Source organism: Bradyrhizobium sp. ISRA442 (assembly GCF_038085055.1).
GTDB lineage: Bacteria > Pseudomonadota > Alphaproteobacteria > Rhizobiales > Xanthobacteraceae > Bradyrhizobium.
Genome location: NZ_JALGCN010000002.1, coordinates 286,429 through 673,391, shown reverse-complemented (window position 1 = coordinate 673,391; position 386,963 = coordinate 286,429). Strand labels below are relative to the sequence as shown.

The following is a 386,963-nucleotide window of genomic DNA, read 5'->3' as shown; positions in this document are numbered from 1 at the left end:
ACAGGAAATGCATTCTCGTGCCTCCCTGGTCGCCGCCGCCGATGGCAATCGGCTGCGAGATGCGGTTAGATGACCGCAACAGGCCGCTTGTGGGAGAAGGTGGCGCGAAGCGCCGGATGAGGGGTCTCTCTCAGCACCGAAAGCGTGGAGAGAAACCCCTCACCCACGTGAGCACGCGTCTGCCAGCGGAGCTGCCCTCTCCCACAAGGGGCGAGGGCACATCAACGTGCACCGCGCTGGTTGATCCAATTGCTAGCTCTTCCGCGTCAGCGAGCACCACATCATGCGCCAGAGATCTCGGCACGCATTGCGCCGCAGCCGGTGGGCGCGGCGCTTGTAGAGGTCGACCAATTCGGCGGCGACGCGGTGCGTGGCGTCGTCCCACTGATGCATCAGAGATCCCGCTCCCAGGTCTCTCCGGTCAGGTTCTGCCCAAAGCTGCGATGCGGCTCGGTGGCGACCAGCTTGAAGCCGGCGTCCTGGTAGATTTTCCGCGCGGCGACCAGAATGCTCTGCGTCCACAGCGTCATGCGGCGATAGCCGCAGGCGCGCGCGAACGAGACGCATTCGGCGACAAGGCGCTGGCCGAGGCCCTGTCCGCGCGCTGCCGGATCGAGCAGCAGGAGACGCAGCTTGGCGACGTCGTCGCTCGCCTTCACCAGAAACACCGAACCGACCGGACGGCCCTCGATGTCGGCGATCCAGCAGCGCTCGCGCGAGGCGTCGTAGGAGGTCATGTATTTTGCGACGATCTCGGCCACCAGCGCCTCGAAACCGGAATCGAAGCCGTATTCGCCGGCATAGAGCGCGCCGTGGCTCTGCACCACCCAGCCCATGTCGCCGGGCCGCGGCTCGCGCAGGGTCGCGGGCGGCGTCGGCGTGCGCGGCATCGCGAGCAGCCGCTCGATCGTCTCCATCGAAGCGGTCAGCCGTCGGCGGTCCTCGCCCGAGAGGGGCCGCAACATCGCGGCGACATCCTCCTGCGTCACCCGCTCGAGCTTGGCGAAGGCCTGACGGCCCTTCGCCGTCAGGCTCAACTGGTATTGCCGGCGGTCGGATGCGAGCGGCTTGCGCGCGATCAGGCCGCTCTCGTCAAAGCTCTGTACGATGCGGCTGAGATAGCCCGGATCGAGCCCGAGCGCGCCGCCGATCTCCTTGGCCGATTGCTCGCCGCCATGGGCGAGCTCATAGAGGACGCGCGCTTCGCTCAGCGAGAACGGACTCTTCAGGAGCTGCTGGTCGAGCACGCCGAGCTTGTGGGTGTAGAAGCGGTTGAATGCGCGAACCGCCTGGACCTGGTCGTTGGAAACCTCTGCGGTCGAATGCGTCAGGCTTGTTGTCATGGGGCACCTCGATACTTGCCATTGTCAATTAATTATTTGACTTTGGCAAGCATCATGCAGGCTCAGCCCACCATGACGATCCGGCTGCGCAGCAGCGTCCGGGAGGAGCGGCCGAGCCGCCGCAACAGGCGGGCCTCGGAACGGCGCGCCTGGGGAGGGTAGCCGCCGATCCGGTCGTAGTGATCGCGCGCGATCAAAAGCCCCTGGTCGCCGAACGGGCCGACGAGCATTCGCGCCACCGCGCGAAACAAGTCGCGCGGTGTGGTATCCGAGTATGGCGAGCGGGAATAGCGGAACACGGCGGCCCGGTCGCGGCCGCTGGCCGCGACGGTCTGGATGAACTGGGTGGTTTCCTCGATCCAGCCGGTTTCGAGCACGGCGCCGGCGTGCAGGAACATCAGCCAGGGCGAACGGGCCTGCAGCGCGCCGGCGGCGAGCGCTGCACCTTGCGAGGATCCCTCGAAACCGATGAAACGACAGCCGGCAACGTCTGCCACGCGCTCGATGACGCCATTGCGGGTGCCGTCGACCAGGAGAACTTCGCGGATGACGCCGGCGGCGGCACCCGGTACCAGCGCGGCCAGCGTAGCGACCGCCGTCTGTTCGACCCCTTTGGTCGGAATGATGACGCTCAGCATGATTGAGGCTTCAGTGGCTCAAATTTCGGAGAAGCGTACCTTGTTATGACGGTGTCATAAACATGCGGCGAGGCCGGGCGCAACGTCTCGGCCGGGCGTCGGCGTTGGATGGTAAACCCGAACGACCCGTCGCATCCGATGTTTGGCCCTTGGCAGACAACTATGCCGAATGTTTCGGCAAATGCCCGCGATGACAGAAACCCGGTATCGCCGCAGCGATTGTCGAGCGTGGGCCGATCATGCTCCCGCAGCGCGGGTCGCGGATCGGCCGCTCAGACAGGAAAGCGCGCAATCATGGAAAAAAGCGACATCATCTGTCCGAAATGTGGAGCCGGGTTCCGTCGGATTACGCTATCATCATTGACCGGCGAGCCCGGTGAATTCCGCTGCACCGTCTGCGATCACGTGCTCGACGTCTTCGATGGATCCCGGGCCGTCATCTACCGCCTCACCGTGGCCCCGAGCAGGATAGTTGCGTGAAGGCCGATCAGCTCACCATTGGCACGACGACATCGCCGAAGCAGGACGCCGCGCCGACCCTGCGGATCCGCGCCGTGATGCTCGGCGACCGCATCAATGCCTCGGGGCTCGAGATCGGCCCGCTGGTCTCATCGATGCCCGCCGCGTTCCGCGTCCATGCCGGACTTGCCGTGATCTTCCGCTACGGTGTCGTGGTCCTGATCGGGCTGCTCCCGTCGGAGGAGAAGGTCTTTATCGACAATCTGAAGCCGCGTGTGATCGGCGAGCTCAGCCCCTATGAGGAGGAGACCGCGCAGGCTCAGCTCTGCAGCGACGAAAGCGCCGAGGCGATTCAGCCGGGCGGCCCGATCTGCCTCGCCAAGTTCTCCGACGACCGGTTGCTCCTGATTGCGGACGCGCTCGCCAAAAGCACGTCGCTGGCGCGCGACGAGCGGCGCGTCGCTGCAGTGTTCGACGTCATCGAGCCCTTCGCGCGCAAGCTCGCCGAGCAGGGCCGCACGCCGCCCCGGCGCAAGGGCATTCTGCAGTTAATCGGCAACGCGCTCCTGGTCCAGCAGCGCGTGGCCGGCCGCGTCGCGATTGCCGAGAAGCCCGACGTGCTCTGGGAGAAGCCGGAGCTCGACCGGCTCTATGCCCGTCTCGAAGACGAGTACGAGCTGACGGAGCGCCTCGAGACGCTCGAGCGCAAGCTCACGGCCATTTCAGAGACGGCCAACGCGCTGACGGACATCATCGACACGCAGCGCTCGCTGCGCCTCGAGGTGGCGGTGGTGGTGCTGATCGTGATCGAGGTCGTGATCGGCGTTTTCCAGATCCTGTCCGGGACTCACTGACGTCTTTGTTGCTCGTCCTCATGGTTCGCCCGGCGATGCAAAGCATCGTCCGGAGACGCGCCGCAGGGCGGCGCTCCTCACCATGAGGGTCTAGAATTTCGCCACGAAATAAGACCTCATCCTGAGGAGCCTGCCAGCAGCGGGCGTCTCGAAGGATGGCCACAAAGAGACTGAGCCACTCTCTCAAGGGCGCTCGCTCTGCCGCAGCACCGCCGCGCAGTGCCACGCCATGGCCAGTTCCTCGTTGGTCGGTATGACGAAGACGTCGACGGCGCTATCGTGGCGGTGGATGGCCTCGCGCGCCTCGCCATTGGCAGTTGCATCGATCCGCACGCCGAGCCAGGCGAGCCGCGCACAGATCTCGCTGCGGATCTCGCGGCTGTGCTCGCCGATGCCGCCGGTGAAGACCAGGCAGTCCAGCCCCTGCAGCGTGCTCGCCATCATCGCCACCTGCTGCGCCACACGGAAGGTGAAGAGATCGATCGCCTCTTTCGCCGCGGCGTCGCCGCTTGCGAGCAGCGTGCGCATGTCTGCCGAGATTGCGGAGACGCCGAGCAGGCCCGACTCGTGATAGAGTAGGTGCTGCACGGCAGCGCGCGACATCTTCTCGTGATCGAGCAAATAGAGCAGGACGCCGGGATCGATGGTGCCGCAACGCGTGCCCATCACCAGCCCGTCGAGCGGCGTCAGTCCCATCGTGGTGTCGACGCTGCGGCCGGCACGGAGCGCGCAAAGGCTCGCGCCATTGCCGAGATGCGCGATGACGGTGCGGCCCGCGACACGCGGCGGTGCGATCTCGGCAAGGCGGCCTGCAACATATTCGAACGAGAGGCCGTGGAAGCCGTAGCGCCGGAGGCCGCGCTCTTCATAGCGCCTCGGAATGGCGAACCGGCTCGCCGGCGGTGCGAGGCCGTCGTGAAAGGCAGTGTCGAAACAGGCGATCTGCGTCAGTCCGGGCCGGATCGCGCTGATGGCGCGGACCGGCGCCAGGCAGCGCGGCTGATGCAGCGGCGCAAGCGGCGTCAGCGCGTCGAGCCTCGCGACGACATGCTCCGTCAACTCGACCGGACCGGAATACTCAGGGCCGCCATGCACGATGCGGTGGCCGACGCAGCGCAGGCGGCAATCGCCGAAGGATTTTTCGACGAAGCCGAGGACATCGGCGAACAGAGCATCGCCGCCCGCCTCCGACGCTGTCCGTTGCGTTTCGTACAGATCTTCACCTGCGGGGCTTCTCACAACGAGCTGCGGCTTGGTCTCGTGCTCGTCGAGCAGACCGTTGCAGAGCAGGACGGGTGCGGCCGCCGAGATATCGAACAGGCCAAACTTGATGCTGGACGAGCCGGTGTTGAGGACGAGAGCTGCGTCTGACATGGCCCACCGTCAGTCGCCGGCTTCCGCCGGAGTCTTGCCGCCCGCGCTGCCCGGCCAGACCCAGTCGCGGATCTCCGGCATGTCCTCGCCATGCTCGCGCACATAACGCGAATGCCTGATCAGCGCGTCGCGGAATTGCTGTTTCACTTGTGCAGCTTTGGTCGCGAGATCAGGCACGCGCTCGATCGCCTCGATCGCGAGGTGATAGCGGTCGAGCTGGTTGAGCACGACCATGTCGAACGGCGTCGTCGTGGTGCCTTCCTCGGCGAAGCCGCGCACATGCATGCCGCCGTGATTGGTGCGGTTATAAGTCAGGCGATGGATCAAATAGGGATAGCCGTGATAGGCGAAGATCACCGGCTTGTCGCGCGTGAACAGGCTGTCGAAGTCGCGATCGGACAGGCCATGCGGATGCTGCTCCTTCGGTTGCAGCGTCATCAGGTCGACCACGTTGACGACGCGGATCTTCAGATCCGGCAGCGCCTTGCGCAGGAGGTCCACGGCGGCGAGCGTCTCCAGCGTCGGCACGTCGCCGGCGCAGGCCATCACCACGTCGGGCTCGCTGCTCGCATCTTCTGTCCCCGCCCACGTCCAGATGCCGATGCCGGCATCGCAATGGGTGATGGCCTCTTGCATCGAGAGCCATTGCGGCGCCGGCTGCTTACCCGCGACGATCACGTTGACGCGGTCGTAGGTGCGCAGGCAGTGATCTGCGATCCACAAGAGCGTGTTGGCGTCCGGCGGGAAATAGACGCGGACGATGTCGGCTTTCTTGTTGGTGACAAGATCGACGAAGCCGGGGTCCTGGTGGCTGAAACCGTTGTGGTCCTGACGCCAGACATGCGAGGTCAGGAGATAATTGAGTGAGGCGATCGGGCGCCGCCACGGCAGATCGCGCGAGACCTTCAGCCATTTGGCATGCTGATTGAACATGGAATCCACGATGTGGATGAAGGCTTCATAGCAGGAGAAGAAGCCGTGGCGTCCGGTGAGCAGATAGCCTTCGAGCCAGCCCTGGCAGAGATGCTCGCTCAAGACCTCCATCACGCGGCCGTCCTGCGCGAGATGCACGTCGTAGGGCTCGGTTTTCTCCATCCACGCCCGCTCGGTGGCCTCGAACACCGCATCGAGCCGGTTTGACGCGGTCTCGTCCGGTCCCATGATGCGGAAGTTGCGCGCATCCGCATTGAGGCGGACGACCTCGCGCAGGAACTTGCCGAGCTCGCGCGTGGCTTCCGCCGCTACGCCGCGGGGCCGCTGTAGCTCGACCGCGAAGCCGCGATAGTCCGGCAGCTTCAGCTCCTTCTTCAACAGCCCGCCATTGGCATGCGGATTGGCGCCCATGCGGCGGTCGCCTTCAGGCGCCAGCGCCTGGAGCTCGGGAATCAGCCTGCCGTCGGCGTCGAAGAGTTTTTCCGGCTCGTAGCTGCGCATCCAGTGCTCGAGCAGCTTCAGATGCGCGGGATTTTCCCGGCAATTGGCAACCGGCACCTGATGCGCACGCCAGAATCCTTCGACCTTGAGGCCGTCGACCTCTTTCGGGCCGGTCCAGCCCTTCGGGCTGCGCAGCACGATCATCGGCCAGCGCGGCCGCTCGACCGCCGTGCGCCCGTCGCGGGCGTGCTGCTGGATCGAGCGGATGCTGGTGAGCGCGACGTCGAGCGCATCCGCCATGGTTCGATGCATGAGTTTCGGATCGTCGCCCTCGACGAATAGCGGCTCGTGGCCATAGCCCCGGAACAGCTCGCGGATCTCCTCGTCGCGCATCCGCCCGAGCACGGTCGGGTTGGCGATCTTGTAGCCGTTGAGATGGAGGATCGGCAGCACAGCGCCATCATGGGCCGGGTTCAGGAACTTGTTCGAGTGCCAGGACGCGGCGAGCGGGCCGGTCTCGGCTTCGCCGTCGCCGACGACGCAGGCGACGATCAGGCCTGGATTGTCGAACGCTGCGCCATAGGCGTGCACCAGCGCGTAGCCGAGCTCGCCGCCTTCATGGATCGAGCCCGGTGTTTCCGGTGCCGCGTGACTCGGAATGCCGCCGGGGAAGGAGAACTGCCTGAAAAGCTTCCGCAATCCGTCCGCGTCGCGCCCGATATCGGGATAGATCTCGCTGTAAGTGCCTTCGAGATAGGTGTTGGCGACCATGCCCGGGCCGCCATGGCCGGGACCGCAGACGTAGAGGACGTTGAGGTCGAGCGCGCGGATGACGCGGTTGAGATGGGCATAGATGAAGTTCAGTCCCGGCGTGGTGCCCCAATGGCCGAGCAGGCGCGGCTTGATGTGCTCGGGCCGCAAGGGTTCGCGCAACAGCGGATTGTCCATGAGGTAGATCTGGCCGACCGAGAGATAATTGGCGGCGCGCCAATATTGATCGAGGAGGTCGAGGTCGCCGGTCGCGGCGCCTGCTTGTTGTCTGTCTGTCATGTTTCTGCCGACCCTTCACGCAACGACCGTCACCAACCTTGTTGGCGCAAGATCGATCCCTGGCGGGCATCGAACGGGATCGCGACGGCGACCCCTTGCGCGATGTCAAAATCCTCCGCCCAAACTTTGGGCGGCTTGTTTTGCGGATTTTTGCTCTCGTTCTTGATTTGTTCCTGTCAGATGCTATCTTGGCTGCATGAGTCGAGCATCCTCTCATGCCCTCAGGCACCCGCCGGTCACGGCGCCCTCCGAGCCGGCGGGTGCGCCTTCCGATTTCCCCGAGCTTTCGGTCGCCATCGACCGCGAGCGCAGGCGAGGGCGGGGCGCGCAATCCAACGCCAGCGGCCGCTATGAGGCCGAGGCGCGCGTCGCCTTCGACGATGGCTGGCAGAGCCTGGACGAGCTGCCGGCGTTCAAGACCACGGTTGCTGTCGACACCTCGCGCAAGGTGATCACCCGCAACGATTCCCCCGATATCGGCTTCGACCGCTCGATCAATCCGTATCGCGGCTGTGAGCACGGCTGCGTCTATTGCTTCGCGCGGCCGACCCACGCCTATCTCGGCCTCTCCCCCGGGCTCGATTTCGAGTCAAAACTGTTCGCCAAGCCCGAAGCGGCGGCGCTGCTGGAGAAAGAGCTCGCCGCACCCGGTTACGAGCCGCGGATGATCGCGATCGGGACCAACACCGATCCGTACCAGCCGATTGAGCGCGAGCGCAAAATCATGCGCGGCATTCTGGAGGTGCTTGAGCGCGCCGGCCATCCGGTCGGCATCGTCACCAAATCGGCGCTGGTGGTGCGCGACATCGACGTTCTCGCGCGGATGGCGAAGCGGAACCTTGCGAAGGTCGCGCTCTCGGTCACGACGCTCGATCCCAAACTCGCGCGCACCATGGAGCCGCGGGCGTCCACGCCGCCGAAGCGGCTGGAGGCGCTGAAGAAGCTCTCGGATGCCGGCATCCCGACCACCGTCATGGTCGCGCCCGTGATCCCCGCGCTGAACGATTCCGAGATCGAGCGCATTCTGGATGCCGCCGCGCATGCCGGTGTCAAGGAAGCATCCTATGTCCTGTTGCGGCTGCCGCTCGAGGTGCGCGATCTCTTCCGCGAATGGCTGCTGGCGAACTATCCGGACCGTTATCGCCACGTCTTCACCCTGATCCGCGACATGCGCGGCGGTCGCGACTACGATTCGAAATGGGGCGAGCGGATGAAGGGCACCGGCCCGATGGCCTGGACCATCGGCCGTCGCTTCGAGATCGCCTGTGACAGGCTCGGGCTCAACAAGCGGCGCTCGAAACTGACGACGGATCATTTTGCGAAGCCCAAACGGAACGGCGATCAGCTCAGCCTGTTCTGAGAAACAAAAACTGACGAGGCGTGTATGAGCGAGGAATTCACCGTCCCGGTGCCGCGGCTCACCGTCATCACGCTCGGCGTGAGCGACATCCGTGCCAGCATCGCCTTCTATGAAGCGCTCGGCTTTGCCCGCAGGCTGAAGGTGACCGGCGAGGCGGTCGCCTTCTTCGACACCGGCGGTCCGGTGCTTGCCCTGTTTCACTGGGACAAGCTCGCTGCGGATGCCACCCTGCCGGATAGGCCAAGGCCACCTGCCTTTCGCGGCATGACGCTCGCCTGGAACTGCCGGACGCGCGAGGAGGTCGACGCGGTGCTGGCGTTTGCCGTCGGCAAGGGAGCCGCTTTGCTAAAGGCCGCGCACGAGACCGACTATGGCGGCTATTCCGGCTATTTTACCGATCCCGATGGCCATCCCTGGGAGGTGGTAGTCGCGCCGGGCATTGAGGTCGGCGACGATCGGCGCGTGCATCTCGCAGAGTGAGGCGGCTCCATCTGAATAACGGGAATTATCCCGGGTTCCCGGTTGCGCAACCGGGACCGCTTGCGCACTGTCCCGACCATGATTCGAGACAAATCCGCCAGCAAGCCAGCCAAGGACGCGCCAAAGAAGGACGCGGCCAAGAAGGCTGTGCCAAAGGCGGCCAAAGCGTCAGTTGGCAAGACTTCAGTAGACAAGACTTCAGGAGACAAGGTTGCGGCGGGCAGCGCCGAGGCCGCCAAGAGCGCAGCCAAGAAAGAGATCATCGTCGTCGCGCCGCCGAGCTTTCGCCGCGAGCGGGCGCTGATCAAGCGTGGCGTCTGGCCGGTGGCGGGCTGCGACGAGGCCGGCCGCGGGCCGCTCGCCGGCCCCGTGGTGGCGGCTGCCGTGATCCTCGATCCCAACCGCATTCCGCGCGGCATCGACGATTCCAAGCGGCTGACCGCGGAGGAGCGCGAGAAGTTGTTCGACAAGATCTGCGCGACCGCACAGGTCTCGGTCGCCGTCGCCTCGCCGGGGCGGATCGATCGCGACAATATTTTGCGCGCTTCGCTGTGGGCGCTGAAGCGTGCGGTGCTGGCGCTGCCCGAGGCGCCCCGCCATGTCTTTGTCGACGGTCGCGACCGGCTCGACACGGCTTGCGACTGCGAGGCCGTGATCGGCGGCGATGGACTCGTCGTGTCGATCGCCGCGGCCTCGATCGTCGCCAAGGTGACGCGGGATCGTCTAATGTGCGCGCTGGCGCAGGACTGCCCGGGCTACGGCTTCGAGCAGCACAAGGGCTATGCCGTTCCGGAGCACCTCGAGGCGCTCGACCGCCTCGGCCCCTCCGTCCACCACCGCAGCTTCTTCGCCCCCGTCGCCGCCGCCCGCGCCAAGCACATGCCCTGGACCGTAGAGCCGGTGGTGGATCTGTTCTCTGTGACGGAGGTGGAGGTCGACGCGGAGGTGGAAGCCGACGCTTCCGCGAATCTCTAGAACGCCCGCAGTGCACCTTCTTCGCCTCTCCCCGTAAGAACGGGGAGAGGGAGTAGACGGTCGTTGCCACGACGCGCAGCGCGCTTTATCAAATCAGGGCAAAGCGAATAGGGCCGGCTTGGACGGGTTGGCTGCATCTTTCGGACGTTGCATGCGGTTTACCTCCCTCGTCATCGAGCTCATTCGCGCCCGGCCGCGGCTGGTCGTGTGGATCGTGGTGTTGTTGCAGGCCGCGATGTGGCTGTTCGTGGCGCTCGTGTTCTACCGCAGCCCGCCCGGCAACCTCGCAACCCTTCTGGCCTTCGGCCGCGAATACCAGGTCGGCACCGATCTCGGCCCGCCCTTGCCGATCTGGCTTGCCGACATCGCTTACCGTACCGCGGGCGGCCATATGTTCGGCGTCTACGTCCTGGCCGAGCTCTGCGAGATCGCGACCTTCGTCGCGCTTTATCATCTCGCGCGCGCCGTGGTCGGCAGCCAGCAGGCGGTGCTCGCGGTGCTGCTAACCATGACGGTGCTGGCCTTCTCTTCGCCCGCGCTCGACTTCGGCCCCTTGGTGCTGGCGCGGCCGCTCTGGACGCTGCTCCTGCTGCATTCCTGGCAAATCATCGGCCAGCGCCGCGGCAATGCCTGGTTCGCCTGGTCGATCGAGGCGGGGCTGTTGCTGCTGACGACGCCGGCGGCGATCTTTCTCCTCTCGCTGCTCGCCATCTTCGCGGTTGCGACCGCCGGCGGCCGCCGGACACTGCGCGCGCTCGACCCGCTGTTTGCGATCGTGGTCGTCGCCGTGCTGGCACTGCCCTATGCGGTCTGGCTGATGCGCGCCGAGACGCTCGTCCTGCCGCCCCTGCCGCAAGTCTCCGAGCTGAACGCCCGCGCACTCAACGCGGCCTGGCTGCTCGGCGGTCTCGTGCTCGGCGCAGCGGCGGTTCCCGCGCTGGCCTTCCTCAACACCGGTTGGTTCGCCGGCAAGACCGAGGAGCCGCCGATCATCTATCGGCCGTCGGTCGCGCCGCTGGCGCAAAGCTTCGTCTACTTCTTCGCGCTCGCGCCGGCCCTCGGTGCGGTCCTGATCGCTGGCCTGTTCGGTCTCGACGGTGTCGTCGGCGGCGCCGGCGTCGTGCTGGTGATGGCGGGGCTTGCCGTGGTCGTGGCGGCCGGCGATCTGATCGCGATGCGGCGCGCGCGGATGCTGCGCACGGTGTGGGCCGCGGCGGTCGTGGCGCCGGCGGCGGGCGTTGTGCTGGCCGTCCTGGCGATGCCCTGGACCGGCACCGGCGAGATCGCGACCTCGATGCCGGCGCGCGCGATCTCCGACTTCTTCGACGAGAGCTTTGCACGACGTACCAATCATCGCCTGCGCGCCGTCGCCGGCGAGACCCAGCTTGCAAGCCTGATTGCGCTGCATTCCGGTCGGCCGCATCTCTTCATCGATGCCGATCCTGCACGCACGCCCTGGATGACATCGGCGAAATTCAGCGAGACCGGCGGCGTCGTGGTCTGGCGCGCCTCCGACACGGCCGGCACGCCGCCGCCGGACATCCTCAAACGCTTCCCCGGCATCGTGCCCGAAGTGCCGCGCGCCTTCGAATGGCTGGTGACCGGACGCCAGCAACTCCTGCGCGTCGGCTGGGCCATCGTGCGGCCGAAGGGGACGTGACGCATTCTCGCGTTTTGTCCGTCGTCATTGCGAGCGCAGCGAAGCAATCCAGAATCTTTCCGCTGTGACGGTCTGGATTGTTTCGCTGCGCTCGCAATGACGGGGAGGGGCCGTTCCGCCCCTCACGATGTTGCCAGCACCTTCGCGATCGCGCGCAGATCCTGCCAGGCCAGCCGCTTGTAGGCCGGCGAGCGGAGCAGATAGGCCGGGTGGAAGGTCGGCAGCGCGCGGATCGTGCGTTGGCCTGTGTCGTAGTCGAACCAGCGGCCGCGGGTGCGCATGATGCCTTCACGCGTCGACAGCAGCGTCTGCGTCGAGGGATTGCCGAGCGTCACCAGCACGTCGGGATTCACCAGTTCGATCTGGCGCTGGATGAAGGGCAGGCAGATCTGTGTCTCCTGCGGCGTCGGCGTTCGGTTGCCGGGCGGCCGCCACGGGATCACGTTGGCGATATAGGCGTTGCTGCGGTCGAGCCCGATCGCGCCGATCATGCGGTCGAGCAGTTTTCCGCTTCGGCCGACGAAGGGCAGGCCCTCGATGTCCTCGTCGCGCCCCGGCGCCTCGCCGACGAACATGATGCGCGCCTGCGGATTGCCGTCGGCGAACACCAGCCGCGTCGCGGTGTGTTTCAGCGCGCAGCCCTCGAAGCTTTGCATCAGCTCGCGCAGCGCCTCGAGCGTCGGCGCGGTGCGCGCGGCCTCGCGCGCCGAGGCGATTGCAATGTCGGGAGCGGGCGCCGCCTCGCCGCGCATCACGGCGGGCGCGGCCACTGGCGGCGGCGCCTCCGCCGGCTGTGCCACGCGCGCGGGCGGCGGCGGGGCGTCGACCTCGGCCAGCCGGTCGATCGGTTCTTCCGCCAGCGCGCAATCGACACCGGCCTCCAGATAGAAGGCTAGAAGCTCGCGGACGGTGGGGGTAGGTTCGGGGATCATCTGGAAGGTCTGACTTTTATATCAGTTTGGGCCGCCTTGCATCCCAGCGGAACGCATTTCCGAGGTTGTCCTACCCGGAAAAATCGGAAACAAGGGGGCGCAAATGACAAGGAACCGTCTCAAGGGCTGAGATCAGATGAGCACCGAAGAACTCCCCCCGCGCGAATCCATGGAATTCGACGTCGTCATTGTCGGCGCCGGCCCTTCGGGCCTGGCGGCCGCGATCCGGCTGAAGCAGCTCAATGCCGATCTCAACGTCGTCGTAGTTGAAAAAGGCTCCGAGGTCGGCGCACACATTCTCTCGGGCGCGGTGATCGATCCTGCGGGCCTCGACAAGCTGATTCCCGACTGGCGGAATGATCCCGACTGCTCGTTGAAAACGCAAGTCAAGGACGACCGCTTCTACTGGATGACGGGTGGCGGCGCGATCAAGCTGCCGAACTTCATCATGCCGCCGCTGATGGACAACCATCACTGCTACATCGGCTCGCTCGGCAATGTCTGCCGCTGGCTGGCGCGCAAGGCCGAAGCGCTCGGCGTCGAGATCTATCCGGGCTTTGCGGCCGCCGAAGTGCTCTACGACGATGAGGGCAAGGTGCGCGGCATCGCCACCGGCGACATGGGCATCGGCAGGGACGGCAAGCCGAAGGACTCCTTTACCCGTGGCATGGAATTGCTCGGCAAGTACACGCTGTTCGCCGAGGGCGCCCGCGGCAGCCTCACCAAGCAGCTCATCAACAAGTTCGCGCTCGATGCGAAGTGCGAGCCGCCGAAATTCGGCATCGGCCTCAAGGAGGTCTGGCAGATCGACCCCGCCAAGCATCAGAAGGGCATGATCCAGCATTCGTTCGGCTGGCCGCTCGACATGAAGACCGGCGGCGGCTCGTTCCTCTATCACTACGACGACAACCTCGTCGCCGTCGGCTTCGTCGTGCATCTGAACTACGACGACCCGTACCTGTCGCCGTTCGACGAGTTCCAGCGCTTCAAGACTCATCCGTCGATCCGCGGCACCTTCGAGGGCGCCAAGCGGCTCGCCTACGGCGCGCGCGCCATCACCGAAGGCGGCTACCAGTCGGTGCCGAAGCTCAGCTTCCCCGGCGGCGCGCTGATCGGCTGCGCGGCCGGCTTCGTCAACGTGCCGCGCATCAAGGGCGTGCACAATGCGATGGGCAGCGGCATGCTCGCCGCCGAGCACGTCGCGGCCGCCATCGCCGCCGATCGCGCCAATGATGAGCTCGTCGAGTACGAGAACGCCTGGCGTTCCTCGTCGGTCGGCAAGGATCTGTTCCTGGTCCGCAACGTCAAGCCGCTGTGGTCGAAGTTCGGCACGGTGCTCGGAGTCGCGCTCGGCGGCTTCGACATGTGGTGCAACACGCTGTTCGGCGCGTCGCTGTTCGGCACCCAGTCGCATGCCAAGCCCGACCGCGCCACGCTCGATCCGGCCAAGCAGCATACGCCGAAGGTCTACCCGAAGCCGGATGGCAAGATTTCGTTCGACAAGCTGTCCTCGGTGTTCCTGTCCAACACCAACCATGAGGAGGACCAGCCGGTTCACCTCAAGGTCACGGACATGAATCTGCAGAAGACGTCCGAACACGATGTCTTCGCAGGACCCTCGAACCGCTATTGCCCGGCCGGCGTTTATGAGTGGGTCGACGAAGACACAAGCCCGCGCTTCGTCATCAATGCCCAGAACTGCGTCCACTGCAAAACCTGCGACGTGAAGGACCCCAACGGCAACATTACCTGGGTTCCCCCGGAGGGCGGCGGCGGTCCGAACTACGAGGCGATGTAGGGGAAGGCCGAAAAGTTAATCCGACGCACGTTCGCGTGAGGAACGGGCCGCGGCAGGTCGCTCGCGGCCACGATAAGGCCATAGTGGGAGCGTCTTGGGGCGCACTTGGCTGATTTGGGGCGCGCGGAGGGGATCGCCGGTCCGAATCCTTGCGGTGAGGCGCCAAAAGCGGCATTGTCGGCCTGACGGTTCCGGGTCCAGATGCCGCCGGCCGCGTTCGTATGCGAGACGGCCTTCTGCTGCAAACCCAGGCACTACCAACTCAAGGCGAGCCCTGATGTTTTCAAATCGTTTCAACCGCTGGACTGTTGCCGCCATCGCCCTTGCGGGCTCCGCGCTCGTCGCGGCCCCCGGTGCGGTCCTGGCGCAGACGCCGGATCATCCGGAGAACACGGCGGCGCAGTTTCCGACCCGAAACGATCTGAAGTCGCTGACCACCTCCGGCAGCTATCTCGCCGCCCGCCACGCCAGCGTCGAACGCGATGCCGCCTCCGCAGCCGCCTTCTACCGCTCGGCGCTGCGCACCGATCCCAAGAACAACGAGCTGCTCGACCGCGCCTTCATCTCGTCGGTCGCCGACGGCGACATCGATGAAGCGGTCAAGCTCGCCGAGCGCATCCTCACCATCGACAAGACCAACCGCGTCGCGCGTCTCGTGGTCGGCGTGCATGATCTCAAGCTGAAGAAATATTCGGCCGCGCAGAGCAACATCAACCAGTCGATCCGCGGTCCGATCACCGATCTCGTCGCTACGCTGCTGTCGGGCTGGGCCGCTTACGGCGCCGGCGATTCCAAGGGCGCTGTCGCTGGCATCGACAAGCTGGCCGGCCCCGAATGGTATCCGCTGTTCAAGGACCTCCATACCGGCATGATCCTCGAGCTCGCCGGCAAGGAGAAGGATGCCGGTACCCGCTTCGAGCGCGCCTACAAGCTCGACGATTCCATGCTGCGCGTGGCCGAGGCCTATGCGCGCTGGCTGTCGCGCAACAAGGACGCGGCCGCCGCAACCGCCATCTACGCGGCCTTCGACAAGAAGCTTGCCCGTCATCCGCTGATCCAGGAAGGCCTGCGCGAGACCCGCGCCGGCAAGAAGATGCCGCCGCTGGTCGATTCCGCGCAGGCCGGTGCGGCCGAGGCGCTCTACGGCATCGGCGCCACGCTGACCCGCCGCGGTGGCGAGGATCTGGCGCTGGTCTATCTCCAGCTCTCGCTCTATCTCCAGCCCAGCCATCCGCTGGCGCTGCTCTCGCTCGCCGATCTCTACGAATCGGTGAAGCGGCCGCAGATGGCGATCAAGGTCTACGAGCGCGTGCCGGCGTCCTCGCCCCTGAAGCGCAACGCGCAGATCCAACTCGCGGTCGACCTCGACTCCGCCGATCGTACCGACGAGTCGATCAAGATTCTCAAGGGCGTGGTGAGCGAGGATCCCAAGGATCTTGAAGCCATCATGGCGCTCGGCAACATCGAGCGCGGCCGCAAGAAGTTCGGCGACTGCGGTGCGACCTATTCGCAAGGCGTCGACGTGCTGCCGCCCGGCAACGACAAGGCCAACAGCGTCTGGTATTACTATCGCGGCATTTGCGAGGAGCGCTCCAAGCAGTGGAGCAAGGCCGAGGCCGACATGAAGAAGGCGCTCGAGCTGCAGCCCGACCAGCCGCACGTGCTCAATTATCTCGGCTATTCCTGGATCGACCAGGGCATCAACCTCGACGAAGGCATGAAGATGATCAAGCGTGCCGTCGAGCAGCGCCCCGATGACGGCTACATCGTCGATTCTCTCGGCTGGGCCTATTACCGCATCGGCAATTACGAAGAAGCGGTGAAGAACCTCGAGCGCGCGATCGACCTGAAGCCCGAGGATCCCACCATCAACGATCACCTCGGCGATGCCTATTGGCGCGTCGGCCGCACGCTGGAAGCGAAATTCCAGTGGGCGCATGCCCGCGATCTCAAGCCCGAGCCGGAGGAGCTGCCGAAGATCGAGGCCAAGATCGCAGGCGGTCTCACCGACGACAATTCGAACTCCTCGGCTGCCCAAGCCGAGAAGAAGAAGGACGACGGCAAGGGCGGCTGAGCTGCGCGCATGATCCGGAAAAGTGTGCAGCGGTTTTCCGATAAGATCATGCGCAAAACAAAGAGACTCCTGGGGGCGTGTCGCCGATGCCGGCGTTGATCGAAGAGGGGCGTGCGAAGGTCAACTTAAGCCTTCGCGTGGTCGGCCGTCGCGCCGACGGCTATCATGATCTCGAAAGCGTGGTCGCCTTCGCCGACTGCGCTGACCGGCTCACGCTGGAGCCGGGCGGCGAGCTTCGGCTTACCACCACGGGGCCGCTCGCCGCGGCCTGCGGCGACACGTCCGACAATCTTGTTTTCAAGGCGGCCAAGCTTTTGGCCGACGCTGTGCCGAACCTGAAGTTAGGCGCCTTCGCGCTCGACAAGGTTCTGCCGGTCGCAGCGGGCATCGGCGGCGGCTCGGCCGATGCGGCGGCAGCGCTGCGGCTGCTCGCCCGTCTTAACGATCTCGCACTCGATGATCCCCGCTTGCAGCGGGTCGCGCTGGCGACCGGTGCCGACGTGCCAGTGTGTCTGCTCTCGCGCGCCTGCGACATGACCGGCGTCGGCGAACAGCTCTTGCCCTTGATGCTCCCGAGCATGCCTTGCGTCATGGTCAATCCGCGCGTGCCGGTTGCGACCAAGGATGTGTTCCAGGCGCTTGGCCTGCTCAACGGTGAGCTCCTGGTCGGCGCCACCGACGTCATCGAGGCTCCGGCCTGGCCGGAGGAGGGGGCGTCCATCGCCGACTGGGTCGAGGTTCTCGAAACCGTGGCCAACGACCTCGAAGCGCCCGCGATGCGCATCGAGCCCGTGATCGGCGACGTGCTGGAAGCCTTGCGCGCGTCTGCCGGCGTCAAGCTCGCCCGCATGTCGGGCTCCGGCGCCACCTGCTTTGCGATCTTCGGCGCGCCCGCCGAGGCGCACGCTGCAGCCGAGCAAATCCGCAGGGATCATCCCGGCTGGTGGGTGCATGCGGGGACGTTGAGCTAAGCCTCCCGCGTCATTGCGAGCGAAGCGAAGCAACCCAGCATCCGCCCGCGGCGACTTGTAGGCGATCATCTGCGCCGCCGCGTCTTCGATCGTGCGATAGCGACGCGGTGTGCGGTCGTGCAGCTTGTCGAGCTGGCCGATCCATTTGGTGATGCGCTCGTGTGCCGGCGGCTTCTCCGCATCCGGCAGGACGGTCACACCGTCGAGGACCACCAGCGCAGAGACCTGCTCGGGACATGATCCCGAATAGATCAGGCTCACCATCCCGCCCATCGAGTGGCCGATCAGGATCACCTGGGGCGCCGCGACGGCGCGGACGAGCTGCGCGAGATCGTACACATATTCGGTCAGGGCGTAGCTGCCGCCCCTGGTCCAATCGGAATCGCCGTGCCCGCGGAGGTCGGGCGCGAGCACGTGAAAGTGCGGCTGCAACGATCGGGCGATGCTGTCCCAGCTCCGGCAATGATCGCGGCCGCCGTGAACCAGGATGACGGTTGGCGCCCCCTCGTTGCCCCAGTCGGCATAATGCAGCCGCAGGCTGTGGGACTCGTAGTAGCGACTTTGCGGAACGAGCATCGTGCTGCGATCCTCTCTGACCGGTTGCGCTAGCTATGCACCGGCCGCCGCGCCAGCGCGAGCGAAAGGCCGAGGCCCGCGATGAAGACGCCGGAGCCTTGCGTGAGGCGCCGCATCAGATGCGGCCGGCCGATCAGGTGCCTGCGTGTTGCGGATGCCATCAGCACGACGACGACATCGGCTAGCGTGTTCAGCGCCACCGAGATCGCGCCGAGCATGATGAATTGCAGCGTGAGGCTCGATCCCAAGGGATTGAGGAACTGCGGAACGAAGGCGAGGAAGAACGCTGCGGTCTTCGGGTTCAGCGCCTCGACCAGCATGCCGTCGCGAAAGGCGCGCCTCTCGCCGACGGCCTCGCTCTCCAGCGAAAGTGCGCGGCCGGCGCCGCGAAATGTGCGGATGCCGAGCCACACCAGATATAACGCGCCGACGAATTTCACCACGGCAAACAGCTCGGCGCTCGCAAGGATGATCGCGGAGATGCCGAGGCTGCCCGCCACCACGTGAACCATCCCGCCCAGCGCGGTGCCCGCCGTCGATGCGAAGCCGCTCGCACGCCCTTCCGACAAGGTTCGTGCCGCGACGTAGAAGATGCCGGGGCCGGGCACGGCGGCAATGACGATAGCGGCCGCCAGAAACAGCCAGAAACTCGTTTCACTCATTGCGCGCGGATCCATGCTTCGAGAGTAGGCTCGCCGCTCACCTGCTTGCCAACAAGTTCGACCGCACGCAAGCGGAGGATCGTCGTGATCTTGCGGTCCTGACGAGATCGTCTAGCCCATCTGCCGGAAGATCACGCTGGCATTGACACCGCCGAAGCCGAACCCGTTGGAGATGGCGTACGCCATCGGCATCGATCGTGCCGCCCCCGCCACGATGTCGATGCCCTCGGCCCCTGGATCGGGGCTTTCGAGATTGAGTGTCGGCGGAGCGGTCTGGTCGCGCAAGGCGAGGATGGTGAAGATCGCCTCCAGCCCTCCGGCGGCGCCGAGCAGATGACCGGTGGCCGATTTCGTCGCGCTCACCGCAATGCTGCGGTCGCGGCCGAACAGTGCGCCGATGGCGGCAAGCTCGCTCTCGTCGCCGGCCGGCGTCGACGTTGCATGCGCATTCAGGTGCTGCAGATCGGCCGGCTCCAGCCGCGCCTGACGCAGCGCGATCTCCATGGCGCGGCGGGCGCCGTCGCCATCGGGCGGACCCGACGTCATGTGATAGGCGTCCGCCGTCGTGCCATATCCGACGATCTCGGCGATCGGTGCAGCGCCGCGGGCGAGGGCATGATCCAGCTCCTCGATCACCAGGATGCCGGCGCCTTCGCCCATGACAAAGCCGTCGCGGTCGCGATCGAACGGGCGGGAGGCCCGCGCGGGCTCATCGTTGAAGCGGCTCGACAGGGCGCGGGCGGCCGCGAAGCCGCCGAGACTGACGAGATCGATGCAGGCCTCAGTGCCGCCGCAGATCGCGACGTCGGCCTCGCCCGCGCGGATCATGCGCGCGGCATCACCGATCGCCTGCACACCGGCGGCGCAGGCCGTGACCGGCGTCCCCAGCGGTCCCCTGTAGCCGTGTTTGATCGAGACGTGACCGGCGGCGAGATTGGCCAGAAACGAGGGGATGGTGAACGGCGACAGCCGGCGCACGCCGCGCTGGTCGGTAGTGCGCGCCGCTTCCACCATCGCCGGAAATCCGCCGACACCGGAGGCGATGATCGTCGCGGTCCGCTCCAGCGCCGCCGCGTCCTGCGGCGTCCATCTGGCCTGCGCGACTGCCTCTGCGGCGGCGAGCAGTGCGAACAGGATGAAGCGGTCCATCTTGCGCTGATCCTTCTGCGCTGCCGCCTGTGCGGGGTCGAAGCCGCCTTCGATGTCGTCGGTCTTGTCGGGCACCAGTCCGGCGATGCGCGCCGGCAGCGGCTGCGACCACTCGGGCAGAACACGCAGCCCGCTGCGTCCGGCGAGCAGCCGGCGCCAGGACAGTTCGACACCGCAGCCGAGCGGCGACACCGCTCCCATTCCCGTCACGACGATACGACGCATGTCAGTCTCCAGCCGGCGCGACGGCCGGGTTCATGGCCCTGAGTGAGGCGAGCCGCTGCCGCATCCCGCGGCTCGCGCGCGGGCCGGGAATGACGACCGCATTGGCCAGCGTGATCGGATGCATGTTGGCGGCGTCGACGACGACCGGATCGAGCGGGCGAATGTCGTCCCTGCTCGCCAGCACGATCGCCTCGCCCTTCGGCGCGAGATGCTTATTGCCCCAGGCGAGCAGCGCCACGATCACCGGGAAGAAATCCCGCGCCTTCGGTGTCAGGACATATTCGTAGCGCGGCGGACGCTCGCTGTAGCGGCGGCGGATGAACATGCCGGTCTCGGTGAGATGGGCGAGGCGCCGCGACAGGATGTTCGGCGCGATCCCGAGACTTTGCGAAAACTCGTCGAAGCGCGTCGCGCCCTGAAACGCATCCCGCAGGATCAGGATGCTCCACCATTCGCCGACCGTTTCCACGGCGCGACCCACCGGGCATTCGAGGATGGAGGGGGATTTGGGCTGCATCGGAGCATGCTAGAGGGGTAACTTTCAAAATGCAAGTAACTTAACCGATAGCATCAGATCGCGGGTGGAGCGAATAGAGATGTGCGGCAGGCGTTTGCCGCTCTCGTGCCTCGGACGCAGCGCAGCGCTTCTTTGGCGATGCGCTGCAGAGCCGGGGCCCATGTTGCCGATTGTCGCGCGTGTTGCGTGAGTCCCGGCTCTGCGCTGCAACGCTAAAGGGGCATTGCAGCGCGTCCAGGACACGAGACTGAATGGTGATCCTCCGTCATTGCGAGCGCAGCGAAGCAATCCAGAGTCTTACCGCGCGGACAGACTGGATTGCTTCGCTGCGCTCGCAATGACGATGTTGATGCAGAAGCGGTGCTATCTCAGCGGCGTCGTCCCGGCCTAGTGCGCAACTGCGCACTCGGCCGGGACGACACCGAGTATGAAGCGGGCTGTGTGCCGAAACGTGAGCTAGTGCGATCGCGCCAGGCAGAACGCGACGACCTGCTCCAGCGCACTCTTCATCGGCGAGGACGGGAACAGAGCGAGCGCGTCCACCGCCATGGCGCCGTAGTGCTGGGCGCGGCTCAGCGTATCCTCGAGCGCGCGGTGCTTGTTCATCAGGCCGATGGCGTGGTCGAGGTCGGCGTCGCCGATCTCGCCGCGCTCGAGCGCGCGTACCCAGAACGCGCGCTCACTATCATTGCCGCGGCGGAAGGCGAGCACCACCGGCAGCGTGATCTTGCCTTCGCGGAAATCGTCGCCGATGTTCTTGCCGAGCTTGGCGCTTTTGCCGCCATAGTCGAGCACGTCATCGACGAGCTGGAAGGCGATGCCGAGATTCATGCCGACCGAGCGGCAGGCTGTCTGCTCCGCCTTCGGGCGGTTGGCGATCACCGGCCCGACCTCGCAGGCGGCCGCGAACAGCTCGGCCGTCTTGCCGCGGATCACGGCAAGATATTCGTCCTCGGTGGTTGCGGTATTCTTGGCGGCGGCAAGCTGCATCACCTCGCCCTCGGCGATGGTCGCGGCGGCCGCGGAGAGGATGTCGAGCGCCCGGAGCGAGCCGACCTCCACCATCATGCGAAAGGCCTGGCCCAGCAGGAAGTCGCCGACCAGGACGCTTGCCTCGTTGCCCCAGAGCATGCGCGCCGACAGCTTGCCGCGCCGCATCTCGCTCTCGTCGACGACGTCGTCGTGGAGCAGGGTCGCGGTGTGCATGAACTCGACGGAGGCGGCTAGCTTGATGTGGCCATCGCCGGTGTAGCCGGCGAGGTTGGCCATGGCGAGCGTCAGCATCGGCCGCAGGCGTTTTCCTCCGGAGGAGATCAGGTGGTTGGCTACCTCCGGGATCATGGTCACCTCGGAGCCGGTTCGCGACAGTATCGTCGCGTTGACGCGCTCCATGTCGGGGGCGACAAGGGCAACCAGCTCTTCGATCGACGCGCCGGGGGTTTCGAAAGGTACGATGACGGCCACGCCGGTCTCCAATATTTGCCCCGGAGGGGCTATTCTGATGGAAAGACAATAGAAACTGCCGGCGGATGCGGCAAGTGCCGCGGAACCATTGACATTGGCCGCTTACCCCCTTTCAGGCAGGAGGCTCGTTTTGCGCGAACTGGTTCGGACCAACGATTTGGTGCTGGTGTCGGCGATCGGCGCGCTGCTCGACGGCGCGAACATCCATCATCTGGTGCTGGACCAGAACATGAGCATCATCGAGGGCTCGCTCGGCATCCTGCCGCGCCGGATCCTGGTCCACGAGGAGGATGCCCGGGAGGCGCGGCAGCTCCTGACCGAAGCCGGGCTCCGTCACGAATTGCGCGGCGATGACTGAGGCCATTGCAGATATCACCGAGGACGCCTTTCTCGGCGGGCAGTTGCGGCTGAGGCAGAAACGGTCCGGCCACCGCGCCGGGCATGACGCCATTCTGCTTGCGGCTGCGACGCGAGCCGAGGCCGGCGAGCGGGTGGTCGATCTCGGCGCCGGCGTTGGCGCGGCCGGGCTTGCGCTCGCCCGGCGCGTCCCCGGAATTAGGCTCAGTCTGGTCGAGATCGATCCGGAGCAGGCGGAACTCGCGCGCGCCAATGCAGCGACGAACGCGATTTCCGCCGATGCGATCGTGCTCGACGTCACGGCGGATGCGTCAGCCTTCGCTGCGAACGGGCTTTCGCCCGACAGCACCGACGTGGTGCTGATGAACCCGCCCTTCAACGATCCGGCGCGGCATCGCGGCTCGCCGGATCAGGCGCGCCACACCGCGCATGTGGCCACTGACGAAACGCTGCATGCGTGGGTGCATGCGGCGCGACGCATCCTCAAGTCGGGTGGCGCGCTTACCTTGATCTGGCGTGCGGATGGGATTGCGGAGGTGCTGGCAGCGCTGTCACGCGGCTTCGGCAGCTTGTCCGTCCTGCCCGTTCATGGCGAGGCAGGACGGCCTGCGATCCGTGTGCTGGTGCGTGCAGTCAAAGGGGGCAAGGCGCCGACCCAACTGCTGCCCGGCCTCATGCTTAACGAAGCGTCAGCCGTGCCCAAAAATGAGGTGAAGGAGATTCTCGAAGGCAGGGCGGTCCTGCCGCTGGCAGCGTCCTGAAAGCTTACTGCGGAAGCGATTCCGACTGCTGTTCCTGCGGGGACGTGAAGCGAATCGCCGTGAAAAGTGCACCGATCAGCATCAACAGCAGATAGATTTTCATGGTGTTTGTCTCCGCTGTTTCATTCCAGCCTCCCAACGGCTGCTTTGCAAAACACGTTCCAGGCACCTCCAATGACAGTCGCGTGATAAGGAAGGGTTAATGTGAGGTAACGCGCGGGGCGAAAGATGAAGCAATGTCGTTTCGGTTCAGGACGATTTGCTCCGCCGTTCGAGCCGCATCAGAACATGGTGAAGTCCGCTGTAAGCCGGTCAGCGCGTAAGGGCGTGAACTCCGGCAGCGGCGGGTTGCACCAATGTTGATCGATCACGCAGCTTGTGAGGAGATCGAGTCATGCCGCCTCCGAAACGCTGTTCTCGGAAGACGAGGCGTTTTCACAATAGCGGCTGATACCTCACGCTCCGCAAATTATGCGCGCGTCACCTTCGGTGATGGGCGGACGGGTCCTCTGCTGCTGCCCGATCCTGGTCCGGACGCGGCATTCCCTGTCCTTGCTGGGACCTGCTTCTCTTTCCGGCTTCGAAACCATCTGCTATCAGCCCCTGCAGCCTGCCGATTGCGGGGCTGAGGACGCCGAGGATGCCGACATCGACATGCCAACGGAACCCCACCGTCGACCGGATGTCCGGCAGGACAAGCCGATCACTATTGTTCGGTACAGAGGACTGTGAGGTAACGGCATGGCCGAGCAATTGAATGATCGCGGGGGCTCGGGCCTTGCCGACAAACTGATGCAATATCTGCCGGCGCGCTTTCGCCCCGGTGCGGCGGTCGTACCGGTGGTGCGGCTGTCGGGCGTTATCGGCGCGGTGACGCCGCTGCGTCCGGGCATGACGCTCGCCGGCGTTGCCCGGGTGCTGGAGCGCGCCTTCGCGTATCGCAATGCCAAGGCGGTGGCGCTGGTGATCAATTCGCCCGGCGGCTCGCCGGTGCAGTCGCGCCAGATATTCTTGCGCATCAAGCAGCTCGCGGCGGAGAAGAAGCTGCCGGTGCTGGTGTTCGTCGAGGACGTCGCGGCCTCCGGCGGCTACATGATCGCCTGCGCGGGCGACGAGATCTTCTGCGATCCCTCCTCGATCCTCGGCTCGATCGGCGTGGTCGGCGGCAGCTTCGGCTTCCAGGAGGCGATCAAGCGGCTCGGCATCGAGCGGCGCCTCTACACCGCCGGCGCGCACAAGGCGATGCTCGATCCGTTCCTCCCGGAAAACCCCGATGACGTGGCGCGGCTCAAATCGATTCAGCGCGAGATCCACGACATCTTCATCGCGCTGGTGAAGGGAAGCCGCGGCGCGCGGCTGAAGGGTGCGGACGATACCCTGTTCACCGGCGAATACTGGGCCGGCGAAAGCGCGATCGCGCTGGGACTGGCCGACGGCATCGGCGATCTCCGCTCAACTCTTCGTGCCCGTTACGGCGAGAAGGTTCTCACCCCCGTGATCGCGCAGCCGACCGGGCTGCTCTCCGGCCTTCTGGGGCGGAAATCGCCGGGCGCAGGCCAGCTTTCGGCCATGGAATCGGTGGCGGGGCTGCCGGACGAACTGATTTCGGCGCTGGAAACCAGGGCGATTTGGGCGAAATTCGGGTTCTAGAGGTTTCGTCGGCCCGCGCCATTTGGTCCGCAGCGAACCAATTGCGGTGCCGGCCCGTCTGCGCAAGAATGTGCATGGGGGCTGAGCATTGAACAAGGATCGACCGATGCCGCCGTTCGTCGCTTTCGCGGGCGTCTTGGGCGGGCTTGCCGTGGTCCGCTGGGCCTACAAGACCGCCATCCGGATCAACGAGGAGCTGGAGGAGATGCGCCTGTCGCGCGTCGCCGAAGCCGCTCGCATGGGGGAAATACAGACGCTGAAGCGTGACCCCGTGACCGGAGCGTATCGCCCGGGTTAGCTGCGCTTTTTCACACGACATCATTCTGGGGCGCCCGAAGGGCGCCCCCAGAATCCCCAGATTCCGGGTTCGATGCTCCAGGCCGCTTTCGCGGTCCCGTCGTATCGTCCCGGAATGACGGTGGCTTTGGCTGCTTTACAGGCCCTTTGCCTTGATTCCCATCCCTGCCGTCGATACGGTCCCGCGCGATTCAAAACCCCCGCGAGAGCCCGATCTGACGATGGACGCCTCATTGCCCGCCCATATGCGCCCGGAACGTTCGTTCCAGGGCTTCATCCTCGCGCTCCAGCGATTCTGGGCCGAGCAGGGCTGCGTGATCCTGCAGCCTTACGACATGGAGATGGGCGCGGGCACCTTCCATCCGGCGACCACGCTGCGGGCGCTGGGGCCAAAACCCTGGAACGCGGCCTATGTGCAGCCCTCGCGCCGGCCCAAGGATGGCCGCTACGGCGAGAATCCGAACCGGATGCAGCACTACTACCAGTTCCAGGTGATCATGAAGCCGTCGCCGCCGAATCTTCAGGAGCTGTACCTGAAGTCGCTCGCCGCGATCGGCATCAATTCCGCCGTGCACGACATCCGCTTCGTCGAGGACGACTGGGAGAGCCCGACGCTGGGCGCCTGGGGCCTCGGCTGGGAGTGCTGGTGCGACGGGATGGAAGTGTCGCAGTTCACCTACTTCCAGCAGGTCGCGGGCTTCGAATGCGCGCCGGTGGCCGGCGAACTCACCTACGGGCTCGAGCGCCTCGCGATGTATGTGCAGGGGGTCGACCGCGTCTATGACCTCAACTTCAACGGCCGCGAGGGCGCCGACAAGGTCACCTACGGCGACGTCTTCCTCCAGGCCGAGCAGGAATATTCGCGGCATAACTTCGAATATGCCGACACGGCGATGCTGTTCGAACAGTTCAAGATGGCCGAGGAGGCCTGCAAGAAATATCTCGCCGCCGGCTGGCGCGAAGGCGGCAACAGCAAGCAGCACCTGATGGCGCTGCCCGCCTATGACCAGTGCATCAAGGCGAGCCATGTCTTCAACCTGCTCGATGCGCGCGGCGTGATCTCAGTGACGGAGCGGCAGAGCTACATCTTCCGGGTGCGCGAATTGGCAAAGGCCTGCGGCGAAGCCTGGATGCACACCGAAGCCGGTGGAGCGGCCTGATGCCCGATTTGTTGCTTGAACTGTTCTCCGAAGAAATTCCCGCGCGCATGCAGGCGAAGGCGGCCGACGATCTGCGCCGCATGGTCACCGATAGGCTCGTTGCCGAAGGCCTCGTCTATGAGGGCGCAAGGGCGTTCGCGACGCCGCGCCGCCTTGCGCTGACCGTGCACGGCGTTCCCGCGCGCCAGCCCGACCTCAAGGAAGAGCGCCGCGGTCCGCGCGTCGGCGGACCCGAGCCCGCGATCCAGGGATTCCTGAAAGCCACGGGCCTTGCTTCACTCAGCGAAGCAAAAATCCAGAGCGACAAAAAGGGCGACTTCTACATCGCGCTGATCGAGAAGCCCGGCCGCGCCGCGATCGACGTGCTCGCCGAGATCCTGCCGGTGATCATCCGCACCTTCCCCTGGCCGAAATCGATGCGCTGGGGCGCGCGTTCGGCCAAATCAGGCGCGCTCAACTGGGTGCGTCCGTTGCACGCGATCACCGCGACGTTCGGGCTCGAGACCGAAGAGCCTGATGTCGTAAACTTCTCAGTGAATGGCATCGAGGCCGGCAGCACCACCTACGGCCATCGCTTCCTAGCGCCCGCTGCGATTCCCGTGCGCCGCTTCGAGGACTACGAAGCCAAGCTCTTGAACGCCAAGGTCGTGCTCGACCCCGAGCGGCGCAAGGACGCGATCTTGACCGACGCCAAGCAGCTTGCCTTCGCGCAAGGGTTCGAACTGGTCGAGGACCAGAACCTGCTCGACGAGGTCGCGGGCCTCGTCGAGTGGCCGGTCGTGCTGATGGGCTCGTTCGATCAGGAATTTTTGGCGACGCCTGCGGAAGTGATCCGCGCCACCATCCGCAACAACCAAAAATGTTTCGTGGTCAGAGACCCGAAGACCGGAAAACTCGCCAACAAGTTCATCCTGGTCGCCAATATAGAGGCGACCGACGGCGGCAAGACCATCATCGCCGGCAACGAGCGCGTGATCCGCGCGCGCCTGTCGGACGCGAAGTTCTTCTACGAGACCGACCTGAAGACCAAGCTCGAGGACCGGCTGCCGAAGTTCGAGCAAATCGTGTTCCACGAGAAGCTCGGTACGCAGGCTGAGCGCATCAAGCGCATCGAGCGTTTGACAGCGGAGGTTGCGCCGCTGGTCGGCGCCGACGTCGCCAAGGCCAAGCGCGCCGCGCATCTCGCCAAGGCGGATCTGCTGACCGAAGTCGTCGGCGAATTCCCGGAAGTGCAGGGCCTGATGGGCAAGTACTACGCGCTGGCGCAAGGCGAGGACGCCTCCGTCGCCGCGGCCTGCGAAGAGCACTACAAGCCGCAAGGGCCCGCCGATCACGTGCCGACCGATCCGGTCAGCGTCGCTGTCGCGCTCGCCGACAAGCTCGATACGCTCGTCGGCTTCTGGGCGATCGACGAAAAGCCGACGGGAAGCAAGGACCCTTACGCGCTGCGCCGCGCTGCGCTGGGCGTGATCCGGTTGATCGCGGAGAATACGCTGCGCCTCTCGCTGTTGAACGTGGCGGCGTCCGCGCATGCCGGTTTGTCGGTCAAGTCGGCCGACGCGCAGAAGCTCCCGAGTGATCTGCTCGCCTTCTTCGCCGACCGCCTCAAGGTCCAGCTCCGCGAGCAGGGCGCGCGGCACGATCTAGTCGACGCCGTGTTTGCGCTTGGCGGCCAGGATGATCTCCTGATGATCATTCGCCGTGTCGACGCGCTCGGCAAGTTCCTCGATACCGACGACGGCAAGAACCTGCTCGCCGGCACCAAGCGTGCCAGCAACATCCTCGCGATCGAGGAGAAGAAGGACAAGCGCACGTTCGACGGCGCGCCCGATGCGGCGCTCTACAGCCTCGGCGAGGAGAAGGCGCTGGCCAAGGCGATCGACGAGGTGAAGACGGAAGCAAGCAGCGCCGTTGCGAAGGAAGACTTTGCCGCCGCGATGAGCGCGATGGCGAAGCTGCGTCCGCCGGTCGATGCCTTCTTCGACAAGGTCCGCGTCAACGACGACGATCCGAAAGTGCGCGAGAACCGTCTGAGGCTGCTCAACGAAATCCGCAGCGCCACGCGTGCGGTCGCGGACTTCTCGAAGATCCAGGATTGAGCTCTCGTTCCCCGGATGCTGCGCAGCGCGCCGCGCGCTTCGCGGCGTGATGCGCTGCTGATCCGGGCCCACGCACCGTGCGCTCGACTCCTGGGTCCCGGGTCTGCGCTTCGCTTGCCCGGGACACGAGAGCGCAAAAAAGCCCCGCCCGGCGGGGGGAGGACCGAGCAGGGCCTGATGTCCGCGTTAACACTGCTCGCGCCAATCTCGGTCGGCGCGCCGGACATCGAATCGAAGGTTGCTAGTCCAACACCTCGACGATGCGCCGCGAGCGTGGTTCGACCAGCACGGTCTCGCCGTTCACGACGGTGTAGCGGTAGGTCGTCGCGCCGAAACGTTGCGGGACGTCATAATAGGTCACACCGCTTTCAGGTAAGGTGGCACCGACCACGATGCGATCGGGCACGGTGAAGGTCGGCACGCGCTGCTCGGTGACATATGCGCGGAAGGCCGGCCGCTGCTCGACCGCAATGGTCGGGGCGCTATCGACCACGGCGGGAGCGCGTCCCACCGTTTGCGCCTGCGCCGCGACGGGCGAGCCGACCGCGGCCGCGAGCGCTGCAAGAGCAAGAATCCTGTTCCGCATGGACAACTCCTTCGACGTGATATTTTCGGAAGCGCAAGGAGCGCGACTGGTGGCCAATGCATGCGCCTTTGCAATGTTCCGACAAAAACACCGCCGCATTCGCGGCAATTTCGGGCGATTTTCGCGAAGGCGGGAACCTGCAGAGGTCTCAACGCGTCTCTACTCCCGGACTCGCGGAACCCGCCCGGCTATGATCCGCCCGCGATTCGCGTCACGTCCCACGCCACAGAAAGATCATTCATGCACATCACCGTCGCCCACATTTCGCCGATCCTGTCGTTGATTGCGGGCGTGCTCATCCTGATCATGCCGCGGCTTCTCAACCTGATCGTCGCGATCTTCCTTATCGTGAATGGCGCGATCGGACTCGGGCTCCTGAAGTGGCTCCACCTCTAGGCGTTCATTTTCCGGAACTGTTCGACTTGCGCGGGCCGGCCCAAAATGGTGTAAGGCCCGCGATTTCCCTTCCCTCTCGCAGGTTGTTTGCAAGCCATGGCCAAAGCCGCCTCGAAGCCTAAGAAAATGCCAGCGAAATCAAAGTCCTATGCCAAGGCGAAAGCCGCCCCGCCAGCCCGCAAAGCACTTCCGAAGAGCGCTACAAAGCGGGTCGTGAAGCCGGCTGCCAAGGTGGCCGCGAAGGCCGCGACCAAGCCGGCGGCCCCCAAGGTGGCTGCGAAGCCGGCGCCCAGCGCGGTCAAGGCCGGCAAGTGGGTCTTCACGTTCGGTGACGGCAAGGCTGAGGGCAAGGCCGAGATGCGCGACCTGCTCGGCGGCAAGGGCGCCAACCTCGCCGAAATGGCCAATCTCGGCCTGCCAGTGCCTCCCGGCTTCACCATCCCGACCTCGGTCTGCACCTACTTCTACGCACACGGCAAGACCTATCCGAAGGAATTGAAAGCGCAGGTTGAGAAGGCGCTCGACTATGTCGGCAAATTGACCGGCAAGATCTTCGGCGATGCCAAGAACCCGCTACTCGTCTCCGTGCGCTCCGGCGCGCGCGCCTCGATGCCGGGCATGATGGATACCGTGCTCAATCTCGGCCTCAACGACGAGACCGTGGAAGCGCTGGCCGAACTGTCGGGCGATCGCCGCTTCGCCTACGACAGCTATCGCCGCTTCATCACCATGTATTCCGACGTGGTGCTCGGCTTCGAACATCATCACTTCGAGGAGATCCTCGACACCTTCAAGGACAGCCAGGGCTACTCGCTCGATACTGACCTGTCCGCCGAGGACTGGGTCGATCTGGTCGGCAAATACAAGGACGCGGTCGCGCGCGAAATCGGCCGGGATTTCCCGCAGGATCCGCACGATCAGCTCTGGGGAGCCATCGGCGCGGTGTTTTCCTCCTGGATGAACGCGCGCGCGGTGACATACCGCAAGCTGCACGACATTCCGGAATCCTGGGGCACCGCTGTCAACGTGCAGGCCATGGTGTTCGGCAACATGGGCGAGACGTCGGCGACCGGCGTCGCGTTCACGCGCAACCCCTCGACCGGCGAGAGCAAGCTCTACGGCGAGTTCCTGATCAACGCGCAAGGCGAGGACGTGGTGGCGGGCATCCGCACGCCGCAGGACATCACCGAGCAGGCGCGCCAGGAATCCGGCTCCGACAAGCCTTCGATGGAGACGGCGATGCCGGAGGCCTTCAAGGAGCTGACGCGCTTCTATACGCTGCTCGAGAAGCACTACCGCGACATGCAGGACATGGAGTTCACGGTCGAGCAGGGCAAGCTCTGGATGCTCCAGACCCGCGGCGGCAAGCGCACCGCCAAGGCGGCGCTGCGCATTGCGGTCGAGCTCGCCAATGAAGGCCTGATCTCCAAGAAGGAAGCGGTGACCCGGATCGATCCGGCGTCGCTCGACCAGCTCCTGCATCCGACCATAGATCCCAACGCCAAGCGCGACGTGATCGCGACCGGCCTGCCGGCTTCGCCGGGTGCTGCCTCCGGCGAGATCGTGTTCTCCTCGGATGAAGCGGCCAAGCTCCAGGCCGACGGGCACAAGGTCATCCTGGTTCGCATCGAGACCAGCCCCGAAGACATCCACGGCATGCACGCCGCCGAAGGCATCTTGACCACGCGCGGCGGCATGACCTCGCATGCCGCGGTGGTCGCGCGCGGCATGGGCAAGCCCTGCGTCTCCGGCTGCGGCACCATCCGCGTCGATTACGGCCGCGGCACCATGAGTGTCGGTTCGCGCACCTTCAAGACCGGCGACGTCATCACCATCGACGGCTCGCTCGGCCAGGTGCTGGCCGGCCGCATGCCGATGATCGAGCCGGAGCTGTCCGGCGAGTTCGGCACGCTGATGACCTGGGCCGACCAGGTCCGCAAGATCGGCGTGCGCGTCAATGCCGATACGCCGGAGGACGCGCGTACTGCGCTCAAGTTCGGCGCGCAGGGCATCGGCCTGTGCCGCACCGAGCACATGTTCTTCGAGGAGACGCGCATCCGCACGGTGCGCGAGATGATCCTCTCCGAGGATGAGCAGTCGCGCCGCGCCGCGCTCGCCAAGCTCCTGCCGATGCAGCGCGCCGACTTCGTCGAGCTGTTCGAGATCATGAAGGGCCTGCCCGTCACGATTCGTCTGCTTGATCCGCCGCTGCACGAGTTCCTGCCGCACACCCACGCCGAGATCGAGGAAGTGGCGCGTGCCATGAACACCGATCCGCGGCGCCTGGCTGACCGCGCGCGCGAGCTGTCGGAGTTCAATCCGATGCTCGGCTTCCGTGGCTGCCGTATCGCGATCGCCTATCCGGAGATCGCCGAGATGCAGGCGCGCGCGATCTTCGAGGCGGCAGTCGAGGCGCAGAAGCGCACCGGCAAGGCCGTCGGTCTCGAGGTGATGGTGCCGCTGATCGCGACCAAGGCCGAGCTTGACCTCGTCAAGGCGCGGATCGATGCGACCGCACAGTCCGTGATGCGCGACGCCAACACCAAGCTCGCCTATCAGGTCGGCACCATGATCGAGCTGCCGCGCGCCTGCCTGATCGCCGGTGAGATCGCGGAGAGCGCCGAGTTCTTCTCCTTCGGCACCAACGATCTCACCCAGACCACCTACGGCATCAGCCGCGACGACGCCGCGAGCTTCCTCGGGCCTTACGTGACGAAGGGCATTCTGCAGATCGACCCCTTCATCTCGCTCGACCAGGAAGGCGTCGGCGAGCTCGTCAAGATCGGCGTCGCACGCGGCCGCAAGACGCGGGCCTCGCTCAAGATGGGCATCTGCGGCGAGCACGGCGGCGATCCCGCCTCCGTCGCGTTCTGCCACGCGGTCGGTCTCGACTACGTTTCCTGCTCGCCCTATCGCGTGCCGATCGCCCGCCTCGCTGGCGCGCAGGCCGCGCTCGGCAAGGAGATTGCGAGCCAGGCGTGAGCGAAGACTGAAACTTCAAATGCGACAGAGGCGGGGCCAGTCCCCGCCTCTTTCATTTCGAGTCCTGCTCGCCGCCACATCGCAATGACGAGATTAGGGAGGGTGCACGTCCCATACTCACTGTCATCGCCCGCGACGGCGGGCGATCCAGTATTCCAGAGACCGCTCAGGGATACGGGGAGGCGGCGGCGTACTGGATGCCCCGCCTTCGCGGGGCATGACACCGGTGATGCGGCGCGGTGCGCTCTGCAACAACGAAACCGCGCGTCCCGCAACGATACACGCCATCAACAGTTCCTTCACCATTCGCATTGACCGAATGTTTACCGCTTCACGACAGCGGACATTTACCAATTCGCGCGATCCGCCCGTGAGAACACCTGCGTTTGCTTGCGTGTGCCAGGTGCGCAACGCCGATTAACTCCCCGGCAACCTAAATTAGATACTGACGAAATGGATCGAATTGCACGGATGTACCGACTTCGATCAAACGAGCGTAAGCGTTGCGTGGGCGTATCGATGTTTATGTTGCGTAACCATCCGAAGGGCGCGCGGTTCGCGTCCTTCGGCATCGGTCTCTGCATCTTCGCATTGATGCCGAGAGAGACCGGCTATCAGGACATTGCCTCGTTGCTGGCGCGTCAGCCCGGCGTCGCCGAGCGCTGGCAGAAGCAGGTGTTTTCGGCGGCATCCTCGATCCAGCTCGCCACTTACAGCTTCGCACGTCCGATCGGAACATCTGTGCCGCAGAGCGCGATGTATCGCCTCGCAAGCCTCGATGGCCGAGCCATCACCGGCACGATCACTCGCAATCCGGCGCTGCAGACGCCGCCGCGCTACCAGGCCTCCGATTTTCCCAAGGTCGATCGCTCGCTGAAGGGTGATCGTCTCGCCACCGTTACGCCCACGCCAGCGCCCGAGACGGCGACGCCGCCGGTCGCACCCGCGCAGCAAGATCCCGCCACGTCAAACAGCTCGGTGTTCGGCGCCAAGACCGCAGCGCTGCCGCAACCGATGTCGCCTGAGTCCGCGGCCGCACTCGATCCCGAGCTCCAGGAAGCGATGCGCGCGCCGCCGCTGCCGCAATATTCAACCCCCCCGAAAGCTGGCGATGCCGCGCCGTCGCTGGCCGCTGAGCCGCTCGATGCGACGAAGCAGGCTGCGGCGGCCCGACCGTCGCGCGATCCCTTCAGCGTGAAGACGTCGAACCTCTTCTTCGGCAGTTCCTCGCTGGGCGGCAGCCTCGAGAGCATCGAGAGCTGGCAGCCCGGCGCCGAGCCGCTGATCGTGGTGCCCGATCCCGACATGAAGGTGATGACCGCGCTGCCGTCGCCGTCGGAGGACATCGCGAGGGCGACCGAGAGCGGCGAGAGCGTCGCGCCGAAGGGCGAGGTCAATGCCGACAACCAGCGCGCAAAATCCCCGGCCGAGCGGCTCGCGCTCGACGAGAAGTCGCGGGCGAAATCCGAGAAGTGCCTCGCGGAAGCCGTCTACTTCGAGTCCCGCGGCGAAGCCGTGCGCGGCCAGATCGCGGTGGCGCAAGTGGTGATGAACCGGGTGTTCTCCGGCAAATATCCGGACACCGTGTGTGGCGTGGTCTATCAGAACAAGTACCGCCACTTCGCCTGCCAGTTCACGTTCGCCTGCGACAACAATCCCGATGTGATCCGCGAGCCCGAGATGTGGGAGCGCGCCAGGAAGATCGCGAAAGCAGTGCTGGACGGTCAGGTCTGGCTGCCCGAGGTCGGCAAGTCCACGCACTACCACGCCTATTGGGTGCGCCCGTCCTGGGTCGCCGAGATGAAGAAGATGTACAAGTTCGGCGTGCACACTTTCTATCGGCCGCGCGCCTGGGGCGACGGCAGCGAGGAGCCGAGCTGGGGCACGCCGGCGCAGACCGCGGCGCTCTCCGCCGAGCTCGTCCAGGAGGCGAAGAGCTCAGCCGAGATGGGTGTGAGCGAGCGACGGTAGCTCGCTTACCTCTCCCCGCAGGCGGGGAGAGGGAGAAGACCACCTCACGCCTCGATATCCAGCGCGCAGTCGAAATTCGGTGCCGAATGCGTCAGTGCGCCGGACGAGGCGTAGTCGACGCCGGTCGCGGCGATCGCTGCGATCGACTCCAGCGTGACGCTGCCGGAGGCCTCCAGCGCGACGCGGCCGGCTGCAAGCTTGACCGCCTCGCGCAGCGTCGCGAGGTCCATGTTGTCGAGCAGCACGGCGTCGGCAAGCCCGCTGTCCAGCACCTCGCGGAGTTGCGCAAGCGTGTCGACCTCGATCTCGATCTTCACGAGATGACCGGCATGAGCGCGGGCGCGCTGCAGCACCGGGCGGATGCCGCCGGCGACCGCGATGTGATTGTCCTTGATTAGGATCGCATCGTCGAGGCCGAAGCGGTGGTTGAAGCCGCCGCCGCAGCGCACCGCGTATTTCTCCAGCGCCCGCAACCCCGGCGTGGTCTTGCGCGTGCAGCAAATCCGCATCTTGGTGCCTTCGGTCCGGCGGACGTACTCGGCCGTCAGCGTCGCGACGCCCGACAGGCGGCCGACGAAGTTCAGCGCGGTCCGTTCTGCCGTGAGTATGGCGCGCGCGGGCCCGGTGATCGTCAGCACGTGCTGCCCGCGGGCGACGCGCGCGGCGTCGCGGACATGTGCCCGCACGTCGATGCCGGGTGAGAGCTTTTGCAAGGTCGCGAGCGCCAGCGGCAGTCCGGCGATCACGCCGGACTGGCGCGCGACGAGGATCGCCTGCGCTGTCGTGGCCTCGGGAATGGTCGCAAGCGATGTGATGTCGCCGGCGCGGCCAAGGTCCTCGTCGAGCGCGCGCTGCACGGCGTCGTCGATTGCGAGCGGCGAGAGGAAGGCATCGGGATTGAGCAGCGAAGTCGGGGTGATCACGGAGGTCTCCATCAAGCGATCATGGGTTGGGCTGTTCGCGGCAGCGGATGTTCGGCGAGGCCCTCGGCCACCTCGCGCGCCGCTGCGAGCGTGGTCATGGTTCGATGGCCGCGTGAGGCAACATCCGCCGGATGATCGGAGCGGAAATGTGCGCCGCGGCTTTCGCGGCGGATCCAGGCTGCGGCCGCCACCAGCAGGGCTGTCGTCGCCATGTTGCGCAGCGCAACGCTCGTGGTCTCGCGTTCGAGCGCGCCAAAGTGGCGCACCGCCTCCGCAAGTCCGTCACTGTTGCGGATCACTCCGACCCGTGAGCTCATCATCGCGCGCAGCCGCTTCACGGCCGCAACATCCGCCGTGCCGCCGCGCGGCGTCACCAGCGCGTCCGGGAGGCGGGCAGGCGAGGGGATCGCACAGCCCGCAATGTCATCGGCAATGCGCGCGGCATAGACCACCGCTTCCAGCAGCGAATTGGAGGCGAGCCGGTTCGCGCCATGCGCCCCGGTCGACGATACTTCGCCGCCGGCCCAGAGCCCGTCGATCGAGCTGCGGCCGCGCGCGTCCACCGCGATGCCGCCCATGTGGTAGTGCGCGGCCGGTGCGATCGGGATTGCTTGCGTGGCGGGATCGATGCCGGCGGCGATGCAGCTCGCATGCACGGTTGGAAACTTTTCGGCGAAGCTCGCGCCGAGCGCCTCCCGTGCGTCGAGGAAAGCGCCGCGCCCGGCCACGATCTCGGCGAAGACGCCGCGGGCTACGATGTCGCGCGGCGCGAGCTCGGCGAGCGGATGGCGCGCGAGCATGAAGCGCTCGCCGCTGCCGTTGATCAGCGTCGCACCTTCGCCGCGCAGCGCTTCGGTCGCCAGTGGCGCCGGATCGCGACCGACCATGATCGCGGTCGGGTGGAACTGGACGAATTCGGGATCGGCGATCACGGCTCCGGCGCGCGCAGCGATCGCAAGGCCCGATCCGCCGGCCTCGACCGGGTTGGTAGTGACGCCATAGAGATGGCCGATGCCGCCGGTTGCGAGCACAACCGCGCGGGCGGCGAGGACCGTCGGCCGTGACGCCGCGTTCGCGGCGTCGCGCAACTGAAGACCGGTCACGGCACCGTCTTCGGTGAGGAGGGCTTCGGCAGCAAGACCCTCGATGACGCGAATCGATGGCGTGCGGCGCACGGCGTCGCTCAAGGCCGCGATGATTGCTGCGCCCGCCCTATCGCCGCGCACATGCACGATGCGCCGCGTCGAATGCGCGGCCTCGCGGCCGACCGCGAGCTTGCCTTCGAAATCGCGATCGAACGGCACGCCGTAAGCCAGCAGATCGTGGATGCGCGGAGTCGCTTCGCGCGCGATCCCAAGTGCGACCGCTTCATCGACGAGGCCGCCGCCGACCGCGACGGTATCGGCGGCATGCGCTTCGGCGCTGTCGCCCTCGGCCACCGCCGCGGCGATGCCGCCTTGCGCCCATGCGGACGACGCGCCCTGTCCGAGCGGCGCCGCCGAGATCAGCATCACCGGCCGCGGTGCCAGTTTCAGTGCGCAGAACAGTCCGGCAAGGCCGCCGCCGACGATGACGACGTCGTCGGTGGTGCGGGTGAGATCGTGGATGTTTGTCATGGCTCTCTCCAAGTTCTCTGCTGTCGTCCCGGCGAAGGCCGGGACCCATGACCCCGGGGAGTAGTTGTTGTGCGAAGCTGTTCGACGTCGTTCTTCGCAACGACATCCGCCTGTGGGTATGGGTCCCGGCCCCTCGCCGGGACGACAGCTTTGCTTGTTGCTGTTGCCTTCAATTCTTCAGATTGATCATCCGCTCGACCGACCGGCGTGCACGTGCGGCGAGGGCGGGATCGATCGTCACCTCCTCGCGAAGCGACAACAGGCTCTCCAAAATGTTGGCGAGGGTGATGCGCTTCATGTGCGGGCAGAGATTGCAGGGACGTAGCATCTCGACATCGGGAAGCTCGGCGCGCACATTGTCGGCCATCGAGCATTCGGTGATCATGACGAGACGCCGCGGCCGCTTCTCGCGCACCCAATTGATCATATGTGCGGTCGAGCCCGTGAAGTCGGCTTCCGCCAGCACGTCCGGCGGGCATTCCGGATGCGCGATGATCTGCACGGACGGATCGGCCTCGCGAAACCCGCGCAGCTCCGCGCCGGTGAAGCGCTCATGCACCTCGCAGGCGCCCTTCCACGCGATGATCTTCACGTCGGTTTTTGAGGCCACATAGGTCGCGAGATAGCGGTCGGGCAGGAAGATCACGCTTGGTGCGTTCAGGCTCTCCACCACCTGCACTGCGTTGGACGAGGTGCAGCAGATGTCGACCTCGGCCTTCACCTCCGCCGACGTGTTGACATAGGCGACCACCGGTACGCCGGGGAATTTTTCGCGAAGCAGGCGAACGTCCGCACCGGTGATGCTGGCGGCAAGCGAGCAGCCGGCGCGCGTGTCGGGGATCAGCACCGTCTTGTCCGGATTGAGCAGCTTCGAGGTCTCCGCCATGAAGTGCACGCCGCACTGGACGATGATGCCGGCCTTCACCTTGGTCGCTTCGACCGCGAGCTGGAGCGAGTCACCGCCGATGTCGGCGACGCAGTGGAAGATCTCGGGCGCCTGGTAGTTGTGCGCAAGGATCACTGCGTTGCGCGCTTGCTTCAGCTCGTTGATCGCCTTGATCGTCGGCGCCATCAGCGGCCACTCGATCGGCGGGATCACGTGCTTGACGCGATCGTAGAGATGCGCGGTGGCCGCTTCGACCTCGGCCGTCCATTCGAGCGACGGCATAGGCAGCGCGGCCTCGGTGCGCGCCGGCGCGGGGCGCGCGGGTATGGTGGGTTGGCCTTGAGGCCGGCTGGCAAAATCGTCAGGGCCGTAAATTCCAGTGATCGGCATCGAAGTCTCCCCGTGCGTTAATTATGCTCTAGATGAGTATATATGAGGCCTGAGAAATCCGGCCAAAAGGCCGGGCCGGACTTCGTCTGGGCTCAGATATGCTCAATCTGAGTAGATCAAAAATAGCACGTCGGGCTGACAGCCGCTAGGCCCCTCGGCACACATTCTCGTTAAATCGCGCCTCCCGCGTCAGGCGAGGTCTCGTTGAAATGCAATGCTCCCGCGACAGCCCCTCGTAGAACGCAATCATTTTGGTCTTGGGGTTTTCATGCATTTGCATTAAACGGGCTGACTCGCGGCTGCCTATTCCGGACCCGCGAACGACAGATGAGGAAGTGCATGTCGACACAAGTGGGCGAACTCGGTCCAGTTTCACGTTCCTCGACCTGGCGGACGCCGGCGGTCATCATCCTCTGCGGCTGCGCGATCGGCATGCTCGGCTTCGGTCCGCGCTCTGCGCTCGGCTTCTTCGTGCAGCCGATGAGCCATGAGTTCGCTTGGGGCCGCGATGTGTTCGGCTTCGCGATCGCCGTGCAGAATTTGTTGTGGGGATTGGGCCAGCCGTTTGCCGGCGCAATCGCCGACCGCTTCGGGCTGTTCCGGGTGATGTGCGTCGGCGCCGTGCTCTATGCCGGCGGCCTGTTGCTGATGCGCTATTCGTCGACGCCGCTGTCGCTGGACATCGGTGCGGGTGTCATGATCGGGTTTGGTCTGGCCGGCTGCTCGTTCAATCTGGTGCTGTCGGCGTTCACCAAGCTGCTGCCGGCCGAGAAGCGCGGCCTTGCGCTTGGCGCCGGCACCGCGGCGGGCTCGTTCGGCCAATTCCTGTTCGCGCCGGTCGGTGTCGCGCTGATCGACAATTTCGGCTGGCAGCAGGCGCTCACCGTGTTCGGCTTCCTGATGCTGCTGATCATCCCGCTGTCGCTGGCGCTCTCCACGCCGCCGGTCGAAGGCTCCGCCAGCGCAGCACCCGCGGACGAGCAGTCCTTCACCAAGGCGCTCGCCGAGGCCTTCGGTCATCGTTCCTATGTGCTGCTGGTGCTCGGCTTCTTCACCTGCGGCTTCCAGCTTGCGTTCATCACGGTGCATCTGCCGGCCTTCCTGGTCGACCGCGGCATCTCGACGCAAACGGGCGGCTGGGTGATCGCGGCGATCGGCTTGTTCAACATCATGGGCTCGCTGAGCGTCGGCTACCTTCAGAACTATTTGCCCAAGCGTTTCATTCTCTCCACGATCTACTTTGCCCGCGCGCTCGCGACGCTTGCCTTCATCTCATTCCCGATCACGCCGTTCTCCGCGATCGCGTTCGGCGCGGTTTCGGGCCTGACCTGGTTGTCGACGGTGCCGCCGACCTCGGCGCTGGTGGCGCTGATGTTCGGCACGCGCTGGCTTGCGACTCTCTATGGCTTCGCGTTCGTCAGCCATCAGGTCGGCGGCTTCCTCGGCGTCTGGCTCGGCGGCATCGTGTTCGAGCGGTTCGGTTCCTATACGCCGATCTGGTGGCTCTCGATCCTGTTCGGCGTGCTCTCGGCGCTGATCAATCTGCCGATCGTCGAGAAACCGGTCCAGCGGGCGGTTGCGCAGCCCGCCTGATCGGCTAAACATCCCTGAAACAAAGTCAGGGAGTTCAGTCGTGGCCACATTCAAGGCGATCCGGATCGACAAGGCGGACAAGGGCACCACCGCCGCGCTCACGCAGTTCGACGAAGCCGAGCTGATGGACGGCGACGTCACCGTGCGCGTGGAATGGTCGACGCTGAACTACAAGGACGGCCTCGCGCTCACCGGCAAGGCGCCGGTGGTGCGCCGCTTCCCGATGATCGCCGGCATCGACTTTGCCGGCACGGTCGAGCAATCCTCGCATCCGCAATGGAAGGCCGGCGACAAGGTGGTCTGCACCGGCTGGGGCATGGGCGAGACCCATCTCGGCGCTTATGCAGAGAAGACGCGGGTGAGGGGCGACTGGCTGGTCGCTCTGCCGCAAGGGCTATCGGCACGCGACGCCATGGCGATCGGTACCGCCGGCTTCACCGCGATGCTCTCGGTGCTGGCGCTGGAGAAGCACGGGCTGTCGCCGAAAAGCGGCCCCGTGGTGGTGACGGGCGCGGCCGGCGGCGTCGGTTCGGTCGCCACCGCCGTGCTATCGAAGCTCGGCTATCACGTCATCGCTTCGACCGGCCGCGCCTCCGAGGCTGACTACCTGAAGCACTTGGGGGCAGCCGAAGTCATCGACCGCAACGAATTGTCGGCACCAGCCAAGCCCCTCGCTAAGGAGCGCTGGGCGGGCGGGGTCGACAGCGTCGGCTCGACCACTCTCGCCAATCTCCTCTCGATGACCAAGTATGGCGGAGCGATCGCGGCGTGTGGCCTTGCCGCCGGTATGGATCTGCCGTCCTCGGTCGCGCCGTTCATTTTGCGCGGAGTGTGCCTTCTCGGCATCGATTCGGTGATGTGCCCGCTCGAGCCGCGGAAGGCCGCCTGGCAGCGCTTAGCCTCCGATTTGGACCGGACCAAACTATCTGAAATCACTCATGAAATTTCGCTCGGCGAAGCCATCGAATGGGGCCCGAAAATTCTCGCCGGCCAGGTCCGAGGCCGGATCGTGGTAAAAATTGTCTAACGACGTTCAGACTTTACCAACGAAGCTGCTCCAATGTTGCCACGGTTGGTATGGTAAGCAGCAGGTAAAGGTATCAGGCATCGCCCGCTGCGGGGGTTGTTCGGAGTTTGAGCATGCTTGCGCGTATTGTGTTGGGGGCCGTCACGGCGGCAGCGACGTTTGGGCCGGCCATTGCCGGGAGCATGAACGCGGATGAGGCGCGCCGTTTCGTAGCCGGCAAGGTCTTCGCCTTCACTTGCTTCGACGGCACCCGCGGCGCAGGCCGTATTCTCGACGATCTCGGCGCCGCCGGTGCGGTTCAGTTCTCCGGTGCAGGTCCGGTTCGCCACATCCGCCTGCCCGGCAATACGCTCCAGATCCGTGGCCAGAACGTCTGCGCCTCGATCAAGGGCATTCCGTTCGAACCTTGCTTCAATCTCGAAAAGACCGACGAGCGCAGCTTCCGCGGCTCGGTGTCGGGCATGGGCTTCGCCTATTGCGACTTCCACCACCAGGGCGGCAACCAGATGCTGATGGCGCGCGCCGTTGCGCGGCCGCGCTCGCTGCGCAGGTCCGAGCGTACCGGTTCGGTCGCCTCGCCGAGCACCGAAGTCGCCGCACGGGTCGAGACGCCGCGCGTCGAGAGCGGGCGGCTCGAGCCGGTCAAGTCGGAGCCCGCAAAGAACGAGGGGCCGCTCGAGCTGCGCCGCTCGACCGAGTGAGTTTTTGACCGCGCACGGCATGCCCGTGCGCACGCCTTGTTGACAATATCCGCCGGCCGTCAAGCCGCCGCGCCGTAGTCATACGGGCGGCTTCTTTCATGCCTTGGTAGCGACTCGCGCTCAGTTTGCGTCATGGCCGGGGCAACCCGATAAAAGGGTTCAACGATGTCGCTTTATTTCTTTCGCATCAGTACCGGCCGCTATTCCGGCGCCGCCGATCAGCCGTACGAGTTCGAGGACCGCGCAGCCGCCTGGACGGAGATGACCGAGGTCTGCGCCAACCTGCTTGGCGGCATCGCACGCAGCCTGAAGCCGAATGCCAAATGGAGCATGGAGCTGCTCGACGAGAACAAGCAGCCGGTTTTTCGCGTCAGCTTGGTCGGCGAGACGTACCCGCTTCCCAACAACACCGATTGAGCGCGCAGCGTCGTGCTGAGGCACTCGCAACGAATGACTGCGGGTGAGTTAAATGCCGACAATCTGGATATTGGTATTTCTACGGAGCTTCCCGTTAACGGCTGTTTGCGACTATGCGCGCAATCTTACCGGATAAGAACCAGCCAGCATTGTTGAACTGACCTCCGTCCTGTCGTCCGTCGTGACGATGGCGGCGCCGCGTTGCGAGCTATCATCACCGTCCGGGATTTTTGCCTGATGTCGAAATTGTCGATCGTTTTCAAGATTCTGACCGTGCTGTCAGTTCTCGTGCTCTCACTCGCCGGCGTCGGTGTGATGGCGATCGGGACCATGCAGAGCATCAATGCCCACACTGTCGAGATCGCGCAGAGCTGGCTGCCGAGCGTGCGCGCGCTCGGCTCTCTCCGCGCCGACATCAATGAGCTGCGCGTCGCGCTGCGTCTGCACCTGATGCAGGACACCATTGAGGGCAAGGATGCCGCCGAGAAGCGGCTGGCCTCGCTACGAGAGCGCATCGAAAAGACGCGCAAGGTCTACGAGCACCTGATCACGTCGGCCGAGGAGCGGGCCCTCTATGGGCAATGGACGCAGGCGTGGGCGGAATATCTGAACGGCGTGCAGGACGTAATGGCGCTGTCGCGCAAGAGCGTTGGCCGCTTCCCGACCGATGCCAGCGAGCTATTGCAGACCAAGGTCGCGAAGATGGCCCAGGCGGCCGATCCGCTGCTCCAGAAGGGCATCGAGCTCAACAACCAGGGCGCCGAGATGGAGACGAAGCAGGCGGCCGACAGCTACGCCACCATCTTCCGCGTGCTGGTCGGCGTCATCGTTGCCGCCGTCGCGATCGCGATCGGCGCCGCCTATTATCTCGTGCGCGACGTCTCGCGCGGCATCGCCTCGATCATCCGCCCGATGCAGGCGCTTGGTGAGGGCGACCTCTCGGCCGAAGTGCCGCATCGCGGCGAGAGGACCGAGATCGGCTCGATGGCGGACGCGCTCCAGATCTTCAAGGACGCGCTGATCGCAAAGAATGCCGCCGACGAGGCGGCAGCGCGCGATGCCGAGGCCAAGATCGAACGCGGTCGCCGTGTCGACGCCATCACCCGCAAATTCGAAGCCATGATCGGCGAGGTCGTCGAGACCGTGTCCTCGGCCTCGACCGAGCTCGAGGCATCCGCCACGACACTGAGTAGCACCGCGCAGCGCGGCCAGGAACTCGCAACCGTCGTTGCGGCCGCGTCCGAGGAGGCGTCCACCAACGTCCAGGCCGTCGCATCGGCCTCGGAAGAGCTATCGTCCTCCATCACCGAGATTAGCCGCCGGGTGCAGGATTCGGCGCGGATGGCCGCGGAGGCCGTCGAGCAGGCGACCCGCACCAACGAGCGCGTCAACGCGCTATCGCAAGCAGCCTCCCGCATCGGCGACGTCGTCGAGCTCATCAACACGATCGCAGGTCAGACCAACCTCTTGGCGCTGAATGCGACCATCGAGGCGGCGCGCGCGGGCGAGGCCGGCCGCGGCTTCGCCGTGGTCGCCTCCGAAGTCAAGGCGCTGGCTGAGCAGACCGCGAAGGCGACCGGCGAGATCGGCCAGCAGGTCGCGGGCATCCAGGCGGCGACGCACGAGTCCGTCAGCGCCATCCAGGAAATCGGCGGCACCATAGAACGGTTGTCCGAGGTGTCCTCCGCCATCGCCGCCGCCGTCGAGGAGCAGGGTGCGGCCACGCAGGAGATTTCGCGCAACGTGCAGCAGGCGTCGATCGGCACGCAGGAGGTCTCCTCGAACATCACCGACGTGCAGCGCGGCGCGATCGAGACCGGCTCGGCCTCGACGCAGGTGCTATCGGCTGCTAAGTCGCTCGCGAGCGACAGCACGCGCCTCAAGGTCGAGGTCGCGCAGTTCCTGGACTCGGTCCGCGCGGCCTGACGCCTACGCGCTTGTCTGCGGTGCCGGCGGCGGCGAAGCCTGCCGCCGGAACAGGATGCGCTGGTAGAGCCAACCGATCGCGACCAGCACGACGCCGAGGCACATGAACGACAGCGCGCGGTAGATGCCCGTCAGCGTCGACATGTCGATGACGAAGGCTTTGAGGATCGTGAGCGCGATCACGACGGCGGAGGCAAGCCGTGCGCGCTCCGAATTGACGAGGATGCCGACGCCGAGCAGCACCACGCCGAAGGTAAGCCAAGCGATCGAATAGGTGTATTGCTCGGCGCCCGTCATCGCGCCGTCGAGCAGGATCGGCCCGTGATAGAAACGGCGGATCTCCAGCGTCACGTAGGCGAGTGCGAACACCAGTGCGCCGCCGGCAATCGTGTTGGCGTAGGCGATGGGACGATGCCCCGCCACCGCATAGGAGAGCAGCAGCATCAGCACTGCCGGCAGCGCGTAGCCGAGCAGCAGCAGGTTGAACACGACGCCGCCGACATCGATGCGGCTCCACTGCCACGGGTTCTCCAGGATCAGTAGGCCGATCACGCTGACGAGCCCGGCGACCACCGTGAGGACGACGGCGCCGACATTGTGCACGATGCTGTGGCTCCTCAGCCGCAGCCGCTCCAGCCCGATCGCCATCGCGAGCGTCACGCAGACCTGGAGCGCGAATTCGAGCAGCGAGGGCGGCGAGGTCATGCGGCCGCCGGTTGCGAGGTGACGGATCTCCATGAAGGCGAGCAGCGCCGTGAACAGGATCGCGGCGGCCTCCACCATGCGCAGCGGCGCGTCGTCGCCGCGGCGGCGCAGGAAGTGGCTTGCCGCCCAGAACGACAGCGCGGGCAGGCCATAGCCCCACAGCAGCCAATTGAAGATCGGCGTGGTGCCGACGGCGTCGCCGACGATACGCGGATCATAGGCGATGCGCGCGGTGACGATCGCCGCGAAGATGGCGGCGAGCCAGCGCAGGAACGGGATCGACCGCTGCATCGAGATCCAGGCAGTGCCGAGCGACATCAGCGCCAGCGCGATCGTGAGCCAGCCCTTCTCCAGCGCGAAAGTCAGCGCCAGCGCCAGGGCGCCGAGCGTGCCGGTGGCGAACAGCGCGGTGGAGATCGCGACACCCGGCCGGGTCTCGCGGCGGGTGAGCGCTTCGGTGGCGGCGCCGAACGCTGCGGCAAGGAGCACTGCGAGAATCGCAAACGGAATCGAGCGGTCGAGATGGGCGATGCGTGCGTAGAGCGCGACGAGGAGCGCGATCGGTGTCGCGACCGCCGTCGCCGACCACACCACGGGGATGATCGCCGAGTTCGATCGTCCCTGCGCGAGGAAGCCGGCGATACCGAAGCCGCCTGTGAAGAGCGCCGCCGTCACGAGATGCAGTGTCACGGCACTGTCTATCGCGGTCGGCCCGATGCCGGGCAGGGGACCACCCGGCAGCACCAGCATATCCGGATTGGCGCGCACCGCCCATTCAGCGAACACGATGAAGACGGTCGCGCTGGCTGCGCTCAGCGCGCCGGTCGCGGCCGACGCGCGCCAAGCTACAAGCACCGTCGCTGCGACGAGCAGCGCGAAGGCGATCAGCGCGAGATCGGCATGTGCGCTCGACAGCACGATCAGCATGGCCCCGAACAGATAGGCGGCGAGCGCGCTCGAGGAGACCGGTTCGATCTGTCCGTCCCCGATCGTGGGGCCGAACATGAAGCTGCAAACAACGAGCAGCGCGGCGAGCACGAAGCCGGCCATCACATGAAAGGCGTGCGGCGCAACCTGCAGGTCGCCGGTATCGAGCCCCGGGAAGGTCCAGAGCACGGCGAACACGATGGTGGTCACCGCCAGCCAGCGCCACAGCCGGATGCGCGCGAGGCCGAAGCTCGCGGCGGTGACGATGGCGAGATAGACGTAGAGCGCCCAATAGTCCGCCCTGCCGCTGGAGACGAGGACCGGCGTGACGAAGGCGCCGACCACGCCGAGGCCCGCAAGCGCGGGCCCGTGCAGCAGCGCGGCGGCGAGCGTTGCGAGCGCGACGAGACCGAGCAGCACGAAGGCGGTGGCGGGAACGAGGAAGCCGTAGAGCGCGTAGGCGGCGTAGATGGTCGCAAACGCCACCGCCGTTCCGGCCGCGGTGAGGATCGCCGGGATGTTGGCGATCGGTAGCGCCTGGATGTTGGAGATGCTTTCCTTGCGCCGCGTCCATTCACCGGCGCCGAGCAGCGCCAGCGCGAACAGGCCACCGAGGAAGACGCGCACGCCGGGCCCGACGAGGCCGGCCTCGATCGAATAGCGCACCATGAAGAAGCCGCCGAGCGCGAGCGCAAGGCCGCCGATCCACACCACCCAGCGCGTGCCGAGGCGCTCTTCGAATCCGGGCGTAGCAGGAGCGGTCGGTAGCGGAGGCGGCGCATCAGCGCTCGGCTCGAGCGGCAGCGGTGCGGCGGCATCGGCGACGAGCGGCGGCGCCAGTTCGGCCCCGGGCGCGATGGGCGGCGGCTCTGGCGTGGCTTCCCCGGGCGCCGAGGCCTCTTCCTGGAAAGGCATCAGCGGCGGCGGCTGGACCGGCCGCTGGCCTTGCAGCGCGGCTTCCAGCCTGCTCAGCCGCCTGCGCAGCTCGGTCGCCTGATTGGAGGTCTTGATCGCGATCAGGAAGGCGGCGACCGCGAGCATCACCGCAAAGACGTCGAACGGGGCGTCGAACATAAGGCCTCCAGGCGAGCGGCGCGCAACCGGCCGATCACGCAAATCTTCTAGCGCCGGGAGCGCACGCGCAAGCCGGGCGCCGGCCGCTCCTGGAGCACTTCGCGCCGGAAGCGGTAGAGCGCCGCCGGCCGTCCGCCCGTCTGTGTCGACATCACCCCGGTCGGTTCGACCAGGGCTTCCGTTTCGACCAAGCGGCGGAAGTTCTGCTTGTGCAGGTGTCGGCCGGAGATCGCCTCCACCGTGTACTGCAATTCGGTAAGTGTGAACTCGGCAGGCAAAAGTTCAAAGACGACAGGACGATACTTCAGTTTTGCACGCAGCCGAGCAATGCCGGTGGCGAGAATCCGGCGGTGGTCGAAGCGCATTGAGGTGCCGAGCGCGGGAGGCGCCTCGCGCGCTAATGCCGCAGGGCGGCCGTCGCGCCGCGCCTCCTCGATCAGGCCGGCCTCATAGAGCAGCTCGTAGCGGTCGAGCACGCGCTCCTCGTCCCAGGCCGCGCCATCGAGGCCGAAATAGAGCCGCACGCGATCCTTGCGCGGCAGCGCGCGCGTCGTCTCCGGCGTCTCCTCCTCGGCCCATTTCGTCAGCGCCGGGATGATGTCGCGGGCGATGATCGCGGGCGGCTCCTCGCGCCAGTCTTCCCAGGGAAAGAACCGGTACCAGGGCTCGAAGCTCGCCGCCGTCGCCGCGACAGCACCGTCCACTGCACGCGTGAGCGCGAGATAGCCGATCGACACGATGTGCGCGCCGCTGTCGGCAACCTCCGCGCGGCCGCGATCGCCGAACGTGTAGAGCTGCTCGACATAGCCGAGCCTCAAGCCCGCCTGCTCCTCGACCCAGGCGCGCAAGCCGATTTCGAAGGTACGGTGCCTGAGCGCATCGAACGGACCGAACGGCAAGCCGATGAGCCCGTCATCGCCGCGCGCGGTGAGGATCAGCGGCTCGTGGTCCTCGATCGCGACGATCGCGGCGGTCAGGCCGATCTCGATCGGCGTCAGCAGCTTGTCGCTCATGCGGCAGCGATCGCGGGCGTTGCGGTCATTCGAGCTCGATCGCGAAGGGGCGGCCTTCGACCATCATCGAACCTGGCCCCATCTCGTCGAGTGCGCGCAGCATGCGGCCGTTGCGCCCCAACACGCGGTCGGCGAGGCTGACGATGCGCCGGTTCGGCGAGGCGATCGGAGAGGCCGCGCGGATCTTTCTGGCGATCTCGATCTCGTCGCGCTGCGGGTTGAGTGCGCAGACAGCGGCGAACGCGCTCGCGGTGGAGCGGCTGATGCCGGCGTAGCAATGCACGACCAGCGGCGCGATGCGGTCCCAGCCGCGCACGAAATTCAGCACTTGGTCGATATGCGCTTCCGACGGCGCAACGAAGCCATCCATCTCTTCGATGATGTCGTCCATCGACACCTTGAGATGATTGGCCGGCAGCACCGACACTGGCCGTGCCACCTGCTCGACATTTGCCATCACCGTCAGCACGTGGCTGGCTCCGGTCAGACGGACGGTTTCGGGAAGCGCGGCGAGGGAACAGACGTGGATCATGACGGACCTTTTTGCCGGCGATTATAGCGAGCACTTGTAGGGTGGGCAAAGCGACTTGTCCGCCGTAGCTCGAAGAGCGAAGGCGGAAGCGTGCCCACCATCACTCGAGCAGGAGGCAAGATGGTGGGCACGGCGCTTCGCGCCTTTGCCCACCCTACGAAAGGATAGGAGCGGCTCAGTTACGCAAACACCGCATTGAACCGTTCCAGGAACTGCTTCTCGGCCCGCGCCGCCGTCCAGGGCGTGAGGTAATCGCGCCGGACGCTGTCGGGCAGGCCGGGATCGCGGCCGAAAAGGCGTTTTGCCTCGGCCTCGCCAAAGCCGGCCAGCTCGGTCGCCTCCAGATAGGCGGCGCCGCGATCGGCCGTCTTGATCGCCTGCGTGATCTCCTCGGGCAGCACGGGCGGCAGGCCGAAGCGGATATGGATCGCGCCGAGCAGGCGCTTCTCGACCGCCTTGTAGTGGCCGTCGAGCACGGCCTTGAACGGCGAGATCATGTCGCCAATCACATATTCGGGGGCATCGTGCAGCAGCGCTGCGAGCCGCATGCGCTGATCGACGCGCGGCGCTTCGTGCCGCATCACGGTCTCTACCAGCAGCGTGTGTTGCGCGACCGAGAAGATGTGTGCGCCGGTGGTCTGCCCGTTCCAGCGCGCGACACGCGCCAAGCCATGCGCGATGTCGGTGATCTCGACATCGAGCGGCGAAGGATCGAGCAGGTCGAGCCGTCGACCCGACAGCATCCGCTGCCAGGCGCGGGACTGCGCATCGCGCGCCGTCTTCTTCGCCGTCATCTGGCCTTGAGGCGCGGCTTGCGCTGCGTCTTGCCGCAGGTCGCGTGACAGTGGCAATCGACGAGATGGTCGTTGACCATGCCGGTCGCCTGCATGAAGGCATAGACGATGGTCGGGCCAACGAACTTGAAGCCGCGCGAGGACAGCTCCTTGGAGATCTGCACCGACAGCGGCGTCGAGGCCGGAACGCTCGCGGTGGTCTTGAAATGGTTGACCTTGGGCCGGCCGTCGAGGAAGTCCCATAGCAGCTTCGAGAAGCCCGGGCCCTTCTCCATGATTTCCAGATAGGACTTTGCGCTCAGGATCGTGCCGTCGATCTTGGCGCGGTTGCGAACGATGCCGACATCGTTCATCAGCGCATGGACCTTCTTCGCGTTGTAGCGCGCGATCTTCTCCGGCTGGAAATCGTCGAATGCTTTGCGGAAATTGTCGCGCTTGCGCAGGATCGTGATCCAGGACAGGCCCGCCTGGAAACCGTCGAGGATCAGCTTCTCGTAGAGCGCGCGGTCGTCATATTCCGGCACGCCCCATTCGGTGTCGTGATAGGTGATGTAAAGCGGATCTTCGCCGGGCCAGGGACAGCGCGTCAGGCCGTCGGGATGCAAGCGAGGGGTGCGGCTCATGTGACAGGCTGCTTGGCTGGGATGCGAACGACCTCAGGCTCCGCGAGCTTCAACGCGAGCCCACCGGCGGTGAGCGTCTGGCCCGCATCGAGCGCGTCGGCGACACGATCGATGCGCACCAGCGCGATGCCCTTGCCATCGGCGCTCGAGCCGATCGTGCCGACCTGTTTGTCGCCGGCAAGGATGGCCGCGCCGGCCTCGGGCGAGGGGCCGTCGAGCAGCACCTTGACGCTGCGGGTGCGCGCGGTGCCGCGATGCTGCATTCGCGAGACGACCTCCTGGCCGACATAGCAGCCCTTGTCGAAATCGACGCCGGCGAGGCGATCCATGTTGGTCTCGTGCGGGAACGCATCGCTGTACATGAAGTCGAGCCCGCCGCGCGGCACGCCGAGCGCAATGCGGTGCGCGTCATATTCGGACGCATCGACCGGCTCGGCGCCGATGAGCTCGGCAAGCTTTTGCTTGAGCTGTTCCGGAATCAGGATGCGGTAGCCGAGTGCTTCGTCGCGCGGATCGGCGAAGCTGAGGTCCGGCTGGGCCGCAAGCGGGCCGTCCCAGGCCGTGAGCACGCCGAGATCGGCGGACAGATCTTCCACCGTCACCTTGGCGCGCAGCTTGTAGAACTTCAGCTTGGTGGCAAGGGTTTCGGCCAGCGCCTTCGGGCAGTCGATCAGGAACCCGCCGCCATGGCCGGACGGCACCTCCGTGATCAGGAAATCGACGATGATCTTGCCCTGCGGCGTGAGCAGCGCCCCGAATCGGCCGAGGCCGGGCTTGAGCCTGTCGATGTCGGTGGTGATGAGGCCGTTGAGGAAGTTGCGCGCATCCTCGCCCGCGACCTTGACCACGCCCCGGTCGGGAAGAAACGCTGCTTTCATGTGAAAATCTCTTGCGACATGTTGCTCCGGAACGTAAGCCCGCAACGCGTAAACGACAAGACCTCGAGCCCTGCGCTTGGGGATGAGAGAGGGCCTTCAGTCATGACCCAGCGCTTCGACGTGATCCTTAGGGGCGGCACCGTCGTCAACCAGGACGGCGAGGGACTGCGCGACATCGGCATCGCGGGTGGCCGCATTGCCGAGATCGGCGCGCTGCCGCAAGGCAGCGCCGCCGAGGTGATCGACTGCAAGGGCCTGCACATCCTTCCCGGCGTGATGGACACGCAGGTGCATTTCCGCGAGCCCGGGTTGACGCAGAAGGAAGACCTCGAGACCGGCTCGCGCAGCGCCGTGATGGGCGGCGTGACCGCCGTGTTCGAGATGCCGAACACCTCGCCGCTGACGGTGACGGAGGCCGATTTCACCGACAAGGTGAAGCGCGCCCATCACCGCATGCATTGCGATTTTGCCTTCTTCATCGGCGGCACCCGCGAGAACGTGCAGGACCTCCCGGTGCTCGAACGCGCACCGGGCTGCGCGGGCGTCAAGGTGTTCATCGGCTCCTCCACCGGCGCGCTGCTGGTGGAGGATGACGAAAGCCTGCGCCGTATCTTGCAGGTGATCCGCCGTCGCGCCGCCTTCCATGCCGAGGACGAATATCGCCTGAACGATCGCAAGTCGCTGCGCATCGAGGGCGATGCGCGCTCGCACCCGGTCTGGCGCGACGAGACCGCGGCACTGATGGCGACGCAGCGCTTGGTGAACCTCGCGCACGAGAGCGGCAAGCGCATCCACGTGCTGCACATCTCGACCAAGGAAGAGATCGAGTTTTTGCGCGATCACAAGGACGTCGCCTCCTGCGAGGCGACGCCGCATCATCTCACGCTGGCCGCGCCCGAATGCTACGAGCGGCTCGGCACGCTGGCGCAGATGAACCCGCCGGTGCGCTCGGCCGATCACCGCGCCGGCATCTGGCGCGGCATCGAGCAGGGCATCATCGACGTGCTCGGCTCCGATCACGCCCCGCATACGCTGGAGGAGAAGGCGAAGACTTATCCCGCCTCGCCCTCCGGCATGACCGGCGTGCAGACGCTCGTGCCGGTGATGCTCGATCACGTCAATGCGGGCCGGCTCTCGCTGGCGCGCTTCGTCGATCTCACCAGCGCCGGCCCGGCGCGTCTCTACAATATGGCGTGCAAGGGCCGGATCGCCGCAGGCTGTGATGCCGATTTCACCATCGTGGATCTCAAGCGCAGCGAGACCATCACCAACAAATGGGTCGCCTCGCGCGCCGGCTGGACTCCCTATGACGGCATGCGCGTTACGGGTTGGCCCGTCGGCACCTTCATCCGCGGCCGCCGCGTGATGTGGCAGGGCGAGCTCGTCACGCCGTCGCAAGGCGAGGCGGTGCGGTTTCTGGAGACGCTGAAGGCGTAGGGCTTCTTGCTCTGCTGTCATGCCCCGGCTTGACCGGGGCATCCAGTACTCCGCGGCGATAGTTGGTTGATACGGCTGCGGCCTCTGCAATACTGGATTGCTCGCCTTCGCGGGCAATGACAGAGCGCGTAGCCCGCATGAGCGTAGCGACATGCGGGATTTTGCTTTTGGCCGGTCCCGGGTTTCGCTACGCTCACCCGGGCTACGGCTCTGCAATGTGAGGCGAGAATGACCCAGCCGGCATCCCTCATCACCACCGAGCAGCTTGCCGCCATGCTCGGTGCGCCCGACTTGCGCATCTACGATTGCACGACTTATCTCGAGCCCGCACCAGAAGGTAGCAACGATCCCTATCTCGTCGTGCCCGGCGACAAGACCTTCGCGGCCGGCCACATTCCGGGCGCCGATTTCCTCGATCTGGAAGGCGAGTTCTCCGACCCGTCCACGCATCTGCGCTTCATGATGCCGGCGACCACGCGGCTCGAGGCCGCCTTCGGCCGGCACGGTCTCGACGCGTCCAAGACCATCGTGCTCTACAGTATCGGCACCATGATGTGGGCGACGCGGTTCTGGTGGATGTTGCGCTCGCTCGGGGTCGACGCGCGTGTGCTCGACGGCGGCTTCGACAAATGGAAGGCCGAGGGGCGGCCGGTCGAGACGGGCGCGCCCAGGGGATACCCAGCCTCGACCTTCAAGGCCGCGCCGCGTGCGGGCTTCTTCGTCGACAAATCTTCGGTGCTGGCACGAACGGGCGATCCCGCGACCGTCATCGTCAATGCGCTCGGCCCGCAATTTCATCGCGGACTGGAGCCGAGCCGCTATGGCCGGCCCGGTCGCATTCCCGGCAGCGTCAACGTCCCGGCGGCCACGCTGGTCAATCCTGCCGGCAAGACACTGACCACGCTGGCCGATGCTGAGGCGAAGTTTGCGGCGCAAGGCGTCACGCCCGACAAGACCGTGGTCTGCTATTGCGGCGGCGGCATCTCCGCCACCATCGGTCTCTTCCTGCTGACGCAGCTCGGCTACGACAAGCTCGCCCTCTACGACGGTTCAATGGGGGAATGGGCGCGGGATCCCGCGTTACCGATTGAAACGGATTGAAGGCGACGGCTGCGGCTGACCGCTCCGGACATTGCGGCCCTTTTCCCCACTCCTGTAAAATGGCCGGGAACCTTTTCGGCAGGCGCGCATCCAATGGCTGAATTGGAGACGAGTGCATGAAGCCCCAACCGACCGCCGGCCTCCCCACTGAGGCCAGGACATCGGAAACCGAGCTGATCGACCGTGCGCGGGCCCGTGACGAAGCGGCGCTGCGCGCGATCATGCAGGCCAACAACCGCAGGCTCTATCGCCTCGCGCGCGGCATCCTGCGCAGCGACAGCGAGGCCGAAGACGTGGTGCAGGAGACCTATGTCCGGGCCTTTACGCATCTCGACGGCTTTCGCGGCGAGTCCGGGCTATCCACCTGGCTGTCGCGCATTGCCATCAACGAGGCGCTTGGCCGGGCGAGAGGGCGGAAGCCGCAGGTGGAACTGGGCGCGCTCCCGGAGGCGACACTCAACGCCGAGATCATCCAGTTTCCTCTTTCCTCCGCTTCAGCCGATCCGGAAAAGTCCATGGCCCAACGTGAGATCCAGCGCGTCGTCGAGCACGCCGTCGATGAATTGCCGGACGTCTTCCGCATGGTCTTCATTGCCCGCGTGATGGAGGGGATGAATGTCGAGGAGACGGCCGAACTGCTCGGCATCAAGCCGGAGACGGTGAAGACGCGGTTGCATCGCGCCCGCACGATGCTGCGCGAGAACGTCGAGAAGAAGATCGGCCCGGTGGTGATGGACGCGTTTCCGTTCGCCGGTCATCGCTGCGAGCGCCTGACCCAGGCTGTGCTGAGACGGCTCGGCCTCGGTATTTAGGTCAGGCGTCGATTTTTCGGGAACCTCCGCCGCGCACGACCATCCAATCCCTGTGAAGAAACGAGCCGGGGAAAGCCGGCACCACAGGAGTGTTAGACATGTTCGTCCGATGGAGCCTGGCGATCGCAACGATCGCCCTTCTGTCCGGCCCTGCGCTCGCGCAAGGCGCAAAGCCGACCGATCCGCAGATCGCCCATATCGCCTACACCGCTGGCGTGATCGACATCAACGCCGCAAAGCAGGCGCTGAAGAAGGCCAAGAGCAAGGACGTGAAGGCGTTCGCGCAGGACATGGTGCGCGATCACGAGGCGGTCAACAAGCAGGCGCTCGCGCTGGTCAAGAAGCTGAACGTGAAGCCTGAAGAGAACGACACCAGTCGCACGCTATCGAAGCAGGCGAGCGACAAGCTCGCCGAGCTCGGCAAGCTGAAGGGCGCGGCTTTCGACAAGGCCTATGTCGAGAACGAGGTCGCCTACCACAAGGCGGTCAACAGCGCGTTGGAGACCCAGCTCATTCCCGCCGCCAGCAATGCGGAGCTCAAGGGCCTGTTGCAGACCGGCTTGAAGATCTTCCAGGGTCATGAGCAGCACGCCGAGCATGTCGCGGCGGAGCTGAAATAGGGGGCGTGCGATGAAGCCGGGGCGACTTCCCTCGATCGCGCTCGCGGTCGTCTTCCTGTCGATGGTCGTTCCGGCGCAGGCCGCGACCGTTCAGATCGTGATGGAGAATCTCGTGGTATCGCCGGCGGACGTGTCCGCGAAGGTCGGCGACACCATCGAGTGGGTCAACAAGGACGTCTTTGCCCACACCGCCACCGCGAAGAACGGCGACTTTGACGTGAACCTACCGCCGAAGAAGTCGGCGAAATTCGTTCTGAAGAAAGCAGGAAAGGTCGACTATTACTGCCGCTATCATCCGAACATGAAAGCGATCCTCAAGATCGAGCCGTGACGGACAGGGAATGCGCCCCGGCCGTATCGGGAAAACCTCCCGGCCGGGTCCAGGCTATTGCTTATCCGTGCAAGATCGTTTCCCTGTGAGCCGGCTTACTGCCGTGCGATGCCGACCGAGAATTCGCCGTTGCGGACGCGGCCGGGCAGGCCCTCGACGAACTTCGCCACTGCGTCCTCGCCATAGGTGCCGACGAGCTCGGCAAACGCCGCGAACAGGCTGGCCTGCGCCAGGCAGTCGCCGTCGACGCCGTCATGGCGCGCCTCGGCCCAGGCCTCGTTGAGATAGCTGAGCGCGGCCTGCTTCTGCTCGTGATCGGGCAGCGGCGCGCGGGCGGGGGCGTAGGAAATCGGCTGGCTCATGAAACTCGACAAGGCTGGAGGCGCGATCCACGGCGATGCGCTGCACGAGAGGTGTAGCACGCGTATTAACGCCGCCTAGGCCACATCTTTAGGAAAGGTTAACGGCGGTGGACAAAGATGATGTCGTTGTTCCCCGCTGCGCCTTCGAACGTTCGATCCTCATGGTGAGGAGACGCGTTCGCGCCGTCTCGAACCATGAAGGCCCGCTGCCGGCAGCCGGGCGTGCATCCTTCGAGACGCGCGTTCCGCGCTCCTCAGGATGAGGTGAGAGGGATCGGGATGCGGCCGCAGCAACTTCAATTCGCGTAACGCGCCGTGAGGTCGCGCGAGATCTTCGAGCCTTCCTCGATGTAGCGGCGGATCGCGACGGTGGCGGCCGGGGTGCAGCTCCGGTAAGTCTGCTGGAAGCCGTTATAGCCGCGGTTGAAGCCAGCAATCATGCGGGTGCGGCGCTCGCCGGAGGGGGTTTCGGCGTCGATCAGCGCCTGCATCTCGTTGCGCCATTTGTTGCCCTCATTGGCCCCGCAGATGGCGCGCAGGTAATGCAGCCCGCCGAGGATCTCGGCCAGCCGCTGCAAATCGGCGTCGAACGGTGCCGTCACGTCCTGGGCGCGGGCGGGCCCCGCGGCGCAGGCAAGAATCACGGCAAAAATGGCCAGAAATCGCGTGGACATCGGCCGGTGTATGCCCCCTCCGGACGGTGGACGCAAGGCACGGAACTACCGTTGAGGCCCGATCAGCCGCTGTGCTGCCTGGATGACCTCCTCCAGGCCCCCCGTCAGCTTGAGGTCGCAGAGGCTGGCGAGGGCATCGGGTGCGAGCCAGCGGTGATCGTCGAGTTCGTCATTCAAAGCCGGTTCCCTGGCGATCCAGCGCGCGGCAAAGGACATGATGAGGTAATGGCCGGCCCCGCCCGTGGACGGCAGCACCTCGCGCCAGCCAGCAAGGCCGATGATCTCGATCTTGAGCCCGGTCTCCTCGTCGACCTCGCGCGTCAGCGCCTGGTGCAGCGATTCGCCGAACTCGACCCGGCCGCCCGGCAGCGAATAAAAGCCCTTGGCGGGCGAGCGGGCGCGGCGGACCAGCAGCACCTTGCCGTCGCGGAAGATCGCGGCGCTGACCGCGAGCTGGGGATGGGTGGGCTGCACGGGGTCGGCCACGGCTCAGTTCGCCATGATGGTGTCGACGTCGGCCTCCGCGCCGCCATTGATGATGCCGCCGCAGGCGGCGATCAGCGGCTTGACCCAGAGGGTGGCCTGCTCGGCGAGGCGAACGCGCGTCGTGTCCTTCTCCACCTCACGCATCGCCGTACCGACCGCGGTCAGGATCGCGGTCATGGCGTCGGTAAGGTGGTCGAACTGGGCGCGCACGGACGGGTCGGCCTTCTCATAGGCCTCGATCGCGAGATCGCGTGCCTTGAAGTTCGAGGCGGTGAAATGCTCGGCATAGGACAGTGGCGTCCAGGTCAAAAAATCTTCCGCGCATTCCGGCATGTCCGGGACCATTTCGAGCAGCATCACGGCTTCATTGAAATGGTTCAGATAGTCTGTGGCAAGCCCGGTCCGCGGGTTGATGTTGGCCACGCGCAGGCGCTCGGCCCAGGCCGCAGCCTCGGGGCCCGTCTGTGCATGCGTCCGGGCGGGTTCTGAGACCGTTGAGCTCATCGGCCGCAGTGTTAACGTTCGGGGTTAAAAGGTACTGAACGGATCTTACATAGGCCTCCAAGGATGTGCGGACGTTTCGTCATAACTTCGGCCCCCGCGGCTTTGCGGCAACTCTTCGGCTATATCGAGCAGCCGAATTTCCCGCCCCGGTACAATGTCGCGCCGACACAACCGATCCCCGTGGTGCTGGTCGAGAACGGAGCGCGGCACTTCCGCCTGATGCGTTGGGGCCTGTTGCCAAGCTGGGTCAAGGAGCCCCGTGGATTTACGCTTCTGATCAACGCGCGCTCGGAGACGGTGCTGGAAAGGCCCGCCTTCAAGAACGCAATTCGCAGGCGGCGCGGCCTGATCCCGGCCGACGGCTATTACGAGTGGAAGGCAGTCGACGGCCGCAAGCAGCCCTTCTTCATCCACCGCGCCAATGGCGAGCCACTCGGCTTTGCCGCGGTGTTCGAGACCTGGGTCGGGCCTAATGGCGAGGAGCTCGACACAGTCGCTATCGTCACGTCGGCGGCGGGCGAAGATCTCGCCATGCTGCACGACCGCGTGCCCGTGACCATCGGCCCGCGTGACTTCGAGCGCTGGCTCGATTGTCGCGGCGACGAGGTCGACGCCGTGCTGCCGCTGATGGCCGCCCCGCGCATCGGCGAGTTCGCCTGGCACCCGGTCTCCAGCCGCGTCAACCGCGTCGCCAATGACGACGCGCAGCTCTTGCTGCCGATCAGCGCCGAGGAGATCGAAGCGGAGGCACCGAAGCCGAAGCGCGCGGCGCGGAAGGTGGCGGCCACTTCGGCCGATGACGGGCAGGGGTCGTTGTTTTAGGTAAGCTGTCGCCATTCACTCCACTGTCGTCCCGGCGAAGGCCGGGACCCATAACCACAGGGAGTAGTTGTGGCGCGAGATAGTGGCTACCAGTTTTCGCCAAACATGATCCTGGGGGTATGTGTCCCGGATCTGCGCTCGCTACGCTCGCTTGTCCGGGACGACAGTGGTTGTGTGGCGGCACTGTCAAACAATCTCTCGTGCCCGCAATTCCGCGATCGCTTCCGCATCGATCCCTAACTCACTGAGCACCGCATCGGTATCCGCTCCGAGCTCCGGCGCCATGCGGTCCAGCTTGCCGCCGCCATGCGCGAGCTTGAAGCCGCTGCCGGCGAAGCGCAGGCGGCCGTAGGGCGTGTCGAGCTCCTGGATCGCGCCGCGCGCCAAAATCTGCGGATGGTCGATGATCTCCTCGATCTTCCAGATGCTGGCGCAGGGCGCGCCGGCGTCTTCCAAAATCGTCTCCCATTCGCGCGCGGGCTTCGCCGCGAGCGCCTGCTCGATGATGGCGCGCAGCGCGCCCTCGTTTTCGTTGCGCGAGAACCAGTCGGCGAAGCGCGGATCGGAGAGCGTGTCCTCGCGGCCGAGCGCCCTCATCAGCGCGCGGTACTGCTTCTCGTTGTTGACGGCGAGCAGGATGTGGCCGTCGCCGCACTTGAACAGGTTTGCAGTGGTTCTGCGGCTGACCGCCTGGTTGCCCGAGAGCTGCTGGCGGTGGCCGGCGACCGACCAGTCCGCGATCTGGCCGGACAGAAAAGCCAGCGTCGCCTCCAGCATGGAGACGTCGACGAGCTGCCCCTTGCCGGTGTGGTCGCGCTGGTACAGCGCGCTCGACACCGCAAACGCGGCGGTCGCGCCCGAGAGCACGTCGCACACCGCAAAGCCGGCGCGCGTTGGGCCGGTCTCGGGATGCCCGGTGATCGCCATGATACCTGACAGTGCCTGCATCTTGCCGTCATAGCCGGGCCGCAAGCGGTCGGGGCCGGTCTGGCCGAAGCCGGACACCGCGCAATAGATCAGCTTCGGATTGATCGCGGAGAGCGCCTCATAGCCGATGCCGAGCTTGTCCATCACGCCCGGACGAAAATTCTCCATGACCACGTCGACCTGCGCGGCGAGCTTCTTCACGATGGCGATGGCCTCTCGCTTTTGCAGATCGAGCGTCAGGCTGCGCTTGTTGCCGTTGATGGCCTGGAACGCCGGCGCCAGCCCTCGTTCCGCCCATTCGCGGGAGAGCGGCGTGCGGCGCATGTCCTCGCCCTCGCGCCGCTCGACCTTGATGACGTCGGCGCCCAATAGCGCGAGCTGGTAGCTCGCATAGGGGCCGGCGAGCACTTGCGTGAAGTCCAGGATCTTCACGCCTTCGAACGGTCGCGTCACGTCTCTCTCCCGTCGATTATTGTTGTCGGGGGACGTCAGGCCGCCCGGTTGCCGCGCGCGATCTCCTTCTGCTTGTCGAATTCGGCGCGGCGTCGTGCGAGCTCTTCGGGGGAGAGCTGCGCGATGTTGTTGTAGTCGAGCTTCCAGGACGCGTCCTCGCTCCAGCGCAGCGGCGACTGCATCGTCGTCTGGGGCCCGCTCGCGGTCTCCAGCAGCCTGAGCGCCAGCTCCAGCGTCTGCGCCTGCGAGGTGACATCGTGCGGCTTGCCGGCGGAATTGCCGAGCGGGAAATCGGAAAACAGGAAGCGCGGCACGGCGGCATGCTCGATAATGTCCTTGGCGCAGCCCATGATCACGGTCGGAATGCCGTTTCTCTCCAGGTGCCGTGCCACTAGCGCCGTGGTCTGGTGGCAGACCGGGCAGTTCGGCACCAGCACCGCGACGTCAACCTTGTCGGCGAGGCAGCGTGCCAGGATTTCCGGCGCGTCGGTGTCGAGGGTGACACGATGGCTGCGATTGGTCGGTGCGCCGAAGAAGCGCGGGGCAACCTCGCCGATGCGCCCGGCGGCACTCGCCTTGAGGAGTTGCGGCAGCGGAAACCAGGTGCCGCTGTCGGTGGCCGACGTGTGCTTGCGGTCGTAGCCGATGTGCGAGATGCGCAAATCGTGCTGCTTGGACGTGTCGCCGTCATAGACCTGATAGAACTTGGCGCTGCCGTTATACGCCGCGCCTGGTCCCTGGTCGCCTTTGGTGGGATCGAAAGGTGCCGCCGTCGTGATGATCGTGACGCGCGATTGCGCCAGCGGCTTCTTCAGCGGCTGGAACGGTGCCTCGACATGATGCGCCCAGCGATACGGCGTAGTGTAGCCGATCGCCGCGTAATAGTCGCGCGTGCGCTGCATATAGGGGACAGGAGAGTCGTAGTCGGGCGCAAAGCCGAATTCGTCGTCGCGCGGCGCGGACATGGAGTGCGTCTCCTCTGGTTCTTGTTGAGGCCAGACTAGAGATAGTCGGCGATTTGCTCAACGGGGGAGCGGGATGGTGCAGGCCTGAATTGCAACTGGAGTGGAGCAGCAAATTGCGCTGCCTTCCCCTCTCCCCTTGTGGGAGAGGGTGCCTCGCGAAGCGAGGCGGGTCAGGGGTCTCCGTCCCGGGTGAACCTCTTCGAGTTCGATATTGCGGAGGCAGACCCCTCATCCGGCGCTTCGCGCCACCTTCTCCCACAAGGGGAGAAGGGAGAGCGGCGTGCCATAGGATCGATCTAGCTACCGAAACACATGCAGCGCTGCGTATTGCAATAGCATGATCGTCTTGGCATCGATGATGCGACCGTCGGCGATCATGGCGAGGGCCTCGTCGATCGAAAGCTCCAGCACCTCGATGTCCTCGCCTTCGTGAGGAAGGCCGCCGCCGTCGCTGACGCGCATCTCCGGCTCATACTCGGCGATGAAGAAATGCATCTTCTCCGTCACGGCGCCGGGGCTCATGAAAGCCTCGAATATCTTCTGCACGTGATGGAGGCGATAGCCGGTTTCCTCCTCGGTCTCGGCGCGGATGCGCTCTTCCGGAGAGGCATCGTCAAGCACGCCGGCGGCCGCTTCGATCAGCAGGTCGTCGTAGCCGCGGATATACGCCGGCAGACGGAACTGGCGCACCAGGATCACCGTGCGCTGTGCGCGATTGTAGGGCAGCACGGCTGCGGCGTTGTCGCGCTCATAGGTTTCCCGACGCTGCGTCTGCCATTCGCCATTGGCGCGCCGGAAGTCGAACGTCGTTTCTTTCAGGACGGTCCAATTGTCCGAGAGCACGCGGACGTCCTTGATGCGGACGCGGTCGGAAAGAGGCATCGTTGTCTTCCAGGTAAGCGCTAAGGCGTTGGCTCCCGGCCGTCGAGCCACTTTGCGAACATCACCGAGGTCGACTCGGCAAAGCCGAGCGACTGGTAGAATGCATTGGCCTGCGCGTTCTCGCGGCGGACGAGGAGCTGGAGCTTCAAGATCCCGGCCTGACGCAACCAGTCTTCCACCGCGGCCATGATCACGCGGCCATAGCCGCGCTTGCGGCAGTCGGGATCGACTGCGACGTAATAGACCCAGCCGCGATGGCCGTCATGGCCGACCATGGCGGTCGCGACGATCGCACTGCCGTCGCGCCCGATCAGCACCGTTGAGTTCTCGCGGCGCCGCGCCAGCGCGATGTCGGTATGCGGATCGTTCCAGGGCCGCGTCAGGCCGCAACGCTGCCACAGCGCAACGACGGTCTCGACGTCGGCATCGTTGATCGAAGCGATCGCGAGCGGAGCAGGGGAGAGAGGGGCGTTCACAGCACTTTACCGGGGTTCATGATTCCGAGGGGGTCGAGCATCGCCTTGATCGAGCGCATGAGCTCGATCGCGGTCTTGTCCTTCACGTCGGGCAGTTCATCTCGCTTGAGCACGCCGATGCCGTGCTCGGCCGAGATCGAGCCGCCCATGCGCAGCACGATCTCGAACACCACCGCGTTCATCTCGTGCCAGCGCGCAAGGAAGTCCGCGCTGTCGGCGCCGACCGGCTGGCTAACGTTATAGTGCAGGTTGCCGTCGCCGAGATGGCCGAACGGCACCGGCCGCGCGCCGGGGATCAGCTTCACCACCGCGGCATCGGCTTCCGCAATGAAGGCAGGCACGGCGGCGACCGGCACGGAGATGTCGTGCTTGATCGAGCCGCCTTCCGGCTTCTGCGCCGCCGACATCTCGTCACGCAGCTTCCAGAAGCCGGATCGCTGGGTGAGATTGGCCGCGATCACGGCGTCGTCGACGATCTCCTCCTCCATGGCGCGGCCGAGGATCGATTCCAGCGTCCCGCGCGCATCGTCGCGCGGCGAGGACAATTCCATCAGCACGTACCAGGGATGTTTCTGCTCGAGCGGATCGCGCACGTCGATGCCGTGGCGGATCGAGAAGTCGACCGCCATCTCCGACAGCAGCTCGAAGCTCGTCAGCGCGTTGGCGGCCTCGCCCTGCGCGATCGTGAGCAGTTTCAGCGCCGCATCCGGCGACTTCAGCCCGACGAAAGCGGTCTCGATCGCCCTCGGCTTCGGAAACAGTTTCAGCGTCGCCGCCGTGATGATGCCGAGCGTGCCTTCCGCGCCGATGAAGAGGTTGTGCAAATTGTAGCCGGTGTTGTCCTTCTTCAGCTTCGACAGCACGTTGAGCACGCGTCCGTCGGCCAGCACCACTTCGAGCCCCAGCGCCATCTCGCGTGCGACGCCAAAGGCGAGCGCGGCCGTGCCGCCGGCATTGGTCGAGAGATTGCCGCCGATCGTGCAGCTTCCCTCCGCGCCTAACGAGAGCGGAAACAGCCGGTCGACCTCGGCCGCCTTCTGCTGCGCGATTTGCAACACTACGCCGGACTCGCAGGTCATCGTGTTCGAGGCGGTATCGACCTCGCGGATCTTGTCCAGCCGGCGCAGCGACACCACGACCTCGCCATTGTGCGGGGTCTGCCCGCCGACGAGCCCGGTATTGCCGCCCTGCGGCACCAGCGCGATGCGGTGCTCGGAGGCGAGCTTGCAGATCGCGGAGACTTCGGCAGTCGAGCCCGGGCGCAGCACCAGCGGCGAGCGGCCGTGGAACAGGTTGCGCTCCTCGGTGACGTAGGCCTCGATGTCAGCCGCATCGGTGATTGCGTGCCGGTCGCCGACGATCTTGCGAAATTTCTCGATCAGCTCGGGCGCAAGCGGAGGGGTGGCCGATTTATTGATGTTCATGTCGTCTTCTTTCATTCCGCTTCTTTTCTGTTTGCACATGGTCTTCTCGGAAAACCGCTGCTGAACGCGGCCTCCGGGTTCGGATCATGCGCTAGCGCGCCACAGCCGCGCGGCGCAGCCGGTCGTTGATGGCTTCGCCCAAGCCTTCTTCGGGAATTGGCATCACCGCGATCGCTCGGGGGCTTTTGGCATCGAGGCTGCGAAGATAGCCGAACAAATTGACCGCGGCTTCATCGAGATCGGCCGCAGGCGACAGATTCATGACGGCGGCCGCGGCATCCGTTCCAGGCAGGCGCGCAGGGCCAAAGGCCAGCAGCGCTTCACCTCCAGCAACATCGCGCGCATTGAGCCGCACGGTCGCGCGCGGGGCGTAGTGCGAGGCCAGCATGCCCGGCGCCAGCGGCTGCGAATCGTCGCTCTCGACGTTTGCGGGCGGCCGCGACAGCGGCGCACCCAGCACGGCCTCGATCCGCTCGCGCGATAGCCCTCCGGGGCGCAACAGCATCGGCGCCTCGAAGCAGCCGAGAATCGTCGATTCGACGCCGACGTTGACCGGCCCGCCGTCGACGATCAGGTCGATGCGTCCCGAAAGGTCGCTTTCGACATGGGCAGCCAGCGTCGGCGAGACATGGCCGGAGATGTTTGCGGACGGCGCCACCACCACTCCGCCGAAGGCGCGCAGGATTTCCTGCGCGACCGGATGGGCGGGAATGCGGATCGCGACGGTGTCGAGGCCCGCGGTGGCAAGATCAGCCACCGGGCAGTTTTCCGCCTTCGGCAGCACGAGCGTCAGCGGTCCCGGCCAGAACGCCTCCGCAAGCTTCAGCGCGCGCGCATCGAACCGGCCGATCCGCCGCGCGGCGGCAAGATCGGCGACATGCGCGATCAGCGGATTAAAGGCCGGTCGTCCCTTGGCGGCGTAGAGATGGGCAATCGCGGTCGCGTTGGCGGCGTCAGCCCCGAGCCCGTAGACCGTCTCGGTCGGGAACGCGACCAGCCCGCCGGCAGCGAGCGTCCGGGCAGAGGCCTCCGAGGCGGCCGAGCCGGCCGGCAGAATCAGTGTTTCAAGACCCGTCTTCACTGGGACAAAATTCCTCAAACCCGCCGCTTGCGGTGCGCCAAAGCCGACGCTATAAGCCGCCTTCTTGTCGGAGTGTGGCTCAGCCCGGTAGAGCACTGCGTTCGGGACGCAGGGGTCGCAGGTTCGAATCCTGCCACTCCGACCAGAAATCATTAGGCTTTTTCTTCTGATTTCGATCCTCGGTCAAGTTGACCACCGTTTCGGCCACCGAAACGTACCGGCTCTTTTGGCCGATGGCCGCGGCCGCCCCCTGGAGGAAGTCCGGGTGGTGATGACCATAGGTGTCTTGCAGGACCTCGGGTGACATGCCCAGGAACCCTGCCGCCTCCCAGATTGGCACGCCCCGCTGCATGAGCCACGTCGCAGCTGTATGGCGCAGGGTGTGGGGTGTGACCCTCCCGGGCAGGCGGGCGAGCTTTACGGCGGTCTTGAAGCCCTTTTTCACCGAAGCTACCGGCTTGCCGTTGAACTCAACGAAGCACTCTGCGATCAGCTTACGGTTCCACCACCGCCGAAGGTGGGCGAGCAGCCGAGGCGGGATGGGTGCTGGCGTCTGTCGCTTCTTTGTGGCGCGCTTGCCAATGGCCTTACGATAAAAAATGCCACGCTCCAGATCCACGTACGAACGCCCAATTATCGCATATGGCGACGCCGATGCGATCGCGCCTGCCCTAGTGCCAGTGTACAGGCCGATTAGGATAAACCGCGCGATATGACGCAGAGGCCTTCGGTTCGTGGCGACCGGGCCGCCCTTCAACGTTCCCGAGTGGATCGTCTGCTTCTCGCGATACCTCCAACAATGCCAAAGCAACGCTGCGGCCTCCTTGCGAGTCAACCATCGGTCGCGGGCCTCACCTTTGGGAGGGAGCGACACCCGTACTACGCCGCGGTGAAAGCCTTCCTTGGCGTGGTGGTTGATTGCAGCCCGCAGTGTCTCAAGGTCGCGACGAGCGCCACCCGCATTGCCACGATGCTTGGTGTAGCCTGCACAAGTCTGGGCATTAACCTGTGCCAGCTTTTTGCCACCCCAATACTCGTTGAGCCGCTCAATTCGGGCCTCGATCTCGAACTGGTCGCCGGGCTCCCCAATGTCGGTCAGATAGATCGAGAGGACATCAGCACAATCGATGTCCTCAATGTCTTGGCGGCGCCGTTCGGGTTGATACTTACGAGCGATGTAGTCCGCTAGAGCTTGCTCTGCTTTTGCTGGCGGCTTTTTTTCAGACGTGCTCGCAACGCATCCCGTGGCGATATGGCGGTCTTGCGGACAAGATCTGGACAGCGAGCATCGTGCACGCCTTGGCAAGTCGCTGGGTGAGCTGCAGTCGGACGCTTTGCGGGTTACTGACAACAATGCCGAACTCCAGGCAGTTGCGGCGCAGCTAGGATCTCTCACCAAAATACGCGGCGTGAATGCGCGAGATCGGCTAAGGCAGATCGACAGAGATGTGCGGTCCGCTGAGGTAGATTTGCAGCGAGTCGAAAATGAAATCGAACGAATCAAAGATCAAATAGCAGGAGAGGACACCGCGGAGCTGGCGAAGAAGCGAGTCCATCATACGGAGGCGCTTAGAGAAGAAGGCCGACTTCAACAGTCGATCGCCGACGCGCGCAAGGACCTTGAGCGCGTGCGCGAGGATCTGGCCATTGCCCAACGGGCGATAAAAGGGCTCGCGCCGGCGCGGTCGCGGCGTAGCACCCTAAAAGTATCGATTACGACGGATCTTGAGAAGATTTTCGCCTCAAGCATCGATGAACTTAGGGACCGACTTAGAGGTCGAGTAGGCGAGTTTGCCAATACCGCTTTCAAAGCGATGACGACCCAAAAGGCTTACCGAGGTCTCGAAATTAGCGCGAACTATGGTCTGAGCATTATCGGCGGGGACGGCAGGAAAGTTCCCCTCAGGAGCGCAGGCGCCGAGCAGGTTGTTGCGTTATCGTTGATTGACGGGCTCAACCGAACTGGTCGTGCGGTTGGGCCGGTAATCATGGATACTCCGTTTGGTCGATTGGACCTTAGCCTCGCCTGCTTGGATGGCCGTCTAGCCGTTAGCAACGGTTATCTGTACGTGCGGGCTTGGGGCGGTCCACGACGCGAGAGCCTTACTGAGTCGCTTCGATCAGTTTTGCTTGCGAGTTCTTCTGCTCTATCGATTGACCAAATTGCAGGTCTGGTGGAGGCTCGGCTCCGCCGTCCCGTTCAGCGCAACTCGGTGTTCAGTTGCCTGCGAGCGATAGAGGCGTACCAAGATCCAGCCACGGGAAAGTGGTTAAGGCCAATGTCGGATGACGACCAAGGAGATGTTGCGTTGTCGGCCTAAGCCACGCCGGTCCGGCATGAGCCGCCCAACACAGGTCCCATATATTTGTACGCCACCCATCTTCTCAGGACTATCCACTCATAAGCATGAGCTGACAATTGGTGAAACATGGCCGTTCCTGATTTCCAAAGTCTACTACTACCAGTTCTAACCGTTGCCGGGGATGGTGCTCAGCACAATCTCGCTGAGACGCTTGATCGGCTTAAGTCTGATCGAGCATACGCCTGAGGCTGTAGCGTGCATCAGCCAGCTTCTTGCGCAAGAACTAGCGCAGCCTATTCCTGACAGAGCGCCGTCCGGAGCGGCAACCTACCGGGAGGATGAAGACGAGGATGACCAAGTCCCCGCCTCTCGCGAGCCGCGAGTGCGTGGTCGGACACCCATCTTTGAACCGGGCCAGCGATCAATTGCATCGCTGCTGAGCGATATAGAACAGGGGATAATCGCGCTTCCCGATCTCCAGCGGCAGTTCGTTTGGGAAGACACCGGGGCACGTCAGCTTCTGGATTCTCTTTTCCTCGGATTCCCCGTGGGAACGCTAGTGTTCTGGCACACTTCTAATGATCCAGATGCAAAGCTACTCGGCTCTGACAAGCCAGGGCTGCGTGCAAACGTGTTGATAATAGACGGGCAGCAACGCCTCACCTCACTTTACGCGGTAATTAAGGGTGTCGACGTTGTCGGAAAGGATGGAGTCCCGCGAAGGATGAGCATAGCGTTCCGCCCCAGAGATGGACGCTTTGAAGTGGCGGACGCCGCAATTAGGAACGATCCCGAATTCTTGCCTAACATTGCAGAGCTTTGGGATGGGCGCCGCACACCGACTCAAATTAGACGGGACATAGTGAAGCGTCTACAAGAACGAGGGCGCGCTATCGACGACCAGTACGAAGATGCGGTCGATCAGAATCTGAGCAGAGCGCATGCGATTATCAACTATCGTTTCCCTAAGGTTTCTAACAAAACGGAGTCAGTTCGCGAACTGATAAGGAAAACCGACAAAGCTTATCAGTCCACCAAGATCCTAGAAGGCGTGTCTGCTCTGCCCCGAATAGCAGATCGCGCCTGCGGACGTCGGACCGTTGCGTTCTATTCGATCACGTCGCCGGCTTCGGCGAGCAGCGTCAGTGGCACCGTCAGTCCGAGCGCAGGAATCGAATTGGGTCGGCTTCATGACCGGCAGGTCGGCGGGCTTTTCGCCGTTATCGGAAGTGACGATCTCCAGCCTGATCAAGGGGCAACCTTCAAACTGATAGCTTTCACAAATGGAGTGAGTTGGGCGACTGATAAGCTTTGGTCGCAAATGGAGCCAGTTGTAGAACTGATAAGAAAGACGTGAAACCTTATCAGTCGGACTGGCCGCCGCTGCCGTTGGCAGAGTTCCCTGACCGGATGGTGCCGATCCTGAAGCTCCGCCCAGGAGTTCCCTCTTCAATCTCTGACGAATTTCGCGACGTTGACATCTTCGCCTCGCGACCGTCGCAGGACTGCCATCGCGCTATCACGCGATTCGAACAGCGCCTTTCGCACGAAATCGATCGTGTGCTCGCGCGAGATCAATCCGGAAAGTCGCGCGCCTGAGCGATTCGGATCGGGCTTGATGCGCTGCACAATGGCGCTCACGCCGGCGGCCGCGTTGACTTCCTGCTTCTCTGGGATAAGTATAGACATATTGTCGTCAAGGGAGCCGCGCCATCATGCCGCCAATCTATATCTCCTATTTGAACCGCCTCGACATCGACGAACTCAAGATTGCCGACGAAGAGATCCTCGCGGCCATCGAAACGAGTCTTGCGGCGCAAGGAAGAGGTGACACGGTTATCGAGCCCCGCGTCCATCTCGAACCAGGCGCCGCCAATGGGCATTTCAACGTTTTGCGTGGGGCGATAAAGCCGCCGATCGATAGGGCCGGAGTCAAGATCGTCGGTGACTTCGTAGACAACTACAAGCTCGGTCTTCATTCGGAGCTTGGCATCTTGGCCCTGTTTGATCCTCGGACCGGCGCTCCAAGGGCAATCATGGATGCGAGCGGAATCACCGACATGCGAACCGGGGCGGTGACGGCGATCGGTGCCAAGTATTTGGCTCGCAAGAACTCAAGAATACTTGGTCACATCGGTGCGCGGGGGACGGCCTATTGGAACGTGCGGCTGCTTGATCATCTCTTCGACTTCGATGAGATCCGCGTCCATTCGCGCCGGGAGGAGAGCCGGAACAGTTTCGCAGATCGACTCAGTCAGGATCTCGGCAAGAAGGTCGTGGCGACCGCTGACTGGAAGTCATGTCTTGACGGGGCGGACATCGTGGTCGAGGCGTCCCGTCTCGACAAACCGACGCCGATGCTCAAGACCGAGTGGATCAAGAAGGGCGCTTTTGTCGTGCCCTACGGTACGATGAGTGCAATCGAACTCTCCCTGACCGATATCATGACAAAGCTGGTTGTCGATGATTGGGGGCAGTGCAAGGGCGGGAAGTTCGGTAGTCTTCGTGCTCACGTCGAAGCGGGCAAGCTGTCCGAAAAGACGCTCCATGCCGAACTGGGCCAGATTGTTGCTGGTCTCAAGCCAGGTCGCGAAAGCGATGCGGAAACCAATCTGCTTTGGCATCGCGGGCTCTCGCTGTCCGATATAGCGCTGGGCCATGCAATGCTGGAAAAGGCCGAGCGGATCGGGGTAGGCCAGCGCTTGCGCTTTGCGTGAACACCAGTCAGGCACATACCGACATGTGCTACGCCGCGAATGCGCGAATGTATTCGGTTAATTCCCAGGCAGCGATCGCATGGAAGGGGCTGTTCGGCTGGCTCGCTCGCGTTAGCGGGGTCAACCTCGATATTGTAGATCATGCCTTTCCGCTTCCCTTGGCGGACCTTTGGTCGCGGCGCGATCTGGGTTGCGCCTTTATGTGCGGATTTCCGTTCATGTTGGCGAAACATCGGCCCCAGCCGATCGTTGCGCCGATTCCCGCCAACGCTCCGGTTCCCGGACGCCCGGTCTATGCGACAAGGTTCCTGGTACGCTCGGACTCGGAATTTCAGACGATCGAGGACACTTTTGGCGGCCGGCTCGGTTACACCGTCGAGGACTCTCATTCCGGTTACAATGCGGTGCGCCATCACCTCCTGCCATATTACCGGCGGCGCGGTACCGAGCTCTATCGCGAAAGTATCGGTCCGCTGACGACCCCGCGCCAGGTTATGGACGCGATTGTTGCCGGCGATGTCGACGTCGGCCCGCTTGACAGTTACGCGTTGGATCTGATGATCCGTCACGAACCGCAGCTTGGCTCCCGGCTCAGGATCGTTGCAACGACCGAACCTGCGCCGATTCCGTTTCTAGTAGCCGCGCCTGGATGTCCGGACGATATTGTAGCCAAGCTGCAGGCAACTCTCACGACCTTTGCCAAGGCGTCCGAGTGCGCTTTCTTGCGGGACGCATTGTGTCTTAACGGTTTCGCTCCTGTCGAGATTGGGGACTACGAACTGATGTTGCGTTGGGACGCCGAGGCCCGCGCGGCAGGCTACGTCCGGCCGATTTGACCTCGGCATTGACGAAGCACCACCAGATAGCACGCAGCCGCAGCGGCCGGAGCTATTTGACATTTGAAGTCGGTTTCGCGCATCAAGATGGCCGCGTCACCGCATGCCAGTGTTGTCGCCTTGCTGTCGGCTGAATAAAGGCAGACGTCGTCAAATGGGGCAACGACGACGGCGACGTCATACCCGATGAAATCGCAATCTATCGGTTGGCGGACCTGCAGGAGCCGATGCTCGAATTGGTCTCGCAGCGTCATCACATTGAGATCCACGATTTCGCCGGCGAGTAATCGCGCCGAGGTCGGAGTATCGCCGGGAAAGCTCACAGGGGCGGTATTGCGATCCAGCACGACCGGCTGGGCACTCCCGATTGTGAGGGATAGTCCGTTCCCCCCGACGACGGCAAGGGTACGGGCGATGCCGGGAAATTCAGAGAACGGGCCGTCAGAAGCGACGTGGGCCATGCTGATGCGCCAGTCGAACGCATTGAGCGAGGCACCTGGCGGCGAGATAGCAATCTCGGTCGTCGAGCCGCCGCCGTTCTTCCAGGGCGTCGTTCGACATTCATTAGCGCGAACGATCTTCATGATGGTTGAGGAGTCATCCAGTTTGTTGGCCAGGACCCATCAAGCGCGACAGACACTTGGCGCTCTGATGTAAGTTGTATATACATATAGCAGGTCTCTAGACTGTTTCGCCGAAATGGACTGCATTTCATGGCGCCGGGTGCATTTTCGAACTGGCCCCTGCTTGTGGCAGGCGTAGTCAGGTGCGCGGGAATCGGATGTTGCGCGTCCAGCGCCGACTTGGGGGTCCATTCGCAGAATGAGCACGGTAGCAAAACGGGGAAGCGGGGCAGGGACGACCCTCCATCAACGCATCCGCAGCGACATTGAGGGCCGCATTCTTTCGGGCGAGTGGCCGCCTGGCTACCGGCTCCCGTTCGAGCACGAGATTATGCAGACATATTCATGCGCCCGCATGACGGCGAACAAGGTCCTTTCGGCGCTGGCTGCTTCCGGCCTGGTAGAGCGTCGCCGGCGAGCGGGCAGCTTCGTCGCACGTCCGAAGGTCCATTCCGCGGTGCTGCAGATTCCTGACCTCAAGGCTGAGGTCGAAAGTCGCGGCGAACGGTATGGCTACGAGTTGCTCGACCGACAGCAGCGAGGCGCGACGCGAGAAGACAGGGGGCGGCTGGAGGTTCACCTTCGCGAACCCATACTGGCGGTGCGCTGTCGTCACGACGCCGCGGAGCAGCCATTCGCGCTGGAAGATCGACTGCTCAACCTGAAGGCGGTGCCTGACGCTTCCCTGCAAGATTTCTCGATCGTACCGCCAAGCACCTGGTTGGTCGACCACGTGCCGTGGACCGAAGCCGAACACCGCATATCCGCATTCAACGCGGATGCCTCTGTTGCCACTGAACTTTCGATTGATGTCGGGACGGCATGTCTCGTCATCGAACGATGGACGTGGCGCAATGGTGAGCCGATCACGGCGGTCCGATTTACCCATCCCGCGCAGCTGTACGATCTGGTGGCCAGGTTCACCCCGTGCGGTTAGTCGTTCCATTGTCCGACAGCTCCTCGCTTCGAGGCCGTCGGCAGAGACGATCACTTGGCTTTAGCGGCGTCGACGAATTGGTTCGTCCACAGATCGTTCTCGGAAGACTTGGCGTCGAACTCCTTGCCAAAGTTGGTGCCAACCTCCTTGGCAAAAGTCAGCGCGTTCTGCATACTCTGGACGTCGATTTTCCCGCCATCGGCGACGCCGCTGCTCATCGTCTTGAGCGCGGCCGCAATTGCCTGCGGATCCGCTTTGGCAAAGAACTGCTTCTGGATCGCGCTCGCCGCCTCGTCCGGCTTATTGACCGCAGCTGCGCTGCCTTCTTGCAGGGCCTTTGCTGTCTTGGTGATCAGATCGGCCGTCGCCTGGCTAATGGGCTTCTTGGCGACGAGCACCAGATAGGGCTGGTTCGCAAGCAGGGGGAAGTCGTCGCCAAGCGACACAAGCACAACGCCAGTGCCGGCCTTTTCGGCGAGGTATCCCTCCGGTGGAGACAGCACGAAGGCGTCGATCCGCTTCGCTTCGAGCGCGGCTTGAACGGCGGTAGGGTTACCAACCTGAGCAACCCTTAGGTCGTTCTTTGGATCAAGGCCGCCTTTCGCGGCGAGCCAGCGCGCCGCGATCTCCTGCGCGCCTGCAAGCGCGGTAGCGCCGACGAGCGCGCCCTTCATGGCAGCGAGCTTCTTTGCCAAGGGATCGGTCGCCTTAACATCGGTACGTTCCAACAGTGCGGGCGAGACAACGAGCTGGAGCGTAACTTTCGACATTAATGAATAGACGATTTCGAAAGGCCGGCCTTTGGCTGCCGCGCGAAGCATCGCATCGGGCCCGACAGCCGCAAGTTCTATATCGCCGGCATCGAGTGCAGCGAGTGCAGAGGCGTCGCCCCCGGGCAATGCGACGACTGTGGCCGTCAATCCCTGCGATTTGAACGTGTCTAGCGCGCGAGCCGACCAGATCGGCAGAAAACTCAAAGTCGGAGCGCCCAGCCCGATCCGTACTGTCTGTTGGGCATTGGCCAAACTTGGCGACAGCGCCAACGCAGCTCCGATGACAGCAATTTTCGCTACCCTGAGGATCGTGCGCATGAAGCTCTCCGTTTCTAAATGTCGATTGGACCGGTTCCCGATAGGGAGCGCCAGCGCAACAGTCGGCGCTCAAGGCGACCAGCAAGGACGTTAGCAACAGTCACGAATGCAAGGAGGATCACGATCCCTGCGAATACGCCTGCCGGATCATACGTCGACGATGCCTCGTGGATGAAAAGGCCGAGTCCCTGGGCAGACGAGGTAAATTCGCCAACAATCACGCCGATAACGCTGTACGGAATTGCGAGCCGCATGCCCAGCATCACGAACGGCGCGGCAGCAGGCAGAAAGACGTGATAGGTGAGCTGTCGCTGGTTGGCTCCCATCACCAGGGTTAGATTGACGAGTTCGCGGTCAACGCTGCGCACGCCAGCGAATACGTTGTAAAAGACCAGAAAGAACACCATGATCGAGGCGAGGGCGACCTTCGAACCCATCCCGATGCCAAACCAAATGATGAAGAGCGGGGCGAGGGCGATCTTTGGCACCCCATAGAACGCCATTACGTAAGGTTCGAATATCCGCGCGAGTCTGGGCGATCGGCCAAGAGTGTAGCCGCCGATCACACCGCCTGCGACGCCGATAACGTAACCGAGCACAAGCTCCTGGCCGGTTGTCCAAAGATGCGGATAGATCTCACCCGAGGCAAACAGTTCGTACAGGCGTTGCGCGACTGCGGTAGGCTTGCTGACGTAGATCTCTTTGATCAATCGACCGGATGCGTATTGCCAGAACAGAAGCAGCGCGACGCCCGGTAGAAGTTTCAGCAGCCACTGAAACGATCGGGCGACAATTGCCGGAAGGGCTCGGTGCGGGGGCTTGGTATCCATGGAGGCGGAATACGCCATGTCGATCACCGGCTTGCCCTCGGTCAATGGACTTGTCCCGTATTGATCTGCGAACGGAACTCAGTCCAAACCGCGTCGTAGGCGGCCTCGAAACCTGGATTGCGGAATGGCTCGAACATGTTGCGTGGCCGTGGGAGATCGATCGGAATGTTCGCCAGTAAGCGGGATGGTCGCTGGCTCAGCACGACCACATAGTCGGCGAGAAGCACGGCTTCGGTGATATCGTGCGTTACAAACACGATAGTCGCACCAGCTTCCATAGACAGTTTCTGCAGATCGCTCTGCATCACCATGCGGGTCTGCGCATCTAGAGCTCCGAACGGTTCGTCCATGAGGATGATATCTGGACGGTAAACCAAGGTACGCGCGATCGAACCGCGCTTTTGCATGCCGCCAGAAAGTTGACTGGGATAATGATGTTCAAAGCCCTTGAGGCCGACGGAGCCGAGCGCGCTCGCGACCCGCTGACTGCGTTCCTCAGCCGCAACACCCCGCAACAAGAGGGGAAGCTCGACGTTCTCAAACAGGGTCTTCCAGGGAAATAATTGGGCTTGTTGGGGAACAAAGCCGACTTCGGTGTTGATCGAAGCCACTGCGCGGCCGCGGTGACGTACTGCACCACGGGTTGGAATCAGGAGCCCAGCCGCCATCTGCAGCAGCGTGCTCTTGCCGCATCCGCTCGGACCGATAACTGCAACAAATTTCCCGCGATCAACCTCGAAGCTGATCTCATCCAACACGCGAATGTTCGTCCGTTGTCCCGGAGACGGAAACTCCTGCCCGATCCCATCGAAGGCGAGTACGCGGTCGGTCATTCCGGTCACCCTTATTCTAACATGTATATACATAATCGAAGCCGGCCGGATGGGCAAGCTGGCATGGGTGATGAGATTTCGGGCTGCTGCGTGCGGGTGGTCAGGCAGAAAGGTTAGACCCCCCTAACCTCGTGCCTGCCTAGGACAGATCCCGTACTGCGTGCCCGTCGTTGAATGGCAAATTTACCCCTCGGCATTAGCCGGCTAGATAGTTGGCCCGGTCTCAACCTCTTCTCGCAAGGTCTCTTCGTGCGTGAGATGGCGGCTGGGAGATCGACAACCCGCGGAGGGGCGGCCCCATGTTGGAGTTTAGGGAGGCACAACCGCGCTACCCGACGCAAGCCCTCCAGCGACAGGGCGTCCGCCTCACTGTGGCCTCGTCGCCCGGCCGCCGATGAGTTGCGACGTGGAGCTCACGGAGGTTCGGTCGCAGATCAGCCGTGATTAGCGCTCCGCTACCGTTCACGACGTCGGGGCTGCGAGGACGAGTGCAATATTGCGTTTACACTCTCACCCCACTGGCAGGGTAAATTGAAGGGCTGTACCCGGGCCGGCCGAACGAGAGGTCCATATTCGTCCCCCATGAGCTTCGACGATCGATCGGCAGATCGATAGTCCCATGCCCATGCCACCGGGCTTGGTGGTGTAGAATGCGTCGAACAGGCGGTGAAAACCCTCCGGCTTCAGTCCCGGGCCCGAATCCCGCACGGCGACGAGCACCCCGCCCGATGCATCTTTTCCGGTGCTGATTAGCAACTCTCGCGCCCCTTCACTGACCGCGCTCATCGCTTCGACGGCGTTGATGATCAAGTTGAGGATCACTTGTTGCAGTTGGACTCGATCTCCTTGAATGAGCGGCAAGCCCTCCGCGAGTTGTGTCTGCACCGAGACGCCGTTCTTTAAAATTTCGCCGCGGGTCAGGGCAATGACCTCAAGGATTGCTCCGTTGATCTCCAAGATATCCTTCCGTGGGGGCGCCTTCTTGATTAGGGCACGGATCCGGCCTATGACGTCGGTGGCTCGGTTGCCTGCCTTGACGGTGTTGCCGAGCGCCTCCCGGGCCCGCTCCAGATTTGGCGGCTGCGCATTTAGCCAGCGCAAGGCAGCTCCGGCATTGGTAACTGTCGCCGCGATTGGCTGCATGACTTCATGGGCAATCGAGGCCGACAGCTCTCCCATCGTTGCGACGCGATTGACGTGCGCGAGCTGCGTCTGCGCTTCCCGCAACGCTTCCGACGCTAACATCAGCTGGTTGGTCCGTTCTACGACACGTTGTTCGAGTTCCTCATTGAGCCCCTTGATTTCGGCCTTGGCTCGCTTGAGCGCGGCGGTTTCGACAATGTCCCAATTCCCGTGTCGCCTTGCGAGGACAAACTGGTGTGTACGCACCACATCCAGGATTTCATGAGCTCCGCACGTCGCAAGCGGGTACGTGCACAGCAGGGCGAGGCTCTGATTGCCGATGACCTCGTTGAGACCATCTTCATAGTCGCAAAAGTGTCTCCAGAAGTCCTTCTTTGATAGCCAGGTGGTATCCGCGGTCGCTCTCATTCCGGCGTACCCTCTGGCCGATACGCGAGCGAACTTCTCATACAAAGCGTTTGTTACCCTCTTGCCATCAAACGTCCCGCCCTGGAGAAACCAATCGCTTGCCGACCCAATTTCCATCCTGGAGTCCGCCAGGTGTCGATCAAGGTCAGGCACCGCGGCTTTCAATGCAGCTGTGGCTTCTTCGATCGTAAAAGGCGCGGCAACAACCCACAGGCAATACTCCTCCCTCCCCAAACCCGACTTGAAGAATTCGATCAACGTGTCGAGGAGATCCTCTCTCGTCTCATAGAAGAGGCAAAAGTGGGCACCCCAGGCCACCATGTCGCCAACGACTTCGACTCCGGTCTTCCGCATCTCCGTTGTCATTGGGTCACCTCCAATTTCCAACGTTCCGGTCGCGCAAACAAAAGTTCTACTGCGGCCGCAGCAGTAGCGATTGGCGTTTTGATCATGATGGTGCTCTAGGTCAGTATCGAATTCCGACCCAACGGTCGGGAAGGTTAAGCCGACTTCTTATGCTCGGCCATGAATTTCCTTCCCGGGATCGAAAGCGCCATGAACTTTTTGTTGTTGAGGCATGTCAGTGATGCTTACAGTTGATCGAAGGTCTGACGCGCATCGGCTTTACCAAGGGGCGCATTCGTCGGCTAAAGTCGTGGGTTGCTCATCGCTGTATCCACCAATAATCGATTAGGCGACGACATTCGCGTGTGGGCCCTTCGCGACATATTGCGCTGCCGCACTTGACCGCTGTGGGGGCCACCTCGGCGCAGTCTTGAACGGCGAGGTGGCAAACCACGGCAATGGCAGACTGATAAGGTTTGGCTGCAAACCTTATCAGTCTCACGAAAAGCTTATCAGTCACAAAGTAGGCGCTAAGTTCCGTGAGCCTCAAGGTCTGCCCCTTGGTGTGAAGCAGACGAAGGGGAGGGAGTGCCGATGGTCGATTTCTGACCCTGGCTGTGTGGAAAGCCGCGAGTCGGCTACGATTCCTCCGTTTTAAGAGGCCAGCTTCCCGACTGAACTCCCTAGCGCCAAACGGATGGAATGGAAACGATAACGAGCCGTCATTTTTGCTGGTTTGCGTCCCGACGTAGCTTATCGCTGCGCTTTAACGGCGCGCATACAATCCGCCTTTTCTGACTCTGCTCTAGCTTGCGCGTGATCGATCAGCGCTTGGAACAGGCGGCATCCCAGCACAAAGTTTTCCCGCAAAACTGGCGAGACTCGAATAAGGCGCCGCCATCGCCTCATCTACCGTTCACGACGGCGTAGCCGAGGAATTATCGAACGTATTCCAGAAGGGAATTGGCAGTTTGCCGCGGCTCGTCACAGCATGGACGGGAGTTTCCGGAGTCAATGACCCGATTCGAGTCTGCGAAATACGATTGTCGCAGATTTCTATGATTGGGTCTTTGCAGAACAAAAAGGAGCACGGCGAATGCCGACCTACAGGAAAAACCCCGAAGCGGTCTCGAAGTTGACTCCCGAGCAGTACCGCGTCACGCAGACTGACGGGACCGAGCGTCCCTTCGCCAATGAATATTGGGACAACAAGGAGCCTGGTCTCTACGTCGACGTAGTTTCCGGCGAGCCGCTCTTTGCGTCCTTCGACAAGTTCGACAGCGGAACGGGATGGCCAAGTTTCACGCGGCCCCTAGAGGCCGCAAATGTCACCGAGAACGTTGACAGCTCGCACGGCATGACGCGGACCGAGGTTCGCTCCAAGCACGGCGACAGCCATCTTGGCCACATCTTCCCAGATGGGCCGCGCGACAAGGGCGGGTTGAGGTACTGTATAAATTCGGCCTCGTTGAGGTTTATCCACCGCGACCAACTAGAAAGAGAGGGATACGGCAAGTACTCAGCGCTGTTCTCAAAGCAGGAGGCCTGACGATGGCAGCGACTACAGAGCGAGCGGTCCTGGCAGGAGGTTGCTTCTGGGGAATGCAGCAGCTGCTCAGGCGCCTGCCCGGTGTCGTCTCGACGCGGGTCGGCTACTCGGGCGGCGACGTCAAGAACGCTACCTATCGCGACCACGGAACGCACGCCGAAGCGCTCGAGATCGTATTCGACCCGAGTCAGACGAGCTTCCGAGAGTTGCTCGAGTTCTTCTTCCAGATCCACGACCCGACGACGCTCAACCGGCAGGGAAACGACCGAGGCACAAGCTACAGGTCGGCGATTTTCTACACTACCGAGGAGCAGCGCCGCGTGGCCGAGGATACCATCGCCGACGTCGAGGCGTCAGGGCTGTGGCCGGGCAAGGTTGTGACCGAGATTTCATCCGCCGGCGATTTCTGGGAGGCCGAGCCCGAGCACCAGGATTGCCTGGAACGGCATCCGAACGGCTACACCTGCCATTTCGTCCGGCTCCAGTGGAAGTTGCCGGTCAGAACTCGGGCCTAAGGAGATTAGCTATATGACCCGTCCGCGATCGTCGAAGCTCTTCCTTATACCTCTCGTGCTGCCTCTGTCCGGGACTCTCGGAATAGAAGCACGCGCTTCTGAGCTTGTAGGTCATGTCTACGTGCAGACCAATGAAACCCAGAACTGAGCTGGCTCCGGTTGTCTTAACAGCAATTCCGCGTCATTTCTGCAGAGATTTCTGAGCCGCCTTCAGTCGCTGAATCAACAATGAATGCCATCGCGACTTGCAGGAGTGGAGTTACGAAACCCGCGCAATCAGCCCCGGGAATTGTGCGTACCTGGCGCACGAGAACGGCAAGAATCGCGCGGGGCACTGCGAGCATTCAGGCCCCGTGTGAATAACTCAAATTGGCGATGTAGGTTGCCTTGGTAGGGCCAAGCCGGCCCTTCTGAATGCTTGCGACTGTCAGAGGCGGCATACGGGGCGGTGTCATTTGCCACCCGCGATCTTTTCCAGCCGCGATTAAGCGGTCGCACCGGCCGATTCGGATATGTCTGGTAGAGGACGGCCCCAACGAGCGCCTGGGAAGGAGTATCCGTGGAGGGTAGCCGGAAGGGCCCTTGGCGGCGCGCACGATCCTGATGGCGCGTCTCTCTTTTTTTAGAGGTAACTTTCGATATTGATCTTGTTTGCACATGTGACCGTCCTCCACTTGCCCTCCGGATCGTCCGCGTTGATGCCATTCTACGTGCACGGAAATAGCATACGCACGGTCGTTCCCTTGTTTTCCGCGCTCTGGATATTAATCGTTCCATTGCAGCGTTCGACGAGGCGTTTGACTTGCGTGAGACCCAACCCTGTACCTGTGCCGATTTCCTTCGTCGTGAAGTAGGGCTCCAAGGCTCGTTCGAGCACGTCCGGGCTCATGCCGGTCCCATCGTCGGAAACCGATATCTCGACCCAGGGAGCGTCTATCTGCACGCAGACGTTCCGCGCGCTAATACTGATCGTCCCACCTTCGGGCATCGCGTCGCTTGCATTCTTGCAGAGATTGAGGAGTGCAAGATGGAGCTCCTCCGGATCAGCTTGGAACTGCTCGAGACCCGGGTCGATGTGCGTGTCGACAACAACGTCAGCGCGCAGCGTCTGGTCGACCAGATCACCGATGTCCACGATATGGTCATGGGAGACGGGCCGAGCTGTGCTGCAATACGGACGATCGCTGTCCAGCAGTTTGCGGCTGAGCGACGCGCCGCGCTGGATTGCGCGGCGGAGCCTTTCAACGATCGCAGCGCGATCTTGCGCGTCAGTCCTTACATCAAGCAGCCGCAGGCCTCCATCGATAACTGCCAAGAGATTTGCGATGTCATGGACGAAGATCTTCGTGGTGTCTCGATGGATGTCCGCGGGCCCGCAGACCGGAATATCGTTGGAAATGATTTTGCACAGGACGCCGGTGGTCTCTCCATCTGCTCCTTCCAAAGGGATCTCCGCCCGACCATTACGGACATTTGTAGATGTCGCCTCTGCCACGGCGGAGAGATCTATAGCGATCGCTCCGTCTCCAATAGGAACAGGGGCCGCATCTGGTAGCGAAAGAATAGCCCCCAATGCTGACTTCAACGTTTCTCGCAAGCTCACGACCGACATTCGCGCCTCCCTCAAGTTCTCGTCACAGCGCCGACATGCGACACCCGACGAGAACGACTTTGGACCGATTTGGAGACCTCGGTCGCCATAAGTTCTATATCCCTACGTTATCGCGGTCCCTCGCGAGGCGGGGATCCGACTTCGACACTAGAATGGATCCTTACAGTCACATCGACCTTAAAGGAACGGCCGCGCCCGATTAGACGCCGGACGAGCGCGGTATCCTCGAAACACAATAGCGATAGGTCAAGGCGCACGCGAGCGCGGCGACAATGGCGGTGAAGATGCTCGCCTCGGTGAAATCAGATGCGTATGAGGTAAGCCCGGTGATCTTCAACGTTGATCTCAGTTGCTTGTGATGGTCATCAACAGGCCAGCGAGCTCTTCGGAATGACTCTCTTGGGCATCCATGGCTGTCGGAGATGACCTAGGAACGCTATCCTCTAACCGGACGTCCTGTGGCGGCGCCCACCGGGATATTGAGATGCGGGGTGATGGAAAATTGCGTTCCGTCCGCGTTTCAGGCGCGGCACTACATCCATTCCCATTGGGAATTGACTCTATGCCTACCAATGTCTCCCAACAAAATGATAGAGGGGACGACCGCGTCGGATCGACCGGAAGCCGAAGCTTGGGGACCATGAGCGGTGAACGAGACCGAAGGGCAACCGCTTGCTCTGAAGACGAAATAGCTATGTTGGGCGACGCTATCGTCCATGTCGTCGACGACGACGAGCTCATGAGGCATTCGATCGACGATCTTCTGCGATCAGTCGGTTACACCGTGAAGCTCTACGGTCGTGCGGAGGATTTTCTTGCTGCCGATCTAGCTGATGTGCCTGGCTGCGTGATCATCGACGTCAGGATGCCGGGGCCCAGCGGGCTCGAACTGCAGGCGTCGCTCGCCCGGCGTAATAACCGTTTGCCAATTATCCTGATGAGCGGCTATGGCGATATCCGCATGTCAGTTCAGGCGATGAAGGCAGGCGCTGTTGACTTCATCGAAAAGCCTTTTCGGGACCAGGAGATGTTGGAGGCAGTTGCCAACGCGATCCGAACGTGGAAGCCGCCATCGCCGGCGCCGGACCGGCTGTCGGAATTGCGCAAACGATACGAAAGCCTGACCGCACGTGAACGCGAGGTCATGGCGCTAGTGTGTGCAGGCCAAATGAACAAGCAAATCGCGGGCGCATTAGAGATCCAGGAGACCACCGTGAAATTTCATCGGAGCGCGGTCATGACGAAGATGATGGCCAGCAGCCTCGCGGAATTGACCCGGATGGCGGCACTTCTGGAAGGCGATGAGTAGGTGCTCATCGAAGCCTGTCCAAAAGGACAGGTCTAGCCTCAGCCGTGGGAGAGTAGGCGAGCGCGTCGAATAGGCGCAGTTTCGCTTCATGAACAAGAAAGCTCTCATCTGCGTCGTCGATGACGATGCCCTCCTCCGGGAGTCGTTGAATTACCTGCTGCGTGCTGCTGGCCACGAAGTAGCCTGCTTCGGGAGCGCGGAGTCCTTCCTCGATTCCGAGGAGAGCGAGCGCTGTGACTGCGTGGTCGCGGACATCGATATGCCGGGGCTGTCCGGTATCGATCTCGTCGAGCGCGTCGTCGAGATGTCGAATCCACCTAAGGTCATTCTCATTACCGGGCGCCCTGAAGAGTCGTGGCGCGAACGCGCGATGTACTCCGGAGCGGTCGGGTTTTTCAGGAAGCCAATCGAGGCGCAATCGCTGCTCGACATCGTTCAACGGAGTGTTGCCGCATAACGGACGTCCAGCCGGATCTCGTTGGCGAACGAAGTCCCCTGACGAGAGCCCGCTTGACGGGCTAGCTGACGAAATAGGAAGGAGCCACCATGGAATTCCACCAAATTCGGTATTTCGTAGCCCTTGCCAAGTGCATGAATTTTACTCGGGCGGCCGAACAGTGCAACGTCTCCCAACCCGCGCTGACTAAGTCAATTCAGAAGCTGGAGTACGAACTTGGTGGCGCACTGGTTTTCCGTGAAAGGCACCTCAGCCAGTTAACAGACCTTGGAAAGCTAATGCTGCCCACACTGGAGCGGACGCTGCTCGCCGTCGAGGAGGCTCGCACCAATGCTAAGAAATTCAAGCGGAAGAACGTCGCCACACTCCGGGTGGCCCTGACACCGATGATCTCGGCGTCGATCCTGGCGAAACCGATCGCCGCGCTCACGACCCAGCTACCGGGCCTCCAAGTCGATCTGGTCGACGCTGAATCCTCTAACGTCTTCGAAGGCTTACTGAGCGGCGATGTCAGCGCCGCCCTGGGTAGCAGCTGCATTGGGCCAACGCCCGAACGCATCGAGCGTTTCAGCTTGTTCCGCGAAAGAGTCTTTGTCGCATGCGCCGAGGGGAGCCGGATGGCAGAGGAGTCCACCGTTAGCCTGAAGGATCTGCGATCCGCGAAATGGCTCGAAGCGATTGACTGCGAGATCTACCGCGCGTTCCGCGAGCACCTGTGCGAGGGGCAGGTCGCACAGCCCGGGCACCGCGCGCAAGGGCTGCAGCACCTGCAGCACCTAGTTAGCGCAAATCTTGGCGTTATGCTAACCCCAGAGCACGCGCCAGCACTGCCGGATGCTGTCGTCCGCCCTATCGTGGACCTCGACTTCAAACACACTGTTGAGCTCTTTGTTGTCGGTGGACGCCAATACTCGCCCGCGCTCGAGGCTTTTATAAAGATTTGCAGGCGATTCGATTGGCAGACGCTGCTAACAAAGGCGCAGGCGCGGATAGCGCCAAATACAGATCCGTTCACCACCATGCCCCGACGTCAACGTGACGCGGAAGTCGTCCGCATCACAGCTTAGGGTGGAGCGACGCACGGCCTCTAGCGCTACTAGCCTCGTCGCTATCGTTTCGATACGACTGCCCGTCATGCGGCCATTTCCCGACTTCCGTCCAATGGCAGAGTACGAACGCCCGCTCACATGTTCGGGTTGCGGCGTAGACGCGCCACGAGGCCCCTCAATTGTCCCAGCGAGTAGCTCGGGGAGGCCCGGCTTTCAAAAGTCGTAGAAAGCCGTTGCTTGCGTGGCTTGTCATGGCGACGGCCGTGGATGGTGCGGAAATGGCCTCAAAATGTGACGGAAACAGTGGGTTCGCAAACTACTAGATCGACCCAGATGATATCAGGTGGAAGCTCGGATGAGTTCCCGCCGATCATCGACTCTGTTGCGATGAAGTTTTAGCACGGGAACGCCGACTTCTTGCAACTGGATCGGTCTAGAGAATATCGCAGGAGGTCCGGGTGTGTCAGCCAACAACCGGCCGGGTTTGCGAAACATCCTGTCATCGATTCCATAACCAAAGGGAAGTTGCAGTCCCTGGATGTCGATGGGAAATCGTTCCGGCTTACCTTGACGGATGTGTTGGCAAACTCATGGGATCCGAAGACTGGGTGCACGCGCGGTGAACACTGGTCGTCGTTTGAGTGATTGATGGTCCGGGTTTAGGCGCACCAGCTGGGCCCTTCGGCGGTGCGGGCTGCCAGTCAACGGATGTGCGGAGTAACGATTTGACCAAGCGACACATAGAGACACTGCTCCATCAGCAGAGCGCCCGCGCATGCCCGCCAATCCCTTCATTGATCTCAGGCGTTTCCTGACCGGAAACACCAACGACTATATGCATCGGGGGGCTAGCGCTACGTGATCCTGGCGCTGTTCTGGGTGCTCACGATTGCCGCCATCGGGATGGCCGAGCGAAATTGGCAGAAGGATCCGACGCAACGCACCGGCCGTCATCTGGGTGTCTGGGTCGTCAGGGTCTCATCGGCAGCCTGTGGTTACGGGGCATGTTATGGAAGCTACCGCTGCCGGCGTCCGATGGACTGCAATACTGGATCGAGCAGGAGTCAACCAATGTGGCATTCGAGTTTCATCGTGCGTTCCTGAAGGATGTCGTGCGGCCTCATATGACGATCTTTGGGCCTCTTGTTTTTCTGGCCGAGCTGGTGTTTGCGGGATCGATGATCCTCGGACTTGCGGTGCGCTTTGCCGGCGTCCTGGCCCTACAGGGTGCAGCTCTGGCTTGGCCTCTACGGCAAGGCCTCCGAATGGCCGTGGACCTATAATGAGTTAATCTCTTGAATGAACGAGATCGACAGTGGGAAACAACGGAATAGATGTCCTATGGAGAGACGGCGAACGCATATTCTGTCGAGAATGGCGAACAAACAGTAATGGCGAGCAAACGACGGTTTTCACCGTCAGCAACTTGGCTGCGATCCCATCCGCTGACAGCCTGGCCCGTCTCTCTCATGAATATGAATTAAAGGATCGGCTTCACGGCGCATGGGCGCTTTGCCCTCTCTCGCTCGTCAATCGAAGTGGGCGCGTTGCATTGCTCCTCGAGGACAATGGCGAGGAACCTCTCGAGGCTCTGCTCGGGACACCATTTGAGCTTGGCCGCTTCTTGAGGCTCGCCGTCAAGTTGACTGAGGCGCTCGCTTGTGTTCATCAACAGGGGCTCGTCCATAGAGACCTGAAGCCCGTGCATATTTTCATTGCGCTCGGCGAGGAGCATGTCCGGTTGACCGGATTCGGAATCGCGACACAGCTACAGCGCATGCGGCGTATGTCCGGACTGCCCGAATATGTCGCGGGCACTCTTGCCTACATGGCGCCGGAACAAACTGGCCGCATGAATCGCTCCGTAGATGCCCGTAGCGACTTGTACTCGCTCGGTGTGATCCTCTATCGCATGCTAACGGGCACGCTCCCATTTACCGCGTCAGAACCTGGCGAGTGGATTCATTGCCATATAGCGCGAACGCCAGTACGGCCAGAACAGGGACTAGCTGACATTCCGGCCCAAGTTTCGAATGTCATCATGAAGCTGCTCGCGAAACCCGCGGAGCATCGATACCAGACGGCAGTCGGTCTCGAACATGACCTGCGGCGCTGTCTTGTGGAACTTGAAACGAACTACCAGGTTGTTCCGTTTCCGCTAGCAGAGCTAGATTTATCAGACCGTCTGCTCATCCCTGAGAAGTTATATGGCAGAGAGAAGCAGATCGGAACGCTTACGACGGCTTTTGATCGCGTCGTCCGGAGCGGCACTCCCGAGCTGGTACTGGTATCCGGGGGCTCCGGTATCGGCAAGTCTGCGATTGTTGGAGAACTGCGTAAGGTCCTGATGCCAACGCACGCGCTATTTGCATCAGGAAAGTTCGACGAGCGGAGGGGAGACATTCCGTACTCGACATTGGCACAGGCCTTCCAGGGGCTTGTTCGCCAATTGCTCGGGAAAACCGAGAACGAGTTACGAGGATGGCGCAACGCTTTTCTGGAATCAATCGGACCAAACGGCAGGCTCATTACCGATCTCGTGCCTGAACTCAAGCACATTATCGGTGAGCAACCGGTGGTACCAGAACTTCCTCCTCAACAGGAAAAAGGTCGCTTTCAGCTGGTATTTCGTCGGTTCGTCGCGGTTTTTGCAAGACCGGAACATCCGCTAGTGCTTTTTCTCGACGATCTGCAATGGCTCGATGCTGCAACGCTGGACGTCATTGAGGATATGACAATGCGGCTAGACCCGCGTCATATGCTCTTAATCGGTGCCTTCCGCGAAAATGAGGTCGATGCGCTTCATCCGCTTTCACGGACACTGAAATTAATGAGAGATGCAGGAACCGCAGTCACTGAGATTCGTGTCGATGCCCTTGAGCGCGATCATCTAGCGCAGTTGATAGCGGATGCGCTGCACTGCGGTCTCGAACGCGCCGCATCGCTTGCGCGGCTAGTGCATACGAAGACTAATGGTAATCCATTTTTCGTGGGTCAGTTCTTGAATGCTCTGGTCGAACGCAACGCGATTGTTCCCGATCGCGCTTCGGGATGTTGGCACTGGGATGCCGAAAACATTCAGGCGTCGCGGCACACCGAGAACGTCATTGAACTGCTGGTCGAAAAGATCAAGCGTCTTCCGGACGCGTGCAAGGAGGCCCTACAGGAGCTTGCATGTCTGGGCAACAGGGGAGATGTTCTGGTCATCTCCAGAATTCGACAGTCAACTGAAAAAGATGTGGATGCGGATCTATGGGAAGCATGTCAGTTGGAACTTATAGAACGCCTGCCGGATGAGTACCAGTTTGTCCACGATCGGATACAGGAGGCCGCGTACTCGCTCATACCCGAGCAAACACGCGCACAAAAGCACCTGCAAATAGGAAGACTTCTCGTTGCACATACTCCCGCGGCGCATCTCGAGAAAGCGATCTTCGACATAGTCGGGCAACTCAATCGGGCCGTCAGTCATATCGTGACGGGCGAGGAACGCGAGCGACTGGCAAACCTTAATCTGATCGCCGCCCGGCGTGCCAAAGCATCGTCAGCTCACAGTTCTGCACTTAAATACCTCATCGCGGGGGCCGCTCTATTAGAGGAGAATAGTCAGCTTCGTCTACGCGATTTGACATACGAACTCGAATTCGAGCGTGCAGAATGCGAATTTCTGACGGGTGAATTACTGGCCGCGGACGCGCGCCTCGCGAGGCTGTACACCCTTGCCGTCGGTACAAAGGAGCGCGCCGCCGTCACCTGCATGAGGATGGATATTTGCACCGCAAATGGCCAGAGTGATTGTGCGATCGCTATCGCACTGGACTTCCTGGCGCACGAAGGCATTCACTGGTCTGCCCATCCAGCGGACGAGGAGGTGCGCCGGGAATACGACCAGATCCTGCATATTCTGAACAGCCGGCCGATTGACGAGATCCTCAGGGCCCCATCCATGGAGGATCCAACATCGTTGGCTGTCATGGAAGTATTAATAAAGGCGCAGACGCCTGCCATGTTCACGGACCTGAACCTCGCGTCGCTAGCAGTCTGCAGGGCAGTAAGCATCAGTCTCGCGCATGGCAATAGTGATACGTCGTGTTTTGCCTATGTAATGTTCGCGCGCGTTGCCGGCCCACGTTACGGCCAGTACGACGCGGGTTTCCGGCTTGGTCAAGTAGGATTCGACCTCATCGAACGGCAGGAAAACAGGCGATTCCGTGCGTCGACGATTTTGGTGTTTGTGTTCACCGGCCTCCGCTGGATCAAGCACGTTCGGTCGAGTAATGCGTTGATCCACCGCGGTTTCACGGATGCAAACAATATTGGAGACCTGCTGTATGCCTCGTACGCTCGGAACAACCTGAATTCGCATCTTCTCTTTGCGGGCGACCCATTGGACCATGCCGAGCGCGAAGCCGAGTGGGGACTCCATTTCGTACGAAACGCACGCTTTGGGCTTGTCGAACACATCATCGCGACTCAACTTGCATTGATCAAGGCGTTACGTACGTCAGGTAAACAACCTGCTTGCCTCGGCTATGAGGACATGGACGAGCACCAGGTCGAGCAATACCTGTCGAACAGCCCTGGCTTGGCTATCGCTCAGTGCTGGTACTGGATTCGCAAATTGCAGCTGCGTTATCTGATCGGGGATTATCCGGCCGCGGTCGATGCGCTATCCAAAGCACGCACGCTGCTCTGGACATCCTCGCTTTTTCTCGAGGAAGCGGACTTTCATTTTTATGCGGCGCTTGCGCTCTGCGCATCGCTGACCGGTAAGCCGATCGAAGAACGTCAGCGGCTGTGCGAAACGATCGCTGCTCATCATCGACAGCTCGAGACCTGGGCGCGGAATGGCCCGGAAAACTTCGAGGATCGGGTCGCGCTCGTCGGCGCCGAAATAGCGCGCCTCGAGGGACGAGACCTCGACGCGGAACGCCTTTTTGAAAAGGCAATTCGCGCCGCGCAGTTGAACGGCTTTCCGCACAACGAGGGCCTTGCCAGCGAACTCGCTGCGCGCTTTTACACTGACCGCGGCGTGGAGATTGTCTCACACGCCTATTTGCGCAACGCCCGCGGCTGCTACCTTCGCTGGGGTGCCAACATCAAGGTCCGGCAACTCGAGGAGTCGCATCCGCATCTAATTGCACACGAAACCATCACCTCACCCGACACTACTTTCGGCGCGACTGTCGAAAGTCTGGATCTCGGCACTGTGCTTAAGATGTCAAAAGCGCTATCAGCCGAAATGGACTTCGAGAAGTTGATCGACACGATCATGCGAATGGCCATGGAGCATACCGGTGCTGCACGTGGTCTGCTGATGCTTTGGCGAAAGACAGGTTTAAATGTCCAGGCCGAAGCCGTCACCTCGAGCGACTCGGTCACGGTCAGGCTCTGTGATGAGCCCATAAACGATACGACCTTGCCCGAATCGGTTCTCAATTACGTTGCGCGCACAAGGCGCAATGTTTTACTCGACGATGCTGTGTCGGACGTTTCGTTTTCCGCCGACCCTTATGTTAACGCGCACCAAGCACGCTCGGTGTTGTGCCTTCCGCTGGTCAACCAAGCCAATCTGATCGGAGCCATATACCTCGAAAATCACCTGGGCCCGGGAGTCTTCGCATTTAGCCGGATTCCCATGCTCAAGCTGCTTGCATCGCAGGCGGCGATCACGCTAGAGAACGCCCGGCTGTACCGCGATTTGTTCGAACGCGAAAGCAGGATCCGGCGTCTCGTGGACGCCAATATCATCGGAATTTTCATTTACGGAAGTCAAGGCACCATCACTGAAGCCAATGACGCATTTCTTCAGATCGTCGGATACGACCGCGATGACTTTCAGTTCGGCGAAGTGCGGTGGACAGACCTGACTCCTCTGGATTGGGCCGAACGTGACGAGCAGATTTGGGATTCCAAGCTGAAACGCGACGGAACGTTACCTCCATTCGAGAAGGAGCTTTTTCGCAAAGACGGCCGCCGTGTCCCGGTATTGCTGGGCATCGCCAACTTCGAAGGGAGTATGGACGAAGGTGTTGCCTTCGTGCTGGACCTGACTGAGCAAAAGCGCGCTGAAGCTGAAGCCAGCGAAAGCGAGTCGCGATACCGGGAAGTGCAATCGGCGCTCGCCCATGCAAACCGGCTGACGACAATGGGGCAACTGCTGGCGATGATCAGTCACGAGGTGAAGCAGCCTCTCGCCGCGACTATCACACTTGCGGACGCGGGGCAGCGCTTTTTGGATGGCGCCGATCCGAAAGTCGACGAGGCACGACAGGTATTCTCGCGTATCCGACAGGGCGGAATTCGGGCGAACGATGTCCTTGATCGCATTCGTAGTCTGGTCAAAAAAGCGCCGCAGCAAAAGGAGGCACTTGATTTTAATGCGGCAATTCACGATGTCGTCGCCCTTTCACGGGCGGAAGCGAGTCGCAAGGGCGTTACTATGCAGACGCAACTCTGCGAGGTGCTACCCCTCGTTGAAGGAGATCGGGTTCAACTGCAACAGGTCGTACTAAACCTCGTGTTCAATGCAATCGAGGCGATGGGCGAAAATTATGACGGTCCGAGGGATTTGGTCATTAGTACCAGTCGGAGCGACGATGAAAGTGTTACAGTTGCTGTGAGCGATACGGGCCCCGGTGTCACTCAAGCGGACATTGAGCGGATCTTTGAGCCCTTCTACACGACAAAAACATCGGGCATGGGGATGGGTCTGTCAATTTGCCGCTCTATCGTGGAGGCGCACGGGGGAATGTTGCGCGCATTCACTAATGCGCGACGAGGCGTAACTTTTGAAGCTTCCATACCCTCGAAGAAGGTCGTGTCCCCGCTGATTGTGTAGCTCGGTAGAGCAAAGCCGTCCGCACGAGCGCCCTCCTGCGCATTCCCAAGCTGCCATGGCGCCGTAGCGGGCGGGCGGCTAGTGCATGGATAGGTCGCGGCAGAATCTGAGCGTGATGGACAGAACTCTGATTGAAGATGCGCGAGGTGGCCACAGCAGCCGCAGCAGGCGAAACCGCCGCGATGCGATCGCATCTGATGAGATCGATGATAAATGGTTATCGGACAGATAATCACAAGGCATTTCCCTTTATCCGGCGGCGGCGGCACCCTCAAACTTGTTCGCGGTGTGCGCGCCACTGCCTACGCCGCCACTCCGACACTCGAAGAAGGTCCACAATCAGGAGGCCATAAATGCCAGTAAAGCAGCCGGTTCTCACGCCGCCCGGGGGCGGCAAGACGGTGAAGTCCAGTGCGAATTCGAGCATCGAGCTGAAAGTGGAGAGCAGCCAGTCCGGAGGCGAATATGGCACTGTGCTGTGGACGCTGCGGGCCGGTGAGGAGCCGCCGCTGCACACCCACACGCGCGAGGACGAGCTGCTCTACGTGGTGCAGGGGAAGCTAATCGCGCGGGTCGGCGATGCCCGCGTCGAGGTGGGGCCGGGCGCCTACGCGGCTCTTCCCCGCGATGTGCCGCATACGGTCGAGGTGGTCGGCGATCAGGCGATCCTGCTGGTCAGCTTCGTGCCGGGTGGGCTGGAGCGCTTCTTGGTCCCCCGGGACGGCGAGAAGCCGGATCCGGCCGCTTTCGGCCTGGCGTTCCCCTAGGGGCGTGGACCGGGACGCGCGGCGTTCGCGATCGAGCGCCTGCGCGGGCCCGGACGCCGGCCGCTCCCGACCGCGCCAAATGATTGATTGCACGCGTTGGCCGATCGGCGGGATCGCACCGCCGTACAGCGGCGTGTCGCGTGATCTGTGGCTAATTTCACGTGGCAGCACCGGCATGAACTGGAGGTGGAGGTCCAGACGATGCTGTCCTGGGAGCCCGAGCGCATTATCTTCGCGCACGCCCGTTGGCACGACGCAAACGGCGCCGCTGACCCGCGCAACGCATTTAGGTGGCTTTTGAAGGAGTCACACTGAAACGCATGCGCCACGTGCTCTCGTCGGATGCTGGGCGCATTCCACGATTTCACGCTATGCGAACGACGACGGGCCGACGCACGGCGGGACTCACGGATTGGTCTTGAGGCTCTTCGCAAAATGTTCAACGAACGCGCGCGCCGCGAGTTTCGCTCCGCGTCCGGCCGGGAATATGGCGTTTACGTCGGCGGCGCCCATGTTCCAATCCTTGAGGATCTGCACTAACGCACCCGACTTGAGTTCGGCGCGACAGCCCCAGAGACTGCAGGCCACGATCCCGATTCCGGCGACGCCGCCAGCCACGGCCGCTTCGTTGATGTTCCCCGACAGAGGAGCTTCCACCTTTATGGAAACGGTTCTTCCGTTCTTCTCGAAGCAACAGATGCCATTCGAGCCCGGGACACCAATCAACACGGGATGTCCGGACAGATCGTTCGGCGTTTTCGGGTAGCCAGCCCGTTTCAGGTAGGCCGGCGAGGCGGCGATGAGTAGAGGATTTGATCCTACCCGTCTTAGAGTCGCGGAGGAATCCTCCAACTTTCCGGACCGGATCGCGACGTCGATCGCGCTCCTGATAAGGTCTTGGCGACCGTCGTCCATCGCCAAATCGATCCGCAGCGCAGGGTGCTTCGAAATGAAGGCGGGAAGTCGCGGTATGACCTCCCGGATCGCCATGCTAGGCGACAACCCTATCCGGAGCACGCCGCGAAGTACGCCCTTGCCGTGAATGGCTTGGCTCGCTTCTTCCAGAATGGCAAGCGCGGGCTCGACCTTCGCGAGGTAGTCCGCCCCGGCTTCGGTGAGCACAACGGCCCTTGTCGATCTCGCGAAGAGGGCCGCGCCTACCTCGCGTTCGAGCGACGCGATGTGTCGGGACGCCGAAGGTTGCGAAAGTCCGAGATCCTTGCCGGCACGCGAGAAGCTACCGGTATGTGCGACACGGACGAAGAGTGTTAGAGCAAGGAGGCGATCAGTCATCTCGTCTTTGCGCAGAGATTGGTCATGTTCGAGCTTAGTCCCGGATCCAACTTATGCGAAAACCGAATGAGTGGCGAGCGTCACACGACGGTGAGCTTCACGCCTCCCGGTGTATAGCCCGACGAGGGCTATCAGGGCTAGGGCGGTCGAAACGTACGGCGTGCGGCGTACGGCGCACGGTGGGCGAAAACGGCTGAAGCCGCCCCAATCCTTCGAGCGGAAAAGACCCCAGCTCTCTCCGGGCGCGGGGTCAAGAGCTGCCGACGCGTCAGTAGCCGCTGGTCATGGCGCGCTATTCCGAACCGGTCGCTGCTTGCTTTGAACCTTTGAGAGCAGCGAAGAATTTGCCGATGAGTGGTAGTCGGAGTTCAAGCCGGCGACTAATGACAACAGCACACCCGATTCCGAAGTTAATAGTCTGGCCCTTACCTTACGGAATGTCGGGCTGTACCATTGCCGCGATCCCGCGTTCTATCTCGGGCGCAAGTGTGGCCTGTGCGGCGTCAACTTGGAGATCTGCCCAGCGCATGTTTTTATAGTTGAAGCCGGCGGGTAGAGTGGGCTTCACCACCATGAAGTAGGGCGATAGATCGAAGTCGCGCGGCGCATATAGAGACGAATGACGGATCTCGGCGATCTCGCACCGCCCGGACTTGTTCTCCATGTGCGTGATGTTGGGCAGGATCGGGTAACGCACGGCGTCGAATGCCTGCGCAATCAGAGACGAACAGATGATCCGACGCGAATCGCCGGAGCCGAGCGCGATGGTTCGTCGACGCCGACGTTGCGTGAATGGACAAGGGAATAGATAGCGCATGAGGTCGATGACGTTTTTGAAATCGTAGCCGAGACCTATCCGTTCGAATGCGTAGCGGCAGACTTGTTCGCGGTCCGCATCGGTCAGGCCGACTGGCCGGCATATGCGGGTTTGGCAATGCAAATACTTCGACAGAGGGGCCGACACGACCCCTTCGTCGATATTGGCTTCAATCAGGACGTGCGGCTCGCCGCCATTTGTGGCGCCCGATATCGGTCCGACGTACAACGCCGAATGCGACCATGTCGACTGAGTGATATATTTGATGCTGCTGGAAATACGACCTTTGCCCTCGACCAGCAGGACGTCACCGGGTTGAAGAGTGTGGCGTAGGGCGGTCGTTGCATCGTCCGAGGTGAGGGGCTCAGACCGATTGGCCGGCTTCTGCAGCCGGGCGATCAAACGTTCGACGTTGTCGAACATCCAGCCCATCACTCTTTCCTTTCTTTTTGGCCGTTCCCGTATGGCAGTTCCGGACGACTGCTCCCTCTTAACCAAGCCTATTCAGGAAAGACGGACCGGACCATTGCACTGAGGTCCATCTGCGCAATGCATTTGTCTGAAACGATCATACCAAAGGATACGATTGACCACCCCCAGTGTTGGGAAAGCCGCACTTGGTCCGGCGGCTGCTATCGACGCTGCTCTTCATCGAGCGCACGTGCGAGATCGCGGGGTGGAGCGAGGTGACCAATGAAGGCACTCGACGCCTCTATCGACTTTGCACTGGGGCTAATTTCGAGTTTTGACTTCCGCGGCGTTTCAGCTACGTGCACGGGTCATGTCGCTTCAGTGGATAACAATTGGCAGGCAGGACCGCCTGGCTCCGTCGAGAATGGCTCAAGAACCAGTGCGCATGACCGCGGAATGTTAAAACCGTTCAAACAGACGTTCGCCTTCCTCAAACCGGAAGCATGTTGATCACTGTACCAATAACAAAGCACAGCGACCCGATTAGATAAAGCCAGTTCGCTAAATTGCCCATGCGACAACCCGTCGATTGGCCGGCTGGGGTTCTGCAGCCTTGTTCATTTCAGAATCTCTCCTCAGGAGAACGCAGGGGAAGTTTATCCTTACGGCGGAGACGTCGGCGTATCGGTCCAGGACGCCGTCGCAAAAGCGCTGAGGCGTGGTGCGGGAAGCTTGATGTGTAATATCGGTAGCGGTCTGCTCCATGATATGAATCATACGTTGGATTGCCCCAACTCGAACTGTCGGCGAGAGCCTCAGTAGGAAGCATCGGGATGACCCTGCAGCGCCCAATAGCGCACGTCCGTTGTCACGGCCGGTACCGCCAACTTGATCGAACTGGTAATAATCGGTGCAGCAGACGATTTAGCGGGGGTCTGCGGCAGTGCGAGAGGAATAGCAATTGGCACGCTTCCCACTTGAATCTTCATGGCGGCCCCCATTCGCGTTGATAATGACTGCCCACCACCGACGAGAATGACCTTCTAGCGCTGGCGAGGGAAATCACGTCCCGCTATAGAGTCGATAAACGATCGTTATTGCCGACGCGATGCGCAGGTGCCATAGCCAGGAACTCAACTGACGCCAACTGCAGAGACTCCATTGCCGCCGTGGACCAATCGATGTTGCGCGTGCCGCTGCATTGACCTAGACCATCTTGATCATGCCGCAGCTGCTACGGTCGACTTGTCGTGCACCATCCTCCCACACTCAGGTCTGGTAGCGGCACGATCCAAGTCCCCGGCCCGTCACTAAATCCAAGCTGACCGGTGAGCGCGTTACGTCGCTTTCCGTCTCATTTTTTTTGGTACGAAAACGTACAGTTGGACAGCTCGGTTGCTCAGAAAGTATTAGAACGTAGAATCTGATGTATGAAGTGCGCAACAGATTACTACGTCTACTCCCACCTGATGAACTCAAGCACGTTCTGTTGCTCTCGGAAGAGGTGCCGCTTGCGAAGCGGCAAGTTCTTCATCGCTACGGCGTTCGCATGCAACACGTCTATTTCATTGAGAGTGGTCTTGTGTCGGTCGGTGCCAAGGTGGGGCCGCAAGAGTTCGTTGAGGTGTGGCTGATCGGGTCAGAAGGGCTTGCGGGAATACATCTCGCGTTGACGGCAAAAACGCAGCCGATGCACCGTCGAATGGTACAGGTGGCCGGCGCGGCTAATCGACTCACGGTGGATCGCTTTCAGGAGGCGATTGCCCGTCTGCCGACTTTCCGCAGCGTGGTGCATGCCTACATCGCTTCCGTGCTCATTCAGTCCGCTCAATCAGGGGCATGTAATACGTCCCATCAACTACAGCAGCGCCTTGCGCGATGGCTCCTGATCGCTCGCAATGCCCTGGGATCTGACGAGATCCCTCTTACGCACCAAGTGCTTGCTCAGCTTCTCGGAGTGCGTCGTGCAGGCGTTACGGACTGCCTTCTTCAACTCAGGGAGGCTGGGCTTATCGAAATGATGCGTGGCTGCCTCGTCGTCCGCGACGCTTTTCGGCTGGCGCAGATCTCCTGCCATTGCTGGAGCTTGATCGAGCGCGAGAACCAGCGACAACTGCTGAATATTGGCGCTCCGAACAGCGAATGGTTGGTGCATGGGAATCGATAGTTATCTGCTATGCCAAGCCAGAAATGGCTGGTTGCCAAGGTTTGTTGCAGTTGGCCCCCCAACTCGTTCAAGCGAATCCGCCACAATTGATCTTGAGGACCCCGTCATTAACTTCGCGTGCGGAGACGAGACGAGTTAGGTATCCTTCAGTTTCTCCAACATTCGTCAGGGCTGGTAGACGAGAGGCGCATTTGTGTCCCTTTTGCAGGACTACGCTGTCCGAAGTGGCAAGGCAGGCGCACGACCCGGCGGTACCCAACCGCACGGGAATTAGGAGCACGGGAATGGAAGAACAAGAAGCGTTGCGTGTGATGCGGGTCCTCATCGACCATGGGGGCGGACCGGATATCGATATCGCTGACGCTATGGCACAGTCGTGGCTCACAGAGGCAGGTCTCAACGATTACGAATCTGAGCGCGGAATTGGGTTTGCCGGCGATCACAGATGGATAGTTCTGAGTGGGTGGGGGAGATTTCGGATCACCCAGGCCGGACTTATCGCTGCTAGAGGATCCATGATTGGTCCGAAGTCAAAACTGAAGTCGATCTAATGTGTCTAATCAGGGCAGCTTGTGGCTGTCTCCCAATCTGCGTAGTGCACCCGCGAAGCAACATCTCAATGGACCGGTCGTGGAATGCCGGCAAATTTTAGGGGCTGAAGGCTGCCAGCGAAGCTGCGCCGAAGAAGAAGGGGTCAATAATTCGAAACGGATTAACCGACATCTGTCGGCCAGCGCATGGTAGCTGCCAAATATCGCAGACCTGCAGCATGTCGCGCGCCACAGTCGCGCGGCAATTCAAGTGAAATCATGGAAGCTCGTTGAACGCTTTATGAGTCGAGATCCGGGCACCCGCCGCAAACGGATGAGCGGAGGGATAGCGTTGCTTGCTGCGCTATCTAGGAACCTCACGAGAGCCTTTGGTCTTCAGAAGTGTACCATCGTTTGTCAGCAACTCCAGATGCACGATGACAAGCTCCGGCCGCGTCATTGACATCCGGTGAGATAGCTACTCTTAAACGTTGCCAGAAAACGAACTGGGGCGGATCCTGCATTTTCGAGGTACTGACCCATCGCGACAGAGATGCCGCTATCACCCCTCGACTTTGATGGGGAGTTCAACTGCTGTGCCGATACGATCCCGAAGGCGTCATAACTGGCTCCTCAGGCGCGTTAAAAACTGAAGTCGTGAGCAGGATAGCGGCGGCGAGAAGCCAGTAGTACTGGGCATCTAGCTGAGCGAATTTAAAGGCAAACGGAACGATAGCAAATACAACGCCAACTGCACGATCGACCCAAAGGTGCAGCCAATAAGGAATGATGCGGACCAACCCGGTGGGATGGTCGGTCATGGCGGCCAAGAGCAGCGCGACGACACCGACAACAACCGAAAGCCACATTGCGAACGGTCCGCTTTGGCCGAGCTTCAGCACGAACGGCGCCGCGATTAGGACTAACGCGACGGGATAATCTATCAGATAGGCGTGGAAAGTTTTGGTGATGAAGCGAAATGACATCGACGACTCCTGCGCGATTGCTGGGGCCGGACCTTGCGACGCGGAGATTGCGTCCATCCAAGAGGACGATGGGGCCTCCGCATGGCGGCGGGCACTGTGCACAACGCCGCGAGTCCGGTTAGACGCACCGAAAGGTAAGCCGAAACGCCAAACACTAGAAATGGCGGATTGTTATCGTTTCCATTCCATTCGCGCCTCGCTATGGGCTAGCGAAATGGCAACTGGTCTTGCTCGCCCTTGCTCGTGTCGAAAGTACCAGCTGATGCGCTTATCCGGTCTCCAGGAGCAGGACGACCTTGGCAGGATTGAGTGTCGGGTTGAATAGAAAGGAATTATCGTACCTGGATCGGGGATTTTGGATGTTCGCACGTAAGCGAGCGAGCAGGTTCCACGAGTGGCTGGTTCAGGCAAGCAGCACAAGCCCGCAGCGCTCTCGACGCTATGGAGGCGGCTCGACCTTATCGATTGTTTCGCGATCGCTCTAAGCTTTTAGCATTTAGGAGGCTCAACGTTCCGCGGCGCTCCGAGCGGGTCCTTCCGAGCCAGCTGCGGCTGAGTCAAACAGCGGCGCTTGAGACGAGTGGTGCGGCGGCGTAGCGCCGATCGTAACGCACGGTCGGCGTACGCATTCCGACGATCCCCTCGCCAACTGTTGGATGCACCGCCATGACCGACATAAAGTCTTTTATGGTTGCTCCGCTGCCTATGGCGATCGCGAGCACCTGGATCAACTCGCTGGCCTCGTGAGCGAAGATATGGATCCCGAGGATCCGGTCAGACTCGCTATCCACGACGACCTTCAGAAGAGAGGCCTCGCAATCCCCCGTTACGGCCGCCTTCAGCGGGCGGAAGCGGACCTTGTAGACGTCGACTGCGAGGTACTGAGCTCTGGCTTCCAGCTCCGTCATACCAACAGCGCCGATCTCCGGGCTGGAGAAGACCGCGGTTGGTATATTGGAGTAGTCGACCTGCCAGGCCTTTTTGCCGAACACCGTGTCGGCGAACGCTTGGCCTTCGCGGATCGCGACGGGCGTTAAGTTGAATTGGTTCGACACGTCGCCCACAGCGTAGATATTCTCGATGTTCGTGCGCGAGTTAGCGTCTACGATGATTCCGCCGTCTGGCGCAGTCTTGACCCTGGCGCGGTCGAGTCCGAGCGAATTCGTGTTCGGAGCGCGCCCGAAGGCGAGCAGTACCTGGTCGGCCACCAGCCTCCCGCCCTGTTCGGTCGTAACGTCAATCCTTCCCGCGTCGTCGCCATCGCCGACGTCCCCGTCACGTCTCTTCAGGCGGCAGATGCTGTCGCAAAACATCAGCTTAATGCCACGATTCGTGTAGGACCCGGCCATCGCTTGGCGCACATCCTCGTCAAAGCCGCGCAGGACATTGCTTCCGCGGCAGACGACGGTGACGTCGCTTCCCAACGCTGCGAACAGACCGGCGAACTCCATTGCAATATATCCGGCGCCCCCAATGACCAGCTTCCGGGGGAATGTCTTCATGTCGAAGACGTCATCCGAGGTGATACCGAGCTCAATTCCCTCGAAGGGAGGCAGTGCGGGGCGTGCGCCTGTTGCAATCAAGATCGTGCGCGCCCGCACGCGACGGCCGTCCTGGAGGAGGCGCACCGTATGCGCGTCGTCGAGCACAGCGCGAGACCTCACGACCTCGACGCCTGCACGTTCTTGGCCGGCGCCGTACAGCCCTTCCAAACGTGCAATCTCGCGGTCCTTCGCCGCCACGAGCGACGGCCAGTCGAAGCGAGGAACCGGTAAGTGCCAACCGAATTCTGTAGCCTCGTCGAATGTGCCGCGGAAGCGGCCGGCGTAGACAAACAGCTTCTTCGGCACGCAGCCGCGGATAACGCACGTCCCTCCCAGCCGGTACTCCTCGGCGAGCATCACCTTCGCGCCATACCCGGCTGCAACGCGCGCGGCCCGTACGCCTCCTGAACCGCCGCCGATGACGAACAGGTCGACGTCGAATTCCGGGTCGCGGGGAGGCTCTGAAGCGTCGGCCGCCGGCCTCGACCCGTCTCGTGGACCCTGCAATCCATTTGTATTACTCAAGTCAGGTATCCAGTCCATTCTGTGAGGCCGGTCGAGATGCGTGCGCTGATCGCACGCGCGTTAGCAAATGTCCTGTTAGACGGCTGCTCTGAGCCGAATGGCCCTGAGTTCTACCGCACGCGCTGTTACTTCGGACTCGCGGCGTCGCATTTTGGATTCAGTATCGGCGTCGAGCAGATCTTACGCCATCCGATTGGGCAGACAGAGGCCCGGCAAGCGCGGTCCGACGGCCAACGTGTGTGGCCACAGGGCTTCTGCTTTGTCCAGCCGATCCGGTCACCCGAATTTAGCGAGCTGGCGTTGCTCTCAAGCCCTTCTAGTCACCTCGAACAGGAACCACGTACGACGTTCCGCCTCGTCGATCCAGTTCTCGATCAGGCTAGCTGAAGCTGCATCGCCATGTTCGTCGCAGATATTACGTGTCTGCCGCAGGCGCTGGCTGAGCGCGAGGTTGTCTTCTTTTAGCTCGGCTAGCATGCCATCAGGTGCGACGAAATCGGCGTCGTTGTCCTTGATATGTTTCACCCTGGCGATGTGGCCGATCGAGCGAATTGTTGTGCCCCCGATCTTGCGGGCGCGTTCTGCGATGTCGTCCGTCATCGCGAAAATCTGCGCCGCCTGCTCATCAAGAAGAAGGTGGTAGTCCCTGAAGTGCGGACCTGAAATGTGCCAATGGAAGTTCTTGGTCTTGACGTAAAGCGCGAACACATCTGCCAGAAGCACGGAGAGGGCGGCAGAAATATCTGTGGTGGCATTGGAGCCGAGATTGCTCGGAGTGTGGAGTGGTGCCTCACGGCGCTTTCTCGTGTCCTCTAAACTCATTGTGGTCTCTCCTTCAAGGTGCTGCTGTGTTGTTGTTCGTCGGGGATGGCTCTGAATAAGAAAGCTTCGCGAGTAGAGACTGCCCAGTTGCAGACGGCGCTTTGACGTTGGCCCGATGTGGTCGGTTCCGCCCCAATGACTATCTACGTCTGCCTACGTCGGCCTGCACCGGAGCTCCTCAAGACTGTTTGAGATCCTGGACCAGCATCGCCGCGGCATGGCGCGCGAGTGCCTGGGTTGGGGCGTTGGTATTGCCGCTAGTGATGTTCGGCATGATCGAGGCGTCGATTACCCGGAGGCCGTCGACCCCTCGGACCCTGAGCCTCGCGTCAACCACTGCTCGCGCATCCTGCCCCATCCGGCACGTGCCAACCGGGTGAAACATCGTCGTCACTGCACCCTTCACCCATTCGCCGATCTCTGCATCGGATTGGATGTGCGGGCCGGGATCGATCTCCTCCTCGATCACCGGCGCCAACGACTCCTGCGCCATAACCTCGCGGATCGCGCGTACCGATTCCACTGCGGCCCTCAGGTCTTCCTCCTCGCCCATAAAGTTCGGATTGATGAGGGGCATCGACGTCGGGTGGCTGTCGGCCAACCGCACCCAGCCACGGCTCTTGGGCTGAAGCACCACGAGTTCGAAAGTGATGCCGGAACGGTCTCCCGTCGGGCTGACGCCGCCAGTTGCGACGATGGGCACGTGATAGCATTGGATCGTAGGTTCGGCAGTAAAGTCCGACGGATTCCAGTGGGAAACCGTCTCGATGCCATTGCCCGCCGCCGGGCCATCCTTAGTGACGAAATAGCGCAGGCCCGCCTTCACGCTGCCGAGGCCATGTGCGGCCGCTTGGTAACCCAGATCGCCCTTTACATAGGCGCGGACCGGCACGATCGCATGGTCCTGGAGATTTTCGCCCACCTCCGGAGAATCGACGATAACGGCGACGCCGTGCTGGCGAAGCTGCTCCGGTGGCCCGATGCCCGAGTGCATGAGGATCTTCGGGCTATGGACCGAACCGGCCGACAGCACAACCTCGCTGGCCATGATTATCTCGTCATCCATGAGCTCGACGCCGACGACTCGATTGTTCTCGACGAGGACGCGAACAACGGTCTTGCCGGTCAGAAGAGTGACGCGGCCCGAAGCGAGGTGCCGACGGAGATAAGCGTCGACTGCGCTGCACCGCCGCTGGTGCCCGACCGTTGATTGCACCGGAGAGACGCCGATCTGGCTCTCGCCGTTATAGTCGGGGTTATAGGGAAGCCCATATTCCTGGAAGGCTTTGAGGCAGTATTGGTTCAGCTCGTTGATGCCCTTGGGCTGCTGGATCGACAGACCACCATTGACGCCGTGATATTTGTCGTGGAACGTGTCGTTGTGTTCCTGCGCCATGAAGACGGGAAGCAGATCTTCGTACGACCATTTGCCGGTATCGCCGACCGCGGCCTGCCACGCGGCGAAGTCGCGCTTCTGGCCTCGGACATAGGCCATCGCGTTGATCGAGGAACCACCGCCGAGCACCTTGCCTGAGCGATATGCTCGCTTGGTGCCGTGCTGGGGCACTGTCTCGTATTTCCAGACATGTCGATCTTGGGCCAATATTTTGGCAAAGCCGGCAGGAATATGGATGAACGGATCGCGATCCGTGTCGCCTGCTTCGATCAGCGCGATCGAAACATCGGTGCGTTCGGCAAGATAGCTCGCGACCACACATCCGGCCGCCCCTGCACCAACAACGACGATATCGAAGGCTTCTTGAGACATCAGCGTCTTCTCTCTCTCTGCGCCAATCTGTATCGTTCAACGCCCCTAGCCGGCGGCGCGCCATCGTAGTGCCTGATGCTGAGATTGATGGGACCTTGCGAGTCCGACAGTGACCTTACATTGTGGGCGAGGGAAATCACCTCTCGCCATGAAGTCGATAGACGATCGTTATTGCCGCGCGCCGCATACATGATGCCGTAGCCAGGAAAGATGCGAGCCTTATCGGACGAAAGACCGACGCTTCTATTCTGCAGCGAATTATAAGCCGCCTTCAGTTGGCAAACCCGCCTTGAATGGCGTCGCGGCATGCTCGACTGAAGCTGCGAGTTCGTGCGGTCAGCCCCGAGAGATGTTCACAGATGGTGCACGAGAACGGCAAGGAGCGCGTGACACTTTGGGCATCATGATGCGCGTGAATACCTTCCCGCATTCGCACGATCTAACGAAGTCTTAGAGACAGATCGGTCATCTTGACGCCGACGCATTCGAAGATCACTTGGAGACGAGCAAACTTTTGAGCGAGAAACTCCCGCTCACTGCTTTGGCACTGAACGGAGCATTCACTAACTCGATGACCCGCGATCTCATCAAGAAGAGGTGGGTACCGACTGCGTTCACAGATGCACGACCAACTTACAGCGCTGAAGCTGTTCGCTCGCGCAGCTCGCGTGGGGAGCTTTTCGGGGGCAGGTCGTGAACTCGATTTCTCTCAGCCCTCCGCATCACGCCTTATTGCCGACCTTGGAGGTCGAAGTCGGGGCGACTCTCTCTTTAGCCGAACACCCAGGCGATCACGCTGGCCGACGCTGGAGCAATCTACTTAATGCGCGTAGAGGCGATCCTGGCCGAGCTTGAGAGACCGACCACGAGGCTCGCGGCACCGGAGAACTGCGAGGAGTGTTTCGCATCGGAACCTCGTCGAGTTAGGTCACTCCTAGGTTGTCGAAGCGAAGGCCGGGCTGGGGATCGTCGCCTCAAGCCTCATCGGTGCGGAGGCCGAGTTGGAAAGTGGGGCGCTCGTTCGTATTCTCGCCGAAGGCTGCCTCCGCATCTGACGAATGATATCGGTCGGAGAAAATCAACACTCCGATGCACTAAGAGTCGCCTTCATCATAAGCAGTGGACATTATTGACGCTAGTTGATCCTTGCGCGCCGCGTCGATGGCATCAAATCCATAACCAAAGTTCATTGGTTCATCGAGTTTCGTCGCAATAGCTTCGTTCGTATGCAAAGAATGCGGAAGATGACGGCCCACCGCACACACGAGTGGGTGGAGGATAAGGACAATCGTTCCGACATACCAGGCGGGGGAACGGCGGGCCGGCGACAACCAGATCCGCCGACCGCGTCCTATCAGACCCGCCGGGGGCAAGCTGAGAAACTCACATTGCCCCCAAATGAGATGTCGAACAGCCTCATCGCCGCAACATTGCCGGAACGACTATGACCAATGGAATCCCAATGACTAACGCCGTCATCGACTGTATCTTGAGCCGAAGCGCGGCCAAGTATTACGATCCCGCCGCCACTTTGAGCGACGAAGAAATCCGTGAGCTGGTGCGGATCGGCACCACTGCGCCGACATCCTTCCATTTGCAGAATTGGCGCTTCATCGCTGTGCGCACGCCGGAAGCCAAAGCGCGACTGAGTCCGATCGCTTGGAGTCAACCGGCGATCACCGAGGCGGCCGTTACCTTCATCGTCTGCGGCCAACTGGCCGACTCCGGCGTAATACCTGATCGTCTGGCACCTCTGGTGAAAGCCGGCATCATGCCTGCGGAGATGGTGCCAGAATGGGAGATCCCCGCACGCGATCTGTACATGGAGTACCCGCAGCGCCAGCGCGACGAAGCAGTACGCACCGGCACCTTCGGCGCGGCGGCGATGATCTATGCGGCCCGTTCGCTTGGGCTGGGTTCGACGCCGATGATCGGTTTCGACGCTGAGGCAGTGCACCGCGAGTTCGGGCTGAGTAAGGACGAAGTACCGGTCATGCTGTTGTCCGTCGGGCCGGAGCGCCCGGGAAATTGGCCGCAGAAGCCGCGCCGCCCGGTGAGCGACGTGCTGGAACTCGTGTGATATGAATTTCGGAGACTAGTGCCAAGAACTGCAGTTCTAAAGCCGGAACAGGTACCTGCCGATTGCAAACAGACCCTCGACGCGTTTGCCAAGACCATCGGGTTCACCCCAAACATGATGGCGACCTTCGCGCAAAGCCCGATCGCGTTTAACGCCTGGGCTACCTGCTCGGGGCCTTGAGCAAGGCGCTCGACCTGAAGACACGGGACGGCATCGGCCTCGCGGTCTCTGAAGTGAACGGCTGCAACTACTGCCTAGCCGTTCATAGCTTTACGGCTGCTCGGGACGCAGTATCTTAACGTTGTGGAGATAGTCATTCCAGTTCTCTCTATTGGGAAGCGTCTCGAAAATCACTGAAAACATGTCGTATCGCGCTCCTTCAGTGCCGCCGCGTAATCGATCTCGATGTCGAGTGCCCCGGCCATGAACGCACTCGCAATTCTAGCTGTCCTAAGCTGTACGCTCGCGACCACACCCTGACGACCGCGCCCACCGCGATCGCGTTATTGATGAAGAGTCCACCGCAAAGCGATGTTTCGATACTCGCGTCAACTTTTGGCGATTATCGAGAGTTCCGCTCGGGTTACTCGTCGAGAAGGAAGAGCTGCTCCGACACGGTCCTCGACACCAGCGCCGGCGCACGTCTTGCAGACGATCTATGGCAGACGTCACCACGCCCGCCGGCCTCCACAGCGTGCCGGCCCATGGCTGAAGACGCCAATGCGGACTGGAAATCCAATTTCGCTTCGTCGTAAGAAGCAGATGTTTCTACTCGTACCACACCTTTGACTTCTCGCACGCTGCATCGATGGCATCGATTCCATATCTACAGGTCATTGGACCACCGAGTTTCACATCGTATGTTCGATCCTCTGCGAAAATATTGATCATGATGACATACCACACTCGAAGAGGTGGACGATGAAAGCGATTATAGTGTCCGACCAGGCCGCGGGAACGACCGGAATGAAGCTGGGAGAGCGGTCCGAGCCGCAGGCCGCGATAAACGACGTTATCGTTGAGGTTCATGCGTCAGGATTCGTTGGGACTGAGCTGGCGTGGCCCTCGACCTGGACTGATCGCAGCGACCGCGACCGGACGCCGTCGGTCCCCGGGCACGAGTTGGCCGGAGTGGTCACCGCCGTCGGCTATGGCACGACAGGGCTGTCGCTCGGGCAGCGAGTGTTCGGCCTCGCCGACTGGTACCGCGATGGTACCTTGGCGGAGTACGTCGCGGTCGAGGCACGCAATCTCGCGCCGCTGCCGGGCGACGTGGACTTCACGGTTGGCGCGAGCTTGCCGATCTCGGGCCTGACTGCATGGCAGGGACTGTTCGATCACGGTCGCCTCAGGGCGGGCCAGAGCGTCCTCGCGCACGGCGCCGCCGGCGCAGTCGGTTCGATGGTGACCCAGCTCGCACGCGAGGCCGGTGCCTACGTCATCGGAACCGGACGCGCCGCGGATCGTCAGAAAGCGCTCGACTTCGGCGCGCAAGAGTTCGTCGAACTCGAGAACGACGCCTTGGAAGACGTCGGCGACGTCGATCTGGTATTCGATCTTATTGGCGGCGACATCGGAAAGCGGTCCGCGCGGCTGGTTAGAGCCGGAGGGACGCTGGTGTCCATTGTCGGGCCGAGCGAGACACGGCCCGCCAACGTCTTGACAATCGACTTTGTTGTCGAGTCCGATCGCGCCCAACTAAGTGAGATCGTCCAGCGGGTGCGAGACGGACGGCTGCGGACGAACATCGGTATCGTCTCGCCGCTCCACGACGCTGTGGCCGCCTTTAATCAGACCGAGCGGATCACCGGGAAGAAAATCATCCGCGTTCGTCCGTGAACGGCACGCGCGTATCGATGCACGAGCCGACCGGCATTGCCCAGTTCAGGCTGCCTTCTTCGATGAAGTGAAAGCACGTGGGCCGTTCGGCTGCGCTGCGCGGATTGGCTTTCTTGCGTCGGTCGAACGGATCGGGCCGAGATCGCGTGCCCCTGAGCTTATAGCGCCGACGGATTGAGAAACGACATTCGCGAACCGGAACGGGACGTTGATAGTGGGAGTCGGAAGATTGTCTCGTCGAAAGCGACCAATAGTTTCCGCGCGAACCGATCAATGCGCACGGTCTTAGACAGAGCAAGTCAACCAGCCAATGCCATGACAGGCTCTCGCGGATTACTGTGCGCTCATTGTCGATCGCAGAAATGAAATGTGGTATGGTGTTACGTCAAGCCGTCCGGGGTGCAGCTGCGGCCCTTAGTGGCTGCGCTGCGATCTGGAAAGGAGCGATTGTAGAGCTGAAAATCCGTCCTCACCTCCCTGGAGTCTACCGCGGCCAATCGGGGATCCAAGAACATGCTCCGACTTACATACTGTCGGTAACCACCGACATTAGTCTTGATGGGATGCCGCCCAGTCAAATGGCGGTCCTCCAGCCGTTTTGAACGGAATTCACCGCTTGATCAGTCCGGTAGTCCAGAAAGGCGCTATCGACAACTACTTGATCACCAGCCAACCGCCAACTGCGCAAGCGTTGTAAGCAACGTCCCGATGAAGCGAACAGCTCGGTGTCGGGCAAGGCGCCGCCGCGCAGGATGTAGGCGCTAGCCATCTCGGCCGACCTACGCCGCCTTCTTCTTTGATTGAGGACATATAAACCGTATCGATCGTAGTCTCGACGGCTACGATCTATTCAGCAACGATCGGCGTAACGTACCTATTTTGGGCAAATCTGCAAGGGGATGCCGCGTTAGAACCGAATCGGTCGACACCTAATAGCCCGCGTGTCGAGGTCGGCCACCAATACAGTGCCGACTTCGATCGCGCGGAGAACTGAAGTCGTCAGCAAGATCGCAGCCGCGAGAATCCAGCAGTACAAGACGTAAGGCCCACCAAAATGGACGGCGGACGGGGCAGTGATGGAAATCGCGTCCAATGCGCTATCCACCCACAGATGCAGCCAGGAACGAATGATCCGGACGAGCCCCGTCGCGTGGTCCACGAAAGCCGGCGGCAGCAGCGCCGTGGCGCGGGTCACCGCGGAAAGCCAGAGCGCGACAGGACTGTTCTTGCCAAAGTTCAACCGGAACGGCGCGACCATCAAGACGATGGCTACAGGATAGTCGATTAGGTATCTGTGGGTAGACTTTGTGACGTTGCAAAAGGGCATAAGGCAAACTCCTGCATGCTGGGCGGCTCGATCGAGTTATTGGGACATCGAGAGTAGAGGCGGCGCCCCCAGACCAGCCGTTGTGATTGGGCGACCCGTGCTGCCACCAAGTATCGATGAGGTGCATGAGGACAGTATTCTTGTCCGCGCGCCGTTAGAAATGCAGTATCGTTATCGTTTTCATTCTCTCCGGCGGTGGTTCGTCTACAGCTTTCAGACGCAAACGGTCTGCGGGCACTGGCAGATGGACGGCCGCGGTGATCTCCATTGCGTCGCGCGTACGGGTGTAGATCGCCACCGGCGCCATACAGACATGCGCTGCGGCATGAACTCGCTGGCCTTACTGGTGCAGGAAGCCTTCAGGCGAGACCCGCACGGCGGCGATCTCTATGTGTTCCGAGGTAAGAGCGGCAAGCTGGTCAAGATCCTCCGGTACCGAGCGGACACACCAGTCCAGCTAGCTCGTTTCTCGCGAGTAGTCACCGCCTCTCGACTGAGTGAGGTTGCGGGACTTTCCGTGCTTCCCGATCTTCGCTCCGAATTATCCGAGGATCTCGTGAGCGATCGGCTCGGAGCCGTGACTCAAACAGGGAGCTTGCGGCTTGTGCGTCGGGCCTGCGAATGTTGTCGTTGTTTGAGGCAGGTGCAGATGCGTTGCGCATTGTGTCCAGCACACCCGTCCAATCGCGAGCACGGGCAATTTTGATGAAGGCGTCAAGCGCTGGCGAATACCGCCTCCCCGCCACTGCCAAGAGCTGCACCTCGCGCCGGACGGGATCGCCCTCAATCGGAATAGCGACGAGCGATGGCAGCCTGGGAGCGTGCTCTGGGGCTAGGATGGCTCCAAAACCGGCGGATGCCATTTGCTGAAGATGCTTTTCCTGATCGCTGCTGTGCACAAGTTTTGGACCTTGATGGTCGACAAGACAAGCTTGCACGAATCTACTTGCGACATCGCATCCTACCCTTTCGAGAAGAATCAACTCGTGCAAGTCGTGTAGCGGGATGACGGATTTCCTCGCCATTACATGTTCCCGAGGGAGAACGAGCATGTACCGCTCTTCGAACAGCGGCCAGCGATCGATACGCTCAGGCAGCTCCACAGCGTCGCCGACGAGTGCCGAATTGATTTCGCCATCCAAGAGCATCGTAACGAGCCCGTTGGCATCGGCTTCGCGCAGATCGAAACGTAGGTCAGGGATGGTCGTGGTGAGCTCCCAGAGCAATTCCGTGATGAGTGCGGCCGAGATTGATGGCGACAGTCCTATTTTGAGCCTGGCGATTGTCTTTTTTTGATAGCTTCGCGCCTGAAGCCGTACGGCCTCCGCGGCGGCAAATACTTGCTCGAGCGTGGGCAAAACCATCTTGCCCAACTCGGTGAGTTGGGTGAAACGACGTTCACGGTGAATCAACGCTCCGCCGAGCTCTTCCTCCAGCTTGTGAACCGCCTTTGTCAGTGCCGGCTGAGTCACATTGCATTGCTTTGCCGCTTGCGTAAAATTGAGCGTCCTTGCGAGGGCCAAGAAGTATCGCACCTGATGAAACTGCAGATGCATGCTCACACCCGAGAGATTTGCCATGGTCCGGACCATTTCAGCTCGTTGCCATGGGAAGCAGGGGCGATGGCAAAATGATTGGTCGTGGAGTTTCTGACGAAATGGGAATTATGCATCGGCCCGGAGTTCTCGATATCCGCCTTGCGAAAAGTTCTCTCGCCAACGCTCTTTCCTGCTAACGCCGCGGACGATGACATCAGCTCAATTCGAGGGTCCGGCAAAAACCTTGGATCATGAACCTTGCATTGCCTCGATCCGATCTCGATGTGCTGACGGCGACCTTGGATGTCGACGTCATGGGCACAGCGTTTAGTACCCCTCACGGTCACATCGGCCCCGGTGGGCAATGCAGTTGGCGCAGGGAATATGGTTCGCATCCTGGTTATCCGTGACGCTGCTGTCCTGATGTCTCGCGAGAGATAGAGCAGATTGCGCGTGACGGTAAGCTCGGTTCTTGTTGCGGCGTTCTCATTCTTGCGGATTTATCGAGTGAGTAGTTCCGCTTCGTCTCTGGCCTGCCCGGCAGCTCCGTGGTCTCGATCACCTATCAATCTAAGTTGGCTTAAAAGTCAGCCGCGGCCCACAAGTGAGAATAATTACACAGGTCGCCCTTGGTTAGTTGATTGGTAGCTGCCTTTTTTGGATTAGCAACTAAAGCGCGCTTGCCACCCCGGGGTCGCCATCTGTCATTGCATCAAGGCGACTCAACGGGCGAACTCAATAACTAGTGCAGCTCTGTCACGTGAGCGACGGGCACGTGCTTGAAATCGCAAAAGCCAAAAGACACCAAGAGTCGCACCGTCGATAGACATTCGCTCCGCTGTTGGCTCGCTGTAGGATATTCGATTCACGCGGCTCAATTTGACTGCGCGGGCAACGTGAATCGAAAAGTTGCTCCCCGAGGTTCGGCGGCCGTGGCCCACAGTCGTCCCCCGTGCGCTTCGATGATGGTGCGGCAGATCGACAGACCCATCCCCAAGCCTCCGGGCTTGGTCGTATTGAAGGCGTCAAAGACGCGCTCAAGATCCGCTGAGCTCAGGCCTGGACCTGAATCCCGCACCTCGACAAGAACGCCATCCGGCTCGCTCTTATCGGTGGTAATCACCAATTCTCGCGCCCCCTCACAGATCGAGCTCAAGGCTTCGATCGCGTTGATGATCAGGTTCATAATCACTTGTTGCACCTGGACCCGATCTCCTTGAATGAGCGGCAAGCCGTCCACGAGGTGTGACTGCACCACAATGCCATTCTTCTCGACTTCGCCACGGGTCAGGGCGATGACCTCGAGGATTGCTCCGTTGATGTCCACTTCTTCTTTCCGGAGAGGTGCTTTTTTGAAAAGCGCGCGCATCCGGCCGACGACCTCGCTGACGCGATTGCCGTTTGCAAAGATCCGGTTGAGAGCCTGACGAGCTTTCTCCAGATCTGCCGGTTCTTTGCTTAGCCAGTGCAACGCCGCTGAGGCATTGTTGAGCGTCGCGCCGATCGGCTGGTTGACTTCATGAGCAATCGAAGCAGAGAGCTGCCCCATTGTTGCGACTCGATTCGCGTGCACGAGCTCCACCTGCACCTCGCTGTAGCGCCGCTCGCTTTCGCGAATTTCCTCCTCTGCCCGCTTGCGCTGCGTTAAGTCTACCACGAAGGCAACGCCCTGGTCGTGTCGCCCGCCGAACGTCGCTGCCCCGACCAGCACCGGCACGCGGCTGCCGTTTTTCAGGAAGTACTCCTTCTCATAGGGTTGCACGGTTCCGGTCGCCTCCAGCTCGGCCACGCGTCGGTCGTCGGCATCGCGCCATTCGGTAGGCGTCAGATCCCGCCAGCGCAGTCGACCGGAGACGAGATCGTCGCGGTCGTATCCGACGATGCGAAGAAAAGCTTCGTTGGCATCGATGATCCGATCGTCGCGATCCCAGACGAAGATGCCGATGATGTTGGCATCCACTAGCCGTCGGATCCTGGCCTCCCGTTCGGCTAGCTCGCGGTACAGGCTGGCATTCTCTATTGAGATAGCCGCCTGGGAAGCGAGCAGTGTGAGGACCACCATTCGAGCAGGAGTAAACACGTCAGTCGCAAAGTTGTTCTCCAAGTACAGCATTCCAATCAACCTGGTCTGCTTAAGTATCGGAAGACAGAGCACTGACCGCGAGCGATGGTCGCGAATATAGGCATCCGCTGAAAACGAGCTCGGACTGGATGCATCGTGCAGGAGGACGCTTTCTTTTGCCCGAAGGACGTAGTGAAACACAGACTCCGGTAGATCAGCGGCCGTGACGCGTGCCTGTTTCAGGACCACGTTCACGTTGTCACCGCTGGTCGTGGCTTCTGCTTCAATTTGATATTTGTCGTCTCGCGAAAGTATCAAGAGACCTCGATCGGCGCCCGCGTGTTCGATTGCCGAACTCATCAGCGTGTTGATTAACTTCTCGAAGACGATCTCGCCTGACACTGCTTCCGACACTCTGAGTACGGTAGTCAAATCGAGCTGCTCGATAGGTGTCACTATCGTCGCCGCGGAATCCGGGATCGACTTGTCCACCTTGAGCTGCGGATAAAGCTCCTCAAGTTGGCGGACCTTTCCGTCGGCTCCCCAGCGCAGGTAGCAGGTGCGCGCGGCCCGCAAATAGGTCGCGGCGATCTTCTCGTAACCGCGCTCTGCGTAGAAGCGCCCGGCAATCTCGTTGGCAATTGCCTGGTTGTGCACGAATCCGTGTTTGTGAGCCTCGTGGATGGCCTTGTCGTACAGCTCCTGAGCGTTCTGCACCCGGCCCTCAAGGCGGGCGATTTCGGCGCCGACCAACGTGGCGCGATCTTCGAAGGTTTCGGGGTTGGCCTCCGTCCACATTTGGAGCTCCCGGTAGTGGTCCAGCACAGAATCGAAATGCCTCGGTTTCTCCTCCGGTGTGGCGCGATCACAGACCGCCGCATGCGCCAGCGCGCCATAGAGTCGATACTCCGCTGACTCGAACATTGCCGCCGACGTCCAAAGCAGCGGTTCGGCGTGTAGCGAGGCGTCAACCGCCGACGCAAGGTCTCCGGCGAAAAAGTGCGCCTGCAGCTTTCGCGTCCAGTAATAGAACTCGGCGAGCACCAAGTCGGGGCTCTTGGCTAAGCGGCGTTCGGTATCGATTTCACTGTATCCCTCGTGATCCAGGCATCCGAAAGTTGCGGTCAGCCCGCGTAAGGTGAGGATCAAACCGAGTTGTGCTTCGCAGCGCTCGATGGCCAGGCCGAAGCGCGCCCGCCTAGCGGATGCCAGGCCGTTCTCGCATTCCTTTTGCACTTCGGCGAGTGGATCCCCGGCGGCGAGGCAAACCGTGACAGTGAGCAACTCGCACTCGGCTGTCAGATACTCGATCGAGAAGATGAGCTGGTGATTGCGTTTCCAAGTCTCTTCTTCAAGAAGGGCTCTGCCGGCTCTGAGATACTTGAGCGCCGACTCGTATGCTGTCGAGAGCTTCGCGCGCCGGCCGGCGATCAGATTAAGTTCCGCGACGCGCTCGCGATCCTCGACTAAGGCGATGAGATGGGAGCCTCGGTTGAGTTGATTGACGATCTCAAATATCGCCTCCTCACGTTTTTCAGCGGGCGTGTGCTCGGCGAGGAGCATTCCGATGCGCAGGTGAGCCTCGGCACGCAGCTCCTCCGGAATTAGCGAGTAGGCGGCTTCCTGCACGCGGTCGTGCAGGAAACGGTAGGAATTGTCCGCACGGAAGATGAGGCCCGATCGCACGGCTTCCCAGAGATGGTCGTGGATGTGCTCGATTGAGCCCTGATACCCAATCCGCAGCATCTCGAACTCTGCACTGTTGCCCATGCAGGCGAGCTGCTGGAGTACCTTCTGGGTTTCTGGCGGAAGGCGCTTCAACTTCTCGACCATCAGCTCTACAACATTGTCCGTGAAGCCTTTGTCACGAATGCGAAGCAGGTCCCATACCCAACGGCGCTCGCGATAATCGAATTTCAGTAGGCGATCGTCCGCCAGAGTGGAAATGAACTGGATTGCGAAGAACGGGTTGCCCGAGGTCTTTTCGTGGATCAAGTCTGCCAGTGGGGCCCCGCGCTCCAGTTGGCAGTGAAGGGAGTCCACAATCAGTTTGCCTAGATCGTCGCGACTGAGTGGTGTGAGAACGATGTCCTGCACTGCCGCTCCGGCCTGACGGATCGCTTCCAGCTTACGCACGAGCGGGTGGGTGGCATTGACCTCGTTGTCCCGGTACGCACCAATGAGCAGCAAGTGCTGCAAATCGTTGCGGGTCAACAGGTCTTCGAGGAGGTCGAGTGTGGCGACATCTAGCCATTGCATGTCATCGAGGAAGAGCGCGAGCGGGTGTTCGGGTCGCGCAAATACGCCGATGAACCGTCGAAATACGATCTGAAAACGTCTCTGCGCTTCCTGCGGCGGCAATTCGGGCACTGGCGGCTGTTCGCCAATGACATGCCGCAATTCCGGGACCAGATCGACGAGAAGCAGTCCGTTGGGACCCAGCGCCTCACGAAGTGCGTCCTGCCATTTGCGCAGGTCTTCCTCGTTCTGGCTGAGGAGCCGCCGGACGAGGCTCTGAAACGCCTGGGCCAACGAGGCATGCGGAATGTCGCGCTTGTACTGGTCGGACTTGCCTGATGCAAACAAGCCGCGTGGCGGCACGAGTGGTTTATGTAGCTCATTGACGACTGCGGATTTGCCGATGCCGGAATATCCGGAGACCAGCACCAGTTCTATACGGCCACCGCCTACGATGCGGTCGAAGGCGGTCAGCAGAGCGTCAATCTCGCGGTCCCTCCCGTACAGCTTCTCGGGGATCAAAAGGCGATCTGGGGTGTCGTGAGCGCCAGGAGTGAAGTCATCGATCCACCCCTGGGACTCCCATTGGGACAGGCAGCGCCGAAGATCGCTCTCAACTCCCGCCGCTGTCTGATACCTCTCCTCCGCCGTCTTGGAGAGCAACTTCATCGTGATCGCGGACACCGAGGCCGGTACGGTTCCTACGCGCTCGCTGGGTGCGGCTGGTTGTTTCGCGATGTGACAGTGCACCCATTCCATCGGGTCGGAGGCCGTGAATGGAAGACTCCCGGTCAGCATCTCGTAAAAGGTCACTCCAAGCGAGTAAAGGTCGCTCCGAGAATCGACCGAACGGTTCATTCGTCCCGTCTGCTCGGGTGCCATGTAGGCGAGCGTTCCCGCGATGAACTCTGGAGGTTCGGGCGACTGGCGCTCGCGCGTAAGTTTGGAGGCAATCCCGAATCCCGTGAGCCACGCGTTGCCGGTGTCGTCGACGAGAACATTCGCAGGCTTGATATCCTTATGTATAAAGCCCTGCTGATGGACTTGACCGAGTGTTCTTGCCAACCCAATAGCGGTGCGAAGGAAACGAGTCAGGTCGAGGGGTTGCCCCTGGTCACGCTCAAGAATCCGATCCAGCGGCTGACCGCCAGGGTCCTTGAGTAAGAGGATCATCCGCCCTTCGTGACGAGCAATGGCCAGAGGCTTGGCAGCCCACGCGGGATCGAGTTCGGCTCCGAGCGAGTATTCGTGCATGAGCCGCCTGATGCTCTGAGGCGACGGCTGTTCGAAGAGTGCGATCGCTAGGACCGGCGAGGGGGCGTCGTGCTTTCGGCCGCGGTAAAGGGTAAAGTCCGCGCTTTCCCGCAGGGGCGCCAGCACGTACCCCGAGAGCCCCGGGATAGGTGACATTCTTGTTGCCACAGCATCACCACTTCAGCAAGCTGCCTAACCTTCACGTAGCGCTATCATAGCGCTACCCGGCTCTCGCGCGCATGCGTCATCAGGCGGTCTTCGTCGTATGCGTACGATGCGCAATACGCCGGATCAACAGATATCGCTGACAGATCCGGATGCCCGTTCGATGGCCACCAGCGGACGCGGATCGGGTGTCGTCGGCTAAAATGTCCAGGTCGCGGTGGACACCGCGACATTAACTGATTGTTACGCACGAGGTCATAAACGTCGGCCGACAACGGCCGCCCGCCGGTCCTATCCGTTTGCACACAACCAAGACCCGGAACGGACATATCGGGATCACCGCTTCCAGAGATGGAAAAAAGGCGCCTAGTGCCATGCGGGAGATCGTAAATCAGACGCCGGCCGCCGCCTTCATTTCACCCGCGAGTTCATCGTAGCAGACCGTCCACGCCTCACGAACGGCGGGCGTGAGATCCTCTCCAAGCGCCTGTTCGAGGGTCCAGAGCAACGCTTCCCGCACCGCGTCGTAGTCGGCGAGCTTAACCCCGTACTCGACATGGCGGACGGCAAGGTCATGGATCGCGGGCGAAAGTTGATCCAGCGCGGGTAGATTGTAGACGACCATAGCGAGCATGGTCATTAGCTTGACGCCCTGAATACGCATGTTGTTTCTGAATAGCGACCGGAAATTCGGATTGGTGGCGAATAGCCGCTCGTAGAACAACGCCGCGGCGACCTCAGGCATCGCCGCCAGCCGGGCGAAGGTGGTCTGAACAAGCTCCTGCTGCACAGCATCCACGATGTCATTTCCTTTGCGTGCGGGCGCGGCTCACTCGGCTGCGCGCGACACATGATAGCAATCGGATGCGACACCTCAGGCGCATAGAAACGTCGTGCAACCCGACGCATCTCATTGGCGCGCGATTTCCGTCGGTCATTCACACGGAAGCAGTTGCGACGTCGTCTCATTTAGCGCCAGTCAACGTCTCATCTAGCGCCAAGCGGGAGATCGCCCCGCGCATTCACGATGTGTCCTTTCCTGTCGTGCGCTGGCCATTCACTCGTCCTTGCGATGCCGCACGCAGCATGGTGGGCGGGCTACCGAACTCGCTTGCGAACGTGCGATAAAACGTCGCCATACTGTTGAACCCCCAGCCAAAAGCTATATCGATCACCGATCGGCCGGTTCCCGTCGCGTCGGCGATGGCGTCGCGGCACCGGAGCAGTCGCTCGCGCGAAACGTATCGGGCGAAACTGACATTGTTTGCCTCGAACAGGCGATGCAACTGGCGCGCCGAGATGCCGAGTGCGGCCGCGGCGCTGGCGGCGGTCAGGGAAGGATCGGCGAGATGCAGGTCGACGTAACGCTTGGCGGCCGCGAGCCGCGCCGATTGTAGCGAATCCCGCCCCCGATTGATGCCATCGTTGGAGATGTTACAGCTCAGTGCCACGAGACCACAGAGATTGCGCAGCACGGCTTCACCGTGTTCGTTGGAGAGCAGCGGGGCTTGCGCCTTCACCGCATCAATAGCTGCGCCGAGCAGCGAGCCGAGCGGCGAGGCACCGGCCAACCGAAACGGGCGTTCCAGTCGGCCTCCGGTTATAATCGGCGAGAGTGCAGCCCACGGGATGATCAGCATGTCGAACGACTCTGGGCCTTTCCATTCCGCGTTGAATTGCCATTCGGTCGAGCTTATGCAGAAATCACCGGGCTCATGAATGAGGTCGACTGGCGTGCTGCGCGCCGCGGCCCTCCAGATGACCGGCGCGCGAAATCGGCGGACGAAGAACGCTTCAATCTTGTCCCTGGCAACGTCGGCCGCCGTCCGTTGGACCCTCTCAAGTCCCGAACTTATCTCCAGCAGCGCAAATTCGCCTGCAATCGATCCACTCGCTTCCGCGCGAAAGGAAGCGGGATCCGGAATCTCGCCCGGCGTGATGCTATGGGCCTGCTTCGCGAAATAGTCGCACCAGAACCTCACGCGGTCGCGCGGCGCAATATGGTCCGTGGAAAAATGGACTTGCATGATCATCCCGTGGGCCGATCAAATGCTTTGGAACCTAACTTAGACCGGTTACATGGGCAAAGCGAGGGTGCCAGACTTTGGGGCTGCCAATTTTTAAGGGCGGATGTGGAGAGTTCCTTTGCGTCTCGGTTCCAGCAGGCGAGCTGATCACCGCACCCGCCTCTCCGCGGCCTTAACTGAACAACGACCGAATGGCGATCGGCGCAAAATGAGACATCATGCGGCGCACGGTGAGACGACGGTAGTGACCTGCGAGACTATGCTTACTCAAATTCAAGCGTAAGGCCGAATAGGTCCTATGAACAAGGTGGGTACACAAAGGAGGTTGAAAATGGCAACCAACGCAACAAGCACGATGATTTTGGATGGCGACTTCGACAAAATCGACTTCCGAGGAGAAATCGTCGACGGGCACCTCGTCACAGAAGGAATTCTTGCAGACCAAGCGGCAATGGATTCTATCCCGGTAGGGATATACGTTCTCGAAAAGGATGCCACTGTCGTCAAGTGCAACAAAGCTGCAATCGCGGGTTGGGGACGCACGCCGTCTCTGGGAGCCTCGGAGAAGTATTGCGGGTCACACCTTCTGCGTTACCCTTCAGGACAAGTGATGCCGCACGAACTTGCACCACCATCCGTGGTGATCAACAACGGCGCCACCGTTCGCAACGCCGACGTGATTTGCGAGCATCCCAACGGCAATCGTCTCCTGGCGCTCGTTAATGTCTTTCCGATTCGTGACAACGACGACGAAGTGATCGGAGCCGTCAACATTTTCCGTCACAATACCAGCAAGACTGTCCCTGGCTTACTCTCCGAGTCTGCAAATAATTCCGATTCCGAGATCGGTGAGGGGGAGGAGCAGTGAGGCTCCCTTCGCCGCTTCGGGTTCCGTAGCTCTTCATAGGGACCTTCTCGGCATGTGGCGTACCAGAAGCTCAATGCTTGTCCGCCGCACCCGGCTGACCGCGTTTTCGGGCCCTGGAAATTAGAAGGTACGCTAACTAGGCGCGCGGTGCTTTTGCGCGCGCCATACTTTTGCGATGGAGCTAGCTGTGCGATCGAACGAGCGACGTGAACGAGAGCGTGAGTTGCGTGCCGCTGGGCGGCTGCCCCCGGGACAGTCGCTTACGCTCGAGTGGCCGGTGAAGCATGTGGGCCCGGTGCCGGTCTTTCGTCCCAGGACGTGGGATTTTCGAGTGTTCGGCCTGGTGGAGGAGCAACTGCGGCTTTCGTGGGAGGAACTTTCCAATCTGCCGCAGAGCGAAGTATTTGCGGACATGCACTGCGTAGTGCACTGGAGTCGGTTCGACAACCATTGGGAAGGATTGCTCGCCACAGAATTAATGAAGCGAGTGAAGCTGCGGCCAGAGGCGCGGCATGTGATGGTCCATGGCGAGAATAACCACACGGCAAACCTGCCAATCTCGGATTTTCTGCGCCCGACGACGATCTTCGCCCTGCGGCATAACGGCGAACTCCTTACGGCCGAGCATGGCTACCCGTTGCGCCTCGTGGTGCCAAACCTCTATGCGTATAAGAGCGTGAAGTGGGTACGCGGGATCGAGTTTTTAGATCGCGAATCGCCGGGCTTATGGGAATTTAACGGATATCACATCTACGGCGACCCATTCAAAGAGCAACGATCTTCGAGCTGAAACTCGGGACCGAACCTGGCCGGGGCGCCGGCAGCTGATTTCGCGGTCATGATGGGTTTTCATCCGATTTTGCGCGCTGCAGAGCCGATTGGACGCATCCGAGCAGAACCTCTTCGTCGATGGGCTTGGTCAGATAGCCAACGACGCCCTGACCCAGAACTCGAGTTCGCGCGCTGTCATCGGGGTAAGCCGTGATCAGAATTGTTGGTATGTCATAGCCAGATCCTACCAAGCGGCTATGCAATTCAGGCCCAGTCATGCGCGGCATGTGGACATCAACGATCAAACAGGAGGTATGGCGGACGTTAGGAGACGCCAAGAAATCCATTGCGGATGCAAAGGCCTCAGTCGTGAAGCCAACTGCCTGCATGAGACCCGCTAACGCCTCGCGAGATTGCTCATCATCATCGATGATCGAAATCTGAATCTCGCTAGACATATCCCCGCCTTCAATGCTGGGGATGCGGACCGCCGCATTTCGCGTTCCGTATCTCAAGAAGGGCACCGCGCGGCTATCCAAGCATCGTACTATAACGACAAGCGTTTGGACCCGCGATTATATTGTGGACGGGCGATGCCAGACCTCGGAATAATCGATGTTATACTTTAGAATGAGTGATCCAGAACTTCTGAATAGGTCAACCCGATTTGGGCCACTTCCGAACGCGTGCGCTGATGCCAGGTCATTGCGCTCGACGCGGCAGGGGGACGCGCTTCCGGCACCCGATCAAAAGCATCAGTTGGTTTGCGCCTAAACAATTTTCGCTGATGGAGCCACCACAAAGCGATTAAGACCGTGGCGACTTTATACCAAGCGTCTCCGCTATTCTGACAAGCTCGGCTAGAGATTGCGCACCCATCTTCTGCATCACATGGCCGCGGTGCGCCTTCACAGTGATCTCAGCTACGCCTAGCTGGAAAGCGATCTGCTTGTTCTTTAAGCCAGAGGTCACGAGAGCCAGCACCTCTCGCTCGCGCGGGCTTAAACGTTCGAGACGCGATTTCAGGTCCGTAAGCCGCTGCTCGACCTTTCGCCGCGTCCGATCGCGCTCCAGCGCGATCGTCACCGCATCCAGCATGTCCTGATCGCGGAACGGCTTCGTCAGAAAATCGACAGCGCCTGCCTTCATTGCCTTAACCGACATCGGAATGTCGCCGTGGCCGGTCATGAAGATGATGGGAATGGAAGCGTTCATTTTCGACAGCTCGGTTTGGAAGTCGAGACCGCCCAGGCCCGGCAATCTAACGTCAAGTACAAGGCAGCTCACCACGTCGGGTAATAATTCGCCTTCGAGCAGCTCCGCGGCCGACCCAAACAACTTGACCTTGAAGCCGACCGAGTTGAACAGATCTCCGAGTGAGTCGCGGAAGTCCCTGTCATCGTCAACGACGGCTATAGTTGGCTCCTCGGCTACTGCACGCTTTTGAATAGAATGCTGCGCCACGAGATACTCTCCCAACTTCGTGTAAAAATATCACCGCCACGAAGGCCGTTCAACACATGAGAGGGGTTCCAGCGTGGAACGCCATGGTTCGTGGGCCACGAGAAGTTCGCCAGTTTGATGTCCTCACCTCCATGCTGTAGGCGGCCCGATGAAATGTCAGCTCACCTTCACGCTCCATTAGCAGCGACAGATTTACGGAACCCGGGATCACTCTGTGGCGTTTGGGCGGGGCCGTCCCTTTGCGCCGCTTCAGCTTTCGATCGCTTTGCTGAGCTCCCACGGCGGGATTTCTGCGTTCTGTTCGCCACGAGTCTTCCGGCTCTTAGCCGGTTGCTGGTGGGCTATGGGGGAGCATCGAGTACGGCAGGTCTCCGATTTGCGGCGTGTTAACCGGTTCGGCGGATTAAGACCGAAATGATCCGTTTAGGTGCGATGCCGTGCTCACCGTTACGTCGCGCGAACGGATGCTGCTAGGCCATCACTCGTAGATGCAGGTCTTCTTCCGGCTCATGCGCTGCGTTCCTAAGGCGCCGAAAGCCCGACCGCCTCAACGCAATGAGAGGCCGAGATGCCTCCACTTTCCGAATAGCAAACTTGGTCGCGACGTCGCAGGTCATTCATATGTCAAAGGAGGAGCCACGCTTCGGCGGTAATCCGCGGGGGCAATTCCCGTCGCCTTCCGGAACGCCGTGGCAAACGCGCTACGACTGCTGAAGCCTACCGCCCGACCGATTTCCGTCATCGAGCCCGCTCGTTTTGAGAGCAGCAACTTGGCGTGCTCAACACGATGCATAGTTTGGTACCGATGTGGCGGCATTCCGACAGATTGCTTGAATACCCTGCAGAAATGATATGGGCTCAGACGAACGAGCTGCGCCAACGTGCCAATCGGTATCCGCTCATCGAGATGTTCCTGGATATAGGCGCTGACGAGTCGTTGCTGCCACGGTGCAAGGCCGCCTTGGAGTTGAGGTTGAATGCTGGGCATCCCGCAAGTGAAACGCACGATTTCATGTATGAGCAGAGTACCGAGACTCCCGAAGTACATCGGGTCTCCTGCGCGGCTCTCGACGAACGTCTTCAGCTTGAGCGCGGTGTGCCAGAGCGTTTCGTCTTCAAATAGTATACGTGGAGCGTTCGGTAGGTCGGTGATGCCACGCTTAGAAAGAGCGTTCAGGTTCTCAGGTTCGAAGTAGAAGTACATGAGCCGCATCTGCGACCCGCGCAGCTCGTGCCAATCGTGAAATTCGCGGCCAGCCGGCACGAATGTCAGTTTCCGCTCGAGGTTTCGGAGCGCAGATCGGGGCAGACCTTCCACGAATGTCTCTCCTTCACTGCGCTCTCCCTTCTCGTACATCACGAGCATATGGACTGGAGCCCGAAAATGATTCTGGATTCTACCTCGTCCGGTGAATCGCAAGGATTCGGCCGTCATGCCATGCCCATTTACCTTGAAGCGTGCCACAGTGTCGGAAGGAGAGATTTCAACGACAGGATGGATCACGTCCGCCACGAGGTGACCATCTGATTGGCGAATTGTATCAAAAATGGAGCAGTCATGGTCGCCTTCAAAGTTTCGGGACGGGGTTATCGGGAGCAACGCTTGCGATCTTGAAAGCTGTTGCAGATCGTCAGGGCCACGCGGCGAACGGCGTAGCGTCGTCGAATTCTTCCGGAAACGGACTTGGTGGAGTTCGGCTCCTAGTTTGGAGGTCGGAAGTAGTAGCGAGCCTTCTGGCATGGCTTCTCCTCTTCGCTCAAAGTGGGTTCGTGCTGTCAACTGACCGTCATTTGCTAGACACATGGGGTCGACCTGCGGGTGCCCATTCAGGACTCTTTCATCCATTCCATTGTCGCGGTGTTTCTGCCTGGGCACTAGGCCGAGCGCCGGCTTTCTTCGCCCGAATCCGCGACGAATGGGTCGAGGTGAGCATGCCGTGTGATACCTTGGTCCTCAATTGCACTCGCATTTGCGCGTCTGACAGGAAGGGCCAAACGGGGATAAACTTTCGGGGAGCCGAGCTGCGACTTTCGTATATCCAGGCTTCGACTTAATTCACGCGGAGCTTCACATGGCCAACTCGGAGTCCTGAACCGTCGTGCGCGCCCCCGAGTTGGTTGGATGTCCCTCAGGATCGCGCGCATGCTACGGAGAAACACAAGACCAGAAATACCGGGCGGCGGGTCCTAACCTGGAACGACTGTTCTTCAAGCGCCTATTGTTTGGCCTGGAACCAATTTTGGTGCAGCTCTAGTTTGCCGCGCCGGCTAGTCAGGCCTGTAGCAAATCAACAATTCCGTACGCCCTACTTGGAGGCAAACTATGCAGTCGCCGAGCAAACTCGTCAGACACGGCAAATTAATCATTCGGAGTTGGTAGATCATCGCGTCCGCCCGAGCTTGCGACTTTGTGGCGAGTGCAATCGAAATGCGTCCCTAATCTTCGCGGTCACAACATCATAGGCCACTATGCGCGTGCGAGATGGTTCTCACGAGTCCGGTCACGGGTTTGATTTTGAAGATGCGTGGCCGATTCTCGAAGGATGCACTGGTACCGCGATGGCCGTTTATAAAAGTACCCTTGATAGCGGTCCCGTGGCCCGCATTTTCTATCCCACCGGCCCCTGAGACCCGCGAAACCGATTGCTACGCGGACACCCCTAACTCCCTCCGTACTGGTCTTGATCGTAGGCCTGCAAGATGCGGACAAAATCGGCCATGCTGGATTGGTCTCGATTTTCGGCCGTAGCCCCAAGTTGTGTGTTGAGCGCGGGCGGGCTCCCTCGCCAAAACCAGATTAGGAGATCCACGATGTTTTTCATGGCCGGCTCTCCGCAGCGAACCGTCGAACTAGAGACACTTGCGGGATCGGCGACGCACGTTTCAATCAGGGGAAAGGTCGGTCGGGCGCTACGCCGCCGACCCTATCCTGCAACTGCCTGCTCGCGGGCCGGTTCCGTTGCTTTTCATTCCGTATCAACAGCTAGCACGGGTCTTGTGATTGACGCCATTGGGCGCGGGTATCGAGTGACAGTACAGAGGTATTGGTTGAATCAACGCCGGTCTAATTCCGAATGGGCGTAGACAAAAGAAGGCCGCCTGCGTTGCCACAAGCGGCCCAAGTCTAGGGAGGCGCCCAAGGTGGGCAGCGATGGCGGGGGGAGAGGACCATCGCAGCCTCATACATACAATGATCGCGATCGCCGGCTCAATTGAACGCCGGTACAGGTCAGCCATCCAAATGCAGCAAGGGTCCTATACGAAAGGTCAAGACGCTCGCCCGCTTGGCGAACCGCTTCTACTGACCGAAGCCGTTAGCTTACCGGACTCCACCATCGACATGGTCATAAGGGCCGCCTCCGGATCAAGCGGCGAGCCAGGAGCACCGATAGCCTTTGAGTGCTTCGACCGTTACCACGACAGGCATGGGTCAGACGCGAGGCCGCTTATCCAAGTGATCGCGCATCCCCAGACGCTTTCCACATCCTCAATGCCAACTACGTGACTGCACAACACCGAGCCTCAAAGCGTAGCCAAATTTTCTTCGTGCAAAATCAGCGTCAAGGAATCAAACCTCATCGGGCGGACGTCTCGATAGATATGTCTAAACTCTGACTTTCGGGCATCGAAATGATAACTGAGGGTAATTTGCGAACCCGTGTCTCCTGTGATGCAATACTCATCTGCTTGCAGGCGACCCGAGAGCAGAGTCCTTTCGCGAGCCGCGTTCGGAAGCGAGCGAATTCCCCCCGCCTGCAGGTTGGCTTCGAGGAGAGCGAAATTTGAAGCTCAGCTTTAGCGCCTATAGCAATCCGGGCAACTTCGTGCGCATTACCGCAAAGCTGCTGCCGTTGCTTTGGGGTTCGACAGCCGTCGCGTTCGCGGTTGGTCTATTTGGAACGTTCGACGCACCCCCCGACTATCAGCAAGGTGAGACGGCGCGAATAATGTACATCCACGTCCCCGCCGCCTGGACAGCGATGCTCGCCTACACGTTGATGGTGGTGTCTGCGCTTGGATCGTTGGTATGGCGTCATCCACTCGCCGATGCGGCTCAAAAAGCGGCCGCACCCCTAGGCGCAGCTTTCACTTTCATCTGCCTGGTCACGGGCTCGTTGTGGGGCAAACCAATGTGGGGCACATATTGGGTCTGGGACGCACGGCTCACTTCCATGCTGGTTCTGCTTCTCATTTATCTCGGTCTCATCGCGCTCTGGCAGACAATCGAGGACCCGAGTAGAGCGGCACGAGCAGTTTCGATTATGACCCTGGTGGGTTTTATCGATATTCCGATTGTGAAGTTCTCGGTTGATTGGTGGAACACGCTCCACCAACCGGCGTCGGTGTTCCGGATGGAGGGCTCGGCGATTGCTGGCTCGATGCTATGGCCGCTGATCGTTATGGCGCTCGCATACACACTTTTGTTCGTGACTCTCCACGTTATGGCGGTTCGCAACGAGATCATGCGACGCCGAGCCCGGCGGCTTGCGATCACGCTAGCGGTAAATGGCGAGGCGGCGATGACTCGTATGCTGTCTGCCGAAATAGCTTCCTGAGCAGACCATGTTGCGGCATGACGGATTCATCATGGCGGCGTTTCTGGTGACGGGCACTGTTCTAGCTGGAATGATTGTAGCAGTGCTTATCGACTATCGCTTTCAGCGCCGTACCCTGTCTCGTCTTATTGATCACTCGGATCGGCGCGGTCGCGCATGAGCAATATCTCGGCCTCAATTCACCTATCGTCGAGTGCCACGCCGGCTCGACGCCGAGTGGCCCGCTTGTGGGTGGTTATCCCTTTATTGGTCTTCTGCGGAATTGCGGCACTACTTCTAGTGCGGCTCGGGGCCGGAGACCCCTCACTCGTGCCCTCTGCTCTAATAGGCAGGTCAGTACCGCAATTTGCGCTGAAGCCGCTCGAAGGGCTTTCAACATCCGGTCCACCCGGCTTGTCGAGCGCAGATTTGCGGAGAGGGCACGTGACAATCTTGAACGTGTTTGCATCATGGTGTGTTGAGTGTCGGGAAGAAGAAGGGGCCCTAATGGCGTTGGCGAGCGACCCGACGCTGCAGCGACGGGGCGTGAAACTCACCGGCATTGTGTACAAGGACGATCCCAAAAATGCGTTGGCCTATCTCATCGCTCACGGCAACCCGTTCGCACAGGTCGGCACTGACCGCTCGGGCCGAACGGGAATCGATTTCGGTGTCTATGGCGTTCCCGAGACCTACGTGATCAAGGGCGATGGCACAATCGCTTACAAGCTGGTTGGTGGCATCTCGGACGCAAGTCGGCCTGGTTTGATGGCGGCGATTGCCGAGGCGGCGCGTCCATGACGACTCCATTGCACTCCGCGATGGCTGCAAAAAGGATCGTTTCTTGTCTCGGCGTCGTAGGGCTCCGTCCGCTTACATTGTTCGCAAATTCCGACCGGACAATGAAAACGGCACAGTCGGTTAGCCCGAGCTTCAACGGCGGCAGATGCCGGCGGGTGGTGCGATATGCGGTGGCGAGGACAAACGGAGGTCTTGAAACGTGCTGTGGGCCATTTTTGCAATGATGACGTCTTCAGTCGCGCTGGCGCTGGCGCGGTCGCTTTCCGAGCGGCGCGAGGTCGTTCGCGCTCACGATCCGAATGTGACGTTCTATCGCGATCTTCTGACTGAAGCGGATGAAGACGTGCGCTGCGGACTGCTAGCATCTGAAGATGCCGTGACGACTCGCGCCGAGATCGAGCGCCGGCTGCTCGCGTCACTCAACTTGGCATGCGAGGGCCGGCCGCATGCGTCCCGTCGTGGAGGTGAGCGACGCGGCGCGACGGCTTTGGCGATGATCTTAATTCTGCCGCTCGTCGCGCTCGTGTCGTACCTCAAGGTCGGCGCTCCCAGCCAACCTGACATGCCGATCGCATCGAGGCCGTCCAATGGAGAGTTTAGCCTCGCTGCCGCGATTCCTGACATCCACGCCGGGCGAGCCGGAGCTAACATTGCAGGGCTTCCTCCAGAGCAACGGAGCGACGCGATCCGGGGGATGGTAGCGGAGCTCGCCGAGAAACTCTCGAAGGACGGCCATCACCTTCAAGGATGGCTACAACTTATTAGGTCTTACGCGGCGTTGGGTGAGCGCAAGAAGGCCGAGGCGGCTGTCGCAAGCGCACGTGCTCAGCTAGCAGGCGATGAGCAAGCGTCGGCCAGCGTGGATGAACTCGTCCGACGGCTTCGTCTAAAGGAGTAGATCTTGACGCGAAAGGGCAGGCGCCTCGTTATCATCAGCGCAGCTGGCTTCACTTTGGCGATCGCGATAGGGCTCATCCTGTTTGCGTTGCGTGACAGTATCGTCTTCTTTTACGGGCCGAGCGAAATGGCCGCAAAGGCGCCGCCGCTAGGGACACGGCTGCGCATCGGCGGCCTAGTGAAACGTGGCTCACTTACTCATGAGGGATCGTCGACTGTCGTCTTCGCGGTGACAGACCTAAAGCACGACATCAAGGTCAGCTACACCGGATTGTTGCCGGATCTCTTCCGTGAAGGCCAGGGCGTCGTCGCCGAGGGCACCGTGGAAGGACCGAGCCGTTTTCATGCCGACACCGTGCTAGCAAAACACGACGAGCGATATATGCCCAAGGACCTGGCTGACAAGCTCAAGCAAGAAGGCACTTGGCGCAACGAAAGATCTGCGCGAGCGCAATAGCGCCGCGCGCCACGAAACATCCCAGCTGATGGGACCGACAAGATGATCATCGAAACCGGACATTACGCGCTCGCTTTGGCTCTCGCCGTCGCGCTGCTTCAATCAATTCTGCCGCTCTGGGGAACCCGTACTGGCGATTCGGCACTTACTTCAATCGCGGTCCCTGCCGCAATCACCCAGTTCCTGCTCTTGGGTTATGCCTTCGCAGCACTGACTTACGCTCACGTGGTGTCCGATTTCAGTCTCGTGACGGTCGCCGAGAACTCACTCACCACCAAACCACTTATATACAAAATCGCAGGGGTCTGGGGCAATCACGAAGGATCGATGCTGCTTTGGGTTCTGATTCTCGCGGTTTTTGGAGCGGCGGTGGCGATTTTCGAGCGCGGCATGGCGAACGAATTGCGCGCGAATACGCTAGCGGTCCAGGGCTGCATCTCCTTTGCCTTCCTCTGTTTCATTCTGTTCACCTCCGATCCCTTCTTGCGACGATTTCCTGCGCCGTTTGAGGGCCAGGACCTTAATCCGCTGCTTCAAGACCCGGGCCTTGCCATACACCCGCCGCTCCTTTACGTCGGCTATGTCGGCTCTTCGATCGTGTTCTCCTTCGCGGTAGCCGCGCTGATCAGTGGCCGACTAGACGCCGCTTGGGCCCGCTACGTTCGGCCTTGGATACTGATCGCCTGGATCTTTTTGACGCTTGGCATCGCCATGGGGTCGTACTGGGCTTATTACACCCTTGGCTGGGGCGGATTCTGGTTCTGGGATCCGGTGGAAAACGCGTCATTGATGCCCTGGCTTGCGGGCACGGCGCTCCTCCATTCGGCTGCTGTCATGGAGAAACGTGAAGCCCTCAAGATTTGGACACTGTTCTTGGCGATACTTACGTTCTCGCTGTCGCTGCTGGGTACGTTCCTCGTGCGCTCGGGAGTACTGACCTCCGTCCATTCCTTCGCCAGCGACCCGGCTCGCGGCGTCTTCATCTTGGTCATACTGTCCGTATTCATCGGCGGGCCACTCGCGCTCTACGCGTGGCGCGCACCTTCCCTAAGCCAGCGTAGCGTGTTCGCACCCTTCTCACGCGAGAGCGCGCTGGCAGTCAATAACCTGCTGCTGACCACCTGCTGCGCTACGGTTCTGACCGGCACGCTCTATCCGCTCGCTCTTGAGGCTCTGACGGGGGACAAGATCTCAGTCGGCGCGCCGTTTTTCAATCTAACGCTCGGCCCGCTCGTAGTGCCTATCGTTCTGCTGATGCCGCTCGGTCAGTCGATCGCCTGGAAGCGCGGCGACCTGCTCGGCGCAGCGCAACGGGTGACGGTCGCAGCATTGGGGGGTCTTCTAGTCTCCATTTTGCTCGTTGCCACCGTCCGCGGTGGCTCCGTCTTCGCTGCAGCCGGTCTCGGCCTTGCCGTCTACCTCATCGTTGGTGCGTTTACCGATGTGGCATCGCGTATCTGGGCACGTGGGCAAGGCGGCCGGGTGATGCTAGCCCGCGCCGTCGGGTTGCCGCGCTCCGCCTGGGGTGCGGCGATCGCTCACGCGGGCCTCGGCTTGACACTCATGGGCTTGGCGGCGACGGGTTGGGGTGTGGAACGTATCGCGACCGTCAAGTTAGGCCAGAGGATCGATCTCGGTCCTTATCAAGCCACCATCGAGAATTTTCGATCGCGGCAGGGCCCGAACTATTCTGAACTCGTCGGCCATACGGTCATCAGCCAGGGCGGCGCATACGTGACCGCCGTCGATCCAGGCAAGCGCAGCTTTCCCACGCGACAGACAACCGTCACCGAGGCTGGCATCGTAACGCTGAGTTTTGGGCAGATCTACATTTCGCTTGGGGACCGCCACGCGGATGGTTCGATCGATGCGCGCCTGTTCTGGAAGCCGCTCGTGACGAGCATCTGGATCGGTGCGGTCATTATGGCGTTCGGTGGGATTGTGTCGTTGTCCGATAGACGCCTCCGAATTGGCTTCGCGCGCCGCGCGGCTCGCCTCCGCGTCGCCGACAGCGGCGCAGCGCCGGAGCCCGCCGAATGACGTGGCTTCGTCGCATTCTTCTGCTTTCGATCGTGCTCGCAAGCGTCGCCCCCAGCTTGGCAAGGGCGGTTCAGCCGGATGAAATCCTGACTAATCCGAAACTTGAGGCACGCGCGCGCGCTATTTCCGCCGGACTGCGCTGTCTGGTCTGTCAAAACCAGTCGATCGACGATTCCAAAGCAGAGCTCGCGCGGGACCTTCGCCTGCTGGTGCGCGAGCGCCTTAAGCTCGGAGAGAGTGACGAGCAGGTCCGCGATTTTCTGGTGAAGCGTTACGGAAACTTTATCCTGCTGAAACCGCCACTTGACTTGGAAACCGCTCTCCTTTGGGGAATGCCGGCTTTCGTGCTCGCGGCGGGCGCGATCGCTCTCCTGTTCGCATTGCGCCGCGAACAATCCACGCCAGCGGCACCATTGAGCCAAGCCGAGCGGGATCGGCTTGCCGCTGTGTTTGACTCCGACACTCCGCTATAGGCTCGTCCTGAGGTCAAGCGGCCTTAGCTTCGGGTAAGGCCGAAGTCGTTCCACATAGGTGGCGCCCGAAAGAAAACTCTATCGTCGCACGCGCTCATTACTCTCCCGCGCTACGAAGTGCTGCGGCCGCAGCTATCGGAGCGAGCGCGATGGACGCGAGTCCGAGCGCGCAGAGGACCAAGAACGGTGTCAAAAAGGGCGTTGTGGCACTTTGCGCCGCGGAGACACCGAAGATCAGCACCGGCACGGCTAGTGGTACGACGAGGATCGATAGCAACAGACCGCCGCGCCGCAGGGTGACAGTAAGAGACGCCCCGATCGCCCCCAGAAAGGTGAAGGCCGGCGTACCAACCAGCAACGTTGCTGCAACCGATCGGAGGGCGGAACCATCCAAATCCAACATCAGGCCAAACAGAGGCGACAGCATAACGAGCGGTAGCCCCGTCACAAACCAGTGGGCGATGCACTTCACAAGAACAATGAGTTCTAGGGGCGCCGGCGACAGGAACATCTGGTCCAGCGAACCGTCCTCTTGATCCGCCTGAAATAGACGGTCGAGGCCTAATAGACTCGCGAGAAGTGCTGCTATCCATAGAATTGCTGGGCCGATCCGCGACAGCAAGCGTAGGTCAGGCCCGATCGCGAAAGGTACGACCGTCACAAGGCTGAGGAAAAAGACCAGACCGAGAATCCCACCTCCACCGATGCGGCGGGCTAGCATGAGGTCGCGAAGAAAAACGACGAGGAGAATACGGGTCATGGTGCCCATCCGGCATCGCCATTGCGTCGAGACCGCTCCGCTGAAATCGGAAAAGCAGCGTGATCTCTTCTCTCCCGACCTCGAGACAGACCGCTATGTGGGGTGCGACCGCACTTCAGCGAAATGGCCATCAACTGGTTCCAAGTCTGACTTGGACTGTCCCTCGCAGACCAAGAGGTTCGTGGGTCGCGGCCAGTGTCAATCCTCCGCCTTCGAGATGGCTGGCGACGATAGTCTTCAGCAAGGCGCGCGCGTGCCGGTCGAGCGCTGTTAGCGGTTCGTCGAGTAACCATAGAGGGCGATCGACGATTAAAAGCCGGGCCAATGCGACACGGCGACGCTGCCCCGCGGAAAGATAGCCGACAGGCAGATCGAGAACGTGGGCCAACTCCATGCGGTCCAGCGCCTCTAACGGGGTTCGGCGGTCTCGCCCCAAAAATCCCAGGCCGATGTCGAGGTTCTCGCGGGCGGTCAACGACGATTTCAACCCGTCGAGATGGCCCACGTAGTGGAGGCGTTCTGCCAGGGGCGCCGGATCCGTGGCTTCCGACTCCACCCATGACATGCGGCCGGATCCTAGTGGAAAAAAGCCGGCGATCGCCCGCAAGAGTGTAGATTTGCCCACTCCGTTGGGACCGGTCACTTCGGCGATTTGGCCCGCGCTTAGTCGCAAAGATATCCCGTCGAGCAGGATGCGCTCGCCGCGAGCCACGGACAGATCTTCGATCAGCAGATGGGATCGCTGCCTAATATCCATGTTCAGTCCTCGTTGTCCGTTGTTTTGTTGTGATCGTTTTCAACGAACCCTCATTTGGAGGGCTTATCGAAATGAACGACGGTTCGGGACAAACGTGTTCGAGCGGCGACGGAGAACAGCCCAGGAGGCCGAGGAGGTTCGCTCTGCGGGGCTGCCCATTAAACGGATGCGAGCCAGATCTTGAACGCTGAGGGCAGGATGGGCCACGCGATCGCCCATACAAACGTGAAAGCGATGTTGCATTGCCCAGCTTGCTGCCTCGGCTGCACCACCGGGAACGCCCGACGCCCTTCCCTTGTACGCTGCGCTGTCGATTAGCCGACGCCCTGCCGACGAAGCCGCAGGCGGTCGCGGGAGTGTTCCCAATCACGGCTCTCAGTAAAGAGAAAGGGCCTCCCAGGTCTCAGCGAGCGCAGCTGCGAGTTCAGCTATATGGGTATCCGCGTGGTATGGCGACGGCGTGATGCGCAGCCGCTCTGTCCCACGCGGGACCGTCGGATAGTTGATCGGCTGGATATAGATGGCGTGGCGCTGTAGAAGGCGATCGGCTGCCGCCTTGCACAATTCCGCATCGCCGACGATCACAGGCACGATGTGGGTTCCGGTCCGGAGAACCGGAAGCCCGGCGGCTTGGAGCGCCTCTTTCGTTGCAGCGGCCTGGCGTTGGTGTGCTTCGCGCTCGGCAGACGAGTGTTTCAGATAGCGAACAGATGCACGCGCTGCGGCGGCAATCGGTGGAGGGAGGGCGGTCGTGAAGATGAATCCGGGCGCGAAGCTGCGCACCGCATCGCAAATAGATCGCGACGCCGAGATATAGCCGCCAATGCAGCCAAATCCCTTGGCGAGAGTACCCTCGATCACCGTCAAGCGGTGCATCACACCCTCGCGCTCGCTAATTCCGCCGCCGCGAGCGCCGTAGAGGCCGACGGCGTGAACCTCATCAAGGTAGGTCATCGCCCCATACCGCTCGGCAAGGTCGCAGATTGCGCCGATCGGCGCCACATCGCCGTCCATTGAGTAGACCGATTCGAACACGACGAGCTTGGGGCGGCTTCCCGCCTCGCGAAGCAAGGCCTCAAGGTGACCAAGATCGTTGTGGCGGAAAATTCGCTTTTCGCAACCTGATTGACGGATGCCTTCGATAATCGAATTGTGGTTGAATTCATCAGAAAAGATTACGCACTCTGGGATCAGCTTACCGATCGTGGAGATGCTGGCCTGGTTCGATACGTAGCCGGAGGTGAAGACGAGACTGGCCTCCTTGCCGTGCAGATCAGCAAGTTCGCCCTCTAAATCAACCAAGGGCGAACTATTTCCCGCGATGTTGCGAGTTCCACCTGCTCCTGCACCGCAGCGGTGTGCCGTCGCGGTCAGCGCGCTCACAACCTCCGGATGTTGTCCCATGCCCAGATAATCATTCGAGCACCAAACCGTGATTTCAGTAACGGATCCGTCGAGGCGGCGCCATTTGGCGGTAGGGAAGCGACCGGAGACGCGTTCGATGTTAGCGAAGACGCGATAACGTTGTTCTTCGCGCAGGCGCTCAAGAGAGCCACGAAAATGGTGTTCGTATGTTTCGGCCGCACAATTGACGGCGCCCCTAACGAAGGTTGCGGTGGACCTCGTCAACGCTCGTTTCATGCACAACATGTCCGCACACGAATGTGTGTTCGCACACGAATGTCCATTACCGGAGCTTCCGTGCGCTGGATGCTTCGCTTGACGCTCAGCCGATATGTCGAGATCTTCCATGTCAACCTTCCCTATCCGTCGCTCGAGCATAGGTCGACCATAGCCCATCACGCAGAGCACTTCGCACTCGTCTCAGTTATGATTTTAAAATCCTCCGGTTATGATCGAGCGCCGCTGCCTGAGGCAGCTCAGACCTAGGCTAGCCTCCCGTCCTTTTTGCATGGTGCGCACGCCGCCCGGACGCAAAATCCCCCTGGTCGCGACTTGGTACCGGACGCTAAGTCAACTGTACGACCAGATCAGCGAGATGGTTCGTCGCTCACCGCATTCTAAGATGCCGCCCAGATCATAGTCCAAGCCGCTCGATTGCTGTTCACCAGCGAAGAGCTGGGCGATCCGGATCGGCAGCCGGGTCGAAGTGAACAGAGAGCGCCTGCCGACTGGTAGTGTCACGCACCCATTGTTTGATGTAGGAGGCCTCTTCAGCGCTGGCGCGGTGAGGTGTCGCCAGTCGAGACACTATGCCTTCTCGCGAAGTGCCTCCACCGACACGCTGGACATTAGCTCGTAAGCTGCGGTGACGCGACAATCGCCCGGAGTAGGCAGAGGCAAGCCGCGAGCGAGTGGACGACGCTAAAAGGGATTGAGTGATCGGGGCTCGGTATCGGCCGAGAAACTGCACTGGTCCCTTCCGTGGGATCGCGTGCGACATTTGGAACAGCAAGAATTGGACACTCAATGGTCCCATCTGCAGATGAGCAAAGAGTCTAGCTCATCAGCAAGGACTGGACATGGCCATTAGTCGCAACTCACTGCGCCGGGTTGCGAGGGAACAGAAAGATCTGATGATCAGACAGCAATAGTTCGAGAGTGCGTCATTTCCATCGGGCATCGATTTCATGCCCCCTTGTTGCTTTCGCACTTGGGCATCCACGCCTAGTCTGATCTGCGCGCAGTTAATGAGACCACCTGCGCAAGAATGCAGTCATTGCCTCATCGGCAATATCGAGCTGTCATAGGAGAGAGATTATGAGACGCACCGTACTGGCACTTTCCGCGGTCCTTGGCGTTGGCGCTCTAGCAACCGCAGCGTTCGCGCAGCAACCACAGCTTCCGCCACCCGACGATTGGCACGCCACCGGCCGCTATCTTCCTGAATACACGAAAGACGGGGACCTTATTCTGCCAAAAAACTTTCACGAATGGGTTTACGTTGGATCGCCACTGACGCCCAACTTTTTGAACCCGCCTCAAGCAAATTTCCCGGAATTTCACAACGTGTATATCGAGCCCGGTTCTTACGATATTTACAAGAAAACGGGCGTCTTCCCTGAAGGAACAATCTTCGTGAAGGAATTGCAGCTTATGCAGCCTGCCACCAATCCGGACGGTTCGAGTACCGCGCCATCGGGAAAAGGATTTTTCCCGGGGGCGTTCAACGGAGCGGATGTGACCGTCAAGGACACCGAGAGATATAAGGCAAGCGACGGTTGGGGTTATTTCAACTTCAATCACCACGAACCGAAAGCAGCCACTGCCAAAGTCCGGCCGGTCGAGGAATGCGGCTACTGCCACATCGCAAGCGCGAAACGAGATGACGTATGGACGCAGTTCTACGCGCTGCTCGACCAGGTGCCGCTACCGCCCGGCCAGAGTGGCTCCAAGAAAATGCCGCCCAGCGAGAATCCGTCTATCAAAAAGTAGGGACAACCGTGATGAAAATTCTCAGAAGTGCGGCCATAGCGTCCGCATCGTTTATCGCTGTGAGCGTCGGCTGCCTAGTATCACAGGTCGTACCTAGCCAGGCCGCCTCTGCGCAAGAACAACTCGTCGACGGGGCAGGCAACATGCATGTCCCGAAAGAGTACCGAACGACCTACGAATTCCTTGGGAGCTGGTCTGTTGCAGGTGACAAAGGTGCTAAGGAGATGCACGTGGTTTATGGGTCGCCCGGAACTGCGGCAGCTTATCGGACGACTGGCAAATTTCCCGAGGGTTCGATCCTGGTGAAAGAAGTGTACGCCGCGGCGACTTCGGAAATGACGACTGGGACCGTCAGCCATCAACAAAGCCTCAAAGGCTGGTTCATGATGGTGAAGGACGGCAAAAACAGTCACCCCGATAATAAATTGTGGGGCAACGGTTGGGGCTGGTCCTGGTTTGACGCGGGTGACCCGGTGAAAACGACCTCAACCGACTTTCGCTCAGATTGTCTAGGTTGCCACATCCCTGCCAAAGCGACTGACTGGATCTATGTTCAAGGCTATCCCGGACTCAAAAAGTGACAGGCCCTCGGCGAACTAGCTTTAATGTCACGTGTGCAAAACCAGACTGGATGCAAAGAAGGTAGCGTCATGAAGCCCAGCGGAAAGCTCGTCAGATGCGTTTGCGGATCGATGGTGATGTTTGTGGTGTCGTTTTCGACACCTCATGTAAGTCTAGCGGCCGATCCAGCTGCTGGCAAAAAGATCACGAAGCAGTTTCTTACGTCGGGCCAGGTGGACCTAGTACGAGAGGTGGTGACGCTACCGCTCCATCGCGGCCGTCTTGCCTCGGGAGAGACCGTTTGGTTCGTTCTCACCGACGTAAGCGATTACGATACTTCGCAAAAGATGGGACTTACGTGGGCGCCGAGTCTCACTGATGCCAAGAACCTGAAGAGCACACGGATTGCGGAAATGGACGACTCGGGTAACTTCACCTTTAAATCAGGCCGGGTCGATTTCTCACCTTCGCAGAAGTTGGTCGGAGGGGACGCGCCTAGTTTCTTTCCTCCTAAGACAGCCCGAGCCGGATCTATTGGGGATGCGCACTACAGCCCACTGGTGCGGGTGTCCAATAGTATGAATATCGTTTTCAATGCGCCGATCATCGCGTTCGATGTCGGGCCGGACAAAATTTCATTCTGCAACGGCAGCCCTGACTACTCCGTGGTGACGGATTCCGTAGCAAGCATCTGTCCTGATAAGGGCACTGTCGACTTGAAACTCCGGTCTGGATTCGCGAACGGAAAACACCTGCGTTATCTTAGTTTTGACGCAAATTCCGAGGAGTCGGCGACCCTTGAGGCGTCCACCTTTGCGCCTGCGGAAAGCGACATTCTTCAGAGCGGCGCGATCGAGGTGATCTATACGATTGTGAATGGCAACATGGGGGCGAGCGATCCGAATCGCCAGGGACTCAACAGTGCTATCAAGGGAGAGGGGCCTTCGCTCGACATCCTCGCGCACTTCACTGAGATCAGCGCCGGATACTCCCCGATGTGGGACGTACGACTAGCCGAGTGGACCAAGGAAGCTATCGTGAAGGATAAAAGGAAACTGATCACTGACGGCGACGATCTTGAATCCAAAAGTGCGGCGGGCTTACTGGTGAGCCCTGCGGGAGGGCCGGTGAAGACGACGGGGAATCTAGTGAATTGTCCGGTTGTAGGCTTCACCAATGAATAATCTCCTGGCCACATAGCTGCGCTTCCCTCGTTCATGCGGGAAGCGCAATCGGTCTCTTAACCACCGACGCTTCCCTCTCACGTCGACGCGAATTTGATGAGCACGCGCTAGGACCCGACGCTACTGTTTGTAGGCCTTGATAATCTGCCGGGCTATCGCGACCGATGCTGCGGCGTTGGAAGGACAGGTTGCCGTCCACTTCAGTGGCGTGGCGCGATCGGCCCTATGTTTCGAGCCAGTCCAGTGGCGACCACGGGCATCGAATAATCATTTGCGGTTCGCAGCAGGAGAATCCCATATTGCCATTCTGAAGCGCGAGGACGCTCCTGCGGTCTCCAAGCCGATCCTCGACAAGTTGATAGGATGCTTGGTACTCCTACGGACCGGGGTTTCCGCAGATCACTAACAAGGTCTTAGCAAGCCTATCGGAAACCGGCGGCCGCTAACTTGAAGATCGACTTGATATTGTCGGCATCTGCGGTCGGCCTTCGATGGCGTCGGCTGCGTGGCGCTGACGGGATCGGAGGGGGGGAAGCTATCTTCCAACCCGGTGTCGAGCTTGGCGTGGCGATCGGCCGCGAGCGCTTCGCCTAAGTCCTCGGCGTGCTTGTCGGCGGCGCGGGATTGAAGGTCTGAGCCATGGAGTTCTCCTTCATTGACTGAGCCAACGCGGCGCATTTGAGCAGGTTGCCATGCTCCGCTTCTGCGCGCGCCGGTGTATCAAGAACCTCAACTCTGCATCAGGACCATTCGTGCCCCAGTCTGCGACAAAACCCTTCATCGACGTGCTCTCCGGCCACCGGCAAAGCATCCCGCCCCTGTGGATGATGCGGCAGGCCGGCCGCTACTTGCCTGAATATCGCGAGGTGCGCGCCAAGGCTGGCGGCTTCCTCGATCTCTGCTTCAGTCCGGAACTTGCCGCCGAAGTCACGCTGCAGCCGATCCGCAGGTTTGGCTTCGATGCGGCCATCATCTTCTCGGACATCCTGGTGATCCCCCATGCGCTCGGCCGCTCGGTGCGGTTCGAGGTCGGCGAAGGTCCGCGGCTCGATCCGCTGGATGATCCCGTCAAGATCGGAGCGCTCGCCGCGCAGTCCGACTTCGGCACGCTCGCGCCGGTGTTCGAGGCGCTCAGGATCGTGCGCGGCGCGCTCGATCCTGAGGTGGCGCTGATCGGCTTCTGCGGTGCGCCGTGGACGGTTGCGACCTATATGGTCGCGGGCCAGGGCACGCCCGATCAGGCGCCGGCGCGGATCATGGCCTACCGTCATCCCGAGGCGTTCGCGAAAATTATCGACGTGCTGGTCGTGAGCTCGATCCAATATCTGCTGGCGCAACTCGAGGCCGGCGCCAACGCCTTGCAGATCTTCGACACCTGGGCCGGCGTGCTGCCGCCCGCCGAATTCGTGCGCTGGTCAACCGAGCCGACCCGGCGCATCGTCGAAGGCGTGCGCGCCAAGGTGCCCGATGCGAAGATCATCGGCTTCCCGCGCGGCGCCGGCGCGCAGCTGCCTGGTTACGTCGAGGCCACCGGCGTCAATGCAGTCAGCATGGACCGGACTGCCGATCCCGTCTTCATCCGCGAGCGCGTGCAGAGCAAGGTCGCCGTACAGGGCAATCTCGATCCGCTGGTGCTGATCACGGGCGGTCCGGCACTCGACCACGCGATCGACAACACCTTGACGAATTTTTCGCAAGGGCGCTTCATCTTCAATCTCGGTCACGGCATCCAGCCGGAGACGCCGATCGCCCATGTCGAACAGATAATCAAACGCGTGCGTGGCTAGCGAGCGATCCTCCGACAGGCCCAACATCGGTGAAGCGGTCAGCGTGCTTCATCTCCTCGATCGACTCCCTGCGCCAAGCCTTGGCCATTTCCAGCAGGCCCCAGTTGGCCAAGAACCGGTAGTGCAGCCAGTATTGTTTGATTGCGGTGAGTTCGTGACGCAGTCCCTTGTTAAGATACTCGATGACTCCGGGGTCGCCCTTCATGATGAACTCCAAGGCTTGAGGTTGGGCCTTTTGCCCTTCTTAGTTTAGAACACTTCTGAGGAAAAACTAGCAAGCATCCCCGAGACAAAACCGAGAGCCACCTACCGAGAAAAACCAAGGAAGTTGGTCGCTGCGGGTCCAACTCTGGGCTCGTCCTGCGCGTCATCCTTGATCCGGCGATGCGGACAGTCGGCCTGACAGGTTAGCGCACATTCCCTATACGGCTCGTCGATGATCGTCTTGATGGTGCGCGCGCAGCGGCCGCACTCAGCGCTGCAGCCGAGACAGTCATAGATCTGTTTGGCATTGCGCAGCGCATCCTCGGCCGTGTTCACGGCGTGGCGAACATCTCGGTCGGTGAGAACATTGCAGGAGCAAACGATCATGAAACCCTAAAAGGACGTTTCAGCAAGGGTGTTGAGATCGATATTGGACGGCGGTCGGGCGCGTAGAATAGTCCAAAGAGCACGGAGATGATTGAGTGGTGACCCGCCCTTGGAAGTCTTTCCCTGACCTTTGTTCCTTGCAGATCAGCTGAACTTTGTATGTTCACTCGCTGCGACCGCTAGCCGCAGATCCGACCGAGAACACGGGAACGCCGCTCCGTTCCGCCCAAAGATCGACGCTCTCGGTTAGCGTAGATGACACAACTGGAGTCTGCTGGCCCTGAGATGCAGTCACCACTGCATTTTGGGTATTGTTGAAGACCTCCTCTATCCCCCTCGAAGAATCCATCTGCGTAAGAAGAGCGGTCATCAGCCGGCTATGTAGTTCATCAGGGTCTTCGACGATTGCACCAGGCGCGGCTGAGCTCAGGATCAGCTCATTCTCACCTCCTTGAATGGGTGCAAGCCCATGTGAATAAGTCCTGAAGCGTCGCTCGTAAGGGTTGCGGCGCGAAGCCTCAATAACTAGGAGCCTGACGCGTGCTCCTGAAGTCTGGAGTTGCGAGAGGAGATGGTCAATGCTTAGCCCTTGTAGACGGATATCTTCTTCACTCCAAATCTTCGCATCGACTGGGATTAGATAATTGTGTCCGTCAGACTGGATTCCGTAACCTCCGAAATAAACTAACACAGTCGAGTTCGAATGTACTCTTGCCCTTAGATGATCGACTGCGTGTGTCATGTCCGAGCCCGTGGCATTTTCAATGGCATCGACCAGGAAGCCGTGCTCGCGAAGAGCATTTGTCAGGCCTTCCGCGTCGCGTGTCATTATGGGAAGAGGAGAGTCAGCATCGGGATAGGCCGAATTGCCAATCACCAGCGCCAGTCGACTAGTATCGAGGGGCGCGGATTCGCCCGACCAGATGGGATCGCTGATGGGCCGAGGCGTCTCCCGCTGCCTTGTCCCGTCGAGACTGGTTGCGAGCAAGCTGAGCGAGATTGCAACGCCGATTAGTCTGGGAGATCTCATTCCATTATGGTCTCCGAAGAAACGCGCCTTTCCGCTTGCTCGTCAATTCCGTCGCGCCATCCAGTAGCCTGAACAGCGCGCTGATCCTGAGTGGCCGCTCCAGGTCCCCCGACCGGACGTCGCAAACAGTTTGCCCGCGCCCGCGGCATATTTGTCTTGGACCGTCACGGAAGCGCGAACCGCGCCCGTTTTTGCAACGTATCCTCGAAACTTCACGAGATTAGGATGCGTGACAATTCCGTTGGTCACATCGACAGTGAAGCTGTAAGTGGAATCGCAGATTCCTCTTTGCGTCACGAAGACGAGGTCCCACGAGCCGTCGTAGGACGATGAACCGTATGCTGCCGGTGCAGAGTGGTGACTCCGCCGCGCCAATAAGTGCACGTCTGTCGTCAAATCTGGTTTCGTCGCCCTCATCGACGTGCCATTGATCGGCGAGGCTGACGATTTGGCTGTGGCGGCGATCGCGATAGGAACGGCAATTGCGAGCGCACTCGCGAGCCTGTAGACCTGAATCTTCATGGAAGCTCCTCTTCTTTAAACCACGCAACGAGAATGATCTTGCAACTCGGTCGAGGGAAATCACCTCTCGCCATGGAGTCGATAGACGACCATTATTGCCGCTTTGCTGGGCGAGACTACAGTGAGGAGGCCCATCATCGGGTAGTTCAAGGGCGACGACGAGTTAGGAGCCTCTGCGGACGTGGCGAGCAGACAATCATGTACCACCCATGGCGCGGCGAACTCATGGGCTAGAGCGTGATGGCACCGACTTCGCGTGATATGCATTCGAAGAACCAAAGTTTCCGTCGTGGTAAAGGACGCCGGTGGACGACGGGCTCTTGTGGCCGGAGGGATCCCGGCGCCATAGCGACGCTGGTTTTGCACGGATTGACGGTGGGTACCCTCGAACCCGGTCGGGACGGCCGCGCCCTCGACGTCGTCGGTGCGCGGAGCTTGCTTAAACCGGCGCCTCGAGTGTTGGAAATCCGTGCGAGTGGCGGGCACCGCACCAGGGTAGAAAGCACAAAGCCGTGTCGGGCCGTGTGCCTTCAGAGCGACAGGCGTTCTTCTCTCCGCATCTGCGGTGGGGGACGGCGAGGTGAGGGGCCGGTCCTTCCGCAATGCTCTGGCTCACGGTTTACTCGCAGCTCCGATTGCGGCGGGGCGTACGGGCGCTTGTGCTTTACAACCGCGCTCGCGGCACCAGTGTTTCTGCCGAGAGATCGGCTGAGCCGCGCATAATAATCCTTCCGCCGAAGGTATGAGCGCGTGAACACCTCATCGCGCCTGCCGAGAGTTCCGCTCCGACCCGCAGCACGTGACGCACTACTTTCGAGCTGTTCCGATAACGGCTGGCTATCGACTTCATGGCGAGAGGTGATTTTCTTTTCCACCGTCGCTGACCCAATCTTAATCCGTCATCGCCCGCCCGCGGCTGCGGCCGAAGTCGGCCTTCCGTTGGACGATCATCAGAGGTCCGACATGCACATCGAAGAGACCGCTCGCATTTCCTTGCTCCACTCTGTCGAACGTCCGCCGTTGGAGAATGTCGTCGTGCTCGTGGAGGGCGCGGGTGTTGCGAACGGAGTGGAGCGTGCGTTCAGCACAAGTGTGAGTTGCGTGCGCTATGACGATATCGGCCGCATCGCGTCGAGATGTATGGAGATCCCAGTCGTCGGGTCCAACGGCGAGGTGTCGGGCGTCGCGTGCCATACCAATCCGTTCGATGCGCGAGCCGCAGTCGCTGCAGGCGAGCGGCACCCGGTGAGAATGGCGCGCGGACACTTGGGCTCCGTTCAGCGATGAAGCTTATGATCCCGCCCGGCCGCCTCGATCGTGCGGTCGATCACAAGACAGAGCACGTGCTCGGCCCCGCCGATGCCGAGATCTCGCTGGTTGAGTACGGCAGCTACGCCTGTCCGCACTGCAGGGCTGCCAACGAGCGCATCGCGCAGGCGCGCGATCAACTTGGCGACCGCGTTTGCTATGCCTTCCGCCACAGGCCGCTCACGGACAACAGTCTTTCCTTCCGTGCTGCGGAGCTCGCTGAGCTTGCTCAGACGCCAGAGACGTTCTGGTCCGCGCACATCAAGCTGATGACAAGGTCGATGCAGCTCACAGAGGACGACCTTTCGGCGGTGGCCGCTGACCTAGGCGTGCATGCCAACCCCACGCTTCGCGATAGCGACGCGGTTCGCCGCGCGAAGGCGAGGGTGGAGTCGGACATCGCGAGTGCACGCGCGAGCGGCGTGAGATTCACGCCGACATTTTACATCAACCGCCGGCGCTACGACGGACCCTGGGACGAAAGTTCTCTCGTTGATGCAATGCTTGGCACGCTCGGCCACCGCGTCCGTACGGCTGCCCTGGACTTCGCGAGTTGGGGCCCGTCCGCCGGCATTTTGCTCGTCGTCGCGACTGTGGCGGCGATTGTCTTGACGAACTCACCGATCGGGGCGGCGTTCGAGGCGCTCTGGCGCTGGGAGTTCGGCGTGAGCTTGGGCAGCGCAGCCTTTCGGATGTCCATCCTCCATTGGGTCAACGACGGGCTGTTGACGCTGTTCTTCCTCGTTGTGGGATTGGAAGTGAAGCGCGAGATGACAGTCGGACACCTCGCAAGCCGTCGCTCCGCGGCGCTTCCGATCGCGGCCGCGCTCGGCGGCATGGTTGTGCCGGCGTGTCTGTATTCGCTGGTTCTCCCCGCGGGGCCGTGGTCGCACGGGTGGGGTGTTCCGATGGCGACCGACACCGCGTTCGCGATTGCCTTGATTGCAGTGATGGGCTCCCGCGTCCCGGTCGAGCTGCGCATCTTCCTCACGGCGGCGGCCATCGTTGACGACATCGGTGCGATCGTCGTCGTCGCCGTGTTTTACTCCGGCGAAATCCATCTGGCCTACCTTGCTGCGGCGGCGATGGTTGTAGTTGCGTTAGCGCTGCTGAGCCGATCTGGGGTGTACCATCTCTCGCCCTACATCCTGATGGGCGCTGCGCTGTGGGCCCTCGTATACGCGGGCGGTCTCCACGCTACATTGGCCGGCGTGTTACTTGCCTTGTTCATTCCGACGCGACCGCCAGCCAATCTGGCCGCCCTGATGACGCAGGCGAGCACCATCATCGCGTCCGAAGCTCGGCATGAGGGCGAAGTTCTCAGGCGCGGCCCCTCCACTCCAGCCCTGCAGGCGCTCGACGCAATCTACGATAGAATTGAATCACCCGCCGATCGACTGCTACGACACGCCGGCGCACGATCGAGCTACGCTGTCCTCCCAATCTTCGCATTGGCGAATGCCGGAGTGACGATCAACCCAAGCGTCCTCGCTGGCCATGGCCGTCTCGCGGCTGCGATCGTCGCTAGTCTCGCTATAGGAAAACCGCTCGGCGTCTTCCTCGCGGCCGCAGCGGCAGTGCGCACAGGCATCGCCGTCAAGCCGGCCGAATACACGTGGCGGCAGCTGGGCGGGGCAGGAGCCCTCGCTGGCATTGGCTTCACGATGTCGCTCTTCATCGCCGGACAGGCATTTCCAAGCACCACGGACCTCTCGGCCGCAAAAATCGCTGTGTTCGCCGCCTCGAGTCTTTCTGCCGTCGTCGGGACTGGCCTGCTCTGGGGAGCTTCGCATCAGGAGCTTATCGGAGATGCGCCGCAGAGCGCCGGCATGAACTCATCATAGCTTGCCGCCGCTTATGCCTGACCGCGAAAAGGAGATTGATTTCACCTGCGACGCGGCGGTCCGCCTGTTCCACATCGCAGGCGTGAAACTTAGGGGCACTTGGTCGAGATCTCCTGGTATCCCGCCGTCGAGGACACCAGCAACGCAGAGTTATCGTGGCGAACCGTCGCATTTGAAGGAGTCGAAATGACGCACGTATATTTCCACTGCGCGAACACCAAGAAGGTTTTCGTCGATCGCCGCGGCGCGGTCGTGGATGATCTTGCTGAAGCGCGGGATCATGCGAACCGCATCGTGCAGTCCCTCACCAAAGAGCGCAGCCTCGAGGATTGGCGCGACTGGGTTCTGCATGTCAGCAATGATCAGGGCGATGAGCTCTTCGTTGTGCCGTTCACTTTCGTGCTCGGGGAGCCGAATTGAGGTCGCCGTGTTCCAAGCGATCCTTTGGACCAACGCGCTTATGTCCCACTTGAACAGCAGGCCGCTGGTGCCCTACGAAGACTATCTTCAGCGTCAGCGCCGCAAGGTCAAGATCGATTTGATGCGCCGACACGAATTGCGGAGGAGTGCTCGCGCGCGCTGGGCAGCAAAACGCCGCCGCCAGCCTTGCGTTTCGGTGGTGGGCCAGGTTTCAGGCTTTGCAACTGGTCGCGCCGAAATCGCATGCGGTGTCCAAAGACCCGAAGTCCTTCGTCACGCCAGGTATCGAATTCAGATTGGCCTTTGCTCTTCCATGATGCTAGGCACAGCCTTCAATATCTCCTCCGCACCTCCCTGAAGAAGTTTGTCTCCGAGACGTGTGCCTATTGCGTCGGCTTGATCGGCCGTCCCAACGCATTCATCAGCAATCTTCGTGTGGCCATCTGGATGAGTCACCTGTCCTCGAAGCGTTAATGTCCCGGCGACCCATCTGACAGAAACCCCGAGCGGTAAGCTGCAACCCGCATCGAGACTTCTCATCAATGCGCGCTCTGCGTCTACTTCGGTGCGCGATTTCCGATCTTCAATCTTTTGAAGCAGTGCTATGAGTGCGGTATCTTCTTCGCGAGCTTCGACCGCGAGGGCGCCTTGGCCGACTGCATACGGGAAAACATTCGAGTCTAGTATCTGTGAGGCCTCATGTAGCAATCCTAGCCGTGACAGCCCCGCCGCTGCCAATAGAGTAGCGTCTATTCCCTCTCGGTTCTTTGCCTTACAAAGCCTTGGAAAAACGTTTCCACGGATGGGTCGAACATCCAGACCAGTGCAAAGAGCGAGAAGTTGCGCTTTGCGGCGAATTGATCCAGTGCCGACGCGCAGCCCTGGTCGTAGCTGATCTAATGTAACGCCACAAATTGTGTCACGAGGATCCGCTCTTTTGGGAACGGCCGCCAATACCAAACCGGGCTGCAATCTGGTCGGAAGATCCTTGAGAGAGTGAACGACCAAGTCAACTTCTTTGTGCGTAAGCGCGTCTTCGCTCTCCTTCGTGAATGCTCCGATGCCGCCAAACTGTTGAAAGGACGACCGTCGATCTCTATCGCCAACCGAACTTGTGAAAACGAGTCTTACCTCAGCGGCCGGCTCGACGCCATGAATAAGAGCGGCGACGTGACTGGCTTGCCAGCGGGCCAAATCACTTCGTCTGGTGCCGAGGCGAATTTCCATGATCAAGGCTCTGATTGTTGTGTGGCGCGCCGACTTCTAGCGCTGCGAAGGGATCGACCTGTAGGGCTTCATGTGGGCTGCCGTCACTTGTGTTCATAACGAAGCGATAAAGGTAGGCCGGTGATCGAAAAAACCTGGGGCCATTATGCCAAGCCAAGGGAGAGCCTTCATGATCAAGAGCCGATGCCGCTCGATTGGATCGCGTCGCTTTCTAGTCACCTCCACGCAATGTGTCGTGAACGCGCATATTTGCTCGGAGTCGCGGAAACCCGGATGGGCCAGTGGCGCCGGGGGGTCACATCGGGCAGGATGCTCACCGGTAATCCTTCGACGATAGGGGCGATGACTTTTCAGCCCTCATTCGCTGATATTCCGCAGCGGCCTCCTCGGCCGTCGCGAAGTTCTTGCTATAGATGAAGTTTTCGCAACCATTGCTGATGCGGGCGTAGTAGGGTTTTCGCCGCCTAGCACAGTCCGACCGCTTCCTGACGCCGGGGAAGCCGTGCTTGTTGACTATGGTGCGTGGCATATGAGCTTGATCCCTGATGCTGGGGCGAAGCCCCTCATTGTTAAGCTCGCTTCTAGCGGCGCGCTATTTGAATGGATTCATTGACGTGGAATAGGTCGGGGTTTTGGCGTAGTTCGCGGGAACGTTCCAAAGCGTCGCGACATACCAGGCGGTCCAAGCAACGATCAGCAGGCTTAGCACCCAAACCCAAACAGGGATTGGCGAGGGCGATTCTGCCCGGTGCGGCTCGAATGGTTCTTCGGCTCCAAACGCGTTGACCATGAAGCGCAGCGTACCGTGAACGACAGCCCCATCACCTAGCCCGCTGAGTGTGATCCCGGGCCCATTGCGGACCTGGAACCGAAGGCGTCGGACGCCGACTTGGCCAGTGGCGTCCTGGGCTTCGATGCGCAGGCCGTGCTCGCCGTCGGCAAGGCTCTTGGTGTCGAGCGCTATCTGCGCCGGTGGCCGCTGATCGGTGACGGGATCGGTCGCTTCGTCGAGATAGATGCGGATGCGCGGATCGGACACGTATTGCAATCCTCTAACGGTCGGCATGCAGGACGCGATATTTTGGATGAGAGGGATACCGTTCGCCGGGGGCGACCAGCATCCACACCGCCGCCACGATGCAGCTAAGTGTCACGAGCGCGGCCCCGCCCGCCACCAGCGCGTTGCCGAGCAGTGGTCCGCCAAGACTAGGACCGCCAGCGCCACCAGCGATCGAAGGCGCAGTGCAGAGGTAGCCGAGCGCCGAGAGAATCCAGGTGGTAATCGTATCGGTCATCGTCGCCTCCTATTTTTCAGCACGGAGCTTCGTGATCTCGGCAGGCGTCACCAACGGCCCGTGGTTGCCCCATGACGTGCGCTCGTGATTGATGATATCGGCGATCTGCTGATCAGACAGTCGGTCAGCGAACGGCGGCATCTCTACTTCGTACTTCTGGCCGTCGATTGCCTTGCCGCTAAGGCCGCGCAGCATGGTGGTGATATGTTCGGCAGGGTCAGTGGCATTAACGACCGGATCGCCTGCAAGCGGCGGAAATGTGCCAGGAACGCCTTTGCCCTCGGCGCCGTGGCAGACGCCGCAGTTGTCGGCGAAGAGCTTCGATCCTTCCGCAGCATCGAACGTCGGTGCCGGGGGCGCTACCGGCGAGTCCTGTTTCGGCGTCGTTGCCTGCTTCTGCAGTGGTTCGTTGGCGCGAGCCGCGACGACATCAGCCGCACTGATTAAGGCACCACGATTGCCCCACGAGGATCGCTCGTAATTGATGATGTCAGCAATCTGCTGATCAGACAATTGATCGGCAAACGCCGGCATTTGCGCTTCATAGCTCTGGCCATTGATTACCCGCCCGCCAAGTCCGTGCAGCACAGCGCCAATATGTGCCGTGGGATCGGCGTCGTTAACCACCGGATCTCCGGCGAGCGGCGGAAACGTTCCCGGCACACCCTTGCCTTCCGCGCCATGGCAGGATGCGCAGTTGTCGGCGAACAATGCGGCACCCTTGGTGGCGTCAAACCGCAGGGACCCGCTCGAAGGACTCTCAGTCGCGGCGCGGGACTGCGTCGGAACGAGCGGCGGCTGCTTCAGGGACAACAAATAGGCTACGAGCGCCTTGCCGTCGTCGTTGGGGATGACGGTCCCGCCTGGCGCGAACTGGGGCGGCAATGGCACCGCTTTCTCTCCTGGAGGTAGTCTGTCCACAATCCTGAACAGCCAGGGGAAGGCCGGCATGATCGATTGAGGCACAACTGCTCGCGGTTGATAGAGATGGATGTACTGCCATATGCTACTCGACTGCCGCGCGCCGATATTGCTCAAGTCTGGACCAGTGCGCTCCGAACCTAGTAATTCCGTAGTCTGGTAGGCATAATCGCCCGGCGCAGACGGGCGGCCAAACGGCTTATCTCCAGAGAGCGGGCGTACTTGCTGGGTATGGCAATAGAAGCAGCCTTCGGAGACATAGACATCTCGACCCCGCGCCTCAATCGAGGTTAGTGGCTTAAGGCCCGGCGTCGGTGGCACCTTCGACAGCCAGATCCCCGGCAGCACGCCCATAAGAATCGCTAATCCAGTGTAGATCAGCGTTGAACCGCCAGAAATGGCCAATGTCCTGTTCACGCCGGCACCGTCTTGGCTGCCGCAAACTCGGTGCAGGACCTACCGTAGGTCATTGTCCAGACGTTGAAAGCGAAGACAAGATGGCCGGCGAACATGAGCGAGCCGCCGACGGAGCGCCACAGCCAGTATGGCGCGGCATCTTCGACCGACTGGATGAAGGTGAGTCCTCGAAACCAATCGAGCCCCTGAACGGTGCCGGCGGCCGATAGCGCCGCAACGTATATGACAACGCCGACGGCGGACAGCCAGAAATGTATGCCCATTGTCAGGTTGTAGGGGTACTTGCCGGTGGCGCGCGGCAACAGCGCATAGATGCCGCCCCAGATCGCGAAAGTGACGAAGCCATACATCGTCAGGTGCGAGTGCCCTACCGTGTAATTGGTCAGATGCCAAAGCTGCTGCAGCGAGCGAAACGCCTCGAATGTGCCTTGTGTCGAACCCAGTAGATAGCCGTAGACGCCGACGAGGATGAAAACCGCGGGCGAGCGATATATCCATTCGTGAGTCCCCCGGAAGGTGAGAAGGAAGTTCGCGGTGCCGCTCAGCACTGGAACCAGCATGGCCACACTGAAGACGATGGCCGTAGTCTGCAGCCACCATGGTAGTGGACTGAATTCAAAATGATGAGCGCCGATGATCGGATAGAAGATGAGATTGGTCCAGAATGCAAAGACGCCGAGAGAATATGAATAGATCGGCCGGTTCAGGAGCTTCGGCAGCGCATAGTAGGACACACCGAGCGATAGAGGCGTGAACCATAGTCCGACGGCGTTATGCATGAAGAAGGCCTGTACCGCGACCTGACCCAGTCCGTACTGATACCAGGGCAACATCGACACCACGACCATAACAATCGTCCACAGCGTGCCCCCGATAGTATACCAGTTAGAAACATAGATATGCTCGCCATCCCGGCGCTCGACAGTGGCGATCATATTCCAGACCGCGGTGATCAAGCCGAGTCCAAGGATTACGCGAATCCACCACAGCCATTCGCGATACTCCTGGCCGTAGGTGAAGCCGAGATCGAGTGTGACCGTGCCCAGCACGGCGGCGACATTGAGGAGCGCAAGACTGATCCATGCGAGGCGCTCGCTGTAGAGCCTTGCGCCAGAACTGCGCGCGGCGACAAACAGCGCAAGCCCAATCAGCGCCTGGCTCGCCCAGGCATAAAACGTTCCGCTGGTGTGTATCGCGCGCAGCCGACCGAACGACAGCGCTGACGTGGTCGCGAAATCCGGGTAAGCGAATTTGAAACTGACGAGGAGCCCCACGGCCGTGGCGAATACAAGCCAGATTGTTGCCGAGGCCACGTACGCCGCGAGCACCCGTGCCAAAACACGGTCATCCGGAGGGAGCGCGCGAAGTGGAATGGCTGCAGCGCTATCGGACATCATCCGTCTCCTCGACGACGTTGTTCAGCGTTGCCCTGAGGCGCACTAAAAGCGTGACGTCAGCGGCATTGCAACCGGGCCGGCTTTATCGGGAGAATCCGGCGCGATCACTTTGTCCTCATTTTTGTAGCTGAGCTGGTCGGAAACATGGATCGTTTCGCCGATCCTGTCCGCCGTTACGTACCGGTAGCCATCTTCCCATGGTTCGCCGAAATCGGCGGCTTTACCACTTACTGAAGCCGGGTTTACGCCGTTGCTTTGCATATCGAGCCTCTTGGCTTCTCGATCTGATCGCGTGTTGGTGACGTCTTGAAAGCTGCGGTATGACGACGCGTTGGAGAATGAGCTTGCAAGGCCGCCAAGGGAAATCACCTTTCGACATAGAGTCGATATACGATCGTTATCGCCGACCAACAGCGTCGTAGTGAGGAATGCCACCCGTCGCATCTCCAGAGATCCAGGTTGCCCTACGCTGATCGCCTAGGTTGCGACAAGGGTAAGCGGGGTCGCTATGGAACGAGCAAAACTCGATTTGTCCAAAGGCGCGAGCGCCAGTCGCTTGGATATGCGCCTGCAGGCATTCCACGCTAGGTGTCGTCACACCGCGGAGGCGGCAATAACGATCGTCTATCGACTCTATGGCGAAAGGTGATTTCACTCGACGCAGTTGCAGGGTCATTCTTCAACATCGTCATTCAAATACTAAATGCCGCCAACGAGACGCGACCAGCGTGAAAAGCAACGAGGGTCGATATGAAAGACAACAGTTTGAGGTCGGTGATGCGATCCATGTATCTGGCCAACTCAGCCGGCAAGAAAATGGCAACCTGATAGCGCCTGCTTCTCGATGAATCGGTCGGCTCGCGGAGGTTTCGATGATGGAACGACAGATGCGAGCGACCGACGCCAATGCCGTCAAGAGTACAGCGCGCTTCGGAGCAACGCTGAACACAGCCGTCCAGGAGAGGCTTTATGTCCTCGTCGTCGCCGCATTCGCCGCGGCGGGCAACGTGCGTAGGGAGGCCGGCGGCACGCCTCGGTGCGCCAGCAACCTGATCGGTGTGGCGAGACTGGCCTTTCCTGAACAGCTCGTCGAAATCACCTTCAGGGTGACGCTGCCCGGAGCCAGAGGCGAAGCCGCGGTGGTGAATTTCGAAATTAGGTAATCGCTTTGCGCAGCACTTCTTCTCGCTACGGCGCCGGCGCCCGATTGTTCCATTGGCTGACGGTCATGCTGGTTGTTGTCGCTTATGTGCTGAGCAGTGGCGATGGCTACTCGCTCTATTCCGCCTCCGCGGACGGGCTCCGGAGGATTCACGAGACGCTCGGGGTTCTTGTTTTCAGTGTCGTCGTACTGCGGTTGGTATGGAGGCTGATCGACAGCGCGCCAGCGAAGCAGCCGATGCCGCGATGGATGACCCTGATCGCGCAGCTCGTCCACTTCGTGCTTTATGTGTTCCTCATTGCGATTCCAACAACGGCCGTGCTTGGTACCTGGCTTGAGGGGATTCCCGTCACTCTTCCCGGATTCGACATCGCTCCGCAGATCACGAAAGCGCATGGTCTGGGTCATCTGATGATGGAAATACATGCCACGTTAGGTAACGCCATCCTCTGGGTTGCCGGCGTGCATACAGCCGCGGCCCTCTTCCACTACTTTTATCTGCGTGATGAAGTGTTTCAGTCGATGATTCCCGGCGCATGAATGATCAGTCCGAGTACCGCGGAGAGCCGTATTCCCTCTGAAATTGGCGATGTTTGCTTGCAAAATTCACTGAATCTCATGCGCTGCCGCTCCAACTGACAGGAGTTCGTCGCGACAGCGCACTGACACAAGTTACGGTAGATGATGTCAAAGTCCGTGCCTCCTGCAGGAAGCCGAGGTCGCCCTCAGACCGCCGTTGTTAGCTGGTGCAATTTGAGTCGCCGAATTGCCGATTACCCAATCAAGTCGAGCGACATTGAGGCTCGTTTGTTCGACGTCGCGCAAGTAGTTTGCGCAATCGTAGCGCGTGAAGATCTGCGTTGGGGTTGCCGATCCTGCCGCAAACAGCCTCGACTGCGCGGGCAGTTGGCTTGTCGTAGAATGTGCTAGCGAGCGTGGCTAAGATCCGTTCGATGCGGTGCAGGCCCGATGAACCGAGTGAACGCATTGTACTCGTCTATCGTTAGCTCCTTGAGGACGTTCGTTGCTCACTGCGTCTGAAGCGTCAGTTGGTAGGAGTGGTGAGCGGGCTGTCATTGGTGTCAAGGACGAACAGGGCGAGCAGCTTCGCCGGCTCGGTCTTGCTCGCGTTGCGGCTGATCGAGTGGAGCGAACCCGGAGATTCAGACCAGCTCTCGCCGGCTCGATAGATGCGCGTCTCGCTATCATTTACCTTCGACTCGATCGCGCCTGAGATCACATATGCATAGATAAAAGCGGATTTCGCGTGGGTGTGGGGCGGAGAGGCCGCGCCCGGTGCGTAATCGACTTCCACAGCAATCAGCGACTTGCCAGGCATATTGGGAATAGCCGCCTCGAAGTTCTTCGTGACGGTTTCCGACCCGCTATCATGGGCGCAAATAGGGCCGGTCATCGAGAAGGCGAGAGCGGCGCTGAGGACGATAATGGTTTGGATCTTCATGGGCTTTGTCCTTTTGAGCAACAAGTCGGAAAGATGATGATCCTCGATAGGAAAATCACGATAGTATCCGTTATAACGGGCGGGAAGAGGTCGTCACGAGACTGGCTATTTCAAATGTTATCTGAAACTCGTGGTGGAACGTTAGGCTCACTTGAGCGATGCTAAGCTGACGTCACCTCACGGGAAAATGTCTGACTGTTATGGTTTCCATTCCAACGCGTCCATTGTGCTGATGAGAGTCCGACGCGAGAGGAGCCCGCGTGCCGCACGCACCCGGCGAATTAGGTGTGCCACGTCAACGCCACACATGACGTCATTGGCGCCATGCAATGTCAGTTCAGGAGTGGATAGGCGGCCGTTTCCCGCAGGCTGGGACGTTGATCGATTGCCGAGGCGGCGAGTTTCTGCAGACGCGGCCACTGGCATCTGGCTCGGGGGCGCACTGCGCGAGTGACTATAACTATCGTTTATTGATTTCATGGCGACAATCAATTTTGCGTTGCCGACGTCCTTTGGTCAATCTCCGAGCTAACGTCGTATAATTCGATCCCGTGACCGACATACAATGTCGGCTTGAGAAGCTAGGCGGCTCGATAATGCGAAGCGACGACCTCATCGAATCGGCGCGCCTTCCGGAGATGGGATCAGCGAAGAGACCTGGTCACCGGATGCGGGGCCGTTCTTGAGGAAGCCGCGGGCGGTTCGAGCGCCTTGCGGTTCAAACAGTGAGGCCGATTATGATGCTGCAAAACGGCGACATCTTTCCATCTCTTACCTTCGCTCGCGTCGGGGGCGGAAAAATCAGCCTGCCTGCCGATCTTGCAGGTTGGTTTGGCGTGGTTTTATTCCATCGTGGCTCCTGGTGCCCGTACTGCAACGCTCAGCTCGCCGCTTTCGCGCGAGCGGCAGACAAATTCGTCGGTGAAGGCATCAAGGTCGTCTCGGTATCGGTAGACGACCGGGAAAAATCGGAAATGCTCGTCGAAAAGCACAAAATCGGTTTCCCCGTCGCTTACGGTGCTGACGCGCGAGCGGTTTCCGCGGTGACCGGCGCCTTCGTTAATGACGATCCCGTCTGTCTCCAGGCAACCGGCTTCGTCTTGAACCCCGAAGGCCAAGTGGTGACGGCCGTCTATTCGACCCGCGCGATCGGCCGTCTGATGCCCGACGATGTGCTCGGTTTTGTCCGCCACCTCAAATCTTTGGCAAAAAATTGAAAGCAGCAAAGCAGCGGGGATTAGCTGGGAGATCGATGGATGGCGCACGTGTCTGGATGGCGCTTGGCCGGGGACATGATTCAGGAATGTTTTGCGCGGTTGGTTAGGGTTCCGCCACGACGTCTGCAGCGGCTCACCTAGTCAGATAACGGCAACACTTTCGACGAAGTGCTGGCATTCCGGTTTCTGGAAGCTATCTGAGTTGGCGAACGCTGCTGGTAGCAGCTCCCATCAGGGCGGAAGGTCATTCCTGCAACCGAGCAAAAGGTCGCGCTATGATCTCCGCCTAAGCCGAAGATCAGCGAAACCAAGGCGAAACCGAGCGTACGCATACGACGAAGGCCGCCTGATTGACGCATGCGCGCGAGCACGGCGAGTTCTACGATGGCGTTGCGTGAAGGGTCAGGCGGCTTGCTGATTGGCGGACTTGCCGGCTTGGTGCAGGAGCTTCCATTCCCAGGGCAGCAGTTCGCGCAGACGCGAGGTGGGAAGATCAGCGATCCGGGCGAGGACGTCGGCGAGCCAAGCCTTGGGATCGACGTCGTTGAGGCGACAGGTCGTGATCATCGTCAGCATGATAGCTGCACGATCGGCGCCACGCTGGCTGCCAGCGAAGGTCCAGTTGCGCCTTCCCAAGGCAATGCCTCTCAATGCACGCTCAGCGCAATTGTTGGTCAAGCAGATCCTGCCATCGTCGAGGAAGCGGACGAAGTCGTCCCAGCGCTTAAGCATGTAGTTCATGGGCTTCAGGACCTCGGCGGAGTGCGAGAGGCTTTCTCGCTCGCGGAGCAGCCAGTCGTGCATGTCGTCGAGCAGCGGCTTGCTCCGCTCCTGGCGCACGGCACGCCGCTCGTCGGCGCTACGGCCGTTGATGGCGCGCTCGATCTCGAACAACGCATCCAGACGCCTGACCGCCTCCAGCGCGATCGGAGAGACCGGTTTGCCCTTGCCTTCCCGGGCGGCTTTCTCGATGTCAGCCAGCTCGAAGAATCCCCGCCGCGCATGGGCCAGGCAAAATGCCGGCGTGATCGGCATTGCTTTCCTTTTTGGGTCGAACAACGGCTCGAAGCCGCCATAGCAATCCGCCTGCAGAATGCCGACGAAGGCGGCCAGATGCCTCTGAGGATTTTCGCCCCGTCGATTGCCCGAGGCATAATAGACCGCCGCCGGCGGCGCAGGCCCGGCGAACGGCCGGTCATCCCGCACATACGTCCAGATCCGGCCGGTCGTGCATTTGCCCTTCGCCAGGACGCGGATGGTGGTGTCGTCGCCATGAAGGCGCTCGGCCGCGAGCACATGACGCTCGATCAGCTGGAACAGCGGCATGACGGCGAAGGTTCCGTGGCCGACCTGGTCGGCCAGCGTCGACAGCGGCAGATCGATCCTCTCGGCCTTGAAGCGCACGCTCTGGCGGTTGAGCGGGATATGCATGCCGAATTTGTCGAACAAAATCGTCGCCAGCAATTGTGGGCCGATGAAGCCGCGGGGCGTCGCATGGAACGGTGCCGGCGGCTGGCTGATCTTCTCGCAATCGCGGCAGGTGAACTTCTCGCGTACCGTCTCGATGACCTTAAAGCGACGCGGAATCTCCTCCAGCGTCTTGGTCACATCCTCGCCGACCTTCGCCAGCCGCGATCCGCCGCAGCAGGCGCAGGTCGTTGGAGCCTTGATGACGACGCGCTCACGTTCGATGTCGTCCGGCCACGGTTTGCGCACCGGCCGCTTGCGCGTGAAGGCGCTCACGCTCTGGGTTTTTGCCGCGGCAGCCTGCGCAGCCAGCTCATTCTCGGTCGCCGTGGTGGCGAGTTCTTCGAGCTCCAATTCCAACTGCTCGAGTAGCCGCGCCGTGCGCTCGGAGCGCTGCCCGTGCAGTTCGCGTTTGAGCTTCTCGATCCGTAGCTCAAGATGAGCGATCAGCACCTCGCTGTCCGACAGCTCCGCCCGCGCGTTGGCGGCATCCGCGACTGCCACATCGCGTTCAGCCTGCAACGCCTCGCGCTCGGCCAGCAGCGCAAGGTAGGCGCTTGCGAGATCCGACGGAAGATCGTCCGGCTTCGATGTCATGAAGCCATTGAATCAGATCGAGCATCAGATTCAAACCCAAAACGATTATCCGACCCGCGTCGGGCGCTGGGTTTCTTGCGGATTGCGCCAATCGATCCCGGACAGCAGGTAGCTCAACTGCGCCAGCGAGATCGTTACCGCTTCACCGGCAACCGATGGCCAGATAAACTTTCCTCTCTCGAGTTTTTTTGTGAACAAGCAGGCTCCCTGACCATCGTGCCAGATCACCTTCACAAGATCGCTGCGGCGACCACGGAAGACAAACAAATGACCGCTAAGCGGTTCTTTGTGCAGCACCTCCTGCACTTGGAGGGCCAGCGATGGAAAGCCTCTGCGCATATCCGTGTAGCCTGTAGCCAGCCACACTCGCACATTCCCTGGTACAGAAATCATCGGCGTCCAAGCACATCGAGGACCCGCGCCAACGCCTCCGGATCGACGTGCGCATCCACCCGGATGCACCGTCGGTTGCCGAGATCGATCTCTATCAATCCAGTACGCGCAGCTGCCGCCGAACGAACTCGGCCATCAACTAGGCAAAAGCTTCGGAGTTTCTTCAGCCGAGGCTGCTACGGCGGCGATCTGCACCGGCGTAAAAGATGGTGCAACTTGTTCCGATGTCCGTGCTTGGCGACGCCAGGTAAACACCAGGCTGGCCGCTACTCCGTTGCGCCGCGCAACCTCAGTTACCTTCGCGCCCGGTGCCAGCGTCTCCTCGACAATCCGTGCCTTGTCGTCCTGCGACCAACGCCGCCGCCGCTCGAGCCCGCCCAAAACCTCGACCCGCATCGCCTGATGACCTTAAAGCTAGACTTAAGGTCACACGCTTCGCGAATTACCACCCGTCACGCAAGACGGTCCTCGTCGGAGGCGTACAACCGAGCGACCACCCGACGTAGCGAGCCGCAGCATCATCTCACTTGCGGTCCCGCTACGTCTCATCAACATCGGCAGTGTTGGAGCGAACGCGCAGGCGAACGGCGCGAGAACAAAAATAGTTAGACCGGCGGCATAATAGATGCGTTTCAGACTGCACGCCTTAGATTGGTTATAGGGTAGATGTAGCACCGCAAGAGCCGCTGACCTGGGCGATGGAGCGTAAACGGAAGCGGGCCGGGACTTCCCCCGCCAGGTCCCCATCGGCGGTCGCCGCATCGTAGTCATCGCTTGGCAGCGCCGCACTATGATACGTGTGGTTCTCTTGGAGCTTCGATAGAAAAGCAGAATTAAGTATCCAAGAGCCTTGCCCAAAAAGGCGTATGCCAGGCAATTTTGCGGTCGAAACTCACGAAGCGAATGCACCGATTCTGATTCCAGACATTCCCGCGATTATCGCTGACGCTATGACGGCGCTTATAGCGATGCAGACACCCCAAAGTCGACCGGCCGTACGTTGATCGACACCGTGTGCGATCAGCACCACTCTTAATCCTGAAGCGAGGTGGCTCAGGACAAAGAAGACGCCGAGCGCGTAGTGAGGGAGCAGACGGATGTTCCAAGCGTCATGAATGAGCCCAGTCGGAGCTCCGATCGCGAAGTTCCAATCCGTGGGTATGCCGAGAAAGCTTCGTGCGTAGACGAAAACCGAATTCATGTGGCCGAGAATGAAGACCGAGAGATAGGCGCCCGAAGCGACCTGAAAGGTCCTCTGGAAGTCATGCGCCGAGGCGCTCCAGCGCCACGCCAGAAGGAGGCCGGTCCCTATCTGGAAAAGCATGGTTGCAACCAACAAGGGTTCACCTACGGCAGAGCGATAAACCACGCGTCCGATCTTCATCACTGCGGCGTGCGCATCAGGACCTATCAAGCCGAAAAGATGGTTCGCGAGATGAAACACCACATATAGGCTCAGGACTACGGCCGTTACTCCGTGGACGACCCGCCAACCTCCGACCACAGGCTCAGCTGATTCAACCGGACCTCGTGCAGACTGCGACCATTTCGCGATTGCGAGCCAGATCGCGCACCAGATGACCTCATCGGGAATAGGGCTCTTGATTAGGGCTTGCACAACGCCGAGAAACACATAGAGCGTCGGCGACACAACGCTCGCATAGGCGAGGCGTCTTGAACCGGAATCGGACGATGGTCGACAAGCCAGAGCGATCCCGAGGAACGGCACCACGAACGCAACAATCAAAACACAGGTCGCGCAGGCGATTGCGACGGGTGGCAGGCTTGCGGCTTGCGTGCCGACGATAGCATGGAAAGCATTGAGCACAAATGGATAACAAATTGCCGCCGCCGCCGGCGCTAGAGCGACATAGCCATCTCGCTTCTCGAGACGCCTACTGCGATTTTGCCCGTGAACAATTGCGCCCATCAAACCTACAAAGTCACGGCTAAGAAACCGGGTACGAGACGACTTCCGAGATAGGCGGGCCTTCGAGTATTGTCTGCGTCGCGCATCGGTGTTCCGATCAATCGTTCATTGCTGGGCGGAGTGTCTCTTTCGATCAATCACCATCTTCATTGTGCTTTTGAATGTTCGGCCGGTGTCATAGCAAGAGCGGAAATTAGCGTCAGTCGAAGCTTCCGCCGAAGGCAAGTAGTGTCCTGATAGAACGGCGGATCTTAGCACACAAGATGCCAAGTTTGCTGATGAGCCGCTAGCCGGCTAATATGTATTTGAGTTATCCATGCGCATCATGAATGGCTCACCTTTACTGTTCGTAGTGCGTGTCGCTCGCGCAGGTTACTGATGAGCGTCTCTTCTAGCTCGCGACCTAAGTCGCGGCAACGGTGTGCGTGTCGTGACGCAGTTCATTGCCCCCAACGCGGCTCAAGAGTCTCTGCTGAAACGAAGCGCCGGGCTCAGTGTGCGATGTAGTCGTGCATTCCGACTACATAATCCTGCTAATCGGAAAGCACCAATAACCGTCGTTTATCAAGTCCATGTCGAATTGTAATTTCCCTTCGCCGTGCTGCAGGGTCACTCTCTAAAGCATCTTCGTGTCGTAACTTTCAACGCTGAACCGACACGCGGAACACGATGCTATCGGAGAGTCGGCATGCAATGCAGCGGCGCAATTCAGGCTGTCGCGTCTCTTGGCGGCGCCGTCAGCCAAGTTATCTACTTCCAAGACATTGCTGCCGTTCGTGCGGTAATTGCCTTTGTGTCGATCGAACATGACCGCAAACTTCGCAAGGCCGCAAGATACCTGTCTCAGTCAATGCGGCGTTCTAGCTCGTTTGGGAGAGCCGGAAGTGAGCGCAGCTGACAGAATGGCTGTGGCGATCCAGTTCATCCGACGTCCGTTTCGTCGCTTTCGCCGATGCGTCGGCGCATCGATCTGCATGCTACTTGCGCTTGCGCTGGCGGGCTGCAACGAGAAGGCGCAATCGCAGGTGGCCGCGCCTCCGCCGTCCGTTACGGTGGCGCAACCGGTCAAACGCACCGTCACCGACTGGGACGAGTTCACCGGCCGGTTCGAAGCGATCCAGGAGGTGCAAGTCCGTGCCCGCGTCGGCGGCTTTGTCACCAGTGTCGAGTTCAAAGACGGCGACATGGTGCACGCCGGCGATCTGCTCTACATTATTGACCCGCGCCCGTTCGAGGCAGTGGCGACCCAAGCGGACGGTCAGCTTGCCGATGCGCGCGCCAAGACAGAGCTGGCCAAGCGCGAGCTTGAGCGCGGGCTCACACTCGTAAAGACCAGTGCTGTCTCCGAGCAAGTCGTCGACCAGCGTCGCGAGGCCTTGGAGGCCGCTCACGCCGCTGAGACTATCGCCGAAGGCGCGCTGAAGGCCGCCCAGCTTAATGTCGAATTCACGCATGTGGTGGCACCGATAACCGGCCGCGTCAGCCGCCATCTCGTGAGCGTCGGCAACCTCGTGCAGGGGAGCGACAATGGCGGCTCGACGCTACTTACCACGATCGTGTCAATGGACCCAGTGTACATATATTTCGACGTTGACGAGGCGACTTATCTTAAGAACAATAAACTGTGGTTCGAGGGTAAGCGGCCGAGTTCACGCGATACGCCTAATCCAGTGCAGGTGGCGCTGACCGGCGAAACCAAACCATCGCACGAAGGCCATATGGATTTCATCGACAACCGGCTCGATGTCTCCACCGGCACGCTACGCAGCCGCGCGATCATCCCAAACCACGATCTATCCATCCTGCCCGGCCAGTTCGGCCGAGTTCGGCTGATTGGCTCTTCGCCCTATGAGGCGCTTCTTTTGCCAGATAGTGCGATCGCGATCGATCAGTCACGCAAGATCGTGTTCGTAGTCAAGGATGACAACACTGTGGAAGCGCGTGCGGTCGAACTCGGTCCGTTGGATCAGGGGCTGCGCGTTGTTCGTACAGGCCTGAAGCCGGAGGATCGTGTCATCATCGACGGCCTACAGCGAGCACGCGTTGGCGCTAAGGTGAGCCCGCGCAGCGTCGAGATCAGCGGCAGTAAGTCATGAATCTCGGACGTCTTTCCGTCAATCAGCCCATTCTGGCGATGGTGCTGTCGATCGTGCTATTGATTGTGGGCGCGATCGCGTACCAGACGCTGCCCGTCTCTGAATATCCGCAGGTAGTGCCGCCTACGGTTACGGTCACCACGCAATACCCTGGCGCCTCGGCACAGACTGTGTCCGACACGGTCGCAGCTCCCATCGAGCAGGAGATCAATGGGGTCGAGGACATGCTGTACTTGTACAGCCAGGCGACCTCCAACGGCCAGCTCACGATAACCGTGACTTTCAAGCTTGGCACAGATCTCGATAAGGCCCAAGTCCTGGTGCAGAACCGCGTCGCGATCGCGCAGCCGCGGTTGCCGGAGGAGGTGCAGCGCAACGGAGTAGTCACTCGCAAGAACTCACCCGACATCCTGATGGTCGTGTTCATGCTGTCGCCCGACGATAGCTTCGACCAGCTCTACATCTCAAATTACACGTTGTTGCAGGTGCGCGACCAGCTGCTGCGACTCGACGGCATCGGCGACATCCAGATGTTTGGTGCGCGCGACTACTCGATGCGACTATGGCTCGACCCCGACAGGATTGCGAGTCTTGGCATGACATCGAGCGACGTCATTGCCGCGGCCCGCGCTCAGAACCTGCAGATCGCCGGCGGCCAGATCGCGGAGCCGCCGATTGCCGATCGTGCATTCCAGCCGAACCTGGTCTTCACGGGGCGCCTCAAGGATATCAGGCAATTCGAGGACATAGTGGTGAAGGCTGGTTCCGACGGCCGTACCGTACGGCTACGCGACGTTGCGCGGATCGAGCTTGGCGCGCTCGCCTACACTACCAACAGCTTCATACTACGAAAGTCAGCCGTTGCAATGGTGGTGACGCAGCGGCCAGGATCGAATGCGCTGGCCACCGCGAAGCATATTTCCGAGACGATGGTGAAGCTCAAGGCGAGCTTCCCAAAGGGGCTCGATTACAACATCGGCTACAATCCGACCGAATTCATCGCCCAGTCGGTTCACGAGCTGATCAAGACGATTTACGAGGCGATGGCGCTCGTGGTCATCGTGGTGCTGGCGTTCCTTCAAGGTTGGCGGCCTGCGATCATCCCAATTGTCGCAATCCCGGTGTCGCTGGTCGGCACATTTGCAGCGATGGCTGTGCTCGGCTTCGGGATCAATAACCTTACGCTGTTCGGCCTCGTACTTGCGGTCGGCATCGTGGTAGACGACGCCATCGTGGTTGTGGAGAATGTCGAGCGACATCTCGAGGCAGGTATGAGCCGGCGCGAGGCGGCTCTCAAGACGATGGAGGAGGTTGGCGGCGCGCTGGTCTCGATCGCCCTAGTGCTCTGCGCGGTGTTCGTGCCGACCGCGTTCCTCGGCGGCATTTCCGGGCGATTCTTCCAGCAATTCGCCGTCACAATCGCGGTCGCGACCGCGATCTCTTGCTTCTGTTCGCTAACGCTGTCGCCAGCACTGGCCTCCCGGATTCTTACTCCGCATGAGCAGAAACGTCCAACCGCGCGCTGGAACATCGTTGCACGTGGTTGGGATGGCTTCACCGCGCTCTTCAATTGCATCTTCGATCGCCTAGCGGATGGCTACGCGGCCGCCACCGCCTTCGTGATCCGACACACGGCGGTGATGCTGGCAATTTACCTCGCGCTGATCGGCGGTGCTGGCTGGCTGCTCTCCACCACATCTCAAGGCTTCATCCCGGCGCAGGATCGTGGTTACCTGATCATATCGGTGCAATTGCCGGGCGCCGCGTCGCTGGTGCGGACCACCGCGGTGGTGCGGGAAATCGAGCGAATTGCGCTGGATACGCCAGGGGTCATCCGTGTCGCGGCGTTTGCTGGCTTCTCCGGCGCGACCCGCACGCAGGCGGGCAACGCCGCGGCACTGTTTCCCGTCTTCGACGACCCCGAGGCGCGAGTTAGGAAGGGCCTGACTGCCAGCGTGATCACTGCGGATCTGCGAAAGCGGTTGTCCGCGATCCAGGGCGCCTTCATCATCGTCATCCCACCGCCTGCGGTGCCAGGCATCGGCACCGGCGGCGGCTTCGCCATCCGCATCCAGGATCGACAGGGGCGCGGTCCCGAGTTGCTCGGAGCTGCCACGGACGAACTCGTGGCCGCCGCGCGGAAGTCGCCAAACCTAACGTCGGTGTTCTCGCCGTTCACGGCGAATACGCCGCAGCTATTCGTCGACATCGATCGCGTGAGGGCGCAGAAGCTCAGTGTTCCCGTCGCCAGCATTAACGATACGATCCAAACCTACTTCGGTTCGACCTATGTCAACGATTTCAACCTGTTTGGGCGCACCTATCATGTCACCGCGCAGGCCGATCTGCCATTCCGAAGAGAGGCCTCTGATTTGGCGCGGCTGCGTACCCGCAACGCGGCCGGTGACATGGTTATGCTGGGGAGCGTAGTAGAGTTCAAGGATATCTCCGGGCCCGATCGTGTCGCGCGCTACAATCTCTACTCAGCATCCGAGCTGCAGGGCGAGCCGGCGCCAGGCGTGAGCTCGAAGACCGCGCTCAACACCATCAAGCTATTGGCCGACAAAACATTACCGAGCGGTTTTTCTTTCGAATGGACCGATCTGTCCTATCAACAGGTGACGGGTGGCAATGCCGGGCTCTATGTGTTCCCGATCTGTGTGCTGTTCGTCTATCTGGTGCTGGCGGCGCAGTACGGCAGTTGGACGCTACCACTCGCGGTGATCCTGATCGTGCCGATGTGCCTCTTCGCGGCCACCATCGGCGTGCGCATCATGGGCGAGGACATTAACATCCTGACCCAGATCGGCTTCGTGGTGCTGGTGGGACTTGCGGCCAAAAACGCGATCCTGATCGTCGAGTTCGCGCGGGACATCGAGCTTGAGGGTAAACCGCGCCTGGAGGCGGTGATCGAGGCTTGCCGGTTGCGACTGCGGCCGATCCTGATGACCTCGTTCGCCTTCATCCTCGGCGTGCTGCCGCTCGTCGTCTCCACCGGACCCGGATCGGAGATGCGCCAGGCCGTCGGCGTCGCCGTGTTCTTCGGTATGCTCGGAGTTACGCTGTTCGGCATAATCTTCACGCCGATCTTCTACATGGTCGTGCGCAACCTCGCGGAAGGAGCGGATGAGGGCAAGCCGACCCACGCGATGGCCGCCGCGGCGGAGTGAGTTGCGGTTACGCCGAGATGAAGCCAGAACGGCCGCCGCCGAAGAGGCAAATTACCGAGGAGAGAATTCCCATGAAGGCGATCATTGTGACGGACCGGGCTGCGGGAACGGCCGGTATGAAGCTGGTGGAGCAGCCCGAGCCACAGGCAGCGATAAACGACGTCGTCGTTCAGGTTCGTGCGTCGGGTTTCACGTGGGATGAGCTGACGTGGCCACCGACCTGGACCGATCGCTTCGATCATGACCGAACACCGTCGATCCCTGGGCACGAGTTGGCCGGAGTGGTCACCGCGCTCGGCTATGGCACGACGGGGCCGTCGGTGGGACAGCGGGTTTTCGGCCTCACGGACTGGTATCGCGACGGAACACTGGCTGAGTATGTCGCGGTCGAGGCGCGCAACCTCGCGGCGCTCAGGCGGGGCAGAGCGTCCTGGCGCACGGTGCGGCTGGCGTAGTCGGTTCGATGGTGAGCCAGCTCGCGCGAGAGGCCGGCGCCTATGTCATCGGCACCGGACGCGCTGCCGACCGTCAGAAGGCGCTCGACTTCGGCGCTCAGGAGTTCGTCGACCTCGAGAACGATGTTTTGGAAGACGTCGGCCAAATCGATCTGGTTTTCGATGTCTTCGGCGGCGACATCGGAAAGCGGTCGGTGCGGCTGGTTCGAGCCGGAGGAACCCTTGTTTCAATCGTCGGGCCAAGCGAGGAACGGCCCGCCAACGGCTTGGCAGTCGATTTCGTCGTCGAGTCCGATCGTGCCCAACTGCGTGAGATCGTCCAGCGGGTACGGGACGGGCGACTGCGGACGAACGTTGGCAACATCGCGACCCTCGACGATGCCGTCGCTTCTTTCAACCGGACCGAGCGACGCAAGGGGAAGACTATCATCCGCGTTCGTCCGTAGGGACCCGTGCCCCTTGATGCATGCAGTCGGCCGGCGCGGTCCGGGTCGACCGCCTGCGTCTTATCAGCCCTAGCCACCACGAGGCATCCATGGTTTTCACGTTAAAGATCAACGGCACACCCCATGAGGTCGATGTCGACGGCGACACCCCGCTGCTGTGGTGCTCCGCGATGTGCTCTGTATGACCGGGACCAAGTTCGGCTGCGGCCAGGCGCTGTGCGGCGCCTGCACCGTGCATGTCGACGGCCAGCCGGTCCGCTCCTGCCAAACACTGGTCGACAGCATTGGCGATAGCGCGGCCACCACGATCGAGGCGATCGGCCAGGCGCCGCAGGGTGCAGCCTTACAGAAGGCATGGCTGGAGCTGGAGGTGGCGCAGTGCGGCTACTGTCAGTCCGCCCAGATCATGTCGGCGGCTGCGCGGCTCAGGCCGCTTGTTCCGGATTTTTCTTTCCACGTTCGCTCATCAGACACGGGATCAGGCAATTCGGATGCCTGCGCAGACGAGGCGGCAGTAAAAAGATGCTTAGACGTTCAACTGAGCCGTGCCCTGCCAAGGTCTCGCCCAACGATCCGCTACTTCAACGTCGCAAGATAGGCATCGAGGTCAGCCCGGTCCGTCGGGTTCTTCAGCCCTGCGTAGGGCATCTTGTTTCCGGGAACTACCTTCTGGGGCGATTCCAAATACGCATCGAGGATCTTCGTATCCCAGACAATATCGGACTTCTTCATCGCGTCACTGTAGGGGAACCCGGGAGCCGTACCCGCCTTTCTGCCGACGATTCCTCCCAGGCCAGGCCCCACACGATTGGCCTGATCCGTAGCGTGGCACGTTGCGCAAGCTTGGAAGATGGTCTTTCCGTGCGCGGCGTCCTGCGCGTGGCCTGGATTGGCGGCGGCTCCCGCAAACAAGAGCGCCGCGAGAATCGCACGAAGTGTTCCTGCGCTGTTCATTACGAACATCCTTTTTTATCGGGATCAGAGGTGGCGCGGCTGCGCGAAATCGTTGAGATCGTCTCCAAGTCGAGGCGGGTGGCGCCGAGCAGACCAGATCCGCGCGGCTACAGCCGGGCCCTACATTGGTACTTTCATCGCGCATCCTTCGCTGGCCGCGCGCGTCACGGCGAATCGCGCGATAGTTTCAGTCCTTAACGGGACGGCCGCGTGCGCTCGACCGCCCGCCACACCGAAATATCGGATACAGGGGACAAAATGAGAAATTCCTTTTGGACATGCATTCGATAGGCGTGAGATATCGTCCAAGAGGCCTGTGGGCGTGGCGTAGGACGACACAAAAAGGGCAATTCGTGATCACTCTTTCCCGTTGGGTTGCTTCGAAACGTCATGCGCGAGCACTCCTTCCAGCTCGAGCCTGGATCCGGCTCCAGCGCTTCGCGGGGAAACAGGTAGGGAAGCACCAAATCGGCCCGGATTGACTTCGGCGTGACGATCGCGACCGAAACGACGAGATCGCGACAAGTGCGCGGCTTGAACCGCGGTAATACTCACCTGCGCGCGGCTTTTGATCTGGAACGTGCCCATCCCCCGCCTTACGATTCGTCGCATACGAGTTGCTAGGGGGGCGAGCAGTCCGCGGTCACATCACGACCTGCGGGTCCGACACCCGTGCCTACGATCGGTCCGTGACGAAGCCAGCTGTTGCTGACGCGCGTCGGCGTGCGTTCACGCGAATTCATAAAGTTCCCAAGTCGTTGAGACGCTCAGCGGGCTCATTCATGTTACAGCTGAATATATCTAATTCGGCTGTCACCACTACTGGGTCAGCCGCAAGTGGCTATTTGTCCTGCGTGTTTAGTCGGAGGCAACGAAGACCGAACCAATCAAAATCCCAGATCAAGTTAAGGCTCGGAAGGACCCTTCGCTCGGTTGCGAGATTGGCTGCTTGCGAGATGCCTCCTCTCGCCGCCCGCGCTGAGCTCATGAACCTGAGTAACATAGAGGCGTTTTGGACGTGGCAGGTGAGCCATTCTGGCGTATATCGCGACAAGACCTCGACAAGTTGATGACCACATTGGACGTCACCTTCGTCAGACTATCGCAATGCGTGCTTGCGACGGGGGCTCACCTGGCCGTCGCCTGCGCGGATGCCACCACCATCCACTACTGTCTTCGAGGCGTCGGGTTCATTCTCCTGGAGGGTGAAACGCCCATCCGCCTGACGCCGCATACACTGGTGATAGTCCCGCCTGGACGAGCAATGACAATTGTCGCCACGGAGCGCCCGACCGCACTACGGAAGGTCGGCAAGGGCGGCGACTGCCTCTTCGTGCCCGGCTCGACGTACCGGCACACCATCGGCGATGGCGAGCCGACACTGGTGCTTGCGTGCGGCATGTTTCGAGCCACCTACGGCCCAGCATTGGACTTGTTCGCATCCCTTGCAACGCCCATTGTCGAGACGTTCGACGTACATGACCAACTCGACCAAGTGATAGCCTGCGCAATAGCCGAGCTCGCGGCCCAGGACGTCGGTGTGGGGCCAATGTCGGCGGCGCTGCTGAAGCTCGTGTTGCTCGCGTTGCTTCGACGTTGCCTAGTCTCGACGAAAGCGTGGGTCGAGCGCTTCGCGATCTTAAGCGACCCGCCGATCGCACGAGCTTTCGCCGAGATGGCCTCGCGACCCTCCTTTCCGCACACCGTACAAAGTCTATCCCAGGCCGTCGGTCTCAGCCGCTCAGCTTTCATGGCGCGCTTCTCAACTGCCTTCGGTGAGGCGCCCATGTCTCTCCTGCGCCGCCTTAGGATGCGCCTCGCTGCTGACCTGCTCTCAGCCAACGCGCTATCGATCGACCAGGTCGCCCTAAACGTCGGCTACCAGAGCCGGAGCAGCTTTACGCGCAGTTTTCGTCGGTACTACGGCAGCGACCCTTCAGAATACCGCTCCAAAGCGCAGAGCGCACGGTCCTCAAGGGCTGCTCCAACTGAGGATGCGATCGAGCAATCCGATGCCGCGTGAGAATTTCGTCCGCAAGAGCGTTGGCGCCGCCGCCGGCGAGCTCATTGCGGCCTTGTGATGACACCCGAGCTCGATCAACTCAGTGCCCTCTCGGGTCGGGGCGCGAGCTAAGCGTCGACGTTTCAGGCGGCGCGCTGCTCGTGGAGCTGGCTCCGGCATCTCGTAGAACGAATTCTGCGGAATCCCGACCTTCAACGAGTTGACGCCACGGCTGCATCGCGCATCCAGTCGAGGCTCGGTGCGGATTCAGGCGAGCGTCTTAGCTCGTTTGCACCGCGTAAGCCCTCGGGCCATGAGATCGATGCGCTGGAAGCCGCTCGCCCTCTGCGTGCTCGCCGGCGCGGGCGCGCTCGCCATCTCCGGGAGCCTTTCGTGCGGCATTTCCTTCTGGGGGGCTTCGATCGACCAGTCTCGAAACCGCGCGACTTTGATAAAAGCGTCCAGCGCCGGCGAGTAGCGGCGCCCCTGCACGGCCAGCAGCCGCACCTCCCGCGAAATCGGGTCGCCTTCGAGCGGAATAGTCTTGAGCGTCGGAAGGCATGGCATGTGCTCGGGCGCGAGTACCACGCCGAAGCCAGCGGCGGCCAGGTACTGGAGGTGCAAGTCGTGACCGCTGCAGTGGCCCAGATGCGGCGGTTCCTTGGGGAAATACGACCGTTGAATCTTTGGGGCGACGTCGCATCCGACGCGCTCCAGCAAGACGGTCTCGCGGAGGTCGTCAATTCCGATCGAGGGGCGATTTGCGAGCTGGTGTGTCGGCGCCAGAACCGCGACGTAGCGCTCTTCGAAGAGCAACCAGTCGTCGATGCGGGCGGGTATGTCCTGCACGTCCCCGACGATTGCGGCGCTGATCTCCCCCTCAAGCAGCAGGTCGATGAGCTTCTCCGCCGTGCCCTCGCGCAGCTCGACATTAAGTCCTGCGACGAACTTTGCAATCTCAGTGATCAGATCGACAATGAGCGAAGCCGAAATAGAGGGGGCGAGGCCGATCTTGAGTGGCGCGATCTCCTTGCGTTGAAATTCTTTAGCTCTGCGACGTGCCGTTTCTGCCGAGGCCAGTGTGCGCGCCAGCATCGGAAGAACCTCCTTCCCGAGGTCGGTGAGCTGCGTCAGCTGGCGCTCACGATAAATTAACGGGCCCCCAAGTGCCTGCTCCAGCTTCTGGATCCCCTTTGTCAAAGCGGGCTGTGTTACATTGCACTGCTCGGCCGCGCGGGTGAAGTTAAGCGTGGACGCGACCGCGAGGAAATAGCGAACTTGATGAAGCTCCATGGGTCTCCGATAACTTGCTCCTGTCTATGCACTTGACGCCGTGACGGGGGGCCGCCGAAATGACGGCATATGGATGCCACTTGCATGCACACGTTGGAACGGCTCAGTCTATTGGTTTGGACGCACGGACACGCTTTCTGGAGGCTCTGAGAGCTGGGCTAGTGCGCAGCGAGGTGGGCGGAGCTCCCTGACGAGGAAATCGGCAAACCCCTCACGAAAAGCGCATTCAGTTCTATCGAGCCGAAATCCCATTCAGGCAGCACCCGCACGAGCTGCCCAGTCTCCAGCTCTGCCCGCACGCTGATTTCGCCCGACGCGGCAATCCCTAGCCCGGCGACGGCGCTTGCTGTGGCTCCTTCGCTGGTGGTGATCGCGAGCTGACTCTCAACGCGCTCGGAGGTGATACGGCCGTCTTTTGCGTAAGGAGAAGGTCGGCGATGAGTGCGCCGGACTGACGATCACCGAGTGGTGCGCGAGGTCCGAGAGCGTGTCGGGCGCGCCGTGCTCTCGTAGGTAGTCCGGAGGGGCCACAGTACCCTCGGAAGCTGTATGATTGACCCTTCTTCATTTTAGCAAGAATGAGGGATTTGCCCGCCATACTCACCACGGCGACCGCAGCTCAAGGGCGAAAATCCGCGTCACGAATCTGATCCGAAAGTTCCGTCGAGCCGATCCTCATCGACGAGTGCGCCCTCTTCCCGCGGCAAGGCGAGCCTCAGTCCTCCCAGCGACGGTCGGCCGGCAACTCCAAGACGAAATATAGTTTTCTTTCAACCGGCCTCATCGAAAATATAGAACCTAGCATCGCCCGCTCATCGTGTACGGGCCGAAAATCGGTTTCTCGTGAAGGTGCGAGCCTGATTGCGAAGCAAATCCCGCAGGGATTGTGGCGTCCGCCGGTTCGAAGCGGACGAACTCTACGATTTGTTCGAGTGCATTAAACCTTCGGATCGTCGTCCCACGCCCTTTTGGGTGCCCGAGCTCAACCGGCGCTCAATTGAGCCGCTCGTGACAATCGCCTTAACTTGGCGCAACGGAGATCAAAGAAAGACCTGGATGCGTTATCGCCCGGCCGAAATGTAAGTCCCTCGCAACACCTGCCATTCCGGAGCCTGATCATGAGAAGAATCACTGTTCTCGTCGCCTCGGCTCTGATCATTGCATCTACTAATGCCGGGCCTGCCGCAGAGTCCAACTTAAACAAGGATGTTATCGCCGCTCGCGCGGCCTTGGCGACGGTGCACAGCAAACCCGCCAACGCGGCCGACAAAGACGAGGCTTGCCGCGTCTACCTCGCCTCATTCTATCAGTCCGCGATGCTGCGGCAAGCCGCTGCTGGCGGCGTCGACGGCGCGAGGGTGTTAACTGCGCTCGATTCCGTGATCAATATTTTCAACGATCTGTTGGCGCCGAAATGCGGCGGTTGACCCTCACTGTTCTCTGACAATGACCAATGGGCGCGGGGCCGCAGATGATCGTATTCCCGTTTACAACCACCTGGATATGGTTTGAGACCGCCATGGCAATTCACTCAATCTCCAACACTACACTCCACAATTTGGTCGCAGGTCCCACGATCTTTATCTGCGACGAGTGCGTCGAGCTCTGCAGGGACGTCATCCGCGAGGAGAACAAGTCCTCGCTGGTCAAGTCGCGCGACGGCATTCCGACGCCGAAGGAAATCTGCAAGGTGCTGGACGATTACGTCATCGGCCAGAGCCATGCGAAGAAGGTCCTGTCGGTCGCGGTGCACAACCACTACAAGCGCCTCAACCACCAGACCAAGCACAACGACGTCGAGCTCGCGAAGTCGAACATCCTGCTGATCGGTCCGACCGGCTCGGGCAAGACGCTGCTCGCGCAGACGCTCGCCCGCATCCTGGACGTGCCGTTCACGATGGCGGATGCGACCACGCTGACCGAAGCCGGCTATGTCGGCGAGGACGTCGAGAACATCATCCTGAAGCTGCTGCAGGCCGCCGACTACAATGTCGAGCGCGCCCAGCGCGGCATCGTCTATATCGACGAAATCGACAAGATCAGCCGCAAGTCCGACAATCCCTCGATCACGCGCGACGTGTCGGGTGAGGGCGTCCAGCAGGCGCTGCTGAAGATCATGGAAGGCACGGTGGCTTCGGTCCCGCCGCAGGGCGGCCGCAAGCATCCCCAGCAGGAATTCCTGCAGGTGGATACCACCAACATCCTGTTCATCGGCGGCGGTGCGTTCGCCGGCCTCGAGAAGATCATCTCGGCGCGTGGCCGGTCCACCTCGATCGGTTTCGCCGCCCAGGTGATGGCGCCGGAAGACCGCCGGACCGGCGAGATCTTCCGTCACGTCGAGCCAGAGGATCTCTTGAAGTACGGCCTCATCCCCGAATTCGTCGGTCGTTTGCCAGTCGTGGCGACGCTCGAGGATCTGGACGAGACCTCGCTGAAGAAGATCCTGACCGAGCCGAAGAACGCGCTGGTGAAACAGTACCAGCGCTTGTTCGAGATGGAGAACATCGAGCTGACCTTCGCCGACGAGGCGCTTGGCGCGGTCGCCCGCAAGGCGACCGAGTGCAAGACCGGCGCGCGCGGATTGCGCTCGATCCTCGAGGCGATCCTGCTCGAGACCATGTTCGACCTGCCGGGCCTGGAAGGCGTGGAAGAGGTGGTGATCTCCCGCGAGGTCGTGGAAGGCACGGCGCGTCCGCTCTACATCTATGCCGATCGCTCGGGGCGCACGGTGGGAAGCCGCTCTATAGCGTACTAACTCGACCGGGCCGAACGACTGACGCCTACAACATCCGATCCGTTACTTGTTCTTACCCCCTCGTTTGCTAACTGCACGGGTGCCCAAATCGACGTCAACGAACCTTAATCGCTAAATAGTACGATAATGTGCCATGATAGGAGTGAAACGTGGGTGAGATCATTCGATTTGCACCAAAGTCAGAGCGAGAGCGAGCTCGCCTTGTTCGAGAAGCTCGAGCAATCTATGACAGCGTCTTCCCGCCGTCTGAATTCGCCTGCGACCAGTCGGACAATGCATGCGCAAGCCACATGCGCGTGGGCGCAGACATCGATCGCGGCGATGGGGGCGTATCATGATCGCGATCATCGCCGTACTCTGCAGCCTTTCTTCTCCAGCAAATTGCCACGAGCAGACCGTCACCACCTCGAACTTCGCTGACATCTCGATGCAGTCCTGCCTGATGGGGGCACCGCAGCTTGCCGACTGGATGAATCAGCATCCGACCGAGCGCCTCGCGGCATGGCGCTGCGTGCTCGGCAAAAAGGATGGCAGGGGCGCTTAGGGTCCCCGGGCCGATTTTGCTCCTCAAATAGGTTCCGCGACTCCGCGCTCGATCAGCGAGGAGTCAATTTGCTTGGGTCCAGGCGGGCATGAGGAAATCCGCCAGGACTGGGATGAGATAAGCGCGGCCGAGCTCGACCAAGGCGGTCATGATCAATTTTCTGATCGGAGTGAAGTATTCGCCGTAGGCGGCAGCTAACCGGTCACGTCAGCGACAGACGTCGATCACCACCTGTGCGCCGGCCGTGGCTCTTTGGCCATCTCCAGTGACGATGTTGATGCACACGACGCCGCGACGATGTCATGCCCCCTGGAGTAGAACGATCTTCGAGCTAATGATGCCTGTGCCGCCGATCACTATCTCCACAGGTTACTTTCCTTCGACGCTCGCGGGACGTTCACATTGTTTCGATACTCCACCGAGGAGCTGCAGGCTCTTCCTGGCACGTCCAGTAGAAAGTAAAGAAAACAAACTTCGTAAACGCGCCCATGGAAGCTCCCACCGTCGCGGTTGAGGCGTCGCGGGTAAATTCGATGGCATGGACCGCTTCCGCCCTACGACGAAAGACCCTCGCTCCTCTTAAGTCCTAAGGGGGTTATTTGATGAGCGCGGTAAGCGCCTTGTCATTGGTGTCGAGGCAGTAGACAGCGAGCAGCCTCGCGCCTGAACTCACATCAGCGTGGGGCGGCCATCGATAAGGCTGCGCTACGCGGCGGTCGAGATAATGGTTCGGATCTTCGCGGACTTTCTACCTCTGGGTATCTACCAGCCTTTTTTCGGAGCCGGCACTTATGCCCCGATGGGCTTCACACCGTACTTTTGATAGTAGGTACTCCTGATTTCGTCCTGACTTCGAGGAGGGCGGGCGAAGACATGGGCTGGAGATAGCAACGGGCTGATTGAAGTGGTTTCGATTTTGACAACGTGATCGACAGGATACTCTAGGCCATTCGTCGCCCGAACCCAGTCGGCGATCATTAAGGACTCGCCATCTTCTGGCGGCAGTATCAACGCACGGCCCTTGAATCGGTAGCCGCGCCTCTGGAAGATGTCGACTACGTTAATTTCGACAGCGGGATTGCGCTTCAAGTTCAATATCGTCCGAGGCGAGGCGATGTCGGCGAAGTATAGAATGCCGGTTCTCACCGTCAAAGACGCCTTCGGGGAAAGATTTGGCGTTCCATCCTCGTTGACTGTCGCCACAAACGACAATATCGCTTGTTTGATGATTGCCTCCATGTCGGCAGTGATTTCAATCATAGATACTTTCTCCTTGCTCTTCGCGAGCGCTTCTAGCCAGCTGTCACTTGCAGCCCGCGTTGCACCGCCGGCCGCGCGAGGCCACGGGTGAGCCACGCCTGCACATGAAGAAAGCGGTCGAAGCCGACGAGATCGCGTGCTTCGTAGAAGCCGATCAAATTGCGCACCCAGCCGAGCAGCGAAATGTCGGCGACGCTGTAGTCGGCCCCCATCACCCAGTCCCGGTCCGCGAGCCGTTGGTCCAGGACACCGAGCAGCCGCGCTGATTCGTTCGCGTAGCGGTCGCGCGGGCGCTTGTCTTCATAGGCCTTACCGGCGAATTTGTTGAAGAACCCGACCTGGCCGAACATCGGCCCCACTCCGCCCATCTGCCACATCACCCACTGGATCGTTTCATAGCGGGTGTTTGGATCGGCCGAGATGAATTGTCCGGTCTTGTCGGCAAGGTAGAGGAGAATCGCGCCTGATTCGAACAGCGCGAGCGGTGTTCCGCTAGGCCCATCAGGGTCGTAGATTGCGGGAATCTTTCCGTTGGGGTTGAGCGCGAGAAACGCCGGGTCGTGGGTTTCGTTCGCCATGATGTCGATCTGGTGCGGCTCGTAAGGAAGGCTCGTTTCCTCAAGCATGATGCCGACTTTCACTCCGTTGGGCGTGGAAGTGGAAAAGAGTTGCAGCCGATCGGGATACTGCGCCGGCCAGCGCGCAAAAATTGGATGATCGACGGTCACTTTCTTCCTCCTAGATAAGCGGGCCGCGCCGGGCCGGGGCAAAGGCGAATTCTCCGCCAGGATGCGAGCCGAGCTTGCCCGCTGGTGCATCCAGAAAAGCAGGCAACGATACGGCCGCGGTATGGCATGGGTATCCGGGCACGACCTTGGAAATCAGCTGAGAGACGACGGGATGGATGGGCACAGCCTGCCCCACGCACAGGCCCGCGGGGAAGCGCTGACAATCCATGGGGGAGGGGATAACCGCTCGCCTTCGTTGCTTCCTCACGGACGAACTCGGATGATCGTTTTCCCGCTGATCCGTCGCGTCGGATTGAAAGCGGCGACAGCCTCATCAAGGGGCGCGATGTTTCCGATGTTTGTACGCAGTCGTCCGTCCCGTACCCGCTGGACGATCTCACCCAGTTGCGCGCGATCGGACACCAGAACAAAGTCGATCGCCAAGCCGTCGGCGGGCCGCGCTTCGGTCGGCCCGGCGATGGTTACCAACGTTCCTCCGGTTCGAACCAGGCCGGCGGACCGCTTACCGATCTCGCCCCCGATGACGTCGAAAACCAGATGGACACCGCCGGCGCCTTCGAGATCGTCGTTCTCGAGGTCGACGAACTCCTGCGCGCCGAAGTCGATCGCTTTCTGACGGTCGGCGGCACGTCCCGTGCCGATGACGTAGGCACCGGCCTCTCGTGCGAGCTGTGTCACCATCGAGCCGACCGCGCCGGCCGCGCCGTGCACGAGAACGCTCTGCCCCGCCTGAAGGCGACCGTGCACGAACAGTCCCTGCCAAGCAGTCAGGCCCGGCATCGCCACGGCCGCCCCCACCGAGAACTCGACGTCTCCTGGCAGCGGTGCGAGATTGCGTGCCTCCACTGCCACATACTCGGCCAGAGTGCCGCCGCGATACGAGTCCGAGAGACCGAACACCCGTTGTCCTACCGACAGTCCGGTCGTGCCATAGCCGAGAGCGGTGACAATACCTGCCAGCTCCTGGCCGGGAATCGTTGGCGACCGGTCACGGTCGAGACGATCGGTCCAGGTCGAAGGCCACGTCAGCTCGCCCGAGGTGAATCCAGACGCATGAACCTGAACGACGACGTCATTTATCGCTGCCTGCGGCTCGGGTCGCTCCACCAGCTTCATCCCCGCCGTTCCCGCAGCCTGGTCCGTCACAACGATCGCTTTCATGAGAATGATCTCCTCTGTCATTTGTCTCATTGCTGGGTATGTTGCGGCGATAATCTGCGCTTCAATCCGGATAAAGCGGCGCCCAGAATAGCGACGATTCTCATGACGCTGTTCCCTGTACTGGTGAACCGCTAGCGGTCGAGCCGTCGGACGTGCTCTTCCCGGTCCTGTCGATGTGCGGATTGCGCGCACCGAGAAGGGTGAATAGGGTGGCGACGACGGCAAGTCCGCCGTATCCGAGCGTGATCTGCGGAAGCGAGAACAGGCTGGCAAGTTGCCCGGAGATGAGGCTCGGGAAGGCGGCGCCGCTGTAGCAGAGAAGGTAGATCGCGCTGAAGATTGGTGCCCGTTCGGCGAGAGTGCTCCCGTGCAGCAAGCCGCGTGTGGCGGCGCTGATGGCGATGCCCTGGCCGGCACCGGCAACCATGGTCGCGGTGATGAACAACGCCAGTGCGCCGGCTAAGATTGCAGTGCCGATGCCGATCATTCCGGCCACGAAGGTGATCATACCGACGCGTTGGGCTACCGCGGATGTGAACCAGCCACCAATGGGAGCGCCGAGAACGCTGGGGGTCATATAGGCAGCGAACACTAGCCCGAGGATCAACGGGCTGCGGGTGTGGAGTTCATCTTGTACAAGCGCAGGCATGAACGCTTGGTAGAAGCCCCCGCTGGCCCAAGTAGCCAGAAACACCGCCGCCGCGACAGGGAGCAGATGCCTGACCCGCGCCGGTACGCTGACCTGGGGTAACAGCGATCGCCAAGCGCCCGGAGTCGGAGTTGCTGTTTCCGGACTGATTGCGACGAGTGCAACAGACAGTAATAGGAAGCAAACGCAGACGAGATAGATGAGTTCGCGCGGCCAGGGGCCGAACTCAACAAGCGCGCCGGATGCTATGGCGCCGATAGCGACGCCGAGCATCGGTCCTTGACTAGTGACAACGGACGCCAACCATTCCGGTCTGCTGGGTGCCGCATCGACGATGTAGGAGGTCAGACTGCTGCCAGCCAACCCGGTGCCGAGGCCGACGAGGAGCCGACCGGCCAGCAGAGTGTCGATGTCGTGCACATTCAGCAACAGCAGACACCCCAGCAGGAGAAGACCGAGGCTAGTGATCGCAGTGACCCGGCGGCCCAGATGATTGGACAGCCGTCCCAGTACCAACAGTGCGGATATGGTGCCGACGGCGTACGCAACGACGGCCATCGAAATACCGGCGTTAGTGAACCCGTCTTCTGTCCGGTAGGTGTTGTAAAGGGGGATCGGAGCGGCCGCAGCGGCGAATGAGACCACCAAGGAAACTACCGCTGATAAAAATGCCAGCGGGAGCATTCCGCTCCTGTAAGACTTGCTGATCACTGGTGGCAAGTTTTGCATCGAGTAGCGAATCGATCGTCTTCCAAAGAAATCGGGCGCGCAGATCCGAGTTCTCCGGTTGGTTTGCTTCACTAGGTGGCGGTGATATTGGTGCCAAGCTGACGAGTGGCCCCATCGCTGAGAGCTGCCACATCCGTCCTTTGGATATTGTCGATCAGGTACTGCCATCGTCGATCCGCGCGGCGTACGACGCCGCTCGCTGAGCCTTCAACGTATTTGCGACTTAGACCGTTGCCATCAATTGACCGATCCAGCCCGATCAGCGCGAAATCGCCGTCAACGTACACATGACGCGCGCTGGCCTTGAGCGGCAAACCGTACTTGAGATCGCACTCGAGTCGAGCGGCGATTTCGGTGGTAGTAGTTCGTCCGTCACTCGTAATGAAGACGGGCTTTGGGTCATACATTGGCATCATCGCGCCGACCTTCGGAGTGAAAACGCTCGAGCAGCGACGTCAGAATGTTTTCGGGTTTGGAAGCGAGCGGATTGGGTCCGGACATCAGGGGTCTCCTGCTCGTGTTGGCTGAAACGGTTGTCCTGGTCGTTATTCGACTGAGTGGCTGTCAAGGTCGCAGCGCGGCTCGAAAGTTTCCAATAGCCAGTACTTATGGTTTCCATAGCGAGGGGAATTGCGCAGCGACAGTCCTCAATCCCGTTCTTAGATCAAGACAAGTTGCTTAGCCGCGGCTGTGTCATCTACGTTAACCGAAAGCGTTGATTCTTCGGCCGGCGTGGAGCGGTGCTTCTGTGTTCTCCGTCCGATCTGCAGCTACTGGTCGCCCCGATTGACCAAGCAGATCTTTGGTCGACCTCCAAAGATCAAAGGTGAAGGCTGACTTCCCATGGCGGTCGACACGCAACCATCTCCTCCTTGTTTGGAGCCTCCGACGCGCACTGGCTTCGTCTCCTATCGGTGATGACGTATCACTGAGGGTCTTCCTTCGAGTTTCATGATGCTCCTGGAATGTCCTCAGCGACCGGGATGTACGCCACGCAGTGAAAACACGGCTGACGCCGCGCTGCGCAATGCCAAGCAGATCTATGGGCACCCCGGTTGCAGCGCCGAATGCGGCCGCTGCGCGCACACCATGAGGACGACTATCGACGAGGCGTACAGGGAGCGTGCACTAGCCTGTCAGGCTGGCTGCTCGCATCGTTTGACCAAGGATGAATGAGCTCAAATTCGCGTCGAAAACAGCCTAGCGTCCCTTGATTTGCTGGACAGGCGCCTCTCGGTTTCATGCCCAGAAAATGCCTGTCTGCTTGTTCTTCGTCAGAATCGTTCTAGACTTGCGAGGGTCAAGAACGGGCCTCAAGTCTTGGAGTTCATCATGCAGGGCGACGCGAAAGTCATCGAGTATCTCAACAAGGCACTGCGTCACGAGCTCACGGCAATTAATCAGTACTGGCTGCACTACCGCTTCCTGAATAATTGGGGTCTCCTAGAGATGGCTAAGGTCTGGCGCAAGGAGTCCATCGAGGAGATGGAGCACGCTGACAAGCTCACCGACCGCATCATCTTCTTCGATGGTTTCCCAAACATGCAGGTGCTCGATCCCCTGCGCATCGGCCAGAACGTCAAGGAGATTATCGAGTGCGATCTCGCCGCAGAGATGAGCGCGCGTGCCCTATATGAGGAAGCGGCGACCTATTGCCACAGCGTAAAGGACTACGTCACGCGCGACCTCTTCGAGGAGCTGATGAGCGATGAAGAACATCACATCGACTTCCTCGAAACCCAGCTCGATCTAATCGGCCGCATCGGCCTCGAGCTCTACACGCAGAAGCATGTCGGCGGGCTCAAGGCCGAAGGGCACTGAATTGCTGTGCCGTCCACGGCAATCGAAGAGTGTGGCGACGAGCAGCTGTAGCGATTGGTGCGGCTCACGCTTCAGTTGTGCTCGATCGCACGCAACCGTGCACTTTAGCGAGCACGACGTTCCAGCGCCGCGGATGCCGGTTCATGGAGGGCCGTGGTTTCGCCACCGGCGAATGACGAGTTTTCCATGATTGCCGACCGGGTCCGTGCGACGAATGGCCCCCGGGTATTCTGTCCATCTTCTCGTCAGAATTGAAACCACTTCAATTTCACGGCTTCTTTCTCCCGCTCATGTCTTTGCTGGTCCGCCTTGGGAGCCAGGATGAGATCAGGAACACATATCGGTGGGAAATACGAGCTGATCTCCGGGCCGTAGTAATCAGAAGCGCTCTCGGCGCAATACGATATGCTGCGTGGCAATTCAGGTTTTCGAGGTCTTATGTCTCAAGTCGACTGGTTGAGTCATCTCCTGCAAATCATCACCGTTACCGGCCAACTTGAGGTCCGCTGCGCCTACGGCGCACCATGGCGAATTATCTGGCCCAGGGCAGCGGCGAACGAGATCCCGTACCATGTCATAGTCAAGGGCCGCGCCATTTTCGAGGACCCGGATTCCAGAACGGTGCAGGAGCTTGGAAGCGGGGATATCGTGCTGCTCCCTCACGGTTCGGCGCATACGCTGCACGATGGCAGCGGCGAAACGCCGATCAGGACGCACCAAAGCAGGGGCACCGCAGGATGGATGTTGAGCGAGAACGATGGACCGGGTGAGCAACTCGATCTGCTGTGCGGACGATTTTTCGTCATGCCACCCCATGATCGATTGATCCGCAACTACCTGCCGGCAAATCTGGTCGTGCGGGCTGCGACAAACCATGGAGAAGGGGACATCGCATCGGCATCGAGTCAACTTTCCGGACTGGTCGGCCTGATGCGAATGGAGTCCGCTGGTGACAGAGCGGGAGGACGCGCCATTTTGAACGCGCTTTCTTCGGTCCTGTTCACTCTGGTTCTCCGCGCCGCGAGCGAAGCCGGCAAATCCACCGAAGGCTTGTTGGCGCTTGCCGGCAATCCGAGATTGGCAGCGGCCATTGCGGCGATGTTCGCGGATCCGGCGCGACCTTGGAAGCTTCCCGATCTGGCCGACTTATGCGGCATGTCACGCGCGACATTCATGCGCCAGTTTCAGGACAAGTTAGGCCGCTCCGCCCTCGACCTGTTGACCGATCTTCGCATGAGCATGGCCGCCAACGAGCTCAAGAAGCCAACGATCAGCACGGAAGCTGTGGCTGAAGCGGTCGGCTATCAATCCGTTTCGGCATTCCGGCGTGTGTTTGCGGACAGAATGGGGATGACGCCAGGGGAATGGCGCCGACTTGCGCACAACGGCGAGTAGGCGACAGGGGACCGGCGCAATGATCCTTTCGAGCATCATTTTGAGCCAATAGAGGCTCGAAATTATCAACTCCATCAGTAAGTTGGGGCTCCGTAATCACTTGATGAGGTCACCCAATGCACAACACCGCTACAACCGTCGCCGATCCCGAAACCTCCCGCTGGCGCGCGGGGCCGCTGCCGACAAACGCCGTCATCGAAACCATTCTGAGCCGCAGTGCTGCGAAGTACTATGACTCGACCGCCACCCTGAGCGATGATCAGATCCGTGACCTGGTGCGGATCGGTACTTCAGCGCCAACATCCTTCCATCTGCAGAACTGGCGCTTCATCGCTGTGCGCTCACCCGAAGCGAAGGCGCGGCTGCTTCCGATCGCCTGGAATCAGCCCGCAATCACCGAAGCAGCCGTTACCTTCATCATCGTCGGCCAATTGGCCGATGCCAGCACCGTTCCTGCGCGCCTGGCGCCGGTCGTGGAAGCCGGGATCATGCCGGCACATATGGTGCCGGAATGGGAGGGGCCCGCTCGCGGTCTTTACGACGATCATCCGCAGCGCCAGCGCGACGAGGCCGTGCGCTCCGCGACCTTCGGCGCCGCAGCCATCATCTATGCGGCCCGCTCGCTAGGCCTGGGGTCGACACCGATGATCGGTTTCGATGCAGAAGCCGTGCACAAAGAGTTCGGCCTGGCCGAAAACGAAATCCCGGTCATGCTGTTGACCGTCGGGCCGGAGCGGCCTGGCAACTGGCCGCAGAAGCCGCGCCTGCCCGTGGCCGACGTGCTGCACTTCGCATAACCAACTCTGAAATCAACTATCCAAGGAGAAATATCATGGCCAGAGCTGTTGCTGTGAAGCCGGACCACGTTCCGGCCGATTCGAAACCGACCCTCGATATGTTCACCAAGAACATCGGGTTCACGCCAAACATGCTTGCGACCTTCGCGCAAAGCCCGATCGCGTTCAACGCATGGGCCGCTCTGCTCGGCTCCTTGAGCAAGGCACTCGACGTCAAGACCCGCGACAGCATCGGCCTTGCGGTCTCCGAAGTGAACGGCTGCAACTACTGCCTGACGGTGCATAGCTTCACGGCGGAGCATATGGCCAAGCTGCCGGCGGAGGACATTGTTCTCGCCCGAAAGGGTCACGCAACCGACCCGAAGCGGGATGCCGCCGTCCAGTTTGCACGCAAGATCATCGAGAGCCGAGGCCATGTCACAGACGCCGATCTGCAAGCCGTCCGCGATGCTGGCTACACGGATGCGAATATCATGGAGATCGTCGCGCTCGTGGCCATGTACTCGCTGACGAACTTCTTCAACAACGTGTTCAATCCCGACAAGGACTTCCCCGCAGTCGCACCGGCCGGCTCGATCTGAGCCTGCCAGTGGTATCAACCGCGTCCAAGGAGCTATGGAGGCGGTTGATGCAAGAGCTTCCTAGCCATTTGGATCCCTCGCATGAATATCCTCCATATTGATAGCAGTCCTCGCCCGAAATCTCATAGCCGTGAGCTTTCGGCGGCGATCGTCAAGAAGCTTCTTCAGGTTGCGCCGGATGCGAGCATCAGGCAGCGTGATCTTGGAGCTGATCCTCTGCCTCACGCCACGGCTGACTACGCGGATACGCTGTCATCGCCGGCCACACTGGCGGCACCGCTGAAGGGCGCTTTGGACCTTGCCGAAACACTCATTCGGGAAGTCGAGGCGGCTGATGTGATTGTCATTGGAACGCCAATGCACAACTTCACTATCCCTTCGGTTCTTAAAGCGTGGATCGACCAGGTCCTGCGCGTCGGCCGCACAATGGAGTCAACGCCCGTCGGGAAGGTGGGAATGCTTCCGGATCGTCCGGTTTTTATCGGCGTCGCTTCCGGCGGCGTCTTTACCGCAGAGCGAGGAAATCAGCCTGATTTTCTCACGCCCTATCTGACGCTGGCACTGAACTCTATTGGGCTAAAGACGCTGCAATTCCTTCCGCTGCAGGCCACCGCGTTTATTGAAGAGGGCCAAGCTTCGCTAGCGAGCGAGAAGGCAATTGACGGTATCGACTTGACAGTCGTGCGAGAGCTTCGAGACGTCGCTGCTTGATCAGCCGTGCTCTCGAGTATCGCCAGACCGTATCGCAATGCTCTCCGTGCTCTGGACAAAGTCGCACCAGCGGCATTCTGAGGGCCCATGGCCAGCCTTGACAAGCGCCCGTTTAACCTCCGGCCCCCCGCGGGACTATCAACACGAGGTCTTCCGATGATTAGTACGCTTCCGCAAATCGGCGACAGGATCACCGACAAATCAGCATCGCCCGATGAAAGCAGCGTTCGCGACTGGATCGGAGCAGATGGCTTCGAATACTGGGCCAAGCTGCGGTCCTGGATCGATGAATCCTACCCCGAAGTTTTCGCGCCGGATTGGCTCTACGGTGGAAAGAACCGCGGTTGGTCCCTGCGTTACAAGAAGACCAAGGCGTTCTGCCACCTGGTGCCGGAATTCCGACGAGTTTCAGCTGTGGTGGTCATGGGTAGAGCAGAGCGAGAAAAGTTTGAGGAGCGGCGCTATGTTTGGCACCCGCAATTGATCAAACTCTACGATGACGCGAAAACATACATCGACGGAAAATGGCTAACGATTGCCGTCGCATCGGCAGATGATCTGCATGATGTGACGAACCTTCTGACTATGAAGCGCCCGCAAAAGTCGCGCGGTTGAAGGTCAAAGGAATGCTGGTTTGCCGGCGATAGCTCCAAGGATACGAAGAGTATATGAATCTTTCCGCTTCAATCGGAGTCTGCCGCGCCGCCCCGACGCCAAGCAGCAGCCCAACGCCGCCTGCCTTTATGCCCGTCGCAGGCTCCTGCAGCCGGCTGGGGGGCTCCTGGCGGCTAAGCAGACTTCGCGACCAGCATTGCCTGTTCGACGCTCACTGATTGGCTCATGCGTGCCGATACAGAATGATTGGAACGCCCGGAGCAAATTGGCTCAGGAAGTCGAAGTCCGGCTCGCACAGCGGGCCGGCGTGGCTCGTGCCAAGGAAATTGCGATGCTCGGGCGTCGACATACCCCCGCTGTGACTCGAACCCCCGACCGGTCGACAAGGGCGAGATGGTCGCGTGAGAGGAGATCGGGATCTGACCACCGATTGACCATCGAAACGACGGGAACAAACGGCGATAAAGGTGGTCAATCGCGAGCAATTTTCATTGTTTTTGTTGATCTTTTCGGCCGCTATTTACGTTCGGGACGCAGGGGTCGCAGGTTCGAATCCTGCCACTCCGACCATTCTTCCAAAAGTTACCGTTTTCCAGAGGCTTGGCGGATCGGCCGCCAGCGCCCGGGGGGCTTTTTGCACCGATTTGGAGGATGGGTCCACGCCGGATTTGAGCGGACAGAGGGGCCTGTCGGTGGGGCATGGCTATATGGTCCGCAGGACTATCCCGCCGGCCGTGGCTTGAACGAGATGGCAGCGCGCTTGGCCTTGATCCGGCCATGCACGCCGTAGCTGGAATCGAAGCTTAGTGTCGTGCGATCGCGATCGAAGTCGACATCGAGCCCGAACATGATCCTGGCTTCCATGAAATCGAAAAGCTCGATCTCCATCAGCTCGAAGATAGCGCAACTATGATGATAGTGCGGTTGAAGCGCCGCGCAATCTGCCGCAGCGGCTCGACTCTCATCTTACTTCCGCAGCAATTCTCTCAGCGCTGCCGTCGCCTCGGCGCATCGGATGTCATCGATATCGCGCGACAGGTTCGCGGCATTCGATTTCAGGGCTTCGATTTTCGCGCTCTCGGGGTGCTCACTCTCGAGTTGGGTGAGACGTTTGTTCAGATCGTCCAATCTGGATTGAAGCTGTCCAATGTTGGTGTTGGCAGATCCATTCACTTTCCAGACCCGTTGCGCACGCATCGAAGATTCCCCGCTTGTCTCACGGCGTTGTGAGCAGGGTTCGTGGCCGTAATGGGAGTTTCTTTTGTTCGGCGTTTGATTGGCGGGAACCGTTGCAATTTGGCAACGATGATGCTCGTCGAAAATTACCGCCGCGCCACCAGCACGCCTAGCAGAAAGGCCACCATCAATGAAGGCAGCGGCGCTTCGCGCACCATGTCGCGGACAATATCAGGCCAATGCTGGTCGGGGACGAGGCTCGGTGACCTGATCCGAGGCTTCGAATCGATGCCCCAGTCCGATGCGAGTTCGGCGATCTCGCTCGAGGCCAGTCGCGAGCCGTCGCGCACGCGGAAGATGGCGGCATCGGAACGGTCGCGCGGCGCAAGCGCCATCAGCGTCGCGATGGCGGTGCGCAGCGTCATCTCGCCGTAGCCTTGCAATCTCACCGACTCCTCGGGGTCGGATGTCATGCGAACGTCTACCTCACGATGCAAAATGGCTGGCAATGGTGAACACTGCCGTTGCGCAAAGGACCAGCGTGGAAACCGCGCCGGCCACGCCGCGCGCGAGATCGGCTCGCGTCAGGTGCCTGGTCATGATTCCGCTCCTTAGCTCTCATGGAGAATGGCGCTGGCGGATGTTGGTTCCTTTTGCCGGTTGCGTCCGAACGCCATCACGCAGGATGCGTCGGCTCTCGCCCGGAACCATTGCCATCCCTTCCGGTTGCCGTGCCGACCTCGATGACGAGGTGATCGAGGGACACATGCTGGTCATCCGCTACTTCATCTTCACTGGCGGCGTTCTGCTAGTTCTGCTGCTTCTCGCGGGCCACTACATGGGCAGTCCGGTGAGCACGGTCACCCCAGACGGGCAGGATGTGTCTGTCGTGCGGATTCATTCCGCGCAACGATGGCCGGAGAAGATCATCTTGGACACCAGCGCGCCGCAAGTTCCGCCACCTGACGTTGCCGCGACTGCAGCGCCGCCTTCGCCGCCATCGGAGATACAAGCCGCGCGGGGCCGCACGGGCGAGGCGTTCGCGATGGCGGCAAAGTCGACGGCCGAGTCGAAGCATGCGACGCCGCGGGCTGCGAACAGGCGTGTCGCACAACGTCATCATCGGCATCCGGTGCCGCGCGCATTCGCGAGCAACCAGACGATGTTCTTTGGACCGCGCCTGTCGGAGGGATGGTGGTGATCGGCGCAATCGCTCGCCTCCAACCGCTGCGGGCCGCAGCCTGTTTCGGAAGCAAAGCTCCGGCGAAATCAGCCCTGCGATTGATGTGAGAGCTGGATGATGTGGGAGAAGTTGTGCGCAATGCATCCGCGATGTCGTCCTGGCGAAAGCCCACCCCACCGTTCACGACCACGTGTCTTTATTCGGAAACGTTCATTCCCTATTATGTCGCAATGCAAAAAGTCGCCCGCCGATCGCCATCTGCGCGCCGTCCGCCCGGTCGTCCCCGGGAGTTCGACATGGATACCGCCCTCGACCGCGCGGTGCGGGTGTTCCGCGAGCGTGGCTATCACGCCACCTCGATCGGCGACCTCACCGCGGCGATGAGGCTGGCGACCGGCAGCATCTACAAGGCTTTTCGTGACAAGCATGCCGTCTTCCTCGCCGCCTTCGAGCGTTACACCGCACGGCGGCAGGAGCAGACCCGCAGCGCCGCGGCGATCGGGGTGAACGGCCGGGAGCGGGTGCGCAACGTGCTGTGCTCCTATGTCGAGCATTCCCAGGGTAGCGAAGGGCGCCGCGGCTGCCTCGTCGTCGGCAGCGCGGTCGAATTGTCGGCGCTCGATCCCGAGATCGGGGCGCGCGTGACCGCTCAGCTCAGGAGCAACGAGAATTTCATCGCCGGTCTCATCCGCGAGGGACAGGCCGATGGTTCGATTCCCCGCAGCGTTGCGGCCGAGGACACCGCGCGGCTGATGATCTGCATCACCCAAGGCCTGCGCGTCGTCGGCAAGGCGCGGCTGCCGCTCGATGCGGACCGCCTGGTCGCGGCCGCGATGAAGCTGCTGGCCTGAACCTTTGTCAAATTAGGGAATGATCGTTCCCTATATTCGGAGATTTGTGAATGACGATGAATGCCACGATCGACGCTGCGCCGGACTCGCGCGCGGTGTCGTATCGACTGACCTTCCTGCTGGCTGCGGCCTGCGGCATGGTTGCCGCCAACATCTACTACGCCCAGCCGCTGATCGGACCGATCAGCACCGCGCTCGGCCTGTCGCATGCCGCGGCGGGGCTGATCGTGACCATGACGCAGATCGGCTACGGCCTTGGGCTGCTTCTGATCGTCCCGCTCGGCGACCTCGTCGAGAACCGCAAGCTGATCTGCTCGGTGATCGGCCTCGGGGCCGCGGCATTGCTCGCCGCCGCCTTCGCGACGCAGGCGCTGCCGTTCCTGACCGCGGCGCTCTTCATCGGGCTCGGCTCGGTCGCGGTGCAGATCATCATTCCATACGCCGCCCATCTCGCGCCGGAAGCCATTCGCGGCCGCGTGGTCGGCAACGTCTCGACCGGCTTGATGCTCGGCGTCATGCTGGCGCGGCCCGCCTCCAGCTTCGTCACCGCGGCGCTGTCGTGGCACGCCGTGTTCTTCGGCGCGACGGCACTGATGATCGCGCTCGCTGCCGTGCTCTGGATCGCGCTGCCCGAGCGCAGGCCCGTGGCGCGCATGCACTACGGCGCGCTGTTGATCTCGATGCCGCACTTGGTGCGGACCACGCCGCTGTTGCGGCGTCGCGCGCTCTACCAGGCCTGCCTATTTGCCGCGTTCAGCCTGTTCTGGACCGTGACGCCGCTCTTGCTCGCAAGCCCCGAATTCGGCTTCTCCCAGCGTGGCATCGCGCTGTTCGCGCTCGCCGGCGCCTCCGGCGTTGCCGCGGCGCCGATTGCTGGACGGCTCGCCGATCGCGGGCATAGCCGCACCGCGACCCTGATCTCGATGCTGCTGGTCGCGTTGGCGTTCCTGATGGCCCATGTCGGCGCGCCTGGATCGGGGCTCAGTCTGGCTGGCCTCGTCGTCGCCGCCATCGCGCTCGATTTCGGCGTGCAGGGCAATGTCGTGCTGGGTTTCCGTGCCATCTTCGCACTCGGGCCGGAGCACCGCAGTCGTCTCAACGGCGTCTACATGGCGACGTTCTTCACGGCGGGCGCCGCAGGCTCCGCGCTCGGCGCCTGGGCCTTCGCGCAAGGCGGCTGGACGCTAGCCGCCTGGATCGGCCTCGCCTTGCCTGTCGCGGCCCTGATCTACGCCGCCACGGAGTAACCTCCGACGGCGCGCCCGATGGTGCGCTGCGGTCGATTTACCAAGCCTCCGACTGGGCCATTTCCGCCTCGCGGTTTTGGCGCGGCTGTAGTACTTTGGTCACAATAGGACCTGGTCGAAACAGGCGGCAGGGGGAGGCGAATGAGGCGTGCGGGACTGCGTGGCGTACCGCGGGTACGGCCATGGTCGTGGCAGGCATTTCTGCTCGGCTTTGCAATCGTGGCGGTGTCGGCCGCGCTTCAGGGCATCTGGGTCGCGCTCGGCGAGCGGCTCTATTTCGCGGCGTTCCTCCCCAGCGTCTTCCTGGTCGGGATCGTCGCCGGCGCGCCGGCAGCCGTGTTCGCGGTGCTGCTCACCATTCCGCTGGTGTGGTGGGCGTTGATTCCGCCCTTCTTCGAGTTCAGCCAATTGACCAGCGCCTATGCGGATTCCATCAACCTGTTCTTTTTGTTCGCCGTGCTCCTGATCGGCCTTGCCGATCTCTGCCGCGAGACGATAGCGATCGTCCATCGTGGCGGACTCAACCGGACAGGTGAGAGCGCGGCAACGAATTCGCGATAGGTACGCGCGTTCTGCAGGGAGGGGCGTTGCGTCTGCGCAACGGTCCGGCAACCATCCGCCCGATTACCTCGCGCCGCTAACTTTTCGAAAATCGTTTGGCCGCAGGTTCTCCCCCGGGAATGACGAGGGAGTTTTCGGACATGAACGGCCAGGCCATCTTGGAGAATGTGCGCCGCTACCGCGGAATCGCATCGCTGTACCGGCAGACCGCTGCGTTCCGGCCGCGCCAGAGCTGGTCGCTGCTGGAGCAGGCCAGGGAATGGGAAGGGCGGGCGCTGGCGGAGCTGGAAGCCTATTTCGCGGCGCGCGCGGATCTGGCCCTCGCTGCCTAAGTGTTAACCAACAGGAGCGGCGGCACGCCGGCAGAATCCGTGACCTCTACGGAGTTACCCCGGCGCACGCGTGTGATAGCAACGCCTCCGTCGAATCTCATTCACGTCGGCAGGGGCAAGCGATGACCACCTTCAACCGCATCTTCACGACGCAGCGTCTGCTCCAGATCATCGTGATTCTGGCGGCAACGGTCGCCATGAAGTTGATGAGCTGAAGGCTACCGGCCGCCGAGTTCCGGCACGTCGGGCAAATAGTTCGATCCTTCCGAGCCGAGAAAATCGAACATCGCCTGCGCCGGCGGCAGCAGAACCTTGTCGCTGCGGCGGATCACGTACCATTGCCGGACGATGGGTAGGCCGGCGACATCAAGCACGATAAGCCGGCCCTCCGCGAGCTCATGCGCGACGGTGTGGGCCGAGATGAAGGCGATGCCGAGTCCGGCGATCACCGCCTGCTTTATGGTCTCGTTGCTGCTCATCTCCATGCCGATGATCGGCTCGAGATCCGACTTCTGGAACATGCCTTCCATCAGCGTCCGCGTGCCCGAGCCCGGTTCGCGTGTGAGGAAGGTCTCGTGGACGAGATCGGTGAGGCTGAGGCCGGCATCCTTCTCCAGCCAGTGCCCCTTGCGCGCGACGATGATGTGCGGATTGCGCCCGAGCTGACGCACGTCGACGCTGACGTCGGCCGGTGGCCGACCCATTACCGCGAAATCGAGATCGTAGCCGTGCATCGCCTCGCGAATATCCTCGCGGTTGCCGATGGTCAGCTTGATCTCGATTTTCGGAAACCGCTTCGAGAACGCCGCTATCGCATGCGGCACGAAGTATTTGGCGGTGGAGACGGCGCCTAGTCGGACCGTGCCGCCGGTCCGGCCGGCCAGCAGGTCGAGCGCGCCCTGGCAGTCCGCAATCGCGGCCTCAACGCGCTCGGCCAGCGCCAGCACTTCTTTGCCCGCCTCCGTCAGCAGCATGCCGTCGCCGGTCCGCTGCACCAGCGGCAGGCCGGCAAGGTCTTGAAGCTGCCGGAGCTGCTGGGTCACCGCCGGCTGAGTCAGCCCGAGATGGCTGGAGGCGGCCGTGACGCTGCCTTTGGCCGAGAGCGCCGCGAGCGAGCGAAGCTGCCGGACCGTGAGATGCCGGAGCTGGGCTGCTGCGTGGCCAGGGCCGTTATAAGAAAATTCTTTGAGGCTCATTATGATTAGAAATTTTCCTTATTAGGCCGGCCCTGTCAATCTCATCGTGCTGGGACGGACCGCACCGACCTCCACGGGGAGGGAAAGGGAGGCGGCGCCAGCGAGGGGATGGACGCAGATGACCGGGCAACTCAGGTTGGACGACCACCTTCAGCGGTACTCGGAGACCGCGCCCCACGCGCTGTCTGTCGCGGCGGCGGTTGATGCCATCGCGAGCGCCTCGCTCGAGATCGCCGATCTCGCCAGCACCGGGCAGCTCGCCGACGCCTCCGGCTTGGCGACGGGCCGCAACAGCGACGGCGATCTCCAGCGCGATCTCGACGTCCAGGCGGACGCGATCCTGCGCCGCTGCCTCGGCAAGCTGCCGATCGCAGCGCTCGCGTCGGAAGAGATGCGCGAGCCGCAGCTCGGCGATCGCGAGGGCAGGATCTGCGTTGCGATCGATCCGCTCGACGGCTCGTCCAACATCGACATCAACATGACGGTGGGTACGATCTTCTCGATCCTGCCGGCGCCGGACGATATCGCTCTCGCCTTCCACCAGCGCGGTTCGGCGCAGCTTGCGGCCGGCTTCATCACCTACGGGCCGCAGACCTCGCTGGTGCTGACGCTCGGCGAGGGTGTCGACATCTTCACCCATGATCGCAAATCCGGCTGCTTCCGCCTCGCGCGCACCAACGTGCAGATCGCCGAGTCCTGCGAGGAGTTCGCGATCAACGGCTCCAACCGCCGGCACTGGGATCCGCCCGTGCGTGCCTTCATCGACGAATGCCTCGCCGGCGTCGAAGGGCCGGCCAACCATGACTTCAATATGCGCTGGATCGGCTCGCTGGTCGCGGAAGCCTACCGCATCCTCACCCGCGGCGGCGTCTTCCTCTATCCCTCCGATGCGCGGCCCGGCTACGGCGACGGCCGCCTGCGCCTCACTTACGAGGCGCATCCGATGGCCTTCATCGTCGAGCAGGCCGGCGGCTCTGCCTCAACCGGGCGCGAGCGCATCCTCGACCTTGCCGCGCGCGATCTGCACCAGCGCGTGCCGCTGATCATGGGCTCCAGCAACGAGGTGCGACGCGTCGAAGAACTGCATTGCGATCCGCTGTTGGTGGCGAGTGTCTCCGCTCCGCTGTTCGCACGGCGCGGCTTCTTCCGGCTCTAAGCGAGGTGGCGCATGTCCAGGAAGCATCCGATCATTTCCATCACCGGCTCCTCCGGCGCGGGCACGACCTCAGTCAAGAAGACGTTTGAGCAGATATTCTTCCGTGAGCACGTCAACGCCGTCTACATCGAAGGCGACGCGTTCCATCGCTACGACCGCGCCGAGATGCGCACGCAGATGGCGCAGGAGGCCGAGCGCGGCAACAAGCATTTCAGCCATTTCAGCCCCGAGACCAACCTTTTCGAAGAGCTGGAGCGGGCGTTCCGCGACTATGGCGAGACCGGCACCGCGACGACGCGGCACTACGTCCACGACGCTGAGGAATCGGCGCTTCATGGCGTGCCTCCCGGCACTTTCACAGAATGGAAGCGGTTACCCGAGAATTCGGACCTGTTGTTCTACGAGGGTCTGCACGGCGCCGTCGTCACCGACAAGGTCAACGTCGCGCGCTATGCCGACCTGAAGATCGGCGTTGTGCCCGTCATCAATCTCGAATGGATTCAGAAGCTGCACCGCGACCGCAGCGCGCGCGGCTATTCGACCGAGGCCGTCACCGACACCATCCTGCGGCGGATGCCGGATTACATCCACTACATCTGCCCGCAATTCACCGAGACCGACATCAACTTCCAGCGCGTGCCGACGGTGGACACCTCCAACCCGTTCATCGCGCGCTGGATCCCGACGCCTGATGAATCGATGGTCGTGATCCGCTTCAAGAATCCGCGCGGCATCGACTTCCCCTACCTGCTCTCGATGCTACCGCACAGTTGGATGTCGCGCGCGAACTCGATCGTCTGCCCGGGTGCCAAGCTCGATCTCGCAATGCAGCTCATCCTGACGCCGCTGATCATGCAGCTCATCGAGCGCAAGCGGGGCCTGAAGTGACGCGCAACCACGACAACAACGGGAGGGCCCGATGAACATCTCGGTTCACGCCGAAGCCGACCTCACGGCGGTCACGCACAACGATCTCGCCAACGCCGTTCGCTTCCTCGCGGTCGACGCCATCGAGGCCGCGCAGTCCGGCCATCCCGGCCTGCCGATGGGCATGGCGGACGTCGCGACCGTGCTGTTCTCGCGCTTCCTCAAATTCGACTCGGCCCACCCCAACTGGCCGGATCGCGACCGTTTCGTGCTGTCGGCGGGCCATGGCTCGATGCTGCTCTATGCGCTGCTTCATCTCACGGGCGGCGATGTCAGCCTCGACGACCTCAAGGCGTTCCGGCAATGGGGCTCGAAGACGCCGGGTCATCCCGAGTATGGCCATACGCCCGGCGTCGAGACCACGACGGGCCCGCTGGGTCAGGGGATTGCGACCGCCGTCGGGATGGCGCTCGCTGAGCGCATGGGCAATGCGCGGCACGGCGACAGCCTCGTCGATCACTTCACCTACGTGATCGCCGGCGACGGCTGCCTGATGGAGGGCATCAGCCAGGAGGCGATCTCGCTCGCCGGTCATCTCCAGCTTGGCCGCCTGATCGTGCTGTTCGACGACAACGGCATCTCTATCGACGGCCCGACCTCACTTGCGACCTCGGATGACCAGCTCGCGCGCTTCGCTGCCTCCGGCTGGTCGGTGCGTCGCGTCGACGGACATGATCCCGAGGCGATCGCACTGGCGATTGCCGAAGAACGCGAGACGGCAAAGCCGTCGCTGATCGCCTGCCGCACCATCATCGGCTATGGCGCGCCGGACCGGCAGGGCACCGAGAAGGCGCATGGCGCTCCGCTCGGTGCCGACCAGGCCGCGGCGGCGCGACGGACGCTCGGCTGGGACTATCAGCCCTTCGTGGTGCCGATTCCCGTCCTGAAGGCATGGCGGATGATCGGGCAGCGCGGCCAGGTCGCGCGCCTCGCCTGGCTCGATCGCTACGAATGCGCGGCGCCCGAGCAGCGCGAATTGTTCATCGAGGGCAAGGCTGTTGCCCTGCCGAGCGCCTATGCCCAGGCGTCGGCGAAGCTGCGCGAGCGTTTTGCCACCGAACGTCCGAAGATCGCGACGCGGCAGGCCTCGCAACAGGTGCTCGACAACATCGCCGCGACGATTCCCGGATTTGTCGGAGGCTCAGCCGACCTGACGCATTCAAACCTGACGCATGCCAAGGGCCAGACTCCGGTCATGCGCGGCGTGTTCGCCGGCGACTATGTTCACTATGGCATTCGCGAACACGGCATGGCGGCTGCGATGAACGGGATCGCGCTGCACGGCGGCTTCATTCCCTATGGCGGCACCTTCCTCGCCTTCTCCGACTATAGTCGGCCGGCGATCCGCCTTGCGGCTCTGATGCGGCTGCGAGTCATCCATGTCATGACCCATGACTCCATCGGGCTTGGCGAGGACGGCCCGACGCATCAGCCGGTCGAGCATCTCGCGGCGTTGCGCGTCATTCCAAACCTTCTGGTGTTCCGCCCGGCCGATGCGGTGGAGACGCTGGAGGCCTGGGACTGCGCGCTTGAGACCGAGAATCGTCCGTCCGTGCTCTGCCTGTCGCGTCAGGCCCTGCCGACCTTCCGCAGCGATGCGCGCGGCAGAAATCGCGTCGCGCGTGGCGCCTATCTCATCGTCACGCCGGATGGCGGCCGGGACGTCACGCTGATCGCGACCGGGTCGGAAGTGTCGATCGCGCTGGAAGCTGCGCGCCTGCTCGCGACCGAGCACATCCGTGCCGCCGTGGTCTCTGCACCCTGCTTCGCCCTGTTCGCGGAGCAGCCGGAAGATTACCGCGCCACCGTTCTCGGCACCGCGCCGCGTGTCGGCATCGAGGCAGCCGTGCCGGGCGACTGGCCGCGCTGGCTCGGTGCTGACGGCGAGTTCATCGGCATGCGCGGCTTCGGCGCCTCGGCGCCGGCGCCGGTGCTGTACCGCGAATTCGGCATCACTCCGCAGAGCATTGCGGAAGCAGCCAGGCGCGCGGTCGCACGTCGGGACGATGGAAAAGCAGCATGAGCTTGCACGTCGCCATCAACGAATGGGCCTTTTCCAATCGAATGGCCGACACCGCCGCTGCGACGGGCCGGCTGATCTGAGCTGACGGAAGACGAGAAACGGAGAACTCCTTTGGCACGCATTACCCTTCGACAACTGCTCGACCACGCAGCTCACCATGGCTACGCGGTGCCTGCGTTCAACATCAACAACATGGAGCAGGGGATCGCGATCATGCAGGCGGCGGCCGAGGTCGATGCGCCCGTCATCATCCAGGCCTCGCGCGGCGCGCGCAGCTATGCCGGCGATCTCATGCTCTCGCACATGATCGATGCGCTGGAGCGGACCTATCCGGACATTCCGCTCTGCATGCACCAGGACCACGGCAATGACGAGGCGACCTGTGCCAGCGCCATCGCCCATGGCTTCACCTCGGTGATGATGGACGGCTCGCTGAAGGCCGACGCCAAGACGGCGGCCGATTACGATTACAACGTTGCGATCACCCGCCGCGTGGTTGATCTCGCCCATTGGGTCGGCGCGTCCGTCGAAGGCGAGCTCGGCGTGCTCGGCTCACTCGAGCATGGGGGCGGCGAGCAGGAGGACGGTCACGGCGTCGAGGGCAAGGTCAGCCACGACCAGTTGCTGACCGATCCCGATCAGGCCGTCGATTTCGTCCGCGCAACGAAAGTCGATGCGCTGGCGATCGCGATGGGCACCTCGCATGGCGCCTACAAGTTCAGCCGCAAGCCGGACGGAGACATCCTGGCTATGCGGGTGGTCGAGGAGATCCATCGCCGGCTGCCGAACACGCATCTTGTGATGCACGGTTCCTCGTCGGTGCCGCAGCCGCTTCAGGACATGTTTAACGCCTTCGGCGGCGAGATGCCGCAGACCTGGGGCGTGCCGGTGGAGGAGATTGTCCGCGGTATCAAGAGCGGTGTGCGCAAGGTCAATATCGACACCGACTGCCGGCTGGCGATGACTGCGGTGTTTCGCAAAGTGGCAGCGGAAGCGCGCTCCGAGTTCGATCCGCGCAAATTCCTCAAGCCCGCGATGGACGCGATGCGCGAGCTCTGCCGCGAGCGGTTCGAGCAGTTCGGCACCGCCGGCCATGCCAGCAAGATCAAGGTGATCCCGATGAGCGAGATGGCGCGGCGGTACCGCGCCGGCGAACTCGACCCGCGGATCGATGCCCGCGAGCCCGTCGCGGCCTGATCAATCAGAATAGAGAGAAGAGCAGGAGAGAGACATGAACGCACATACCGGCACTGTCCGCGGCAAAGAGCGCTATCGCTCGGGCGTCATGGAATATAAGCGCATGGGCTATTGGGAGCCCGACTATACGCCGAAGGACACCGACGTCATCGCGCTGTTCCGCGTGACGCCGCAGGAGGGTGTCGATCCGATCGAGGCGTCGGCCGCAGTTGCCGGTGAATCCTCGACCGCGACCTGGACAGTGGTGTGGACCGACCGCTTGACCGCCGCCGAGAAGTATCGCGCGAAATGCTATCGCGTCGATCCGGTGCCGGGCTCGCCGGACTCCTATTTCGCCTACATCGCCTATGATCTCGACCTGTTCGAGCCGGGCTCGATCGCCAATCTCTCGGCCTCGATCATCGGCAACGTCTTCGGCTTCAAGCCATTGAAGGCGCTGCGGCTCGAGGACATGCGCTTCCCAGTCGCCTATGTGAAGACGTTCCAGGGCCCCGCGACCGGCATCGTGGTCGAGCGTGAGCGGCTCGACAAGTTCGGCCGGCCGCTCCTGGGCGCGACCATCAAACCCAAGCTCGGGCTCTCCGGCCGCAACTACGGCCGCGTCGTCTACGAGGCGCTGAAGGGCGGGCTCGACTTCACCAAGGACGACGAGAACATCAACTCGCAGCCCTTCATGCACTGGCGCGACCGCTTCCTCTACTGCATGGAAGCCGTGAACCGTGCGCAGGCGGCCTCCGGTGAGGTGAAGGGAACTTACCTTAACGTCACCGCGGGGACGATGGAAGACATGTACGAGCGCGCGGAGTTCGCGAAAGAGCTGGGCTCGGTTGTGGTCATGATCGATCTCGTGATCGGCTACACAGCGATCCAGTCCATGGCCAAATGGGCACGTCGCAACGACATGATCCTGCATCTGCATCGTGCCGGTCACTCGACCTATACGCGGCAGAAGAGCCACGGCGTGTCGTTCCGCGTCATCGCCAAGTGGATGCGGCTCGCCGGTGTCGACCACATCCATGCCGGCACGGTGGTCGGCAAGCTCGAGGGCGATCCCAACACCACGCGCGGCTACTACGACGTCTGCCGCGAGGATTTCAACCCAACGAAGCTCGAGCATGGCATCTTCTTCGATCAGTCCTGGGCGAGCCTCAACAAGCTGATGCCGGTGGCGTCCGGCGGCATCCATGCTGGCCAGATGCACCAGCTACTCGACCTTCTCGGCGAGGACGTCGTGCTGCAATTCGGCGGCGGCACCATCGGCCATCCCATGGGCATCCAGGCTGGTGCCACCGCCAACCGCGTGGCGCTGGAGGCGATGATCCTCGCGCGCAACGAGGGTCGCGACTACGTCCATGAAGGCCCGGAGATCCTCGCCAAGGCGGCTCAGACCTGCACGCCGCTGAAGGCCGCGCTCGACGTCTGGAAGGACGTCACCTTCAACTATCAATCCACCGACACGCCGGACTTCGTGCCGACGGCGCTGGAAACCGCTTGAGGAGATTTTGACATGAAGCTGACTCAAGGCTGCTTCTCGTTCCTGCCCGATCTGACCGACGACCAGATCTACAGCCAAGTGCAGTACTGCCTCGCCAACGGCTGGGCGGTGAACATCGAATTCACCGACGATCCGCATCCCCGCAATACCTATTGGGAGATGTGGGGCCTGCCGATGTTCGACCTGCAGGACGCCGCCGGCGTGATGATGGAGCTCGCCGAATGCCGCAGGGTGTACGGCGACCGCTACATCCGTATCAGCGGCTTCGATTCCAGCCATGGCTGGGAATCGGTGCGGATCTCGTTCCTCGTGAACCGGCCGAAGCAGGAGGCCGAGTTCGAGCTGGTGCGGCAGGAAGTGGCCGGACGCGCGATCCGCTACACGACCGTGCGCAAGGCCACGCCGCACGCAGCGCCGTAAGCCTCTTCATTTCCGCGCGGAGCGCTCCCTGCTCCGTTTCCTTGGCGGACCACTGCTTCGCCGCTCCCCCGCGGCGAAGCCCTTTTCTTCGAGACGCCGATGCTTGATGTGCCGAACGCAAATACCACGGAGACGGCCTTCGACCTGCGCAAGGAGGCTGAAGCGGCCGGGATCACGACGACGCTGCAACAGCTCGAGCAGGAGCTGATCGGGCTCAAGCCGGTCAAGAGCCGGGTGCGCCAGATCGCCTCGCTGCTGCTGGTCGAGCGCATGCGGCAGCGCGCGGGACTGGCCTCTGCCCCGCCGACCCTGCACATGTCGTTCACCGGAAATCCCGGCACCGGCAAGACCACCGTCGCCCTGCGCATGGCAAAGATCCTGCACGGCCTCGGCTTCGTGCGGCGAGGGCAAGTGATATCGGTGACGCGTGACGACCTCGTCGGCCAGTACATCGGTCACACCGCGCCGAAGACCAAGGAGATCCTGAAGAAGGCGATGGGCGGCGTGCTGTTCATCGATGAGGCCTATTATCTGCACCGGCCCGACAACGAGCGCGACTATGGCCAGGAGGCGATCGAGATCCTGCTCCAGGTGATGGAGAACCAGCGTGAGGATCTCGTCGTGATCCTCGCCGGTTATGGCGAGCGCATGACGAACTTCTTTGCCTCCAATCCCGGCTTCCGCTCACGTATTGCTCATCACATCGAATTCCCGGACTACTCCGAAGCGGAGCTGCTCTTCATCGCGGAGCTGATGCTCGGAGAGCGCGGCTACCGCCTGTCGAGCGCGGCGCGCGATGCGCTCGAGAAGTACATTGCGCTGCGCCGGACTCAGCCGTTCTTCTCCAATGCACGCTCGATCCGCAACGCCGTTGATCGCATCCGGCTACGCCAGGCCGACCGCCTGGTGTCCGATCTCGACCGCATGCTCGACATCGCCGACCTCGAAACCATCGATGCCGCCGACGTGCTGGCGAGCCGTGTGTTCAGCGGCGGGGCCGCAACCGACGCGAGGAGTGCAAAACCATGACCAGGGACATCGTGATCGCGCCCTCAATCCTGGCCGCCAATTTCGCGAGACTCGGCGAGGAGATCGCCGCGATCGACGCGGCTGGCGCCGACTGGATCCATTGCGACGTGATGGACGGGCATTTCGTGCCGAACATCAGCTTCGGGGCCGACATCATCAAGGCGATCCGGCCATTGACGCGCAAGACGTTCGATGTCCATCTCATGATCGCGCCGGTGGATCCCTACATCGAGGCTTTTGCCAAGGCCGGTGCCGACATCATCACGGTCCATGCCGAGGCCGGCCCGCATCTCGACCGCTCGTTGCAGGCGATCGGTGCGCTTGGCAAGAAGGCCGGGGTGAGCCTGTGCCCGGCGACGCCGGAAGCCGCGATCGAATATGTCCTTGATCGCATCGACCTCATCCTGGTGATGACGGTCAATCCCGGCTTTGGCGGGCAGTCGTTTCTCGACGCGCAGATCGAGAAGATCAGGCGGATTCGCAGCATGATTGGCGACCGGCCGATCCGGATCGAGGTGGACGGCGGCATCACGCGCGACAACGCTGCGGCCGTGGCTGCCGCGGGCGCCGATACGCTGGTTGCGGGATCGGCGGTGTTTCGCGGCAACGACAGCGCCGACTATGCCCGCAACATCGCGGCCATTCGCCTCGCCGCGGAGGCCGGCCGGGTTCCCAACTCGCAACATATCTCTGCGCAGCCGGCGCGCGCCGCCGAGGCGGCACTCATCCGGTAGACTACGGGGAGTTCATTGCCGCAACAGTGCGGCCCTGCGAGGAGATGCAGGCTATCTCTCATCGGCCGGCCGGACTGATCGAGCGGTATCTCGATCCGATTGGTGTCAGCGTGGAGCGCCGGCCTTACGCATAGCTGCGGGGTCGTCGGGTTTCGCGCGCGGACTGGAACTAAAAGCCCCTCAAGCGTTTCCTAGAAATTAACCCAGGTTAGGCGAGCAGATTGGCGAGTTGGGCTCGCAGAAAATCTTTTGCACAATCGCCATCGGCCTGACGCAAATTAACGCAATAAGCCGGGTTGAGCGCGAGGGAGGGTCTGATGGAGAACGTACGTCGCTACCGGGCACTTGCATCCCTCTGTCGTCAGCAGGCGGCCTATCGGCCGCTCCAGAGTTGGGAGCTCCTGGGCCAGGCCGAGCATTTCGAACATCTTGCTGAAATCGAGCTGAGAGCTCACTTCGACGCGTGCAATGCGAAGAGCGAAGACAAGCCGGCAGTCGCACCGGTATGGGAAGCTCCGGCTGCGGCCTGACGAAGTCGGAGCAGATGTAGCTTTCACAGCAAGCCGCGGCTCTCGGCACCTTCGAGTTCGTCCATCAGCGCCTTGTTCTCGTAACGCGCGAGTGACAGAGTGTCGGCGAATGACGGAGGTGGAGCGCCGACCACGGCCCGAGCGCAGAGATCGCCGGCGGCGCATGCCGACATCGTTCCATATCCCGACAACGCGGTCGTCAGGAACACGCCGGGCGTTTTTGCCGCGCCGATCAGCGGCCAGTTTTCCTTCGTCATCGGATAGAAGCCGCCGTAATGCACCCTGCCCCGTGGCAGGGCGCCGAGATACTGCGCCAGCGCGGGCTGCAGCCGACTCGCGGCGCGAAGTACGAGTTCTGGGAAAAAGGGATTCAGCTCGGGTTCCCGGACCGGCTCGGCCGGCTCCGTGTTGAAAGCCCAGCCGAGCTTGATCCATTGACCGTGGTCGCCGCCGTCGGGACGGCAATGGATGCTGCCCGGCATGGGTTTGAGCAGGCGGGCGAGTTCCGGCGCCGCCGCCAGCGCCTCGCGTTCGTCGGATGACCACGCCAGCGTCTGTCCATCGAGGTCGATCGCAAACGGCATCCGGCGATCGACCGCGCGATGGCGATCGATGAAGGCAATTTTCTGCTGAAGGACGTTCTGGATCGGCAGCTTCTCGCCATGCATCGCGGAGATGTGCGCCGCAAAAGGACCAGCCGCGTTGACGATGATATCGGCCTTGACCGTCCGGCGATCGCCACCGGCAAGGACGTCGACCACGAAGCGGTCCGGCTTCGAGATGCCGAGCACGCGGGCCTGCTGGAATTGCGCGCCCAGCGGGCGCATCGTCTCGAGCATGTACTGTCCGAGCTGCTGACCGCTGATATCGCCGGCCCTGCGGATGTGCAGTCCCGTGGCGACATCCTTGTCGAAGGCCGGATAGTATTGCTGAATCAGGTTGCGGCCGAGCAACACGTCGACGCCGTCGGGCGCCGTCTGCCAGTCCTCGGATAGCGGCGGCGAATAATTCTTGCTCACGCCCTCGTGCAGGCGGATCAGTTTCGATGCCGAAGCGCCGTAGCCTGTGTAGAGCTGCCGGAGCAGCTCTTCCGGTTTCTCTTCGCGGGTCGCAAGGAAGTATCCGCGCCGCGTCATGTTGATGCGGTTGCCGGTGCGGCGCGCAATATCCTCCATCAGGTCGGTGCTGTGATCGGTAAACGCTGCCATCGTCGGATGTGGCCACCAGTTGCGATAGTTCTCGCCGGATTGTGCTGACGTGAGCGCCATCGGCTGCCCCTCATCCACGATCAGCAGGCGCGAGCGCTTGTGCTGGACCGCAAGAAAGTAGGCCGTGGCCAGACCGGCGATCCCTGCGCCGATGACGAGAATTTCAACGTCGTTCGCTTTCAAACGCACTCTCCTTCAAACTCAACGGAACGGCCGACCTTCGGATCAGGCTTCGGCCTTGTCGTCCCGCAACGCATGGCGCTGCGCCGATCGCAGCGTCTTTTGCGTCTGAACGATGTGCTCGCGGAGGAGGCGCACGGCCTTCTCAATCTCGCCGTCCCGGCAGAGTTCGAGCAACTGGTAATGTTCGCGCTGGGGACGCTCCTTGCCGGTCGCACGCGACACGAGAGCGCGGGTGAAGCGGCTCACATGGCCGTAATTCGCCTCGATCATCGCAAGCAGGCGCGGGCGATTGCAGGGGGCGTAGAGCGCCTTGTGGAAGCGCCAGTTGAAGGCGCCCCATTTCTCCGGGTCGGGCTCCTCGTCGTAGGAACGAAGGATCCTCTTTGCATCATCGAGATCGATGTCACCCATGGCCGGGATTGCGAGACGAAGCGCATGACATTCGAGCGCGATGCGAATCTCGAGCAATTCCACGACCTCGTCGATGGACAGATCCGACACGACCGCCCCGCGGTTGGGCAGGAAGGTCACGAAGCCTTCCGCTTCCAGTTGCCGCAGCGCCTCCCTCACGGGGATGCGGCTGGTGCCAAACCGCTCGGCCAATTCGTCCTGCCTGAGCTGAAAGCCGGGAGCGAGCTCGCCTGCGCTGATCGCGCGCCGCAAGGCCTCGCGGACAGCATCGGGCGTCGAGCCGTGACCTCGTTGTCTTGCAGCTTCTGCTGATCTCATCCGGCGTCTCTTCCACTGCCTCGGGACTATATATTGTATAAAATTATTTGGCAGATTATGCAATCGTGTGTATAAAATATGCCGATATTATATCCGTCAGGGAGTAAGGCCATGAAGGGACTGATTTATTCTTTCATCTTAGCAACCGCGGTTGCCGTCCCCGCCCACGCCCAATCTCCCGGTGGTACGCTCGCCAAGATCCGGGACGCCGGGGAAATCCGGCTCGGCCATCGCGACGTCTCGGTCCCCTTTTCCTATCTCGACGACAACCAGAAACCCGTCGGCTTTGCGATGGACCTCTGTGCACGGATCGTCGATGCCGTGAAGGAAGAGCTCAAGCTTCCGACGCTTCAGACCAGGTTTCAGCCGATCCAGCTCAGCACCCAGATTCCGCTGATCCAGAACGGGACCATCGACATTGTCTGCGGTCCGGCGACCAACACATTGGAGCGCCAGAAAGTGGTGGCCTTCAGTAACACCATCTTCGTCTCGAGCATTCGCGCGGTGGTCAGAAAGGACTCTCCCGTCAAGACCTTCGAGAACTTGAACGACAAGCCTGTCTCGCTGACCACCGGATCAACGTCGATCGGCCTGTTGCTGGCGCGTGGACAGGAGAAGAATTTCCAGGTCAAGCAGGTCCTCTCTCCCGACCACGCGGCATCCTTCCTCGCGTTGACGAGCGGACGCAGCGAGGCATTTGTCATGGATGACATCCTGCTCGCCGGGCTCATCGCCAACAGCCAGACTCCCGACAACTGGCGGATCATCGACGACAGCCTTCGCACCGAGCCTTACGGGCTGATCATCCGCAGGGACGATCCGGAGTTCAAGGGGCTGGTCGACCGGGCGCTGGTCGCCATGATGAAGAGCAATCAGTTCGCGGAGCTCTACGGGAAATGGTTCACGAAACCCATTCCACCCAAGAACGTGAACCTGAACTTCCCCATGCCGGCTTCGCTCAAGGATGCGGTCGCCAAGCCGAACGACAAGGGGGTCTGATCGCGAAACGGTAGCGCGCGGCTCCCGGTCGCACGTTCTTTGCCAAGATTTAATCGCGTGGACGGGACGTCGTAAGGTTGCGGCGTCCATGTTGGATGCAAGGCGACATCTTCCAACATGGACATTTCGACATGAACGATCCCGTCAATTTCGGCACCAAAACCCGTACCATTCTCCGGCCGCGCCGGCTCGCCTTGCTCGGCACTGTAGGCGCGCTGGGCCTTGCCGTGCTGGCCACGGCTCCGGGCACGTCTTTCTTTCATGCTTCCTTGATTGCGCCGGCGCAGGCCGCGGAGACGGCCGCGACGCCAACCGGCTTCGCCGATCTCGTTGCCAAGGTGAAGCCCGCCGTGATCTCGGTGCGGGTGAAGATCGACCAGGACAACGACAAGAGCGCGATGCTGCAGCAGAACCGGATGCAGTCCGACGAGGATACGCCGTTCGACCAGTTCTCGCGACAGTTCGGCTTCCGTTTCCCCAATGGGATGAATGGCATGCCGCACCAGCGCCACCAGATGATCACAGGCGAGGGCTCCGGCTTCTTCATCTCGGCTGACGGCTATGCCGTGACCAACAACCACGTCGTCGACCATGCCGAGTCCGTGCAGGTGACCACCGATGACGGCACGATCTACACCGCGAAGGTGGTCGGCACCGATCCGAAGACCGATCTTGCGCTGATCAAGGTCGAGGGCAAGAGGGACTTTCCGTTCGTCAAATTCTCCGACCAGAAGCCGCGGATCGGTGACTGGGTGGTCGCGGTCGGCAATCCCTTCGGCCTTGGTGGCACGGTGACCGCTGGCATCGTCTCCGCAAGCGGCCGCGACATCGGCAACGGCCCCTATGACGACTTCATCCAGATCGACGCGCCCATCAACAAGGGCAATTCCGGCGGTCCGGCCTTCGACATGAACGGCAACGTGATCGGCGTGAACACTGCGATCTTCTCGCCCTCCGGCGGCTCGGTCGGCATCGGCTTCGACATTCCGGCGGCGACCGCAAAGCTCGTCGTCGCCCAGCTCAAGGACAAGGGCGCGGTCACCCGCGGCTGGCTCGGCGTGCAGGTGCAGCCGGTGACCGCTGATATCGCCGACAGTCTCGGCCTGAAGGAGGCGAGCGGCGCCATTGTCGACAATCCGCAGGACGGCAGCCCCGCGGCGAAGGCCGGCATCGAGGCGGGCGACGTCATCACCGCCGTCAACGGCACTGCGGTCAAGGACTCCCGTGACCTCGCCCGTACCATCGGCACGATGGCGCCAGGCAGCTCGGTGAAGCTCGACGTCTGGCATAAGGGCGAGAGCAAGACGGTGACGCTCGCGCTCGGCGCGCTGCCGAACGAGCGGCAGGCCAACGGAAACGACAAAGCTGATGAAGGCAAGGCCCAGCCGAATGCCGGCACGCCGCGCCTTGGCCTCAGCCTGGCGCCGGCCGGCGACGTGCAGGGTGCAGGCCAGAAGGGCGTTGTCGTCACCGAGGTTGACCCGCAGGGGCCGGCGGCGCAGCGCGGAATCCAGACCGGCGACATCATTCTCAATGTCGGCGGCAAGGCCGTCGCCAATGTCGGCGACGTCCGCTCGGAGCTGATGCAGGCGAAGTCGTCCGGCAAGCGCAGTGTGCTGCTGCAGGTGAAGAGCGCCGACGCCACGCGATTTGTCGCCGTGCCGCTCGCCTGAACGAATCCGATCGTAAAGAGGAGGCGGCCGGACGGCCGCCTCTTTCGTATTCGTCCTGCTCGGTGATGGACGTGGCGCAGGGTCGAAATTCCGGGGCAAGGCGGCGCGGACCGATAACATTCGCGTTAACGGAACCCCTCAGACAGGGTTCCGCCCAAAACAGCACGTTGACTTGAGCGATGATGCGAGCTGCGACCGCGGCTCGCGGGCGAACGACGGTTCTGCAGCGGAACTTCGGTCGAACTGCCGCTTTGTGGAACCGGACTTCTACATAGATCGGTGCCGACAATGGATCGATTGCGGGGCTTCGGCAGGGGCGCGCTGCTGATCGCGCTGGTGGTGCTCAGTACCCACGGCGCGCTGAGCCGCGACGATGGCCGCTACACCGATTCTCCGCTCAAGCCGTGGTTTGACAGCTTGCGCAGCCATCTCGGTCCCTGTTGTTCGGATGCCGATGGTGTCGCCGTCGCCGACCCCGACTGGGAATCGCACAACGGACACTATCGGGTGCGGCTCGAGGGGCAATGGGTCGAGGTGCCGGACGAGGCCGTGATCACCGAGCCAAACCTCGCCGGTCGCACCATGGTGTGGCCGGTCAAGACTGCATTCGGCATCTCGATTCGCTGCTTCATGCCGGGCAGCATGATCTGACAGCGTGATCTGAGCGATTGATCTGAAGGATTGTCGATCTTGGGCGAGGGGCGCGCTGCTCACGCGCCTTGCCGAATCTCGTCTTAGCGTGAGCGCTTCTTCTTTGACGACTTCCGCGTCTTCGATGTCTTCCTCGTGGTCTTCTTCTTCGGGACCTTCTTGCCCTTCTTGCGCGCCTTCGAGAGTCCGATTGCGATCGCCTGCTTGCGGCTCTTCACGCGTCCGCCACGACCGCCGCGGCCGCTCTTCGCGGTACCCTTCTTGTAGCGTCGCACCTCACTTTCGACGTCTTGGCCGGAGCTGCGCGAATAGCGCCGTTTCTTTGCCTTGCGTGCCATGAATGTCCTCCTTCGGCAGAGGGAGAACCGTTCGCGGCAGACATTGGTTCCGAAAGCGTGCGTAAAGCGTCTACAAGCGCAAGCGGCCTAGAACGAATTCGCCAGCTCGATCTCCGCCTCCAGCGCGTGAATGCGTCGTGCGGCTTCGGCGAACGAGAGGTCCCGCGCATATTGTGCGGGCTGGTAGGCCTCTTCGCTCAGCCGTTTCAGCTTGAGCCCCTGAGCCCGCGTCATCTGCTCCGTGAGAAAGATCTTGGCGTCGTATTTACCTTGAAGCTGCATGTCCATTCTCCGTCCTGAATCGTGACTTGACTATATGTTCTTATTTTGTTCTAACAAGCCGTGGACAACAGAATTAATGAAATTCGACGTAAAATCAGTGCCTTGAGGCTGAAGATGGCCGATGTTGAGGCGTCCGTTCGCGAGCTCCTTAATCGCGATCGCGATTGCACTGAACGGGCGCTGGAGCAGATCGGCTTACGGCGGAAGATCAATCTCTTGATCAGCGAGTGGAAGGCGGCCGGCGGCGGAGATGTCTTGCCCGACCTTGCCAACCGAATGCGTCACCGCCCGATGAAGGATGGTAAAGCGGCACGCGCGATTGCGCGCCGTTGAGACTTTGGAGGCGCGCAATGGACGAAGACCCGGACACGTACCGGATTCTGAAACTGCGCGCGGAGATTCTCGAACTGGGCTCCGCTGTCCGCCAATTGCAGCGCGAGGGCCTGGACCATGCGGCGGCCCAGCTCCTGATCTCGCGCAAGCGGGCGCAGCTCGATCAGCTCGTCAAGACAAATCCCGAAAGGCGCCCGGCTTAACATCACTGACATCCGAAGCAGCTAAAGCGTGCGCGCAACGCGACACGTCGGAGTTCGCTGATGCCGGATGCCGAACTGACATCTCTGCTGCAGGCCGTTCTCGACGAGGTCTGCGCCGACGTACCGCTCTCCGCGATCGCGACGCGCGAGCGCGTCGCCGCGAAACTGCGCGAAGCCGTGCAAAGCGATCGTTGCTCGCCGGAGGATTTGAGGCAGGCCGGTCGGGATGCTCTGACCGCAGCGCCGACGATGTGGCGCTGAGAACTCCTGCACATCCATGTGCGCGCCCGATTGGGAACGATGGCTCCATCCGCGATTTCCAGCGCAGCGCCGCTTGAGATGCAGACCGGCTGATTGCTCAACGGGAAAGCCCCGCGTCATCGCGGGGCTTTTGCGTGTCTTTCCGGCAGGAGCTTACTTGGTGTTGCTCATGCCCTTGTTCGTCATGGTGCCGCCTTGGTCGGATCCAGGACCAGAACCGCCTTGGCCGGAGACGTCGCCACCCTTGGACTTCATGTTGGCGCCCGTCGTCTGCGATGACGTCGTCGACGATTGATGTTTGGCCTTGTGCGACTTGGCCTGCGCTGCGAACGGCGCGGCGGCGAGGCCGGTTGCCAACATCACGGCGAGAGCGAGCTTGGTCGTCTTCATGCGTGGGAACTCCCTGAGTTAGATTGACGCAGGCAGCCAACCTCCGCACTTCGCAAGAGTTCCGATCAAAGCGCGTTCGCACCCTCCACGTGCGCTTCAAAATTCCTTGTCCTCGACGAGAATGAACACGGCTCCCGTCAGGGCTGCGCCGATCGCAAATGTCGTCACCAGCGTGATGACGAAGCCGAAAATCGCCGGACTTCCACCATTGTTGAGCAGGGTGGCTACCGCTGGATTCGCCAGTATGAGGATCAGGCCAAAGAGCAGTCCCAGCGCGGCGCCCATCATCGCATGTGTCATCACCTTGATGGCACCGGTGGGGGAAATCAGGCCGGACGGCTTTTTCTTCGTGCGCATGGAACCGCCACCATGAACTGCATGGAAACGCGGCTGATGATCATGGAAACGCGGCTGATGATGGCGAGTTCCCGGCCGATGAACGAAATGTCACGCGAGGCTTCATCCGACGTTCATGCCGGGCTTGCGAGGATGTCCCGGAGAAAGAAAAGGGACATGTGATCATGGGAAAGGTGGTCTATCTGTATCGCTCGCTAGCCTATCGCAACGCGGCCGCCGAAATGCTGCGAAAGGCGCGCAAGCTGCCGCGTGGCGCGGAGCAGCGCGCGGCAAGGCGTTATGCGCAGGCGTTGCGCGATCTGGCCCAAACCGAAGCCTGGCTCGAAGGACGCGTCGCGGACGAACCGCGTCCGGTGCAGCGAATGAGGACGGCCGCCTCGCGCTAACCCGACGCGCGTTGAAGCTGGCCGGAGGGGGCCGCGTCGAGCTGCGCTGGTGAGGTCGACGTTGCAGCCCTCGGCGTCAGCGGTACCTCCAGCCGGCAGAGCAGTCCTTCGGCACGCCAATCGAATTGGGCATGTCCGCCGAGCTGGGATTCGACGCTGGCGAGCAGGCTCCGCGTGCCAAAGCCGCGAGATTTCGGCGTCCTGACCATTGGGCCACCGGATTCCTCCCAGGTCAATGAAAGGACGTCGTTTTCGACCTGCCAGCCGATCGCGAGCCGTCCCGAGCGTGTCGAGAGCGCGCCATACTTCGCTGAATTGGTGAACAGCTCATGCAGCGCCAGCGCCAGCGTCTGTGCGGTGGCAGGCAGCAACTGAACCTCGGGGCCCGCGAGCTTGATCTGCCCGCCGAGCGAGTAGGGCGCGAGCTCCTCCTCGATCAGCTTGGAGAGTTCGGCACCCTGCCAGCTCGACAGCGACAAAATGGTGTGCACGCGCGCCAGTGCATTGATGCGCCCCTCGACCGCGTTGACATAGGCCTTGACCTCGTCGGCGCGGGTGAGGCGCACGATCGACTGCGCCAGCGCCAGAGCATTCTTGGCGCGATGATCGACTTCCCGCGCCAGAAGATTCTGCCGCTCCTCGGCGAGCTTGCGCTCGGTAATGTCGACGGTGACGCCGCTCACGCGCACCACCCGGCCGCTTGCGTCGACCGTCGCGGCCGCCGTGCCGACGCACCAACGCACCTCGCCGTCGGGCCGGCTGACGCGGAACTCGCCCTCATAGGATCGCGCACCGGTGTTGAATGCAGAAATTGCCTGGCGGAACTGATCGACGTCATCGGGGTGGAGCAGGGCCTGGATGTTCGCCGAGCTGACGTTGAACGTCTCTGGCGTTACGCCGAAGATGCGGTACTGGCCTTCGTCCCACATCCAGTCGCCGTTGATCCAGTCCCAGTCCCAGGATCCCATCTTGCCGGCGGCTATGGCCATGCTGCGCCGCTGCTCGCTCTCGCGCAGCTTCGCGGTGGAGTTTTCCAGCTCGGCCGTGCGGGCGCGAACGCGGTCCTCGAGCTCCTGATTCAGCCGCTCGAGCTCGCGCGTCTTGCGGTAGAGCTCGGCAAATACCTTGATCTTGGCGCGCAGCACCTCCGGCACGACGGGCACCGGAACGTAGTCGACCGCACCCATCTCATAGCCGCGCAGCCGGTCGATGTCGGAGACCTGGATCGCCGAGATGAAGATCATCGCGGTCTTCTGAAAGCGCGGATGTTCCCGGATCATCGCGGCAAGCTCGAAGCCGTCGAGCTCAGGCATACAGACGTCGACCAGGATCACTGCGATCTCGGTCTTCAGTAGGACTTCCAGCGCCTCGCGGCCCGACGAGGCGATTACGAGGTTCTCACCGAGGTCCTTCAGGATCACCTCGTAGGCGAGCAGCTTGGCCGGCTGATCGTCGACGAGGAGGATGTTGACCTTTTCGTGGTCCATTCGCGGATCCCACTCAGCGATGCAGCCACATGCGGATCGCAAGCAGCAATTGATCAGTATTGACGGGTTTGGCGAGGTAGTCGGACGCGCCGGCTTCCAGGCATTTCTCGCGGTCGCCTTTCATCGCCTTTGCCGTGAGCGCGATGATCGGCACGCGGGAGAAGGCTGGGTTCTCGCGGATCACGCCGATGGTCTGATAGCCATCCATCTGCGGCATCATGATGTCCATCAGCACGATCGCGATCTCCGGGTTGGAATCGACCAGCGTCACCGCCTCGCTGCCGGTCGTCGCCGTCAGCACTTTCATGCCGCGCCGTTCGAGCACGCTCGACAGCGCGAAGATGTTGCGGGCATCGTCGTCGACGAGCAGCGCGGTCTTGCCGACCAGGTCCTCGTCGGAACTGTTCAGCTTCTCCAGCATGCGCTGCTTTTCGACCGGAAGTTCGGTGATGACGCGGTGAAGGAACAGCGCGGTCTCGTCGAGCAAGCGTTCCGGTGACTCCACGCCCTTGACCACGATGCTGCGCGCCATGGTGTGCAGTTCCGCATCCTCCTCCGCCGAGAGCTCGCGGCCGGTGAATACGACCACGGGGATGTTCGACAGCATTTGGTCGTTGCGGATCTCGTCCAGCACGTCGAAGCCGCTCATGTCGGGCAGCCGCAGGTCCAGCACCACGCAGTCGCAGGGCTGCTCGCGCAGCGTCGAGAGCGCGCCGGCGCCGGTGTCGGTCGCCACGATCTCAATGTCGTCGTGATGCAGGAGCTCGCGGATCGAGAGCTGCTCGGCCTCGTTGTCCTCGACGATCAGGAGCCGCTTGCGCCGCGGCCGTGCATATTCCTTGATCTGTGTCAGCGCGGCGGAGACGCCCTCGGTCGTCGTCGGCTTGTTGACGAAGGAGAAGGCGCCACGAGCCAGCGCATGCTGGCGGTCCTCGTCGAGCGTGATGATCTGCACCGGAATATGGCGCGTCAGAGGGTTGTGCTTGAGCTGGCTCAGCACCGTCCAGCCGAGCATGTCCGGCAGGAACACGTCGAGCGAGACGGCCGTCGGTTGGTACTGCTTGGCAAGCTCGAGCGCCTCGGCACCGCGGGCGGCGACCAGCACCTTGAAGCCCTTGTCGCGGGCGAGGTCGACCAGTACGCGCGCATAGTGCGGATCGTCCTCCACGATCAGCAGGATGGTATCGCCGGGCTCGAGATTGAGCCGGTCGTCGGGAAGCTGCTCGATGGCGCGCTGCTGCTCGGGCGCCGTCGGCTGCAACGCCGGCGGCTGGCTGTATTGTTGCGGTGCAGGCGCGGCAGCGCGCGGCGCCAGCGTCGGGCCAGAATATTTGAGCGGCAAATAGAGCGTGAAGGTCGAGCCCTTGCCGGGCGCGCTGCGCAGGTGGATCTCGCCGCCGAGCAGGCTTGCGAGCTCACGGCTGATCGCAAGGCCAAGGCCGGTGCCGCCGTATTTGCGGCTGGTGCCGGCATCGGCCTGCTGGAACGCCTCGAAGATCAGCTTTTGCTTCTCCAGCGGAATGCCGATGCCGCTATCGGTTACCTCGAACGCGATCACCGCCGGCGCGGCGTTCAACAAGGGATGATCCGTGCTCCAGCCGCCGAGTGCGCCGGCAACCTTCAGCCGCACGCCGCCTTCTGCCGTGAATTTGAAGGCGTTGGAGAGCAGGTTCTTCAAGACCTGCTGCAGGCGCTTGGAGTCGGTGACGATGCTGCGCGCGAGGTTCGAATCGACGTCGATGTTGAACGACAGGTTGCGGTTCTCCGCCTCGTGCCGGAACGGCCGCCCAACCGTCTCGAGCAGGTTCGCGGTGAGAATCTCCTCGGCCTCGACCGTCACCGTGCCGGACTCGATCTTGGAGAGGTCGAGAATGTCGCTGATGAGGTTGAGCAGATCGGTGCCGGCGCCGTGGATGGTGCGGGCGAATTCGACCTGCTTGGGTGAGAGATTGCCGTCCGGATTGTCGGTGAGCTGCTGGCCGAGGATCAGGATCGAGTTCAGCGGCGTGCGCAGCTCGTGGCTCATATTGGCGAGGAATTCGGACTTGTACTTCGATGTCAGCGCGAGCTCGGTCGCCTTTTCCTCGAGCGCGCGGCGGGCCTGCTCGATCTCCTGGTTCTTGCGCTCGACCTCGACGTTGCGCTCGGCGAGCTGCTGCGCCTTCTGCTCGAGCTGGTCGTTGGTCTGTTGCAGCTCGCGCTGCTGGGTCTGGAGTTCGCCGGCGAGCTGTTGAGACTGCTTGAGCAGACCTTCGGTCTGCATCGTCGCCTCGATCGAGTTGAGCACGATGCCGATGGAGTCGGTGAGCTGCTCCAGGAACGTCATCTGCGACGTCGTGAACGAGGTGAGCGAGGCAAGCTCGATCACGGCCTTGACCTGGCCCTCGAACAGCACCGGCAGCACGACGAGATTCTTCGGCGCGACGCGGAACAGCGCCGAGTTGATCGGCACCACGTCGGCGGGAATGTCAGCGACCAAGCGCGGCCGCTTGTCGAGTGCGCACTGGCCGATTAGGCCTTCGCCGAATTGCAACGCGCGTTGATACGGATAGACCCCGTCGCTGGCGTAGGAGGCGAGCAGCAGGAGCTGCGGATTGTCCTCGTTCTCGACCTGGTAGATCACGCCGGTATGCCCGTTCACCAGCGGCGACAGCTCGGTCAGCAGCAACCGGCCGACGGTGGTCAGGTCGCGCTGGCCTTGGAGCATGTTGGTGAATTTGGCGAGATTGGTCTTCAGCCAGTCCTGCTCGGTGTTCACGTCCGTCGTGAGACGAAGGTTCGTGATCATCGTGTTGATGTTGTCTTTCAGCTCCGCGACCTCGCCGCGGGCGTCGACCTGGATCGACCGTGTCAGGTCGCCCTTGGTCACTGCGGTCGCCACCTCCGCGATCGCGCGCACCTGCGAGGTGAGGTTGGCCGCGAGCAGGTTGACGTTGCCGGTGAGATCCTTCCAGGTGCCGGCGGCGCCGGGCACGTTGGCCTGACCGCCGAGCCGGCCTTCGACGCCGACCTCGCGCGCCACCGACGTCACCTGGTCGGCGAAGGTCGCGAGCGTTTCGGTCATGTTGTTGATGGTGTCGGCGAGTGCTGCGACTTCGCCCTTCGATTTCACCGTCAGGTTCTGCTTCAGGTCGCCGTTGGCTACCGCGGTCACGACCTTGACGATGCCACGCACCTGCTCGGTCAGGTTCGCCGCCATGAAGTTGACGGTGTCGGTCAGATCCTTCCAGGTGCCGGCAACGCCGGGCACCTGCGCCTGGCCGCCGAGCTTGCCCTCGGTGCCGACCTCGCGGGCAACGCGCGTCACTTCGCCGGCGAACGCATTGAGCTGGTCCACCATCGTGTTGATGGTGTTCTTCAGCTCGAGGATTTCACCCTTCACATCGACCGTGATCTTGCGAGACAAGTCGCCGCGTGCCACGGCGGTGGTGACCTCGGCGATGTTGCGGACCTGCGTGGTAAGATTCGCGGCGAGCAGGTTGACGTTGTCGGTGAGGTCCTTCCAGGTGCCGCCGACGCCGGGCACGACGGCCTGGCCGCCGAGGCGGCCTTCAGTGCCGACCTCGCGGGCGACGCGCGTCACTTCGGCGGCGAAGGAGCGGAGCTGCTCGACCATCGTGTTCAGCGTGTCCTTCAGCAGAAGGATTTCGCCGCGCACGTCCACGGTGATCTTCTTGGACAGGTCGCCGCCGGCGATCGCGGTCGCGACCTCGGCGATGTTGCGGACCTGGGCCGTCAAGTTCGAGGCCATGAAGTTCACGTTGTCGGTGAGGTCCTTCCAGGTGCCGGCGACGCCAGGCACCTCGGCCTGGCCGCCGAGCTTGCCTTCGGTACCGACCTCGCGGGCAACGCGCGTCACCTCGCCGGCAAAGCCGTTGAGCTGGTCCACCATCGTGTTGATGGTGTTCTTCAGCTCCAGGATTTCGCCGCGCACGTCGACGGTGATCTTGCGCGACAGGTCGCCGCGCGCCACGGCGGTCGTCACCTCGGCGATGTTGCGGACCTGGGCGGTGAGGTTGCCCGCCATCGAGTTCACGCTATCGGTGAGATCCTTCCAGGTGCCGGCGACGCCCGGCACGTTGGCTTGGCCGCCGAGACGACCCTCGGTGCCGACCTCGCGCGCCACGCGCGTCACCTCGCCTGCGAAGCGGTTGAGCTGGTCGACCATCGTGTTCAGCGTGTCCTTGAGCTGAAGGATTTCGCCGCGTACGTCCACGGTGATCTTGCGGGACAGGTCGCCGCCGGCGATCGCTGTTGCGACCTCGGCGATGTTGCGGACCTGGGCGGTGAGGTTGCCCGCCATCGAGTTCACGGAGTCGGTGAGGTCCTTCCAGGTGCCGGCGACGCCGGGCACCTCGGCCTGGCCGCCGAGCTTGCCTTCGGTGCCGACCTCGCGAGCAACGCGCGTCACTTCGCCGGCAAAAGCGTTGAGCTGGTCGACCATGGTGTTCAGCGTTTCCTTCAACTGAAGGATCTCGCCCGACACGTTCACGGTGATCTTCTTCGACAGGTCGCCCTTCGCCACGGCGGTCGCGACCTCGGCGATGTTGCGGACCTGGCCGGTCAGGTTCGAGGCCATCGAGTTGACCGAGTCGGTCAAGTCCTTCCAGGTGCCGGCGACGCCGCGCACCTGAGCCTGACCACCGAGCTTGCCTTCGGTGCCGACCTCGCGTGCGACGCGCGTGACTTCGCCGGCGAAGGCGTTGAGCTGGTCCACCATCGTGTTGATCGTGTCCTTCAGCTCCAGGATCTCGCCGCGCACGTCCACGGTGATCTTCTTGGAGAGGTCGCCGCCTGCGACTGCCGTCGTCACCTCGGCGATGTTGCGGACCTGCGCGGTGAGGTTCGAGGCCATCGAGTTGACGCTCTCGGTGAGGTCCTTCCAGGTGCCGGCAACGCCGAGCACGTTGGCCTGGCCGCCGAGCCGTCCGTCGGTGCCGACCTCACGCGCGACGCGCGTGACTTCGCCGGCAAAGGCGTTGAGCTGGTCGACCATCGTGTTCAGCGTTTCCTTCAACTGAAGGATTTCGCCCGACACGTTCACGGTGATCTTCTTGGAGAGGTCGCCGCCGGCGATCGCGGTGGCGACGTCGGCGATGTTGCGGACCTGGGCGGTCAGGTTCGACGCCATGAAATTGACGTTGTCGGTGAGGTCCTTCCAGGTGCCGGCGACGCCGGGAACCTGCGCCTGGCCGCCGAGCTTGCCTTCGGTGCCGACCTCGCGTGCGACGCGCGTGACTTCCGACGCGAACGAGTTGAGCTGGTCCACCATGGTATTGATGGTGTCCTTCAGCTCCAGGATCTCGCCGCGCACGTCGACGGTGATCTTGCGGGACAAGTCGCCGCGCGCCACGGCCGTGGTGACGTTGGCGATGTTGCGCACTTGCGCGGTCAGGTTGCCGCACATCGCGTTCACGGAGTCGGTGAGGTCCTTCCAGGTGCCGGCGACGCCGGGCACGATTGCCTGGCCGCCGAGCTTGCCGTCGGTGCCGACCTCACGCGCGACGCGCGTGACTTCGGAGGCGAAGGAGCGGAGCTGGTCCACCATCGTGTTGATGGCTTCCTTGAGCTGAAGAATCTCGCCGCGGACGTCGACGGTGATCTTCTTGGACAAGTCGCCGTTGGCGACCGCGATCGTCACCTCGGCGATGTTGCGAACCTGGTTGGTCAGGTTGTTCGCCATCGAGTTGACGCTCTCGGTCAGGTCCTTCCAGACGCCGGTCACTTCTGGCACCTGCGCCTGGCCGCCGAGCTTGCCTTCGGTGCCGACCTCGCGCGCCACGCGCGTCACCTCCGAGGTGAACACGCCGAGCTGCTTGATCATGGTGTTGACGATGGTCGCCGACTGCAAAAATTCGCCGCGCAGCGGGCGGCCTTCGACGTCGAGCTTGACGGTCTGTAGCAGGTCGCCTTGTGCAACCGCCGCGACCGCGCGCGTTACCTCGCGCGTCGGCCACAACAGGTCGTCGATGAGCGTGTTGACCGAACCTTCCATGTCGGCCCAGGAGCCGCTGGCGAGACCAAATTTCACGCGTTGGCGCGTCTTGCCTTCGCGCCCCACCACTTGCCCGACCAGTTCGAGCTGCTGCGCCATGCGCTGGTTGGCAGCAATGATTTCATTAAGAGTGTCGGCGATTTTGCCGTCGATGCCGAGATAGTCGCCGCTCATTCGCACCGAGAAATCGCCGCTGCGCACGGCCTGCAGCGCGAGCAGCAATTCCTGCCGAGAGTCGGGCTCCGAGGTGCCGTTGGACGTCCGTTTCGGGGTGCGACGACCGGACCGTGATGTAGCTCCGGGATCAAGGTCGCTCATTCTCAATTCCCCCCGCCGGTTACGTCGCCGAATCCGGTCCAGACGCAGTATCCGAAATAGAACGTCAGCCAAATTCCAAATCAAGCAGCAACCTTGCGTCGCAGGAAAATGGAACCTGCCTCGCTCAGCCCGGTGAAATTAACGGCTGTCCGCATAATTGGTTCCTTCCCGGTTCCAACAAAAATCGGCCCTCGGACCGGAGCCCGCCCGGGCTGCCGCGTTCGGAACGTAGGAACAGGGGCTGCTGTTAGCCCGCAAGATAAAGGGAGAGCTCGTATGAAAGCCGGATTTTCCGCTCTCGTCCTTACGTTGCTTGCCGCCGGATCGGTGCTCGCGCAGGGCACACCCAGCGGTCGCGGTGCCACGACCGGCGATCCCGCCGCCAGCTCTGCGACCCCGCGGGCGGAATCCCCGACCACCGGCGCAGTGACCAAGCCGAGTCGAAGCGGCAGCGGCACTTCGACGTCCGGCGGCAAGGATGACAATGCCGATCAGGGCCGGGACAAGATGCCCGAGACCGACCGTAGGATGCGGCCGGAGAGCCAGCAGCATCATCCGCAGGATAAATAGATCTGTTACTTGTCGGCCATGGTGCGCTCCGCGTCTTTTAGCTGCGAACGCAGGATCGGCAGGTGCTCGCGGGCGAAGATTGCAAGCGCAGTATTGTCGGGCGCCCGCAGATAGTGCTCGAGCAGGGCGAGGGCGGATTCATATTCAGGGATTTGGGCCGCGTAGAAACTTCTGACGTAGGCGGGTCCGTCTGAATTTTCGGGCGCGGCCAGGCTTGCACCGGCGAGCGTTGTCTTGCCGACGTGCGGCTCGGCGCCGATCGTCTGTTGAATGTCCTTCAGGGTCCTGTCGCGCTTGGTCGCCTCTTCGGCGCGCAGCGCAGCGAGATTTTTGACCTCTGCGTTGCCCTTCAGATCGGTACTCTCCAGGAGACCCTGCTGGAAGCGGCTGAATGCGTAGAGACCGCTGATGACGTCGGTTGCAGTCGGCGTGCGATCGCCGCGCATCCGCTCGCCGGTGCTGTCGGCGAACACCGCAGTGCTGAAGAACAGCAGGACTATCGCAAGGAGAATTCGCATGGATGTCTAATGACGCGTCTCGCGCGAAGTTCCCGCAAACGTTACGATCCGGTAAGACCCGTTGCGGAGCATGGGTTCCGTGCCCACGTGCTTTCCATGAAGCAATCCGACATTTTCAGAGATAACGCCGAGAACTGCCTGCATCTTGCCGAGCGTGCGGAAGGACAACCCGCCCATAAGCGCTATACGCGCATGGCGGAGGCCTGGATGGCGCTGGCCGAAGAGCAGGATTGGCTCGATGGCGAAATCCCGCCCGTGACGGTCCGCGTCCCCCGAAAGCAGGATGCCTGAGCGCTCTCGTTTTCGTGAATCTGCGTGTGAGACCGCGCACGGAGTGACGGCGACCAACCGACAATCATCGTGGAATGGTCGATCGCGTTGATTTTTCGACTCCAGAAGGAGGATTTCCTTATGGCTCCACGTCTGGCCCTTCTCTCCCTCGTTCTCGCCTTTGGCGTCTCGGTCGCCTTCGCGACGGTAACGACGGTCCGGCAGATGCATCTGGCGCATACGCCTGCGCCGGTGCACGCGGTGCATAGTTAGCGCGGCGAAGGGCGTGACCGGAACCTTCGACGCCCCGGCGCGTAGGGCGCTGCAAGAGATCAGCAGAGACGAGAGAGAACATCATGGCGCATTCCGACCACGGCATCGTCAAGGACAAGAGGGCGGAGGATCAGCCGCGCGATAAGCAGCGCGCACAGACTGTGCACAAGTCCGATCCCAAGTCCGATCCAAAGGGTTCGCCGTCGCGCGAGGCGACACGCGATCCCAAGCTCAATGACAACAACAGGACACCGGGCTCAGGCATGTCGTCGGATGATTCGGGCGACGCGCCGACTGGCTAGTTGCGAGGAACAATTACGCGCATCAGGAGTCGACTGATTGCTTCCGGCTGTCATGCCCCCGGTGCTCCGGAAGCAATCTCCAAGGGCGGCCCTGGCACTCCCGGTGCCGGGGCCGTTTGGTTAAGCGCTCCTATTCGTGGGCTCCGTCTCAGGCGGACTCGTCGTTACTGTCGTGATCGCCATTGGCCGGCGTGTGTCCTTCGGGGCCTCGGCCGAACACCCCAAAATCACTCGACTTGGTGCCCGCCGCCGCATCGACGCTGGCGGCGGCAAGTCCGAACTTGAGCAACTCGCGGACGGCGGCCGCGCGGGTCGGCATGCGATGCTTGAACCGGAAGTCGTCGATGGCGGCCAGCTCGTCCGGCGAGAGCATGACCTGAAGACGGTCGGCGCGAAGATCGTTCATCGTCAATCACGCAAAATGTGCGGGTTGAGTGGTTTACTCAACCAACCAATTTGGCCGGAGTTCCACAGGATACGATAGCGATGCTAAATTAGTAAAAAATAAAAGGAAAATCAATAACTTAAGATATTGCAACACAGGAGAGGGGAGGTGCATCTTTTGGGGTAACGGGAGAGATGTGATGACGGAAGAAGTCAGGTTACCCCGCAAGCTTTCCGACGAACCGGAAGCGCCGAAGCCGCTACGTGAAAGCCATCGAAAGGTCATCGAGCAATTGGAGCGCTGGGCCAACAGTCCCGGTCTGCAGCCCCCGAGGACACGAGATGAGACAGCGGTCTGAGCCACACACATTCGAGCAGCGTCTTGACGCGCAGCGGCAACGGCTCGAGCGCAAGCTTGCGAGCCTGCCACTGGGGAAGGAGCGGGACGCCGCGGCGAGGCGGATCGAGCAGCTCCAGGCTGCGGCGGAGATGCATAAATTCCTGTCGCTACGGGGACAGGCGAGGGTTGTCCGCTGATCGGGACCAATGGTTCGATCGGCGCGGATGATGGGAGACGGTACGCAGTTTTCGCCTGAGCCACCAGGCCGTCACCGAAACCGCGGCCCAGGTCGACAGGGCGGCAACGAAGGCACCGGCGATGCTCGCCGTGACGGTGATGTGGAAAACAGCGGCAAATGCGACGAGACCGATACTGCCGAGGGCCGCACCCGCGGCATCGAGCGCCGCCGCCTTCTGTCCGCGGCGCCGTCCGCTGAGCCCGGCCTTCTCCTTCGCGCGCCGCTCATGGCTTTCGATCAATGTCGCGCTGGCACAGAAGATGGCGGGAAGCGCGAGGAACAGCCCGCCCACCGACACGCCGAACCGCGCGCCGACTGCACCGGCGAGGATCGTCGCCAGCCCACCGAGTACGAAGCGAGTGGCGTATTCGTACCAATGAGTCTGCTTCAGCGACGACGATGACAGCTTGACGAGCATCAGGCGGCGCCTCCGAAGCCGGCGAGCAGGCCGAAGGCGATCGCAAGCCACACGGCAAAGGCGGCGATGGTGGCGGGCAGCGCAGGGAGGCGAAATCGCATCAGCAACTGGCACACGACGCGGCAGTAGCAGGCGAGCGCCACGGCGCCATAGATCATGGTCCAGCTTTCGGCCGCCGCGTAGCCTGCGCCATGATGGACGACCGCGATGCCGAGCGTCGCCAACGCGACCGAGGGCGCCGCGCCGAGCAGGCCCGCGAAGCTCTTGGGTCTGAGCATATCGCCGAGGATCGCAAAAGCGGAGACAATCACGCCACCGGCGATGAAGCGTAAGAGATATTCGGTCATGGTCTTGCTCGCGGAATAGGGTGCTCGCGGCGCGGCCTCGTCAGCGTCCAGGGTCGCAGCAGCCTTTCGACGACGATGCCGAGTGCAAAGCCGGCGACCACGTCGCTCGTCCAGTGTGCGAGCAGCGTGACGCGCGTCAGCGAGAGCCCTACCGCAACGGTGCGGACCAGTCGGCGCGGTCCTGTTGGAAGCAGGCCGGCGGCAGAAGCGAGTGCACCCATGTGTACGGCATGACCGGAGGGAAATGCATCGCGGGATCGTCCGGAGAAGGGAACACCGCGCAAATGGGCACGAACCATCAGCCGGTCCGGCCTGGTCTGATCGAACACGGACTTCAGCACGTGCGGCAGCACCGTTGCCGCCAATGAAACCGTCAGGACGTGATTTGCAACGGGACGATCGTCTGGACGACGGAGCTGGGTGTAGAGCCAACCCGCTGCGGCCGACGCGAGCAGCACATGCTCGTCGGCGGCCCATGTCAGCGTCTGGGCGGTGCGCTCGAGCCTTGAGTTGGTGTGGTCCGCGATCTCATTCGCGATCACACTATCAATCCGAGTGGGTTTGACTGTTGCGAGCGCCATCGGTCTGCGGTCGGCGAAATATCCTCCATGACGATTTTGTAAACCCGGGAGACAATGATCGTTCCCAGGCGGGCGGGCTGCGTATTCGGCTTACCTGTTCGATTGGCCGACGGTCGGCGCCTTGCCAAGCTCCTTGGCCATGTCGAGGTGATGCTTCAGTGCCGGCAGCGTCTTGCCGGCCCAGTCCTTCAATTCGGCATTGTCGCCGCCCTTGGCGTAGCGGTCGAACAGCGAGACCGCGTCCTCGTGCGCGCTGACCTGATAGGAATCGTAGTCAGAGCTGAAATCCTTACCCGTCGCGCTCTTGAGCTTGTCGAGCTTGCTCTGGTGCGAGCTGTCGAGCGTCGTCGGCAGCGTTGCCTGGATCTTACCGTTGCCGATCAGGCCCTTTAGTTCGCTGCTGGTCTTGGTGTGGTCGGTCACCATCTGCTGTGCGAAGGATTTCTCCTGCGCATTGCCCTTCTGCTCGGCGAGCTTGCTCGACTCGATCTCGAAGACGTCGCTGATCGCGACCTCGTTGACGAAGTCGGTGGTGGTCGGCGCGACGCCGAGCGCCGAATTGACGCCAGTCTTTTCGCCGAGCGACTGGGCGAGCACCGGGCTGGCGAGAAGCACGCAGCTCAAGGCAATGATGGTTCGTTTCATGGCTCGATCCTTCCACGGGTCGGCGGCGCGGCCGCTCTGCGCCGCGCGATGTTTGCGGCGACCAACACGCACCGGAGGTCGATGTTCCAAACGCCTAGTCCGTCGGGTTGCGACCGGTGCGCGGGTTGATCGGATCGGTCGGCTTGCGCCGAAGTCCCTCGGGGAGAAACGGCTCGCTCGGCGAGGCCGTCGGCTCGGCACGCACGTCGGCATGGCGCTGTGCCCGCTCATGCGGCGTCTTGTTGTCGTTGAATTGCCGCTTCACGTCGACACCGTCGACGGGGTCGTTGACGCCATGCTGGATGTCGCGGAAATCGCTCATGGTTCACCTCACTTCTTTCTCGGATGCAGACGCTGAACGATGAAGTCGGAGACCGCCTGTGACATCGCGGGCGGCTCCCGATTTTCCGCCATTGAAATCAGAGAACCGCGCTTTCCCGGCGATGTTCCCGATCGCGCATGGAACCGGCTTTCGGAACGATCGCGCGTGTACCCGGTTGGTTCACACCAAGGCTGAGTGGAGAATCGAGATGATGGACCAAGGCGAACTGGACCGAAGCGAGACAGGCCGCTTGATCGGCAGCGACAAGGTCGAGGGAACATCGGTCTATGGCGCCGATCGCAACAAGATCGGTTCGATCGAACGCGTGATGATCGACAAGATCAGCGGCAAGGTGTCCTACGCCGTACTTGGCTTCGGCGGGTTTCTGGGGCTCGGCAATGATCACTATCCGTTGCCCTGGCAATCATTGAAATACGATCCCGAGCTCGGCGGCTACGTCACCGGAATCACCGCCAAAGCGCTGGAAGGCGCGCCGAAATACGGAGAGCGGAGCGACTGGAACTGGGGCGATGACGCTGCGCTGCGCGGCATCAACGCCTATTATGGTGTTCCGGTCGCATAGCGCTTGAGGGCTAAGTGCGAGGATCTGATGAGCAAGGAACGGCCCAACGACGATCCCCGGCAGCAGAACGACTGGGGATCGCACTCCCAGACGAATAAGCCCTGGGAGGAGAAGCCGGAGAAGGAGCAGAGGTCGAAAGCAAAACCGGACCTCGAAAAGTGGCATGAGAGCAAGACGCATTGACGCAAGGCGTCTTCATGGCATGAACAGCGCGGCACTCAGAGTGTCGCGCTTTTTTTGAGCAGCGCATTCACGAATGCCTGCGGTGCTCCAGACGTCGGAACGATGTTTTGGCGTTGCGGTTACGCCCCGGGGGCGCGAGCTTGGTTCAGCCCGGTTGGCGCCGGTTCAATCCCCGATAGAGGTGTTCACCGTGGATGCTCAAACCCGGGAGCATGGGCCGTCCGCGGAGCAGCCGCAGAGGACGAAGGAAGCTCCAAGGACTGTATCCGATAGATCCCGCGAGGGCGCAGACCGGTCGCAAGAGCAGGCGAAGACGCCATCGCTGCGCGACCGGCTTCGCGAGAATTGGCTGCTCGCCACGGTCGGCGCGATCGTTCTGCTTGCCGCGCTGGCGGGCGGTTTGGTCTACTGGCTCCAGATCCGCCACTATGAATCCACCGATGACGCCTTCGTCGCGGCGCGCAGCTTTTCCGTGGCCTCGAAGGTGGGCGGCTATGTGACCGATATCCCGGTCACGGACAACCAGCATGTCAATGCCGGTGATCTTCTGGCCAAGATCGATGAGCGCGACTACCGGATCGCCGTCGATCAGGCTGCGGCGCAGGTGGAGGTCTCGAAAGCGAACATCGCCAATGTCGAGGCGCAGATCGATTCACAACAGGAGCAGATCAAGCAGGCCAAGGCCCAGCTCGAACAGGCGCAGGCCCAGCTCCAGTTCTCCCAGGAAGAGTTTTCGCGCGCTGAAGACCTCGTCGAGAAGGGCGCCGGCACCGTACAGCGCCAGCAACAGACCCGCTCCGATCTTTTGGCGCAGCAGGCCAATACCGAGCGCGCGAAGACAGCGGTGACCGCGGCGGAAGTCGGCATCAAGACTCTTCAGGCCCAGCTCGAGGGCGTAAGAGCGCAGCTCCAGCAATCGCAGGCGCAGCTCGATCAGGCCAAGCTGAACCTGGAATATACCAGTATCGTCGCGGCGCAGTCCGGCCGCGTCGTCAAGCTCAGCGGCGCCAAGGGTACGTTCGTCGCGGCGGGGCAGAGCCTGATGATGTTCGTGCCCGACGAGGTCTGGATCGTCGCCAACTACAAGGAAACCCAGCTCGACGACATGCGGCCGGGCCAGCCGGTCGAGATCCGCATCGATGCCTATCCCGGGCACAAGCTGACGGGCCACGTGGAATCGGTGCAGCCCGGCTCGGGCACTGCGTTCAGCCTGCTGCCGGCGGAGAATGCCACAGGCAATTTCGTCAAGGTCGTGCAGCGCGTGCCCGTGAAGATTGTGGTCGACAACTGGCCGGCCGACCTGCCGGTCGGTCCCGGCATGTCGGTCGTGCCCTGGACGAAGGTGCGATGACGGATATCTCGCAAGGCGGCGCGTCCGCCGGCGGCTGGTCGCCGGAGCGCTCGGCGGCCGGCGGGCACAATCCCTATCTGATCGCCTTCGTCGTCTCGATCGCGACCTTCATGGAGGTGCTCGACACCACGATCGCCAACGTCGCGCTGCGCCACATCGCGGGCGGGCTCGCCGTCGGTCTAGACGAGAGCACCTATGTCATCACCAGCTATCTCGTCGCCAACGCCATCGTGCTGTCGATCTCGGGGTGGCTTTCGACCGTGCTGGGGCGCAAACGCTTCTACATGATCTGCGTTGCGACCTTCTCGGTTGCTTCGTTGTTCTGCGGCCTTGCCTGGAATTTGCAGGCGCTGGTGTTGTTCCGCATTCTGCAGGGGCTGGGCGGCGGCGGAATGGCGACCAGCGAGCAGGCGATCCTCGCTGATTCGTTTCCGCCGCAAAAACGCGGTCAGGCGTTTGCGATCTATGGCGTCGCAGTCGTGGTCGCGCCGGTGATCGGTCCGACGCTCGGCGGCTGGATCACCGATACCTACTCCTGGCACTGGGTGTTTTTGATTAACGTGCCGATGGGCCTCGTCTCGCTGTTCCTGGTCGGCGCGCTGGTCAAGGAGCCGTCAGGCGCGGAAGAGGAGAGAGCGGAGCTGTTGAGCAGGGGGCTTCGGGTCGACTATGTCGGGTTCATTCTGGTTGCCATCGGCCTCGGTGCGCTCGAATTCGTCCTCGACGAAGGCCAACGCAATGATTGGTTTGGATCGAACATGATCCTGTCCTTTGCACTGCTTGCCGCTTTCTGCCTGCTCGCGTTGATCCCATGGGAGTTGATGCGGGATGATCCGATAATTGACATCCGCCTGCTCGGCAGGCGGCAGTTCGGAGCCTGTTTCCTGGTTATGCTCGCTACGTTTGCGGTGCTGATCTCAACGACGCAGCTATTGCCGCAGCTTTTGCAGACTGAGCTCGGCTATACCGCCATGCTCGCGGGATTGGTGCTGTCACCGAGCGGCGTCGTGACGATGATGTTGATGCCGGTGGCGGGACGACTGGTCACGATAGTGCAGCCGAAATATCTGATCATGTTCGGCGCTGCGGTTGCCGCAGTTTCCATGTGGCATTTGACCGGGCTAACCGGGGACATCACCTACGGCTATGCCGCGATGGCGCGGATCTATCTCGCGGTCGCTCTTCCCTTCCTGTTCCTTCCGGTGACGACGGCGTCCTATGACGGCTTGCCACCCGAGAAGACCAACCAGGCCTCCGCCCTGATCAATGTCGCGCGCAATATTGGCGGCTCGATGGGGGTTGCGCTGGCGCAGACGCTCTTGGCCCAACGCCAGCAATTCCATCAAAGCCGGCTGATCGAGCACGTCGCGCCGTCCGATATCGGCTACCAGCAGACCATCGACGCGATGACGCGCTTCTTCCAGGCGCAAGGCTCCAGCGCGACGGACGCCGCGTCGCAAGCGATCGCCTGGGTCGGCAAGACCTTGCAGCAGCAGGTCGACCTCCTCGCCTATATCGACGTGTTCTGGACACTCGCCATCATCGCTGCGCTGATGATCCCGACCGCCGCGGTGCTGCGCCCGATCGACCTGCACGCGCCGGCGCGGGGGCATTGAGGAAGCGGGCTGCAACGCCCGATGCTGATGCCGTTGCGTACTCGTGCATCAACAACGTCATCCTGGCGAAAGCCAGGACGACACCAGAAGATCTTAAAATTCCAACGTTCGGCGAAGCCCCAACATTGCTCAACCCGCCGCCCCCCTTCGTCCCGGCCCCGCATGCACATGCACCTGCTTGGCGTGCAGCACCTCGCCGCATTCGGAGCACACCATCACGGGATCGAACAGCTTGCCGCAGCCCTTGTGCTCGTGCAGCAGCGGGCGGCCGCGCTCGTCACCCATGTGGATGTCGCCCCAATGCACCATCGCCATGATGATCGGATAGAGGTCGAGTCCCTTTTGCGTGAGGATGTACTCGTAGCGCTTGGGCGCCTCCGAATAGGGGATGCGACGCAGGATACCGAAGCGGACCAGCTTCTTCAGCCGCTCCGAGAGCAAATGCCGCGTGATCTGGAGCGCGGACTGGAAACCCTCGAAACGGCGCACCCGCAGGAAGCACTCGCGCAGGATCAGAAGCGTCCAGCGGTCACCGACCACAGCGACGGTGCGGGCCAGCGAGCAGGGCTCTTCCTCGAGCGTGTCCCATTTCATGATCGGATATCTCCGGTGCGTGTTAGTCTGAAAAAGGAACTTATCTGAAGGATAAAGAGGATTTCTGGCGAACTCTAACATCCATGTTCGAAATTTGACAGTTCTATTTTAGAACTATAGTCTTCGATCAATCGCATCAGCCGCAGCTCCTAGACGAAGCGGCGGCATTCACCGGAGGAGCGACCTTGCCCAAGCGAAACGCCACAGCCGCCGTCATCGGCGCCGGCGACTACATCGGTGCCGAGATTGCCAAGAAGTTCGCCGCAGAGGGCTTTTCGATCTTCGCCGGCCGCCGCAACGGCGACAAGCTCGCGCCGCTGGTGAGGGATGTCGAGGCCGCCGGCGGCGAGATCCACGCTCGCTCGCTGGACGCGCGGAAGGAAGAGGAGATCATCTCCTTTCTCAACGATGCCGACAAGCATGCGCCCCTCGAGGTCTGCATCTTCAACGTCGGCGCCAACGTCAATTTCCCGATCCTCGACACCACCGAACGCGTATTCCGGAAAGTGTGGGAGATGGCCTGCTATTCCGGCTTTCTCGCCGGCCGCGAGGCAACGCGGTTGATGCTGCCGCGCGGCGGCGGCAACATCTTCTTCACCGGAGCCACCGCCTCCTTGCGCGGTGGTAGCGGCTTTGCCGCTTTCGCCAGCGCCAAGTTCGGCCTTCGTGCAGTGGCGCAGGCGATGGCGCGCGAATTGGGACCGAAGAACATTCACGTCGCCCATCTCATCATCGATTCCGGGGTCGACACCGAATGGGTGCGGCAGCGCAGGCTCGAGGCGCTCGGCCCCAACGCACTCGACAATCCCGACCTCCTGATGCCGCCGTCGTCGGTCGCGAACGCCTATTGGCAGCTCTATCAGCAGCCGAAAAGCGCCTGGACCTTCGAGATGGAGATCCGCCCCTTCGGAGAGAAATGGTGACCGCGGCGCAAAAGTCCGACTAGACTGTCACAAACGCGACCAGAACTCCGGGAGGCCAATACGTGAAGACTGCGATCACCGAACTGTTCGGCATCGAGCACCCCATCATCCAGGGCGGCATGCATTTCGTCGGCTTTGCGGAGCTTGCCTCCGCTGTCTCCAACGCCGGCGGGCTCGGCATCATCACCGGACTCACGCAGAAGACGCCGGAATTGCTCGCCAAGGAGATCGCGCGCTGCCGCGACATGACCGACAAGCCGTTCGGCGTGAACCTCACCTTCCTGCCGACCTTCGCGGCGCCGCCCTATCCGGAATATATCGCCGCCGTCGTCGAGGGCGGGGTCAAGATCGTGGAGACCGCGGGCCGCAGTCCCGAACAATACATGCCGGCGATGAAGGCGGCCGGCATCAAGGTCATCCACAAATGCACCTCGGTGCGCCACTCGCTCAAGGCCGAGCGGATCGGCTGTGATGCCGTCAGCGTCGATGGTTTCGAGTGCGGTGGTCATCCCGGTGAAGACGACATCCCGAACATGATTCTGCTGCCGCGCGCAGCAGAAGAGTTGAAGATCCCGTTCGTCGCCTCCGGCGGCATGGCCGACGGGCGCAGCCTCGTCGCCGCATTGTCGCTGGGCGCGGCCGGCATGAACATGGGCACGCGCTTCATCGCCACCAAGGAAGCACCGGTGCACCAGAACGTGAAGAACGCACTGGTCGCGGCCACCGAGCTCGACACCCGCCTGATCATGCGCGCGCTGCGCAACACCGAGCGTGTGCTGAAGAACGCCAATGTCGATCGCCTGCTCGAGATCGAGCGCGAGAAAGGCGATAAACTCAAGATCCACGACATCCACGATCAAGTCGCGGGCGTCTATCCAAAGATCATGATCGAGGGCGCGATGGATGCCGGCGCCTGGAGCTGCGGCATGGTCGCAGGGCTCATCCGTGACGTTCCCTCCTGCAAGGAACTCGTCGATCGCATCATGGACGAGGCGGAAACCATCATCCGCAACCGCCTGATGGGGTTCCTGGACGGGGCGGCTACCGCGCGAAAGGTCGCCTGATCCGTCCGTACAGTCTTAACCTTGGCGGCAATCGGTCGCTGGAATTGCCCGCGGCGCCTCCTAAATAGGGGTAAATTGCCCCTATAATCAGGTTTCAGGAGGCGTCCTTGGTCCTGAAAGGCGTTCGTTTTGCAGTTGTTGCCGCGCTCGCGTGGAGCAACATCTCGCGCGCCGACGAATACAAACCCGACGACTATCTGAGCCTCGATCTGTCCAAGGCCGTGCTGTCGCCGAAGCGGCTCGGACCGGAGACGCAGTTCGCGCCGGTCGCGCTCGAAGCGCGCGGCGGCAACGACGCGCAGGCGCGCGCCCGGCCGATGGACGTGCCGAAGAAGGTTGCGGCCGAGCGCGTGCACGTGCCGGCGCCGAAGCTCGCTCAGCCGAAGCTTGCTCACACGAGGAGCGCAGCGCCGCGCGGCGCCGCGCGTGCCAAGCTCGCGCATCGTCACGGCAATCCGCTCGACGCGCAGGCGATGGATACCCGCATCCAGACCTGGCCGTGCCGCTCCGGCGGCATCTGCAATTGGAAGCGCTAGTTGGTCCTGGAGCGTCATCCGCGCGTCGCAAAACCGTAGGCGCGGAGTCAAAAAACCGTAAGGATAGGAGTCAAGGAGCGCAGGCACCTTCCGTCGCGATTCGACGAAGGTCTCCTGAATGGCAACGCTCCGCGCCTCGCGCGCATGGACCCGGCGGCAGTTCCTGGTCCGCTCCACCTCCAGCCTCGCCATCACCTCGCTCGGCACGCTCGCGAAGCCCTATATCAGCCGCGCTGCCGACCGCCCGCAGATTGCGGGTGGCATCCAGTCCGGTGACGTGTCGGATGGCTCTGCCGTGGTCTGGGCGCGCGCCGACCGCCCCGCGCGCATGCAGGTCGAGTATTCGACCGTGGAAAGCTTCAGGACAATCATGGCGACCGCGTCAGGCGACGCGTTGCCGGATACCGATTTCACCTCGAGGCTTCTGCTGAGCGACCTGCCGCCAGGGCAGGACATCTTCTATCGCGTGCGCTTCGACGACATCGCGACCGGCGTTGCCGGCGAAGCCCGCATCGGCCATTTCCGCACCGCGCCGGCCGCGGGCCGGTCGATCTCGTTCGTGTGGTCGGGCGACACGGCGGGGCAGGGCTGGGGCATCGATATTTCGCGCGGCGGCTATCGCAGCTATCGCACCATGCTCGACAATCACCCGGACTTCTTCATCCACTCGGGCGATCACATCTACGCCGACTGCACCATTCCGTCCGAATTGAAGCTGCCGAATGGTGAGACCTGGCGCAACGTCGTCACCGAGGAAAAATCCGAGGTCGCGCACACGCTGGCGCAGTTTCGCGGCAACTACAAATACAATCACCTCGACGAGCATTTTCGCGCCTTCCACGCGCAGGTGCCGATGTTCGCGCAATGGGACGATCACGAGGTCACCAACGACTGGTCGCCGACCGGCAGCTACGATGACGCCGGCTTTGATGCCGACGGCACGCCGCGCCTGGTCGCGCGCGCCCGCCGCGCCTTCTTCGATTTCATGCCGATCCGCGGCATCGGCGCGCGGCAGGGCCGGATCTATCGCCGCATCGGTTACGGGCCGCTGCTCGACATCTTCATGATCGACATGCGCAGTTTTCGCGACGACACCTGGAACAGAGGCGACGACCATCGCGGCTGGATTCTTGGCGCCGAGCAGCTCGCGTGGCTGAAGCACGAGTTGGCTTCTTCGCGTGCGACCTGGAAGGTGATCGCGGCTGACCTGCCGATCGGCCTGATCAGCCTCGATGCGGTCGCTCTCGGCGATGGGCCACCTGACCGGCGCGAGCACGAGATCGCCGATCTGCTTGCGTCCATCAAACGCGCCGGCGTTCGCAACGTCGTCTGGCTCACGGCCGATATGCACTACACCGCGGCGCACTACTACGATCCGGGCAAGGCGCAATTCAGCGAATTCGAGCCGTTCTGGGAGTTCGTCTCCGGCCCGCTGCATGCCGGTACCTGGGCGCCGGGCGAGCTCGACAACACGTTTGGCCCGGTCGCGATGTACCAGAACGGATGCAGCGTAGCGCAGGGCGAGAACCTGGCGCCCTGCTTCGGACTCCAATTCTTCGGCCGCGTCGACATCGATGGCGATACCGCAGTGATGACCGTGACGCTGAAGGACGTCGACAACCGCGACCTCTGGTCGGTCGACATCGTGCCGCAGCCGCAAGCGCGTCCAGCCGTGCTGGCGCAGCATTCGTGAGGGACACGAATCGATCGCCCAAGCGTCACGGTCGGGCATAGCCGTCCGAAGGAGAGCGTCGCTTCCGCTCGCCTATGGCCCGGCCATCCACGCCTTATCGCCAAGGCGCGAAGAACGTGGATGCCCGGGACGAGCCCGGCCATGACGACGGGAAGCACCTAACCTGATCTTGATTGGCCGCCTCGCGGCTGCGGCGCTATGGTGTCGTCTCCCGCCATCTCCTTTCCATCACCGAAGAGTCTGCTCACGCGGCGCCGGCGCGCGTCTGGCGGGCTGAGTACGTCAGGAGCCTGTTCATGGACAATCTGAAGACCCAGGGCATCAGCATGCCCAAGCTCGGCCTCGGCACCTTCCGCATGCAGGGCGATGCCTGCCGCGCCGCGGTTGAGAGCGCGCTGTCGCTCGGCTATCGCCATATCGACACCGCGGAGATGTATGCAAATGAGGAGCCGATCGGCGCCGCGATCGCCGGCGCCCGCGTGCCGCGCGATGAGCTGCATGTCACAACCAAAGTCTGGCATGAAAATCTGACCCCCGACGCGATCCGCCGGGCCTTCGACGCCAGCCTGAAAAAACTCCGGCTCGACCATGTCGACCTCTACCTCGTGCATTGGCCGTCCAGCGCCGCGAACTGGGGCGCGGTGTTCGAAACGCTGATGAAGCTGAAGGAGGAAGGTCGTACGCGAGCCATTGGCGTCGCCAATTTCACCACTGCGCTGCTGAAGGCCGCCGTCGAGGACATCAGGGCCCCGATCGCCTGCAACCAGGTCGAATATCACGCGATGCTCGATCAATCGAAGGTGTTGGCCTATCTCGCAGCCAAGTCGATTCCGCTGGTTGCTTATTGCCCGCTGGCGCAGGGGCGCTTCGCGTCGGATCCGGTGCTGAGCGAGATCGGCGCCAAGCACAATGCGACCGCCGCGCAGGTGGCGCTGAAATGGCTGGTCGACCAGGACGGTGTCGCTGCGATCCCCAAGGCATCCCGGCGCGAGAGCCAAAAGGCCAATCTCGACGCGTTGAAAATCACGCTCGACGATGCCGACCGCCGAAAGATCGCCGCGCTGCCGAAGGACAGGCGCTGCGTCGATCCGGGCTTCGCACCGGCCTGGGACTAGGTTCGTCGGTTCCAGATGCGCAAAGAAATGGCCCCGCAAGGGGCCATTTCCGTGTTGCGCATTAGTAGTCATGCATTAGTAGTCATAATGGCGATGACTGCGCTTGATCACCACGACCTTGTCGCCGTGATGGCGCCAGCCGCGATGCCAGCCATAGTCGCGATGCTCGCGGAATTCGGCGCGGGCGCCGTAAGGGCCGTAATGGTGGCGCTTGACCACCACCGTGTCGGCATTCGCCAGCGTCGGCGCCACGATCGCAAGCGCACCGAGAGCCGCAACGACGTAGCCAATCTTCCTCATGATGTCCTCCTCCAATCGAATGCAAATTTAAACCGCGCGTATACATGAACGTTCCGGAGGAACTGGGAGAATTCTGAATGGCTGTTCAGGTGAGCAGTCCGCAACCGCTCTCAAATCTGCTCGTGCGCTAGTCGCAGCGATACTGCGCAGGAGTCGGTGTGCCGGTCTTGACGTATTTGCCGTCCTTGATGGTGTAGTGGCCGCGCTCGCTGCGATTGTAGATCGCGCGCAGGCTGCCGTCCTTCGACAGCAGCAGGCCGAATTCACGCGTCTGATGCAGCGACGGGAAGAACACCATCAGATCGAGCAGGCCCTCCGCATCGATCGCGGCCGCCACGACTTCGTTCTCGTCCCTGGCCTCGCCGAAATTGCGCCGGTACATCACCCGGCCGTCTGGCCTGATTTCGTAGCTCAGCACGGCGCCCTTGTCGCGGTCGGGCTGCAACGAGCAGTCGACCGACCATGAGCCGAGCAGACCCCATTGCTCGACCGTCGTCGCCAGCGTTTCGGCTGTGCTGTAGACGTCAGCGCAGCGCAAAGCAGCGCGGCTGCGGTCCAGCGGCTCAAGCAACATATCATATCCGGAGAAAGCCCCGCCCTCGATCGAGGCCGAAGTCTAGCATCTCCGGCCCGCCAGTCTACCAACGCTCCCCCAATTTGATCCGCATCAATGAGGCCGCCCGGTTCTCGGATAGGATGGAATTTCCGGAGGGCGATCGTGGATAGATCAATGCTGGATGAAGTCGTCGAGTTCGCGGGCGAGGTGCTGCCGGGCGGCCGCGCCGCGCCGCCTTATTCCGAGACCGCGTTCCTGGCCGAGTTGGGCGACCGGCTCCGGTCATCGCGCCTGCGCTGCGAGCTGTCGCGCCGCGAGCTTGCCCGCAGATCGGGGATTTCCGAGCGCTACATCGCTCAGATCGAGGCCGGCAAGGGCAACGTTTCGATCGTGCTGTTGCTGCGGCTGGCCTCCGCGATTCACGGCAGCCAGCCCCAGGCGGCCTGACGTCTAACCGTTAGGCGCGCGCCTTCTCCACATTGGCGCTGCGCGAGGGCACGCCGAACTCCTTGCGGCAGACCTCGGCCAAAACGGCGACGCCTTCGCGGATCTGTTGATGCGTCGGGCTGGCAAAGCATAGCCGCAGGCGCGGGCGCGAATGGCCCTTGTCGGTCGACCATTCCGGCCCTGGATTGATCGAGACTCCGGCGGCAAGCGCGGCCTGATACAGTTTTAGCGTATCGACCTGGTCCGGCAGCTTCACCCACAGGAAGATGCCGCCCTTCGGCTCCTCGAATTCCGCGGCCGTCCCGAACTGCTCGTTCAGGGCCTCCATCAACGTATCAAGCTTGGTGCGCAGTGCTTTCGTCAGTGCCGGCACGTGGGTTGCGAAATGCGGCTTGCAATATTCGGCGAGCACCATCTGCTCCAGCGCGCCGGAGCCGGCATCCGTCTTCAGCGACAGCATCCGCGACATCACCTCCCAGGGGGCGACGATGAAGCCGACGCGCAGCGCCGGCGCGATCGATTTCGAGAACGAACCGATATGGATCACGCCGCCCCTGGGGCTCATCGCGTGGATCGCGGGGGGGCGCTGCCCCGACCATACGAGGTCGGCGTAGCAATCGTCCTCGAAGACCGGCACGCCGTACTCGGCCGACAACCGCAGCAGTTCGGCACGTCGGCTTTCGGGCATGATGCTGCCGGTCGGGTTCTGCACGGTCGGAATGGTGTAGATGTATTTCGGTCGGATGCCGCGGCTCTTGAGGTCGGCCAATGTCGTGGCCAGCACGTCCATGCGCATGCCGTCTTCGTCGAGCGGGATGCCGATCGTATTGACCCCGAGCCGCGTCAGGCGGTTGAGCGAGCCCTGATAGGTCTCCTGCTCCACGATCACGGTGTCGCCGCGCGCGAGCAGCGTGTGGTTGACGAGGTCGAGCGCCTGCAGGGACCCCGAGACGATCAGGAGATCGTCGACGGTGCAGGCGATGCCGGCATCGCGCTTGAGCTTTGTCACCAGGAATTCGCGCAAGGGCAGATAGCCCTGGGGCCCGTGCGCCAGGCCGTAGGTCGCAAGCGTCCGGCCCTCGCGCCGCAACACCGCGTCGACCGCCTCGACCAGTCGATCGACGGGCACCTGCTCGGGATCATTGTTGCCGCCGACAAAGCTGTATTTGGCAAGGCCCGTCCAGCGCGCAGTGGGGGCCGGCAGCCCCGGCGGAAACAGGGGCGCGAAATCGAAGCTGGACGTCATGGATGTTCCTCGTTCTGTTCTTGTTGAGCCGGCCGGCGTTGCACCGGCTGGCTGGTTACTTCTTGCTGGCCGTCCGGGTCGGACGTCCTTGGCTGACGAAAGCGTAATGCGCGTTGGCGACGCCGCCAACCATCAAGGCTTCGACGACCGGCTCGGCGATCTCGCTGGTGGCGGCCCAGTCGACGATGAAATTGGCCCCGGTCCCGCCACGTACGTCGTCGGTGGGAATGAAGATCGAGACTGTGGCGAGCGGCTTCAGTGCGACCGGCGCCTTCAGATAGCTCTCGACCTGCTTGCCTGCGGTGTCGAAATAGGCGATGCGTTTGACGACCAGCGGCTGGGTTTCTGAGGCGTTGTGGACGCTCAACGTCACCGAGAAGTCGACGCGCAGCTTGCCCTGGCTCATCGCGACGCTGGAATAGGCCGGCACGTAGAAGCCGCCGGAGACACTGAGTTCCTCCTTCGGCAGCGCGGTGAGCGAATCGGCAAAGCTCTGCTCGAGATTCACCTTGTCGAGATTGATCTTGGGCTGAGCGGTTGCCAGGGGCGCGGAGACGATTGGACATAGCAGGATTGCAGCGGCTAACGCCATTCGCATGTGACGAATTGCTCGCTTGCCGCGCCGCAACCCGTCTCTACGGTGCGGCAAAACGGACCAATTTGGCATGCACGAGCTCATTCGCGACATCACTCTCTGTATTCTGTTTGCCTGGATGCTGGGCCTTTTGGCCCATTTTTCACGGCAACCGTTGATCCTGGCCTACCTTATCGCCGGCTTCTGCATTGGTCCATTCGGCGCCGGCTGGGTCAAGTCGCAGGAATCGATCGCCGTCATCTCCGAGCTTGGCCTGATCTTCATGCTGTTCATGATCGGGCTGGAGATCGACCTTAAGAAGATCGTGCGGGCAGGGCGGGTGATCCTGTTCGCGGCCGGGGGCCAGCTCCTCGGCGGCTGCCTGCTCGGCATCCTATTCTTCGTCGGCATCGGCCTGTCGCTCGGGGGCGGGCATTTCGATGCGCTCTATCTCTGCGTCGCCTGCGCGCTCTCCAGCACAGTCATCATCGTCAAGGTGCTCTACGAGAAGCGCGAGCTCGACACGCTGCCCGGCCGCATCACGCTCGGCGTCCTGGTGCTCCAGGACATCTTCGCCATCCTGTTCCTGGCGGTGCAGCCGAGCCTCGCCAATCTGCAGGTCAGCGTCATCCTGCTCTCGATCGGCCGCGTCGCCGTGCTGGTCGCGGCCGCGCTCCTGATCAGCCGCTATGTGCTGCCGCGGCTATTCCACCAGATCGCCCGCCGGCCCGAGCTGATCCTGCTCGGCGCGCTCGCCTGGTGCTTCCTGGTCGCCGAGACCGCGGAGCGGCTGTCGCTGTCGCGCGAGATGGGCGCCCTGATCGCCGGCGTCTCGCTCTCGACCTTCCCCTATGCGCTCGACGTCACGGCCAAGGTCACGACGCTCCGCGACTTCTTCATCACCCTGTTCTTCGTTGCGCTCGGCATGACCATTCCGGTGCCGGGGCTCTCCGTCATCGGGCTCGCTGTGATGATCGCGGCCTTCACGGTGGTGAGCCGCATCATCACCACCTTCGCGCCGCTCTATCTGATGAAGCAGGGGCTGCGCGCGGGCCTGCTGCCGGCGATCAACCTGGCGCAGATCTCCGAGTTCTCGCTCGTGGTGATCCAGACTGGCGTCGCCGACCACCATATCGCGCCGGAGACGGCGAACGCGGCCTCGTTCGCCTTCGTGGTGCTGGCCGTGCTCTCGACCTTCGTGATGGTGCGCAGCGACGAGATCACCCGCTGGGCGATCGGCCCGTTGAAGCGGATCGGCCTGCGCGACCTCGATGACGGCCACGCGCACGCCGAAGAGGGGCATGGGGGCGGACACGGCGAGGCCCGCCGTATCGTCATCCTCGGCTTTTTCCGCGCGGCGAGCGCGCTGCTGGCGGAGATCGAGCGACAGGCGCCCGTGCTGCTGGAGCAGATCACGGTCGTGGATTTCAACCCCAATGTGTACCAGACGCTGCTTTCGCGCGGCCTGCACGTGATCTATGGCGACATCAGCAACGTCGATACGCTGGTCCATGCCGGCGTCGCCAAATCCGAGATGATCATCCTCAGCGTGCCGGATTCGCTCCTGAAAGGTGCAACCAACGAGAAGCTGGTCCGCCACGTCCGCGCGCTCAACCCGAACGCCCTGGTCGTGGCGACCGCCGATCTGCTGGCCGATGTCGGCGAGCTCTACAAGGCCGGCGCCAGCTACGTCACGGTAACCCGGCTTAGCGACGCCCATGAGCTGTTCACGGTGATCGAGGCCGCCCAGGCCGGCCTGTTGACCGACAAGCGCGCGGAGCTCGAGGTAAGGCTCAGCGAGCGGCGCGAAGTGCTGCCCTGAGGCGACCGGCCATCTTCCGCCCGATCGGGCCGCGCCTATATCGCTGGTATCTTCGGTGCAAGCCTGAAACCCGTAAGCAGGCCTGCCCCCCGGCATATGTGGTTGCGTCCAGGACACTAGCGCGCCGGCGCAAGTCCGGCTAAGCCTCCGGCCCATAACCGATAGAGATTGGGAAATGCCCGATACCGTTCAGGAAGTTTTGCAGGCCTTTGCCCGGGGCGAGCTCGTCGTCGTCACCGACGATGAGGACCGTGAGGGCGAGGGCGATCTGATCGTCGCTGCCTCGCTATGCACCGCTGAGAAGATGGCGTTCATCATCCGCCACACCTCCGGCATCGTCTGCGCGCCTGTTACCACCGAGGACGCGCGCCGCCTGCGGCTCGACCCGATGGTCGCCCACAACGACTCCGCCCACACCACCGCGTTCACGGTCTCGATCGACTACAAGCCCGACGGCGGCACCGGTATCTCGGCGGAGGAACGCGCCTCGTGCTGCCGCGCGCTCGCCAATCCCAACGTTGGCGCCAACGACTTTGCCCGTCCGGGCCACATCTTCCCGCTGATCGCCAAGGACGGCGGCGTGCTCTTGCGCTCCGGCCATACCGAGGCCGCGGTCGATCTCTGCAAGCTCTCGGGGCTTCCGCCGGTCGGCGTGATCAGCGAGCTGATGAACGACGACGGCAGCGTGATGAAGGGCGAGCAGGTTGCGCGCTTCGCCGCCCGGAACAAGCTCAAGCACGTCACCATCGCGGATCTGATCGCATACCGTCAGGCGCGCGAAAAACTGATCGAGCGGGTCGCGACCTTCGTCACCGAAAGCCCGATCGGCCCCTTGCAGGGCTATGCCTACCGTTCGCCCTTCGATTCCATCGCTCACGTCGCCTTCGTCTATAATGGGGTCGGCGACGGCAGGAACGTGCTGACGCGCTTCCACAAGCCGAACATCGTCAAGGACATTTTCACCGGCCACAAGCGCATGGCGGCCGTGCTCGAGCATTTCAAGAAGTCGGGTCGCGGCGTGCTGGTGTACTTGCGCGATGGCGCGGCCGGTGTCCCTGTCGAGCCGCTGCCGGACGAGACCTCGGCGGAGGCGGACCGCAACCGGCAGTGGCGCGAGGTCGGCGTCGGCGCACAGATCCTGCGCGATCTCGGCGTCACCTCGATCCGGCATCTCACCTCCTCGGTGCATGACTACAAGGGCCTGTCCGGCTTCGGGATCGAGATCGTTGCGAACGAACAGCTCGAGACCTGAGGCGTTGTCATTCCGGGATGGCGCGATAGCGCCAGATCCGGAACGTCGATGTTGGTTGATGTCGCAAGATTTCGGGTTCGCATCGCGCGTCCCGGAACGACCGAAACCAGGATGCATTTGCACTTGTTGTCCCGGCGCTTTAATTTGTCGGGCAATTTTTAGACGGAACCAGACGCGAAAGGACGTTTCATGAGCGTGCGCCCTCAGGCCAAGGACAAGCCGGCTGCGGCTTCTTTCCAGTGGGACGATCCGTTCCTGCTCGATGAACAGCTCACCGAAGACGAGCGTATGGTGCGCGACACCGCGCGCGCCTATGCGCAGGACAAGCTGCTGCCGCGCGTCACCAAGGCCTATCTGGAAGAGAAAACCGACCGCGAGATCTTCAACGAAATGGGTGAGCTCGGCCTGATCGGCATCACGCTGCCGGAGGAATATGGCTGCGCCAATGCGAGCTATGTCGCCTATGGCCTCGTCGCGCGCGAGATCGAGCGGGTCGATTCCGGCTATCGCTCCATGAACTCGGTGCAGTCCTCGCTGGTGATGTATCCGATCTACGCCTATGGCGACGAGAGCCAGCGCAAGAAGTACCTGCCGAAGCTCGCCAGCGGCGAGTGGGTCGGCTGCTTCGGCCTCACCGAGCCGGACGCCGGCTCCGACCCGGCCGGGATGAAGACCCGCGCCGAGAGGGTTTCGGACGGCTATCGCCTGACCGGCAGCAAGATGTGGATCTCGAACGCGCCGATCGCCGACGTGTTCGTGGTCTGGGCCAAGTCGGCCGAGCACGACAACCAGATCCGCGGCTTCGTGCTGGAGAAGGGCATGAAGGGCCTCTCTGCCCCGAAGATCGGCGGCAAGCTGTCCTTGCGCGCCTCCATCACCGGCGAAGTCGTGATGGACGGCGTCGTGGTTCCCGAGAGCGCGCTGCTGCCCAACGTATGCGGTCTGAAGGGCCCGTTCGGCTGCCTCAACCGCGCCCGCTACGGCATCTCCTGGGGCGCGCTTGGCGCCGCAGAGGACTGCATGCATCGCGCCCGCCAGTACACGCTCGACCGCAAGCAGTTCGGCAAGCCGCTTGCCGCGACCCAGCTCGTGCAGAAGAAGCTCGCCGACATGGAGACCGAGATCGCGCTGGGCCTGCAGGCTTCATTGCGCGTCGGCCGGCTGATGGACGAGGGCAAGTTCGCGCCTGAAATGATCTCGATCGTCAAGCGCAACAATTGCGGCAAGGCGCTCGACATCGCCCGCCAGGCGCGCGACATGCACGGCGGTAACGGCATCTCGATCGAGTACCAGGTGATGCGGCACGTCCATAACCTCGAGACGGTCAACACCTACGAGGGCACCCACGACGTCCACGCCCTGATCCTCGGCCGCGCCATCACGGGCATTCAGGCGTTTTTCTGAGCGCCACGGAATTCGGACGTGGTTGATGTGCTCCGCTGTCGTCGTCCGCCTTGTGCGCAATAGCGCACTGGAGCGGACGATCCAGTATTCCAGAGACCTTGCCTTCGCCTCAGACGCCGCCGAGTACTGGATACCCCGCTTTCGCGGGGTATGACGGAGAGGGTTGGGGCAGCAGCGTACAGGAAGTCCAATGTCCGACAACGACGACGTCCCGTTCAACCGCAACTTTCCGCTGAAGCCCGGAATCGTCGAGGAAGTCCGCCCCGGCGTACGGCGCGTGCTGTGTGACAATCCGAGCCCCTTCACCTTCACCGGGACGGTCAGCTACATCGTCGGCAAGGGCAATGTTGCGATCATCGACCCCGGTCCGGACAATGAGGCCCATGCCGCCGCGCTGCTCGATGCCGTGCGCGGCGAGACCGTGAGCCATATCCTCGTCACCCACACCCACCGCGATCACTCGCCGAACACGGCGCGGATCAAGCAGGCGACCGGCGCTACCGTCTATGCCGAGGGGCCGCACCGCGCCGCGCGGCCGCGCTTCGAGAGCGAGAAGCACAATCCGGAGTCAGGCGCCGATCGCGACTTCGCGCCCGACGTCAGGATCGCCCATGGCGACGTCATCGAGGGCGCCGGCTGGCAGCTCGAGGCGGTGGCGACGCCCGGCCATACCGCCAACCATCTTGCGTTCGCCTGGCCCGAGCGAAAGTTCAACTTCGTCGGCGATCACGTGATGGGCTGGTCGACCTCGATCGTGGCGCCGCCCGACGGTTCGATGATCGACTACATGGAGTCACTCGAACGGCTCGCCGGCCGCGAGGAGGATCTCTATTTCTCCGGCCATGGGCCCGAGATTCCGGACGGGCCGCGTTTCGTGCGGTTCCTGATCCGTCACCGCAAGGCGCGCGAGGCGTCGATCCTGCATCGCCTCGCCAAGGGCGAGGCCGATATCCCGACCATGGTGCGGGCGATCTATATTGGCATCGATCCGCGGCTGACAACGGCCGCCGGCTATTCCGTGCTGGCGCATCTGGAAGACCTGGTTGCGCGCGGCGTGGTGGCGACTGACGGCGATCCCGTGATTACGGGGACCTACAGGATGGCTTGAGGGCGAATAGCGAAATGGCGAGTAGCCAATAGGCGCCTTTTTCCATTCGCTACTCCCTATTCGCCAATCTCACTTCTTCACCGTCTTCGCCGGGGTCTTCGGCGGAATGACCGGCGCCTTCTTGACCGGCTTCAGTGCATCCGCATCGGCGGCGGTATTGAGATCATCGATGAACTTGGTGACGCGTGCGGCGTTGCTGCCGAGGTCGCTGTCGAAATAGCGCGAGGCGGAACGGATATCGACGCGGGAATCGTCGCTGTCAGGCACGACCCGGATCGAGATGTCCTCGCGGAACCCCATGATCGGCGTGCGCGCCACCGCCTCGATGCGGCCAATGCGGCGCGGCGGCTGCGGCGCGCGCTCGTCGATGACCAGCCATTTGCGCTTGTGGACGAGCTGAAGCGTGATCGCATAGGCGCGCTCGGCGGGGATCTCGAGCTCGATCGGCTCGATGTCGGGATAGAAGTGGCGCTGCTGCTCGGCCGAATAGAGGCCGGCATAGACCGCAGTGTTGGTGCCGTCGCCGGTGCGCAAGCGCGCCAATGCGTCGAAACGCGGCGGATCGATCGGATCGGTGGTGACGTCGTGGATCGCCGGCAGCCTGCGATATTGCAGGGCGAGATAGGCGGGATAGGCGAGGATCAGCGCGTCGATCAGGAAGGCGAACAGGATGCGCGCCATGCCGCGCGAGCCGTTCTGCCAGATCGCGGCAAAGCCAGCGAGCCCGAACAGGATCGAAAGCCCGGCGATTGCAAGTCCGCCGAAGAAGGTGACGAGCGCGGGCTTCATCTCCAGAAAGTCGAAGCGGACGATGATGATCGACACCACGACCGCCACCACCGCGAACACGGCCAGATTGCGCGCCCAGTTCGCGAGGCTGGATACGGGCTCCGACTGATAGGGAGCGGAAAACCTGCGGGCCATCGATGAAACTGCCGGGTTGGGGCTTGCCCCGCCGCCAGGGGGGCTTGGTTGAAAACTGGCTGCTTGAGATCACGGCGGCCCGACAATTTCAAGGTTTGCGGGCGATATGGCACCGAGAACCGGCGGATTCGGCAACTTGATTGATTAACCATTCAATCTAAATGATCTTTAGTTGTAGATTGACTTGGTCGCAATTTCACCTCAAGGCTCTACTGCAGGTTGTTGGAACCGCCGAAGCGAGGGACTATCCGGCGAAAGGGACGTCGGCGAACCGCAATCAAAAAAGAGCAACGGCAGGAACAACGGCGGGCGTCAGCCGGAAACGTTGCAAGAGTGACCACAGCTCCCGGTTGTCGCAGCAAAGGCTGACCGGACGTGCGCGGTTGCGCTCATGAGCTGCATGGATCGCTGACAGCGTAGCCGGTGCCGACCAGCGCGGCTGGTGGGCAGCCCCCATCAGGGCGAGTGTTCAGTATGAGTGGTGGACGGCACGAAGGCTATATCGATCCGCACGATCCGATGTACTACGCGCCGCGCGACTTGCGCGAGCGGACTATGCGGCCGACGGCGGCGCCGAAACGGTCCGCGGAGCATCCACCGTTGGCTGCCGATGGCCCCGGCAACCCGCGGCGCAGTGACCATTCGGACGTATTCTCCAAAGCCGTCGCCCAAGCCATGTACGAGGCGATGGGGCCCATCGAGGTGCCGGTCGCCCTCCGTAACTCGGGAAGGCGCGCGCTGCTCAGCGTAGGGGTCAGGTTCGCGATCGCGACATCAGTTGCAGCAGGCATCGCGCTGATTCTCGTCATGATCATTCCAGCGTCGCAAAGGCCCGGCGTTCAATCGAACGACGCCACATCGATCTCGTCGCTTTGGCAATCGGTGAAAGCCGCGATCGGGCCGGCACCGCAACGCAAGCAGGCCGCGACGCTTGCGGTGGAGGACAGCAGCGGGCTTGCCGACGTCCCCTTGCCGCTCAGGATGCGCGTGGGTGCGCCCCCTTCCGGCGCCATCGTTGCCATCAACGGACTGCCAACCGACGCACGGTTGACCTCTGGCAAGCGCGTCGCCAACGAGTGGCGCGTGCCCGCGTCGGAAATTTCCGCCTTGTCAGTCGTTCCGCCAGACGGTTTCGTAGGCCAAATGGTCGCGATGGCAGAATTGCGTGACAGCAACGGCGCCGTGCTCGCGGTTGGCTCGAGCCGACTTTCCTGGAAGCCCGCCGCCAGAGTCGCTCCGCAGCCGTCGACAGCCGTTACGGCCGTACCGCCGGCGCGCTCCTTGGTGACCGCCCCACCGCCGCAGACGGACGCCGTGCGCAACCTGGATCCGAAGGAAATTTCTGGCCTCGTCAAACGTGGACAGGATTTGCTCACAAGCGGCGACGTCTCGGCGGCGAGGCTACTGCTGCTGCGCGCGGCCGAAGGAGGAGACGCGCGCGCCGCGCTGCTGGTGGCCAGGACATACGATCCGACCGTGCTCAAGCAGTTGGGCGCCAGTGGCCCGCTCGCGGACCTCGCGCAGGCCCGCAACTGGTACCAGAGGGCAAAAGAACGGGGCGACCCCGAGGCTCAGCGACAGCTTGATGCGCTCACGCCCACCCGCTGATCCCAGCACCGCGCGTCGCGCGTGCCTGTCAATCTCGACCACGGGTCAGGCGGAGGCAAAGCGTTAGAGCATGATCCGCAGAAGGTCGGATCAGATCATGACCATTCTGCCTGCCTGATCTCGATACTTCCCGGAGCGCCAGAGGCCCTCACGACATAGGATCGAATGCGTTCGTGATGACGTCGTCATGCCCGGGCTTGTCGCGGGCATGACGCGTCTGGTGACGGCTTATATGCGTATGCGATTGCCCTGTCCGCGCGGGGGAGCAACCGCAGGACCGAACAGGTTTTAGGGCAAGCTATCCGGCTCACGCCGCCGCGTTCGGGAAGCGGTAGTCCTTAAACTGGTCGCGCAGCGCGGTCTTCAGGATCTTGCCCGTCGCCGTATGCGGAATGCCGTCGACGAAGGCGACGTCATCGGGCATCCACCATTTGGCGATCTTGCCGTCCATGAACTTCAGGATGTCCTCGCGCGTGGCCTGCTGGCCCTGCTTGAGCTGCACGATCAAGAGCGGACGCTCGTCCCATTTGGGATGATAGACGCCGATCACGGCGGCCTCCGCCACGGCCGGATGACCGACCGCGAGGTTCTCCAGGTCGATGGAGGAGATCCACTCGCCACCCGACTTGATCACGTCCTTGGAGCGGTCGGTGATCCGCATGTATCCGCCCTCGTCGATGGTCGAGACGTCGCCGGTGTCGAAGAAGCCCTCCTCGTCGAGAATGTCGGCGTCGACGCGGTAGTAGGCCTTGGCGACGGCGGGGCCGGAGACCTTCAGGCGGCCGAACGTCTTGCCGTCCCAGGGCAGCTCCTTGCCGGCGTCGTCGGTAATCTTCATCTGCACGCCGAAGGGCGCATAGCCCTGCATCTGGAGCACGTCGAGCCGCTGCTCGCCGGTCGCATCATTAAACGGCGGCTTCAGCGCCGAAACACTGCCGATCGGGCTCATCTCGGTCATGCCCCAGGCGTGGCGCACGTTCGAGCCCATGTCGAGGAACGCCTTGATCATCGAGCGCGGCATCGCCGAGCCGCCGCAGATCACCATCTTCAGATGCGGCAGCTTCAGATTGTTGGCGGCCATGTGCTGGAGCAGCATCAGCCACACCGTCGGCACGCCGGCGGTGTGCGTCACCTTCTCGGTCGAGAGCAGCTCGTAGACCGAAGCGCCGTCGAGCTTGGCGCCGGGCATCACCAGCTTGGTGCCCTGCGAGGGTGCGGAGAAAGCGATGCCCCAGCTATTGGCATGGAACAGCGGAACCACCGGCAGCATTGTCTCGGAGGCGCTGGTGCCGAGCGCGTCGACATTGTTGGCCATCAGCGCGTGCAGCACGTTGGAGCGATGCGAATACAACACACCCTTGGGATCGCCCGTCGTGCCGGAGGTGTAGCACATCGCGGCTGCCGTGTTCTCGTCAAAGTCCTTCCATTTGAACTTGCCGTCGGCCTCTGCGATCCAGTCCTCGTAGGCGACGGCATCCTTCAGCGTGGTCTCCGGCATATGCGCTTTGTCGGTGAGAACGACATAGCGCTCCACGCTCGGGAGCTTGTCGGCGATCTTCTCCAGGACCGGCACGAAGGTGATGTCGGTCATCACGATGCGGTCCTGCGCATGGTTGATGATCCAGGCGATCTGCTCGGGGAAAAGACGGGGATTGACGGTATGGCAGATGGCGCCGATGCCCATGATGCCGTACCAGACTTCGAGATGGCGCCAGGTGTTCCAGGCGATGGTGGCAATACGGTCGCCGAGCTTGATGCCGTCGCGCTCCAGCATCTGCGAGACCTTGAGCGCACGCTTGTGGATTTCGGCATAGTTGGTGCGATGGATCGGTCCCTCGACCGATCGCGTGACGACCTCCTGCTTGCCATGAATCCTGGCGGCGTGTTCGATGATCCGGTGGCAGAGCAGGGGCCAATCTTGCATCAAACCAAGCATTCCGACGTTCCTCCGAGAATTTGCTGGGCGGGTTGTCGCTCTCAGCGCTGGGCCAAAGAATTGTCATGAGTTTTAGCCTGCCGGACTTTCGCCGCAAATGGTCTTGTCGCGGCTATATGTCCGCTGGCGCGGCAATGGTTACCGTCGCGCTCGGGGTCTCGCTCGTGCTCACCGGCACGGCGGAGGCGCGAAAATTTGCTACGCCGCTGGATATCTTTGGCATTGGTACACCACGGCCGCGCGGAACGGTTCATGCGGCCAAGAAAATCCCCTTGCAAATCCCCTTGCCGCGACCACGTCCGGACGAGGCCCCCAAAGGATCAGACAAAGAAAAGGAATCAGACAAGGCATCGGACAAGACCGAGCCGGAGACCCCCGCCGGCAAGCCGAGCGAACCGTCAGCGGCCGAGCGCCCGCCGGCGGAGCCCCAACCCTCGGCCTGTCGGCTCGCGCTAACCGAGGAGATCGCGATTGCGCCGTCCATTCCCGCGATCCGCGGTCCGGGCGGCTGCGGCGGCGAGGATTTGGTGCGGCTGGAAGCGATCGTGCTGCCGGACAAGCGCAAGGTGGCGGTGAAGCCGGCGGCGATCCTCCGCTGCCCCATGGCGTCCGCGATCGCCGCCTGGGTGCGCTCGGACATGGTGCCGCTCGCCGCGAGCCTCGGCTCGACCATCAGCGATCTCGATAATTTCGATTCCTTCGAGTGCCGTGGCCGCAATCGCATTGCCGGCGCGATGCTGTCCGAGCATGGCAAGGCGAATGCGCTCGACGTGCGGTCGCTCAAGCTCGCCAATGGCCAGTCGATCGGCCTGACCGAGCGCACCGTCTCACGTGACGTGCGCGAGCGGATCCTGCATTCGGTCTGCTCGCGCTTTACCACGGTGCTCGGGCCGGGTTCGGACTGGTACCACGAGGATCACATCCATCTTGATCTCGCACAGCGGCGCAATGATTACCGCATCTGCCAGTGGAACGTCTGGGATCCCCTGCCACAGGTCGCGCCGCTATTGCCTGCGGAGCGTCCCGAGGAGGCGCCGCCGCGCGAGGTCGCGGCCAAGTCCGAGACGGCGAAGGATCAGGCTGACGAGGCCGAGACGGAGAAGACGGCCGCACCGGCGGACAAGTCGCCGCCTCATGCCGACGCCAGCCCGCCGCCGCGCAAGGGCTCAGCAAACAAGCGCGCAACAAAAAAGCGCCAGTGAAACCGGCGCTTTTGGTGGTCTTCAGATCGAGAGCAGATCAGTAGCTGCCCGCCTGGCCGTTCGAACCGCCGCCCTGCAGCGCGAGCCGCGAGTTGTACGGGGAGTCGCCGTGCTTCGGTTCGAGCACGACCACGATGGTGCCGACCTTGACGCGGTTGTAGAGGTCGATCGCGTCCTCGTTGGTCAGGCGGATGCAGCCCGAGGAGATCGAGGCGCCGATATATTCCGGCTGGTTGGTGCCGTGGATGCGGAACAGCGTGTCCTTGCCGCCCGAGTAGAGATACATCGCGCGCGAGCCCATCGGATTGTCCGGGCCCGGGGCAACGTAAGTCGGCACGCCCAGGCGCGAAATCTCGCCGGGGGTCGGATGCCAGGCCGGCCACTCGGTCATGCTGCCGACCTTGGCGATGCCGGACCAAGCCATGGCCTCTTCGCCGACGGTGATGCCGTAACGAATCGCCTTGCCACCATCCAGCACGTAGTAGAGGTAGTGATTGTCGGAATCGACCACGATCGAGCCGGGCGACTCCTTGCGGTGATAGTCGACGATGGCGCGGCGGAACGGTTCCGCAACGGGGGTGTTCTCGTACCGAACTTTGGCAAGGAGTTCCTTGTCCTTCGGCTTGAAGGCCTTGGTGTCGGTCGCCTCGTAATGTGTTGCCTGCATGCAACCCGACAGCATCAGGCCGGCGGCCAAAATTCCCAGCTTAACTTTCAGCGACGACATGGTTTGGTTCCAATCAAAACTATACCGCGCAGGTCCTGAGCTTATCGCCGCAGTTCCTCGACTCCGTTGGTCCCATTATCGTTGAAATCTGCCACAATTCCAGCGTTTAGGGCCTTTTCCCGCGCTGCAAGACCGAAGCTGTGGCTTTTTTGCCGCAAGTTTTGCGGCCTTGGGCTGATTTTTGGGCAAGAGCTGCCCAACCGTCGATTCCGTGCGGCGGTTGAGCCACAGGACGGCTGCAAATACGAAGACTCCGTTAATCTGCGTGTCATCATGAACTTGTCAGAATCGCGCTAAGGACTCTTGGTCGGGTCAGAGGCCTCTACTGGAGTAGTTTATGTTTTCCGTGTTTGTTCCGTTCGAGTCCTCCCTGAGGAAGGCCGTCATCGACGATCTCTCGGTGCTGCCGGAGAGCGCCGTCTGGATCGATCTGGTCAACCCGACCGCCGTTGAGGACAAGGCGGTGGAGCGGCTGGCGGGGATCGCGATCCCGACCCGGGAAGATATGCAGGAGATCGAGATCTCCAGCCGCCTCTATATCGAGAACGGCGCGCGCTACATGACCGCGACGCTGATGTGCAACTCCGATACCGACATGCCCCGGACCACGGCGGTGACCTTCATCCTCGGCGACCATCGGCTGGTGACGGTCCGCTACGACCTGCCCAAGCCGTTCTCGCTGGTGGAGGCCAAGCTCGCCCGTTCCTGCACCCCGGCCATCACCGGCGAGATGGTGCTGATGGAACTGCTGGACGCGGTGATCGACCGCTGCGCCGACATCCTGGAGCGCTGCGGCGCCGAGATTGACCAGGTCTCGCACGACATCTTCGAGCCCGAGAGCGAACGTCACGGTCACGCCAAGCAATATTCCCAGATCCTGATCTCGATCGGCCGTAAGGGCGACCTGACCTCGAAGGTTCGCGAGAGTCTGGTGTCGATCGGCCGCGTCGTCACCTTCCTGTCGGCGGTGGTCGAAGGCGTGAAATGGTCCAAGGACATGCGTGAGCAGCTCAAGACCATGCAGCGTGACGTCGCGTCACTGACCGACCACGCCTCCTATCTTTCGAACAAGATCACGTTCGTGCTCGATGCCATGCTCGGCGTCGTCAATCTCGAGCAGAACAACATCATCAAGCTGTTTTCGGTCATGGCCGTTGTCCTGATGCCGCCGACGCTGATCGCCTCGATCTACGGCATGAACTTCAAGGTGATGCCGGAACTCGAATGGGTGCACGGCTATCCGATGGCGCTGGTGATGATGCTGGTCGCGGCGATCGTCCCGTACTGGATCTTCAAGTTCAAGAAGTGGCTGTGATACCTACCGAGACCTTACGCTGTGCGCAAAGACACGCCGGTTGGTGTCGCAGAATAGATCGGGATTCTGGCCGCGACGTGGTGCGTGCGCTCTGCCCCAATTCCTCCGGTAAAATTTGAGCGGTGGGCTGAACGTTTGGGCGAAACTTGTCTGCGATAAGACAGGGGTAGCCGCGAGGAACAGCCATGGTTGAAAAACGCATAACGTCGCCCCGCAACGTCATCGATCTGGCGAGCTATCGTCAGGTCCTGGCGAGCGGCAAGGCGATGTCGGCACGTCTGTGCCGGCACTGTGGTGCTCCGCTGCTCGATGGCGAGAATGACGACGACTGCTCGACTGCGTTCAGCAGGGCCGCTCCGCGGCTGCGCGAGACGTCGCGTCGGATTCGAGTCGATTGAGGAACGGAAGGTAAGGGCGATCCAGGTCTTGCGGCGGCGTTGTCTGGATCGCCTTGCTTCCCTAGCGTTGGTTGCACGCGATCGCCATTTCCAATTCCGTCATTGCGAGGAGCGAAGCGACGAAGCAATCCAGATTGCCGCCGCGAAGGCAACCTGGATTGCTTCGCTCCGCTCGCAATGACGATGGGCGTCTAAACGTGCTGGCCGCCGTTGATGTGGATCTCGGCGCCGTTGACGTAGGACGAGGTGTCCGTGCACAGCACGTAGATGATCTTGGCGACCTCGTCCGGGGTGCCGAGCCGGTGCATCGGGATCTGCTGGTCGACGATCTTCTCGGTGCCGGGCGACAGGATCGAGGTGTCGATCTCGCCCGGCGCGATCGCGTTGACGCGCACGCCGACGCGGCCGAAGTCGGAAGCCATCTCCCGCGTCAGCGACGCGAGCGCGGCCTTCGAGGTGGCGTAAGCCGCGCCCGCGAAAGGATGCACGCGCGAGCCCGCGATCGAGGTGACGTTCACGACCGATCCCTTGGCTGCCTTCAGCTCCTCGATCAGCCCGCGCGCCATCATGATCGGTGCGAAGAAATTGACGTGGAAGACGTGCGTCCAGGTGTCGAGGTCGGTATCGACCGAGCCGAGCCGCGTCCCGCCGGGACCCTTCGGCGAGATCGCGGCGTTGTTGACGAGCGCATGCAGCGTGCCGCCCTCGAGACGGCGGCGGATCTCGGAGATCGCGCGCGTGGTGTCCTCGGGGTCGCCGAGGTCGACCTGGATGTGATCCTCAGGGCCGGCGTCCCAGGGGCAGTCCTCCGGAAATGGATGCCGCGAGCAGGTGATGACGCGCCAGCCTGCCGAGGAGAAGCGGATCACGGTGGCGTGGCCGATGCCGCGGCTCGCGCCAGTGAGGAGCAGCGTACGTCGCGGCACGTTGGTTGGATGCGGCATGGAGATCTTTCACTTCAAGGATACATCCGCGTCTTGGACCACGGCTGGCCGACGGCGTCACGACGAAATTCGATGCGGTCGTGCAGACGGAATGGGCGATCGTGCCAGAACTCGATGCGCATCGGCGTGATGCGCCAGCCGCTCCAGCCCGGCGGCCGCGGCACCTCGCCGATGACGTATTTGGCGGCGACTTTGGCGATCGCCTGCTCGAAGGCGAAGCGGCTTTCGAGCGGCTGCGACTGCTTGCTGGCCCAGGCCCCGATCTGGGCCTGCTTGGGACGGGTGGCGAAATAGGCGTCGGCTTCGGCATCGGTCACCGGCGTCACGTTGCCGCGGATGCGAACCTGGCGGCGCAGCGACTTCCAGTGGAAAAGCAACGCGGCCTTAGGATTTGCGGCGAGTTCGCGGCCTTTCTGGCTCGCAATATGGCTGTAGAAGACGAAACCGTCGGAATCGAAGCCCTTCATCAGCACCATGCGCACGTCAGGCAGGCCGTCGGGATCGACGGTTGCGAGCGCCATCGCGTTCGGATCGTTGGGTTCGCCTTTGATCGCCTCGTTCAGCCAGGTCTCGAACAGCGCGAACGGCTCGTCGGCGGCGGTGAAATCACCGGATGTTAAGGGTGTCTGGTGTTTCATCGAGGTCGTGTCGGTCATGTCCGGAGTCCGAGTTGCGTCCCGCGGCCCAAAGCGCGTTGTTGTCCGCTTCCGCCCTATATAGGGCATGGGGACGCGTTGGCCTATCGGCGATCCGCCCGTCCGGCCTTCTCATGACAATGATTCTAATCGGCCTGGGCACGGGTGGCTGCAGCTTCTCCCGCAATGACACTGGCGGCCCCTTCGCCAAGGCCGACGAGGGCGATCTCACCGGCTCGATTACGCGCTCTGCGAAGGACGCCGCACCGACCGAGACCGATCTCGCCTTTGCCCGCAACGCCGCCTCCGACGTCCTGAGCAAGGGCGACAAGGATTCCAGCCAGCATTGGGAGAATCCGGAAACGGGGGCCCGCGGCTCGGTGACGCCGATCGCGCAGTCCTACGCGGCGGAGGACGGCCGCAAGTGCCGCGATTTCCTGGCAAGCTATGTCAACGGCAATACCGAAAGCTGGCTCCAAGGGGCCGGCTGCGAAAGCAGCCATGGCCGCTGGGAGATTCATACGCTAAAGCCGTGGCGGAGCTAGGAATCGCGTCGCGACCCTAGTTGCAAAAATGCCACGCGCCCACCACATGAAGTGCAGGTGGGGCGGGGAGCCCTTTGAACACATCGATTTCCCAAGAGGAGACGTGACGGATGCGCGACCCCTATGAGGTCTTGGGGGTGCCGCGGAGCGCCAACGCTGCCGCGATCAAGAGCGCCTATCGCAAGCTTGCCAAGAAGCATCATCCCGACAGCAACAAGAACGACCCGAAGGCTGCCGAGCGCTTCGCCGAGATCAACACGGCCAACGAGATCCTTGGTGACGAGGACAAGCGCAAGCAGTTCGATCGCGGCGAGATCGACGCCGAGGGCAAGCCGCGCTTCCAGGGTTTTCCGGGCGGCGGCGGCCCGCGCGGGCGGTCAGGTCCGGGTGGCTTCGAGAGCTATACGTTCCGCAGCGGTGGCGGCGGAGCCGGGGCGGGCGCGTTCGAGGACATCCTCAACAGCATGTTCGGCGGCGGAATGCGCGGCGCGCGGCCCGGGGCCGGCGGCGGTGCCCAGTTCGAATTCGACACCGGCGGGATCGGGCTCGATCTCGACCTGAAGGTCGCCATGACCGTCTCGCTGGAAGAATCGGTGAAGGGCGGGGACAAGCGGGTCCGGCTGCCGAACGGCAAGGAACTCAACGTCAAGATCCCGGTCGGCGTCACCGAAGGCCAGCAGATCCGGCTGAGGGGACAGGGCGAGACAGCACAGGGTCATCCGCCCGGCGACCTCCTGATCACCATCAACATCGCCCCGCATCCGTTCTTCAAGGTCGAGGGCGCCGACCTGCGAATCGATCTGCCAGTCGCGCTCTACGAGGCCGTGCTCGGCGGCAAGGTCCGCGTGCCCACTCTCGGCAATGCCGTGGAGCTCTCGGTCCCCAAGAACACCTCCAGTGGCCGAACCTTCCGCCTCAAGGGCAAGGGCCTGCCGAAGGCGGGCGGAACCGGCGACCTCTTCGTCACCATCAGGATTATGCTACCGGACGGGAACGACGCCGAGCTTGAGGCATTGATGGAGAAGTGGCGGGACCAACATCCCTATAATCCGCGTAGCGGGCTCGGCTAGGGCGCTGGCCGAGACCGATGAGACCATCGGAGCATTCTCTTCCCGACAGATGATGCCCGAATATGCGCCTGAAGCGCTGTGAGCGCTTCGACGCTAAGCGTGCTCGGCGTGTCGGCTGCCCGGCGGGGCAGCCGCCGATAAGGTGCGGCCTCGAGAGGGGGACCAGCGCGGTACCAAAAACCCCAATCGAGGCCGCCCGCGTCGATCGGCGGATCGAACGCCACTCATTTTCGCGTGATCATCCGGTGCGATAATGAGACGCACGCATGTCCTGATTCCAAATTTTCAATGTCGGAATCGAGGCACGGCGCTTGTGCAGTTGTTTACGTGCCGTGTTTCTCGGCTTGGTCGTAAACGGCCTGCGCCACCTTGGTCAGCCGGTCACGGTCGCTGCCGCCGGTGACGACATAGCCGACGCCGCGGTCGGCCCAGAACAGCGATCCATCCTTGTCCGTCTTGGCATAGCGCATCTGTGTCGCGCCGCTCTCTGTCTTGGCGGTGTAGATCGTGAACCGCTCGCCCGACGTGCCCTCATACATCAGGAATGACGCCGGTCCGTTCGGCCCCGGCAGCAGCCTGCCGCCGACGAGCTTGAGGCCGCTCGCTTCCAGGTTCGGCGCAAACACGGTCCAGCCGCAGCGCTTGGTCAGCCAGGCCTGGAGATGGTCGCGCTCGTTGCCGGGGACCTCGACGGGATGGCGGACCTCGACGACGTAGAGGCGGTGGGCATCGACCGCATCCTCGGTGAAGCTCTGGAAGGTCGACGGCACGGCCGCAGCTCCATGCGCGAACCAGCCGGCCGTACCGCCGGCGACGAAAGCCACCAGCACCGCCGCGGCGGCGCCGTAGAGCCATTGCCGCGGACGGCGCTCGAGCCGCTCGAGCTCCAGCCGCGCCGGCACCGGCTCCTGGGCGACGGAGTCGTAGCGGGCGTGCAGCATCTCGGCCATGGCGCGCCAGGATTGCACCCGCTCGGCATCCTCGGGGTTGGCGGCAAGCCAGGCCTCGACGTCGGCGCGGCGCTCCACCGGCAACTCGCCGTCGATATAGGCGTGCAATTCGTCCTCGGTCACTGCAATCTTGCGGTCGTTCATATCGGTCGTCTCTGGCTCCGCGGCCCAAAATATAGTTCGCGACTTGCCTGCGCTTTGTCCCGCTGCATGCGGGGCACGCGACATGCGCGATGCATTAATCCTGCCATCATTTCACCCGCCTGAGCGCCGGACGCTCACCTTCCAGCGAAGCTTTAACGTGAGCCCGGGCTCGCGCCAGGCGTGACATTACGGTGCCGATCGGCACGCCCTGGATATCGGCGACCTCGCGGTAGCTCAGGCCCTCCAGCATCACCAGCAGCAGCACCGAGCGCTGCTCCTCGACGAGCGTTGACAGCGCCTTCTCGATGTCGCGCCCTTCGGCCTCCGTCCCGCTGGCATCCGGATTGTTCTCCGTGAGCTGCATGAACTGCGGCCGTCGCGCCAGCGAGCGTCTGCGATTCTTGTTGAGGTTGGTCAGGATGGTGTAGAGCCAGCTCCTGACGTCGCCTCCGAGGAACAGCCGTTCCGAGCGCAGCGCCCGTACCAGGGTATCCTGCACCAGATCGTCGGCCGCATCCGCATCGCGCGTCAGCGCGCGGGCGTAGCGGCGCAGCGCCGGGATCATCGCTTCCACGCTCTGGCGAAATGCACTCATGCCGTCTTGAAGTCCTGCCGTTCGGCGCGAGCGCCTCGATCATCATAACACCCGAGCGGAACGGCTATTCCGGCCTTCGAAACAGCGTTAACGCCGCGTATTAGGACTGTACCGCGAAGGAGGGCTGGTGTACCTCCAGATTTCAACCCGCTCGATGGGACGACAGGAAATGGCGCAGAATTCAGGTCTGATGCAGGGCAAGCGGGGGGTGATCCTCGGCGTTGCCAACAACCGCTCGATTGCCTGGGGCATCGCCAAGGCATGCCACGCGGCCGGCGCCGAGCTCGCGTTCACCTATCAGGGCGATGCGCTGAAGAAGCGTGTCGAGCCGCTCGCTGCCGAAATCGGTGGCCTCGTGCTGGGCCATTGCGACGTCACGGACGCTGCAACCATCGATGCCGCATTCGCGGTGCTGAAGGAGAAGTGGGGCAAGATCGACTTCCTCGTGCACGCGATCGCCTATGGCGAGCAGCTCGACGGCCGCTATGTCGACACCACGCAGGAGAACTTCACCAAGTCGATGCTGATCTCCTGCTACTCGCTGACCGCGGTGGCGCAGCGCGCCGAGAAGCTGATGACCGACGGCGGCTCGATCATCACGCTGTCCTATTACGGCGCCGAGAAATGGATGCCGCACTACAACGTGATGGGCGTGGCGAAGGCGGCGCTGGAGGCCAGCGTGCGCTACCTTGCCGCCGATCTCGGCGAGAAGAACATCCGCGTCAACGCGATCTCGGCCGGGCCGATCAAGACGCTCGCCGCTTCCGGTATCGGTGATTTCCGCTATATCCTGAAGTGGAACGAGTACAACGCGCCGATGCGGCGCAACGTGTCGACCGAGGACGTCGGCGGCAGCGCGCTGTATTTCCTCTCCGACCTGTCGCGCGGCGTCACGGGCGAAGTGCATCACGTCGATTCCGGCTATCATGTGCTGGGCATGAAGCGCCCCGATGCGCCCGACATCGCGCTGGGCGGGAAGGAGTGAGCATGATCCGGAAAAGTGGGAACCGGTTTTCCGACAAGATCATGCTCGAAGAAAAGAGCTAGCCGCCGACTGCAATGCTCGTGCCCACGATCTACTTTCTTCGCCACGGCGAGACCGAATGGAATGCGCTCGGGCGGCTGCAGGGCACCAAGGACGTTCCATTGAACGCGCGCGGCCGCGTTCAGGCGGTGCAGGCCGCCGGCATTTTGGCCGATCTGTTCAAGCGCGATGGTCGCGACAAGACCGCGCTGCCCTTTGTGTCGAGCCCGCTCGGTCGTGCGCGCTCGACCATGGAGCTCGTGCGCGCCAAGCTCGCATTGCCGGCCACGCACTACTCACTTGATGATCGCCTGCGTGAGATCGGCTATGGCACGTGGGAAGGCCTGACGCTGGCCGAGAGCGAAGCCTCCGATCCCGAAGTCTATGCCCGCCGCCTCGCCGATAAATGGTCGGTGGCTCCACAGGGCGGGGAGACCTACGCTGCCGTGCAGCTCCGCATGCTCGACTGGTACGAGTCGCTGCTCGTCGACACCGTCGCGGTCGCCCATGGCGGCACCGCCCGGGCCCTGATGGTCGCCCTCGGCATCGAGACCCCGGCCAGCGCCGCCGAGCTCTATATCGAGCAGGGCGCGGTCTACGTGTTCCGTGACGGGCGGCTGGAGAAGTATAGTTAACCCCGCACGCCATCATTCCGGGGTCGTCGCCCTTCTGCATCGCCCGGAATGACGGCAACAGGGTTGAACGCTGTGCCCCTGGGCGTTACCACAACACAAGTCAGAACTGACTTACGAGCCAGAGACGAATGTCCTTCAACACCTTCGGCCACATGTTCCGCGTCACCACCTTTGGCGAGAGCCACGGGGTGGCGATCGGCTGCGTGGTCGACGGCTGTCCGCCGCTGATCCCGCTCACCGAGGCCGACATCCAGCGCGATCTCGATCGCCGCCGGCCCGGCCAGTCGCGCTTCACGACCCAGCGCCAGGAGCCGGACCAGGTCAAGATCCTCTCCGGCGTCATGGCGCATCCGGAGACCGGCGTGCAGGTGACGACGGGTACGCCGATCGGGCTTCTGATCGAAAACACCGACCAGCGCTCGAAGGACTATTCCGAGATCAAGGACAAGTTCCGGCCCGGTCATGCCGACTTCACCTATGAGGCCAAGTACGGCCTGCGCGACTATCGCGGCGGTGGACGCTCCTCGGCGCGCGAGACGGCGATGCGGGTGGCCGCCGGCGCGATCGCGCGCAAGGTGCTACCCGGCGTGACCGTGCGCGGCGCGCTGGTGCAGATCGGCCCGCACAAGATCGACCGAGACAAATGGGACTGGGACGAGATTGCGAAGAACCCGTTCTTCTGTCCCGACAAGGACAAGGCCGCATTTTTCGAGACCTACCTCGACGGCATCCGCAAGAGTGGCTCCTCGATCGGCGCCGTCATCGAGGTCGTCGCCGAAGGCGTGCCGGCTGGCCTTGGCGCACCGATCTACGCCAAGCTCGATTCCGATCTGGCGGCCGCGATGATGACCATCAACGCCGTGAAGGGCGTCGAGATCGGCGCCGGTTTCGGCGCGGCCGAGCTCACCGGCGAAGAGAACGCCGACGAGATGCGTACCGGCAATGACGTCACGCGCTTCCTGTCCAATCATGCCGGCGGCGTTCTTGGCGGCATCTCCACCGGCCAGCCGGTGGTGGTGCGCTTCGCGGTGAAGCCGACCTCGTCGATCCTGCAGCCGCGCCTGACGGTCGATCGCAAGGGCACCGATACCGAGATCATGACCAAGGGTCGGCATGACCCCTGCGTCGGCATCCGCGCCGTTCCCGTCGGTGAGGCCATGATGGCCTGCGTTCTCGCCGACCACTTCCTGCGCGACCGCGGGCAGGTGGGGCGTTAAAGCCATCGCGCCTTGAGGTCGCGCCACTAGCCCTACGCGCGGCTTGACGGCCCCACAACTTCGTCCGCAAATGCGGCCATGGAAAGCCCCGAGCTGCAGCGGATCACCAACTGGCTGATCGATGGCGCGAGGTCATCGGGCGAACCCGCCAGGATGATCGCCGATGTCTGCGAACGCCTGGTCGCAGCCGGCCTGCCGGTGTGGCGGTTCGGCATCTTCATTCGCACGCTGCATCCCGAAATCTTCGGCCGCAACTTTATCTGGCGGCAGGGCGAGGAGGTCGAGGTCGGCACCGTCGACTTCGACATCCTGGATACGCCCGAATTCGCTCAGAGCCCGCTTCGGATCGTGTTCGAGCAAGGCTTGGAGGTCAGAGGACGCGTCGACGACCCCGACAGCAAGCGGTTTCCGATCATCAACGACATGCGCGCCGAAGGCGCGACCGACTACGTCGCGGTGCCGATGCCGTTTCTCGACGGATCGATCCACGCGACGAGCTGGATGACACGGCATCCCGGCGGCTTCAGCGATGACCACATTGCGACGATCCGGGCCGTCATGGCGCCGCTCGCGCGCGTCAGCGAGATCGTCAGCCTGCGCCGCACCGCCGCGATGCTGCTCGATACCTATGTCGGCAATCGCGCCGGCGCGCGCATCCTCGGCGGCCAGATCCGCCGCGGCCACACCGACACCATGCAGGCGGTGATCTGGCTGTCGGACTTGCGCGGCTTCACCGCGCTGTCCGACCGGCTGCCTGCCGAGACCGTGGTCGAGATCCTCAACCAATACTTCGACTGTCAGGTGACCGCGATCCGCGGCCACGGCGGCGAGGTCCTGAAATTCATGGGCGACGGCCTGCTCGCGGTGTTTCCGATCGACGAATATGTCGGCGATGCCGCGCATGTCTGTTCGCGGGTGCTGGAAGCCGCGCGCAAATCCCGCGCCAGTGTCGAAGCGCTCGCCTTCCCGGTCGGCGACATCATCGAGCGCTTCCGCTTCGGCGTTGCGCTGCATGTCGGCAACATCCTCTACGGCAATATCGGCGGGGGCAACCGGCTCGACTTCACCTGCATCGGACCCGCGGTCAATCTTGCGGCACGGCTGGAGAAGATCGCCGGCCGCATGGGGCGGACCGTTGTGGCCTCGGAAGGCTTCGCCAACGTCTGCCACCATGGCTGGCGCGAACTCGGCGAGTTTCCGATCGCGGGGTTTTCCAAGGCGCAGCGCGTGTACGGGCTCGCCGAGGAGGCACCGGTGGTGATGGCGTAAGGCGTGTTTCGGTCAAAGACCGATATTGGCTCTTTGAGTGAAGCAGACCAGGCAGACGTCCGACCGGCCCCGACACATTGCCGCTGCAATCAAAACGGTATAATATTCGGCGTTGCTCGGCCGGCTCCACATGCCGGTCTTTCGTTCGATCCTGCATTGCGTCGCGAAAAACAGGAGCACGATCATGCCGATTACGACGCTGAAGGTTTTGGCAAGCCTCATTCAATTGCATGGGCCGGGCGCAACCATTCAGAGCGACCATCAGGGGATCGACGCATTGCTGAACGATCTGCGCGGACAAGGTACGGAGCAAGGCGTTGTCTCCGACAAGCCCGTGGCGACCGAGGCCGCGTTCAGACGAGGCGGTTTTGCCAAAGGTGCCAATGCAGGTGCCTTTCGCAGGGGGGCATATGCTCCGGGCGTCGGCGCATTCCGCCGAGGGGGATTTGTTCGAGGCTACTAGCTGAGTGTCCTCCAGCCCGTCTCGGTAATCGGTATGTCGGCTGACGGTTCAGATTGTGCCGCCTTCCACGATCAGCCGATCACGCAATTGCTGGTCAAGGTCGCGGCGAGATGCAACATCGACTGCTCCTATTGTTACTGGTTCCGCGACGCGTCCGTTTATAGCAAGCCGAAGCTGATGGGCCCTGAGGTGCAGCATCGATTGCTGCTGCGGATCGAGGAGCACGTCGTCAGATATTCCCTCGCCGATTTTCCCATTATTCTGCACGGCGGCGAGCCGCTGCTGTGGGGCGTCGAGAACTTCCACCGCTTTGCCGAGGCCTGCGAGGGCATTTCATCGCGCACGGGCTGCGAGATACCCATCGCGGTCACGACCAACGGCGTGTTGATCGACGACGAGTGGCTGGCTTGCTTCGAGGCTCGCAACATTTCGGTTGCGATCAGCGTAGACGGGCCGGCCCATATTCACGACCTCCATCGCAAGACGTTTCAGGGTACGGGCACTCATGCCGCCGTAGAGCGTGCCGCCCGCATGCTGGTGGCGCGCAACATTGGCGTCATTGCCCTTGCCGTCTGCAATCCCGCTTACGCGCCGCAGGAATACGCCGATTTTTTCGCCGCGTGTGGAATCTCCAACTACGACATCATGATCCCCGACGCGACGGTGGATGAGAAGCCGCCATCCATTGCCGCCTTCTACAAGGGGCTGTTCGAGATCTGGCTGGAGGCAAATCGCACGACTGCGGCGACCGATATCCGCATCATATCCGACATGATCACCGCCCTGCTTGGCAACAATGCGCCGACCGAGGGCGTGGGCCACAAACCCGTCGAGCTTTGCACCGTGATGACCGACGGCACTGTGGAGGCCCATGACGTGCTGCGGATTGCGGGCGACGGCTTCACCAACACCAGCTTCAACATCTTCGATCATGCGATCGACGAGGTCCGGAATGAGCCGCGCTGGAAGGCCGCCCGCGATGCTTCGATCAATCTTTGCGCGAAGTGTCGCCAGTGCAAATTCATGAACGCCTGCGGGGGAGGCTATCTTCCGCACCGCTTCTCCAGGACGAACGGCTACGACAATCCTTCGGTCTATTGCGACGATCTCTATTCGATGTTCGAGAACATGCAATCCGTACTGGAGAGCCATCTCTACGTCAGCAAGCCGGACGGCGATCGCGTCAGCGTGCGTGACACGTTGGCGGGCGCCTAGAGCATGATCCGGAAAAGTGTGCAGCGGTTTTCCGAAAAGATCATGCTCAAACAATAACCTAAAGCGCGATGACGATTTATCCTAATCTCATCGCGCTTTAGTGCACGGCTGCTTCGCTGTCCAGCGTGCGCCGGTTCTGCACTATTGCTGATGCTCTGTGGCGGGAATGCAAAGCCGGAAAGCCGCCTTGAGGTCTATTCCTCAGGCTCGGTCGTGAACAGCAGCGGATAGCCCTTGGCGCGGCCGGCGTCGGTGGCGCGCGTCGCCTTGGTCTCGGCGACGTCCCTGGTGAACACGGCGACGACGCAGGCGCCAAGCTTGTGCGCGGTGATCATGACCTTGTAGGCCTCATCCTCGGTCATGCGGAATTCGGCCTTGAGCACCAGTGTGACGAATTCGCGCGGCGTGTAGTCATCGTTGATCAGGATGACCTTGTGCAGCCGCGGCCGCTCGACTTTGGTTTTGGTCCGCGTCTTCGGCGCGGTGACGGTGTCGCTCATTCCGCCTCCTGAAACGGCGGGCTTCGGGTTCCAGCCGCGACGGTCAGGTCGCGGCCTTCTCACCATATTGTAGGACCTGGACCTTCTCCAAGGTGATCAGGCCGCTCGACATCATGCCGTCCAGGATGGGCAGGAATGCGTTGATGTTGTCCTCACTGTCGACGATCTCGATCAGCAGCGGCAGGTCCTCCGACAGCCGCAGGATCTTCGAGGTGTGCAGCCGGCTCGACTTGCCGAAGCCCATCGGTCCGCGCAGCACGGTGGCGCCGGCAAGGTGCCGCTCGCGCGCCGTCATCACGATCGCTTCATAGAGCGGCTTGCCGTCGAAATGGTCGCTCTCGCCGATAAAGATCCGGAGCAACACTGCCTGATTGGGAATTTGCATGATCAGCTCCTTTTCAAGCGATTATAGCGGCTCGCCATCATATGGCCGAGCCACACCGAGGCCAGCCAGCAGATCAGGGACGCCGCAATATAGGCCAGTGCCGTCGCTTTCATGCTGCCGTGCAACAGGCGGAAGGTTTCCAGGCTGAAAGTCGAAAAGGTGGTGTAGCCGCCGCAGAACCCGGTCATGACGAATTGCCGGTGCTCAGGCCGCGCCAGGAGGCGGCCGTCAGGGCCGGTCAGCGTCGCATAGAAGCCGATGATCAGCGAGCCCGTGGCGTTGATGAACAGCGTCGCGAAGGGAAATCCGGGGCCGGTATCGAGCGCGAGCCCGACCAGATAGCGCGTCAGCCCGCCGACAATGCTGCCGGCGGCGACCCAGGCATAGAGCACCGCGCTGCGCCAGCGGTCGGCGGAGGTGGGGACGCTCATGCGCAGCTAACCTCCAAACCGATCCGCAAGGAGGAAGCCGCAACTGACGGCCACGAGGCACAGGCCGACCGAGAACACCACGTTGCCGAGCGCATGGAGCTGCTCGCCGCTGCGTGCCAGCGTCAGCGTTTGCAGGCTGAAGGAGGACACGGTGGTGTAGCAGCCGAGGAAGCCGGTAACCGCGAACAGCCATGGGGTGGGCGAGGCGAAGACCGAGCCCGGATGCGTCGCCAGCGCGCCGAGGATGCCGATCAGGAACGCGCCGGTGACGTTGATGGTCATGGTGCCCCAGGGAAATGTCTCGCCCAGCCGCCGCGCGATCGCACCGGAGATGAAATAGCGCGCGCATCCGCCGAGCGCGCAGCCGATCACGATTGCGACCAATCCGCTCAGCACGTCCGATCCTCATGCGTCGTTGTGTTCATCGTTGCCCCTTTGACGTCGTCGTTGGTGTCGTGATGCCGTCGCCGATCGCGAGCAGGCCCGCCAGCGAGACCAGCGCGAAGCCGAGCCCGGCGAGGAACGTACCGGCCGGGCCGTAAGCGTCCCACAGCGCGCCGGCGATGATGCTCGCCGCCAGCATCGCAAGCCCCGTGAACAGGTTGAAATAGCCGAACGCGGTGCCGCGCAAGCTTGGCGGTGCGGCATCGGCCACGAGCGCCGCGAACAGGCCTTGCGTCAGCCCCATATGCAGGCCCCACAGCACGATGCCGAGCGCGAGGCCGGCCATGCTCGGCAGCAATGCGAGCGCGAGATCGGCCGCGGCGAGAACCACGAGGCCAAGTGCGAGCAGGCTGGTGCGGTTGATCCGGTCCGACAGCACGCCGGCCGGATAGGCAGAGAGCGCATAGACGATGTTCATCAGCACCAGCACGGCCGGGACCCACATCGCGTTGATCCCGATGCTCTGCGCCCGCAGGATCAGGAAGGCCTCGCTGAAGCGTGCGAGCGTGAAGACGACGCCGACCGCCACCACGCGCCAATAGACCGCGCCAAGCTGCCGCATTGCGGCGAGGTTGAGCGGATTTTTCGCGGGCTCCCCCTTTGCGTCCGGCTCAGGCTCGTTCACCGCGAGCGCGATCAGTCCGAAGGACAGGAAGCCCGGCACCACCGCCACCCAGAATACCGCAGCAAAATTGTCCGCGGTCCACCACATCAGCCCGATCGCCGCCAGCGGCCCGACGAAGGCGCCGATGGTATCGAGCGACTGGCGCAGGCCGAAGCTCGCGCCGCGCAGGCCGGGCGGGGCGAGATCGGCGATCAGGGCGTCCCGCGGCGCGCCGCGAATGCCCTTGCCGACCCGGTCGATGAAGCGTGCCGCGACCAGCCATCCGGCGCTTGGCGCCAGCGGGAACAGCGGCTTGGTGAAGGCGGCCAGCCCATAGCCGAGGGCCGCGAGCAGCTTGCGCCGGCCGAGCCAGTCCGACAGCGCGCCCGAGAAGATCTTCGTGATCGAGGCGGTCGCCTCCGCAATGCCCTCGATGAAACCGACCGTGAGCGTCGAAGTGCCGAGCACCGTGACGAGATAGACCGGCAAAAGCGCGTGGATCATCTCGGAGGAGATATCCATCAGCATCGAAACGAAGCCGAGTATCCAGACCCCCTTCGGGACCCGGTCGAGCGCGGCATGTGGCGTCGTCGTCACGTCGTGCCTTTCGTTACCAGACAACAAAAAACCCGCCATCGGCGGGCTCGTCCATGCTCCCGCCGAAGGCAGGGCTTCGCATTGCCCCACCTCGAGCAGGAGTCATCAGCCCATTACGGTCGTCTGCCGCCGGGCGGTTATCGGGGGACTCCATCCCCATCTGCGAGCGCAAGCCTAGCATGGAAATTGCGGCGGACAAGAGTTGGCGCCGCGCGCGCATCAATCACGCCCCGTCATTCCGGGATGGCGCGTCAGCGCCAGACCCGGAATCTCGAGATTCCGGGTTCTCGCTTCGCGAGCCCCGGAATGACGCTGTATGTACGATCGCGTGCGCGGTCTCGCGGCACGACCATGGCAGAGCTGCGGCAGCTTTGCGCAACGGCGCACATCCTTAACTCGAATGTGAAGCCCAGGCGATCTTCGCGCTTTTCGGCCGCGCAATTGCATGTCACCATCGCGTCATACGACGGGAGGGCGCGATGCGCTTGCTATTCTCGATCGGGGCTGTGCTGGTTGCCGGCGTGCTTGCCGGTTGGGATGTCGCGAGCGTCGCGGCGCCGGGGCCGAAATATCAGCCGCAGCGGCAAGCGGCCGACAAGGATGCCCAGTCGGTCGATGTCGAGCTGATCCTCGCGGTCGACGTCTCCTACTCCATGGACATGGACGAGCTCGCGATCCAGCGCGAAGGCTACGCGCAGGCAATCCAGTCGAAGGAGTTCTTGCAGGCGCTCAAGTTGGGTCCGAACGGCCGGATCGCGGTGACCTATTTCGAATGGGCCGCCTCCAGCGACCAGAAGATCATCATTCCCTGGCGACTGATCGATGGACCCGAAACGGCCGATGCTGTCGCCGCCGAGATCTTGAAGACGCCAATCCGGCGCGCCTCGCGCACCTCGATCTCAGGCGCGATCGGCTTTGCGATGCCGCTGTTCGACGAGAATCCCTATCACGGGCTTCGCCGCGTGATCGACATTTCCGGTGACGGCCCCAACAACAATGGCGGTCCGGTCACGGTGGCGCGCGACGCGGCGCTCGAGAAGGGCATCGTCATCAATGGCCTGCCGATCATGGTCAAGGAGCCGTCCTACTCGACCATGGATATCGACAATCTCGACTACTACTACGAGGACTGCGTCGTCGGCGGCCCCGGCTCCTTCGTGATCGCGATCAAGGATCGCGAGAAGTTCAAGGAGGCGATCCGTACCAAGCTGCTGATGGAGGTCGCCGGCCGCAAGCCGGAGCCTCCGGTGACGAGGGTCGCCGACAAGGAGCCGCGGGTGAACTGCCTGATCGGCGAAAAGATCTGGCAGGACCGCTGGGGACGCTGAGGCGTTACCGTAAGATGAGACCATTTGCCCCATCTCAGCCGCCGGTTGAATTTAACGGCTCGTTAACCACCGCACGGCCCTAATCCGACCGTCTCCAGTCGTGTCGGGCTGTGTCCTGATATTGCTATTGCCCGTCCCAACGAAAGCGGTTTTGTCGAACTGATCCGTCTCGCAGTCCCATGGCCATCGTCACGCAAAGCACCAGCCAGATTTCGCCCGCCATGGAGCGGGTCTATCACCAGAGCAATCTGCTCGGTGAGTGGAAAGGCACGTGGGCAGGAAACAGCCAGGCCGTCGCCTTCAAGGTGGTGAACATCCGCGGCGCCCGGGCGCAGGTCGAATACACCCATAACGGACATACCGAGCGCGGCTTCGGCCAGGTCGACGGCGCGACCATCAGCTTCGGCTCCGTCACGATCGGAACCAAGGACGGCAAGGGCGCGGCGCTCGTGTTCTCCGCGGGCGGCGGCAAGGCGAGCGCGTATCTGGAAAAGCAGGCGCCGCCGGCCGACGACAACCGCCTCATCGGAAGCTGGGGCGGCTATTCAGCCGACAACGGCAAGAGCGCGAGCTTTCGCGTGCTCTCCGTCAACGGCAAGGAAGCGCAGGTCAGCGTCACCACCGACGGCATCACCCGCCAGGGCACCGGTATCGTGTACCAGAACGTCATCATGTTCGGGCAGGCACAGATTTCGACGGATGACGGCAAGAACGGCAAGATCATCTATCAGTTTGGCACCAAGTCCTTCGTGGTACCGGTGACGAAATATCCGCCAGCGGATTCGTCATCAGCGGTGGACAAGACGGCGTAGCGGCTCAAAGCCGAGCCACGCAGGATTGCGTCAGCGTCTTCAATTGCCGGTCGATCGTGCGCAGGTTCAAAAGCGCCGTCCCGAACGCGTGGTTTCCGATGCGTCGCCAGATCGCCGACGTTTGCTCCATCAGGTCCGGAATCGTCAGCGGAAACTCCGCCGCCTGCTGCAACGCCGCCTTCTCGTTGATGAGATATTCCCCGTTCAGCGCAAATAGGACCTGGGCGATGCAGGCGAGCGCGCGGTAGGCGCAGCCCGCGACATGGACCTGATCCTCACGCAGCGCGGCAAGCTCGGCATTCTCGATGCTGAACAGGATCTCCCACCGAAATCGCTGGATCAGCGCGTCGCGCAGCGGCTGCGGATAGGGAAGTGCGATCGACTTCAGCTCCGCAATCACCGCGCGCTCATCGCGCAGCGCCTGACAGCAGGCGATCTCGCCCATCCAGATCGCCGAGCAGAACCCGTGCGGATGTCCGGGTTGATAGTCCATGCTGATCTGTCCCGCCCGGCAGGCCTCCATCGTGCGCCGGACCGCATCGATGTTCCGGTAGAGCAGATCGACCTTCTGTCCCTCGATGGTCAGCCAGGCGCCACCGACGATCCACGGTCCCCATTCGCCAACCGAGGTGACCGTCGTCGCCTCCGGATCGTCGGCGAGCTGCCGCGCCGCCTGTTGCAGGCGATCAGTGTCGAGCTTGCGGTTGTCAGAGAAATACAGCCCGATGTCGTAGTCGGAGTTTTCGTGCGACGTCCCTCGCGCCCGCGAGCCACCGAGCACGATGGCCTCGACGCCTGCGACGCCGCCGAGCGTGGATGTCAGCCGCTCGATGAGCGGATCGTGCTGGATGTCCGTCTGCGCTGCCATCGGGCGAAGCCCCGCACGGTGCTGTGTGCTTCCGGCCGCGGGTATGGTCCTCTTGTGGGGGATGGTCAACTCCCGGACGAGTGACTGACTGATGGTTCGCGTTGCCAACGCGGCCGGCGGCAGGCAAGACTGGCACATCGTTCGAGCTGGGTGAAATCGATGGCGAACGCCAGACTTGCCGAAACATCCGACCTTGCGGGGCTGCTCGCGCTATTCCGCGCCTCCGACGTCAGTGCGAGCGCTGCGCCTGAGGAGGCCGCAGACATCTGGTGTCAGACCCTGGCTCGTGGCGACCTCGCCGTGTTCGTGTCGGAAGCCGACGGCCAAATCGTCGCCACCTGCATGCTCATCACCGCGCCCAATCTGTTGCGCGGCGGCCGGCGCCACGGCTTTCTCGAGAATGTCGTGACCCATCCCGTCTATCAGGGACGCGGCCACGGGCGCGCCGTCGTTGCAGGCGCGCTCGCGGAAGCCTGGCGCCGGGATTGTTACCACGTGCTGATGCAAAGCGGCCGCAAGGATCCGCGCGTGCATCGCTTCTATGAGGCCTGTGGCTTCGTGCCGGGCTTGCGGGTCGGCTATGTCGCGCACAGGCCCGCGCCCCCGGCGTAACGGAGATCAGATCCGCGCCTCCAGGATCAGGTTGAAGGGCGTCTCTGCGGCGCGACGGAAGCGCGTCAGGCCACCCTCGCGCGCGACCTTGCGCAGCCTTGCCTCGCCGGCTTGCGCGCCCAGCGCCAGGCCGACCTCCTGATCGAGCGATGCCGGCGTGCAGATCATGGTCGACGCTGCGTAGTAGACCCGCCCGACCGGATTGAGGTTATCCTCGAGGCGGTCGCCCGCGAACGGCTCGACCAGCATGCAGGTGCCGTCCTCGGCCATGGATTCGCGCACGTGACTGAGGGCGCCGACGGGATCGCCCATGTCGTGCAGGCAATCGAAGAAGCAGACGAGATCATAGCCTTCGGCCGGATAGGTCTTCGCCGAATGAACGGCGAAGGAGACCCGATCGTCCATCTTCGCCTCGGCGGTAGACTTTCGCGCGGCCTCGATCGAGCCCTCGTGATAGTCGAAGCCGTAGAAGCGCGAATTCGGGAAGGCCTCTGCCATCAGCCGTGTCGAGACGCCGTGCCCGCAGCCGACATCGGCGACCTTGGCGCCGCGCTTGAGCTTGTCCACCACGCCTTCGAGCGCCGGCAGCCACTCCTGCACCAGATGATGCTTGTAGCCGGTGCGGAAGAAGCGCGCCGTGCCGCAGAACAGGCATTCGCTGCGGCGGTTCCAGCCGACACCCTTGCCGCTCTTGAAGGCGTCCGTAACCTTCGGCTCGTCGAGAAACGTCGAGGCAACGACACTGCCGAATGCGCCGAGGAACACCGGGCTGTCCTCGTCGGCAAGCGCCATCGCTTGCTCTGGCTGCATGGAGAACTTGCCGGTCGCGGAATCGTATTCGATGTAGCCGGAAGCCGCCTGGCTCGCCAGCCACTCGCGGACGTAGCGCTCCTTCGTTCCGGTCGCGCTCGCGAGCTCAGCGGAGTTCATCGGCCCCTTGGCGAGGGCGCGGTAGAGACCGAGCTTGTCGCCCAGCAAGACCAGCGATGCATTCATCGCCGCGCCGAGCTCAGTGACCATCTTGCCCATAAAGGCATTCAACCTGTCGGAATTGACCTCCACGAGAGCCTCCATGCAATGTCGGGGCATTTACAAATCTTGCGTGCTGCCGGACCGGCCGCTTATCCGCAGGAGGGGACGAGTCCCAGAACTCCGCGGTTCCTCTATGTGGGTCAGGCCGGCGCGCGGCAGGTTCAACGCCTCACGACAACGACAGCACCTTGTGACTTGGAGTGTTCTTGAAATCGCGGAAGACGTATTCCTGGAACTGGATCAAGCGATGACCGGTCGCCATCGCTGGCATTCGTGACATCCCCAGAGTATAATTTGCGCACTTTTTGACGGTAGCTGAATGTCCAAGCTCGCAGATTCATCTGGTCTCGCAGTTCTATTCGCAGCGCTTTGTCTCGGCGGAGCGCCGGTTGACGCGCAAGTGGCGCCCCTGAGGTATTGGATACCGGGCGGGCCGTTCGGCTTCGGTGACAGTGTCAGCCAGAGCGGCGATACCTACGGCAACTTTCCGAGCTTCAAGGCCGGCGACACAGGCGGGCGCTACGATTTTGCGAATGGATTCTTTGTCGGAAGTGCACGCGGCAACGTTGGCTGGAACGGCCTCAGCCAGGTCCAGACATCCAGCAATTTCAGTGCGCTCTCTTATGAGGGCACGCAGTTCGGTTACAACTACAAGACTGCGGGCGGCATGCCCGTCACGTTCTTTGCCGGATTTGACACGCTGAAATACGGCAACGGCCTCGGTGGTTCGCTTGCGCCGCTCACCTCCAGCGCTACACCCGGCTACGGCGCATTCGCGGGTGTCGAATTCAAGCCGACCTCCAACCTCAGCCTGTCGTTCGGGGCCGGTTACACCCAGCAGCAATCGGGGCGCATGGACAGCGACATCAATTCGTCCATGCTGCCGGGCGAGTCGCCGGTTTTCGGCGGCCTTCGGCGCTAAGAGTTTACCGCGTAAACCGCGCCACAAGCTCCACATGCGGCGTGTGCCGGAATTGGTCGACGGGCACCACAGCCTCGATCTTGTAACCGCCGTCGATCAGGAGCCGCGCGTCGCGGGCGAAGGTTGCGACGTTGCAGGACACCGCGACCACGACCGGCACTTTGCTTGCGGCGAGCTTCAGCGCCTGCGCTTGCGCGCCCTGGCGCGGCGGGTCGAACACGACGGCGTCGAAGTCGCGCAGCTCCTGCGGCATCAGCGGTCGGCGGAACAGGTCGCGCGGCTCGGCCTTGATCGGCTTCAGGCCCGGGGTGCGCGCGGCCTTCGATAGCGCTGCGATTGCGGCGGCATCGCTGTCATAGGCGGCGATGCGCGCCTTTTCCGCAAGCCGGAGCGCGAACGGGCCGACACCGCAGAAGAGATCGGCGATCTCCTTGGCCTTGACGACGCGCATCGCGACGAGCGCGGCAAGCGTCTCCTCGCCCGCCACGGTTGCTTGCAGGAAGGACCCCGGGGGCAGCGTCACCTCGGCGCGGCCCATCTGCAGCGTCGGCGGCAGCCGCTGCAGCACCAGTTCGCCGTGCCGCGACAGCCGCGCCAGGCGATGCTGCTCGGCGATGCGCGACAGCACCGCCACCATCGCTGCCGGCAACCGGCCGGAGCCGCGCACATCGACATCGAGGCCGTTCTTGGTGGCCGTGATCTGGATGTCGAGTGGCTTCGTCACCGGCATCTTGGACGTCAAGGGTTCCGCGATCGCCCAGGCCGCATCGAGCGCGCCCTCGAGCGCGGGATCGAGGATCGGGCAGCGATGGATCGGGATGACGTCGTGCGAGCTTGCGGCGGCAAAGCCAACCTTGAGGATGTCGTGCGTGCCGAACCGGCCATGCAGCGTGATGCGGCGACGGCCGGCGCCATGAGCATCGACCAGCGGTGCCACCTCGCATTCGATGCCAGCCTGCGCCAGTGTCTCGACCACGAGGCCGCGCTTCCAGGCGTGATAGGGCGCGGCCGCCCAATGCTGGATCGCGCAGCCGCCGCAGATGCCGAAATGCGGACAGAACGGTTCGATGCGCTCGGGGCTCGCGACGTCGACCGCAAGCAGTTTGCGGCGGTCGGGATGGTTGCCCGCGACATGCTCGACCTCGACGGTCTCGCCGCCGAGCGCAAAAGGCACATAAATCGCCTCGCGTGCGTCGAGACAGACGCCGTCGCCGCGATGGCCGACGTGATCGATCCTCAAGCTCTCAACCACGGCGCGCGCCCAGGAAGAATTCGATGTTGCCGTCGCCGCCCTTGATCGGTGAGGGAAACACCTCGATGTCGGTGCAGCCGAGCGAGGCGGCGAACGCCGCGATGTCGTCGCAGATCTCCTTGTGCACGGCGGCGTCGCGGATGATGCCGCGCTTGTTGTGCTTCCGCTTCGCCTCGAACTGCGGCTTGATCAATGCGAGCAGGCTCATCGGCGCGGCCGCGAGCGACAGCGCCACGGGCAGCACCGTCTTCAGCGAGATGAAGCTGACATCGATGACGACGATATCGGGCCGCGCCGGCAGCCGTTTGCCCTCGTAGCTGCGGATGTCGGTCTCCTCCATCGACACGATCTTGGAGTGGCCGCGCAGCGAGGGGTGCAACTGCTCGCGCCCGACATCGACGGCGAAAACGAGGCTCGCGCCGTTGGCCAGCAGCACTTCGGTGAAACCGCCGGTAGAGGCGCCGACGTCGAGGCAGACATGGTCCTCGATATCGATGGGATAGCGCTCCAGCGCACCCGCAAGCTTGACGCCGCCGCGCGAGACGAAGGGATGCGCCGGCTCCGCCTGGATCACCGCGTCCTCGGCGATGGTCTCGGAGGGCTTCGCCACCAGTTTGTCGTCGGCGGTGACGAGGCCGGCCTCGATCGCCGCGCGCGCCCGTGCCCGGCTCTCGAACAGGCCGCGCTCGACCAAAAGAACATCCGCGCGCTTGCGGGCAAGGGACATCACGCTCTCCGGGAAGCGACTGGCGCTTATGTAGCGATAAGTCGCGCGGCCGCCATCCGGACGCAAGCCTCGAACGCGGTAAGATCGTGCCAGACGTCGACCGGCATCTCTGCCGGCGTCACCAGCGGGCAGCCGTGCAGCTCCAGCGCGTGGATCATCATGAGATTGTCGACCAGACCAAAATCCTCGACGGTCAGGCCCTGCGCATCGACCAGCCGCCCGTTCTCGGACGCAACATCGATGAAGCGGCCGACGCGGTCGACGTAGATAGCGGGATCGTTGGAATAGGCCAGACAAAACTTGCCGCGGCCGGCCATGTAGCCGAGCTCGTAGACGGTACCGGGATCTGCTCCGGCGCCGCGGAACGGCGTCAAATTGGCAATGATGGCGTCGGCCGCGTCCATCATCGCCTCGTTGCCGCAGAAGATCTGCCGCGAGGCGTCGGGCGCGGTGAGGTCGATCTCGTTATCGAGGGGATAAAGGCCGGTGAGCCCGAAGCGAGCGCAGATCGCAGCCTTCTGCCGGCCGATCTCCACCGCATCCGGCAGGAACACGTCGGGGCCTGCCAGATAGATTTTCATGGAAGCGGTGCTGCTTCGCGAAGGTCGAAGCTCGCCGTCAGGCGAGCTTGACCGTCTCGGTCTTGGCGTCCTTGCCGAGCGCCTCGAACACCTTGGCGACGATGCCCTTGGCGTCGAGACCGGCGCGGCCGTACATCGCGGCCGGCGTGTCATGGTCGAGGAACACGTCGGGCAGCACCATCGTGCGGAACTTCACCATGCCGCTGTCGAGCACGCCCTGATCGGTCAGGAACTGCGCAACATGCGAGCCGAAGCCGCCGACCGAGCCTTCCTCGATCGTGATCAGGATTTCGTGGTCGCGGGCGAGCTTGAGCACCAGGTCGGTGTCGAGCGGCTTCATGAAGCGGGCATCCGCGATGGTGGTGGAGAGGCCGTGCGCGGCGAGTTCGTCGGCCGCCTTCTCGCACTCGGCCAGGCGCGTGCCGAAGGAGAGCAGGGCGATCTTGTTGCCCTGGCGGATGACGCGGCCCTTGCCGATCTCGAGGGGAACGCCGACGTCGGGCATTTCGACGCCACGGCCTTCGCCGCGAGGATAGCGCAGCGCGCTGGGGCGGTCGTTGATCGCGACCTGAGTCGCGACCATGTGCACCATTTCGGCTTCGTCGCTAGCCGCCATGATCACCATGTTCGGCAGACAGCCCAGATAAGCGTTGTCGAACGAGCCGGCATGCGTCGCACCGTCGGCGCCGACGAGGCCGGCGCGGTCGATGGCGAAGCGCACGGGCAGGTTCTGGATCGCGACGTCATGCACGACCTGGTCGTAGCCGCGCTGCAGGAAGGTCGAGTAGATCGCGCAGAACGGCTTGTAGCCTTCGGTCGCAAGACCCGCGGCGAAGGTCACTGCATGCTGTTCGGCGATGCCGACGTCGAAAGTGCGGTCCGGGAACGCCTTGTTGAAGATGTCGACGCCGGTGCCCGACGGCATCGCCGCAGTGATGGCGACGATCTTGTCGTCCTTCTGCGCTTCCTTGACGAGGCTCTGGCCGAACACGTTCTGATAGGCCGGCGCGTTGGGCTTGGCCTTGACCTGCGTACCGGTCGCGACGTCGAACTTGACGACGGCGTGGTACTTGTCGGCGGAGGCTTCCGCCGGGCCGTAGCCCTTGCCCTTCTGCGTTACGACGTGGACCAGGATCGGGCCGGTCTCCATGTCGCGGACGTTCTTCAGCACGGGCAGCAGATGGTCGAGGTTGTGACCGTCGATCGGGCCGACATAGTAGAAGCCGAGCTCCTCGAACAGCGTGCCGCCGTCCATCATGAAGCCGCGGGAATATTCCTCGACGCGGTTGGCGCGGTTGGCGATGATCTTCGGCAGGCGCTTGTTGATCTGCTTGGCCGCCTCGCGCAGCGTGCGGTAGGTCTTGCCGGAATAGAGCCGCGACAGATAGGCGCTCATGGCGCCGACCGGCGGCGCGATCGACATGTCGTTGTCGTTGAGGATGACGATCAGGCGCGAATTCATCGCGCCCGCATTGTTCATGGCCTCATAGGCCATGCCTGCCGACATCGCGCCGTCACCGATGACGGCAATGACGTTGTTGGTTCCGCCGGCGAGGTCGCGCGCCACCGCCATGCCGAGGCCGGCCGAGATCGAGGTCGAGGAGTGCGCGGCGCCAAACGGATCGTAATCGCTCTCGCTGCGCTTGGTGAAACCGGACAGGCCGCCGCCGGTGCGCAGCGTGCGGATGCGGTCACGCCGGCCGGTGAGGATCTTGTGCGGATAGGCCTGGTGGCCGACGTCCCAGATCAGCCGGTCCCGCGGCGTGTCGAAGATGTAGTGGATCGCGGTGGTGAGCTCGACGACACCGAGGCCCGCGCCGAAGTGACCGCCGGTCACGGAAACGGCGTCGATGGTCTCCTGCCGCAGCTCGTCGGCGACCTGACGGACCTGCTCGATCTTGAGCTTGCGAAGGTCTTCCGGTGTCCGGATGGTGTCGAGAAGCGGCGTCTTACTGTATGCGTTCACGGCGATTTCCAATTTTTCAGCGCCGGAAGGTCATTCCGGCGCGCGATGGGTTTGCACAATATAGGCGCAGCGCGAGTCCTCAACCGTCGGAGCCACCTGCGAGGGGCACAGCCCCGTCTTCAAGCTTAAGTGAGCTTAAGTGCGCTCCGGTTCAGTCTCTGTGATCCCTGTCACGAAGATCGGCTTCGTCCGTCCCAGCCAATTTCATTAGCGATTTGAAGCACTTATCGCCAGCAATCGGTGCTTACGAAAGGCTTGCAAAAAGCCACAGTCCGCGCAGCTTTACACCAAACCTTGGACCAAAGCCAACCCGCTGGGCCGATTAGGGGTATGCAGGCGCACCCGGCAGGCCGGCTTGGTTAACCACGGCCCCGGGCGGAACGTTCCTCTCGCCCGGTTCCCTGGCAGGCTTTCGGGGGCGAAATTGAGGATATTTTTGGCCCTTCGCCGCTCCGGCAAGGGCCTCAAGGTTCCAAATGGCTTCTCAAATGGCTTTTGGAGGGTGGAAAAGAGGACAGGGTTACTGCACGTCGAGCGGCGCGGTGCCGGCGGCCTGGCCACTGGCGTCCGTGGTGATCTTGTCGACGCGCGCCTCGGCCTGGCGCAGAAGTTCCTCGCAGCGGCGCTTCAGCGCCTCGCCGCGCTCATAGATCGTCACCGATTCCTCGAGCGGCACCTTGCCGTCCTCGAGCCGCTTCACGATCGTTTCGAGTTCCTCGATCGCGCGCTCGAAGGTGAGCCTGGAGACGTCGACTTGGGTATTTTCGGCCATATCCATTTCCGATTGCCCGACTCGCGTTCCTCACCGAGAAAGCAGAGTTTTGCGGGCGTAATGTGGCGGGTGTCTTCAAGCGCCCATCAGGGCGCCGACATGCGCCGAAACAGATTCTTTCAGTCCTTGCAGATCATAGCCACCCTCGAGCACCGAAACAATTCGGCTACCTGCGGTCTTGTCGGCAAGGTCCATCAGCTTCCGCGTCACCCAGGCGTAGTCCTCTGCACGCAGGTTCAGCGACGCCAGCGGATCGCGATAATGCGCATCGAAGCCCGCGGAGACGATCAGGAGCTCAGGGCTGAACTTGGTGAGCTGCGGCAGGATCAGGTTCTCGAATGCGGCACGGAATTCCACGCCGCCGTCCTCTGAGGCGAGCGGCGCGTTGACGATGGTGTCGTGATCGCCGCGCTCGGAGCGGGCGCCGGTGCCCGGGAACAGCGGCATCTGGTGGGTCGAGCAGTACATCACGGTCGGATCCGACCAGAAGATATCCTGCGTACCGTTGCCGTGATGCACGTCGAAATCGATGATGCCGACACGCTTGATGCCGTATTTGCGCTGCGCATGGCGCGCGGCGATGGCGACATTGTCGAAGAAGCAGAAGCCCATCGGCTTGCCGATCTCGGCGTGATGGCCGGGCGGGCGCACCGCGACGAAGGCGTTGCGATGCTCGCCCGCCATCACCCGTTCGGTCGCGGCGACGGCGCCGCCGACCCCGCGCATCACCGCTTCCCAGGTACCCGGCGACATCGAGGTGTCGCCGTCGATATAGACCTGGCCGCTGGTTGGCGCGATGTGGCGCAGCTCGGTGACGTAATGCTCGTTGTGGCAGAGTGTGACGAGATCGAGATCGCCCTCGGGCGCCTGGTCGCGCACCAGATACTGGAATCGCTCATGCGACAGCGCTTCTTCCACCGCGCGCAAGCGGTCCGGCCGCTCGGGATGTCCCGGCGGCGTGACGTGGTCGAGGCAGGCCTTGTGGGAGAGGAGGAGCGTGCTCATCAGATCGTGCTCACGTCAATACGGGCTCTCGATGTCGCTTGGCGCATCCTGCGCCAAAACGCAATGCAAAACCCAATCTATGCGTTTGGCCGGGAATGGCAAACGGTGGTTCCGGTTCGGCCCGTTTGATCCGGATCAATTCACGCGCAGGATGCGGGTGGGCGGCAGAGGACCGATCGGACCATGTGCCCGGAAGAACGCATACAGTGCGTCGACATCGTAGCCGCCATATTGCGGCGATGCGCCCTGCTTGGCGACGGTGAAGCCGTCGCCCCCGACGGCGAGGTAGTCGTTGACGGTGACGCGATAGCCTTGCGCCGGCTCGATCGGCTTGCCGTCGAGCGTCATCTTGTCCGCGGCCACGCGCTCGCCGAACGGCTTTGACGCATCCCAGGTGTAGCTGAATCCGTTCGAGACCTGGAGGATGCGCGGCCGCTTCGGATCGAGCCATTGCTGCTCGAGCAGGTCCTTGAGCTGGCTGCCGGTGAGCGTCATGGTGACGAGGCGGTTGCGGAACGGCTGGCTCGCAAACACGTCGCCGAACGTCACCGCGCCATTCTCCTTCGGCACGATGTCGCTGCGGATGCCGCCCGGATTGGTGGCGGCAATGACGGCGGCGCCGTCCCTTGCGTCGCGCGTTGCGGCGAGCTGCGCATCCGCGATGACGTCGCCGAGCGCGCTTTCGCCGGCCTCGTTCGGCATCCGCGACAGCGTCTGCGTCACCGATCCCGCCGGGCGGTTGGCGATCGGCGCCGACAGCTTGTCGTAAGCCTCGATCAGCGCAGTCTGCTCTGGATCCTTTGCCAGCGAGGCAGTCGCGACGATGACGTTCTCGGCCTTGGCGCTGACGACGTCACGGCTCGCCGGATCGAGTGTGAGGTCGATCGCGGTGACCAGTGTGCCGTATTTGTCGCCGCTGGTGACGAGCCGTCCGTCGATGTTGCAGACGTATGCACGATGGGTGTGGCCGCTGACGACGACGTCGACCGCGCGGTCGAATTTCCTTGCGATCTCGACGATCGGCCCTGTTATGCCCGGACATTCATTGTAGTCGCCTGAGGGCTCGCCGCCCTGGTGGATCAGCACCACGATCGCCTCGACGCCACCCGCCTTCAGTTGCGGCACGAGCGCGTTCACCGTCTCGGCCTCGTCGCGGAATTCGAGGCCGGCAATGCCTTTGGGCGAGACGATGCCGGCGGTATCTTTCAAGGTCAGTCCGATGAAGGCGACGGGAATGCCGTCGAACTCCCTGATCTCAAAGGGCGGCAAGATGCTCTTGCCGGTCGCGGTCTCGATCGTGGAGGCCGCGAGATAGTGGAATTTCGCACCCAGGAAGGGATGCGGCCCCTGGCATCCATCCTCCGGATGACAGCCGCCATTCTGCATTCGTAAGAGCTCGGCCTTGCTCTCGTCGAATTCGTGGTTGCCGACCGAGGTGATCGCAAGCCCCATCATTGACAGCGACTCGATCGATGGCTCGTCGTGGAACATGGCGGACAGGAACGGACTTGCCCCGATCAGGTCGCCGGCCGCGACGAAGATCGTGTTCTTGTGCCCCTCGCGCAGTTGCTTGACCAGCGTCGCCATGTACTCGGCGCCGCCGGCCGCGACCGGCACCTTCTTGGCCTTGTCCTCGGGATCGCCGATGCGGATGCCGCCGGGCGGCGGCATCAGATTGCCATGAAAATCGTTGATCGCCAGGATGCGCAGCTCCACGGGCGCCGCGCTCTGCGCGGCGGCGGGCAGGGTGGTAGAGAGCGCCAGTGTGAGGGCGATCGGTATGAGTCGGAGCGTGTGTCGCATGGAACAAGACTAGACGCTCCAGGCGAAGATTTCACGAAGCTTTCTTCCTTCTCCCACAAAGGGGAGAGGGTCACAGCGTGCTCGTCTTCACCGCCGCTTCCTGTTCGCAAACGCGTTGAAGGCGGCTACGGCCTCGGCGGACTTCAACCGCTCGCCGAACAGATGGCCTTCCTGGTCGATGCGGCGGGTGAGCTCTTCCGGCGGCACGCGCAGCAATTTGCGTGAGATCGCAACCGCCTCGGCCGGCAGCCTGCAGATCTCGCGCGCCACCTTGCGCGCCTCGACTTCGGTGTGTCCCGGCGAGACCACGGTGTTGACGAAGCCGGCGACGTGCGCCTCGGCGGCGGTGAAGGTGCGTCCCATCACCAGCATCGCAAAAGCGCGCTGATAGCCCATGGTCTGCGGCATCAACAGGCTGGCTGCGCCGACCGGGACGAGCCCGAGATGGATGTAAGGCGCGGAAAAGGTCGCGGCCGTCGAGGCCAGCACATAGTCGCAATGGAACAGCAGCGCGGTGCCCATGCCGATCGCGACGCCGTCCACCGCGGCGATGATCGGCTTGGTGTTGAGAGCAAGCGAGTAGAGGAATTTTGCTCCTTCCGTCAGCGTTTCTCCGCCCGACTTGTCGGCCCTTAGGAAATCATCGATGTCGTCGCCGGCGGTAAACACGCCGGAGCCTCCGGTGATGATCATGCAGCGGATGTCGGGATTGTTCTGCGCGGTGTCGATCGCGTGGCTCATCTCGCGATACATGTCCTGCGTGATCGCGTTCTTCTTGTTCGGCCGGCGCAAGGTGATCACGCGCGTTGCGTGTTCCCCGGTCACGATGATGTTGCCGTTCGCCATAAGGATCCCCCGCGCGCCATTGCCGAGTCTCGCCGTCTCAGCCTACATGATCTCACGGGCGTGCCAATCCCGGGTTCAGCCTTTTCGACGGTGAGCCGCGTGCCCTCGGCGTATAACGTTGGCGCGGGGCGTGTTCGCCGCGAAAGCCGCGCCGGGTCTGCACCGGGCTACTCCGCATGCCCTGTTGCGCGTTGCAACAATCGGCTACAATGTTTCATTTGAAAAACCGGTGGTTGTGGCTCACGATCACCCGTCCCGCTCCATCTGGCTGATTGCGCGATCGATGGTTGCCGCAGAGAGCATCAACGAGTCCTCGCCACACTATCGCGGCTGGCGCGTCGTGCTTGCCTGTTTTCTGATGGCCTTCTTCATGTTCGGCTTCGGTCTGTACGGGCAGGGCGTCTATCTTTCGGAACTTCAGCGTGCACATGGCTGGCCAGGCACGCTCGTCTCCGCGGCCAGCACCTTCTCGTTCCTGCTGACCTCCGTCCTCGTCATCTTCACCGACGATCTGTTGGCTCGCTTCGGGCTGCGTTCGCTGACCCTGTGCGGCCTTTCGGCGCTCGGCGCATCGACGATCCTGCTGGCGCTGATGGCGGCGCCCTGGCAGCTCTATCTCGCCTACGCGCTGATGTCGCTCGGCTGGACCGGGATGGGTACCGTGGTGATCGCGACCGTGCTCAATTCCTGGTTCGAGCGGCGGCGCGGGCTCGCGCTCAGCCTCGCCTTCAACGGCGCGACCTGCGGCGGCATCGTGCTCGTGCCCGTGCTGCTGACGCTGACCGGCAGCATCGGCTTCCGCTCCGCGATGCTGGCGGCCACCACCGCGATGGTGGTGCTGCTGTTGCCGGTGATCGTGGCCTTCGTCGCCTGGCCGGCGGACATGACGCAGGCCGCCGGCGGAGGTGGGCCCGCGGGCGGCGCGCCTGCGGTGCATTCCCGCAAGGCGCTGCTCGGCAACCCGGCGTTCTGGACCATGGTGCTGCCGATCGCGATCGCGCTGCTGGCGCAGATGGGCTTCATCATCCATCAGGTGACGTTCCTCGAGCCGGCCATCGGCCGCTCGGCTGCGGGGCTCGCGGTGACCATCATGGCGACCATGGCCGTCGTCGGCCGCCTGTCGCTCGGCCTGTTCGTCGACCGGCTCGATCCGCGGCTCGCAAGCGCGGCGTCGATGACGAGCCAGGCGGCGGCGCTGTTCGTTCTCCTGCAAAGCACGAGCCCGACGGTGCTGCTCGTGTGCTGCGCCGTCTACGGCTTCTCGATCGGCAACATGATCACCTTCCCGCCGCTGATCATCCAGCGCGAGATCGGGCGCGATGCGTTCGCGGCCGCGATGGGACTGGGAACCTCGATCAGTGGCATCGTCAGCGCGTTCGGCCCCGGCATCGTCGGCCTCGCGCGCAGCTTCACCGGCGATTACACGATGGCGTTCACACTTTGCGTCGTGCTCGACCTGGTCGCCGCGGGAATCGTACTATGGCGGCCTGGGCAGGGCATGCAGGGATCGTAGGTCCGTAGCCCGGGTGGAGCGAAGCGTAATCCGGGACCGCACGAGAGTGCGGCACGCGCGCTCCGCACATTCGGCGTCATCGCCCGACTTGATCGGGCGATCCAGTACTCCGAGACGTCTGTCGTCCCTTGAGAAGCCGCGGCGTACTGTCATTCCCCGCTTTCGCGGGGAATGACAGCGGAGAACGGGCTCGCGGCTTTCCTAGCGTCGCGGTGACGACGGGACGGCAGCGCGCCCGCCTTACCCCAACAACACCGCATCCGCCGCCGCAACCGACTCCGCGCTTTCCGTCACCGTGCGCTCGAGCGCTCCCGCCTGCACGGTAATGTTCTCGGCGAAGAAGCGGGCGAGCGAGACGTAGCGCGGCGCCTCCGTATTGCCGTCGCCCTTGGCGGCGAGCGCCTCGGCCGCCAGCATGCAGCCGCCGAGCGTGGCGCCGAATTGCTGTAAATAGGGCGTGGCGCCGGCGAGTGCATCGTTCGGCGCGGAGGCGACCCGCTCCAGCAGCCACTTGCTGGTGCGCATCAAGGCTGCAAGCGCCTCGCGCAGCTTTGCGGGCGTGGTGCCGAAGGCGGGATCGTTGGAGGCTTCGACCTGCTTGACGATGGCGGCGAGCTCGTCAAGCAGCGCCCACACCGACGCGCCGCCGTTCGCTGCGAGCTTGCGCGTGACGAGGTCGATCGCCTGAATGCCGTTGGTGCCCTCATAGATCGTGGTGATGCGCGCGTCGCGATAGTGCTGGGCGGCGCCGGTCTCCTCGATGAAACCCATGCCGCCATGCACCTGCACGCCAAGATAGGCGACCTCGTTGCCGACATCGGTGGAATAGGCCTTTGCGATCGGCGTCAGCAATGCCGCGCGCGCGGCGGCGTCGGCCCGCACCTTGGCGTCCTTGGCGCGCGTGGAGACGTCGATCGCCACCGCCGTGGCGTAGCAGATGGTGCGCGCCGCCGCGGTCTGCGCCCGCATCCGCATCAGTGTGCGCTTGACGTCCGGGTGGACGAAGATTGCATCCGAGCCGTCGCCCCTCTTGCCGACGGCGCGGCCTTGGCGGCGCTCCTGGGCGTAGGCCAGAGCCTGCTGATAGGCGCGATCGGCAACCCCGACGCCTTCGAGGCCGACACCGAGTCGGGCCTGGTTCATCATGGTGAACATGCAGCGCATGCCCTGGTTCTCTTCGCCGATCAAAAATCCGATCGCGCCGCCATGGTCGCCCATGGTCATGGTACAGGTTGGGGATGCATGCATGCCGAGCTTGTGCTCGACGCCGCTCGCATAGATGTCGTTGCGCGCGCCAAGCGAGCCGTCGGCGTTGACCATGAACTTGGGAACAAGAAAGAGCGAAATGCCCTTGGTGCCGGCGGGCGCGTCCGGCAGGCGGGCCAGCACGAAATGCACGATATTGTCGGTCATGTCGTGCTCGCCATAGGTGATGAAGATCTTCGTCCCCTTGATGCGGTAGGTGCCGTCGGCCTGCCGCTCGGCGCGGGTGCGCAGCGCGCCGACGTCGGAGCCGGCCTGCGGTTCGGTGAGCTGCATGGTGCCGGTCCATTCGCCGGTGACGAGCTTCTCGAGATAGATCCTCTTCAGCTCCTCGCTGCCATGCGCCTCAAGCGCCTCCATCGCGGAGGCCGTGAGCAGCGGGCAGAGGCCGAAGGCGACATTGGAGGCGCTCCAGATCTCGGTGCAGGCGGCGTTGATCGCGAGCGGCAGCCCTTGGCCGCCGAAGGCTTCCGGCCCGGACACCGCGTTCCAGCCGCCGTCGGTCCAGCGCTTGTAGGCGTCGGGCCAGCCCGGCGCGGTGGTGACCTTGCCGGCATCGAGCTTGATGCCGTGCTCGTCGCCGACGCGGTTGAGCGGCGCCAGCACGTCGGTTGCGAACTTGCCGGCTTCCTCCAGCACGGCGCTCGCGATCTCGGCGTCGAAATCGCCGTAATGGCCGGCCTCCACGGCGGCCTTCAGGCCGGCGCCATGGTTGAGCGACAGCAGCATGTCAGAGATCGGCGCGCGGTAGGTCATAGCTCACTCCCGTAGGCATCATTGGCGCCGTATTCCCATGAAACGGGGGAGGTCTCAACTGCCGGGACGGGCCGATCGGTGATCGGACGGGCAAGTCCCGCCCGGAACGGGCCAATCGTCGCGATCATAATAGAGTATGGCGCTCCACCCCGGGACCTATGGTATTTTGCCCGTCCAGGCGGTTGAAATGCCGCGCCGCTCCCTATAGACCGGCACGGCTTGAGGGAATCTGCGGTAGCCCGTTCTTCCGTCGTTGCTTCAGGTCTGTTGGGGCGTAGCCAAGCGGTAAGGCAGCGGATTTTGATTCCGCCATTCGGAGGTTCGATCCCTCCCGCCCCAGCCAGTTGATATTGCTCGCCAAATCATCTCTTTCGTTGCTTCATTTGGAAATTGCGTAATTCGCTGCTCCGTTGAAGAAAGACGTCGCTACTTCGCGCTACGTATCTTTTTTCTCCACCGACAGCGGCATAGCGCTGCGGACCCCTACGTGAAGCTTGCGCGCTGAGTTTCCACGGCGACGATCTCCGCCTCGATCTGCCCGGATGCTTGGAGGTGACATCCTTGGGTCCGTGGGCCTCATGTCACCTACTGTCCTTTGACGACGCGCGGCTAACCAGGATCTGTCGATTACGAATGATACGTTGGGCAGGCGCGAAAATGCCCAAGGATTAGCCACGCCGATGATGTCGCCAAGCCCGCGTCAAAGATGAACACCGGTCAATTGGATGCTGCAAAAAGCGAGTCAATTTATATCGCAAAGGTGACGCAAGGTTGCCGGGACGGACCTCTCCCGTTCGAATATCGCAATGATGTCATCGGCCGGCACGCGACCTGTTTCCAACCGCCGGCGTAAGCCATCGAGAGATCCACAATCGAACCCCCATGGGGCGAGCACGTCCGGCATTCGTGTAAGCACTTCGGTGGCGCGCTCCCTCACGAAGCCGATATTGATACCGTCACAGGCAATCCGACCCATATCGTAAACGCGCGTCTGGTCAGAAGCCCGGCCCTTCAAGTCGTCGTCCAGGAGGAGTGCGAGCCAGAGCAAAAAGTAGTTGCGATAATCCGTGAGCGAATTTGTCATTTCAAAAGGTTTCAGCTCCAGACGCAGACCCTCGTCAGGATGAATCTCGATTGCGGGAGCTGTTACGCTGCGATGATAGGTCCGCACGGACTTGCCAATGCGTCCCCGAATGCGCCAGAGCTCGCCTTGCCGTAGCGGTGAAGCGAGAGTGAGTGCGGTAAGGGCGGGTATGTAGTAATTCACCTTCTCATTCAAATCTTTCAGATCGATGCGTGCCGAGAGGCTCTCCGGAAGGCTGATATTGACGTCCGGGCCGTAGGTCACCATGGCTTCCATCGCCCACTGCCAAAAGTCGTACCGCCGCTTGTTTTGTGGACCTCGGAAGGCGACTTCGGTCGGATGGAACGACAGCACGACGGCTTGAAAGCCAAGGTGCTGCAAAGCCTGCTGCAGACGAGCGTGCAGAACCTTGAGCGACGCAAGGCATTCGTCGATGGATTCGCAGATCGGTGTGCGAATCTCCACGCCCTTCGGCAGCAAGTCGATGGGATTCATGTCGGGATCGGGAAGGTGATAACCCTCGACGACGTAGGGGCTCGGTTTACGATGAGGCGGCTCGACCTTGAAGCCATCGCATTGGAAGTCGTCTACCGGAATGGCCTCAAGCGTGGAGTTCAACGTCTGAAAGATTAAATCCGGGTGCCACAAGGGACGGAATGACACGGCATCGACCAAGAGGAATTCCGCCTCAAGACCAAAGCGAAACCCTCTATGACGACGCTCAATCATGACTAGGCTCACGCACGCAAGAGAGTGCGACCCAGCGTGACGAACCCGTCAGGTCGCGAAGTCCCGCTCTTTCTGGGGTGGCTGGCTGTTCCGTCGACCGCCCTAGTTTCCGAGCAGAACCTTGCGGCGGGCGGATACCGGCCAGCGCCGGCACGTGATGCCTGACCGCTTGCAACACAGTGGTGTCGGAAAATAAGTAGCCCATTTGTCCGTGCGCAATCTGCCCGAAAAATCAAGCGCTGCGCAGTGCTTGGACAAGGAGCTGTCTGACGGGGAGACTGCTTACCCCGTGCAATGCAGGCTAGTGAACTTTCCCTGCTGACGCAAGCCTGTTGGGGTAACACCGCAACTGTGCAGGGAGCCCGTGCTACCGCAGTAAGCCAACCAAATGGTCGCACTTAGTTGTGCTTGGTTGGTGGGCCTCCGGAGACCAGTTTGTCTTTGCGAACCGAAGTTTGCAGGAGCCGTTAGCCTCCGTCGAACGGAGGAGGAGAGATCATTTTTGTTCTTGCAGTAGCAACGGCAATATCGTTGTCCTTTGCCTTGGTTCCCGCATCTGCCGAAGCCTCCGAATTATCCAAGACCTATAAGCAGCGGCAATCGGCTCCGATACAGCCCAGACCGCGCGCCACAGCAGTCGGACCCCTCTGGGGAGCAAGAGCGGGCGCGTAGTAAGAACATTCAGGTTGGACTGTCAGCGGTTCGATTGTCCCTGCGTGCGGTTTGGCTGTTGCAGGAAGCCCAGAAGTTGCGCAGTCAGGAACTCTGGATTTTCGTCCGGCAACCAATGGCCCGTCTCGGGCGCAACGCCGCCGCGAACATCTTGGGCAATCTCTCTTGCCATCGTGACCTCGACCATGCCGTTGCTTTTATCGCCGGCGAGCGCCAGGACAGGCATCGATAGTTTTCGTTTTTCGAGCTCCGCAAAGCGGCGCTCATCCTCGGGGAAGGCGCGATAAAGCTCGAAGCCGGCACGCAAACCACCGGGCGCCGCGTAAGCGGTTGCGCAGACGGCGATGTCTTCATCCAAGACCGGCCGAAAGGCCCTCTTCCTGTAGAAATCGCGGATGAACTGATACTCGTGTCCCCTCACGAGCAGCTCGGCAATGTCGCGCTGCTGGAAAAGCCCAAAATGCCAAAGCTCCGGGTCGGGCTTTGATTTTGCTTCGTTCCATGCCGTCGTCGCTGGAATCGGCACGTCGAGCATGGTGAGCGTCTGGACCTCGTCCGGCCATTGTGCTGCGTACGCGTAGGCAACCATCACGCCGATGTCGCGGCCAACCAGATGTAGCTGGCTTGCGCCAAGTTGATGGACAAGCGCGCGAATATCTGCAGCCATGGTCGCCTTGTCGTAGCCGCCAGGAGGCTTTTCAGAATCACCAGCGCATTTCAAGCAGGAACTAGCTCCGCATCTCACTCGTTTTGATCTCATCCATCGTTGCGTTGCAGAGATCTAAACATGGCTATCGACTTCAATCATACGATTCTGGCAGCTCGCGACAGCAAGGCGTCGGCCGATTTCCTGGCCGAGGTGCTAGGGCTCCCCGCGCCGCGGCGCTGGGGACCATTCCACATGGTGACGACCGACAACGACGCCAATCTCGACTATATGGAAAGCAAAGGAGAGTTCGCGCGCCAGCACTACGCCTTCCGGTCGGCGATGCCGAGTTCGACGCGATCTTCGATCGGATTCGCAAGCGGAAGCTCACCTACTGGGCTGATCCCGCGCAGCGAAATCCGGGCAAGATCAACGATCACGACGGCGGACGCGGCCTCTATTTCGAAGAGTTGAACGGGCATCTGCTCGAAATCATCACGCGTCCATACGGCAGCGGCGGCTGGAATCCGTAGGCGCCTGACGCCGAAGGAGCCGGGCGCGGCGGCGAAGGAACCACACAGCTCCGCCTCGCCTCAGGGGGCATCAGCACGTCGAATCCGCCGTGCCCCTTCAGGGCTGATCAGTTCCTGCCGAGATGCTGGCGGAAGAAGGCCAATACGGCGACGTCGAACTCCAATCACCGAAAACGATCGGCGGGTCGCTGCGAGCCGGACAAGTCAGACGGGCGTAACAGCTCCGTTCTTCGATCTATCGCGAAACTCTCGCGGCGTGCAGCCGGAGATCCGGCGAAACGCACGGGTGAAGTGAGCGGGATCAGCGTAGCCCGACGAGAACGCGACGTCGATGATCTTATTCTCGGTATCGCATAGGAGCTTCATGGCATTGTCAAATCGGACCTGCTCGAGCAATCCCGAGTATGTAAGACCCGCTTGCGAAAGTCGTCGCTGCAGACTCCTGACACTCAAGCCGATCATCTCCGCCGCTTCGGTTACCGTGGGGCCTCCTTCATCGAGGTAGGACGGCAGGCTCAGCCTGAGCGCGCTGACGGTGTCTTTGCCGAATGGTTGAAGATCGCTCTCAGGCAAATCCGACGGCGTGGCATTTGCGAGATTCGGCAGGCTCAGGAGTTTGAGCGGCACTTCGATCCATGAGGCTCTTTGACCTGATACGAAACGGGTGTTCGGCCAGTGCGACTGAACGTGAGTGCTGGGCGTGTGGGTTGCCTCAAATGCAATGACTGCCGGGGTCCAATCGGCTCCAGCGAACTGGCGGACGACGTGCATGATGAAAACATTCTGGAGCCACTGAGATATCTCGAGATGAGCTATGCCTTCCGTTCCAACGATTCTGCTGCAAATGTTCAGCTTCTCGTTGGAGCGTTCCAGCCAGATGTGCAGGTTTGTGTCTTCGACCGGCGCCCATTTGCACACCTGCTGAAGCGCAAACAACAGGGTCGGTGAATGGCGGATTTGAGCGCGCAGTGCTTCGCTCAGATGGCTGAAGGTCAACCGCTGGGCTGCCCGAAAGGCGATGTCTGATATCCCTTGGACATGCTGGGCTGCCGTCGCGAAGCGAATCGCCGGCAAAAGCGGGATGTAGTGATCAGCCTTATCTTCCAGGGACGTGGGAAGTCGAAACTTGGCCAGAAGCGAGGAAGTAGACCCCCCGACCTCGGAATGGATTTCAGCGAAAGGCATGAGGAATTGGCAACGAGTCAAAGGAATGATGGTCATTATCATTTGCCCCAACACTTTGTCGCGCTTGCAAGATAGCAGGCCGCCGCCTTTTTGGGTGTCATTGTCGTGTCATTTGCGCGTGAGGCGCCTGACCAATTTCGTTTGAACGCTTTTGACGAAAATTTTTGGCGGGCAATGGCCAGATTGGTCGCCCGCATGGATATAGCTTTGCGGCATCGGGTCTTTTTTCGAAGAGAGCACAGGCCTTGCGCCTCACTTGCCGATGAGAGCTGTCCGCGCGCCTCCAGTTCATGTCGTCCGCGCGACCATTGCCGCGTCGCTGCGACATGGTGACGCAACTCTCGATAGAACCGCCGGCGCGCTGAAGATCAGCGTCCGCACGTTGCAGCGTCACCTCGGTCGAATGGGCACAAGTCACAGCGAAATGCTCGCGGAGGTTCGCCTCGAAATGGCGTGTCGTTTGCTCGCAGAGTCCAGCAAGCGCCTCTCGGATATCGCGAAATTCCTCGGCTATTCGAACCCAAGCAGCTTCAGCCGCGTTTTCGTGCGCTTGATGAGAGTTCGACCCGTTGCCTACAGGCGACAGCAGCTTGCGCGCCTGCACCGGCAGGGACGTCGCCACAAAAAGCCTCGTGCAATTGGTGATTGAACGCGTCGGAAAGATTGGCGCGAAATGGCAAGACGCGCGGACCGAATTGGCGCGAAATGTTTAGCGAAGCTGCTGGTCGATATTCATTGCGGCGCTCCTGGAGGAGCCATCTGTTTGATTAACGAGGCGCTACGCAGGGCGGACAGGTCCAGCGGACGTGCTGCAAAGAGAACAATCCGCTTTCAAGGAGATAATCAGCATGACACTTCGCGCCACTCTCATCGCAATTTGCGCCATCGGATTTGCCGCTCTACCCCAAAACCTGTTTGCTCAATCGGTATCCGAGGCCAAGCCCCACGTACCGCTTGAAAAATCCATCGGCCAGGCAAAGCCGGAAGTCGTTCCCTCTCTCTTTGTGCTCAACTCGCGCGGTGCAAGCTTGAGTAATGGGAAGCTTGTGCTGACCGGGATTTCGCCGAATGCGATCGTCTTTGCCGATCGGCCTGTTCGGGCGGCCGGCCACGATCTCACGTCGCGCATCGTCGAGGATTGGGGCAACGGCAGCGACAATTTCGCGAAAGATCCTCCGAACGCCACGGTTTCCGGATTCAGGAAGGACGGATCGGCGGTGGCTGACGCCGTCGTGGTCCTGAAATCGCCCAAGCTCGACGGCGACAAGCTGACCTTCGACGTCGACGTGCTCGAAGGAGATCTTGCGGGAGCCGATGGACCGGCGTCGGTCTTCATCGACATCATTGGCCGACCATTTACGCCGCTGTCCTTCGCCGGCGTCGCCCGCCGCACGGCCTGGCGCCGGTGCTTACTATCGCGGTGCGGCCCTGGCGGGAGCGGCCGCCGTGGCGGGAGCTGCGGCTTACCCGTACTACGCACCTCGGTGCGGATATTATCCTTATCCGCCCTGCTATTAAGCCGCTGATCGGCGGCAGCGTGGCCGTCGCAGCGCAGCGAAGCGAAGCTCATTCCGACCAAGCTGTCTTTGCGGCGATCGGTGTCGTCCGGCAGGCAAGAGGCTCGCCTCTGAAATCGCTACCGTCGTTTATTTGTGTTCAGGAAGGAGATTACAATGAACGTCACCCGTCGATCCCTTGCACTTGGCGGCATGGGCCTGCTGGCAGGAGCGGCAGCAGCACGATCAGCGCTTGCGCAGGATTCGTTCCTGGGAGTGGGGCAAGGCCTGGAGGATTTCTGGCTCGCAAGCGACGCCTATATCTTTGGCTATCCGTTGGTGACGATGGAGATGACGCGCCGGATCATCACCAACGTTGCCGAACCCGTGGGCACGCGCGGGCCGATGGGCCACATCATCAAGCTGCGCCAATATCCGGATGCGTCGTTCAGGGACGTCACGGCGCCGAACGCGGACACTCTGTACACGACTTCGTTCTTCGATGTCGGGAAAGAACCGTGGGTCCTCAGCATCCCCGACATGAAGGGACGCTATTTCCTGATGCCGATGCTGGATGGCTGGACGACGGTGTTTCAGGTGCCCGGCAAGCGCACCACCGGCACGGGGGCGCAGACCTACGCGATCACCGGACCCGGATGGAAAGGCACGCTGCCCGATGGCGTGAAGCAGTACAAATCGCAGACCAACATCGTGTGGCTGCTCGGTCGCATTTATTGCACCGGCACGCCGGAGGACTATGCGGCCGTCCACAAGCTGCAAGACGAGTGCAAGCTGGTGCCGCTCAGTGCCTATGGCAAGCCGTACACGCCTCCTCCGGGAAAGGTCGATCCATCGATCGACATGAAGACGGCGGTCCGCGAGCAGGTCAATCGCATGGACGCGGTGTCGTATTTCAAGCTGCTGTGCGAGCTGATGAAGGCCAATCCACCTTACGCGGCGGACACGCCCCAGCTTGCCAAATTTGCCCGGATCGGCATCGTCCCTGGCCAGGATTTTGACGAGAGCAAGCTCAAGGCGGACTTCCTCAAGCGCGTGCCGGAAGTCTCGTTCGACCGGATCATGCTTCAGTTCAAGATCAACAAGGCCATCACGGACGAGAACGGCTTTGCCTTCACCACCAAAACCGGCATTTACGGCACCGACTATCTGATGCGGGCCCTGGTAACCGCGATCGGGCTCGGCGCCAATCGTCCGCAAGATGCGGTCTACCCGACCTCGCAAAAGGATGCGAACGGCGACAAGTATAACGGCGCGAACAAATACGTGATGCGGTTTCCCAAAGGCCACCTGCCTCCCGCGGACGGATTTTGGTCGCTCACCATGTACGATAGCGGCTACTTCTTTGTGAACAACCCGCTCAACCGTTATTCGATCAGCGCACGGCAAGACCTGAAGGAGAATCCGGACGGTTCAACCGATCTCTACATTCAGAAGGACTCGCCGGGCAAGGACAAGGAATCCAATTGGCTTCCGGCGCCTGAGGGCGATTTCATCCTCATGCTTCGTATGTATTGGCCGCAGGAAACGGACCCGTCGATCATCAACGACACATGGAAGGTTCCTGCCGCCAAGAAGGTCGCCACTTGAAACCTTGCTCATGCCGGCTCGCGGGCCGGCATGAGCAAGCCCCCAACCGCGGTTGCAACGGTCAATCCCGAAACGAACGCGCCCGTTCATTTGGATCTCGCCTGCTTGAGCGAGCGCGTACTGCAGCCGATCGGGAGTGGCCACGGCTCGATTTTGCTAGTTCGCCGATAGTGCGGTCTTGGCGACCTCGGCCATCCAGCCGGATGCGACCGGCAGGATCGTATCGTTGAAATCGTAGCGCGGGCCGTGCAGCTCCGCGCCGTCGCGCAGTTCGCCATTGCCGATCCAGGCGAAGGCGCCGGGTCGCTGCTGGAGATAAAAGGCGAAATCCTCGCCGGCCATGCTGGGCGGCAAATCGGTTCGCAACCTGGCCTGCACTCTCTCCGCGGCCAGTCGCGCAAGGCCGGCTTCCGCCGGTGTGTTGATGACCGTGCCGACGCCCATGACGATCTCGGGCGTCACCTTGACGCCAAAAGTCGTGGCAATGCCGGCGCAGATCTGTTCAATCCGCGCGACGATGGTGTTTTTCACTGCTTCGCGATGATACCGCAGCGTGCCGCCGATCACGACGCGTCCGGCGATCTGGTTGCGTGCCGTGCCGCCTTCGAGCGTGCACAGCGAGAGCACGGCGGTGTCGAGCGGATCGATGCTGCGCGAAACGATCGACTGCAGCGCCACGATGAGATGGCCCGCGGCCATCACCGGATCGCGCGTAAGGTGCGGCATGCCGGCATGTCCCGCATGACCCTCGACGGTGATGCTGACGCGCCCGCCCGAGGCCATCACGACACCGTCATGGACCGCGATCGTGCCGGCTTCGAGGCCCGGCCAGTTGTGAAAGCCGAACAGCTTCGTCATCGGGAAGCGGTCGAACAGGCCGGCCGCGACCATCGCGCGCGCGCCGCCAAAGCCTTCCTCGGCCGGCTGGAAGATGAAATCGACAGTACCGCTCCAGTCCGCGTCCGCCGCCAGCAGCGCGGCCGCGCCGAGCAGCGAGGCGGTGTGCCCGTCATGGCCGCAGGCATGCATCACGCCGGGATTGCGCGAAGCATACGGCAGCCCGGTATCCTCGGTGATCGGCAGCGCATCCATGTCGGCGCGCAAGCCGACACGTCCCTGCGCCGACCCGCGCGTCAGCGTCGCGACGATGCCGTGCCCGCCGATGCCGGCCTCGAAGGGAATGCCGAGCTCGGTGAGCTTCTCCTGCACGAAAGCGGCGGTGGCCTTCTCCTGCAGGGACAGCTCGGGATGCGCATGCAGGTGCTGGCGCCAAGTGGTCAGTTTCTGGTGAAGCTCTGGTGTCAAGGGTTTTGATCTCTGGACGGTGTCGGCGCCCGCCACCATAGCGGAATCGCCGGCCTCTGCATCCAGTATCAGGGAATGCCCCGCGTGCAGCAAAGCGCTTGTTCTAAGGCGAAAGCTTCGCCAGTCCCTTCCAGTCGAAGCTGATGCCGTGGCCTGGGCGTGCCGGCGCCAGTGCCATGCCCTGCTCGAGCACGAGCGGATGCTCGATGTATTTATCGAGCCCGAAGCCGTGCGCCTCGAGATAGCAGCGGTTCGGGCAGGCCGCGAGCAGATGCACGGTGATGTCGTGCGCGCCGTGGCTGGTGACGGGAAGGTTGAAGGCCTCCGCAAGCCGCGCGATCTTCATGAAGGCGGAGACGCCGCCGCAATTGGTGACATCAGGCTCGGGATAGGACACCGCGCCGGCGGTGATGTAGTTCTTGAACTCCCAGAGCGAGCGCAGGTTCTCGCCGGCCGCGATCGGCACGCCGCCGGCCTGCATGATGCGGGCGTGGCCGGCGACGTCGTCGGGGATGATCGGCTCCTCGAGCCAGGTGAGGTCGAAGGGAACAAAGGCGCGGGCGGCGCGAATCGCTTCCTCGACCGTCCATTTCATGTTGGCGTCCGCCATTAGCGGAAAGCCGTCGCCCAGATGCTTGCGCATCGCCGCGACGCGCGCGACGTCGGATTTGAGGTCGGGCCGGCCGACCTTCATCTTGATGGCACGAAATCCCTTGGCGAGATTGCCGTCGGTCTGCTCGAGCAGCGCCTCGACCGGGAGATCGAGGTCGATGCCGCCGGCATAGCAAGGCACGCGCGCGTCGAAGCCGCCGAGCAGGCGGAACAGCGGCAGACCGGCGCGCCGCGCCTTCAGATCCCACAGCGCGATGTCGAGCGCGGAGAGCGCGAGCACCGTCGGCCCGCCGCGGCCGCCATAGTGCAGCGCCCACCAGACGTGATGCCAGATCGCCTCGGTGTCGTCGGCCTCGCGGCCCTCGATCAGCGCCGGCGTCTCGCGCTTCAGGATGTCAGCGACAGCACCGCCATTGCGCCCGACGGTGTAGGTGTAGCCCACGCCTTCGGCGCCATCGGCATCGCGGATGCGGCAGGTGATCAGCTCAAACGCCGCAATCTCGCCATGCGTGCTGTCGGAGAGGGTGACGGGCAGGGGGATCCGGTAGAGCCCGGTCTCGATCGTCGCGATGCGTGCCATGCTTCCTTCCCGGCTTTTCCTTGCAGGTTAGGCCGACGGGCGCCGCCGGGCAACTGCAGGCGATGCAAGGCAGCTCACCGCATCGTCGCAAGCTGCACGGCCAGCGCGCAGGCGCGGTCGTATTCGCTGAGATTGATCCATTCGTCGATGGTGTGCGGCTCGTTCTGCCCGGCGCCGAAGGTCACGGTCGGAACACCGTGGCGGACCATCCAGTTTGCGTCCAGGCCGCCATTCGCGGCGCGGATGGACGGCGTGCCGCCGACGGCGGACACGGCTTCGATCGCGCGTTTGACCACGGGGAGGCCCTCCTTCATGCGGAACGGATAGTAGTCGGTCTCGGCCTTGAACTTGACGCGACCCGACTTGCCCTCGCTGTTCTTGACGCGCTTCGCCGCCTTCTCGAACGCCGCCTTGTAGGCCTTGGTGATCTCCTTGAAGAACTTTCCATCATGGCTGCGGCTCTCGCCGCGCACATGCACGTAGTCGGTGACGACATTGGTGGCATCCCCGGCCGGGCGGCCGTCGCCGCCGGTGACAGGCCCGACATTGCTGGTGCCCTGCCGCTTGCCCTTCACCACCTTGCCGAACCAGCCGCCCGCCTTGAGGTCGGCGAGCGCGAGCGCAAGGATCATGGTCGAAGAGATGCCGCGCTCCGGCGCGACGCCGGCATGCGAGGCGCGGCCAAAGATCTCGACATGCCAGCGATCCGCGCCGACGGCGCCGATGGTGACGTTGGAGGCGGAGCCGCCGTCGTAGTTGAAGGCCATCACCGGCGAGCCAAGCTCCTCCAGCTTGACGTGGCGCGCGCCATAGAGCCCACTCTCCTCCCGCACGCAGAACAGAAGCGTGATCGGCGGATGATCGAGCTTCTGCTTCTCGAGCTCCGCCGCCAGCGTCACCAGCACGCCGCAGCCGCAGCGGTTGTCGCCGCCGAGCGCGGTCTTCGCCGTGTTGACGATCTTGCGCCCGGAGACCTTCGGCTTGGCGCCGGCGCACAGCGGCACGGTGTCCATGTGGGTCATGAACATGATCCGCGGCTGGTTGTGCAGCGCGCCGCGGCCGGGCAGGTCGACGATCAGGTTGCCGGTCTCCGTCGGCACGGGAATACGCGTGTTGGCGTCGTCGAGGCGGATCGCGTTTGCCGGCACGCCGGCCTCCTTTAGCGCCACGGCAAGCTCGCGCCCGATCGCGGCTTCCTGTCCGGTCACGCCCTCGACGGCGAGGAAGCGCATGAGGCGGCCGGTGGCGGCTTGCGTGTCGACAGGCATGACTTATTCCCTTTGCTGCACAGTGCTTGTCAGCATCCCCTGCGGCACCGCATTTCGCAAGGGCTTCTCAGACACTCCGCGTGTAAGCCAAAAAGATCAGCGAGCCCAACAGCAGCGCTGCCGCCATGAACAGCAGCACCGCCGGCAGCCCCGCGAGCGCCGCCACCGCGCCTGTCGTCGACTGCATCAGGGCCGCGCCGAGGAAAAAGGCCAGGTTGATCGCGGCGAGCGCCTTGCCCGCAACCTGCGCGTCGACGAGCTGCCGGGACATGCCGAACAGCAGCGGCTGCGCCGAGGTCGCAAGGCCAATCAGCACGAACAGCACCAGGTCGTATTGCGGCGGCATGACGGCGACGCCGAGCAGCATGGAGACGGCGTAGTGCGGCGCGCCGAGCGCCATCAGCGCCAGCAGCAGCGCTCCGGTCAGGTGCGAGCCGGCCACCAGCTCGCGGCGGCGATTGAGCTTGCGATCGATCATGCCGATGAGAAGCGGGCCGATGATCATGGCGATCGTGAAGGCGCCGAGCTGGTTGCCCGCCTCGACCCGCGACAGTCCCTTGACCTGCATCAGCCACGGCCCGCCCCACAGGCCGCGCAACACCAGCGAGGTCGCAAGCGACACCAGCGCGAGCGCGATCAGACCGCGTAGCGGATGCGAGAAGCCGAGGCGCAGCACCGCGATCATCTGCGCCAGCGGCGAGGAATCGTCCTTGTGCTCCGCCGGCTGGTTCGGCACCAGCGCGAACACCGCGAGCGCCACCGCGACGCCGGCGGCCGCCGAGATCCAGAACCCGGCGCGCCAGCCGTAATTGTCGACCACGAAAGCGAGCGGGCTCGACGACAGCAGCATGCCGATATTGCCGATCGAGAGGATTGCGCCCGACCACAGGCCGAACCGTGCCGCCGACAATTGCTTGGCGGCCAGCGTCATCGGGCACATCAGCATGCCGGACGTGGCGACGCCGAGGAGAACTTGCCCGACCGCAAAGCTTTCCGGCCCCGTCGCGAAACCAGAAGCGATGGCGCCGACCACGGTTCCCGCGAGCAGGCTGAGCGACACCGGGCGCACGCCAAAGCGATCCATCGCCGCGCCGACCGGGATCTGCGCCGCGGCAAAGGCGAACGGATAGACCGAGGTGAGGCTCGCCAGCGCCTGCGGCTCCATCCGGAAATCCGCCGCCATCAGATCGAGGCTGACCGCCGGGATGGTGCGCAGCAACGTCGACAGCATGTGCCCACAGGCCAGCGCCAGCAGCGCAAAAATCAACGCGCGGGTGCCATCTCCCGCTTCATCCGTCGCCACCGCAGTCATGAGCTCCCGTCCCGGCAAGGGTTTTGGGTGAGGTACATGATTGGGGAGAGGGTGCCAATGGCGGGACCGGCAGGTCTCTTATTCCGGATTGTGGCTAGCGCTCACTTTTGAGGTATTACCTTTCGTCTCGATACGGCGGACCAAACGCTGCCCGATAGATCGCCCAATAGACCGCGCCGACAAAGCCGGCACCGCCCACGATGTTGCCCAGCGTCACGGGCACGAGATTGTGCAGGATGCCGGAGATGGTGATGAGCGACGCGTCGAAATTTGCCGGAGCGTGACCCGTCCGGACCAACAGCCACGCCAACGGCAGGAAATACATGTTGGCCACGCAATGCTCGAAGCCGGCTGCGATGAAGGCTGAGACCGGCAATATGACGGCGACCATCTTGTCCGTGACCGATCGACCTGCATAGGCGAGCCAGACAGCCGCGCACACGAGCACGTTGCACAGAATGCCCTTGAAGAATAGCGCGACCACATCCGGACGAATTTTTCCCGCTGCCGTGTTCAATACCGACAAACCGATGCGGCCATCATTCATGTCGAGATGATGAGAATAAAAGACCAGGACAATGAGCCCAAGGGCTCCGATGAAGTTGCCGAAGTAGACGATCGCCCAATTGCGCAGCATCGTACGCGTGGAAACATTGCCACTGGCCCAGGCCATCACGATCAGGTTGTTGCCCGTAAACAGCTCGGCGCCTCCCACAAGAACGAGCGACAATCCGAGCGTGAAAACCAGTCCTCCAACGACGCGTGCAGTCGCGAAGCTGAGTGTCGCGTCACTGGCAACGACGGTATAGTAAAGTGCGCCGAACCCGATGCCGCCACCTGCCACGATCGCCAGCATGAAGGAGGCCAGAAAAGGCAGATTGGCCTTTTTCACACCAACCTTCTCGACGGCCTGCTTAATCTCCGCGGGGCTGTAAGCCTGCAAATTGAAGATGGGCGCGGGGACCGGTTCGGCCATCCGGAATTTCCTCACTCGAACGGAATGCGCCGTTACCCGCCGGCGCTACCTATCGCCAATAGTCCGACGATCTGCACGGCGATCACCTTCACCAGCGTCATTGACGGGAAGATCATGGCGTAGCCGATGTCAGGCCGCTCCGTCGGTGCCATCTTGGTCGAGTAGACGAGAATGGCGGGATTGCCGGTTGCTCCTGACGCAACGCCGACGAGGTCGTCATACGGAATGCGCATGAGGTAGTGGCCGACCAGCAGTACGATCGCCACGGTGGTGAGGAGGACGGCAACGCCGATAAACAGCATGGTAAAGCCGGATTCGGCGACGGTGCGCACAAAGGGTTGGCCCGCATTGACACCGACCGTGGCAAGGAACATCGCAAGGCCGAAGTTTCGCAGGACGATGTTCGCCGGCAGTGGCATGGTCCAGAGCATCGGCCCGGTGCGGCGCAATTTGCCGAGGATGAGGGCCACGATCAGCGGCCCGCCGCCTATGCCGAGGGTTACGATTCCGACGCCCGGAATCGGTATCGGTATCAGGCCGAGGAGTACGCCCATCACCATCCCGAGTCCGAGGGACACGTAGCTGAACTCGGCGGTCGCCTTGACCGTGTCGCCGAAATGCTTGCGGACGTCCTCCTTGCGATCCGGAGGGGTCAGCACGCCGACGCGGTCGCCGAATTCCAGCATCAGGTCGGGTGAAGGCACAAGGTCGGCATCGTAGCGCCGCACATGCAGGAGATGCGTCGGAAAGCCCGGCGGCATCGGCAGCTCGGAAAGCGGAATCCCCACCACGCCGGCTTTGCCGACGAACACGCGAACGTAGTCCAGATCGGCCCGGTCACTGGCCAGCCGGCCCGGTTCGAGCTTTCCAAGCTTGGATGCCGCGTTTGCGATCGCGTCCTGACTTTCGGCAACAACGAGCACGGCATCACCGGCGGACAGAACTGTATCCCCCGCGGGAACGATATTCACCCCCGCCTTGCGAACCATCGTCACCTGGACGCCACCCAGGATCTCCCTGCTCAATTCGTCGAGCGTGCGTCCGGCCAAGCCGGCACCGATCGAAATGTCGCCCATGTGAAAGCGCTGGGCCTTGGCCGGGAATTTCGGCTTCACCATGCGCGTCATGAAATAGATGCACAAGATCGGGCCAATGACGCCGAACGGGTAGGCGATCGAATAACCGATGGAAGGATCCTTGCTGTTGGTGACGTCAAGCGCGGCCTGGAGTGTCGCGGTGCTTGTCATCGATCCGGCATAAATTCCCAGCGTGTGGCCGATCTTGATACCAAAGGCCTTTCCAAGCGCGAGCGCTACGCCCAGGCTCGCGAGGCAGGCGATGAGCGCGAGAAGATTGTACTTCCGGCCTGAGCCGACAATGCCCTCGAAGAACTGGCGGCCATAGAGGATGCCGATGCCGTAGAGGAACATGACGAGGCCGGTCAATCCGATCGGCCCGATGATCTGGGCCTTCGGCGCGAACGCGCCGATGGCGAGACCGACAAAGAGCACGGCGCCTACGCCGAGCGAGAAGCCGCTAATGCTGATCTGTCCGACCAGATAGCCCACACCAATGGCGAGAAATGCCGTCAGGATCGGCTGGCTTCCAATGATGTCGCGGGCAAGGTCCAACATTCATCTCTCCGGGGTAATCCGAGGTCTGTTACCGGGCGTTACAGCCGGCATCGCGAAACTGGCCGATGACCCGGTTGACCAGCTCGCGGGAGGGCGGTGGCGTATCGAAGTGCTTGTAGTCGAGCCCCATCGCCTTCCATTTGAACTCACCCATTTGATGGAAGGGCTGCACCTCGAGGCATTCGACATTCTTCATGGGGGCGACGAAGCGGGCGATGCCCTCCACATTCGCCGGATCGTCGGTGGCACCGGGCACGAGCGTGAAGCGGACCCAAACTGGTTTGCCGATCGAGGCGAGGCGCTCGGCAAAATGCAGCGTCGGCGCGATGTCTCGCCCTGTCACCTTGCGATAGGTGTCCGGGTCGGAGCTCTTGATGTCGAGCAGTACGAGGTCGATGGTCGAGAGAAAGGCGTCATCGGCACGATCGCCGAGAAAGCCGGAAGTCTCAATGGCCGTGTGCAGGCCCATGTCCTTGGCGCCAGCGAAGATGCGCCTGACGAAGGCTAGCTGCACCATAGGTTCACCGCCCGATATCGTCAGTCCGCCTCCGAGGCTGCGCACGGATGGCGCGAAGTCGCCGAGACGACGCAGCACCTGTTCGGCCGAAACATATGTTCCGTCCTTGAGGTGCCAGGTGTCCGGGTTGTGGCAATAGGTACAGCGGAGCAGGCAGCCCGAGACGAACAGGACGATCCTTAGGCCCGGACCGTCGTAACGCGACGACGTTTCGTAGGAATGGCAGTAGCCGAACGCGCCGTCCTCGTCCCTGAACTTGTCCTCATCGGGAGCGTCGGGCGAAGCGCCCGTACGCAGGTCATGACGGCTTCCCGATTCGAGTGCCTGCTGGGTCGACATCGAACACCCCGGCTCAGATCTGCCCGTGGAAGGTGCGGCTGATCACATCCCTCTGTTGTTCCGGCGTCAGCCGGACGAAATTGACGGCATAGCCGGACACGCGGATCGTGAGCTGCGGATATTTGTCCGGGTTCTTGATGGCGTCTTCCAGCGTCTCCCTGTCGATCACGTTCAGGTTCATGTGGAAGCCGCCGCGCTCGAAATAGAGGTCAAAGGCCTTGGTGGCCTCGTCGATCAGCTTCTCTTCGGAGAGATGGGCCTTCTGCGGCGCGACCGAGACGGTGTAGCTGATGCCGTCGAGCGAATCCTTGTAGGGAAGTTTCGCGACCGACAGACACGACGCGAGCCAGCCATGGCTGTCCCGGCCGTGCATCGGGTTCGCGCCCGGCCCAAACGGCTCGCCCTTGCGGCGGCCGTCCGGCGTATTGCCGGTTGCCTTGCCGTAGACGACGTTGGAGGTGATGGTAAGGACGCTCTGTGTATGCGTCGCGTTCCTGTAGGTCGGATGCTTGCGGATCTTTTGCATGAACCGCGTCACGAGCTCGGATGCGATCTGATCGACCCGATCGTCGTTGTTGCCGAATTGCGGCGTCGAGGCGTTGCCCTCGTTCTGGTAGTCGACCACCAGTCCCGTCGCATCGCGGGTGACACGGATCTTGCCATATTTGATCGCGCTGAGACTGTCGGCTACCACCGAAAGTCCGGCGATGCCGAATGCCATGGTGCGCAATATGTCGCGATCATGGAGCGCCATCTCCAGGCGCTCGTAGAAGTACTTGTCGTGCATGTAATGGATGCAGTTCATGGCATGCACATAGGTCTTGGCGAGCCACTCCATGGTGGTGTCGAACTTCGCCATGACGTCGTCATAGTCGAGGAAGTCGCCGATGACCGGCATCGTCCGGGGAGCGACCTGATCGCCGGAAACCTCATCGCGTCCGCCGTTGATGGCGTAGAGCAGGGCCTTTGCGAGGTTCACGCGCGCCCCGAAGAACTGCATCTGCTTGCCGAGCCGCATCGCCGAAACGCAGCAGGCGATTGCATAATCGTCGCCCCAGTGCGGGCGCATCAGATCGTCATTCTCGTATTGCAGGGACGAGGTGTCCTTGCTGACCTTGACGCAGAAGCGCTTGAAGGCCGCGGGCATGTGGTTGGACCACAGCACCGTGATGTTCGGCTCCGGCGCCGGCCCGAGGTTGTAGAGGGTATGGAGCATGCGGTAGCTGCTCTTCGTCACCAGCGCCCGTCCATCGAGGTCCATGCCGCCGACGCATTCGGTCGCCCAGTAGGGATCTCCACTGAACAACGCGTCGTATTCGGGCGTGCGGAGGAAGCGCACGATGCGCAGCTTCTGCACAAGCTGATCCCACAACTCCTGTGCGCCTGCCTCGTCGAGCACGCCTTCCTTCATGTCGCGCTCGATGTAGATGTCGAGGAAGCTCGAGATGCGGCCGATCGACATTGCCGCGCCGTTCGCTTCCTTGATCGCGCCGAGATAGGCGAAGTAGGTCCACTGGAACGCCTCGCGCGCGTTCATGGCGGGCTGGGTGATATCATGGCCATAGAGCTTCGCCATCGATGCAAGGTCTTCCAGCGCGCGCATTTGTTCGGCGAGTTCTTCGCGCTGGCGGATCACCTCGTCAGTCGGCCACATGTCATCGATCTGGGCCCGCTCCTGGCGCTTACCCTCCAGCAGACGGTCGGTGCCGTAGAGTGCAACGCGGCGATAGTCGCCGATGATGCGGCCGCGGCCATAGGCGTCGGGAAGGCCGGTGATGATGCCGGACCGCCGGCAGTTCATGATCTCCGGCGTGTAGGCATCGAACACGCCGTCATTGTGCGACTTGCGGTACTTCGTGAAGGCCTCGTGCACCTTTGCGTCGGGTTCGAATCCTGCGGCCTTGAGGCCAGCTTCCACCATGCGTAGGCCGCCGAACGGAAAGATCGCCCGCTTGAACGGCTGGTCGGTCTGAAGACCGATGATGACCTCGTTGTCGCGGTCGATGTACCCGGCCTCATGCGCCAGCATCGTCGACGGATTTTTCGCATCGACGGCCAGGACGCCCTTCTTTCGTTCCTCGGCAAAGTAGGGCTGCAGCTTGGCCCATACCGCCTTGGTGCGCTGCGAAGGGCCCACCAGGAATGTCTCGTCCCCGGAGTAGGAGGCAACATTTCGGACGATGAAGTCGCGCACGCTGATGGAGGAGGACCAGTCGCCCGGCTGGAAACCTCTCCAGCTATCCGCCTTGGCGTCTTTCTCGAGCGCCGCGCTGCCTTTCATGACGAATCTCCCTGGCGTTGTCGTTTGTCCTGGCATCGCATCCGATCTGCAAAGGAGGCATCGGGGCGCGCCAGGCTGTTGCTCAATGTTAGGGGCGGCAGGCGGATGCGTTGATTGACCTATGTCAACCTGTGGGAGCCATCGGCGATGGGCAGCCGAAATAATTGCGGCTTTTTGTATCGGCATGATCATTGCGCGACCGCAGCATCGATGCGGCAGTCGGTCGCATCCGCGCAGCGCCGCCGGTGGCGCTCACTCCCCGGGCATTGCTTGTACCGGAGTAGGGCTGCCACGACTCGGCCGGACACCCGTGATGCGCGGCTTACATTTTCCGCACCGGCGGCTTAGTCTTTACTTGCGAACCGGTGCAAAGGCGGCGCCGCTCGGCGGAGGTCGCCGACAGGGATGGACAGCTTGCGCTATCTCTTTGAGGAGTACGTGTTCGACACGGATCGGCGCGAGCTGCATCGCGGAGCTGATCTTGTTTCCGTTGCGCCCCAGGTCTTCGACATTCTCGATTACCTGATCCGCAACAGGGAGCGTGTTGTCAGCAAAGACGATCTCCTGGAGGCCATCTGGAAAGGGCGCATCGTGTCCGAGGCTGCGCTTACGACCCGCCTGAATGCCGCACGCACCGCAATCGGCGATTGCGGGGAAGCGCAGCGCCTGATCAAAACACTCCCGCGCAAGGGCTTCCGTTTCGTCGGGGAAGTTCGGGAATCACCGAAGCCGGACCCTTTGGCCGCCGTCCACGACCAGCAAGAAGCGAGGATAGTCGCCGCCCTCCCGCTGCCCGATAAAAAACCCTCGATCGCCGTACTCCCGTTCTCTAACCTGAGCTCCGATCCCGAGCAGGACTATTTCGCGGATGGCGTCGTGGAGGATATCACCATGGCGCTATCGCTCTTTCGTTGGCTGTTCGTGGTCGCACGCAATTCCAGCTTTGCATACAAGGGGCGGCCAGTGGACGTGAAGCAGGTCGGCCGCGAGCTCGGAGTGCGGTATGTCCTCGAAGGCAGCGTGCGCAGGGCCGGAAAGCGCGTTCGCATTGCGGCTCAGCTTATCGACGCCGAGACGGGAGCCCATCTCTGGGCCGACCGTTTCGAGGGGCCGGTCGAGGATATGTTCGATCTGCAGGATCATCTGACCTCCAGCGTGGTGGGGGCGATCGCGCCGAAGCTGCAGCACGAGGAGATCAAGCGGGCCAGGCGCAAGCCAACCGAAAACCTGGATGCCTACGATTATTATCTGCGCGGGCTGGCGAAAGCCCGTTGGTCCAAGCACGCGAACAGCGATGCGCTGGACCTCTTTTACAAGGCGATCGAGCTCGATCCTCGTCTGGCCTGTGCCTACGGCATGGCCGCGTGGTGCCATGTCCGACGCAAGGCGCTCGGTGAGATGAACGACCAGCCGCGGGAAAGCGCGGAAGCCATACGATTGGCTCGCAAAGCGGTGGATCTGGGGGCAGATGATCCGTTTGCGCTATCGATGGGCGCTTACGCGCTCGCCTTTGTAGCCCGCGAGTTCGACGATGCTGCGGATTTCATGGATCGCGCATTGGCTGTCAATCCCAATCTGGCACGGGCCTGGATGCTCAGTGCCTGGCTGAGAGTCTGGCGAGGCGAGCCTGATCTCGTGCTCGAGCACTGCGCGCATGCCATGCGGCTAAGTCCGCTCGATCCGTCGATGTATTACACCACGCACAGCGCCATGGCCTATGCTCACTTCCTGGCGGGTCGCCACGACATCGCGCTGTCGTGCGCAGAAAAGGCAATGCGCGACAATCCGGCTTTCCTGCTGACAATCTGCATTTACGCCGCCAGTGGTGTACTGGCAGGGCGGATGGAGCCGGCACGCAGAGCCATCTCGCGGGCGCTCGAAGACAATCCTGGTCTGACGGCATCCAGCTTGAGCGAGTTGACGCCATTTCGCCGGCCGGAGAACTTCGCAATCTTTGCGAAAGCTCTCCGCAATGCGGGTCTTCCGGATTGACGCGAGGATGGTACGCAGCAACGTCGACAGCATGTGCCTGACGTCAGATCGGTTCGGTGTCGCCGGCCTCGCGCGCCTTCAGGCCTTGCAACTCAATCCTTCCTGACCGCGGATTCGGGCTTCCGCCGTGCGATCTCGGCGTAGGAGGTCGTTGCGCCGACCGGGATGTCCTGAAGCGCCTGCCAAACGCGTTGCTGGAAGGCCGTGCCGCGAACATCGAGAGGAAGATCCAGCCCAAGTTCCGGCGCCTCCACAAGGCCGACGACATGCGCGATCATCACTTCATAGTCCGGGTCAGCGCCGGTCAGCCGTGCTTTTGGGAAGCGGTCCTGGAGGTCGCGGACGAGCTCATCCGCGTCATCGCCCAGCAAGATGGCAGCAACCCCTTTCTTGCTCGAGGCGACGACAATCGCGCCCAGATGTGTCTGGCCGACGGCAAACTTGATTTCCTCGTTGAGGCCTCCGGCACGGTAGTGCGACGGCGTCATGCCGAGCATGCCGGTCGACTTGGCATAAAAGCGTCCACTCGAATTGAAGCCCGCATCATAGATCGCTTCAGTCACGGAGCTGCCGCGGGCGAGGCCTTCTCGGACCCTCTTGGCGCGATAAGCGACAGCGTAGTCCTTCGGCGTGAGACCGGTGGCGGCCCTGAACAGGCGATGAAAGTAGCGGGGGCTCAGGCCGAACGCTCGCGCCAGTTCCTCAAGGGATGGTTCGTCTTCGCTCGCTTCGATAAGGCGGCACGCCCTGGCGATCAGTTTCGCATTCTCGGCGTCCTTCGATGGTCCGTCCGGCTTGCAGCGCCGGCACGGCCGGAAGCCCGTCGCCTTGGCAGCCTCCAAGCTGTCATGCATCTGCACATTCCTGGGATTGGCGACACGCGATGGGCATGACGGCCGGCAATAGACCCCAGTCGTGGAAACCGAATACCAGAACTGCCCGTCGGCCGTCTTGTCCCGCGCAAGGACGCGCGCCCATCGCGGATCTTCCGCCACAGGCAGAGATTTTGGGTTCGGATTGCTGGCAGGTCTTGCGGTCATGGCGCGAATAGATTTCATGATCGAGCTTTTGATGCCACCCGCTTTCCGCGAATTCGATCTCTCCTCCCAAATGCAAGTGAGGCCGACACGGTGTGTGCCAGCCTCATTCGGCTCCTTCCAGTTCCCCGGACGCTTCGATTAGGCAGCCTTCTTGATCAGGCCAAGTTGGGTCAGCGCGGTCACGCCGTCGTCAAGGCCGATTTCCTCGACGATCTTGCCGTTGATGACCTTCAGGACAGTGGTGCCGGTGAAGTGCATCTTGCGGCCGGTTGCCGCCGGCAAGCCGCCCGCCAGGAAGTCAGCGAATGCCGGCCCCGTGTGCGTGCCGCCGCCTTCCCATTGACCGACGACGTAGTCGCCCTCGGCGATCAAGTCCGCCGTTCCCCAGAAGTTGAGATCGGGAAACGCGGCGCGGAAGTCGGTCATGAACGCCTTGATATCGTCCCGGCCGCGGCGGGGTTCGTGCAGGGAGTATTTCAGCAGCATGTCGGGGGCAGCGATTTCATCGATGACCCCGAGATTGACGTTCTTGCCCCAGAAATCGGTGAACCAGCGGCCGACAACGGCCTTGTTATTTTCTTCCTTGCTCATTGGAAAGCTCCTCTCTCGACTGAGAACCGATCACCGGTGTCGCTCAGTGATCTCCGAAAGAGGACTACGTCTGATCCGCGCCGACTAAACTCCGTTTCTTGTCCTGAAATCGAACGCGATGCTCGAGGTCTGGCGATGCTCTCGCTTGCGGCGAGGGGGGCCCCGACATCACTCCAGTTCTCGCAGCAGCCTCCGCGCTTCACCTAGCAACGTTCGGGCGTGCCTTCGCTCGGCGATCGCATGGCTCGTGAACAACCCGTACTTCTGTGCATTCTGGTTTCCTCGCGGCGCGCCCGATCCCGGTGCGCTCCCGTGTATGCGGCAGCGGGTCTTGTCGCGTCGAAATCCTCATTCTCGCTCAGCCGTGCAAGTTCTTGCTGAAATGCTTCCAGATCGTGCATGGCGGCGGCGGTTAGCGTCTCGAACGCCTCCATCTTCGCTGGGGGCTTTTGTGCCCATAGCTGATCCAGGCTGTTGGCTGCCCGGCGTCACCGCCAGCTCACTCCATCTCTCCCAGCAGCTTCCGTGCTTCATCCAGCAACGCCCGCATCTGCCTTCGCTCGGCGATCGCCTCCGTGGTGAATAGCCCATACTTCCTTGCATTCCGATTTCCCCTGGGTGCCCCGCATCCGTCCGCGCCGCCGTGCATGCGGCAGCGCGTCTTGCCCAGCACCGCCGGAGCGCGGCAAGCAGAGCCATGGCGGGTCCTGGCTCCGCAGCGCGGGGCCGCCAGCATTGGGCCTGTGTTGCGGGCGTGGTCGCGGCTCATGCAGCGGCGCCTTGCGTGGCGTCGGCCTCCTCATGCCCTCGTTCGCCAGCTTCATGCGTGGAAACCATCGCCGCATCCTTCGAGCCCGTCTCTGCAACGATCATGCTCGCATGCTGCGTCACGTTGGCGACGATCGTCTTTCCACCATCCTGGTCCGACAGGGCTTGCACGGTAATGGCGCGCTCGCCGTTGTTGCGGTAGCGGCTCAGCGCTTCGATCTGGGCCGGGAAGGTGCGCACGAGCTTGGCCAATGCGCGCGAGGCGCTGTCCTGGCTGGCTAGATCGCTGGCGCAGGCTAGGCGGTAGGCGCATCGCATCGCCGTCACGTGCACGGACACCATCTGCGCCGCCAGCATGGCTTCGATGGAGTCCCGAGGGCTTATGCTCTTCATCATCGAGATCATGAAGGCGAGATTGGCTTCATCGGGCTTTTGTCCGATCACGCTGGCCTTGACCAACTGTTTCAGAATGCCATCCAGCGCGTCACGGTCGACGGCGCCGAGCGCGTCGGCCAAGAGCCGTTCGCCGGTTTGCGGGTCGGGATGGTCGATCGCAATTCGCCGCCTGTAGAGCTTGATCCGCGGGCCCGCGGCGAGGGCGCTGCGATCGTCTGCCGCGATCGGCGCCGTCCTGGTGCGTGTCGGAGTTTTGGTCATGTCGATGGGTCCTTTGTCGGCGCAGGCCTGCGGTCGCGGCGCGGGCTTCGCCCGCCTGCCGCGCGGGTGCGATGATTGAGATGTCGGTGAGGGGATTCCACGCAACGGTGTCGAAGCGGCCATGGCCGTGGTCAGCGTGGACGCTGACGGATCGTTGCGATGATGCCATCGTGCCGGTGTTTTGCCCGACGTGTCAAATGGCGTTTTGCGGATGCGCAAGGCCTTGTTCTGACAGGCGCCGGCTACTTTGCATGGGGTCGTTTTCGCGTTTTTTGTTGGAGGCCGGCTCCCACGTGCCCGGCGGCAGAATTGCCAGGCATCACGCGCGACTGGCGTCGGCGATCCGTCAGAGCCAAAGAATCTGCTTGCGATAGCCAAGATCGTTCAACAGCGGGGCCGCCGGTCCATGGTGGAACACGGCGCCGCGCTCCAGCGCGAAGACGCGGTCGGCAAGCGCGAGCACGAGATCGAGATTGTGCTCGACGATTACGATCGACATGTGCTTGCGGAGCTGGTCGAACACTTTGAACAGCTCCAGCGTCACGGCCGGCGCGAGGCCCTCGAAGGGCTCGTCGAGCAGCAGCAGGCGGACATTGCCGGACATCGCGCGGGCAACCGCCACCATCTGCTGCTCGCCGCCGGAGAGATAGTCGGCGGCGACGTTCATGCGCTCCTTCAGGCGCGGGAAGGTGTGCAGGATCTGCTCTTCGTTCCAGACCACGCCGCCAGAGCCGTCGGTCTTGCGCGCGAGGCGGCCGAGCGCGAGGTTTTCGCGCACGGTCATGCCGGCGAACAGGCCGCGTCCTTGCGGCACGTAGCCGATGCCGCGGCGCGCGATGTCGGGCGCGGGGAGGCTCGCGATGTCGTCGCCGCGATAGATGATGCTGCCGCTTGCGGCCGGCACGAGGCCGGCGATGGTCTTCAGCAGCGTTGACTTGCCGGCGCCGTTGCGCCCGAGTAGCGCGACGATCTCGCCCTCGCGCACGTTGAGCGCGGCGTCGCTCAGGATGTGGCTCTTGCCGTAGAAGGTGTTGACGCGATCGAGGCGCAGCACGCTTTCGCGCGCGCCGGCCGCCTCGTCGCTGCGCTGATGCTCGACGGCGGGAATGCCCTTGCCGGTATAGATCTCCTGCACGCGTAGATCTGCCCGCACCGCCTTCGGGCAGTCGGACATCAGCACCTCGCCCTGGTTCATCACGGTGACAACTTGCGATAAGCCCAGCACGCGGTCGATGTCGTGCTCGACGATCAGAACGGGAATGTTGGCGGCGATGTTCTTGACGAGATTGGACACGCGCTCGCGCTCGGCGGCGGCAAGGCCGGCGAGCGGCTCGTCGAGCAGCAGCACCTGCGGCTTGGAGCCGAGCGCGATGCCGAGATCGACCAGCCGCTGCCCGCCATAGGAGAGCTCGCCGCCCTCGATCGTTTCGATGCCCTCGAGCCCGAGAAACTTGATCAGCGCGGCCGTCTCGGCGTGGATCTCCTCATAGGCATCGATATCGTTCCAGATGTTGAAGCGCATGGCGCGCCGTGCCTGCAGCGACAGGCGCAGGTTCTCGTAGATCGTGAGGCCACGGAACAGGTTGGTGATCTGGAACGAGCGCGCCAGCCCCTGGTGGCAGATCAAATTCGCCGGCACGCCGGCGATGTCGCGGCCGTTGAGGCGGATCGTGCCCTGGTCCGGCGCGTAGAGGCCGGAGACCAGGTTGAACAGCGTGGTCTTGCCGGCGCCGTTCGGTCCGATCAGCGCGTGGATCTCGCCGGCGGCGACGGTCATGCTCGCGTTCTCCACCGCGCGGATACCGCCGAACTTTCTGGAGACGCCGTTGACCTCGAGCACGGTGCCTCGTCGCGCCTCCGGCCGCAGGAAATCTGGCATCGGCAGGCCGTCATAGATCTTGCGCCGGCTCATCGCGGCGGACTCTTCCGCGGCGGGACGGAAGCGGCGCATGATCAGCGCGCCGATGCCGACGAGGCCGCCCGGCGAATACATCACGAAGGCCACGAAAGTGACGCCGAACCAGAACAGCCAGTCCGATGTCCAGATCGAGAACAGCTCGCGGAACAGGATGAAGAACAGCGCGCCGAGCGCAGGCCCGAGCAGGCTGCGCATGCCGCCGATGACCACCATCGCCAGCAGCTCGCCGGCAAACGGCACCGAGACGGCTTCGGCCGAGACGAGGTAGTTCAGGAACGCGATCAGCGCACCCGCAAGACCGGTCACGACGGCCGAGATCACGAACACCGCGAGCTTGTAGCGCTCGACCGGATAGCCCTGGAAGCTCGCGCGGAGCTGGTTCTCGCGGATCGCAACCAGCACATGGCCGAAGGGCGAGCGCACGAGACGCATCAGGACATAGAGCACGACGAGCCCGCTTCCGGCGACGACGGCGTAGTAGTTGAGCGCGCTGTCGAGGCTGATGGGACCGATGTCGCCGCGCTTCAGTCCGCCGAGCCCGTCCTCGCCGCCGGTCAGGCTGGTCCAGCGGAAGGCGGTGGTATAGACCAGCGCGGCCAGCGCGAGCGTCAGCAGCGAGAAGTACACGCCGCGCCGGCGCAGGATCAGCATGCCGATCACGGTCGATGCGATCGCGACGACGATCATCGATGAGAGCAGCGGCAGCCAGATATCGCCGGGAAAGAAGCGAAGCTGGATCAGGCCGGCGGCGTAGGCGCCGACGCCGAACCAGGTGCTGTGGCCGAACGAGACGAGTCCGGTATAGCCGATGCAGAGGTTGAGCCCCATGGTCGCGATCGCAAGCCCGACGATCCAGGTGCCGGTGTTCACGGACAGGCCGAGTGCCCTGAGCACGAAGGGCAGCGCGATGACCGCAACGGCCGCGATCAGGAGCGGCTTCAACTTCTCGGTGGCGGAGGTGCGGGTCATTCGAACTTCTCGATGCGTTCGCCGAGCAGGCCGCGCGGGCGCACCAGCAGCACCAGGAACATCAGGATGTAGATCGAGGCTTCACCTGCGGCCGGCTCGAAATGAATGGCGATGCCGCGCACCACGCCGACAAGGAGGGCGGCGATGACGACGCCCCAGAAGCTGCCGAGCCCGCCGATCACGACGACGACGAAGGCCACCGTCATGATCTCGGCGCCCATCGCTGGATGCACCGTGGTGATCGGCGCGAAGAAGGCGCCGCCGAGCGCGGCCATGCCGACGCCGAGCATGACGATCGCGGTCATGTAGGGCTGCAGGCGGATGCCGAGCGCGGCGACCATGTCCGGCCGCTGGATGCCGGCGCGCACCACGCGCCCGAACGAGGTCTTGTGCAGCAAGAGCCAGATCCCGAGCAGCACGGCGGCCACCACGCCGAGGATCAGGAGGCGATAGCGCGAGAACAGGAAATCGCCGACGACGACGGAGCCGCGGAAGCTCTGCGGGATCCCGGTCGACACGGGCGCGGCGCCCCAGATCATGCGGATCGCCTGCTCGGCGACCATCGCAAGCCCGAAGGTCACGAGCAGGCTGAGGATCGGGTCGGCCGTGTAGAAACGGCGCAGGATGAAGCGTTCAAAGAGGATGCCGAGCAGGGCGACCGCGAACGGCGAAATCACGACGGACGCGCCGAAACCGAGATGCTTCACCAGCTCGACGAAGACATAGGCGCCGAGCGCGTAGAAGGCGCCATGCGCGAGGTTGACGATGCCGCCGACGGAAAAGATCAGCGACAGCCCGAGCGCGATGAGGAGATAATAGCCTCCGAGCACGAGGCCATTCACCACCTGTTCCAGCAAGAACTCGAACTGCATGTTGCGTCCATCGCTTTGGCAAAACGGCGCCGGCGTTGGTGCCGGCGCCGCTGACGCCAATCGGCCCTGGCGCGCGCGAGCGCGTCAGGCCTTCATCTCGCAGGGGTTCTGTTCCCTGGTCGGATAGATCTGTTCCAGCGGGTCGTTCGCGGCCGGTACTGCTTCGCCCAGCACCAGCATGTCCCACTGGTCCTTCATCTGGTCCTTCGGCTTGACGGTGAAGGGATAGGCCTCCTGCACCATCTGGTGATCCCAAGAGCGGAAATAGGCTTTGCGCGCTTTCATGATGTCGAACTGCGACTGCTTCTCGAAATAGGCGATCAGCTCATTGCTGTCGGTCGACTTCGTGGTGTTGATCGCCTCCGCCAGCAGCTTGAGCGTCACATATTCGATCCAGGCGTGGTTCTCCGGCGGCTTGCCGTACTTCTTGGTGAAGGCCGCGACGAAGGCCTGCGACGCCGGATTGTTCAACGTGTGATACCAGACCGTCGGCCAGGTGCCGCTGAGATTGCCCGCGCCCGCGGCCCAGGCATCGCCGGTGTTGAGGTTGAAGCCGACCAGCGGATAGGGCAGGCCGAACTCGGCATATTGCTTGACGAGATTGGTGACCTGGTTGCCGGCGAGGTTGCAGCAGACCACGTCGGGCTTTGCCTGCCGCACCTTGAGCAGATAGGGGCTGAAGTCGGTGACGTCGGTCGCGATCAGCTCGTCGCCGATCAGGTTGGCGTCATGCGCGCCGAAGAACGCTTTCGCCGCCTTCAAAAGGTCGTGGCCGAAGATGTAGTCGGCCGTGAGCGTGAAGAAGTTCTTGCCCTTCACCATGCCCTTCTGCGACAGCGCGGTGCCGACCGCGTTGACCATCACGGTGTTGGGGATGTCGCAGTGGAAGGAATATTTGTTGCAATTCTTGCCGCGCAGCGCGTCCGACCGTGCGCCGGTCGAGAAGAACACCTTCTTGTTGCGCTCGGCGACCTGCATGATGGTGAGCGAGGAGGCCGAGGAGATCTCGCCGAGCAGCACCACCGCGCCGTCCTGCTCCAGCATGCGCTGCGCCTTGGTGGCGGCCGTCGCAGGATTGATCGAATCCTCCGAGACGAGGTCGATCTGCTTGCCGAGAACACCGCCGGACTGGTTGATCTCTTCGGCAGCGAGCTTCACGCCCAACTGCGCGTAGCCGCCGATCACGCCGAGAAAGCCGGTCAGCGGGGTCAGATGCCCGATCCGGATCTTCTCGGCCTGGGCTCTCGCGATTGCCGGAAACCCCAGTGCGGCCGCGCCTGCGAAGGCAGCGCCCGCCCGTAACAACGTCCGTCGGCGGTAGCGGATCATGTCTGTCTCCTCCCCGGTGCATCGCGTGTCTCTCTTCAAAACCGCGTATCCGATATTGTGAGAGACGTTTTTCTAATGCTGGAGGATAATCCCGAACGGCATCGCCGGTGTCAACCGGCAAAATCGCCGCTTGCGTGGGCCTTAGACTTTTTGCGTGATCGCCTTGTGCGCCGCGCCTTTGGCGCCGAACTCGGCCGACAGGCGGTTGGCCGCGGCCTGCACGACCTGCGCGCTCGCGTGCAGCGCCTGGTTGGAGAGCCGCCAGATCGGACCGGAAATGCCGAGCGCGCCGATCACCTGGCCGGTGAAATCGGTCACGGGCACGGCGACGCAGCGCACTTCCGGATTGAACTCGCCATCGTCGAACGCAACGCCGGTGCGCTGAACCTCGGCGATCTCGCGCATCAGCACGCCGGCATCGGTGATGGATTTTGGCGTCGACGGCTTGAGCTCCGCACGGTCGAGAAACCGCTTGAGCTGGTCGGGCCGGAGCGAGGCGAGGATGATCTTGCCGAGCGCGGTGCAATGAGCCGGCCGCACCACGCCGACGCGGTCGGTCAGTTGAAATGCGCCGGGACCGCTGGTGCGGGCGATGACGACCACGGCATCGCCCATGCGCACGGCAAAATGGCTGCTTTCGCTGGTCTGGCGCGACAGCTCCTCCAGCACGGGCGTCGCGACATTGACCATCTCGATCTCATCGAGCGCGGATGCCGCGAGCGCAAACAGCGGACGGCCGATGCGGTAGCGCTTGTTGTCTTTCTCCTGGCGGAGATAGCCGAGCGAGACCAGCGTCTTCGCAAGGTGGAAGGTGGTCGAATTGTGCAGGCCGACGAGCTTGCTCAATTCCGCAAGCCCAATTCCTTCGCGGTGACGCGCCACCTCTTCGAGGATCGAGAAGGCGCGGCCAAGCGACTGGACACCGCCGCCCCGCTGTTTGTCGTCGGCCTCGTCGTCGCCATCGACCTGGGGTGCGGGAACCAGCTTGGCAATCGCAGCCTTGCGCGGGCTCGCAGGCTTCTCGCTGGTACTGGGCTTGGTGCGCGATCTCAAGGAAAAGGCCCCCTCTGGCAAATCCGTTATGACTCGGTGCTCGACAGTAGCATGCAACCACGCAAGCGTCGGAGCAGAACCCGCGCTTCCTCCAGGAAGAGCCTATCACAATATAAATTGACGTACAGCATTATGAGAAATAGGGTGCTCGCGGCCCAGTGATGACCGGCCGCGTTCTCCGCATCGGTACATAAGAAGTCGTCGGGCCGAGAGGGAGACCGGTTGATGTCGCGAAACATGCTCAATGGCGCCGAGGTCATTGTCGATTATCTGATCCAGGAGAAGGTGCCGCAGGTGTTCGGGCTGTGCGGCCACGGCAACATCCAGTTCATCGACGCGCTGTACGCGCGCTCCTCCGAGATCAAGACGATCTCCGTGCATCACGAGAGCGTCGCCGGCTTCATGGCCGATGTCTACTACCGCGTCTCGGGCAAGCCGACCGCGACCTTCACGTCGTGCGGACCAGGCTCGGCCAATCTGCCGATCTCGCTCGCCAACGCCTTTCTCGACTCCGTGCCGTTCATGGCGATTACCGGCAATGTGCCGACCAGCCAGTTCAATCGCGGAGCGTTCCAGGAGATGTACCGGCACTACCAGGCCGACTTTCCTTCCACCGTGCGCTCGATCTGCAAGAAGGTATTTCAGCCGACGCGCGGCGAGATGGTGCCGCTCGCGGTGCGACAGGCCTGGAAGACCATGATCACGGGACGTCCGGGCCCTGTCGTTGTGGACGTGCCCTTCGACGTGTTCATGGAGTCGGCTGCCGAAGAGGCGCCGAAGGCGATCGAGTGGAACGCCAACATCTCGAGCCGCTGCGGTGCCGACCCTGATGGCGTCGAGAAAGCGGTCGACATGCTGCTCTCGGCGGAACGGCCGGTGATGCTGGTCGGGCAGGGCGTGCGCTATGGCGGTGCCGCCGACGAGCTGCGTAGGCTCGCCGAGCGGCTTCAGATTCCGGTCGCTGCCTCTGCCAGCGGTCTCGGCGCGCTCGACGTCAACCATCCCCTGGCACTTGGCCTCGTCGCGCGCGCCGGGCATTACCAAGCCAATCACGCGACACGTCAGGCCGACGTGCTGCTCGCGCTCGGCGTCCGTTTCGACGACCGCACTTCGAGCTCATGGATTCCTGGCTATTCCTTCACGATCCCGCCGACGAAACTGATCCATGTCGACATCGATCCCGAGGAGATCGGCCGCAACTATCCCGTCGCGCTCGGATTGATGGCCGATGTTCGCACTTTCCTGCGTCAGGTTCATGCCGAGCTCGATCGCCGCGACAACCTCTCCAGGAAATCCGATGCGCGCAAGAAATGGCTGGCGCAGATCGATGGATATCGCAACGAGTGGGACAAGTTCGTCGCGCCCGGATTCTCCGACGACACCACGCCGATCAATCCGCAGCGCGCGGCCGCCGAGATCGACAAGGCGCTGCCGGAGGATGCGATCCTCGTGTCCGACATTGGCGTGCACCACAACTGGCTGCTCGGCTTCTGCAAGCCGAAGCGGCCGGATTCGCTGATCGGCTCGACGGGCTTCGGCCCGATGGGCTTTGGCGTCGCCGGCGTGATGGGCGCAAAATTCGCGGCCCCCGATCGTCCCTGCGTTTCGGTGTGCGGCGACGGTGCCTTCTTCATGCACGCCAACGTGCTGGGCACGGCGGTCGAGTACAATCTGCCAGTGGTCTGGGTGGTCTGGAACAATTACGCCTACGCTTCGATCCGAGGTCTCCAGCGCGGCTATCTCGGCGGACGCGAGCTTGCGACCGACTTCAGGCATCCCGAGACGGGAGAGCGCTACAATCCCGATTTCGCCGCAATGGCGCGCTCCTGCGGCGTCGAGGGCGTGCGGGTCGATCGCCCGGGCGACCTCGGCGAAGCGATCCGCAAGGGCATCGCTGCCAACAAGCCGTATCTGATCGACGTCGACATCGCTGCTGACGTCAATCCGGCCGGTGCCGGCGTCTGGGAGTTGCCGGGACTGGGCCAGAGCAAGGCCGGCATCGGCACGCGCTATCAGCCGGGCTGATCACGCAGCTCGCAGATCTGCAATCAACGAGATATCGGGGAGATGGGAATGACGCTCGCAGGCAAGAAGGTCGTCGTGATCGGCGGCTCCTCAGGCATCGGTCTTGCGACGGCAGAGCTTGCCAAGACGCTAGGCGCGGAGGTCATCATCGCCTCGCGCAGTGCCGCGAAGCTTGATCCCGTCGCGGAGCGGTTGAAGGTGACGGCGATCCCGGCCGATGTCACCAGCGACCAAAGCGTTGCCGAGCTGTTTCGCCGCACCGGCGCCGTCGACCACGTCGTCCTGACGGCGGCGCAGCTTCGCACCGGGCCGTTCAAGACGGTTGCGATGGAGGACGTGCGCGCCACGATGGAAGGCAAGTTCTGGGGTGCCTGGCGCGTGGCGCGCGAGGCCATGATCCGGCCCGGCGGCTCGCTCACGTTGGTTACCGGTTTCCTCAGCGTCCGGCCGCGGCCGAACTCGGCGATCATCAGCGCTGCGAACGGAGCGCTGGAATCGCTTGCGCGAGCCCTGGCGCTCGAGCTTGCACCGGTGCGCGTCAACGCCGTGTCACCTGGCGTGATCGACACGCCCATCCGGGCCGCGATGCCGGAACAGGCACGGCGCGATATGCTGGCCAAGACCGCTGCTGCACTGCCGGTCGGCCGGGTCGGCATGGCCGGGGACATTGCCCAGCAGATCGCAGGCTTCATGGCTAACGGTTTTGCGACCGGCTCGATCGTCTACATCGACGGCGGCGCGCTGGTGAATTGAGACGCGCGAAAGGAGCACGATCATGGCCGACGAAAGCAACGGCGCCTTCATCCGCAACATTGCCGAGGTGCCTTGGCGCGAATTCCCGAACCATTTCGGCGGCGCGTTGTCAAAGCCGCTGGTGATGCCGGAAACCGCAGGCTCGCGCCGCATCGATTATCGCATCTCGATGTATCAGCCGATGGCCTATGTGGCGCGGCATCATCACAAGGTGCAGGAGCAGGTCTATCACGTGCTCGAAGGTGAGGGGCTGATGGAGATCGCGGGCAAGAACCATGTGGTGCGCAAGCACGACGTGATCTTCCTGCCGCCCGGCGTCGAGCATGCGATCTCGAATTCGGGCCTGACCGACCTCGTGTTCCTGGTGGTCACCTCGCCGGTGACGGACAACGAGAAGCCGGTCTGAGCGATGCCACGCAGCGTGTGGCGGTCGCCGCGTTCTAGCGGGAGCCGCCGCCGACAAGCTGCGCCAGCCGGTCGAGCAGGGGGCGCTGGCCCTCGTTGATTTTCTCGCCTGCCTCATCAAGTGCGAAAAATTCAGCGCGGTCGACCTCGGGAAAGTCTTGCCGTTTGCCGCTGCGCGGCGGCCATTCGATCTGGAAGGTGTTGCTGCGAATGCTGTGGGTATCGATGTCGACCTCGGCAGCAAAGGCGGTGACGATCTTGCCGCCGCGTTGCTTGACCTGCCCCAGCGCGACCAGCGGGACAGTCAGCTCCAGTCCGAGCTCCTCGGCAAATTCCCGCCGCGCGGTGGCTTCAGCGTCTTGTCCGTCCGCATATTCGCCTTTCGGGATCGACCAGGCGCCGAGATCCTTGTTACGCCAGAACGGCCCGCCCGGATGAACGAGCAGGACCTCGATCTCCGGTCGCATCCGATAGGCAATAATTCCAGCGCTCTTTGATGCCATCGCGAGCTCCCGCGGACTATGGGAAGGCGCGCCCTAAAGCGACCTCCGATCTGCGCATCAGCTCGAGGATCGCTCGCGTGACGCGACGCGAATGGCGCGTGCCTTCGCGCCCTTTGTAGCACGCGCCGCGATCATGCCGCGCCCCTTGCCGTGGGCCGAGGTAGTTTTCTTGAGCAAGGATGCGAACCGCTTGCGCGCACGGCTCGCCGTCTGCCGCGCAGCCACCTGTGCGGCCTCGGCCTTCTGGATGATGGTGGTAACCGCGCGTGTCAGGTTCACGGGAACCCAGGCGACATCCTTGGTCTTGGACAGGCTGCCGACGCCTTTGCATGGGGCTTCGCGCGGCAGGTCGATCCGGATCGCGAGGGCCTCGGAGCGCTCGATCCAGTCTTCGGCCTTGGTACCGGTGATACTGCGGACGTAGTCGCGCGTCTCGCGCGGCACGAAGCAGCCCGCAACTGCCAAACTCAATGGAGCAGGCTGCGAGGCGCGTGCTGAAATGACGCCGGCTAGTCCTTCGGAAAATCCTTGCGCATCGCGATCTCGGCGGCATCGCCCGGCGACAGCACGGTCTGGTCGAAGGCTGCTTGCGGCTTGGTCATGATGTCGTAGAGCGAGATGCCCTTGATCGGCTTGGCCATGAGCTCGCGGACGCATTCGGCGAGCGTGCCGTTATAGACGAGATAGGGCGGACCTCTGTCCTTCTGTCTCTGTCCTCTGAGCGACGGCCACTTCTTCAATTCGGCCGGCGCGTCATAGGCGATCGGCGAGCCTTCTCTAAACATGCGCTTAGCCCCAGGCGGCGTGAATTGCCGGAAATCCTAAGGCCGCCGGGTAAACGCATGTTAAAGAATTAGTTCAAATCAGCCGGCAATGAAGGCGAGCAGGGTGCCGTTGGCCTTGGCCGGCGGCACGCAGATCGCCGCTCCGCTGCGCGAGGCCACCGGGCCCAGCGCCTTTTCGGTCGCGGCGAGATCGCTGCTGGCGAGCACCAGCGCCGCGCCGCCGCGCTTCGAGAGACCTTCCAGCGCCACACCGGAATAGCGTTTGCCAAGCTGATCCAGCGTCAGATAGACGAAATCGGCACGATCGCCGCCGGAGGCGACGCTAACGGCGCCGTCGGCTTCCGTCTTCGGCTCGCGATTGATCAGCCGCGACAGATGCGATGCCTCCTTCGCGGGATCGGGTGTTGCGATCAGCACCTGCTTGATGCGCTTGGCCGCATTAGCGTGCGCCATCAGCTCGGGGATCCACACGGTCTCGCGGGTCTTGTGCTGACAGGCGAAGATGCGCACGCCGCCCGGCGCTTCCTCGGTCGGCCACATGAAGGTGCGAAACTTCGCTGCGGACACCGTGCCGTTCGGCAGCGTGACCGGCCGTTCGAAATCGGTCGGACCGATCGGCGTGAGGCCGCGCGCGCGGATCTCCTCCGCACCGGCGGCCGAATCGACCGCGGTGAAAGCTATGCGCTCGATGCCTTCGCCGCGCGTGTCGAGGAAGGCGCGTGCCGGCGCGTTTTGTTCGGTCGGCGCGAGCACGCCGAGCAGCTCCATATAGTCGGGGTCGAACATGATGGTGTAGTTGCCCGTACCCATATGCGCGCTGTGGGTGCCGCGCGGCGACACGGTGAAGCCGAGCCGCTTGTAATTCTCGGCTGCCTTGTCGAGGTCCTTCACCATGACCACGGCGTGGTCGATACCGATGACGTTCTTGAGGGCCACTGCTATTTCCCCGGCGTATGAATGGGCTGACGGACCGCACAAGCGGCCGTAGCATGTCTACGCTGGATGGACGCGCGAGTCATTTTGAAATCGGCGGCGGATGCGCAATTTCTTTCCGCGAAGCGCCGCGTCGACGCGCTGCAGTCGACGGCGTCAGCGATCCTGCCGGCTGATATAGGCGGCGAGGATCGCGCGCTCCTCGGTGGTCATGTCGGTGATGTTGCCCGGCGGCATCGCGTTGGACCATGCCGCCACACGGCCGATGAGGCGAATGTTGCGCCGGATGTGCTCACTGCCGTCAAGCAAGATGCCTTTCGGCGCGGACACGATGCCGGCCCAGACCGGCTCGGCGGCATGGCACATGCTGCAGCGGGACATCACGATCTCCTCGACATCGGCAAGCGTTGGCTGCGTCGCCAGCGCCCCCGTATTGATCTCGCGCGGTCCGGCCGCGGAGAGGAGGCCGATGGCGATCACGCCAATCGCCGCCACGCCCCACACCCACCATGGCGATTTGCGTCCGGCATGCCGCGCGTTGAAGAAGTGGCGGATCACCGGCCCCAGCGCCAGCACGATCGCGACGATGATCCAGTTGAAGCGGGTGGCGTAGAGCAGCGGATAGTGGTTGCTGATCATCAGCACGACGACGGGCAGCGTCAGATAATTGTTGTGGACCGAACGCTCCTTGCTGGCTTTTCCGAGCTTCGGATCGGGGGCCTGGCCCGCGATCAGCGCAGCTACGATCTTCTTTTGGTTCGGGATGATCACCGCGAAGACGTTGGCGACCATGATGGTGCCGACGATCGCCCCGATCTGGTTGAAGGCGCCGCGGCCACTCAGGACGCGCGTGAAGGCGTAAGTCAGCGCGACCAGGAACACGTAGCCGCCGATGGCGAAGGCGAGCTCGCGCTGCGCAAGCCCGGTGCGGCAGGCGACCTCATAGAGTGCCCACGCCAGCGCCAGGCTGCAGAAGCTGAAGAAGCCGGCCTGTGCCGGCGTCAGGTCGAGGATCGACTTGTCGACCAGGAACAGGTCGGCATCGAGATAATAGACCACCACCATCAGCGCGAAGCCGGAGAGCCAGGTGGTGTAGGCTTCCCATTTGAACCAGGTGAGCTCCTCCGGCATCCGGTGGGGGGCCACCAGATATTTCATGATCCGATAGAAGCCGCCGCCATGGACCTGCCAGGCTTCGCCGTGCACGCCGTCCGGCAGATCACGCGTTGGCCTCAGGCTGAGATCGAGGTGGATGAAGTAGAAGGAACTGCCGATCCAGGCGATCGCGGCCACCACGTGCAGCCAGCGCAACAGCAGGCTCGCCCATTCCGATACGATGGATCCCCACATGATCACCCCGTCAGTCACGGCGCCGATATGCCGCAGCTTTGATGACCGCAATACGGCCGCGCCCTTACAATGTGTCGCACCGATCAGCGGCATTTTCCAGTACGATGGGCGCACCTTGCTGCACATCGTGCGGGCATGAGCTGACGTGGGATTCGGCAGGCGTTAGACCCGCCGAAGAACGTATGTGATGCGATCGGCGTTGTGCAGCGGGAGCGAAGCTCGACGGTGCGAGCCGGGAGGAAGGCGACGTGAAGAACAATATCTGGTCCGTGGCGACATCCGCCTGGTTGCTGGCCGCCGCCGCGACCGGTGTGCAGGCCGAGCCGGTGCTGCAAGGCAAGGCGGCCTATGGCAATTGGCAATCCGACAAGCCCGGCACGGTCAGGCTGATCCGCCCGCAGGATCTCGCCAGGCCGGGCGGCACGCCGTCGGCTGCGAGTTTTCCGCGCGTCGTGCCGCGTTCGCCGGAAGCGTCCTTGCAGGTGCCGGCTGGCTTCAAGGTCGAGCTGTTCGCGGAAGGGCTGCGCGGTCCACGCACCGTGCGGGTTGCGCCGAACGGCGATATTTTCGTCGCGGAGACGCGCGCGGGGACTATCCGCGTGCTCCGCGCCGGCGAGGGCAAGGTCGCGACCAACGACGTCTATGCCAGCGGCCTGAGACAGCCGTTCGGCATTGCGTTCTTTCCAAATGGCGACGACCCGCAATGGGTCTATGTCGCCAATACCGACGGTGTCGTCCGCTTTCCCTATCAGGCCGGCGATCTCAAGGCGCGGGGCAAACCGGAGACGGTCGTGGCGAGCCTGCCGCATGATGGCGGCCATTCCACCCGCGACATCGTCTTCACGCCGGACAACAAGCGCATGCTGGTGTCGGTCGGATCGCACAGCAATCTCGCGGAAGGCATGGGCAATCCGCCGGGCGGATTGGCAGCCTGGTCGCGCACGCAGCCGCTGGGCGCTGCCTGGGCGAGTGAGACCGAGCGCGGCGCCGTGCTTGCCTTCAATCCGGACGGCAAGGAGCGGAAGATCTACGCCACCGGCATCCGCAACTGCGTCGGTCTGGCGATTCAGCCGCAGACCGGGCTGCCGTGGTGCTCGACCAACGAGCGCGACGGTCTCGGCGACGATCTCGTGCCCGACTACGTGACGAGCGTGAAGGAAGGCGCCTTCTACGGCTGGCCATGGTTCTATATCGGCGGCAACGAGGACCCGCGCCACGCCGGCGCGAGGCCGGACCTCAAGGACAAGGTGACGGTCCCCGACGTGCTGGTGCAGCCGCACTCGGCCTCGCTCGGCATGACGTTCTACCAGGGCACGCAGTTTCCAGCCGAGTATCGGGGCGATGCCTTCGCAGCCGAGCACGGCTCCTGGAACAGGTCGAAACGTACCGGTTACAAGGTGATCCGAATCCGGATGAAGGACGGCAAGCCGACCGGCGAATACGAAGACTTCATCACCGGCTTCGTCGTCAACGACCGCGAAGTGTGGGGCCGGCCCGTTGGGGTCGCAGTGGCGAAGGATGGCTCGCTGCTGATCTCGGAAGACGGCAACGGCACGATCTGGCGGGTGACAAACGCGCCGCAATGATGCTGCTGCCCCTCTCCCCTTGTTGTGGGAGAGGGTAGTGGCTTCGCGATAGAGAAGCCGGGTGAGGGGCCTCTCTCCGCGAGCGATCTCGCGCAGTTGAGTTTGTGGATAGAGACCCCTCATCCGGCGCTTCGCGCCTCCTTCTCACAAGGGGAGAAGGGAAGGGCATCGTGTTCGCCTCGGCTTACCCCCGTCGCACGCTCGCTCCGCCGTCCACCGGCAGCGTCACGCCGGTGATGAAGTTCGCTTCATCCGACGCCAGGAACAGCGCGGCATTGGCCACGTCCCATCCTGTGCCCATCTTCTTCCGCAGCGGCACCTTGCTGTCACGCTCGGCTTCGACCTCGGCGCGGGTCTTGTGCCATTCGCGGGCGCGGGTGTCGACCGCCATCGGCGTGTTCATCAGGCCCGGCAGGATGACATTGGCGCGGATGCCGTATTCGGCGTTCTGGTAGGCGAGCTGTTCGGTGAAGGCGATCATCGCCGACTTCGTCGCCTTGTAGGCGACGTAGGGATAGGTCGTGATCGCGGCCATCGAGGAGATGTTGATGATGGCGCCGTTTCTCTGCGCGCGCATGATCGGGATCACCTCTTTCGCCGCCAGAATGCAGCTCTTCAGGTTGATGGCGACGACGCGGTCGAACGCCTCCTCGGTCAACTGAAGCAACTCGGCGTCGCCGCCGGCGAGGCTAACGCCGACATTGTTGTGCAGCACGTCGATCCGGCCCCAGCGCGCCTGCGCATCCGCCACCATCGCCTTGATGTCGGCTGACCGCGTGACGTCGGCCTTGAAGGCCGCGGCGGTGCCCTGCTTCGCCACAATCATCGCGACAGTTTCCTCGGCCGACTCGAGATGATGATCGACGCACAGCACCTTCGCGCCCTCGCGCGCGAACGTGAGTGCGGTGGCGCGGCCATTGCCCATGCCTTCGCCGGGACTCTGCCCGGCTCCAACCACGATGGCGACCTTGTCCTTCAAGCGCATGACGTTTTCTCCCTGCTTTTTCATCACGATAGCATGGGCAGATCGCAACAGAAGATCGATCATGTCCAGTGATGGTCGCTCCTAGCGCACGCCCTCCCGCCGGCCATGCATGGCTCCTTCGCCGCGATGATAGTGCGTGGCGCCCAACGGCTCGCCGCTGCGCCGGAACCGTCTTCACACAACTGCGTTTGTTGCGGGCACTGTTTCGCGCTACGCTCTTCCTCGGGGCTTCCCAACCACAAGTGGCTCGCCGATGAATCTGCTCGATCCGCAAGGGCCCGTTGCTGCTGCGAACAGCACCATCCTGGTCGATTCCGTTTTCATCATGCTGACGATCGTGGTGCCGACCATCATCGCGATCCTGGGCTTCGCCTTCTGGTTTCGGGCGTCCAATCCGCGCGCGCACTATCAGCCCGACTTCGTCTATTCCGGCCGGGTCGAAATGGTGGTGTGGGCGATCCCCGCTCTGACCGTCATCCTGCTCGGCGGTGTCGCCTGGATCGGCTCGCATCAGCTCGACCCCGCAGCACCGGTGCCGGGGACCGGCAGCCCGGTGCGGATTCAGGCCGTCTCGCTCGACTGGAAGTGGCTGTTCATCTATCCGGACCAGCGCATTGCCACCGTCAACACGCTGACGGTGCCGGCCGGCGCCGAGCTGAATTTCCAGCTCACGTCGTCGAGCGTGATGAACGTATTCTTCATCCCGCAGCTCGGCAGCATGATCTACACGATGAACGGCATGGTGACGCGGCTCAACCTGCGCGCCGACAACGAGGGCAAGCTTCAGGGGCTCTCGGCGCATTTTTCCGGGGATGGCTTCCCGGACATGATGTTCGACGTCAACGTGATCTCGCCGCTCGTCTTTCCCGACTGGGTGGCGAGCACGGCGAAGACCGATTCCGTGCTGAACGAAGACAGCTACAAGAAACTGATGCAGCAGGGCATCGAGACAGGCAGGCCGACCTACCGGCTCGAGGATCCCCGGCTCTTTGACCTCATCGCGACCCAGCACATTCCGCCCGGGCCCGGACCGCAAGTCGCATCCGAGGCGGACCGGTCGCACAGGGGAGGCCATGATGTTCGGTAAGCTCGATTGGTCGGCGATCCCGTTCGGCCAGCCGATTCCGCTCATCGCAGGCGCGGTGGTGCTGGTCGCAATCCTGGGCGTGCTGGCCTGGGTCGTGGTGAAAGGGCATCTGCCCTATCTCTGGCACGAATGGATCACCAGCGTCGATCACAAGCGCATCGGCGTCATGTATGTGCTGCTGGCCTCGGTAATGTTGCTGCGCGGCGGCAGCGACGCGATCATGATGCGAATCCAGCAGGCGATCGCCTACCAATCGCAGGGTTATCTGCCGCCGGAGCATTACAATCAGATCTTCTCGGCCCACGGCACCATCATGATCTTCTTCGTGGCGATGCCGTTCGTGATTGGGTTGATGAACCTCGTCGTGCCGCTCCAGCTCGGCGTGCGCGACGTCGCCTTTCCGACGCTGAATTCGGTCGGCTTCTGGCTGACCGCGACCGGCGCGCTGCTCGTCAACATCTCGCTCGTGGTCGGCGAATTCGCGCGCACCGGCTGGCTCGCCTTTCCGCCGCTGTCGGGGCTGACCTATTCGCCGGGCGTCGGCGTCGACTATTATGCCTGGTCGCTCCAGATTTCCGGCGTCGGCACGCTGGTGGCCGGCATCAATCTCGTGACCACCGTGCTGAAGCTGCGCACCAGGGGCATGAACTATCTGCGCATGCCGATGTTCTGCTGGACGACGCTGGCCTCGAACCTGCTCATCGTCGCGGCGTTCCCGATCCTCACGGCAACGCTCGCGATGCTGCTGCTCGACCGCTATCTCGGCTTTCACTTCTTCACCAACGAGGCCGGCGGCAACGTCATGATGTTCATGAATCTGATCTGGGCCTGGGGACATCCGGAGGTCTACATCCTCGTGCTGCCGGCCTTCGGCATCTACTCGGAGGTGGTGTCGACCTTCTCTCACAAGCCGCTGTTCGGCTACCGCTCGATGGTCCTTGCCACCATGGCGATCTGCGTCATCTCCTTCATGGTCTGGCTGCATCACTTCTTCACGATGGGCGCGGGGCCCGACGTCAACGCGATCTTCGGCATCGCCAGCATGATCATCGCGGTGCCGACGGGGGTGAAGATCTACAACTGGCTGTTCACGATGTATGGCGGCCGCATCCGCTTCGCGACGCCGATGCTGTGGTCCATCGGATTTATGGTGACCTTCATCATCGGCGGCCTGACCGGCGTCCTCGTGGCGGTGCCGCCGGCCGACTTCCTGCTCCACAACAGCATGTTCCTGGTGGCGCACTTCCACAACGTCATCATCGGCGGCGTGCTGTTCGGCGCCTTCGCCGGCTTCGAATACTGGTTTCCGAAGGCGTTCGGCTTCCGCCTCGATGAGCGTTGGGGCAAGGCGGCGTTCTGGTTCACCTTCACCGGCTTCTACATTACGTTCATGCCGCTCTACATCGTGGGCATGCTGGGCATGACGCGGCGCATGCAGCACTACGACGTCGCGGCCTGGCGGCCCTGGATGCTCGTGGCCGCGATCGGCATGGCGGTGCTGACGGTCGGCGTCATCTGCCAGGTCATGCAGCTCGTGGTCAGCATCCGCAACCGGGAGGCTTTGCGCGATCGCACCGGCGATCCCTGGGACGGCCGCTCGCTGGAATGGGCAACCTCGTCGCCGCCGCCGGTGTTCAACTTCGCCTTCCATCCCGATGTGCGCGGCGAGGATGCCTATTGGGCGATGAAGCAGCACGCCAAGGAGCAGCAGCTCGCGCATCATTTCGAGCCCGAATACGAGGATATCGAGATGCCGAGAAACTCGCCGACCGGATTCGTCTGCGCGTTCTTCGCCAGTGTCACGGGCTTTGCGCTGATCTGGCACATCTGGTGGATGGTGATCCTGGGCGTCCTTGGCGCGTTCGCGACCTTCGTCGTATTCGCCTGGCGCGACCATGACGAATACGTCATACCGGCGGCTGAGGTCGCGCGGATCGATCAGGCCAACATCGAGGAACGCCGCAACCTCGTCAGCATGGCGGGAGCCCTCTAATGGCGATGACCGCGACCTATGGCCACGCGCATGCCGACCCGCACCATATCGGCCGCGTCCTCGAGCATCCCGGGCCGGCACCGAAGCGCATCGTCACCGCCTATGGCTTCTGGGTCTTCCTGCTCTCCGACATCGTGATGTTCTCCTGCTTCTTTGCGGCCTATGCGGTGCTCGTCCACCAGACCGCCGGTGGCCCGAAAGGCTCGGAGATCTTCGAGCAGAAGAACGTCGCGATCGAGACGGTCTGCCTGCTCCTGTCGAGCTTCACCTGCGGCATGGCGAGCATTGCCGCCGACGTGCGCAACAGGCTGTGGTTCTATCTCTGCATGGCCGTGACCTGCGTGCTGGGGCTTGCCTTTCTCAGCATTGAATTCCGTGAATTCGCCGATCTGGTGTCCCGCGGCTACGGGCCGTCGCGCAGTGCGTTCCTGACCGCGTTCTTCTCGCTCGTCGGATGCCACGGCCTGCATGTCTCGGCCGGTGTGCTGTGGCTTCTCACCATGATGGCCCAGGTCTTCGCCAAGGGTTTTCGCGCCGACATCCTGCGCCGCCAGATGTGCTTCGCGCTGTTCTGGCACGCGCTCGACATCATCTGGGTCGCGATCTTTTCAGTCGTCTACCTGCTTGGAGGCGCGCCATGAGCGATGAGACGCATGTGCCCACGCGGCTCGACCTCGCACCGGGCGAGGAAGAACAACACAGCGTCGGCGAGCGGATCCTCGGCTACGTCGTCGGCCTCGTCCTGGCGCTGCTCCTGACCGCGACGTCGTTCTTCATCGCTGGCACGGATCTGGTCTGGCAGCCTTCGATTCCGGTCGCGCTGATCGTGCTCGCGATCGCGCAGATGGGCGTGCATCTCGTGTTCTTCCTGCACATCACGACGGGCCCGGACAACACCAACAACGTTCTGGCGCTCGCCTTCGGCCTCCTGATCGTCTTCCTGGTGGTCGGTGGCACCGTTTGGATCATGGCGCACCTCAATCAGAACATGCCGCCGATGGACCAGATCATGCAGATGCGCAGCTAGCCTGGGGCAAAGAAAAAGAGCCGCTTGCGATGAACAAGCGGCCCAAGTCTAGGGAGGAAACGCCCAAGCAAAGACAATCGGGCCGGAGCCGGATTGCTGCCAAGGAAGCGTTAGCACCACGTGCTACCGCACATATATGAGATGCAACAACTCCCGATAGAGTTCAATTCCGGATCAATACTGTCTCGGATTACCGCTCACAGTTGCGTGAAGCGCTCTCTCATTTCGGCCGGCGGCAATTATACGCCTTGCGGAAGCCGGCAGCCTGCGCGTCGTCCTCCGAGCAGAACCAGCGGTCCGGTTTCGTCGTCGCCGGATAACTCGGGCAGCCTCGCAAATGATAGATGCCGATATTGCCGGTGACGCGGGCGCGCACCGCGAGCTTGCCTTTGATGCTGCAGTTCGGCGGCATCGCCAGATCCTCCGGGAACAGCACGGCGCGAATTTCCTTGTCGCGATCGGGGCGGCAGGCGGCCCCAAGGAGCGCGCCGTCCTTCTTGCCGGTGCGGAACTCTTGCGGTGCAGCAAAGCAGCCCTTCCAGATGCCGGCCGAGGCGGCCTTGGCTTCGGCCGCCGCCGGCTTGACGTTCGCCTTGACGGGCTCGCGCGCGAGGGCAAAGCCGAGTTTGACCAGTTGCTCGTTCAAACTGACCTTGTCGCCTTCCGCCGTACAGATCGCACGGTGCCGCTTGCCGAAGCTCTTCTCTGGCCCGACATCGTCGCAGCGAACGGTCCGCCCGCCGATCAATTTCGTGAGTTGGTCGCGGGCGTCCAGCCCGCAGGTCCAGGGATCGGCGTGATCGTCGATACAGACTTGGTCCAGCTCCGGCGCGTCGACGCCATCGAGCCGATAGGTGGTGTCGCCGAGCTGGATGGAGTTGGCATCCCGGACGGTTGCGGCTGCGGTCAGCGCGAAGCCGGATCCGGTGGTGATCAGAAGTCCGGACAGAGCGAGAAACAAAACAAGCGCGATAGCGCCGGCAAAGGAATTCTTGAAGGACATACGATCTCACTATCGATTGCTCTTGCCCTTCGTTCCTAGCATCCGGACATGGCAACACCAATGGTCTGCGCTGTGCGAAGTGCGACATTCGTGCACCACGCCTTTACTCGCCGGCCGGTCTGCCCCTATCGTTTGCCGTTCAGACAAGCTGCGAAAGGCCGAATCGCCCGCGAAGCGGCGAGGGCGGGAGGACAATGTTTCGATGAAAGACCCCGTGGACGTCCTGATCATCGGCGCCGGCGCTTCGGGCGCCGCCGTCGCGTGGTCGCTGGCCGAGACCAAGATGCACATTCTCTGCCTGGAGCAGGGCGGCTGGATGAACCCCGCGGAATATCCGAGCACGGGCCGCGACTGGGAAGCCAAGTTCTACGGCGAATGGTCGACCAGCCCGAACGTTCGTGGCAGGCCCGAGGACTATCCCATCAACGACGACAATTCGCCGATCAAGGTCGTCAGCTTCAACGCGGTCGGCGGCTCGACCGTGATGTACACGGCCCATTGGCCGCGGCTGCACCCTTCCGATTTCAGGGTGAAGACGCTCGACGGCGTCGCCGACGACTGGCCGATCGACTACGACACGCTGGAGCCGTTCTTCGAGGAGAACGACCGGATCATGGGTACATCCGGCCTGTCAGGCGATCCGCTCTCGCCGCTGACGCATCCGCCGATGCCGCCGCAGCCGCTCGGCCTGTCCGGGCCGCTGATCGGCAATGCCATGAACAAGCTCGGTTGGCACTGGTGGCCATCGGACACGACGGTTGCGACAATGGACTATGAGGGCCGGGCGCGCTGCATCAATCTCGGCCATTGCACGCCGGCCTGTGCGCAAGGCGCAAAATCCTCGACCGACATCACCTACTGGCCGCAGGCGATCCGCGCCGGGGTCGAGCTGCGTACCCATTGCCGGGTGCGCGAGATCACGACCGACGAGAACGGCATGGCCTCCGGTGTGGTCTATTACGACAAAGACGGCATCGAGCAGTTTCAGCCGGCGCATGTCGTCATCATCGCCTGCAACGGTGTCGGCACGCCGCGGCTCCTGCTGAACTCGGCGTCCAGCCGCTTCCCGAACGGCCTTGCCAATTCATCGGGCCTCGTCGGCAAGAACCTGATGTTCCACCCTTACGCGCAGATCTATGGCTACGTGAAGGAGCCGACCGACTCCAACCGCGCCCCGCCGACTTGTCTCTGGAGCAAGGAATTCTACGACACCGATCTGTCGCGCGGCTTCGTTCGTGGCTACGGCATCCAGTTCGGGCGCGGCGCCGGGCCGGTGTTCGAGGCGGTCGCGAGCGAGCAGAAGGGCATTCTGCCGTGGGGTGCGGAGCATCATCGCGTGTTCCGCAGGCTCAACGGCCACCGTGTTGCTGTCTCGGCGATCTGCGAGGATCTCCCGGAGGAACACAACCGCGTTACGCTCGATCCGGTCCTGAAGGACACTAACGGCATTCCCGCGCCGAAGATCGACTACACGATCAGCGAGAACAGCCGCAAGATGATGGACCACGCGCTCGCCCGTGGCCGGGAGATTCTCGAGACCGCCGGCGCAACCGACATCTGCATCAACAATCCTATCCCCTGGGGCGGCTGGCACCTGCTCAGCACGGCGCGGATGGGCACCGATCCCGAACGCTCCGTGGTCAACGAATGGGGCCGCTCGCACGATGTGAAGAACCTCTTCATCGTCGACGGCAGCGTCTTCGTCACCTCGGGCGGGGTCAACCCGACCTCGACCATCCAGGCCATAGCGCTCTACGTCGCCGACCAGATGAAGCAGCGCCTCGCCAATTTGTTCGACTGAGGCCGTCATGTCCGCAGACAATCAACTCACGCGCGCCCAACGCGACGATCTCCGCACTGTCGCCGCGATGATCATTCCCGCCAGCGACGAGTACAAGGTGCCCGGCGCGGACGACCCTGCGATCCAGGCCGACATGCTGGCGACGCTCGGCCGTGACACGGCGCTGGTGCGCCAGGCGCTGGACCATTTGGGGCGCCTGGCGGGCCGACCGCTCGCCGAGCTCGATGCGGCGAGGCGCGACGCGGTGGCACGGGAATTCCGCAGCTCTGGCGGCGCTGCCGCTGCGACCCTGGTCCGCGTCGTGCTGCAATGCTACTACCGCGATGACCGTGTGCTGCGCTCGCTCGGGCTGGAGCTGCGTGCGCCGTTCCCCAAGGGGCACGTGCTTCCGGACGGCGACTGGTCGTTGCTCGATCCGGTCAGGGCAAGGGCAGGCACGCTGCGACAGGTGCCCTAGCAGCCCAGCCCTGCGCTTGATGCGGGCCACTTGCGCGAGACGGAATAGGCCACCATCTGTGTGAGCCTCAAGGACTCTCGCCATGTTGGATTTTACCTCAGATATCGCCGATGACGGCCTGTCATCGCGAATCACAGCGGCTGCCCCGGACAATGATCGGGCCCTGCTGGACGCCTATTCCAATGCCGTGATCGACGTGACCGACCGCGTCGGCCCTGCCGTCGTGCGCGTCGAGACCGGACCGAAGGTGCCGAACGGCCGCGAGCGCGGCGGGCTTGGCTCGGGCATCGTGATCTCGCCGGACGGGCTGGTCCTCACCAACAGCCACGTGGTCGGCTCCTCCAAGGAGATCCGGCTGCGCGACGTCGAGGGTCATGTCGGCGACGCCCGGGTGCTCGGCGTCGACCCCGACACCGACCTTGCACTGCTGCGCGCCAACGGCGTGCGCGACCTGCCCTATGCCGCGCTCGGCAACTCCAAGACGTTGCGGCGCGGCCAGCTCGTGATCGCGATCGGCAATCCGCTCGGCTTCGAGTCGACCGTGACGGCCGGCGTGGTCTCGGCGCTCGGGCGCTCGATCCGCTCGGTGAGCGGGCGGACCATCGAGGACGTGATCCAGACCGATGCCGCGCTCAATCCCGGCAATTCCGGCGGGCCGCTGGTGTCGTCGAATTCCGAGGTGATCGGCATCAACACCGCCATCATCAGCGGTGCGCAAGGCATCTGTTTCGCGGTCGCCAGCAACACCGCGCAGTTCGTGCTGTCGGAGATCATCCGCCACGGCTATGTCCGCCGTGCCTATATTGGCGTTGCCGGGCAGACCGCGCCGATCCCGCGGCGGCATGCGGTGCTGGCCGGTGTCGAGAACAAGATGGGCGCGCTCTTGATGCAGATCGAGCCGGACGGCCCGGCGGCGAAGGCGGGCCTGCTGCCCGGCGACGTCGTCATCAGGCTCGACGGCGTCGAGATCAACGGCGTTGACGACCTGATCCGCGTGCTCGATCGCGACCGGATCGGCCGACGTCTTGCCATGGACGTGCTGCGGCTCGGCCGCCTGCGGGCCATCGACATCGATCCGGTCGAGCGCAAGCCGGCGCGGGGCACATGATCCGGAAAAGTGCGAAGCGGTTTTCCGATAAAATCATGTGCAAAAAATAGAGCGCTCGTCCCTCCGGGCGGGGTATGACAGCGGCATGCCTCGCTCCCGGAAGTTGGCCGCATGATGCCGGCGCACGAGCCCTACGACGTCATCGTCATCGGCGCCGGTGCGGGTGGCATGACGGCGGCGGCCGTTGCCGCCACCGAAGGCTTGCGCGTGCTGGTGATCGAGAAGACCGCCTTCGTCGGTGGCACCACCGCCTGGTCCGGCGGCATGGTCTGGATTCCGGCCAATCTCAAGATGAAAGAGGCGGGGCTGTCCGACAGCGTCTCGGACGCGGTCCGGTATCTGTCGAGCACGGTGCCCGAACCCGCCAATGCCGGGTTGCGCGCTGCCTTCCTCGCGCGCGGGCCGGAGGCGGTCGCCTATCTCGAGGCCAACACCGAGGTGCGGCTGCAGCCGGTGAAGACGTATCCGGACTATTATCCGGAGCGGCTGGGCGCCACGGCCGGTGGGCGCGTGCTCGAGCCGGTCGCCTTCGACGGAACGAGCCTCGGTGCAAACTTCGCCCGTCTGCGGTCGCCGCTGCCGGAGTTCACGCTGTTCGGCGGGATGATGGTCAACCGCCTCGACATCCCGCATCTGCGCCGGGTCGGCAAATCGCTGCCTTCGACCTTGCGTGCGGCGCGGCTCATTTCAGAATACGCTTGGCAGCGGCTGCGCGCACCGCGCGGCACGACGCTGCATCTCGGCAATGCGCTCGCCGCACGGCTGTACGCCTCGCTGTTGGCGCGGCAGGTCGAGATCCTCTTCAGCACCGACGTTGAGGAGCTGTCGATACAGGGCGATCGCGTCAGTGGCGTGGTCATCCGTCACGGCTCCCGCGACCGCACTATCGCCGCGCGCCGCGGCGTGGTGCTGGCGACCGGCGGCTTCTCGCACGACCCAGGCTTGCGCAAGCGCTTTTTCCCGGCGGCTGCGGGGTTCGTCTCGGCGACCAACACCTCCGACACCGGGGATGGGCTTCGCCTTGCGAGCGCAAGCGGCGCCGCGCTGAACATGGAAGCGACCAGCCCGGCCTATTGGGTGCCGGCCTCGCTGTTTCGCCGCGCCGACGGCAGCCGCGGTGTCTTTCCGCACACGGTGACCGACCGCGCCAAGCCGGGCGTGATCGCGGTGAACGCGGCCGGCCGGCGCTTCGTCAACGAGGCGCTGTCCTACCACGAATTCGTGCTTGCCATGCTGCGCGATGGCAACGGCGAGCCTGATCGCCCGTTCTATCTCATCTGCGACCGCCAATTCCTGTGGAGCTACGGCCTCGGCCGCATCAAGCCGTTCACGCGCAACGTCCGCCGCTATGTAGCAAGCGGCGAATTGATCGAGGCCGCGAAGATCGAGCAACTCGCCGCCAAGATCGGCATCAAGCCGTCCGCGCTCGCGGCCACGATCGCGGCTTACAACGCCGACGCCAGGGACGGCCGCGATCCGGAATTCGGCCGCGGCAGCACCGTCTATCAGCGCCATCTCGGAGATGCGGCTCACAAGCCCAACCCCTGCGTGGCGCCGATCATCCGCGCCCCGTTCTTCGCGATGCGCATCTATCCGGCCGATCTCGGCACGGCGATCGGCATGAAGGTCGATGCCCAGGCCCGCGTGCTGCGCGAGGATGGCTCGCCGGTCGCCGGCCTCTACGCCTGCGGCAACGACATGGGCTCGATCATGAACGGCAACTATCCGGGACCGGGGATCACGCTCGGACCGGCGCTGACGTTCGGGTACATCGCGGGGCGGCATCTGGCGGAGGGGGTGTGATGACGTTGGCGTCGACCGTGGCAACGACCCTGCATCTCCTCCGCCGTCATGCCCCGCGAAAGCGGGGCATCCAGTATTCCAGAGACAGCGAGATTCACACGACCGCCGCGGCGTACTGGATCGCCCGGTCAAGCCGGGCGATGACAGTTGAGAGCGTGGCGCGCTCGTTCCGCAACCTCGTCATTGCGAGCGCAGCGAAGCAATCCAGAATGTTTCCGCGGAGGCAGTCTGGATTGCTTTGTCGCAAGAGCTCCTCGCAATGACGCGGGGAGAGAGGGCGCGCAGAACCGCTACTCCGCCGCGGCAGCAAAGCGACTGTTCTCCAGCTCCGCTTCGAGCCGCGCCTTCTCGGCTTCCGCTTGCTTGATGTTGGCTTCCTTGACATGCCCGAAGCCGCGGATCGTCTCGGGCAGGCGCGCGAGCCTCGTCAGCAGTGGGATCTGCTCCGCCTTCAGGCCGGCAATCCGCTGATCGATCATGCTGAGATAATCCTCGACCAGCTTGCGTTCGGTTTTGCGCTCCTCGGTGCGGCCGAACGGGTCAAGCGCGGTGCCGCGTAAGAACTTCAGCTTTGAGAGCAGCCGGAAGGCGTGGATCATCCAGCCGCCGAACTCCTGCTTCTGCAAGCGACCGGTCGCCTTGTCGCGCCGCGCGAAGATCGGCGGGGCGAGGTAGAACCTCAGGCTGAAATCGCCGTCGAATTTCTCCGACAGCTTCTTGGCAAAGCTGCCGTCGGTATAGAGCCGCGCGACCTCGTATTCGTCCTTGTAGGCCATCAGCTTGAACAGGTTCTTGGCCACGGCTTCGGTCAGTTCGGTGGAGGTGGGCGAAGCAGCGGTCTCCGCCTTGCGCACCTTGGCGACGGCCGCGAGATAGCGGTCCGCATACGCCTTGTCCTGATAGCCAGTCAAAAACCCTGCGCGCGTCGCGATGACATCGTCGAGTGACTTCGTCGGCGCGGACGCCCGGCTCTTGAACTGGAGCACGCTGCGCACCCGCGACATGTCGTGGGCGGCTAGGCGCCCCCAGGTGAAGGCGAGCTTGTTCATCTCGACCGCGGCGCCGTTGATCTCGATGGCCCGCAGCAGCGCTTCCAGCGACAGCGGGATCGCGCCCTTCTGGAAGGCGAAGCCGAGCATGAACGGATTGGTCGCGATCGAGTCGCCCATCAGCGCCGCGGCAATGCCGGTGGCATCGACGATGTCGAGATTCTTGTCGCCGATCGCGTCCCGCAGCACCGTCTGCATCGTGCCCATCTCGAAATCGAGATCGGGGTTTTGCACGAAGCTCGCGGTCGGCTGCAGATCGGCGTTGATATAGGCCTTCGTCGCCCCGCGCTCGGCGCGGCTGAGCGCGGTCGGGCCTGCCGAGACGATCATGTCGCAGCCGAGGATGACGTCGGCACCGCCGGTGGTGATGCGGACCGCGGAGATGTCCTCCGGCCTCCGTGCGATGCGCACGTGGCTCATCACGGCGCCGTTCTTCTGCGACAGGCCGGTGAAGTCGAGCGCCGAGCAGCCGCGTCCGTCGACATGGGCGGCCATGCCGAGCAGCGCGCCGATGGTGATGACGCCGGTGCCGCCAATGCCGGTGACGAGAATGTTGTAGGGACCATCGAGTTCGCGCGCCGGCGGCAGCGGCAGGTCGGCGAACAATTGGCCGGAGTCGATCGTCGACGTCTTGATCCGCTTCAGCGTGCCGCCATGCACGGTGACGAAGCTCGGGCAAAAGCCCTCGACGCAGGAAAAGTCTTTGTTGCAGTTCGACTGGTCGATCTGGCGCTTGCGGCCGAACTCGGTCTCCAGCGGCTGCACCGAGACGCAGTTGGAGGCTTGCGAGCAATCGCCGCAGCCTTCGCAAACGAGCTCGTTGATGAAGGCGCGCTTCTGCGGATCGGGATAGAGCCCGCGCTTGCGGCGGCGGCGCTTCTCAGCCGCGCAGGTCTGGTCGTAGATGATGACGGTGAGACCCTTGATGTCGCGCAATTCGCGCTGCACTTGGTCGAGCTCGCGGCGGTGATGGACGCTCGCGCCTTGCGGGAAGTAGTTGCCTTGCGGGTATTTGCTCGGATCATCGGAGACGATGGCGAGCCGCTTGACGCCTTCCGCCCAGACCTGGTGCGCGATCTGGGCGACATTGAAGCTGCCCTCGGCCGGCTGGCCGCCAGTCATCGCAACCGCGTCGTTGTAGAGGATCTTGTAGGTGATGCTGATGCCGGCAGCGGAGGCCGCGCGCAGCGCAAGCAGCCCCGAATGCGTGTAGGTGCCGTCGCCGAGATTCTGGAAGATGTGCTGCTCGGTGGTGAAGGGCGCCTGGCCGATCCAGTTCACGCCTTCGGCGCCCATATGCGAGATCAGATCGGTGCGGCGGCTCGGCATGCTCAAGGCCATGCCGTGGCAACCGATGCCCGCCATGGCGCGGCTCCCCTCGGGCACCTTGGTCGAAGAGTTGTGGGGGCAGCCCGAGCAGAAGAACGGCGTGCGCGCCAGCTTGATCGGCGCGCTGGTGGTGGCGGGGTTCTCGAATGCTTCGAGCCGCGCCAGCCGCTGCTCCAGCACCGGGCTCTGGTGGCCGAGCCGGCGCAGCCGCGCCACCAGCGCGGACGCGACGATGGTCGGCGTCAGCTCGCCCTCGCTCGGCAATAGCGGCGCGCCGCGTTCGTCGCGCTTGCCGGTGACGATCGGGCGCTTAGAGGCCTCCACGTTGTAGAGGATGCGCATGAGCTGGTCTTCGATGAAGCCGCGCTTCTCCTCGACGACGAGCACATCCTGAAGACCCTCAGCAAAGCGTCGCGCGCCGCTCTCCTCCAGCGGCCACGTCATCGCGACCTTGTAGATGCGAAGGCCGAGATCCTGCGCGTCCTTGTCGCTGATGCCGAGGTCGGCGAGCGCCTGGCGCAGGTCGAGATAGGCCTTGCCGGTGGCGAGGATGCCGAGGCGCGCAGGTTTTGAATCAAGCACGATGCGATCGAGCTGGTTGGCGCGGGCAAAGGCTTGCACCGCGGCCATCTTCGGGCCGAACAGGCGCTTCTCGGCCTCCAGCGGCGGATCGGGCCAGCGGATGTTGAGACCGCCCGGCGGCATCTCGAAATCGTCGGGGATCTTGATCTGGATCCGTTCGGGATCGCTGTAGATCGACGCAGAACTCTCGACCGTCTCGCCGATCGCCTTGAAGCCGACCCAGCAGCCGGAGAAACGCGACAGCGCGAAGCCGTAGAGGCCGAGATCAAGATAATCCTGCAGTGTCGACGGGTTGATGACGGGAATCAGCGCCGCGGCGAACACTTGCTCGCTCTGGTGGGCGAGCGTCGAAGACTGGCAGCCGTGATCGTCGCCGGCGAGCGCCAGCACGCCGCCGTGGCGCGAGGTGCCGGCCGAGTTCGCATGCTTCAGCGCATCGACCGAGCGATCAACGCCCGGGCCCTTGCCGTACCACATGCCGAACACGCCATCGACCTTGGCGCCGGGGAACAGGCCGACCTGCTGGCTGCCCCACACAGCGGTCGCGGCCAGGTCCTCGTTCAGACCGGGCACGAAGGCGATGTCGTGCGCTTGCAGGAACGACTTTGCGCGCCACAGCGCATGGTCGTACATCCCGAGTGGCGAGCCGCGATAGCCAGAGATGAACCCGCCGGTGTTGAGCCCCTGAAGCCGGTCGCGTTCGCGCTGCAGCATGGGCAATCGAACCAGCGCCTGCGTGCCGGACAGGTAGATCCGCTTCGATTCGAGCCGGTATTTATCCTCCAGCTCGACCTGCAACAGCGTCATTTCGGGTGTCCTTATCTCTTGTTTCGGCGTTGGAGGTTTGCGCTGCGGGAGGGATTGCGGCTGCGCGAAGCGGATTGCGACAGTCAAAGGCATGCACGGGCGAAGTCAATATCGCTCGCCGCATCCGTGGCGCTCCTGCTGGTCATGGCTACCGCTCGTCATTCCGGGGCGCGACGAAAATCGCGAGCCCGGAATCCATCGAGCCGCAGCGCAAACGGTGAAATGGATTCCAGGCTCGACGCTTCGCGTCGCCGCGGAATGACGAGCGGCGAGAGTGTCGGCCGCCGCCCACCGTTTGAGCAAAATGCCCGTCGTGGAGCCGTTGCGCAGACAAAAGCAGCTCTCGCCCTCAGCGTAACGTGCTGAACGCGCGATGAATTCCTCCGCGTCTCTGTGCCGCGTGCCATTGTACACAATGGCACGGCGCTTGCAGAATTCGTCGCAGAGAGACTTCTCGCGGGGGGGGCATGCGTCATGTTGAACTCAGAGAAGGCGACAGTGGGCGTCGTCAACGCCGAGCCCGAGCCGATCAAACTCGATTGGTCGACGACCGCGCTCGTTATCATCGACATGCAGCGCGATTTTCTCGAGCCCGGCGGCTTCGGCGAGACGCTCGGCAACGATGTCCGCCAGCTCGCGCGCGCGGTGAAGCCGATCGGTGCCGTGCTCAAGGCGGCGCGCGATGCCGGCATGCTGGTGATCCACACCCGCGAAGGCCACTTGCCGGACCTGTCCGACGCGCCGCCTGCGAAGATCGAGCGCGGCGCGCCGTCCTTGCGCATCGGCGATCCCGGCCCGATGGGCCGCATCCTGATCCGCGGCGAAGCCGGTCACGACATCATCCCCGAGCTTTATCCGCTCGACAGCGAGGTCGTGATCGACAAGCCCGGCAAGGGCGCGTTCTACGCCACCGAGTTCGGTGATGTCCTCGAGAAATACGGCATCGAGACTCTGCTGGTGTGCGGCGTCACCACGGAGGTGTGCGTGAACACCACCGTGCGCGAAGCCAACGACCGCGGCTATCGCTGCGTCGTCATCTCGGATGGCTGCGCGTCCTACTTTCCCGAATTCCATGAGATGGGCCTGAAGATGATCAAGGCCCAGGGCGGCATCTTCGGCTGGGTCTCCGACTCCGCCGCAGTGCTGGACGCGTTGAAGACGGCGAACGGATCACCTTAGCCTTTACTGCGAACAAACACTCTGACTCATCATACTGAGGATGAGGATTGAGAACGGTGTAACTACCCGCCCTTGACCGCCCCCGCCGTGAGCCCGGCGACGATCTGCCGTTGGGCGAGCACCGTCAGCAGCAGCACCGGGAAGGTGACGATCAGCGCGGCGGCTGCGAGCGGTCCCCAGCTCAACTGGTCGAACGAGATCATATTGTAGACGGCAACGGGCAGGGTGCGCGTCTCGCGTCCCGCCAGCACGATGCCGAAGACGAAATTGTTCCAGGAGAAGATGACGGCCAGGATGAAGGCGACCGCAATTCCCGGCCGGGCGATCGGCAACGCGACGTGGTGGAAGACCTGCCAGCGCGTGGCGCCGTCGATCAGTGCTGCTTCTTCCAGTTCGAGCGGCGTGGTCTCGAAATAGCCGATCATGATCCAGATCACGATCGGCACGGTCACCACGAGGTGGATGATGATCTGCGGCAGCAGCGTGCCGAGCAAGCCCAGCCATTGAAACAAAAGAAACAGCGGGATCAGATAGGACAGGCCCGGCGTGATGCGCGCGATCAGGATCACGATCGCAGATTTGTGTGCCGCCATGCGCGCGATGCCGTAGCCGGCAGGAACGCCGACGATCAGCGCGAGCGCCGTCGCGCTGCCGGTCACGACCAGGCTGTTGATGAAATAGGTCAGGAAGCGGTTGGAGGCGAGCACGTCGGCATAGTTCTTCCAGGCAAAATGCTCGGGGATGAAAACCGGCGGGTAGGCGGCGTTGTCGACCTCGAACTTGAGCGAGAGCGAGAGCATCCACAGGAAGAACAGGATTGCCGGCGACACGATCACGAACACCGCGAACCACAGCCCGATCCTGCCAATGATCTGACGTGGGTTCATGCGCCGCTCGCTATTTCGGTCCACAGCATGCGCTGGCGCGCGTAAAGCATCACGGCAGCGAGTGCGACGATGAGGAGGAAGAACACCACCGCGATCGCCGAGCCATAACCGAGGTCGTAATAGGTGAAGGCGACGCTGTAGAGGTAGATGTTGATCGTCTCCGACGCCGAGCCCGGTCCGCCCTGCGTGATCGCGAAGATGATATCGAAGCTCTTCACCGCATCGATCATGCGGATCATGCCCGCGATGAACAGAAACGGCATGATCAGCGGCAGCGTGATGAAGCGGAACACCTGCCAGAAACTGGCGCCGTCGATCTGGGCGCTCTCATAGGGCTCGGTCGGGATCGCGGCGAGGCCGCCCAGCACGATCAGCATCACGAGCGGCGTCCATTGCCAGGTCTCGACCAGCACCAGCGAGGGGATCACGGTCGCGGGGTGAAACACCCAGAGCTGCGGCGGAATGCCGACAAGCGACAAGAGGTAGTTGAGCACGCCGAGTTGCGGATGGAACATCATGGTCCACACCAGCGCGATCGCCACCGGCGTTGCCATCATCGGCATGATGAAGATGCCGCGCAGGAAGCCGCGGCCGGCGAATTTCTGATGGAACACCACGGCCGCGAGCGTGCCGAGCACCAGCGGCAGCAGCACCGAGAGCACGGTGTAGACCAGTGTATGTCCGACCGCCTCGAGGAAACGGGGATCGCTCGTCAGCCGCAGATAGTTGGAAAGCCCGACGAAGGTGGTCGGCGAGCCGACCTTCCACTCGTTCAGGCTCATCCAGATGGTGAAGACCCACGGGAAGATGATGATGGCGAGCACGACGACCAGCGCCGGCACCACGAACGGCCAGTAAGACGGCGGCCGCAATTGTTTCTCCGGCGCGGTCTCGGTGCGAGCCGCCGCCGGAGCTGATTGTGTCAACGCACTCACGCCTTTTCGCTGCGCTCCAGGATGGGCCGGTACTGATCGTTTGCCTTCTTCAGCTCAGTCGCAGGATCGGCGCCGGACAGGGTCGAGGTGAGCGCCGCGCCGACGATATCGCGGAATTCGGCGACCGGGATCACCACGGGCAGGCCCAGCTTGCTGATCTTGGCGGAATCGATCACCGATTGCAGCCACTCCTTGGGCATCTTCACGCCCTTCTGGATCTCGGGATCGTTCAGGATCGAGTTGCGGAACGGCACGCCGCCGCCGGCCTGTAACAGCCTTGCGCCCTGTTGCTTCGAGACCACCCATTGGCAGAGCAGATAGGCGGCTTCCTTGTTCTTGCTGGCGGCTGCAATGCCGATGCCGTCGCCATAGGTCGCCGAATACTGTCCCTTGGGTCCGGCGGGTACGACGGTGTAGCCGACCTTGCCGACCACGCGCGAGGCGGCCGGGTCCTCCAGCGGCGGTGCCCAGCCGACGCCATCGATCCACATCGCCGAGCGTCCTTGCGTGAACGAGGCCATCGACTCCATCCAGTTGAAGCCGGCCACGCCGGGCGGGGCCACCTTCGTCAGCAGCGTCTGGTAGAGTTTTGTTGCCTCAATCGCCTCCGGGCCGTCGGTCAGGATATTGCCCTTGGCGTCGAGGAATTCACCGCCATAGTTGAGGAAAAAGTTGGTCCACAACGTCATGTTGGCGTTGCGCAAGCCGCGTCCGACGAAACCGTAAATCCCTTCCTTGGGGTCGGTCAACTTCTCGGCGGCGGCGACCATCTCGTCGAAGGTCTTGGGCACCGCGACGCCCTTCTTCTGGAACAGCTCCTTGTTGTAATAGAGGATGAAATAGTCGACCGACCACGGCAGCGAAAGCATCTGCCCCTTGTCGTTCTTGGCGTATTGCAGGCCGGCGGCCGAGAAATCGCTCTCCACGAGATCGGGTGCGGTCAGCGTCGGATCCTTCATGTAGGGCGTCATGTCGGCGAGCCAGCCGGCCTTCTCGAACTGCCGCTTCTGCACGTGATAGCTGAGATGCACGACGTCGAAGCTCGGCCGGCCCGAGGTGAGCTCGATCACGACCTTCTGCCGCTGCTGCTGCTCCGGGATCTGCTCGGATTCGACCTGGATGCCGGTGAGGTCGGTGAATTCCTTGATGTTCTTTTGCAGGTTGTCGCCGCGCGGGCCTTTGGCGAGGATCACCTCGAGCTTGGTCCCGGCATATTTCTTCCAGTTGACATCGGCGTGGGCCGGAAAACCGGTCAGGCTGAGCGCGCCAGCCGCGGCGGTGCCTGCCAAAAGCGTGCGGCGCGAGATTTTGTGATTAGCCACTTTAGTCCCTCCCTGTGACTCATATCTTTGGGAGGGATACTAGCGACCGTGCCACGCCTGCCTAGTCCCATTCTGCGGATCAGGGCCGCACGGCCGGCGTTTCCATCGGCAGGCCGCGTGCCCGCGACATCAGATAGAGCTCGAGCGCGACCAGCTCGGGCGACCCGTAATCATAAGCTTGGGCGCGGACGCCGGTCATGCAGCTTCGCAGCCGCCGCTCCAGCGATCCCAGCGTCTGCCATTCCAGGCGATAGAGCGGATAGCCGGTCGGCTGTCCTTGCGTGATCGGCGCGCCGGCGAGGCGCTTGTCGAAATTGTCGTCGTGACAGTTGGTGCAGGCGAGGTTGAGCTGGCCCTCGCGTTGCATGAAGAGATCGCGGCCCTGTGCAACGAAAGGTTTCAGCTCCGGATCATCGCCGGCCGTGATCGCGACGCCGCGCGACTGGTGCGCGACGAAGGCCGACAGCGCCAAGAGGTCGCGACTCTCGTAGGGCAGTGGCGTTGCCTGCTGGTGATCGGCCCGGCAGAGATTGATGCGCTGGTCGAGCGTGACGGGGCGCCCCTGCGCCTTGTCGAAGGCGGGATAGCGCGCCGCGACGCCCTTCATGCTGCTCCGTGCATCGCCATGGCAGTCCGCGCAGGCCTTGTCGGCGCGGCCGGTCTTCTTGCTCCAGAGCGCCTCGCCGTCGAGCACGAACAGCATGCCGGGGTTGGCGGTGTCGTCATCCTGCATGGCGCGCGTCTCCGGCCCCATGAAGGAATAGCCGGAGCGGCGCGCATCCTGCGAAATTTCGCCGGCGAGCAGGGCCGGAGCTGTGACGAGCAGCGCCGCCGTCGCTATCGCGCGCCAATGAGTCATTCGACGATAATCGAGGCCGATGCAGTGGACGAATAGCCGTTGTCGCCGATCCATTCGAACTCGAACTTGCCGCTCTCCTTCGCGACCGCATAGAACGACAGGTACGGATTGGCGGCGATCGCCGGATAGAGATCGGCGCGAAAGATCTCGGTGCCGTTGTAGCGGCAGGTGAAGCTCGTGATGATGTCGCGGGGCACGAGATCGCCGGCCGCGGTATGGCGAAAGCCGGTCTCCATGATGTGCGAGGTCAGGGTGCGGATCTCGATGACGTCGCCGCGTTTGGCTTTTGCCGGAACGTTGATCAGGGCTGCGGCCATCAGTTCACCTCCTCGGTGCAGGCGGCCAGTGTGACGACCACGTCAGTGCTGACCTGCCAGAAGGAATCGTCGGAGAGGCGAGCGATCGCGACCACCTTCTGGCTGTCGGCAAGCCGGATCCGGGTCGAGACCTGGGCGCGTCCGGACGAGGGACCGAGATGGAAATTGCCGATGTTCGGCTGCGGATTCTTCTCGTTGAAGACGTGGATGCTCTTGACGTAATCGGTCGCCGTCATCGGGCTTGCGACGCTGACCGTCATCGGCACCGTGTTGCCGTTCTCGACCAGCGGCGGAATATCGAGCTTCACCTTGCCGGTGCGTATCTGCGCCTCGCCGACGACGTTGCGGATCGCTGTGTTGAGCATCGCGGGCGTCGCCTCGAGCGGCCGCAGCGTAACGATCGGGATGGTCCCGGCCGCTGTGACGCTTCCGGCAAGACTCAAAAATTGTCGTCGCGTGGTTGGCATGGATTGCTCTAGTCCCGAAGCATTGCAAGAAAGGCCACGATATCCTCGATCTCCGCGGCCGTTAGAATCGGCTTGCCGGCGAAATTGCGTCCGACGCGAGCGAGCCCATCGGTTCGATAGTAGGACGGCATGATGGTCTCTGGGTTGAAGTGCGACGCATCGACCAGACGAAGCCGCAACTGGCTCACCGACCACCGGTTCCCCGCGCCGGTGAGGTCAGGAGCGAGATCGCCCTGGAACCGCGTCTCCGGGAAGGGCCCGGAATGGCAGAGCATGCAGGTCGTGCCGCGCGCGAGCACCAGCGCACGTCCGCGCGCCGCATCGCCCGGCGCACCGGTAAGCGATTCCGGAACGCCATCGCCGACGATCCTATAGGGCACAAGCGCCTCGGCTTTCGCGCAAGTGGCGAAGGCGAGAGTCGCGGCGACCAGCGCGGTGATATGAATCATCGATCTAGCCAAAGCAGTCCGCCGTGATGGTTCGAAACCAGCGTTCCGCGTCGGCGGCCTCGCGGGCGCGCAGTTCGCGTGGCCCATCGACCGGGCTGGTGGCCCCGCCCTCGACTTCGGCATAGATGTCGCCCTTCGGCTGGTAGTTGCCGGCAAGCGAGAAGCCGTAAGCAGGTGCGACGGTGTTGTAGCAGACGCCGGTCAGCCGCGGCGTTTCCGGTGCACGGCCTGCAAGCAAATTGACGATGGCGGCTGCGCAAGCCTTGCCTTGCGCGCTGGCGGCGGATGCCGATTTGGGAATGCCGCCGCCAAGGCAGGCGTCGCCGATGATGTGAATGCCCGGTGCGAGCTTCGATTCGAAGCTCACGGGATCGATCGGGCACCAGCCGGTCGCGTCCGCCGCGCCCGCGATCTCGGCGATGCGGCCTGCGCGCTGCGGCGGAATGACGTTGGCGACCTCTGGGCTGTAATTGCCGAATTCGGTGACGATGGTCCTGGTCGACGGATCGACCGACGTAACGCGGCCGCCTTGGGACAGCGCGACGCGCTCGATCATCTCACCGTAGAACTCCCTCCATGCCTTCTCGAACAGCCGCTGCTGCGTGAAATTGTCCTTGGCATCGAGGATCAGGACCTTCGAGCGCGGCTTCTTCGTCTTCAGGTAATGTGCGATCATGCTGGCGCGCTCGTACGGAGCCGGCGGACAGCGCGACGGATTGGCCGGGATTGCGATGGCGACGAGGCCGCCATCCTCCATCGCCTCCAATTGCTTGCGCAGTAGAAGTGTCTGCGCGCCGGCCTTCCAGGCGTGCGGCATCTTCTCCGATGCGGCTTCATCATAGCCGGGCAGGCCTTCGAAGTGGAAGTCGATGCCGGGCGAGAGCACCAGGCGATCGTAGGGAAACGAGGTGCCGTCGGCTACCGTGGCGCTTCGTTGCCGAACGTCGATCTTCGTTGCGCCCTGATTGACGACATTAATGCCTTCGGCGGCAAGCCTATCATAGCCGAATTGCTGCAGCTCGATTCCGCGCAGGCCCGCGATCACCTCGTTGCTGAACGGGCAGGCGGTGAAGATCTTATTGGGTTCGATCAGCGTGACCTGGAGCGCCGCGCGCTTGAGCGCGCGGGCGCAGGCTGCGCCGCCAAAGCCGCCGCCGACCACGATCGCGCGGCCCGCGGACTGCGCGCGCGAAATCGATGGCCGCGCCAGCGCTGCGGCCGCCGCGGCGATGCCGACCACGGCATTCCGCCGTGTCACCGGGCGCGTCGTCATGAGCATCATCCGGAAGTGGCTGCGGCAGCCCATGCCGCCGCAGCCGTTTTCTCAGGCGAAGGTGATGTTCTGGTCGCGCAGCGGCACCGAGCGGATGCGCTTGCCCGTCGCCGCGAAATAGGCGTTGAGCACCGCAGGGCCGGCGACGCCGATCGTCGGCTCGCCGACGCCGCCCCAGAAGCCGCCGCTCGGCATCACGATCGATTCGACCTTCGGCATCGCGGCAATGCGCATCGAGTCGTAGGTGTCGAAGTTGGTCTCGACGATCGCGCCGTCCTTCACGGTGCAGCCGCCATAGAACAATCCGCTCAGGCCGTAGACGAAGGAGCCCGCGATCTGGCGCTCGATCTGCGCCGGGTTGACGGCATAGCCGGGATCGGTGGCCGCGACGATGCGATGCACCTTGATCTTGGTGCCGTCGATCACGGAGATTTCCGCGGCTGCCGCGACATAGCTGCCATAGGACGCGAAGTGAGCGAGCCCGCGGAAAATGCCCTGCGGCGCGGGCTTGTCCCAGCCGATCTTCTCGGCCACGGCCTCCAGCACCGCCAGGTGCTTGGGGTGGTCCTTCATCAGCTTGCGCCGGAACTCAAGCGGGTCCTGGTTCACGGCGTGCGCCAGCTCGTCCATGAAGCATTCGACATAGATCGCATTCTGATTCACGTTCACGCCGCGCCAGAAGCCCGGAATGATGTGCGGGTTGCGCATCGAATGCTCGATCAGGAGGTTGGGCACTGAGTACCCGAACGGCGCGTCGCCCTTGGGATTGAGACCGGCGAAGGTCGCCGTGTCCATGCCGTTGACCAGCGCTTCCGGCCGCAGGCTCGAGAGGATCGACTGCCCGGATATCCGGATGTGCAGCGACGTCAGGTTGTTGCCGGCATCGAAGCCTGCGGTCAGCTTGCATTGCGTGATCGGATGATAGCGGCCGTGCGTCATGTCCTCTTCGCGCGTCCATAGCAGCTTGACCGGTGTGCCCGGCATCTGCTTGGCGATCAGCACGGCCTGCCGGACATAGTCGGTCTGGCCGCGCCGGCCGAAGCCGCCGCCGAGCATCAGCTTGTGGACGTCGCATTTGTCGGCCGGAAGCTCGGACGCTTCCAGCACGGCGGCGAGGGCCGCTTCGCCGTTCTGCGTGCCGCACCAGACTTCACACTTGTCGGCCGTGTAGAGCGCGGTCGCGTTCATCGGCTCCATGGTGGCGTGGTTCTGGTAGGGATAGTTGTAGACGGCTTCGATTGTCTTCGCCGCGCCGGCGAGCGCGGCCTTGGCATCGCCATTCGAGTTGCCGACATAGGCCGGGCCGCTGTCGAGGCCTTCCGCCAGCCATTTCGCGATCGAGGCGCTCGAGACCTTCGCGTTCTCGCCTTCGTCCCAGACGATCGGCAGCGCATCGAGCGCGGACTTGGCGTGCCAGAAGGTGTCGGCCACGACAGCAACCGCGCTGTCGCCGACCTTCACGACCTTCTTGACGCCCTTCATGCCGGTGATCTTGGCTTCGTCATAGCTCTTCAGCTTGCCGCCGGTGACCGGGCAGTCCTTGATCGCCGCGTTGAGCATGCCGGGCAGCTTGACGTCGACGCCGTAGACGGTTGTGCCGGTGACCTTGTCCGGCGTGTCGAGCCGCTTGACGTCCTTGCCGACCAGCCGCCAGTTCTTCGGGTCCTTCAGCTTGACGTCGGCCGGCGGTGTCAGCTTCGCCGCGGCCTCGGCAACCTTGCCATAGGTCGTGGTTCTGCCGGACGGCTTATGCGTGATGACGCTGTTATCCGCCGCGCATTCGGACGCCGGCACCTTCCACTCATTCGCCGCGGCCTGGATCAGCATCATGCGCGCGGTGGCGCCGCCTTTGCGGACATAGTCCTGCGAGCTGCGGATGCCGCGGCTGCCGCCGGTCGAATAGTCGCCCCAGACGCGCTTGCGGGCGACGTTCTGTCCGGGCGAGGGGAATTCGGTCGTGACCTTGGTCCAGTCGCATTCGAGCTCCTCGGCGACGAGCTGGGCGAGGCCGGTCAGCGAGCCCTGGCCCATCTCGGAGCGGGCGACGCGGATCACGACGGTATCGTCGGGTCTGACCACGACCCAGGCGTTGATCTCAGGCGAGCCGTCGGCCGCGCGGACCACGGCCGGGCCGCCGAAGGGAATGTCGAGGCCAAGCGCGAGGCCGGCACCTGCGGCGGCAGTGCCGATAACGAAGGCGCGGCGATTGAGCCGCGGCGAAACATGCTTGTTCATGGGGCCGCTCCTTACGCGCTTGCGATCGTGTGGATCGCCTCGCGCACCTGCTGGAAGGTGCCGCAGCGGCAGATATTGGTGATAGCCTCGTCGATGTCGGCGTCGGTCGGCTTCGGCTTCTCGCTCAGGAGCGCCGCCACCGCCATGATCATGCCGCTCTGGCAATAGCCGCACTGCGGAACGTCCTGGGCAATCCAGGCTTCCTGCACCTTGTGCAGCGTGCCGCCGGCGGCCAGCCCCTCGATGGTGGTGATGCGCTTGCCCTCGGCCTCGCTGACCGAGACTCCGCAGGAGCGGGTGGCGACGCCGTCGACATGAACGGTGCAGGCGCCGCATTGTGCGATGCCGCAGCCGTATTTTGTGCCGGTCAGGCCGGCATTCTCGCGGATCGCCCAAAGCAGCGGCGTATCCGGCTCGACGTCAAGCGTGAAGGTTTTTCCGTTTATTGTTAGGTTTGCCATCGCAGTCCCCTGATTGGCCCAATCCACCGATTTGGACTCAGGGGAGCAATGTGTCCGGCAAATTGGACCCGTTCAAATCAACAGTCTGAGGGTGAGTTGTCGAAGATTCTCCCGGGCATGGGAAGATTGTGGATCGGGCGGTGTTGCGACCTCCTCGGTCGCCGCAGGAAATCGGGGCTGAGCTGTGAACGGCAGGACACTGTTTGTGGCAACGTTTGGGCGGACTCCATTGGAATGGGCGACAGTTTGTCCCTTTTGTGGGGGTGCAAGACGGCGCGGCTTTGATAAAGTGAGGCGAAGCAATATGGAGTTCCATGAACGTGTCGCGCCCTTGCAATGTGCTGATGCTCTATCCGCTCTTCAGCGCGGAGTCCTTCTGGAGTTTTGGCGAGTCCTGCAAGCTCATGGGCGTCCGGCGTCCCGCTGCTCCCCTCGGCCTGATCACCGTTGCGGCAATGCTGCCAGAAAGCTGGACGGTCCGTCTCATCGACTGCAACACGGCGGCCTTCGGTGATGACGATCTTGCCTGGGCCGACGTGGTCTTCACCGGCGGAATGATGCCGCAACAGGCCGACACGCTGCGCCTGATCGAGCTATGTCGCGCGGCGGGCAAGCCGGTGGTGGTCGGCGGTCCCGATCCGACGTCGAGCCCCCACATCTACGAGCGGGCCGACTTCCGGGTGCTCGGCGAGGCCGAGAGCGTCATCGACGCGTTCATCGAGGCCTGGGACAGCGGCGCGCGCTCCGGCGTTTTCACCGCACCGAAATTCCAGGCCGATGTCACCAAGACGCCGGTTCCGCGTTTCGATCTGCTCAACTTCGAGGACTATCTCTATCTCGGTGTGCAGTACTCGCGCGGCTGTCCGTTCACCTGCGAGTTCTGCGACATCATCGAGCTCTATGGACGCGTCCCGCGCACCAAGACCAACGCGCAGATGTTCGTCGAACTCGAGACGCTCTACCAGATGGGCTATCGCGGCCATCTCGACTTCGTCGATGACAACTTCATCGGCAACAAGAAGTCGCTCAGGCAGTTTCTACCCCAGCTCGCCGAGTGGCAGCGCGCCCACGGCTATCCCTTCGAATTCTCGACCGAGGCCTCGGTCAATCTGGCCGATGATCCGGAGCTGCTGGACCTGATGGGTGCAGCCAATTTCTTCGGCATCTTCGTCGGCATCGAGAGTCCGGATCCCGCGACGCTTGTCGCGATGCGGAAGAAGCAGAACACCAGGCGCAACATCGCCGAGAGCATCCACAAGATCTACGCCGCCGGCATGCTTGTCACCGCGGGCTTCATCGTCGGCTTCGACAACGAGAAGGTCTCGATGGCGGAGGCCATGATCGACTTCATCGAGGAGGCCGCCATTCCCGTCTGCATGGTCGGCCTGCTCTATGCCTTGCCGAACACGCAGCTCACGCGTCGCCTCGCCCGCGAAGGCCGGCTGCATCCGGGCCACGATGTGGCGCCGACCATCGGCGCCGATCAATGCACGAGCGGGATCAACTTCGATCCGATCCGCCCGTTGCGCGAGATCCTGACGGACTACAAGCGGGTGCTGGAGCACGTCTATAGCCCCGCGGCCTATGCGAGACGTGTCGATCGCCTGATGACACTGCTCGACCGGTCGAAGCAGCGCCACGAGCTGGCCGAGGGCGACATCCGCGCCAAGATCGGGGCGATGGAGACGGTGCATCGTGTGGTCACCGCCATTCCGGAGGCACGCGGACCGCTCTGGCAGACCTTCCTCAACTGCGCCAAGCGCGACACATCATCGGCACGAATCGCGGTGCAGATGATCGCAGCCTATGCGCATCTCGGACCGTTCTCGCGCAAGGTCATCGATGCCATCGATATGCGTCTGGCCGCGCTCGACCAGCCAATGGCAGATGTGGTGACCGCCGACGCGAGAACCGCCTGAAGCCTGGCCTGATCTCCAGACAACCAGAGCTGCCGGCCGCGCTATTTCACTGCGAGGCGCAGGAAGCTCATCACGCTGCCGAGCGCGGCGAAGCCTGCGCCGAGCGCGAGCGCCATCGTCGCACCATTATGGCCGGCAAGTGCAAAGCACAGCGCGGCGAGTGCCGCGCCGGTGGTCTGGCCGGTCAGGCGTGCGGTCGCGACGATGCCCGAGGCGCTGCCGCTGCGGTGCGGCGGCGCGCTGCCCATTACCGCCTTCATGTTGGGCGCCTGGAAGAAGCCAAAGCCCATGCCGCAGATCACCATCCGCCAGATGATGTCGGGGATGCTCGGGTCTGCAGGCAGCAAAGCGAGCAGCGCCATGCCGATGCCGAGCAGCACGAGGCCGATACCGCCGAGGAGGCCAACCGCATGCCGGTCGGCGAGGCGGCCGGCGATCGGCGCCATGATGCCGACCACCAGCGGCCATGGCGTCATGAAAAATCCGGTCTCGACCTGCGAGCGTCCGAGCACGTCCTCGAAATAGAACGGCAGAGAGACGAAGGCGAGGCCCTGCACCGCGAAGGAGCAGACCGCGGTTGCCGCGGACAGCGCGAACATCGGCCGGCTGAACAGGTCGATCGGCAGCATCGGCGCGGGATGGTCGGCATGACGGCGCGTCAGGATGATACCAAGCAGGAGGGCTGTCGCCAGTTCGGCCGCCACGAGGGCAGGCGAGAGGTTATGCGCTGCGCTGCCGATTCCCGTAATGAACAGGCCGAGGCAGATCGCGGCAAGGAGCGCGCCAAGAAAGTCGAAGCCGTGATCCGCCCGCGGCGTCTTCGGCAGCATCGTAAAGCCGATGCCGATCGCGACGAGGCCGAAGGGGATGTTGACCGCGAACAGCCACGGCCACGGGCCGATGGCGAGGATTGCAGATGCGATCGAAGGCCCGAAAGTGAAGGCGGTTGCGACCACAAGCGCGTTGTGGCCGAAACCGCGACCCTGCATCCGGCCGGGATAGACGTAGCGCACCAGCGCCGTGTTGACGCTCATGATGCCGCTGGCGCCGAGGCCCTGCAGCGTGCGCGCCAACAGGAGGCTCGGCAGCGACCACGCCACCGCGCAGAAGAGCGAGGCGATGGTGAACAGCACGAGGCCGCCGATATAGATGCGCTGATGCCCGACGATCTCGCCGAGCGCGCCGAGCGGCAGCAGCGTCGCGACCAGCGCGATCTGGTAGACATTGACCACCCAGACCGACTGCTCCGGGCTGACGTGCAGATCGGCGGCGATGGCGGGCAGGGCGATGTTGGCGATCGCCGTGTCGAGCGAGGCCATCGCCAGCGCAGTGAAGATCGCGGCGATCGCCCAGCGCCGGCGCGCGGCCGGAAGGCCGTCGGCGATGGGGTGATCCGGTTCGCGCGCGGCCGCAGGTAACGTGATTGTCATTGCCTCGCGCTTTTTCTCCGGCGGCATGGCGTCATGGGTGCTTGCGGCATGTACTACGGCCGGGCGGCCCGCCACAGGCATATGCGTGCATGCGGTGTATGCGCGAAGATCGGGCGATGATCGTGCCGCATGCGCGTATGATCGGATGGGCTGAAGTCGAGTGGATGATCGATGCAAATTGTCGTGCTGCCGGGTGACGGCATTGGACCGGAGATCACGGCCGCGACCACCGGCGTGCTGCGCGTGGCGTCCGAGCGCTTCCAGCTCGATCTGAGGCTGGAAGAGCACCCCATCGGTCACGCCAGCCTCAAGCAGTTCGGCACGACGGTGCAGGGTGGGCTGGTGGACGTGGTGCGCACGGCCGATGGCCTGATCCTCGGCCCCACCGCGACCTTCGACTTCAAGGACGAGGCGCGTGGCGAGATCAACCCGTCGCGCTACTTCCGCAAAAACCTCGACCTCTTCGCCAATGTCAGGCCCGCGCGCACCTATGCTGGCAGGCCCGGCCGGCTCGGCGAGTTCGATCTCGTCGTGGTGCGCGAGAACACCGAAGGCTTCTACGCCGACCGCAACATGGAAGCGGGCAATGGCGAGATGCTGGTCACGCCCGATGTCGCGATCTCGCTGCGCCGGATCACGCGCCCGTGCTGCGAGCGCATCGCGCACGCGGCCTGCCGGCTCGCGATGAAGCGGCGCAAGCATCTCACCATCGTGCACAAGGCCAACGTGCTCAAAATCGGCGACGGGATGTTCCTGGACATCTGCCGGGAGGCGGCGAAGGCCTATCCGGGCCTCGAAGTCGACGACATCCTGGTCGACGCGATGATGGCGCATGTCGTGCGTAACCCTGATCGTTTCGACGTCATCGTCGCCACCAACATGTTCGGCGACATTCTGTCGGATCTCACCGCGGAATTGTCCGGCAGTCTCGGTCTCGGCGGCTCGCTCAATGTCGGCGACCGCCATGCCATGGCGCAGGCCGCGCACGGCTCGGCGCCCGACATCGCCGGGCAGGACGTCGCCAACCCGGTGTCGCTGATCCTGTCGATCGCGCTGCTGCTGGCCTGGCACGGCGAGAGGAGCGGTGCCATGCGTTACGAGGAGGCGGCAAGCGCGATCGAGGCGGCGGTGGCGCAGGCGATCGCAGACGGCAAGGCGACGCGCGATATGGGCGGCAAGCTCGGCACGATCGCGGCGGGCGCCGCAATCGCGGAGATATTGCAGGGAAAGTGAGCTGCCTCTGCGCCGGCAAGGGGAGCTCAGAACAAAAACCGCGAAAACAACCCCATGCAAAGTAGAAATGGCCTTGGCCGGCAAGGAGTTTTTCGAGCTGCGTCCCGGCGACATCTTGCGCCACGACGACATTGACACGTCGGGCAAAACACCGGCACGATATTATCATGGCGGCGATCCGGGCGAAGATCAGGGCGTGTGCTCGCGAATGCGCGTGTCCGCGTCCAGGGGTGAGCCAGACTTACGCAGGCAGCCGGGCAACTTCGCCTTTTGACCCTGAGCAGTAGCTTAACCGCTAAACCGCGAGCGCAGACGAGATGGCAGTGTGATACGCGAGGAGATCGCGTTGAGTTACCTTTGATTGTGCTGTGGCAATCTGTCCGCACGCGATTTGCACTCGATCGCAAAATTGCCCCGTGGCGGTGACATTTCGCCGCCAGCCCGCCTTTTACTCGTCTCGATTGCTGTGTCGTTTCCAGATCAAGCGGACTGCCGGTCGACTTCCTTTCGATTGTGCAACCAGGCTCATGAGCAGGAGAACAGAATGTTGCTGGGCGTGAATTTCCCAAGCGCCACCTTCGGTGATCAAAACGTCCCGGGCACCTTTGGGACGGACTACACTTATCCAACGCATCAGGACATCGACTATTTTGCGTCCAAAGGGATGGACGTGATCAGGCTCGGGTTCGAGGCAGAGCGGGTCCAGCCGAATACCAATGGCCCACTCGATCCCGCCGAGCTCGCGCGCATGGACGACATCGTCAACTATGCGGCGTCAAAAGGGATCGATGTTGTGCTCGACATGCACGACTACGGCACCGTTCATAACATGCTGGTCGGAACATCTGATGCAGCCAATGCTGCCTTCGCCGATGTCTGGGGCAAGCTCGCAAGCCATTTCGCCGACAATTCCAACGTCATTTTTGGACTCATGAATGAGCCGAACCAGCAGAGCGCCAGCGACTGGATCGGCGGCGCCAATGCGGCCATCGCGGCGATCCGCCAAGCCGGTGCAACGCAGGAGGTGCTGGTGCCAGGATCATACTGGGACGGTGCCGCGAGCTGGACCACGAGCGACAATGCAGCCGTGGTCGGCACGCAGGTGCATGATCCCCTTCACAACTACGCCTTCGAGGTGCACAACTACCTTGATTCCGATGGCAGCGGGACCCATGCAAACGTGGTTTCGGATACGATCGGTGTCGAAAGGTTGACCGCCGTCACGCAATGGGCCGAGGCTACCGGCAACAAGCTATTCTTGGGCGAGTTCGGCGTCGCGTCCGATCCGACGAGCCTAAAGGCGATGGACAACATGCTGAGTTATATGCAGCAGCACTCCGATGTGTGGCAGGGCGGAACCTATTGGGCCGCCGGCCCGTGGTGGGGCAACTACATGTTCTCCGTCGAGCCGGAAAATGGGGTAGACCAACCCCAAATGGCCGTCCTTAATCGGTACACTGACGGTGCTACCCATAGCGCGTCGGGCACTGGCGGGACACAGGCGGCCAGTTCTACGACTGCCACGAACTCAACTCCGGCCACCGACCCTGGCGACAACCAAACGGCGGCTACCAGCTCATCATCGGACACCAACTCGGCTCCGGCCACCAACTCGTCTACGGCAACAGGGACCGGTCAGGACTCGTCGTCGGATACGCATCACAACCATGGAGCGGCGCTGCACCAGAACAACACGAACGCGATCAACAATGCCGTGACCGTGCTCGGCAACGATGCGCACGCGGCGAGTGCGGCAGATCCCGGAAGCGCGCCGAGCTTCACCCATCACCAGTTCGGACACTTCACCCATCACTTCGAACACGTTTGGGGCTAGTCGTCTCGCGTATCTTCACTGGGGTGTTGACCAGGGCGTTCCGACCTGCACGTCGGAGCGCCCATCTTGCATGGGCATCGACAAAATCAGTGATTTGTCATCTTTGATAGCCTACGGTGGGGTCACAATTCACGTTGGGATTCACCATGTCTCCTAATCGACTTGGCGCGCCGTCGAAGAGGTTGCACGCATGGTTGCTTGGCTCTGTTCTCATGCTGTCCATTCAACACTAGAGCGGTGTTTGATCTGTACTACTAGCCGCGCCGGGCCATTACTTCCGCTGTTAGCCCGTAGTCGACTCTAGCTCCCGCTCCTGCGATGTCCGCAAGTGACCCCAGCGCGGACTTCGTAGATTCGAGCAGCATGTCCTCAAACAGTGCAAACCATTACTGCTCGACGAACATTGAGAGAGCCAAGAATGGCAAGCTCCAGGTCGAGGCCGGTGGAGCGCTGCCGATCCTCGATTTTGAGAAGGGCACGCCGGTCACGGTCGTTCCCATGTCGAGCGATGAGTGTTTTTGTCGATGGCGGCGGCCATGCGCGCCTTGCGTTCCTGCACGATGAGGTTGGTAAGGCGACAGGCCTGGTGCTTAATCCCGGGCCATGGCAGATCACAGGCTAGCGGATCAACTGACCGGGACGGCCAAGAAACCCTATGATCAAGAACATTATCTTCGACGTGGGAAACGTCTTTGTGAAATGGTCCCCACAAGACATCGTGGAGCGGTGCTTCAATCTGCAAAAGGGCTCCGATGAGAACGTGCAGAGGGCAGAGGCCTTGTTTCGTTGTCCTTTGTGGATGAGTCTCAACCGCGGCGAATTAACCCAGCGGGAGGCCGAGCAGGCCTATCAGGCCGAGTTTGGCCTTTCCGAGAAGGAGACCACGACGTTGTTCTTCCACGTTATGGATCATCAGGACTTAATCGAGGGCACGGAAGAGATCGCGTACCGCCTCAGGAAAGCAGGTTACCGAATTTTCGCCCTTACTGACAACGTGCATGAGATCGTCGCACATCTCAAAGCCCGCCAACGATTTTGGGACGTGTTCGAGGGAGCAGTGGTGTCGGCGGAGGTCGGCATGTTGAAACCAGCACCTGCCATCTTTCAGCATGCACTGGATAAGTTCGGCCTCCTCGCCGAGGAAACGGTCTTCTTTGATGACGTTGAAGTCAATGTGGAAGGTGCGCGATCGATCGGATTGGAAGCAAGACTATTCACAACGCCAAGCCGTTGTGAGGCAGACTTACAGGCGTTGGGCCTTTCGTTCTAGACGGGTTTTGCGAGGCCCTCTTCAACCTTGCGGCTCGTGGCACCAATTGCGCTTCCGGACAGGTTTACCAGTTGTCCCAGCTTTTCGTGACTGAGATGAATCGGCACTTGGGCGGGATTTCAAAAACATCCCATTGCGTAGACGACCAAAACAGCTCGGCGGCGAGCGAGCATGATCGCAACTCGCTGCCATGATTTCCTAGGATGGCCGTTCGACGAAGGCGACGGCCTTGTTGCTATAGGTCCACGTCGCGCCGTCGCGTTTGCTGATCCCGAGAAAGGCGGTCGCCGTACCAGCATATTTCATGTCCTGATTGCCGCCGTCGATGCCATAGGCCCACGGGTCGAGGCACAGAAACTCGGTGATCTTGTTATCGGGTCCTGCAGTGCGGTGGCCGACGATGCCGACATAATGGGCGCCGCCGAGGGAGGCCCGCACCGGCACCTTCTTTTCGAGATTCTTGATTGTCCAATCCACTGCTTTGCTGGGATCCCGGCCTACGCTCACCTGGTCGCGCGCCGTCGGTTCGGCCATTTTCCAGCCCATGTAGCGGACGAACACGATCTTGAGGATCGAACCGCACCAATATTCATTGTTCACCGCCTTGAGGAACCCGCCATTGTTCTGGTTCCACGGCAGCTTGCTCTTCTTGTAGTTTTCCATCGACTCGTCCGTCGAGGTCGCCGACAGGGTGGGATGGGTGTGCAGCGGCTCATCCACTAGCATTTCATAGACGCGATGGCGGTTGTCCAATTCGTCGCTGGGGTCCTGGTTGCTGTAGAACTTGCGATAGGCGGGCGTCCTGGCCGGCGTCGTGACGGTGTGGAAATAGTGCCAGATCAAATCGGTTTTCCACGAGGGGTCGCGGGTATGGGTGTCTGACATGGAGACGCTCCATATAAGGAATTCGCCTGCGGCGGCTTCGCGGCCGTTTGCGACTTCCGGTCAGACCAGCCGCGCTGAAAGGTTAGTGCCCGCTCGGTTGATGACGGTTCAGCAACCGTTCGACACTTTCGCAGGCGGAACCTCGCACGGCGCCGGCGCAGCTCTTGGCGATGCGCCAAAATCTCCTCAGACGAAGAAAAACTCGTTCGCGTGCAAGTCAGCGACCTTTACGCCGAGTAGATCGATCGTGTTTCCGGAATGGCTCGGATCAGTGATGAGAGTGCCTTCGTGCCCGTCGGACGCGGCGTTGGCGATGACCACTGCGAAATTGGAAAAGTGGCTTTGATCTAGCTGGATGGTGTCGTGGCCCTTGCCGAAATCGGTGATCGTGTTTGCACCGAAGTCGTTCTTGAACACGAACGTGTCGTTGCCTCTCCCGCCCGTGAGAAGATCCCCCGCTCCGCCCACTAGAACATCCCTACCATTCCCGCCGCTGATCTGCTCGAACCCGAGGCTCCCGTCGATGACTTGCCTGCCATTCCCGCCCGTAACAACGGTGAGATGATCGGCGTCGGTACCCGGCATTCCACCAATGTAGGTCTGACCCGGTTTGACGACGGTCACGGTCAATGTGGCCTCGGAGCTCAACTGGTCGGTGTTCGTTGCCGTGTAGGTGAATGTATCCTGAGCGAGCCCGTGGTCCGGAAAATCGATCTTCTTGTTTGCGTCATAGGTAAACGTTCCGTCGCCGTCCACAACGAGCGTGCCAAAAGTCCCATTCGCAACAAACTCACCTGCGTCATTGGTTGTCGCCCCCGCGACTGCCGTCACCGTCAAAGGCTCGTTGTTTGGATCGGTGTCGTTGGTCAGAACATTGCCTGAAACCTCATGATTCTTGGATACTCCGGCGATGTCGTTGTGCGCGACGGGAGGAGATGTCGTGCCGAAGATGATTTCTGAAATTTGGGTGGACCAAACCGAATCCGACGCTGAAGTCCATTCCTCAATAGTCCAGAAATGCGACGGGTCGGTCGGATCGAAAGTTGTGGCGCTGTAATCGCCAAAGCGCCCGGAATTGGAGGTCTGCGGTGCGACGCCGGCCTGCAGTAGCATAGGATCTCCGAATTGGATCACATCGCCGTTGAGCTGGCCGGCAACTGCGTAGGCGCTTGGAAAATCATTCGGTCCTGAACCGGAGAAGCCGATGACTACCTCGCCGAGGGGATTCACCGCTATCGAGCCGTAATAGACATCAAGCCCGAGCGGGCTGATGAGGCCGGTATCCAGAACAACCGGGTTCGTCAGCGGAGTGCCGATCTCGAACCACTGCAGTGCTGAGTGATTGTCGTCGCTCGAAATCGTGTGAACACCGAACAGTTTGCCGTCTTGTAAGACCACACTAGATGTGAAGCTTGAATCTGCGGCGTTGATTGGTACGGTCGTGTCCTTTTGAATGGCACCGGGGGGATTTTGGAATGGCGACACCGTAATTGCACGGTTCGCGGTATCGAGTGTGGGACTTGTAATCAGCCCATCGATAGACGAAACCTTCAGTAGTGTGCTGGGCATGTCCACGTTGAAGGCCGAGAGAATCGGTTCACTGCCGGATAATTCAGGCGCAACGGCCGGCTGCTGAACAACCCCAATTTCGCCGTGACTAATGTTGGCAAACACCGTGGCGTTGGACGTGCTTGGAACTGGCCCCAGTAGGTCAGACTTTGGGATGGCTACTAATATACTTGTAGCCGGTTCAGGGCCGACCGGAATCTGGGTGGCGGAAAGGTAGACGCCATCTTCGTTGAAGCCGAGCCTCGTGAAATCCCCAAAGCTTTGCCCAGTAGGGTCGATAGGAATTCTGACCGCCTGCCAACCTTGTGCCGGGTCCGACGTATTTGACACGGCAAGTAAAAAGGCGCCCGTGAAATCCAGTGCGGCTGCATACCAACGCTGGCTATCAGGATCAAAGAGTATGCGCGGATCGAAAGGAGAAGGTTGCGGGACGCCTGCCGATGACCAGAAGTCGCTCAGAGTTGACTGCTGGAGGACGTTTCCGGACTTGTCGTAGACGCGGAAATCCGAGTTGAGGAATTCAACAAACTGGCTGGGGCCGACGGCGCCATCGGTGTCTGGTGGGTTGGCGCCGAAATCAAGTAAATTAGTTCCCGCAAAATTGGCACCAATGGTGACAACTGGGGCACCCGCCGTCGTCGCGGCGACCATTGTCTCGCTCATGGTTTCCTCCCTTTGCCTTTGCGTTTTTCTCCTCTTTCCTGCGGCCTCTGGTTCCTAGGACGCCGTACAGCTACTCGTGCGCGCGCCCGTCTCCGCGCGAAAGGCACGCCCGAGCGAACGTGCCGTCAGCCGGAAAGCAAAGCCGCAACTAGACCAATTTGAAATGATGTGCCGTGAAGGCGTATGCCTCGTCGGGAATCGCCGGAGGTTGTCCCAGCATCGACGCTGGCTCTCGGTCCCTGCTACTCAGTCAACGATACACCCAAAGCTCGTTTGAGCAAGGCCCTGTTTACATTCATTCAGTCCAGAGCAATGGGTCAGCGAGGTTGATCATGGGGGCACGGCAGTGAATGTGCGATGTCCACTTCTTGGGGAGGCAGACGTACGCAGTCGCCTTTTGACTCGTTGCGAACTTCCCGATGATGTCCCTTGGCGGCAGTATATCTCAGGCACTCGCATGGGCGCCATTCGGCTCGGTCCAGAGCCAGCCGATGAGACCGGCGAGCGCGGCGCACGTTGCGGTCACCAGTATGATGGCGCGCAGCGCTCGTGCGAAAGCGGCGATCGCCTCTTCATGAAGACCGGGCTGTCCGGACATGACGGCAGTCATGGCTTCGTTGGCTTGTGTGAGCGTCGGCCCGACGAGATGATATGAAAAGCTTGCAAACAGCACGGCCCCCAGCGCTGCGACCGCGAGCAGGCCGGCTATTCGCGCGACCGCGTTGTTGATGCCCGAAGCAATGCCGGCGTGAGCTTTGCCGGCAGCCCCCATCACGGTCGACGTCAGCGGCGGAACGGTAACTGCCATCCCGACACCCAACAGGACCATCGGCGGAAGCACGCCAACCCAAAAGGACTGCCTGAAATCGACCAAAGCGAGCATCGCCAAGCCGCTCGCCGCGATAATGGGCCCGGTCGTGAGCAGCGACCGCGGTCCCAAACGGTTGGTGAGGGTGCCCGCGAATGACGCGCCGAAACCCATGATCAGAGCAAACGGCAACAACGCCGCGCCGGCTTGCGTCGCGGAGTAGCCGCCGAGACGGATCAGGCCGAACGGCAGATAATAGAGCGCACCTCCGAGGGCAAAGTAGAGCAACAACGTCAGGGCATTCGTTGCGGAAAAATTGCGAGATCGATAAAGCGACAGCGGCATCATCGCCCATTCACGGAGCCGGGCTTCGATCGCGACGAACAAAGCAAGGAATGCAATTCCCACGCCGAGAACGGCTAGGACTGTCTTGTCGCGAAATCCTACCGCCGGAACGGCGCTGAGACCCCACGTGATCGCAGCGAGGCCAATCGCGATCGTGACGGCGCCGCTCCAGTCGAGGTACTTCGCGTGAGGATCGCTGCTCTCGCAGGCGAAGCGAAGCGCAAGTCCAGCCGCGGCAAAGGCGAGCGGGACATTGAGGAGGAAGATCGCGCGCCACGAGAACTGATCGACCAGCCAGCCGCCGAGCGGCGGGCCTGCCGCCAACATCAGTGCACCTGCACCTGCCCATGTCCCGATTGCCTGGCTCCGTTCGCGCTCGTCGAAACTCGCGCCTAACATTGCCAGACTCGCCGGCACCAAGAGCGCCGCGCCCAGGCCTTGAACCGCGCGGCTGGCGACGAGCGCCGCAATATTTGGCGAGAGCCCGCAAGCGATGGAGGCCGCAGTGAAGACGGTAACGCCGAGAACAAAGATCCGGCGTCGACCGTAAAGGTCGGCGGCCGAGCCACCGATCAGCACGAGTGAGCCCAGCAGCAGCATGTAGGCGTTGACGATCCACTGCGTTGCTGCCGCGTCCGAATGCAGTGCCTGCTGGATTTCGGGTAGCGCGATGTTCACGACCGAGCCGTCGAGGAACGCCATGCTGGATCCGACAATGGTCGCCGCCAGCGTCAGCCGCTTGCGTCTTTGCGACAGCGCCGCGTCAGAACAAATTGCCGCCTGGATGACACCCGTGTCGCAGGGCGGCCGTGTGAACCCAACCATTGTATGCTCGAGAGGGATGGTGGTTACCGATCAGGGTGCGCTTCGCGCAGAAAGTTGGCAACATTGGCCGTAAACAGGCAGGTCGCAAAAAGAGCCCCGCCAGAGGCGGGGCTCGGGGCGCTTACCGGCAGGGTTACTTCTGAGCCGGCTGACCCGACGTCGAAGGCGGCGGAGCATTATTCTGGTTGGTTTGTCCAGACTGCATGTTCTGGTTAGTGCCTTGGTTAGTGCCTTGGTTAGTGCCTTGGGCCGGGGCCTGTCCGGTGGTCTGGCCCGGAGGCGGTTGTGTGCCTGCCTGGCCCGATGTCGTCGGTTGGTTCTGCCCAGCCTGGCCGGTGGTCTGGTTCTCCGCCGGCGCGTTGGACTGACCGGTGCTTTGCCCGGTCGTGTTCTGGTCCATTGACTGGCCACTCCGCCCCTGACCAACGGTGGTCGATTGGCCCTGCGTGGCCCTGATCTGGTTGGACACGCCAAGTGCGGAGACCGTGCGGCTATCGATCGAGCCGGTGGTCTGGAAACCTTCCTGTCTCTGGAAGGTGGTCAGTGCGGCGCGCGTCGCGGGCCCGAGGTTGCCGTCTGCTTCGCCGTGCAGCAGGCCACGTTCAATCAGGACCCGTTGAACGATGCGGATCTCGTCGGAGCTGAGATTCAGCGCGGCGACGCTGCCACTGCTCACGCTGGCACGGCGGGCGAAGTGCGTCCGCGGCCCGGCCGGAACGACGTCGACGATCCTGCGGCTTCGGTCGAGGACGACGACTTCATCATCCACGACGAAGAAACTGTCGTCGCGGAAGCGCGGATCGATGTCGATCAGCGCCGGGAATGCCGAGACGGCGACCACGTTGATGTTTCTCGGCACCACCACGCCGGTATTGACCCGGAAGTTGATCGAGTTGACGTTAACCCGCGCCACGTTGCGCGAACTGAGCACCGACTGCTGAAGCGTTGCCTGCTGTTGCGCATTTACCGATACGCGGCCCGACATGCTCTGGGTCGTCGTACTCTGGTTTTGCGCCGGCGCAGTGGCCTGGCTGCCAGTCGTTGCGCCCTGATTCTGCTGCGTGGTCTGACCCTGTGTGGCCTGACCCGGGGCAGGAGCGTTGCTCGGCCTGGTGTTGGCGCCTGTGGTCGTGCTCTGGTCCCTCTGGCCCTGCGTGGTCTGACCCTGCGTGGCTTGACCCGGAGCATTGCTCGGCCTGGTGTTAGCACCGGTTGTCGTGCTCTGGCCCTTCTGACCCTGCGTGCTCTGACCCTGCGTGGCTTGACCCTGGGCGTTGCTCGGCCTGGTGTTGGCGCCGGTTGTCGCGCTCGGGCCCTTCTGGCCCTGCGGCGCCTTTTGCTCGGATTGACGAGGTTGCGCGCGCTCGCCGCGACCCTGTCCGATGGTCTGCCGCTCGCCCCTGTCGGCCTTGCCGGCGGTTCGGCCGCTATCGCGCATTCCTTCGCTGCGCTCGGCACGCGATCGTGCCGCAGACGGACCCTCGGTCCGACCGCCTGCGCGGCCCTGCGTCATTCCTTCGCTGCGGGAAGCACCACCTTGCGACATTCCACCACTGTGGGACGCGCTACCTGCGCCTTGCGACATTCCTCCGCCAGACCGGCCGTGTTCCGCAGCGCCTCCGCTGGATCCGCCACCAGCGCCAATTCCGCCTCCGCCAGCGCCCATTCCGCCGCCGCCACCTTCACGCATGCCTTGCGCCGACGCCAGGCTGACGCCGGCGAGCAGCACTGCTGTGGTCAGCAGGAACCTGCTCTTTCTCGTGTTCATCTGAATCTCCTCCATTTGCTTCGCAGCATTTTTCGATGGGTGCTTTCGAACGACAGAACTCGAGACAAACGAGTCCTCATCCGAGTTTCCCGATCGAATTTGCCGATCCCCCGGTGAACGGAGTGCCGATGCCATCGTTCCCGTTCATGCAGGGAGTTGCGCGGTTCCGTCTCGATGCTACCGCGCACGTTGAACTCTCCGGGGTCGAAGAAGAGATCGACCCCAAAATCCGCGCCGAGGGCTCAGCGTCTCGCGCCGGCTTGCGGCTTCGCATTACCAACGATTGTAATAGAAGTGCCGCCGGGGGAACGGTCCGCCATAATAAGCGTAGGCCGGGCGCACGACGCGGCGATAGCCGTAATAGGCGGGGGCGTAGCCAGTGCTGTAGTAGGTCCTGGTGTAGCCGCCCCAGGCATATGGCTCGTAGCCGCCGTAGTAGGCCGGTGCGTAATAGCCGTCATCATAGCCGTAGTAGCCGTAGCCCGGACCATACGCGTAAGCGGACGAGGCGAGGCCGCCGATCACGGCACCTGCGACCAATCCGCCGGCCACCGCTGGAGCGAAACCGCGCCATTGGGCTTCCGCCGGCGTCGGCGCCGCCACAGCGCTTGCGCCGAGTGCGCCGATTGTTGTCAGAACAAGTGCGGCCCTATTCATGTGCGTCTCTCCTTCGTTAGTGGGTCGACGTCGTGCCAACATTAACGACAGGCAAAGGTTGCAAGCGCGCCCGCTGGCAACAGGAGTCACGAAAATAAATGGGCGTTCATCTCGATGAACCCGCGCACCGTGATGGCGCCCGCCTCATGACTGATCGGGTTGGCGGGAGAGATCCATACGCCGGCTGTTCCGTTCGTAGATCGCATGGCGGCGCGTTCCCTCCCCAGCACTGAGGCGGTTTAGCGTACTCGTGACTTTCAACTGGAACGGCGGTGCGCTCATTGCCGGACGCTGCGCGATCGGCTGCAGAGCCGATCGACGCGCGTCATCGATCAGAGTCCACGCCCTAGAACTGATAGCGCCGCAGGCCGCCATCCACCGGGATCACGGTGCCCGTGATGTACCGAGCCACCGGCGAGGCCAGGAACACCGCGAGCGCCGCGAGGTCTTCCGGCTCGCCCCAATAGCCGACCGGGATCTCCTCTTCGGCAAAGCGCTCGCGATAGTCCGGCGCATAGTTGCGGCGGATCTGCTCGCTCATGATGCGGCCGGGCGGGATGCAGTTGATGGTGATGCCGTCCTTGCCGATCTCGCGCGACAGGCCCTTGGCCCAGGCGTGCACCGCGGCCTTGGCCGCGAACGCGGCGTTCAGCCCTTCCGGCTCGGACTTGCCGGTGATGTTGATGATGCGGCCCCATTTGCGCTCCACCATCTGCGGCAGCAGCGCATGGGCGATGCGCCGATAGCTGGTGAAGTTCAGCGCGAGCGCCTCGTCCCATTTGCTGTCGGGCGCGTCGACCGGCAGCGGGCGGCTGCCGCCGGCATTGTTGACGAGGATGTCGACATGGCCGAGCGCTTTCACCGCAAAGGCCGCGATGTTCTCCGCCGCGTCCTTTGCCATCACGTCCTGCTCGAACGGAGTGATGAGTCCGCCGCCGACTTCCTGCACGAGCTGGCCAAGCAGGTCTGTCCGGCGCGCAACCGCCACGATGCGCACGCCTTCCGCAGCCAATCCCTTGGCGATGGCGCGTCCGATGCCGATGCTTGCGCCGGTCACGACGGCGGTTTTCGACTTGAGCCCGAGATCCATGGTCAACGCTCTCTTGGTTGCTTCTTGCTTGTTGCTGTTCGTTTCCAGCCCTGTCCCTCACCGGCGCGATTTGCCGGATCGGGACGAGCAGTGGTAACGAAGAGCGACAGTGAAGGAAACACGAAAAAGAAAAGGCTCTGAGCGATGGTCTGGGACCCGCAGCAATATCTGAAGTTCTCCGGTCACCGCTTGCGGCCCGCGATCGACCTGTTGATGCGAATACCGGATTTCGCGGTACGCGAGATCGCCGATCTCGGCGCCGGCGCCGGCAATGTCACCAAGCTGATCAAGGAGCGCTGGCCAAGCGCGACCGTCACCGGCGTCGAGGGCTCGGCCGAGATGGTCGCCGCGGGGCGGAAGGCGGCCCCGGACGTGGTTTGGTCACATGAGGATCTCGGACATTGGCACCCGGCCAAGCAGTATGACCTGATCTATTCCAATGCCGCACTGCACTGGCTGCCCAATCATGCGGCACTCTTTCCGTCAGTGATGGAGAAGGTCACGCCGGGCGGTATGCTTGCGGTGCAGATGCCGCGCAATTTTACCGCGCCCTCGCATGTGCTGATCGGGGAGACCGCCCTGAACGGACCCTGGCGGACCAAGGTCGAGCATCTCGTGACCCCGCCGCCGGTCGAGGGGCCAGCCTTCTACCACGATCTTCTTGCTCCGATGTCGGCCAATATCGACATCTGGGAGACCGAATATCTCCAGGTGCTCGAAGGCGACAACCCGGTGAAGGAATGGACCAAGGGGACCTGGCTGACGCGCTATCTCGACGTGTTGCAGGGCGACGAGAAAGCCGCCTTCGAGGCGGCTTATGGCGAGCGGGTGGCAAAGGCCTATCCGAAGAATGCGGCGGGACAGACGCTGTTTCCTTTCCGGCGTCTCTTCATGGTGGCCCAGCGCAAGAGTTAATTGCACTGCCGCGATGCGACATAAGCGCTCGCCCAGCGGGGCTGGAGCGGGCGCTAAGTTGCGTATACAACGTCCGTCAAGATAGCTTGGCTGCGGCAAATTGGGCTTAGGTCTAGTTGTTCGGGTGGCCGATTGCTGCCACTACTGAACCGGAAAACAAAAAAAGAACCGGTTTGAGGTTGTTGGGAGGAAATATGCGCAAACTGCTTCTCGCGGCCGCGGCGGCCGCGCTCGCCTTGGCTCCTGCTGCCGTCATGGCCCAGAGCCCCATCGTCATCAAGTTCAGCCACGTCGTCGCCAATGACACCCCGAAGGGGAAAGGTGCGCTGAAATTCAAGGAGCTCGCCGAGAAGTACACCGACGGCAAGGTCAAGATCGAAGTCTATCCGAACTCCTCGCTTTACAAGGACAAGGAGGAGATCGAGGCGCTCCAGCTCGGCTCGGTGCAGATGCTCGCGCCCTCGACCGCGAAATTCGCGCCGCTCGGCGTCAAGGAGTTCGAGGCGCTCGACCTGCCCTGGCTGTTCAAGGACGAAGAGACCTATGCCAGCGCGATGAAGGGCACCGTCGGCAAGTGGCTGTTCCAGAAGCTCGAAGCGAAGGGAATCACGGGCCTCGCTTACTGGGACAACGGCTTCCATATGGTCTCCTCGAATCGTCCGCTGATGAAGCCCTCGGACTTCCAGGGGCAGAAGTTCCGCATCTCCGGCTCGAAGATTGCCGACCAGTATTTCCGCCTGATGGGGTCGATCCCGCAGATCATGGCGTTCTCCGAAGTCTACCAGGCGCTGCAGACCGGCGTGGTTGACGGCTGTGAGAACACCGCGTCCAATTATCTGACGCAAAAGTTCTTCGAGGTGCAGAAGGACATCACCGTGTCCTATCACGCTCACCTGCAATACGCCGTGATCGTCAACTCGAAATTCTGGTCCGGTCTGCCGCCCGACATCCGCACTCAGCTCGAGAAGGCGATGGCGGACGCGACCGACTACACCAACTCGATCGCGCGCAAGGAGAACGAGGACGCGCTGGCCGAGATCAAGAAGTCGGGCAAGACCACACTGCATTATCTGACTGACGCCGACCGCAAGGCATGGCAGGAAGCAATGCAGCCGACCTATAAATGGGCCAAGGGCCGGGTCGGGCAGGAGGTGCTCGATCTCGTTGCCAAGGAACTCGACGTCAAGATGAACTGACGCTGCCTGGCGTAGAACAACAAGAAACGGTCGGGAGTGAACGCACTCCCGGCCGTTTCGCTCTAATAAGGGGGACTTGATTTGCTTCGCGTGCTAAATCGTGCGCTCGATCACCTCGAGGAGTGGTTGATCGCGACGCTCATTGCGGCTGCAACGGGCCTGATCTTCGTTGCCGTCGTGCACCGCTACGGCGCCGGCGAATCGATCGCGCTTTCGAGATGGGCGACTGCGCACGGGCTGACCTGGCTCGCGGCGCTGTCGAAAGCCGTGTTCACCTTCCTGTCCGAGCTCGACCTGTCCTGGGCGCAGGAACTCTGCATCTACATGTTCATCTGGATGGCGAAGTTCGGCGCAGCCTATGGCGTACGCACCGGCATCCATGTCGGCGTCGACCTTCTCGTCAACCGTCTCCCCGAATATTCCCGCAAGCAGGTGATCCTGTTCGCGCTGCTCTGCGGCGCGATCTTCACCGGCATGATCGCGGCCTTCGGTGCCTCCTTCGTCGGCGAGATGTTCCACACCGGACAGCAGTCGAACGATCTCGAAGCGCCGATGTGGATCGTCTACCTCGCGATCCCGCTCGGCTCCGGTCTGATGTGCTTCCGCTTCCTTCAGGTCGCATGGTCCTATTACCGGACCGGCGAGCTGCCGCATCATGACGAGACCCATGTCGAGGGCGTGGAGACCGGCGTCTCGCCCGCGCTGCATCCGCAGCCCGCAGGCGCCGCGACCAAGGCTGCTTCGCGAAAGATCTCGCCGCTCGGCGTGATCCTGATTCTCGCACCGATCCTGATCTTCATGCTGTGCCTCGCCGAAAAGTCCGGCGTGCTCGTGCTGCCGCACTGGATGCGCGCCGCCACCGTCTTTGCACTGCTGATCGCCCTGATGCTGACCGGCATCCCGGTCTCGATCGCGCTCGGCCTCACCGTGATGACGTTCCTGTTCACGCTGACGACGGTGCCGATCGAGGCGGTCTCGATGAAGCTCTTCACGGGCATCGAGAGCTTTGAGATCATGGCGATTCCGTTCTTCATCCTGGCGGGCAATTTCCTGACCCATGGCGGCGTCGCGCGGCGCATGATCAACTTCGCGACCTCGCTGATCGGCCACTGGCATGGCGGCCTCGGACTCGCCGGCATCGTCGCCTGCGCGATGTTCGCGCTGGTGTGCGGCTCGAGCGTCGCGACCGTCGCCGCGATCGGCGCGATTGTGCTGCCGGAAATGGTCAGGCACGGCTACCCGATGCGCTTCGGCGCCGGCATCATCACGGTTGCCGGCTCGCTCGGCATCCTGATGCTGCCCTCGATCCCGAAGATCGTGTACGCGGTCTCCACCAACACGTCGATCGGCGCGTTGTTCGTCGCGGGCCTTCTGCCCGGCATGCTGCTGACCACGATGCTGTGCATCGTGACCTGGTGGCTGGCGCGCAATCGTGACTATCCGCGCCTGCCCAAGGCAAGCTGGAGCGAGACGGTGCGCACCTTCCGCGAGAGCATCTGGGGATTGATGCTGGTCGTCATCATCATCGGCGGTATCTATAGCGGCCTGTTCACGGCGACCGAGGCTGCTGCGATGGCGGCAGTCTATTCCTTCTTCATCTCGGTGTTCGTCTACAAGGCGATCGGGCTGAAGGACGTGCCGCGCGTGTTGCTGCGCGCTGCCAACACCAGCGCGATGTTGCTCTACATCGTCACCAACGCGGTGCTGTTCTCCTTTGTGCTCTCCAACGAGAACCTGCCGGCGACGCTCGCCGACTGGATCACGGCGCAGAATCTCGGCTGGGTCGGCTTCCTGGCTCTGGTCAACGTGCTGCTGCTGCTCGCCGGCAACTTCATGGAGCCCAACTCGATCATCCTGATCATGGCGCCGATCCTCGCGCCCGCGGCCAAGAAGCTCGGCATCGACCTCGTGCATTTCGGCATCGTCATCGACGTCAACATGGAGGTCGGGCTCTGCCACCCCCCTGTCGGGTTGAATCTCTACGTTGCGTCGATGATCGCGCGAATGCGTATCACCGACCTGGCGGGGGCCGTGATGCCATGGCTCATCACCATGCTCGGCTTCCTCATCGTCGTGACCTACTGGCCCGAGTTGACACTGTGGCTGCCGCGGGTCCTCGGGATGATGTAGGCGCGAGCCGCGTATACGGGTGCACCCTCTCCCCTTGTGGGAGAGGGTGGCTTCGCGGAACGCGAAGGCGGGTGAGGGGTCTCTCTCCGCGAACGCCCCTCGCGCAGTAGATTTCGCGGATAGAGACCCCTCATCCGGCGCGCTGCGCGCGCCACCTTCTCCCACAAGGAGACAAGGATGACAGAATCCAGCAGCGAGCGGAAGGACGCCACATCGTCCGTCATCGCGCAGCATGAGGCGACACGGAACGCGCTGCCATTTTCCGACACGCGGGATTTCGACGATGCCGCGCGCGGCTTCCTCGGCACGATCGAGGACGCGAAGATCACCAATCCGCAGGGACGCGTGGTCTGGAGCCTCGAGCCCTATGACTTCTTGTCGACTGAAGCGGCGCCAGCGACCGTCAATCCGAGCCTGTGGCGGCAGTCGCGCCTCAACATGCATCACGGCCTGTTCGAGGTCGTGCCCGGCGTCTACCAGGTGCGCGGGCTCGACATCGCCAACATGACGCTGATCGAGGGTGACAGCGGCGTCATCGTGGTCGACACGCTGACCTCGATCGAGGGCGCTCATGCCGCGCTGGAGCTCTATTTCAAGCATCGTGGGATACGGCCGGTCGCGGCCGTCATCTTCACCCATACCCACACCGATCACTGGGGCGGCGCCCGCGGTGTGCTGGAGGAGGACGCGCTCGCCACCGGCCAGGTGCCGATCATCGCGCCGAACCTGTTCATGGAGCACGCCGTCTCCGAGAACATCATCGCCGGTCCTGCGATGCTGCGCCGGGCGCAGTACCAGTTCGGCCCGCTTCTCGCCAAGGGCCCGCGCGGGCAGGTCGATTGCGGTCTCGGCAAGTCGATCGCGGCGGGCGCAGTCGCGCTGCTGCGCCCCACGGACCTGATCATGGCAACCGGCGACAGGCGCGTCATCGACGGCGTCGAATTCGAATTCCAGATGGCGCCGAACAGCGAAGCGCCGGCCGAGATGCATTTCTTCATCCCGCGCTACAAGCTCCTCAACCTCGCCGAGAACTGCACCCACAATTTCCACAACCTGCTGCCGTTCCGCGGCGCGGACGTGCGCGATGCGCTGGCGTGGTCAAAGTATCTGAACGAAGCGCTGCTATTGTGGGGCGGCAAGGCGGAGGCGATGTGTGGCCAGCATCACTGGCCGGTGTGGGGCCGCGAGCGCATCGACACCATGATCCGGCAGCAGCGCGACCTCTACAAATTCGCCCATGACCAGACCATTCGTCTGATGAATCACGGCCTGACCGCAGCCGAGATCGCCGAGACCATCCAGCTTCCGAAGAGCCTCGAAGGGGCTTGGCACGGCCGCGGCTATTACGGCCACATCCGGCATAACGTGAAGGCGATCTATCAGAAGTATCTCGGCTGGTACGACGCCAATCCGGTCAATCTCGATCCGCTGTCGCCGGTGGAGTCGGGTAAGAAATATGTCGAGTATATGGGCGGCGCCGACGCGATACTCGCGCGGGCGCGCAAGGATTTCGACAAGGGCGAATTCCGCTTCGTGGCGCAGGCGCTTGGCCATCTCGTCTTCGCCGAGCCGGACAACCAGGCAGCGCGCGCGCTGCTTGCGGACACGCTCGAGCAGCTCGGCTACGCCGCCGAAAGTGCGACCTGGCGCAACGCCTATCTGTTCGGCGCGCAGGAGCTGCGACAGGGCATGCCGAAGGTGCCCGCGCGCCCGCCGATGCCGCGCGAGACGCTCGCGGCGCTGCGCACCGAGCAGCTTTGGGACGTGCTCGGTGTCCGCCTCAACGGCCCCAAGGCCGAAGGCAAACGCATCGTGCTGAACTGGAGTTTTTCCGACACTAGCGAGACTTTCGTGCTCAACCTTGAAAACTCCGCGCTGACCTACACCGAAGGCGTGCAGGCCGAAGGCGCGGACGCCAGCTTCACGCTGGCGCGGTCGACGCTCGACGAGGTCATCGCCAAGCAGACCAGCTTTCCGGAGGCGGTGGCTGCCGGCAAGGTCAAGCTCGCCGGCAATCCGATGCGGCTCGCCGAGCTGATGGGCCTGATGGATGAATTCCCGCGCATGTTCGAGATCGTCGAGCCGAAGCGGGCTGTGGTGACTTAGAAGCGGTCAGCGCCACGTTTTCCTTGTCATCGCCCGGCTTGACCGGGCGATCAGTATTGCAGAGGCGGTGACGCATACGGATAGGCCGGGGCGTACTGGATGCCCCGCCTTCGCGCGGCATGACCACGTGCGAGGAATCGGCTCCGCTACTCCGCGCTGCTCACCAGCTTGATCCGCGGCGCCTGTGCCTCGGTCAGGCCGCGATACGCCGCGAGATAATCCAGTGCCATCCGCCGCGCCGTGAAGCGCGCTTCGAATTGCTTGCGGATCGCCGCGCGGTTCAACTGCGGAAGGCGATTGACGACGCCGGCCGCGCTGATGACGTCTTCGACGACAAAGCCGGTCAGGCCTTCGTCGATGATCTCGGGCGCCGAGCCGCGATTGAAGGCGACAACGGGCGTTCCGCAGGCCATGGCTTCTATCATCACGAGGCCAAACGGCTCTGGCCAGTCGATCGGCAGCAGCAGCCCGAGCGCGCCGCACAAGAATTCCGACTTCTCGTGATCGCTGATCTCGCCGATGAATTCCACAAGCGGATTGTTCTCGATCATGGGGCGGATCAGCTCGTCATAATAGTCCTGATCGGCGCGATCGACCTTGGCCGCAATCTTCAGCGGGATGCCGCAATGGGTTGCGATCTTGATGGCGCGATCGACACCTTTCTCCGGCGCGATGCGGCCGAGCACAGCGAGATATTCCTGTTTGGCCGGCGTTGGCGTCAGCAGGTTCTCGGGCAGGCCGTGATGAATGGTCGTCACCCAGTTCGCCTGCGGCACTGGGCGCCGCTGCGCGTTGGAGATCGAGATCACCGGTACCTGGGGAAAGGTGTTGAAGACCGGCTGATGCTCCGGAAGATCGAGCCGGCCGTGCAGCGTGGTCACGAACGGCGTGGGCTGGCGGTAGAACAGCGACCACGGATAGTAGTCGAGATGGAAGTGCAGGAAGTCGAATTCCTCGTCGTCACATTTCTGCCGCACGCGCTCCAGCATCACCATGTGAAGGGCATTGGGATCGCGCACGGACCCGTCGAGCCGGAGCGCCTTCGGCCAAAGCGCATCCAACTTCCCTGACGTCTTCGAGTCGCCGCTGGCGAACAGCGTCACGTCGTGTCCAAGGGCCACCAGCTCTTCCGTCAACCAATGCACCACCCGCTCGGTGCCGCCATACAGCTTGGGTGGAACAGCCTCCGTCAACGGGGCTACCTGCGCGATGCGCATCTCATCATCTCCTCTGTACGATCATGGAAGTTGAAAAGCCCCCAGCGTGTTCGGCACCGGCAATGCCAGCCAAGGGAACGTTCCCGCAATTGCGAAGTTCCCTATGGCAAAGGTTACATATTCGACACGTCGCGCATTGTCTCGATGCTGCCATCTCCTCTTCTCAGATCGTCCTTATCCGCATGTCGTGATTGCATTGGGACGGAACCGAGGCGAACCGGCCGATGTTCTGTCGACCAGTAGAAAAATTGAAGTCATCATCGGGGTTGCAGTCACATGGATCACCTTTCCAGATACGCACGCAGGCCGTTTGCCTTTATCTTGCGCTATCTTCGCCGCCGGCTCGCGTCGCATCTGGTGATCCTGACCGCCGTCGTTGCAGCCGTTGGCTGCTCAGTGGGCACGCAATATGGCGTCAAATCGCTGGTCGACAGCCTGTCTGCCGGTCCGTCCCATGGCGGGGGTGTATGGCTGGCATTCATTTTGCTCATGTCGCTGATCGCTGCGGACAATTTTCTGTGGCGGATCGCGAGCTGGACAGCGAGCTTTACCTTTGTCCGCGTCACCGGAGATCTGCGGCGTGACATCTTTCGGCATCTCACCGGACATGCGCCGAGCTACTTCTCCGATCGCATGCCGGGCATGCTGACGAGTCGTATCACGGCGACATCCAATGCCGTGTTCACCGTCGAGAACATGTTCGTCTGGAATGTGTTGCCGCCCTGCATCGCCACGGTTGCGGCGATCTTGCTGATTGGAACCGTGAGCCCCTATATGGCAGCGGGGCTGATTGTAATCGCGGGGGGAATGGTGATCGCAATGTTCCGCCTGGCAGCGGCCGGCAAGCCATTGCACGACGACTTCGCCGACAAGGCCGCTGTCGTTGACGGCGAGATGATCGACGTCATCAGCAACATGCCCCTGGTGCGGGCCTTCTGCGGCATCACTCACGAGCATGAACGGTTCGATGGCACCGTGAGCCGGGAACTCACTGCGCGCGGCCGCAGCCTGCGTTACCTGGAGAAGCTTCGGCTCACACACGCCGGCGTGACCGTCGTCTTGACGGTGGCGCTGATGGCATGGGCGATCACGCTCTGGCAGAAGGGCGAGGCGACCACCGGCGACGTCGTGCTGGTCTGTACCCTGGGCCTGTCCATCCTGAATGCGACGCGCGACCTGGCGGTCGCGCTGGTCGACGTCACCCAGCATGTCGCGCGGTTGACCGAGGCGATCGCCACGCTATTGGTGCCGCATGAATTGCGTGATCACCCCGAGGCCGAGCCGCTGGTGAAGAACGGTGCCGCGATAGCATTCAACAATGTCACCTTCGGCTATCCAGGCGGCGAGAAAATTTTCGAGCGGTTCAGCCTGCGTCTGCAGCCGGGTCAGCGGGTCGGCCTCGTCGGCCAGTCTGGTGGCGGCAAGTCGACCCTGTTCACCCTGCTTCAGCGCTTCTACGATGTAGACGAGGGCAACGTGACCGTCGACGGCCAGGATATCTCCATGGTGACTCAGCAGAGCCTGCGCGAAGCCATCTCCGTCGTGCCGCAGGACATATCGCTATTCCACCGCTCGATTCGCGAGAACATCCGTTACGGCCGGCCGAACGCGACGGACGACGAGGTGCTGCGCGCGGCGATTGCGGCGCGCTGCGATTTCGTCGAGAGCTTGCCGGAAGGTCTCGACACCATGGTCGGCGACCGCGGGGTCAAGATGTCCGGCGGCCAGCGGCAGCGCATCGCGATTGCGCGCGCCTTCCTGAAGGACGCGCCGATCCTGTTGCTGGACGAAGCGACCGCGGCCCTCGACAGCGAGTCCGAGGAGGCGATCCGCGAGGCATTGACACGCCTGATGCGTGGACGCACCGTGATCGCGATCGCGCACCGCCTGGCGACGCTGCGCAACTTCGATCGCGTCGTGGTGCTGAAGGCCGGCAAGATCATCGAGGACGGCGCGCCTGACCGCCTGATGCAGGGTCATGGGCCCTACCGTGAGCTGGTGACGCAGGAGATGAGCCGGCTCGCGAAGTTCGCCGCGTAAGAGGCGCGTTCTAATCGGTTGCGTTTCGAAACAAGGCGCAGGGGAGCAGTTGATGGCAGCCGAAGCCGTAACCCAGATCGTTTCCGTGTCGCGGACCGTGGAGACCGTCGCGGAGCAGGCATTCTACATTCCGATGACGGGACCCGCGGCGCGGCCGCGGCGTTCGCTCAAGCACGATGACACCTTCATCGTGCTCGACAGCCATGGCGACATCGGCGCCTCCGCCGGCGGCCCCGATGGGCTGTTTCACTGCGACACGCGCTATCTCGCGCGGCTGGAGCTCGTGCTCGACGACCTTCAGCCGCTGCTGCTCGGGTCGAACCTGCGCGACGACAATTCCGGATTGACGGTCGACCTCACCAACCCCGACATCTATCGCCAGGGACGCATTGTGCTGCAAAAGGACCTGCTGCACATCGTGCGCACGATCTTCCTGTGGCGCGGCACGGCTTACCAGCGCATCGGCGTACAGAACCATGGCGAGCAGCGCGCCAGCTTCGAGCTGACGCTCCTGTTCGACAATGATTTCGCCGACCTGTTCGAGGTCCGCGGCGAGCGGCGTCCGCGCCGCGGCGTCGGCGCGAGCCGGCTGCTTGGGCCCACCGACGTCCTGTTCGAATATCGCGGCCTCGACGAAGCCGAGCGCACCACCGGACTGCATTTCGATCCACGCCCGACCCGGCTTTCGGTGAATGCCGCCACCTGGCAGCTCGAGCTGGATCCGCATGAGGCAAAATCGCTGTTCGTGGCCGTATCCTGCAACCGGCCGATAGCGCAGAAGCCGGCGCGCTTCTTCAGAGGCCTGCTTGCCCATCGCCGTGAGATGCGCCAGTCGACGATGGGCGCGGCCAGCATCGAAACCTCGAACAACATCTTCAACGAGGTGCTGTGCCAGGCCATGGCCGACCTCAACATGCTGATGACGGAGACGCCGCAGGGCCGTTATCCCTATGCCGGCATCCCCTGGTACTCGACAACCTTCGGCCGTGATGGGCTGATCACGGCTCTTCAGATGCTGTGGGTCGATCCGCGCGTCGCGAAGGGCGTCTTGCGACGGCTCGCTCATTTCCAGGCACAGTCGGTCGATCCGCTGGCCGACGCCGCGCCCGGAAAGATCCTGCACGAGATGCGCGGCGGTGAGATGGCCGCGCTGCGCGAGGTGCCGTTCGCGCAATATTACGGCAGTGTGGATTCGACTGCGTTGTTCGTCCTGCTTGCGGGGCGGTATTTCGAGCGCACCGGCGATGAGGAGACTTTGATCGAGCTGTGGCCGGCGATCGAGGCGGGGCTGGCCTGGATCGATGGTCCCGGCGATCCCGATCAGGATGGTTTTGTCGAATACCAGCGCGCCTCCGAGCAGGGGCTTGCCAACCAGGGCTGGAAGGACTCCTACGACGCGATCTTCCACGCCGACGGCCAGCTCGCGGAAGGCTATATCGCGCTGGCCGAGGTGCAGGGTTACGTCTTCGCGGCCAAGCAGCTCGCTGCGCGCTGCGCGCTGCGGCTTGGCAAGCCGGAGCGCGTAAGGCAGCTCGAGGCGCAAGCCAAGGCGCTGGCCGAGCGCTTCGAGAGCGCGTTCTGGTGCGAGGAACTCGGCACCTATGCGCTCGCACTTGATGGCAAGAAGCGTCCGTGCAAGGTGCGGACCTCCAATGCCGGGCAGCTCCTGTTCAGCGGCATGATTCGCGAGGACCGTGCCCGGCGGGTCGCGGCCGACCTGATGCAGCCGCATTTCTTCTCCGGCTGGGGCATCCGCACGGTCGCGCGAGGCGAGGTGCGCTACAACCCGATGTCCTACCACGACGGCTCGGTGTGGCCGCATGACAATGCGCTGATCGCACTCGGGCTCGCGCAGTATGGGCTCAAGCATTCGGTGGCGCACGTCTTCAAGGGGCTGTTCGACGCTGCGACCTATATGGACCTGCGGCGGTTGCCGGAACTGTTCTGCGGTTTTCGGCGCGAGAAGCGGCGCGGCCCGACGCTCTATCCCGTCGCCTGCGCGCCGCAGGCCTGGGCGAGCGCGACGCCGTTCACGCTGCTGGAGGCGGCGCTCGGCATCGAATTCGATGTCGCGCGCGGCGAGATCCGGCTGCGCAATCCGCACCTGCCGGCGTTCTTGAACGAGGTAATCCTGCGCGAGCTGCGATTGGGCGATTCCAGCGTCGATCTGCGCGTCAGCCGCCACGCCGACGACGTGGCGCTGGAGGTGTTGCGCACGCGCGGCCAGATCCAAGTGTCGATCGTGCTGGCGCGCTGAGGGCGCGCCGGAGGGAGGGAGTGATGCGTGCCGTCGGGCGATTGATCCTGGGTGCGGCGATCGTTGCGAACTCGACGCTTGCCCCGTTGCGTGCCGCGGAGCAACAGCCAGCCGCGGTCCAGACCGAGCCGACGACGCCGACAACGGCGCCGCCAGCATCGGCGGTGCCGGTCACGCCGAAGGACGCGGCGCCGCCGCCGTCGGTGACCATCATTGGCGCGAGCGACGCCCACGGTGTGCTGGGTCGCGACGTCCGCAGCGCGGCGGACGAGGACATGGGCCGTATCGTCGACGTCATCGTCGACCGTGACGGCCACGTCCGCGCAGCCGCGATCGACTTCGGCGGTTTCCTCGGGGTCGGCAGCCGCAAGATCGTGGTGGACTGGAACGCGCTGCGTTTCGGCAAAATCGCCAAGAAGAAAGGCAGCATCACGCTTGAGCTGACCAAGGCGCAGGTCGCGGCTGCGCCGGAATACAAGGAGGACACGCCGATCGTCGTGCTCGGCGCGTCGGGCAGCCTGCAGCCGCTGCAAGCCATTCAGTGAGGTGCGGGGAGGGCTGACCACTGGTGCTCTTGTCGAGGAAGCCGAACCACGCAATCGATGATCGCGCTGGCCGCGCCGGACACATCGGCGCCGCCCCGGCACCGGCCGGTCTTCCGGCGCCGTCGCGCCAGAGCCTGCGCGGCCTCGACTGGTTCATCTTCTTCCTTGCCGATGTTCAGACCGGGTTTGGTCCCTTCATCGCGGTCTATCTGACGACGCAGAAATGGACCCAGGTCGAGATCGGCCTCGTGCTGTCGATCGGCGGCATCGTCGGACTGATCGGGCAGATGCCGGGCGGGGCGATCATCGACGCCGCGAAATCCGAGCGCCTGGTCGCAGCGCTTGCGATCGCAACTATCGGCTGCTGCGCGCTCGCCTATGCGGCGATGCCGATCTTTCCGGTTGTGGTGACGGCCGCGACGCTGCATGCCGCGGCAAGCTGCGTGCTGGGCCCGGCGATCGCGGCGATCAGCCTCGGCCTCGTGGGTCCGCTCGCCATCGGCGAGCGGCTCGGCCGCAACGCCCGCTTCGCGTCCCTCGGCAACGGTGTCGCCGCGGCGGTGATGGGCACGGCCGGCTATCTCTTGTCGAGCCGCTCGGTCTTCCTGGTCACCTTCCTGCTCGCGATCCCGACCCTGATCGCACTGTCGCGCATCCGCGACGAAGAGGTCGACATCGCGCGTTGTCATGGCGAGATGCCGCGCGAGGCGGCCGATCGCGGCGACACCAATGTCTGGCATCTGGTGCGGCAGCGGCCGCTCCTGGTGTTCGCGTTCACCGTCATCCTGCTGCAGCTCGCGAATGCCGCGATGCTGCCACTGATGGCGAGCGCGGTGACGGCGCGGTCAAGCCAGTGGGCAACCATCCTCGTCGCTGCCTGCATCATCGTGCCGCAGGCGATCGTGGCGCTGCTGTCGCCCTCGGTCGGACGCAAGGCGCAGGCCTGGGGCCGCCGGCCGCTGCTCCTGATCGGATTCGGCGCGCTGACGATGCGCGGCCTGCTGTTCGCGACCGTGCGCGATCCCTATCTGGTCGTGCTTGTGCAGGTGTTCGACGGGATCACCGCAGCGGTGTTCGCGGTGATGATTCCGCTGATCGTCGCCGACGTCGCCTTCGGCAGCGGCCATTTCAATCTCGCCCAGGGCATCGTCGGCACTGCGACCGGCATCGGTGCGTCCCTGAGCACGGTGCTCGGCGGCTTCATCAGCGACAAGTTCGGCAATGCAACCGCTTTCATCGGGCTCTCCGGCGTCGCCGCGACAGGCTTCCTGCTGATCTTGGCGATGATGCCGGAAACTCGGCGCAGCGCCTTGGGATCGCAAGAAAAAGGCCGGCCGAAATGACTTCGGCCGGCTGGGAGGTTGGGGGAGGAGGAAATCAGGCGTCGAGATTGTGCAGGCGCTGGCGGTTGCGCAGCACGATCTGGCGGGCGCCGGAGAAACCGAGAATGCCCTGAGCGTGAAGCTGCGACAGCGCGCGCGACACGGTCTCGAGCGTGAGGCCGAGATAGTCGCCGATGTCGCGGCGGCACATCGGCAGCGCCATCATGCCGGCGACGGCGAGGCGGCGGTCCATTTCAAGCAGGAAGGTGGCGACGCGCTCCATCGCGGTCTTGCGTCCCAGCAGTAGCATGTGGTCTTCGGCGTGGCGCAGCTCCGAGGCGGTCATGGTCCAGAGCTTGCGGGCGACCTGGACGTCGGTGCCGGCAGCCTTCTCGAGGCTCGCGCGCTTCACCAGACGCACCGTGGTGTCGATGATGGCCTCGGCGGCGAGCCGATGGCTGGCGCCGGATTCCAGACCGAACACATCGCCGGGAAGATGAAAGGCGCCGATCTGACGGCGGCCATCGGAGAGAAGCTTGTAGCTGCGCACCGCGCCGGAGACGACCTGGTAGACGTATTCGGCCGGCTCGTCCTCGCCGTAGATCTCCTCTTCCTTGCGGTAGGAAAATTCGGTGGCGACAAGGCCGACATGGCGGGTGATCGCGCGGAACTGGTCGGAAACGGGATGGGCGGCCGGCGCAACCTTGCTGCGGGTGATTGGGGTGCTGATCGCCGGGGCGTTGAGCGACTGGGTGAGCATCTGAGCCATCTCCGCTGTGATGAACCCATTGCTACCCGCGATGGAGCGTCGCGAAAATTCGAACGATACCTTAGGGAGGTTTCCTTACGTAGAATTCCGTAGGTCGGTTCCACGCCTGTCCTGAATGGCCCGGCGAATGCGTTTGACCAGGCTCTCATCGAGAAGCGGCTTCAAAATCACGTCTGTCACCCCGGCTGCCGCGGCTCGCGCCGAGATGTTCTCGTCCGGATAGCCGGTGATCAGGATCACCGGCGTGTCGCCGCCCGATTTCCGCAAGTAGCCAGCAAGCTCGATGCCGTTGATGCCGGGCATCTTGTAGTCGATGACATAGCAATCAGCGCCCGTGGTGCCGGCCGCATTGAGCAGCGCGGTGCCGTTCCGGAAGGTCCGCACGGCAAAGCCGTCGGTTTCCAGCAGAAACTGCAGCGATCCCAAAACGGCAGCATCGTCGTCGACCACAAACACCGTGGGTTTTGCGGCGGACGAGAGCCGCTCATGCGAGCCAACCTCGATCATGCTGTTTGGCTAACACGGCGGTGGGCGCGGATATTGACCTGCCTCAATCCCTGATCAGGCCGGCGCGCATGGCGAGCCGCACCAGCTCCGACAGGCTGTTGGCCTGCATCTTGGTCATCACATTGGCCCGGTACACCTCGATCGTGCGCGGGCTGATGTCATATTCGCGGGCGATCAGCTTGTTGGAGAGGCCCGCGATCAGTCCCTCCATGACCTGGCGCTCGCGCGGGCTCAAGGAGGCGACGCGAGCGGCGATGTCCTGCGCGATCACCTCGTTCTTGGCCGCCGGCTCCGCCTGGCGGATCGCCGATTCGATCATGGTGGTGAGGCGGTCGTCCTCGAACGGCTTTTCCAGGAAGTCGACTGCACCGAGCTTCATGGCCTCGACCGCAAGCGGCACGTCGCCGTGACCGGTCATGATCAGGATCGGAAACGGGCATTGCCGTGCCTTCATCCGCTTCAACAGCTCGATGCCGTCTATTCCGGGCATGCGCACGTCGGAGACGACGCAGCCGAAGGCGAGGCCGGGCAGGGCGTCAAGAAAGACTTGCGCGCTGTCGAACAGCGTGACGCCGAAGCCGGTGGAATCCAGCAGGAAGTTCAGCGAGTCCCGCATCGCCTCGTCGTCGTCGATAACGTACACCATTCCCTTGGTCGTCATGGATCAGGCCCCGTCGGCTGCCGGCAAGGTGAAGCGGAACGTCGCGCCGTGCGATGCATTGCTCTCGGCCCACATGCGGCCGCCGTGAGCCTCGATGATCGAGCGGCTGATCGACAGTCCCACGCCCATGCCGCTCTCTTTTGTCGTGAAGAAGGTCTGGAACAGGTTTGGAACGACGTCGTCCTGGAAGCCGGAGCCGGTGTCCGACACCTCCACCTCGATCATGTCGTCGGCGATGTGCCTGTTGATGACGACGAGCTCGCGGCGCGACGATTGGGCCATCGCTTCCAGCGCGTTGCGGAACAGGTTGACCAGCACCTGCTGGATCTGCACCCGGTCGGCAAGCACGAGATCGGCATTTGGATCGAGGGTGAAGCGGAGCTGCACGTTCTGCTCACGCGCGCCGGCGAGCCCGAGCGCGCCGGCTTCCTCGATCAACTTAGACAGGCTCTCGACCCGCTTCTCGGATTCGCCGCGCGAGACGAAGTCGCGCAGGCGCCGGATGATCTGGCCGGCGCGCAGCGCCTGCTCGGCGGCGCGGTCCAGCGCACTCTCGATCTTCGGCGTGTTCGGATCGTTGCTGCCTGCAAGCAGGCGCCGCGAGCCCTTCATGTAGTTGCTGATCGCGGCCAGCGGCTGGTTGAGCTCGTGTGCCAGCGCGGACGCCATCTCGCCCATGGCGGTCAGCCGCGAGACGTGGACCAGCTCGGATTGCAGCTCCTGGAGCCGCGCCTGGGTCTGCTGGTGCTCGGTGAGATCGCGAACGAAGCCGGTGAAATGGGGCTCGCCGCCGGACTGCATCTCGCCGACCGACAGATGCATCGGGAAAGTGGTGCCGTCGCGGCGCATGCCGGTCACGATGCGGCCGATGCCGACGATGTGCGGATCGTGCGTGGTGCGGTAGCGGGCGATGTAGCTGTCATGACGCGTGCGGTCCGGCTCCGGCATCAGGATGCTGACGTTCTGACCGATGGCCTCGTGCGCGGACCATCCGAACAGGCGCTCGGCGGCGGTGCTGAAGAGCTGCATGATGCCGCGGCCGTCGATGACGATCATGGCATCGGGAACGGTCTCGAGGATCGAGCGGAGGTGGGTCTCGCGGGTGCGGAGCGCCTCCTCGACCTGCTTCTCCTGGTCGATGTCAAGCAAGATGCCGTTGAGATGGCGGGCGGCGCCGGCCTCGTCCCGAATGAGACCCGCCCTGGCACGGATCCAGTGTCCGCGGCCGGAGGCATGGGCGACCCTGAACGATACGTCAAAACCGCCGCCCTCGTCGGACACGCGTCTGATCGCGCTCTCGACGCGCTCGCGGTCGTCGGGCGCGAGGCGTAACAGGAACAGCTCAAAGCTCGCCGCCTGATCTCGTCCGATGCCGAGCAGTGCCCTGGCGGTGTCCGACCACTCCAGATCGCGCGTCCTGAGGTCGAGATCCCAGGTGCCGACGCCGAACCCCTCGATCCGGACCCGGAAATGCTCGCCGCGATCGTCGTCTTGCGGATGCGTTACGCGGGTCGGCGACAAATAGCTGCTCCAATCCTTCCGATGGCCGGCCCGGGTGCCGCCACATCGCGGCAATTTCGCCCATGGCCGCGCCGGAGGCAAGTTCGGAGGTCTGATTCCATTGGCCGATTTCACGCTGCGCGGCGCCGGGCAATTTGATCTATCTCATCCTGCCGAAGGTGCGGCGGCCTAAGCTCTCTGGAAGCTCATTGCACCGGAGATCCCTGATGACATACGCGACCGTCATGGTCAGCCTCGCGCTCGATCAGCCCAATGATGCGCGTCTTCAGGTCGCAGGCGAACTCGCCGAACGGTTCGAGTCGGCGATCGTCGGTGTCGGGGCGGCGCGGTTCCCGCCACCGCTCTATTTCACCGATGGCGCCGCGGCTCAGGACGTTATCGATCAGGGCCGCGCGTCGGTCAGGCAGCGCCTCGCCAAGCTCGAGGTGCAATTCCGTGCCGCGACCAGAAACCGCGGCGGGCACGTGGAGTGGCGCAGCGCCATGGATTTTCCGGCTCGGTTCGTCCTTGCGCAGGCGCGTTGCGCTGACATCATCGTCAGTGGCGGACAGAGCCCGGCCTTCTCCGATGCCTTCGCGCTCGCGAGCCCCAGGGACCTGGTGATGCAGGCCGGCCGCCCGATTCTCGTCGTGCCCGACAAGGTCAATTGGCTTGATCTGCGCAGCGTGCTCGTGGCGTGGAAGGACTCGGCGGAAGCCCGGCGGACACTCGCCGACGCACTGCCGATGCTGCGCAAGGCCAGAGATGTCGCCGTCGTCGAGATTCCAGAGCGCGACAACGACCGTTCGGCCGCGATGGCGCGCGTTACGGATGTCAGCGCCTGGCTTGCCCGGCACGGCGTCACGGCCACTGCGCGCGTCTGCGAACCAGCCAGGAACCAAAGCACGGGCGACCAATTGGGAAGTATTGCCGACGACATCGGGGCCGGCCTGATCGTCGCGGGCGCCTACGGTCATTCGCGGTTCAGCGAACTGATCCTCGGCGGTGTCACCGAGTACCTGGTCACGCAATCCGCCCGCTGCGTGCTGCTGTCGCACTGAGACATGACGAATCGATGAGGACGCGCCATGTACAAATTCCTTGAGGCCACCGTCGACGGCTACATGACGCGCAACGTCAGGACGGTCAAGCGCGAGCTCGATATGCTCGCGCTCAGCGAGATGTTCGAGCGCGACGATTTCAACGGCTATCCGGTCGAGGATGACGGGCAGGTCGTCGGCATCGTCACCAAGTTCGACATCCTGAAGTGCTTCGCCTTCACGCCGAGCCAGATGTTGCCGCGCTATCTCGACCTGATGAGCCGCAAGGTCGGCGACGTCATGACGCCGGAGTTCATCTACGTCAGCCGCGAAACAAGGCTGACCCGAGTCCTCCAGATCATGGTCGAGCACCGGATCAGGAGCATCATCGTGCTCGACGGCGCCCAGAAGCTGGTCGGCATCATCGCCCGCGAGGACGTGATCGCGGCGCTCAAGGCGACAGCGCGCGACTGACGAGATGCTACTTCCCCTTTTCCCCTAGTGGGAGAAGGTGGCGCCAAGCGCCGGATGAGGGGTCTCTCTCCTCAGAGGGACTTTTTTCTGGGGACCCAAGCCCCTCACCCCAACGAGTCTGCGGCACCGTCCTCGTTGCCCTCTCACAAGGGGAGAGGGCCCTCCAATTGGCAGCCGCCTGGCCCGACCAGAAATCACCCCTCTTGATTTCAATCAATTCGCCGCGAGGACAAATGTGGTTTCTGGCTCGCGTGTTCTTTCAGAGAGAATCCGCGATGAGCCAGCCCTCCACGTTGAAATCCATGACCATCGGCGAAAGCGGCCTGGCGGCAGTGTTCGCGGTCACCGCTTTTCTCTGCGTGATCGCTTCGGCCAAGGCCCTCGATGCGCCGTTCGCTTTCCATGCCGGACTCAGCGCGGCCGCGAGCCTCGTCGCGGTCTTCGTTATCATCAACCGCTACTTCGAGCGTCCGGCGGCGCTGCCGCCGGCAGAGATCAACGGCCGTCCCAACTACAACATGGGCCCGATCAAGTTCTCCGCCGTCATGGCGATGTTCTGGGGCATCGCCGGATTCCTCGTCGGCCTCCTCATCGCCTCCCAACTCGCCTGGCCCTGGCTGAATTTTGATCTGCCCTGGACGAGCTTCGGCCGCTTGAGGCCGCTGCACACCTCGGTGGTGATCTTCGCCTTCGGCGGAAATGTGCTGATCGCAACATCCTTTTACGTGGTGCAGAAATCGTGCCGCGCGCGTCTCGCCGGCGATCTCGCGCCCTGGTTCGTCGTGGTCGGCTACAACTTCTTCATCCTGATCGCCGGCACCGGCTATCTGCTCGGCGTCACCCAGTCCAAGGAATATGCCGAGCCGGAATGGTACGCCGATCTCTGGCTGACCATCGTCTGGGTGACCTATCTGCTCGTTTTCCTCGTGACGATCGTCAAGCGCAAGGAACCACACATCTTCGTCGCGAACTGGTTCTATCTCGCCTTCATCGTGACGATCGCGGTCCTGCATCTCGGCAACAATCCCGCGCTTCCCGTCTCGGTGTTCGGCTCGAAGTCCTATATCGCGTGGGGCGGCATCCAGGACGCCATGTTCCAGTGGTGGTACGGCCATAACGCGGTCGGCTTCTTCCTGACTGCGGGCTTCCTCGCCATCATGTACTACTTCATCCCCAAGCGCGCCGAGCGGCCGGTTTATTCGTACAGGCTTTCGATCATCCATTTCTGGGCGCTGATCTTCCTCTACATCTGGGCCGGTCCCCACCATCTGCACTACACGGCGCTGCCGGACTGGACGCAGACGCTGGGCATGACCTTCTCGGTGATGCTGTGGATGCCTTCCTGGGGCGGCATGATCAACGGCCTGATGACGCTGTCGGGCGCCTGGGACAAGCTGCGAACCGACCCTGTGCTGCGCATGCTCGTTGTCTCCGTCGCCTTCTACGGCATGTCGACCTTCGAAGGCCCGATGATGTCGATCAAGGTCGTCAACTCGCTCAGCCACTACACTGACTGGACCATCGGCCACGTGCATTCCGGCGCGCTCGGCTGGGTCGGCTTCGTCTCTTTCGGCGCGCTGTACTGCCTGGTGCCGTGGGCCTGGAATCGCAAGGCGCTGTACAGCCTGAAGCTGGTCAACTGGCACTTCTGGATCGCCACCCTCGGCATCGTCCTCTACATCTCGGCGATGTGGGTGTCCGGCATCCTCCAGGGCCTGATGTGGCGCGCCTACACCTCGCTCGGCTTCCTCGAGTACTCCTTCATCGAGACCGTCGAGGCGATGCATCCGTTCTACATCATCCGCGCGGCCGGCGGCGCGCTGTTCCTGATCGGCTCGCTGATCATGGCCTTCAATCTGTGGATGACGGTCCGCGTGGGCGAGGCGGAAGTGCAGATGCCCGTCGCTCTTCAGCCGGCGGAATGAGGAGCTCGACCATGTCGTTCTGGACACGCCATCAAATCTTCGAAAAGAACTCGATTATCCTGATCGTCGGCATTCTCGTCGTGATCGCGATCGGCGGCCTCGTGGAGATCACGCCGCTGTTCTACCTCAAGAGCACGATCGAGGTGGTTGACGGGGTCAGGCCCTACACGCCGCTCGAGCTCGCTGGCCGCAACATCTACGTCCGCGAAGGCTGCTATCTCTGTCATTCTCAGATGATCCGAGCCCTGCGTGACGAGGTCGAGCGCTACGGCCACTTCTCGCTCGCCGCCGAGAGCATGTTCGACCACCCGTTTCAGTGGGGTTCGAAGCGCACCGGTCCGGATCTCGCCCGCGTCGGCGCCAAATATTCCGACGACTGGCACGTCACCCATCTGACCAATCCGCGCGCGATCGTGCCGCAGTCGGTGATGCCGGGCTATCCGTTCCTCAGCCAGACGGAGGTCGATCCGGATTCGATCGCGGATCACATGCGCACGCTGAGGACCGTCGGCGTTCCCTATACCGACGACCAGATCGCCAGCGCTGCGGCGGACCTCAAGGCCCAGGCCGATCCCGACAACGCCGGCACCGATGCTTTCGGCAAGCGGTACGCCAAGGCCGCGGTACGCAACTTCGATGGCAAACCCGGCACGCCGACCGAAATGGACGCGCTGATCGCCTATCTGCAGATGCTCGGCACACTGGTCGACTTCAAGCTCTACAACGAGAAAGCCAATCTCCGCTGAAAAGGCATCACCGATGAAAGCGATTTTGACAGTCCACAACCTTGCGTCCGAACTCGTGACGACGATCTGGACGCCGGCCTTCGTCGCGATCTTTCTCGCGATCATCACCTACGCATTCTGGCCTCGCAACAAGGCCGTCTTCGACGAAGCGGCGCGGCTGCCGTTGCGGGAGGAGTGAGAGATCATGACCGATCACAGCGACATCGATTCCGTCTCCGGCAAGTCAACGACCGGACATGAATGGGACGGCATCAGGGAGCTCAATACGCCGCTGCCGCGCTGGTGGGTGATCAGCTTCTACCTCACCATCGTCTGGGCGATCGGCTACTGGATCGTCTATCCCGCCTGGCCGCTGATCCAAGGCAATACGACGGGACTGTTCGGCTACTCGTCCCGCGCGAACGTCGCGGTCGAATTCGCCAACCTCGAGAAGATCCGGGGTGACAAGATGGCGGCGCTGGGCGCGGCTTCGCTTGCCGACATTGAGAAGGATCCGGCACTGCTGGCGCTCGCCCGTGCCAAGGGCAAGACCGTGTTCGGCGACAATTGCGCACCGTGCCACGGCAGCGGCGCGGCCGGAGCAAAGGGATACCCGAACCTGAACGACGACGACTGGCTGTGGGGCGGCACACTCGACCAGATCATGCAGACCATCCAGTATGGCGCGCGCTCGGGACATGCCAAGACGCATGAAGGCCAGATGCTGGCGTTCGGCAAGGACGGCGTGCTGAAGCCGGACGAGATCGTCACGGTCGCCAACTACGTACGGTCGCTGTCTGGCCTCTCGACCGGCAAGGGCTATGATGCCGTGAAGGGCGAGAAGATCTTCGCCGAGAATTGCGTCGCCTGCCACGGCGACGGCGGCAAGGGCAATCAGGAACTCGGCGCACCGAACCTGACCGACAAGATCTGGCTCTATGGCGCCGACGAGCCGACCCTGATCGAGACCATCAGCCAGGGACGCGCCGGCGTCATGCCGGCCTGGGAAGGCCGGCTCGATCCCGCCACCATCAAGGCGATGGCGGTCTATGTCCACTCGCTGGGCGGCGGAAAATAGCGGACCGGCGGCTGGCGGGGGTGAAGAAAAGCGCCCCCGTTTTGCGCTGAATCAATTGACGCGCCGGCCCCCGGTCTAGGTTCGATCGCACCTCCTAAGAAGCTTTCAGCGATGAACAAGACCGTGAACCCGAACGAGCTCACATCGGACGACGATTACGGGCCGCTCTACGCCGCCCGCAAGAAGGTCTATCCCCAGAGCGTCTCCGGCACCTTCCGCCGGATCAAATGGGGCCTGATGGCGTTCTGCCTCGGCGTCTACTACTTCCTGCCCTTCGTGCGCTGGAATCGCGGCTTGGGTGCACCGAGCCAGGCGGTCCTGATCGATCTTCCCAACAGCCGCTTCTATTTCTTCTTCATCGAGCTGTGGCCGCAGGAGGTCTACTACTTCACCGGCCTGTTGATCGTCGCCGCGGTGGCGCTGTTCCTGATGAATTCCATCGGTGGCCGCATCTGGTGCGGCTATCTCTGCCCGCAGACGGTCTGGACCGACCTGTTCTACGCCGTCGAGCGGTTCGTCGAAGGCGACCGGCGCGAGCGCATGAGGAAGGATAAGTCATCCGGTGCGCTGACGCTCAAGCGCGGCTCCGAGATCGCGCTCAAGCATTCGATCTGGCTCCTGATCGCCTGGTGGACCGGCGGCGCCTGGGTGCTCTATTTCAACGATGCGCCGACGCTGGTGAAGGAGCTCCTGACCTTCCAGGCGCCGATGATCGCCTACATCTGGATCGGCATTCTCACCGCGACGACCTATGTGCTGGCCGGCCACATGCGCGAGCAGGTCTGCACCTACATGTGCCCGTGGCCGCGCATCCAGGCGGCGCTCACCGACGAATGGGCGCTCAACGTCACCTATCGCTACGACCGCGGCGAGAAGCGCACCTCGGTCAAGAAGGCCGCGGAGCTGCGCGCGATCGGCGAGCATGTCGGCGACTGCGTCGATTGCTATCAATGCGTCGCGGTCTGCCCGACCGGCATCGACATCCGCAACGGACCGCAGCTCGAATGCATCCAGTGTGGGCTCTGCATCGACGCCTGCGACAACGTGATGACGAAGATCGGCCGGCCCACGCGCCTGATCGGCTACGACAACGACATCAACATCCAGCGCCGCCAGAACGGCAAGGCGCCGATCTACCGTATCGTCCGGCCCCGCACTATCATCTACAGCGCGATGATCGCGGCCGTCGGCGGCATCATGCTCTATACGCTGGCAACGCGCAGCCTGCTCGACGTCAACGTGCTGCACGACCGCAATCCGATCGCGGTCAAGCTCAGCGACGGCTCGATCCGCAATGCCTATACGGTCCGGCTCTTGAACAAGAGCGGCTACGACCGCGTCGTCGCGATCGACGCGGACGGTCCGGCCAATCCCACGGTCCACGTCGTCGGCGTTGATTCGGTGACGCCGGATCGGCCGATGATCGTGATCCCGCGCGACTCGACCAGCGAGCTGCGGCTGCTCGTCACCGCCCCAGCCGAGAGCAATCCGGAGAAGTCGATCCCCGTGCACTTCCATGTCACCGATATCGGGCTCGGCGAGGCCGCCTCTGCGACAGACAATTTCGTCTCGCCTTAAGACCAGGAGACTGCCATGGCATCCAAGCCGCTGACCGGAATCAAGGTCTTCCTGATGCTGGTCGCCTTCTTCGGCGTCGTGATCGGGGTCAACGTGACCATGATGAAGCTCGCGATCGCGACGCTGCCCGGCACCGACGTCGACAGCCCCTATGCGGCGGGGCTCACCTATGAGCGGGAGATCTCGGCGGCGCAGGACCAGGCCGCGCGCAAATGGCAGGTCGATGCCCATATCGAGCGCCGCACCGATGGCGGCGCCGTGCTCCAGGTCGAGGCACGCGATGCGGCAGGCCGACCGATGAGCGGATTGAAATTCGGCGGCCGTCTGGAGCGGCCGACCGACAAGCGGGCCGACCTCGCGGTCGAGCTCGCCGAGGCCGGCATCGGCATCTATCGCGGCACCGCCGCTTCCGTCGCGCCGGGCCAGTGGGATCTGGTGATCGAGGGCGAGGCGCGGGGGACACGCGTCTTCCTGTCGCGCAACCGCGTGATCCTGAACTGAGAGGGACGCGCCATGCAGGTGACGCGGGATTTCTCGCATTACGTCCGGGCCGCGGGCCAGGGACTCCAGCACATCGATCTCGCGGTCGAAGGCGTCCACTGCGCCGGATGCATGGCCAAGATCGAACGCGGCCTCGCCGCCATTCCCGACGTCACGCTGGCGCGGGTGAACCTCACCGACCGCCGCGTCGCGCTGGAATGGAAGCAGGGCACGCTCGATCCGGCCCGCTTCATCGATCGCCTCGAGGAGCTTGGTTACAAGGCCTACCCGTACGAGACCGAGAGTGCGGAGGCGACCGAGGTTGCGGAATCGCGCTTCCTGCTGCGCTGCCTTGGCGTGGCCGCCTTCGCCACCATGAACGTGATGATGCTGTCGGTTCCCGTGTGGTCCGGCAACGTCTCGGACATGCTGCCCGAGCAGCGCGACTTCTTCCACTGGCTGTCGGCGCTGATCGCCCTGCCGGCGGCGGCCTATGCCGGTCAACCGTTCTTCCGCTCGGCCTGGCGCGCGCTGTCGGCGAAGACGACCAACATGGACGTGCCGATCTCGATCGGCGTGATCCTCGCGCTCGGCATGTCCATCGTCGAAACCGTCCATCACGCCGAGCACGCCTATTTCGATGCGGCGATCATGCTGCTCACCTTCCTCCTGGTCGGCCGCTTCCTCGACCAGAACATGCGACGGCGGACGCGCGCGGTCGCCGGCAATCTCGCCGCGCTGAAGGCGGAGACGGCGGCGAAGTTCATCGGGACCGACGAGATCTCGCAGGTGCCGGTGGCGGCGATCCGTCCCGGCGACATCGTGCTGCTGCGGCCGGGTGAGCGCTGCGCGGTCGACGGCACCGTGATCGAGGGGCGCTCCGAGATCGACCAGAGCCTGATCACCGGCGAGACGCTCTATGTCACGGCGGAGCAGGGCACCCCGGTCTATGCCGGATCGATGAACATCTCCGGCACGCTGCGGGTACGGGTTTCGGCCGCGTCCGAAGCGACGCTGCTCGCGGAGATCGCGCGTCTGCTCGACAACGCGCTGCAGGCGCGCTCGCGCTACATGCGACTTGCCGACCGTGCCTCGCGGCTTTACGCACCGGTGGTGCATGCAGCCGCGCTCCTCACCATCATCGGTTGGGTTTTCGCCGGCGCGAGCTGGCACGATGCGATCGTCACCGGTGTCGCCGTGCTGATCATCACCTGCCCCTGCGCGCTGGGGCTCGCGATCCCGACCGTGCAGACGGTGGCCTCGGGCGCGATGTTCAAATCCGGCGTGCTGCTCAACTCGGGCGACGCCATCGAGCGCATGGCCGAAGCCGACCATGTCATCTTCGACAAGACCGGGACGCTGACGCTGCCCGATCTCGAGGTGGCGAATGCGGCCGATATTCCTGCTGACATCTTCGAGCTTGCGGGCCGGCTCGCGCTATCGAGCCATCATCCGGTGGCGGCCGCGGTCGCACGGGCTTCCGGCGCCAAGTCGCCCATCATCGGCGCGGTCGAGGAGGCCGGGCAGGGCGTGCGCGCGACGCTTGACGGCGTCGAGCTTCGCCTCGGCCGTCCGTCATTCTGCGGCGCCGAGACGCTGATCGGGGCCGGCGACACTCTCGAAGCCGAGGCGTCCGTGGTGGCGTTCCGCAAGGGCAGCGAAAAGTTCATCCTGTCGGTGCGGCAAGGCCTGCGTCCCGATGCGCGAGGCGTGATCGCGGCGCTGAAGGCGCGAAATGTCGGCATCGAGATCCTCTCCGGCGACCGCGAGCCGGCGGTAAGGGCGGCGGCCGACGCGCTCGGCATCGCCGAGTGGCGCGCTGGCCTCACGCCGGCCGACAAGATCGCGCGGATCGAGGAGTTGAAACGGCGTGGCCAAAAGGTGCTGATGGTCGGCGACGGCATGAACGATGCGCCCTCGCTTGCGGCGGCCCATGTCTCGATGTCGCCGATCTCCGCTGCGCATCTCAGCCAGTCGACGGCCGATCTCATCTTCCTCGGCAAGCCGCTGGCGCCGGTGGTTGCCGCGGTCGACTTCTCGCGCAAGGCGCTGCATTTGATGCGCGAAAACCTCTGGCTTGCGATCGGCTACAACGTCCTGTCGGTGCCGATCGCGATCAGCGGCGTCGTGACGCCCCTCATCGCGGCCGCCGCCATGAGCGGCTCGTCGATCCTCGTCATGTTGAATTCGCTGCGGGCCCGCAGCGTCTCGCAGGAGAGAGTGTGATGGAAATCCTCGTCATCCTGGTCCCGCTGGCGCTGGCGCTCGGGCTTGCAGGCCTCGCCGCCTTTCTCTGGTCGCTCCGCAGCGGCCAGTACGACGACCTCGAGGGCGCCGCCTGGCGTGCGATCGCCGACGACGATCCGCCGCAGGAGGCGCAAGCCAAGCGCTAGCGGTCGCTCTTCAGCGCAAACGTCAGGAGCGCCGCAATCGCGAGCGCGGCTCCAATACCAGCCACACAGGCGGGCCATCCCAAGGAATCGAACAGCCGGCCGAGCACGGCGGTGCCGGCGAGGCCGCCGCAGAAATAGCAGGCGAGATAGGTTCCGCTGGCAACGCCGCGGTTTTCGGCGGCCGCCTGTCCGACGAAGCCGGTCGCGGCCGCCTGGGCAAAGAAGGTGCCGGCACCAACCAGCACCATGCCCGCGAGGACGGCGGCAAGATGCGCGGTCAGCATCAACGGCAGGCCGATCGCGGCAACGCCAAGCGCAGCCCAGATGGTCGGGCGCGTTCCGATCCGCGCCGCAGCGCCGCCGGCGAATAGGGTCGTGACGACCGATGGCAGGAAAACCAGATACACCAGACCGAGGTCCATCATGCCCAGCGACAGTGGCGGTCGCACCAGCACGAAATTGACGAACGTGAAGGTACCGATGAAGGCGAACAGGATACAGAAGCCGAGCCCGTAAGCCGCGCGCAGCCGCGGATTGCGCCAGTGCGCCGATACGGCCCTGAGCGGGGAGGCCGTCAGCGTCATGGCTTGCATCGGCTCGACGCGCGCGATGGTGAAATAAACCAGCACCGCTCCCGCGAGGTTGAGCGCAGCGAAGACGTAGAAGTTCCAGGCGAGGCCGAGGGTGTCGGCGAGTGCGGCCGACATCAGCCGGCCGACCAGATTGCTCGCGACATTGCCGGTGATGTAGGCGGCGAATGCGCCGCCGGCGTCCATGGCGCTGCACTGCTCGCCGAGATAGGCGAGCGTCAGCGCGAAAGCGGAGGCCATGCAGAGGCCCTGGACGACGCGCAAACCGGTGAAAACGGCGAGATTGGGCGCCCACGCGAGCAGGCTGGTGGGAACGGCAAGCATGGTCAGGCTCAAGAGGATGCCGAGCCGTCGATCGATGCGCGGGCTGAAGAAGCCGACCACGAGGCTGGCGATCGCCATGCCGAAGGTGCTTGCATTGACGGCAAAGCCCATCGCGGCCGGCGTCACGCCGTAGTGCCGCGTCAGCGAAGGAAGGATCGCCTGCGTGGCGAACAGGTCGACCACGGTGAGGAATGCGGTGAGACCGATCACGAGAGAGCGAAGTGCAACGTTTGGCGAGTGGACGTGCATCTCGATGGCGGCGGGCTTTATGCGCGCGGAAAGATCAGTCATGGAACGGCTCCTGTGCAGGGCAGGCGCCATTCCGGGTTCGGCGCTTCGAGCCGCCCCGGAATGACGCGGGCGGGCGATTGCACCCGTCACATGTTGTGGTCATGCGGGTCCCTGCGGACGTCGCCCACATAGAGGATGACGGTCTCCTTGCCGAGATTCTTCCACCAGTGCGAGGTGCCGTAGACCTCGGGACGGAGATCGCCGGCCTTGTGCACGATCGGATCGATGCAGTTGGAGGCGTATTCGACGATCTCGCCTTGCTGGACGAAGATCAGGGCGGGGCGGTCGTCATGGCTGTGCCAGGGCACGATGCCGCCGGGCTCGATCGTCAGTTTGCGGAAGCGCAACTCGCGATCCCTGATATTGGCGGGCTGCTTCGCCAGGTCGATCGCGCCGAGGGTCACGTCGGTGACGCCGACGGGCTTATGGTCGACCATCTGGCGTGCATTCGGCTTGATCTTGTCGGCCGGGCATTCGCCGGCGAGCGCTGCTTGCGCCGAGACCACGAGTGCGCCGGCGATGGCAAGGCCTGTCCAGACCGCGCGCGACGCTGTCAGATGCGTGAACATGGATAAACTCCTTTGTTGCTCGCCGGGGTTCATCGACCGCCGGCAATGGCATCAGCTTCGCCGAAGCCGCGCCTCTCCTGAAATGCCGTCTTGCTCTCGCTGCGATAGCTCCGCGCTATGTCGATAGGCGGCGGCTATCGAACCGATCCGGAAACGGCATTTCCGCTTGCGCGGCGTCCGGCGTTCGATGGCAGGGCGCCCGATTGGCGGGCGTTCACGTCAATCCGGAGGAGCATCCATGACGAAGCTGTCCAAGACCCTGATCGCCACCGCCGCGTTCGCGGTCATCGCCACCTCGGCCTTCTCGGAGGCCGCCTGGGATTTCAAGGCCGGAATGGCCTACGTCTATGGCGGGCCCGGCAAGATGTCGGCAATGGCCATGGCCTCGACCGAGAAGAACCACGGCGCGATGATGAAGAATGCGAAGAAAGTGCCTGAAAACACCGTCTTCTTCATGGACGATGGCGCGCTGTATTACACGCCAGGGCGGCTCGATCCGACCGGCAATTTCTACGTGAACTGAAGCGGCCTTCGCGCGACGGCCGCCCCTTGCGGGCGGCCGGACCACGAAACTAGTATTCGCCCCAAGAACGCCGGAGCGGAAGATGACGTCTCTCTCACCAGCCAATGCCGAGCGGCTCAGGCTTGCCCTCCAGCGCTGCCGCGAGATGGAGGGCACGCTGAACGAACAGCTCCGCGCCTATGCCGACGCAAGCCGCGAGGTGTTCCCGGCCTATGGCCAAGCAGTCGATCGCCTGGTCGCGAGATTGAACGGGAACGGTGGCGGCGAGACCGCGCCGCGGCCGGGCGATGCCATGCCGCCATTCGTGCTGCCCGACGAGAGTGGCCATCTCGTCACATTGCCCGCGCTGCTGGCGAACGGTCCGGTCGCGGTGATGTTCTTTCGCGGCCATTGGTGCCCTTATTGCCGGCTCAATGTTGGCGCGGTGACTCAGGCACAGGACCGCATCAAGGCAATGGGAGCGCAGATCGTCGCGATCATGCCGGAGACACAGGAGTTCACCGGAAGGTTCAAGACCGAGTCCGGAGCGCCGTTTCCGGTACTGACCGATCTGGACAACGGCTATGCGCTCTCGCTCAATCTCGCGATCTGGCTCGGTGCCGAGATTCAAGAGCTGTTGTCCTATCAGGACATGGCGAAGTTTCACGGCAACGATGGCTGGATGCTGCCGATCCCGGCCGTGTTCGTCGTCGGCCGCGACGGCACCGTGAAAGCCCGCTTCGTCGATCCCGATTTCCGCAGGCGCATGGAGATCGACGATCTGCTTGCGGCGTTGGAGAGCGCGAGCCGGGAGGACTAAGTTTCACGTGAAGCGGGCTGCTCTTCCTTCTCTCCTTGTGGGAGAAGGTGGCGCGAAGCGCCGGATGAGGGGTTTGCTTCCATGAATACAAGCTGAGAGGGTGACTTGCGGAGAGAGACCCCTCACCCGGCTTCGCTTCGCGAAGCCACCCTCTCCCACAAGGAGAGAGGGTGCAGTGAGCATTGCTTCTGCACTACCCCGCAATCTCCCGCCAATCCGCGCCACGCAGCAGGCGCATGACGGCGTTGGCCACCGCCGTGCGCTGGCGGCCGGCGACGCCATACAGGCTTACGGTGCGGCGGGCGTCCAGTCCTGCGACTGCGGTCCGCTTTAGGGTCTGCGGCACGGACGAGGTATGCGGCATCATCGCAATGCCGATATCGGCTTCCACCAGCTCGATCAGATCGTGCTCGCTCGCAATCTCGTGGCCATGGTCGACGTCGATCCCGTGCTCGCGGAGGCTAGCCGAGATGCGCCGGGATTGCTCGCAGAAGGTCCGGCCGAGCAATTGCTCCGAGCGCAGGTCGTCGAGCTCGATCGTGCTGCGATCGGCCAGTCGATGCTCTCTGTTGACGACGAGCTCGAATGTCTCGGTGAACAACGGCCAGACATCGAGCCGCTCCCAGGCCTCGTCGATATCGGCGGCGATGCCGAGCTCGGCTTCGCCCTTCTTCAGGAAATCGGCGACCTCGCGGCTCGAGCCGCGCAGGAAGCGGAGTTCGAGCCGGTTGAATTGCCGCTTGATCTGCTTGAGATGGGGAATGAGCAAAGCGAGATCGACCGAATGCGTCAACGCGATGCGCAGCGCGCCGATCTCCCCGCTCTTGAACGAGGAGGCGAGCGAGCGTGCGCCGACGGCCGCATCGTAGCACTGCTTCAGGAGCGGATGCATACGCTGGCCGAGCTCAGTCAATTGAGCCGCCGGCCGTTCGCGGCGGAACAGGTCGCCGCCGAGCTCGGCCTCGAGCTGCTTGATCGCACGCGTCAGCGAAGGCTGCGTCACGTTGCACTCTTCAGCGGCGCGCGTGAAATTCAATAGCTGCGCCACCGCGAGGAAATAGCGGACCTGGTGCATCTCCATGGATCGGCTCCCAGCAAGACCGGCCCGAAATCTAGCCGATCGGGGTGGGGAATGACACCCTGACGGCAATAGCGTCCGCGCATGGTTTCGGAAGCCAATGGGCATTTGCGCAGCGCCCGTTCGTCCCGCACAAGGGAGAGCGTAACAATCGCGCTAGGTCGACGTAGTCTAAGCGACGTCGAGCTTGACGGGAGGTGGCACATGCAGAGCACCATTCAACGCATCAGGTCAGGGGACCTGCCGGGCCAGGTCGTCCTGGTGCTCCAGGGCGGCGGCGCGCTCGGCTCCTACCAGGCCGGCGTCTACCAGGCGCTGCACGAGGCCGGCATCGAGCCGGACTGGATCATCGGCACCTCCATCGGGGCGATCAACGCCAGTCTGATCGCCGGCAATGAGCCGCAGGACCGGCTGCCGCGGCTGAAAGAGTTCTGGAAGCGGGTGGAGCAGAATCCGGTCTGGAATCCGCGTATCGCGTTCCCGGGCTTCAACGAGAAATTGGCCTATTGGTCGACGATTACGAGCGGCATTCCAGGTTTCTTCCGGCCCAATCCGTTGGCGCATGCCGGAGATTCATATCCACTTGGGGCGGATCACGCCGGATTCTATTCGACCGCTCCGCTGGAAAAGACGTTGCTCGATCTCGTCGACTTCAATCTGGTCAATCGCTGCGTGCCGCGCCTCACGGTCGGTGCGGCTCACGTCCGGACCAGCCGGATGCGGTACTTCGACAGTCGCGACGGCGATCTGACGGTGAAGCATGTCATGGCCTCGGGAGCGCTGCCGCCGGCCTTCCCTGCGGTGCGCATCGACGGCGAGCTCTATTGGGACGGCGGCATTCTGTCGAACACGCCGACCGAGGCCGTCTTCGACGACAACCCGCGCAAGGACTCGCTGATCTTCGCCGTCCATCTGTGGAATCCCGTCGGCGCCGAGCCGACGACGATGGCGGAGGTGCTGAACCGGCACAAGGACGTGCAGTATTCCAGCCGGATCGCGAGCCAGATCGTCCGCCAACAGCAGGCTCATCGTCTGCGTCACGTCATCAACCAGCTCGCGGCGCGATTGCCCGAGAGCGAGCGCAGCGATCCGGCCGTGCGCGAGCTGATGAGCTATGGCTGTCCGACACGCATGCACGTGGTGCGCCTGCTGGCGCCGCAACTCGATCGCGAGACCCACACCAAGGACATCGACTTCAGCCCGTCAGGCATCATGCGGCGCTGGGATGCCGGCTATGCTCACACCAGCACGGTGCTTGCGCGCGCGCCGTGGATCGGGGAGTTCGATCCGCTGTCCGGCGTGGTGCTGCACGAGCACATCGAGGAGATGCCGATGGCGGCGGAGTGACACCGGATCACACGTCGCTTCACGCAATGACGACTTCGC

At 62.6% G+C, this 386,963-nt stretch carries 358 protein-coding genes, 2 tRNA genes, 9 pseudogenes and 1 riboswitch; of the genes and pseudogenes, 188 read left to right on the top strand and 181 right to left on the bottom strand.

The window, feature by feature from the left end; translation table 11 throughout:
- Positions 1-252: 252 nt before the first annotated feature.
- The 3 genes from MTR72_RS06235 to MTR72_RS06225 form a co-directional block, all read right to left on the bottom strand.
- Complete coding sequence (locus tag MTR72_RS06235; protein ID WP_280965456.1) at positions 253-393, bottom strand: hypothetical protein; 141 nt, start codon at positions 391-393, stop codon at positions 253-255.
- The gene (locus tag MTR72_RS06230) at positions 393-1,343 is read right to left on the bottom strand and encodes a bifunctional helix-turn-helix transcriptional regulator/GNAT family N-acetyltransferase (RefSeq protein WP_280965455.1); all 951 of its coding nucleotides are present in this window, start codon (positions 1,341-1,343) and stop codon (positions 393-395) included. Before MTR72_RS06230 ends, MTR72_RS06235 begins: the two co-directional genes overlap by 1 nt.
- A 62-nt stretch (positions 1,344-1,405) precedes the next feature.
- Complete coding sequence (locus MTR72_RS06225; RefSeq protein WP_280965454.1) at positions 1,406-1,981, bottom strand: glycosyltransferase; 576 nt, start codon at positions 1,979-1,981, stop codon at positions 1,406-1,408.
- Between the two features lie 108 nt (positions 1,982-2,089).
- Here MTR72_RS06225 and MTR72_RS06220 point away from each other — a divergent pair, with 108 nt between their 5' ends.
- Together MTR72_RS06220 and MTR72_RS06215 are read left to right on the top strand one after the other, a co-directional pair.
- Complete coding sequence (locus tag MTR72_RS06220) at positions 2,090-2,461, top strand: MJ0042-type zinc finger domain-containing protein (RefSeq protein ID WP_341510228.1); 372 nt, start codon at positions 2,090-2,092, stop codon at positions 2,459-2,461.
- Positions 2,458-3,294, top strand: coding sequence for an RMD1 family protein (locus tag MTR72_RS06215; protein WP_280965452.1), 837 nt, complete (start codon positions 2,458-2,460; stop codon positions 3,292-3,294). The genes MTR72_RS06220 and MTR72_RS06215 overlap by 4 nt, the downstream gene beginning before the upstream one ends.
- A 183-nt stretch (positions 3,295-3,477) precedes the next feature.
- On the opposite strand, the gene MTR72_RS06210 is transcribed toward MTR72_RS06215, so the two are convergent.
- Complete coding sequence (locus MTR72_RS06210; RefSeq protein ID WP_280965451.1) at positions 3,478-4,668, bottom strand: acetate/propionate family kinase; 1,191 nt, start codon at positions 4,666-4,668, stop codon at positions 3,478-3,480.
- 9 nt (positions 4,669-4,677) lie between these two features.
- The gene (locus MTR72_RS06205) at positions 4,678-7,092 is read right to left on the bottom strand and encodes a phosphoketolase family protein (RefSeq protein WP_280965450.1); all 2,415 of its coding nucleotides are present in this window, start codon (positions 7,090-7,092) and stop codon (positions 4,678-4,680) included.
- Positions 7,093-7,288: 196 nt separating this feature from the next.
- Between MTR72_RS06205 and MTR72_RS06200 the strand changes: the two genes are divergently transcribed.
- The 4 genes from MTR72_RS06200 to MTR72_RS06185 all read left to right on the top strand — a co-directional run bounded on the left by MTR72_RS06200 (position 7,289) and on the right by MTR72_RS06185 (position 11,567).
- Positions 7,289-8,452 (top strand): PA0069 family radical SAM protein, encoded by a 1,164-nt coding sequence (locus tag MTR72_RS06200; RefSeq protein WP_280965449.1) that lies wholly within the window; start codon positions 7,289-7,291, stop codon positions 8,450-8,452.
- A 24-nt stretch (positions 8,453-8,476) separates the two neighbouring features.
- Positions 8,477-8,932 (top strand): VOC family protein, encoded by a 456-nt coding sequence (locus tag MTR72_RS06195; protein WP_280965448.1) that lies wholly within the window; start codon positions 8,477-8,479, stop codon positions 8,930-8,932.
- A gap of 78 nt (positions 8,933-9,010) precedes the next feature.
- Complete coding sequence (locus tag MTR72_RS06190) at positions 9,011-9,907, top strand: ribonuclease HII (protein ID WP_280965447.1); 897 nt, start codon at positions 9,011-9,013, stop codon at positions 9,905-9,907.
- Between the two features lie 151 nt (positions 9,908-10,058).
- Positions 10,059-11,567, top strand: coding sequence for a glycosyltransferase family 39 protein (locus tag MTR72_RS06185; protein WP_280965446.1), 1,509 nt, complete (start codon positions 10,059-10,061; stop codon positions 11,565-11,567).
- Positions 11,568-11,689: 122 nt separating this feature from the next.
- Here MTR72_RS06185 and MTR72_RS06180 read toward each other — a convergent pair whose 3' ends face one another.
- Positions 11,690-12,499, bottom strand: a complete 810-nt coding sequence (locus tag MTR72_RS06180; protein WP_280965445.1) for a uracil-DNA glycosylase — start codon at positions 12,497-12,499, stop codon at positions 11,690-11,692.
- 136 nt (positions 12,500-12,635) lie between these two features.
- On the opposite strand from MTR72_RS06180, the gene MTR72_RS06175 reads away from it, so the two are divergent.
- The 3 genes from MTR72_RS06175 (at position 12,636) to MTR72_RS06165 (ending at position 17,342) form a co-directional block, all read left to right on the top strand.
- Entirely contained in the window at positions 12,636-14,297 is a 1,662-nt protein-coding gene (locus tag MTR72_RS06175; RefSeq protein ID WP_280965444.1) for an electron transfer flavoprotein-ubiquinone oxidoreductase, read from the top strand.
- Positions 14,298-14,574: 277 nt separating this feature from the next.
- Complete coding sequence (locus MTR72_RS06170) at positions 14,575-16,371, top strand: tetratricopeptide repeat protein (protein WP_280965443.1); 1,797 nt, start codon at positions 14,575-14,577, stop codon at positions 16,369-16,371.
- An 86-nt stretch (positions 16,372-16,457) separates the two neighbouring features.
- A complete protein-coding gene (locus MTR72_RS06165) occupies positions 16,458-17,342 on the top strand; it encodes a 4-(cytidine 5'-diphospho)-2-C-methyl-D-erythritol kinase (RefSeq protein ID WP_280965442.1) in 885 nt (294 codons plus the stop codon).
- Here MTR72_RS06165 and MTR72_RS06160 read toward each other — a convergent pair.
- From MTR72_RS06160 to MTR72_RS06140, 5 genes and pseudogenes are all read right to left on the bottom strand, one after another.
- Positions 17,292-17,918: pseudogene (locus MTR72_RS06160) on the bottom strand (alpha/beta fold hydrolase); the annotation flags it as partial. The gene MTR72_RS06165 and the pseudogene MTR72_RS06160 sit on opposite strands and share 51 nt — an antisense overlap.
- A gap of 29 nt (positions 17,919-17,947) precedes the next feature.
- Positions 17,948-18,580, bottom strand: coding sequence for a LysE family translocator (locus tag MTR72_RS06155; RefSeq protein WP_280965440.1), 633 nt, complete (start codon positions 18,578-18,580; stop codon positions 17,948-17,950).
- A 111-nt stretch (positions 18,581-18,691) separates the two neighbouring features.
- Positions 18,692-19,954: a beta-ketoacyl-ACP synthase II gene (fabF, locus tag MTR72_RS06150; protein ID WP_280965439.1), complete on the bottom strand. Its 1,263-nt coding sequence runs from the start codon at positions 19,952-19,954 to the stop codon at positions 18,692-18,694.
- 1 nt (position 19,955) lies between these two features.
- Complete coding sequence (locus MTR72_RS06145) at positions 19,956-20,471, bottom strand: winged helix-turn-helix transcriptional regulator (RefSeq protein WP_280965438.1); 516 nt, start codon at positions 20,469-20,471, stop codon at positions 19,956-19,958.
- A gap of 456 nt (positions 20,472-20,927) precedes the next feature.
- Positions 20,928-21,935: a polyprenyl synthetase family protein gene (locus MTR72_RS06140; RefSeq protein ID WP_280965437.1), complete on the bottom strand. Its 1,008-nt coding sequence runs from the start codon at positions 21,933-21,935 to the stop codon at positions 20,928-20,930.
- A 130-nt stretch (positions 21,936-22,065) separates the two neighbouring features.
- Between MTR72_RS06140 and MTR72_RS06135 the strand changes: the two genes are divergently transcribed.
- The 6 genes from MTR72_RS06135 to glyS all read left to right on the top strand — a co-directional run bounded on the left by MTR72_RS06135 (position 22,066) and on the right by glyS (position 28,259).
- Positions 22,066-22,293 carry a putative signal transducing protein gene (locus MTR72_RS06135; RefSeq protein WP_280965436.1) on the top strand — a complete coding sequence of 76 codons (228 nt, stop codon included), beginning with the start codon at positions 22,066-22,068 and terminating at the stop codon, positions 22,291-22,293.
- Positions 22,286-23,053 (top strand): tRNA1(Val) (adenine(37)-N6)-methyltransferase, encoded by a 768-nt coding sequence (locus MTR72_RS06130; protein ID WP_280965435.1) that lies wholly within the window; start codon positions 22,286-22,288, stop codon positions 23,051-23,053. The genes MTR72_RS06135 and MTR72_RS06130 overlap by 8 nt, the downstream gene beginning before the upstream one ends.
- A gap of 741 nt (positions 23,054-23,794) precedes the next feature.
- Positions 23,795-24,703: a S49 family peptidase gene (locus tag MTR72_RS06125; RefSeq protein WP_280965434.1), complete on the top strand. Its 909-nt coding sequence runs from the start codon at positions 23,795-23,797 to the stop codon at positions 24,701-24,703.
- Between the two features lie 106 nt (positions 24,704-24,809).
- Positions 24,810-25,001: a hypothetical protein gene (locus MTR72_RS06120; protein WP_280971048.1), complete on the top strand. Its 192-nt coding sequence runs from the start codon at positions 24,810-24,812 to the stop codon at positions 24,999-25,001.
- A 220-nt stretch (positions 25,002-25,221) separates the two neighbouring features.
- A complete protein-coding gene (locus MTR72_RS06115) occupies positions 25,222-26,160 on the top strand; it encodes a glycine--tRNA ligase subunit alpha (protein WP_280965433.1) in 939 nt (312 codons plus the stop codon).
- Complete coding sequence (gene glyS, locus MTR72_RS06110) at positions 26,160-28,259, top strand: glycine--tRNA ligase subunit beta (protein WP_280965432.1); 2,100 nt, start codon at positions 26,160-26,162, stop codon at positions 28,257-28,259. The genes MTR72_RS06115 and glyS overlap by 1 nt, the downstream gene beginning before the upstream one ends.
- A 241-nt stretch (positions 28,260-28,500) precedes the next feature.
- Here glyS and MTR72_RS06105 read toward each other — a convergent pair whose 3' ends face one another.
- Positions 28,501-28,845, bottom strand: a complete 345-nt coding sequence (locus tag MTR72_RS06105) for a DUF1236 domain-containing protein (RefSeq protein ID WP_280965431.1) — start codon at positions 28,843-28,845, stop codon at positions 28,501-28,503.
- A gap of 240 nt (positions 28,846-29,085) precedes the next feature.
- Between MTR72_RS06105 and MTR72_RS06100 the strand changes: the two genes are divergently transcribed.
- From MTR72_RS06100 to MTR72_RS06090, 3 genes are all read left to right on the top strand, one after another.
- A complete protein-coding gene (locus MTR72_RS06100; RefSeq protein ID WP_018648785.1) occupies positions 29,086-29,241 on the top strand; it encodes a DUF3096 domain-containing protein in 156 nt (51 codons plus the stop codon).
- Between the two features lie 96 nt (positions 29,242-29,337).
- Positions 29,338-32,223: a pyruvate, phosphate dikinase gene (gene ppdK / locus MTR72_RS06095; RefSeq protein WP_280965430.1), complete on the top strand. Its 2,886-nt coding sequence runs from the start codon at positions 29,338-29,340 to the stop codon at positions 32,221-32,223.
- Between the two features lie 519 nt (positions 32,224-32,742).
- Positions 32,743-34,194 (top strand): cell wall hydrolase, encoded by a 1,452-nt coding sequence (locus MTR72_RS06090; RefSeq protein ID WP_280965429.1) that lies wholly within the window; start codon positions 32,743-32,745, stop codon positions 34,192-34,194.
- A 44-nt stretch (positions 34,195-34,238) separates the two neighbouring features.
- On the opposite strand, the gene nadC is transcribed toward MTR72_RS06090, so the two are convergent.
- The 3 genes from nadC to nadA form a co-directional block, all read right to left on the bottom strand.
- Positions 34,239-35,117 (bottom strand): carboxylating nicotinate-nucleotide diphosphorylase, encoded by an 879-nt coding sequence (nadC, locus tag MTR72_RS06085; RefSeq protein WP_280965428.1) that lies wholly within the window; start codon positions 35,115-35,117, stop codon positions 34,239-34,241.
- A gap of 11 nt (positions 35,118-35,128) precedes the next feature.
- Positions 35,129-36,733 (bottom strand): L-aspartate oxidase, encoded by a 1,605-nt coding sequence (locus tag MTR72_RS06080; RefSeq protein ID WP_341510227.1) that lies wholly within the window; start codon positions 36,731-36,733, stop codon positions 35,129-35,131.
- Between the two features lie 169 nt (positions 36,734-36,902).
- On the bottom strand, positions 36,903-38,009 hold the full coding sequence (gene nadA, locus MTR72_RS06075) for a quinolinate synthase NadA (protein WP_280965426.1): 1,107 nt from the start codon (positions 38,007-38,009) through the stop codon (positions 36,903-36,905).
- Between the two features lie 339 nt (positions 38,010-38,348).
- Here nadA and MTR72_RS06070 point away from each other — a divergent pair, with 339 nt between their 5' ends.
- The 5 genes from MTR72_RS06070 to MTR72_RS06050 all read left to right on the top strand — a co-directional run bounded on the left by MTR72_RS06070 (position 38,349) and on the right by MTR72_RS06050 (position 43,673).
- Positions 38,349-39,602 carry an MFS transporter gene (locus MTR72_RS06070; protein WP_280965425.1) on the top strand — a complete coding sequence of 418 codons (1,254 nt, stop codon included), beginning with the start codon at positions 38,349-38,351 and terminating at the stop codon, positions 39,600-39,602.
- A gap of 40 nt (positions 39,603-39,642) precedes the next feature.
- Positions 39,643-40,629, top strand: coding sequence for an acrylyl-CoA reductase (NADPH) (gene acuI / locus MTR72_RS06065; protein WP_280965424.1), 987 nt, complete (start codon positions 39,643-39,645; stop codon positions 40,627-40,629).
- A 113-nt stretch (positions 40,630-40,742) separates the two neighbouring features.
- Complete coding sequence (locus tag MTR72_RS06060) at positions 40,743-41,330, top strand: hypothetical protein (protein ID WP_280965423.1); 588 nt, start codon at positions 40,743-40,745, stop codon at positions 41,328-41,330.
- A 165-nt stretch (positions 41,331-41,495) separates the two neighbouring features.
- Positions 41,496-41,747 (top strand): DUF6894 family protein, encoded by a 252-nt coding sequence (locus tag MTR72_RS06055; protein ID WP_280965422.1) that lies wholly within the window; start codon positions 41,496-41,498, stop codon positions 41,745-41,747.
- A 237-nt stretch (positions 41,748-41,984) separates the two neighbouring features.
- Entirely contained in the window at positions 41,985-43,673 is a 1,689-nt protein-coding gene (locus MTR72_RS06050; protein ID WP_280965421.1) for a methyl-accepting chemotaxis protein, read from the top strand.
- Between the two features lie 3 nt (positions 43,674-43,676).
- Here the strand turns inward: MTR72_RS06050 and MTR72_RS06045 are convergent, their stop codons facing one another.
- The 6 genes from MTR72_RS06045 to ygfZ all read right to left on the bottom strand — a co-directional run bounded on the left by MTR72_RS06045 (position 43,677) and on the right by ygfZ (position 50,219).
- Positions 43,677-46,379, bottom strand: coding sequence for a DUF2339 domain-containing protein (locus MTR72_RS06045; protein ID WP_341510226.1), 2,703 nt, complete (start codon positions 46,377-46,379; stop codon positions 43,677-43,679).
- 47 nt (positions 46,380-46,426) lie between these two features.
- A complete protein-coding gene (locus MTR72_RS06040; RefSeq protein ID WP_280965419.1) occupies positions 46,427-47,392 on the bottom strand; it encodes an NUDIX hydrolase in 966 nt (321 codons plus the stop codon).
- Between the two features lie 25 nt (positions 47,393-47,417).
- Positions 47,418-47,924: a tyrosine phosphatase family protein gene (locus tag MTR72_RS06035; RefSeq protein ID WP_280965418.1), complete on the bottom strand. Its 507-nt coding sequence runs from the start codon at positions 47,922-47,924 to the stop codon at positions 47,418-47,420.
- 179 nt (positions 47,925-48,103) lie between these two features.
- Entirely contained in the window at positions 48,104-48,718 is a 615-nt protein-coding gene (locus MTR72_RS06030) for an HD family hydrolase (RefSeq protein ID WP_280965417.1), read from the bottom strand.
- Positions 48,715-49,341 (bottom strand): DNA-3-methyladenine glycosylase I, encoded by a 627-nt coding sequence (locus MTR72_RS06025; RefSeq protein ID WP_280965416.1) that lies wholly within the window; start codon positions 49,339-49,341, stop codon positions 48,715-48,717. The genes MTR72_RS06030 and MTR72_RS06025 overlap by 4 nt, the downstream gene beginning before the upstream one ends.
- Entirely contained in the window at positions 49,338-50,219 is an 882-nt protein-coding gene (gene ygfZ / locus MTR72_RS06020) for a CAF17-like 4Fe-4S cluster assembly/insertion protein YgfZ (protein ID WP_280965415.1), read from the bottom strand. The genes MTR72_RS06025 and ygfZ overlap by 4 nt, the downstream gene beginning before the upstream one ends.
- Before the next feature lie 102 nt (positions 50,220-50,321).
- Here ygfZ and MTR72_RS06015 point away from each other — a divergent pair, with 102 nt between their 5' ends.
- The 5 genes from MTR72_RS06015 (at position 50,322) to MTR72_RS05995 (ending at position 54,520) form a co-directional block, all read left to right on the top strand.
- Complete coding sequence (locus MTR72_RS06015) at positions 50,322-51,656, top strand: dihydroorotase (RefSeq protein WP_341510225.1); 1,335 nt, start codon at positions 50,322-50,324, stop codon at positions 51,654-51,656.
- Between the two features lie 228 nt (positions 51,657-51,884).
- Positions 51,885-52,757 carry a sulfurtransferase gene (locus MTR72_RS06010; protein WP_280965413.1) on the top strand — a complete coding sequence of 291 codons (873 nt, stop codon included), beginning with the start codon at positions 51,885-51,887 and terminating at the stop codon, positions 52,755-52,757.
- Positions 52,758-52,873: 116 nt separating this feature from the next.
- On the top strand, positions 52,874-53,569 hold the full coding sequence (locus MTR72_RS06005) for an RNA polymerase sigma factor (RefSeq protein ID WP_280965412.1): 696 nt from the start codon (positions 52,874-52,876) through the stop codon (positions 53,567-53,569).
- Positions 53,570-53,667: 98 nt separating this feature from the next.
- Positions 53,668-54,189, top strand: a complete 522-nt coding sequence (locus tag MTR72_RS06000) for a DUF4142 domain-containing protein (RefSeq protein WP_280965411.1) — start codon at positions 53,668-53,670, stop codon at positions 54,187-54,189.
- 10 nt (positions 54,190-54,199) lie between these two features.
- A complete protein-coding gene (locus MTR72_RS05995) occupies positions 54,200-54,520 on the top strand; it encodes a cupredoxin domain-containing protein (RefSeq protein ID WP_280965410.1) in 321 nt (106 codons plus the stop codon).
- Positions 54,521-54,615: 95 nt separating this feature from the next.
- Here the strand turns inward: MTR72_RS05995 and MTR72_RS05990 are convergent, their stop codons facing one another.
- The 4 genes from MTR72_RS05990 to MTR72_RS05975 all read right to left on the bottom strand — a co-directional run bounded on the left by MTR72_RS05990 (position 54,616) and on the right by MTR72_RS05975 (position 56,546).
- Positions 54,616-54,882 carry a hypothetical protein gene (locus MTR72_RS05990; RefSeq protein WP_279371778.1) on the bottom strand — a complete coding sequence of 89 codons (267 nt, stop codon included), beginning with the start codon at positions 54,880-54,882 and terminating at the stop codon, positions 54,616-54,618.
- A 296-nt stretch (positions 54,883-55,178) separates the two neighbouring features.
- Positions 55,179-55,556 carry a TIGR02301 family protein gene (locus MTR72_RS05985; RefSeq protein ID WP_280965409.1) on the bottom strand — a complete coding sequence of 126 codons (378 nt, stop codon included), beginning with the start codon at positions 55,554-55,556 and terminating at the stop codon, positions 55,179-55,181.
- Between the two features lie 45 nt (positions 55,557-55,601).
- Positions 55,602-56,042, bottom strand: a complete 441-nt coding sequence (locus MTR72_RS05980) for an NUDIX hydrolase (RefSeq protein WP_280965408.1) — start codon at positions 56,040-56,042, stop codon at positions 55,602-55,604.
- Positions 56,043-56,045: 3 nt separating this feature from the next.
- Positions 56,046-56,546 carry a hypothetical protein gene (locus tag MTR72_RS05975; RefSeq protein ID WP_280965407.1) on the bottom strand — a complete coding sequence of 167 codons (501 nt, stop codon included), beginning with the start codon at positions 56,544-56,546 and terminating at the stop codon, positions 56,046-56,048.
- Positions 56,547-56,609: 63 nt separating this feature from the next.
- On the opposite strand from MTR72_RS05975, the gene MTR72_RS05970 reads away from it, so the two are divergent.
- Positions 56,610-57,368: an SOS response-associated peptidase gene (locus tag MTR72_RS05970; RefSeq protein ID WP_280965406.1), complete on the top strand. Its 759-nt coding sequence runs from the start codon at positions 56,610-56,612 to the stop codon at positions 57,366-57,368.
- Positions 57,369-57,554: 186 nt separating this feature from the next.
- Here the strand turns inward: MTR72_RS05970 and MTR72_RS05965 are convergent, their stop codons facing one another.
- The 6 genes from MTR72_RS05965 to MTR72_RS05940 all read right to left on the bottom strand — a co-directional run bounded on the left by MTR72_RS05965 (position 57,555) and on the right by MTR72_RS05940 (position 63,576).
- Positions 57,555-58,748 (bottom strand): CaiB/BaiF CoA transferase family protein, encoded by a 1,194-nt coding sequence (locus MTR72_RS05965; protein WP_341510224.1) that lies wholly within the window; start codon positions 58,746-58,748, stop codon positions 57,555-57,557.
- Positions 58,749-58,783: 35 nt separating this feature from the next.
- Positions 58,784-59,713, bottom strand: a complete 930-nt coding sequence (locus MTR72_RS05960) for a glycine reductase (protein ID WP_280965404.1) — start codon at positions 59,711-59,713, stop codon at positions 58,784-58,786.
- Between the two features lie 300 nt (positions 59,714-60,013).
- A complete protein-coding gene (locus MTR72_RS05955; RefSeq protein ID WP_280965403.1) occupies positions 60,014-60,595 on the bottom strand; it encodes an NUDIX domain-containing protein in 582 nt (193 codons plus the stop codon).
- Between the two features lie 20 nt (positions 60,596-60,615).
- Entirely contained in the window at positions 60,616-61,071 is a 456-nt protein-coding gene (locus MTR72_RS05950; protein ID WP_280965402.1) for a GNAT family acetyltransferase, read from the bottom strand.
- On the bottom strand, positions 61,068-62,495 hold the full coding sequence (locus MTR72_RS05945; RefSeq protein ID WP_280965401.1) for an FAD-binding oxidoreductase: 1,428 nt from the start codon (positions 62,493-62,495) through the stop codon (positions 61,068-61,070). The genes MTR72_RS05950 and MTR72_RS05945 overlap by 4 nt, the downstream gene beginning before the upstream one ends.
- A gap of 91 nt (positions 62,496-62,586) precedes the next feature.
- On the bottom strand, positions 62,587-63,576 hold the full coding sequence (locus MTR72_RS05940) for an L-threonylcarbamoyladenylate synthase (RefSeq protein WP_280965400.1): 990 nt from the start codon (positions 63,574-63,576) through the stop codon (positions 62,587-62,589).
- A gap of 68 nt (positions 63,577-63,644) precedes the next feature.
- On the opposite strand from MTR72_RS05940, the gene MTR72_RS05935 reads away from it, so the two are divergent.
- Positions 63,645-63,721: transfer RNA gene (locus MTR72_RS05935), tRNA-Pro, on the top strand.
- Between the two features lie 171 nt (positions 63,722-63,892).
- On the opposite strand, the pseudogene MTR72_RS05930 reads toward MTR72_RS05935, so the two are convergent.
- Positions 63,893-64,450: pseudogene (locus tag MTR72_RS05930) on the bottom strand (site-specific integrase); the annotation flags it as partial.
- Here MTR72_RS05930 and MTR72_RS05925 point away from each other — a divergent pair.
- The 3 genes from MTR72_RS05925 (at position 64,376) to MTR72_RS05915 (ending at position 67,236) form a co-directional block, all read left to right on the top strand.
- Positions 64,376-64,765 (top strand): hypothetical protein, encoded by a 390-nt coding sequence (locus tag MTR72_RS05925; RefSeq protein ID WP_341510223.1) that lies wholly within the window; start codon positions 64,376-64,378, stop codon positions 64,763-64,765. The pseudogene MTR72_RS05930 and the gene MTR72_RS05925 overlap by 75 nt on opposite strands.
- Positions 64,766-65,045: 280 nt before the next feature.
- A complete protein-coding gene (locus MTR72_RS05920) occupies positions 65,046-65,897 on the top strand; it encodes a hypothetical protein (protein WP_341510222.1) in 852 nt (283 codons plus the stop codon).
- Positions 65,898-66,060: 163 nt separating this feature from the next.
- Entirely contained in the window at positions 66,061-67,236 is a 1,176-nt protein-coding gene (locus MTR72_RS05915; protein WP_341510221.1) for a DUF262 domain-containing protein, read from the top strand.
- A 92-nt stretch (positions 67,237-67,328) separates the two neighbouring features.
- Here the strand turns inward: MTR72_RS05915 and MTR72_RS05910 are convergent, their stop codons facing one another.
- On the bottom strand, positions 67,329-67,568 hold the full coding sequence (locus tag MTR72_RS05910) for a hypothetical protein (protein ID WP_341510220.1): 240 nt from the start codon (positions 67,566-67,568) through the stop codon (positions 67,329-67,331).
- 26 nt (positions 67,569-67,594) lie between these two features.
- Here MTR72_RS05910 and MTR72_RS05905 point away from each other — a divergent pair, with 26 nt between their 5' ends.
- Both MTR72_RS05905 and MTR72_RS05900 read left to right on the top strand, forming a co-directional pair.
- Positions 67,595-68,596 (top strand): ornithine cyclodeaminase family protein, encoded by a 1,002-nt coding sequence (locus MTR72_RS05905; RefSeq protein ID WP_341510219.1) that lies wholly within the window; start codon positions 67,595-67,597, stop codon positions 68,594-68,596.
- Positions 68,593-69,432, top strand: a complete 840-nt coding sequence (locus MTR72_RS05900) for a phosphate/phosphite/phosphonate ABC transporter substrate-binding protein (RefSeq protein ID WP_341510218.1) — start codon at positions 68,593-68,595, stop codon at positions 69,430-69,432. Before MTR72_RS05905 ends, MTR72_RS05900 begins: the two co-directional genes overlap by 4 nt.
- Here MTR72_RS05900 and MTR72_RS05895 read toward each other — a convergent pair.
- Positions 69,414-70,016 carry a HutD/Ves family protein gene (locus MTR72_RS05895; protein WP_341510217.1) on the bottom strand — a complete coding sequence of 201 codons (603 nt, stop codon included), beginning with the start codon at positions 70,014-70,016 and terminating at the stop codon, positions 69,414-69,416. The two genes, MTR72_RS05900 and MTR72_RS05895, sit on opposite strands and share 19 nt — an antisense overlap.
- 238 nt (positions 70,017-70,254) lie before the next feature.
- On the opposite strand from MTR72_RS05895, the gene hutC reads away from it, so the two are divergent.
- Positions 70,255-70,992: a histidine utilization repressor gene (hutC, locus tag MTR72_RS05890; protein WP_128935483.1), complete on the top strand. Its 738-nt coding sequence runs from the start codon at positions 70,255-70,257 to the stop codon at positions 70,990-70,992.
- Between the two features lie 50 nt (positions 70,993-71,042).
- On the opposite strand, the gene MTR72_RS05885 is transcribed toward hutC, so the two are convergent.
- The 4 genes from MTR72_RS05885 to MTR72_RS40320 all read right to left on the bottom strand — a co-directional run bounded on the left by MTR72_RS05885 (position 71,043) and on the right by MTR72_RS40320 (position 75,663).
- Complete coding sequence (locus MTR72_RS05885) at positions 71,043-72,083, bottom strand: ABC transporter substrate-binding protein (protein ID WP_341510216.1); 1,041 nt, start codon at positions 72,081-72,083, stop codon at positions 71,043-71,045.
- 14 nt (positions 72,084-72,097) lie between these two features.
- Positions 72,098-72,958: an ABC transporter permease gene (locus MTR72_RS05880; RefSeq protein WP_128935481.1), complete on the bottom strand. Its 861-nt coding sequence runs from the start codon at positions 72,956-72,958 to the stop codon at positions 72,098-72,100.
- A complete protein-coding gene (locus MTR72_RS05875; protein ID WP_341510215.1) occupies positions 72,955-73,746 on the bottom strand; it encodes an ABC transporter ATP-binding protein in 792 nt (263 codons plus the stop codon). The genes MTR72_RS05880 and MTR72_RS05875 overlap by 4 nt, the downstream gene beginning before the upstream one ends.
- A 510-nt stretch (positions 73,747-74,256) precedes the next feature.
- Positions 74,257-75,663: an MEDS domain-containing protein gene (locus MTR72_RS40320; RefSeq protein WP_445819555.1), complete on the bottom strand. Its 1,407-nt coding sequence runs from the start codon at positions 75,661-75,663 to the stop codon at positions 74,257-74,259.
- 1,075 nt (positions 75,664-76,738) lie between these two features.
- On the opposite strand from MTR72_RS40320, the gene msrB reads away from it, so the two are divergent.
- Both msrB and msrA read left to right on the top strand, forming a co-directional pair.
- On the top strand, positions 76,739-77,191 hold the full coding sequence (gene msrB / locus MTR72_RS05860) for a peptide-methionine (R)-S-oxide reductase MsrB (protein WP_341510214.1): 453 nt from the start codon (positions 76,739-76,741) through the stop codon (positions 77,189-77,191).
- Between the two features lie 2 nt (positions 77,192-77,193).
- Positions 77,194-77,706, top strand: coding sequence for a peptide-methionine (S)-S-oxide reductase MsrA (gene msrA / locus MTR72_RS05855; RefSeq protein WP_341510213.1), 513 nt, complete (start codon positions 77,194-77,196; stop codon positions 77,704-77,706).
- Positions 77,707-78,412: 706 nt separating this feature from the next.
- Here the strand turns inward: msrA and MTR72_RS05850 are convergent.
- Positions 78,413-79,318, bottom strand: a complete 906-nt coding sequence (locus MTR72_RS05850) for a sensor histidine kinase (RefSeq protein ID WP_341510212.1) — start codon at positions 79,316-79,318, stop codon at positions 78,413-78,415.
- 694 nt (positions 79,319-80,012) lie between these two features.
- Between MTR72_RS05850 and MTR72_RS05845 the strand changes: the two genes are divergently transcribed.
- The 5 genes from MTR72_RS05845 to MTR72_RS05825 all read left to right on the top strand — a co-directional run bounded on the left by MTR72_RS05845 (position 80,013) and on the right by MTR72_RS05825 (position 89,741).
- Complete coding sequence (locus MTR72_RS05845) at positions 80,013-80,627, top strand: response regulator transcription factor (protein WP_341510211.1); 615 nt, start codon at positions 80,013-80,015, stop codon at positions 80,625-80,627.
- Between the two features lie 88 nt (positions 80,628-80,715).
- The gene (locus tag MTR72_RS05840) at positions 80,716-81,084 is read left to right on the top strand and encodes a response regulator transcription factor (RefSeq protein ID WP_341510210.1); all 369 of its coding nucleotides are present in this window, start codon (positions 80,716-80,718) and stop codon (positions 81,082-81,084) included.
- Positions 81,085-81,173: 89 nt separating this feature from the next.
- Positions 81,174-82,151 carry a LysR family transcriptional regulator gene (locus tag MTR72_RS05835; protein ID WP_341510209.1) on the top strand — a complete coding sequence of 326 codons (978 nt, stop codon included), beginning with the start codon at positions 81,174-81,176 and terminating at the stop codon, positions 82,149-82,151.
- A 1,297-nt stretch (positions 82,152-83,448) separates the two neighbouring features.
- On the top strand, positions 83,449-88,974 hold the full coding sequence (locus MTR72_RS05830) for a trifunctional serine/threonine-protein kinase/ATP-binding protein/sensor histidine kinase (RefSeq protein WP_341510208.1): 5,526 nt from the start codon (positions 83,449-83,451) through the stop codon (positions 88,972-88,974).
- Positions 88,975-89,327: 353 nt separating this feature from the next.
- Positions 89,328-89,741 carry a cupin domain-containing protein gene (locus MTR72_RS05825; RefSeq protein ID WP_341510207.1) on the top strand — a complete coding sequence of 138 codons (414 nt, stop codon included), beginning with the start codon at positions 89,328-89,330 and terminating at the stop codon, positions 89,739-89,741.
- Between the two features lie 405 nt (positions 89,742-90,146).
- On the opposite strand, the gene MTR72_RS05820 is transcribed toward MTR72_RS05825, so the two are convergent.
- A complete protein-coding gene (locus MTR72_RS05820) occupies positions 90,147-91,034 on the bottom strand; it encodes a LysR family transcriptional regulator (protein ID WP_341510206.1) in 888 nt (295 codons plus the stop codon).
- 430 nt (positions 91,035-91,464) lie between these two features.
- Positions 91,465-92,283 (bottom strand): YiiX/YebB-like N1pC/P60 family cysteine hydrolase, encoded by an 819-nt coding sequence (locus MTR72_RS05815; protein ID WP_341510205.1) that lies wholly within the window; start codon positions 92,281-92,283, stop codon positions 91,465-91,467.
- A 261-nt stretch (positions 92,284-92,544) separates the two neighbouring features.
- Between MTR72_RS05815 and MTR72_RS05810 the strand changes: the two genes are divergently transcribed.
- On the top strand, positions 92,545-92,772 hold the full coding sequence (locus MTR72_RS05810; RefSeq protein ID WP_341510204.1) for a hypothetical protein: 228 nt from the start codon (positions 92,545-92,547) through the stop codon (positions 92,770-92,772).
- A 305-nt stretch (positions 92,773-93,077) separates the two neighbouring features.
- Here the strand turns inward: MTR72_RS05810 and MTR72_RS05805 are convergent, their stop codons facing one another.
- Complete coding sequence (locus MTR72_RS05805; protein ID WP_341510203.1) at positions 93,078-93,251, bottom strand: hypothetical protein; 174 nt, start codon at positions 93,249-93,251, stop codon at positions 93,078-93,080.
- A 437-nt stretch (positions 93,252-93,688) separates the two neighbouring features.
- On the opposite strand from MTR72_RS05805, the gene MTR72_RS05800 reads away from it, so the two are divergent.
- Positions 93,689-94,429 (top strand): Crp/Fnr family transcriptional regulator, encoded by a 741-nt coding sequence (locus MTR72_RS05800; protein WP_341510202.1) that lies wholly within the window; start codon positions 93,689-93,691, stop codon positions 94,427-94,429.
- 284 nt (positions 94,430-94,713) lie between these two features.
- Positions 94,714-94,980 (top strand): hypothetical protein, encoded by a 267-nt coding sequence (locus MTR72_RS05795; protein ID WP_235544496.1) that lies wholly within the window; start codon positions 94,714-94,716, stop codon positions 94,978-94,980.
- 566 nt (positions 94,981-95,546) lie between these two features.
- Here MTR72_RS05795 and MTR72_RS05790 read toward each other — a convergent pair.
- The 4 genes from MTR72_RS05790 to MTR72_RS05775 all read right to left on the bottom strand — a co-directional run bounded on the left by MTR72_RS05790 (position 95,547) and on the right by MTR72_RS05775 (position 100,604).
- Positions 95,547-95,945 (bottom strand): SPW repeat domain-containing protein, encoded by a 399-nt coding sequence (locus MTR72_RS05790; RefSeq protein WP_341510201.1) that lies wholly within the window; start codon positions 95,943-95,945, stop codon positions 95,547-95,549.
- A 557-nt stretch (positions 95,946-96,502) separates the two neighbouring features.
- Positions 96,503-97,918, bottom strand: a complete 1,416-nt coding sequence (gorA, locus tag MTR72_RS05785) for a glutathione-disulfide reductase (RefSeq protein WP_341510232.1) — start codon at positions 97,916-97,918, stop codon at positions 96,503-96,505.
- Between the two features lie 402 nt (positions 97,919-98,320).
- Entirely contained in the window at positions 98,321-98,836 is a 516-nt protein-coding gene (locus MTR72_RS05780; RefSeq protein WP_341510200.1) for a Dps family protein, read from the bottom strand.
- A gap of 178 nt (positions 98,837-99,014) precedes the next feature.
- Positions 99,015-100,604, bottom strand: a complete 1,590-nt coding sequence (locus MTR72_RS05775; protein ID WP_341510199.1) for a GMC family oxidoreductase — start codon at positions 100,602-100,604, stop codon at positions 99,015-99,017.
- 620 nt (positions 100,605-101,224) lie between these two features.
- Here MTR72_RS05775 and MTR72_RS40315 point away from each other — a divergent pair.
- The 4 genes and pseudogenes from MTR72_RS40315 (at position 101,225) to MTR72_RS05760 (ending at position 104,523) form a co-directional block, all read left to right on the top strand.
- Positions 101,225-101,428: a helix-turn-helix domain-containing protein gene (locus MTR72_RS40315; RefSeq protein ID WP_445819554.1), complete on the top strand. Its 204-nt coding sequence runs from the start codon at positions 101,225-101,227 to the stop codon at positions 101,426-101,428.
- Between the two features lie 638 nt (positions 101,429-102,066).
- Positions 102,067-102,684 (top strand): nitroreductase family protein, encoded by a 618-nt coding sequence (locus MTR72_RS05770; RefSeq protein WP_208758068.1) that lies wholly within the window; start codon positions 102,067-102,069, stop codon positions 102,682-102,684.
- An 18-nt stretch (positions 102,685-102,702) separates the two neighbouring features.
- Positions 102,703-102,962 (top strand): annotated as a pseudogene (locus tag MTR72_RS05765) (carboxymuconolactone decarboxylase family protein); the annotation flags it as partial.
- Positions 102,963-103,605: 643 nt separating this feature from the next.
- The gene (locus MTR72_RS05760) at positions 103,606-104,523 is read left to right on the top strand and encodes an NADP-dependent oxidoreductase (protein WP_341510198.1); all 918 of its coding nucleotides are present in this window, start codon (positions 103,606-103,608) and stop codon (positions 104,521-104,523) included.
- Between the two features lie 574 nt (positions 104,524-105,097).
- Here the strand turns inward: MTR72_RS05760 and MTR72_RS05755 are convergent.
- Both MTR72_RS05755 and MTR72_RS05750 read right to left on the bottom strand, forming a co-directional pair.
- Entirely contained in the window at positions 105,098-105,292 is a 195-nt protein-coding gene (locus MTR72_RS05755; protein WP_341510197.1) for a hypothetical protein, read from the bottom strand.
- Between the two features lie 138 nt (positions 105,293-105,430).
- Complete coding sequence (locus MTR72_RS05750; protein ID WP_341510196.1) at positions 105,431-105,781, bottom strand: hypothetical protein; 351 nt, start codon at positions 105,779-105,781, stop codon at positions 105,431-105,433.
- Between the two features lie 229 nt (positions 105,782-106,010).
- Here MTR72_RS05750 and tnpB (MTR72_RS40310) point away from each other — a divergent pair.
- A pseudogene (tnpB, locus tag MTR72_RS40310) lies at positions 106,011-106,277 on the top strand (IS66 family insertion sequence element accessory protein TnpB); the annotation flags it as partial.
- Positions 106,278-106,329: 52 nt separating this feature from the next.
- On the opposite strand, the gene MTR72_RS05745 reads toward tnpB (MTR72_RS40310), so the two are convergent.
- On the bottom strand, positions 106,330-107,442 hold the full coding sequence (locus MTR72_RS05745; RefSeq protein WP_341510195.1) for a LysR family transcriptional regulator: 1,113 nt from the start codon (positions 107,440-107,442) through the stop codon (positions 106,330-106,332).
- Between the two features lie 820 nt (positions 107,443-108,262).
- Positions 108,263-112,942 carry a trifunctional serine/threonine-protein kinase/ATP-binding protein/sensor histidine kinase gene (locus MTR72_RS05740; protein ID WP_341510194.1) on the bottom strand — a complete coding sequence of 1,560 codons (4,680 nt, stop codon included), beginning with the start codon at positions 112,940-112,942 and terminating at the stop codon, positions 108,263-108,265.
- A 283-nt stretch (positions 112,943-113,225) separates the two neighbouring features.
- On the opposite strand from MTR72_RS05740, the pseudogene MTR72_RS40305 reads away from it, so the two are divergent.
- Positions 113,226-113,385, top strand: a pseudogene (locus tag MTR72_RS40305) (IS5/IS1182 family transposase); the annotation flags it as partial.
- A 113-nt stretch (positions 113,386-113,498) separates the two neighbouring features.
- Here the strand turns inward: MTR72_RS40305 and MTR72_RS05735 are convergent.
- Positions 113,499-113,906, bottom strand: coding sequence for a globin domain-containing protein (locus MTR72_RS05735; RefSeq protein WP_341510193.1), 408 nt, complete (start codon positions 113,904-113,906; stop codon positions 113,499-113,501).
- A 223-nt stretch (positions 113,907-114,129) separates the two neighbouring features.
- A complete protein-coding gene (locus MTR72_RS05730) occupies positions 114,130-114,747 on the bottom strand; it encodes a helix-turn-helix domain-containing protein (protein WP_341510192.1) in 618 nt (205 codons plus the stop codon).
- Positions 114,748-115,465: 718 nt separating this feature from the next.
- Here MTR72_RS05730 and MTR72_RS05725 point away from each other — a divergent pair.
- Entirely contained in the window at positions 115,466-116,002 is a 537-nt protein-coding gene (locus MTR72_RS05725) for a PAS domain-containing protein (RefSeq protein ID WP_341510191.1), read from the top strand.
- A gap of 175 nt (positions 116,003-116,177) precedes the next feature.
- Positions 116,178-116,792, top strand: coding sequence for a sulfite oxidase-like oxidoreductase (locus MTR72_RS05720; protein ID WP_341510190.1), 615 nt, complete (start codon positions 116,178-116,180; stop codon positions 116,790-116,792).
- A 46-nt stretch (positions 116,793-116,838) separates the two neighbouring features.
- Here MTR72_RS05720 and MTR72_RS05715 read toward each other — a convergent pair whose 3' ends face one another.
- From MTR72_RS05715 to MTR72_RS05705, 3 genes are all read right to left on the bottom strand, one after another.
- Entirely contained in the window at positions 116,839-117,231 is a 393-nt protein-coding gene (locus MTR72_RS05715; RefSeq protein ID WP_183260094.1) for a response regulator transcription factor, read from the bottom strand.
- A 349-nt stretch (positions 117,232-117,580) separates the two neighbouring features.
- Positions 117,581-118,237: a response regulator transcription factor gene (locus tag MTR72_RS05710; RefSeq protein WP_128956813.1), complete on the bottom strand. Its 657-nt coding sequence runs from the start codon at positions 118,235-118,237 to the stop codon at positions 117,581-117,583.
- A 613-nt stretch (positions 118,238-118,850) separates the two neighbouring features.
- Positions 118,851-119,978, bottom strand: coding sequence for an AraC family transcriptional regulator (locus MTR72_RS05705; protein WP_341510189.1), 1,128 nt, complete (start codon positions 119,976-119,978; stop codon positions 118,851-118,853).
- A 2,041-nt stretch (positions 119,979-122,019) separates the two neighbouring features.
- On the opposite strand from MTR72_RS05705, the gene MTR72_RS05700 reads away from it, so the two are divergent.
- From MTR72_RS05700 to MTR72_RS05670, 7 genes are all read left to right on the top strand, one after another.
- The gene (locus MTR72_RS05700) at positions 122,020-122,793 is read left to right on the top strand and encodes a heme ABC transporter permease (RefSeq protein ID WP_341510188.1); all 774 of its coding nucleotides are present in this window, start codon (positions 122,020-122,022) and stop codon (positions 122,791-122,793) included.
- A 7-nt stretch (positions 122,794-122,800) separates the two neighbouring features.
- Entirely contained in the window at positions 122,801-122,953 is a 153-nt protein-coding gene (gene ccmD, locus MTR72_RS05695) for a heme exporter protein CcmD (RefSeq protein ID WP_341510187.1), read from the top strand.
- The gene (locus MTR72_RS05690; RefSeq protein ID WP_341510186.1) at positions 122,950-123,573 is read left to right on the top strand and encodes a DsbE family thiol:disulfide interchange protein; all 624 of its coding nucleotides are present in this window, start codon (positions 122,950-122,952) and stop codon (positions 123,571-123,573) included. Before ccmD ends, MTR72_RS05690 begins: the two co-directional genes overlap by 4 nt.
- 199 nt (positions 123,574-123,772) lie before the next feature.
- A complete protein-coding gene (gene ccmI, locus MTR72_RS05685) occupies positions 123,773-124,471 on the top strand; it encodes a c-type cytochrome biogenesis protein CcmI (RefSeq protein ID WP_341510185.1) in 699 nt (232 codons plus the stop codon).
- Between the two features lie 3 nt (positions 124,472-124,474).
- On the top strand, positions 124,475-124,927 hold the full coding sequence (ccmE, locus tag MTR72_RS05680; RefSeq protein WP_341510184.1) for a cytochrome c maturation protein CcmE: 453 nt from the start codon (positions 124,475-124,477) through the stop codon (positions 124,925-124,927).
- Between the two features lie 42 nt (positions 124,928-124,969).
- Positions 124,970-126,967, top strand: coding sequence for a heme lyase CcmF/NrfE family subunit (locus MTR72_RS05675; RefSeq protein ID WP_341510183.1), 1,998 nt, complete (start codon positions 124,970-124,972; stop codon positions 126,965-126,967).
- Positions 126,964-127,440: a cytochrome c-type biogenesis protein gene (locus tag MTR72_RS05670; protein ID WP_341510182.1), complete on the top strand. Its 477-nt coding sequence runs from the start codon at positions 126,964-126,966 to the stop codon at positions 127,438-127,440. Before MTR72_RS05675 ends, MTR72_RS05670 begins: the two co-directional genes overlap by 4 nt.
- A gap of 97 nt (positions 127,441-127,537) precedes the next feature.
- Here MTR72_RS05670 and ccmB read toward each other — a convergent pair whose 3' ends face one another.
- The 3 genes from ccmB to hemA form a co-directional block, all read right to left on the bottom strand.
- Entirely contained in the window at positions 127,538-128,200 is a 663-nt protein-coding gene (gene ccmB, locus MTR72_RS05665) for a heme exporter protein CcmB (protein ID WP_128935405.1), read from the bottom strand.
- A 130-nt stretch (positions 128,201-128,330) separates the two neighbouring features.
- Positions 128,331-128,957, bottom strand: a complete 627-nt coding sequence (gene ccmA / locus MTR72_RS05660; RefSeq protein WP_341510181.1) for a heme ABC exporter ATP-binding protein CcmA — start codon at positions 128,955-128,957, stop codon at positions 128,331-128,333.
- A 375-nt stretch (positions 128,958-129,332) separates the two neighbouring features.
- Entirely contained in the window at positions 129,333-130,598 is a 1,266-nt protein-coding gene (gene hemA, locus MTR72_RS05655; protein WP_341510180.1) for a 5-aminolevulinate synthase, read from the bottom strand.
- 1,080 nt (positions 130,599-131,678) lie between these two features.
- Between hemA and MTR72_RS05650 the strand changes: the two genes are divergently transcribed.
- From MTR72_RS05650 to MTR72_RS05640, 3 genes are all read left to right on the top strand, one after another.
- Complete coding sequence (locus MTR72_RS05650) at positions 131,679-132,353, top strand: cytochrome P460 family protein (RefSeq protein ID WP_128935402.1); 675 nt, start codon at positions 131,679-131,681, stop codon at positions 132,351-132,353.
- A gap of 11 nt (positions 132,354-132,364) precedes the next feature.
- Positions 132,365-132,934 (top strand): cytochrome P460 family protein, encoded by a 570-nt coding sequence (locus tag MTR72_RS05645; protein WP_128956822.1) that lies wholly within the window; start codon positions 132,365-132,367, stop codon positions 132,932-132,934.
- 69 nt (positions 132,935-133,003) lie between these two features.
- Positions 133,004-134,098 carry a DUF7482 domain-containing protein gene (locus MTR72_RS05640; protein WP_341510179.1) on the top strand — a complete coding sequence of 365 codons (1,095 nt, stop codon included), beginning with the start codon at positions 133,004-133,006 and terminating at the stop codon, positions 134,096-134,098.
- A gap of 422 nt (positions 134,099-134,520) precedes the next feature.
- On the opposite strand, the pseudogene MTR72_RS40300 reads toward MTR72_RS05640, so the two are convergent.
- A pseudogene (locus MTR72_RS40300) lies at positions 134,521-134,739 on the bottom strand (hypothetical protein).
- A gap of 111 nt (positions 134,740-134,850) precedes the next feature.
- Between MTR72_RS40300 and hemE the strand changes: the two are divergent.
- Positions 134,851-135,885 (top strand): uroporphyrinogen decarboxylase, encoded by a 1,035-nt coding sequence (hemE, locus tag MTR72_RS05635; protein ID WP_341510178.1) that lies wholly within the window; start codon positions 134,851-134,853, stop codon positions 135,883-135,885.
- Positions 135,886-135,910: 25 nt separating this feature from the next.
- On the opposite strand, the pseudogene MTR72_RS05630 reads toward hemE, so the two are convergent.
- From MTR72_RS05630 to MTR72_RS05615, 4 genes and pseudogenes are all read right to left on the bottom strand, one after another.
- Positions 135,911-136,090: pseudogene (locus MTR72_RS05630) on the bottom strand (ferritin-like domain-containing protein); the annotation flags it as partial.
- A gap of 101 nt (positions 136,091-136,191) precedes the next feature.
- Complete coding sequence (locus tag MTR72_RS05625; protein WP_341510177.1) at positions 136,192-136,476, bottom strand: (2Fe-2S)-binding protein; 285 nt, start codon at positions 136,474-136,476, stop codon at positions 136,192-136,194.
- 163 nt (positions 136,477-136,639) lie between these two features.
- A complete protein-coding gene (locus MTR72_RS05620) occupies positions 136,640-137,506 on the bottom strand; it encodes a caspase family protein (protein WP_341510176.1) in 867 nt (288 codons plus the stop codon).
- Positions 137,507-137,548: 42 nt separating this feature from the next.
- Positions 137,549-138,028, bottom strand: a complete 480-nt coding sequence (locus tag MTR72_RS05615) for a hypothetical protein (protein ID WP_341510175.1) — start codon at positions 138,026-138,028, stop codon at positions 137,549-137,551.
- A gap of 963 nt (positions 138,029-138,991) precedes the next feature.
- Here MTR72_RS05615 and MTR72_RS05610 point away from each other — a divergent pair.
- From MTR72_RS05610 to MTR72_RS05600, 3 genes are all read left to right on the top strand, one after another.
- Positions 138,992-139,315, top strand: coding sequence for a hypothetical protein (locus MTR72_RS05610; protein ID WP_341510174.1), 324 nt, complete (start codon positions 138,992-138,994; stop codon positions 139,313-139,315).
- Positions 139,312-141,180 carry a Na+/H+ antiporter NhaA gene (nhaA, locus tag MTR72_RS05605; protein ID WP_341510173.1) on the top strand — a complete coding sequence of 623 codons (1,869 nt, stop codon included), beginning with the start codon at positions 139,312-139,314 and terminating at the stop codon, positions 141,178-141,180. The genes MTR72_RS05610 and nhaA overlap by 4 nt, the downstream gene beginning before the upstream one ends.
- 99 nt (positions 141,181-141,279) lie before the next feature.
- Positions 141,280-141,600 carry a DUF6894 family protein gene (locus MTR72_RS05600; protein WP_445819553.1) on the top strand — a complete coding sequence of 107 codons (321 nt, stop codon included), beginning with the start codon at positions 141,280-141,282 and terminating at the stop codon, positions 141,598-141,600.
- 291 nt (positions 141,601-141,891) lie between these two features.
- Here the strand turns inward: MTR72_RS05600 and hemC are convergent, their stop codons facing one another.
- From hemC to MTR72_RS05570, 6 genes are all read right to left on the bottom strand, one after another.
- Positions 141,892-142,827 (bottom strand): hydroxymethylbilane synthase, encoded by a 936-nt coding sequence (gene hemC / locus MTR72_RS05595; protein ID WP_341510172.1) that lies wholly within the window; start codon positions 142,825-142,827, stop codon positions 141,892-141,894.
- 592 nt (positions 142,828-143,419) lie between these two features.
- Complete coding sequence (locus MTR72_RS05590; protein WP_128935392.1) at positions 143,420-143,866, bottom strand: cytochrome C; 447 nt, start codon at positions 143,864-143,866, stop codon at positions 143,420-143,422.
- 13 nt (positions 143,867-143,879) lie between these two features.
- Positions 143,880-144,122: a hypothetical protein gene (locus tag MTR72_RS05585; protein ID WP_341510171.1), complete on the bottom strand. Its 243-nt coding sequence runs from the start codon at positions 144,120-144,122 to the stop codon at positions 143,880-143,882.
- A gap of 9 nt (positions 144,123-144,131) precedes the next feature.
- Positions 144,132-145,460 (bottom strand): c-type cytochrome, encoded by a 1,329-nt coding sequence (locus MTR72_RS05580; protein WP_341510170.1) that lies wholly within the window; start codon positions 145,458-145,460, stop codon positions 144,132-144,134.
- Positions 145,457-146,854, bottom strand: coding sequence for a cbb3-type cytochrome c oxidase subunit I (locus MTR72_RS05575; protein ID WP_341510169.1), 1,398 nt, complete (start codon positions 146,852-146,854; stop codon positions 145,457-145,459). Before MTR72_RS05575 ends, MTR72_RS05580 begins: the two co-directional genes overlap by 4 nt.
- 45 nt (positions 146,855-146,899) lie before the next feature.
- Positions 146,900-147,292 carry a hypothetical protein gene (locus MTR72_RS05570; protein ID WP_341510168.1) on the bottom strand — a complete coding sequence of 131 codons (393 nt, stop codon included), beginning with the start codon at positions 147,290-147,292 and terminating at the stop codon, positions 146,900-146,902.
- Between the two features lie 452 nt (positions 147,293-147,744).
- On the opposite strand from MTR72_RS05570, the gene MTR72_RS05565 reads away from it, so the two are divergent.
- The gene (locus tag MTR72_RS05565) at positions 147,745-148,020 is read left to right on the top strand and encodes a hypothetical protein (protein ID WP_341510167.1); all 276 of its coding nucleotides are present in this window, start codon (positions 147,745-147,747) and stop codon (positions 148,018-148,020) included.
- Between the two features lie 65 nt (positions 148,021-148,085).
- Positions 148,086-148,559, top strand: coding sequence for a cytochrome b (locus tag MTR72_RS05560; RefSeq protein WP_445819552.1), 474 nt, complete (start codon positions 148,086-148,088; stop codon positions 148,557-148,559).
- Between the two features lie 505 nt (positions 148,560-149,064).
- Here MTR72_RS05560 and MTR72_RS05555 read toward each other — a convergent pair.
- A complete protein-coding gene (locus MTR72_RS05555) occupies positions 149,065-149,481 on the bottom strand; it encodes a cupin domain-containing protein (protein WP_341510165.1) in 417 nt (138 codons plus the stop codon).
- A gap of 737 nt (positions 149,482-150,218) precedes the next feature.
- Between MTR72_RS05555 and MTR72_RS05550 the strand changes: the two genes are divergently transcribed.
- A complete protein-coding gene (locus MTR72_RS05550; RefSeq protein ID WP_245473586.1) occupies positions 150,219-150,698 on the top strand; it encodes a redoxin domain-containing protein in 480 nt (159 codons plus the stop codon).
- Positions 150,699-151,100: 402 nt separating this feature from the next.
- On the opposite strand, the gene tnpC is transcribed toward MTR72_RS05550, so the two are convergent.
- The 4 genes from tnpC to MTR72_RS05535 all read right to left on the bottom strand — a co-directional run bounded on the left by tnpC (position 151,101) and on the right by MTR72_RS05535 (position 155,085).
- Positions 151,101-152,762: an IS66 family transposase gene (gene tnpC, locus MTR72_RS05545; RefSeq protein ID WP_341510164.1), complete on the bottom strand. Its 1,662-nt coding sequence runs from the start codon at positions 152,760-152,762 to the stop codon at positions 151,101-151,103.
- Between the two features lie 45 nt (positions 152,763-152,807).
- Complete coding sequence (gene tnpB, locus MTR72_RS05540) at positions 152,808-153,128, bottom strand: IS66 family insertion sequence element accessory protein TnpB (RefSeq protein WP_425304745.1); 321 nt, start codon at positions 153,126-153,128, stop codon at positions 152,808-152,810.
- Between the two features lie 162 nt (positions 153,129-153,290).
- Positions 153,291-153,551: an IS66-like element accessory protein TnpA gene (gene tnpA, locus MTR72_RS40295; protein WP_445819551.1), complete on the bottom strand. Its 261-nt coding sequence runs from the start codon at positions 153,549-153,551 to the stop codon at positions 153,291-153,293.
- A 496-nt stretch (positions 153,552-154,047) separates the two neighbouring features.
- Positions 154,048-155,085, bottom strand: coding sequence for a hypothetical protein (locus MTR72_RS05535; RefSeq protein ID WP_341510163.1), 1,038 nt, complete (start codon positions 155,083-155,085; stop codon positions 154,048-154,050).
- 902 nt (positions 155,086-155,987) lie between these two features.
- On the opposite strand from MTR72_RS05535, the gene MTR72_RS05530 reads away from it, so the two are divergent.
- The 4 genes and pseudogenes from MTR72_RS05530 (at position 155,988) to MTR72_RS05515 (ending at position 161,850) form a co-directional block, all read left to right on the top strand.
- Positions 155,988-157,181, top strand: coding sequence for an efflux RND transporter periplasmic adaptor subunit (locus MTR72_RS05530; RefSeq protein WP_445819558.1), 1,194 nt, complete (start codon positions 155,988-155,990; stop codon positions 157,179-157,181).
- Positions 157,178-160,351, top strand: coding sequence for an efflux RND transporter permease subunit (locus MTR72_RS05525; RefSeq protein WP_341510162.1), 3,174 nt, complete (start codon positions 157,178-157,180; stop codon positions 160,349-160,351). Before MTR72_RS05530 ends, MTR72_RS05525 begins: the two co-directional genes overlap by 4 nt.
- A 71-nt stretch (positions 160,352-160,422) precedes the next feature.
- A pseudogene (locus MTR72_RS05520) lies at positions 160,423-161,252 on the top strand (NADP-dependent oxidoreductase).
- Positions 161,253-161,341: 89 nt separating this feature from the next.
- Positions 161,342-161,850 (top strand): annotated as a pseudogene (locus MTR72_RS05515) ((2Fe-2S)-binding protein).
- Here MTR72_RS05515 and MTR72_RS05510 read toward each other — a convergent pair.
- Positions 161,829-162,206 carry a c-type cytochrome gene (locus MTR72_RS05510; RefSeq protein ID WP_128935382.1) on the bottom strand — a complete coding sequence of 126 codons (378 nt, stop codon included), beginning with the start codon at positions 162,204-162,206 and terminating at the stop codon, positions 161,829-161,831. The pseudogene MTR72_RS05515 and the gene MTR72_RS05510 overlap by 22 nt on opposite strands.
- Positions 162,207-163,224: 1,018 nt before the next feature.
- Here MTR72_RS05510 and MTR72_RS05505 point away from each other — a divergent pair.
- The gene (locus MTR72_RS05505; protein WP_341510161.1) at positions 163,225-164,229 is read left to right on the top strand and encodes an AraC family transcriptional regulator; all 1,005 of its coding nucleotides are present in this window, start codon (positions 163,225-163,227) and stop codon (positions 164,227-164,229) included.
- 246 nt (positions 164,230-164,475) lie between these two features.
- On the opposite strand, the gene MTR72_RS05500 is transcribed toward MTR72_RS05505, so the two are convergent.
- On the bottom strand, positions 164,476-165,501 hold the full coding sequence (locus MTR72_RS05500) for a LysR family transcriptional regulator (RefSeq protein ID WP_128935380.1): 1,026 nt from the start codon (positions 165,499-165,501) through the stop codon (positions 164,476-164,478).
- A gap of 1,118 nt (positions 165,502-166,619) precedes the next feature.
- On the opposite strand from MTR72_RS05500, the gene MTR72_RS05495 reads away from it, so the two are divergent.
- The 4 genes from MTR72_RS05495 to MTR72_RS05480 all read left to right on the top strand — a co-directional run bounded on the left by MTR72_RS05495 (position 166,620) and on the right by MTR72_RS05480 (position 168,800).
- Entirely contained in the window at positions 166,620-166,928 is a 309-nt protein-coding gene (locus tag MTR72_RS05495; RefSeq protein ID WP_128935379.1) for a hypothetical protein, read from the top strand.
- Between the two features lie 92 nt (positions 166,929-167,020).
- Positions 167,021-168,256, top strand: a complete 1,236-nt coding sequence (gene clpX / locus MTR72_RS05490) for an ATP-dependent Clp protease ATP-binding subunit ClpX (protein ID WP_341510160.1) — start codon at positions 167,021-167,023, stop codon at positions 168,254-168,256.
- 149 nt (positions 168,257-168,405) lie between these two features.
- Positions 168,406-168,594, top strand: a complete 189-nt coding sequence (locus MTR72_RS05485) for a hypothetical protein (protein ID WP_128935377.1) — start codon at positions 168,406-168,408, stop codon at positions 168,592-168,594.
- Complete coding sequence (locus MTR72_RS05480) at positions 168,591-168,800, top strand: hypothetical protein (protein ID WP_128935376.1); 210 nt, start codon at positions 168,591-168,593, stop codon at positions 168,798-168,800. The genes MTR72_RS05485 and MTR72_RS05480 overlap by 4 nt, the downstream gene beginning before the upstream one ends.
- A 789-nt stretch (positions 168,801-169,589) precedes the next feature.
- Here MTR72_RS05480 and MTR72_RS05475 read toward each other — a convergent pair.
- The 5 genes from MTR72_RS05475 to MTR72_RS05455 form a co-directional block, all read right to left on the bottom strand.
- On the bottom strand, positions 169,590-170,060 hold the full coding sequence (locus tag MTR72_RS05475) for a pyridoxamine 5'-phosphate oxidase family protein (protein WP_128935375.1): 471 nt from the start codon (positions 170,058-170,060) through the stop codon (positions 169,590-169,592).
- 32 nt (positions 170,061-170,092) lie between these two features.
- Positions 170,093-170,788 (bottom strand): glutathione S-transferase N-terminal domain-containing protein, encoded by a 696-nt coding sequence (locus MTR72_RS05470; RefSeq protein WP_341510159.1) that lies wholly within the window; start codon positions 170,786-170,788, stop codon positions 170,093-170,095.
- Positions 170,789-171,052: 264 nt separating this feature from the next.
- Positions 171,053-171,970 (bottom strand): NADP-dependent oxidoreductase, encoded by a 918-nt coding sequence (locus tag MTR72_RS05465; RefSeq protein WP_183260039.1) that lies wholly within the window; start codon positions 171,968-171,970, stop codon positions 171,053-171,055.
- A 100-nt stretch (positions 171,971-172,070) separates the two neighbouring features.
- A complete protein-coding gene (locus tag MTR72_RS05460) occupies positions 172,071-173,303 on the bottom strand; it encodes an MFS transporter (protein WP_341510158.1) in 1,233 nt (410 codons plus the stop codon).
- 116 nt (positions 173,304-173,419) lie between these two features.
- Positions 173,420-173,755: a hypothetical protein gene (locus MTR72_RS05455; RefSeq protein ID WP_212505201.1), complete on the bottom strand. Its 336-nt coding sequence runs from the start codon at positions 173,753-173,755 to the stop codon at positions 173,420-173,422.
- A 925-nt stretch (positions 173,756-174,680) separates the two neighbouring features.
- On the opposite strand from MTR72_RS05455, the gene bfr reads away from it, so the two are divergent.
- From bfr to MTR72_RS05425, 6 genes are all read left to right on the top strand, one after another.
- Positions 174,681-175,169 (top strand): bacterioferritin, encoded by a 489-nt coding sequence (gene bfr / locus MTR72_RS05450; protein WP_341510157.1) that lies wholly within the window; start codon positions 174,681-174,683, stop codon positions 175,167-175,169.
- 438 nt (positions 175,170-175,607) lie between these two features.
- Entirely contained in the window at positions 175,608-176,564 is a 957-nt protein-coding gene (locus MTR72_RS05445; RefSeq protein ID WP_341510156.1) for an AraC family transcriptional regulator, read from the top strand.
- 116 nt (positions 176,565-176,680) lie between these two features.
- Positions 176,681-177,361: a nitroreductase family protein gene (locus MTR72_RS05440; protein WP_341510155.1), complete on the top strand. Its 681-nt coding sequence runs from the start codon at positions 176,681-176,683 to the stop codon at positions 177,359-177,361.
- A gap of 35 nt (positions 177,362-177,396) precedes the next feature.
- Complete coding sequence (locus tag MTR72_RS05435; RefSeq protein WP_341510154.1) at positions 177,397-177,942, top strand: carboxymuconolactone decarboxylase family protein; 546 nt, start codon at positions 177,397-177,399, stop codon at positions 177,940-177,942.
- Between the two features lie 81 nt (positions 177,943-178,023).
- Complete coding sequence (locus tag MTR72_RS05430) at positions 178,024-178,653, top strand: FMN-dependent NADH-azoreductase (protein WP_341510153.1); 630 nt, start codon at positions 178,024-178,026, stop codon at positions 178,651-178,653.
- Between the two features lie 156 nt (positions 178,654-178,809).
- The gene (locus tag MTR72_RS05425; protein ID WP_341510152.1) at positions 178,810-179,268 is read left to right on the top strand and encodes a DUF3788 domain-containing protein; all 459 of its coding nucleotides are present in this window, start codon (positions 178,810-178,812) and stop codon (positions 179,266-179,268) included.
- A 720-nt stretch (positions 179,269-179,988) separates the two neighbouring features.
- On the opposite strand, the gene MTR72_RS05420 is transcribed toward MTR72_RS05425, so the two are convergent.
- The 3 genes from MTR72_RS05420 to MTR72_RS05410 form a co-directional block, all read right to left on the bottom strand.
- Entirely contained in the window at positions 179,989-180,156 is a 168-nt protein-coding gene (locus tag MTR72_RS05420) for a hypothetical protein (protein ID WP_280965399.1), read from the bottom strand.
- A 78-nt stretch (positions 180,157-180,234) separates the two neighbouring features.
- Positions 180,235-180,465 (bottom strand): hypothetical protein, encoded by a 231-nt coding sequence (locus MTR72_RS05415; RefSeq protein WP_280965398.1) that lies wholly within the window; start codon positions 180,463-180,465, stop codon positions 180,235-180,237.
- 125 nt (positions 180,466-180,590) lie between these two features.
- Positions 180,591-180,917, bottom strand: a complete 327-nt coding sequence (locus MTR72_RS05410) for a hypothetical protein (RefSeq protein ID WP_280965397.1) — start codon at positions 180,915-180,917, stop codon at positions 180,591-180,593.
- Positions 180,918-181,129: 212 nt separating this feature from the next.
- Here MTR72_RS05410 and MTR72_RS05405 point away from each other — a divergent pair, with 212 nt between their 5' ends.
- From MTR72_RS05405 to MTR72_RS05385, 5 genes are all read left to right on the top strand, one after another.
- On the top strand, positions 181,130-181,645 hold the full coding sequence (locus MTR72_RS05405) for a hypothetical protein (RefSeq protein WP_341510151.1): 516 nt from the start codon (positions 181,130-181,132) through the stop codon (positions 181,643-181,645).
- A gap of 212 nt (positions 181,646-181,857) precedes the next feature.
- Complete coding sequence (locus MTR72_RS05400) at positions 181,858-182,478, top strand: TetR/AcrR family transcriptional regulator (RefSeq protein WP_341510230.1); 621 nt, start codon at positions 181,858-181,860, stop codon at positions 182,476-182,478.
- 50 nt (positions 182,479-182,528) lie between these two features.
- On the top strand, positions 182,529-183,725 hold the full coding sequence (locus MTR72_RS05395) for an MFS transporter (protein ID WP_280965394.1): 1,197 nt from the start codon (positions 182,529-182,531) through the stop codon (positions 183,723-183,725).
- 141 nt (positions 183,726-183,866) lie between these two features.
- Complete coding sequence (locus MTR72_RS05390) at positions 183,867-184,286, top strand: DUF4118 domain-containing protein (RefSeq protein WP_280965393.1); 420 nt, start codon at positions 183,867-183,869, stop codon at positions 184,284-184,286.
- 140 nt (positions 184,287-184,426) lie between these two features.
- Positions 184,427-184,618, top strand: coding sequence for a hypothetical protein (locus MTR72_RS05385; RefSeq protein WP_280965392.1), 192 nt, complete (start codon positions 184,427-184,429; stop codon positions 184,616-184,618).
- 218 nt (positions 184,619-184,836) lie between these two features.
- Here MTR72_RS05385 and MTR72_RS05380 read toward each other — a convergent pair whose 3' ends face one another.
- The gene (locus MTR72_RS05380; protein ID WP_280965391.1) at positions 184,837-185,814 is read right to left on the bottom strand and encodes a LysR family transcriptional regulator; all 978 of its coding nucleotides are present in this window, start codon (positions 185,812-185,814) and stop codon (positions 184,837-184,839) included.
- A 118-nt stretch (positions 185,815-185,932) separates the two neighbouring features.
- Here MTR72_RS05380 and MTR72_RS05375 point away from each other — a divergent pair, with 118 nt between their 5' ends.
- The 9 genes from MTR72_RS05375 (at position 185,933) to MTR72_RS05335 (ending at position 195,325) form a co-directional block, all read left to right on the top strand.
- Positions 185,933-186,970, top strand: coding sequence for a class 1 fructose-bisphosphatase (locus MTR72_RS05375; protein ID WP_280965390.1), 1,038 nt, complete (start codon positions 185,933-185,935; stop codon positions 186,968-186,970).
- Between the two features lie 12 nt (positions 186,971-186,982).
- Positions 186,983-187,858 (top strand): phosphoribulokinase, encoded by an 876-nt coding sequence (locus MTR72_RS05370; protein WP_341510150.1) that lies wholly within the window; start codon positions 186,983-186,985, stop codon positions 187,856-187,858.
- Positions 187,859-187,889: 31 nt separating this feature from the next.
- Positions 187,890-189,920 carry a transketolase gene (gene tkt, locus MTR72_RS05365; RefSeq protein WP_280965388.1) on the top strand — a complete coding sequence of 677 codons (2,031 nt, stop codon included), beginning with the start codon at positions 187,890-187,892 and terminating at the stop codon, positions 189,918-189,920.
- A 111-nt stretch (positions 189,921-190,031) separates the two neighbouring features.
- On the top strand, positions 190,032-191,117 hold the full coding sequence (fba, locus tag MTR72_RS05360) for a class II fructose-bisphosphate aldolase (RefSeq protein ID WP_280965387.1): 1,086 nt from the start codon (positions 190,032-190,034) through the stop codon (positions 191,115-191,117).
- A 34-nt stretch (positions 191,118-191,151) separates the two neighbouring features.
- Positions 191,152-192,612 (top strand): form I ribulose bisphosphate carboxylase large subunit, encoded by a 1,461-nt coding sequence (locus MTR72_RS05355; protein WP_280965386.1) that lies wholly within the window; start codon positions 191,152-191,154, stop codon positions 192,610-192,612.
- Positions 192,613-192,624: 12 nt separating this feature from the next.
- A complete protein-coding gene (locus MTR72_RS05350; protein WP_280965385.1) occupies positions 192,625-193,032 on the top strand; it encodes a ribulose bisphosphate carboxylase small subunit in 408 nt (135 codons plus the stop codon).
- Positions 193,033-193,131: 99 nt separating this feature from the next.
- Positions 193,132-194,061, top strand: coding sequence for a CbbX protein (cbbX, locus tag MTR72_RS05345; protein WP_280965384.1), 930 nt, complete (start codon positions 193,132-193,134; stop codon positions 194,059-194,061).
- A complete protein-coding gene (gene rpe, locus MTR72_RS05340; protein WP_280965383.1) occupies positions 194,058-194,795 on the top strand; it encodes a ribulose-phosphate 3-epimerase in 738 nt (245 codons plus the stop codon). The genes cbbX and rpe overlap by 4 nt, the downstream gene beginning before the upstream one ends.
- Before the next feature lie 317 nt (positions 194,796-195,112).
- Positions 195,113-195,325: a hypothetical protein gene (locus MTR72_RS05335; RefSeq protein ID WP_280965382.1), complete on the top strand. Its 213-nt coding sequence runs from the start codon at positions 195,113-195,115 to the stop codon at positions 195,323-195,325.
- Between the two features lie 23 nt (positions 195,326-195,348).
- Here the strand turns inward: MTR72_RS05335 and MTR72_RS05330 are convergent, their stop codons facing one another.
- Positions 195,349-196,716 (bottom strand): NAD(P)/FAD-dependent oxidoreductase, encoded by a 1,368-nt coding sequence (locus tag MTR72_RS05330; RefSeq protein ID WP_341510149.1) that lies wholly within the window; start codon positions 196,714-196,716, stop codon positions 195,349-195,351.
- A gap of 42 nt (positions 196,717-196,758) precedes the next feature.
- Positions 196,759-197,445: a GntR family transcriptional regulator gene (locus MTR72_RS05325; protein WP_280965380.1), complete on the bottom strand. Its 687-nt coding sequence runs from the start codon at positions 197,443-197,445 to the stop codon at positions 196,759-196,761.
- 111 nt (positions 197,446-197,556) lie between these two features.
- On the opposite strand from MTR72_RS05325, the gene MTR72_RS05320 reads away from it, so the two are divergent.
- The 3 genes from MTR72_RS05320 to MTR72_RS05310 all read left to right on the top strand — a co-directional run bounded on the left by MTR72_RS05320 (position 197,557) and on the right by MTR72_RS05310 (position 200,768).
- Positions 197,557-198,444: a transporter substrate-binding domain-containing protein gene (locus MTR72_RS05320; RefSeq protein ID WP_280965379.1), complete on the top strand. Its 888-nt coding sequence runs from the start codon at positions 197,557-197,559 to the stop codon at positions 198,442-198,444.
- Between the two features lie 131 nt (positions 198,445-198,575).
- Positions 198,576-200,117, top strand: a complete 1,542-nt coding sequence (locus MTR72_RS05315; RefSeq protein ID WP_280965378.1) for a Do family serine endopeptidase — start codon at positions 198,576-198,578, stop codon at positions 200,115-200,117.
- A 288-nt stretch (positions 200,118-200,405) separates the two neighbouring features.
- Entirely contained in the window at positions 200,406-200,768 is a 363-nt protein-coding gene (locus tag MTR72_RS05310) for a hypothetical protein (RefSeq protein ID WP_280965377.1), read from the top strand.
- Positions 200,769-200,851: 83 nt separating this feature from the next.
- On the opposite strand, the gene MTR72_RS05305 is transcribed toward MTR72_RS05310, so the two are convergent.
- Positions 200,852-201,106: a DUF6496 domain-containing protein gene (locus tag MTR72_RS05305; protein ID WP_280965376.1), complete on the bottom strand. Its 255-nt coding sequence runs from the start codon at positions 201,104-201,106 to the stop codon at positions 200,852-200,854.
- Positions 201,107-201,193: 87 nt separating this feature from the next.
- The gene (locus MTR72_RS05300; RefSeq protein WP_280965375.1) at positions 201,194-201,388 is read right to left on the bottom strand and encodes a DUF3072 domain-containing protein; all 195 of its coding nucleotides are present in this window, start codon (positions 201,386-201,388) and stop codon (positions 201,194-201,196) included.
- A gap of 114 nt (positions 201,389-201,502) precedes the next feature.
- On the opposite strand from MTR72_RS05300, the gene MTR72_RS05295 reads away from it, so the two are divergent.
- From MTR72_RS05295 to MTR72_RS05285, 3 genes are read left to right on the top strand one after another with little or no spacing between them, the layout of a single operon-like run.
- A complete protein-coding gene (locus MTR72_RS05295) occupies positions 201,503-201,721 on the top strand; it encodes a hypothetical protein (RefSeq protein WP_280971047.1) in 219 nt (72 codons plus the stop codon).
- Between the two features lie 17 nt (positions 201,722-201,738).
- On the top strand, positions 201,739-201,924 hold the full coding sequence (locus MTR72_RS05290) for a hypothetical protein (RefSeq protein WP_280965374.1): 186 nt from the start codon (positions 201,739-201,741) through the stop codon (positions 201,922-201,924).
- 60 nt (positions 201,925-201,984) lie between these two features.
- Positions 201,985-202,185, top strand: a complete 201-nt coding sequence (locus MTR72_RS05285) for a hypothetical protein (protein WP_280965373.1) — start codon at positions 201,985-201,987, stop codon at positions 202,183-202,185.
- Between the two features lie 153 nt (positions 202,186-202,338).
- Here MTR72_RS05285 and MTR72_RS05280 read toward each other — a convergent pair whose 3' ends face one another.
- The gene (locus MTR72_RS05280) at positions 202,339-202,575 is read right to left on the bottom strand and encodes a hypothetical protein (RefSeq protein ID WP_280965372.1); all 237 of its coding nucleotides are present in this window, start codon (positions 202,573-202,575) and stop codon (positions 202,339-202,341) included.
- 96 nt (positions 202,576-202,671) lie between these two features.
- A complete protein-coding gene (locus MTR72_RS05275) occupies positions 202,672-202,932 on the bottom strand; it encodes a hypothetical protein (RefSeq protein ID WP_280965371.1) in 261 nt (86 codons plus the stop codon).
- Between the two features lie 164 nt (positions 202,933-203,096).
- On the opposite strand from MTR72_RS05275, the gene MTR72_RS05270 reads away from it, so the two are divergent.
- On the top strand, positions 203,097-203,318 hold the full coding sequence (locus MTR72_RS05270; protein ID WP_280965370.1) for a hypothetical protein: 222 nt from the start codon (positions 203,097-203,099) through the stop codon (positions 203,316-203,318).
- Here the strand turns inward: MTR72_RS05270 and MTR72_RS05265 are convergent.
- On the bottom strand, positions 203,315-204,805 hold the full coding sequence (locus MTR72_RS05265) for an HWE histidine kinase domain-containing protein (protein WP_280965369.1): 1,491 nt from the start codon (positions 204,803-204,805) through the stop codon (positions 203,315-203,317). The genes MTR72_RS05270 and MTR72_RS05265 overlap by 4 nt on opposite strands.
- 13 nt (positions 204,806-204,818) lie before the next feature.
- Positions 204,819-211,118, bottom strand: a complete 6,300-nt coding sequence (locus MTR72_RS05260; RefSeq protein ID WP_280965368.1) for a HAMP domain-containing protein — start codon at positions 211,116-211,118, stop codon at positions 204,819-204,821.
- A 276-nt stretch (positions 211,119-211,394) separates the two neighbouring features.
- Between MTR72_RS05260 and MTR72_RS05255 the strand changes: the two genes are divergently transcribed.
- Complete coding sequence (locus MTR72_RS05255; RefSeq protein WP_280965367.1) at positions 211,395-211,688, top strand: hypothetical protein; 294 nt, start codon at positions 211,395-211,397, stop codon at positions 211,686-211,688.
- A gap of 5 nt (positions 211,689-211,693) precedes the next feature.
- Here the strand turns inward: MTR72_RS05255 and MTR72_RS05250 are convergent, their stop codons facing one another.
- Positions 211,694-212,206, bottom strand: a complete 513-nt coding sequence (locus MTR72_RS05250; protein ID WP_280965366.1) for a DUF4142 domain-containing protein — start codon at positions 212,204-212,206, stop codon at positions 211,694-211,696.
- 96 nt (positions 212,207-212,302) lie between these two features.
- Between MTR72_RS05250 and MTR72_RS05245 the strand changes: the two genes are divergently transcribed.
- The 3 genes from MTR72_RS05245 to MTR72_RS05235 all read left to right on the top strand — a co-directional run bounded on the left by MTR72_RS05245 (position 212,303) and on the right by MTR72_RS05235 (position 213,051).
- The gene (locus tag MTR72_RS05245) at positions 212,303-212,497 is read left to right on the top strand and encodes a hypothetical protein (RefSeq protein WP_280971046.1); all 195 of its coding nucleotides are present in this window, start codon (positions 212,303-212,305) and stop codon (positions 212,495-212,497) included.
- Positions 212,498-212,617: 120 nt separating this feature from the next.
- Positions 212,618-212,749 carry a hypothetical protein gene (locus MTR72_RS05240; RefSeq protein ID WP_280965365.1) on the top strand — a complete coding sequence of 44 codons (132 nt, stop codon included), beginning with the start codon at positions 212,618-212,620 and terminating at the stop codon, positions 212,747-212,749.
- 83 nt (positions 212,750-212,832) lie between these two features.
- Positions 212,833-213,051 carry a hypothetical protein gene (locus MTR72_RS05235; protein ID WP_341510148.1) on the top strand — a complete coding sequence of 73 codons (219 nt, stop codon included), beginning with the start codon at positions 212,833-212,835 and terminating at the stop codon, positions 213,049-213,051.
- A gap of 148 nt (positions 213,052-213,199) precedes the next feature.
- Here the strand turns inward: MTR72_RS05235 and MTR72_RS05230 are convergent, their stop codons facing one another.
- Positions 213,200-213,457, bottom strand: coding sequence for a hypothetical protein (locus MTR72_RS05230; protein WP_280965362.1), 258 nt, complete (start codon positions 213,455-213,457; stop codon positions 213,200-213,202).
- Between the two features lie 320 nt (positions 213,458-213,777).
- On the opposite strand from MTR72_RS05230, the gene MTR72_RS05225 reads away from it, so the two are divergent.
- Positions 213,778-213,972 (top strand): hypothetical protein, encoded by a 195-nt coding sequence (locus MTR72_RS05225; protein ID WP_280965361.1) that lies wholly within the window; start codon positions 213,778-213,780, stop codon positions 213,970-213,972.
- Here MTR72_RS05225 and MTR72_RS05220 read toward each other — a convergent pair.
- The 5 genes from MTR72_RS05220 to MTR72_RS05200 form a co-directional block, all read right to left on the bottom strand.
- Positions 213,943-214,431, bottom strand: coding sequence for a hypothetical protein (locus MTR72_RS05220; protein WP_280965360.1), 489 nt, complete (start codon positions 214,429-214,431; stop codon positions 213,943-213,945). The two genes, MTR72_RS05225 and MTR72_RS05220, sit on opposite strands and share 30 nt — an antisense overlap.
- Positions 214,431-214,778, bottom strand: a complete 348-nt coding sequence (locus MTR72_RS05215) for a DUF3147 family protein (protein ID WP_280965359.1) — start codon at positions 214,776-214,778, stop codon at positions 214,431-214,433. The genes MTR72_RS05220 and MTR72_RS05215 overlap by 1 nt, the downstream gene beginning before the upstream one ends.
- Positions 214,775-215,359, bottom strand: a complete 585-nt coding sequence (locus MTR72_RS05210) for a phosphatase PAP2 family protein (RefSeq protein WP_280965358.1) — start codon at positions 215,357-215,359, stop codon at positions 214,775-214,777. The genes MTR72_RS05215 and MTR72_RS05210 overlap by 4 nt, the downstream gene beginning before the upstream one ends.
- A gap of 90 nt (positions 215,360-215,449) precedes the next feature.
- Complete coding sequence (locus MTR72_RS05205) at positions 215,450-216,004, bottom strand: DUF4142 domain-containing protein (protein ID WP_280965357.1); 555 nt, start codon at positions 216,002-216,004, stop codon at positions 215,450-215,452.
- Positions 216,005-216,098: 94 nt separating this feature from the next.
- A complete protein-coding gene (locus MTR72_RS05200) occupies positions 216,099-216,326 on the bottom strand; it encodes a hypothetical protein (protein ID WP_063705953.1) in 228 nt (75 codons plus the stop codon).
- Between the two features lie 208 nt (positions 216,327-216,534).
- On the opposite strand from MTR72_RS05200, the gene MTR72_RS05195 reads away from it, so the two are divergent.
- The 4 genes from MTR72_RS05195 (at position 216,535) to MTR72_RS05180 (ending at position 220,059) form a co-directional block, all read left to right on the top strand.
- Complete coding sequence (locus MTR72_RS05195) at positions 216,535-216,909, top strand: PRC-barrel domain-containing protein (protein WP_280965356.1); 375 nt, start codon at positions 216,535-216,537, stop codon at positions 216,907-216,909.
- A gap of 27 nt (positions 216,910-216,936) precedes the next feature.
- Positions 216,937-217,092, top strand: a complete 156-nt coding sequence (locus MTR72_RS05190) for a hypothetical protein (RefSeq protein ID WP_280965355.1) — start codon at positions 216,937-216,939, stop codon at positions 217,090-217,092.
- Positions 217,093-217,282: 190 nt separating this feature from the next.
- The gene (locus MTR72_RS05185) at positions 217,283-218,443 is read left to right on the top strand and encodes an HlyD family secretion protein (protein ID WP_341510147.1); all 1,161 of its coding nucleotides are present in this window, start codon (positions 217,283-217,285) and stop codon (positions 218,441-218,443) included.
- On the top strand, positions 218,440-220,059 hold the full coding sequence (locus MTR72_RS05180) for a DHA2 family efflux MFS transporter permease subunit (RefSeq protein ID WP_280965353.1): 1,620 nt from the start codon (positions 218,440-218,442) through the stop codon (positions 220,057-220,059). The genes MTR72_RS05185 and MTR72_RS05180 overlap by 4 nt, the downstream gene beginning before the upstream one ends.
- Before the next feature lie 129 nt (positions 220,060-220,188).
- Here MTR72_RS05180 and MTR72_RS05175 read toward each other — a convergent pair whose 3' ends face one another.
- A complete protein-coding gene (locus MTR72_RS05175) occupies positions 220,189-220,653 on the bottom strand; it encodes a winged helix-turn-helix transcriptional regulator (RefSeq protein ID WP_280965352.1) in 465 nt (154 codons plus the stop codon).
- Positions 220,654-220,838: 185 nt separating this feature from the next.
- Between MTR72_RS05175 and MTR72_RS05170 the strand changes: the two genes are divergently transcribed.
- The 5 genes from MTR72_RS05170 (at position 220,839) to MTR72_RS05150 (ending at position 225,984) form a co-directional block, all read left to right on the top strand.
- Positions 220,839-221,576, top strand: a complete 738-nt coding sequence (locus tag MTR72_RS05170) for an SDR family oxidoreductase (protein ID WP_280965351.1) — start codon at positions 220,839-220,841, stop codon at positions 221,574-221,576.
- 62 nt (positions 221,577-221,638) lie between these two features.
- Entirely contained in the window at positions 221,639-222,640 is a 1,002-nt protein-coding gene (locus MTR72_RS05165) for an NAD(P)H-dependent flavin oxidoreductase (protein WP_280965350.1), read from the top strand.
- A 107-nt stretch (positions 222,641-222,747) separates the two neighbouring features.
- Positions 222,748-223,176 (top strand): hypothetical protein, encoded by a 429-nt coding sequence (locus tag MTR72_RS05160; protein WP_280965349.1) that lies wholly within the window; start codon positions 222,748-222,750, stop codon positions 223,174-223,176.
- A gap of 118 nt (positions 223,177-223,294) precedes the next feature.
- The gene (locus tag MTR72_RS05155) at positions 223,295-224,869 is read left to right on the top strand and encodes an alkaline phosphatase D family protein (protein ID WP_280965348.1); all 1,575 of its coding nucleotides are present in this window, start codon (positions 223,295-223,297) and stop codon (positions 224,867-224,869) included.
- A 296-nt stretch (positions 224,870-225,165) separates the two neighbouring features.
- Entirely contained in the window at positions 225,166-225,984 is an 819-nt protein-coding gene (locus MTR72_RS05150; RefSeq protein WP_280965347.1) for an aldo/keto reductase, read from the top strand.
- 75 nt (positions 225,985-226,059) lie between these two features.
- On the opposite strand, the gene MTR72_RS05145 is transcribed toward MTR72_RS05150, so the two are convergent.
- Both MTR72_RS05145 and MTR72_RS05140 read right to left on the bottom strand, forming a co-directional pair.
- Positions 226,060-226,284 carry a hypothetical protein gene (locus MTR72_RS05145; protein ID WP_280965346.1) on the bottom strand — a complete coding sequence of 75 codons (225 nt, stop codon included), beginning with the start codon at positions 226,282-226,284 and terminating at the stop codon, positions 226,060-226,062.
- 127 nt (positions 226,285-226,411) lie between these two features.
- Entirely contained in the window at positions 226,412-226,858 is a 447-nt protein-coding gene (locus MTR72_RS05140; RefSeq protein WP_280965345.1) for a hypothetical protein, read from the bottom strand.
- 156 nt (positions 226,859-227,014) lie between these two features.
- Between MTR72_RS05140 and MTR72_RS05135 the strand changes: the two genes are divergently transcribed.
- Positions 227,015-227,287, top strand: coding sequence for a helix-turn-helix domain-containing protein (locus tag MTR72_RS05135; protein ID WP_280965344.1), 273 nt, complete (start codon positions 227,015-227,017; stop codon positions 227,285-227,287).
- Between the two features lie 10 nt (positions 227,288-227,297).
- Here the strand turns inward: MTR72_RS05135 and MTR72_RS05130 are convergent, their stop codons facing one another.
- Entirely contained in the window at positions 227,298-228,533 is a 1,236-nt protein-coding gene (locus MTR72_RS05130) for an aminotransferase-like domain-containing protein (RefSeq protein ID WP_280965343.1), read from the bottom strand.
- 55 nt (positions 228,534-228,588) lie between these two features.
- Positions 228,589-229,131 carry a DUF3124 domain-containing protein gene (locus tag MTR72_RS05125; RefSeq protein ID WP_280965342.1) on the bottom strand — a complete coding sequence of 181 codons (543 nt, stop codon included), beginning with the start codon at positions 229,129-229,131 and terminating at the stop codon, positions 228,589-228,591.
- Between the two features lie 67 nt (positions 229,132-229,198).
- Between MTR72_RS05125 and MTR72_RS05120 the strand changes: the two genes are divergently transcribed.
- From MTR72_RS05120 to MTR72_RS05105, 4 genes are all read left to right on the top strand, one after another.
- Positions 229,199-230,929 (top strand): cation:proton antiporter, encoded by a 1,731-nt coding sequence (locus MTR72_RS05120; protein ID WP_341510146.1) that lies wholly within the window; start codon positions 229,199-229,201, stop codon positions 230,927-230,929.
- 175 nt (positions 230,930-231,104) lie between these two features.
- Positions 231,105-232,181 (top strand): 3,4-dihydroxy-2-butanone-4-phosphate synthase, encoded by a 1,077-nt coding sequence (gene ribB, locus MTR72_RS05115; protein WP_280965340.1) that lies wholly within the window; start codon positions 231,105-231,107, stop codon positions 232,179-232,181.
- Positions 232,182-232,370: 189 nt separating this feature from the next.
- Entirely contained in the window at positions 232,371-233,585 is a 1,215-nt protein-coding gene (locus MTR72_RS05110) for an acyl-CoA dehydrogenase (protein WP_280965339.1), read from the top strand.
- Positions 233,586-233,775: 190 nt separating this feature from the next.
- Positions 233,776-234,693, top strand: coding sequence for an MBL fold metallo-hydrolase (locus MTR72_RS05105; RefSeq protein ID WP_280965338.1), 918 nt, complete (start codon positions 233,776-233,778; stop codon positions 234,691-234,693).
- A gap of 69 nt (positions 234,694-234,762) precedes the next feature.
- Here MTR72_RS05105 and MTR72_RS05100 read toward each other — a convergent pair whose 3' ends face one another.
- Positions 234,763-235,617, bottom strand: a complete 855-nt coding sequence (locus tag MTR72_RS05100) for a DUF1499 domain-containing protein (protein ID WP_280971382.1) — start codon at positions 235,615-235,617, stop codon at positions 234,763-234,765.
- Between the two features lie 474 nt (positions 235,618-236,091).
- On the opposite strand from MTR72_RS05100, the gene MTR72_RS05095 reads away from it, so the two are divergent.
- Positions 236,092-237,225: a hypothetical protein gene (locus MTR72_RS05095; protein WP_280965336.1), complete on the top strand. Its 1,134-nt coding sequence runs from the start codon at positions 236,092-236,094 to the stop codon at positions 237,223-237,225.
- 307 nt (positions 237,226-237,532) lie between these two features.
- Here MTR72_RS05095 and MTR72_RS05090 read toward each other — a convergent pair whose 3' ends face one another.
- Positions 237,533-239,161 carry a fatty-acid--CoA ligase gene (locus MTR72_RS05090; RefSeq protein WP_280965335.1) on the bottom strand — a complete coding sequence of 543 codons (1,629 nt, stop codon included), beginning with the start codon at positions 239,159-239,161 and terminating at the stop codon, positions 237,533-237,535.
- A gap of 65 nt (positions 239,162-239,226) precedes the next feature.
- Here MTR72_RS05090 and MTR72_RS05085 point away from each other — a divergent pair, with 65 nt between their 5' ends.
- Complete coding sequence (locus MTR72_RS05085; protein WP_280965334.1) at positions 239,227-240,363, top strand: extensin family protein; 1,137 nt, start codon at positions 239,227-239,229, stop codon at positions 240,361-240,363.
- Between the two features lie 37 nt (positions 240,364-240,400).
- Here the strand turns inward: MTR72_RS05085 and MTR72_RS05080 are convergent, their stop codons facing one another.
- Positions 240,401-241,090, bottom strand: a complete 690-nt coding sequence (locus MTR72_RS05080) for a L,D-transpeptidase (RefSeq protein WP_280965333.1) — start codon at positions 241,088-241,090, stop codon at positions 240,401-240,403.
- Between the two features lie 337 nt (positions 241,091-241,427).
- Here MTR72_RS05080 and MTR72_RS05075 point away from each other — a divergent pair, with 337 nt between their 5' ends.
- The gene (locus MTR72_RS05075) at positions 241,428-242,405 is read left to right on the top strand and encodes a magnesium transporter CorA family protein (RefSeq protein WP_280965332.1); all 978 of its coding nucleotides are present in this window, start codon (positions 241,428-241,430) and stop codon (positions 242,403-242,405) included.
- 185 nt (positions 242,406-242,590) lie between these two features.
- Positions 242,591-242,803, top strand: coding sequence for a hypothetical protein (locus MTR72_RS05070; protein WP_279371699.1), 213 nt, complete (start codon positions 242,591-242,593; stop codon positions 242,801-242,803).
- Between the two features lie 191 nt (positions 242,804-242,994).
- Here the strand turns inward: MTR72_RS05070 and MTR72_RS05065 are convergent, their stop codons facing one another.
- Both MTR72_RS05065 and pdxH read right to left on the bottom strand, forming a co-directional pair.
- Positions 242,995-243,747 (bottom strand): SDR family NAD(P)-dependent oxidoreductase, encoded by a 753-nt coding sequence (locus tag MTR72_RS05065; RefSeq protein ID WP_280965331.1) that lies wholly within the window; start codon positions 243,745-243,747, stop codon positions 242,995-242,997.
- Between the two features lie 14 nt (positions 243,748-243,761).
- The gene (pdxH, locus tag MTR72_RS05060; RefSeq protein WP_280965330.1) at positions 243,762-244,403 is read right to left on the bottom strand and encodes a pyridoxamine 5'-phosphate oxidase; all 642 of its coding nucleotides are present in this window, start codon (positions 244,401-244,403) and stop codon (positions 243,762-243,764) included.
- Between the two features lie 113 nt (positions 244,404-244,516).
- On the opposite strand from pdxH, the gene MTR72_RS05055 reads away from it, so the two are divergent.
- On the top strand, positions 244,517-244,927 hold the full coding sequence (locus MTR72_RS05055; RefSeq protein ID WP_445819550.1) for an RT0821/Lpp0805 family surface protein: 411 nt from the start codon (positions 244,517-244,519) through the stop codon (positions 244,925-244,927).
- 110 nt (positions 244,928-245,037) lie between these two features.
- Positions 245,038-245,997, top strand: coding sequence for a DnaJ C-terminal domain-containing protein (locus MTR72_RS05050; protein ID WP_280965328.1), 960 nt, complete (start codon positions 245,038-245,040; stop codon positions 245,995-245,997).
- 323 nt (positions 245,998-246,320) lie between these two features.
- Here the strand turns inward: MTR72_RS05050 and MTR72_RS05045 are convergent, their stop codons facing one another.
- Together MTR72_RS05045 and MTR72_RS05040 are read right to left on the bottom strand one after the other, a co-directional pair.
- Complete coding sequence (locus tag MTR72_RS05045) at positions 246,321-247,091, bottom strand: anti-sigma factor family protein (RefSeq protein ID WP_280965327.1); 771 nt, start codon at positions 247,089-247,091, stop codon at positions 246,321-246,323.
- A gap of 106 nt (positions 247,092-247,197) precedes the next feature.
- Positions 247,198-247,686 (bottom strand): sigma-70 family RNA polymerase sigma factor, encoded by a 489-nt coding sequence (locus tag MTR72_RS05040; protein WP_279371693.1) that lies wholly within the window; start codon positions 247,684-247,686, stop codon positions 247,198-247,200.
- Between the two features lie 169 nt (positions 247,687-247,855).
- On the opposite strand from MTR72_RS05040, the gene fabI reads away from it, so the two are divergent.
- From fabI to MTR72_RS05010, 6 genes are all read left to right on the top strand, one after another.
- Positions 247,856-248,671: an enoyl-ACP reductase FabI gene (gene fabI / locus MTR72_RS05035; protein ID WP_280965326.1), complete on the top strand. Its 816-nt coding sequence runs from the start codon at positions 247,856-247,858 to the stop codon at positions 248,669-248,671.
- Positions 248,672-248,745: 74 nt separating this feature from the next.
- On the top strand, positions 248,746-249,345 hold the full coding sequence (locus MTR72_RS05030; protein ID WP_280965325.1) for a histidine phosphatase family protein: 600 nt from the start codon (positions 248,746-248,748) through the stop codon (positions 249,343-249,345).
- Positions 249,346-249,473: 128 nt separating this feature from the next.
- On the top strand, positions 249,474-250,562 hold the full coding sequence (gene aroC, locus MTR72_RS05025) for a chorismate synthase (protein ID WP_280965324.1): 1,089 nt from the start codon (positions 249,474-249,476) through the stop codon (positions 250,560-250,562).
- 78 nt (positions 250,563-250,640) lie between these two features.
- Complete coding sequence (locus MTR72_RS05020) at positions 250,641-251,831, top strand: adenylate/guanylate cyclase domain-containing protein (RefSeq protein ID WP_280965323.1); 1,191 nt, start codon at positions 250,641-250,643, stop codon at positions 251,829-251,831.
- 184 nt (positions 251,832-252,015) lie between these two features.
- Positions 252,016-252,294, top strand: a complete 279-nt coding sequence (locus MTR72_RS05015) for a hypothetical protein (protein ID WP_280965322.1) — start codon at positions 252,016-252,018, stop codon at positions 252,292-252,294.
- Between the two features lie 33 nt (positions 252,295-252,327).
- Positions 252,328-253,509, top strand: a complete 1,182-nt coding sequence (locus MTR72_RS05010) for a radical SAM protein (RefSeq protein WP_280965321.1) — start codon at positions 252,328-252,330, stop codon at positions 253,507-253,509.
- A 194-nt stretch (positions 253,510-253,703) separates the two neighbouring features.
- Here MTR72_RS05010 and clpS read toward each other — a convergent pair whose 3' ends face one another.
- From clpS to MTR72_RS04985, 5 genes are read right to left on the bottom strand one after another with little or no spacing between them, the layout of a single operon-like run.
- Positions 253,704-254,009: an ATP-dependent Clp protease adapter ClpS gene (gene clpS, locus MTR72_RS05005; protein WP_280965320.1), complete on the bottom strand. Its 306-nt coding sequence runs from the start codon at positions 254,007-254,009 to the stop codon at positions 253,704-253,706.
- 43 nt (positions 254,010-254,052) lie between these two features.
- Positions 254,053-254,394: a DUF190 domain-containing protein gene (locus tag MTR72_RS05000; protein ID WP_280965319.1), complete on the bottom strand. Its 342-nt coding sequence runs from the start codon at positions 254,392-254,394 to the stop codon at positions 254,053-254,055.
- 2 nt (positions 254,395-254,396) lie between these two features.
- Positions 254,397-254,825 (bottom strand): fluoride efflux transporter CrcB, encoded by a 429-nt coding sequence (gene crcB / locus MTR72_RS04995; RefSeq protein WP_280965318.1) that lies wholly within the window; start codon positions 254,823-254,825, stop codon positions 254,397-254,399.
- Positions 254,826-254,831: 6 nt separating this feature from the next.
- Positions 254,832-255,221 (bottom strand): fluoride efflux transporter CrcB, encoded by a 390-nt coding sequence (crcB, locus tag MTR72_RS04990; protein WP_280965317.1) that lies wholly within the window; start codon positions 255,219-255,221, stop codon positions 254,832-254,834.
- Between the two features lie 25 nt (positions 255,222-255,246).
- Positions 255,247-256,509, bottom strand: a complete 1,263-nt coding sequence (locus MTR72_RS04985) for an MFS transporter (protein ID WP_445819549.1) — start codon at positions 256,507-256,509, stop codon at positions 255,247-255,249.
- Between the two features lie 50 nt (positions 256,510-256,559).
- Positions 256,560-256,637, bottom strand: a riboswitch (Fluoride riboswitch).
- A 312-nt stretch (positions 256,638-256,949) separates the two neighbouring features.
- Here MTR72_RS04985 and MTR72_RS04980 point away from each other — a divergent pair.
- Together MTR72_RS04980 and MTR72_RS04975 are read left to right on the top strand one after the other, a co-directional pair.
- Positions 256,950-257,798: a DUF1194 domain-containing protein gene (locus MTR72_RS04980; RefSeq protein WP_280965316.1), complete on the top strand. Its 849-nt coding sequence runs from the start codon at positions 256,950-256,952 to the stop codon at positions 257,796-257,798.
- Positions 257,799-257,977: 179 nt separating this feature from the next.
- Positions 257,978-258,610 carry a hypothetical protein gene (locus tag MTR72_RS04975; RefSeq protein WP_280965315.1) on the top strand — a complete coding sequence of 211 codons (633 nt, stop codon included), beginning with the start codon at positions 257,978-257,980 and terminating at the stop codon, positions 258,608-258,610.
- Positions 258,611-258,614: 4 nt separating this feature from the next.
- Here MTR72_RS04975 and MTR72_RS04970 read toward each other — a convergent pair whose 3' ends face one another.
- Entirely contained in the window at positions 258,615-259,478 is an 864-nt protein-coding gene (locus tag MTR72_RS04970) for a nucleotidyltransferase domain-containing protein (RefSeq protein WP_280965314.1), read from the bottom strand.
- Positions 259,479-259,637: 159 nt separating this feature from the next.
- On the opposite strand from MTR72_RS04970, the gene MTR72_RS04965 reads away from it, so the two are divergent.
- Entirely contained in the window at positions 259,638-260,090 is a 453-nt protein-coding gene (locus MTR72_RS04965; RefSeq protein WP_280965313.1) for a GNAT family N-acetyltransferase, read from the top strand.
- A 6-nt stretch (positions 260,091-260,096) separates the two neighbouring features.
- Here the strand turns inward: MTR72_RS04965 and MTR72_RS04960 are convergent, their stop codons facing one another.
- Entirely contained in the window at positions 260,097-261,164 is a 1,068-nt protein-coding gene (locus MTR72_RS04960; protein ID WP_280965312.1) for a class I SAM-dependent methyltransferase, read from the bottom strand.
- A 277-nt stretch (positions 261,165-261,441) separates the two neighbouring features.
- Here MTR72_RS04960 and MTR72_RS04955 point away from each other — a divergent pair, with 277 nt between their 5' ends.
- Entirely contained in the window at positions 261,442-262,044 is a 603-nt protein-coding gene (locus MTR72_RS04955; RefSeq protein ID WP_280965311.1) for a hypothetical protein, read from the top strand.
- 4 nt (positions 262,045-262,048) lie between these two features.
- Here the strand turns inward: MTR72_RS04955 and MTR72_RS04950 are convergent, their stop codons facing one another.
- The 8 genes from MTR72_RS04950 to MTR72_RS04915 all read right to left on the bottom strand — a co-directional run bounded on the left by MTR72_RS04950 (position 262,049) and on the right by MTR72_RS04915 (position 270,996).
- Entirely contained in the window at positions 262,049-263,296 is a 1,248-nt protein-coding gene (locus MTR72_RS04950) for a class I SAM-dependent RNA methyltransferase (protein ID WP_280965310.1), read from the bottom strand.
- Entirely contained in the window at positions 263,289-264,023 is a 735-nt protein-coding gene (locus MTR72_RS04945) for a TlyA family RNA methyltransferase (RefSeq protein ID WP_280965309.1), read from the bottom strand. The genes MTR72_RS04950 and MTR72_RS04945 overlap by 8 nt, the downstream gene beginning before the upstream one ends.
- A gap of 26 nt (positions 264,024-264,049) precedes the next feature.
- Positions 264,050-264,604: a nucleoside 2-deoxyribosyltransferase gene (locus tag MTR72_RS04940; protein ID WP_280965308.1), complete on the bottom strand. Its 555-nt coding sequence runs from the start codon at positions 264,602-264,604 to the stop codon at positions 264,050-264,052.
- A gap of 37 nt (positions 264,605-264,641) precedes the next feature.
- Entirely contained in the window at positions 264,642-266,570 is a 1,929-nt protein-coding gene (gene dxs / locus MTR72_RS04935) for a 1-deoxy-D-xylulose-5-phosphate synthase (protein ID WP_280965307.1), read from the bottom strand.
- 520 nt (positions 266,571-267,090) lie between these two features.
- On the bottom strand, positions 267,091-267,342 hold the full coding sequence (locus MTR72_RS04930; RefSeq protein WP_014497196.1) for an exodeoxyribonuclease VII small subunit: 252 nt from the start codon (positions 267,340-267,342) through the stop codon (positions 267,091-267,093).
- Between the two features lie 75 nt (positions 267,343-267,417).
- Entirely contained in the window at positions 267,418-268,347 is a 930-nt protein-coding gene (locus MTR72_RS04925; RefSeq protein ID WP_341510144.1) for a histone deacetylase family protein, read from the bottom strand.
- Positions 268,348-268,482: 135 nt separating this feature from the next.
- On the bottom strand, positions 268,483-270,150 hold the full coding sequence (locus tag MTR72_RS04920) for a bifunctional metallophosphatase/5'-nucleotidase (RefSeq protein ID WP_280965305.1): 1,668 nt from the start codon (positions 270,148-270,150) through the stop codon (positions 268,483-268,485).
- A gap of 87 nt (positions 270,151-270,237) precedes the next feature.
- Positions 270,238-270,996: an enoyl-CoA hydratase-related protein gene (locus MTR72_RS04915; RefSeq protein WP_280965304.1), complete on the bottom strand. Its 759-nt coding sequence runs from the start codon at positions 270,994-270,996 to the stop codon at positions 270,238-270,240.
- Positions 270,997-271,279: 283 nt separating this feature from the next.
- Here MTR72_RS04915 and MTR72_RS04910 point away from each other — a divergent pair, with 283 nt between their 5' ends.
- Positions 271,280-272,509: an MFS transporter gene (locus MTR72_RS04910; RefSeq protein ID WP_341510143.1), complete on the top strand. Its 1,230-nt coding sequence runs from the start codon at positions 271,280-271,282 to the stop codon at positions 272,507-272,509.
- Positions 272,510-272,749: 240 nt separating this feature from the next.
- On the opposite strand, the gene MTR72_RS04905 is transcribed toward MTR72_RS04910, so the two are convergent.
- Complete coding sequence (locus tag MTR72_RS04905; protein ID WP_280965302.1) at positions 272,750-274,528, bottom strand: acyl-CoA dehydrogenase; 1,779 nt, start codon at positions 274,526-274,528, stop codon at positions 272,750-272,752.
- Between the two features lie 268 nt (positions 274,529-274,796).
- Here MTR72_RS04905 and MTR72_RS04900 point away from each other — a divergent pair.
- Positions 274,797-274,871 (top strand) — tRNA-Gln (locus MTR72_RS04900).
- 399 nt (positions 274,872-275,270) lie between these two features.
- Here MTR72_RS04900 and MTR72_RS04895 read toward each other — a convergent pair.
- Positions 275,271-276,341, bottom strand: a complete 1,071-nt coding sequence (locus tag MTR72_RS04895; protein ID WP_280965301.1) for a glutamate-cysteine ligase family protein — start codon at positions 276,339-276,341, stop codon at positions 275,271-275,273.
- A gap of 694 nt (positions 276,342-277,035) precedes the next feature.
- The gene (locus tag MTR72_RS04890) at positions 277,036-277,773 is read right to left on the bottom strand and encodes an alpha/beta fold hydrolase (protein ID WP_280971381.1); all 738 of its coding nucleotides are present in this window, start codon (positions 277,771-277,773) and stop codon (positions 277,036-277,038) included.
- 27 nt (positions 277,774-277,800) lie between these two features.
- On the opposite strand from MTR72_RS04890, the gene MTR72_RS04885 reads away from it, so the two are divergent.
- Positions 277,801-278,133: a hypothetical protein gene (locus MTR72_RS04885; RefSeq protein ID WP_341510142.1), complete on the top strand. Its 333-nt coding sequence runs from the start codon at positions 277,801-277,803 to the stop codon at positions 278,131-278,133.
- Between the two features lie 263 nt (positions 278,134-278,396).
- Here the strand turns inward: MTR72_RS04885 and MTR72_RS04880 are convergent, their stop codons facing one another.
- Positions 278,397-279,413, bottom strand: a complete 1,017-nt coding sequence (locus tag MTR72_RS04880; protein WP_280965298.1) for a helix-turn-helix transcriptional regulator — start codon at positions 279,411-279,413, stop codon at positions 278,397-278,399.
- Between the two features lie 226 nt (positions 279,414-279,639).
- Between MTR72_RS04880 and MTR72_RS04875 the strand changes: the two genes are divergently transcribed.
- The 3 genes from MTR72_RS04875 to MTR72_RS04865 all read left to right on the top strand — a co-directional run bounded on the left by MTR72_RS04875 (position 279,640) and on the right by MTR72_RS04865 (position 282,481).
- Positions 279,640-280,026: a helix-turn-helix transcriptional regulator gene (locus MTR72_RS04875; protein WP_341510141.1), complete on the top strand. Its 387-nt coding sequence runs from the start codon at positions 279,640-279,642 to the stop codon at positions 280,024-280,026.
- Positions 280,027-280,183: 157 nt separating this feature from the next.
- Positions 280,184-280,903 (top strand): hypothetical protein, encoded by a 720-nt coding sequence (locus tag MTR72_RS04870; protein ID WP_445819548.1) that lies wholly within the window; start codon positions 280,184-280,186, stop codon positions 280,901-280,903.
- Positions 280,904-281,050: 147 nt separating this feature from the next.
- Complete coding sequence (locus MTR72_RS04865; RefSeq protein WP_280965296.1) at positions 281,051-282,481, top strand: DUF1254 domain-containing protein; 1,431 nt, start codon at positions 281,051-281,053, stop codon at positions 282,479-282,481.
- A gap of 156 nt (positions 282,482-282,637) precedes the next feature.
- Here the strand turns inward: MTR72_RS04865 and MTR72_RS04860 are convergent, their stop codons facing one another.
- The 8 genes from MTR72_RS04860 to pflB form a co-directional block, all read right to left on the bottom strand.
- Positions 282,638-283,786, bottom strand: a complete 1,149-nt coding sequence (locus tag MTR72_RS04860) for an amidohydrolase (RefSeq protein ID WP_280965295.1) — start codon at positions 283,784-283,786, stop codon at positions 282,638-282,640.
- A 103-nt stretch (positions 283,787-283,889) separates the two neighbouring features.
- On the bottom strand, positions 283,890-284,978 hold the full coding sequence (locus tag MTR72_RS04855) for a mandelate racemase/muconate lactonizing enzyme family protein (protein ID WP_341510140.1): 1,089 nt from the start codon (positions 284,976-284,978) through the stop codon (positions 283,890-283,892).
- A gap of 74 nt (positions 284,979-285,052) precedes the next feature.
- Positions 285,053-286,246 (bottom strand): M20/M25/M40 family metallo-hydrolase, encoded by a 1,194-nt coding sequence (locus MTR72_RS04850; protein WP_280965293.1) that lies wholly within the window; start codon positions 286,244-286,246, stop codon positions 285,053-285,055.
- A 67-nt stretch (positions 286,247-286,313) separates the two neighbouring features.
- Positions 286,314-287,558: an MFS transporter gene (locus tag MTR72_RS04845; protein WP_341510139.1), complete on the bottom strand. Its 1,245-nt coding sequence runs from the start codon at positions 287,556-287,558 to the stop codon at positions 286,314-286,316.
- 115 nt (positions 287,559-287,673) lie between these two features.
- Positions 287,674-288,534, bottom strand: coding sequence for a formate/nitrite transporter family protein (locus MTR72_RS04840; RefSeq protein ID WP_280965291.1), 861 nt, complete (start codon positions 288,532-288,534; stop codon positions 287,674-287,676).
- A gap of 32 nt (positions 288,535-288,566) precedes the next feature.
- Positions 288,567-290,168 (bottom strand): aspartate:alanine exchanger family transporter, encoded by a 1,602-nt coding sequence (locus MTR72_RS04835; protein ID WP_341510138.1) that lies wholly within the window; start codon positions 290,166-290,168, stop codon positions 288,567-288,569.
- 28 nt (positions 290,169-290,196) lie between these two features.
- On the bottom strand, positions 290,197-291,024 hold the full coding sequence (gene pflA, locus MTR72_RS04830) for a pyruvate formate-lyase-activating protein (protein ID WP_280965289.1): 828 nt from the start codon (positions 291,022-291,024) through the stop codon (positions 290,197-290,199).
- A gap of 13 nt (positions 291,025-291,037) precedes the next feature.
- On the bottom strand, positions 291,038-293,305 hold the full coding sequence (gene pflB / locus MTR72_RS04825; RefSeq protein ID WP_280965288.1) for a formate C-acetyltransferase: 2,268 nt from the start codon (positions 293,303-293,305) through the stop codon (positions 291,038-291,040).
- A 414-nt stretch (positions 293,306-293,719) separates the two neighbouring features.
- Here pflB and MTR72_RS04820 point away from each other — a divergent pair, with 414 nt between their 5' ends.
- Entirely contained in the window at positions 293,720-295,297 is a 1,578-nt protein-coding gene (locus MTR72_RS04820) for a winged helix-turn-helix domain-containing tetratricopeptide repeat protein (protein WP_341510137.1), read from the top strand.
- A 92-nt stretch (positions 295,298-295,389) separates the two neighbouring features.
- On the opposite strand, the gene MTR72_RS04815 is transcribed toward MTR72_RS04820, so the two are convergent.
- The 8 genes from MTR72_RS04815 to MTR72_RS04780 all read right to left on the bottom strand — a co-directional run bounded on the left by MTR72_RS04815 (position 295,390) and on the right by MTR72_RS04780 (position 304,494).
- Positions 295,390-296,337 (bottom strand): bifunctional transcriptional activator/DNA repair enzyme AdaA, encoded by a 948-nt coding sequence (locus MTR72_RS04815; RefSeq protein ID WP_280971407.1) that lies wholly within the window; start codon positions 296,335-296,337, stop codon positions 295,390-295,392.
- A 138-nt stretch (positions 296,338-296,475) separates the two neighbouring features.
- Positions 296,476-296,928 (bottom strand): ester cyclase, encoded by a 453-nt coding sequence (locus MTR72_RS04810; protein WP_280965286.1) that lies wholly within the window; start codon positions 296,926-296,928, stop codon positions 296,476-296,478.
- Positions 296,929-297,427: 499 nt separating this feature from the next.
- A complete protein-coding gene (locus MTR72_RS04805; RefSeq protein WP_280971043.1) occupies positions 297,428-297,664 on the bottom strand; it encodes an HGGxSTG domain-containing protein in 237 nt (78 codons plus the stop codon).
- Between the two features lie 29 nt (positions 297,665-297,693).
- Complete coding sequence (locus tag MTR72_RS04800) at positions 297,694-298,353, bottom strand: hypothetical protein (RefSeq protein WP_280965284.1); 660 nt, start codon at positions 298,351-298,353, stop codon at positions 297,694-297,696.
- 346 nt (positions 298,354-298,699) lie between these two features.
- Positions 298,700-301,240 (bottom strand): branched-chain amino acid ABC transporter ATP-binding protein/permease, encoded by a 2,541-nt coding sequence (locus MTR72_RS04795; RefSeq protein ID WP_280965283.1) that lies wholly within the window; start codon positions 301,238-301,240, stop codon positions 298,700-298,702.
- The gene (locus MTR72_RS04790; RefSeq protein ID WP_280965282.1) at positions 301,237-302,112 is read right to left on the bottom strand and encodes a branched-chain amino acid ABC transporter permease; all 876 of its coding nucleotides are present in this window, start codon (positions 302,110-302,112) and stop codon (positions 301,237-301,239) included. The genes MTR72_RS04795 and MTR72_RS04790 overlap by 4 nt, the downstream gene beginning before the upstream one ends.
- A gap of 84 nt (positions 302,113-302,196) precedes the next feature.
- Positions 302,197-303,441, bottom strand: a complete 1,245-nt coding sequence (locus MTR72_RS04785) for an ABC transporter substrate-binding protein (protein ID WP_341510136.1) — start codon at positions 303,439-303,441, stop codon at positions 302,197-302,199.
- A gap of 141 nt (positions 303,442-303,582) precedes the next feature.
- Positions 303,583-304,494 (bottom strand): IclR family transcriptional regulator, encoded by a 912-nt coding sequence (locus MTR72_RS04780; protein ID WP_280965280.1) that lies wholly within the window; start codon positions 304,492-304,494, stop codon positions 303,583-303,585.
- 225 nt (positions 304,495-304,719) lie between these two features.
- On the opposite strand from MTR72_RS04780, the gene MTR72_RS04775 reads away from it, so the two are divergent.
- The 3 genes from MTR72_RS04775 to MTR72_RS04765 are packed head-to-tail and all read left to right on the top strand — an operon-like array spanning position 304,720 to position 307,678.
- On the top strand, positions 304,720-306,519 hold the full coding sequence (locus MTR72_RS04775) for a thiamine pyrophosphate-binding protein (RefSeq protein ID WP_280965279.1): 1,800 nt from the start codon (positions 304,720-304,722) through the stop codon (positions 306,517-306,519).
- A 48-nt stretch (positions 306,520-306,567) separates the two neighbouring features.
- Positions 306,568-307,272: an SDR family oxidoreductase gene (locus MTR72_RS04770; protein WP_280965278.1), complete on the top strand. Its 705-nt coding sequence runs from the start codon at positions 306,568-306,570 to the stop codon at positions 307,270-307,272.
- A gap of 22 nt (positions 307,273-307,294) precedes the next feature.
- Complete coding sequence (locus tag MTR72_RS04765) at positions 307,295-307,678, top strand: cupin domain-containing protein (RefSeq protein ID WP_280965277.1); 384 nt, start codon at positions 307,295-307,297, stop codon at positions 307,676-307,678.
- Positions 307,679-307,712: 34 nt separating this feature from the next.
- Here the strand turns inward: MTR72_RS04765 and MTR72_RS04760 are convergent, their stop codons facing one another.
- From MTR72_RS04760 to MTR72_RS04740, 5 genes are all read right to left on the bottom strand, one after another.
- Positions 307,713-308,180 (bottom strand): NUDIX domain-containing protein, encoded by a 468-nt coding sequence (locus tag MTR72_RS04760; RefSeq protein WP_341510135.1) that lies wholly within the window; start codon positions 308,178-308,180, stop codon positions 307,713-307,715.
- A gap of 57 nt (positions 308,181-308,237) precedes the next feature.
- On the bottom strand, positions 308,238-308,651 hold the full coding sequence (locus tag MTR72_RS04755; protein ID WP_280965276.1) for a hypothetical protein: 414 nt from the start codon (positions 308,649-308,651) through the stop codon (positions 308,238-308,240).
- A 38-nt stretch (positions 308,652-308,689) separates the two neighbouring features.
- A complete protein-coding gene (locus MTR72_RS04750) occupies positions 308,690-308,965 on the bottom strand; it encodes a hypothetical protein (RefSeq protein WP_280965275.1) in 276 nt (91 codons plus the stop codon).
- A gap of 78 nt (positions 308,966-309,043) precedes the next feature.
- Positions 309,044-309,901 carry a VOC family protein gene (locus MTR72_RS04745; protein ID WP_280965274.1) on the bottom strand — a complete coding sequence of 286 codons (858 nt, stop codon included), beginning with the start codon at positions 309,899-309,901 and terminating at the stop codon, positions 309,044-309,046.
- Positions 309,902-310,054: 153 nt separating this feature from the next.
- Positions 310,055-311,248 carry a urate hydroxylase PuuD gene (locus MTR72_RS04740; protein ID WP_341510134.1) on the bottom strand — a complete coding sequence of 398 codons (1,194 nt, stop codon included), beginning with the start codon at positions 311,246-311,248 and terminating at the stop codon, positions 310,055-310,057.
- Between the two features lie 248 nt (positions 311,249-311,496).
- On the opposite strand from MTR72_RS04740, the gene MTR72_RS04735 reads away from it, so the two are divergent.
- Positions 311,497-312,834 carry a PQQ-dependent sugar dehydrogenase gene (locus MTR72_RS04735; RefSeq protein ID WP_280965273.1) on the top strand — a complete coding sequence of 446 codons (1,338 nt, stop codon included), beginning with the start codon at positions 311,497-311,499 and terminating at the stop codon, positions 312,832-312,834.
- A gap of 184 nt (positions 312,835-313,018) precedes the next feature.
- Here the strand turns inward: MTR72_RS04735 and MTR72_RS04730 are convergent, their stop codons facing one another.
- Positions 313,019-313,819 (bottom strand): SDR family NAD(P)-dependent oxidoreductase, encoded by an 801-nt coding sequence (locus MTR72_RS04730; protein WP_341510133.1) that lies wholly within the window; start codon positions 313,817-313,819, stop codon positions 313,019-313,021.
- Between the two features lie 253 nt (positions 313,820-314,072).
- Between MTR72_RS04730 and MTR72_RS04725 the strand changes: the two genes are divergently transcribed.
- From MTR72_RS04725 to cyoD, 4 genes are read left to right on the top strand one after another with little or no spacing between them, the layout of a single operon-like run.
- Positions 314,073-314,906 (top strand): cytochrome ubiquinol oxidase subunit II, encoded by an 834-nt coding sequence (locus tag MTR72_RS04725; protein WP_280965271.1) that lies wholly within the window; start codon positions 314,073-314,075, stop codon positions 314,904-314,906.
- Positions 314,896-316,899 (top strand): cytochrome o ubiquinol oxidase subunit I, encoded by a 2,004-nt coding sequence (cyoB, locus tag MTR72_RS04720; RefSeq protein ID WP_280965270.1) that lies wholly within the window; start codon positions 314,896-314,898, stop codon positions 316,897-316,899. Before MTR72_RS04725 ends, cyoB begins: the two co-directional genes overlap by 11 nt.
- Positions 316,899-317,540, top strand: a complete 642-nt coding sequence (locus MTR72_RS04715) for a cytochrome (ubi)quinol oxidase subunit III (protein WP_280965269.1) — start codon at positions 316,899-316,901, stop codon at positions 317,538-317,540. The genes cyoB and MTR72_RS04715 overlap by 1 nt, the downstream gene beginning before the upstream one ends.
- Complete coding sequence (cyoD, locus tag MTR72_RS04710; protein WP_280965268.1) at positions 317,537-317,926, top strand: cytochrome o ubiquinol oxidase subunit IV; 390 nt, start codon at positions 317,537-317,539, stop codon at positions 317,924-317,926. The genes MTR72_RS04715 and cyoD overlap by 4 nt, the downstream gene beginning before the upstream one ends.
- A gap of 220 nt (positions 317,927-318,146) precedes the next feature.
- Here the strand turns inward: cyoD and MTR72_RS04705 are convergent, their stop codons facing one another.
- Positions 318,147-318,929, bottom strand: a complete 783-nt coding sequence (locus tag MTR72_RS04705) for a thermonuclease family protein (RefSeq protein WP_280965267.1) — start codon at positions 318,927-318,929, stop codon at positions 318,147-318,149.
- Positions 318,930-319,131: 202 nt separating this feature from the next.
- Between MTR72_RS04705 and MTR72_RS04700 the strand changes: the two genes are divergently transcribed.
- The 4 genes from MTR72_RS04700 to MTR72_RS04685 all read left to right on the top strand — a co-directional run bounded on the left by MTR72_RS04700 (position 319,132) and on the right by MTR72_RS04685 (position 324,098).
- Positions 319,132-320,730, top strand: a complete 1,599-nt coding sequence (locus tag MTR72_RS04700; RefSeq protein ID WP_280965266.1) for a GMC family oxidoreductase — start codon at positions 319,132-319,134, stop codon at positions 320,728-320,730.
- Between the two features lie 7 nt (positions 320,731-320,737).
- Complete coding sequence (locus MTR72_RS04695; RefSeq protein ID WP_280965265.1) at positions 320,738-321,187, top strand: hypothetical protein; 450 nt, start codon at positions 320,738-320,740, stop codon at positions 321,185-321,187.
- A gap of 82 nt (positions 321,188-321,269) precedes the next feature.
- Complete coding sequence (locus MTR72_RS04690) at positions 321,270-322,295, top strand: S1C family serine protease (RefSeq protein ID WP_280965264.1); 1,026 nt, start codon at positions 321,270-321,272, stop codon at positions 322,293-322,295.
- Positions 322,296-322,406: 111 nt separating this feature from the next.
- Positions 322,407-324,098: an FAD-dependent oxidoreductase gene (locus tag MTR72_RS04685; protein ID WP_341510132.1), complete on the top strand. Its 1,692-nt coding sequence runs from the start codon at positions 322,407-322,409 to the stop codon at positions 324,096-324,098.
- Positions 324,099-324,388: 290 nt separating this feature from the next.
- Here MTR72_RS04685 and MTR72_RS04680 read toward each other — a convergent pair whose 3' ends face one another.
- A complete protein-coding gene (locus MTR72_RS04680) occupies positions 324,389-327,865 on the bottom strand; it encodes an indolepyruvate ferredoxin oxidoreductase family protein (protein WP_341510131.1) in 3,477 nt (1,158 codons plus the stop codon).
- Between the two features lie 474 nt (positions 327,866-328,339).
- Between MTR72_RS04680 and MTR72_RS04675 the strand changes: the two genes are divergently transcribed.
- Complete coding sequence (locus MTR72_RS04675; protein WP_280965261.1) at positions 328,340-329,044, top strand: cysteine hydrolase family protein; 705 nt, start codon at positions 328,340-328,342, stop codon at positions 329,042-329,044.
- Positions 329,045-329,106: 62 nt separating this feature from the next.
- On the opposite strand, the gene MTR72_RS04670 is transcribed toward MTR72_RS04675, so the two are convergent.
- The 10 genes from MTR72_RS04670 to MTR72_RS04625 all read right to left on the bottom strand — a co-directional run bounded on the left by MTR72_RS04670 (position 329,107) and on the right by MTR72_RS04625 (position 338,249).
- Positions 329,107-329,931, bottom strand: a complete 825-nt coding sequence (locus MTR72_RS04670; protein ID WP_280965260.1) for a carbohydrate ABC transporter permease — start codon at positions 329,929-329,931, stop codon at positions 329,107-329,109.
- Positions 329,928-330,866 carry a carbohydrate ABC transporter permease gene (locus tag MTR72_RS04665; RefSeq protein WP_341510130.1) on the bottom strand — a complete coding sequence of 313 codons (939 nt, stop codon included), beginning with the start codon at positions 330,864-330,866 and terminating at the stop codon, positions 329,928-329,930. The genes MTR72_RS04670 and MTR72_RS04665 overlap by 4 nt, the downstream gene beginning before the upstream one ends.
- Complete coding sequence (locus tag MTR72_RS04660; RefSeq protein ID WP_280965258.1) at positions 330,863-332,188, bottom strand: ABC transporter substrate-binding protein; 1,326 nt, start codon at positions 332,186-332,188, stop codon at positions 330,863-330,865. Before MTR72_RS04660 ends, MTR72_RS04665 begins: the two co-directional genes overlap by 4 nt.
- Positions 332,189-332,267: 79 nt before the next feature.
- Positions 332,268-333,047 carry a sulfur oxidation c-type cytochrome SoxA gene (gene soxA / locus MTR72_RS04655; RefSeq protein ID WP_280965257.1) on the bottom strand — a complete coding sequence of 260 codons (780 nt, stop codon included), beginning with the start codon at positions 333,045-333,047 and terminating at the stop codon, positions 332,268-332,270.
- Complete coding sequence (soxZ, locus tag MTR72_RS04650) at positions 333,044-333,364, bottom strand: thiosulfate oxidation carrier complex protein SoxZ (protein WP_280965256.1); 321 nt, start codon at positions 333,362-333,364, stop codon at positions 333,044-333,046. The genes soxA and soxZ overlap by 4 nt, the downstream gene beginning before the upstream one ends.
- Positions 333,364-333,831 carry a SoxY-related AACIE arm protein gene (locus MTR72_RS04645; protein WP_280965255.1) on the bottom strand — a complete coding sequence of 156 codons (468 nt, stop codon included), beginning with the start codon at positions 333,829-333,831 and terminating at the stop codon, positions 333,364-333,366. Before MTR72_RS04645 ends, soxZ begins: the two co-directional genes overlap by 1 nt.
- 8 nt (positions 333,832-333,839) lie before the next feature.
- Positions 333,840-334,280 (bottom strand): sulfur oxidation c-type cytochrome SoxX, encoded by a 441-nt coding sequence (soxX, locus tag MTR72_RS04640; RefSeq protein ID WP_445819547.1) that lies wholly within the window; start codon positions 334,278-334,280, stop codon positions 333,840-333,842.
- A gap of 4 nt (positions 334,281-334,284) precedes the next feature.
- Positions 334,285-335,562: an NAD(P)/FAD-dependent oxidoreductase gene (locus MTR72_RS04635; protein ID WP_280971041.1), complete on the bottom strand. Its 1,278-nt coding sequence runs from the start codon at positions 335,560-335,562 to the stop codon at positions 334,285-334,287.
- Positions 335,563-335,604: 42 nt separating this feature from the next.
- Positions 335,605-337,788, bottom strand: coding sequence for a xanthine dehydrogenase family protein molybdopterin-binding subunit (locus MTR72_RS04630; RefSeq protein WP_341510129.1), 2,184 nt, complete (start codon positions 337,786-337,788; stop codon positions 335,605-335,607).
- Positions 337,789-337,799: 11 nt separating this feature from the next.
- Complete coding sequence (locus MTR72_RS04625) at positions 337,800-338,249, bottom strand: (2Fe-2S)-binding protein (RefSeq protein WP_280965253.1); 450 nt, start codon at positions 338,247-338,249, stop codon at positions 337,800-337,802.
- Between the two features lie 314 nt (positions 338,250-338,563).
- Between MTR72_RS04625 and MTR72_RS04620 the strand changes: the two genes are divergently transcribed.
- Positions 338,564-340,168, top strand: a complete 1,605-nt coding sequence (locus MTR72_RS04620) for a B12-binding domain-containing radical SAM protein (RefSeq protein ID WP_341510128.1) — start codon at positions 338,564-338,566, stop codon at positions 340,166-340,168.
- A 41-nt stretch (positions 340,169-340,209) separates the two neighbouring features.
- Here the strand turns inward: MTR72_RS04620 and MTR72_RS04615 are convergent, their stop codons facing one another.
- Positions 340,210-341,598: an MFS transporter gene (locus MTR72_RS04615; RefSeq protein WP_280965251.1), complete on the bottom strand. Its 1,389-nt coding sequence runs from the start codon at positions 341,596-341,598 to the stop codon at positions 340,210-340,212.
- A gap of 171 nt (positions 341,599-341,769) precedes the next feature.
- Here MTR72_RS04615 and MTR72_RS04610 point away from each other — a divergent pair, with 171 nt between their 5' ends.
- From MTR72_RS04610 to MTR72_RS04595, 4 genes are all read left to right on the top strand, one after another.
- The gene (locus tag MTR72_RS04610) at positions 341,770-342,831 is read left to right on the top strand and encodes an isocitrate/isopropylmalate dehydrogenase family protein (RefSeq protein WP_280965250.1); all 1,062 of its coding nucleotides are present in this window, start codon (positions 341,770-341,772) and stop codon (positions 342,829-342,831) included.
- Between the two features lie 73 nt (positions 342,832-342,904).
- Positions 342,905-343,105, top strand: coding sequence for a hypothetical protein (locus MTR72_RS04605; RefSeq protein WP_280965249.1), 201 nt, complete (start codon positions 342,905-342,907; stop codon positions 343,103-343,105).
- Between the two features lie 270 nt (positions 343,106-343,375).
- Positions 343,376-344,665 (top strand): glycoside hydrolase family 5 protein, encoded by a 1,290-nt coding sequence (locus MTR72_RS04600; protein ID WP_280965248.1) that lies wholly within the window; start codon positions 343,376-343,378, stop codon positions 344,663-344,665.
- Between the two features lie 655 nt (positions 344,666-345,320).
- Complete coding sequence (locus tag MTR72_RS04595; RefSeq protein ID WP_280965247.1) at positions 345,321-345,935, top strand: HAD family hydrolase; 615 nt, start codon at positions 345,321-345,323, stop codon at positions 345,933-345,935.
- Positions 345,936-346,133: 198 nt separating this feature from the next.
- Here the strand turns inward: MTR72_RS04595 and MTR72_RS04590 are convergent, their stop codons facing one another.
- The 7 genes from MTR72_RS04590 to MTR72_RS04560 all read right to left on the bottom strand — a co-directional run bounded on the left by MTR72_RS04590 (position 346,134) and on the right by MTR72_RS04560 (position 354,545).
- Positions 346,134-346,820, bottom strand: a complete 687-nt coding sequence (locus MTR72_RS04590) for a hypothetical protein (RefSeq protein ID WP_341510127.1) — start codon at positions 346,818-346,820, stop codon at positions 346,134-346,136.
- A gap of 186 nt (positions 346,821-347,006) precedes the next feature.
- A complete protein-coding gene (locus MTR72_RS04585) occupies positions 347,007-349,052 on the bottom strand; it encodes an Ig-like domain-containing protein (protein ID WP_280965245.1) in 2,046 nt (681 codons plus the stop codon).
- Between the two features lie 445 nt (positions 349,053-349,497).
- Positions 349,498-351,030, bottom strand: a complete 1,533-nt coding sequence (locus tag MTR72_RS04580) for an MFS transporter (protein WP_341510126.1) — start codon at positions 351,028-351,030, stop codon at positions 349,498-349,500.
- A 133-nt stretch (positions 351,031-351,163) separates the two neighbouring features.
- Positions 351,164-352,468, bottom strand: a complete 1,305-nt coding sequence (locus MTR72_RS04575) for a peptidoglycan-binding domain-containing protein (RefSeq protein ID WP_280965243.1) — start codon at positions 352,466-352,468, stop codon at positions 351,164-351,166.
- A 71-nt stretch (positions 352,469-352,539) separates the two neighbouring features.
- On the bottom strand, positions 352,540-352,716 hold the full coding sequence (locus tag MTR72_RS04570; RefSeq protein WP_280965242.1) for a hypothetical protein: 177 nt from the start codon (positions 352,714-352,716) through the stop codon (positions 352,540-352,542).
- A gap of 355 nt (positions 352,717-353,071) precedes the next feature.
- On the bottom strand, positions 353,072-353,455 hold the full coding sequence (locus MTR72_RS04565) for a hypothetical protein (protein ID WP_280965241.1): 384 nt from the start codon (positions 353,453-353,455) through the stop codon (positions 353,072-353,074).
- 346 nt (positions 353,456-353,801) lie between these two features.
- Positions 353,802-354,545: an SDR family NAD(P)-dependent oxidoreductase gene (locus MTR72_RS04560; RefSeq protein WP_280965240.1), complete on the bottom strand. Its 744-nt coding sequence runs from the start codon at positions 354,543-354,545 to the stop codon at positions 353,802-353,804.
- A gap of 144 nt (positions 354,546-354,689) precedes the next feature.
- Here MTR72_RS04560 and MTR72_RS04555 point away from each other — a divergent pair, with 144 nt between their 5' ends.
- From MTR72_RS04555 to MTR72_RS04540, 4 genes are all read left to right on the top strand, one after another.
- Positions 354,690-355,460: a methyltransferase domain-containing protein gene (locus MTR72_RS04555; protein ID WP_280965239.1), complete on the top strand. Its 771-nt coding sequence runs from the start codon at positions 354,690-354,692 to the stop codon at positions 355,458-355,460.
- 194 nt (positions 355,461-355,654) lie between these two features.
- A complete protein-coding gene (locus MTR72_RS04550; protein WP_280965238.1) occupies positions 355,655-356,656 on the top strand; it encodes a DctP family TRAP transporter solute-binding subunit in 1,002 nt (333 codons plus the stop codon).
- Between the two features lie 90 nt (positions 356,657-356,746).
- Positions 356,747-358,786, top strand: a complete 2,040-nt coding sequence (locus MTR72_RS04545; RefSeq protein WP_280971040.1) for a TRAP transporter large permease — start codon at positions 356,747-356,749, stop codon at positions 358,784-358,786.
- A gap of 177 nt (positions 358,787-358,963) precedes the next feature.
- On the top strand, positions 358,964-360,892 hold the full coding sequence (locus MTR72_RS04540) for an alkyl/aryl-sulfatase (RefSeq protein ID WP_341510125.1): 1,929 nt from the start codon (positions 358,964-358,966) through the stop codon (positions 360,890-360,892).
- Between the two features lie 146 nt (positions 360,893-361,038).
- Here the strand turns inward: MTR72_RS04540 and MTR72_RS04535 are convergent, their stop codons facing one another.
- Positions 361,039-362,109, bottom strand: coding sequence for a glycosyltransferase family 4 protein (locus tag MTR72_RS04535; protein ID WP_280965236.1), 1,071 nt, complete (start codon positions 362,107-362,109; stop codon positions 361,039-361,041).
- A gap of 276 nt (positions 362,110-362,385) precedes the next feature.
- On the opposite strand from MTR72_RS04535, the gene MTR72_RS04530 reads away from it, so the two are divergent.
- The 4 genes from MTR72_RS04530 to MTR72_RS04515 are packed head-to-tail and all read left to right on the top strand — an operon-like array spanning position 362,386 to position 368,294.
- Complete coding sequence (locus MTR72_RS04530) at positions 362,386-364,149, top strand: ABC transporter ATP-binding protein (RefSeq protein WP_341510124.1); 1,764 nt, start codon at positions 362,386-362,388, stop codon at positions 364,147-364,149.
- Positions 364,150-364,201: 52 nt separating this feature from the next.
- Positions 364,202-366,406, top strand: coding sequence for an amylo-alpha-1,6-glucosidase (locus MTR72_RS04525; protein ID WP_280965234.1), 2,205 nt, complete (start codon positions 364,202-364,204; stop codon positions 366,404-366,406).
- Between the two features lie 23 nt (positions 366,407-366,429).
- Complete coding sequence (locus MTR72_RS04520; RefSeq protein ID WP_280965233.1) at positions 366,430-366,951, top strand: PRC-barrel domain-containing protein; 522 nt, start codon at positions 366,430-366,432, stop codon at positions 366,949-366,951.
- A 23-nt stretch (positions 366,952-366,974) separates the two neighbouring features.
- Entirely contained in the window at positions 366,975-368,294 is a 1,320-nt protein-coding gene (locus MTR72_RS04515; RefSeq protein ID WP_280965232.1) for an MFS transporter, read from the top strand.
- 34 nt (positions 368,295-368,328) lie between these two features.
- Here MTR72_RS04515 and MTR72_RS04510 read toward each other — a convergent pair whose 3' ends face one another.
- The 4 genes from MTR72_RS04510 to fixL all read right to left on the bottom strand — a co-directional run bounded on the left by MTR72_RS04510 (position 368,329) and on the right by fixL (position 371,731).
- A complete protein-coding gene (locus MTR72_RS04510; protein ID WP_280965231.1) occupies positions 368,329-369,033 on the bottom strand; it encodes a helix-turn-helix domain-containing protein in 705 nt (234 codons plus the stop codon).
- Between the two features lie 84 nt (positions 369,034-369,117).
- The gene (locus MTR72_RS04505) at positions 369,118-369,549 is read right to left on the bottom strand and encodes a response regulator transcription factor (protein WP_280965230.1); all 432 of its coding nucleotides are present in this window, start codon (positions 369,547-369,549) and stop codon (positions 369,118-369,120) included.
- Positions 369,550-369,592: 43 nt separating this feature from the next.
- Complete coding sequence (gene fixJ / locus MTR72_RS04500; protein WP_280965229.1) at positions 369,593-370,210, bottom strand: response regulator FixJ; 618 nt, start codon at positions 370,208-370,210, stop codon at positions 369,593-369,595.
- A gap of 3 nt (positions 370,211-370,213) precedes the next feature.
- Positions 370,214-371,731 carry a sensor protein FixL gene (fixL, locus tag MTR72_RS04495; protein WP_341510123.1) on the bottom strand — a complete coding sequence of 506 codons (1,518 nt, stop codon included), beginning with the start codon at positions 371,729-371,731 and terminating at the stop codon, positions 370,214-370,216.
- A 206-nt stretch (positions 371,732-371,937) separates the two neighbouring features.
- On the opposite strand from fixL, the gene MTR72_RS04490 reads away from it, so the two are divergent.
- From MTR72_RS04490 to ccoS, 10 genes are all read left to right on the top strand, one after another.
- Entirely contained in the window at positions 371,938-372,771 is an 834-nt protein-coding gene (locus MTR72_RS04490) for a universal stress protein (protein WP_280965227.1), read from the top strand.
- A 27-nt stretch (positions 372,772-372,798) separates the two neighbouring features.
- Positions 372,799-373,224, top strand: a complete 426-nt coding sequence (locus MTR72_RS04485; RefSeq protein WP_280965226.1) for a CBS domain-containing protein — start codon at positions 372,799-372,801, stop codon at positions 373,222-373,224.
- A 275-nt stretch (positions 373,225-373,499) separates the two neighbouring features.
- On the top strand, positions 373,500-375,149 hold the full coding sequence (gene ccoN, locus MTR72_RS04480) for a cytochrome-c oxidase, cbb3-type subunit I (RefSeq protein WP_280965225.1): 1,650 nt from the start codon (positions 373,500-373,502) through the stop codon (positions 375,147-375,149).
- A gap of 11 nt (positions 375,150-375,160) precedes the next feature.
- Positions 375,161-375,895 (top strand): cytochrome-c oxidase, cbb3-type subunit II, encoded by a 735-nt coding sequence (ccoO, locus tag MTR72_RS04475; protein WP_280965224.1) that lies wholly within the window; start codon positions 375,161-375,163, stop codon positions 375,893-375,895.
- Positions 375,896-375,908: 13 nt separating this feature from the next.
- Positions 375,909-376,073 carry a cbb3-type cytochrome oxidase subunit 3 gene (locus MTR72_RS04470; RefSeq protein WP_280965223.1) on the top strand — a complete coding sequence of 55 codons (165 nt, stop codon included), beginning with the start codon at positions 375,909-375,911 and terminating at the stop codon, positions 376,071-376,073.
- A gap of 6 nt (positions 376,074-376,079) precedes the next feature.
- On the top strand, positions 376,080-376,952 hold the full coding sequence (gene ccoP / locus MTR72_RS04465; RefSeq protein ID WP_280965222.1) for a cytochrome-c oxidase, cbb3-type subunit III: 873 nt from the start codon (positions 376,080-376,082) through the stop codon (positions 376,950-376,952).
- Positions 376,953-377,063: 111 nt separating this feature from the next.
- On the top strand, positions 377,064-378,530 hold the full coding sequence (gene ccoG / locus MTR72_RS04460) for a cytochrome c oxidase accessory protein CcoG (protein ID WP_280965221.1): 1,467 nt from the start codon (positions 377,064-377,066) through the stop codon (positions 378,528-378,530).
- A 15-nt stretch (positions 378,531-378,545) separates the two neighbouring features.
- On the top strand, positions 378,546-379,031 hold the full coding sequence (locus MTR72_RS04455) for a FixH family protein (RefSeq protein WP_280965220.1): 486 nt from the start codon (positions 378,546-378,548) through the stop codon (positions 379,029-379,031).
- 12 nt (positions 379,032-379,043) lie between these two features.
- Positions 379,044-381,236: a cation-translocating P-type ATPase gene (locus MTR72_RS04450; RefSeq protein ID WP_280965219.1), complete on the top strand. Its 2,193-nt coding sequence runs from the start codon at positions 379,044-379,046 to the stop codon at positions 381,234-381,236.
- Positions 381,236-381,403, top strand: coding sequence for a cbb3-type cytochrome oxidase assembly protein CcoS (gene ccoS, locus MTR72_RS04445; RefSeq protein WP_280965218.1), 168 nt, complete (start codon positions 381,236-381,238; stop codon positions 381,401-381,403). Before MTR72_RS04450 ends, ccoS begins: the two co-directional genes overlap by 1 nt.
- Here the strand turns inward: ccoS and MTR72_RS04440 are convergent.
- Positions 381,400-382,608, bottom strand: a complete 1,209-nt coding sequence (locus MTR72_RS04440; protein WP_280965217.1) for an MFS transporter — start codon at positions 382,606-382,608, stop codon at positions 381,400-381,402. The two genes, ccoS and MTR72_RS04440, sit on opposite strands and share 4 nt — an antisense overlap.
- An 86-nt stretch (positions 382,609-382,694) precedes the next feature.
- Positions 382,695-383,177 (bottom strand): cupin domain-containing protein, encoded by a 483-nt coding sequence (locus MTR72_RS04435; protein WP_280965216.1) that lies wholly within the window; start codon positions 383,175-383,177, stop codon positions 382,695-382,697.
- A 238-nt stretch (positions 383,178-383,415) separates the two neighbouring features.
- On the opposite strand from MTR72_RS04435, the gene MTR72_RS04430 reads away from it, so the two are divergent.
- Both MTR72_RS04430 and MTR72_RS04425 read left to right on the top strand, forming a co-directional pair.
- Entirely contained in the window at positions 383,416-383,700 is a 285-nt protein-coding gene (locus tag MTR72_RS04430) for a hypothetical protein (protein WP_280965215.1), read from the top strand.
- An 82-nt stretch (positions 383,701-383,782) separates the two neighbouring features.
- Complete coding sequence (locus MTR72_RS04425) at positions 383,783-384,499, top strand: peroxiredoxin-like family protein (RefSeq protein ID WP_280965214.1); 717 nt, start codon at positions 383,783-383,785, stop codon at positions 384,497-384,499.
- 193 nt (positions 384,500-384,692) lie between these two features.
- Here the strand turns inward: MTR72_RS04425 and MTR72_RS04420 are convergent, their stop codons facing one another.
- A complete protein-coding gene (locus MTR72_RS04420; protein WP_280965213.1) occupies positions 384,693-385,580 on the bottom strand; it encodes a LysR family transcriptional regulator in 888 nt (295 codons plus the stop codon).
- 201 nt (positions 385,581-385,781) lie between these two features.
- Between MTR72_RS04420 and MTR72_RS04415 the strand changes: the two genes are divergently transcribed.
- Entirely contained in the window at positions 385,782-386,924 is a 1,143-nt protein-coding gene (locus tag MTR72_RS04415; protein WP_280965212.1) for a patatin-like phospholipase family protein, read from the top strand.
- Positions 386,925-386,963: the final 39 nt, after the last annotated feature.

What these genes read in the sequence shown, in the direction of transcription:
- MTR72_RS05235 (WP_341510148.1), top strand. Translation starts at nt 212,833, where the DNA reads ATGGCGCATTCCGACCACGGCATCGTCAAGGACAAGAGGGCGGAGGAT.
- MTR72_RS05780 (WP_341510200.1), bottom strand. Translation starts at nt 98,836, where the DNA reads ATGAGTTTAGAGGACACGAGAAAGCGCCGTGAGGCACCACTCCACACT.
- MTR72_RS05645 (WP_128956822.1), top strand. Translation starts at nt 132,365, where the DNA reads ATGAAAATTCTCAGAAGTGCGGCCATAGCGTCCGCATCGTTTATCGCT.
- MTR72_RS06010 (WP_280965413.1), top strand. Translation starts at nt 51,885, where the DNA reads ATGACCCAGCCGGCATCCCTCATCACCACCGAGCAGCTTGCCGCCATG.
- MTR72_RS05120 (WP_341510146.1), top strand. Translation starts at nt 229,199, where the DNA reads ATGCACGAGCTCATTCGCGACATCACTCTCTGTATTCTGTTTGCCTGG.
- MTR72_RS04615 (WP_280965251.1), bottom strand. Translation starts at nt 341,598, where the DNA reads ATGACAATCACGTTACCTGCGGCCGCGCGCGAACCGGATCACCCCATC.
- MTR72_RS04965 (WP_280965313.1), top strand. Translation starts at nt 259,638, where the DNA reads ATGGCGAACGCCAGACTTGCCGAAACATCCGACCTTGCGGGGCTGCTC.
- ribB (WP_280965340.1), top strand. Translation starts at nt 231,105, where the DNA reads ATGCCCGATACCGTTCAGGAAGTTTTGCAGGCCTTTGCCCGGGGCGAG.
- MTR72_RS05245 (WP_280971046.1), top strand. Translation starts at nt 212,303, where the DNA reads ATGAAGCAATCCGACATTTTCAGAGATAACGCCGAGAACTGCCTGCAT.
- MTR72_RS05405 (WP_341510151.1), top strand. Translation starts at nt 181,130, where the DNA reads ATGCGTCGGCTCTCGCCCGGAACCATTGCCATCCCTTCCGGTTGCCGT.
- MTR72_RS04910 (WP_341510143.1), top strand. Translation starts at nt 271,280, where the DNA reads ATGGTTGCCGCAGAGAGCATCAACGAGTCCTCGCCACACTATCGCGGC.
- soxX (WP_445819547.1), bottom strand. Translation starts at nt 334,280, where the DNA reads ATGATTCATATCACCGCGCTGGTCGCCGCGACTCTCGCCTTCGCCACT.
- MTR72_RS04490 (WP_280965227.1), top strand. Translation starts at nt 371,938, where the DNA reads ATGACATACGCGACCGTCATGGTCAGCCTCGCGCTCGATCAGCCCAAT.
- MTR72_RS05825 (WP_341510207.1), top strand. Translation starts at nt 89,328, where the DNA reads ATGCCAGTAAAGCAGCCGGTTCTCACGCCGCCCGGGGGCGGCAAGACG.
- MTR72_RS05015 (WP_280965322.1), top strand. Translation starts at nt 252,016, where the DNA reads ATGCCGATTACGACGCTGAAGGTTTTGGCAAGCCTCATTCAATTGCAT.
- MTR72_RS04730 (WP_341510133.1), bottom strand. Translation starts at nt 313,819, where the DNA reads ATGCGCTTGAAGGACAAGGTCGCCATCGTGGTTGGAGCCGGGCAGAGT.
- MTR72_RS05095 (WP_280965336.1), top strand. Translation starts at nt 236,092, where the DNA reads ATGAGTGGTGGACGGCACGAAGGCTATATCGATCCGCACGATCCGATG.
- MTR72_RS05275 (WP_280965371.1), bottom strand. Translation starts at nt 202,932, where the DNA reads ATGCGCACGAAGAAAAAGCCGTCCGGCCTGATTTCCCCCACCGGTGCC.
- MTR72_RS04580 (WP_341510126.1), bottom strand. Translation starts at nt 351,030, where the DNA reads ATGGTTGGGTTCACACGGCCGCCCTGCGACACGGGTGTCATCCAGGCG.
- MTR72_RS06155 (WP_280965440.1), bottom strand. Translation starts at nt 18,580, where the DNA reads ATGAGTGAAACGAGTTTCTGGCTGTTTCTGGCGGCCGCTATCGTCATT.
- MTR72_RS04530 (WP_341510124.1), top strand. Translation starts at nt 362,386, where the DNA reads ATGGATCACCTTTCCAGATACGCACGCAGGCCGTTTGCCTTTATCTTG.
- glyS (WP_280965432.1), top strand. Translation starts at nt 26,160, where the DNA reads ATGCCCGATTTGTTGCTTGAACTGTTCTCCGAAGAAATTCCCGCGCGC.
- hemC (WP_341510172.1), bottom strand. Translation starts at nt 142,827, where the DNA reads ATGGAAATTCGCCTCGGCACCAGACGAAGTGATTTGGCCCGCTGGCAA.
- MTR72_RS05955 (WP_280965403.1), bottom strand. Translation starts at nt 60,595, where the DNA reads ATGCCTCTTTCCGACCGCGTCCGCATCAAGGACGTCCGCGTGCTCTCG.
- MTR72_RS04560 (WP_280965240.1), bottom strand. Translation starts at nt 354,545, where the DNA reads ATGGATCTCGGGCTCAAGTCGAAAACCGCCGTCGTGACCGGCGCAAGC.
- MTR72_RS05690 (WP_341510186.1), top strand. Translation starts at nt 122,950, where the DNA reads ATGAGCAATATCTCGGCCTCAATTCACCTATCGTCGAGTGCCACGCCG.
- MTR72_RS05500 (WP_128935380.1), bottom strand. Translation starts at nt 165,501, where the DNA reads ATGGAGCTTCATCAAGTTCGCTATTTCCTCGCGGTCGCGTCCACGCTT.
- MTR72_RS05375 (WP_280965390.1), top strand. Translation starts at nt 185,933, where the DNA reads ATGACCGGGCAACTCAGGTTGGACGACCACCTTCAGCGGTACTCGGAG.
- MTR72_RS04675 (WP_280965261.1), top strand. Translation starts at nt 328,340, where the DNA reads ATGTTGAACTCAGAGAAGGCGACAGTGGGCGTCGTCAACGCCGAGCCC.
- MTR72_RS05745 (WP_341510195.1), bottom strand. Translation starts at nt 107,442, where the DNA reads ATGGTCCGGACCATGGCAAATCTCTCGGGTGTGAGCATGCATCTGCAG.
- MTR72_RS05415 (WP_280965398.1), bottom strand. Translation starts at nt 180,465, where the DNA reads ATGCGTGCGCAACGGGTCTGGAAAGTGAATGGATCTGCCAACACCAAC.
- MTR72_RS04795 (WP_280965283.1), bottom strand. Translation starts at nt 301,240, where the DNA reads ATGACCCGCACCTCCGCCACCGAGAAGTTGAAGCCGCTCCTGATCGCG.
- MTR72_RS05775 (WP_341510199.1), bottom strand. Translation starts at nt 100,604, where the DNA reads ATGTCTCAAGAAGCCTTCGATATCGTCGTTGTTGGTGCAGGGGCGGCC.
- MTR72_RS05430 (WP_341510153.1), top strand. Translation starts at nt 178,024, where the DNA reads ATGAATATCCTCCATATTGATAGCAGTCCTCGCCCGAAATCTCATAGC.
- MTR72_RS05925 (WP_341510223.1), top strand. Translation starts at nt 64,376, where the DNA reads ATGCCAAAGCAACGCTGCGGCCTCCTTGCGAGTCAACCATCGGTCGCG.
- MTR72_RS05295 (WP_280971047.1), top strand. Translation starts at nt 201,503, where the DNA reads ATGGCCGATGTTGAGGCGTCCGTTCGCGAGCTCCTTAATCGCGATCGC.
- MTR72_RS06045 (WP_341510226.1), bottom strand. Translation starts at nt 46,379, where the DNA reads ATGTTCGACGCCCCGTTCGACGTCTTTGCGGTGATGCTCGCGGTCGCC.
- MTR72_RS04685 (WP_341510132.1), top strand. Translation starts at nt 322,407, where the DNA reads ATGATGCCGGCGCACGAGCCCTACGACGTCATCGTCATCGGCGCCGGT.
- bfr (WP_341510157.1), top strand. Translation starts at nt 174,681, where the DNA reads ATGCAGGGCGACGCGAAAGTCATCGAGTATCTCAACAAGGCACTGCGT.
- MTR72_RS05220 (WP_280965360.1), bottom strand. Translation starts at nt 214,431, where the DNA reads ATGCTCGTCAAGCTGTCATCGTCGTCGCTGAAGCAGACTCATTGGTAC.
- MTR72_RS06165 (WP_280965442.1), top strand. Translation starts at nt 16,458, where the DNA reads ATGCCGGCGTTGATCGAAGAGGGGCGTGCGAAGGTCAACTTAAGCCTT.
- MTR72_RS06070 (WP_280965425.1), top strand. Translation starts at nt 38,349, where the DNA reads ATGTCGACACAAGTGGGCGAACTCGGTCCAGTTTCACGTTCCTCGACC.
- MTR72_RS05550 (WP_245473586.1), top strand. Translation starts at nt 150,219, where the DNA reads ATGATGCTGCAAAACGGCGACATCTTTCCATCTCTTACCTTCGCTCGC.
- MTR72_RS05760 (WP_341510198.1), top strand. Translation starts at nt 103,606, where the DNA reads ATGAAAGCGATTATAGTGTCCGACCAGGCCGCGGGAACGACCGGAATG.
- MTR72_RS04670 (WP_280965260.1), bottom strand. Translation starts at nt 329,931, where the DNA reads ATGAACCCACGTCAGATCATTGGCAGGATCGGGCTGTGGTTCGCGGTG.
- MTR72_RS05445 (WP_341510156.1), top strand. Translation starts at nt 175,608, where the DNA reads ATGTCTCAAGTCGACTGGTTGAGTCATCTCCTGCAAATCATCACCGTT.
- MTR72_RS05140 (WP_280965345.1), bottom strand. Translation starts at nt 226,858, where the DNA reads ATGTTGCTTGAGCCGCTGGACCGCAGCCGCGCTGCTTTGCGCTGCGCT.
- MTR72_RS05615 (WP_341510175.1), bottom strand. Translation starts at nt 138,028, where the DNA reads ATGAAGATTCAGGTCTACAGGCTCGCGAGTGCGCTCGCAATTGCCGTT.
- MTR72_RS06115 (WP_280965433.1), top strand. Translation starts at nt 25,222, where the DNA reads ATGGACGCCTCATTGCCCGCCCATATGCGCCCGGAACGTTCGTTCCAG.
- MTR72_RS05720 (WP_341510190.1), top strand. Translation starts at nt 116,178, where the DNA reads ATGGAGCTAGCTGTGCGATCGAACGAGCGACGTGAACGAGAGCGTGAG.
- MTR72_RS05810 (WP_341510204.1), top strand. Translation starts at nt 92,545, where the DNA reads ATGAAGGCACTCGACGCCTCTATCGACTTTGCACTGGGGCTAATTTCG.
- MTR72_RS05840 (WP_341510210.1), top strand. Translation starts at nt 80,716, where the DNA reads ATGAACAAGAAAGCTCTCATCTGCGTCGTCGATGACGATGCCCTCCTC.
- MTR72_RS04555 (WP_280965239.1), top strand. Translation starts at nt 354,690, where the DNA reads ATGGTCTGGGACCCGCAGCAATATCTGAAGTTCTCCGGTCACCGCTTG.
- pdxH (WP_280965330.1), bottom strand. Translation starts at nt 244,403, where the DNA reads ATGACCGACACGACCTCGATGAAACACCAGACACCCTTAACATCCGGT.
- MTR72_RS05205 (WP_280965357.1), bottom strand. Translation starts at nt 216,004, where the DNA reads ATGAAACGAACCATCATTGCCTTGAGCTGCGTGCTTCTCGCCAGCCCG.
- MTR72_RS05250 (WP_280965366.1), bottom strand. Translation starts at nt 212,206, where the DNA reads ATGCGAATTCTCCTTGCGATAGTCCTGCTGTTCTTCAGCACTGCGGTG.
- msrA (WP_341510213.1), top strand. Translation starts at nt 77,194, where the DNA reads ATGGCAGCGACTACAGAGCGAGCGGTCCTGGCAGGAGGTTGCTTCTGG.
- MTR72_RS05145 (WP_280965346.1), bottom strand. Translation starts at nt 226,284, where the DNA reads ATGAGGAAGATTGGCTACGTCGTTGCGGCTCTCGGTGCGCTTGCGATC.
- MTR72_RS05475 (WP_128935375.1), bottom strand. Translation starts at nt 170,060, where the DNA reads ATGATTGAAATCACTGCCGACATGGAGGCAATCATCAAACAAGCGATA.
- MTR72_RS04890 (WP_280971381.1), bottom strand. Translation starts at nt 277,773, where the DNA reads ATGAGATCAAAACGAGTGAGATGCGGAGCTAGTTCCTGCTTGAAATGC.
- tnpC (WP_341510164.1), bottom strand. Translation starts at nt 152,762, where the DNA reads ATGACATCGAAGCCGGACGATCTTCCGTCGGATCTCGCAAGCGCCTAC.
- hutC (WP_128935483.1), top strand. Translation starts at nt 70,255, where the DNA reads ATGAGCACGGTAGCAAAACGGGGAAGCGGGGCAGGGACGACCCTCCAT.
- MTR72_RS05960 (WP_280965404.1), bottom strand. Translation starts at nt 59,713, where the DNA reads ATGTCCGCGCCGCGCGACGACGAATTCGGCTTTGCGCCCGACTACGAC.
- tnpA (WP_445819551.1), bottom strand. Translation starts at nt 153,551, where the DNA reads ATGCGGGTCGAGGTTTTGGGCGGGCTCGAGCGGCGGCGGCGTTGGTCG.
- MTR72_RS05535 (WP_341510163.1), bottom strand. Translation starts at nt 155,085, where the DNA reads ATGGGCGCAATTGTTCACGGGCAAAATCGCAGTAGGCGTCTCGAGAAG.
- MTR72_RS06025 (WP_280965416.1), bottom strand. Translation starts at nt 49,341, where the DNA reads ATGAGCCGCACCCCTCGCTTGCATCCCGACGGCCTGACGCGCTGTCCC.
- MTR72_RS04590 (WP_341510127.1), bottom strand. Translation starts at nt 346,820, where the DNA reads ATGTCAGACACCCATACCCGCGACCCCTCGTGGAAAACCGATTTGATC.
- MTR72_RS05305 (WP_280965376.1), bottom strand. Translation starts at nt 201,106, where the DNA reads ATGGCACGCAAGGCAAAGAAACGGCGCTATTCGCGCAGCTCCGGCCAA.
- MTR72_RS05530 (WP_445819558.1), top strand. Translation starts at nt 155,988, where the DNA reads ATGGCTGTGGCGATCCAGTTCATCCGACGTCCGTTTCGTCGCTTTCGC.
- MTR72_RS04895 (WP_280965301.1), bottom strand. Translation starts at nt 276,341, where the DNA reads ATGATTGAGCGTCGTCATAGAGGGTTTCGCTTTGGTCTTGAGGCGGAA.
- MTR72_RS04705 (WP_280965267.1), bottom strand. Translation starts at nt 318,929, where the DNA reads ATGTCCTTCAAGAATTCCTTTGCCGGCGCTATCGCGCTTGTTTTGTTT.
- MTR72_RS05135 (WP_280965344.1), top strand. Translation starts at nt 227,015, where the DNA reads ATGCTGGATGAAGTCGTCGAGTTCGCGGGCGAGGTGCTGCCGGGCGGC.
- MTR72_RS06055 (WP_280965422.1), top strand. Translation starts at nt 41,496, where the DNA reads ATGTCGCTTTATTTCTTTCGCATCAGTACCGGCCGCTATTCCGGCGCC.
- MTR72_RS05995 (WP_280965410.1), top strand. Translation starts at nt 54,200, where the DNA reads ATGAAGCCGGGGCGACTTCCCTCGATCGCGCTCGCGGTCGTCTTCCTG.
- MTR72_RS06035 (WP_280965418.1), bottom strand. Translation starts at nt 47,924, where the DNA reads ATGATCCACGTCTGTTCCCTCGCCGCGCTTCCCGAAACCGTCCGTCTG.
- MTR72_RS04875 (WP_341510141.1), top strand. Translation starts at nt 279,640, where the DNA reads ATGAGAGCTGTCCGCGCGCCTCCAGTTCATGTCGTCCGCGCGACCATT.
- MTR72_RS05620 (WP_341510176.1), bottom strand. Translation starts at nt 137,506, where the DNA reads ATGAGATCTCCCAGACTAATCGGCGTTGCAATCTCGCTCAGCTTGCTC.
- MTR72_RS05285 (WP_280965373.1), top strand. Translation starts at nt 201,985, where the DNA reads ATGCCGGATGCCGAACTGACATCTCTGCTGCAGGCCGTTCTCGACGAG.
- nadA (WP_280965426.1), bottom strand. Translation starts at nt 38,009, where the DNA reads ATGCCGATCACTGGAATTTACGGCCCTGACGATTTTGCCAGCCGGCCT.
- ccmA (WP_341510181.1), bottom strand. Translation starts at nt 128,957, where the DNA reads ATGGATATTAGGCAGCGATCCCATCTGCTGATCGAAGATCTGTCCGTG.
- MTR72_RS05300 (WP_280965375.1), bottom strand. Translation starts at nt 201,388, where the DNA reads ATGCAGCTTCAAGGTAAATACGACGCCAAGATCTTTCTCACGGAGCAG.
- MTR72_RS04510 (WP_280965231.1), bottom strand. Translation starts at nt 369,033, where the DNA reads ATGCTCACCCAGTCGCTCAACGCCCCGGCGATCAGCACCCCAATCACC.
- MTR72_RS04715 (WP_280965269.1), top strand. Translation starts at nt 316,899, where the DNA reads ATGGCGATGACCGCGACCTATGGCCACGCGCATGCCGACCCGCACCAT.
- MTR72_RS06145 (WP_280965438.1), bottom strand. Translation starts at nt 20,471, where the DNA reads ATGCAGCCCAAATCCCCCTCCATCCTCGAATGCCCGGTGGGTCGCGCC.
- MTR72_RS06220 (WP_341510228.1), top strand. Translation starts at nt 2,090, where the DNA reads ATGGTAAACCCGAACGACCCGTCGCATCCGATGTTTGGCCCTTGGCAG.
- MTR72_RS05370 (WP_341510150.1), top strand. Translation starts at nt 186,983, where the DNA reads ATGTCCAGGAAGCATCCGATCATTTCCATCACCGGCTCCTCCGGCGCG.
- MTR72_RS04700 (WP_280965266.1), top strand. Translation starts at nt 319,132, where the DNA reads ATGAAAGACCCCGTGGACGTCCTGATCATCGGCGCCGGCGCTTCGGGC.
- MTR72_RS05625 (WP_341510177.1), bottom strand. Translation starts at nt 136,476, where the DNA reads ATGATCGTTTGCTCCTGCAATGTTCTCACCGACCGAGATGTTCGCCAC.
- MTR72_RS05050 (WP_280965328.1), top strand. Translation starts at nt 245,038, where the DNA reads ATGCGCGACCCCTATGAGGTCTTGGGGGTGCCGCGGAGCGCCAACGCT.
- MTR72_RS04540 (WP_341510125.1), top strand. Translation starts at nt 358,964, where the DNA reads ATGACAGAATCCAGCAGCGAGCGGAAGGACGCCACATCGTCCGTCATC.
- MTR72_RS05280 (WP_280965372.1), bottom strand. Translation starts at nt 202,575, where the DNA reads ATGAAGACGACCAAGCTCGCTCTCGCCGTGATGTTGGCAACCGGCCTC.
- MTR72_RS06015 (WP_341510225.1), top strand. Translation starts at nt 50,322, where the DNA reads ATGACCCAGCGCTTCGACGTGATCCTTAGGGGCGGCACCGTCGTCAAC.
- MTR72_RS05125 (WP_280965342.1), bottom strand. Translation starts at nt 229,131, where the DNA reads ATGCGAATGGCGTTAGCCGCTGCAATCCTGCTATGTCCAATCGTCTCC.
- MTR72_RS05045 (WP_280965327.1), bottom strand. Translation starts at nt 247,091, where the DNA reads ATGAACGACCGCAAGATTGCAGTGACCGAGGACGAATTGCACGCCTAT.
- MTR72_RS05725 (WP_341510191.1), top strand. Translation starts at nt 115,466, where the DNA reads ATGGCAACCAACGCAACAAGCACGATGATTTTGGATGGCGACTTCGAC.
- MTR72_RS06125 (WP_280965434.1), top strand. Translation starts at nt 23,795, where the DNA reads ATGGCCGAGCAATTGAATGATCGCGGGGGCTCGGGCCTTGCCGACAAA.
- MTR72_RS05985 (WP_280965409.1), bottom strand. Translation starts at nt 55,556, where the DNA reads ATGTCCACGCGATTTCTGGCCATTTTTGCCGTGATTCTTGCCTGCGCC.
- MTR72_RS05010 (WP_280965321.1), top strand. Translation starts at nt 252,328, where the DNA reads ATGTCGGCTGACGGTTCAGATTGTGCCGCCTTCCACGATCAGCCGATC.
- MTR72_RS04815 (WP_280971407.1), bottom strand. Translation starts at nt 296,337, where the DNA reads ATGACCGCAAGACCTGCCAGCAATCCGAACCCAAAATCTCTGCCTGTG.
- nhaA (WP_341510173.1), top strand. Translation starts at nt 139,312, where the DNA reads ATGAAGCTTATGATCCCGCCCGGCCGCCTCGATCGTGCGGTCGATCAC.
- MTR72_RS05215 (WP_280965359.1), bottom strand. Translation starts at nt 214,778, where the DNA reads ATGACCGAATATCTCTTACGCTTCATCGCCGGTGGCGTGATTGTCTCC.
- MTR72_RS05510 (WP_128935382.1), bottom strand. Translation starts at nt 162,206, where the DNA reads ATGAACAGCGCAGGAACACTTCGTGCGATTCTCGCGGCGCTCTTGTTT.
- MTR72_RS04785 (WP_341510136.1), bottom strand. Translation starts at nt 303,441, where the DNA reads ATGATCCGCTACCGCCGACGGACGTTGTTACGGGCGGGCGCTGCCTTC.
- MTR72_RS04575 (WP_280965243.1), bottom strand. Translation starts at nt 352,468, where the DNA reads ATGCGCGATAGCGGCCGAACCGCCGGCAAGGCCGACAGGGGCGAGCGG.
- MTR72_RS04485 (WP_280965226.1), top strand. Translation starts at nt 372,799, where the DNA reads ATGTACAAATTCCTTGAGGCCACCGTCGACGGCTACATGACGCGCAAC.
- MTR72_RS05310 (WP_280965377.1), top strand. Translation starts at nt 200,406, where the DNA reads ATGGATCGATTGCGGGGCTTCGGCAGGGGCGCGCTGCTGATCGCGCTG.
- MTR72_RS05755 (WP_341510197.1), bottom strand. Translation starts at nt 105,292, where the DNA reads ATGGCTAGCGCCTACATCCTGCGCGGCGGCGCCTTGCCCGACACCGAG.
- MTR72_RS05915 (WP_341510221.1), top strand. Translation starts at nt 66,061, where the DNA reads ATGGTGCTCAGCACAATCTCGCTGAGACGCTTGATCGGCTTAAGTCTG.
- MTR72_RS04620 (WP_341510128.1), top strand. Translation starts at nt 338,564, where the DNA reads ATGAACGTGTCGCGCCCTTGCAATGTGCTGATGCTCTATCCGCTCTTC.
- MTR72_RS04865 (WP_280965296.1), top strand. Translation starts at nt 281,051, where the DNA reads ATGAACGTCACCCGTCGATCCCTTGCACTTGGCGGCATGGGCCTGCTG.
- MTR72_RS04955 (WP_280965311.1), top strand. Translation starts at nt 261,442, where the DNA reads ATGTCCAAGCTCGCAGATTCATCTGGTCTCGCAGTTCTATTCGCAGCG.
- MTR72_RS05585 (WP_341510171.1), bottom strand. Translation starts at nt 144,122, where the DNA reads ATGACCGATACGATTACCACCTGGATTCTCTCGGCGCTCGGCTACCTC.
- MTR72_RS05055 (WP_445819550.1), top strand. Translation starts at nt 244,517, where the DNA reads ATGACAATGATTCTAATCGGCCTGGGCACGGGTGGCTGCAGCTTCTCC.
- MTR72_RS05905 (WP_341510219.1), top strand. Translation starts at nt 67,595, where the DNA reads ATGCCGCCAATCTATATCTCCTATTTGAACCGCCTCGACATCGACGAA.
- MTR72_RS04970 (WP_280965314.1), bottom strand. Translation starts at nt 259,478, where the DNA reads ATGGCAGCGCAGACGGACATCCAGCACGATCCGCTCATCGAGCGGCTG.
- MTR72_RS04985 (WP_445819549.1), bottom strand. Translation starts at nt 256,509, where the DNA reads ATGGCGGGTTTTTTGTTGTCTGGTAACGAAAGGCACGACGTGACGACG.
- MTR72_RS04425 (WP_280965214.1), top strand. Translation starts at nt 383,783, where the DNA reads ATGACGTCTCTCTCACCAGCCAATGCCGAGCGGCTCAGGCTTGCCCTC.
- MTR72_RS06120 (WP_280971048.1), top strand. Translation starts at nt 24,810, where the DNA reads ATGCCGCCGTTCGTCGCTTTCGCGGGCGTCTTGGGCGGGCTTGCCGTG.
- MTR72_RS04725 (WP_280965271.1), top strand. Translation starts at nt 314,073, where the DNA reads ATGAATCTGCTCGATCCGCAAGGGCCCGTTGCTGCTGCGAACAGCACC.
- MTR72_RS06195 (WP_280965448.1), top strand. Translation starts at nt 8,477, where the DNA reads ATGAGCGAGGAATTCACCGTCCCGGTGCCGCGGCTCACCGTCATCACG.
- MTR72_RS04915 (WP_280965304.1), bottom strand. Translation starts at nt 270,996, where the DNA reads ATGGCGAACGGCAACATCATCGTGACCGGGGAACACGCAACGCGCGTG.
- MTR72_RS06210 (WP_280965451.1), bottom strand. Translation starts at nt 4,668, where the DNA reads ATGTCAGACGCAGCTCTCGTCCTCAACACCGGCTCGTCCAGCATCAAG.
- tkt (WP_280965388.1), top strand. Translation starts at nt 187,890, where the DNA reads ATGAACATCTCGGTTCACGCCGAAGCCGACCTCACGGCGGTCACGCAC.
- MTR72_RS06050 (WP_280965421.1), top strand. Translation starts at nt 41,985, where the DNA reads ATGTCGAAATTGTCGATCGTTTTCAAGATTCTGACCGTGCTGTCAGTT.
- MTR72_RS04840 (WP_280965291.1), bottom strand. Translation starts at nt 288,534, where the DNA reads ATGGCCGAACCGGTCCCCGCGCCCATCTTCAATTTGCAGGCTTACAGC.
- MTR72_RS05085 (WP_280965334.1), top strand. Translation starts at nt 239,227, where the DNA reads ATGAGTTTTAGCCTGCCGGACTTTCGCCGCAAATGGTCTTGTCGCGGC.
- MTR72_RS05270 (WP_280965370.1), top strand. Translation starts at nt 203,097, where the DNA reads ATGGGAAAGGTGGTCTATCTGTATCGCTCGCTAGCCTATCGCAACGCG.
- MTR72_RS05715 (WP_183260094.1), bottom strand. Translation starts at nt 117,231, where the DNA reads ATGTCTAGCGAGATTCAGATTTCGATCATCGATGATGATGAGCAATCT.
- MTR72_RS06005 (WP_280965412.1), top strand. Translation starts at nt 52,874, where the DNA reads ATGAAGCCCCAACCGACCGCCGGCCTCCCCACTGAGGCCAGGACATCG.
- MTR72_RS05835 (WP_341510209.1), top strand. Translation starts at nt 81,174, where the DNA reads ATGGAATTCCACCAAATTCGGTATTTCGTAGCCCTTGCCAAGTGCATG.
- MTR72_RS05460 (WP_341510158.1), bottom strand. Translation starts at nt 173,303, where the DNA reads ATGCTCCCGCTGGCATTTTTATCAGCGGTAGTTTCCTTGGTGGTCTCA.
- MTR72_RS05845 (WP_341510211.1), top strand. Translation starts at nt 80,013, where the DNA reads ATGTTGGGCGACGCTATCGTCCATGTCGTCGACGACGACGAGCTCATG.
- MTR72_RS04630 (WP_341510129.1), bottom strand. Translation starts at nt 337,788, where the DNA reads ATGAACAAGCATGTTTCGCCGCGGCTCAATCGCCGCGCCTTCGTTATC.
- MTR72_RS05390 (WP_280965393.1), top strand. Translation starts at nt 183,867, where the DNA reads ATGAGGCGTGCGGGACTGCGTGGCGTACCGCGGGTACGGCCATGGTCG.
- MTR72_RS05650 (WP_128935402.1), top strand. Translation starts at nt 131,679, where the DNA reads ATGAGACGCACCGTACTGGCACTTTCCGCGGTCCTTGGCGTTGGCGCT.
- MTR72_RS05875 (WP_341510215.1), bottom strand. Translation starts at nt 73,746, where the DNA reads ATGACCGACCGCGTACTCGCCTTCGATGGGATCGGGCAGGAGTTTCCG.
- MTR72_RS04835 (WP_341510138.1), bottom strand. Translation starts at nt 290,168, where the DNA reads ATGTTGGACCTTGCCCGCGACATCATTGGAAGCCAGCCGATCCTGACG.
- fabF (WP_280965439.1), bottom strand. Translation starts at nt 19,954, where the DNA reads ATGCGTCGTATCGTCGTGACGGGAATGGGAGCGGTGTCGCCGCTCGGC.
- MTR72_RS05155 (WP_280965348.1), top strand. Translation starts at nt 223,295, where the DNA reads ATGGCAACGCTCCGCGCCTCGCGCGCATGGACCCGGCGGCAGTTCCTG.
- MTR72_RS04800 (WP_280965284.1), bottom strand. Translation starts at nt 298,353, where the DNA reads ATGACCAAAACTCCGACACGCACCAGGACGGCGCCGATCGCGGCAGAC.
- MTR72_RS04505 (WP_280965230.1), bottom strand. Translation starts at nt 369,549, where the DNA reads ATGATCGAGGTTGGCTCGCATGAGCGGCTCTCGTCCGCCGCAAAACCC.
- ppdK (WP_280965430.1), top strand. Translation starts at nt 29,338, where the DNA reads ATGGCCAAAGCCGCCTCGAAGCCTAAGAAAATGCCAGCGAAATCAAAG.
- MTR72_RS04855 (WP_341510140.1), bottom strand. Translation starts at nt 284,978, where the DNA reads ATGGCACGCATCGCGACGATCGAGACCGGGCTCTACCGGATCCCCCTG.
- MTR72_RS04525 (WP_280965234.1), top strand. Translation starts at nt 364,202, where the DNA reads ATGGCAGCCGAAGCCGTAACCCAGATCGTTTCCGTGTCGCGGACCGTG.
- MTR72_RS06040 (WP_280965419.1), bottom strand. Translation starts at nt 47,392, where the DNA reads ATGAGCGACAAGCTGCTGACGCCGATCGAGATCGGCCTGACCGCCGCG.
- MTR72_RS04690 (WP_280965264.1), top strand. Translation starts at nt 321,270, where the DNA reads ATGTTGGATTTTACCTCAGATATCGCCGATGACGGCCTGTCATCGCGA.
- MTR72_RS04960 (WP_280965312.1), bottom strand. Translation starts at nt 261,164, where the DNA reads ATGGAGGCTCTCGTGGAGGTCAATTCCGACAGGTTGAATGCCTTTATG.
- clpX (WP_341510160.1), top strand. Translation starts at nt 167,021, where the DNA reads ATGGCAATTCACTCAATCTCCAACACTACACTCCACAATTTGGTCGCA.
- MTR72_RS04920 (WP_280965305.1), bottom strand. Translation starts at nt 270,150, where the DNA reads ATGCGACACACGCTCCGACTCATACCGATCGCCCTCACACTGGCGCTC.
- MTR72_RS05560 (WP_445819552.1), top strand. Translation starts at nt 148,086, where the DNA reads ATGCTGGTTGTTGTCGCTTATGTGCTGAGCAGTGGCGATGGCTACTCG.
- MTR72_RS05495 (WP_128935379.1), top strand. Translation starts at nt 166,620, where the DNA reads ATGAGAAGAATCACTGTTCTCGTCGCCTCGGCTCTGATCATTGCATCT.
- MTR72_RS04980 (WP_280965316.1), top strand. Translation starts at nt 256,950, where the DNA reads ATGCGCTTGCTATTCTCGATCGGGGCTGTGCTGGTTGCCGGCGTGCTT.
- MTR72_RS06000 (WP_280965411.1), top strand. Translation starts at nt 53,668, where the DNA reads ATGTTCGTCCGATGGAGCCTGGCGATCGCAACGATCGCCCTTCTGTCC.
- MTR72_RS06080 (WP_341510227.1), bottom strand. Translation starts at nt 36,733, where the DNA reads ATGACAAACATCCACGATCTCACCCGCACCACCGACGACGTCGTCATC.
- aroC (WP_280965324.1), top strand. Translation starts at nt 249,474, where the DNA reads ATGTCCTTCAACACCTTCGGCCACATGTTCCGCGTCACCACCTTTGGC.
- MTR72_RS06130 (WP_280965435.1), top strand. Translation starts at nt 22,286, where the DNA reads ATGACTGAGGCCATTGCAGATATCACCGAGGACGCCTTTCTCGGCGGG.
- MTR72_RS05750 (WP_341510196.1), bottom strand. Translation starts at nt 105,781, where the DNA reads ATGGTCGCGCCGTTCCGGTTGAACTTTGGCAAGAACAGTCCTGTCGCG.
- MTR72_RS04765 (WP_280965277.1), top strand. Translation starts at nt 307,295, where the DNA reads ATGGCCGACGAAAGCAACGGCGCCTTCATCCGCAACATTGCCGAGGTG.
- ccoN (WP_280965225.1), top strand. Translation starts at nt 373,500, where the DNA reads ATGAGCCAGCCCTCCACGTTGAAATCCATGACCATCGGCGAAAGCGGC.
- MTR72_RS04565 (WP_280965241.1), bottom strand. Translation starts at nt 353,455, where the DNA reads ATGAATAGGGCCGCACTTGTTCTGACAACAATCGGCGCACTCGGCGCA.
- MTR72_RS05335 (WP_280965382.1), top strand. Translation starts at nt 195,113, where the DNA reads ATGGAGAACGTACGTCGCTACCGGGCACTTGCATCCCTCTGTCGTCAG.
- ccoG (WP_280965221.1), top strand. Translation starts at nt 377,064, where the DNA reads ATGAACAAGACCGTGAACCCGAACGAGCTCACATCGGACGACGATTAC.
- MTR72_RS05225 (WP_280965361.1), top strand. Translation starts at nt 213,778, where the DNA reads ATGAGACAGCGGTCTGAGCCACACACATTCGAGCAGCGTCTTGACGCG.
- MTR72_RS04455 (WP_280965220.1), top strand. Translation starts at nt 378,546, where the DNA reads ATGGCATCCAAGCCGCTGACCGGAATCAAGGTCTTCCTGATGCTGGTC.
- pflB (WP_280965288.1), bottom strand. Translation starts at nt 293,305, where the DNA reads ATGAAAGGCAGCGCGGCGCTCGAGAAAGACGCCAAGGCGGATAGCTGG.
- MTR72_RS05290 (WP_280965374.1), top strand. Translation starts at nt 201,739, where the DNA reads ATGGACGAAGACCCGGACACGTACCGGATTCTGAAACTGCGCGCGGAG.
- MTR72_RS04635 (WP_280971041.1), bottom strand. Translation starts at nt 335,562, where the DNA reads ATGATGCTCATGACGACGCGCCCGGTGACACGGCGGAATGCCGTGGTC.
- MTR72_RS05355 (WP_280965386.1), top strand. Translation starts at nt 191,152, where the DNA reads ATGAACGCACATACCGGCACTGTCCGCGGCAAAGAGCGCTATCGCTCG.
- MTR72_RS04925 (WP_341510144.1), bottom strand. Translation starts at nt 268,347, where the DNA reads ATGAGCACGCTCCTCCTCTCCCACAAGGCCTGCCTCGACCACGTCACG.
- MTR72_RS04885 (WP_341510142.1), top strand. Translation starts at nt 277,801, where the DNA reads ATGGCTATCGACTTCAATCATACGATTCTGGCAGCTCGCGACAGCAAG.
- cyoD (WP_280965268.1), top strand. Translation starts at nt 317,537, where the DNA reads ATGAGCGATGAGACGCATGTGCCCACGCGGCTCGACCTCGCACCGGGC.
- MTR72_RS05030 (WP_280965325.1), top strand. Translation starts at nt 248,746, where the DNA reads ATGCTCGTGCCCACGATCTACTTTCTTCGCCACGGCGAGACCGAATGG.
- MTR72_RS04415 (WP_280965212.1), top strand. Translation starts at nt 385,782, where the DNA reads ATGCAGAGCACCATTCAACGCATCAGGTCAGGGGACCTGCCGGGCCAG.
- MTR72_RS06185 (WP_280965446.1), top strand. Translation starts at nt 10,059, where the DNA reads ATGCGGTTTACCTCCCTCGTCATCGAGCTCATTCGCGCCCGGCCGCGG.
- MTR72_RS05610 (WP_341510174.1), top strand. Translation starts at nt 138,992, where the DNA reads ATGCACATCGAAGAGACCGCTCGCATTTCCTTGCTCCACTCTGTCGAA.
- MTR72_RS05795 (WP_235544496.1), top strand. Translation starts at nt 94,714, where the DNA reads ATGGAAGAACAAGAAGCGTTGCGTGTGATGCGGGTCCTCATCGACCAT.
- MTR72_RS05210 (WP_280965358.1), bottom strand. Translation starts at nt 215,359, where the DNA reads ATGGCGCTCGCAACAGTCAAACCCACTCGGATTGATAGTGTGATCGCG.
- MTR72_RS04805 (WP_280971043.1), bottom strand. Translation starts at nt 297,664, where the DNA reads ATGCTGGCGGCCCCGCGCTGCGGAGCCAGGACCCGCCATGGCTCTGCT.
- MTR72_RS05990 (WP_279371778.1), bottom strand. Translation starts at nt 54,882, where the DNA reads ATGAGCCAGCCGATTTCCTACGCCCCCGCCCGCGCGCCGCTGCCCGAT.
- MTR72_RS04585 (WP_280965245.1), bottom strand. Translation starts at nt 349,052, where the DNA reads ATGAGCGAGACAATGGTCGCCGCGACGACGGCGGGTGCCCCAGTTGTC.
- MTR72_RS04450 (WP_280965219.1), top strand. Translation starts at nt 379,044, where the DNA reads ATGCAGGTGACGCGGGATTTCTCGCATTACGTCCGGGCCGCGGGCCAG.
- MTR72_RS05410 (WP_280965397.1), bottom strand. Translation starts at nt 180,917, where the DNA reads ATGACATCCGACCCCGAGGAGTCGGTGAGATTGCAAGGCTACGGCGAG.
- MTR72_RS05815 (WP_341510205.1), bottom strand. Translation starts at nt 92,283, where the DNA reads ATGGGCTGGATGTTCGACAACGTCGAACGTTTGATCGCCCGGCTGCAG.
- MTR72_RS05895 (WP_341510217.1), bottom strand. Translation starts at nt 70,016, where the DNA reads ATGAAGATCGTTCGCGCTAATGAATGTCGAACGACGCCCTGGAAGAAC.
- MTR72_RS05180 (WP_280965353.1), top strand. Translation starts at nt 218,440, where the DNA reads ATGACGGATATCTCGCAAGGCGGCGCGTCCGCCGGCGGCTGGTCGCCG.
- MTR72_RS05400 (WP_341510230.1), top strand. Translation starts at nt 181,858, where the DNA reads ATGCAAAAAGTCGCCCGCCGATCGCCATCTGCGCGCCGTCCGCCCGGT.
- MTR72_RS05805 (WP_341510203.1), bottom strand. Translation starts at nt 93,251, where the DNA reads ATGAAGATTCAAGTGGGAAGCGTGCCAATTGCTATTCCTCTCGCACTG.
- MTR72_RS04775 (WP_280965279.1), top strand. Translation starts at nt 304,720, where the DNA reads ATGTCGCGAAACATGCTCAATGGCGCCGAGGTCATTGTCGATTATCTG.
- ccmD (WP_341510187.1), top strand. Translation starts at nt 122,801, where the DNA reads ATGTTGCGGCATGACGGATTCATCATGGCGGCGTTTCTGGTGACGGGC.
- MTR72_RS04440 (WP_280965217.1), bottom strand. Translation starts at nt 382,608, where the DNA reads ATGACTGATCTTTCCGCGCGCATAAAGCCCGCCGCCATCGAGATGCAC.
- MTR72_RS05265 (WP_280965369.1), bottom strand. Translation starts at nt 204,805, where the DNA reads ATGGACCACGAAAAGGTCAACATCCTCCTCGTCGACGATCAGCCGGCC.
- MTR72_RS06225 (WP_280965454.1), bottom strand. Translation starts at nt 1,981, where the DNA reads ATGCTGAGCGTCATCATTCCGACCAAAGGGGTCGAACAGACGGCGGTC.
- MTR72_RS06205 (WP_280965450.1), bottom strand. Translation starts at nt 7,092, where the DNA reads ATGACAGACAGACAACAAGCAGGCGCCGCGACCGGCGACCTCGACCTC.
- MTR72_RS05975 (WP_280965407.1), bottom strand. Translation starts at nt 56,546, where the DNA reads ATGAGCTCAACGGTCTCAGAACCCGCCCGGACGCATGCACAGACGGGC.
- MTR72_RS05130 (WP_280965343.1), bottom strand. Translation starts at nt 228,533, where the DNA reads ATGACGTCCAGCTTCGATTTCGCGCCCCTGTTTCCGCCGGGGCTGCCG.
- MTR72_RS04625 (WP_280965253.1), bottom strand. Translation starts at nt 338,249, where the DNA reads ATGGCAAACCTAACAATAAACGGAAAAACCTTCACGCTTGACGTCGAG.
- MTR72_RS05770 (WP_208758068.1), top strand. Translation starts at nt 102,067, where the DNA reads ATGACTAACGCCGTCATCGACTGTATCTTGAGCCGAAGCGCGGCCAAG.
- MTR72_RS06060 (WP_280965423.1), top strand. Translation starts at nt 40,743, where the DNA reads ATGCTTGCGCGTATTGTGTTGGGGGCCGTCACGGCGGCAGCGACGTTT.
- MTR72_RS05195 (WP_280965356.1), top strand. Translation starts at nt 216,535, where the DNA reads ATGATGGACCAAGGCGAACTGGACCGAAGCGAGACAGGCCGCTTGATC.
- clpS (WP_280965320.1), bottom strand. Translation starts at nt 254,009, where the DNA reads ATGAGCGACACCGTCACCGCGCCGAAGACGCGGACCAAAACCAAAGTC.
- fixJ (WP_280965229.1), bottom strand. Translation starts at nt 370,210, where the DNA reads ATGACGACCAAGGGAATGGTGTACGTTATCGACGACGACGAGGCGATG.
- MTR72_RS04535 (WP_280965236.1), bottom strand. Translation starts at nt 362,109, where the DNA reads ATGCGCATCGCGCAGGTAGCCCCGTTGACGGAGGCTGTTCCACCCAAG.
- MTR72_RS05440 (WP_341510155.1), top strand. Translation starts at nt 176,681, where the DNA reads ATGCACAACACCGCTACAACCGTCGCCGATCCCGAAACCTCCCGCTGG.
- MTR72_RS06235 (WP_280965456.1), bottom strand. Translation starts at nt 393, where the DNA reads ATGCATCAGTGGGACGACGCCACGCACCGCGTCGCCGCCGAATTGGTC.
- soxZ (WP_280965256.1), bottom strand. Translation starts at nt 333,364, where the DNA reads ATGGCCGCAGCCCTGATCAACGTTCCGGCAAAAGCCAAACGCGGCGAC.
- MTR72_RS05080 (WP_280965333.1), bottom strand. Translation starts at nt 241,090, where the DNA reads ATGTCGTCGCTGAAAGTTAAGCTGGGAATTTTGGCCGCCGGCCTGATG.
- MTR72_RS05380 (WP_280965391.1), bottom strand. Translation starts at nt 185,814, where the DNA reads ATGAGCCTCAAAGAATTTTCTTATAACGGCCCTGGCCACGCAGCAGCC.
- MTR72_RS05065 (WP_280965331.1), bottom strand. Translation starts at nt 243,747, where the DNA reads ATGCCGCATCCAACCAACGTGCCGCGACGTACGCTGCTCCTCACTGGC.
- MTR72_RS04770 (WP_280965278.1), top strand. Translation starts at nt 306,568, where the DNA reads ATGACGCTCGCAGGCAAGAAGGTCGTCGTGATCGGCGGCTCCTCAGGC.
- MTR72_RS04845 (WP_341510139.1), bottom strand. Translation starts at nt 287,558, where the DNA reads ATGACTGCGGTGGCGACGGATGAAGCGGGAGATGGCACCCGCGCGTTG.
- cyoB (WP_280965270.1), top strand. Translation starts at nt 314,896, where the DNA reads ATGTTCGGTAAGCTCGATTGGTCGGCGATCCCGTTCGGCCAGCCGATT.
- MTR72_RS05090 (WP_280965335.1), bottom strand. Translation starts at nt 239,161, where the DNA reads ATGCTTGGTTTGATGCAAGATTGGCCCCTGCTCTGCCACCGGATCATC.
- MTR72_RS04905 (WP_280965302.1), bottom strand. Translation starts at nt 274,528, where the DNA reads ATGACCTACCGCGCGCCGATCTCTGACATGCTGCTGTCGCTCAACCAT.
- hemA (WP_341510180.1), bottom strand. Translation starts at nt 130,598, where the DNA reads ATGAAACGAGCGTTGACGAGGTCCACCGCAACCTTCGTTAGGGGCGCC.
- crcB (WP_280965318.1), bottom strand. Translation starts at nt 254,825, where the DNA reads ATGAGCGTCCCCACCTCCGCCGACCGCTGGCGCAGCGCGGTGCTCTAT.
- cbbX (WP_280965384.1), top strand. Translation starts at nt 193,132, where the DNA reads ATGCTTGATGTGCCGAACGCAAATACCACGGAGACGGCCTTCGACCTG.
- pflA (WP_280965289.1), bottom strand. Translation starts at nt 291,024, where the DNA reads ATGTCGACCCAGCAGGCACTCGAATCGGGAAGCCGTCATGACCTGCGT.
- MTR72_RS05240 (WP_280965365.1), top strand. Translation starts at nt 212,618, where the DNA reads ATGGCTCCACGTCTGGCCCTTCTCTCCCTCGTTCTCGCCTTTGGCGTC.
- fabI (WP_280965326.1), top strand. Translation starts at nt 247,856, where the DNA reads ATGGCGCAGAATTCAGGTCTGATGCAGGGCAAGCGGGGGGTGATCCTC.
- MTR72_RS04600 (WP_280965248.1), top strand. Translation starts at nt 343,376, where the DNA reads ATGTTGCTGGGCGTGAATTTCCCAAGCGCCACCTTCGGTGATCAAAAC.
- ccoP (WP_280965222.1), top strand. Translation starts at nt 376,080, where the DNA reads ATGACCGATCACAGCGACATCGATTCCGTCTCCGGCAAGTCAACGACC.
- msrB (WP_341510214.1), top strand. Translation starts at nt 76,739, where the DNA reads ATGCCGACCTACAGGAAAAACCCCGAAGCGGTCTCGAAGTTGACTCCC.
- MTR72_RS04695 (WP_280965265.1), top strand. Translation starts at nt 320,738, where the DNA reads ATGTCCGCAGACAATCAACTCACGCGCGCCCAACGCGACGATCTCCGC.
- rpe (WP_280965383.1), top strand. Translation starts at nt 194,058, where the DNA reads ATGACCAGGGACATCGTGATCGCGCCCTCAATCCTGGCCGCCAATTTC.
- MTR72_RS05320 (WP_280965379.1), top strand. Translation starts at nt 197,557, where the DNA reads ATGAAGGGACTGATTTATTCTTTCATCTTAGCAACCGCGGTTGCCGTC.
- MTR72_RS04790 (WP_280965282.1), bottom strand. Translation starts at nt 302,112, where the DNA reads ATGCAGTTCGAGTTCTTGCTGGAACAGGTGGTGAATGGCCTCGTGCTC.
- MTR72_RS05175 (WP_280965352.1), bottom strand. Translation starts at nt 220,653, where the DNA reads ATGAAATGGGACACGCTCGAGGAAGAGCCCTGCTCGCTGGCCCGCACC.
- MTR72_RS05395 (WP_280965394.1), top strand. Translation starts at nt 182,529, where the DNA reads ATGACGATGAATGCCACGATCGACGCTGCGCCGGACTCGCGCGCGGTG.
- MTR72_RS05315 (WP_280965378.1), top strand. Translation starts at nt 198,576, where the DNA reads ATGAACGATCCCGTCAATTTCGGCACCAAAACCCGTACCATTCTCCGG.
- MTR72_RS05945 (WP_280965401.1), bottom strand. Translation starts at nt 62,495, where the DNA reads ATGAACATCAATAAATCGGCCACCCCTCCGCTTGCGCCCGAGCTGATC.
- MTR72_RS04940 (WP_280965308.1), bottom strand. Translation starts at nt 264,604, where the DNA reads ATGAAAATCTATCTGGCAGGCCCCGACGTGTTCCTGCCGGATGCGGTG.
- MTR72_RS05675 (WP_341510183.1), top strand. Translation starts at nt 124,970, where the DNA reads ATGATCATCGAAACCGGACATTACGCGCTCGCTTTGGCTCTCGCCGTC.
- MTR72_RS05850 (WP_341510212.1), bottom strand. Translation starts at nt 79,318, where the DNA reads ATGTCGGTCGTGAGCTTGCGAGAAACGTTGAAGTCAGCATTGGGGGCT.
- MTR72_RS04680 (WP_341510131.1), bottom strand. Translation starts at nt 327,865, where the DNA reads ATGACGCTGTTGCAGGTCGAGCTGGAGGATAAATACCGGCTCGAATCG.
- MTR72_RS05425 (WP_341510152.1), top strand. Translation starts at nt 178,810, where the DNA reads ATGATTAGTACGCTTCCGCAAATCGGCGACAGGATCACCGACAAATCA.
- MTR72_RS05740 (WP_341510194.1), bottom strand. Translation starts at nt 112,942, where the DNA reads ATGCACGAATACTCGCTCGGAGCCGAACTCGATCCCGCGTGGGCTGCC.
- MTR72_RS04420 (WP_280965213.1), bottom strand. Translation starts at nt 385,580, where the DNA reads ATGGAGATGCACCAGGTCCGCTATTTCCTCGCGGTGGCGCAGCTATTG.
- MTR72_RS05910 (WP_341510220.1), bottom strand. Translation starts at nt 67,568, where the DNA reads ATGTCTATACTTATCCCAGAGAAGCAGGAAGTCAACGCGGCCGCCGGC.
- MTR72_RS05255 (WP_280965367.1), top strand. Translation starts at nt 211,395, where the DNA reads ATGAAAGCCGGATTTTCCGCTCTCGTCCTTACGTTGCTTGCCGCCGGA.
- MTR72_RS05525 (WP_341510162.1), top strand. Translation starts at nt 157,178, where the DNA reads ATGAATCTCGGACGTCTTTCCGTCAATCAGCCCATTCTGGCGATGGTG.
- MTR72_RS05465 (WP_183260039.1), bottom strand. Translation starts at nt 171,970, where the DNA reads ATGAAAGCGATCGTTGTGACGGACCAGGCTGCGGGAACGGCGGGGATG.
- MTR72_RS05200 (WP_063705953.1), bottom strand. Translation starts at nt 216,326, where the DNA reads ATGAGCGATTTCCGCGACATCCAGCATGGCGTCAACGACCCCGTCGAC.
- MTR72_RS04430 (WP_280965215.1), top strand. Translation starts at nt 383,416, where the DNA reads ATGACGAAGCTGTCCAAGACCCTGATCGCCACCGCCGCGTTCGCGGTC.
- MTR72_RS05105 (WP_280965338.1), top strand. Translation starts at nt 233,776, where the DNA reads ATGTCCGACAACGACGACGTCCCGTTCAACCGCAACTTTCCGCTGAAG.
- MTR72_RS04470 (WP_280965223.1), top strand. Translation starts at nt 375,909, where the DNA reads ATGAAAGCGATTTTGACAGTCCACAACCTTGCGTCCGAACTCGTGACG.
- MTR72_RS04550 (WP_280965238.1), top strand. Translation starts at nt 355,655, where the DNA reads ATGCGCAAACTGCTTCTCGCGGCCGCGGCGGCCGCGCTCGCCTTGGCT.
- MTR72_RS05435 (WP_341510154.1), top strand. Translation starts at nt 177,397, where the DNA reads ATGGCCAGAGCTGTTGCTGTGAAGCCGGACCACGTTCCGGCCGATTCG.
- MTR72_RS05385 (WP_280965392.1), top strand. Translation starts at nt 184,427, where the DNA reads ATGAACGGCCAGGCCATCTTGGAGAATGTGCGCCGCTACCGCGGAATC.
- MTR72_RS05455 (WP_212505201.1), bottom strand. Translation starts at nt 173,755, where the DNA reads ATGTATGACCCAAAGCCCGTCTTCATTACGAGTGACGGACGAACTACT.
- MTR72_RS05670 (WP_341510182.1), top strand. Translation starts at nt 126,964, where the DNA reads ATGACGTGGCTTCGTCGCATTCTTCTGCTTTCGATCGTGCTCGCAAGC.
- MTR72_RS04760 (WP_341510135.1), bottom strand. Translation starts at nt 308,180, where the DNA reads ATGGCATCAAAGAGCGCTGGAATTATTGCCTATCGGATGCGACCGGAG.
- MTR72_RS06190 (WP_280965447.1), top strand. Translation starts at nt 9,011, where the DNA reads ATGATTCGAGACAAATCCGCCAGCAAGCCAGCCAAGGACGCGCCAAAG.
- MTR72_RS04930 (WP_014497196.1), bottom strand. Translation starts at nt 267,342, where the DNA reads ATGGCCGAAAATACCCAAGTCGACGTCTCCAGGCTCACCTTCGAGCGC.
- MTR72_RS05190 (WP_280965355.1), top strand. Translation starts at nt 216,937, where the DNA reads ATGAGCAAGGAACGGCCCAACGACGATCCCCGGCAGCAGAACGACTGG.
- ygfZ (WP_280965415.1), bottom strand. Translation starts at nt 50,219, where the DNA reads ATGAAAGCAGCGTTTCTTCCCGACCGGGGCGTGGTCAAGGTCGCGGGC.
- ccmB (WP_128935405.1), bottom strand. Translation starts at nt 128,200, where the DNA reads ATGACCCGTATTCTCCTCGTCGTTTTTCTTCGCGACCTCATGCTAGCC.
- MTR72_RS06090 (WP_280965429.1), top strand. Translation starts at nt 32,743, where the DNA reads ATGTTTATGTTGCGTAACCATCCGAAGGGCGCGCGGTTCGCGTCCTTC.
- MTR72_RS05640 (WP_341510179.1), top strand. Translation starts at nt 133,004, where the DNA reads ATGAAGCCCAGCGGAAAGCTCGTCAGATGCGTTTGCGGATCGATGGTG.
- MTR72_RS05100 (WP_280971382.1), bottom strand. Translation starts at nt 235,617, where the DNA reads ATGGCCCGCAGGTTTTCCGCTCCCTATCAGTCGGAGCCCGTATCCAGC.
- MTR72_RS05260 (WP_280965368.1), bottom strand. Translation starts at nt 211,118, where the DNA reads ATGAGCGACCTTGATCCCGGAGCTACATCACGGTCCGGTCGTCGCACC.
- MTR72_RS04945 (WP_280965309.1), bottom strand. Translation starts at nt 264,023, where the DNA reads ATGTCCCTTGCCCGCAAGCGCGCGGATGTTCTTTTGGTCGAGCGCGGC.
- ccoO (WP_280965224.1), top strand. Translation starts at nt 375,161, where the DNA reads ATGTCGTTCTGGACACGCCATCAAATCTTCGAAAAGAACTCGATTATC.
- MTR72_RS06175 (WP_280965444.1), top strand. Translation starts at nt 12,636, where the DNA reads ATGAGCACCGAAGAACTCCCCCCGCGCGAATCCATGGAATTCGACGTC.
- MTR72_RS05350 (WP_280965385.1), top strand. Translation starts at nt 192,625, where the DNA reads ATGAAGCTGACTCAAGGCTGCTTCTCGTTCCTGCCCGATCTGACCGAC.
- MTR72_RS05420 (WP_280965399.1), bottom strand. Translation starts at nt 180,156, where the DNA reads ATGGAGATCGAGCTTTTCGATTTCATGGAAGCCAGGATCATGTTCGGG.
- MTR72_RS06030 (WP_280965417.1), bottom strand. Translation starts at nt 48,718, where the DNA reads ATGACGGCGAAGAAGACGGCGCGCGATGCGCAGTCCCGCGCCTGGCAG.
- MTR72_RS05565 (WP_341510167.1), top strand. Translation starts at nt 147,745, where the DNA reads ATGCGAGCGACCGACGCCAATGCCGTCAAGAGTACAGCGCGCTTCGGA.
- MTR72_RS05075 (WP_280965332.1), top strand. Translation starts at nt 241,428, where the DNA reads ATGTTTTCCGTGTTTGTTCCGTTCGAGTCCTCCCTGAGGAAGGCCGTC.
- MTR72_RS05110 (WP_280965339.1), top strand. Translation starts at nt 232,371, where the DNA reads ATGAGCGTGCGCCCTCAGGCCAAGGACAAGCCGGCTGCGGCTTCTTTC.
- MTR72_RS04810 (WP_280965286.1), bottom strand. Translation starts at nt 296,928, where the DNA reads ATGAGCAAGGAAGAAAATAACAAGGCCGTTGTCGGCCGCTGGTTCACC.
- MTR72_RS06170 (WP_280965443.1), top strand. Translation starts at nt 14,575, where the DNA reads ATGTTTTCAAATCGTTTCAACCGCTGGACTGTTGCCGCCATCGCCCTT.
- MTR72_RS40315 (WP_445819554.1), top strand. Translation starts at nt 101,225, where the DNA reads ATGCACGACCAACTTACAGCGCTGAAGCTGTTCGCTCGCGCAGCTCGC.
- MTR72_RS05040 (WP_279371693.1), bottom strand. Translation starts at nt 247,686, where the DNA reads ATGAGTGCATTTCGCCAGAGCGTGGAAGCGATGATCCCGGCGCTGCGC.
- soxA (WP_280965257.1), bottom strand. Translation starts at nt 333,047, where the DNA reads ATGACTCATTGGCGCGCGATAGCGACGGCGGCGCTGCTCGTCACAGCT.
- MTR72_RS04740 (WP_341510134.1), bottom strand. Translation starts at nt 311,248, where the DNA reads ATGTGGGGATCCATCGTATCGGAATGGGCGAGCCTGCTGTTGCGCTGG.
- MTR72_RS04750 (WP_280965275.1), bottom strand. Translation starts at nt 308,965, where the DNA reads ATGTTTAGAGAAGGCTCGCCGATCGCCTATGACGCGCCGGCCGAATTG.
- MTR72_RS06230 (WP_280965455.1), bottom strand. Translation starts at nt 1,343, where the DNA reads ATGACAACAAGCCTGACGCATTCGACCGCAGAGGTTTCCAACGACCAG.
- MTR72_RS05730 (WP_341510192.1), bottom strand. Translation starts at nt 114,747, where the DNA reads ATGCTGATCATCCCGTGGGCTGCACTCTCGCCGATTATAACCGGAGGC.
- MTR72_RS05970 (WP_280965406.1), top strand. Translation starts at nt 56,610, where the DNA reads ATGTGCGGACGTTTCGTCATAACTTCGGCCCCCGCGGCTTTGCGGCAA.
- ccoS (WP_280965218.1), top strand. Translation starts at nt 381,236, where the DNA reads ATGGAAATCCTCGTCATCCTGGTCCCGCTGGCGCTGGCGCTCGGGCTT.
- MTR72_RS05575 (WP_341510169.1), bottom strand. Translation starts at nt 146,854, where the DNA reads ATGTCCGATAGCGCTGCAGCCATTCCACTTCGCGCGCTCCCTCCGGAT.
- MTR72_RS05705 (WP_341510189.1), bottom strand. Translation starts at nt 119,978, where the DNA reads ATGCCAGAAGGCTCGCTACTACTTCCGACCTCCAAACTAGGAGCCGAA.
- MTR72_RS05800 (WP_341510202.1), top strand. Translation starts at nt 93,689, where the DNA reads ATGTATGAAGTGCGCAACAGATTACTACGTCTACTCCCACCTGATGAA.
- MTR72_RS05820 (WP_341510206.1), bottom strand. Translation starts at nt 91,034, where the DNA reads ATGACTGATCGCCTCCTTGCTCTAACACTCTTCGTCCGTGTCGCACAT.
- MTR72_RS05230 (WP_280965362.1), bottom strand. Translation starts at nt 213,457, where the DNA reads ATGAACGATCTTCGCGCCGACCGTCTTCAGGTCATGCTCTCGCCGGAC.
- MTR72_RS05020 (WP_280965323.1), top strand. Translation starts at nt 250,641, where the DNA reads ATGGAAAGCCCCGAGCTGCAGCGGATCACCAACTGGCTGATCGATGGC.
- MTR72_RS04850 (WP_280965293.1), bottom strand. Translation starts at nt 286,246, where the DNA reads ATGCCTGTCGACACGCAAGCCGCCACCGGCCGCCTCATGCGCTTCCTC.
- MTR72_RS05000 (WP_280965319.1), bottom strand. Translation starts at nt 254,394, where the DNA reads ATGCAAATTCCCAATCAGGCAGTGTTGCTCCGGATCTTTATCGGCGAG.
- MTR72_RS05325 (WP_280965380.1), bottom strand. Translation starts at nt 197,445, where the DNA reads ATGAGATCAGCAGAAGCTGCAAGACAACGAGGTCACGGCTCGACGCCC.
- MTR72_RS04880 (WP_280965298.1), bottom strand. Translation starts at nt 279,413, where the DNA reads ATGACCATCATTCCTTTGACTCGTTGCCAATTCCTCATGCCTTTCGCT.
- MTR72_RS05555 (WP_341510165.1), bottom strand. Translation starts at nt 149,481, where the DNA reads ATGAAGATCCAAACCATTATCGTCCTCAGCGCCGCTCTCGCCTTCTCG.
- MTR72_RS04595 (WP_280965247.1), top strand. Translation starts at nt 345,321, where the DNA reads ATGATCAAGAACATTATCTTCGACGTGGGAAACGTCTTTGTGAAATGG.
- MTR72_RS06180 (WP_280965445.1), bottom strand. Translation starts at nt 12,499, where the DNA reads ATGATCCCCGAACCTACCCCCACCGTCCGCGAGCTTCTAGCCTTCTAT.
- MTR72_RS05070 (WP_279371699.1), top strand. Translation starts at nt 242,591, where the DNA reads ATGGTTGAAAAACGCATAACGTCGCCCCGCAACGTCATCGATCTGGCG.
- MTR72_RS06105 (WP_280965431.1), bottom strand. Translation starts at nt 28,845, where the DNA reads ATGCGGAACAGGATTCTTGCTCTTGCAGCGCTCGCGGCCGCGGTCGGC.
- MTR72_RS04610 (WP_280965250.1), top strand. Translation starts at nt 341,770, where the DNA reads ATGCAAATTGTCGTGCTGCCGGGTGACGGCATTGGACCGGAGATCACG.
- MTR72_RS04435 (WP_280965216.1), bottom strand. Translation starts at nt 383,177, where the DNA reads ATGTTCACGCATCTGACAGCGTCGCGCGCGGTCTGGACAGGCCTTGCC.
- MTR72_RS06100 (WP_018648785.1), top strand. Translation starts at nt 29,086, where the DNA reads ATGCACATCACCGTCGCCCACATTTCGCCGATCCTGTCGTTGATTGCG.
- MTR72_RS06200 (WP_280965449.1), top strand. Translation starts at nt 7,289, where the DNA reads ATGAGTCGAGCATCCTCTCATGCCCTCAGGCACCCGCCGGTCACGGCG.
- MTR72_RS05790 (WP_341510201.1), bottom strand. Translation starts at nt 95,945, where the DNA reads ATGTCATTTCGCTTCATCACCAAAACTTTCCACGCCTATCTGATAGAT.
- MTR72_RS04645 (WP_280965255.1), bottom strand. Translation starts at nt 333,831, where the DNA reads ATGCCAACCACGCGACGACAATTTTTGAGTCTTGCCGGAAGCGTCACA.
- MTR72_RS05885 (WP_341510216.1), bottom strand. Translation starts at nt 72,083, where the DNA reads ATGCGCACGATCCTCAGGGTAGCGAAAATTGCTGTCATCGGAGCTGCG.
- MTR72_RS05480 (WP_128935376.1), top strand. Translation starts at nt 168,591, where the DNA reads ATGATCGCGATCATCGCCGTACTCTGCAGCCTTTCTTCTCCAGCAAAT.
- MTR72_RS04520 (WP_280965233.1), top strand. Translation starts at nt 366,430, where the DNA reads ATGCGTGCCGTCGGGCGATTGATCCTGGGTGCGGCGATCGTTGCGAAC.
- MTR72_RS40320 (WP_445819555.1), bottom strand. Translation starts at nt 75,663, where the DNA reads ATGACAACGGAGATGCGGAAGACCGGAGTCGAAGTCGTTGGCGACATG.
- MTR72_RS05150 (WP_280965347.1), top strand. Translation starts at nt 225,166, where the DNA reads ATGGACAATCTGAAGACCCAGGGCATCAGCATGCCCAAGCTCGGCCTC.
- MTR72_RS04975 (WP_280965315.1), top strand. Translation starts at nt 257,978, where the DNA reads ATGGCCATCGTCACGCAAAGCACCAGCCAGATTTCGCCCGCCATGGAG.